Here is a 334,321-nt window from a genome sequence, read left to right as displayed (position 1 = left end):
GAGTAGTTTTACAGGCAAAGCCGAAACGGATGATAACCACCTACTGAAGTAGGTGGTTTAGGGCTGAAAACAAAAAAACCGCAGGCCTAAGGCACTGCGGTTTTCGTTTATTCAACTTGTCAGCGCTTAGCTGTCGTCTTCCGTGAAGTTCGTTGGTAATTGCTTTTTCATTTCGTTCCAGATCAACGCACTTTCCATACCATAATGACGAATCACTACTGGTAGTTGCTCACGCTGGCCACTTTCACAAGTTTCGAGCAATTGATGGTAAAACTTCAGAGCTAGCTCACGAGAAGCTGGATTTGAGAAGTAGTAGCTACCGACACGATCGTAGAGCTTCTTCAAACCATTAAAGATCAAACCGTAAATTTGATTTCCTGAATGGAATGCTAGGCGCTGGAAAAGCATATAATCGTAAAAGTTGAACGTTTTAGCAATCAAGATTTCTTGACGCTTCGCTTCATCTTTCTCGTTATCTTCTTTCACATTCTGCAGAACTTTTTCAGCATACGGCGAAGAAGCGATGAATTCGTCCCAGGAAGCCGCATTCATTAAAGCTTCACAAGATTCGATTACGTTCTTAATTGTACGCTCAGAGCTCTCTTTGTTCGCTTTAAATGCATAGCGCATAAAAATAGGACTGATGTTGGTACGTGCCGCAAGCAGATCTTCTACAATGTTTGTCGCATTATCAACGTCTAGCGTCATTAAAGTATCCAAAATATGCAGGCCAGAGGTCTCCATAAATTGGTTAACTTTCGTAGGTTTGCCGTGCTGGATAGTCAACCATCCGTCACGGGCTAGTCGTTGAAGAACCTCTCTTAAAGTCGTTCGAGTAACACCAATCAGTTCGGACAGCTCGCGCTCAGCAGGTAAAATTGAGCCTGGAGGAAAACGGCCGTTCCAAATGCTCTCGATAATATATTTTTCTGCGAATCCCGCAGGGCTTTTCGCCTTTATGACCATTCTACTTTTTATCCAATATTGATTTCTGAGGGTCGATACTACTCATCATACCACTACTTAGCGGTTTGAGAAAATTTACGATCAATAGTGGAAATGACTCCATAACATAGAGTTAATACTCTATATGTTGTGTCAATTTAAGAGGCTCTAACATGCGAGCGAAAGCAGTAAAATATGAATTTTCATTTAATTAAACAGCTCACAAATCTCGGAGAAATAAAGACAACCGTGTCACATTTTTATATTCAAAATATGAAAAATTACTTTGTATATCACAGTTAATATTCTTTCTTAATTTGCCTTTTCTCGTCACTGACCGTCATTTAAAATCCAAGAGGATTTTTTTAAGACTTTCATGGTATAGTAACGCCGTTTTGATCGCGTTATTACATTTAAAAAGTCATTTTAGTCGGTAGCATCACGTTTTGTTATTGACTAATAAATGCCTGAGTGTAGAGTTTGCGGTCGAAAGTGAGCGGTGCTTGAGTTCAGGGGAAGTAACTTGGCAAGACTACAATAAACAAAGGATTGTTGTTTTACTAAGTTATTGTTTTTAAAGACTAGTTAATAAGTCTAACAAACAGATACTTAAGCACTATTGTAGTGTCTATTCATAATTTTGTTATAAAGAGAATTATCATGCCGATATCGCTCGGAAACGCTTTTATCAAGAACTTCCTTGGTAAAGCGCCTGATTGGTACAAAGTTGCCATTATAGCCTTCTTAATAATTAACCCGATTGTATTCTTCCTAATAAACCCATTTGTAGCTGGATGGTTGTTGGTCGCTGAATTTATTTTCACGCTAGCAATGGCATTAAAATGCTACCCATTACAACCTGGCGGTTTACTTGCTATTGAAGCCATTGCTATCGGCATGACTAGCCCTGCGCAAGTTAAGCACGAATTAGTAGCAAATATCGAAGTACTGCTACTTCTGGTGTTTATGGTTGCGGGCATCTACTTCATGAAGCAGCTATTGCTGTTCATTTTTACCAAAATTTTACTTGGCATTCGCTCTAAAACCCTACTATCACTCGCGTTCTGCTTTGCTGCGGCATTTTTGTCTGCATTTTTGGATGCCTTGACGGTTATCGCCGTTGTTATCAGCGTGGCGATCGGCTTTTACTCTATCTATCACAAAGTAGCGTCTGGTAACCCTATCGGTGACCATGACCATACACAAGATGACACGATCACTGAACTAACGCGTGATGACTTAGAAAACTATCGTGCCTTTTTGCGCTCTTTGTTGATGCATGCTGGTGTAGGTACTGCCTTAGGTGGCGTAACCACGATGGTTGGTGAACCTCAAAACTTAATTATTGCAGACCAAGCGGGTTGGTTATTTGGTGAATTCCTAATCCGTATGTCTCCAGTGACACTACCTGTATTTTTCTGTGGTCTCATCACTTGTGCTTTAGTTGAAAAGCTTAAAGTGTTTGGCTACGGCGCGAAGCTTCCTAATAACGTTCGTCAGATCCTCGTCGATTTTGACCGTGAAGAGCGTAAAACGCGAACAAATCAAGATGTCGCAAAACTCTGGGTTCAAGGTCTTATTGCGGTTTGGTTGATCGTTGCACTCGCTTTGCACTTAGCGGCTGTCGGCTTAATTGGCCTTTCTGTGATCATTTTAGCGACCGCATTTACTGGTGTCATTGAAGAGCACTCCATGGGGAAAGCGTTTGAAGAGGCCCTGCCCTTCACTGCACTGCTTGCTGTATTTTTCTCGATCGTTGCTGTAATCATTGATCAAGAGCTGTTTAAACCAGTCATCGATGCGGTGCTTGCCGTTGAAGATAAAGGTACTCAGCTAGCTCTGTTCTATGTGGCGAATGGCTTATTATCTATGGTGTCGGATAACGTGTTCGTTGGTACGGTTTACATCAATGAAGTAAAAACTGCACTCATTGAGGGCCTCATTACTCGTGATCAGTTCGACTTACTGGCGGTGGCAATCAATACTGGTACTAACCTGCCTTCTGTTGCAACGCCAAACGGTCAAGCGGCATTCCTATTCTTACTCACATCGGCTCTCGCTCCATTAATTCGTCTGTCTTACGGTCGAATGGTTATCATGGCGCTGCCTTACACCGTCGTTCTTGCGATTGTCGGTCTGATGGGAATCATGTTCTTCCTAGAGCCTGCAACAGCTTCTTTCTACGAAGCTGGTTGGATTTTACCTCATAGTGGTGATCTGACTCCCGTAGTATCCGGTGGTCACTAAAATTTGAGTTGATTAGGAAACTTATCCACGATAAAAAGCTCTGAGTATTCAGAGCTTTTTCTATTTCAGACAGGAACAAAAACGTGACTATTTTAAATTCACTTAACCAGTTTTCAAAGGGACGTTTATCGTGGCTACTGCTTCTGCTATTTGTCGTTTTCTTTGAAGCATGTGCCCTCTATTTTCAGCACGTCATGATGCTTGCACCATGTGTCATGTGTATTTATGAAAGAGTCGCGATGATGGGAGTGGGCGTCGCTGCAATGGTTGGTATATTGGCACCCAAGAACCCAATTTTCCGCTGGCTAGGTTTGATAGGCTGGGGATTAAGTGCTTACAAGGGTTTGTTACTTGCGATGCAGCACGTTGACTACCAGTTTAATCCATCACCATTCGCGACTTGCGATTTATTCGTCACATTCCCTAGCTGGGCTCCGCTCAATCAGTGGGTTCCTTGGATGTTTGAAGCATATGGTGATTGCTCTAAGGTTGTATGGCAGTTCCTTGATTTATCAATGCCACAATGGTTAGTCGTAATTTTTGCAGGCAATTTAATCGCTTTGGCATTAATTGTAATTGCACAATTCTTCCCTGCAAAACGCGTTAATCCAATTCGTTAATCCTACTGACGCGTAAAAATTAACAAAAAGCCGACCATCTGGTCGGCTTTTTGTTAAGTGGATAGCGCGGCGATTCGATTTAGCCGCGTGATTGACCACAGCACTGCTTGAATTTTTTTCCGCTCTCACAAGGACAGGGATCATTGCGCCCGATACCTTTGAATGGGTTTAGGCTTTGAGCTTTATTGCCTACCATCAACTCATCCGCGCCCAGCGCGACTTCACCGACCATTAAATCAAGCTGGTCGACTAAATCTGTCAGGGCCGGTGGCGTTTCAATACCTGCGTCGCGCATCTGTTGCTGCGTTGCTGGCTCATCGATAGCCAGCATCAAAGTGGTCAGTAATGCTTGCAGCATACGCTGTAATCCATCATTGAGCTCAACGTCTTGCCACTGTTCTTCAATCATTAACCAAACAGACATAAAGCCTTCGGCAAAATCAGCAAGTTGTTCAGGTTCTTTGCCTGTTAGCTCTAGCACGGAATATTCGTTTCGTTGAATTCGGTTATGCTGCTTGTGAATTTGCTCTTCCACAGCTGGTTGAATCGCTTTGAATCCCTCACCTAATAGCGGCTCTAACCACTTTTCAGGAGCGAGTGGTTTTGTCGTCAGATTCGCAGCTAACACTGCGCCTTCGATAAATAGGCAAGATTCATCGACGTGAACTTCACCTTTTTCAATCAATGTGTATTGCATGACATCTGGTTTCCCATAAATTTGGCGGCATTATACCTCAGAGCTCAAAAGCAAGTAACCTAACGTTGTGTGTTTGACGGCATTGGGCGCTTCGAGTCTTTTAATGACAAACTTAACTTACATCGCTACAATCGCCCTCCTTTTTACCACCAAACTGTATTAGGCAAGCTATGCGAGTTGTACTAGGCCCAATGGAAGGCGTTTTAGATCATTTGATGCGCCAAATCCTGACCGAGATAAACGACTATGACCTGTGTGTTACGGAGTTTGTTCGCGTAATCGACCAGCTATTACCCGATCATGTGTTTCACCGTTTATGCCCAGAGCTGTTGCAAGGTTCTCAGACTGCATCTGGTGTGCCAGTACATGTGCAATTGTTGGGACAGGAACCGAACTGGATGGCTGAGAACGCAATTAAAGCGGCAAATCTTGGTGCCAGAGGCATTGATATAAACTTTGGTTGCCCAGCCAAAATGGTCAACAAAAGTAAAGGTGGTGCAGCGCTACTCCAGCATCCAGAGCTCATTCACCGTGTTGTGAAAGCTTGTCGAGAAGCCGTTCCAGAAGCCATTCCCGTAACTGCAAAAATTCGTCTTGGTTGGGAGAACCCTGAAGATTGCTTTGAAATTGTCGATGCCATTCAGTCTGCTGGCGCAAATGAATTGACCGTACACGCACGTACTAAACAAGGTGGTTATAAAGCTTCTGAGATAAAATGGGATTACATCAACCAAATTCGCGAACGTTTCTATATCCCACTGATAGCGAATGGTGAAATTTGGAATTATGAAGACGGTCAACGTTGCATTGAAACGACTGGCGTTAACTCTTTGATGGTGTGCCGAGGCGCTTTCAATATCCCTAACTTAGGCAATATGGTAAAACATAACCACCAGCCAATGTCATGGCCCGAGGTGGTTGAGTTGCTCATCTACTACTCCAAGTTTGAGATGAAAGGCGATAAAGGCTTGTATTACCCAAACCGCGTAAAACAATGGTTCTCTTACTTACGTCAGGCTTATCCTGAAGCAAAAGACCTATTTAGAGAAATCAGAACGTTCAACAAAGCCGCACCAATTGTTGAGCATATTCAACGCTACCGCGATGACTTAAACTCTCAGGTTGCATAACTCCCGAACACAAAAAAGGACGAATATCTCGTCCTTTTTTGTACCTAAATCCTAGTAACAGATCTTATTTTTGCCGGTACTTTTGGCTTGATATAACTTTTCATCCGCCGCTTTAAACAACTCATCAAAGTTTTCTACTCGGCTCTCTTTACTAATCACCACACCGCCAGAGATCGTAAAGCCTTCTTTCGTTACGCGTATCGAGCGCTCATCTATGGCTTTTTTTACTCTGTCTAAAATGAGTTTAATGCCTTCTGAATCTTCGTCATAAATCGCTAAAACGAACTCTTCGCCACCAAACCTTGAGGCAACATCGGTATGGCGAATATTTTCACGTATACATTTTGCAACAAGCTGAATTGCAGAATCACCGACATCATGACCATAGGTGTCGTTGATCTTCTTGAAGTTATCAATATCGAACACTGCCAAAGCAACCTGTTTTTTTGTCATCTTATTACGCCACACGGTTTGCATACCTCGACGATTCAATAAGCTAGTCATTGGGTCTCTTGCTGCCAGTTCTTTAAAGTAACGTCGCTCGCTATGCATATTCACATAGAACAAGACGACGGTACTCAACACGTAAATAAATAGTGCGACAATAAGGCTGTATTTTTCAAAAACCGCTAGGTTCTTAGCTTCATCCCAAAGGTTGTACTCGTAGTACATGCTGTGATTTGCACTCAATCGCTCTAATTCGACTGGTTTGATTCGTGTACTGTTTGAAGGAATGGATTGTAAATTGGAAACCAAATGAAACTGACCAACAAGACCTAGCGACGAAGCCATGAGCGTATTGATGTCAAAATCAATAGACAAAACACCTTGATGTTCTCCTTTCTCATAGACGGGTACCGTCATACTAATGACTTGACCTTCCATCGAGTCCAACACAGGCCCTGGTCCAGCCAAGGTAATGTTCACTTTATCTTGCGCGGTTTTTTGCCAAAAAGGTCGGGCTTTTAGCGTTGACAAAAGCTCTCTTGTGAAATTTTTTGCGTAGGTATCGGGTGAGGAGATAACGTAACCGCGCTTGTCAATGTAATGGATTCCAACAATGTGCGATTCAATATCGTGCAGAAATGACAATGACGGTGCAAAACCCGCCTTTTGTTCAGCTAACTGGTTAATCGTTGAACCTTGCTGACATAAGCTTTCGTCCCCTACGATCATATAATCAAGGTCAACCGCAGGTAACCCTTCACTATAAACACTTTCGAGTAATAACACATCTATAGGCCAAAGATAACAAAGCCCTTCTTTGACTAAAGAATTATGTTCTTCAAACAGTGGGTTAGCGTAATTGGTATAGTTGGTGAAGCTGTAATCTAAAGCCGTGAGTACTTTAATACCGCGAGACATTGCACGCTCGATACGCGAATACTCAGAATCGATATAGCGGTTAACCGCATCATAGTAATTTTTCGTTGTCACGAGTAAAACCACTACAAATAACGCCAGAGGAAAAAAGATGACAAATGAGAGGCTAAATCGCCTTTGGTTTACCATTGAGTACCATGCATATGAAAGGTCAATAGTCTCTTATGACTGCTATTAAATTGATACTCGTTATCTGGTGACGCATGCAATGCAGCACCAGATAACAAGAGACCAAACAAATGTGTGCGCGCTGTTTGAGACCGTTTATATATTAAAGGAGTTTAATCAATATAGAGTGTGGTGTCACTTTAGTCGCCATAATTTGCAGCTCTGTGCCGACATATTGACAGAGATATGACCTTTATAATCAACCTGTTCTGTGTCATCTAACAACGATATAACTTGGCTAACCTCCAAGCCCAGTTGCCACATAGGTAAATCGATTGAACATTCATTACCACTGAGATTAATCATAACAACGACTGCTTCACGACCCAGTACACGTGCGTACGCCAACTGGTTGTTAGTGCAATGCAGCCATTGAATACAGCCCGACTGTAAAGGCTTACATTGTTTACGTATCTTGATCCATTGTTGGTAAAGCGATAGCCATTGTGAACTTTCGATTTCATTCCAAGGAAAACAACGACGATTATCCGGGTCTAGACCTCCTTCTAGACCGACTTCACTCCCGTAGTAAATACAAGGCGTGCCAACGTAAGTCATAAGCATTGCTAGCGCGATGTTCATTTTACGCTTATCACCATCAACCAGTGTGATAAACCGAGCAGTATCGTGACTATCGAGTTGATTCAGCTGCGATAGCTGATTCGAAAATGGGATTTTTGCTCTGGCTTCGTCCAACCATACTTTAAACTCCAAACCATCAATGTTGATTGGATCGTACATAATGTCTTGTCGTGCGATAAAAGCTCGGACTGGATGAGCAAAACCGTAGTAGTTCATCGCCCCATCCTCTTGATCACCTTGCAACCACTGCGTTGCTTCAAAAAAGTGCTCACCTAACACATAAGCATTCGGGTTTACTGACTTAGTTGCATGACGAAACGCTGCCACATAATGAGCATTGTTTTTCGCGCCTTCCCCTTCGCCAAGCATATGGATTACATCAAACCGCCAGCCATCAACCAAGTACGGTGGCTTCAGCCAATACTTGATGACAGACTCTTCACTTTGGTAGATGTAGTCGCGCACCTGTTCATTTTCAAAGTTCAGAACCGGTAAGTTACCAATGCCTTTCCAACCCATGTAGTGATTGGTTTCGCCTTCGAAAAAGTAGTAATCACGGAACTTTGACTGCGGATTGCCATACGCTCCTTCTCCTTTTTGTTCGATATCAAACCAAGGATGATGCACTGACGTGTGGTTAAACACCGCGTCTAAGACAATCTTCATATTCTTACCACGGATTTTCTCACACAGTTCAGCAAACTGATCATTGGTGCCGAACATAGGGTCAACAGTGAAGTAATCAGTGGTGTCGTATTTATGATTACTTGGTGAAGAAAAGATCGGATTAAAATAAAGCGCAGTAACGCCGAGCTGTTCAAGATAGTCCAACTTTTGCTCCACACCTTTGAGGTCGCCGCCAAAGAATTCACGCGCCCCGGTATTTTGGTGAGAGCCTACCGCGTCTCCCCACGGCTTGACGATCGATGCAGAATCATACTGAGCATAAGCGTGGCGAATATCAGACTCACTTTTACTAGCAGAAAAACGGTCAGGAAAGATTTGATAGAAAACTTGCTCTTGGACCCAGCTTGGTGGTTGATGCTCTACATTCAACTTAAAGTGGAACTCTTTGGGTGGAATACGCTTTTGTACGCCTCGTGCATCGAGCCAGTATTGTTGTCCGTCTTTGAGGAGCTTAAACACATAATGCGTGACATCTCGATCTTGATTTGGTCGAAACGATGCCTCCCATAGTAATAATTCACCAGCCGTTCCTACTTGAGCCATGTCGACCAGATATTCTTCGTTGTCCGGCTCAATACGCACATAGACGGAATCAAAATCCAATGTCTCGGTTTTCAGTCTGACTGTAACTTGCTCGTCATTAAAAGCTAAACCATCAATAGTTTGACTATGAAAAATAAATGGCAGGTTCATTATGGGCACTCCTCGTCATCGGATATGCCACTATGTTATTGAAGAATTAGAGACAAGAAATCCTCCTTGCGAGTTGACATATCAGCCAATTTTCTCAAGGAGGATCACACTTAGTAGGCGTAGTGACTTGTCGGATACCGCTTAGTTCAACAAAAGACTGTCATCTGCCAGCTCTTCACCACGCACTTTGGAGAACATATCCAACAAGTCTGGTACTTGCATGTTAGCGCGCTGCTCTCCAGCCACATCAAGCACAATTTCACCTTGGTGAAGCATTACGGTCCTATCGCCACATGCTAATGCGTCTTTCATCGAATGCGTCACCATCATCACGGTTAAATCGAACTCATCGACAATACGTTTAGTTAAGTCGATAACAAACGCCGCCATACGAGGATCAAGCGCAGCCGTGTGTTCATCAAGCAACAACAACTTACTCTCCGATAACGTCGCCATCACAAGGCTAACGGCTTGTCGTTGTCCACCAGACAGCAACCCAATGCTATCGCCCAAGCGGTCTTCTAAACCAAGACCGAGGATGCTAATTCGCTCTTGGAACAGCTTACGACGTTTGGTAGAGAGCGCCAACCCCCAGCTGCGTTTTTTACCACGCATGTGCGCTATAGCCATGTTCTCTTCTATCGTCAGTTCACCACAAGTCCCGGCCAATGGATCTTGAAACACTCGGGCGCATTGCGTCGCACGTTGGGCAACCGTCTGCTTGGTGACGTCTTTGCCATCAATGATCACCTGACCACCTATCATCGGCGTCTCACCTGTCACCGCACCAAGCAACGTCGATTTTCCTGCGCCATTAGAACCAATCACGGTAAGAAATTGATGCTCTGGAACCTCTAAAGAGACGCCTTTCAATGCACGATTTTCCAAAATCGTCCCAGGGTTGAACGTGACCTGAATATTATTTAGTTCGATCATAATGCCTCCCCAGAACCATTTTTTGATGCCGCTTGTTTAGCATCAGTAACGCGTTGTTTCGCTCTCATGCTCTGTTTTAGCTTTGGAGCAATAAGCGCCACAGCCACCAATACTGCGGTAACCAGGTTGAGGTCTGAAGCTTGTAAACCAAACATGCCAGAGCTCAAAGCGAAAGCCACTGCAAGGCGATAAAGTACCGAACCGATGATGACCGCAAACACCGCAACCCAAATCTTGCGCCCGGGAATAAGGGTCTGCCCCAAAATCACAGCTGCCAAACCAACGACAATGGTGCCCACGCCAGAGGTCACATCCGCAAAGCTGTTCGTTTGTGCAAACAACGCGCCTGCGAATCCCACAAACCCGTTGGATAAAGCCAAGCCAAAGTAGGTATAAAAGCCAGTGCTCGCCCCTTGCGCAGAAACCATACGCGCATTCACACCCGTGGCTCGTAAACCAAGACCAAAGTCGCTGTTCAGCAGGCGAATGACAAAGAAAGCGGAAAGAAGAACTAAGACCCCAACAACCAGAGGGCGAATAAACATCGCATCGCCCAATGCTTCAAACGGAGTGAGAATAGTATCCTCTCCAAGCAACGCCATATTAGGTTTACCCATAATACGAATATTAATTGAAAATGCAGCGATCATGGTAAGAATGGAAGCTAACAGGTGTAAAATACCACACCGAACAGCCAGAAAAGCGGTTACCCACCCCGTCATACTACCAGCTATCATCGCCATTATTGTCGCAAGCCAAGGATTAATACCTGCGACAATCGCCGTTGCAGCCACCGCCGCTCCCATTGGAAAGCTGCCATCCACACTCAAATCGGGGAAATCGAGAACACGGAACGTAAGATACACACCCAGAGCGACTAGGCCATAAATCAAGCCAATTTCGAGTGCGCCAAAAAAAGCAAATGCAGACATAACTGCTCCTTTCTGCATGCTCAGGCTGGCTAATACCAACCTGAACTTAAGACTTCTAACGTATACTCCCCTTCTTCTCTAGCAGAATGCTCTACACGAGAAATCCGGCGAGTATCAATTTTGGGGCAAGCGTCTACCAACCAACGTGACAGGCTTAACCCCAAAAAGCGTTACTTATTGCATGCTTGTCGCACGTTCAACCACAGAACTTGGCAGCTTGATACCGAGCTTAGATGCTGCGCTTTCATTAATTACAAGGTCAGAGCCCGTCGCGACTTTTACATCCAGCTTGCCTGGTTCTTGACCATCAAGAATCGCCGCCACGTAATCCGCGGTTTGTACACCAACCTGGTAGTAGTCAAAACCTAAGCCTGCAATAGCACCCTTTTCGACATACGACGTCGCGCCACCAAATACAGGTTTCTTCGCTTGATTCGCTGCCACAATCATCCCTTCAATCGCACTTGCAACTGTATTGTCTGTTGGGGCGTAAAGAATGTCTGATTTCGCTGCAATCGCTTGAGTCGCAGACTGAACATCAGCACTTTTTAGTGCGGTCGCTTCAACCACTTGTATGCCTTTTGCTTTTGCGCTTTCTTTTAATAATTCAACTAAAGTCACGGCATTAGCTTCACCGGGATTAAATACAACCCCGATGCTTTTCACCTGAGGAAGAATTTCTTGGATGAGATCGACATGCTGAGCAACGGGTGAAAGATCAGACAGGCCAGTTACGTTTTTGCCTGGTTGTTCCATCGACTTAACCAATTTCGCACCAACCGGATCTGTTACCGCAGTAAAGACAACAGGAATAGAGCGAGTAGCCGACACCAAAGCTTGTGCCGAAGGTGTCGCGATGCCAACTAACACATCAGGATTTTCACCGACGTACTGACGGGCAATTTGCACCGCAATCGCTGGATTACCCTGTGCGGTCTTATAATCAAATTCTAGATTTTTGCCTTCTTCGTAGCCTTTCGCTTTCAAACCATCAAGCAATCCTTGGCGCGTCGCGTCTAACGCCGGGTGTTCGACAATCTGTGAAACTGCGACAGTTGCAGTGGCGGCCAGTACATTGGTAGAAGAGAAAATAGCAGTAGCTGATAGAACGGCAGTGGCTAATAAACGTTTCGTTTTCATCATAACTCCTTGATGTGACTTCGTCCTTGTTTCACGAGCTTTCAATATGTGTATCGACTCGTGAATTCAAATGTTTGAAGGCGGTATTGTTGTGTTCATATAACTGTGCACTTCTTGCGCATCTTGTTTTTATTATTACTACTAAGTCTTAGTAAAGAAAAGAAAGATTTAACACTAAAGCAACATTTGTGATCGGGGGGACTTCTTCATCCGGAAAGAATCTTTGGTAAACAAAGCTTCGCTCGCTTCATCAACGACCGTCAAAGTAGGTAATAGAGGCAGGATCAAAAATGGAGCGGCCAGTGCACACTCCATTTCAAACAATTTAAATTAGAACCAACGCTCTAATGACGATTTATCGAGCTGGCGAAACGCTCGGTTCAGTATTATCGCAAGCTCTTTGTAACGAGGGCGAGCTTTGACAGGCTCTAATGCAAAACCTGTTTCCACAATTTTTTGATGCAACTCCCGATACCAAGAGGCCAAAGAAGGCGGCAATTTCGTGTTGGATCGAGCACCAAGCCACCAAATGCCTTGAAGTGGCAAGCTAATCGCAAACAAGGCAACAACAATGGATTGAGGTAACGCGTGGTAATTGTTGAATGCCATTTGAGTGAGTACGCTGATCGCAGCAACGGCCGGCATGACTTTAATGCCAAAGCGAGTCGCCTTAATGATACGCTGTTCCGGAAATATGGCGCTTAGCTCTTTACGAACTGGCCAGATCTCCATGTAATTCTGGCCATCTTTCAGGCTATGGATCAATCCGACTTTATTACTCATACCGCTCTCTCACTAAAAAATAGTTGAACATTTCAACTGAAGGTACAAAAAATTGATGAAAGTTAATATTCTTTCAAATTTTTTTTGTTATCATTGCTTATTATCGCTATCCTTTGCAGACCCTCAATCTCATTGTTGCTGTTATTTACAATTTAAGCAACTCCGAGATATCTATCTGCACGGATCGCATCATAGTGATGGAAGGGTTCATCACTATTTCTTTATATGGAATTAGAACAATTTTTGACCAGGATTAGTACGCAGCCTTCTGGGTATCGGCTATTCTTGTGATTAATTTTTCATTCTTTAACTGATTTTTTTATCAGACGAATAACAGGTAGTCATACATGTCTAAGCTAGTTTTAGTTTTAAACTGCGGTAGTTCTTCTCTTAAATTTGCCGTTGTTGATGCCGAGAACGGCGACGAGCACTTGTCAGGTCTTGCTGAGTGTCTTCACCTTCCTGAAGCTCGCATCAAGTGGAAACTTGATGGCAAGCACGAAGCTCAACTAGGCAATGGTGCAGCTCACGAAGAAGCACTAGCGTTTATGGTAGAAACTATTCTTGCTTCTAAGCCAGAGCTTAAAGCTAACCTAGGCGCAATCGGTCACCGTATCGTTCACGGCGGCGAGCAGTTCACTCAATCTGCACTAATTACTGATGAAGTTCTAAAAGGTATTCAAGACGCTGCAACATTTGCACCTCTTCATAACCCTGCTCACATCATCGGTATCGAAGCGGCTAAGAAAAACTTCCCAGAGCTGAAAAACGTTGCTGTATTTGACACTGCGTTCCACCAAACTATGCCTGAAGAGTCTTACCTATACGCTCTTCCATACAACCTATACAAAGAACACGGTATCCGTCGTTACGGCATGCACGGTACTTCTCACTTGTTCATCACTCGTGAAGTTGCAGGCCTACTAAACAAACCAGTTGAAGAAGTAAACATCATCAACTGTCACCTAGGTAACGGCGCATCTGTATGTGCGATCAAGAACGGTCAATCTGTAGACACTTCTATGGGTCTTACTCCACTTGAAGGTCTGGTAATGGGTACTCGCTGTGGCGACATCGACCCTGCTATCGTCTTCCACCTACACGACGCTCTAGGTTACTCTGTTGATCAAATCAACACGATGCTAACTAAAGAGTCTGGTCTTCAAGGTCTAACTGAAGTGACTTCTGACTGTCGTTTCGTTGAAGACAACTACGGTCAAAAAGAAGAAGCAACACGCGCAATGGACGTGTTCTGCCACCGTCTAGCTAAATACGTTGCTGGCTACACTGCTTCAATGGAAGGCCGTCTAGACGCAATCACTTTCACTGGCGGTATCGGCGAGAACTCTGGCCCTATCCGTGAAATGGTTCTAAACCGTCTTGGCATCTTCGGTATCGAAGTAGATAGCGAAGCTAACCTTAAAGCTCGCTTCGGCGGCGAAGGCGTTATCACGACTGAAAACAGCCGTATCCCTGCAATGGTTATCTCTACTAACGAAGAGCTAGTCATCGCTGAAGACACTGCTCGCCTGACAGGTCTTTAATTGAATTCCTGGCTAGCCACTCGGCTAGCCAGATTTTCATTCAAACGAATTTCTTAGGGGCTCAACTCCTATTCTTCGAGCTTCATGGAATAAGAGTTGAGCTTTTATCCCCCAAATAGCTAAAGGTACTCTACGAATGTCTCGTACTATTATGCTTATCCCTACTAGCGCAGGCGTTGGCCTAACAAGCGTTAGCATGGGTGTTCTTCGCGCTATGGAGCGTAAAGGCGTTAAAGTTTCTTTCTACAAGCCAATCTGTCAGCCACGTTCAGGTGGTGATCAGCCAGATCTGACTTCAACTATCGTTGGTCGTAACAGCGATATGAAGATCGGTGAACCAATGGCGATGTCTGTTGCTGAAAGCCTAATCGGTAACGACAACATGGACGAGCTGCTAGAAACCGTTGTTGAACGTTACAACCAAATCAACAAAGACGCAGACGTTACGCTAATCGAAGGTCTTGTACCTACTCGTAAGCACCCATTTGCAAACCAAGTAAACGCGGAAATCGCGGCAACACTTGGTGCAGAAATCGTGCTAGTTGCGACTCCAGGTACTGATAACCCTGCGCAACTGAAAGAGCGTATCGAAGTAGCATGTTCTAACTTCGGCGGCACTAAAAACAAAAACATCTCTGGTGTTATCATCAACAAGCTAAACGCTCCTGTTGACGAAGCTGGCCGTACTCGCCCTGACCTATCTGAAATCTTTGACGATGCAGACAGCGCGAAACAAAACGAATTGAAAGTGATGGAAATTTTTAACACTTCTCCAATTCGTGTACTAGGTTGTGTGCCATGGAGCATTGATCTGATTGCGACTCGTGCAATCGACATGGCTAAACACCTGAAAGCAGATATCATCAACGAAGGTGACATCAACACTCGTCGCATCAAGAGCATCACTTTCTGTGCGCGTTCTCTGCCAAACATGATTGAGCACTTCAAACCGGGCTCTCTACTTGTTACTTCTGCAGACCGTCCTGATGTTATCGTTGCTGCTTCTCTTGCTGCAATGAACGGTGTGGATATTGGTGCAGTACTACTAACTGGCGGTTACGATATCCCTAGCGAAATCGAAGGCCTATGTAAACCAGCATTCGACACTGGTCTACCTATCTTCAAAGCACAAGGTAACACTTGGCAAACGTCTCTAAACCTACAGAGCTTCAGCATCGAAGTACCTGCAGACGATAAAGAGCGTATCGAGTTCATCAACGAACACGTTGCTGGCCACATCGACGGTAACTGGATCGAGTCTATGACTGAAGGCACTCAGAAGTCTCGTCGTCTAAGCCCACCAGCGTTCCGTTACCAGCTAACTGAACTTGCTCGTAAAGCAGGTAAGCGTATCGTTCTTCCAGAAGGTGACGAACCACGCACAGTTAAAGCAGCGGCAATCTGTGCTGAACGCGGCATTGCAGACTGTGTACTTCTAGGTAACCCAGATGAAATCCGTCGCGTAGCGGCTCAACAAGGCGTTGAGCTAGGTACTGGTGTAACCATCATCGATGCAGATGCTGTTCGTGAAAACTACGTTGCTCGCCTAGTTGAGTTGCGCGGTGCGAAAGGCATGACTGAAGTTGTGGCTCGTGAGAAGCTACAAGATTCAGTATTCCTAGGCACAATGATGCTTGAGAACGACGAAGTTGACGGCCTAGTTTCTGGTGCTGTTCACACTACGGCGAACACTATCGTTCCTCCGTTCCAAATCATCAAGACGGCACCAAATGCGTCTATCGTATCTTCAGTATTCTTCATGCTTCTGCCTGATCAAGTACTGGTTTACGGTGACTGTGCAATCAACCCAGATCCAACTGCTGAACAGCTTGCTGAAATCGCTATCCAATCTGCTGACTCTGCAGCAGCATTCGGTATCGAACCACGCGTTGCAATGATCTCTTACTCTACTGGTGAATCTGGTAAGGGTGCAGACGTTGATAAAGTACGTGAAGCAACAAAACTGGCTCAAGAGAAACGTCCTGATCTTATCATTGACGGTCCTCTACAATACGACGCTGCTATTATGGAAAACGTTGCTGCTTCTAAAGCACCAAACTCTCCAGTTGCAGGTAAAGCGACAGTATTTGTATTCCCAGACCTAAACACGGGTAACACGACTTACAAAGCGGTACAACGTTCAGCTGACCTAGTATCTATCGGTCCAATGCTGCAAGGTATGCGTAAGCCTGTAAACGACTTGTCTCGTGGCGCGCTAGTAGACGACATCGTGTACACCATCGCTCTAACAGCTATCCAAGCAGACCAAGAAGCTAAATAATCGCTTCTGACATCTAGTTGGATATAGATACAAAGCCCTCGATTCGTCGAGGGCTTTTTCTATTGCTGGCCAGAACACTTATTTGTTTTTTATACCAATCACTGCACAACCTATAATTACTGGTGCACAAAGCTTTTCTCCCTATCGCCCCCATACCTAATCGACATTGCTCGTGCTTGTTCTTACACCGATTGACCCACTCCCAAAAATGCATTGGCTCCAAACCAGCACGGTCCCTGTTCAATTTATCGGCATTATTTACGTTTTAGCTAAACTTTTTTGCTAGGAAATACGTAAAAGCTACTGCAATACACAAACTCATTGACTGCTAAGGAATATATATGAAGGATTTCATCAATACATCACTGATAAAGTTTGGTTTAGCTGCGTTTCTGATTAGTTTTTCTTCATTCAGCTTTTCCGCCCCGAGTATTAAAGGCGTCGATCAAGATATGTCCGGAGGAACGGTGACCGCTGAAATGGCTCATGCTGATGACAATGGGTGGATGGTTGTCCACCGAACAGACGAATCAATGAAGCCTGGTCCTGTTATCGGCTACGCTCCGTTAAAAATGGGAAAGAATGAAAACGTAAATGCAATTTTGATGGAACCAGTAGAATCAGGCGATATGCTGATGTTAATGGTCCACGGAGAGAAAGGTGGCATGAAGACTGGTGTGTTTGAGTATACGCTCGGCGCTAAAGAGGACGGTCCTGTAAAAGTGGACGGAAAGCTAGTGATGGACATCGTACGCGCTAAGTAAGGTGGCGATGAATGAAAAAGTAAACTTCCTACTCCCGGTATTTAGATGACACAAAAGTACTTAACGGCATTGCTAACCGTTAAGTACTTTTTCATTTGCGATGGAAGCAGCAAACTAGCCAATCCTTTCTCTTCCATGAGGAGTATTTAGGTCTAAATCAGGCCCTTTTGGTACAACTTGCGTCGGATTAATCCCAGTGTGGCTGAAGTAGTAGTGGCGTTTAATGTGATAGAAATCCGTCGTTTCTTCGACGCCTTCGACTTGATATAACTCTTTTAAGTAGCCTTGTATGTTTTCGTAGTCTGCGATGCGCTGCTTGTTACACTTGAAATGCCCCACATACACCGCATCAAAACGAATAAGAGTCGTAAACAAACGCCAATCAGCCTCAGTAATTGTGTTCCCTGCTAAGTAACGATGCGTCGCTAAGTGAGCATCGATTTTATCTAACGCATTAAACAAAGAATCAAACGCTTCTTCATACGCCTCTTGTGTAGTCGCGAAGCCACAACGATACACTCCGTTGTTGACATTCGGATAAACAAAATCGTTCCACTCATCAATAACGTGTTTTAGATGATCTGGATAGTAGTCGTCGTGATTCCCTGTTAACGCATTGAATTCCGAATTGAACATGCGAATGATCTCTGACGACTCGTTTGACACAATAGTATTGGTCTTTTTATCCCAAAGTACAGGCACGGTTACGCGGCCCGTGTAATCGGGTTTGGCCTGCGTGTAAATTTGATACATGCGCGTGTGACCAAACAATGGCTCAGGAAGCCCCATTTGCCAACCTTGGCTGAGCATATCAGGGCAAACGACCGTGACATCAATATGTGGTTCTAAACCTTTCAGCTTGCGGAAAATGAGGGTTCGATGTGCCCACGGACAAGCAAGAGAGACATACAAATGGTATCGACCGGACTCTGGTGTAAACTCCGCATCAGGGTCGTTTTTAACCCAGTTACGGAATCCGGCATCTTCGCGCACAAATTTGCCACCATTTGATTTTGTGTCATACCAGACATCTTGCCAAACACCTTCAACCAACTTACCCATGATTGCTCTCCTCTCGTTCTGTTTGTGTCTATATTAGCGTTTCCTATCAAACAGAGAATCATCGAACTTAGGACATCATGTTCAAGAAATTCGAATGTATAAATCAGACACATAAAAAAAGCGCGACCCGATGAAGGTGTCGCGCTTAAGCCCGTCACAGGCTGAATTTATACACTAACGTGTAAACAAGATACCGCGTGAACGTCATTACCTAAAATGGTTGGCTTCGTCTTCGCACACTCTTCGGTTGCTTGTGGGCAACGAGTGCGGAATACACAACCCGACGGTGGGTTGATAGGTGAAGGAAGATCACCCTCTAGCATTTGGATTTTCTTATTGCGCTCAATATCCGGGTCCGGGATCGGAACCGCAGACATCAGCGCACGCGTATATGGGTGCTTAGGATCAGCGAACAGAGCCTCGGCCTCGCCAAGTTCCACGGCATTACCTAAATACATAACTAAAACGCGATCTGAAATGTGTTTAACGACAGACAAGTCATGCGCAATGAATACCAGAGAAAGCCCTAACTCTTTTTGAATCTCTTTAAGCAGGTTAACAACCTGAGCTTGAATAGATACATCAAGCGCCGATACTGGCTCGTCACAAATGATCATCTTAGGCTTAAGGATAAGCGCACGCGCTATCCCGATACGCTGACACTGACCACCCGAGAATTCGTGTGGGTAACGGTTAATCACGTTAGGTAATAGGCCAACTTTCGCCATCATCTCTTTAACGCGATCTTTCACTTCCTGCTTAGACAGTTCTGGATAGAATGTCTCAAGAGGTTCAGCGATGATATCACCAACAGTCATACGCGGATTCAGCGATGCCAATGGGTCTTGGAAAATCATCTGAATTTCTTTACGCGTCTCACGGCGCTGAACGCTTTTCATTTTAGTAAGGTCTTGACCCAACCAAACTACTTGGCCGTCAGTAGCTTCAACCAGACCAATGATGGCACGAGCAAACGTCGATTTACCACAACCTGATTCACCTACTACACCAAGCGTTTCCCCTTCGTATAGTCGAACGTTCACGCCATCTACCGCTTTCAGGCTCGAAGGCTTTGACCACGGCCATGCCGACTTTGAGGCAATGCTGAAGTGAACTTTCAGCTCAGAAATGTCCAGAATTAGTTTTTTGTCTACTGCGTTCATTTGTTCCAAGCCTCCCATTCAGAAAAACATGCACGCTGACGACCATCACCAAATGGTGTCAGAATTGGCGCCTCGCGCTTACAACGATCCATCACACGGTGACAGCGCTCTTGATAAGGGCAGCCCGGCGGTAGACGAAGCAAGTTTGGTGGATTACCAGGAATGGTCGGCAGAATTTCACCCTCAGTATCGAGGCGAGGAATCGCCTTCAGCAGCCCCTCCGCATAAGGATGGCTTGGATTGTAGAAAATTTCGTTTACGTTACCGTACTCCATAGTACGGCCTGCATACATCACCAGCACCTTGTCACACGAACCTGCAACCACACCAAGGTCGTGCGTGATCATGATGATCGCTGTGTTGAACTCAGATTTCAGCTCATTCAACAAGTCCATGATCTGTGCTTGTACCGTCACATCAAGTGCTGTTGTTGGCTCATCGGCAATAAGCAGTTTAGGACGACATAACAACGCCATCGCGATCATTACACGCTGACGCATACCGCCTGAAAACTCATGCGGGTACATCGTGATACGCTTACGCGCTTCAGGGATTTTTACCGCTTCCAGCATGCGTACTGATTCTTCAAATGCTTCCGCTTTGCCCATGCCTTTGTGCAGCATAAGCACTTCCATCAACTGATCACTCACTTTCATGTAAGGGTTCAGTGATGTCATTGGGTCTTGGAAGATCATTGCGATCTGTTCCGCACGCACTTTGTTCAGTTCTTTTTCTGGTAAGTTTAGGATTTCTTTGCCTTCAAACTTTGCGCTACCAGAAATAATACCGTTCTTAGCCAAAAGGCCCATGATTGCGAATACGGTTTGAGATTTACCTGATCCCGACTCTCCAACGATACCTAAGGTTTCGCCTTGGTTGAGAGAGAAGTTCAAATCGTTTACTGCGGTTACGATACCATCTTGCGTGGTGAATTCGACGCGCAGATCTTTGACATCTAATAAGCTCATCATTGCTTCCTTAATCTTATCTTTTAATTATCTGTCTTTTGGATCCAGCGCATCGCGCAGGCCGTCACCAACGTAGTTGAAGCAGAATAGCGTCACAACCATGAACACTGCTGGGAATGCCAGCTGCCAGATTGCTACTTCCATTGTCTGTGCACCTTCTTGTAGAAGAGCGCCCCAACTTGTCATTGGTTCCTGAACACCAAGACCAAGGAATGATAGGAATGATTCCGTTAGAATCATACTTGGGATAAGCAGCGTAGAGTATACCGCTACAATACCCAGTACGTTCGGTACGATATGACGAGTAATGATTTTCCAGTTGCTTACACCACACACATGTGCCGCTTCGATAAACTCCTTGCTACGTAGACTAAGAGTCTGACCACGTACGATACGCGCCATATCTAGCCATGCGATAGCACCAATCGCAACGAAGATCAGCATGATGTTACGACCGAAGAATGTTACCAGTACAATCACCAGGAACATAAACGGTACCGCGTATAAAATTTCTAGAATACGCATCATTACGCGGTCAACTTTACCGCCGATGAAACCAGATGCTGCGCCGTAGAGCGTACCAATCAGTACCGCTACAAATGCACCCATAACACCTACCATCAACGAAATACGACCTCCAATTAGCGTACGCACGTATAAATCACGGCCTAAGCTGTCAGTACCAAACCAATGGTCAGCATTCGGTGCAACGTGCATCGCGTACCAGTCAGTATCATCAAATGTGTACGGTGCGATCATTGGCAGGATAATAACCGCCAACGTCATTAGAACAAGAAGGAATAAGCTCACCATCGCCGCTTTGTTGCGCATGAAACGGATACGAGCATCTTGCCAAAGACTGCGACCTTCAATCTCCAAGTTTTCGGAGAATTTCTCAATCGCTTCTAGGTTTTCTTTTTTCGTTAACATAACCAAACGTCCCTGTTAGTAGCGAATTTTCGGGTCAATCATTGCAAGTAAAATATCTACAATCGCGTTGAATAGAATGAATAGGAAACCAATCAGAATGGTTACCCCCATTACTAGCGAGTAGTCACGGTTAAACGCAGCGTTAACGAATAGTTTACCAATACCAGGCAGACCAAAAATTGTTTCGATAACAACGGAACCGGTGATGATACCTACGAAAGCTGGACCCATGTAAGAAACAACAGGGAGAAGTGCCGGCTTAAGAGCGTGTTTGATAATGATATAACGGTAACTTAGACCTTTAGCACGTGCCGTACGAATAAAGTTACTGTTTAGGGTTTCGATCATCGAACCACGCGTAATACGAGCAAAGGTAGCAACATACAGTAGCGACATACCAATAACAGGAAGCACTAAATACTGCCAGCTACCATCTTGCCAACCGCCCGCAGGGAAGATATTCCAGTGAAGCGAGAATATGTAGATAAGCGCAGGCGCTAATACAAAGGATGGCATTACGACACCAAGCATCGCAGTCGACATAATGGTGTAATCAATCCAAGTATTTTGCTTGAGCGCAGCAATGGTACCGACGGTAACCCCCATTATCAAAGTAAAGATAAAGGCGATGAAGCCCACTTTAGCCGAAACAGGTAAGGCAACCGCGATCAGCTCGTTTACTGAGTAATCAAGGTATTTAAATGACGGTCCGAAATCACCTTGGATAACATTGGTCAAATACGTGGTGTATTGTTCAAATACAGGTTTATCCAAGCCATATTTAGCTTCGATATTTGCCATTACTTCGGGTGGCAATGGACGCTCTGTCGAGAAAGGGTTTCCCGGTGCAAAGCGCATAAGAAAGAAAGATACGGTGATCAAAACCAACATTGTTGGGATCGCCTCAAATATCCTTTTTGCGATGAATTTAAGCATAAACTCACTCTTTCAGTCTGTGACAGTTAAATTAAAGAAGTCGTCCAATTCTTTTGGACTAAAGATAGGCGCTACATGCAATTTCTCACATGTAGGGCCTCATTTTTATAGTTCTATCGAGTTACGAATTACTCTGTGATGTAGAGATCTTTAGAGTAAATCTTGTCTTCCGCGTTATTTACTGGGAAGCCACCAACTTTCGGTGATAGTAGACGTGATTTCACGTACTGGTAGATAGGTGCGATTGGCATATCTTTTGCCATCAACTTCTCTGCTTCTAGGTAAAGCGCTTGACGCTCTTCGTCAGAAGTTGAAGCAAATGCTTTGTTCATGATCGCATCGTACTCTTTGCTGTCGTAGTGAATACCACCAGTAGTGTTATTACTCATCATCAGCGTTAGGAAAGATGAAGCTTCGTTGTAGTCGCCACACCAACCTGCACGAGCAACCTCAAAGTTGCCAGAATCTTTGGTAGATAGGTAAGTTTTCCACTCTTGGTTTTCTAGCGTAACGTCAAGACCAAGTGTCTTCTTCCACATTGAACCCAGTGCAACCGCAAGTTTCTTGTGGTTCTCTGATGTATTGTATAGAAGGTTAAATTCAAGAGGGTTGTCTGCGCCGTAACCCGCTTCTTCCAATAGACGCGCAGCTTCTGCGTTACGCTCTTCTTGCGTCATTTTGCCGTATGCAGGGATTTCTGGGTTGAAACCTGCCGTAATTTCAGGTGTTAGGAAGTAAGCTGGCTTTTGACCTTGACCTAAAATCGCATCAGTCACAATGTTACGGTCAATCGCATAAGAAATCGCTTTACGCACGCGAACATCATCAAACGGCTTTTTCTTCGTATTGAAGATGTAGTAGTAAGTACATAAGTTACCGGTTACAGACACTTCTTGTGGGTGCTCTTTCTTCAGACGCTTGAAGTGCTCTGTAGGCAGCTCGTTTGTGAAGTCGATTTCACCCGCTAGGAAGCGGTTCATTTCCGCTACTTGGTTCTCGATTGGTAGGAAAGTAACTTGGTCAAGCGTCGTGTTTTCGTTGTCCCAGTACTGTTCGTTACGTTTTAGAACCAAACGCTCGTTTACAACCCAGTTGTCAACAACATAAGCACCGTTACCTACAAAGTTCTCTGGCTTCGTCCATTGATCGCCGAACTTTTCAACAGTTGCTTGATGAACAGGTTTCACTGTCGTGTGGCCCATCATCATTACAAAATATGGTACTGCAGTATCTAACTCAACCACTAACGTGTGGTCGTCAACCGCTTTAACACCTAACTCGCTCTTATCTTTTTTACCCGCAACAATGTCTTTTGCGTTCTTCATCTTGGTGTATTCCATGTACCAAGCATATGGAGAGGCGGTTGCTGGATCGACTGCACGTTGGAAGCTGTAAACGAAATCACCTGCAGTGACAGGATCACCGTTTGACCATTTTGCGTCTTCACGTAAGTGGAAGGTGTATGTTTTGTTGTCTTCAGTTTCCCAAGATTCTGCAACACCAGGGATAGTGTTACCGTCCGCATCTTGGTTTACAAGGCCTTCAAGAAGATCGCGAATCACGTGGGATTCTGGAACACCTTGAGATTTATGAGGGTCTATTGTCGCAACTTCTGTACCGTTACCACGCACCAATTCTTGAACAGCAGCAAGTTTTGGCTCTTTAGAATCAGATTTAGCTTCAGGGGCTGGAGCCGGAGCAGGCTCAGCAGCTTGTTTCTCCGCAGGCTTTTCACCACAACCAGCTAGAGCGAGAGAAAGACCAGCACCAATAAATAAAGCGCGCGTGATTTTATTCTTATACATGCGTAAAACTCCAAATTTTTTCGTTAGCATCCATGACTTCTTTGTAAGGGCCTGGAACGGTCAGAGTTTTAGATTTTTTTAGTGCACTTTCTGAGCACAAAAGTCTAAAACCTTACAAAGACTGCGGCACACATTAGCAATCATTGAAGTAATTTGCCATAAAAATGTAGCAAAAAAACCAATAATGCTGACTAAACCACACATATCTAGCAGTAAACTCTAACCCCAAAGCATTCACCAGCCAAATAAAGACCAGAAGCGACATTTAACAGGCGAAACTTTCGATTAATCTGAGTTTAAACCATTTACTAGCATCTTATGCTAGATATTTACACATCATTTAACATTTATGACAAATCAAGTCTAACAAATAATTGTTTATATATTGGGCAAAAAACTTTTATTGTGAAGAATATCACCAGACAAAAGATAGGAAATATTGAAACAAAGTGAGCAATACAATGAAGATAAATACAAAAAAAGCTAAGTGCCATTAGCACTTAGCTTTTTTCACTAGAATGCGGGTTAGTTCTATTTTTCCCAACGCTGTGCAGCTTGATGATCGGTGTCGCGCGACTCAATCCAACGATCTTCATTCGTCGTACGCTCTTTTTTCCAAAATGGTGCTTGGGTTTTCAGATAATCCATGATGAACTCGCACGCATCAAATGCCGCGCCGCGGTGCGCACTGGAAACGCCCACAAATACAATTTGATCACCGCTATCCATGTCTCCGACACGATGAATCACGCGTACACCTAATAGTGGCCAGCGAGACTCAGCTTGATCGCAAATGTCGCTCAAGCTCTTCTCTGTCATCCCCGGATAGTGCTCTAGATGTAAACCAATGACATTATCCCCAAGGTTCATATCTCGAACTTTACCAACGAATGTAACGACAGCGCCGGCAGCCGTCCCTTCAGATAGACGTTGATATTCTTGCTCAACCGAAAAGTCTTCAATTTGTACAGAAACACGAGAATCCATCTTAACCCCCAGTTACCGGCGGGAAAAACGCAACTTCGTCACCTGCTTTTACTTGTGTATCCAGAGGGACGATGGATTGGTTCACTGCAGCAAGTAGCTTTCCTGGCTCGAGCGCTAAATCCCACTTGCCATCTTTCTTAGTGCCTTCTTCCACTAGATGTGCACGAATGGATTCCACCGTTTCAAACGGCCCGTCTAACTCGACACTGTCGATGCCAATCAGCTCGCGAGTTTGAGCAAAGAAAAGTACTTTAATCATGATTCCACCTTAAAGTGACCAGATTTACCACCCGTTTTCTCTAGTAGACGAACTTGACCAATGACCATGTCTTTTTGTACTGCTTTACACATATCGTAAATCGTTAGAGCAGCAACGGAAGCTGCCGTGAGCGCTTCCATTTCCACACCAGTTTTACCCGCAAGTTTACATACTGATTCGATGCGAACTTTGTTTTCTGCTTCGATAGCTTCCAGTTGAACTTCAACTTTAGAGAGTAGTAGCGGATGACAAAGTGGAATCAAATCCCAGGTTTTCTTCGCAGCTTGAATACCAGCAATACGAGCCGTCGCAAATACATCACCTTTGTGGTGCTGGCCAGAGACAATCAGTTGAAGTGTTTCTGGGGCCATGTGAACAAATGCTTCAGCACGAGCTTCACGAACCGTCTCCGTTTTTGCTGACACGTCAACCATGTTTGCTTCGCCAGAAGCATTGATATGTGTAAATTGGGTCATTATTTTTCCTTCGCTTTTAGGAAAGGTTATACAGATAGGTGTGGCATGAAGTTACAAGGGCGATGACTTGCATCCAACTGCTGTTTAATAATTTTTGTCCAGCCTGTGCGACACGCACCAGTTGAACCAGGCATTGCGAAGATCACGGTGTGGTTAGCAAAACCAGCAATCGCACGAGACTGAATCGTAGACGTACCGATCTCTTCGTACGACACCATACGGAACAACTCACCAAAACCTTCAACTTCTTTATCAAATAGAGGCTTAAGTGCTTCTGGCGTGCTATCACGTGAGGTGAAACCTGTACCGCCAGTAATCATGATCGCTTGTACGCTTTCATCAGCAATCCATTGAGAAACAATCGCGCGGATCTTGTACATGTCATCAATAACAATTTGCTTGTCTACTACGTTGTGACCCGCTTCTTGAGCATGCTCAGCTAGGTAACGACCAGAGGTATCGTTTTCTTCAGAACGAGTGTCAGATACCGTTAGAACGGCAATATTTGCAGGTTGGAATTTGCTTTCAGCGTGACCCATTTGTTCACCTATTCTCTTAATTAGCTTTGATACGCTTGGTATCGATTCGGAAAAAGTTAGAGCCAGCTTATCAGTGAACTCGCTCTAAAAATTGAATGAAGTTAGCCGCCGATAGACGCGAGGTGTGGCGTCATACCAGTATTGCCATCATGCAAGAAATGGCTTACCGACTTGGTTTGTAACTGCGCCTGGATACGTTCAATAAGCTCACTCTCTTGCTCATCACGTTCCAAAAGATCACGCAATTCTACACCGTGGTCTCCAAACAGACATAGGTGCAGCTTACCCATCGCAGAAACGCGCAGTCGGTTGCAGCTTTCACAAAAGTCTTTTTCATAAGGCATGATAAGACCTATTTCACCCTTGTAATCAGGATGAACAAATACTTGCGCAGGACCATCATTATGCGAGCGCACTTTCAGCAACCAACCATTTGCAATTAGCTGGTTACGAATTGCCACTCCGGATACATGGTGCTTATTAAATAGCTCATCCATCTCACCCGTTTGCATCAACTCAATGAAACGCAGTTGGATTGGACGATCTTTTATCCAGTTAAGAAACGCTGGCAGCTCGTGATGGTTCAGATCTTTCATCAACACCACATTAACTTTTACTTGCTCATAACCGACCTCGAACGCACGTTCGATACCATTCATGACTTCAGTAAACTTATTTTCACCTGTGATTTGATGAAACATACGCGGGTCAAGGCTATCCACACTGACATTAATGTGGGTTAAACCCGCTTCACGCCAATCTGCGACTTGTTTTGCCATGCGATAGCCGTTGGTTGTCGTTGCAACTTTTTGAATGCCAGGCGTCGCCGCTACTGAATGGATAATGTCGGTAAAATCTTTGCGTAAGCTAGGCTCACCACCAGTGATGCGCACTTTTGACGTGCCACAATCAGCGAATGCTTTTACGACCCGTTTGATTTCAGGGAGAGATAAAAAAGACGAGTTTTTATTGCCCGAAGGCTTATAGCCATCAGGAAGGCAATAGGTACATTTGAAATTACATACGTCGGTCACAGACAGACGCAAGTAATAAAACTTACGATGAAATTTGTCTTCGAATTGTTGCGCCACGGAACACCTTTCCAAACACGGGAGGCATGGCCATTTCCAATCATGCCCTTGTGACAGTATGCCACTGGCTCAAAACGCTTATCCAAGGACTTAGCAATAGTGAGCTCGGAGTTATGGCAACCAGAGATATGAAATCTCTGATAGCTTTGCGGTGTAAAATACTTAATATTTGTAATGGAATCCAGACTTGAGTGATAAAAAACTCTCTAGAGACACAATTTACCGCTAAGTGAGTACCTTTAAGACACTCCTTAAGATAAATTGTAGCCGTTTTTTATTAGATTATTAGAAGAACATAATGAATATCTACACAGATAAAAAAGTGGTCGCTGTTGGCGGTGGTCATGGCTTAGGTCGAATGCTGGCCGCATTACGAGATTTTGGCAGCAATGCAACTGGGATTGTTGCCACGACTGACAATGGTGGTTCAACAGGAAGAATTCGTCACTGCCAAGGAGGAATCGCTTGGGGAGACACACGTAACTGTATTAATCAGCTCATTACAGAGCCTTCGATCAGTTCTATGATGTTTGAATATCGCTTCAAAGGAACTGGCGAACTTGATGGTCATAATCTTGGTAATTTGATGCTTACTGCACTCGATAACTTATCGGTCAGACCTTTAGATGCCATTAATCTGATTCGCAATATGTTAAAAGTCGACGTTAACATCCTTCCTATGTCCGAACACCCTTCGGATCTTTCCGCGTTATCCGTAGATGGGAAGTGGGTTACGGGAGAAACAAATGTCGACGAAATGAAAGCAGACTTGCGACGTTTGGATCTTTCACCAGAAGTGCCTGCTACCAAAGAAGCCATCACAGCTTTGGCGGAAGCGGACGCGATTATTCTTGGCCCTGGCAGTTTTTTAACTAGTATCATGCCTCCTTTATTGCTGCCTGAACTCGGCAAAGCGATTGCAGCAAACACAAAAGCAAAAGTCATTTTTGTTGCTAACCTGAGTCCAGAATACGGCCCAGCGGGACGAATGACGATGGCTCAAAAATTAGAATGGTGTGAACGTGCCTGTCAAGGAAGAAAAATAGACGTGGTTCTAGCAGAGAAAACCGAGCAAGACGTCTTAAGTCAATGGAATGTAGTGACGGAGTCACTCGCCTCCTCTAACCGAGACTGGCGTCACGATAGAAACAAGCTCAAACTAGCGATTGAAAATCAGCTACAACTTTCTATCTAGGAGCACGTTACCTGACTAGCGCCCTCTTTTAAGTTGTTTATTGATAATGAAAACCCTTCTGTCATCGAAGGGTTTTAGTTCAGGCATCCAGTAAGAACAGATGTTTACTAAGAAAAATGGTTAATAGGAATAAATAGCTACTGTCGCCAAGAGCGATAAGCATCTCGAGTTTCGTGCAAAAGATCGAACATAACCTCTAACACCTCAGACTCAGCAGTTAACTCACCGGCTTTCGCTTTTTTGTCTATGGACATCGCCAGTTCACAAAGGCGATCTGCCCCAAAGCTCGCAGCACTACTTTTCAACGCGTGGCTGATTTCTTTTGAGTAAGCTAATCGCTCTGCCCCCTGTAGTTGGGATAAGTTCTCGATATAGGTATCCATTTCTCCTAGGAAGATATCGAACAGTACAGGTACGTTGTCACTGCCAATTTCCATCGACAGTTCATCTATTTTTTGCTGATTTAATACATTTACACTCATACTTTTTGCCGCTCTTCCTTGCCGTTCCATGCCTGTAACTTGCGGTAAATCGTCGACGGACTGACATCAAGGTATCCCGCCGCTCGAGGAATATTGCCATCACATGCTTCAATCGCTTGCTCGATTGCCATTTTTTCCGTCATCCATAATGGCATAATCTCAGATGCGGTCATCGCTTTCGGCTCAATTAATTTAGCCACAGACGACGGACGGTCAAGCGGTTGATTCAACGGTGGCGGTAACATGTCCAACGTAATCTCTTTACCGTTGTTTAGAACAACGATATTGCGTAGCACGTTTTGTAACTGACGAACGTTACCCGGCCACTCATAGCTGTTGAATCGCTCGATGACATCAGGCGCAAAACGTATGAAGCTTTTTCCTTCTTCGTGTGACATGTAACCTAACAGTGAGTATGCAATTTCAATAACATCTTCGCCTCGTTCGCGTAAAGGCGGTAAATGCAAAGGAATGACATACAAACGATAGTACAAATCTTCACGGAATCGACCTTCTTGTACCTCTTTCCAAGGATCACGGTTAGTGGCACAAACAAAGCGCACATCCACGCTCTTCATTTTTGAGGAACCCACTTTTTGGAATGTGCCCGTTTGAATAAATCGTAGCAACTTGGTTTGTAAATCCAAGTCCATCTCACAAAGCTCATCTAGAAAAAGTGTGCCGCCATCCGCTAACTCAGCTGCCCCTTGACGATCATTCGCAGCGCCAGTAAAGGCCCCTTTTACGTGACCAAACAGTTCACTCTCAATCAAATCTTTTGGAATTGCAGCACAGTTAATTGCAATAAAAGGTTTGTCACCACGTTTACTTGCTGCGTGGATTGCCTCGGCACATACCTCTTTACCAGTACCACTTTCACCAGTGATAAAAATACTCGCTTTACTGCTCGCCGCGGAATCTATCGTACGGTAAACCTGCTGCATGGTTTGGCTACTGCCGATAAACCCCTGATAGCTCTGATTGCCTGGATTATCGGCTTCATTTTTTAGCTTGGTCGCTTTACGAATTGCATTGTTAACCGTGACACGTAAACGGTCTGCTTCACACGGTTTAATTAAAAAGTCTTGTGAGCCATGACGCATGGCCTCGACAGCGGTATCGATAGAACCGTGAGCGGTCATAAAGATTATAGGTACGTCGGGATGACTCTTTTTAACGGCATGTAAAACGTCCATCCCCGTCATATCTGGCAGACGGAGATCGAGTAAAATAAGATCTGGAATTCGATGATTTAGGCTCTCAATGGCATCCCTACCTGTGCCGACAATATTGATATCTATGCCAAGCGGTGTCAGGTATGAGCGGTACAGAGCCGCAACAGATGCGGTGTCCTCGACCATTAAAAGGTAACGAGACTTTGGGCCTTCGGGTTTTTGTTGCATAACCTAGCTATTATTTTGTTGTGTTTTAAACAATAATCGCATTACGCTTTGCATTTTGCAAATAACATTAGCTAAATTATGGGCAAAGGAAAAAATTCAAAAATAATATCAATTATTTAAAAAGTGGCACAAACCATGCTGTAACGATAGTGACCCCTCGGGTCACCTAGCCAACTGACGTTGTTAGTGAACGATATGTTCACAAAACAAGCCAATAGACCCGACTGCCTATTGGCTTCTTTTTTTACAAGCGACCTAAAATGCTTGGATAGTTAAATCGGTAAGTTTGTTCAACTATTTGCGATGAACTGCGCTCGTAGTTTTTCAATCTCGTCACGCTTTTGTGCCGCTAACTCAAATTCTAAATCTTGCGCATGCTGATACATCGCTGCCTCCAGTCGACTGATTTCTTTTTCTAGCTGCTGAGGGGACAGTGCCTCGTAAGTTTGCGAAGGCTCCGCCACTTTCGATAATGGTACCTGTTTAGTGTTACGCTGGCGTTTAGACTTAGTGATATCGCCAAGTTCCATGATGTCTTTGATATTTCGTTTGAGCGCTTGTGGCGAAATACCCATTTCTTCGTTGTACGCTTCCTGCTTCTCGCGACGACGGTTAGTTTCATCCATCGCCTTTTTCATTGAGTTGGTGATTCGGTCAGCGTATAAAATCGCCTTACCTTCGATGTTTCGTGCAGCACGACCAATGGTCTGAATGAGTGAGCGTTCAGACCGCAAGAAGCCCTCTTTATCCGCATCCAAAATTGCAACTAACGAGACCTCTGGCATATCCAGGCCCTCTCTCAATAAGTTTATTCCCACCAGCACGTCAAATTCCCCAAGACGAAGGTCACGGATAATTTCCACACGCTCAACAGTATCAATGTCTGAGTGTAAATAACGTACCTTAACATCATGTTCGTGAAGGTATTCGGTGAGATCTTCAGCCATTCGTTTGGTCAGTGTTGTAACCAGAACTCGTTCATCTTTAGCAGCGCGAATACGGATCTCAGACAATAGGTCGTCGACTTGGGTCGCTACTGGGCGAACTTCCAACTCAGGGTCAAGCAAGCCTGTAGGACGAACGACTTGATCCGCTACATCACCCGCCGATTTTTCTAGTTCGTAATTTCCAGGCGTAGCAGAGACGAAAATCGTTTGTGGCGCTAGTGCTTCAAACTCCTCAAACTTCAGTGGACGATTATCCAAAGCTGAAGGTAACCGGAAACCAAACTCCACCAGCGTTTCTTTACGCGAACGGTCGCCTTTATACATGGCACCTATCTGCGGTACTGTCACGTGAGATTCATCGATGATCAACAAGCCATCATGAGGTAAGTAGTCAAACAGGGTTGGTGGCGGCTCACCTTCCGAGCGTCCACTGAGATATCGAGAATAGTTTTCGATACCGGAGCAAAAGCCCAACTCATTCATCATTTCGATATCGAATTGAGTGCGCTGGCTAATTCGCTGCTCTTCCAGTAGCTTGTTGTTATCTAGAAGCTGCTTTTTGCGCACTTCTAGTTCGACTTTAATATTTTCAATCGCTTCAAGAATGCGATCTCTTGGCGTGACATAGTGCGTCTTGGGATAGATGGTATAGCGCGGCAAGTCTCGTTGTTTCACCACGCCTGTCAATGGATCGAACACACTGATGCAATCCACCTCATCGTCAAACATCTCAACGCGCACAGCGTCTTGGTCTGATTCAGCAGGGAATATATCAATCACCTCGCCACGGACACGGAACTGCCCTCGCTCAAAAGCAACATCATTGCGCGAGTATTGGAGCTCCGCTAGGCGACGAAGCATATCACGCTGATCAATCACATCTCCACGTCGCAAATGAAGCATCATTTGTAAGTAGGATTCCGGATCACCCAAACCATAGATAGCTGAAACCGAAGCAACTATAATAGCGTCTTTCCGTTCCAATAAAGCTTTAGTGGCAGACAGTCGCATTTGCTCAATGTGGGCGTTAACCGAAGCGTCCTTTTCAATGAAAGTATCTGTTGTGGGAACGTATGCTTCAGGTTGGTAGTAATCGTAGTAAGAAACAAAATACTCAACCGCATTATTAGGAAAGAATGACTTCATCTCACCATATAACTGAGCAGCAAGCGTTTTGTTTGGCGCAAGTAATATTGCAGGTCGTTGGGCTTGAGCAATCACATTCGCTAGTGTGAAGGTTTTACCTGAGCCTGTGACCCCCAACAAGGTTTGATGTGCTAGCCCAGCATCGAGCCCCTCAAGCAACTGATTGATCGCTCCTGGTTGATCGCCCGACGGCTGATAATCGGAGACCAATTCATAGACTTTACTCATACCCTTCCTCAATTTTACTGCGCTTTGGCTGTATATATATACACCTTAGCTAATGAAATCTACGTCTATCGAGAATTTAACCATCATTGTTAATAAATTTTCTTGTTTGTCTAGAATGCTATAGCCATACAAAAGTGACTCTGATATAGTACTTCGCCCTAGTTGAAGAGCTACACACATTCTTCACATTATAGTTTCCACAACTTTTCCCCAAAAATTAGCTTAAAACTTTCTTATCCCCAAAAGATTGATTTTTATCCACTTTGAATACCTTTTGATTAACATCGATAAATCTCTGTTTTATTTGCTTATTTTACGCATAACTCTGACTAAAGATTCATTAAATAAAAACTTAGTTGCATATCAATTTTCTTTACCCAGATCTCATCAACATACTTATCCACAAATTTAGTGGATAACTAACCTCGAGCCTTTACTGGCAAGCCATACAGAAAAGTAAAGCCCTTAACTCAATATTTTTTTCTAAAAATGTATTTTTTTACTGTTGACAGTAGTTTGAGTGCTCGGTAAGATTCGTCCCGCTTTCAAGCAAAGCAATTCCTCCTTAGCTCAGTTGGTAGAGCGACGGACTGTTAATCCGCAGGTCGCTGGTTCGAGCCCAGCAGGAGGAGCCAGATTATAGAAAAGCCGTGTCGCAAGACACGGCTTTTTTTGTATCTTAATCGCCATGAAATCTAAGCCAATCTAGGCGTCATAAAATCACACCGAAATAAGTTCAAATTACAGAACTCATAACATTGTCATAGATAGTGTTCTCACAGTACCACACATTTAATTCTGTCTCTTTTCTAGCAAAAAACAATCATAACCAATTGAATCTATTATTAATGCAATTTAATCATTGAAAAAATGAAAAGCATTCATTTTACTCATAACAAATAAATCCATACGATTAAAAGGGTTAAGAATGGTTCCGTCCTACTCGTCGCCTCCATTCTAATTATCAATAACTTAGGGATTTACTTATGACTATTCCGACAACTGACATGCTAGATGCATGGGCTGGATTTACTGCTGGTGAATGGCAAAACTCTGTCAACACTCGTGACTTCATCCAAAAAAACTATACACCCTATGAGGGAGACGAGTCTTTCTTAGCCGAGGTTAGCAAATCCACTTCAGCATTATGGAACCAAGTGCTTGAAGGCATAAAACAAGAAAGCCGCACACACGCCCCTATTGATTTTGACACAGACTTGCCCTCAACAATCACTTCCCACGATGCAGGCTACATCAACAAAGATCTGGAAAAGATCGTTGGCTTACAAACTGATCAACCGCTAAAACGTGCAATCATCGCCAATGGCGGGATTCGCATGGTAAAAAACTCGTGCGAAGTTTATGGCCGCGAATTGGATCCAACGGTTGAAAAAATCTTCACTGAATACCGTAAAACTCACAACAAAGCGTGTTTCGACCTTTACACCAAAGAAATTCTAGCCTGTCGTAAATCCGGCATCATCACGGGCCTTCCTGATGCTTATGGCCGTGGTCGTATCATTGGTGACTATCGCCGTCTCGCCCTATACGGTATCGACTTCTTAAAAGCAGACAAAAAAGAACAATACAATTCAACACAAACGTTCTTAGAACAAGGCAACGATCTTGAGAAAACACTTCGTCTTCGCGAAGAAATAGCCGATCAAGTTCAAGCACTTGAAGACATTCGTCAAATGGGTCTGAAATACGGCATTGATATGTCGCTACCTGCAAAAACAGCACAAGAAGCGATCCAATTTACCTACTTTGGCTACCTAGCGGCGGTTAAATCGCAAAACGGCGCAGCAATGTCACTGGGCCGTACTTCGACTTTCCTAGACGTCTATCTAGAGCGCGATATCGCAAACGATTTGATTGATGAATCACAAGCGCAAGAAATGATTGACCACTTCATCATGAAGCTACGCATGGTTCGCTTCCTACGCACACCAGAATACGATTCATTGTTTTCTGGCGACCCAATCTGGGCAACCGAAGCCATGGCAGGTATGGGTGTTGATGGCCGTACACTAGTATCTAAAACGACATTCCGATACTTACATACGCTACATACTATGGGCCCTGCTCCTGAACCAAATATGACGATTCTTTGGTCAGAGCAATTGCCTGAAGCGTTCAAACAATATGCTGCAAAAGTGTCGATTGATACCTCTTCGGTTCAATACGAAAACGACGATCTAATGCGTCCTGATTTCGACAATGACGACTACGCGATTGCCTGTTGTGTGAGCCCGCAGGTTGTTGGTCAGCACATGCAATTCTTTGGTGCACGTGCCAACCTTGCAAAAGCACTGCTTTACACCATCAATGGTGGTATCGATGAAAAATCGAAAGCGCAAGTGGGTCCGGTAGTGGACAAAGTTCAAGATGAAATTCTCGACTTTGACGCTTTGATGCCTCGTTTCGACAATATGTTGGAGTGGCTAGCAACGCAATACGCCACAGCGTTGAACATCATCCATTATTCGCATGACCGTTACAGCTACGAAGCATCACTGATGGCATTGATGGATCGCGACGTGCACCGCACGATGGCGTGTGGTATTGCAGGTCTGTCTGTTGTTGCAGACTCTTTAGCAGCAATTAAATACGCAACCGTGAAACCCGTTCGTGATGAAGATGGCATCGCCGTTGATTTTAAAATCGAAGGTGATTATCCAAAATTTGGTAACAACGATGCCCGTGTTGATGACATCGCTTGTGATCTAGTTGAGCGCTTCATGAAGAAAATTCAGAAGATGCACACCTACCGCGAAGCAGTGCCAACTCAATCGATTTTAACAATCACATCTAACGTGGTTTACGGTAAAAAAACGGGTAATACACCAGATGGCCGTCGCGCAGGTATGCCTTTTGGACCGGGTGCAAACCCAATGCACGGTCGTGATGAAAAAGGGGCGGTTGCGTCTCTGGCATCGGTTTCTAAATTACCGTTCGCTTACGCTAAAGATGGTATTTCTTACACTTTCTCAATTGTGCCTAACGCATTGGGTAAAGATGACTTGAGTCAGAAGAAGAACCTAGCTGCGCTAATGGATGGTTACTTCCATCACGAAGCAAGCAACGAGGGCATTGCGATTGAAGGTGGTCAACACCTTAACGTCAACGTTCTAGACCGAGAGATGTTATTGGATGCGGTTGAACATCCAGAGAAATACCCTCAGTTGACGATTCGAGTGTCTGGTTATGCGGTACGTTTTAACTCTCTAACGACAGAGCAACAGCAAGACGTCATCACTCGTACCTTCACGAGTAAGATATAAACACAGTCCATCAAGCACTCAGAAAGTTTAAATAATTAGCTTGTAAATATACATTGCCCGCCTCTCTTTTCTACCTGGGAGAGGCGGGCTTTTTTTTAAAATCACACATTAGATGAAAATTAATAGGTAGTATCCTCTCGCTAACAATACATTCAGCAAACGATTCAATTTCTTATTGATTCATCAAAATAGATCAAATAGACGACTATTTTTCCATCGTGTATGTAAAACCACATCGTTCACTGGTTGTTATTGGTGTCACAAAACACGATAATATCAAGATCGGATTTTAAGAACGTAATAACTATGACCGAATATGTTTTGTTGTTGGTCGGCACTGTGCTGGTGAACAACTTTGTACTGGTGAAGTTTTTGGGCCTATGTCCTTTCATGGGTGTGTCCAAAAAACTGGAAACAGCAATAGGTATGGGCTTAGCGACAACTTTTGTGCTAACGCTCGCGTCAGTGTGTGCGTATTTAGTGGAAAGCTACATCCTTCGTCCACTAGGTATTGAGTACCTTCGAACCATGAGTTTTATTTTGGTGATAGCCGTTGTGGTGCAGTTCACCGAAATGGTTGTGCACAAAACCAGCCCGACGCTTTATCGCTTGCTTGGCATTTTCTTACCGCTGATCACAACAAACTGCGCAGTATTGGGCGTGGCACTTCTTAACATTAATGAAAACCATAACTTTATTGAATCGATCATCTACGGCTTCGGCGCCGCTGTTGGTTTCTCATTGGTGTTGATACTTTTTGCATCCATGCGAGAGCGCATAGCCGCCGCCGACGTTCCTGTACCTTTTAAAGGTGCATCAATAGCAATGATTACAGCAGGTTTAATGTCACTCGCCTTTATGGGCTTTACAGGTTTGGTGAAGTAAGCGATGAGTACGATTTTAATTGCGATTATCGCGTTAGCGGTTCTGGCTGCGATTTTCGGCGCGATACTTGGTTTTGCTTCTATTCGCTTTAAAGTTGAAGCGGACCCTATTGTGGATCAAATCGACGCCATTTTACCGCAAACTCAATGCGGTCAATGTGGCTACCCTGGTTGCCGCCCTTATGCTGAAGCAATTGCAAATGGCGACCACATAAACAAATGTCCCCCTGGTGGTCAGGCAACAATCGAAAAGCTCGCCGACTTAATGGGTGTTGAGCCAGAAGAATCTGCGCACGATCTCGACAGCAAAATTCCAACCGTTGCGTTTATTCATGAAGACATGTGTATTGGCTGCACTAAGTGTATTCAGGCGTGTCCGGTGGATGCAATTGTAGGCGGAACAAAGGCGGTCCATACCGTAATCAAAGACGAATGTACGGGCTGTGACTTGTGTGTTGCCCCATGTCCGACTGATTGTATTGAAATGATTCCTGTGGCAACGACCACAGAAAGCTGGAAGTGGCAACTTCACTCCATTCCGGTACTTAACATTACGGATGCTGCCGACAATGCAGCGAACGTGAAAGATTCAATTAAGTAAGGTTTCACATGTTGTCTTTGATTGAACAAATTCGTACAGGCGCGCTTTGGGATTTCCCAGGTGGTGTGCATCCGGCAGAAAATAAAAAGCAGTCCAACAAAACTGAACTCGCTCATGCGGCTATCCCGTCAGAAATTGTATTGCCGCTAAAACAGCACATTGGTAAAGCGGGTAACCTACTGGTTGCCGAAGGTGACTACGTATTAAAAGGTCAGCCATTAACGCAATCGGAGACCGGCTTTACGGTTCCAGTGCATGCTCCAACATCAGGTACGCTCACCGCGATTGAGCCACGAACTGTCGCGCACCCTTCTGGGTTAAGTGAGTTGTGCGCAGTCATCACGCCTGATGGGAAAGATGCATGGTGTGAAAGAAACCCCGTCGCAGATTACCAACAAGAAACCCCTGACGCACTGATTGATATTATTCGTCTCGCTGGTATTTCTGGTATGGGTGGCGCAGGCTTCCCTACTGCAAAAAAAATCCAATCAGGTTTTGCTCGTACCGAGATTCTTATCGTTAATGCAGCAGAGTGCGAGCCATACATCACGTCTGATGACAAGCTCATGCAAGAACATGCCGAAGAGCTTATTCAAGGTATCGAAATTGTCGAACATATCCTGACACCAAAGCTCACGATTATTGGCATTGAAGACAACAAGCCAGAAGCAATCAAAGCGCTAGAAGCTGCGGCTATAAACAAAGATATCGTTATTCGCGTTATCCCAACTAAATACCCTTCTGGCGGTGAAAAACAGCTGATCAAAATTTTAACCAATAAAGAAGTGCCAAGTGGCGCGATTCCAGCCGATATTGGTATTTTGGTTCAGAATGTTGGTTCTCTTTACGCTATAAAACGCGCAGTCATCGACGGTGAACCGATGATAAAGCGCATCGTGACTCTCACTGGTAAAACCTTCAAACAACCACGCAACGTTTGGGCATTGTTAGGGACACCAGTACAAGCACTGTTGGATGAGTTTGGCTATAAAGCAGATAAGAAGTTACAGCGTTTAATTATGGGTGGGCCAATGATGGGCTTTACCCTTCCTCACTCCCAAGTGCCGATTACCAAGACAGCAAACTGTATCCTTGCTCCGACTCGTCGTGAGATCTCTCCGCACCAGTATGAGATGGAATGTATTCGCTGTAGCCAATGTGCCGAAGCGTGCCCTGCTTCGCTGCTGCCTCAACAACTGCAATGGCATGCAAAAGCTGAAGAGTATGACAAACTCGAAGAATTAAACTTAAAGGATTGTATCGAGTGCGGCGCTTGTGCGTTTGTATGTCCAAGTGAAATTCCGCTCGTACAGTACTACCGCCAAGCGAAAGCAGAAATTAGAACTAGAACACAAGAAGCGGAAGCTGCAGAGCGAGCAAAACTGCGTTTTGAAGAGAAAAAAGCGCGTATGGAACGCGAAAAAGCAGAACGTGAAAATCGCTTCAAGAAAGCTGCCGATCAGCGCCGTAAAGAGATGAAGTCTTCTGGCGGCGATGATGCGATAGCAGCAGCAATCGCACGAGTGAAAGCTCAAAAGACAGAAACCACAGAAAAAACAGAGCCAGCAGTAAAACCAGCCGTAGCGGCAGCCATTGCCAAAGCGAAGGCGAAACAAGCGGCAGCAGCTAAAGCAGGCTCTAGTGAACCTGATAACTCAGAAATGGCAAAACTGCGCGAAGAACGCAAACGTCTTGCTCGCGAACGGAAAGCGCAAAAAGAACAAGGCGAAACGCCAGACAATAACGCTGATGATAAAAAATCGGCAGTTGCGGCCGCCATCGCCCGAGCTAAAGCGAAAAAAGCACAACAAGAAGATTCAACTGAATCTGTAGAATCGGAAACGTCTGCGCAGCAAGACGGCGATCCGAAAAAAGCCGCGGTTGCCGCTGCAATTGCTCGAGCCAAAGCGCGCAAAGCTAAGCAAGCAGACTCAACCGAAGCGGAAGAAGCTGACGCACCTGCCGAGCAAACCGAAGATCCGAAAAAAGCCGCAGTTGCCGCTGCAATTGCTCGAGCCAAAGCGCGCAAAGCGAAGCAAGCAGACTCAACCGAAGCGGAAGAAGCTAAAGCACCTGCCGAGCAAACCGAAGATCCGAAAAAAGCCGCCGTGGCTGCCGCGATTGCACGTGCCAAAGCACGTAAAGCGAAACAAGCAGACTCAACTGAAGCGGAAGAAGCTAAAGCACCTGCTGAGCAAACCGACGATCCGAAGAAAGCCGCAGTGGCTGCTGCCATTGCACGTGCCAAAGCGCGTAAAGCGAAACAAGCAGACTCAACTGAAGCGGAAGAAGCTGACGCACCTGCTGAGCAAACCGACGATCCGAAGAAAGCCGCCGTGGCTGCTGCCATCGCTCGAGCCAAAGCGCGCAAAGCGAAGCAAGAAACGCAAACTGAGCCTGTTGAAGACGCAACTTCTGAAGAACCAGAAGTGGATCCGAAAAAAGCCGCCGTGGCAGCTGCCATTGCACGCGCGAAGGCTCGTAAAGCGAAACAAGCAGACTCAACTGAAGCGGAAGGAGCTGAAGCACCTGCCGAGCAAACCGAAGATCCGAAAAAAGCCGCCGTGGCAGCTGCCATTGCACCTGCCAAAGCGCGTAAAGCTAAGCAAGAAACGCAAACAGAGCCTGTTGAAGAAGCAGCTTCCGAAGAACCAGAAGAGGATCCGAAGAAAGCCGCGGTTGCCGCAGCAATTGCGCGCGCGAAGGCACGCAAAGCGCAACAAGAAGCTAATAAAAATAATACTGAGGAGAACGAGTAGTGTCGTTTTTTATTGCCAGTTCACCGCATACCCACAGTCGTCGTAGTACGCCAGACTTAATGAAATGGGTGGCACTTTGCGCACTTCCAGGTTTAGTAGCTCAAACCTACTTCTTTGGCTGGGGTACGCTTATTCAACTGATTTTTGCCATTGCAGTCGCTGTATCCCTTGAAGCCTTAGTCATGATCTGTCGTAAACGCTCACCAATGAGAGCGCTACGTGATAACAGTGCAATAGTTACCGCTTGGTTGTTAGCCGTTGCTATACCACCATGGTCTCCGTGGTGGATTATGGTGATCGGGCTTATTTTTGCGATAGTAATCGCTAAACACCTCTATGGTGGCCTTGGACAAAACTTATTCAACCCTGCAATGGTCGCTTATGTGGTCTTGTTGATCTCTTTCCCAGTACAAATGACGAGTTGGAGTGCACCGACATCACTCATACCTGATCATGTAAATTTTGCAGATACACTCTCTTTAATTTTTACGGGCTATGATTACGACGGCTTATCACTTCAGCAAGTTCGCTCAGGTGTTGACGGTGTGACAATGGCGACACCACTTGATGCATTTAAGACTGGCATTCTTACAGGTGCCACTCCAAGCGAAGTAATGTCGCAGCCAATATTTGATGGCTTAGGTGGTATTGGTTGGCAATGGGTAAACCTTGCTTACCTTCTTGGCGGCATAGTCATGATCAAAAAGCGTATCATCCAATGGTATATTCCAGCAGGTTTCCTTGCGAGTCTGACTCTGTTTAGCCTAGTGTTCACGTTGCTGACGCCAGGGGAAACTGCGTCGCCAGTTTTACACTTGTTATCTGGTGCAACCATGCTTGGCGCATTCTTTATTGCAACCGATCCCGTTTCGGCGTCTACCACCGTCAAAGGACGTTTAATCTTCGGTGCGCTTATTGGTGCTTTGGTTTTTATCATTCGCAGTTGGGGCGGTTTCCCAGATGGTGTTGCATTTGCAGTGTTGCTTGCAAATATGTGTGTGCCACTGATCGATTACTACACCAAACCTAGAACTTACGGTCACTGAGGTAAACATGTTAACCGCTATTAGAAAAAATGGTCTGACACTCGCGATATTTGCATGTGCAACAACCGGATTAGTCGCCCTTACTCAGTACCTAACAAAAGACCAAATCAAGGTACAAGAGCAAAAACAATTACTTTCTGTTTTGAATCAAGTCATTCCAGAAAACATGCATGACAACGCACTCGCGCAAGCTTGTACAATGGTCACGTCTCCAGATCTGGGGACATTACGTGCGATGCCAGCCTACCTCGCCACGAAGAATGGTGAACCAACAGCAATCGCAATAGAATCTATCGCGCCAGATGGCTACAATGGTGAGATAAAAGTAATTACTGGGATTGATAATCAGGGCAATATTTTGGGGACACGCGTCCTAAACCACCAAGAAACCCCTGGTCTGGGCGATAAAATCGATCTTCGTGTCACAGACTGGATCCTGAGCTTTACAGGAAAACAAGTCACGGAAAACAATTGGAATTCGTGGAAAGTTCGTAAAGATGGCGGAGATTTCGATCAATTTACTGGTGCAACGATCACGCCAAGAGCCGTCGTAAAAGTCGTGCGAAATACCGTTAACTACGTAAACCAATCTCGTGAAGACATTCTTAGCCAGCCGTTAGGCTGTGAAGGAGAGCAGTAATGAATGAGAATAAATTACTGATGAAAAACGGTATGTGGAGTAATAACCCCGCTCTCGTACAACTGCTGGGCTTATGTCCACTGCTAGCGGTTTCTTCCACGATAACCAATGCATTAGGTCTTGGTATTGCAACCTTACTCGTGCTAGTTGGATCCAACGTCACGGTTTCTCTTATTCGTAACTATGTGCCAAAAGAGATCCGTATACCTGTATTCGTGATGATCATTGCCTCACTCGTTACCTGCGTTCAGTTGTTAATGAATGCCTATGCGTACGGTTTGTACCTGTCTCTAGGTATCTTTATTCCTCTGATTGTAACGAACTGTATTATTATTGGCCGAGCAGAAGCTTACGCGTCAAAAAATGATGTTGCACCCGCTGCGCTAGATGGTTTGTGGATGGGCCTTGGTATGACGAGCGTCTTGGTTGTTTTAGGTGCCATGCGCGAATTAATTGGTAATGGCACACTATTCGACGGAGCAGACCTTCTCCTAGGAGACTGGGCTTCAGCTCTACGGATTCAAGTTTTCCAATTTGACAATAGCTTCCTGTTAGCGCTTCTCCCACCTGGTGCATTTATCGGTGTTGGGCTGTTGATAGCGCTCAAAAATGTCATAGATAATTCAATTCAGGCACGTCAACCAAAAGAAGAAAAACCAACCATAGAACGTGCTCGCGTCACTAACGCATAACAAGATAAGGCTCTGTCATAGGAGCCTTTTTCATAAACCGCAGAGACGGTATTGGAAGTCAGCAATGAACAAAATAAAAAGAATCGAAATTCTTGAGCGATTACGAGAAAACAATCCGAATCCTCAAACTGAGCTTAACTGGAGCTCCCCTTTTGAGCTGCTAATCGCTGTATTACTATCAGCTCAAGCAACCGATGTAAGCGTCAATAAAGCCACCGACAAGCTTTTCCCTGTAGCGAATACACCTCAAAGCATTCTTGATTTGGGAGTCGATGGCTTAAAAGAATACATAAAGACCATCGGTTTGTTTAACTCAAAGGCAGAAAACACAATCAAGACTTGTAAGATCTTGTTGGAAAAACACAATGGTGAAGTTCCTGAAGATCGTGCCGCGTTAGAAGCGCTACCAGGCGTAGGTCGCAAGACCGCAAACGTCGTGCTCAACACCGCTTTTGGTTGGCCAACTATTGCCGTCGATACGCACATTTATCGCGTGTCGAATCGCACTAAATTTGCGATGGGAAAAACGGTTGATGATGTCGAGCAGAAGCTATTAAAAGTTGTGCCAAAAGAGTTCAAACTCGATGTGCACCACTGGCTCATTCTTCATGGTCGTTATACGTGCGTAGCAAGAAAGCCTCGCTGCGGTAGCTGTATTATCGAAGATTTGTGCGAATATAAAGAGAAAGTATACCCAGATAGCTAATGCTATTTGTAAATCAAAGCTAGGAGCAAAAAATGTCAAACGGTCGAATTCTCCACACTATGCTTCGCGTAGGTGATCTAGACAAATCCATCAAGTTTTACACTGAAGTTATGGGCATGCAGCTGCTTCGTACTAACGAAAATAAAGAGTACGAATACACGCTAGCGTTTCTTGGTTATGGTGACGAATCCCAAGGTGCAGTGATCGAACTGACTTACAACTGGGGTAAAACTGAGTATGACTTAGGTACCGCTTTTGGTCATATCGCCATTGGTGTTGATGATATCTACACAACTTGCGACGCTATCAAAGCGGCGGGCGGTAATGTGACGCGTGAGCCAGGTCCAGTAAAAGGCGGAAGCACGCACATTGCATTCGTAAAAGACCCAGATGGTTATATGATTGAGCTTATTCAAAACAAGCAAGCTTCAGCAGGTCTTGAAGGCTAAGCGGCACTTCTAATAATCACTTGTACTGCAAGTTGAACTCCGATTACAGGCAGGTCTGCGATCTGCCTGTCCTTTTATAAACAAAACCCTTTACTTGATAATAGTTATCGTTTAGATTTATCCGCAACTTCGATATGCGGGATTACGATAATGATCAGTGAATGGGAAAAACACACACTTCTAGCCGATACGGCACTTCAACTAGATGACCCTGTTCGCAGCATTCTTCATTACCAGCAAGCCCTAAGCCTGAGTGAAGATATCAGCGAATGTGTGGAAATTGAGGCGGACGAGCGATTATTAATTTCTGTGATTTCTTGTCATAACTTAGCTCAGTTCTGGCGTTGGGCCGGAGATACTGACTATGAACTCAAATACCTTCAACTGGCCTCTGAGAAAGTCTTAACACTTATCCCACAATGCCCAAATAAAGAGTGTGCAAGCTTTATCGACTCGATAGGATGCTGTACTAAGGCGTTGATAGACTTTATGAAGCGTCACCCTAATCCAGCTATTGCCAAACAGGTTGAAAAAATAGATACCGCAACCAATTGCGAAGTCATTGCCAAATTCCGCTTAAACTAACATTCAAATTATACAGCAGGAATCACCGAAAGGTGCTTGGCAAAATACCACTAAAATATTATTAACAACGTCAGTAAATCAAAAACGCCGAAGCTTTCAGCATCGGCGTTTTTATAAGCATCACACTTGGGTTCGCCCTAGAGATATCACGACTCGGCGGTTTTTGTCTTTTCCTATTGGCGAACCGTTATCTGCAATAGGACGACGCTTGCCGTACCCTTGCACTTGAATTCGATCTTCCGGTAGCCCTAGAGACTGAAAATAGTCACGAAGTGACTCTGCACGTCGCTCTGATAAACTTTGACTCGCACTTTTACCATCGGTTGAATCTGTGTACGTCGCCACCAGCACGAGATCGATATCTTGATTATGTCGGATATAATCTGCAATTTGTGATAAACGCTTTTTAGAAGCCTTGGTTAACTGATCACCTTGTCTTTCGTAGTGCAAAATCGTAAAAGCAATGTCCTCAAAACTATATTTCAATAAGTTGGAAATACAGTCGCTAAACGCGTTGTACTTGTTTTGAAATAGTACTGATGACAATGCGACTTCAATTCTCTGATCTCGGCTCTGCCAATCTTGGTAACTAAAAGTCGGATAACGGCCTTTTTCCAGCTCAGACAAAATGCCCCATGCTGTTTGCCCTCCGACATAACCATCAAACTGTTTAAAAAACTTTAGGTTTGTAATTCGATCGGCGTGTTCACCTGGTCGCCAAGGTGGCGGCATAGAAATGAGACTGACGTTACGTGTTTCTCCCATCGGACGACGCATTTTTAACTCAAAGTCTAAATTGATTTTTTTATTCGCACGAGATGAAAATACCGCATCTCCAAAGCTTGGAATGGGGTGTACAAGCTGACATTCTAATGGTGTATTGACCACCATTTCCCATTGAGATTGCTGTGGAGTTGCAGCATAACGTTTGCCCATCAAAGCGAAGCTGCTTGTGCTAAACAACGAAAATACAACACCACTGGTAATCAGCCATTTCTTCATCTAATACTGTCTCTTAAACGGCAGTCTGTTGCCGTCAATTTGCATCAATAAAATTACTTCAACCGGCATGCAAAAATCTCGCCAATATAGGGTTATCTGTCACACTGCCATTAATGTGAGCCACCGTGTTCCAATCACCTTAACCGCCACTTAGCGTTTTACTTCCTCATGTTTTATCGGTTTACATGATGCAAAGTATGGCGAATAAACGTCTACATAATATGCAATACAAACTTATTGATTGGATGCAAAATAGAATTCCGGTTTTCTCTTAAATTGCGGTTTTTCTCATCGGTATAATCTGCAATAATGCAGCCTTCGTCACACAAAAATAAGCCAACATGACACTAGAAAATGAAGCTCTAACCTTGAAAAAACGCTTTCGTGGTTATTTCCCTGTGGTAGTAGACGTTGAGACCGCTGGTTTCAATGCTCAAACTGATGCACTTTTAGAAATCTGTGCCGTTACGTTGAAAATGGACGAACATGGCGTGTTGCATCCGGCCTCCACCATTCATTTTCATGTGGAGCCATTTGAAGGCGCTAACTTAGAAAAAGAAGCGCTTGAATTCAATGGTATTCGTGACCCTTTCAGCCCTCTTCGTGGTGCTGTTTCTGAGCAAGAGGCGCTAAAGGAAATTTATAAGCTTATTCGCAAAGAACAAAAAGCCGCAGATTGCTCACGTGCAATTATGGTTGCTCATAACGCAGCATTCGACTTGGGTTTTGTAAATGCAGCAAATGAACGCTGTAAACTAAAAAGAGTCCCTTTTCATCCCTTTGCTACTTTTGATACGGCTACATTAAGTGGCCTTGCTTATGGCCAAACAGTTCTCGCTAAAGCATGCAAAACAGCCGGGATGGAATTTGATAACCGTGAAGCACACTCTGCGCTTTACGATACACAAAAAACAGCAGAATTATTCTGCGGTATTGTCAACAAATGGAAGGCCCTCGGCGGTTGGCCGCTTGTCGACGAAGAATAATAAGTAAACACAACATATTAGGAAAAGTATGAATCCTGTCGTTATATCAGTGTGCGTCATGCTCGTGTTAGCATTGATGCGCGTAAACGTGGTGGTTGCCCTCACGTTTAGTGCCATCGTAGGCGGCCTAGTCGCAGGCATGAGCCTTGGGGATACGGTTGCCGCATTTGAAAGTGGTCTAGGTGGCGGTGCAACTATCGCGCTAAGCTACGCCATGTTAGGTACTTTCGCTGTTGCCATCTCGAAATCAGGCATCACGGATCTACTGGCCAAAAGTGTTATCAAGCGCTTAAATGGTAAAGAAAACTCCGCTTCCACTACTGGCTTAAAGTACGCCGTGTTGGTGGCGTTAGTGCTTGTCACGATGTCATCTCAGAACGTAATTCCGGTCCATATCGCCTTTATTCCAATTTTGATTCCACCTCTTTTGGGCGTATTCGCGAAACTTAAGCTCGACCGACGTTTGGTCGCGTGTGTTCTTACCTTCGGTTTGATCACACCTTACATGATCTTACCTGTTGGTTTCGGCGGTATTTTCTTAAACAACATTCTATTAAAGAACCTACATGACAACGGTTTGGAAAACGTGGTTGCAGGCCAAGTCCCAACCGCCATGTTACTGCCAGGTGCAGGCATGCTGTTTGGTCTATTACTGGCTATCTTTGTTAGCTATCGTAAACCGCGTGTCTACAAAGAAACTGAGTTGACTGTCGTTGACGAAACCGATCATGTCATCAATAAAAAGCACATCTTAGTTGCGGCACTTGGTATTGTCGCTGCATTGGGTGTTCAGCTTTACACGGGTTCAATGATTATAGGTGCTCTAGCTGGCTTTATGGTGTTCACTTTCGGCGGCGTTATCGCATGGAAAGAGACGCACGACGTGTTCACTAAAGGTGTACACATGATGGCAATGATTGGCTTCATCATGATCGCAGCGGCAGGTTTTGCAGCAGTAATGAAGCAAACTGGCGGTGTTGAAACACTAGTACAATCGCTATCAACCAGCATCGGTGACAATAAGCCTCTAGCTGCACTACTGATGCTGATCGTTGGTCTATTAGTAACAATGGGCATTGGTTCATCGTTCTCTACGATTCCAATCCTTGCAACTATCTATGTTCCTCTTGCGCTAGCATTCGGTTTCTCGCCGATGGCAACGATTGCACTAGTAGGTACTGCGGCGGCGTTAGGTGATGCAGGCTCTCCAGCTTCTGACTCTACATTAGGCCCTACATCTGGTCTAAATGCCGACGGTCAACATGAGCACATTTGGGAAACAGTCGTTCCAACCTTTATCCATTACAATATCCCTCTAATCATCTTTGGTTGGATTGCAGCAATGGTGCTTTAATACTATTGTTTGGATGGATATACATTTAGTTACGAAAAAGCCGCTCAATGAGCGGCTTTTTGTTATTCATAACTGTGGTTATTGCGCTGGCATATTGTCAATAATACGCTCACGAATCAGCTTCAAGGTTGGTTCTGTCGACAGGTAATCGATGGCAATCGGAAAATAAGCGTCGTTAATTTTAAGAACCAAGCTAGGGTAAGAGCTCACACCTAGGCTCTTTGCAAGGCTCAATTGATCTTCGAACACACCTTCTAAGAAAGAGCCATCCATGTCATTCTTGAATTGCTGAACATTCAAGCCAATTTCTCTCGCTAGTTGCAAGTGAGTGGCTTCTTCATGAGGAGGCATCGCACGTAAGTAATACGCATGCTGAATCGCTTCTAGCATCTGCTCATAAGAATCTTGAAAGCCCGCTGCAATAACCGCACGACAAGATTGGTAAGTGCTTCTTACTGGCGTACAAAGCTTCCAGAAATCGTAGTTAAACTTAGTGCCTAACTGGCGCTCAATCTGCTTCCAAATACCTTCGAGTTTTTGTTGCATCTCGGGCGGCATCGGTAAATTAGTATCTGGCGCAAGACCACCAACCACATACTCAAACTGAATCACACCTGGCAGTTGCTGTTTTAGTTTATCCAGCGTTGGTTTGTAACCCCAACACCAACTGCACATTGGGTCATGCACGTAGTAAAGCTTTATGTTCATTCCACTAACCTAAAAAGAAAAAGGAGCCAGTACGGCTCCTTCGTATTCTATCGCTAAATGTGAGTATTTACGAATTACTCAGCTTGATCTTCAGCGCGCGCTGCTGCTTCTTTGATTAGAGGCTGCAGTTCACCTTTTTGGAACATTTCTAGAATAATGTCACAACCGCCGATAAGCTCACCTTCAACCCATAGTTGAGGGAAAGTTGGCCATTGCGCGTACTTTGGTAACTCAGCACGGATATCTGGGTTTTGCAGAATGTCTACGTAAGCGAACTTCTCACCACATGCCATTAGTGCCTGTGACGCTTGAGAAGAGAAACCACAGCTAGGTAGTTTCGGTGATCCTTTCATGTACAGCAGGATTGAGTTTTCAGAGATCTGCTGTTTGATTTTGTCGATAGTTTCCATCGCTTCCTCATTCATGGGTTTGAACTTTATTTATTTGCCACATTCTACTCAATAACGACAGAATAAAAACCATATAATTAATAAGGCTTAATTTTAGGTTGCTCATTGGCGAGCAATGCAGCACTTCACCACTGCTAACCTCTTAAAATATTTTCATATCGGGGTTTTAATAAAGTAAAAACTTGCTAAAATACTTAGCAAGTCAGCCTTAAAGGCGACATAGCTATAAAAAAACACTGGAAGCAATCGAAAGGTCATCCTTTCAAATCAATGGAGAATCGAGTAATGGCATTTGAACTACCAGCTCTTCCTTACGCGAAAGACGCACTAGAACCACACATCTCAGCAGAGACTCTAGACTACCACCACGGTAAGCACCACAACACTTACGTTGTTAAGCTTAACGGTCTTATCCCTGGTACTGAGTTCGAAGGCAAAACTCTAGAAGAGATCATCAAGACTTCTACTGGTGGCGTATTCAACAACGCAGCGCAAATCTGGAACCACACGTTCTACTGGCACTGTCTTGCTCCAAATGCGGGCGGCGAGCCAACTGGCGCAGTTGCAGACGCAATCAACGCAGCATTCGGTTCTTTTGAAGAATTCAAAGCGAAGTTTACTGATTCAGCAATCAACAACTTCGGTTCTTCATGGACTTGGCTTGTTAAGAAAGCTGATGGCTCTCTAGAGATCGTTAACACTTCTAACGCTGCTACTCCTCTAACAGAAGAAGGTACAACACCACTTCTAACTGTTGACCTATGGGAACACGCGTACTACATCGATTACCGCAACGTACGTCCTGATTACATGAACGGCTTCTGGGCTCTAGTAAACTGGGACTTCGTAGCTGAGAACCTAGCGAAGTAATATACTTCCCCCTAAGTTCAATTTAGTCTTATTCAAAAGCTCGCTATTTAGCGGGCTTTTTTGTTTCGCCTTCCCTAGCACCTTTAAATAATTCCCTCTTTTACTAAAGTTCTTCTTATCCACGCCGTTAAAAGAGCATCGAGCGAGGAACATCATGCAAATTCATACGTTAGACAAAGCTGCAATTATCAACGAACTTCAGTTCGGTAATGGTATTAACCATGCCGTACACGAAGGTCGTCGTGCGGATTTCTCGCTGATTCTGTCTATGTTCTCTAATGATGTTCGCGATGTGGTCCCAGTTGAAGAGGTCCAGGAAGTCATCACCAGTGACAGTATTCTTCGCCAACAATTGGGTTTATCGCAACCTCAAGCTCTTCGTTCTGATAGCAGCAGCTATGAACTCGCAGCTGAACAAGCGAAACAGTTTCACGATGCAGGATTGCCTTCCGCAAAGCTGAGCCATTACCTAAAACCAGATGCGCTGACTTACCTGCCTGAAGACACATTCAACCTACCAGAGGAGGTTTATCACAACCTATCTGGTCATGAGCGACGCAGATTGGGCGAACGCAACAAACAACTGATCCCAGATGCTGGGCTATATAATCAGCTAGTGACGGCTCAACGTCAGCATCAAATTCAAGCTAAAGCATAGAGATCCGCTTTTTATCCAATAGCTTGCAATACCTACACGTCAGAAATGTGACATCTTACAAATTACCGCACAATAGTCCTCACTCGAAAGCGTTAGTTTGAAGCCTTTCACACTGAACCCAACGAATTTCAACCATGCTATTAGCACAAACCACTGGTGTATTGTTTTTCACATATGGATACAGTGAAGGTGCTATGGATATCAAAGAATCAATTATTCTCGTCACGTCTGCAGGTTCGGTTATAGGAAGAACCTGTGCAAATCACTTTGCTCACCTTGGAGCAACGTTGATTCTTTGTGACCAAAATTCTAGCGCTTTGAGAGCGAGCTATGAGCAAATCAGCGCTTTCACTGACAAAGTGTATGCTATGAATGTGTGTAGTGATAACACAACGTCCATTAACTTATTGTTTGACCAGATAGAATCACAGCTACGTGCGACACCAGATGTGATTGTTAATTGCTGGACCAGCTCCCCTATGCCTGGCTTAATGGCGCCAGAACCAATGAGTACTTACATTGATCACTTGTCGTCTGCGGCACGCTTCCTTTATACCTACGGCCAAGTAGGAGCAGAGCGCTTTCGAGCCAGAAACAAGAAAGGCGTCATTGTTAACGTCATTTCTCATGACAACCATGAAGACTTTACGGGAGTTGAAAGCATGGCGGCGTTGGTGTCAGGTTTTACTCACAGCTGGGCAAAAGAACTCACACCATTCAACATTCGAGTGGGCGGCGTTATTCCCTCGGTAAATCATACAAAAGAGGAGCTCAACGAGAGACACTGGGCTGAGATCCAAGACGAACTAGTCCGCAACACAGCATACATCGTCGCGAATGAATACTTCAGTGGCCGAGTAGTTGCGACCGAAGTGTAAGCATACACAGCAACTCTGTTTTCCCGAGCCAGATGTAACTCCTGCACCAAAATAAAAAAAGCCCCAGTCACTTGACTGGGGCTTTAACCTTTTCCCGATTAAGGTTCCGTGCTAGCGAAAACCTTGCTCACTCGATTTTTTAATTACGCGTCAGCTTTTTCTTTCTTTGCTTTAGGTGCTGCTTTTGCTGCTTCTTGGTCTGCTTTCTTCTTGATAACAGTTGTACCTTCGAAAGTTTCGCCTTCAACAAATGCTTTACCGTAGTAAGAAGCCATCAACACATCTTTAAGTTCGCTGATTAGAGGGTAACGTGGGTTCGCACCAGTACATTGGTCATCGAACGCTTCTACCGCTAGCTCATCCAGTTTCGCTACGAAATCTGATTCAGCAACACCTGCCGCTTGGATAGACATTGGGATGTCTAGGTTAACTTTTAGTTCATCCAACCATGCTAGTAGACGTTCAATCTTCTGAGCAGTACGGTCACCTTCTTGGCTTAGGCCTAGGTGGTCAGCAACTTCAGCGTAACGACGACGTGCTTGTGGACGGTCGTATTGAGAGAACGCAGTTTGTTTAGTTGGATTGTCGTTCGCGTTGTAACGTACCACGTTAGAGATAAGTAGTGCGTTAGCTAGGCCGTGTGGCAAGTGGAACTCAGCACCCAGTTTGTGAGCCATTGAGTGACAAACACCTAGGAATGCGTTCGCAAATGCAACACCAGCGATAGTAGCTGCGTTGTGTACTTTCTCACGAGCGATTGGGTCATTTGCACCGTTCGCATAGCTTGATGGTAGGTACTCTTTTAGCATCTTAAGTGCTTGAAGAGCTTGGCCATCTGAGTATTCGTTAGCAAGAACTGATACGTAAGCTTCTAGAGCGTGAGTTACTGCATCGTAACCACCAAATGCTGTTAGAGACTTAGGCATGTTCATTACTAGGTTCGCATCAACGATTGCCATGTTTGGCGTGATTTCGTAGTCAGCTAGTGGGTATTTCGCACCAGTCTTGTCGTCAGTAACAACCGCGAATGGAGTAACTTCTGAGCCAGTACCTGAAGTTGTAGTGATACATACAAGCTCAGCTTTTTTACCCATTTTAGGGAACTTGTAGATACGTTTACGGATGTCCATAAAGCGCATTGCTAGTTCTTCAAAGTGAGTTTCTGGGTGTTCGTACATTACCCACATGATTTTCGCTGCATCCATTGGTGAACCACCGCCTAGCGCTAGGATAACGTCAGGTTGGTAGCTAGCCATTTGAGCCGCACCTTTTTCTACTACAGACAGTGTTGGGTCAGCTTCAACATCGAAGAATGTTTGAACTTCCATGCCTTGAGCTTTTAGTAGGCTTACTACGTCATCTGCGTAACCGTTGTTGAATAGGAAACGGTCAGTTACTAGGAATGCACGTTTCTTACCTTCTAGGTCGCCCAGCGCGATTGGAAGGCTACCACGACGGAAGTAGATTGACTTAGGTAGTTTATGCCACAACATGTTTTCAGCTCGCTTCGCTACAGTTTTCTTGTTGATTAGGTGTTTAGGACCTACGTTCTCAGAGATAGAGTTACCACCCCAAGAACCACAACCTAGCGTTAGAGATGGCGCAACGTTGAAGTTGTACAAGTCACCGATACCACCGTGAGTAGTCGGGATGTTGATTAGGATACGAGCTGTCTTCATCTTGTCACCGAAGTAACGGATACGATCAGCGTTAGTATCTTGGTTAGTGTAAAGACCAGATGTGTGGCCGATACCACCAATCTCAACCATAGTTACCGCTTGAGCAACCGCGTCTTCGAAGTTGTCAGCACGGAATAGACCTAGAGTTGGAGATAGTTTCTCGTGAGCGAATGCGTCATCGTGAGATACTTTACCCAGACCTTCACCAACAAGAACTTTAGTGTCTGCTGGAACTTTAACGCCTGCCATTTCAGCGATTGCTGCTGCTGGCTGACCTACGATTTTCGCGTTTAGCGCGCCATCGATAAGAAGAACTTTACGAACTTTATCAGCTTCTGCTTTGCTTAGGACATACGCTTTGTGAGAAGCAAAACGCTCTTTCACTTCGTCGTATACTTCATCAACTACGATTGCAGCTTGCTCAGAAGCACATACTACACCGTTGTCGAAAGTCTTAGACATAAGGATAGAAGCAACAGCACGTTTGATGTCTGCTGTTTCATCGATAACAACCGGAACGTTACCTGCACCTACACCGATTGCTGGCTTACCAGAAGAGTAAGCGGCTTTAACCATGCCTGGACCACCAGTTGCAAGGATAAGAGCGATGTCATCGTGTTTCATTAGAGCGTTTGAAAGCTCAACAGAAGGCTGGTCGATCCAACCGATGATGTCTTTTGGTGCGCCTGCTGCTACTGCTGCATCTAGAACGAGTTTAGCTGCATCGTTAGTTGAGTTTTTCGCACGTGGGTGTGGTGAGAAGATGATACCGTTACGAGTCTTCAAAGAGATTAGAGATTTGAAGATCGCTGTAGAAGTTGGGTTAGTCGTTGGTACGATACCGCAGATGATGCCTACAGGCTCAGCGATAGTCATAGTACCTAGGTTGTCATCCTCTTCTAAGATGCCACACGTTTGTTCGTCTTTGTATTTGTTGTAGATAAACTCAGAAGCGAAGTGGTTCTTGATTACTTTATCTTCAACAATACCCATACCAGATTCTTCTACCGCTTGTTGAGCTAGCGGGATACGGGCCTGGTTAGCTGCAAGCGATGCTGCACGAAAGATTTTATCTACTTGCTCTTGAGAGTAAGTAGCGAACTCTTCTTGCGCTTTCTTAACGCGAGCAACCATTGCATCTAGTTCAGCCATATTAGTTACAGGCATAGGGAATCTCCTAAAATTAACAAATATTAAAAACTTTTTACTAAGGCTATTACTTATCGTTTTTACTGTTTATCAGTCACTTAGAAAACAAACGTCTTAGTAAATTGCTTTCAGGACTGAGTATAATATTTCAGAGTGTGAAAAAAATTGACTTGGATCAGTTCTCACCACCTAAATACTACCAAAGTGGTGCCTCATCACACCAAAATGACATAAATCACTGATAAACAAATAAATTAACTTTCATTTTTTATTGAGTAAAAAAGAAGCAAATGGACAAATAAATAAAAGAAACTACAACAACCTGTAAAAAAGTTTCATTTTTGACCAACAAAATTACATGTAGGCCCAATTCTTTGTGCTACTGAGAGTATATCGAACCGAATACATCTCTCTACAAACCACCTTGGTTTTTATCAAAAGTGTGCGAATGTTAACGTTTATGTAAAACAGCGCAATTTATCAGCAACTTTATACGTAACATTTCCTTTCCAGATTAGATACAGTTTATTAAAGAATTAGTTTTTCTCACTTAAATGGCAGGGAATGCGTTAGTTTTTTTCATTTCTTACAACCTAACTTTTGCCTTACATTACGCCCAAATTACCCCTTCTCCTTTTCACTAATGTGAACTTTGATGAGTACGCAACATGCAAACTTTTGAACTTGCTATCTTCTTGCAGTTTTTTCTCGGTTTGGTCGCCGCAGTAAACCCTGTTGGTATCATGCCTGTGTTTGTGTCACTAACCGGGCATATGACACCAGACGAAAAGCGCAATACGGCAACAACAGCAAATGTGGCTGTTGCGATCATCCTGATCATTTCGCTTTTTGCTGGTCAGTTACTGTTAGACATGTTCAGTATTTCTCTGGATTCGTTTCGTGTCGCTGGCGGGTTGCTATTACTTAGCATCGCATTCTCGATGATGAGCGGTAAACTGGGGGAAGATAAGCAGAACAAACAAGAGAAAACGGAATACGTCAGTCGTGAACAGATTGGTGTGGTCCCTCTTGCAATGCCTTTAATGGCAGGGCCTGGTGCAATCAGTTCGACTATTGTTTATGGTGCACGCTACCCAAGCATGTTCGATACCGTGGGCATTAGTATTACGATTGGTTTGTTCTGCCTTTGTTCATGGCTATTGTTCCGCTCTGCCCCATTGATCGTACGATTTTTAGGTCAAACTGGAATCAACGTCATTACTCGTATCATGGGTTTGATATTGGGCGCGCTTGGCATAGAGTTTATTGCGAATGGCTTACGCAACTTATTTCCAGGATTAGCCTGAGTTTCTATAAAATTGTATGATAGAGCGATTCAACAATGGATCGCTTTGTCATGACGACTGACTCTCTTAAACATACTCTATATGTCACCATTTTTGGTACTCATACCAAAGCTGGTAAAACGTTCGATATTGCTCTCATTATCGCGATCATCAGCTCGTTAATCGTACTGGTGTTAGATTCGATACCCTCCGTTCGGGCCGAGTGGGAAAAAGAGCTGAAGTTTATTGAATACACATTTACTGGCCTATTCACGATTGAATACCTTCTAAGGCTTTATTGCTCTCCTAAACCTGCCGCCTACGCAAAGAGTTTTTATGGTGTCGTCGATTTACTTGCGATTTTGCCCACTTATTTAGCACTCTTCTTCCCATCCGCTTCGTTTATGGGTGTGATCAGGGCGCTGCGAGTGATGCGAATATTCCGCATACTCAAGTTAGTCCGATACCTCCAAGAGTCCAATATCCTCTTACGTTCACTGCTTATGGCGCGCAGAAAGATTTTTATCTTCTTTAGTTCCGTCGCCATTATGGTAACGATTTTCGGCTCGTTGATTTTTATCATTGAAGGACCTGAAAACGGATTTACTAGCATTCCTAAGAGTATTTATTGGGCGATCGTGACCATCACAACGGTTGGGTATGGTGACTTGGTCCCTCAAACAGACCTAGGTAAAGGGCTTGCATCACTCACCATGTTACTGGGTTATTCCATTTTGGCGGTACCTACAGGTATTTTCACTGCCGAACTGCACCAAGAGATGCAATCGCACAAAGTATTGGTGAAATGCCCAAACTGCTCCCACGCAGGGCACGACTCTGACGCAATTTACTGTAAACATTGTGGTAGTGAACTGGCCGATCCAGACAAAAGAGTCGTCCGAACGGAAGACGACGCATGAAAAAAGAGCTCCCTACGGAGCTCTTTTATTTTGTCATCAAATAAAGGATTGATGTGATTATGCTTTCTCAGACAGAATAATTCTCAGAGTACGACGCAATGGCTCCGCAGCACCCCAAAGCAGTTGGTCACCAACAGTGAAAGCATTTAGGAAATCATCACCCATTGCCATCTTACGTAGACGACCCACTGGTACAGACATTGTGCCCGTAACTTTTGCCGGTGTTAGCTCTTGAGCAGTGATGTCACGGTCGTTAGGAATCACTTTCACCCAATCGTTATGAGTGGCGATGATTTCTTCGATTTCGTCCATTGGTACATTTTGTTTAAGCTTGATAGTAAGTGCTTGAGAGTGACAACGCATCGCGCCAATACGCACACAAGTACCGTCAATTGGGACAGGTGAACTTTGAGAACCCAAAATTTTATTCGCCTCGGCGCCCGCTTTCCACTCTTCTTTACTCTGACCATTATCGCGCTTCACATCGATCCATGGGATCAACGAACCAGCTAGTGGCACACCGAATTTATCGGTAGGGAAAGAGCCGCTGCGCATTGTATCCGCGACTTTCTTATCGATATCTAGGATAGAGCTTGATGGGTTTGCAAGTTCAGAGCTAACAGAGTCATTGATAACGCCCATTTGCGAGATCAATTCACGCATATTTTGCGCACCAGCACCAGATGCGGCTTGGTAAGTCATTGCGCTTGTCCACTCAACAAGGCCTTTCTCAAATAGACCACCTAGCCCCATTAGCATTAAACTAACCGTACAGTTACCACCGACAAATGTGTTCGTGCCACCGTGGATGCCTTGTTGGATTTGCTTTAAGTTCACTGGATCAAGTGTGATGATCGAATCTTCAGCCATACGTAGCGTAGAGGCCGCATCAATCCAGTAGCCTTTCCAACCAGCCTGACGAAGTGCAGGGAAAACTTTTTCTGTGTAGCTACCACCTTGACAGGTGATTACCGCATCAAGCTGTTTTAAGCTTTCAATATCATACGCGTCTTGCAGTAAGCCTGCGTCTTTTCCTAAGTTAGGAGCAGGAATACCAACTTGAGAAGTACTGTAGAATACTGGTTCGATTAGGTCGAAGTCTTTCTCTTCAACCATACGCTGCATAAGGACTGAACCAACCATACCGCGCCAACCAACTAAACCAACTCTCATCGTATTAACTCTCCATGTATTAAAAAACCTACCCCATAGTTAATTTTTCACAGCAAAATCTCAACCCCTATTTTGTAAATAAGCGCGTTTTTTAACCTTTTCCTCTGAAAAACCGGGTTACACGAGATTTTTTAGTGTTTGGTTTGCGGTTTTAACCATTTTTCAAGTAGGGAAAGCACTTTAGCCCCCTAATTGGTCTTACCACTCAATGAGAAAATAACACATGAAGCACAATAATTTCACATTACACAACATTTAAAACCAAAAAAGTTAAAACAAACTAACAGTTAATTTCACAAGCAAACGTTTTTACCGACGAACATCAAGATAAAACACCAAATGTTCGAAATATAATTTTTGTTAATGTATGTTATGCGCGATTACAACAAGGAGCGCCTTCCTCTATTGCTCCAAGATTGACAGAGGCACATATGAAGCAAGTTACACCACGCCTACCAAGCTTGATACAGGTATTTATCTCGCTCGGTTTATTTCTCCTGCTGGCATTTTCGTTCACAGCCAAGCTAGACCTACCGATTCAGCTAGCGCTATACATCGGTTGGTTCATTGTCATGATATTGGGCATAAAGCTTGGCCATCAGTATAAAGATCTGGAAAAAGCAGCACTAAATGGCATTTCCAATGGACTTGGAGCCGTTTTAATCCTTTTGGCCGTTGGCGCGCTTGTAGGTACTTGGATCTCTGGTGGTATTGTTCCAACCATTATTTACTACGGCCTTAAAGCAATCCACCCTTCCATCTTTTTGCTGGCGACCATGATCATCTGTTCATTGACTGCGCTAGCGACTGGCACATCTTGGGGTGCGGCTGGCACGGCAGGTATTGCAATGATGGGTATCGGTCAAGGTCTTGGTGTTCCTGCGCCAATCACTGCAGGTGCCGTACTTTCAGGCTGTTACTTTGGTGACAAAATGTCGCCTCTATCGGATTCAGTAATCCTTGCTTCATCTATGTCTAACGTTGAAGTGATGGAACATATTAAAGGTATGTTGCCGATAGCACTCATTAGCTACATTATTACAGGCATTATGTTTACTGCATTTGGCTTCCACTACGCAGGTCAAGTTGACATGAGCCAGGTAGACTCTGTCATTAAAGCGATGGAACAGCAGTTCTACATCACCCCTTACTCATTTGTTCCTGTGATCATCGTATTGTCACTTCTAGCGATGCGTATGCCTTCATTCCCAGTGATCAGTTTTGGTTCTCTGCTAGGTATTATTTGGGCAGTGATGATCCAAGATGTCGATTTCCTAACCGCGTTCAACACGGCTTGGGCTCCGTTTGCAATCTCATCTGGCGTAGATTTCATTGACTCAATCCTTAACCGTGGCGGCATGTCTTCAATGCTTGGGTCGGTAGCGGTTATCGTATTCGGCCTTGGTTTTGGCGGTCTACTAGATAAAGTAGGCGTGCTAGAGACTATCGCGAAGCTGTTTGAAAAACGCGTTCAAAGTGCAGGTTCATTGGCAACAAGCACAATTGGTACGGCCTTTATGGGCAACGTATTTGGTTCAGCGATGTACGTTTCACTTATTCTGACCCCAAAAATCTGTGCGAAGAACTATGACCGTCTAGGCTACAAACGTAAGAATTTGTCTCGTAACGCAGAATTTGGCGGCACGCTAACCTCAGGTATGGTCCCTTGGAGTGACAACGGTATCTACATGGCCAGTATTTTGGGTGTTGCTACACTGTCTTATGCCCCGTTCATGTGGCTGAGTTTTGTATGTATCATCGTAACGATCTTCACTTCTTACATGGGTTGGTTTGTTGATAAGTGCGAACCAACAGCAGAAGCAGTTGAAGAAGCTGAAGGCGAATTAAAGCAGCAAACCGCTTAACTTCGCAGAGATAGGAAGAACCTCCCTTCCGAATTCAATACTAAAAAAGAGCACTTTAAAGCGCTCTTTTTTTATTTCCAAAACAAATCGTTAGCTTTGTTTGACTGGCGTTTTCACGGCTGCACGCTTCCCAAACCAATAGCCCAAGCCAAGCGGTGCAAAGAATATAACGGCAATGAACAGAATAAAGTAGATGATGGTACTTTTGACAAGTTCAATCAGCTTAGTCATGGCGAGATTCACAACCTCTTGCGACACTCGATCCATATCTTGAGCAAACTTCTCGCGCTCATGGGTAATGATCTGTGCGATTTCTTGGCGCTCTCTGGCAACCATCAGCTCTATAGCTTGGCGTTCTTCACCCAACTGAGATAAACGCGCCTCCGTCCTTTGATCGATATCGTCAACCAAAGGTTGTAACTCCAGCGCCATTTGTTCTGCCAAATAGCGCATGTACTCTGGGTTGTTATCGATAAAATCCCTCATCGAATCAGCGGTAACTTGCAAACTATTGAGCGCCGCATTGACTTTTTCGATACTGGCAGAGCTATTCAAGGCCAACAACTGCGCTTTCCACGTCATAATTTTTGGTGTCTGCTCTGATACCAGACTTAGACGATCAGAGACATCCCCGAGTGCTTCTGGCATCGTGCCTAGCGTTGTAACGGCTTCCTCTTCGCTAATTTGGTTTGCATCTAACCACCTACGGTAAGCCGGAGTCCTAATCATGCTTAAATCAGCGAATGGATGCTGCTTGGCGAACTCTGCAACAAACGTTTTTGTCTTGATGTATGCTTCTTTCTTCAATAAAGATTGAGCCAGTTTATCTACCTCTTTCGCTAAATAAACGGAAACTAACTTGGCCTCATCAGACGCAAAGAGCTCATTACCAGAAGCGGTAATAAAAAACTGTTCCATTTGTAGCGTGAAAGTCCATGTATCAATCAGTGCAGCCATTGGGGACACTTGGTATGCAGAAGCTTGGATGCCTTCTTCAGCATTTATCTTCCAAAGTAAAATATAAGATTGATGAACTTTATCATGAGGATCATATTGTTCGTGTAGTGCATCTGCTGCTTGCTCAACCTGAGCAAAAAACTGCTGCGCATACTCACGAGTCAAAAGACGCATATTGAGCTCTTGTTTGGTAAGAGGGACGGTTTGACTCTCGATCTTGACTTCGAGCAGGGAGCACCCTGAAAGCATCATAACCAGCCCTATCAACATCATTGAAGACATTCGGCGAACGGACATGAAAACACCTTTAACAAATTGTATAGAACAGGAATAAAGCGAACTAAGTCATATAGTTCGAGCCTTTATTACCTCAACTCTTATGACATTAAGTCAGAGCAATATCAATCTGTTAGCGCTTCTGTTATCTTTTCACTATTGAGAACATTATTAGCAAAAAGTATGGTTTGTTTTAGGACATCATCTAAACATGCCAACTTCTCTTCCGGCACTTTTTGCCCTTGTTTAATCAACAGTTCAATATCACCCGAAATACAGTGCAATGGCATTGCACCTAAACTCCCTGAGACCCCTTTAAGACTGTGTGCGGCTCTTTGCGCTTGCTCTTTATCCTCTTCTAACAGCTGATACATTTTAGTGCCATCGCCAGAGTGGTCCTGAATAAAGACCTCCAGTAACATCCGCACAGCGCCCTCGTCACCAGACAGAGAATCTAACATTTTATTGATATCTATGTACGGCTCACGTTCCACTACTTCCACTTGTGATGAATTCACCTCATTACAACTTTTTTCGTTCATTTGGACGTTTTGAAAATTTTCTGACTGAGCTGAGGGAACAGTGTTAGCTCCATTTTCATCATCGCCAACTTGCTCTGACTTTTTATCATCGGTTCTGGGTAGTGGTATCGGTTGAATCGTTTTTGGGGAGAAGGCTCCCCATGAAATGAGGAAAAGGAGCAAACCACTGATTACAGACAGCCAAACAATAAAAGTCATTAGCTTCTGTTCCAACTGCTCATTTATCGAAGTTAACTGGTTCGGGAAATCTGGATTAAGCAGTTGATTAGATAAATAACTGCCCTGTGCCTGAGCAGATAGTGCGCTTGAGGTTTGAGCAAGCTGGCGCTGAAGAGCGCTTCGCTCTTCGGGAGAGAGCGTCTCTGATTCAATAAAAAGTCGGTCTAAGTCACGGTAAGTATCGCTATTCGTTGCAGAGTCACTAAAGACAGACTCAAAAACAAGCGCACCTAAGCGATAGTACATTGCCTGAATTTGCTCAGAGTTTTCTGTTCGAGCACGGCTGCTTCGTAACTGTTCTGCTAACGAAACCAATTCACTGTCACTTCTTACAAAAGCTCGAGCACTTTCTAAAAATCGGTCGGTCGTATAAAGTAATTGAGTGATGTCTGGTGTGATTTTCCCTTCAGAAAACTCACTTTCAAGCTGTAAGCGAACTGCATAAGCCAACTGAAGTTTCAGTGAAATTTGGTCGACGTGTTTAACACGGTAAGGCAGATCGAAGTTAAAAAAGTGCCTGACTTCTTCAACTTTACTTCCTAACTCATTTACAGTCGAAATTGTTTGAATCGTTTGTTTGGCTTGCAGCCAAATGCCAAGTGCTAAAACACACCACAAAACGAACCAGAACCAAACAAACCGCCGTATTCCTTCTTTTAGCTTCAGCAACACTTGCCCCTCGCATATCTCCATTAATTACAAGCATATACTATGGATGTTTCTTATTCACATAAAAAAAGAGAGCCGTTTGCTCTCTTTATTTAACGATATGATTTTAATTGCGACTTAACTGATCTTTTAGATTTGGAGGCGTCCCTTTAATCGTTAAGGTATCCGTCTCTGGATCATAAAAAATACGCTCGCCAAGTAAGAGACTATCGAAGCTAATATTCAAACCACCACCAGCTCCAACAAATTTAGTCAGTTTGCGAACCGTCGCACGATCACCTGGGAAAGACTCTTCAAGCTCGTACCCTTGCTCTTTGGTGAAATCCATAAAGCTCGTGCCATCTTGGCTTTGAGGAAGCTCTCCGGAAAGCTCTGAGATTTGAACCTCATCACCGGATTTAATTTGCTCATTGCAGTAGTCGTAAACTTGTTTCTTGTACTCGTTCACTTCTTGCTTTTCTAGCTTCGAGTCAGCACAAAAATCATCCACCGCCTGCATCAACACTAAGTTTTGTTGTTTAGTATCTAAGCCAATATCCGCTTGCAGAAAATCTAGGAAGAAGTCCGCCACTTTACGGCCAACGCGTCCTTTAATGTATTGCAGATAACGATTGGATTCCTTGTCGGTCTCGTAGCTCGACAGGTCGATGCGTGCGGCAATATCCATTTTGGTGATATCAAGATAATCTGTCGCACTGATGTCCAAACCTTCGGTCACTTTTAAACTCTGATTCATTGGTAAGATACCGATGAACAAGTAGTCCGTTGCTAAACTCTGATACTCAGCGAAAACCAAGATACCTTCATCCGCAAATGGGTACTTAATCAACTCTTCTTTCAAGCGATTTGCACTAATTTGTGAGAAGTCGTAAAAGTCTCGCTCTCCTTTGCGCATTTCTTGAAGCCAAAATTGAAATTCGCTGTCTGACTGGAAAGCGCCAAAACCTTTACCAGCTTTAGAATGGAATACTCGGTGAAGCTCAGCGACTAAGTTTTCTGTAGATGCATCGTTCTCTAATGATGCTGGACGAAAGTTTACAACCAGCTCGTCCTGATCGTTTTTGCACAGTTGATGCAGAATAACGTTTGAAAGATGAAGACTCATAGTGATTTTATCTTGCTACAAGGTTTTAGTTGATGGGCATTGTAGGTTATCATAAGCCGCTTTTACTATCATTATTAGAGTCTTTATGCCGATTACATCTAAATATACTGACGAGCAAGTAGAAAAAATTCTTGCTGAAGTAGCAACAGTTCTTGAAAAACACGCTGCTTCTCCTGAGTTGACGCTAATGATTGCCGGAAATATCGCAACCAATGTCTTAAATCAACGTGTTGCTGCTTCACAACGCAAAGCGATTGCTGAAAAATTTGCTCAGGCGCTGATGTCTTCTTTAGAAACACCAAAAACACACTAATCACGGACAATAGAACACATACATGGTAGACAGCGGAAACTCATACGGCGAACGTGTATCTCGACTAGTTGGTTGGGGTCACTGGTTTGCATTCTTCAATATCGTTGCGTCGATGTTGATAGGCACACGCTACATTGTTCAGTCTCCTTGGCCCGAGACGTTACTTGGTCAGTTTTATCTGGCGGTTTCTTGGGTTGGTCACTTTGGCTTTCTAGTTTTCGCACTTTACTTGCTTGTTCTATTCCCGTTGACGTTTATCCTGCCATCGCGGAAGTTGTTCCGTTTGGTGGCAGTGATTTTCGCAACCGTTGGGCAAACCATATTATTAATTGATACCCAAGCGTATCAGTCGATCAATTTGCACTTAACTCCAGTTGTCTGGGAGTTACTATTCAGCGAAGACAAAAGTGCGCTCAGCACTGACCTACAACATTTATTTGTTGTGATGCCGCTGATCTTCCTTATTCAACTCGCACTATCCGAATGGGTATGGCGAAAACAGCGCAAACTATCTCATAAGCACGTAGGACGCCCTCTCGCGGCCGTCTTTTTCCTCAGCTTTATGACCAGCCATTTGGTTTACATTTGGGCAGATGCGTATTTTTACAACCCAATTACTAGCCAGCGTTCAAACTTCCCGTTGTCTTACCCGATGACAGCGAAGAGTTTTATGGAAAAACATGGTCTACTTGACCGTGAGGAATACCTAAAACGTTTAGCAGAAAACGAAGGCAACGTAGAGTTAGTCAACTACCCTCTTGAAAAGCTTGAGTTTAACCGCCGAGTTAATAAGCTCAATGTGTTGATGATAAGCATAAACAATTTACGAGCGGATGCGCTGAACCAAGAAGAGATGCCTAACCTCTATGAGTTTGCTGAAAACAATCAGAACTTCCGTAATCATTACAGCTCAAGTAATGATACATACGGGGCCTTTGGTTTGTTCTATGGCTTACCGACCAGTTATGCATCAAGCATCAAGGCGCAAGGTGCTTCCCCAGTATTGCTCGATGTACTGAAAGATCAGGGCTACAACTTTGGTTTATTCAGTGGCAGTGGGTTTGAAGATGATCTCTACTCAGAAATTATTTTCCGCGACTTGAACTTAGCGGAAGACCTAGATGGCACGCAAGCTCATACCGATAAACAATCTATCGCAAACTGGAATACATGGTTAGCAGAGAAAGCAAGTCAGCCATGGTTTAGTTACATCGAAGTCACCACCGTTGATAATTTTGAATCGATTCCTTCAAATAATGACGAAGAAATGCCCGCAAGTGAGCGATTCAAAAAAGCTTATGAATATGCAGTGAAGTCGGCGGATAGAACTATCGCCGGTATTATTGATGAACTAGAAACGACGGGACAACTGACAAACACCATCGTAATCATCACTTCTAATCACGGTAGTGAATTTAACGAAACCAATACGAACAGCTGGGGAGCAAACAGCAACTACAGCCGTTATCAATTACAAGTTCCGATGGTGATCCATTGGCCTGGAATGCTGGCTGGCGAATTTAATCACAGCACAAGCCACCTGGACCTCTCGGTTACACTATTGCAAGATATGCTCGGCGTATCTTCCAACCCATATGATTACAGTAGTGGTCGCAACCTATTCGATGAAAGTCGTCGTCGCTGGATCTTGGCGGGCGATACTCGCGAGCTTGCCTTAATTACTAGCTCACAAACCACAGTGATCGATAAGTTTGGCAACTACAAGCTGTATGACAAAAACTACAAACGACTTCGAGATGATGCACCGAAGTTGCCAGTTTTGATGCAAGGTTTAACTGAGTTACAGCGTTTTTATTCTAAAAACGATTAATACCTAGCAATCCATATACTATTCAAACTCCCCTTTTTGGGGGAGTTTTTGTTTATTTAAACAACACAAACCACAAATTTGCGCAGTAAACATCCAATCAGTTCAACTAGGGGTTTACAACATTTTCAAAGCCTTATATTATGCGCCTCAACAACGGAGAGATGGCTGAGTGGTTGAAAGCACCGGTCTTGAAAACCGGCATACGTTAATAGCGTATCTAGGGTTCAAATCCCTATCTCTCCGCCACTTTTAGAAAAAGCCCGCTAAGAAATTAGCGGGCTTTTTGCATCTCCAGACTTAAAAGATTTGTACAAATCACTTATCACTTCTTGAACGCAACTAAGCACTCCGCCACCCTCCGAAAGAACCCACAAAAAATTAATGCCCTTTTCGTTCGTTCCAGTGTTGAATCAATTTGATATTTACATCTAGTTGTATCTACTCATCAATAAAGACTTCTTTAGCGGCATTGATAAGCTGCAAATGGATTGGGACGAGGTCAGCATGATTCGTTCGATATCCACCTCCAACGACAGCTGCGACAGGGATACCTCGAGATTTCACTGTTTGCATTAAAAATCTATCACGTTCTAAAATCCCTTGAGTCGACACATCAAAATATCCAAGCTCATCGTCTTGATGTATATCGACACCAGCATCGTAGATAACTAAATCAGGGCGATGAAGATTAAGTGCCATATCGACCACTTCTTTAAACGCCATTAAAAAGTCCTCATCACCTGTTCCTCGCACCAAAGGCACATCGAGATCAGACTGAGGCTTCCTCGCTGGGAAGTTTTTATCACAGTGGAAAGAAAGCGTGATGATATCTGGCTCATCGTCACATAAAGTTGCTGTTCCATCCCCATGGTGAACATCACTATCAATGATCAATACTTTATCGACATGCTCGACTTCGAGCGCTTGCCTGGCCGCGATCACTAAGTCATTAAATAAACAAAAACCACTGCCAAACTCTTTGTGTGCGTGGTGATACCCACCACTCAAATGAATGGCCACACCGTACTCAAGTGCCTTTTTTGCGGTCAGAGCCGTGCCCGCTGCTGACGTTAGCGTTCTGGTAATGAGAGACTCACTCCAAGGAAAACCTATTCGGCGCATCTTCGCAGCTGGTATGTTTCCACTAACAAGTAACTCGACGTATTCCTCGTCATGAACACGTTTTACTTCCCCAACAGTTAATGCTTCGGGCTGGAAAAACTGCGTGTGCTCTTTCCAGTTATCTTTCTCTATATGCACCAATACCGATTCATAGAGGTACTGGTATTTCATAATTGGGTAACGATGCCCCTCTGGCAACTCAAGTTGAGAATAAATCGGGTGGTAGATAAATGGCAGCATGAGAAATTCTTAATAACAATGGTAACGAAATAGTATCAACTTAAAGGGTTGAATAAAACGCAATTTAATTGATAATGATTTTCAATATCAATTAAATTTAATATACATATGAATTCTACTTTCTTTGCTATTCTCGGCGCACTGTTTGGCTCTCTTTGTGCTCTGTCCCTATTTTCATCTCTCGTTGTTGGTGCGTGGTGGTTGGTTGATTTTATTGTGCTTAGCTAACACAATGACTTTCAACTGAAATCAAAAAAACATAGGTATTTGTATGAGTCAAACCGTCTTTATTACCGGAGCAAATCGCGGCATTGGCCTTAGCTTAACTGAGCTGTACCTGAAGCAAGGCCACCAAGTACATGCTACTAGCCGTTCCTTAGAGAACAGTTCAGAACTACAAACTCTAGCCTCACAATTCAGTAATCTGGTTTTGCACGAACTGGATGTCACTCACTACGAACAAGTCGCTAAGCTTGCCGATAAACTCCCTGCCATCGACTTACTCATCAATAATGCAGGATATTACGGCCCCAAGGGATATGGCTTTGGAAACACTGACGTAGAAGAATGGCGTAAAGCCTTCGAAGTAAACACCATTGCACCGTTAAAACTGGTTGAGCACTGTTACCCTCGCTTACAACAAGGCAAGATAAAAAAGATTGCTTGTATCTCATCAAAAGTGGGGAGCATGACCGAAAATACGTCCGGTGGCGGTTATATTTATCGCTCATCGAAAGCGGCGCTTAACTCGGTTGTGAAAAGCTTAAGTAATGATTTAACACCTGAAGGATTTACCGTTTTAGCGCTTCACCCTGGTTGGGTAAAAACGGCGATGGGCGGGCCAAATGCTTTGATAGATACGCAAACCTCCGCGCAAGGCCTAGCGAACGTGATAGAGCTGAGCACACCGCAGCTTTCAGGTCGATTTATTAACTACGATGGTACTGAGTTACCTTGGTAGCAGCATTAAGACACAACCATCACTAAACCAAATACCATCAAAGCCAGGCTTCATAATCGTGACTTGGTTGGCAAACATAATGTTCATCAGTGATCCACCAGCATAATTCACGCAATCTAACTTGAATTTATCTACATCCAATCCAGACTTAGGAAAAAGTAGAACAAATAAGGAGAAAGCACGATGGCAGCAGATAGGGATTTGGTTAATTTTAGCGAAGAGCACGAACTAAATTACTGCTTGAGAAGTGCTGGTAAACGCCAAACTCAAGCGAATCGAGATACATTAGTTGACTTGGGCAACCAGGTGAAAGAGGTACTGGACAAACGCGTGTTAACTCAAGGTGAAGTAAGAGGCGCGATCCAAAACCACGGTGATCTGTTCGAGTAATCTATTTTCAAGCATGCGCGGAGTTTAATTACGCCGCGCTTGTCCTATGCCTGCTTACCTTTGGTTGCACGAGATTTAGTCGCGCCACCGTTCTTTGAATAACTGCGCTTTTTACGTTTAAACGCAGGACGTTCCACCTTGGGTAGATGACGTAATGAATCAGGGATGGGCCCTGCTTTTACTTGTGCCATCAAGCTATCAATGCGCTGTTCCAGTGCTTGCATGAACGGCTGATATGCTTGATTTCTCTCTGCCATACCTTGTAACTGGTGCTCCCAATGAGCCGTCATATCAGGGTATGTTGAATCTTCTGGCAAGGCATGAATGAGACCTCTTCCCGCAGGAGAACTGAGAATTGACTTACCTTGACGCGTAAGCAGTTGGCGTTTGAACAGCGTGTCCAAAATACCAGCGCGAGTCGCTTCCGTGCCTAGCCCATCAGTGTCACGAAGGATTTTTTTCAGTTCTTTATCCGCAACGTAACGGGCGATCCCGGTCATCGCTTGCAACAGCGATGCTTCGGTAAAATGCTTTGGTGGCTCGGTTTTTCGGTCTTTTATTTCCCCTTCACGACAAGTTAACACGGTGCCTTCGGGTAGCGGTGGCACGGCATCAATACCTTCATCTTCCTTGTCAGTTTTGCCCATTAGCGCTTTCCAACCCGGCGAAACTAACTGACGACCTTTCGCGACAAACATACCACCAGCGATATCGAAAACCAATTTCGCTTCTGCGTAAACCGCCGCCGGATAGAACTGCATGAGGTACTGGCGCGCAATCAATTGATACACTTTCATCTCATTGCCGGAAAGCGCATTCACATTAGCTTGCTTCGGTGTAGGGATAATCGCATGGTGCGTATCCACTTTTTTATCGTTCCAGGCTTTGGACTTTAATGTTAAGTCTGCTCCCTGAACGGCAACTTGCAACTCTTTTGCGTTATTCGCAATAGCAGTTGTCACCGTCCCTGCTTGTGAGTAGTGTTCCATCGGTAAATAGCGACAATCTGAACGCGGGTAAGTGATCAGCTTGTGCTTTTCATACAATGCCTGACAAGTATCTAGTACTTGTTGCGCACTCATACCATAGCGCTTCGCGGCATCGATCTGTAAAGCAGATAACGAATAAGGTAATGGTGCTGATTGCTTGGTTTGCTTTTGTTCCGACTCCGTCACTTTTGCAGGTTGACTTGCGATACGGTTTGCAACATTTTCCACCAACTTACGGTTTAACACTCGACCTTCTTCGTCCTGCCAAGGCTTGCATGCCTCACTTGGCTTCCAACGAGCACGAATATCAAAAGTACCATTGGCATCTTGATATGGGATCAGAGCATGTAGGGTAAAATAGTCCTTCGGGACAAAGTTTTCGATTTCTTCATCACGACGCACCACTAAGCCAAGAACTGGCGTTTGCACTCGCCCTACCGAGAGAACACCTTGATACCCTGCTTTTTGACCAAGCAAGGTATAAGCACGAGACATGTTCATACCATACAGCCAATCAGCCCGAGAGCGGGCCAATGCAGAAACTGAAAGTGGGATAAACTCTCGATTACTGCGCATAGAACTGAGTGCACGTTTAACCGCAGGTAAGTTCAAGTCGGAAATCAGCAAACGCTGTGTGGATTCCTTCTTGGTTTTAGATAACTTGCAATAGTCGAGGACTTCATCAACTAACAGCTGCCCCTCGCGGTCAGGGTCTCCTGCATGAATGACTTCGTTAGCTTCTTTGAGCAATTTGCGAATCACTGTTAATTGCTTACTTGCGCTTTTCCTCGGTCTGAGCTGCCATTGCTGCGGAACAATTGGTAAATCTGCCATATTCCACTTTTTATAACGCTCATCGTAAGCGTCAGGTTCGACTTGTTCGAGCAAATGGCCGATACACCAAGTAACGATATCCCCGTTCCCACAGCGGATGAATCCTTGATCTTTCTTTTGAGGGTTTGGCAGTGCAGCGGCAATCGCACGGCCTAAACTTGGTTTTTCAGCAATAAACAGACGAGACATAACGTTTTGGAAATAAATATAATTAGGGCCACATTATCGAATGTAGCCCTAATAAATCAAGAAAAACTGTATAAATAAACAGTCAATTTATTTAAGTTTTCAGTTATAGGAATTCAACAAACTGAGAAAGGTCACGCTCAGGAACTTTCATCGGTGTACAACCAGGCGTGCCTAAGTACAAGAAACCAACAATCTCATCGTCACCCTCTAAACCAAATGCTTGATGAACTTCTGGATGGAACATCCACTTACCTGAGCGCCAAAACCCTTGAAAGCCTTGCGCTACGGCTGCCATTTGCATCGCTTGTACAGCGCATCCCGCAGATAAGTGTTGCTCTAGTGCTGGTACTTTCTCATGTTCTGTTACTTTAGCAATCACCGTGATCACCATTGGTGCGCGAAATGGGGCATTCTTTACCTTTTCGACCACCGCTTCATCACTATTTTCAGCTTCTGCCGCTTTTACCAATATATCTGACAGTTTTTTCAAACCATCGCCCTGTGCGATAACGAAACGCCAAGGGGTTAATCCCGCATGGTCAGGCGCACGAAGGCCAGCACGAATGATGTTCTCAAGTGCTTTACCTTCTGGAGCAGGCGCGGATAACTTCGCGATAGATCGGCGATTGAGCAAAAGATCGAGAGCGTCCATGAAAGAATCCTTATTGAATATCGTTGTTATTTTGTTTACGCCACTTTAGCACAATCTGCTCCTGCGAATAACAACCGGTTTTCTGTGGGCTTGATAACGTGCTTCACTTAACATCAATCTGGGTTTAATGTTAATTTATTCGCGAAATGAATAAGTTGAACATAGGCAGGTTGATGAACAAGGACAAACAAAACAGCATTTACGAAAAGATCGTTAATGACGAAGATGCCCGTGCCTGTAAGGCGATTCCTGAATCAGCTTGTCATCAAGTTCCCGGCAACTTTCTTAAAATCATTCTCGCTCAGTTTTTAACGAAGGTCGGCGATGCGTTAATCAACCCTAAAGTCACGTTGCCGTGGATACTACAAAGTCTCGGGGCTCCGGTTTACTTAATTGGTTGGCTGGTTCCTATTCGTGAGTCAGGATCCCTTATCCCACAACTTAGCATCGCGCACTACATCCGACGCATTCCAGTAAGAAAATGGGTCTGGGTAATTGGCAGCATCTTGCAGGCTCTTTCCATATTTGCAATCGGATTGGTCGCATTAACTCTAACAGGAGCAGCTGCGGGTTATGGTGTGATTGCATGTCTTGTGATCTTCAGCCTCTCACGCGGTTTAAATTCCGTCGCATCAAAAGATGTATTGGGCAAAACCATCCCTAAAAACCAACGAGGTCAAGTCAACGGCTGGTCTTCAAGCGCTGCTGGCCTGGTTACGCTGCTTTTCGCTAGCCTTCTGGCACTAGCCTGGTTATGGGACGTAGAGCCGACAGAGCGCTTTTACGGTCTGAGTTTAGGCTTAGCGGGCGTCATATGGCTCATCGCGGCATTCGTCTATGCGCGAATTAATGAGTATGCCGGTGAGGTAGACGGTGGTCGAAATGGCGTCCTCGAAGCATTTAAACAACTCGCGTTACTTAAGACAGACGTGACCTTTCGTCGATTCGTTATCACGCGGACACTATTTTTATGTTCTGCGCTGAGTGCACCGTACTACGTTGTGCTGGCACAGCAATCTCTGGGTGGACAGCTCTGGGTGCTAGCTCTCTTTATGTTTGCGAGTGGCTTAGCCTCCTTTGTGTCAGGTCCTTTCTGGGGAAGAATGTCCGATCGCTCTAGCCGCAGTGTGATGGTCATAGGCGCAATGATGAGCGCGCTACTTGGTGTTGTGTTATTTGTTTACGATACATGGGTCACCGCTAGCCAAAGCTTCCTATTCGTGATTCCTCTGCTTTACTTTTGTGTTTGTATTGCCCACGACGGAATACGAGTCGGACGAAAAACCTATTTAGTTGATATCGCAGAAGGTGACAAACGGACGAGCTATGTAGCCGTGAGTAACACAGTGGTTGGGATAATGCTGCTTCTAATGAGCTCTCTTGGTGTTATGTCGAACTTCTTGAGCCTTTCAGCTGTGGTGTTAGTGTTCTCTTTTATTACTTTTGCTGGCGTGGTAATGGCCAAACAACTGCCAGATATCAGTGACTAGTTCTATACAAAAAAGCTGCGCTCAAAGCGCAGCTTTTATGGTAAACACACATTAAAAGGCTAGAGTTTTACCGCCAATTTAACACCTTGACGAATCGCACGCACAGCATCAAGTTCACCCGCATGGTCAGCTCCGCCAATGATATGAATCTTCTCTCCAAGTTCAGACCATTTATCTTCAAACGGACGTACAGACTCTTGCCCAGCACAAATGATAACTTTGTCTGCATTAAGTACCTGCGCGCTTCCGTCTACATGAATGTGCAAACCTTGATCATCAATTCTATCGTAAGACACGCCGCCGACTAAATGTACGCCCCGTTTTTCAAGGGTACGTTTATGGATCCAACCTGTCGTTTTACCCGGACCTTTACCTACACGACCTTTACGACGCTGAAGTACCCAGACTTCTTTATCGCTGACCGCATCAGGGTAAGGGTATAAACCGCCCGGCTGAGACATCTCCTTGTCGATTCCCCATTCATGCAACCAGTCATCCAACGTTTGTCCAACTGGCTCTGTGAGCATGGTCGCGACATCTACGCCAATGCCACCAGCACCTACGATAGCCACTTTCTCACCGACTGGCGTTTTGTCTCGAATGAGAGTTTGATAGTCGACGACTTTCTCTGGGTTATCAATTCCATCAATATTGACTTTACGTGGCTCAACACCCGATGCCATCACTATCTCATCATATTCTGTGAGTAAGTCATAGTTCGCTTCCGTCGATAAGTGCAGATTCACGCCTGTTTCATCAATACGGTTAGCGAAATATCGTATCGTCTCTCGAAACTCTTCCTTACCAGGGATCTGCATCGCAAGACGGAACTGACCACCGATGCGGTCGTTCTTTTCGAACAAATCAACCTTATGGCCACGTTCAGCCAGTGTGGTCGCACAAGCCAAGCCCGCAGGTCCAGCACCAACAACTGCAATGTTTTTCTTTTTAAAGGCTGGTTCAACAACAATTTCGGTTTCATAGCACGCTAGAGGGTTCACTAAGCAACTGGCGCGCTTACCTTTAAACACGTTATCTAGACACGCCTGATTACAACCAATACACGTATTAATAAGCTGCGCTTTTTCCTGTTCGGCTTTAGCAACAAAGTAAGGATCGGCCAAGAATGGGCGCGCCATCGAAACCATGTCGGCATGACCTGAAGATAAAATACGTTCTGCTTCATCTGGCGTATTTATACGGTTGCAAGTGATAATAGGAACCGAAACGTGAGGTTTAACTTTTTCCGTAACCCATGTAAACGCACCGCGTGGTACTTGAGTCGCAATTGTCGGAATTCGAGCCTCATGCCAACCGATACCCGTATTAATAATCGTGACGCCAGCCTCTTCAAGTGCTTTCGCCAATTCGATAACGTCTTCAAAAGTGCTGCCCTGCTCGACAAGATCCAGCATAGAAAGACGGAAGATGATGATGAACTTGTCACCTACCGTCTTGCGTACCGCTTTAACAATTTCTAGCGGAAAACGCATACGTTTTTTATAGCTGCCACCCCATTCGTCGTAACGCATATTAGTACGTTTACATAAGAATTGGTTTATCAAGTAACCTTCCGAGCCCATTAACTCGACGCCATCATAACCAGCAAGCTGTGCTAACTCCGCACTATTAGCAAACGCGTCGATGGTTTTCTTTATCTGGCGGTCGCTCATTTCACTCGGAGCAAACTTTGCAATTGGCGCTTTAATGCCAGATGCACTTTGCGAGAATGGATGCATTGCATAACGCCCAGCATGGAGAATTTGCAACGCAATTTTACCACCGTGCTTGTGCACCGCTTCTGTCACAACTTTATGGGCTTTAGCATGTTTTGGCTTGCTGAATTCAGCACTCAACGGGTGTAAACGACCGCGTAAGTTAGGAGAAAAACCTCCGGTTACAATCAGTCCGACACCGCCTTTCGCGCGTTCTTCATAAAAAGCCGCGAGCTTCTGTAATCCTTCTTTGTGCTCTTCTAAGCCAGTGTGCATTGATCCCATCAGAACTCGGTTTCGTAATTGTGTGAAACCGAGGTCCAGTGGCTTTAATAGGTTTGGGTACATGGCAGACATCACTTAACATCCATTGTTATTATCATGGTCTGACCAGATTAAGCCTGCTCAACCAAAAAATCAAACAAGCGTTTACATTTTTGTAACACCGATCAATCTCGTGTGAAAATATGCCAATTGTTGAGTGGTCGTGATAAGCTAAAAAAATGTTATCTTTTGAGATCTTAGAGATAAGAACCCATACTTTGTTAGACTCGGCGTAACTATCTCGTTATGGAGACAAGATGAAAAAACTCTTCAAATTTATTGGTTTGATATTTAAAGGGATATGGAAAAGTATCACTTTCATCAGACTCGCACTGGCAAACCTAATTTTCTTGCTGATGATTGCCGTTTTCTACTTTGCCTTTACTTATACCGGAGACGGTCAACCTGTCGTCGAAAAAGAATCGGCATTGGTGATGAACCTTTCAGGCCCAATTGTCGAACAAAGACGTTATGTAAACCCAATGGACTCTTTTGCTGGTTCCCTTTTGGGTAATGAGCTACCGAAAGAAAACGTCCTTTTCGATATCGTTGATACTATTCGCTACGCGAAAGACGATCCTAAAGTGTCTGGATTAGTGCTAGCACTGCGAGACATGCCAGAAACAAATCTCACGAAACTACGTTACATCGCGAAAGCGTTGAACGAATTTAAAGCATCAGGCAAACCCGTTTACGCCGTAGGTGATTTCTACAACCAAAGCCAATATTACTTGGCAAGTTACGCCGATAAAGTTTATCTGGCACCTGATGGTGGTGTATTGATTAAAGGTTACAGCGCTTACTCAATGTACTACAAAACGTTACTTGAAAAGCTTGACGTTTCTACTCATGTTTTTCGCGTAGGTACTTATAAATCCGCTATCGAACCTTTTATTCGTGATGACATGTCCGATGCGGCGAAAGAGTCAGCAACACGTTGGGTTACTCAATTATGGAGTGCTTTTGTTGATGACGTAACAACAAACCGAAACATTGATGCGAAAGTGCTTAATCCAACCATGGATGAGCTGATTAACGAGATGAAGTCTGTAAATGGCGATATTGCTCAGCTCGCAGTCAAATTGGGGCTAGTGGATGAACTCGCGACACGCCAAGACATTCGCACTCTATTTGCAAAACAGTTTGGTAGCGACGGCAAAGACAGCTACAACGCGATTGGTTACTACGACTACCTTGCAACGATTCGTCCTGATTACACACTACCTCAACACGACATCGCCGTTGTTCTAGCCAGTGGCGCGATTATGGACGGTCAACAACCTCGCGGAACTGTTGGTGGTGACACGGTCGCAAGCTTGCTGCGTCAAGCACGCAATGATGAAAAAGTGAAAGCGGTCGTGTTACGAGTAGATAGTCCAGGAGGCAGTGCCTTTGCTTCTGAAGTGATTCGTAACGAAGTAGAAGCTCTGAAGCAAGCAGGTAAGCCGGTTGTTGTATCCATGTCGAGTTTGGCCGCTTCTGGTGGTTATTGGATTTCAATGAGCGCAGACAAAATCGTTGCTCAGCCAACAACCCTGACGGGCTCCATTGGTATATTTAGTGTCATCACCACGTTTGAAAAAGGCTTTAGCAAGTTAGGTATTAATACTGATGGCGTTGGCACATCGCCGTTCTCAGGTGACGGTATTACCACTGGCCTTTCTGAGGGCGCGTCTCAAGTGTTCCAGTTAGGTATCGAGCACGGTTACAAGCGCTTTATTTCTCTAGTTGGCGAGAATCGCGATATGTCTCTAGAGGAAGTTGACAAAGTTGCTCAAGGTCGAGTTTGGACTGGCCAAGATGCACTATCCTTTGGTCTTGTCGATCAAATGGGTGACTTTGATGATGCTGTAGAGCTAGCGGCGAAACTAGCGAACGTGACCGATTATGGCATTTACTGGGTAGAAGAGCCTCTTTCACCTACTGAACTATTTCTACAAGAGTTTATGAAACAGGTGAAAGTCTCTCTAGGTATTGATGCAACAAGCTTGCTACCAAAAAGTCTTCAACCCGTAGCTCAACAATTCGAACAAGACGCAAGCTTGCTCCAAAGCTTCAACGATCCTAAAGGTCAATACGCATTTTGTTTGAACTGCCAAGTGCAGTAGTTTTTCCATCAATATTACAAAGGGCACTTCTACTTGAAGTGCCCTTTTTATTAGGCTTTGCATCTCCTCAGATGACTTTCTGATGCTGTGCGTATAGCCTCGCATCTCAAGGTTATTTAGGTATATAATCCCCGCCTCTGTTCCCCTACACGAAAGAAAAAACGATGACTAGAAAACACATCTACATCGCTTACACCGGTGGTACCATCGGAATGCAAAAATCCGACCACGGCTATGTGCCTGTTGCTGGCTTTATGGAAAAGCAATTAGCAAGCATGCCCGAATTCCATCGTCCTGAAATGCCGGATTACACCATCCACGAATACGACCCTCTGATTGACTCATCAGATATGACACCTGCTGACTGGCAGCAGATTGCGAATGATATTCGTGACAACTATGACAAATACGATGGTTTCGTTATCCTACATGGTACTGACACCATGGCGTACACAGCGTCCGCATTGTCTTTCATGCTTGAAAACCTTGGTAAGCCAGTGATTGTAACGGGTTCACAAATCCCTCTCGCAGAGCTGCGTTCTGACGGCCAAGCAAACCTATTAAACGCGCTACATATTGCGGCAAACTACCCGATCAACGAAGTAACTTTGTTCTTCAATAATCAATTGATGCGTGGTAACCGCAGTACAAAATCTCATGCAGACGGTTTTAATGCCTTTACTTCACCAAACCTTCCTCCACTATTGGAAGCTGGGATCAATATTCAAGTTAGCAACAGCGTAACCGTTGGTGCACAACCAGAAGGTGAGTTTAAGGTTCACAACATCACGCCACAACCAATCGGTGTGATCACCATGTACCCTGGTATTTCACACGAAGTTATCCGCAACACGCTTCGTCAGCCCGTGAATGCGATGATTCTTCTGACTTTTGGTGTCGGTAATGCTCCTCAGAACCCTGAGCTGCTTGGTCACCTGAAAGAAGCCTCTGAGCGCGGCGTTATTGTCGTAAACCTAACTCAGTGTTTGGCAGGTAAAGTGAATATGGGCGGATATGCCACAGGTTGTGCGCTCGCAGACTCTGGTGTTATCAGTGGCTTTGACATGACGCCCGAAGCGGCGCTGGCAAAACTACACTACCTTCTAAGCCAAAACCTTTCTTACGAAGAAGTAAAAGAGAGAATGCAACAAGTACTGCGTGGTGAAATGAGCCTGTAAGTTCAAGCTTTCTGCGATCTAAAAAGCCCAATACAATTTGGGCTTTTTTCTTTCAAAATCAAAATAATAAAATTTTGAGAAATTAAGGCGTAAGGATTAATCAATGTTCGGATTCACACGAACAATATCGCTCTCTTCTCCGCTGAATTGTTTTTTAAGCTCTTGTTTTGATTTAAAACTGATTTCACCACCGGCTGCAACCGTCATATGCTGCGCATCAGTATTATGTTTTGATTGATACAACATCACAGCTTGCATACACGAATCTCGCTGCTCTTTAGAAAGTGTTGTACCCTCAGGCCATCTTCCCGTTTCTACTGCATAGACTAAGCGATCATAAACTTCTGGAGTCATCGCTTGTAATAGTTGTTCTGCGTCCATAGTGTACCTTCTTATTACATTCTATTTACAGAACATAACGGGTTAAGAAACTGAGTCAAGAATACGAAAATGAATTGGTGTAACGGATCACAAGCAAAGCCATGAAAAGAACAAACTGGTTACTTCTCAGCCTCGCATGTTTTGTGCTATCGGGCTGTTTTGAAGGTAACGTGACAACCGAAGAGTTGTGCCAAAAAACACCAGAACTGCGTTGCGAGCAGCTCAATATGGATGACGGCCAATGTCGAATTCCAAGAACAAATTTGGTTTGGCATCGGTTTGAGCAATTGAAAAACCCATCGGAAGCAAACCAAATCATCGAATACGGTCTGGTCGCTGAATATAGGAAATGCTTAGAACTCGCCTCCCAGATCACCCCTATTGATCAAAGTGCTCTCAAAAGACAACGCTTTAATGCATTGGTACACAGTATTGATGAGCTAGAGCGCATTGTAAACGAGTTAAAAGGTTCAGAAGACCCGGCTACTTTGTATTTCTTATGGTCTCAAACGGGAGATACTCAAGCTCGGCGCGCATTTTTACAAATGGAAGGGTCTCCCCAATTAAATAATGCTGAGATGCAATATGCATTAGCCACTTTTTATACCAACCGAGATACCAAGAAAACCCTGGAGCTTCTTAATAACGCGTTGTCTTTATCTGATGAAGACAACATCAATCCGGTCATTCTCAAGTCAATGGCAAGTATTCATCAAGGGCTTGGAGACAAAGAGCAAGCGTATCTATGGGCAATGGTCGCGAAGAGATTCGACGTACCGCTTGCTGATGAAAAGCAGCTCCAACGTATGTTCAATTTCAGTCATCCAGAGCGATATAAGCAGTTGGATGAATTAGCCGAATCGGTGGCGAAAGCCATAGAGAAAGGTATCTATTCCCCAACAATGATACCCAGTGAGATATAAACGAAAAACTCCCGCAATGAGCGGGAGTTTTTATTTAAGTCGAGCGACACTCAGATCACTGTTGAGCTTGAATCATCCTGAAAGGATAAAACAATCTCGAGCACAATTTTGTCGTTATTATTCTGATTTGTTGAAAATTAACGACACAGAATTAACACAAAAACGCTCTCCTGTGGTCTGTGGGCCATCTTCAAAAACGTGCCCTAGATGGCTATCACACGTTGCACAACGAATCTCTGTACGTACCATTCCGTGACTTAGATCTTCTAAATAGCGCACCGCTTGATCGTTGATAGGCGCATCAAAACTTGGCCATCCGCAGCCAGAGTCATACTTGTTATCAGAGACAAAGAGAGGGGCATTACAACAAGTACAAGCATAAACACCAGTTTCCTTATTATGCAGTAGCTTACCGCTGAAAGGAGGCTCTGTACCTTGCTCTCGGCAAATACGGAACTCTTCATCAGACAGTTGCTCACGCCACTGTTCATCTGACTTCGTCACTTTTTTCCCGCTTTGTTCCACGACTTTCGGCTCCTTATTTACTGTTCTTGGTATTGACTTTTTTAGCAAAAAACTTGCTTCTCTTAACACTTGTAGCACATACTTTCTCACCAGGACACCATGAGTAATTAATTTGATAAGAGCACTTATCTCACCAGTTATATTACGCCAACTGGGCTACAGAAGAATCAGTTAAAAGTTTAAAAAACGTACATTTGCAAAGAATTGTTAAAAAAAGCGTCGCTTTTTTTTGACTTTAAACAAGTTAAGTCCGATTATCACTTGCAGATGTTTACTGGATTCTGTAATTTTACTACCAGTTATCTTTAATCAGAAATTAAGTTGTGGAGCAACTATAATGACTATCAAAGTAGGTATTAACGGTTTTGGCCGTATCGGTCGTTTCGTATTCCGTGCAGCGCAAGAGCGCAACGACATCGAAGTAGTAGGTATTAACGACCTTATCGATGTAGATTACATGGCATACATGCTTAAGTATGACTCAACTCACGGCCGTTTCAACGGTACTGTTGAAGTTGAAGGCGGTAACCTAATCGTTAACGGTAAAACTGTACGTGTTACTGCAGAGCGCAACCCTGAAGACCTAAAATGGGACGAAATCGGTGTTGACGTTGTAGCTGAAGCAACTGGTCTTTTCCTAACTGACGAGACTGCACGTAAGCACATCACTGCTGGCGCGAAAAAAGTTGTACTAACTGGTCCTTCTAAAGACGCTACTCCAATGTTCGTTAACGGCGTAAACTTCGACACTTACGCTGGTCAAGACATCGTTTCTAACGCTTCTTGTACTACTAACTGTCTAGCGCCTATCGCTAAAGTTCTTAACGACAAGTTCGGTATCGAATCTGGTCTTATGACTACAGTTCACGCAACTACAGCAACTCAAAAAACTGTAGATGGTCCTTCTGCTAAAGACTGGCGCGGTGGTCGTGGTGCTTCTCAAAACATCATCCCATCTTCAACTGGTGCTGCTAAAGCTGTAGGCGTTGTACTTCCAGAAGTAAACGGCAAACTAACTGGTATGGCTTTCCGCGTACCAACTGCTAACGTTTCTGTAGTTGACCTAACTGTTAACCTAGTTAACGGTGCTTCTTACGAAGACATCTGTAAAGCGATGAAAGAAGCTTCTGAAGGCGAACTAAAAGGCGTTCTAGGCTACACTGAAGATGCAGTTGTATCTCAAGACTTCATCGGCGAAGTTTGCACTTCAGTATTCGATGCTAAAGCTGGTATCGCGCTAACTGACAAATTCGTTAAGGTTGTATCTTGGTACGACAACGAAATCGGTTACTCAAACAAAGTTCTAGACCTAATCGCTCACATCTCTAAGTAATTAGAAAGTTAGCAATTAGCGAATAACTTCGTTAAAGAAAAGGCGGCTCTAGAGTCGCCTTTTTTGTATCTGGAATTTGAGAGAATGCAGGCTCGATGTTGCATTTAATGTGCGAAGCGCGTCTAAAAGCTCTCCCCCAGCGATAGGAAACTACACATGGATTTAAAAACTCTCCCAGCCCTAACGGTGCTATCTGATAACGTCACTATCGTTGAAGTTGATCAGATAAAAATCGTCCGCGTGATTCATGACAAAGCAACGGCAGGCATCTCGCTACACGGTGGTCATGTCGTGTCGTTCACGCCTGAAGGTCAAGAAGATCTGATCTGGATGAGCGAAAAAGCTGTCTTCGATGGTAAAGCTGCTCTTCGCGGTGGTATTCCGGTTTGTTGGCCTTGGTTTGGGCGTATTGCTGCTCCAGCTCACGGCTTTGCCCGCACCGCAGAATGGGAGTTGGTTGAACATCGTGAGAACCATAACGGTGTGATTGTTGAACTTGCTCTGTTCCCGACAGAAGAAATCCACGATATTTGGCCCCATATGTTTGACGCTCGTTTGGTGATTGAAGTGGGCGATGAGCTAAAAGTGACGCTCAAAGTCATGAACATTGATGACGAGGCTTGGACCTTCTCTGGCGCATTACATACTTACCTAAACGTTGGAGACATTAAGCAAGCACAAACGACAGGCATGGGTGCCGAGTACATTGATAGCTTGAAAGCTGATGCGGTATGCCAAGGTGGTAATGTTCTACAACTAACTGACACCATTGATCGCGTTTACACGCAACCAGAAGCGAAAATTTTGGTAAAAGACCCGGTATTGGATCGTACGCTAAGCGTACACAACCAAGGCCACAACTCAGCAGTATTATGGAACCCTTGGGCAGAAGGTGCGCAAAGCATGGGTGACATGGCTGACGATGGTTATCAAACCATGTTGTGTGTGGAGTCTGCTGTTCATGCACCAAGTATTGAGCAAGGTCAAACGCTCCAACCAGGTGAGACACATGAACTTGTCACTGTCATTTCAGCGCAGTAAGAATCACCATATAAAGGCCGGGATACCCGGCTTTTTTTGTAATAAAAGCTCTGCTTAGATGGTCCTATCTTTACTAACTTATTGGTTACTAGTCACTTTTGACGGTTTCATTAATAAATATCAAAAAAATTGATCATATAAACCGATAGCATACCGATACAAAACTCATAAATAATAAAAATATCAGGAATTAGTCTATGTTAGAGAGATACCGAAATCAAAGTGTCGGATTCCAGTTGAAACTGGTGATCACTTTGTGTCTATTCATTGCTTTCAGCAGTATTGCAGCGCTTGTTTACCGCAACGCTTCCGATGTTCTATTGGAAAGCACACTGAAAGAACACCAATCTAAAGTAGAATCAATGGCAAAAACCATTGCTGGCCAATTCGATGCTTACCTGCACACCGCTAAAGTCCTCGAATCTACTTTTCGCAATGGCTACCTTGCCGGTGTCTATGTCGAAAATTACACGGTTGACTTCATGGGACATGAAGTACCAAACATCACTCAATACAGTGAAAGCTTAATTAATGACACCAAGTTGGTCGACAGTTTCACACGTGATACCGGCGCTATAGCAACGCTATTCGCACCATTGGGTGACGACTTTATTCGGGTGTCCACCTCCCTAAAAGATCCACAAGGTCAGCGAGCGGTCGGAACCACGCTAGGCATCAACCATCCTGGTTATCAGCAACTTAAAGCAGGACAACCGTATTACGCTCAAATTAAATTGTATGGCGAGCGCTACATTACCTACTATGCCCCAATCAAAGATGCGACAGGAAAGGTAGCAGGCCTATCGTTTATTGGCTTACCAGTAGACCAAGCGACACAAACCTTGTTCGATGCACTCGAAGAGATAAAATGGGGCGACACTGGTTACACCATTATCGTTGATAACGACGAAAACAATCTTGGTAAATACCTACTTCATCCAGCAAAAAGCGGCTCAGATTCGTCAATACTAGAAGTCGCCGACTACAATGGTCACAAGCCTTTTGGCCAGATTTTCGAACAATCTAGTGGATTAATTCGCTACCCTTTCGAGTACCAAGGTAACGTAGGCGAAAAGTATCTTGTCTACACAGAGGTTCCAGGTTGGAACTGGAAACTGCTAGGTGGTACGTTTATCAAAGAAGTAACAAAAGGTAGCGACACGCTTCTCACACTCATTGCCATCATTTCTTCGGTAGCGGCAATCATTACTTTTGTTGTACTGACACTTTTCTTGAATCGCAGCTTACAACCTCTCACGACTCTAAACTCATACATGACTCGCTTAGCGGGCGGCGAAGTCAGCTTGAACATTCCAGCGTCTCGTAAAGCATCAAAGAATGAAATTACGAACCTGAGCTCGGGTGTCGCCAGTATGGCAAGTCAGCTCAATGAACTCGTTGGTAAGATCCGTTCAACAAGCGACTTAGTGGAGAGCAACTCCACCAGCGTTGCCAACGATGCACATAGCAATTTGACCCAAGCCGACCGACAACAACAAGAAGTCGAGCAAGTTGTGACAGCGATTGAAGAAATGGCCTCTTCCGCTCAATCTGTCGCACAACAAGTCGAAAGCATTGCGGAAAACGTACGCTCAGCAAATACTGATAGTCAATCTGGTCTCGCGATTGTTGAAGGCGTATGTATCGACGTTGCTCAACTTAACGATCAATTGGATCAATCAGCAACGGCTATCGAGCAAGTAAATCGCGATAGCGAGAGTATTCAAACCGTCACTAAAATGATTGATGAAATTGCTGAGCAAACCAATTTACTTGCCTTGAATGCCGCCATTGAAGCAGCACGAGCAGGTGAGCAAGGCCGTGGCTTCGCAGTTGTAGCAGATGAAGTGCGCACACTTGCGCACCGAACCCAAAGCTCAGTTCAAGATGTCGTGGAAATTATCGAGAAACTAAAAGGGTCGACTCATAATGCAGTTAATATGATGACAGACAGCCAACGCAGTGCAAACCAGGTCTTGGACAAAGCACAAGACGCGGGCACAGCATTAGAAGCCATCGCAGTACAAGTGCAGTCGATAGCCTCTCAAGCCGACGCCATTGCAGCGACTTCAGAAGAACAAGCTCAAGTTTCACAAGAAATTGCAGCAAATGCCCATTCTATCAGTGAACTTAACCGAGAAAGCCGCAACACGAGCGCAAAAACCTCGCAAAGTGCCATTGAACTTCAACAACAAGCACGAAACTTGAAAGAGCAAGTCGACTTCTTCCACTAATACTTAATAAGAGCCGACCCAGTCGGCTCTTTTTGTTTCACTTGAGACCATGCTTTTTGATAGAATTTGCCGCCCTACTTTCTGTTCGAGATCGTCATGAACTATCAATGCCCTCTATGCCACCAAGCTCTAGCGTTAAATGAAAAAACGTTTAAGTGCGAAAACAATCATCAGTTTGACTTAGCAAAAGAAGGCTACGTTAACTTGATGCCAGCGCACCACAAACGTTCTAAAGATCCTGGTGACAACAAAGAGATGATGCAAGCTCGTCGTCGATTCCTTGAAGGAGATTACTACAACCCAATGCGCCAAGAAGTGGCGCAGCTGTGTGCAACATACACTGAGGGGAGCACCCATCAATTATTAGATATTGGTTGTGGTGAAGGTTACTACACAGATCAAGTACAAAAGACGATAGAAACACAAGCGAACCATGCCACGATTTATGGCTTAGACATTTCCAAAGTTGCCATTCGTTACGCGGCGAAGCGTTACACGCACTGCAACTTTAGTGTGGCTTCTAGTCACCGACTTCCCTTCGCAAATGAATCCTTAGATGCCATTTTGCGCATTTATGCCCCGTGTAAAGCTGAGGAGCTGCAGCGCGTTGTAAAAAACGACGGCGTTGTTGTCACGGTTACTCCTGCTAGCCGCCACTTATACCAACTGCGTGAGCGCATTTATCAAGAAGTTCGTCTTCACAATGAAGAACCAGAACATATTGAAGGGTTTGAATTAGAGCACCAGCAGCATCTTAACTATGTTATGGACTTGAAAAACGGAGCCGCAATCGATTTATTGCAAATGACGCCATTCGCATGGAAAGCAACCGATGCTCTTCGTGAAGAGTTGAAATCCGCTACACTTTTCCAATGTGAGGCTGATTTTATGTTGCGTGTATATCGCAAAAAAACACTCAATTAATAAGTCAAAAAAAACAACAAACGCAAATAGTTATCATTTATATTGATTCATTGCTCAGCCTCCATTAATATCATCCGGACATTTTTGGAGGCTTTTCAATGCGCTTTTCTACTTTGAGCTTGCTCTTTGCAGGCTTACTTACTGGTTGCTCTTCATATACGCACACCAACTCTCACGCAACCTCAGCGGAAGTCACTAGTTTTTACGACTATCAACTATACACCCCTTCTGGCGAGCACATCGCTCTAAGCAAACTGCCAATTGAGCTGCAACAAGCAGATGTCATTCTTATTGGTGAATGGCACACACACGCCGGCGTTCATCGCTTTCAAACCGATATGCTCAAACAACTTACGTCCTACGACCGCTCACTCGCGTTATCTATGGAACAATTTACCCGCGACAAACAACCTGTTGTTGACGCTTACCTACGTGGGGAGATCGGCGAACAGTACTTAATGAAACAAGCCAACGCTTGGCCCAATTATGAAAGCGACTATCGCCCTCTCGTGGAGTTTGCTAAGCAGAAAAATCTCCCGGTCATTGCAGCAAATGCACCAAAGAGCATTGTCCGATGCATTGGTCGACAAGGGTTAGATTACATTAACAAGCTCGATGATGATCAGCGGATGTTCATTGCACAAGCCATCAACACTGGTAGTAGTCCGTACAAAGAAAAGTTCATGGCATCCATGCATCACGGTAAGCCAGAGCAGACGGAAAAACAGTTTGCAGCTCAAGTTACCTGGGATGAAACTATGGCGGAATCTATCGTTAGCTACCTAGACGACAACCCAGGCGCTCAGGTTGTCCATGTTGCAGGCAAGTTTCACACCGAGCAAGGGTTGGGTACGGCAGCATCAATCTTAAGCCGCAGCCCGAGCTTAAAAGTGGTTGTAATTAGCCCAACAGATAACGTGCTTTCTGATAATACAGACTATCAGTTAGAGGTTCTCGCACCACCAGTACGGTATGTACAAGATGCTCACCGCATGGCGGCATATCAACATCTAACTAAACGCAATAACGATCTTCAATGTAAGTAGCTGGTCTTCAATTTAAGTTACTACCTTGCCGTTGCGTTGCATCATCACACCGCTCCGAGTTCATCGAGTGACAAGGGTCTGCTTCCTGCTGGTCTATTTTTTGCTAATGATCACCAATAGAAACTAGAAGCGGCAAAAGCAGACCTGTTTTTATCCAAATAGCTTCAGAAATAAACTTTGCCGCCGATAAAAATATAACTGCTTTTTACCCGCACTCAGTGACCGAGTGTCGATGTTCCAAGGAGTATTCGATGAATCCAGTAGGAAGCACTTCTGTTAATAGCTATGCCAAACAATCTGTCGTCTCTAAACAAGCAAGTATTGCACAAGAAGAAACTAGTGCTTCGCCGCTGAAAGTCGAACACAATAAGGTGACGCTTTCGACCGAAGGCAAAGCGCTACTTGCCGCTCTGCAACAAATCGAGCACGACAGCAAGAAAATAGAAGCAGAAGATAAATCTGTTGGTGAAAAGGTCGAATCTTTCACGCATGGTGCGCTTGGCATGGATCACCCCGATAAAATCGAGAAAGAAGAGGATGGCTCATATTCTGCGGGTCAATACCTTTCTGCGGCACTTACCGTTGGTGGCATCATACTGGCATTAGTCTGATAACCAGTCTGATAATCATCACGACAACAAATCCTATTTGAACCAAACACTTACTGCAGCCCATAATTTAATAAGCCAAAGAACGATATGATGCAAACGTAAGTGAATTCGACCGCTCTTGTGGCCCGATAATACATGCTCGTTTATTGCTCCCTAAACTAGGTTTCTTGTGAAAGCACTGAATGGATAACTTTAGTCCATGCTTTCAACTCCTAAGCGTAATCCAAGCCCACGTTTGTGGGCTTTCTTCTTTCCAAACTAACGAACGTTAGAGAGCGACTCATTTTTTCTGCAAAACCAAACAAAAACGACAATTTGGTTAAACTTTTATTACCGACACAAAACCTTCATAAATCATTGCTTTAATGCCTGCGCTTTCAATAAACAAGGAAAATATAATGAAGCGCTTAGTATCTCCAATCGTTACGGCAGTGGCTGCATCTACCCTCTCTTTCAACGCACTCTCAGCTGAAATCAAAAACGTCATTTTGATGATCGGCGACGGCATGGGTCCTCAACAAGTTGGTTTACTCGAGACCTACGCAAAACACGCACCTAACTCGGTTTACAAAGGCGAAAGCACAGCGTTATACAAACTCGCTCAAGAAGGTGTGATTGGATCATCACTGACCAATCCAGAAGACGCAATTGTCGTCGACTCTGCGTGCTCAGCTACGATGCTAGCGACAGGAATCCCTACCGCTTCTGAAGTCATTGGCATTGATAGCCAAGGCAACCATGTCGAAACTATTTTGGAAAAAGCCAAAAGTAAAGGTAAAGCGACAGGGCTCGTCTCTGATACGCGTATGACCCACGCAACGCCAGCAGCATTTGCCGCTCATCAACCACATCGCTCCCTAGAAAACAATATTGCGGCGGATATGCTCGAAACAGGCGTAGACGTGATGATGTCTGGTGGACTTCGTCATTGGATTCCAAAGTCGACAAACGACAAGGGAGAGACATACGAGCAACTTGAAAAGCTCACTCAAGGTAATGTCTACCTAAAATCGAAACGCAAAGACGAACGCAACTTGCTTGCCGAAGCGCAAGACCAAGGCTATAGCTTAGCTTTCAGCCGCGATATGCTCACACAAGCTAAAGGTGACAAATTACTTGGACTTTTTGCTTACTCGGGCATGAACGATGGTATTGCCTACAGTCAAAGCAAAAACGATCCAAAACGCACGCAGCCATCGCTGAAAGAAATGACCACCAAAGCAATCGACATTCTTTCAAAAGACAAAGACGGTTTTTTCTTGATGGTTGAAGGCGGCCAAATTGACTGGGCTGGCCACAGTAACGATGCAGGTACGATGCTGCATGAAATGCTTAAATTCGATGAAGCGGTAAACTCAGTTTATGAGTGGGCAAAAGGCCGTGATGACACCCTGATCATTGTTACTGCTGACCACGAAACCGGCTCTTTTGGCTTTAGCTACTCATCAGCAAACTTGCCTAAACCACAAAAACGCGACGGCGAAGCATTCAAAAATCAGGATTACGCGCCAAACTTCAACTTTGGTCAGTTCGAGATCCTCGATGGTTTATACAACCAAAAGAAAAGTTACTACGGCATGATCAGTGAATTCCAAGCGCTTGATAAGAAAGAGCAAACTCCAGAGAAGTTTGCGGAAGTCGTGAACGCAAATAGCGATTTTTCGATTACGCCTGAGCAAGCAGAACGCGTATTAGCAAGTAAACCAAATCCATACCGACTCGCTGGACACAAATACTTAAGCGAAGAGAACGTACCGACAATCAATGACTTTGATGCTTTCTTTCCTTACAACGACCGTGGCAACTTGCTAGCGCGTGAGCATGCAACAAAGCAAAACACAGTATGGGGGACGGGTACTCATACGCATACTCCTGTCAACGTATTTGCTTGGGGACCTGCAGAAACTATCCTTCCGGTATCAAAAATCATGCACCACTCGCAACTAGGCGAGTACTTGAAGCAACAAATTAAATAATCAACTTGCACTTACTTCACAACTCGTGATGTTTCAACGCTCTCGCAAGGGAGCGTTTTTTTATGCATGAAAACAGTTGACGTTTTAAATCGTACACCACAATAATTATGGGTCTTTAATTATATGAATAAAGAAAATGTGCGAAATCTTTGCTAAGCAACCCCAAGACAACTATCAGTTCATCACCCGCTCTATCCGTATTGATGGTCACGCGACCAGTGTAAAACTTGAAGCGAGCTTTTGGACAATTCTTGAGGAAATCGCTAGTGCTCAAAACATGACGGTTCCTAAATTCATAAGCACTGTTTATCAAGAAGCACTCGAATACAATGGTGAAGTGAACAACTTTGCCTCCTTACTTCGATGCGCTTGCCTCACTTACGCCCGCCAACCTCAAGAGACCACTCGTCAAGCACTTGCGCAACTTAACAGTTAATAGCAACCAACCGAGCAATAACCATCCTAGGCTATGCATCCGTATTATAAACCCTTGAGCATCTTCTAATTTGTCGTACTAGAGTACTACCCAGACTCCTTTTGAAATCGCTAACCTGTGCGGACTATCAAGGAGTACCTATGACAAAAATGATTCACACCATGATCCGAGTAAGTGATCTGGACCGCTCTCTACAATTTTACTGTGACGTACTTGAACTAGAAGTCGCTGATCAATACATCTTTGATGGCTTTTCTCTAACCTATCTAGCCAACCAAGAAACTGGCTTTGAATTGGAACTGACGCACAATCACGACCAAAGTGAGCCCTACACTCACGGCTCAAGTTACGGCCACCTTGCCGTCAGCGTGGAGGACATTGAACAAGCCCACAAACGCATTAAATCTCTCGGCATTGAAACTGGTGACATCAAAGCCTTTGACCATCAACAAAAGCATTTAGCAACGTTCTTTTTTGTAACCGACCCTGATGGTTACAAAATTGAGTTCCTGCAACGCCAAGGGCGTTACCTATAACAAAAAGAGTAAACATTATGATTCACTTGACGGCTACCTTTCATGCACAACCGGGAAAAGAACAAGAGTTGAAAGAGGTACTTACCCGAGCGCTTGAACCTACTCGCAATGAAGAAGGTTGCGTTCGTTATCAATTGTTCCAAGATAAAGACAATACATGCCACTTCGTTTTTCAGGAGCAATTTAAAAACCAACAAGCATTTGAGCTTCATGGTAAAACAGAACACTTTGCTCTTTTGATTAGCCAGATCGACAACTTGTTAGAATGCGAGCCTAAACTGGTGTTCTTTAACGAACTGTAACTATAGCGCTAACCGAAGATCAAAAAAGGCACTCTATCTAGAGTGCCTTTCACTAGTTGGGACCTGTGATTAAGCGTCTTGCTTCTCCACCATATGCAAATGCACATCTTGTTGTGGGAAAGGAATCGAAATACCTTCTCGGTCGAAGCGTAGTTTCACCTCTTTTGTCACATCCCAGTATACATCCCAGTAATCATCCGTTTTTACCCAAGGACGCACAATAAAATCTACAGAAGACGTATTTAATGTATGAACTTTGATCATTGGCTCTGGAGTGCGAAGTACCGAAGGGTGAGAGGTAATGATATCAGACAATACTGACTCCGCTTTTAAGAGGTCATCCGCATAGCCAATGCCAAACACCATATCCACGCGGCGAATGCGTTCATGCGTGACGTTCTTAATAACATCTCCCCAGATTTTGCTGTTAGGCACAATAATAATTTGGTTATCAAACGTACGGATTGTGGTGTTCACCAAACTCATATGGCTTACCTTGCCATCTACACCGCCAGCATACACAAAATCACCAACATCAAATGGGCGATAAATAAGCAGCATCATACCCGCCGCGAAGTTGGATAACGTGTCTTGCAACGCGAAACCAATAATCACACCAGCAATACCGAAACCGGTTAGGATTGGCGCTAGGTTCAAGCCAAGCTGAGATAAGCCTACCATGATACCGATCACCCACACGAATTTGCCGGACATCGAGATAAAGAAGTCCTGCATCAAGTGGGAAAGTTTTAAGTTTTTCGATGCAACTGCCTTACGGACCACTTTGCGCGTTAACTTAGCCAGTCCACGAGCGATCAATAAAATCAGCGCAAAAACAAACAACTGGAAGATATGCTGCGGTGCATTCTCGGCAAACCAATCCAGTGCCGAGTTGGACCAGTGACTCAGTATTGACCACACAACTTTGGTATTCAGTAAATCATGGGTGATATTACCCGTCACTTCAAAAATTTGGCGTTTGTATTCAGACGTTTCTAAACCGACTTTATCACCAATTGAAATCAGGTTGCGTAAGCTTTCTGTCGCAATATTTAGCCTTTGTTTAGTAATGAGCTGACTAAGTTGCAACGACGCTTTTTCCGACTCTGGGCTAGACGAAAGTTGGGAGCCAATGATCTCACTTTGCTGACTCAAGTACTCAATTGAAGCAGACAGTAAGCGCATACGTTTATCAATTTTATCTTTTAGTTCCGCTTCTGCGCGCTCGTTTTGGGCCCCTAGCTCCTTCAACCAAGCGAGATTTTGCCAGCTCGAATCGAAGCTAACATCAAGATAACGCTGTAGCTCTCGATAATCATTAACAAGAGCAAGCTTCTCTTCATCCTTAGCCTTATTTAAATCCTCGACGACTTTCTTTATTTTTTCCGATAGATAGTTCGTCGCATCCTCAGAGTATTGTTCTTGTTTTTTAACTAGCAAGATCAGCTTGTCGCGAGAGATAGTTTCACGTTCAATCGCTGACGCTAACTGGCTTCTTAATTCTTCATTCTTTTGGAATAGTTGCAGTTGAAGGGCATCACGCTCGTCGCCACTCGCTTGCGAGAGGCTTTGGGATAAATCCACAATCTCTCGGTTCAAGTTGTCAATCGAGATTTCGGCAGCAGAAGGCTCTTGGATATCGTCAGTAGCAGTCGCATGAACAGCCATTGGGGAGAACATAATGACGGCAAGTGCGAATAATGTCACCCAAGATGTCAGGCGCAGTTTCTGGGGGAAATGAAACGTCATGTTTACCTCATAGGGAACAATCCTGATCAAAACAATCAGGAATAGAAGTGTAAAGCGTTGAAATCATACTCCTAAGTTTACAACACTAAATAATAAACTGAGCAGCATTTCGTTAGCGAGACGTCAAAGTTGGGAGCCCCAATAGCAAACAAGCCTTTCATTTAATCAATAAAAGGCTTGTTTGTATTCGACTAAGGACGGTTGGGATGATTTAAAATATGGTCTTCCCAATCCACCACATCAATCTCGTAAACAACTTTGTTACGGACACTTTCCCCTGCCGCATGCATTGCGGACTTAGAGCCTGTAATCAACGGATGCCATTCTGGTAAAGGCTGCTTTTCAGCCAACAGACGGTAAGCGCACGTGTGTGGCAGCCAAGTAAAATCGTCGATGTCTTCTCGGGTCAGCTTGGTGCACTCTTCACCCGAAGTGAAACGGTTTGGGTAATCCTTACATGAACACGTTTTACTGTTCAGCCAGCTACAAGCCACATTGGTATAGTAGATTTCATCGGTATCTTCATCCATCAGCTTATGCAAACAACATTTGCCACAACCATCACAGAGAGATTCCCATTCCTCTTCTGTCATCTGCTCTAACGATTTACTTTGCCAAAATGGAGTGCTCATACTTCAGGTCTCACCAAGGGAATTTAGGGGGCGATTTATACTCTTCTCAACGCAAAAGTTCAAGTTTTGAGAAGATCTTGCATCCTTCCCACATAACGGTGGAGATATTCAACTACTTTCGTTTTACTGTTCTATCCTTAAACAAGTTTCCATTACTCAATTGATCAAGAAGGCATTAAGGAGTTTTCATGGGTATTATTTCTTGGATTATTTTGGGCTTAATCGCCGGCGCACTTGCTAAATGGCTCATGCCAGGAAAAGATGGGGGCGGTTGGATTGCAACAATGTTACTTGGTATTGCAGGGGCATTTGTAGGTGGCTTCCTTGGCGGCATTCTCGGTTTCGGCGGAGCAACTGGCGTCAACATTGGTAGTATCATTACCGCAACACTAGGCGCATTTATTCTGTTGTTTGTTTATAACCGTTTCTTAAAATAATCACGATGATTTAAAAGCAAAAAACCAAAAAGGGAGCGTAATGTTAAGCGCGCCCTTTTATTTTTTTCTTTCTTCACTCTTCCAATCCACGTCAAAATGACCATAATTACCCCCTTAATTTTTAAGAGGTTTACATTATGGATTGTCGATTAGGATGTGGAGCGTGCTGTATTGCGCCAAGTATCTCTTCACCAATACCTGGAATGCCCAAGGGCAAACCTGCAGGTGTTCGTTGTGTGCAACTCAACGACGACAATTTGTGCAAGCTATTTGGTAAGCCTGAACGCCCTAAAGTCTGTCACGATTTTAAACCGTGTCCGATTGTATGCGGCAACACCAATCAAGAAGCACTCGACAACATCACTGAATTAGAACAATTGACGTAATGCGACTCTAGACCACACGTTTAAAGTTAGTACCTCGGTTGTTTCTCTCCGCGGCAGTAATCAAAGCAAACTCAAGATTTAGCACTCCCCCCTCAGCCTTTTATCTCACCCTTGAGAACTCTTGCCACATAGCGTCCCATTTGCGGTTTTCGCGCGATCTCCCTCACAATTTATTGACAATTCTCGACTATGTTCAGCGGGTCATTTAATTAAAGATCAGGAAAGAACATGAATAAGTATTTGGCTGAGGCTTTTGGCACGTTCTGGCTAGTGTTAGGCGGCTGTGGTAGCGCGGTGTTGGCTGCGGGTTTCCCTGAAGTGGGTATTGGTCTGTTGGGCGTTTCTTTGGCATTCGGTTTAACCGTTCTGACGATGGCATTTGCTATCGGTCATATTTCAGGTTGTCACTTGAACCCTGCAGTGACAGTTGGCCTTTGGGCAGGCGGTCGTTTTGAGACAAAAGACGTTGTTCCCTACATCATCTCACAGGTTATCGGCGGGCTTATCGCAGGTGGCGTGCTTTACGTTATTGCATCTGGACAAGCAGGATTCGATGTTGTGGGTTCTGGCTTTGCCGCCAATGGTTATGGTGAACACTCTCCAGGCCAATACTCGATGATCGCTGCACTTGTGACTGAAGTTGTCATGACGATGATGTTCCTGATTGTCATTATGGGTGCAACAGACAAACGTGCGCCACAAGGCTTTGCACCTATCGCAATTGGCCTGTGTTTGACTCTCATTCACCTGATCAGCATTCCTGTCACCAATACGTCAGTAAATCCTGCTCGTAGCACGGCAGTCGCAGTATATGTGGGTGACTGGGCGGTTTCTCAGCTATGGCTGTTCTGGATTGCTCCTATTGTGGGTGGCGTGCTTGGTGCGGTTATCTACAAAAATCTTCTTGGTAAAGAATCGAACGATTAATCGTTCCTAACTCCCAAAATCAAAAAAGCCGCTGAATTCAGCGGCTTTTTATTAAATTCTGTGTCGACCTAATAGCGAATGTGACAACGTCGTGCCATCAACAAGCTCTAGCTCCCCACCGACAGGCACACCATGCGCGATGCGGCTGGCATCAACTTGGTGCTCTTTACATAGCTCTGCGATGTAGTGGGCAGTGGCTTCACCTTCAACTGTTGGGTTTGTCGCCAAAATCACTTCGGTAATATCACCGCGACGTAAGCGGTAATCAAGGACATCCAATCCAATATCACTTGGACCAATACCATCTAATGGCGACAAATGCCCCATAAGAACAAAATACCGACCAGAATATTGGCCTGTTGCTTCAACGGCTGCGATGTCTGCCGGGCTTTCTACCACACAAATTTGACCATTTTCTTGGCGTTTTGGGTTGGTACAAATGTGACAGACTTCTTCTTCGGTGAAGGTTCGACACTCAGTACAATGACCTATTTCTGTCATTGCCTGACTCAGCGCATCTGCAAGCTGCAAACCGCCTTTTCTATCGCGCTGTAACAAATGAAAGGCCATACGCTGCGCTGACTTGGGGCCAACCCCAGGTAGACAACGTAAGGCCTCCATCAATTGCTCCAGCATATGACTGGTACGCATTAAAAGTCCGCTTAATTAAATATCAGCAGATTAGAATGGCATTTTCATGCCTGGTGGTAGTTGCATACCGCCAGTTACAGAAGCCATTTTCTCTTTTTGAGTTTCTTCAACACGACGGGCTGCATCGTTGAACGCCGCAGCGATCAGATCTTCAAGCATTTCTTTGTCGTCTTCCATCAAACTTTCATCGATGTCAACACGACGTACGCTGTGACTACCAGTGATAGTAACTTTAACTAGGCCAGCACCAGACTCGCCAGTTACTTCCATATTCGCGATTTCTTCTTGAAGCTTTTGCATGCGATCTTGCATTTGCTGGGCTTGCTTCATTAGGTTGCCCATACCGCCTTTACCAAACATGTTTATCTCTCTGGTTTAATGAGGTGTTGCATCAATTAATGGGGTTATACCTTTGGGTTTTCAACCCCATTCCATTCGATTATTAGATAGGGCGCACACTATCTTTATCAAGCTCTGCAGCAAAACGACGTTCAATAAATTGAACATTTGGATCGTTTTCTAAACTGTTCAGCGCTTGCTGTAATTTCTCTTGGTAGAGCCTATCTCTCAGTTCAAGTGGTGTTTCTCCACTCTCCCCTATTTCGATGCTCATGTGGCACTCTTCACCCAACACGGTATTAAGTGCTTTAAGCAATTCGGCTTGAGCTCTATCAGTATTCAAATGAGCTTGGCTGCTTCTCAATAGTAACGAAACGGTTGTTCCTTCCTTACTATAATGAGAGTTTAGCGCAAGTTGCTCTACCAGCTTAGGGATCTCCATTAAGCTGATTAGCTTCGCCCATTCATTATGTTCTAATGACTCATCGATGAGCTTTTGTGCCATTTCAGGCGTTTTCTCATGCTCAAGTGCCTGCTTGAGCTGCGTAGGTGTCAGTTTTGTATTTACTTTTGTCTCAACAGGCTTGCTTGGACGCCAGCGATACGCTTCCTCAACTTGTGGCTCCGTCGACTTCGGAGCTGAGTTTGGCGACACCTGCGCGGAACTGCCATGCAATTGCGCTACTCGGTCGATAACCGATTCTGGTTGTGCAGATGCCGCTTTAGGCTTTTTTGAGCCACCATTTTGAGGAGTGTTCTGTTGTAGGCCTTGACGCTGAGAACGTAATTGGTGACGTAAACCGCTTAGACCACCGCGCGCTGGTGTTGAAACGCTCTCTTGCATTTGTTGAGGTGGCGTTTCATGCTGCGGCGCTGGGTTTTCACTCATCGGCGGCGCCATATCATACTGTGGTGGAACCGTCTCATATCCACTCGCTTGATACTCAGGTTGCGAACTGGATGAAGGTTGAGGCGCCACTTGTGGTGTGCTTTGTGCTGGACTCGGCTGCTGAGCTCGAGGAGCAGCGGCTGTCTGAGCTGGCGCAGCCTTTGGTTGACTGGTACTTTGAGCCGGAGATGACGCTGGCTCGCAGTTACTAGAAACAACATTTGCCCCACTGTTATTTGATGGGCGGAACGCCATCATACGCAGCACAATCATTTCCAAACCGACTCGCCCATTTGGCGAGAGGGTCAAATCTTCACGACCTTTCAATGCAATTTGATAGTAAAGCTGAACGTCTTGCGGGCTTAGAGCTTTACTCAACAGCTCAATTTTCTCTGCATCTGGTTGTGCTCGGTCTAACGACGCGGGCAACGCTTGATACATCGCAATTCGGTGTAACTGTGTTGCGACTTGCTGCAACAAACCATCCCACTCAACACCATTTGCCGCTAATTGTTGGATTTTATCCATAGCTTGTTGAGGTTTCTTGCTGCTGATTGACTCTAGTAAGTGAATCGCTTGGTCGGTATCAATCGTCCCCAACATGTGGCTGACAATATCGGCTTGCACCGCACCGTTACCTAATGCAATTGCTTGATCAGTCAAGCTGAGAGCATCACGCATACTGCCATCTGCAGCATGTGAGATCATACCCAACGCTTTTGGCTCTGCTGAAACTTGCTCTTGACCTAGGATGTAATCAAGTTGCTGGTGAATATCATCAACGCTGATTGGTTTCAGATGAAACTGAAGACAACGCGACAATATAGTGACAGGCAGCTTTTGTGGATCAGTTGTTGCGAGTAAGAACTTCACATACTCTGGCGGCTCTTCCAGGGTTTTCAACAACGCATTGAAAGAGTGACGCGATAGCATGTGCACCTCATCGATGAGGTACACTTTAAAACGTCCACGAGCAGGTTTGTATTGAACGTTGTCTAACAGTTCACGAGTGTCTTCAACTTTAGTACGTGATGCTGCGTCGATTTCAAGAAGATCGACAAAGCGACCTTCATCAATTTCACGACAAGTATCACACTTACCACAAGGTGTCGCGGTAATGCCGGTTTCGCAGTTCAAGCCTTTGGCAAACAGCCTACCGATACTCGTTTTACCCACACCACGAGTCCCGCTGAACAGATAAGCATGGTGTAAACGGTTTTGCGCCAGTGCGTTTTCCAACGCCGTCAGGACATGTTTTTGTCCGACAACTTGGTCAAACTGATTAGGACGCCATTTTCGCGCTAAAGCTAAATAACTCATTGAATGTATTAATGTCCTTCAAAATCGCAGATGCTGTACACGTTTAGACCTAATGCTTCTAAACGTTTATCGCCACCGATTTCTGGTAGGTTGATAACGAACGCAGCGTGCTCAACTTCACCACCCAGTTGGCGAATCAGCTTAGTCGTCGCTTCAATAGTACCGCCCGTTGCCAATAAATCGTCGACAACCAGTACTTTGTCGCCTTCAACGATGGCATCTGTATGGATTTCTAGTGTATCAACGCCGTATTCAAGCTCATAAGATTGAGCAACAGTAGGGCGTGGTAGCTTGCCTGGTTTACGCACTGGTACAAAACCAACACCTAGCTCAAGCGCTAAAGGCGCGCCAAATAGAAAGCCACGAGCTTCCGTACCCACAACCTTGGTAAAGCCCATATCTTTGTAACGTTCAACAAGTAAGTTGATCGTTGCTTGGTATGCTTTCGCGTCTTCAAGAAGGCTCGTCACATCACGAAATAGAATGCCTGGCTTTGGGTAGTCTTGGATGCTTTTGATGCTAGATTTGATCAGTGAAATTGTTTCTGTAGTCATAATACCGATTTACTTAGATTGGCTCATCGCCCTCTCTAATCGCAGTATCACGAGGGCAACGAACAATAGGTTTTCACCACTATGTGCTTATTTTCGTAAAAGTCACAGGCGCTGAAAATACAAACGCCCACTCGAAGAGCGGGCACACTATTCTCTACAATCTTAGTGATTTTCTTCTCGGTCAGCAACCAACTCAATCACAGGCAGACGCATAAACCAGCTGAGTAAAACGATTAGCATCACTAAAAGACCAATTTTTACCCAAACGAGGGGGACAACAACGATTGAAACCATGAAACTAAGCGCAATAAAAATCGCACCACGCTTTTTTACTTTTGAAGTAACAGCCCGATGCTTATGCCAATTGTCGAGAATGGGTCCAAACGTTTTGTGGTTATGTAACCATTGATGAAATGCGGGGCTACCACGCGTAAAACATGCGCTAGCAAGCAAAATAAAAGGTGTGGTGGGTAAAAGTGGAAGGGCTATGCCGGCTATGCCGAGCACAATACAGAGTCCACCAACAGTATTGAAAAAGTAACGCTTAATACGAATGGTGAACTCCGGTACAAAATAGCTAGATTAAAAGCCTGCGTAACCATTCATTACACGAAGCCAGGTTAGCGTTGCAGGAAGTGTTGGGATCAAAAGAACTGCAATAAAACCTAAAAAGTAAAAAATATTATAAGGCTCTTTAAAATCTTTGTCTGCCATGATGTGTCTTCTCACTAGTTGACTTTGCTTCTCCCAAGGCACAGCGTTAAATTATCGTTGCACAAATGGGTCATTATTGTTTTAAGCTCTGACTATACATTAAACAGCCAAATCTAAACACCAGTAAAAAGTAAGGTTATTGAACTAAACGTATGTTGTTTTGGTGGTTCTAAAAAGATAATAAGCAGCGTCAGGACGCTGCTTATTGGTTTGCAAGTCATAATTATACTAGTCGGGATTTCCGGGTAATACTTAAACTAAAACTTGAAGAACCTAAACACCCGATGGACAACTGTCCTGCAACACTAAGCGGTAAATCGCGGGTGATGAAGTTTTTCATACTTCCTCCCCCTAAACGGTTACCTGCTGCGATGTGTTGATTCGTATTTCCGTCAGACCAATGGCTATCTAAACCCGCAGGCAATATAGAGACCGAGGATGAAGCGAGGTCGGCGACACCAAACACAGCATTGACTGCACCCGCACACTCCGAACACTCAATTCCTTTTTCAATGATCCCTACCATGTCCTTGAGATCAGCACTGAAACTTTTCAAGTTACGGAGATAATCGTCAAACAATGCCCTAACGAGCAATGTCGTCGCAACTCCATCATTAGCTTGGGAAGCAGAATCAACGAGATAAAACGCAAATTGACCATTCATTAACCAACGATAATCGAAAACCAAGGGCATCACATCCGTCGATTGCAATAAACGGTACGAGCAGCGCCAATCTCCCTGAGCAGCATCCTTCTCTGGCAATAGAGCTTGCAGTAAATCTCTTGCCGCACTCGGATTCTGTTGTAAATATTCCAGATGCCAATACAGCTCTTGTTCATCTGGGATTTCACCACCATCATCAACCCTGAACCACTGACTTGAAAAGTCACGTTGTTCTGAGAAGTGGCTATCGGTATCTTCTAGCGTATTCTCTATCGCCTGAGATAGGTGCTCATAATTACCTATCGGTTTAGGAAGAAAATCTTTAATACCAAATCGCAACGCTTTCGCGACATCGGACATTTCATCCGTGCCTGATACCACGATAAGCGGCATATATGGATATTCGAGACTAACTTCTTCGACGAACTCGATACCATCTAAGACCGGCATCGATAAATCACATAAGATAAGATCGGGTTGGCATTCCCTGAGTTGTTGAAGCGCTTCTAGGCCGTTTTCTGCTTCTACTACTTTAAAACCCTGACTTTCTAAATAGGCATTGGTTACTTTACGAAATATTGGATCATCGTCCACCAACATTATTAGTTTTTGATTAATCACTTCCTGTGCCGAGACCATTGCCGTTTGACTGTGAGTCTTAAACATACCTTTATCCCTCACAAAGCTCAGTCAAAAAAACAGATTTATTATTAAGTCATTATTTTTGTTGTGTTTACTTCCAGCAAAACGTGTCACAGCAAGACCTGAGGCCGCTTCGCCTTGTTATAAAACTTAGCTCGGAAACTGCATTAATACAAATATTACGGCGTATAACAGTATTTACTCAAACAGGGTTGCTGTGTTCAAATGATGCAACATGTTGACTTAAAGCAAGCTTTGATCACAAAGTTAATTATAAATTAACCGTAATCGGTAATTTAATGTGTCTGGAAATATGAAATTAGATGACTTAAACCTGTTTCGACTGGTTGTCGAAAATGGGAGCTACACCGCAACTTCGCGAAAAACCATGATCCCGGTTGCGACCATCACCCGACGCATTCAAGCGCTAGAAGACTCTGTCAATCTTCGACTATTGAACCGTCATGCTCGCAAACTCTCGCTCACTGAAGCAGGGGAACGTTTTTACCATGAGTGCTCTCCTTTACTACAAAGGCTAACGACCGCAGCAGAGGAAATCACTGACGACTGCCGAGGAGCATCCGGCAAGATTAAGATATCCGCGCCTTACAACTTAACTAAACGAATGATGATGCCGATGTTCAACAGCTTTATGAAGCAGTACCCGGACATCAACATTGAGCTAACGACAGAGAATAATGCGGACAAGCTTGACCCTACTGAATGGGATGTAATTTTTCGAGTGGGACCGCAACGCGACTCTAGCCTCATCGCGCGTAAGATTGGCGAAGTGAAGGATATTCTCGTTGCAAGCCCTGACTATCTAACCTCGAATCCTGCGCCACACCATGCAGAAGAGCTATCTAACCATTCATTGCTAAAAGGGTACCCACTTATTAAGTGGACCTTGATTAATAGCAAAGGCGAGTCTGTGGTGAATGTTGATCGTGGTCGTTTTCAAGCAAACGCGCTCAATGTGGTGCGCAGCGCTTGTTCCGAAGGTTTAGGCATCACACTAATGCCAGATGTCATGATCAAAGAGTACATCGAGAGCGGCGATTTGGTACGCGTACTGCCAGATTGGAGTGCAAACCCGCGCGACATTTATATGCTTTACAACCACAAAGACCACCTGCCAGAGAAAGTTCGCCTCTTTATTGACTTTGTGATCGCTTATAACATTCACTAACTAGATAGCGAAAACAAAAAACCAGAGCCGAAGCTCTGGTTTTTTTACGACTTAAGAAAGCGCATCCTATGCGCCTTCGTTATGAAGCTCTAGGTTTGCTAAATCCTGTTGGATTTCAAGTTGTGTTTTCGCATCATCATTACGAAGACCATCTAAGAAATCTAGGTATTGTTGGTCGATATCACCCGTTACGTATTCGCCGTTAAACACGGAAGTATCGAACTGAGTAATGTCTTGGTTTCCAAGACCTACCGCCTCTACCAAATCTTCTAGACGTTGATAAATAAGCGCATCGGCACCAATCTGCTTACAAATTGTATCGTTGTCACGGCCATGGGCAATAAGCTCTGTAGCACTTGGCATATCAATGCCGTATACGTTCGGGAAACGAACTTCAGGAGCCGCTGAGACCATGTACACTTTCTTGGCACCAGAATCACGAGCCATCTCAATAATCTGCTCTGACGTTGTACCTCGAACAATAGAGTCATCCACCAGCAACACATTCTTACCTTTGAATTCCGAACGAATAGCATTCAACTTGCGACGTACTGATTTCTTACGTTGTTGCTGGCCAGGCATGATAAACGTACGTCCAACATAACGGTTTTTCACGAAACCCTGGCGATAAGGGATATCGATCGCTTGAGCGATTTGCAGTGCAATGTCGCAAGACGTTTCAGGGATAGGAATGACAACATCGATATCAAGGTTTGCGTAATCTTCACGAATACGTTCGCCCAGCTTTTTACCCATTTCAACGCGAGCGCTGTATACCGAAATTTTATCGATGAACGAATCTGGACGAGCAAAGTACACGAACTCGAAAATACAAGGGTTCAGCTTAGGATTGTCTGCACACTGCTTCGTGTAAAGCTCACCGTCAAACGTTGCGTAAATCGCTTCACCAGGTGCAACATCACGGACGAAATCAAAACCGACCGCATCCAATGCCACCGATTCAGACGCAACCATGTACTCTGCTCTGCCGTTAACTTCACGCTTACCTAAACACAGCGGGCGAATACCGTGTGGGTCACGAAATGCAATCATACCATGACCAATGATCATGGCGGTCACAGCATAAGCACCGCGAATTGTGCGATGAACATTGGTGACTGCGCGGAATACGTCTTCGGTCGTGACATTTCCTTTTACTGAGTCAATTTCGTGCGCCAGTACATTTAGTAATACTTCAGAGTCTGAAGTGGTATTGATATGACGGCGATCTTTTTCAAACAGCTTCTGACGAACTTCGTTAGCGTTGGTCAAGTTACCGTTGTGGGCAAGTGTAATACCGAAAGGAGAGTTTACGTAGAAAGGTTGAGCTTCTGAAGCACTTGAACTGCCTGCTGTAGGGTAACGAACATGACCAATTCCGACCTCGCCTTGCAGGCGCTGCATGTGTCTTGCTTCAAATACATCCTTGACTAAACCGTTCGCCTTACGCAGACGAAAACGATTGCTTTCTATGGTACAAATACCAGCGGCATCTTGGCCACGATGCTGTAACACCGTTAACGCGTCATAAATAGACTGGTTTACAGGCGTTGTGCCCACGATTCCAACAATACCACACATGTCCTAATCCTCGATTTGCGACAGTAGCTGGCACTACTAGATAGTGCCAGACAGAAAACTTGATGTTGCTTGTAAATGCTCGAAGAATGGGGCGATGATACGGCTGAACTCAGGGATCAACTGTGAATCTTTCCACCAATCCGAGCTTGGGAATGCAGTAAACGCATCCATAAAAAACAGCACCGCAGAAACAATTAAGACTCCGCGTAGACCACCAAATACAATCCCGAGAATTCGGTCCGTACCTGATAGCCCTGTTTTTTGTACCAGTTGACCAATGACGTAATTCACCACTGCACCAACTACCAAGGTTGCGACAAATAACGCCGCAATCGCCGCTCCGTTACGAAACATATCATCTTCGATGTTGGTGAAGTACACCGCCAATTTGGCATAGTAATTACTGGAGATAAAAAACGCTCCGAACCAAATCACCAAAGACAAAGCTTCTTTAGCAAAACCGCGAACTAAACTGATCAGAGCTGAAAATCCGATCACACCTAAAATGATAAAATCTATCCAATTCATCTTTTCTTCATCTTAAGTTGGCGCGCATTTTAACAGAAAAAATGCTGACGCAAACGTTTTCTTATGGATTTAATGGCTTAAATTTAAGCAATTGACCTTTTGAACCTGTAATTTTTTGTAATTCTTGAACTTGTCGTTCAAGTTTACTTTTTGACACATCAGGGCCAACAATCACTCTCGTAAACTCGTTTTCTTTCTTTGTGTGAGCTTGATAACCACGCTTTTGCAAATCCGCGACAAGCGCGACAGCATTTTCGTGATTCTTAAGTGCCATCAACTGAATGATCCAAGCTGAATCTTCATATTGATTTTTCTCTTGAACAGGACGAGTGACGACCTCAACTTGCTCTGGTTGTTTGATGACCTCAGGTTTAGATGTTGGCGCTGGCTCGGGCTCAGAAACGGCTACTTGAGCATCCTCACTTTCTTGCACTACAGCTTCAACCGGAGAATCCGGTAACGTAATGTCGTCTTCCACTGGCTCTAATATTTCGAAGTTTTCCACATCACTATCAAGTTCTGGTTTGATAGGAATACTGGCAAATTCTTCTTTGTAGTGCAGTTTCTTACCATCTAGCACATCGGGAAGAACAATGACTCCGACTGCGACTAGAATGATGGTGCCGACTAAACGACTTTGGAATTTACTTGCCATCAAAATACCTTTACTTATTTATTATTTGATTGCCAATGTTCCAATACCTCTCCGACGGTATGGAATGAGCCAACCACCAGAATAACGTCTCCTGCCTTTGCGTGGCTTCTCGCACTCTCGAAGGCGTCAACAGGGTTTTCAAAATGAACTTGCCCATCAGGTAAGTATTGGCACAATTCATCAGCGGTCGCCGCTCTCGGTCCAGTAAGCGACGCTGGATACCATTGTGTTGCAACTGGAGTTAGCGCTTCAATGGTTGCTTTAATGTCCTTGTCATGCAGCATTGCAACCACAATATGGATATTCTTACCCAGATATTGTTGCTTCACTCTTTCTACCAAATACTCAGCAGAGTGCGGGTTATGAGCGACATCAAGGACTATTTCAGGTTCGTGATGCAGTACTTGCATACGCCCCGCCAAACGCGCATTATTCAAGCCATTGACAATATTTATGTCAGTGATTTGCAATTCCGAAGCCCCTAGTGCCATCAGTGCAGTGGCTGCATTTTGTAATGGTAGCAATGGGATTGGTAAATCCTCTAACTCAAATGCCCCACTGCTCCATTTCCAACCATTATCAGTTAGTTGGTAATCGTACTGAATACCTACTTGGAAGAACTCAGAACCAATATCGTCAGCATGAGCCGCCACGGTCGCTGGTGGCGTCGGTTGACCACAAATTGCTGGCTTCCCTGAACGGTAAATGCCCGCTTTTTCAAAACCAATAACATTGATGTCATCACCAAGCCAATCCACATGATCGATCGCTAAGCTCGTAATAACAGAAACATCATGGTCAACAACATTAGTGGCGTCTAGACGGCCGCCAAGTCCTACTTCAAGTAAGACAACGTCAACTTTCTCTACTTGGAAAATACGTAGCGCAGCAAGCGTACCGAATTCAAAGAGGCTAAGGCTAACATCACCACGCTGCTTTTCTACATAATCGAATGCTTCACAGTGCTTGGCATCTACAACGTCAACGCCATTAATGCGTACACGCTCGTTGTAACGAATCAGGTGCGGAGAACTATAAACACCGACTGAATAGCCAGCATCAAGTAAAATGGCTTCCATTAACGCACACGTTGAGCCTTTGCCATTGGTTCCGGCAACGGTGATTACGGTTGGAGCTGGTTTGGTAAGATTGGCTTTGTTTGCTACCGCTTGGACACGGTCTAAGCCTAGATCAATTGCTGAGGAATGAATATTTGCTAAATAATCAAGCCACATCTCTAATGAAGATGTGGCTTGAGGAATTGGGTTTTGGGTCATCTAACTTTAACCATTAAATTCTTTGGTTTTTATGTTAGTTGATACTTTACCCTTTTTCGTCCGCTTCTGGTACAGAATATGGCTCTTCATTTGGAGATTCGTTAACCGAAACCACCAAAGGAGACTTGTGGTTAGTCATCTTAGCGATAAGACCACCCACACGCTGACGCATTTCACGACGGTCAACGATCATATCAATAGCACCGTGATCAAGCAGGAACTCACTACGCTGGAAACCTTCAGGAAGATCTTCACGTACAGTTTGCTCGATTACACGACGACCAGCAAAGCCAATGAGGGCCTTAGGTTCACCGATGTTGATATCACCCAACATAGCCAAACTTGCTGATACACCACCCATTGTAGGGTCAGTTAGAACAGAAATAAACGGCAGACCTTTTTCTGATAAACGCTCAAGCGCAGCACTGGTTTTTGCCATTTGCATAAGAGACATTAAAGCCTCTTGCATACGAGCACCACCACTTGCTGAGAAACAAACAAGCGCACAGTTATTTTCAATGGCTGCATCCACTGCTTTCACAAAGCGAGCACCAACGACTGAACCCATTGAACCACCCATAAAGGAGAATTCAAACGCACACGCCACAAGCGGCAGACCAAGCAATTCACCCTGCATCACAACTAGCGCATCTTTCTCACCGCTATTTTTTTGTGCAGCAGAGATACGCTCTTTGTATCGCTTAGAATCTTTAAATTTCAGTTTATCCTGTGGCTCAAGTTCAGAACCTAATTCAACTCGATTACCTTCATCTAAAAATGTTTCCAAACGACGACGCGCTTTCATACGCATGTGATGGTTACACTTTGGACAAACTTCTAAGTTACGCTCTAGTTCAGCATGGTATAAAACCTGTTCACAAGAGGTACATTTAGTCCACACACCTTCTGGGATAGAAGCTTTGCGTGAACTTACTAGATTGCTTTTCTCTAAAATCTTTTCAAGCCAACTCATGGAAGACCTTTTCTCTCAACTCTTCCGCTTCATTGCGAAAGATATAAATTCGACATAATACCGACGGATTAAACCATATCTTGCAGCTACTGTAGATAAAAAACTGGTTGTACCTATTTTTGATATCGTAAATAGCGTATGTTTTCCGTTCACATTCAATGTAAACACTACCGATATTTTGAAATAAGTTTGTAAAATTAGTTCAAATTATCTGGTAAAAACAGTGGACCGATCGGCACTTCAGGTAACCCAAACTCTTCTGGGTAGTCTACATCTACCAGGTACAGACCTTCCGCTTTCGCTGTCGCACCCGCTAGTTTGCGATCTTTGGCTTCTAATAACCACTTGATCCATTCAGGACTCTCTTCGCCACGTCCAACTTTTATCAAGCTACCCGTGATATTACGAACCATATGATGCACGAACGCATTGGCTTTAATATCAATAACCACATAGTTTCCATGGCGCGTAACGTTCAGATGCATCAAGTTTCGAAATGGGCTGCGAGACTGACAATGCGCCGCGCGAAACGACGTAAAATCATTTTCGCCAAGTAGGAACTGCCCTGCTTCATGCATTTTTTTCTCGTCGAGCTCACCATGATAGTGACTAACCCCCGAGTTTAGGATGCCTGGACGTAAAGCATGATTGAAAATAATGTAACGATAACGGCGCGCTGTCGCTGAGAATCTTGCATGGAAATCATCTGAAACTTCTTGAGCCCAACGAACCGCTATATCGCTCGGCATGTTCGCGTTTGCGCCCATGGTCCAAGCTACCATTTTTCGAGTAACGTTGGTATCAAAGTGCACAACTTGTCCCGTGCCATGCACGCCTGCGTCTGTCCGACCAGCACACTGAACTTCAACTGGGTGATTAGCGACGACGGACAATGCTTTCTCTAGCTCTTCTTGGACACTTTTCACTTCTCTTTGGCGCTGCCAACCAAAGTAGTTTGTACCGTTGTACTCGATACCTAATGCGATTCTCATCTTAACCTTCGAACTCTAAAATGGGGCGGGAAGTATATACTCAAGTCACCTCAAGTTGCCAGTTTCACCAAGGGTGACATAAAGGTAGCATCCTACTAACGGGACACAAAAAGGGTAGCAAACGCTACCCTTTTGTTTCGGTTTATCGGCCATTAATGGCGTCAATCAGGCTTTTTGCTTCGCGGCGAATATCATCCTCACCGTAAACAATCGCCTCTTCTAGTAGTTTAATCGCCCCTTGAGAATCGTTCATCTCGAGATAGATTTTAGCCAAATCCAGTTTCCCAGCCGCTTCAGCATTGCTATCTACGTCAATATCGCCGATCTCACCGATAACATCTGGAAACTCGTTCAATCCGACATCGAGCTTAAGGTCTTCTTCTTCGAACTCACCACCTTCTCTGTCGACCTGAGCCATCAATTCATCAATCGTCATAAATTGATTTTTCTTCGGGTCGAAGTCATCCAAGTCGCTTTGCTCTGCCCAGTTTTCTTGCGCGATCTCTGGCTGACTTAGTGCATCACTCGAATTCCAAACATCACGCTGGTCCTCAGGCACTTCTTCAGTAGAACTTACGTTATCAGCAGCGGGTTTAAAGCCATCCCAATCATCTCCAACATCAAGCATGGTTTCAAAATCCATACCTGCACTTGCGATGGTGTCACTGTCTAGTTTACCTTCAAATACTTCTGAGTTTGCGTCTTCCGCAAGAAGGTTAGCCATTGATGATTCATCATCCAAATTACTGAGCGGCTCACCCTCTGTCGCTGTTGGCTGCACTTCTGGGTCAGTATCAAAGCCGTTTTGCTGCGCAAATACTTCAAACAAAGCATCATGATCGTTATCGGCTTGAATAGCTGGTCTCGATGTCTCTGCTTCAACCTTAGGGCTCCCTGAAGCACCCTCGTTCATTGACGCGAGAACATCTTCCTCATTGAACTCTGGAAGATCTTGGTCGTCAAAACTTAACTCTTCATCCTCACCGGAGATTGGTTCTATATCTGCAGTCTCAGAGCTCGGTAATTCTGGCTCTTCTTCCATCGACGCCAAGGCATCTTCTTCGCTGAACTCTGGCAAATCGAGCTCATCAAAATTGAACTCTTCTTCGGACTCAGTTGGCAAGTCGGCTTCAACTTGTTCTAGTTCAATGGACTCGGACGTTTCTAACTCCGGCTCATCCACCATAGACGCCAATGCGTCTTCTTCACTAAACTCAGGAAGATCCAGCTCATCAAAATTGAATTCATCTTCTGATTCAGCTGGTAAGTCTGCTTCAACCTGTTCTGGCTCAACGGACTCGGACGTTTCTAACTCCGGCTCATCCGCCATAGACGCCAATGCGTCTTCTTCACTAAACTCAGGAAGATCTAGCTCATCAAAATTGAATTCATCTTCTGATTCAGTTGGCAAGTCGGCTTCAACTTGTTCTGGTTCAACGGACTCGGACGTTTCTAACGCAGGTTCGCCAGCCATAGACGCCAGTGCATCTTCTTCACTGAACTCTGGCAAATCGAGCTCATCAAAATTGAACTCTTCTTCGGACTCAGTTGGCAAGTCGGCTTCAACTTGTTCTGGCTCAACGGACTCGGACGTTTCTAACGTAGGTTCGCCAGCCATAGACGCCAGTGCATCTTCTTCACTGAACTCTGGCAAATCGAGCTCATCAAAATTGAATTCATCTTCTGATTCAGCTGGCAAGTCTGCTTCAACCTGTTCTGGCTCAACGGACTCGGGCGTTTCTAACGCAGGTTCGCCAGCCATGGACGCCAATGCGTCTTCTTCACTAAACTCAGGAAGATCCAGCTCGTCAAAATTGAACTCTTCTTCGGACTCAGCTGGCAAGTCGGCTTCAATTTGTTCTGGTTCAACGGACTCGGACGTTTCTAACGCAGGTTCGCCAGCCATAGATGCTAGAGCATCTTCTTCGCTGAATTCTGGAAGATCTAGCTCATCAAAATTGAATTCTTCTTCTGAATCGTTGGTCGACTCAGTTTCCGGCTCCAATTCAGGCTCATCCAGTAGCCAATCTTCTTCTTGTGGAACACCGAATTCATTTTCTATTGTATTTGGTGTCGGCGTGAAGGCTGGAATGTCTTCCTCTTGCTCAACGTGAGGCTGTACCTCAGCATCGGACTCCACGGATGGTTCTTGTGTTGAATCAGTATCGGTAGCCTCTTGTTGTAGTGATGAAGCTTCCTCTATCTCCGTTTGTGTTTTTTCAACTTGCTGCGGTAAATCGTCTTCACTATCAAATAGAGCGTCAAGTTCAGCAGAAAAATCCGCTTTTTCTTGTTCTGTTGGCAGAAGTTCTTCACTGTCTGACTCAAATAGGTCGTCTAGCTCGCTCATTAAAGGATCATTCTCTGGTGAGAGGTCCTCTAAATCACCAAGAAATTCATCGCTGCTAAATGGCTCTGAGGCAGCCTCTGGCTCGGTTAATGGTTGATCTTCTACAGCTTGTTGCGTGTCTGGCTGGCTTTCACTTAATAAAGCGTCGATGTCCAACCCAGACTCAATGTCCTGATCTTCATGAGTTTGTTCTGACCCAACTACGGGAGATGGCTTTTCGTCGGCGTCTGGCTCACCAAAACCAAGTGATTTCAGTAACTCTTCCTCTTCCGATTTATTCAGCTCTGGGCTCTCGTCCTCTCGAATCAGATCATCAAACGGATCTAAATCAGCTTCAGTCTCTTCATCAAGTTCAGAGGTAACATCATCAATGAGTTCATCCAGTAAGTCTGTGCTATCTGCGTCTAACTCTTCGATCGAGTCATCACCTTCAAAACCAGAGATTGCTTCTAGCTCGTTTAGTGGATCAAACTCGTCTGTGTCATCTTCATCAAAATCAATGAGTTCATCGAGTAGCTCTGTACTGTTTTCATCTAGAACAGGACCTTCATTGGCGTCAGCTTCTCGAACTTCCGATTCACTAGCCGGTTGTTCATACTGGGCCAATAGCTTATCGATATCGTCGTCAGATGCCTCTCCTACACTAAAGTCATCATCCGAAACGGGCTGTTTTAACTCAGGCTCATCAGTATCTAAATCGAAGTCATCGTTGCCAAGTTCAGCAAACAAGTCATCAAGCATATCCTGGTCGACAGTGTCACTTGGTAACTCTTCTGACGGCTCATCGGCTGCAAGTAACTCGGCAAATGCGTCGTCTGAAAGCGAGTCTGATTTCTCATTCACATCATCCGAAAGATCGAAGCCAGACTCATCGTCATCGAGCACTTCTAGTTCTGGAGCAACCTCATCTAAGGCTCGCTCCATTTCTTCTAAACCAAGCGCTTTTTCTTCGCCGTTGACTTGGATACCATTGTTCGATGACTCAAACTCATCCAGACCAACATCTAGGTCACCGTCATCGCCAATATCTGCAAATGGGTCATCGTCCCCTTCCAGATTGAAATCAAGTTCTTCATCGTCGAGGTTAGCAAAGACGTCTTCTTCTAAATCTGACTTCTCTTCTTGTAAAGACTGTGCGTTGATATCTTCATCTGCAAACAATTCATCATCAAGCGTGAGCTCTTCATCCAGCTCATCCGCCGCCGCTAAACCGATTGGCGCCGCAAGAGGATCAACGTTTTGCTGTTCCTGCGCAGCCGCTTCTTCCTCTTTCGCTTTAGAGCGTCGGCCAAGAAGCATAACAACTAGCAACGCAATCAAAGCACCAGGAATTAATGCCGCAAGACCAACAAGCCAACCATTCGACAAAATTTTGTCCATGGTGCTTGGTTGCATGCGTTGTTGTTCAGCAAGGCGCTGGCGTTCTTCAGCAAGCAGCTTCTCGACTTCTGAGCGAATGCGTTCTTCGTCATTCAGCTCGCTTTTCAAAGTTTCGACTTCGCTTTGCACTTCTGACAGCATCAATCGAAGACGATGGTTCTTCTCTTCTAATGACTCTAATTCACTTTGTGAGCCTTGAAGTTTGTCCTTTAGCGCACTGACCTGCTTTTCACCCTGCGGAGAGGTAGTTACTGGTGGCGCAGGGATGACGGGTATTGTTTTCGGAGTTGGTTTTGGCTCCGTTGCTGCCACTGTCTCTGGCTTAGCCGCAGGCTTGGGTTCTACTTTAATTTGTGGCTTTGGTTGCTCGGTGACTCGTTGTGCTGGCGTCGCTCTATTTGTCGGCTTCGGCTGTTTTAACTTAGCTTCATGCGCCTTCATAATCGCAACAGCTTGCGCTGTGGTCGCGCTTTGCACTTGCTCTAGAGAAGGTACTCGTAGCCGACTCCCTGGGATCAATTCATGAATGTTTTGGTTCTCAAACGCTTGAGGGTTAATTCGGTAAATGGCAAGAAGCGTTTGTTGAACGGTAACACCGCGTGAAGGTCGTAATTCTGAAGCGATCGACCATAGTGTTTGATTTTCACCAGTCGGACCAAAGAAACGTGACGGTTGAGTATTCGCAGGAGGAGCAGGTAATGCTCGCTCAATATCTTCAGCATAGCTCGGAGATGATTGCACTTCACCAGACGGTCCAACAAGACGAATTCCTTCGGCTTGAACCACTGATGATGTCTGAGTCGCGATCATCAACACAAGGGCTGCTAACAAACGCTTATAATTTTGACGCATAGAAGGCTCAGTTTTGTGCTAAATACAATTTGAAATGGTGATCGGTTAAATATATCGGATATCGCATGCAAAACTATAGCGTTGAGAATAAAAAATGTGTGGCTCTCGCCATATTCGTACTAATCTCACACTATTTTGTTTCGTTCGTACAAAAAAGCCTCGCACTGTGCGAGGCTTTGAAATGAACTGTAAGCGACTTAGTAGTAATCGCGGATCAGAACTTCTGCGATTTGCACCGCGTTAGTTGCCGCGCCTTTACGCACGTTATCAGCAACAACCCACAGGTTTACGCCGCTATGATGGCTGATATCGTTACGGATACGGCCAACCATTACATGGTCCTTACCGCCCGCATCGCGAACTTGTGTAGGGAAGTCTTCACCGTGGAACACTTCGATACCGTCAGTTTGTTCAAGCAAGTTAACGACTTCTTGTGCATCGATAGGTGAACGAGTCTCAATGTGGAGTGCTTCTGCGTGACCGTAGAATACAGGAACACGTACACACGTTGGATTGACTGTGATTGATGGATCGTTAAAGATCTTCTGTGTTTCCCACACCATTTTCATTTCTTCTTTGGTGTAGCCGTTTTCCATCATTTGATCGATTTGTGGAATACAGTTAAACGCGATCTGTTGAGAGAATTGCTTCTTGTCTGCAGGCAGACCGTTTAGCAGCTTCGCCGTTTGACCTGCTAGCTCATCAATACCCGCTTTTCCTGCACCAGATACCGATTGGTAAGTTGATACGTTAATACGCTCAATGCCCACCGCATCGTGAATTGGTTTTAGTGCCACCAGCATTTGGATGGTTGAACAGTTCGGGTTCGCGATGATGTTACGGTTACGAAACTCTGCAATCGCTTCTGGGTTTACTTCTGGCACAACAAGAGGAATGTCGTACTCGTAACGGAAGTGTGATGTATTGTCGATAACAATCACGCCTTCATCAGCGGCAATTGGAGCCCACTTGGCTGATAGCTCACCACCAGCAGAAAACAGTGCGATATGCGCTTGAGACCAATCGAACTCTTCTACGTTTTGAACGCGTACCGTTTTACCATTGAAGCGGTAAGTCTTGCCTTCGCTGCGCTCACTCGCGAGTAGGAAGATTTCGCCTACTGGGAATTTGCGCTCTTGAAGCACATCCAAAATTGTTTCACCGACCGCACCGGTCGCACCTAAAATGGCAACATTATATTGCTGGCTCATTGACTTACCTCAATCTGAAAACCTAGTTCTGCTAATGGAGCAAGGTTACATGTTTTGTTACCCACTAGCGTGACAGCGCTGTATTCACGGCGATCCCAGTAGTTTTTACGCATCAGGTCAAAAGCGCCTGGCTTACTGATTTCACGGCGGAAAAGAGCGTCATCTCTACGCACATCATAGATTAACTGCGTGATGTTATGCAGTGTTGCTTCGTCCCAAGCTCTGTCCAATACCATAGTAGGAACAGGCGCGGTTGGCAGTAAATCGCTGGCATGCGCACGTAATTCGTTATTTAAGAACTCACAGTAGCTGTTGAAAATCATCGTTGTACCGCGAGCTTTCCCTTCCAAGCCGTAGCCTGCAACGTGAGGGGTTGCGAATGCTAGCAGAGGCAGAAGCTCCATATCAACCTCTGGTTCAAATTCAAATACGTCGAGTGCCGCTGTAAAGCCATCATTTTTCAAAAGACGTTGCTTCAAAGCAGCGTTGTCAACGATGGGACCTCGAGCCGCGTTAATCAAAATTTGATCGCTGCGGAGACCATTTAATACCTTCTCATCAATCAAATGATGCGTTGGGTATGGGCCATCTTTGGTGATTGGCGTATGTAGTGTAATGATGTCTGAGCTTTCAATCAGTTCTGTCAACGGAGTAAAGCTACGAGGATCACCAGCCTCTTGTTTGAATGGGTCATTGATGAGAACTTTAATACCCATGCCTTTCAAACATTTCTCTAGGTAGCTACCTACTTGGCCTGCACCAATAATACCTACCGTCTTGTCAAATACCGAGAAACCTTGTTGCTGAGCGAGCACCATCATCACGCTGAACGCGTATTCCGCTACACCCACTTTGTTACACCCTGGCGCAGCAGTGAAGAAAATGCCTTTCTCTTTTAAGAGTGCTTGGTCAACATGATCCATGCCTGCCGTGGCCGTACCAACAAACTTCAGCTTGTTTGCTTTGCTGATCAGGTCAGCATTCACTTTGGTGACTGAGCGAATCATTAGGGCATCAACATCCACTAAATCATCGGCGGTCAGTGTACGACCTGGTTTTAGAATTACGTTACCGAGTTGGCTGAATAGCTCTTCAGCATACGGCATATTTTCATCAACAATAATTTTCATAGCGCCAGCGTTCTAACATCCATTTGTAAGAGTTCGTTTATTCGCAAGATGCGAAACTAAAGCGATTGTGCCCTTTTCCCGAAAAATCTCAAGATATAACACCAATAAACCTCAAGGAGGTAACTCCTATAGAATCGATTGACGGGAAGCCTAGAGAAAAGCAGAAACAGAGAAAAGAAAAAGCCCGGCTAAATAGCCGGGCAAAGTTCCAGAACAAAAGGATCCTATCCCGCTCTCCATGGGATAGAGTCTGCGTCTGTTCGATCAGTGTGACTGATCAAGCTCTGGAAACTGGATTGTTGGCGTTTACAGTACTCTCGCAAGGCGCCAACAAATTCAGTTAACCTTGGTACTTTTTAATAACCAAAGTTGCGTTTGTGCCGCCAAAGCCAAAGCTGTTTGACATTACGGTCGTTAGCTCTGCATCACGTGCTTCTGTCACGATGTCCAGACCTTGTGCTGCTTCGTCCAAGTTTGAAATATTGATGCTTGGAGCAATGAAGTTTTTGTCTAGCATAAGTGTTGAGTAAATTGCTTCGTGCACGCCCGCTGCGCCGAGTGCGTGGCCAGTCATTGCTTTTGTTGCAGAGATTGCAGGGCTGTTCTCACCAAACAATTGTTGGATAGCACCAAGCTCTTTCACGTCACCAACTGGTGTCGATGTGCCGTGCGTGTTGATGTAATCCACACCATCAACGTCTTGCATCGCCATCTTCATACAACGAATTGCGCCTTCACCTGATGGCGCTACCATGTCGTAGCCATCTGATGTCGCACCGTAACCTACGATTTCACCGTAGATTTTCGCACCACGTGCCAGTGCGTGCTCTAGTTCTTCAATAACCAGCATGCCGCCGCCGCCCGAGATAACAAAACCGTCACGGTCTGCATCGTATGTACGAGATGCTTTGTCTGGCGTGTCATTGTATTTGGTTGACAGTGCGCCCATCGCATCAAACATCATAGTTTGAGACCAATCTAGCTCTTCGCCGCCACCAGCAAAAACAATATCTTGTTTGCCTAGTTGAATAAGCTCCATAGCATGGCCGATACAGTGTGCAGATGTTGCACATGCAGAGCTCATTGAGTAGTTCACGCCACGAATCTTAAATGGCGTAGCAAGACAAGCAGAAACAGTAGAAGACATAGTACGAGGAACCATGTAAGGACCAACTCGCTTTACGCCTTTGGCGCGCATCGTGTCTGTCGCTACCGTTTGATTGTATGCAGAAGCACCGCCAGAACCTGCAACGATACCGGTACGATCGTTTGAAACCTGCTCTTCTGTAAGACCAGCGTCTGCGATTGCCTGCTCCATTGATAGGTATGCATAAGCAGCCGCATCACCCATAAAGCGCATCTGCTTACGGTCGATGTGTTCCGCCGGGTTGATTTTTAGGTCACCCCATACTTGCGAACGAAGACCGTGTTCTTTGAACTGCTCAGATGCAGTGATGCCAGATTTGCCCGCTTTAAGAGACGCTAGAACTTCTTCGACGTTGTTACCGATACTTGAAACAATACCCATACCGGTGATTACGACTCGTTTCATTATGACATTCCTATAATTCAAAAATCCGCTAGATGATAACTAAGATAGTCAACAAAAGTGGTCAGCTTTCCCATAAATTCGTACAATCGCCCCATTCTTACCGCGCCAAATCACAAATTTGCACCATTATGACTTCAATAAAAAACGCAGAACTTGGTTGGAACGAAGCTGGTACTCCGGTTTCAGACCAATTTGATGATGTTTACTTCTCTAACGTAAACGGTCTTGAAGAGACACGCTACGTTTTCTTAAAACAAAATCATCTCCCAGAAAGATGGCAGGAATTTGACCAAAGACGTTTTGTCATTGGTGAAACCGGATTTGGCACGGGATTAAACTTCTTAGCAGTATGCCAGTGGTTTAGTGAGTTTCGTCGTCAGCATCCGGACGCAACATTGAAAGAGCTGCATTTTATTAGCTTTGAAAAATACCCATTAAGCAAAGCCGATTTAAAGAAGGCGCATGAAGCTTGGCCTGAGCTAGCTGAATACGCGGAAAAGTTACAAAAGCACTACCCTGCCGCTGTGCCGGAGTGTCATCGCATTGTTTTAGAAGACGGCGCAATCACACTCGACCTTTGGTTTGGTGACATTAAAGACTGCATGCCGCAAGTCCCATACAACGAACAAGGTTTGATTGATGCTTGGTTCTTAGATGGATTCGCGCCAAGCAAAAACCCAGAGATGTGGAACCAAGGCCTGTTCAACAACATGGCAAAGCTAGCCAAGCAAGATTGTACAGTTGCCACGTTTACCGCAGCAGGCTTTGTACGTCGTGGTTTGAACGAAGCTGGCTTTACAATGAAAAAGGTGAAAGGTTTCGGCACTAAGCGAGAAATGATCGCCGGCTCTATGGAGCAAGGTGAAAAGCAGTCGAACCATCTCCCTTGGTTCAATCGCACAGCATCTAGCAATCTTGATTCGATTGCCATCATTGGTGGTGGTATAGCCAGCGCGGCGTTAGCGAAAACGTTAGTTCGTCGTGGCCAAAACGTCACCCTTTACTGTAAAGACAAACAACCAGCCAAAGGAGCGTCGGGTAATCGTCAAGGGGCCGTGTATCCATTGTTGAACGGTCCCCATACTGGCGTTTCGCGTGTGTTTGCTCCTGCATTTTTGTTCGCACGTCAGTTTGTTGAACAAGCAGCACAAGAGATCGATTTTGATCATGACTGGTGTGGCGTAACTCAGTTGATGTGGGATGACAAATCCACAGACAAACTGGAGAAAATGCTTGCGGGTAACTTCACTCCAGAGCTCATTCAAAAGCTGTCCGCCGAGGAAACTGCGAACACTATCGGGTTACCTATTGATATGGCGTCTGTGCACTACCCAATGGGAGGGTGGCTGTGCCCTGCCGAGTTAACTCGCGGGTTAATTAAACAATTGGAGAAGACGTCGTTACTCTCAACGAAGTTTGAACATCTTGTTGAGGCATTAGATTGGGATGAAAAGCGTCAGCTCTGGCTACTAACGGCGAGTGGTCAAACATTTGAGCACTCAACGGTTGTAATTGCGAACGGCCATGAGTTCCAGACATTGAGTCAAACCGCTTCCCTACCAATGGGACAAGTGAAAGGACAAGTCAGTCATGCGCCAGCAACCGAAACGCTGAGTCAGCTGAAAACGGTGTTGTGTTACGACGGTTACATGACACCTGTTAACCCAAGTAATCAACACTTGTGTATCGGTGCAAGCTACGACCGCAGTCACCTTGACTACGAATTTGATGAAAACGCCCAAAAAGATAATGCGGAAAAGCTAGTGAAATGTGTACCGAATCAAACATGGGCAAAAGAGGTAGATATCACTGGTAATCAATCTCGCCAAGGTATTCGTTGTGTTAGCCGAGATCACTTACCATTTGTCGGAAATGTGGGTGACTTTGAGACGATCAAAACGCAATACGCCAACTTACAAAATCAAAAAGAAGAAGAGGTAGAAACCATTCATCAGTACCCTAACCTATTCTGCTTCTTAGGTTTAGGATCTCGTGGACTGAGCTCTGCACCATTATTAGCTGAAGTGTTGGCCTCCCAGATCTGTGGGGACCCGCTGCCATTACCTGTTGATGTATTGACCGAACTTCACCCAAGTCGAATGTGGGTTCGTAAACTAAGAAAAGGCAAAGCCATTACCGAGCTGTAAGAGTATTCTCTCGTTTTAATTCCCGACACAGACACGTGTCGGGAATCGCTAACTCATTAAGTCGCTCGTACTGAGATTACTTCAGCAGTGCAACTGCCTGTTTCACTTGCTCTGCCACTTCTGGGTTTACAACCTTACCCGATTCCACGTCAAAATTTTCGTAGAAGCTCGGCACAGATAACGATGCCTTTACATCCGCGCCAAAAAATTGAGCAGAACCTGTCGCCGCCGCAAGAACACTTTGTGCACCACCGGGACCAGGGGAAGTTGCTAAATAAACGACAGGTTTGTTTTGAAATACATTACGCTCAATACGCGTCGCCCAATCGAACAAGTTTTTATAGGCCGCTGGGTACGAACCGTTATGCTCTGCGAAGGAAACAACGAGAGCGTCAGCCTCCGCCAAGTCACGTAAAAACGCGACAGCCCCTTCAGCTTGACCTATTTCTTTCTCTTTGTCCTCGCTAAACATTGGCGCTTGATAATCGTTTAAGTCTAGAACATTCACTTGAGCGCCTTCGACTTGATTTGCTGCGTATGTAGCAAGTAGTTTGTTGATTGAGGTAGAGCTGGTAGATGCACCAAATGCGACAATTTTCATGGTTGTAATCCTTTGTTCACGTTTTATGCTGATCAGAATAAAAGTTGAACAGTTTCGCTACAACCACAAAAATTTTATGGAGAGGTTCGAATTTTTCGAAGTAGTAAATGACTAGGATTAAATGAAGGGAGAACGCTGCTTAGGGATTAAGCCTGAGCCTGGAGCTCTTGCCACAAATCACTGACAATTACGCGATCGGCCGGGCTTAACTCGGTACGCGCATTTTCTAAGCTGCTCTCAATGCGTGACTTCAGCTCAGTAATATCGCTAATCCCTTCTTCTTCACAAGACGCCGCGGATAAAGAGATGTGACCACGTAAATAACCACCAGCAAACAATTCATCGTCAGATGCTGTTTCAATTCGAGCATCAATCAGTTCCAGTAGTTTTTCTTCAAATTCAATAATCATGGTGTATCTCTGAGGTTATTAGTGGTTATTTAACGCAAAAGTCCGACGCTTCCAGTGGCTTAGTTTGATAAAATGCGCGCAGGGCATCAGAAAGCATTTTCACTCGCAAAGGCAAGCCAACGTCCAAAATACCTAGCACTTCTTTATGCACTTTTTTCATAAAGCCGAGCCTATCTGGTTCAAAATCGCCGTGTAGATTGTCACAACTCACCGTAAAAGGGAAGCCAGCGCTTTGTGCCAGAATCCATTCATAAGCTTGAGGTCGCACTTCAACTTTCTCAAACTCCGCTTGAACTTCTGCTGTTCGCCCATCGGGTTCATACCAATAACCAAAATCTTCCAGCAAACGACGCTCTGGACCAGCCACACACCAATGCGAGATCTCGTGTAAAGCAGAGGCGTAAAAACCCCGAGCAAAAATAATCCGATGATGAGGGTGTTCATCATCAGCAGGAAGATAAATAGGCTCATCACCACCTAACTCTAATTTCGTATTAAATTGTTCTAAAAAGGTGTCATTAAAAATGGTGATTAAGTCTTGGTATTCGTGGGTCATCGTCGAGTTTGTACTTCAGTTTGACATGCGCTGCATATTGTCGCTGTTTTTAGCTATGAGGTAAAGGCAACCCCACATTTTTGGTTATTAGTTGAATTTATCTGAACATCGCTTTCTCCATACAATTTCTCATTCGTCAGCGTACTTATTTACCACTACACTCTCGCCTTATTTTGATGCCGTTCAAACCGCTATTTTTAAGCCGTTTGATTACAAGCATGTTGCTGGTTTTAATCACTTTTTAAGAGAGATAGAACCGTTTGTAAGTGTTGTTACTTCGCCTACGCTGATTCTCGTAGAACGTAGTGACTTTTTACGTTGAGTGTTTCCCTATGTTGCTAAGTGTGTTGTATATCATTGGTATCACGGCTGAAGCCATGACAGGTGCGTTAAGTGCTGGTAGAAGAAAGATGGACTGGTTTGGTGTTATGTTGGTGGCCAGCGCAACGGCCATTGGTGGTGGCACCGTACGTGACATTCTATTAGGCCACTACCCTCTTGGTTGGGTAAAAAACCCAGAGTTCCTTGCAATTACGTGTGTTGCAGGTGTGCTAACAACAGGTTTAGCGAAATGGGTGATTAAGCTAAAAGGCCTGTTCATTCGCCTCGATGCATTAGGTTTAATCGTGTTTAGTATCATCGGAACAAAAATTGCGATGGGCATGGGCTTGCACCCTGGTATTTGTATGGTTTCAGCGTTAGTAACGGGTGTATTCGGTGGGCTACTTCGCGACTTAATCTGTCGCCAAACACCATTGGTACTGCATGAAGAGCTTTACGCTTCTGTCGCTCTTATCGCATCAGGAATGTACTTAGCGCTATTAGAATTCAATGTTCCCGAAGTCACTGCCACTATTATTACACTGGTTACTGGTTACATGTTGCGTATGGCTGCGGTACGCTTTAAGTGGCGTCTGCCTTCTTTCCATTTGGAAACCGAAGGCTCGATTCATTAAGCAAAAACTACTTAAACAAAAAAGGTTGCCTGATAAAATTGTGCCACCCGCGATTCAGTGAGTGGCATAATTTTATATTCAGTCATCCTGAACAGCGACGAAGGAGCATGATTCAGGATCTATTATCCGAGCACTCTGTTGTCAGAGATGTTTCTTTCTCTTTTCATCGTGCTGAAATTAGATTCCTAGTCTCGCTATAGCTCGTTGGAATGACACAAAGCTCTTAAATCTTCGGTGTTTCAGTTGTTACGCCATGGTTTTGACCACGGTGGCGTAGTAAATGATCCATCACCACAATTGCCAGCATCGCTTCTGCGATAGGCACAGCACGAATACCCACACATGGGTCATGACGACCTTTGGTGATCAACTGAGTTGGTTCACCTTCTTTTGTGATGGTCTCACCCGGCACAGTGATACTTGATGTTGGCTTAAGCGCAATGTTTGCGACAATGTCTTGACCAGTCGAGATACCACCAAGAATGCCACCCGCATGATTACTACCAAAACCTTCAGGAGCAAGCGTATCACGGTGCTGACTGCCTTTTTGGTTTACCACCTCGAAACCGTCTCCGATTTCTACGCCTTTCACCGCGTTGATGCTCATTAGTGCGTGCGCGATGTCTGCATCCAGACGGTCAAATACGGGTTCCCCGAGACCAACAGGCACGTTAGTTGCCACAACCTGGATTTTTGCGCCAATAGAGTCGCCTTCTTTTTTCAGGTCACGGATAAGTTGGTCAAATGCTTCTACTTTGTCAGCATCAGGGCAGAAGAATGCATTGTTCTCGATTTCGCTCCAATCTACCTTGTCGATAGATACATCACCCATTTGTGACAAGTAAGCACGAATCTCAACACCAAACTCATCTTTTAAGTATTTCTTCGCGATTGCACCAGCCGCCACACGCATTGCGGTTTCACGAGCTGAAGAACGGCCGCCACCGCGATAGTCGCGGATGCCGTATTTTTGGTGGTAAGTGTAATCAGCATGACCCGGTCTGAACTTATCTTTGATGTCAGAGTAGTCTTTTGAGCGCTGATCGGTGTTTTCAATTAGCAAACCGATCGATGTGCCCGTGGTTTTGCCTTCAAAAACGCCAGAAAGAATTTTAACTTCATCCGGTTCACGACGTTGTGTGGTGTAACGTGATGTGCCTGGACGACGGCGGTCGAGATCGATTTGTAGATCTGCTTCTGTAATTTCCAACCCCGGAGGACATCCGTCTACGATACATCCCAGTGCGATACCGTGACTTTCCCCGAATGTCGTCACTCGGAAATGTTGTCCGATACTGTTTCCTGCCATTACTTCCTCAAGTTTTTATCGCCACGCTCTCTCAAAACAGAGCATAGCTGCTTTCCAATTCTTCGTGGATTCATAGTGGCTTTATTACGTTTTGATGTAAAGAGTTAATATCGGCGAGGTATGCATAAAAAAAACACCGAGCATAAAGCTCGGTGTTTTGATGTTTAGTGCAAGACTCTATTAGTCTTTGTACAGTTTAAACTCTTCTGCACACTCAACCAGCTGGTCACGCGTTAGCATAAATACGCCATGACCGCCGTTCTCGAACTCAATCCAAGTAAATGGAATCTCTGGATACTGTTCCATCATATGAATCATTGAGTTTCCGACTTCACAAATAAGAATGCCGTTATCTGTTAGATAATCTGGCGCGTTAGCAAGAATACGACGCACTAGTTTTAGACCATCCGTACCCGCAGCTAAACCAAGCTCAGGCTCATGCGTGAACTCATCTGGCAGGCTGTTCATGTCTTCTTCATCCACATATGGTGGGTTGGACACGATTAGATTGTATTTCTCTTTTGGAAGATCACGGAACAAATCAGAGCGAATTGGGAACACTTGCTGCTCCATGCCGTGATCTTGTACGTTTTGCTCAGCCACTTGTAGAGCATCTGTAGAGATGTCGATAGCATCCACTTCTGCTTCAGGGAAAGCGTGCGCACAAGCAATCGCGATACAACCAGAACCCGTACATAGGTCCATGATGCGCGTAGGCTCTTCCACCAACCAAGGTTGGAATTCCGCTTGAATCAATTCGCCGATAGGAGAACGTGGCACAAGTACACGCTCATCAACGAAGAACTCAAGACCGCAGAACCATGCTTTGTTGGTTAGGTATGCTGTTGGCGTACGCTCGTTGATGCGTTTTACTACGCGCTCAACAATACGCAGACGCTCGCTTGTCGTTAGGCGAGAGTTCAATACGTGCGGAGGCACATCAATCGGCAAGTATAAGGTTGGCAGGATAAGCTGAACTGCTTCATCCCACGCATTATCAGTACCATGACCGTAAAACAGGTTCGCTGCATTAAAGCGGCTTACCGTCCAACGAATCATATCTTGAAGGGTATGCAGCTCCGATACCGCTTCTTCTACAAAAATCTTATCCAAAATTGCCTCCGAAAAGCGCTACAATACTGCCAATAAAGTTTATTAATGAAATTGTTTACCTAATGAGCCAAAAAGACACCGAGAACGATGACGATTTCGCCTTGTTTCAGGAAGCAGTACAGGGCGTAAAAAAGTTGCGACAGGATACCATAATCCAGCAACCAAAAAAAAATACTAAGCAAAAAGAAATCAAGCGCTCCAACCGTGAAGCGAGTGACTCTGAATTTTACTTTTCAGACGAGTTTGTCCCTCTATTAAACGATGAAGGTCCAACTCGTTATGCACGTGACGACGTCTCCACTTATGAAGTCAAACGTCTACGTCGTGGCGTGTATGTACCGGACGTGTTCCTCGATATGCACGGCATGACACAGCAAGAAGCAAAACGCGAGCTTGGTGCGATGATAGCCTATTGCATCAAAAACGAGATTCATTGCGCGTGTGTGCAACATGGTATTGGGAAACACATCCTGAAACAGAAAGCCCCACTTTGGTTAGCACAGCATCCTGACGTTATGGCTTTTCACCAAGCGCCACTAGAATTTGGTGGTGATGGTGCGTTGTTAGTGTTGCTTTCAATTCCTGAAAAGTAACAAGCTTGCTGTAGACACGACGAAACGAAAAGGCAGGGATCTCCTGCCTTTCTTATTCTGTCTCTAATTTGCAAACGCTTATTTTGGTTTAGACACTTATGGCGTAATATGCCATAGCACTTCACCATTTTGTGTTTGTAAATCATATTCAATGCACACTAGGCCTGATGTAGGAAACATCGGAGGTGTCATGTCTTTTACAAACTCTGAAGTCAGATAACCGACCAAAGGCAAATGCGATACGAACAAAAGCGAGTCCAATTGTTCGACTTCGATTAACGCACTTGCGAAATCGAAGACATGCTCGGACTGGCCATAAGGTGTAATATCTTCACAAGTTTCAATGCTTTTTGCAGAGAAATACGCACTGATCTCTTGCCAAGTTTGTTGAGCTCTAATGTACGGACTCACCAACACTTTATCGAATTGCGCAAAACCCTGTTCTTTACAGGCTCTAGCAACCGCTTCTGATTCGACTCTGCCTCTTGGGGTCAATTGTCGTGCTGCGTCTGAATCTGCAAAATGCTCGGCTTCACCGTGACGCATGATGAATATTTTCATGTTATTTCCTAGGGATAGCTAACGCTACCAAAAGGTTGACTGCTATCTTTATTAGATAGACGGGGCTAACTTTAACAATGACGAAACAAAAATACTGATATAATTATCTGTTCATTATACCAATTCGCTTGTTAAAGATAGCGACTTTCTTAACAATCTATTAAAAGAATGTACTCAGCTCATCACACTATTTAACTGTGCAATGAGTTCAGAGCATTCACTCAAACAGTTCTTCCCCATACGCAAACGCGATGGGCCTGTGCAGAAGTCTACGAATAACAAAAATACGGCAAGCAGTATTTGTCGAAACGCAAACTTTGCGCCCCCCGCGAGGGGAGCCTACATTACTGTAATGCGAAATCTGGAGACGCATCGTGCATCTAAGTCCTAACGATTCAAATCAATACCGCTACATTACCTTGAGCAATGAACTGCGTGTACTGCTGATTCATTCCGATACAGCTCAACAGTCGGCAGCTGCTCTGGCAGTGAACGTTGGACACTTCGACGACCCAAACGATCGCCAAGGTCTGGCACACTATTTAGAACACATGCTTTTTTTGGGTACGGAAAAATACCCTAAAGTGGGCGAGTTTCAAAGCTATATTAGCCAACACGGTGGAACAAACAACGCTTGGACTGGTACAGAGCACACTTGTTTCTTTTTCAATATTGCTCCAAATGCCTTTGAAAGTGCCTTAGATCGATTTAGCCAATTTTTTACCGCACCTTTGTTTAACGAAGAAGCATTAGACAAAGAACGCCAGGCTGTCGACTCCGAATACAAGCTCAAACTCAATGATGATTCTCGTCGCCTGTATCAAGTTAACAAAGAAGTCATCAATCCAGAGCACCCGTTTTCAAAATTCTCTGTCGGAAACTTAGATACTCTTGGCGACCGAGATGGTAAATCCATCCGCGACGAAATTGTGGAGTTTCACCACTCTCAGTATTCCGCCGATTTGATGACACTGACTCTATTTGGGCCACAGCCGCTCGATGAACAGCAAGCTTGGGTAGAAGCCATGTTTGCCGACATCCCAAATCACCATCTTCGTGGAAAATCGATTGATGTACCGATCGGCAATGAGGAAAGCACGGGCATTTTGGTTCAAGTCGAGCCGCTCAAAGAGTTCCGTAAACTGATTCTCACATTCCCCATGCCGGGAATGGATGCGCATTATAGCGTGAAGCCACTCTCCTACTTTGCTCACCTGTTGGGTTATGAAGGAGAAGGCAGTTTGATGCTTCAACTCAAAGAAAAAGGCTGGATTACCTCTCTCTCAGCGGGCGGCGGCGCGAGTGGCAGTAACTACCGAGACTTTACCGTAAGCTGCACCCTGACGCCAAACGGCTTAGATCATGTTGATGATATCGTTCAAGCGGTTTTTCAATACCTCTCGATGATCAAACAAGACGGGTTAGATGAATGGCGCTATCTCGAAAAACAAGCGGTATTAGAATCGGCTTTCCGCTTCCAAGAGCCATCGCGCCCAATGGATCTCGTCAGCCATCTGGTGATCAACATGCAGCACTATCAACCGGAAGACACGGTTTATGGTGACTACAAAATGGCGGGCTACGATGAGGAGTTACAGCGTTCATTGCTGCGATACTTAACCATCGATAATGTACGCGTCACTTTGATTGCTAAAGGCCTGGAATACAACCGTACTGCCGAATGGTACTTTACCCCGTACTCCGTCACACCTTTTAGTGAGGACCAACGTCGTTTCTATCAACAAATCGACCCAAGCTGGCAATTCGTCTTACCGAAAAAGAACCCTTATATTTGCTACGACCTCGACCCCATGCCACTCGAAAATGGTGATTCGCTGCCAGAGTTGATTGAGGATCTCGAAGGGTTTCGGCTGTGGCATTTGCAAGATGACGAATTTCGCGTGCCTAAAGGTGTCGTTTATGTCGCTATCGACAGCTCTCATGCCGTTGCATCACCAAAGAACATCGTCAAAACGCGCTTATGTGTAGAGATGTTCCTCGATTCGCTAGCAAAAGAAACCTATCAAGCAGAAATCGCAGGGATGGGTTACAACATGTACGCTCACCAAGGTGGCGTGACCTTAACCCTCTCTGGGTTCAGTCAAAAGCTGCCTCAGTTGCTGGAAATGATTCTGCACCGTTTTGCTTCTCGAGATTTCAGCCCTGCTCGCTTTGAAACCATCAAACAACAACTGTTACGAAACTGGAGAAATGCTTCACAAGATCGCCCTATTTCGCAGCTGTTTAACGCACTTACTGGGTTACTTCAACCCAATAACCCGCCTTTCGCAACCTTAGTCGAAGCGCTAGAAGAAATCGAAGTCGATGAACTCTCGGTATTCGTAGAATCCATTCTTGCAGAACTGCACGTTGAAATGTTTGTTTACGGAGACTGGCAACGCCAGCAAGCCCAAGACATGGCTACGACCTTGAAGGATGCTCTAAGAGTTAACGAGCAACGTTATGAAGAGGCACTTCGTCCGCTCATTATGCTAGGTAAAAATGGCAGTTTTCAACGTGAGGTGCATTGTAATCAGCAAGATTCCGCGGTCGTTATTTACCACCAGTGCGAGGATATTGAGCCTCGTAGTATCGCGCTATACTCATTGGCCAATCACCTTATGTCGGCAACGTTTTTCCACGAAATCCGTACCAAGCAGCAATTAGGTTACATGGTAGGCACTGGCAATATGCCGCTAAATCGTCACCCTGGTATTGTACTGTATGTGCAGTCACCTAATGCAGCACCGGCCGAGCTGGTTACCTCAATCGATGAGTTTTTAAATGCCTTTTATATGGTGCTGTTAGAGTTAAACGATTACCAATGGCACAGCAGTAAGCGCGGCTTGTGGAACCAAATAGCAACGCCGGACACCACACTTCGAGGACGGGCTCAACGTCTTTGGGTTGCGATAGGAAATAAGGACACTGAGTTTAACCAACGTGACAAGGTACTGGCGGAGTTGAAGAAGCTGACGCGCGCAGACATGATTCGCTTCGTTGTGAACGAATTGAAACCTCGTACTGCAAATCGTTTGATCATGCACTCTCAAGGTCAAGCGCATTCGGAGGCTCCGCGCATCCATCTAGGACAAGAAATTGGATCAATTGAAGAGTTCCAACTTCGGCCAAAAGATTGCGGCTTGGGGTGATCTAGTTGCGCAGAAATAAAATTGTCGAATACTAAGTATGTACCTAGAGCCCCGTGAGATTGTCGGTCTCATAGATTGAATCGGCACCATAATTAGCAGAAAATTGAAATTACGCCATTACGGCTTATGCTCTAATTCCCGCACTAAAAATAACTTAATGAGGTAGTCATGAAAAAAGCACTTTTACTTGTGGCTCTTATACTGCCATTGGCATCTGCTCACGCTGAAATCTCAGTCAAAGGCGATGGCTTCGAATTAAGTGACGACTGTGTGCGCCTTAGCGGAGACAATGTATCTATCAACTCAGATGATTGCTCCTCGAAACAGTGGAACGATAAAGACAAAAAAGGTAATAGCAGCGTTCACGGGGACGACAACCCAGGTAAAGGCCACAATAAAGATAAGAAAGACAAGAAGAAGTAACCATTTCTTCTTAATGAAAAAGGCTTGCCACTGGCAAGCCTTTTTCTCTACCGAAGCACCATTTAATAGAACGTTGTCCCTTCACCAGCTCGAGTAAGCAAACCATCACACGGCGCGTAACGATCGCCATACTTCGATGCAAACTCATTCATTTTCTCTACGAGCTCTTTAATGCCAAATTGGTCCATGTAACGGAACGGGCCACCCAAGAACGGTGGGAAACCAATACCAAATATCGCGCCAATATCACCGTCACGTGGCGAGCGAATGATACCGTCATCCAAACAACGTACCGCTTCATTCAACATTGGCAGCACACAGCGCAACGCAATATCGTTATCGCTTAACTTAGATTCAGGGTCGAGCTTAAGCAGTTTGTAAACTGATTTGTCGACATCTTTCTTCTTACCCTTGTAAGTGTAAAAGCCCTTACCACTCTTGCGTCCTTTACGTCCATCATTTAACAAGATATCAAACACATCCGGCCCTTTGAATCGGTCACCTAACTCATTAACCAAGATCGGCATAATTTTTGCGCCAATGTCGACACCAACTTCATCCAACAAGGTAATCGGGCCAACAGGGAAACCAAAATCAAGCAACGCCGTATCAATCTTTTCGATCGGCTCGTTAGCCAACAAAATATGCGCCGCTTCGTTCATGTATGGAGCAAGAATGCGGTTCACGTAAAAGCCCGCTTTGTCTTTCACTACGATTGGGGTTTTACCTTGCTTCTTAGCAAGTGCAACAACTGTTGAAACGGTTTCATCTGACGTCGTTTCATGTGGAATCACTTCCACCAAAGGCATTTTTTCTACTGGGCTGAAGTAATGCAAACCAACTACGTTTTCTGGACGCTCTGCTTTTTCTGCAATTTTGTGGATAGGCAACGAAGAAGTATTGGTCGCAAAGATAGTTTCTGTCTTAGCGTTCGCTTCAATGTCCGCCACCATTTTTTGCTTAAGATCTAAGTCTTCAAAAACGGCTTCAATTACGACATCAATATGATTAAAACTGGTAAAATCGACACCACCAGACAGTTGCAGCATTTTCGCTTGCAGATCGGCCTTGGATAGAATGCGACGTTTACGCTGTTTCTCAAATAACTTGTAGTTGTAGTTGAGCGCATTTAAAACGCCATCGTTGCTGACGTCTTTGATGCGAACAGGTACTTTTGCTTTTGCAACAGACACATGGCTGATTCCGGCGCCCATCAGACCACCACCAAGCACACCAACTTTATGAACTGGTGCTGGTTTCGCATCCGTGCCATTCTCTTTCTTCATTTCTGTTGTGGCAAAGAAGATAGAACGGAGCGCTTTTGACTCTGAGCTCATCACAAGCTCACCGAAGCGCTTCGCTTCAAGTTCTTGACCTTTAGCGAAGCCTTTCTCTAAGCCATGTTGAATAACTTCTAGAATTGCAACCGTTGCTGGATAGTTACCACGGGTTTTTTGATTCGTTTTCTTCGCTGCTTGTTCAAATACAAACTTACGCCCTAGCCCGCTACCAGACATCACCTTTTCTTTCGTCGATAGCTTTTTCGTACCCTTGTTTTTACCTTTGTCGATAAACTGTTTTGCTACGTCGAGCAAAATGGTATCAGGCACACAGGCGTCCACAACGCCCAGTTTTTTAGCTTTCTTCGCACGAAGTTGTTTACCCGTCAGAATCAAGTCCAACGATGGTAACAGGCCAATCAAACGTGGCAGACGCTGAGTACCACCAGAACCTGGCAATAAACCAAGTTGTACTTCTGGCAGACCTAAACGCGTTTTGTCAGAATCCGTACAAACACGATAATCACATGCAAGAGCCAGTTCTAAACCACCGCCCAAACATGGGCCATGAATGGCCGCAACGACAGGATAAGGTAAGTCCGATAGCTGCTGGAATAAATCCTGACCTTGCCTTGCTAAGGCTTCCGCTTCACTTGCTGTGGTGCATGCTTCTAGCATTCGAACATCAGCACCCGCAACAAAATTGTCCGGTTTTAGGGAGTGGATGATCATCCCTTTAATACCACTGGAGTCTTTTAGCTGAGCAAAAATTTCTTTCATTTCGTCAGCAAAAGCCGCCTGCAGCGTATTCATTTTTTCATTAGGAACATCGATGGCTAACCAAGCAATATTTTGCTCATCAACCTTTAGACTAAATGCTTTTTGCTCGCTCATTACTCAACCTCCAGAATCATTGCCGCACCAAGACCACCAGCAGCACATGCGGTATTCAATGCAATACCACCGCCACGGCGTTTTAGCTCTCGTAGGGTTTGCGTCATCATACGCGCACCAGTCGCAGCAAATGGGTGACCATAAGCAATTGATCCGCCAAGCACGTTGAACTTATCCATGTCAATTTCACCAATCGCTTTTGAGCGACCAAGGTTTTCTTGAGCAAACTTATCGGAAGCAAACATCTTCACATTCGCCAATGCTTGAGCAGCAAAGGCCTCGTGCATGTCGATCAACGTCAGGTCTGACAGTTCCAAGCCTGTATTTTCAAGCACTTTCGCTGTGGCATAAGTCGGCCCCATCAGCATGTCCTTTTCCACGCCGATAGCAGAGAATGCATAACCTCGGATGTAACCAAGAATCTCCATTCCGAGCTCTTTCGCTTTACCTTCTCGCATCAACATCACTGCCGCACCACCATCAGTCAATGGCGTACTGTTCGCAGCCGTAACACTGCCATACTGACGATCAAACGCAGGTCGCAATTTCGCGTATCCCTCAACCGTTGAGTCATGACGGATATTGTTGTCTTCCGAAATCCACTTTTTGTATGGTTCAGGGAAAGCCGTCATCACTTCATCTTGGATTTTTCCTTCTTTCCAAGCTTGAGAAGCCAGCGTATGAGAACGATGTGCAAGCGCATCCTGTTCTGCGCGAGAAATACCATGTGTTTTAGCCATTTGCTCTGCAGTTTGTCCCATGGATAAACCCGTAGAGTACTCTGCTACTGCTGGTGGCACTGGCATCAGGTCTTTAAAGCTCAAGTTTTTGAGGATACTAAGCTTCTGACCCATTGTTTTTGTCTTACTAAGAGCAAGCAGATTAGCAGCCAATTTCTTTGATACGCCAATAGGCAGGACGGAAGAAGAGTCTGCACCGCCAGCAATACCAATATCGATGGTTCCCGCCATGATGCTTTCTGCGACATTAACCGCCGCTTGAAAACTCGTTGCACACGCTCGAGTCACACTGTAAGCATCAGTATGGATGTTCATACCGGTACCTAACACGATTTCTCGTGCGATGTTTGGCGCTTCAGGCATTTGTACTACTTGTCCAAATACCACTTGTTCGATTAGCTTCGGATCAATATCTGTTCGAGCAAGCATTTCGCTTACTACCATTTTCCCTAAATCGACCGCTGGCACTTGGCTAAATTCCGTGCTTTGACGAGCAAAGGGAGTTCGAAGCCCCGCGACAATAGCGACACGCTCACCATTGCGTGTTTTTACTTCCTGCTTGCCCATTGTTTCTCCTTAAATACAAGAGGTCTGACCTGATGCATTGTAATGAATTTGTTAAATTTATCAAACGTGCGTTTAAATAAACGTGAAGCAAGTAGTTCAATTACTCTACTTCTTTGATTCTTATGCGATTACTAATGGTTAACTATAGAGAGTTAAAACGGTAAGAGGTATACGGAAAGTAAAATCGAAGCAAAAAAAAACCACACATAACTGTGTGGTCGGAATATCTATAAAACAATTAACTTACGCCAATTGAAAAGTAATCAGTTTCCTGATTAGGAGAAAGTAAAGTCAGCCTTCAAAAGGAAGTGTCATCTTGCTCAACATGTTAGTCGCAATGACTAACGAGATGACAAGGTGTACTATAACCCCTTCACTGCTTGATATTTTGAAATAGATCAATTTTATAGTGATTTTACGAGTTTTAAGCTCACCTAGAGCGATTATTGATTCAAAACAATTCAAGAATCCACCATCAGAAGTCCCTTTTAATGCTCCATCGAGTGAACTTATCCAAGCCATTGATTACTAATGATGATATTGTTAACAATATATATCAATTCGTGTTCGATGATATCTGACATTTGCGTATACACTTTTAGGTAACCACATGGCTTATTGTGTCAAAGGGGTTGCATGACAAATCCTGCAACCAAAACCGCTAGGCGATGAAGCAAGTAAAGTCATGCTCAGAACAAATAAGAAACTCACAGAGCGAGGATGGAGGCTCCTGTGGCCATATTAAAAATGTTTGGAAAGAAAAATTCCAACAGTCCGGTCAACTCTGATATGGACAAGCAAAGAAAATACGAAGCGCTCGTCCGAGGGTATCATCGTGACTTGTACCGCTACGCATATTGGTTATGCAAAGATAAAGCGGTCGCGGAAGATCTAGTTCAGGAAACCTGTCTTAGAGCTTGGAAGTCACTCGATAGCCTCCAGGACGAAAAAGCTGCCAAGTCTTGGCTCATCACAATATTGAGACGAGAAAATGCGCGCCGCTTCGAACGTAAACAATTTGATTTAGTTGATATCGATGATTACGGCAATGATGCTAAAGTCAGCGATGAACCACATCATCAGCAAGAATGGCTGCAGGCACAGATCATGAAGCTCGATGTTGAATACCGTGAGCCTTTATTTCTCCAAGTTGTTGGTGGTTTCAGTGGAGAAGAAATTGGTGACATTCTTGATTTAAATAAAAACACAGTGATGACTCGACTATTTCGCGCTCGTAATCAACTTAAAGAGATGTTGGATTCTCAAGATACCAAGAGAGGACAAAAGAATGGATGATTTAGAATTTCGTCGTCGTATTTTGTCGGATCCAAAACAAAAGGATGAAGAGATTCTGCAAGCTTTAGCTGGTAGCGACGCCAACAATAAGTTTGTTGATGACGTTTTGGATCTCGATGTAAAAATTAAACAAGCCATGAATGTGGATGTACCCGAAGATCTCGCAGATAAGATTTTATTTAGTCAGACGTCGAGTGCACTTGATGAAGAGAAGGTCGTAAGACCAAACTTTGTCCGCAAAGCAATGGCACTTGCCGCTTCTATTGCGTTCACCGCAGGGTTATTAGTTGGCCAAGTAAACTGGGGAAATGTTTTGGTGTCTCCAGCACAAGCCAGTTTAGCGGATACCGCGATGAAACACGTTATTCATGAAGAACCGTTTGTTCGTCATCTTGATGAGGATGTACCGAGCTCGCAAATTAATGCGAAAATGTCGCCATTTCATTACCAGTTTAGTGAAAACTTTCCATATCACGTTTACTACCTAAACCACTGCGGTTTTGGCGAATCCAATGCGGTGCATATGGTGTTCCAAGGTCCAAAAGGTAAAGTAACGTTATTTATTACTGGTATTCCAAGCGAACAAAGTACCGGCTTTAGTAAGGATGGCATGACCGGAATCGTTCAGCCCGTCGGGAGTTCAAGCCTGATTTTAGTCGGGGAAGAAGGTGAAAATATTGATGCGCTCGCTACGACTCTTGCATCAATGATTAAGCCGATGTAACAACTTCGACGATTTCCAGCCTTCAAAAGGTTAAATGCCGCTAAATGATCTTATTTAGCGGCATTTTTGTATAAATAGAACACAAAACATTCACCACCCCTATCGCATTTAGAGCTTAAACTCTAAATTATGCATTTTAAGTGCAATTTCCCGTCTTTTAGACATCATTTCTGCAATTTTTATTCAATTTTATCCAATGGTCGGATTTGTCCAAGCAACTATTGATACTACTATCTGCGCCACTGAGCAAAAGCTCAATTTATCGTCCAAAGAGACGAATCTAATAAGGAAAAACAAATGACTCAGAACACGCGTCTGTTTAGAAAGACTCTCCTAGCAGTAACGGTAGCTTTTGCCTCAGGTCAATCGATGGCAGCGGGTTTCCAAATCAACGCTCAATCAGCAACTGGCATCGGCCGTGCATTTGCTGGTGATGCGGTAATCGCAGATAATGCAGCAGTAATGGCTCGTAACCCAGCAGCAATGGCTCTGTTTGATAAAATGGAACTGTCGCTAGGTTTCGAAAGCATTACTTCAATGATTGAAGTGAAAGATGCGAAATATAACGTTAATACTCCTTTGGGCTCCAATACTGTAAGTGTTGCTGATACTGATGATGTGGGTGATACGTCAATAGCTCCAAACATTCACCTAATCGTTCCAGTAAATGACAAGTTTGCATGGGGCGTAAACGCATACTCTAATTTCGGCACTAAAACTGAATTTTCAGATAACTACACCGCAACAGAGTACGGTGGTCTTACGGATGTAAAAAGCTTCAACTTTGGATTGGCGGGTTCTTACCGTTTAAACGAACAATGGAGCTTTGGTGCTGGTTTAGATTTAATCTACGGCCAAGGCACAATGAAGCGTACAACTAGCTCTTCAGTCCCAAGGGTTGGCGGTCAAAAAATTCTGGACGTAGATAAAGCTGATGGTTGGGCTGTTGGTTTTAACGTAGGTACTGTGTACGAACTAGATGAAAACAACCGTTTTGGTCTAGCGTATCGTTACAGCCCTGAATTTACGGCAAAAGACGACAAAGGTCAGGAAATCACGCTACCTCTACCAGATATGGCCGAGTTTTCTGGTTTCCACAAAATCCAAGACACTAAGTTTGCTGTACACTACAGCATCCAATACATCGGTTGGAAAGATTTCGACCAAATTGATTTTGAGAACCTAAATCAGGGTTTACTTAAAGGTGGTTACTCGAAAGACTATCAATGGCAAGATGGCTGGCACTACGCAATTGGTGGTACTTACTACCTAAACAACAACTGGACACTTCGTGCTGGTTACATGTACGACACAAGCGCTCAAGATAAAGTAACGTCTATCTCGGTACCAGACTCAGATCGCCAGTGGTTCTCCACAGGTTTCTCTTACCATATTGATAATAGCTCAAACATCGATTTTGGCTTCACGTACTTGTTAGGTGAAGATGTAAAAGTTAATGAGAATACTCAATTAGCTCCTGGTCTTTCTACCGGTGTAACAGCAACAACTCATGCTGATGCAATTCTATTCGGCTTACAATACAGCCGTAGCTTCTAAACGCTTCGCTGTTAGTTAGTAGAAAAATACTTTATATAAAAGGCTGGATTTCCAGCCTTTTTTCATATCTGCGATTTATTGCTCACTCAATTTGAGTGAACACGTGTATCTAAATCTCACAATTAGGACGCACAGCTGTTCGCTGAATTCCGTTTACAAGCCTTTCACAGTTAGATTATTAAACCGCAAAAATAACATTTGAAAGGATAATATTTCAAAAGACCACTTACGCTGGATTTTCATTTCTAAAGTAAAAACTCTACCTTTAAACTTTCGTCCCACGTTATAAACAAATCAGCGAACATTCGAATGAAAACCAACAAGACTCTTCTATCAACAGCAGTGGCATTAAGCCTACTTGGCACAACGGGCATGGCTAACGCAGCAGGTTTCCAACTTGCTGAATATTCTGCAACAGGCCTAGGTCGAGCATATGCTGGTGAAGCAGCAATAGCTGACAACGCAAGTGCACAATGGCGTAACCCAGCAATGCTAACTTATTTGGAAGGCACTCAAGTGTCCGTTGGTGCAATCTATGTGAACCCAAATATTGATATTGAAGGTGATGTAAACTTCCACGGTAGCACTTCTTCTGCATCTTCAGATGACTTCGCACATGATGCAATCATTCCAAACTTCTACCTATCACACCAATATAATGAGAAATTCGCGATTGGTTTGGCATTTGGCACCAACTACGGCATGGAAACCGATTTAGGTAAAGGCTTTGGTGCCTCGCACTTCGGTAACGAAGCAAGCGTAACGACAATGGAAGCGAACTTAAACGCAGCTTACAAAGTCAATGAATCAATCAGCGTTGGTGGTGGTATCCGTTACATCATCGGCGAAGGCAGCTTTGGCGCAGCAGCTCCTAAGAATAACGTTGTAGGGTTAAACCCTGAAACTAATCAACCAATCAGTGTTCCTCAAGGTACCGCTCTAAAATACATGGAAGGTGACGATACCGCTTGGGGCTGGCAAGTTGGTACAGCATGGCAGATCAATGAAAATAACCGTATCGGCTTCGCGTACAAATCTGAAGTTGAACTGAAGCTTGAAGGCCATGCTGAAGGTCTTGGTTTTGGCTTCGGTACTTCTGAACGCGACAACGGCTACATGTATCTAAACCTGCCTGCAACGGCTGAATTGGCAAGCTTCCACCAAGTAACAGACCAACTTGCGTTACACGCAAGCGTTAACTGGACGGATTGGAGCTCTTTCGAGAAATTGGAAGCACGTCTAAATACTGCTGGCACGCATATGGTTAAAGTAGAAAACTGGGAAGACAACTATCGCTTTGCTGTTGGTGCTACTTACCAGCTTGATCCTAAGCTAGCGCTACGCACTGGTATTGCATACGATACTTCAGCGGTAAGCGACAAAAACCGTACGATCACTATTCCAGAAACTGACCGCACTTGGCTAAGTATTGGCGCAACGTACGATTGGACGAAAGACTTCAGCCTAGACGCTGGCTTCACCTATATTTTTGCGAAAGACGCACCAATCGTTGAGTCTCGTGGTTACAAGTCAGACGACACTGCAGAACAAGTCGGCGGCCAATTCGTAGGCGAAACTACGGGTAATGTTTGGCTAATCGGTGTTCAAGCAAACTACCGTTTCTAACCAAGCGGCAAAATACAAAAAAGGCTTAGTATCAGCTAAGCCTTTTTTCATTTCTCTATTGTGAAGAACAACGCTTAAAAGTCTTCTAGATATTCATCTAAATACTCTTCTTCTTCGATGTTAACTTCTTCTACCGTTTCAACTTCTGCTTTAAAATTTTGACGCTGGATATAAACATCGCGAGTTAGAATATATGGATCCGGCGACGAGTCTAGCTGCGCTTCTTGCGGTACTAATAAAGCACGCTTCTCCATTCCTTCAAACGCCCACTTACCCAAACTCGCCCAGAAGTTGAGATAAGAGAGGGGTAAATACGTACTATCTACGGTATCTGTCACTTCACGTAAGGTATACGGACCATAACCTGGAACCATGAAGTAAGGACCATTTCCAACGCCATAGTGGCCTACTGCATCACTGAACGCTTTCTCGTCGTACTTCGTAATACCCGCGGCACTTGCAATATCAAATAAACCGAAAATACCGAACGTCGAGTTAATCCAAAAACGGTTAAAGTGGTCCACGGCTTTCGTACCATTACCCATGATTAAGTTATTAACCATGCTTGCTGGCTCATCTAAGTTCGATAAGAAGTTAGCGATACCAGAACGAATAGGAACTGGCGTGTATTCTACATACGCAAGTGATACAGGACGAACCAAATACGGATCTAAATATTCGTAGTTGAGTTCCCACATGGTTCGGTTAAAGCCTTCCAACGGGTCATACACATCAGAAGTCGTTTGATTTGTTTCTTGTCCTGTTACTGCTTCATCAGGCGCACTTGAACAGCCAACCAGTCCAACGGCTAACAGCAACAAGAAGGTAGATTTACCCTTGTTATACATTTTATTTTCCATAACGACTATTAATGTACCTAAGTCACCCCGATTAACCATTGTACGTATGTTGAGCAGGATACATAGTAAAGATGACTCAGATATGGGAATAAATAAAGGCCAGCAATCGCTGGCCTTCGGTATTCTACTCGATCGTTTAGAGTCATACCACTAAAGGCAACTGACTCTACCTCGTTGTCATGTTTCAGAGACAGATGTTAACAATTAATACTGCTGATCAATGGTCACTTCTACTGGTGCGCCAAATTCAACGACGTCACTTTCTCCGTGCCAATCTTGATCACGCGTTGCTACGTTACCGTCAGAATCTACACGCACACGGACGATTAGCTTATCGAGTGAAGATAACTTTTGCCCTTGCATCATGGCATTGCCATCATCTAATACGACTGTGCGAGGGAAAGTACCTAGCGGATAACGAGCAGCAGCCACAGGCATTGGAGAGCCATCTGAACGATGTACTGACACAATCAGAACTGCGTTTGGATCCAACTGAGCATTTGGTGCCACATTAATTGTCACAGCTACACTCTTATCCGGTGAAACCGCTTCGCCCATTTGCTTACGAGCACTCTCAATACTGCGTGACAACATCTCGTAGCGGCTATCTTCTGGACCAATCATTTGCTGCATGATTCCCCAGTACTTGATGGCTGCCGGGAAGTCTTGACGCTCAAACGCATCGAACGCTAACAAAGAAAACACACGCAGATCGACATAGTCTTGCTGCATCAGCTTGCCGAGTAATGAGCGAGCCGTCGCTTGATCCATTTCCTCTTGAGACAGCATCAGAGCTTGTGCATAACCCAACATCACATCTGGGTCTTTTGGCTCTAGGTGGTACGATTTTTCCATCGCATCGATAGCTGTGGTGACATCACGATTTGCTAACGCAATACGACCTAGCAGTAACCAACCTGTCGAGTCTTCCGGCTGGTAATGTAAGCGAGTTCGAAGGGCAAGGGTCAAATCCGCCATTTCATCGTCACTCAGCGGCTCAGAAGAAGCCGACATCAGCTTTTTCGATAACTCAGGTAGATTTGCAGACACTTCTTGCCATTGAACAATATCGTCTGACGCGCCAAATTTATAATACAAACCATAGCTCAGCACCACCGTCAGAATTACCGATGGAACTAAAACCGCGATTGGAGAAACCTTAGTTTCTTTTTGCGCTTTATCACCAGGGATATCGTCAAGCAGTGATTGCTTTAGATCAGAAATCAGTTCGTCTTCACTTTCAACTAGACCTTCGTCAGTTTCTTCTGCAAGCTCAGATAGTCGGTCTTTATAAAATGCCTTGTTAAGCTCATCGCGTAACACATCATCATTGTTCGCTTTTTGTTTAAGCAGCGGCAAAGCCACCAGCGCACAAGCAATAAGCGTGAGAACAACGGTGGAAATCCAAAATAGTGTCATTACTTCTTATCTCCGTTGTTCTCTTCTTCAAGCAATGCTTTTAAACGAGCTTCTTTTTGCTCATCCCATTGCTCGTCACTGCTCGCTTTTGCCTTAACTTTAGATTTACGGCTACGCAGTACAATCAAACCAAAACCACCCAGTACTACAGCGAGTGGCCCTAGCCACAAAATCGCAGTCGCGACCGTAAATGGTGGGTTGTAAGTCACGAAGTTACCGTAACGGTCGATCATGTAATCAACAATCTCATCTTTGGACTTACCTTCTTTGGTCATTTCGTACACCTTATGGCGTAAGTCCTGAGCAAGTTCAGCGTTAGAATCCGAGATCGTGTTGTTCTGACATTTAGGGCAACGGAGCGTATGGCTTAACTCTTTGAACTGCTGTTCTTGTTCCAAATTATCAAACTCGTACACTTCAATGGCCGCATGAGCAGCAAGAGATAATGTCATCGCAGCAAAAACGGCAAGAATTAGCTTTCTCATTGCTTCGCCTCCTCAACCAATTTGTTGTAAAGCGGCTCCAGTGTTTCTGACCAATTACGTGGGTTTACATCCCCTACATGGCGATAGCGAATCACACCATTTGCATCAATAATGAATGTTTCTGGAGCACCATAAACGCCAAGGTCAAGGCCAAGCATACCACTGCCATCAAATAGGCTGATCAAGTACGGGTTGCCGAGATCATTCAGCCAACCTATTGCTTTATTACGATCATCTTTGTAATTCATACCGATGATCTTAACGCCCTTACCCGCCAATTCGTTTAGGTATTTATGCTCTGCATAACACGTTGGGCACCACGTTGCCCAAACGTTCAAGAGCAACGGTTCACCTTTAAAAATTGATTGGTCGTACTGTTTTCCAGGCTCAGCCAGGTCTTCTAAATGAAATTCAGGAACTGGCTTGCCAACCAAAACCGACTCCAATTTAGTTGGATCATCGCCCTCTTGGTTACGCATTAATTGGGTTGCGAAAATGCCCGCTAGAATCATGAAAGCGACAAGCGGAATAAATAAGATTTTCTTATTCATGTTATGCCTCCTGCTCTTTTGACTTCGCGTTTTTCTTCGGCGATTTACGGAAGCGGTAGCGTTTATCAGAAATCGCTAGTGCGCCGCCTAATGCCATAATCAAAGAGCCAGCCCAAATCCATCGAACGAACGGTTTATAGTAAATACGAACAGCCCAAGATCGGTTGTCGTCTAAACGTTCACCCATTGCAATGTATAAGTCGCGGCTAATACCACGGTCAATGGCTGCTTCAGTCATCATAGACTTAGCCGTACGGTAGAAGCGCTTCTCTGCGTGAAGCGTATTCACGTATTTGCCATCGTGTGTGATCTCAAAGTCTGCGATGTAGCCATCGTAGTTTGGACCATCTTTATCACGCAAGCCTGAGAAGTAGAAATCATAGCCTTGAATTTGGAAGTGTTCGCCAGGTGCTAAACGTACATCACGCTCGATGCTGTAGTTCTGTACCATCGCAATACCGATAACAGATACCGCCAGACCAACATGACCCAACATCATTGCCCAGTGGCTACGTTGCAGCTTGCGAACACCTTCACTAAAGCTATGACGGTGCGTTGCGCGCTCGTACAGTTCAAAGCCATGCATCGCAATAATCCAAATCGCCATCACCCAACCAATGTAAGCCATGGTTGAGAAGAAATCGGCAAACAGGTACACGCATAGCGCGGCCAAGGCGAAAGCAAGCACACCTGAAACGAGCATTGGTTTCACAAGTTTAGATAAATTGTCTCGCTTCCAACGAATAAGAGGGCCAATACCAAGCAGGAAAGCAAATGGCATCATTAACCACGCAAATAGCATGTCAAAGAATGGCGCACCGATAGAGACCGACCCCAAACCAAGCTGCTTGTGTACGAGCGGCAACAGTGTCCCCACTAACACCACAACAAGAGCGGCGATAAGTAATACGTTGTTGGCTAAGAGCGCATTTTCACGTGAGACTAAGTCGAAGTTACCTCGTACACGCACTGCTGCCCCTTTTACGGCAAACAGCAATAAAGAGCCACCGATAACGAAAACGAGGAAGCCTAGAATAAACATACCGCGCGACGGGTCAGACGCGAACGCGTGTACCGATACTAAAATACCGGAACGGACTAAGAAGGTGCCCAACAAACTCAACGAAAATGCAGAGATTGCCAATAGTACCGTCCACGCTTTAAATGTGCCGCGCTTTTCTGTCACGGCAAGAGAGTGCATTAATGCGGTACCCGCTAACCAAGGCATGAATGATGCGTTTTCTACTGGGTCCCAGAACCACCAGCCACCCCAGCCAAGTTCGTAGTAAGCCCACCAAGAACCTAGTGCGATACCAAGTGTTAAGAATACCCATGCTGCGGTTGTCCAAGGACGAGACCAACGAGCCCAAGCAGTATCAAGGCGTCCGGTCATTAGGGATGCGATCGCAAAAGAGAATGCAACCGAGAAACCAACATAGCCCATGTAAAGCATTGGCGGGTGAACAATCAAACCAGGGTCTTGAAGCAGAGGGTTCAAGTCACGTCCGTCAACCGGGAAGAACGGTAACGTACGTAGGAATGGGTTCGACGTTAGGATGATAAACAGTAGGAAACCCACTGAGATCATGCCCATAACAGCAAGTACACGTGCAACCGACTCTTGCGGCATACCACGACTAAACGTCGCTACAGCGACAGTCCAAGCAGCTTGGATTAAAACCCATAGCAACAGTGAACCTTCGTGTGCACCCCATACTGCGGTTAAACGGTAGTACCAAGGAAGCTGACTATTCGAGTTGCTCGCTACATACTGTAACGTGAAGTCGTTGGTATAAAATCCCCAACATAAAATGGCGAAAGAGAACAACAGCATCAGGAACATAGACCAAGATAGCGGTCGCGCTGTGTTCATTAGCATGGTGTTATTATTCGATGCTCCCCACAATGGCAATACGCTCAACAGCACTGCCATTGCAAGCGAAAGAATGAGAGCAAAGTGACCGATTTCAGCAATCATTGGCCGCTTCCTTGTTTCTGTTCGGTGCTGTATTGAAGCGGTTCATGCGTTTTCTTCATCGCTTCTGCAATTTCTGGTGGCATGTATTCTTCATCGTGCTTCGCTAGGACCTCAAATGCCTCAACTGTCGTGGCATCTTTCAGTACACCTTGAGCAACAATACCCTGCCCTTCACGGAACAAGTCAGGAAGAATACCGTCATAGGTAATCGTCACTTTCGGACCGACATCGTGCAGGTCAAAACTCACTTTCAAAGAATTAGGATCTCGACGAACTGAGCCCACAACCACCATTCCACCGATACGCAGACGCTGGCCTACTTCTGGCTTGGTGCCATCTGGCTTACCATTAACCAATTCCGTTGGAGTGTAGAAAAGGTCCATATTTTGATTAAGCGCATAAAGTATCAAACCAATGGTGGCACTAATACCGATAAAGATCGCTAGTACAATACCTAGCCTCTTTTTACGTCTCGGGTTCATAAGGTGTTCTCCATGTTCTTCGCTGCGTCGATACGAGCTTGACGGTCAATTTTTGCTTTCACTTCTTTCAATAATGCATCACCGCGGCGAAGGCTAGTGATCAGAAGAATCAGCATGGATAAGAAAGTAATACCAAACGCACTCCATACGTATGATGCGTAGCCACCCATGGCAAAAAAGTCGCTCAGAGATTCAAAATGCATAATCAGTTACCTCACTGAGTTTGTTCTGTTGCGAGTTTGCGCACCCAAGGGCGGTGACTTTCTTTACTGATGATTTCGTTACGAAAACGGACCATCGTCACGGCACCAAAGAAGAACGCAAAGCCAAAGATGTTCAGCAATAACGGCCAAAGCATGTCGGATGAAATAGAAGGTTGTTCAAATTTCGTGATCGTCGCACCTTGATGAAGCGTGTTCCACCATTCCACGGAAAAGTGAATGATAGGTAGGTTTACTACGCCTACGATCGCTAAGATACCAGCGGCTTTTGCAGCGGTTTTTTGATCGTCAAACGCATGGTAAAGCGCAATCACACCAAGGTAGAGAAATAGAAGAATCAATTCAGATGTAAGACGGGCATCCCATACCCACCAAGTGCCCCACATAGGCTTGCCCCAAACAGCACCTGTAAGTAGAGCAATAAAAGTAAATACTGCACCAATCGGAGCCATCGCAAGTGCCGCCATATCAGATAGGCGAACTTGCCATACTAGGCCAATAAATGCAGCGATCGCCATCGACATATAAACGCCCATAGACCAAATAGCTGATGGGACATGAATGTAGATGATTCGGAAACTGTCACCTTGTTGGTAATCTGAAGGCGCAAATGCAAGCCCCCAAACCGTACCAACCGATAAGCATACGAGGGCCAATACAGAAAACCAAGGCAGAAACTTACCACTCAAACGATAAGCTGCTTCTGGCTTGGCATAAGGATGTAGCCATTTCCACATGTTTTGTTCTCACTCTTACTTCAGGGACACTGTCTAAAGGGTTGAGACCGTAGCAGTGCTTTAATAATAATTCTTTGATCAAGCGCCGCTTCATTGGCACTTTATTGAGTTAGTTGACACTAACTCGTAATGCGGCACTGATGGCAAAAGGCGTTAATGTCATCGCCCCCATTAGCATCGCACCTAAAATCGCTAGTTGACCGTTATACGCCATACCGAGTGCGGCAGCATCAATTGCCGATGTTGCGAAAATCAAAATTGGGATGTAGAGCGGAAGAATAAGCAAACTCAAAAGAACGCCACCCTTTTGCAACCCAACAGTCAACGCCACACCAATGGCGCCAATAAAACTTAGTGTTGGTGTACCGATCATCAAGGTTAATACAACCGATAGCCAAGTATTGAAGTCGAGCGAAAGTAAAACCGCCAATAATGGGCTAATTAAAATCAGAGGTAACCCTGTTAACAACCAATGTGCTATGACCTTTGAAACCACTACAAGTTGCAATGGAATCGGCATTAGCATCATTTGTTCTAGTGCACCGTCTTGAAAATCATCACGAAATAGACGCTCTAATGATAATAAGGCGGACAGCAATGCGGCAACCCAAACGATGCCCGCTGCAATACGTGCTAACAAATTAGGTTCTGGTCCAATACTCAGAGGAAAGAGAGTAATGACAATAATAAAGAACCACAACGGGTTCAGAATGTCTGCCTGACGGCGAAATGCGATTAGGAGCTCACGACGAATGATGGTGGTCATCGAGGAAATCATATCAGTCACCCAGCTTTATTTTTCTAAGTTTCGGGCTGTCCGCAAACATATCTTGATGCGTCGTCAACACAACAATACCGCCATTATCAGCATGACTTGCGAACAAAGATTCAAGCACCTTGACGCCTTGCTTATCAATGGCAGTCAACGGCTCATCTAAAATCCATAAAATTTGCTTACTGAGCCATAACCTTGCCAATGCGACTCGTCGTTGCTGACCTGCGGAAAGTTGTGCTACAGGCACATCTTCTCGACCAGCTAATCCTACTTGAGTCAAAGCGATAAAGATTTCTTCGTCTGAAGAGCGATTATTTTGAATAGATTGATAAAAACGTAAGTTTTCTAATGCGGTAAGCTCTCGTTTCACTCCTGTTTGATGTCCTAAGAAAAGCAGATCTTGATGGAAAACATCACGAGATTTTTCAACCTCTTCGCCTTTCCATTTAATGACACCTTCTTCTCTATCACCTAACCCTGTCACAATCCGTAGCAATGTAGTTTTACCAGTACCATTACGCCCTTCGATCTGGACCAATTCACCAGGCTTAATTTCAAACTGCAGGTTTTCAAACAGAACCCTTTCATCACGGATTGCTGTCAGGTTAGACACTTCTAACATAGAGCTTCAACTAAAAAATGAACGAGCCGCTATATTAGCACAGCTTAGTTATGACAAAACAGGATAAGAGGGCTAGGTTACATGTAAGTTCATGTATTTTTGTTAATTAATCATCACACTTTAATAAAATTAACTATAAGTAGTTATAAGCGCTCATTTTGAATTTGAGAGGCCAGAACTAAGAGCAAGATCGACTGAAGGTTATCTAGGGTTGTATTTAAGAAGAGCATTAGCGGCTAAAAACAAAAAAAGAGGCGTAATAACGCCTCTTTTTTATCGCTTGATAACCTTTAGCGTCGACGACGTCCACGCGCTGGATATTCTGCGTCATCTGATGGCTGACCACTTAATGGTGGAATCTTCTCTTTCCCTGCCAGTTTCTTCTGCAGTGAAAGCATCAACTCAGCTTCGGCTTTTGGTAGTTCGCACTCTTCAATCAGCTCGTTGATATCAGCGCCAAGCTGTACCATTTTAGAAGCGCGACTGTACAAGCGACCATCAGTATCAGCGTGTTCGAGTTCGCGAATTCTCTCGTTTAAGTGCTGAATAATGTCTTGTTGCTCCGTCACTTTTTGCCCAAGACCAACGACAACCGAGCGCACTTCGAGTAACTGCTTACTCAACTTTTGCACTTCTTTATCTGCGTGTCGAGATTGAGCTCGTTGTTGGTCTAACTGCTTTTGTAACCCCGAGCGAATCCGCAGTTGCAAAACAACCAATACTAACACGATAAAAGCGACGCCACCCGCAAGGAATGGAGCAGATAAAAGAGTCTCTTCAGCCATCATCATTCAGCCATTAAAGGTGAGCCATCTCGTCCCACTCGTCATCTGTTAGCAGCTTGTTCAAATCCACAAGGATAAGAAGCTTGCCGTCACGGTTGCTCACACCCTGGATGAACTTCGCACTCTCGTCGGTACCAACTGAAGGCGTCGTATCAATTTCAGAAGAACGCAGATAAACGACTTCTGCCACGCTATCTACTAAGATACCAATCACTTGACGCTCAGACTCGATCACAATAATACGAGTGTTGTCGGTGACTTCGCCTTCCATCAGGCCAAAACGTGAACGTGTATCGATAACAGTAACTACATTACCGCGTAGGTTGATGATACCAAGTACATAATCTGGTGCACCTGGAACAGGGGCAATTTCAGTATAACGAAGTACTTCACGAACTTGCATTACGTTGATGCCGTACGTTTCTTCTTCTAGCTGGAACGTCACCCACTGAAGAACTTCGTCATTCGATGCATCTTTCTTCACTTCTACTTCAAAAGCTTGAGACATAGTTAATCCTCGTTAATGTCGTTCCCGACTTAAATCTAATTCAGTGATTTGACATCTAAACCGGCGTTTAGCATGTCAATGAGCGCCTGGACATGAATTAAGGCACACATTTTTTCTTTTACCATGCCCGCTAGCCAAGGGCGTTTACCCGCCTGCTCACGCCAGCGAACCTTGTCGATATTAAGCGTTTCAGTCCCCATTAATTGGTTACTGGCCAACCCCCACATGCTCTCACCAAGCATGACGACATATTGGTAGTTATCTTTATAGCTATCATCACGAAGCTTATCTGCCATCACCCATTTCGCGGTATCGATGACATCAAACTGCTGCTCGCGATTTGTTTGTAGCCCCAAATACCAGGCGGGTTTTCCTATCAAATGGTTAAGCTCGCTAATGCGATGAATACCACCTAACTCATCAAGAGGTACAGCAAACGTGACACCATTCACATCAAAGTAAAGAACTTGGAAGTCCTCACTTCGCTTCGTGCTTTCCCAGACCGTTGGTATATCGGAATCTGCTTGTGTTTCGAGTTCAGTATCGACGTTCGCTTCTATATTGATACTTTGTTCGATCACTGCGTGAGGTTCATCCACCTCTGGTTGCGCTTCCTCAAAAACTGGCTCATCAATCACCCAGTCCTGTATTTCCTCAACACCCTGAAGCTCAGGCACCTCACTAAAGGTTTGTACCTCAGGCTCAGCCGCTTTTATCTCTGCTGCAATATCAATCGTATTTTGTTCAAGAATACTATCAATATCCAACTCAGCCACTGGGTTGCTTGCTTCAAGCTGACTTAATAGCCTTTGAACATCTTCCAGGTTTGGAGCTTCCAACTCTGGCGGATATGTTTCTTGAAACTGGTACGTTTCTGGCTCCGAGTATTGTAGCTGTAATTCTGGCTCTGGCTCTGGCTCTGGCTCTGGCTCTGGCTCTGGCTCTGGCTCTGGCTCTGGCTCTGGCTCTGGCTCTGGCTCTGCAGATGATACCTCTTGAGCCAACAGGTCAAGGTCTTCCTCAAGAGTCGTTATTTCAGTTTCATCATCCAGTAATGCATTAAAGTAGTCATCAAGTGCTTGTTCACTGGACAGCACATCATTACTGCTCATCGAACGCCAACCTCTCCAGGTAAATCAGTAGCTGTTTATAGGCAAACACACCACGGCTACTAGATGCAAAATGCGAAGCTGGCAAGTGCTTTAAACTGGCATCGCGGAACTTGGTATCAATAGGCACCGCTGAGGTCCACACTTGATTTGGGTAATCTTTTTTCAGTTGCATCAATGTCTGCAATGACGCTTTCGTGCGCTTATCGTACATGGTTGGGACGATAGTCACTTTGAAACCGCCCGGGCGAGATTTTTGCATAATGGTTAGCGTACGCATCATGCGCTCTAGACCTTTCATCGCCAAAAACTCTGTTTGAACAGGAATCAAAATTCGGTCACTGGCTGCCAACGCGTTCACCATCATCACGCCAAGGATTGGCGGACAGTCAATCAACACATAGTCATAGTCTTGTGAGACAGTTTGCAGCGCCCGTTTTAAGATTAATCCCATACCACTGCGATTACCCATTACGCGATCAAGCGTGGCAAGGGACATATGCGCGGGAATGATATCCATTCCTTCCAGCTCTGTTTCTAAAATCAACGGCTTAACCGTCTCACGAGAAAACGTCTTCAACTGGAATAAATCAAATAGGCTCGAAGTTACTGCATCAGGATCATAACCGAGATAAGTAGTCAGTGAGGCGTGAGGATCAGTATCAACCATCAATACTCGATGGCCTTTCTGGCTCAATAAGCCCGCCAATGTCACTGTTGAGGTGGTTTTACCCACGCCTCCTTTCTGGTTAGCTACACTCCAAACAATCATGATGAATCCTAAGCTAGGCCAACTTCCACCAACATGCGTTCAGCAATGCGGTCAAGCGGTAAATCTTCTGAAGAAATGCCTGCTTTAGCAACCGCTTGGGGCATGCCATAAACAACACAACTTTCTTCATCTTGTGCCCAAATTGTTGAGCCTGCAGACTTCAACATGCGAGCGCCCTCACGACCGTCTGCACCCATGCCTGTCAACACTAAAGAGAGCACTTTGTCGCCATATACTTTTGCGGCAGAACCAAAAGTCACATCCACACATGGTTTGTAGTTCATGCGGTCGCCGCCATCAATAATGCGAAGACGAGCAGCGCCCGCTCGTCCATCCACCATCATTTGTTTCCCACCTGGTGCAAGGTATGCCACACCGGGCTGTAACACATCGCCATCTTGTGCTTCTTTCACTTGAATCTTACACAAGGTGTTCAAACGACTGGCAAACGCAGCAGTAAACGTTGCTGGCATGTGTTGAATCAATACAATCGGATGCGGATAGTTCATCGGCAAACGCGTCAGAATTTTTTGTAGAGCAACGGGGCCACCTGTTGATGTGCCAATTGCCGTCAGTTGATACTTCTTACCAGAAGCACGGTACTTTGTCGCAGCAGGTCGAGTTGGTGTTGGAGTCACAGGTGAAGCCGTTCTTGAACCTAATGATCGAGTAGTCGTGCTGGTACTCGCTGTTGGGCGAGCGATAGGTCGACGCATGAAAGCGCGCTTCGAGGCAATCTGAATCACACGCTGTTGAAGTAATGACACCGCTTCTTCACGGTTACGCGCAATGTCCTCAAACTTTTTCGGTAAGAAGTCCAATGCGCCCGCATCTAGCGCATCAAGCGTAGCTTTCGCCCCGTCGTGGGTCAGGGACGAAAACATTAGAATTGGCGTTGGAGCAGCGGCCATTATTTCACGTACAGCTGTAATGCCATCCATCACTGGCATTTCAATATCCATCGTGATGACGTCAGGTTTGAGAGATTTGGCTTTCTCAACCGCCTCTCTACCATTTACCGCAACGTCAATCACTTCTAGGCGCGATTCTGAGTTGATGATTTCGCTCACGCGACGTCGGAAAAAACTCGAATCATCAACGACTAGTACTTTAATCGCCATCTTATTCCTTTTAATAACGTCAGCTTTGCTTAAAGGCGTGAAGCCGCAGCGTATCGCTTAAGTAAATCAGGCACATCTAGAATTAATGCAATGTGGCCATCGCTAGTAATTGTCGCACCAGCCATACCTGGAGTGCCCTGTAATAGATTATCGAGTGGCTTAATAACCACTTCTTCTTGACCAATAAGCGTATCCACAACAAAACCAACGCGTTGGTTACCAATCTGTACAATCACCACGTGACCGTGACCAGTACGCTCTTGGACGTTTTGCGATTTGGATGCTAACCAGTTTTGTAAGTAAAATAGCGGGATAGATTTCTCACGTACAATGATCGTCAGCTGACCATCTACCACGTTTGTACGGCTAAGATCTAAGTGGAAAATTTCACTCACCGAAGCCAGTGGTAGAGCAAACGGATGACCGCCAACACCAACCATCAGAGTCGGTAAAATCGCTAACGTTAGTGGTACTTTGATCGTAATCTTAGTGCCCTTGCCTAGCTCAGAATCGATATCGATTGAACCGTTTAAGGTATTGATCGCCGTCTTAACCACGTCCATACCCACACCACGACCAGAGATGTCAGAAATTTTATCTTTACTTGAGAAACCAGGTGCGAAGATAAGGTTGAAGCACTCTTTATCTGTTAAACGTGCCGCCGCATCTTCATCCATCATGCCACGCTTCACCGCGATGCCACGCAGTTTGTTCGGGTCCATACCGCCACCATCATCTACGATGGATAGTTCAATATGGTCCCCTTCTTGCGATGCTGACAAAATCACTTTACCTGTGCGTGATTTGCCGGCCTTCGCGCGTGCGTCTGGCATTTCAATACCGTGATCAACCGAGTTACGTACCAAGTGAATCAACGGATCGGCCAATGCTTCTACAAGGTTCTTATCGAGATCGGTTTCTTCACCGCGCATTTCTAGCACGATGTCTTTATTTAGGTTACGAGCCAAGTCACGGACAACGCGCGGGAAACGGCCAAACACTTTCTTAATTGGCTGCATACGCGTTTTCATTACCGCGCCTTGTAGATCCGCAGTTACCACATCAAGGTTAGCGACCGCTTTGGACATCTCTTCGTTGTCGCTATTCAAACCAAGGCTTAATAGGCGGTTTCGAACCAATACGAGCTCACCCACCATGTTCATGATGGTATCAAGCGTCGAGGTATCAACACGAACGGTTGCTTCAGCCTGAGGTTTTTTAACCGCTGGTGCTTTAGCTTCTTCTTTTACGGCGACTGGTTTAGATTCTGGCTTTGGTGCTGGCGCTGTTTGAACGGGTGCTGGCTTAGCAACAGGCTCAGGTTTCGCAGGGCTTTGCTCTACGTTTGCTGAAGCAGGCTTCGTTGCCATATCCAATTCTTCTAGCGTTGGACCTTTACCTGAACCATGTAGCTCATCGAGTAACTTTTCGAACTCTTCGTCCGTCATTAAGTCACTGTCTTGATTTGATGAAGATGACACTGGAGCGGAAGGCTCTGCCGCTTTAGGTGGCTCTACTGGTACGGATGCAGATGCAGCAGCCTCTGCCGTAGAAGGGCTTTTTCCTACACCGTGCAGTTCATCGAGTAAACGTTCAAACTCATCATCAGTGATATCACCACTTTCAACTGATGGCGCACTCGATTGAGGCGGTTCAGATGGCGTTGTAGATGTCGCAGACATTGAGGCGCCTGGCGCTGAACCTTTACCATGAAGCTCATCAAGTAGCTTTTCGAATTCGTCTTGGGTAATTTCATCAACAGAGCCGACACTTGATGGTGCTGACGGCGCAGCAGGTTCTTCGATGATAGGCTCGGGAATAATAGGCTCTGGAGTAGCCACTGGTTCTTCAACTACGGTTGCCGCTACTTCATCTTCTGACTCAGGTTTGCATAGACGATGAAGTTCTTCAAGAAGCTCAGGGTCCGCAGCTTCTAACGGCTCACGATCTTGAACAGCCTGGAACTGGGTATTAACCGTATCCAAGGCTTTTAGCATCGTATCCATTAAGTTTTGCGTTACCGTGCGTTGACCGTTTCGTAAAACGTCGAACACGTTCTCCGCACCATGACAAGTATCGACTAGCTCTGCCAATGAAAGGAAGCCGGCACCGCCTTTTACGGTATGAAACCCGCGGAAAATAGCATTAAGTAAGTCTTTGTCTTCTGGGTTATTTTCCAATTCAACCAACTGCTCAGAAAGCAGCTCGAGAATTTCCCCAGCCTCAATGAGAAAGTCCTGAAGAATATCTTCGTCTAAATCGTAGCTCATACGTTACCTTTAAAATCCAAGACTGGACAACAAGTCATCGACTTCGTCCTGCGATGAAACCGCATCTTCTCTCAGTTCTGGATGAAGAATCGGGCCTTCGGCTTCGCTTGTTTGTGTATTCTTTTTATCTGCCGGTTCTGACAAAACTTGAATATGTTCTTCAAGTTTATTTCCAGAGAATACGGTTAGGATTTCCACTAAGCGGCCTTCAACTTCATTAACCAACGTAATTACGCGGCGAATGATTTGGCCAGTTAGGTCTTGGAAGTCTTGCGCCATGAGAATTTCGGTCAATTGGCCGCGCAATTCAGTGCTGTCACCTTCGACTTGCACTAATAGCCCGTCGATTCGGTGACACAGTGCTTTAAATTCGCTTAATTCTATGCGCCCGTGCATGAGTTCATTCCATTGAGGACGAACTTTTAGAAGGCAATCATGCAGGTTATCAGCGATAGGAAGGCAGCAGTCGACCGCATCCATTGTTTTGTTGGCTGCAAGCTCTGTCTTCTCGATCACATAATTGAGACGATCCCTAGCGTTAGGGATTTCGTCTTTCGCAATTTCGGTCATGCGCTGATCGAGACTGAACTGCTTGAGTGATTCGTGAAGGTCTCGAGTTAACGCTCCAATTTCTTGCAGCATTGGGTTATCGGCACCTTCGTAGATCGAGGCAACAAGCATATTGGCTTGGTCTTGTTCCCCGTTTTCTAGCATTTGAACGAGTGACTTCGCCTGCTCTAGTGAGATCATTCTGAATAGACCCTTTTACGTTTAGTTCTTCTTATCACTTTGAAAACGCTAAACGAGTCATTTAATAGGTATTTAATAATTGGTATGAATGACTCGAATAACAAAGAGAAAGAGAGAGTTATAAACGCTCGAAAATTTTATCTAATTTTTCTTTTAATGTTGCAGCAGTAAATGGCTTAACAATGTAGCCGTTTACACCTGCTTGAGCAGCTTCAATGATCTGCTCACGCTTCGCTTCAGCCGTGATCATTAGAACTGGCAGATGCTTAAGTTCTGCATCCGCGCGGATGTGTTTAAGCAAATCGATGCCTTGCATACCTGGCATGTTCCAGTCAGTTACAACAAAATCGAAGTCACCTTTTTTCAGCATTGGTAATGCGGTTAAACCATCGTCCGCTTCTTGAGTGTTATTGAAACCCAAGTCACGAAGCAGGTTTTTAACAATACGGCGCATTGTTGAGAAATCATCAACAATAAGGATCTTCATGTTTTTATTCAAAATTGCCTCCACTGAATCGTAAAATCAGTGTTTTTAGTCATTTTGTGTCCACGCACTGAGCTTGGTACGTAAACGTTGCATCGCTTGACTCAGTATTTGACTTACGCGAGATTCGCTTACGCCTAACACATCGCCAATTTCTTTCAAATTGAGTTCTTCATCATAATAAAGCGAAAGAACCAAAGCTTCACGCTCTGGAAGCTGTTTTATTGATTCAACCAGTGCTTTTCGAAATGATTCATCAACTACCCCTTTGAATGGGTTGCTGTCATCGGTTTCATCCGCCGGTGAAATCACATCATCAGAAACGCCTAAATCTTCAATACCGACTAATTTTGAGCAGTTGATATCGGTAAGAGCACTATGATATTGATCCAGTGTCATACCGAGATGCGTGGCTACTTCAGAATCAGTAGGATCTCGATTTAATTCGCCTTCCAGCTCCGCAATCGCTTGGTTAATCTCTCGATTATTTTTATGAACAGAACGCGGTACCCAATCGCCTTTACGCATGTCATCTAACATTGCGCCACGAATACGGATACCTGCATAAGTTTCAAAGCTCGCACCTTTAGAACCATCATAATTCTGCTGAGCTTCGATAAGACCGATCATGCCGGCCTGAATTAAATCCTCTACCTGAACACTCGGCGGTAAACGGCCTAGTAGGTGGTGAGCAATGCGCTTAACCAACACTGAATAACGTTCAATGAACGCCTGCTGGCTATTAAATTTGCCATGTTGGTCATAGGTTATCGCTTTATTCACCAAAAGGGTCCTCTGCGAATTCGGTACGATTTAGCAACCTTTCCACAAAAAATTCCAAGTGTCCACTTGGTGTTTTCGGTAGTGGCCACGTCAACGCTTTGTTTGCTAGTGAGCTGATAGCTAAAGCGGCAGGCGAGCGTGGGAACGCATCAACGACAATTTTTTGTCTTTTTACAGCCTGTCGTACTTTATCATCTAATGGAATACATGCTACGAGTTCAAGGCTAACATTCAAGAATCGCTCTGTGACTAGTGTCAACTTTGCAAACAATTCTCGCCCTTCACGGTAGCTTCTGACCATATTTGCTACAACTTTAAAGCGTTGAACTTGGTGTTCTTTACTCAACAGCTTGATTAATGCATAGGCATCTGTGATTGACGTCGGTTCATCACACACAACTACAACCACATCTTGAGCTGCTCGCGAAAAACTGATTACCATGTCAGAGATACCAGCAGCGGTATCAATCAGCAGGACATCCATTTCGTCTTCAAGACTACCAAATGCTCGAATGAGTCCAGCATGCTGAGCGTGAGAAAGCTCTGTCATGCTCTGTGTGCCAGAAGTTGCAGGAATTATCTTTATACCATAAGGCCCTTCGACAATCGCATCTTTTAGCTCACATTCACCCGCTAAGACATGTCCTAGATTACGTTTTGCACGAATTCCGAGCATCACGTCCACATTGGCCAGACCTAAATCAGCGTCGAGAACCATCACCTTCTTGCCTTGGCGAGCCATACAAATCGCCAGACCCAGTGTTACGTTTGATTTCCCCACACCACCTTTGCCGCCAGTAACAGCAATCACTTTGGTCAACGATGGTTGTGTTAAGCGACGGAGGCCGCTTGCTTGATCGTGTATCATATTCTCAGTCATAGTAGTCCGCCGCCTTAGAGTCCTTCACTGTCACTGTTCCAAAAGTGAGGTTCGTTCTCTGTCGACTTCTCTAACAGTTCATTTGCTTTCGCAAGCATATATTTTGGTTGCGCTATCACAATGTCTTCTGGTACGCGCTGACCATTAGCGATGTAAGCTACTGGCATTGCGTTTTGAATCACTACACTGATGAATTCGCCTAGGCTTAATGACTCATCAAGCTTCGTCATAATACAACCCGAAAGTGGTATACGTCGGAAGTGATCCAGCGTTTCTTGTAGAACACGACGTTGTGCGGTAGCCGGCAAAACAAGGTAGCTGTGAATCACTTCCCCGCTCTCTTGCATTAGAGTGTCGAGCTGCTCGGAAAGCCTCACATCTCGTTGCCCCATCCCTGCCGTATCGACCAAAATCAGTCTTCTGTTTCTTAGCTGATATATAACATCGGCTAACTCGTTAGAATCTTTAGCAACTCTTACGGGACAACCCATAATTCTTCCGTAAATTGAGAGTTGCTCATGTGCACCTATGCGATATGTATCTGTTGTCACAAGGGCCACATTGTCGGCACCGTATTCCATGGCTGCGCGTGCTGCGAGTTTCGCTACGGTTGTTGTTTTCCCAACCCCCGTCGGACCCAACAATGCGACTACGCCACCACGTTTTAAAATGTCCTGTTTAGGAATATTGATTTGATCCGCCACCAGCGACAATAACGCTTTCCACGCTCGCGCTGGCTTTGTATCTTCCGGGATATAACAGGCCATCTGGTCTGCTAACTCCGGAGAAACGCCCATTCGCTCTAAGCGCTTAATCAGCATTGCTCTTAGTGGCTCACGACGTTCTACTTCTTGCCACATCAGACCAGAAACTTGGTGCTCCAACAGACGACGAATTGACGTCATCTCTTCGCGCATGCTTTCTAGCTCATCGGCCGATTCGTCACGCTCATCACTTGGGCGACGTCGGTCATAGCGCGTCGGGTCCAGCTTGGGCGTCGGACGTTCAAATCGATTGTCCTGTGCGATTAGCTTCGCCAAAGGTGAATCTGGTTGATATGGCGCTGGCTTTTCTTGGTTGTAGCCGTCGCGATGCTTATTTTGGCGTTGCAGCAAAGCAGAGAGCGAATCTTCATTTTCCGCTACGTGGTCGTCAGCATCTGCTGCACCACCGCTATATTGCTTAAGCATATTAGCGAATCGCTGCGTCATTGAGCCTGTTTTTTCATTGTTACTGTTATTACTGTTCAGGCTAATTTTATCTTCATCTAAATGACGATCTTGGTAACGATCAGCAGAAGACGATGACATTTGACGATGTTCGTTATAGCGATTCGATTGAGAAGCACCGCGATTTTGCTGTGACGCTGCGCTTGCTTGAGACGGATTAGATTCACTATCTATCGCCGCAACAATCGCTACTCCACCAGCCACTTTCTTGTTTGACATGATCACCGCTTCCGCGCCTAACTCCTCTTTCACTTGGAGCAGCGCCGTTCTCATGTCTTTGGCAAAAAATCGCTTTATTTTCAAACTATGAATCCATTAATGATGCGTGAGATCAGTTACCCACGGCTTGCACAATTCTGATCTGTTTTTCATCCGGGATTTCTTGGTAAGACAGTACCCGGAGATTAGGTATTGTGTTCTTCACAAATTTCGCCAACGTCGAGCGTAATACGCCGGAAGTAAGCAGAACGGCAGGTTCGCCTTTCAGTTCTTGTTCCTGTGTCGCTTGGCTTAGTGAAGACTGCAATCGCTCAGCGAGTCCCGGTTCAATCCCCGCAGATTCGCCTCCTGATGCTTGCATAGTTTGATGCAATATTTGTTCCAGTTCGGGTATCAAAGTAATCACTGGTAACTCAGGCTCTATACCATTGATTTCTTGAACAATTAGACGTTTAAGACTAATTCGAACTGCTGCCGTCAATATGTCAGCTTCTTGACTCTTACTTGAGTACTCAGCCAAAGTTTGAACAATCGTGCGAATATCGCGGATTGGAATGGCCTCGTTTAACAAGTTTTGTAGGACTTTCACCACCACACCTAATGGTAATTGGTCAGGAACAAAGTTCTCGACCAACTTAGGCGCGCTGCGTCCCAACATTTCTAATAAATTCTCTACTTCTTCATGACCAATTAGCTGTGATGCGTTGTTGGTCAATAGCTGGCTTAGGTGCGTCGCTAATACCGTTGATGAATCAACAACCGTATAACCCAGAGCCTGCGCGTGCTCACGCTGATCTTCTCGGATCCATACGGCTTCCAGTCCAAAAGCAGGGTCAATGGTTGGCTCACCATCAATCATGCCATACACCTGACCTGGGTTAATCGCTAACTCTTGATCCGGACGAATCTCTGCTTCGCCCACCGCAACCCCCATCAATGTAATTCGGTAACTGTTTGGGGTCAGCTCAAGATTGTCACGAATATGAACCGCTGGAATTAGGAACCCAAAATCTTGCGATAACTTTTTACGCACGCCTTTTACGCGCTCTAGCAGTTCACCACCTTGGTCTCTGTCCACCAAAGGGATTAAGCGATAACCGACTTCCAAGCCAATAATATCGACTGGCTGGACGTCATCCCAAGACAGTTCGCGCTGTGAGGAAGGTTCTGTACCTTCGTCTGCTGTTGCTGGTAAAGCGGGCTCTTTCGCTTTCTGCTTCTGCCGTTTGTCGATGAAATATGCCGCTGCACCGGCCGCGACTGCCAGGCTCAAAAACGCAAAGTGTGGCATGCCCGGTACGATGCCCATCACACCAAGAATAGCCGCAGTAATCATCAGCGCTTTTGGGTTGTCGAACATCTGGAAGACCAGTTGTTCCCCCATGTCTTCATCGGTGTTTTGGCGCGTCACCATCATTGCCGCTGCAATCGACAGCAATAGCGATGGGATTTGTGCGACCAAACCATCACCGATTGTCAGTAAGGTATAGATTTCAATCGCTTCACCGAAACCCAATCCATACTGCGCCATACCGATCGACAGACCGCCGACGATGTTGATAAACAGAATCAAAATACCGGCAATCGCGTCACCTTTTACGAACTTCGAGGCACCATCCATCGAGCCATAGAAATCCGCTTCTTTGGTCACTTCAAAACGACGAACTCTTGCCTGCTCTTGGTCTATCAATCCGGCATTCAAGTCGGCATCAATCGCCATTTGCTTACCCGGCAACGCATCAAGCGTAAAGCGAGCACTTACCTCAGAGATACGACCCGCACCTTTGGTCACCACCATAAAGTTGATGATCATTAAGATGAGGAAAACCACTAGGCCGACCGCGTAGTTACCACCAATAACGACGTTACCGAACGCCTCAATTACGTTACCTGCCGCATTACCGCCTTCATGACCATGCAGTAAGACGACACGAGTCGAGGCAACGTTCAAAGCCAAGCGGAGCAACGTGGCGATCAGCAATACCGTTGGAAAAGCAGCGAAGTCCAAAGGGCGACGTGTGTAAACGGTCACTAACAACACCACCATCGACAGCGCGATGTTAAAGGTGAAGAACATATCCAGCAAAAATGCTGGAATCGGCAGTACCACCATCGCTAGGGTGGCCAAAACCATCACCGGAGCACCAATAGCTGGCATTTCACGTTGAGGGATTCGTGGCAATTTATCTGCAAACGGCAGGCTTAACTTCATACTGCGAGAGATCTCAATCGATTGAAGCGTCACGTAAGCTCTTACTATTAATACGCGACCGCTTTAGCCTAAAAGTTTAGGTAGGGTTGATAATTAAAGCGTTTTAAGCAATCTATGTACCATAATTAGCGCCAAAATAATGACTAAACACTCAAATAGAGCTTAGCTTTTGATCAAACGAGCTTTTTTAAGGCTTTACCGCTTTTCGTATCAATGACGGTGCTCGGGCGGGATTGGCAAATCATAATCTTGAATTTTCGGGCGCTGTCCACCTCGTTTTCGGTATTGCTTCAATTGGAATACAAATGCCAAAACCTGAGCGACGGCAGTAAATAACCCATCGGGGATCTCTTGCTCGAGCTCTGTCGTGTGGTACAACGCACGAGCCAAAGGTGGTGCGGGCACAATCGTAATGTCATGTTCGCGGGCGACTTCTCGAATCTTCATCGCCATGTGGTCAGTACCTTTAGCGATCACGACTGGCGCACGGTCTGTCTTCTGTTTATAACGAAGCGCTACCGAGAAGTGCTCTGGGTTAGTAACAATAACATCAGCTTGAGGAACGTCCGCCATCATTCGACGTTGAGCCGCTTCCCTTTGCAACATACGAATACGGCCTTTCACTTCCGGCTTACCTTCAGTCTCTTTGTATTCGTCTTTGACTTCTTGCTTGGTCATTTTTAACTGATCGGCGTGCTGCCAAATTTGAAATGGAATATCGATGGCAACCACAATCAATAGCGAGCAACTGATCAGCAAAATAAAGTTCAGCAAAATATCTAAAGCATGGAAGATGTTTTGCGGATACACATCCATGCTCAATTGAATCAGATCGGCCTGTGATGCTTGGATCAAATAGATGGCGACACCAGTGACCAGAACCACTTTAAGGATTGATTTGATCAACTCTACCCAGCTTTGCATTCCAACCATTCGCTTTAAGCCGCTAAGCGGATTCATTTTCGACAGCTTGGGCATGGCCGCTTGGGCAGAAAAACTGATTCCTCCCACACCTGCTGCTCCAATCATGGCGGCGGTAAACAATGTCGCTAACACCAAAAATAGTGGGAACAACAAATCACTCATCGCGCCCAAAGCGATATCAAACAGTTTTGCAGTATCGAAAATCTCTTCTCGTTGAAGATCAAATAAACGGCTCATGATGGAAAACAATGAACGTGCTAACGCCTCGCCAAACCACATCAATGAAATGGCGCCAACGATCAGCACAGATGCTGATGCAAGCTCTTTAGATCGAGCGACCTGCCCCTTTTCTCTGGCTTGTTGTAACCGTCGGGGCGTGGCTTCTTCGGTGCGTTCCTGACCGTCTGATTCTGCCAAATCTTAGCACTCCAAGCGAATAAGCCGACAAATCTGCGCCTCACCCACTGTCCAGAACATTTCATAATGACTGTATAGACCAGCCAGTATGTACCAACAAAGTAATAGACCCACCATCAAAGCAAAAGCAAAACCAAGCGAGAAGATATTCAGCTGTGGTGCGGCACGGGTCATTACACCAAACGACAAGTTAATGGTCAGTAGCGCAATAATGCCAGATAGAGACATACTCAGTGCCGTTTGGAACATAATACCAAGCCAGCCTGCCATTTCACGGAAATCAACCGCGTTGAGCGAGCCGGAGCCAATCGGCAAAGTTTTAAAACTGAACACCACCAATTGCAGCATTTTTAAGTGTCCATCGGTGGCAAGGAAAAACATTGTCGTTAAGAACATGAATAACTGGCCAAGCAATGGCGTGTTCTGACCATTTGCGGGATCAACCATAGAAGCAAAGCCCAAACTTGATTGCATACCCAATATTTGACCAAGTAGGACAAAGGTTTGAATCATAAATTGAGTAACCATACCCATCGCTATGCCGATGATCATTTGCTCGGCAATGGTCATGAAGCCACGAAACGAGAGTAGCTCAATGTCTTGAGGTACGGCGGGGATAGCTGGCATGACAGCGAAAGTGATGGCTAAACCGAGGTAAAGGCGGATTCTTGGCGAAACAAATCGGGCCCCGGTTACTGTCATCACCATCAACATGGATGAGATACGAACATAGGGCCAGAAGTAGTTTGCGATCCAATCTAAGACAACGCTAGTGGGGTACTCCATAGGCGCCTCTAATAAAGCACCTGAGGTAAGCGTTCAATCAAGCCATAGAAATATTCCATCAACATTTGCGTCATCCAATGCCCAAACAGCATCAGGGCCAAAAGCGTGACAATCAAACGCGGTAAGAAGCTCAATGTTTGTTCGTTGATGGATGTCGCAGCTTGAAAAATCGCAACTACAAGGCCGATAAGCAAGCTTGGGATGATAATGGCGCAGACCATGATAAGCACCATCCAAAGTGCTTCACGGAAAAGCTCGACAAACATTTCTGGTGTCATGTCTTATCCTCTATCTGCGCTTATCTAAAGGGCAAAGCTGCCCGCAAGTGTCGAGAGTATCAAGTTCCAACCATCGACCAATACGAACAACATCAACTTGAACGGCAACGAAACAATCATTGGTGACAACATCATCATACCCATTGCCATCAGTACCGAAGCGACTACAAGGTCAATAATCAAAAACGGCAAGAAGAGCATAAAGCCAATTTGGAATGCAGTTTTTAGCTCTGAGGTGATAAAAGCCGGAATCAACACCGCCATCGACACATCTTCTGGATTCTCGACTTGCTCTCCAGACATGGTTACGAACGTCTCCAAATCTTTGATTCGGGTCTGCTTAAGCATAAATGCTTTCATTGGCGCTTGTGCTGCATCAAACGCTTCTCGCGCCGTAACTTGCTCGTTCAAATAAGGCTGAACAGCTTTGTCGTTGATTTCGTTCAGGACAGGAGACATAACAAAAAAGGTCAAAAACAGCGCAATACCAATAATGACCTGATTAGAAGGCGTTTGTTGCAAACCCATTGCCTGACGCAATATCGACATCACCACTACAATTCGAGTGAATGAGGTCATCAGAATCACCATGGCAGGCAAGAAGCCAAGCATGGTCATTAACGCTAAAATTTGTAGTGTAACCGAGTAGTCTTCACTGCCATCAGGGTTCGTGGTCATGGTGAATGCTGGAATACCACCGCCACTAGAAACGGACATAGCACGGCTAGCACCAGTATCACTTTGCATAGCCTGAACTGTAACACTACTTCCATCGGCTAAGTTATCTGGCAGCGCTGACTCCTCTGCTTCAGCAAAGGTAAATGAAGAAAACAGCACGCCGACAAAAAGTAACAACGTACTCAGGAGCAAACGAATTGGATTACCCTTTGTCATGTTTTTTGATCAGCTGGCTAAATTGAGTCGCAAAAGCATTGGTCGCCAACTCTTCCTCTTTCAGTGGCTTATCTAACTTGGCTAAAGTTTGGATCGATTGGCTAGTAATCCCAACCAAAAACTGTTCTTCACCCACTTGAACTACTGCGATTCTTTCTTTTGTACCCACTGGCAACTGACTCACTATACGCAAGCCCTTTTGTTGTCCCATCGCTGGCACTTGCATACGTTTCAGCAACCAAGCCAGCAAAAGAATCACGCCGATTACAAGCACAAGCGAGCCAAGTGTCGTCGCAAGATCCAGATTATTTGGTGCGGCAGCCAATGCATAAGGAGCACTTAGCATTAAGCTCAGTGCTCCAGTGATTTGCTTCAATCGCATTTTGATTGAACGACTCATCTTAACGCAGCTTCTTAATTCGTTCAGTTTGGCTGATCACATCCGTCAAACGGATACCAAACTTATCGTTGACGACCACGACTTCGCCGTGAGCAATCAAAGTACCGTTAACCAATACGTCGAGCGACTCACCGGCTAGACGATCCAACTCAACAACCGAACCTTGGTTAAGCTGCAACAGGTTCCGAATGCTAATTTGAGAACGACCGACTTCCATCGAAATCGTCACCGGGATATCCATAATAGTGTCGAGTTTACGACGCTCATCTTCGCTAATTGGGCTTGAAGTGTCTTTTAGCTCTTCCAGTGGCGCAGCCAATACTTCATCTACGTCTACAGAAGGGGCAGACGGGTCTTCGCCAAGAGCGGCTGCCCATTCGTCTGCTAGCTTTTGATCGTCACTTGGTTCCATTTTTCTATCCTGTGTTACGCCTTACTCATGCCATAGCATGTCTGTTTAATAAGGTATCTTAATGGTCTATATCGTCTTCACTCTCAAGCTCAGACATGATGTCTTTACCTAAGAAAGCTAAATCTGTTTTGACGACATGTGGGCGCTCAATTTCCTCAGAAATTTGCACCGCTAATTTGTCTTCCGAACGACCCATTTTTACGCGATAGGTCGGTAGGTCTTCTACAAACATCGTCGCATGTTCTGGCATTTCAATCGGGATGATATCGCCCGGTTGCAGCTCCATGAGATCACGCAAAGAAATGTCTTTTTCGAGCAAGTTCACGCGGAAGTTAACCGGACAATCCATGATCTCTTCACGTAGTGCTGAGCTCCAGCGAACGTCCGTTTCCATCTTGTCGGACTGAACACCTGCATCCAATAGTTCACGAATAGGCTCAACCATGGAGTAAGGCATAACGACATGAAAATCGCCGCCACCGCCGTCAACTTCTATATGGAATGAACTCACGACAATCACTTCTGTCGGGCTGACAATGTTTGCCATGCTTGGGTTTACTTCAGAGTCGAGATATTCGAACTCTACCCCCATCACTGGCGACCACGCTTCTTTATAATCTTCAAATACAATTTTCAGTAACAACTGAATGATGCGGCGTTCCGTTGGGGTAAATTCACGGCCTTCGATTTTGGCGTGGAATCGACCATCACCGCCAAAGAAGTTTTCTACCAGAATAAAGACTAAACGAGCCTCCATGGTGATCAACGCAGTGCCTTTTAACGGACGAAAACGCACCATGTTCAAACTGGTTGGCACGTACAATGTGTTCTGGTATTCACCAAACTTCATCATCTGCACGCCATTGATCGACACCTCTGCCGTTTTACGCAGCATATTAAACAGACTAATACGCATGTGCCGTGCAAAGCGCTCGTTGATAAGTTCGAGCGTCGGCATTCGACCACGTACGATTCTGTCTTGCGACGAGAAATCAAAATTGACGGCACCCTCAGTGTCGTTTTCTATCGGTTCATCGACGTCATCAACATCGTCAACCCCATGCAATAGCGCATCAATTTCGTCTTGGCTTAATAGATCGGTCACGTTTTACCTATTGAATAACAAAATCTGTAAACAGTACTTTTTCAATCACTGGCTTACCGACCGCAGCATTCAGCGCTGCTTTGATATCTTCGGAAGCACGATCGCGCAATTCCACTCGTCCTGTAGGAGAGCGCAATTGATCAACCGTCGCGGAAGCAAACGTTGATAGCATAGAGCTTTCAATCAGTGGCGAATGATACCGCGCCAACTCTTCATTTTCTGCACCGCGAACCATTAACTGCGCTTTAATTTGAACCAACCTATCGCGGCTATCCCCAGTAACGTTAAATACAAATGCCTGAGGAAGATTCACATACGCGATGGGCGCAGCATTCGATGCCTTCACTTGAGCCTGTTGAGACGATTCAGCCTGAGCAGGTTCATCAGAGCCCATTAGAAAAAATGCCGCTGCCCCGCCACCAAGTAGTAATACTACAACAGCGATGATGATGATAAGTAACTTGCTTTTTCCTTTCGGCGCATCGGCCCCTTGTAACTGTTCTTCTGCCATTCTTGTCTCTTATTGTTCTTTTGAGTTACCAAGACGTTTTAGTGAGTTGCTTGGTAACCGTATGCCATTGCCGTTAAACGGCCTTTTATGCGTAAAAACTAATTCCATCACGCTTTGAAGCGACATTCAAATCCAGATTGACATCAGATTCAAAACCCTCTTCGGACTGTCCAGAAAAACCGCCACTTTGCGCGCTTTGACCATGTTGTTCAGCAGTATACCTACCTTGCTGTTGCCCGCTGTTTTGTTGCTGGACGGAAGAATCAGCCAGCTGCATACCTTGTTGCGCTAGCATTTCTCTCAAACGAGGGAGCGTCTGTTCAATAATGTCACGAGCTTGCGGGTTGTTCACTGTAAAATGTACATTGGCAACGTCGTTATTCATGGTCATACGAATTTGCATACGACCTAACTCTGGTGGATCAAGACGAATATCGAGATTTTTCAGATTCTTCGACATCATCATTTGCACTTTTTCCGCAACTTGCTCGTTGGCTAGCTCTTTAGTTAGTTGCAACGGAAGCTGAGCTTGTTGTGCAGCATCAATACGCGCTTGTTGCTGTACATTAATTCCTTGCTGACCTGCCATAGCCTGAAGCTGTCCAGCGAAGCCGTGTTGGAGATCCGGCTTATCTTGTTTATCCGCAGTCGCCTTTAGCGCACCAGTCGCCAATGCTGCGTTCATCACTTTCTGGCTAATCTCTCCGTCTTTCACACCTTGAAGCGACGTCGGCACTTGCGCGGCTATCAACGTATCGGGCGTTGAAGATAATGCGACTTTATCTCCACTATGAGCAGCTTGTGGCTGGGGTACTTGAGCCGCTGTATGCTGGATTTGCTGAGACACTGCCATAGGTCCAGCCTGGCGAGTTAAGTTATGTTGTACTTGTTGCTCTGCTAGAATCTGTTTAATGTCATTAGGGAGCGCAACAAATTGGGCAAGGTCTTGCTCAGGAATATCCGCCGTGATCGTTCCTTGTTTCAACCCTTCAATGATCTGAGCTTCTTGCTGGGTCAGTGGTTTTCCTTGCGCCAACTTGGTATCTATAACTTCAAGTTCATCCAAGGAGACTCGTGGAAGCGCGTCGATGTTGGAACCATCAACGTCTGTTAACAACGGCGACAGCTCATTAGCTACTTCACCACTGACTGCGCTCTTAGTCGTCGGATGGCTGGCTTGTTTCGCTAGCTCTTGCCAAGCAGCAAACTCAGACGAGAGTTTGTCGACATCGATAGGTTGACCATTCTTATCTAAAATTGGCTCTAAGTCTTGTCCTGGGATCATCTGTGCTTGTTCAAGCGAATGAACTAATGGCGTTTCATTCAAAGCCAGCTCATCAAGGTTTGTCGAAACGGTTGCTTGCTCGTGGAACGAATGCACTAAATTTGCTCTCTGAGGCAAAACTTTGCCACTATCGATGGATGCATTACTCGCATTCAGGGTTTGATTCGCTTGTTCAATTCGACCAAGAAGCTGTTGTCCTTCGCCCATCGTGCTTTTTACGTCCATTGTATTTGATGGGTTACTCGTATCAATTGATGTTGATTTCACTTTTTCAATAGCTTCAACATCATGCTCCAAAGGTGTGCTGTTACTCGCCTTTTGTAAACTTACTTCTTCACTTAAGGTTGCATTCGGTTTGTTTGCTGATATTTCATCAAAATCATGGGTCCCGTCACTGACGGATTCTTGGCTTTCTTGCGCCAACAATTCGTCCGAGACGTTAGCAGAAGAAGTACTGCCTACATCCGCTCTTTCTTTTTCTTCAACCACTGTCGATTCTGTTGCTACTTTTTCGGGCTTTTGTTTACCAGCAAATGCATCGGTTAACGTTTCTAAAAATCCCTTGCTCTCAGTGCTCTCTGCGGACGCTTTAGCGGACATATCAGAAACTGGCGTCTTGGTAGTCGCAGATACATGGGACAAATTCACACTCATTTAGAAACTCTCGTTCTCGTGGCTCTGAGCGTATCGCTGACAGACAGCAATACTGGCGGCAAACAAAGGTCAAAAAGACCCGACACTGACAGCTAAAATGCAAAAATCACACCACAATATTGAGCCAATTCTCGGTAAGCTAATAGATGGCATGTTTATGGAACAAACATCAACAGTACTATCCGAGAACCTGGTTTCTAACATGATGTACAGCTACTTGATTGACTTTGAAAAACGATAAGCGTAAACAGACATTTGACTTAACAATTAAGGAATCACTTTGAAGATCACAGAATTACGCCAATATAGAATCAGAGCAGGCAAAACAGAACAGTGGCTAAGTTGGATGAAGGAAGAACTGTTGCCCTATCAACGCTCACAAGGCATGCGTGTACTGAATACTTACGTCCACACTGGTGATGATGGACATGACTATTTTGTTTGGCTTAGAGAGTTCGACAATGAACAAGCACGCCAGGCTCTCTACGAAAAAACATACAACGAGTGGTGGGTTCACGAGATTCGACCGAAGGTATTTGAGCTAATTGAACAAGACTCAATCAAAGTTACCTTACTTGAATCGGTAGAGATGTAGTCAACTGCAACACCGTAATGCAATATCGAACCGATAACCTTTAGAAACGATGTGGTTTTCGACTGTAAAGTAAGGTGGAAAACTCGTCCATTTGCTTTTGTTCGCGCTTAGCTTCAGCAAGTTGTTTCTCTTTTTCGCGTTTGTCTATCATCCACTCATAGGATTTGCGTTCTTTACGCACGGTTAACCAATATTCTTTACAGTTTTCAACCTGCTCTTTGAAATGACTTTCTGCTTGCTTTTGCTTAGATAAAGTTTCATCTAGCTGGGTAAGGAATCGATTTAGGTGTCCATATTGACTTGCCGTTAGGCCCGCCTGACCACGGTCGACGAGTTGCTGGCAATAATCAAGCCGATACTTTTCAATTTGTTCAACCTGACGGTAATAATCTTCGAGTTCAGAACGCGCTTTGTTCAGTGCAAGCACAGCTTGGTCTTCACGATCCTTAGTTTGCTCAAGTAGAAACTCCATCGCATTATTCACGCGCTATCACCCACCCAAAATGTTTCTAAGCATATTGACGCACATATCGTATGGCACCGATTCTTTCATGCTCTGCTGCAAGTATTCGTCTAACTTCGGTTTCAAAGTAAATGCGCCATCAATAGCAGGATCGGTACCCGGTTTGTACGCTCCAATCGAGACCAAATCTTGATTCTTGCGACAAATAGACAAGACCTGTCGCACCGCTTTTGACATCAGAACGTGCTCTTCGGTCGTGATTTGCGGCATAACACGGCTCACCGACTTCTCGACATCAATCGCCGGATAATGGCCTGCATCCGCCATTTCACGAGAAAGTACAATATGGCCATCAAGAATGGCTCGCGATGCGTCCGCTATCGGATCTTGCAAATCATCCCCTTCGGTCAACACGGTAAAGAACGCCGTAATCGAGCCTTGTTCGGCACTTCCATTACCCGCTCGCTCAACCAGCGCTGGCAGCTTGGCAAATACAGAAGGCGGGTAGCCTTTCGTCGCTGGCGGCTCACCAACAGAAAGTGCGATTTCACGCTGTGCTTGTGCAAAACGAGTCAACGAGTCCATCAATAGCAGAACATCTAACCCTTGGTCCCTGAAGTATTCAGCAATCGTTAATGCCGTTTGGCACCCCTTTAAGCGCATTAGAGGTGAAGCATCGGCAGGCGCCGCGACCACCACTGAGCGGCGACGACCGTCCTCACCCAAGATCTCTTCGATGAACTCTTTAACTTCACGTCCACGCTCACCTATCAGGCCGACGACCACAACCTGTGCGGTGGTGCCTCGCGTCATCATGCCAAGCGTGACCGATTTACCCACACCAGAACCTGCAAACAGACCGATACGCTGACCTTTACCAACCGTCAACAAACCATTGATGGCTTTTAGGCCAACATCGAGCGGTTCAGAAATTGGCTTTCGAGCCAACGGGTTGATTGGTTCGGCACTAAAAGAGGCACGGTGATCGGTATACAAAGGGCCAAGTCCATCAAGTGGATTCCCAACCCCGTCTATCACGCGCCCAAGTAACTCCATGCCGACAGGCAAACCAGCGTCACTGGTTAAAGGGGTGACTCTCGCGCCAGGTAAAATGCCCGTAATTTGTTCGCTTGGCATTAAAAATAGGTTGTCACCTGAAAAGCCGACAACCTCGGCTTCCATCTGACCTGACATGGTTTCCACTAAGCATAAACTGCCAATTGGTGCGCGACAGCCGGTCGCTTCCAACGTTAACCCAACCACACGCACCAGTTTGCCAGAGGCGACAGGGCGCGTCGTAAGGCCTTCAACTTTGTAGCTTTTTAAGCGGTCAGAGAGTGCTTGCATGGATTACTCGCCCTCTTGATGACGGTTTGCGCCACAAAAGCTGTGCAATACGCTTTTGACGCGTTCTTCCATGCGATAATTAATGCTTGATTCACCGGCTTCAATCTGGACGTCACCTCGATTGAGCGATGGCTCAGCAACTAACGTCCAGTTGCGACAATTAAGGTCTTCTTCACCATAAGCTGAACGAATAATCGCGACATCTTCTGGATTCAGGTGCAAGGTAATAGGGTGGCCTGATATTGGTAGCGCTTCAACCGACTGCTTCACTGTATCTAAAATAATTTGAGGGTTGGTTTGTACTTCAACGTGCACCACTTCTTTAACTAAACAGAGCACCATATCCACCAGCTGCTTTTCAACCTGAGCATTCATCAACTCCAAAGGTTGAGCAAACTGATTGGCCAAGTTCATAAAAGTTTCAACTTGCTGCTGAATGTATTCTTGCCCTGCAGTTACCCCTTCAGCTTTTCCGAGCTCGAGACCTTCAGCATGGCCGGCTTGCAACCCTTCTTCTTTACCTTTGTCGTAACCTTGCTTAAAGCCAGCTTCCTGACCTTGATGTAAGCCTTCTTGATAAGCACCTTGCTTAATCAGTTCAATTTGCTCTTCGGTTAGCGCAAGTGGCTGCTCTTCTTCAGGCTCATCAAAATTCGGCACCCATCCCGGGTCATAGTTGAACGCGGTTTGTTTTGCTTGTTTGGCTTTAGGCTCGCCATAATCAGGCAGCCCCCAACGTTGAGGTTCGATCATCGAATCATCTTCATCAGGACGGATAAATCCACGTTTTCTATCGCCAGCCATGGGTTACCTATTGTGTGTTCGATTAAGAAGTGAGGGTGCTCCGCAATAGGATAATTGCGAAGCAATAGAAATTATAAGAATTCGTCAGCACCGCCAGACAACATGAGCTCACCAGCATCCGCCATTCGACGGGCAATTGCTAAGATTTCTTTCTGAGCGGCTTCTACATCTGCCACTCGTACTGGCGGCATCGCTTCTATGTCATCACGCATCATATCAGCAGCACGTTTAGACATGTTCTTGAAGACTTTCTCACGTAACGAGTCATCTGCACCTTTGAGTGCTTTTTGCAACACGTCTTGTGGTACGTCACGCAGCAACTTCTGAATACCTTGGTCGTCCACCTCGACTAAGTTTTCGAAGACAAACATTAGGTCTTGGATTTGCGTCGCCATGTCTTCGTCCTGATCGCGAATTTGTTCCATCAACAAACCTTCGACGTTGTTGTCTAGGTAGTTCATGATCTCCGCTGCTGCTTTCAGGCCGCCAATTTTGGCTGCTTGTGCACCCGCTTGACCCGCGAACTGTTTCTCCATGATTTCGTTCAACTCTGCCAATGCTGATGGCTGAACTTCTTCAAGGTTGGCAATACGCATCATCAGATCCAAACGCACGCGCTCAGGGAACTGAGACAAAATCTCTGCAGATTGGTCTGCTTCTAAATAAGACAGTACGATAGTTTGAATCTGTGGGTGTTCATTGACGATAATGCTCGCCACTTGGCGTGGGTCCATCCATTTCAAAGAATCCAAGCCTTTTGAGCCCGTACCAAGTAGGATCTGGTCAACTAAGTTGTTGGCTTTGTCTTCACCAAGAGCGGCAACCAGTGCATTACGCATAAAGTCTTCACTGCCCATACCAATGTTGGTGTATTTCTGGATATCCTCCAAAAACGCACGATGAACAGCAGATACCTTGTCTTGGCTGAGATCCTTCGCGCGAGCCATCGCACTACCAACACGCTGAACCTGTTTTGGTTCTAGGTGACGGATAATGCCAGCTGCATCTTGTTCATTAAGGCTCAGTAGCAAAATTGCCGCTTTTTCTTCGCCAGTAATGGTTGAAACATCCAGCTCTACTGGCATTCCCGCGGCGTTGTCATCTTGAGGTACGATATCGTTAGCCATTGTCATTCATCCAGTTTTTCACTACTTGAGCAGCCAGTTCAGGTTCATTCGCAACCAGAGCGCGAACCGCTTTCAATACATCTTCATCTTTATGAAGGTTTGGCAAATCAATACTTGAGCCAAACTCGAACAGTTCGCTGCTTTCGATGTCACTACCAATCAAGCTAGTTTCACCATCCGCACCAATCGGCAAGCCGTCTGGTCCGTACATTTCGTCTTCATCATCGCTGGTAGGGTTAAGCAATTTCTTCATTGCTGGGCGAACCAGAACCAACACAACCACAATAATCACTAATGCACTTGCGAACCAACGAACCCAATCACTGAAGTTAGGGTGCTCCCAAATTGGTGGTTCTTCTAGCTGCTCAGCCTCTGGCTCAGCAAACTTTACACTCAATACATTCAGCAAATCGCCACGGCCTTGATCAAAGCCAACGGTACCAATTAATACTTGGCGAATGGCATTGATTTCAGATTCGGACATTGGGGTATAAGTCACTTCACCCGTATCAGGGTTAACTTGACGACGGTCTTTAATCGCAACAGAAACGGTCTGACGAGCCACCGTCCCGGTCTGCTTTCGCTCGTGGCTGATGGTGGTATCTAGCTCAAAGTTACGCGTGGACTCTTTACGAACTGAACCCTGCCCCATGACAGAACCATCTTTCATTTGAGCCACATCTTGCGGAATTGAGGCATCCGCTGGAGGCTGATTACTCAACGCACCCGGAATACCCGCTACCATGTTACCGTTATTGTAATCTTCGAGTGCGTACTCACTGCGGGTCGCAGGGGTGTTTGGATCAAAGCGTTTGCGGGTTTGTTCAACCGCACTGAAGTCCATTTGGATATCAACCTGCGCCGTATAGTTGCCATAACCTAAAATCGGTAATAGTACGGAATCAATTTTTTCGCGCAGCGCTTGCTCTTGGCTGCGTTCTAATTCTTGTTCTTTGCGTCGCGCCGCAGAAGCAGGATCTTGGGAGCCTGAGCTGAGTAAGCGGCCATGCTGATCTGTGACGGTAATTCGAGAAGTTTTCATTCCCGGCACGGCACTCGCTACCATGTCGACAATAGAATCCACTTCTTGCTGCTTAAGGTTCGTGCCTGTCGACAATGTCAAAAATACCGACGCAGACGCTTCTTGGTTATGACGCACAAACACGCTGTGCTTTGGCAGTGCCAATAACACTCGTGCTTTGCGAACTTGCTTCATTTCTTCAATTGCTTGAGCCAATTGGCGCTCTCGACTGAGTTTGAGACGCTCTTGCTCGAGACGTTGTGAAACACCAAAACCCATGTCTTGCAGCAAAATATCATCGCCCGCTTCTGTAGCTTGGTTAACGCCGGAACGAACCATGCCAAGTTTGATCGAGTTGTACTCACTCGATTCAACAGAAACAGTATTGCCATCAAGCTTATAATTGATTTTCTGCTGGTCCAGATAATCCAGAACGGGGATCAATTCTTCGGTCTCATACGCACCAAGTGGGCGCATTTCCGGTTCTTTGACCCAAAAGAACAGCATCACGATCAATGCAACACAGATGGATATCGACAGCACAAGCACAACCTGACGAAGTAAATCGAGGTCGCCCACTGCCATATCGAATTTTGACGCACTGCGCTCCTCTAGATCTGGATTTTGACTCTCCACATCCACATCGGAACTTGCTACCAGTGCACCATCTGAGCCGCCTTCAGTGACGGTTAAATCTGTAGACTTGTCTGCCACACTTATTACCTAAATTACACTGGCATGTTCATGAGGTCTTTATATGCCTCAACGAGTTTATTGCGAATTTGAACCGTCGCATCAAAAGCGACACTAGACTTGTTACGAGCGATCATAACGTCAGAAAGGGATACATCGGCATCACCACGATCAAAACGGGTTTGTAAATCACCAGATGCTTTTTGAAGTGTGTTCACGTTATTGATGGCTTTAGTTAGGAGATCGTTAAAATCCGCTCCAACTTTCGCCCCACTTGCAGTAGGAGCCGTATTGGTTGCTTCTACCATCATGGCGCGCATTTCTGCCTGAATACCATCAATTTTCATTAGCACCTCTAAGCCAAAAGATTGACTATTAACAAAACTGATTATTGACACAGCAATTAACGTGCCATAAGACATTAGCAATCAATTTACTTACACTTTTTGTCTTATGGCCGTTGTCTGTGTTAATTCGGGATATCTATACCAGCATCACGCATTTTGGCAAGCTTATAGCGCAAGGTTCGAGGGCTTATACCCAGTTTCTCCGCCATTTCTTTGCGTCGACCATTACACTCAACCAAAGTCTCTAAAATAATGGCGTATTCTTGATCGCGCAGCTCGCTGCCTAAGCCTTCTCCACCAGTTACGGGGCGGCTGACATTCTCAGCTTGCGCAACTGGCTTAACATTGGGCACGACCATATCTGCATTTTGCACCACGTGTTGTAAGCTATTGGCATCTTGCCAATCTACGCCCTCAAGCAAAATGTGCTCAGCATCGATGTCGCCATTTTCACTTAATATCAGCGCTCGTTGAACCACGTTATCCAATTCACGAACATTACCCGGCCAAGGGTATTGCAATAGTTTTTCTAACGCAACGGTCGAGAATTGAGGCACTGGCATGCCCATTTTGCTGCAATGACGCTCAGCAAGATGCTTGGCAAGCGGTGCAATATCGCCTTTACGTTCTTTAAGTGCAGGCCACGCAATTGGGAATACATTCAGGCGGTAATATAAGTCCTCTCTGAAGTTTCCTTCTGACACGTATTGCTTAAGATCACGGTTACTCGTCGCTAACACACGAACATCTAACTTGATGCTTTTGCGACTACCTAGGCGCTCTACTTCTCGCTCTTGCAAAACACGCAACAACTTCGCTTGCAGGTTCAAGTCCATCTCACTGATTTCATCAAGTAAGATTGTGCCACCTTGTGCTTGTTCAAACTTTCCTGGGCATGCCTGAACAGCACCAGTAAATGCGCCCTTTTCATAGCCAAACAGTGTTGCTTCGAGCATATTGTCAGGAATCGCGGCACAGTTAATTGCGACAAAAGGACCATTTTTACGATTTGACGCGTTGTGAATATAGCGCGACATCACTTCTTTACCTGAGCCACTAGGACCTAGCACCATAACATTCGCATCTGTACGTGCCACTTTATCGGCCAACGCAAGTAGACGCAGACTTTTTTCATCTGCCACGACCGCGTCACCATTGTCATCGCTTTTGATCGGTGCATATCGACTGACCATGTTCAGCAATACTTCTGGTGCAAATGGTTTCGCCATGTAGTCAATCGCGCCATCTTTCATTGCAGACACGGCATCTTCAATGTTGGCGTACGCCGTCATTAGCAATACTGGTAAGTTAGGCCAATTCTGCTTGATGCTTTTGAGCAGAGCTAAGCCACCCATACCCGCCATTTGCACATCAGAAACGACGATATCAACCGTATTCGATTTCAGCTTTAACAGTGCATCTTCAGCACAGTCCGCTTCCAACCACTCATACCCTGCCAGAGCCAGAGTATCGACTAGGGCTTCACGAAGACCTTCATCGTCTTCTACGATCAGCACTTTGCTTTGCGCCATTATGATTCTCCAGAAATTGTTATTACCAAAAGCCGCTTATTGCGCTTCTGTTTGCACTCGCTCTAGCGGAATGCACATGGTGAAGCAGGCTCCATCACCCTGCTCTGAAATAAGTTCCAATCGACCGTCATGGGCACGGCAAACCATTTGAACAACTGCCAACCCTAATCCAGTTCCTTGAGAACGTGTGGTAAAAAATGGCTCCATAATTTTGGCTTGCAGTTCTTCGGGCACTCCCGGTCCGCTGTCTTGCACAGAAATGCGTAACTCACCATTTACCGGGCGGAAAAAAATATCGACTTGCGATTCTTTACCAGACATTTGAATCGCATTCATGACCAGATTACTTAATGCGGATGCAATGGCGTTCGCATTGCCTAGTAGCTCAGTTTGTTCTTCTTCCACTTCTAGGCAGTAATCAATACTGTTGTTTTTTAGCGCGGTTTCGACCATCGGCTGATATTCCGCTACCAACTGGGCAATCGTAAATGGCTTAATGACCTTATTATCACCACCTTTAGCAAAAAGCAGCATATCATTAACCTGCTTTTCCAAATCGTGCAGTCGATCCATTAATTTGGTTTGGAAGCGATCTTTTGTCGCTGGAGGAAGATTTGGCGCTCCCAAATTGGATGCATATAACATAGCGCTCGACAGCGGCGTTCTTACTTGGTGAGCAAGCGACGCAACCATACGTCCTAACGACGATAAGCGCTGTAAATCACTGACACGAGCTTGAAGTAAACGGGTTTCGGTTAAATCGGTAATCAGGATCAATTGACCTGTTGTGGACGCCGAGATGGCGAGTCGAACTTTACGGCCATTACGTAATGAAACTTCATGGCCATCATCTTCACGTGGGTCAAACACCGCCTGAATAACGTTGAACCATTTTTCGTTAACCAGTGGAATCTCAAGAATTCGGTGCGCTTCTGGATTTGCTTCACGCACTACTCCGTACGTATCGAGCAAAATCACTCCAGCAGGCATCACATCGAGCACCTGTTTGTAGCGCTCAACCTGATTCTCTACGGAATCTAAATGGGATTGATTGGTGTTGTTATCCATTACTGCCTGTCGAAATATCGCCGCTAAAACTAAAATAGCTTGGTAAGCAATTAGCGTACCAAGCTATTTTTTATATTTATCAGGACGTTAAGCCATCGACAATAAGTTGACACTCAGAGGTAACGGTTTTGGATGCCAGAAAAACGATGTTAACTAGCACAAGTGATAATTCAGATATCGTCTTAAAAAACTTCACTTTACCTAGCGCTGTAAGTTGTACTTACGCATTTTTTCCACCAGCGTAGTACGTCGCATACCCAGCATGTCGGCCGCTCTTGCTACAACACCACCCTGCGCTTCTAATGCTTGGCTGATCATATTAACTTCTAAATCAGCCAGCAGCTCTTTCAAATTAACCCCTTCCGGTGGCAGCGCTTGCGGGGCGTTCATGCTGTGATCAAGGTCGTCTTGATCTTCAAAGCTAAAATCTTCAGAGAAGATATCTTGGAATACATCACGCTCTTGCTCTTCCACCGAAACAAATGGATTGCTCTCTGGTTGGAACTCTGGGATGTCACTGTAGCGATATTTGGTTGGTAGATGGTTTACATCCACCAAGCTATTTGGATACAGAATAATCATTCGCTCAACAAGATTAGCCAACTCGCGTACGTTGCCCGGCCAGTTATGCTCCATCAGTGAGTTGATTGCACGAGGTGTAAAGCAGATAGGTTGTCCGCCTTCCGCCTCTAAACGTGTCATCAGTTCTTGCAGCAGCAATGGTATATCTTGTTTGCGCTCTTTCAGCGCTGGCATCTCAATTGGAAACACGTTCAGACGATAGAACAAGTCTTCTCGGAACGTACCTTCTTCAATCATATTTTCTAGATTACGGTGTGTCGCCGCCACAACTCGAACATTTACCTTGATGGTACTATTGCCACCTACACGTTCAAAGCAGCGTTCTTGCAATACACGAAGCAACTTTACTTGCATCGACATTGGCATATCGCCAATCTCATCAAGAAAGATAGTGCCACCGTCTGCGAGCTCAAATCGACCTTTACGGGCAGTTAACGCACCAGTAAACGCGCCTTTTTCGTGACCAAATAATTCGCTTTCTAGGAGCTCAGGCGGTATTGCACCACAGTTAATAGGTACAAATGCGCCATCGCGGTATGAAGAGTGATAGTGGATGTTACGCGCAACAACTTCTTTACCTGTACCGGACTCACCTAAGATCAACACGTTTGCTTCCGTGTTTGATACTTGCTCGATCAGGTGTCGAACTTCTTGAATACCTCTACTTTGACCAACTAAGCTGCGAAAAAGCGTGTTTTTGCGTGCACTAGCAACAACATTCACTCCTTTTCGCCCCAGAAAATCTTTGCAGTGGCGTAACGCTTCACTAAGCTGTGGGTAATTAAGCGGCAGCTCTAGTTCACCAACAAAATTTGGAAGATCATCAACAGGCAAAGGAAAACGGCCCATGACTAGAAGAGGGATGTGGTAAGCGCTGTTTAAATGAGAGATAACCGTACTCGCCGCTTGACCTGCTGGAATATTACCAACAATACAGCACGACCATACGCTAGACCAATCAACATCGCTGAGCTGATCAGAACTGACCGCTTCGCAATTTTCTCCAACAAATTCCAATATATTGCTTAAATTTAAACGACTTGATGCGTCATCATCAATTACAAGCAGCTTTGCCAAACCATGCATAAGTAAGAATGATTGCCTTTATTTTAGGTGCGTTGCGGCCAAACCTTGATTTGCGCAATTGGGTGCTAAAGAAGGCAGAACCACCACACTCAATTTACGATAGACAAAATAGGAAAATCAGCAACAAAAAAGCCATTAGGGCTACTAATGGCTTCTATTTTATTTGAATATAAAAATAAGGCAACCAAGCAATGGAGAGGTGTGAGCTTGATAGAAACTTTGCTACACAACTCGTTGCGCAATTGACAAATATATTCGTCTAGTATCTTAACGCATTGTTTTGACTATTAAATACCAACTTCAGCAGCGGTAAGATTATGAAACTCTGTTGGGATTTGGTCCCAAGCGGACTTGATCTCACGGATAATGTCGATAACGTCGTCGATCAGCTGAGGCTCATTTTGATGGTTAGCAGCAGAAATTTGCGTGATCATAAACTCATACAGTGAATCTAAGTTTGAAGCAATATCACCACCGTCATCCATAGATAGACAGCTGCGTAGCGCGATAATGATGTCTAACGCTTTACCCAAGCGCTCACCTTTTGCTGGAATATTGCCTGCTTGCATGGCTGCTTTACCTTGAATAAGGCGCTCAATCGCACCAGCCATAAGCATTTGAATGACTTTGTGCGGAGAAGCCGCGCTAAGCTGGCTGTCGACTGATACCTTTTTGTATGCTTGCAAAGAACCGCGCATAGTAATCCTCTTTTAAATAAATTTTTTGTACTGCTGAAGTGAACGCTGGCCATAACGAAACTTATGGAGCTCTTTTCCGACCTTTGACGTTTCCGATTGCATCAGCTCGACAATTCTTTTGGTACGAGTTAGCAATGCTTGCCACTCTGCATCCTGCTTAACCAAAGGATTTTGATGAATAATTGGTAACAGGTTTTGCAATAACCGTTCCCTGATATCGACCAAGCGAAGAATTTCTTCAGCATTAAAATCAATTTTTTCTAATTCTTGCGTAATTAGTTGATCTATATCACTAATTTCCATGAGTTCTTTTTGCATTTATTAACCCAACGCACTCATCAAAGCGCCTAACTGGCCCTGCATTTTACCGGTCGCATCTTGCATCGCGGTAAACTTCGCATGAGTACGCTTCTCTAGGCTTTCCATGCGGCGATCTAATGCCGCTTGATCGTCACTCAAACGGTAGTTTTGTTCTGTGAGACTTTTTTCTCGAGTACGAATACTGCCTGTAATACCTGTGATACCGTGAATCGCATCTTCTACTCGTTTAGCAAAACCTGTGTTGCCACCGAAGAACTTTTCTAACTCGTTGAAGTTATTGTTCAACTGGCGGTCTAGCATGTCATAATTGATTTCTAGGGTGCCTTGACGTGTGGTCGTAATGCCAAATTCTGTTAAGGACTTTAGGTTTTCAGGCGCCTTATCGATTCGAGTAGAAAAGACCGATTTTAATCGTGAATCTGCACTGCGTACGGTGCTGTCACCTGACAACGGCCCTTTTTGACCAGTTACCGGATCCACACTCGCCAACGCTTGGGAGGTTTGATAAAACGAGTTATACGCTGCCACAAAGTTTTCGATATCGTTGCGTACACTTTGACGGTCGTACTCGACACCAATTTCAGCAGGCGGTTTATTCGGTTCTGATTTGCCTTTTAGTGTTAAATCAACACCTTCGATCGCATCTTCAATCACATTGTTGTGGCTAGATAGCTTTGCCACGCCATCAAGCAGAACTTCTGAATCTTGCCCTGCTTGTACTTCTGTCATTCCAAGGTATTGTTCAAAAGCAGATTGTGCCTTTGCGATTTTCGCTTCTGCTTCATCAATTTTTTCCAGACGCTCACGTTCTTGAGGATCAAGTTTAGCGCGATGAATTTGCTTAGCTTGCGCTTCGGAAAGTTCACCACGTGCCACTTTTTCGTCTAACGCTTGCTTTTCACTCGCAATTTTTTGCTCGATTTCCGCTTTTTCTTGCTCAAGAAGCTGCTTAGCCTCTTTCGTCGTAACGTAAGAATCGGTTAGGGTGCCCGATGCGGCATTATTCCAGCCTGGTACATCTGGTGCCTTCTCTATTGCCTTTTCGTCGAGTTCGAGCTCTGGTTCTTCATAAGAGTCCAACAAAGTACCTGACGCAGTTTCTGTCCACCCTGGAATTCTGTCTTCAGGGCGTAAACTCGCGCGTCGGTTGGCTTCATCAATGGCTTCTTGACCAGCTTTGGCTGCTTCTGCACCCGCCGCAGAGATTGGCGCTTGCGATGCATCATCTTGTACATCGTCTGCCGCTTTTTGCTCTTCTGGAGGTAGAGGATTGCCGTTTGCATCCAGCTCTTCTGCTGGTTGTTCCGGAAATTTAAGAGGACCTAAGACATCTTCCGCCGCTGAACGAGCTTCTTCAAGCGCGTTGACGCGGTCTTCAAGTGTTTGGTATTCGAAATATTTAAGAGGGTTGCCTTTTTCTGCCTCCACACTGACTCTGATTTGATGATCCTTACCAGAGAGGTTAGAAGCAAGGATAAGGCGTGGACCTTCGACGTCGTTAATAAGAGATGCACGAACGCCAGGGTTATCTTTAGCGCCATTGATGCCACGTACGACATCGATGAGCTTAGATCGGGAACGAACATCGATATTAAAACGCTCATCACCAAGCGAAATCTGCAGCTTACCAGGGCCAAATTTTGCGTCTTCTGGCAATACGTCAGAAGCGACTTTATGGCTCTGAGCAAGCTGCAACACATCGATAGCATATTTGCCAGCGATAGCATCTGTGGTTGCCGTGGCAGATACGATATTGTCATCGGTCGTTTCGACAGTGCGAACGGCAAATGCTTTCTCCTGACGAAAGTTCGCCATGAGATTTTTCATCGTATCCAATGATTCTCTGAGTCGTCCGTAAGCACTGATACTGGCATTAATTGTCGTGCGTTCGTTGTCGATGCGTTGCTGCTTTGGTACGCGTTCGGCATCCACAATTTTGCTGACCATGGAATTAATATCCATGCCGCCAGACATCCCCAAAGGGCCTAAACTCATCAAATCACCTCTAAAAACGACTTACACTTTTTCAGTCAACAACCCGCTGTTGGCTGTGTGCTCAGCTAGGCGACGCAATACCACTAGCATTTCTTCATCAGGAATTTGACGAATCACGTCACCGGTATTGGCTTCATAAATCGTCACCACATCTCGTCCGGATTCTTCATCCACTCGAAATGCGACTCCTTTGTTTATGGACGTTACAAATTCATTCATTTGTGCGACCAATTTTTCACGTTCTTCTTTGTTCAGTTCTTGACGGCTTTCAGCCATCTCGATCGCAGCTTGAACAGAGAAGTCGTATTCGGTGTTTTTCGCTTTTTGCGGCGAAATCTCACCATTTGAACTTGCTGGGCTAGACGTGCCTATATCATTGCCATTTTTATTTGCAAACTTTGTGCCATTTGGCGTGCCGTAAGGCTGGATGTTCGATGCGTAGGAGGATATATCCATTACAATCTCCCTTCCACCTTATGGGCTAACGATAGAATCTATCGCTTTGGTGCCCCAGCACTAAGGTGTTGACCTCAGGCTGGGTTTACCACTTAGCCCAACAAGCTTAGCGCTGCAGATGGAGACTGCTTCGCTTGAGCCAGGATTGAAGTACTTGCTTGCTGAAGAATTTGCGACTTAGTCATCGCAGTGGTTTCCTTCGCGTAATCAGTATCTTTAATACGGCTTTTAGACGCGTTAACGTTCTCGTTAATGTTGTCTAGGTTGCTGATTGCGTGGTTGAAGCGGTTTTGGAAAGCACCGAGTGAAGCTCGTTGGCTGTCTACGGACTTAAGAGCGCCGTCGATAACCGCTACTGCTTCTTGAGAGCCAGCTACTGTGGTTACGTCGATGTCTTTCACTGTTACGTCTTTCGGACCACCAAAGCCGATCTCGTCTGCTAGGTTGCCAGAAAACTCAACATCACCTTCAACTTTTTGAGAAGAAGCAAATACTTGTAGTTTGCCATCTTCGCCAACAGAGGCTTTTACATCATCGTTTTGACCGTTGATGTATGTCGCTAGCTGTTCAATATCATCGCCTTGCTTAGCGCTGATTGATAGCTCTTTCTCTTCACCCTGCTTGTTGGTGTAGCTCATTTTGAACTCTGTTTTCTCACCAACAGTCCAAGATGCGTCTTTACCCTCTTCTGCTGCGTAGCTCTTACCACCCATTGCTGAAGTGTCTGAGCGTAGGTTACCCATAGAAAGCATCACTGCTTCACCTGAGTCCGCACCGATTTGGAAAGATTGAGTACCGTAAGTACCGTTTAGAAGCTTGTTACCACCGAAAGAGGTAGTTTCAGCAATACGGTTTAGCTCGTCGTTTAGCGCTGTTACTTCTTCTTGGATCGCTACACGTTCTGCTTTTGAGTTAGAGCCGTTCGCCGATTGAAGCGAAAGATCACGCATACGTTGTAGGATGTTGGTAGATTCATTCATTGCACCTTCAGCAACCTGTGCAATAGAAATACCGTCGTTTGCGTTTTTCACTGCCATGTCTAGGCCACGGCTTTGTGCATTCAAGCGGTTTGAAATCTGTAGACCTGCAGCATCGTCTTTCGCGCTATTGATTTTATAACCCGAAGACAAACGCTCCATTGATTTTTGTTGACCGTCAGCTGCCTGGTTTAGGTAACGCTGTGCAGTCATCGCAGAAACGTTAGTATTAACGTTAATCGCCATAATTGATCTCCTTAAGGCTTTAGTGAATGTACCGTCGTGTCTCTCACCTCACTTAGGTACATCTCATTTCTCTCAGTCCCTTTAACGGCGACCGATGAATATCCTTTAGAAGAAATTTTCAATTTTTTGCGATTATTTTCTTTGGCTTACTGAAATGTGATGAAGCTCTAATGTCGTGATTCGCAGAAATCCTGGGGGCCCAAAAGACAGAAAAAAACCCAGCCGAAGCTGGGTTTACTCGCTCATCTCTCACCACGAGCCAATGAGGTTCTCGTCTTAGGTTTGAAATTAACCTAGCAGACTTAGCGCTGAGTTTGGCGCTTGTTTCGCTTGCGCAAGGATTGAGCTTGACGCTTGCGATAGAATTTGTGATTTGGTCATTGCCGTCGTTTCTTTCGCGAAATCTGTATCTTTGATACGGCTCTTCGACGCATTCACGTTCTCGTTAATGTTGTCCAAGTTACTGATTGCGTGGTTGAAACGGTTCTGGAAAGCACCCAGCTCTGCGCGGTGGCTATCTACGTATTTCAATGCCGCATCGATGATAGCAACAGATTCTTGTGCGCCACCAACTGAGGTTACGTCGATAGTATCTACCGTTACTTTTTTACCTTCGCCCAAACCTAGCTCACCAGATAGGCCGCCTGAAAACTCGACTTCGCCTTCGACTTTGTTGTTGCCAGCAAAGATTTGCAGTTTACCGTCTTGGTCTACAGAGGCTTTCACTAGGTCAGTTTGACCGTTAATGTAAGTCGCAAGCTCTTCGATATCGTCACCCGCTTTTGCGCTGATGTTGATTTCTTGCTCTTGGCCGTAGCTGTCCGTTAGGTTGATTTTTAGGTCGTTCTTACCTTGGGCAACGTTCCAGTCTTTACCTTTACCACTTTCAGCTTGGTAGCTCACACCGCCCATCATTTTGTTGTCTGAACGCATGTCTTTTAGCTCAAGCATCACTGCTTCACCGTTATCCGCACCGATTTGGAACGATTTCGCACCGTGTGTGCCGTTTAGTAGCTTGTTACCACCGAAAGAAGTGGTTTCTGCGATACGGTTTAGTTCGTCGTTTAGCGCGGTCACTTCTTCTTGAATCGCAACACGTTCTGCTTTCGAGTTTGAGCCGTTTGCTGATTGCAGAGACAAGTCACGCATACGTTGAAGAATATTAGTGGTCTCATTCATTGCACCTTCAGCAGTTTGTGCAATCGAGATACCGTCGTTCGCGTTGCGAACTGCTACATCCAAACCACGGCTTTGTACGTTCAAACGGTTCGAGATTTGTAGACCCGCAGCGTCATCTTTTGCGCTGTTGATTTTGAAACCCGAAGACAAACGCTCCATAGAAGTTTGTTGAGCTGAGTTTGCGTTGTTTAGGTAACGCTGAGCGGTCATCGCTGATACGTTAGTGTTTACATTCACTGCCATGGTGATTTCTCCAATTGATTTTCCGGTGTAGCGGTTTCCGACGTCTCGGAAAACCAAGTAGTTCTCTCAAAGTTACTTTTATTAACGGCGCATGCCCTGTTTTCTTTAGAGAAAATTTTGGATTTTTTTGAAAATAATTCGTTTGGAGGGGTAATCGTGACAAAGCGGATAAAAAAGCAAAAAAACTTTCATTTTTCGCTAAAGCTTCTTTTCGAATTGTCGATACAGGCAGGTTTTGCGTTAAATTCGGGCAAGGCCGTTCATCAGCCAAGCAAGGTCAATGCTAGGTTTGGCGCTTGTTTTGCTTGCGCCAGAATAGAAGTACTGACCTGTTGTAAAATCTGTTGCTTCACCATTTGCGTAGTTTCTTTGGCATAGTCAGTGTCTTGGATACGACTGTTGGAAGCGGCTAAGTTTTCGTGGATGTTATCGAGATTATTGATCGCGTGATTAAAGCGGTTTTGATACGCGCCTAACTCCGCACGACTGCCATCTACCGTTTTCAAAGCATCATCTAAAATGCCGACCGCCATCTGAGCGCCACCGACCGTGCTAATATCAATACTATCTACCGTTCTATTTACGGTGACATACTTGCCAAGTTCTAACTCATCAGCCAGGCCACCACTGAAGGTTGGTCCAGGGTATTTTATGGCGTCCTTGTGGGACATGAGTAACTGCAGTTGCCCCTCTTCATTAACAGACGCTTTCACTTTATCGGTCTGCCCGTTAATATAAGTCGCGAGTTCTTCTATATCGTCGCCAGCTTTAGCTTCAATACGGATCTCCTGCTCTTCAAAATTGTTATCACGGTAGCTGATAACAATTTCATTATTTCCGTTTTGAACCGTCCAATCTGAACTGACTCTTTGATATGAGCTCATTGAAAAGCTACCTAAAGATTCCGGCTGCATGGTCCGCAGGCCAATTTGTACCGCTTCACCAGCCGTTGCACCGATTTGAAAAGACGATGTACCGAATGTGCCATTCAGCAATTTACGTCCACCAAAAGATGTGGTTTCTGCAATACGACTTAACTCATCATTTAAAGCAGAGACTTCTTCTTGCAGTGCAGTGCGCTCCGCTTTGCTGTTTGAACCGTTAGCTGATTGAAGCGACAAATCACGCATACGTTGCATAATGTTAGTCACTTCATTCATCGCCCCTTCGGCGGTTTGCATTATAGAAATGCCGTCATTCGCGTTACGTACCGCGACATCCAAACCACGCATTTGCGATTGTAGACGGTTGGAGATTTGCAGACCCGCCGCGTCATCTTTTGCGCTGTTAATACGTTTCCCTGAAGACAAACGCTCCATGGATTGGTTCAGCATGTCAGTTGCACTGGTCAAATGACGCTGTGCGACGAGTGCTGCCACATTGGTATTAACGGTGATCGCCACGAGACACAGACTCCAAATAAATTAAGGCTTTGGATACTTATCGACCAAGTAACAGAAAAGTTTAGTGTTTTTTGAAAAGAGATTGGAATAGAAATAGAAAACAAAAGCCCTCTAATTGGAGGGCTTAAGAAATAAAGTCTGAGAACTTACTTGATGGCTAGCTCTGCGAGCATTTCTTGCGAAGGAGCGAAAAAGTACGCACCTGTTACCGCTGTTGTGAAACGAAGCATTTGGTCTGTTTTACCATCTGTTACGCCGTACATACTTTCTAGCATCACTTTAATGTTATGAAGTGTATTGCAGTAAGAGATGAACAACAGACCGTGAGCTCCGGTCACCGTCCCGTATGGTAAGCTGTGGCGAACAATCTTCAAACCTTTACCTTCTTCTTTGATATCAACCCGACCAACGTGCGACGCAGCAGGAACATCTTCTAGCTCGATAGAGTCTGGTTTGGTACGACCAATCACTTTTTCTTGCGCTTTGACATTCAATCGATTCCAAGCGGCAAGGTTATGTTCAAAGCGCTGAGCCATAACATAACTGCCTCCAGCAAATGGGCCCTCTTTTACTAGAGCCACATCAGCGCGAGCCTCCCCTTTCGGGTTTTCTGTGCCATCAATGAAGTCTGTCATATCACGAGCATCAAGGTAACGGTACCCATATGTTTCGTCCACAATGGTGACATCTTGTGCCGTCTCTTCTAGGAACTTACGCAACACGTAAAAATGCAAGTCGTGACGAGTCGAGTGACAGTGAATAAGCACATCTACGTCTGTTGCAGGAGCAACGATGTCACCTTCGCCAAGTTGAGTAAAATCAATAAGCTCTTCTGGCGCGTCTACATTAAGGTGTTCCCAAAACGATTTTGTGAATGCGATAGAAAGCGTCAGCGCAGCACCTGGCTGGGTAATGTTTAACTCTTCCACCAACTTTGGCAGTGCTTTCAGTTTTTCTAATACGTTTTCACGGTTTTGGTTCACTTTGAGTTGAGTGTACAGTGCAAATGGCCCGGCTTCTGGCACGATCGCCGTTTGAGCTTGTGACATTGAGGTTTCCTCTATTACTTTGCCCCAGAGTGGGAAGTTATTGTTTTTAATTCTTTGAATGCTGCTGTTCATCGTGCGCCAATTGTGGCACATGAAAACAGTCTTTTACCCATCTTCCATTTAGAAGATAGATCATAAACCAAGCTAATAAGGTAATGGTAAGGGCGTTTGCCCAATTAAACACTCCATGTTCTAGGTACACATGATACATGGTCTGAGCAAGTTGAATACCGCACAAGATCAAAGTGATCTCGCGACCATAGCGAGTAATTCTGTTTACCCATCCTCTGTCGGGATGACGAAGCCCCATTAACCACATAAGAAGCAAACTTGGAATGCCCATCGCCAAACCTAAATACAACGTACTTGAATCTGGGTAAACAATAGCGAGTAGCTTACTGCCACTATCACGACTTACACCAGCCATGGCAAACACCACCCATGAACGCACAAGAAACATCCATCCCACCCATAAAATGATCGGCGCCTTTAAAAATCCATGAGCGTCATATTGGTCAAACGAATAGCGCACAACATCTTCTTCTTTATGTGATAAAAACGTCACTTTAACCTATCGTTTCAGAGTTGCAAGCCAACAAAGATGAGAACTGAAGTTCATTTCAGCACCTTACACAGGTAAACTAAACAAAGATTTACAGCGACGTTGATGAGAAACATGAAAAAAAGAACTCCTACCACCCCTGTGCCTTCTCAAGAAACTCAAGCCGAAGCGATGAGAATTGCCAAATCCACGCAGAAACCGGGGCAAACCAAAGAGCAAACCAAACTCATCGCTCAAGGTATCGAAAAAGGCATCGCGCAATATAAGAAACAACAAAAAGAGCGCAACCGCCAAGCCGATAAAGCGAAGAAAAAACAGCAACGTGAAAAACAACGTCAGCATGAAGAGATTATCGAACAAGACAATATCACCGACAATGCGCCAAACCATTCATCAAGCAAACTGCCTTGGACACTACTTGTTCTGAGCTGGATTGGCTTTGCTGCTTACATAGTATTGGGGAAATAGCTAATGAAACGCCTGTTACTTGGACTTTTTGTCGTGCTTCTAACGGGTTGCACGATGCCTTCTCACCTTACTCATGCTCAAAGTCAAGATGTTCATATTCGCATTGACGCGCAATTCGACCCTGAGCGATGCGAATACAAAGGCGAAGTCACCGGAAGTGAAGGCCATTGGTATAACTACATTTTCATGACTAATGACGCGATGATGCAAGGCGCGATGAACGATTTAAAAAACAATGCAGCGGCTATCGATGCGGACACCGTTTTTATGGTTTCCCCACAAGATTTTATCACTTCATTTAGCGTACTGGGTTCCGCCTACCGCTGCAATGGATGAGGCCTGAATATGAAAAAAGCCAGCAATTGCTGGCTTATGCACGAAATCCAAGACTGCTAGCGATATCTCTCTCCCGCTCTAGAACCCATTGGCTATCAAAAGGCCCCCAATCTGAAAGTTGATAATAGCCGTCATTATGACGTCGGCCATCTTGAACGAATATGAGTTCAATGCCGATCCCAGGTAACGCCTTGAGTACATCTTGAATAGTACGACGAGGCCACCCCGTTTTTTCGATCAACTTTGGCACATTCGGCCTTTCTAGGTTTTCCACCAACAAGGCCAAATATAGCCGCCTTGCAAAAACAGGACTCAATTCCATTGACACCTCCTAAAATTGTGCTGATTCATTATTTCGTTTTTGCTCAGCGAGGTGTTGCGTTTGATCAATAACTCGACTTTTCCATTTGATTTAGACGAATTTTTATTCGATTTATAGCGCATTCATCGTAAATAAGTTATGTGACATTAGTTATCTCAATCTATCTGAAAATATTTTCCACCGCATTTTGTCAGTTTGATTGCTTCTTGATAGGATGCTTTAACAGCCCAAATCACTTAAGTGCGTCTTAACCGCGCCAGTGAAAAATAGAACAAAGAAAAAGGAAAGACTATGTCGATTACCATGTTTGGTATTCCCAACTGCGATACGATCAAAAAAGCCAAGAAATGGTTAGAAGCCGAGGATATTGCTTACGACTTCCATGACTACCGTAAGCAAGGCATTGATGCAGAAATGGTAAGTGAATTTTGTCGCGCTTTAGGTTGGGAACAGGTGCTCAATAAACGTGGCACAACCTACCGCCAATTAGCGCAAGAGCAGAAAGACACACTTAACGAGGAAAACGCCATCGCTCTTTTGGTAGAAAACCCTGCGATGATTAAACGCCCAATTTTAAAAGTGAATGATCAACTTCATATCGGTTTTAAAGCTGATCAATACGCTAGCATTTTCAACTCTTAAATAAAGGAATACTCAAGGATGACAGACAGTCCAGTATTGGCACTTGCTAAAGATCTGATCAGTAGACAGTCCGTAACGCCGGAGGACGCAGGTTGTCAGGATTTGATGATCGAGCGCTTAAAAGCACTCGGGTTTGAAATTGAAGTGATGGTATTTGAAGACACCACGAACTTCTGGGCTCGACGTGGTTCAGAAGCGCCGCTATTTGCGTTTGCTGGCCACACCGATGTGGTACCAGCTGGCAAATTGGAACACTGGAATACACATCCGTTTGAACCGACCATTATTGATGGTTACTTGCATGGCCGCGGCGCAGCTGACATGAAAGGGTCGCTAGCTGCTATGGTCGTTGCTGTCGAACGCTTCGTTGAAGAAAACCCAGACCACAAAGGCTCAATTGGCTTTTTGATTACGTCAGATGAAGAAGGGCCATTTATCAATGGTACCGTTCGCGTTGTAGAAACGTTGATGGAACGTGGTGAGAACATCGATATGTGTATTGTTGGTGAACCATCCAGCACCGACGTGGTTGGCGATGTAGTGAAAAATGGACGCCGTGGATCCATCACTGGTGATTTAACGGTAAAAGGAACACAAGGTCACGTGGCCTACCCTCACCTAGCCAGCAATCCAGTGCACGAGTCTCTACTCGCGATTCATGAACTCGCGACGACAGAATGGGACAAAGGGAATGATTACTTCCCACCGACTAGTTTCCAGATCCCGAATGTATCGGCTGGCACTGGTGCGTCTAACGTTATTCCTGGCGAGTTCCATGTTCAGTTCAACCTACGTTTTAGTACTGAGCTTAACAATGACGCAATTGTTCAGCGTGTTACCGAAACATTGGACAAGCATGAGCTGGACTACGACCTAAAATGGACATTCAACGGTGACCCATTCCTGACCGATACGGGCGCACTGCTAGACGCGGTTGTAGCTGCTGTGGCCGAAGTCAATGATACGAAGCCAGAGCTACTTACAACTGGCGGTACTTCTGATGGTCGTTTTATTGCTCGAATGGGAGGTCAAGTCGTAGAGTTAGGCCCTGTTAACGCTACGATTCATAAAGTGAACGAGTGTGTGAAAGTCGACGATCTTGAAAAGTTGACGGACATGTACGAAAACACGTTGAAACACCTATTGGCGAAGTAATCAGCGAGAACACAATGACATCAGAGCAACTCACCGGAATCACTGATTCCCATCTTCAATCCACACTAGTGGGGCAAAAGGCATTTATGCTTCACCCTAAAGTAGTCAATGACTTATTGAAGATGATTAATGCCGCAACCGAAGCAGGTTTCAAAATGGAAATCGCCAGTGGTTTTCGTGACTTTAATCGCCAAAAATCCATCTGGAACGGGAAGTTTTCTGGTGAGTTGCCAATTCTCGACATCAACTCCCGCCCTTTGAATAAAGCAAAGTTAAATGACGAAGAGAAATTGATGGCCATTTTGCGCTGGTCGGCATTGCCCGGAGGAAGTCGTCATCATTGGGGTTGTGATTTTGATGTCTATGCGCGCAATTTATTGCCTGCTGACACCAAACTCAAGTTGGAACCTTGGGAGTATCTTGAAGGCCACCAGCAGGCGTTCTACCAATGGTTAAAAGCCAACCTTGGTCGGTTCGGTTTCTTCTTCCCTTATCAGCATGATTTAGGTGGCGTTTCGATTGAGCCTTGGCACATTAGTCACCGCGCTGTCGGGCAGCAATGCCTCGAGCAGTTGACGCTTGATGTACTCAGAAGCCAGTTGATTAAACAAAATCAGACCGACAACATTGCAGGGATTGACGTCATACTGAATAATTTGGATAACGTCGTTGCCAAATTTATTCACAATATCACGCCGCCGGAGGCTCTATGATAGAAATACTAACCAATCCTTGGGTCATTATTATTGTAGTGTTGAGCGTGGTCATTGGTAATATTGCCGCACTCAAATATACCGCAAAAATGAAGTTTAGTCAGATGGATAAAAGCCGTAAGAACGATTTAGATAAGCTGAACACATTGGATAAACAGCGCTACGCTGAAGAAGATAAAAACAAAAACGAGCCTCGTTAGTTACTCACCAGCTTCATCTCGACACATTTAATCTAAACATCAAAAAAGGGACCACTAGGTCCCTTTTCTATCATTAAGTAAACACGCCGCGTTAAGCTCGCTTTGTTTACTGCTTCACTGTTGCAGCCAATACAGGCGCTAGTGATTTCAAAAACTCTTCTTCTACTGGCTTGCCAGAGGAGTCGGTGATATTGATAGACGTACGGTTGCCTAAATCACCAAGTAAGAATGTGTACTTCCCAGCGGCTAACTCCACTGGTTTAACGCCGATATCGTTCCAGAATTCATCATCCGGAGACGCATATTTCGCAGTGATTGTACCCTGAGACTGGCTACGCTCTTCAATCTTAAAGCCCATCTTAGGTAGAATATTAGGCAAACGTTGCCAAAGCATGTTGTATTGCGCACGCGCGATAATCACAGGAAGTCCGCTGCGGTCTTTACCCATTGTGATTGGGATCTGTTTAACCAACTCTTGCGCTTTACGCTGTGCTTCTTCACGCACTTCTTGGTCGTAGCGAGCGGTGACCAAGTTCGTCATGAATACATTGTAGCGCTCACGGTTGGTCGCCGTTACTTCTTTCACTTGATTGCCTTCACGCCAGTCAATAAGGCTCACCTTAAAGCCGTGTCGACCATTTGCTTCAGCGCGTACGATTTCATATCGGCTGCCAATTTCTAGCTCTTCATCTGGCGAATCCCAAGTCACCCATCCTGTCTCGATGCGAGAGTCTGTTTGGCTTTCAACTGGAATCTCGTTAGCCGCGACCATGTTTTGCACCGTTTGCCAAACTTTATCTAGTTCATCTTTACGAAGTAGCCAAAGTGTCACTTCACCATCACTACTGCGGTCCAAACGTGCACCGGGAATAAGCTCTAGGACTTGTTGAGGTGGACGAATGTCGACATCTTTACCTACACCACCAGCGTAGTTACCCTGAGGGATCTCGTAGTTAGGGTAAAACTGAGGCTGTGCACCCTGTGGGACATTCCACTCACCCAAATTTGGGGAGTTCAAATACTCGAAGTCATCTTTTGCTTGACGACGTTGATTGGCACCACCTGAACAGGCAGTCAATACGAATACAGCTAATGAACTTAACACTAACTGGCTTGAAAGCTTCATCTATACTCCTAAAACACCGAGGGCGCTTTGGCCCCCAGTATGAACTTCAATCCTAGTAACTCAATCTTAATAGCTCAATCTTAATAAATATGGGCGTCTGTTAGCGCCTGCTCGACGATCGGCTGCGATTTTTCAGAAAGCGTAGTTAAAGGAAGACGCAAACCACCTTCTTCAATCAAACCAAGCTTTTGCGCTGCCCATTTTACTGGGATAGGGCTTGCTTCGATGAAAAGGTTTTTGTGTAGAGTCATCAAGCGTTGGTTAATCGCTTCTGCTTCTTCGTACTTACCTTCACTTGCCAAATGGAACATGTCTGCCATGTCTTTAGCTGCAATATTGTTCGTTACCGAGATAACACCATTGCCGCCAAGTTTCACAAAATCCAGCCCTGTCGCATCATCGCCACTTAGTAAGATAAAATCTTCGCCACAAAGTTCACGATGAATTGCAATTCGTTCCAAATCGCCCGTTGCATCTTTTAGAGCTACGATATTATCAAGCTTTGACAAGCGTGCCACTGTTTCTGGCTGCATATCAACAGCAGTACGGCCTGGTACGTTGTACAAAATTAGAGGCACATCACTCGCTTCGGCAATTGCCTTGTAATGTAGAAACAAACCCTCTTGAGTTGGTTTGTTGTAATACGGTGTCACACTCAGGAAGCCAGCAATACCAGAATCAGCCAGTAATTTGCTAAATGTTACTGCCTCATGGGTTGCATTTGCACCCGTGCCAGCAATCACAGGGATGCGATCGTCGGCAAACTCAACAGTTTTATTAACGACCTTTACATGCTCTTCAATGGTCAGTGTCGCTGACTCACCTGTTGTGCCTACTGCCACAATACCGTCTGTACCCGCTTCAACGTGGTACTCTACTAGCTTTTGCAGACCGTCAAAGTCTACTTCGCCATCTGCTTTGAATGGCGTAATCAGCGCTACGATACTTCCTGAAAACATGTTTATCTCCCTCATTTAACTCTTTCTGCATGGTACTGTAATGCGATTGAAAAACACAAGAGCGTAAACTCGCTTACAAAGTACAAATGAATGAATAATTACCAGTTGTTAGAGGTCTAGCAACTTAATTGCTCTATTTGGTTTGATTAACGGCAATATTGATAATCGTGTTGGGCTTTCGAGTGACTTTAGAATCTATCAGTGATTTGGAAAATACTGAAGAGCACAAGCAAGGAAAATATACTCTTTGGTCTTGTTAGCCAAGTCAGATCTAAGTGAATAAAACGGCCAGACAATAGGCAAGCACATCATGCAAACGTTTTGTTTATCCTACAGCCTGCATTTACTGTTTATTTCCCACCACTCCCCTCAACATCCTCCTGCTTTTTATAGACTAAAAAGAACTGGCTCGATATTTCTTCGCAATATCTGTGCTAACATCTCTCTATTGAAGAAAGGACAAGAAGCTCATTTATGAAGCAACATCTGGTACTTACAGCAGTTGGAACGGACCGTCCAGGCATTTGTAACCAAGTCGTACAGCTCGTTACTCAAGCTGGTTGTAACATAGTCGATAGCCGTATCGCTATCTTTGGCAGCGAATTTACGCTGATCATGCTCCTGACTGGGAACGCCAGCAGCGTGACTCGAGTTGAAACGCAATTGCCCCTGCTTGGCCAAGAACATGACCTTATTACGATCATGAAACGCACAGCGGCGCACGAACTGCTCGATAACAGCTACACCATGGAAGTGTTTATTGAGTCTGAAGACCGCCCTGGGTTAACTGAAAAATTTACTAAGTTCTTCGCTGATCAGCAGATTGGTTTAGACTCTCTTAGCGCGCAAACCATCAGCAAGTCGAAAATTCAACTCGATTCTGACCAGTTTCACATTGCGATTACTGCATCTGTAAGCGCGGATTTTAATTTGATGCAGTTACAAGAAGACTTCGATGAACTTTGTAAGTCGCTCAACGTACAAGGTTCTCTGAATTTCATTAAAAACACACTATAAAGTAAAGGAAATCAAAATGAATACGCTGACAGCAGGCTCGCCAGCGCCAGCCTTCTCTTTGCTCGACCAAGACGGAAATACCGTTTCTCTTGAAGACTTTAAAGGCAAGAAAGTACTTTTCTACTTTTACCCTAAGGCGATGACGCCGGGTTGTACTACACAAGCAAAAGGCCTTCGTGACATCAAAGCTGAACTCGATGCACATAACGTGGTGGTACTCGGCGTAAGCATCGACCCAGTAAAGCGCCTAGGCAAGTTCATCGAGCGCGATGATTTAAACTTCACTCTGCTTTCTGATGAAGACCATGCCGTTGCTGACCAGTTCGGCGTTTGGGGCGAAAAGAAATTCATGGGCAAAGTATACGACGGTCTTCACCGCATTAGCTTTCTGATCAATGAAGAAGGCGTGATCGAACATGTGTTCAACAAGTTCAAAACCAAAGATCACCACGAAGTCGTATTAAACTACTTAAACGAAAACGCTTAAACGCTATTGTTTTTCTACAAACAAAAAGCCCAGCAAACTGCTGGGCTTTCTTTTAACCATCGTACCTTTGGTAACAACTACTCTTGTTCGACAGGTTCGTTTTCTTCCGTGCTTGGTAATGCATGCCATACGGCTTTGACTAATGTCGCTAAAGGAATGGCGAAGAACACCCCCCAAAAACCCCACAGCCCACCAAAGACTAATACAGCCACAATGATAGCAACTGGGTGTAAGTTTACTGCCTCGGAAAACAGAACAGGAACCAACACATTACCATCCAGCGCCTGGATAATACCGTAAGCAAGCAACAACCAATAAAACGGAGGCGTTAAACCCCATTGGAACAAACCAACGATAGCAACAGGTACAGTAACAGCCGCCGCACCGATATAAGGAATCAAAACCGACAGACCAACGGCTACGGCAAGCAACGCCGAGTAACGAAGATCTAAAAGGGCAAAAGTCACGTAGCTCACACCGCCCACGATTAAAATCTCTAACACTTTACCGCGAATGTAATTTGATATCTGCTCGTTCATTTCATGCCAAACTTTATTCGCCAATTTACGGTTTTTCGGCAGAATACCGCTTGCGATTCGCAGCATTTCTTCTTTGTCTTTAAGCAAAAAGAAGATAAGGAGTGGCACTAAGATCAGATATACCGCTAGCGTTGCAATGCTGACTAATGAAGCAAGCGACCCTTTGACGACACTTTCACCCAGCCCCAGTGCTTGGTTTTTGGCGTTCGTCACCACGGTTTCTACTATTTCTAAATTGGCTAGTTCAGGGTGGCGCTCTGGCAATGTGACAATAAACTTTTGTAGCCCGTTGTACATGTTCGGAATATCGTTAATTAGATTACCGACCTGAGTCCAAATCGTCGGAACCAAGCCAAACAACGCAATTAACATTAACCCGACAAAGACCAAGATCACGATAATAACCGACAAAGTGCGCGGCACGCCCATACGACACATTTTGACAACTGGCCATTCAAGTAGATAAGCCAAAACGATCGCGACAAGTAATGGCGCAATCAAGTGTCCAAAGAAGTAAATGGTGATAAAGCCAAACAGCAAGATCGCGACGAGACTTACTGCGTGAGGGTCAGAGAAACGTCGTTTATACCAACGACTAACCATTTCAAACATCTTATGCGGATTCCTTATTGAAGACAGTCAATGTGTAGTGCTCTGATGTAGATTGGCAATCAACCGAGTACCCTTGGGCACTAAGATAGTTCACAATGTCTCGTTTAGAGCTGTTGTCCACCACTTGAATGACAAGTTGATGATACTGCTTTGCTTCTCCTTGAAAGACCTCAGCAGCATGACGCTTTGCAAGTAACAGTGCCATAGGACAACGTTGCTCACGCAAATCAAGTAACATGGATTCCATTGTATTGCTCTGCACTTATGATAGGGTTGTATTGTAACGGCTTTTTGAGCTGGTGCTAGCACTTCTGACATGATTTAACCACATGCTGAAATAGCTCGGATATAAAATAATTTACGAAACCAATTCATTTATTTCCGGTCTTACTGTTAGCTTATATCCTCACGGATAACCAAAACGTATGTGGCGCTGTTAATAGGCTCTCGACCTGTAACCACATGCTTATGTATTTTGGAGAACCTTTTAAACGTATGTTAAAACGCACTCGCTCGCTAGTTTGCTTATGTCTTGCTGCTGCCATCAGTTCGCCGACAACTTATGCCAATAGCATTGACTTGCCAGACATTGGCACAGCTGCTGGTGGCACGCTTTCAATAGACCAAGAGTTGATTTATGGCGACGCCTATATGCGTATGCTCAGAGCCAGTAAACCTATCGTTAATGACCCTGTCATCAATGAATATATTGACTCTCTTGGGCACAAATTAGTGGCCAATGCGAATGATGTAAAAACGCCGTTCCACTTCTTTATGATTCGCGACCGTAATATCAACGCGTTCGCGTTTTTTGGTGGCTATGTAGCGCTGCATTCTGGGTTGTTTCTTCATGCTCGTTCAGAAAGTGAGCTGGCCTCTGTTGTCGCTCACGAGATAGCGCACGTCACACAACGTCATCTTGCTCGGAGTATGGAAGAACAAGCACGCCGCTCTCCGGCCACATTAGCCGCACTTGCGGGGGCACTACTGCTTTCAATTGCCTCACCCGAAGCGGGGATGGCTGCAATTACAGCAGCAACCGCGGGCAACATGCAAAGTCAAATCAACTACACTCGTGCAAACGAAAAAGAAGCGGATCGCTTTGGTATTTCGACACTAGCAAAAGCCGGTTTTGATGTTCAAGCAATGCCAAGGTTTTTTGGCCGTCTTGCTGATGAGTATCGTTACGCGAGTAAACCGCCACCAATGCTCCTGACTCACCCTCTGCCTGAAGATCGAATTACCGATAGCCGTGCGCGAGCAAGAACCTATCCTCCAATGCGTGTTGTGCCTTCAATAGACTATCATCTAGCTCGCGCGCGCATTGTGGCTCGTTACGCTGGCATTGATGGACAAGCCGCCCTGAGCTGGTTTGAGCGAACTCAAAAGAAAGCCTCTGCGGACATTACACCTGCTTTTGATTATGGTCGAGCACTCGTGCATTTAGACAATAAACGCTTATCTCAAGCGGAACCAATTTTGAAAAAGTTACTGGAACAAGACCCAAGTAACCCGTTTTACTTGGATGCTATGACGGATTTATACATCGAGAAGAAGCAGCCAGAAAAAGCGACCGAGATGCTCCGTAAAGCGTTATCTCGGAACCCTCAAAATAAAGTATTGACCATTAACTATGCCAATGCACTACTTGAGGACAATAAAAACGATCAAGCCACGCGAGTTCTTCAAAGATACACTCATGACTATCCTGAAGATACAAATGGCTGGCACCTAATATCGAAGAGCTACCACGCGCTGGGGCGTAGCGATGAAGAGTTGGCTGCTCGAGCAGAAATTTTGGCATTGCGAGCAAATTGGAATAAAGCGATTCAATATTATAGTGAAGCAAGTAAAATGGCCAAGTTGGGCAGCTTAGAGCAAGCGCGATACGATGCCCGTATCGACCAACTCATGATCCAAAGAGATCGATTCATGGCATTACAATAACGAAATGGAGAAAACCATGTCAGTCGTGATTTATCACAACCCTCGTTGCTCAAAGAGCCGTCAAACACTTGAACTGCTTGAGCAAAATGGTGTTACACCGGAAGTCGTCAAATACCTAGACACACCACTTAACGTGGATGAACTAAAAGCGCTGTACGCCCAGCTTGGCTTTTCATCTGTACGTGAAATGATGCGCACTAAAGAAAGTGAATATAAAGAGCTTGGCTTAGGCGAAGACTCCGTCAGCGATGAGCAATTATTCGAAGCAATGGCGAAAAATCCAAAGTTGTTTGAGCGTCCGGTAGTCGTTGCTAACGGCAAAGCAAAAATTGGTCGCCCACCAGAGCAAGTGTTGGATATTTTATAAATGGATTGCCAGATCCTTATTTTGTATTTCAGCCGTCATGGCTCGACAAAACAACTGGCAAGACAAATAGCAAGAGGAGTCGAATCGACTCCTCAATGCCAAGCAATTTTGCGTACAGTTGAAGAATTGTCACCTCACTCACACTCCCCTTCTGATCCAATTGTTACTCTAGAGGAACTGAAAACGTGCGACGGTCTAGCGTTTGGCAGCCCCGTCTGGTTTGGCAACATGGCTGCGCCTTTAAAGCACTTCTGGGATCAGACTACATCTTTATGGGTCAGTGGTGACTTAATCGATAAGCCTGCTTGTGTCTTTACCTCTTCGTCCTCGATGCATGGTGGTCAAGAAACAACGTTACAAAGCATGATGACCCCTTTATTGCATCACGGGATGATGGTTTTGGGCATTCCTTATTCCGAGCCAGAGTTACACACTACGCAGTCCGGAGGCACTCCGTATGGCGCCAGCAGTGTAGGCCATGAGGCGACCCTGAGCAGTGAAGAGATTCGCCTGGCACAACAATTAGGCAAAAGGCTGGCAACTGCAGCGTTAAAACTAAAAGTCTGTTAGTAAAATCAAGGATAGTTAATCGATGTCTGACTCTTTAGACCAAACACCACTCGGTACACAGGCTAAAACCTATCGTTACCTGGCTTTATTTGGCAACTTAGCCTTATTAGCCTGGGTCGCTATTTGGCAGCTTGCGTTATCCCCTCACCCTCACCTCAGCAGCACAACACTTGCTATTGCTTGGTGTATTCCGCTACTACTTCCGTTGCCTGGTATTTTAGCTGGTAAGCCTTACACTCATGCTTGGGCTAACTTTGTTCTTATGCTGTATTTCTTGCATGCGCTGACCATCCTTTATGTGGATGGGGGTGAACGCTGGCTTGCGGCAGTGGAACTGATACTGACTTCACTCGGTTTCGCTGGTAATATTTTGTTTGCTAGAGCGAGAGGCAAAGAGCTAGGTCTTAAGTTGAAACGCCTCTCTCAAGTAGAAAAAGAAGAAAAAGCGAAATTCAATAAATAACGCCAATCGCAGTCAATCACTGATCATTGGTTCGAATACGAATTTAGAAAACAAAAAGAGTCGCTATTGCGACTCTTTTTTATGCTTACCACATTGGTCTTTGATCCTTGCGTTTCACGCCTGGAACGCTACCAAGGAGATTACGATGCCGAGCGCCACTCGTAGATCAAGTCATACTGTTCTCGGACAGGCTCCACAATCATCGGCTGAGTTGGCTGTGTTTCGTCACTTGCTTCTGCCACAATATCTACTGGTACTTCAGGCTGCGCTTCTTTTGGCGTCGCGGCGTCTTTTGCTTCATTACTCTGAACCAATGGCTCTTCTTCTTGAGTTGAAGCTGGGGCATCAACTTCACCTAAAGGATCTTCAAAAACCATTAACTGAGAAATAGAAGAAGCTTCTTTCTCAAAAGCTTGTTGTGATGCCAAAAGGTGGATGTTGAGCGTTAACTCGTCCCCTTGAACACGCTTAATCTCTGTACCCGCAACCGAATTAAGTTGTTTTAGCGCATTCTCTAAACGGAAGAAGTCCGTGGCAGAGGTTACATTAAGGACTTTCACTGCTAGCGCCTTTGAAGACTTTCCTGAAACCACAACTGCACTCTTACTTGCATAGTAGTCTGCGATGCCATCCACCATTTCTGCAATAGCATTAGCACCTGATGCAGACCCGCTACGCGGAGAACGTTGCGCTTCTACAATTCTCGTTGGCGACTGGTCGTAGAGTGTCCAACGAATTTGTTCACCTTGAGCTCGTACAACCAAAACGGCGTCAGCTGGGTAGCGCAGGCTGGCTTGACCAATTGGCTCAATAAAGCCGCCCCAAAGATCAGAGACATTAACACCGGTTACATCATCAAAGTCCCCAACCGGGATAGTGATTGGTAGGCCTCTTAATTTCGCTGCGCTAAGAAGTGCTGCAACATTTGAAGATTCAGAATGCTCCCACGCGATGTTACGATCGTAACCCTGTTCTTCAACCATCCAAACTAAAATATTGGCACGATTTGGCGACCAAGATGGCAATTGTGCTTGTGTTAAAAGAGAGCTGATTTGGTCGTTGTTAAACAACATTTTTAGGCTCGCTTTTCCATCAACCTGCCCATAGCTCAGTTGAGAAATGTAACGCGCACTTGAGCTAAGTGCCTTTTTAATCACTGGATTGCTTAAAGAGGATTGAGAACCGGTCGCTCGAACAATCACATCCTGCATACCTTGTTGACGAGCCAAAGACTCACCGTCGTTCTGCTCACTGTCGATAACCACTTCGGCACGATAGATATCCACCTGAGTTAATGCATATACTGGTAGGGACAACCAACCTATCAGTAAGAGAGCTAAATAGCGCATAGTTTTTATAATCCTCTGAACAAGAACCCGAATAATAAGCAACTATCAAATCTTGAGCAAGGCAAGTACTGAGTAAATTGTCTGTATTATGACCAGCTTTGTTAACTCGGGCCTCAACCAGCGCTTCAGTGCTATTTTTTATAATAAACTCATTGCTTATTAAGCTATCTCAACAAGTTAGGCTGTCCATTTTTCATCTTCACGCAAGACACGTAAAAGAGGACAATTTGCAAGCAAGCAACTCTCAAAAGTGCTATTTATGAGAAAAATTCAATCGAAAGTTTGATCTATGCAACATTGCAAACGATTGCAGGATGATAGTATTCGCCGGATTTGTCTGCGTATCTTGAAAATAGGGAATTATTATGAAAAACGCGTTACAAGGCGCTCAAATGCTCTTTGTCGCTTTTGGTGCTTTGGTGCTTGTGCCGCTCCTAACTGGCCTTGATCCAAACGTAGCCCTCTTTGGTGCCGGTGTCGGTACTCTCCTCTTCCAATTAATGACTAAACGTTCTGTTCCCATCTTCCTTGCCTCTTCTTTTGCGTTTATTGCTCCTATTATGTTCGGTATCCAAACTTGGGGTATCGGTGCAACGATGGGCGGCTTGATGGCAGCGGGCTTAGTTTATGTGGCTCTAGGGGCGATGATCAAAGTGCGCGGTGTTGGATTTATCCATAAAATTCTCCCGCCCGTTGTCGTTGGCCCTGTGATCATGGTTATCGGCCTTGGCCTTGCCCCAACGGCAGTGAACATGGCGGTAGGTAAAACTGGTGATGGAGCTGCACAGCTAGTTAATGGTGATGCTGCGATCATTATCTCGGCGGTCTCACTGCTCACAACCATTGTACTCAGCGTTTTTGCAAAAGGCTTTTTGAAGCTCGTTCCTATTGTTGGTGGTATTCTTGCTGGTTACTCTGTTTCTCTATTCTACGGTGTGGTTGATTTCACTCCCGTAGAACAAGCGGCTTGGCTAGCCATGCCAAACTTCACCGCGCCAGAGTTCAATATCAACGCAATTTTGTTCATGATTCCTGTCGCTATCGCACCTGCGGTTGAGCACGTAGGTGACATGCTTGCTATCTCAAACGTTACAGGTAAAAACTACCTGAAAAAACCAGGCCTTCACCGCACAATCGCAGGTGACGGGGTGGCAACTATCGCAGCTTCGATGGTGGGTGCTCCACCAAACACCACTTACAGTGAAGTAACAGGAGCGGTAATGCTAACCAAAGCATTTAACCCTGTGATCATGACTTGGGCAGCAATCACCGCAATCGTACTTGCATTGGTAGGTAAGCTAGGTGCGGTTCTTCAAACGATTCCAGTTCCTGTTATGGGCGGCATCATGATTCTGCTGTTCGGCTCCATCGCAACGGTAGGCCTCAACACACTGATCAAGAATAACGTTGATTTACATAAGTCTCGTAACCTAGTGATTGTTGCCGTAACCCTTGTGTTTGGCATTGGTGGTATGGCTTTCGGTATTGGTGAGTTCAGTCTACAAGGTGTGAGCCTATGCGGTATCGTGGCAATTATTCTTAACCTTGTGCTACCAAACGATTTAGGTGAAAACCACGTTGTGGATAACGCACAAATGGAAGAAGAAAGCGCGAAATAGTTCGTTTGCGCCGCTTTATTAGGTGGCGTGTCTTACTCTTCTCCTCTTGTAGATACAAAAAAGGCTTGGTTTTCACCAAGCCTTTTTCTGTTCAGTCATAGTAATACATCAAAGAATTACTTAGTACCGAAGATCTTATCACCTGCATCGCCTAGACCCGGAACGATGTAGCCTTTGTCATTAAGCTTCTCATCGATTGCCGCAGTGTATAGCTCAACATCTGGGTGTGCTTTTTCTAGCGCTTCAATACCTTCTGGTGCAGCAACAAGTACCAGCACTTTGATTTGGTTACAACCTTTCTCTTTTAGGAGATCGATAGTAGCAATCATAGAACCACCTGTTGCAAGCATTGGGTCAACAACAAGCGCAATACGCTCCTCGATGTTTGAAGCAAGCTTGTTGAAGTAAGGAACTGGCTCAAGCGTTTCTTCATCACGGTAAATACCCACAACACTGATACGTGCGCTTGGCATGTGCTCAAGAACTCCATCCATCATGCCTAGACCTGCACGTAGGATTGGCACTACGGTTACTTTTTTACCTTTAATCTGGTCTACTTCTACCGGACCGTTCCAACCATCAATGGTCACTTTTTCTGTTTCAAAGTCTGACGTTGCTTCGTAAGTAAGTAGGCTACCGACCTCAGTCGCTAACTCACGAAAACGTTTTGTGCTGATGTCACCTTCTCTCATTAGACCAATTTTATGTTTTACTAGAGGGTGCTTTACTTCAACAACTTTCATGTCCATCTCCGGCTATAGTTGGCAATATTTAAACAAACCTTCAGATTATACATGATTTTCACAGGGATATCAGGATAAATCACTAAAGAAAAAAACAGACGCAAACGTTTGCTATCTATGTTTAAGCACTGTTAGAATAGCGCCGTTTTCATATCCAACTTAATACCGAGGACTTCCCTGTGAGTGGTAACAACTCTTCTCTTAGCTATAAAGACGCTGGTGTAGATATTGATGCAGGCAACGCGCTTGTGGATCGTATTAAGGGTGCGGTAAAACGTACTCGTCGCCCTGAAGTTATGGGTGGTATCGGTGGTTTTGGCGCGCTATGCGAATTGCCAACTAAATACAAACAACCTGTACTGGTTTCTGGTACTGATGGCGTTGGCACAAAACTTCGCCTAGCACTGGATATGAACAAGCACGACACGATCGGCATCGACCTAGTGGCAATGTGTGTAAATGATCTTATCGTGCAAGGCGCAGAGCCACTGTTTTTCCTAGATTACTATGCAACAGGCAAACTAGACGTTGATACCGCAGCGGATGTTGTTTCAGGTATCGCTGAAGGGTGTGTTCAAGCAGGTTGTGCCCTAATTGGTGGCGAAACTGCGGAGATGCCGGGCATGTATGAAGGCGAAGACTACGACGTAGCTGGTTTCTGTGTTGGCGTAGTAGAAAAAGAAGACGTGATTGACGGCACGAAAGTCGCTGCTGGTGATGCACTTATCGCTGTTGGCTCAAGCGGCCCACACTCAAACGGTTACTCCCTTATCCGTAAGATCCTAGAAGTATCTGGTGCAGATAAGAGCGAAGAGCTAGCAGGCCGCACTATTGGTGAGCACCTACTAGAACCAACAAAAATTTACATCAAGTCAGCACTTAAGATGATTGAGAAACACGACATCCATGCGATTTCTCATATCACTGGTGGTGGTTTCTGGGAAAACATCCCACGCGTACTGCCTGAAGGCACGAAAGCAGTTATCGATGGTAACAGTTGGGAATGGCCAGTTATCTTCAAGTGGCTACAAGAGAAAGGCAACGTCGACACACACGAAATGTACCGCACATTCAACTGTGGTGTAGGTCTAATCGTCGCACTACCGAAAGACCAGGCAGACGCAGCAGTTGCTCTTCTTAAAGAAGAAGGCGAAAACGCGTGGGTGATTGGTCAAATCGCACAAGCAGACGCGAACGAAGAGCAAGTTGAAATCCAATAATTTGCAAATCGAGCTCAAAAGATAAGAAGAATGAGGACACTAGATGACTAGGTCCTCATTTTGCTATCTAGAACACTAAAAACCATTCTATTAGTAGGTAGTTTAGAAGCTACATAACTCCAACCTACAATACCAAGGCGCTCTCGACATCATGAAAAACCATACCCTAAAAAACTTTGTGGTCCTCATCTCGGGTAACGGAAGTAACCTGCAAGCTATCTTGGAAGCTTGCGAAGACAGCATGCCAAACGCACGAGTGGCAGCCGTGTTCTCTAACAAAGCAGATGCTTTTGGTTTAGAACGTGCAAAAAAGTTTGATGTAGACGGTCACTTTGTCGACCCTAAAGCATTCAGCTCGCGTGAAAGCTTTGATGCAGAGCTAATGAGTCAAATAGATGAATACCAACCAGACGTGATTATTCTTGCTGGTTACATGCGCATTCTGAGCAGCGCATTTGTTTCTCATTACATGGGTAAGATGATCAATATCCACCCTTCTCTTCTACCAAAATATCCTGGGCTACACACACACCAGAGAGCAATTGATGCTGGCGATAAAGAACATGGTACGAGTGTGCACTTTGTAACGGAAGAGCTTGATGGTGGCCCTGTCATACTGCAAGCAAAAGTTCCTGTGTTCGAAGACGATGATGCTAGTGTACTTGCGGCACGTGTTCAGGCGCAGGAGCACCGAATCTACCCTATGGTGGCTAAGTGGCTGGTAGACGAGCGGTTGATCATGAAGGATGGTAAAGCCTATTTAGATGGCGCAGAGCTTGGCGTACATGGGTACGCCTCAGATGAGTAGCCCTGAATAATAAACTCCAGGCACAAAAGAGCAGCCTGAGGGCTGCTCTTGGTTGTTTTAATACTTATAAACTTGATTCAAGAAAACCATGGTGAGACTAGAAACCTAAAACCCAACATTCTAAAAAATCCCATAACCACTTGAGTAACATAACACTCGGAAAGTAGATTCTGAATCTGGTTCGTTCTTCACCGTTCAGACTGACGAGGTGTTTTATGAGAAATTTCTATCAGTTACGTCTTTACAGCAAGCCTTAGCGAGACTAGGACTCTACTACCAGCACTCTAGAAAGTAAGAATGCTCATCCGTATCCGCCCTCGGTTTAAAACGCATAAAAATAAAGCTCGCGATTAAGCGAGCTTTATTTTTATATTCAGAGTAAGAGACCATCACTCTAACGGTTCGGTTGGCGCTTGATTGCCCGGCTTAGCCGCCGCAAACGGCACATTTACCAGTTCAGAGGCATTATTTTTGACTAGTTCACCTAGGTGAAACAAGCCGTATTCGCCAGGTTTCATACGCTGCCAAGCTTCGTTGCCCGTCAAAGGTTGAGTTGCGATCACAGAAACGATGTCATGTGGCGTGGTTTCTTCTTGGAAGTTAATTTCCACATCTTCATCAAGCAAAGCAGCTTTTCCAAACGGTGCGCGTCTTGTGATCCAATACAAATGATTGGTGCAATACGTCATTACATACTCACCATCACTCAGAAGCATGTTAAATACACCCTTCTCTCTTAGCTCATCACAACATTTAGCAACATATAAGAATACCGACTCCATATCCTTTGGTGGCTCAGGATATCGATCTTCCATTTGCTTCAATAACCAGCAAAATGCCAGTTCACTATCTGTTTCACCGACAGGTCGATGTCGACCTGTATGCAAGTCTTGATAGCCAGAGAGCTGACCGTTATGCGCAAACGTCCAATACCTACCCCACAGCTCACGTGTAAAGGGATGAGTATTTTCTAAATTAACACCACCACGATTCGCCTGTCGGATATGACTAACGACCGCACGACTTTTGATGGGATAATTTTGTACCAACTCTGCTATTTTAGACTCACAACTTGGCTTGGGATCTTTGAAGGTTCTAAAGCCCTTCCCTTCGTAGAAGGTGATCCCCCATCCGTCACGGTGTGGGCCGGTTCGACCTCCACGCTGCATGAGCCCAGTAAAACTGAAACAAATATCCGTTGGAACATTAGCGCTCATACCGAGCAATTCACACATGGTTTAAAAAACTCCCTAACAACACAGCTCGAAACGGTGGCCGTAAACGATTATTCCATCTCTTTTTCGATCAACTGAATGATGATATGAATAATCTTAATATGAATTTCCTGAATGCGGTCTGCATAACCAAAGTGTGGCACGCGGATTTCAATATCTGCAAGGCCTGCCATTTTGCCGCCATCTTTACCTGTTAGCGCAATCGTCTTCATGCCTTTCGCTTGTGCTGCTTCAATCGCTTTCAGGATGTTACCTGAGTTACCTGAAGTCGACAGACCAAACAGTACGTCACCTTTTCGACCAACCGCTTCTACATAACGTGAAAACACGAAGTCATAACCAAAGTCATTACTCACACAAGAAAGGTGGCTTGGATCTGAAATAGCAATACCAGCATAGCCAGGACGATTTTCTCGGTAACGGCCTGTTAGCTCTTCGGCAAAGTGCATTGAATCACAGTGAGAACCACCGTTACCACATGACAATACTTTACCATCTTGCTTGAATGAGTCAGCAATCATTTTCGCCGCTGCTTCGATTTGCGCAATGTTATGGTCATCGCTTAAAAATTTGTTGAGCACTTCAGCAGCTTCGTTTAATTCACTTCTAATCAGATCATGGTACATAAGACGTTCTCTTTATTATTTCGGCTTCAGTCAGCTCTTGACTCACTGAGCAAATTGTTCTGATACCAATTTGGTATCGGACATTTCATAAACCTGAACTCGGGTTTGATTACTCTGAGTTTACCCACAAACGAGAATTAGTGTCGATAGTGAACCAACAGATTTAGATTAGTGATGGTAATAAACTTGTCAACTTGCTCATGAAACCATCACTCAAATCTCAACTTTAGAATTTTAACTCTACTTAGATCACTTTTTATCCAATCTTATGTTTTACATTTCCTTAATATTTTGATTACACTTAAACCAACTGGTTAGACCTCTTACCTAACATACAGACGTACAAAACTTATAAAGTCTGAAAAGGAAAATACATATGGACATCTTGCTCTCAATCATCACGATGGCGATCGTGCTAGGCATTACGCTCTACCACCGCATGTCTCTCGTGAAATCTATTAGCTTACTCACCGCAGCCATGCTGGCTCTTACAGTAGCTGGTACTGTCGGCGTTATTGGTTGGGCTATTTACGTTCTCGCCGCAGCTTTGCTCGCGGTTCCTGGCGTACGTCAGTCTTTAATTAGCCGCAAAGCGTTAGTGCTTTTCAAGAAAGTGCTGCCAGCTATGTCTCAAACCGAAAAAGAAGCGTTAGACGCAGGTACCGTCTGGTGGGAAGCCGAACTATTTAAAGGCAAACCAGAGTGGCAAAAGCTACACGCAATTCAAGCACCTAAGTTAAGTGCGGAAGAACAAGCCTTTTTAGACGGCCCTGTGAATGAAGTGTGCGCCATGGTGAGTGATTTCCAAGTGACCCATGAACTCGCGGACTTACCGCCAGAAGTTTGGCAATACCTGAAAGATCATAAGTTCTTCGCCATGATCATTAAGAAAAAGTACGGTGGTCTGGAATTCTCAGCATACGCGCAATCTTTGGTGCTACAAAAATTAACGGGTGTTTCTGGCGTTCTATCGTCTACCGTTGGTGTTCCTAACTCTTTGGGCCCAGGTGAGCTACTGCAACACTACGGTACTGAAGATCAAAAAAATCATTACTTACCGCGTCTAGCTGAAGGTAAGGAAATCCCTTGTTTCGCCCTAACAAGTCCAGAAGCGGGTTCTGACGCTGGATCTATTCCAGATTACGGTGTGGTCTGTAAAGGCGAATGGGAAGGAAAAGAAGTACTGGGTATGCGCCTGACTTGGAACAAGCGCTACATCACCCTAGCGCCAGTCGCAACGGTACTAGGCTTAGCATTTAAACTTCGCGATCCTGAAGGTTTGCTAGGCGACAAAGAAGATCTTGGCATCACTTGTGCGCTTATCCCAACTGATGTCAAAGGTGTTGAGATTGGTAACCGACACTTCCCACTCAATGTACCATTCCAAAATGGTCCAACGCGCGGTAAAGACATCTTTGTTCCTATCGATTTCATTATCGGTGGCGAAAAAATGGCGGGCCAAGGTTGGCGTATGCTGGTTGAGTGTCTGTCGGTTGGACGTGGTATCACGCTACCTTCAAACTCAACAGGTGGCATCAAAACTGCGGCAATGGCAACCGGTGCTTACTCACGTATTCGTCGTCAGTTCAAACAGCCTATCGGCCATATGGAAGGGGTTGAAGAACCATTAGCACGCTTGGGTGGTAATGCTTACGTGATGGATGCAGCAAGCAACTTAACCGTTGCGGGTATCGACTTAGGTGAAAAGCCTTCAGTAATCTCAGCTATCGTGAAGTATCACTGTACGCACCGCGGCCAGCAAAGCATCATCGATGCAATGGACATCGTAGGCGGTAAAGGTATCTGTATGGGACCTTCTAACTTCCTAGCTCGTGGTTACCAAGGTGCGCCAATCGCAGTAACGGTTGAGGGTGCTAACATTCTAACACGCTCAATGATCATCTTTGGCCAAGGCGCAATCCGTTGCCATCCGTACGTTCTTGAAGAAATGAACGCGGCGTATTCTGAAGCAAGTAATGCTGTCGAGAAGTTTGATAAAGCGCTTGCTGGTCACGTGAGCTTTACAATGAGTAACCTAGTGCGCAGTATCTGGTTTGGTTTGAGCGACGGTCTGGGCTCTTCATCACCAACCAAAGATGCAACCAAGCGTTACTACCAACAATTGAACCGTTACAGTGCAAACCTTGCTCTGCTATCGGATATCTCAATGGCAGTGCTAGGTGGCTCTTTGAAGCGTAAAGAACGTCTATCAGCGCGTCTTGGTGACATTCTAAGCCAGCTATATTTAAGCTCTGCGACGTTGAAACGTTTTGAGCAAGATGGCCGCCCAGTCGAAGATTTACCATTAGTACACTGGGGTTTACAAGACAGTTTGAAACAAGCGGAAGTGGCGGTAGACGAATTCTTAGCAAACTTCCCGAACAAAGTGATTGGTAGTGCACTGCGCGTGTTAATCATGCCATTCGGTCGTGTACGCAAAGCGCCAAGCGATAAACTAGACAGTAAAGTGGCGCGCATTCTACAAACGCCAAGTGCAACGCGCTCACGCATTGGTCGCGGTCAATACCTTGAACCAACCGAGCACAACGCAGCAGGTAAGATTGAGCTTGCGCTGTCAGTCATTCTTCAAGCTGAACCTGTGTTTGACAAAGTATGTAAAGCGCAAGGTAAGCGTCGCCCATTCTTACGTTTGGATATGATTGCTCAGGAAGGGCTAGAGCAAGGCTTTATCACGCAAGAAGAAGCCGATCTACTCAGAGAAGCGGAACAGCATCGTCTAGATACAATCAATGTTGACGACTTCGAGCCGGAACTGCTTGCCGCAAAGCCGCTATACCCTCAGATGGATAGTGTCGCGTAACTCTAGAATCTGAGACCACAAACGGGAGTATCAGCTCCCGTTTTTTATTGCTTCCAGAATCGGATTCATAACACCTCACACTACAAAGCCCCCCTGCGCAATAAAATCCTCGCACTCCAATCTTTCCCCCGATTTCCAGTGATAACTAACTCACAGACGTTCCAACTAAGCGGTGTATACTTTAAGTAACTCACTCACATATATGGTAAATCCGTTGGCTAAAATATTACTCGCACAGTGGTTCCCAGGGCTTGTTCAGCTTAAGCATTATCAAAAAGAATGGTTTGTTAACGACTTTAGAGCCGCCTTTTCTGTTGTCGCGGTTGCACTGCCAGTTGCCATAGCTTACGCACAATTAACTGGTGTATCCGCAATTGTCGGTCTGTATTCGTGTGTACTGCCAATGTTGGTTTACGCCATGATGGGCACATCTCGACAACTCATTGTCGGACCCGATGCAGCAACCTGTGCAGTGATTGCTGCTGTTGTGACACCACTTGCCGCAGGTGACCCCACAAAACATTGGCAGTTGGTTATGACCATGACAGCGATGACGGGGATTTGGTGTGTACTGGCAAGTCGTTTCAAGCTAGGGGTATTTGCAGATTTCCTTTCTCGTCCGATTCTTTTGGGTCTACTCAACGGTGTTGCTCTCACAATTATCGTTGGTCAGTTTGCGAAAGTAGTCGGTTTGAAATACGAGCAACGTTATTTACTGGAACGTTTATGGGAAGCTCCACAACGATTAACCGATCTTCATTGGCCTACTGTAACTCTGAGTATCGTGACAGTTGTCGTTTATTTGCTCACCAAACGCTACCGACCAACTTGGCCTGCTGCCATGCTGGCGATCCTCGTAACTACTGCGTCAGTTTGGTTTTTCCATTTACAAGAGATGGGCGTATCGGTTGTCGGACTCACTCAAGGTGGCTTCCCTCAGTTTCAAACACCGGAATTTGAGCTAGGTGAAGTTCGTGAACTAGTAGTCCCGGCGCTCAACCTTGCGATTGTCAGTTTTGTTAGCATGATGCTCACCGCCCGCAGTTTCGCGGCTAAAAACGGTTATGATATTGATGCAAATAAAGAGTTTCAGGCGTTGGGTTTTGCCAACATTGCCTCAGCGTTTTCACAAGGTTTCGCGATAAGCGGCGCTGACTCACGCACAGCCGTTAATGATGCAAATGGTGGTAAATCTCAATTAGTTTCGATTGTCGCTGCAATCACCATTGCCATTATTGCGGTATTTATTTATGAGCCTTTACAGTTCATCCCTATCGCTTCACTTGGTGTTGTATTGATCATTGCGTCCCTATCGCTGCTCGATCTTAAAGCAATTTGGAAATTAAAATCTCGTGACAAAGATGCATTTTATCTGGCCATCATTACTTTTATTTCTGTGTTGATCGTGGGTGTAATACCGGGGATCACTTTGGCGGTATTGCTAGGGCTGTTTCAATTTTTACGTATTGTCATGCGGCCGAGTGATCAGCTACTTGGCTTGGATGAAAAAGGCACCATTCGGACCATCGACGACTCAGGAAAAGCTTCGCCTATTCCTGGAATGGTGATTTACCGCTTTAACTCACCGCTAACTTACTTCAATGCTCCTTACTTTAAACGTAGAGTGTTAGAGCAGGCAGAGCATCACAAAGACGCAAGTTGCGTTGTCATCGACGCCGTGTCGAGCTTTACTCACTTGGATCTTAGTGTGATGGCAACACTGGCAGATATTCACAATACTTTGAAAAAGAGAGGCGTACGCTTAATCCTCGCAGGAAGGAAACGACGTCTTCGTCAATGGTGTGAGCTTACTGGTATCAGCACCAGTGAAGGAGGCATCTTACTGCGAGCTGATATGTACCTTGCCATTAAACTTAGTGGCTGTTACATCAGTGCTGTGGGTGAGGGACAAATTCCTACTGTTCAAAAAGAGCCTGATTTAGAGCAGCCACCCAAACCAATTCCAGAAGTGGCTTAAATACAAATTTAATATAGAAAACAGGAAATTAAACTCCTGTTTTCTAGTGCTTATCTTCACAGCTGAATACGTGTTACGCCTTTGGCTTAAACTTTTTTGTCATCCCTTGGCTTTTAGGAGCCACCAGCCTATAACCAAGCTTTTCGTAAAAGACCGGTTCATCAGCAATCATAGAAACGTAAGAGCCTTCAAGTGCAACAGATGAAAGATAACCGTCGATGTATTCCATGACTTTTCTACCTAAACCGTTGCCTTGATAATCAGAATCAACGGCAACGTCGACAATTTCGAAGTTACACGCCCCGTCACCAACAACCCGACCCATTGCAATGAGCTTTCCTTCATCCCGAACAGATACGCCATATAACGAATTGGGTAGACCAATTTCAGCAGCTTTCAACGATTTGGGTGATAGCCCGGCTTTGACACGCATATCACAGTATTCTTTCGGGCTTGGCACATGCTCTTCATATCTTATTGTCATTATGTACTACTCCTTTGTATCACCTTGGAGCTTACATAACTAAACTGTATAAATAAACAGTTAAACGTTGGAAAGATGTTCCCATTAAGCACACAAAGTATCAGGTCTAGAAAAGAAGCCACCGACAACTCTGACGCCATAATAGATATAAGTTGCTCTGAAGCTAGACATTCCTTTTTCTAAACATGTTTCTCTCAACAACGTATCCGCATGCTTTCGAGCACTTTGTGGCAACACCTCTTCCCTCATGAGTTGGTAAAGAGCATCATGCACTAAAGAAGCTTTCATAATGTTTTTTGTGTCTAACGCTGGCCCACTCGCTCCATCCCATGCATAGCCCTTTTTAATCGTTAACACGCCTTGTTTGGACAAACTAAGAAAAGGGCTGTCATACGCGTTACTCACTGAAATTTGAGTCTCAACCTTTTCTTCAGAATGGAGAGTGTATTTATACTTCTGACGCTTTTTGTATTTCATAACCTAACCGCCTAGCTAACTTCAGTGGGAGGAACGGAGATGACTCTCAAATTAGAGTTTCTCAGAGAGTTTTTTCAAATAGGACTTAGCAAGCTCATGGTTATCTCTGCTCAACCACTTAATACAATCAAAGAGTTCCCAGATCAGGCCTTGATCACCACTGGTATAAACTGGGAAATCTTCATGCTTTGGCGCAGGTTCATCAGTAACCATGCCCCCAATCACATCAGCTTTATCAAATAAAGTCTTAAATGGCTTAGAAAGTTTGAAGGGCTCACAGAGATCTAAACAATGAATCTCTGCACTGGTTAGGTCATTAAAAATGTATTTTTTGAAACACGCATTTTCGTTGTGCTCTCCCTCAAGGCGATAAAAAATATCTTTATTAGCTTCAAACTGGGTAAAGCAAGGCTCTGAGGCTTTATGGAAGTTGTTTTGAGTAAATACAACAACATCAGCGTCCGAAATACGGTCACCTTGTCCTGATGACAAGGAGCCAAGCAATACCGCGGCAACAACGTCTTTTTCAGAACAAAAGGCATCATAAGCTGACTCAACCAAGGCCTTTTGTCGTGGTAAATGTTCTAGTCCTAACTCTCCAATTGTCATAACTCACTCCGTCGATACGCACTAAAATCAAGTCGAAACGTAAACAGTATCATGCGAGCTTTATTATGATTAATCAACGTTAAATCATGGTGTTACTTTAAAATAAAATGATTAATGACCATGAGAAGCATCAAACTCTGTCTCAAACTTAAACTGAAAAAAACGGAGCCGATTGGCTCCGTTTCTCGCTTTATGTGTTACTACTATTTCTTTGGTACTTCTAATTGCATCTCTGGCATGGCATCGCGCTTCGCTTTAATTTTGCGCCAGACTATCCATGCAATGATCACAATCAGCAGCATTATCAAGTTACCTACCGCGATAATAATCATGCTGCGCTTACGCTCAGCCTCCCGCTCAGCGATAATTTGCTTTTCCATTTCAATACGGCGCTGCTCGGCTAATTCAGCTTCTTTTGCAATTCGAGCAGCTTCTAGATCAACTTCATCAACAACACTGAAAGTTTGCTCTGGAATAGGAAACACCAACGGACGCTGAGTTGCAAAATCAGTGGCAAAGATCTCGCCGCGCCATGCGTACTTACCAAGCTCAGCATCGTTATTGAGGTTCAACGTAACTCTCATTCCATCTTTAGAGACCTGTCCTTGGCTGTAACTAATGAAACCATCGGGAGCGTCCTTTTTCACTGTGACTGCTATAGAGCCTGGTGCAATCATACCTTGCTCGCCACTCACCACTAATTGGTGTGGCTTATCGGGATTACGAGCCTGAATAAAAGTACGAGAGATTGGGTTCGGATAAACCAAGATGACTTGTTCTTGCGCTCGTAAGAATACGCCATTGCCAGACGTGATGCGCGCGCGGTACTTACCAGGCTCAACGTCTATTGGGAGCTGAACCGTAAACACACCATCCCCTGCTTTTTCATCCAAGCCGCGGCCGTCATCAGAAAACTCACCCACAACCATCGGCACTGGACGTGCTTCTTTGATCAGCTCATCTTCATTTTCGACAAACTTGGTAAATGTCACGCGCAGATTCACGCGATCAAGGAAGTCGCGCAGTACAAGAGGTTTGCCGTCGGAGGTCAGGCGAGCTGTAAACTTAAGCGCTTCCCCATTATATAATCGGTTTGGGAACAGATCCGTACTGAGCTTTAGGTGAGAAATTAAGCGGATGTTATTTTTAGGCGTAACTTTCCCCACAGCCTGCCATGGACCTGGCATAGGGTTATCAACGGAAATAATATCGAGTGAGGCTTCTTGATACCAACGTACATTGTCGTAAGAGCCCCAAGCATAGTATTTTTTACCGTCAGGACGGACTAAAACAACTGGCTGAGAACTTTGCTCACGATAAACCAAAAACGTGATCTGCTCGATGGTTGGATCAACTCGAAAGCGATTGTCTAACAAAGACATTGTAGATTCACTCGCAGCACTCGAGAGACTACTCCATATCGCTAAAAACGCGACCAACAAAGCCCTCAACATAGCTTCTCCTATTGATGCCAAATACAGTCGTTCACCAACTCTAATCTTTTTTGGTGAGCTTCTAGTTCATCGGCACTTGCGCGCAAAACCTTTAGCGCTTTTCTTCCTTCAATACGACGAATGGTTTCTACTCCACCCTCTTGTTTATTCGCGTTAAATTCTAGACTCGTTTGACCACCCGTCATAAAGAGGTAAACGTCGGCTAGAATCTCCGCATCGAGCAAAGCTCCGTGGAGTGTACGGTGCGAGTTATCAATACCGTAACGTTCACATAAGATATCAAGGTTGTTTCGCTTACCAGGGAAGATTTTCTTCGCCATTGCAAGGGTGTCGGTCACCTTGCAGTAGTCGTCAGTTTTGCCGATGTTAGGATCGAGCATGCCAAACTCGTAATCCATAAAGCCGGTATCGAAGGGCGCGTTGTGGGCAACAAGTTCTGCGCCTTTAATAAACTCAAGAAACTCTTGGTGCACGCTCGCGTATTCCGGTTTATCAACCAAGAATTCATCCGTAATACCGTGAACTTCAACCGCTTCTGGTTGGATTTCACGATCGGGTTTTAAATAAACGTGGAAGTGACGACCAGTCAGCTTACGGTTGATGATCTCCACGGCACCGATTTCAATAATGCGGTGTCCCATGTAGTGAGGACCACCCTCGCGGTTCATACCTGTGGTTTCGGTATCGAGAACGACAATGCGGTTATATTCAGAATTGCTGCTGGTATTCATAAGGTTATGTATGTCAGACTATGCTTTATTAAATGTTTCGGCTAATAGTACCAAAAAATATGACCAAACACGTTGAGATTTTCACTGACGGTTCTTGTTTAGGTAACCCAGGACCAGGTGGTTACGGCATAGTATTGCGTTACAAAGACGTAGAAAAGACACTTTCCAAAGGCTATACGTTAACTACCAACAACCGCATGGAAATGTTGGCGGCTGTCGTCGCGCTACAGACGTTAAAACAACCTTGTAAAGTCACTTTAACGACTGACAGCCAATATGTGCGCCAAGGTATTACTCAGTGGATCCATAACTGGAAGAAGCGTGGTTGGAAAACAGCGGATAAAAAACCCGTGAAGAATGCCGATTTATGGCAAGCTCTAGACAAAGAAACCGCACGCCATCAAGTTGAATGGCATTGGGTAAAAGGCCACGCAGGCCATCGTGAGAACGAAATGTGTGATGAGCTAGCCCGGACTGCTGCAGAAAACCCAACTGAGGAAGATACAGGTTACCAACCCTCTTAGCGAGATTCTTTCCTCATAGTGTTACCCTCTCGATTCATCACCCCAAGTGGTGTGAGCTTTTTCTTCAAGCGCCAATGCGGTTTGATAGGCTTGAGAGGGTATGTCCGTTTCCGCGCGACTATGTAATACAAACTCCCAGCGGGTGATGCCCAATCACCAAGACTATTTTCCAACCATGTCCACATCGTACGGTAACGTTTCATCGGAAACAGCGCATAACGATCACAATGAATCACTTGATAATTAAGTAACCCTAACCAATCTTTGATGCGGTTCGACGTAAACATTCGTCCACTCCAAGGCAAATTATGTTTACGCCATGGAAGTAAACTCGCTAATCCAGTCAAGCTTAATGGGTTGAATCCAGTAATAATTACATAGCCATCATCCATCATCACTCTATCGACTTCACGCAACAAACGGTGTGGATCGCTTGCATAGTCGAGCTGATGAGCGAGTATCACAACATCAAAGCTTTTTTCCAAAAAGGGTAATTCGTAACCATCTGCAATCACATTATGCAACGGGTTCTGGATATCTACGTTGACTTGGTGTTGAATGTTACAATTACAGCTGGTTAGCTCACAGCTCAACCCGCCCAGTTTGAGCATATGGTAGCCGAAGAGTTTCGGACACCATTCATCAAGTCGGGTCTGGATTGACTCAAGCACCCACGGACCGTTGTTCATTGCTGACCAAGTCGACGGGTGTGGTATAGTTTTGTTGCTGAGTGCTGGTTTCATTAACCACCTGACTAAAATGGGTGACGGAGAACGAATCGTGTTAGAGATCAAAAGCATACCCGCATTTAATGATAATTACATCTGGCTGATACAAAATAGCGATAAGCGCTGCGCAGTCGTTGATCCGGGCGATGCGAAGCCAGTATTAGAATTTCTGCAGGCTAACGAATTAACTTTAGAAGCGATTTTAATTACGCACCACCACAACGATCACATTGGTGGCGTTCCAGACTTAGTGCGTGCATTTCCTGACGTCGCCGTTGTGGGCCCAAAATCAGAGCCAATTCCAACCCTAACGACACCAATGGAAGAAGGCGACAAGCTGGAGTTGTTTGGTGAGATTTTCTTAGTACTTGGGTTACCCGGCCATACTTTGGGCCATATCGGTTACGTTGGGGACGGAAAACTGTTTTGCGGTGATGTGCTCTTTTCTGCTGGCTGCGGTCGTATTTTTGAAGGTACGCCTGAGCAAATGTTTGAATCACTGAGCAAACTAACGTCTCTACCAGAAGAAACTCAAGTCTTCTGCGCGCATGAATACACCGCGAGTAACGTGGCGTTTGCTCTAGCGGTTGAACCTGACAATGAGCAACTTCGCCAATATCGCGACGATGTAAACCGACTGCGAGCACTCAACATTCCGACACTTCCAACAACAATACGCAAAGAAAAGTGGATTAATCCGTTCTTGCGAACCTCTAACCCTGACGTGGTTCAATCTGTTGCTAGTCGCATTAAAAATAGCGATCCATGCTCGGTTTTTACTGCTTTACGCGAGTGGAAGAACGAATTTTAACCATTTTCTGCTTGTAAGTTTGCAAGACCCCAGTATTATCAGGGACTGATTTTTCGAGAAGCGCCACTGGCGCTTCTCTTACGTTTGGGGTTGATATAAATCTATTTGAATTTCTCCCCATTGCATAATTAGAAGCTCTTTGCCTCTATAAATTAGTTAGTGTTTAAAAGATGTCTATTATCTTGCGACTGCCACGCACATTACGTTGCGCGACAGGCAGGTGAAGATAAACAGGCCCTAAATAGGCTGAATCCATGCGTTTGAAGTATACTTGGGCGTTGGCGTTGTTATTATCTGGCTGTCAATTGACTCAGTCAGATTCAACGTCTTCTACACCAGAAACCAATAAATCTGAGCAGACTGCAAAGCAAAATGCAGTAAAAGCTCAACCGGGCAATAAATCGTCACTAGCAAAAAAATCCGCTAACGACGCGCCTAAAGTTCTCTCCCCCCAAGAACAAGAAGATGTGTGGCAACGTATCGCCATGCAGCTGGACATGGATATCCCAAACCACAAGAAAGTGGACTACTACCGTACGTGGTATTTAAAGCACCCAAATCACCTTTACACGGTATCTAAGCGTGCGACTCCTTTTCTATACATGATCACAAAACGTATCGAAGAGCGCGGACTCCCAATGGAGCTTGCATTACTTCCTGTAGTGGAAAGTTCATTCGATGCCTTTGCCTACTCACATGGTAGCGCGGCTGGGTTGTGGCAATTTGTCCCAGGCACCGGAAAAATGATGGGATTAGAGCAAAATTACTGGTATGACGGTCGCAGAGATGTGGCAGCAGCAACGGATGCAGCGCTGGACTACCTAGTACAACTAAACGAGCGTTTTGATGGTAACTGGGAACATGCAATCGCCGCTTATAACAGCGGTGGAGGCCGAGTTTCTAGCGCAATTCGTAAGAATAAAAAGCTCGGTAAACCTATCGATTTCTTCTCATTAGACTTACCAAAAGAGACCAGCAGTTACGTTCCTAAGCTATTGGCCTTGGCTGACGTTATCGCAAACCAAGACAAGTACGGACTTAATATTCCTGCAATTCCAAACAAGCCTGTTCTAACGCTTGTTGATCCAGAAGAGCAGTTAGATCTGGCTATTGCCGCAGATTATGCCGGCATTAGCGTAAAAGAGTTGCAGAGTTACAACCCAGCATACAACCAGTGGTCGACAGCGCCTGAGGGGCCGCACCAACTTTTGATTCCCGTAGAGAAAAAAGAGACTTTTCTCACCAAGGTGGAGAAAAATCGCGGTAAAGGGATGAAGGTCGCTCGCTACAAGGTGAAATCTGGTGACTCTTTAAGCGTGCTAGCTAATAAATACGGCACAACCACGAAAGTCATTCGACGTGCCAACGGCCTATCGAATAACAACATTCGTATTGGTCAATACCTATTGATTCCGACATCAACAAAAGACGATGCAAAATATGCATTAACGGCACAAAACCGATTAAACAAGACTCAATCTCGTGCTCGTGGTCAACTCAAGCTCACCCATGTCGTTCAGTCTGGAGAAAGTTTGTGGTCAATCGCACGTAACAATAAAGTGTCGTATAAATCGTTAGCTAAATGGAATGGTATGGGCCCTAAAGATCCATTGCGTGTGGGTCAAAAGCTAGTGATTTGGAAAGACTCAGACAAAGGTTCTGTGATCCGTACCGTTTTCTACAACGTTCGCTCTGGCGACACCATTAGCGGCATTGCAAGCAAGTTCAAAGTAAAAACGAACGACATCGTGAAATGGAACTCGCTACACAAGAAAAAATACTTACAACCAGGTCAAAAGCTTAAGTTGTACGTTGACGTAACGAAGGTAAGTGTATGAACCCATCAAGCAATCCACTTGTGATGCTGTTGGACATTTTTCGTTCTCCAACATCTTGTTTTCTTGCGCTTTATCAACGCGGTGGATGGGGATGGCAACCGTTCATCTTCCTGATGCTTAGTCCGTTTTTATTCTGGGGTGCTTACTTTTCGAATGTCGATTTCACGTGGCTCAGTGACCAACTTGCTGCGCAATTTCAGCAAATCGACCCGAAGCAGATTGAGCTATTAGAACCAAACACGCTAATGGCAAGCGCGATCATCAATGATGTATTCAACCGCTTTGCCACCTTACTATTGCTCGCGCTTTGGTTCTTTCTTGCAACAAAGGCAAGCAAACAACAATACGGTTACTGGAAATGGTTTGCCGCATCGTGTGCTATCTTATTCCCAGCAGTATTGGGCGATGTAGCAAGCTACGCGAGCTTGCTACTCAAGCATGGTCAGGTAATGACTTACGCTGCCGATTTAAATAGCCTCAATGGTCTATTAAAGCTGCCTCTTACTAACGAATGGTCTCATTTCGCTAGCTCGTTACCTTTGCTTCTGCCTTGGTACATTGTGCTCGGCTACGGCGTTGTACTGACGTGGACGGAGTTTGAACGTGGCCAAGCTTTGGTGATAGCAAGCCTGCCATGGGTATTCTTCTACGTTATTTGGGCACTTTATATTGTGGTAACCTAAGCTAGTTATTTAACGTAAATGACAATAACAATGGGTTATGATCGGAAGCGTCGCTCTGCGGCGCTTTTGCGTACTTAAGCGTCAGACCTCGGTAAAACACATGGTCCAGTGGTAACCCTGTTATAAATTGGACTCGATGATCCGGCAAGAACGTCACCTCTTGTAAGTCTGCAGCCTTTAAGGCCTGCCTCATCGCATTAACGCGAGATTCACTCCAGCTATTGAAGTCTCCAGCAAATAGAATTGGCCCCACATGATGCTTTAAAAGCATTTCAAGCGCCGTTAACTGAGATACATACTCTTTTGTACCCACGGTGAAGTTAATCGCATGTACATTCACCACTGCGAGTTTCTCGCCATTACTCAAGTGATACTGGCTATATAATGCAGACTTAGGTAAGCGAAGCCACGGCTCTTTAGAGGTGTAAGCGCAGGCTTTTTCTGGTTGCCCTTGAGCAATACTAATTACACCGGCACCGCTACCCAGCGCCTTAAAAGCACTCACTTGATTACTAACCCAGCGACCATCCACCAACCACTGTTTAAATGATGGTGTCATGCTGGCTTCTTGCAATAACAGTAACTGCTTATCAGCAGAAAACTCATCGAGTGCACGTTGCCAATTAGCCCGGTTCTGTTTGTAGATATTCCAGACAAGCACATTGATTTTGCCGTCATGATCGAGAGCTTTTGAATCGCTAAATTCGATGCACCTGATATCTTGTGTCAGCTCGGTACCTGTTTGAGTAATAATTTGCGGCTGATCTGGTACGGTGAAAATAACCTGGAAGCCAACCAATACCGCCATTACGAGAAAAGCTAACGCCAGAAAAAAACGCTTAAACATACGACAAACCTGAATGTAGGCACCCGAAATCTAGAACAACAAATCTCGGGTTAAATGATTTCACTAATAAGCAAACAACAAAAAAGGAGCCACTTGGCTCCCTTTTAGCATAATAAATACGAAACAAGTGACAAGAAACCTTAGATCGCGTCTTCGTCTTCTTCACCAGTACGAATACGAACCACACGCTCAATATCAGTGACGAATATTTTACCATCACCAATCTTACCAGTTTGCGCGGTTTCAATGATTGTCTCTACGCATTTATCAGCCACATCTTCCGTTACAACGATTTCGAGCTTCACTTTAGGTAGAAAGTCCACCATGTACTCTGCACCACGGTAAAGCTCGGTGTGACCTTTTTGGCGACCAAAGCCTTTCACTTCAGAGACGGTCATCCCTGTAATGCCAACTTCAGCTAGCGCTTCTCGAACATCATCCAGTTTAAATGGCTTGATAATCGCTTCAATTTTTTTCATGTTCATCCCTTAAGCTTCAATCGATTGCGCTTATTATCGTTTAGCGTTTCGCAACATTCAATGTTTGTCTCTGATCCACCAGCGAAAATCCAGGCTGAGCAAATTAACATAGCGAATATCGTGAGTTGATAAAACCCAATGAGGACTGCTCAATGCCCAATCGTCCAAGCTTTTTCAGACTCGCGTTTACTTCAAACTTGCGTAGTAAGCCGCTAGGTTAGCGATATCTTCATCAGACAACAATGAAGCTTGAGCTTGCATCACAGCAGCAAGCCCACCTGTTCGCTCTTTATTTTTATAAGCTTTAATTGAACTGATAATATATTGCTCATTTTGCCCTTTCAGATTTGGGTAACCCGGAATGACAGCAATACCATCAGCGCCATGACACGCCGCGCATACTCCCGACTTTGCTTGACCTGCTGCAGCATCTCCCGCAGCTAGAGCCTGCCCACTGAACATGGTTAACGCCACCATTGCACCCATGATTGTTTTCTTCATTGCTTCACCTAATCAATTATTATTTAAGGATTTTTATATTTTATAATCGACATTGTGGCATGAATTTTCATTACCTGCGCCAAATAAGTTCACAATCTTGACCATTAAACGCCTGATCAACGAACAGATCTGCCACAGCAACGACTCGGTCTTGATACATCAAAATCGGAATTTGACGACGCAGCCAGCTTGGCACATTGTATTCTTGGAACAACTTCTTCAGTTTTCGACTGTGATTACGCGTGGTTGGATGCGCTGATAAGCCTTCCGGATTAAAGGTCACGCGAAGCAATTCTGGCTGACTCGGAAGCGCAATCGTTGCGTTGCTAGAACTCGTCGTTAAGGTCAGCTCCCCTAGCCGCTCTGGAAGCGATAAAACGGTATCGACTTGAATCGTACTTTGCCACTCAGTGACGTCAGCGATTTCCGTTACCCAATAGAGACGATTTCGAAAACGGCGCACTTCACCTTGTTTAAGTTGTAGTTTGGGGTTGGCATCTTGCTGAGCTAATGCGACTTCATTCCAGATAAGATTGAGTTGTACCTGAGTCGGCATACTAGTATTAAGCTTAGCCAGCCACATACGAATCAAGCGCGCACGCGCTAATCCACTGTGCTTAGCCAGTTCTTCAATACTCAAACTTAGATCCGTTTGTAAAGCGCGTTCAAACACCGCGCTCAATAGTTCATCCAATAGCGCTTCTTGTTGAGCACATAAACTTGCACTGCGCTGAACCGCTTGATGGATACTCGGCCAGCGACCAGACAATTCAGGAATAACACAATGACGAAGAAAGTTACGATCATAACGGGTATCTTGATTGCTTTCGTCTTCCACCCACTCCAGGCCTAATTTAGTAGCGGCTTCTTCGATGGTCTTCCGCTTGATAGTAAGCAATGGTCGAACTAGAGATCCGCAAGAAAACGGCATACTCTCCGCCATCGAAGATAACCCTTTAGGCCCGCTGCCGCGCTTAAGCGCAAGGAGAAAAGTCTCTATTTGATCGTCGGCATGTTGACCAGTCAACAGTATATCGCCTTCTTGAATGTACTTAGTTAAGGCTTGGTAGCGAGCTTCACGAGCAAGAAGTTCAATACTTTCACCATTGCTGATGTCTAAGCTCACTCGCTCGATCGAGCACGATATCCCCACTTGTTGTGCCCAAAGTAAGCATTTATCGGCCCAATTATCGGCATTCGAGCTTAAACCATGGTGCACATACACAGCGTGACACTCTACAGAGTGCGCTTGTTGGTAGCGACTGAGTAATTCGAGTAAAAGACGTGAATCCACTCCTCCGCTAAACGCCAAGACAACCTTAGTGCCTAATTGATAGTAGCGGCCGAGAACTTGAGCAAAATGCGGGTAAAGCGATTCCATAAGCGATCCGATAGGTACAAAAAAAGGGCTGGACTCTCATCCAACCCTTTCTATTTTAACTGTTATCACTTGAGATATCAGCTAACGCTTAATAGCAATCACCGAAATTAACAGTAACCGTAGCTCATTAGACGCTGGTAACGACGCTCACGTAGCGTCTCTTCATCCAGTTGTTCTAGATCTTCTAGCTGACGAAGTAGTGTCGCTTTCATATTCGCTGCCATTTGAACATGATCGCGATGAGCGCCGCCTAGTGGCTCTTCAATGATTTCGTCGATCAGTTCAAGCTCTTTAAGACGCGGAGCAGTTAGACCCATTGCCTCTGCCGCTTGTGGCGCTTTGTCTGAATCACGCCATAAGATTGAAGCACAACCTTCAGGAGAAATTACTGAGTACGTAGAGTACTGAAGCATGTTCACGTAGTCGCCTACACCGATTGCTAGTGCACCACCAGAACCGCCTTCACCAACAACGTTACAGATTACTGGCACTTTAAGACCAGACATCACTTTTAGGTTTTTCGCGATAGCTTCAGATTGACCACGCTCTTCTGCGCCCACACCTGGATACGCGCCAGCCGTGTCGATAAATGTGATAATCGGCATGTTGAAACGCTCTGCCATTTCCATCAAACGTAGCGCTTTACGGTAACCTTCTGGTTTCGGCATACCAAAGTTACGTTTCACCTTTTCTTTGGTCTCACGACCTTTTTGGTGACCAATGATCATCACAGGGCGGCCTTCAAGGCGAGCCATGCCACCCACAATCGCTTTGTCGTCTGCAAACGCGCGGTCACCCGCTAATTCATCAAACTCCTCAAAAGCGTGTTGGATGTAATCCAGCGTGTAAGGACGTAGTGGGTGACGAGCCAGTTGAGCTGTTTCCCATGCACCTAGGTCACTGAAGGTTTTTTTCTTCAGCTCTAAGCTTTTCTTCTCAAGCTGTTCGATTTCTTTATCCAGGTCAATCGCAGAATCACCACCGTGACGAGAGACATCACGTAATGCTTCAATTTTCGCTTCTAGTTCTGCAATTGGCTTTTCAAATTCAAGAAAGTTTAGGCTCATCTATGAATCCTTGTTTACTCAGCGTCTAACATATTGCGCTGAATTTTTAGTTAAATTCGAGTTCTACCTGGCTTTTGCCAAGCAACTGTTTTAAATCGTCGAGTAATGTATCACTTGGCGTAACTCGCCACTCGGTGCCCAATGTTAACCGCGCTCTGGCGTCGGCACGCTGGTAGTATACATTGACGGGTACGGTTCCGGCTTTGTGCGGTTCTAAAATACGGCTGAACTGCTCAAAAAACTGATCGTTGATCTGATTTGCATCTATCGATACCGACAAACCACGAGCGTATTTCTCGCGCGCACTGCCGAGATCCATAACTTCACGCGCCGACATTTTAAGGCCACCGTTGAAGTCATCAAAGCTGACCTGTCCAGAAACGACCAAAATTCTGTCTTTTTCGAGAAGTTCAGCGTATCGATCCAGCGCATCTGAGAACAACATCACTTCCATGCGACCACTTCGGTCATCCAGTGTCATAATACCAATTCGTGTACCACGCTTGGTCGTCATTACACGAGCGGCAATAACCAGGCCGGCTACCGTGACAGATTGATCGCGGCGAGTGGGCGTTGCGTCTTTTAGTCGACAACTGGTGTATTTGTTTAGTTCCTTTACATAGACGTTAATTGGGTGCCCTGTCAAATATAGACCTAGGGTATCACGCTCGCCCTCTAACCACACTTTTTCTGGCCAAGGCGGAACCTGCGTATACTTATGCTCTACTTCTTCAGGTGCATCCGTTAGCACACCAAACATATCCGTTTGACCAAACGCTTCAGCTTGGTGATGTTGACTTGCTGCTTTTACCGCATCATTGAGTGACGCCATCATCGCCGCGCGGTGTGGGCCTAGTCGATCCAACGCGCCCGCGTAAATCAGCTTCTCTATCACTCGTTTATTGACGCGTTTTAGATCAACTCGAGCACAGAAATCAAACAGGTCTTTAAAGTGACCACCTTTATTTCTCGCCTCAAGAATCGCATCGATAGGGCCCTCACCAACCCCTTTTATCGCACCAATACCGTAAACAATTGCGCCATTTTCATCAACATTAAAACGATATAGGCCAGAGTTGATGTCTGGTGGCAGCACGGTAAGCTTCATACGGAAACACTCATCGACCAAGCCAACGACTTTTTCCGTGTTATCCATATCGGCTGTCATTACCGCAGCCATAAATTCGGCAGGATAATGTGTTTTCAGCCAAAGAGTTTGATAAGAAACCAATGCATAAGCAGCAGAGTGCGATTTGTTAAAACCATAACCGGCGAACTTCTCTACCAAGTCGAAGATTTTCATCGCCAACTCGCCATCGATACCGTTCTTTATCGCACCTTCTTCAAAGATAGCACGTTGTTTTGCCATCTCTTCTGGCTTTTTCTTACCCATTGCACGACGAAGCATGTCCGCACCACCTAGCGTATAACCCGCTAAGATCTGCGCAATCTGCATTACCTGCTCTTGGTACAGGATGATGCCGTAGGTTGGATCAAGCGTCTCTTTTAGCGACTCGTGTTGCCACTTTTCATCTGGATAAGAGATCGCCTCTCGGCCATGTTTACGGTCGATAAAGTTATCTACCATGCCCGATTGCAAAGGACCCGGACGGAAGAGTGCTACCAATGCGATAATGTCTTCGAAACAGTCTGGCTGAAGTCGTTTGATCAGCTCTTTCATGCCTCGAGATTCAAGCTGGAATACTGCTGTCGTTTCAGAGTTTTGCAACAAACGGAAAGAGGCAGGGTCTTCTAACGGTATGGATTCAATTTGAACCGGTTCTTTCCCTTCTCGCTCTAGGCGTGGGTTAATCAGCCCTAACGCCCAGTCAATAATGGTTAAGGTACGTAAACCTAAGAAGTCAAACTTAACTAGGCCAGCGGTCTCAACATCGTTTTTATCAAATTGAGTAACCGGAAAGTGACCTTCAGCGTCTGCATAAATTGGCGCAAAATCGGTAATTGTTGTAGGTGAAATTACAACACCACCAGCGTGTTTACCGGCGTTTCGCGTACAGCCTTCCAAAATATGACACATGTCGATGAGTTCTTTAACTTCCTCATCGGCCTCATACAATTCAGGTAGTGCAGGTTCAGCTTTAAACGCTTTATCTAGCGTCATACCTGGATCGGGCGGGATCAGCTTTGAAATACGATCAACAAAACCAAATGGGTGGCCCAATACGCGGCCAACGTCACGGATTACCGCTTTTGCCGCCATGGTACCAAACGTGATGATCTGAGACACCGCGTCACGACCGTACATTTCCGCAACGTGGTCAATAACCTGGTCACGTTTATCCATACAGAAATCGACGTCGAAATCGGGCATCGAAACACGTTCTGGGTTCAAGAAACGTTCGAACAGCAAGTCGTATTCTAGTGGATCCAGATCGGTGATTTTTAGTGCGTAAGCCACCAAAGAACCAGCACCGGAACCACGTCCAGGACCGACAGGAATTCCATTATCTTTTGACCACTGGATGAACTCCATTACGATCAAGAAGTAACCAGGAAATCCCATTTGGTTGATAACATCTAGCTCTATCTGAAGACGTTCATCATATTCAGGGCGGCGACGTTTTCTCTCTTCCTCATCTGGAAATAGGAACTCTAAACGCTCTTCCAACCCCTCTCGGGATTTCATGACTAGGAACTCAGTCTCTTTCATCCCTTCGGTTGGGAAAGCTGGTAGGAAGTACTCACCTAAGCGCACAGTCACGTTACAACGCTTCGCTATCTCGACACTGTTTTCTAACGCTTCAGGAATATCAGCAAACAGCTCACACATTTCTTCTTCTGTACGAAGATATTGCTGCGGACTGTAGTTTTTTGGCCTGCGCGGATCTTCTAATGTGTAACCATCGTGAATCGCTACGCGTATTTCATGAGCATCAAATAGGTCTGGACTCAGGAATACAACTTCATTGGTCGCCACTACTGGCAAGTCTTGCTGCTCTGCCAATTCAACTGCAAAGTGAAGATAAGTTTCTTCATCTGGACGACCGGTACGAAGTAACTCAAGATAAAAGCGATCTGGAAAATGCTGTTTATAGAAATCAACACACCCTTGCACTATTTGACGGTTGCCTTTCAAAAGGCCGCGACCAATTTCCCCGCTTTTACCGCCGGATAATACAATCAAGCCTTCAGACATTTCAGCCAACCAGGCTTTATCAATCACAGGGTGGTGTTGAACATGTCCACGTAAGTACGCTTTTGATATCAATAACGTCAGGTTCTTATAACCCACATTATCCGCCGCAAGCAAAGTCACTTGAGTCAGCTCTTCACCAAACTCGTCCGACTGCATTTTAAAGTCAGCACCGATGATCGGTTTAACACCACTGCCATGCGCAGTACCGTAAAACTTCACCAAACCACATAGGTTGGTAAAGTCGGTCAACGCCATTGCGGGCATACCGAGCTCAGCAACTTTCTTTACGATTGGCGGAACTTTGTTGAGGCCATCCACCATCGAGAAGTCACTATGAACACGCAGGTGGATGAATTTGGGATCTGACATTAACAGGTACCGTGTAACTCTATTTTGTTGGGGATTCTAACCTAAAGAGGTTGGGTTTATAACACCAATTAGATCGTTTGATTATTCTATGCCTAACGCTTTTTTTACTGGCTTGAAACTCTTGCGGTGTTCACTGATCACTCCGTGTTGCTCAATCGCTTCAAAGTGCGCTTTAGTTGGGTAACCTTTGTGCTTCGCGAAGCCAAATTGTGGATGAAGTTTATCCAACTCTTCCATCTCTTGGTCACGCACGACTTTGGCAATAATTGAAGCCGCACTGATTTCGGCAACACGTAGATCGCCTTTTACTACAGCTTGAGCATCCATTGGCAGCTCCGGACAACGGTTACCATCAATCAACACCAAATCAGGTTGAACCTGTAACCCCGCCACTGCACGCTGCATCGCAACCATAGTCGCCTGCAAAATATTCAGTTGATCGATTTCTTCAGGAGAGCAACGCCCGACCGCCCACGCCAATGCTTTTTCTTTGATTTCAGGAAGCAACGCCATGCGTTTCTTTTCGGTCAATTTTTTCGAATCGTTCAACCCTTCAATAGGATTGTTAGGATCAAGGATAACCGCAGCGGTGACGACGTCTCCCACCAAAGGACCACGTCCGACCTCGTCGACTCCGGCCACAAGCTGGTAACCTTGCGGATATTCAAACGGAGGGAGTTCAACTTTGGTTTTGGTCGCTTTTGGTTTAACAGCCATGATAAATCTCTATTTTTCAATCAGTTTTAGAACCGCGTTTGCGGCTTGTTGATCCGCATCTTTACGGATCCAATGATGCATTTCCGTAAACTTATCTAACATCGGTTTATTGTCGCTTTCCAATAAGCGAGAAACCTCAGTAAACAAATTGTCTGGTGTGCACTCATCTTGTAGATATTCTTTGACGAGCTCATCATCCGCCAAGATATTCGGCAATGACACATACTTTGTTTTCAATAGACGTTTAGCTAAAAAAGCAGTAAATGCATTCACACGATAACCCACCACCATTGGACGCTTGAGAAGCATACACTCCAACGCTACGGTACCGGAGGCCAACATCACAGCATCGGATGCGGTGATGACGTTGCGTGCGGTATCATCAACTAACTTGAAGTCCAACTCTGGCGCTAGCTCTTTCCATGCTTGTTCAAACTGCTCACGGCGTTTTTGATTAACAAGCGCGACAACAAACCCCAGTTCTGGAAATTTTTTATGGAGTAACTTGCAGGTTTCAATAAATGGCTCTGAGAGCATTTTTAACTCGCTACCACGACTGCCTGGCAGGACAGCAAGCCACTTTTTATCTTGTTCTAAACCAAGCAACTCACGTGCAGGCGCTTGTTCTGATTCTAGTGGGATGGCATCAGCCAAGGTATGACCAATGAACTCGCAAGGTACATTAAATTTGTCGTAGAACGCTTTCTCAAACGGAAGAAATGCTAGCACCAAGTTCGTTGCCGCTTCTATTTTAAAGATGCGCTTCTGACGCCAAGCCCAAACAGACGGACTCACGTAATGAACGGTTTTAATGCCCGCTTGCTTGAGGTCAAGCTCCAGGCGTAAGTTGAAGTCAGGAGCATCGATCCCGATGAAAACATCAGGCGGATTCTGAGTAAAATACTGAACGAGCTCAGCTTTCACTTTAAGAAGTCTCGGTAAGCGGCCTAAAACCTCGACTAATCCCATCACCGCAAGCTCTTCCATATCAAACAGAGACTCGCAACCTTGGGCTATCATTTTCGGACCACCAATGCCTACGAACTCTGCGTCTGGATATTGTTGCTTTACTGCTTTGATAAAGCCTTCACCTAGCGTATCGCCAGACAATTCTCCGGCAATGATGCCAATACGTAATGATCTTTCCATATCTACTTCGCTATTTTTCCTGTGCGCTATGGATAACGGTTTGCCTTATCCATAAAACACAAAAAGATCGTAACCTCAAATTTGGTCACGATCTTTTTATTTATTGGTTCATTCGCCAATTAACGAATAATGCCACGTTCCGTCGTTTCCAGAATATCTGAGAAACGCTTCACAGCCGGCCACTCTTGAGCCATTTCAGCCAGAATAGGCTTCACTTCTTCTAGCGTCTTACCTGAACGGTAGATTTCTTTATACGCTTTTTGTAGCGCACGAATCTCTGGTTTCTCAAAGCCATTACGCTTCAAGCCAACAAGGTTCAAGCCGAATGGAGTAGCGTGGTTACCTTGCGCGAGTACATAAGCTGGGACATCTTGCACCACAGCTGAACAGCCGCCAATGTATGCGTAAGCGCCCACTGTACAAAACGGATGAATCGCAGACAGTGCCATCACACCGGCATAATCATCAACAGTAACGTGACCACCAAGAATCGAGTTATTACCGATATGAGTGTGGTTACCAATAACAACATCATGCGCAACGTGTGCATTCACACACAATAAGTTGTCATCACCAATGATCGTGGTTGCTTTGTCTTGCACTGTGCCGCGGTGAACTTGGACCGCTTCACGAATGACGTTACGGTCACCGATAACCACAGTTGTGTCTTCACCACCGTATTTTTTGTCTTGGTTTTCTTCACCAATGACAGCATGTGGGAAAATACGGTTATCTTTGCCAATAGTTGTGTGACCTTTGATCACAACGTGAGACATCACTTCTGTGCCTTCACCAATTTCAACCGTAGAGGTGATGTACGTAAAAGGACCTACTGTTACGTTAGCACCAATTTTGGCGCCCTCTTCTACCACCGCTGCCGGGTGGATTTTAGCGGTTTCATGAATCATATTAAAACTCTCGACGAGCACACTTCAGTTCTGCAGAACATACCACTTCGCCGTCAACTTTTGCTACACCGCTAAATGCAGCAATGCCGCGACGTTCTTTCAGAAATTCTACCTCAATAACCAGTTGGTCGCCCGGAACCACTGGTTTACGGAATTTCGCGCCGTCTACGCTTGCAAAGTAGTACAGTTCATTTTCTGTTGGTGCACCAAATGATTTAAATGCAAGTAAGCCTGTTGCCTGAGCCATTGCTTCTAAAATCAAAACACCTGGGAATACTGGTAGTTGAGGAAAGTGACCTGTGAACTGAGGTTCGTTAACCGACACGTTTTTAATCGCGTGAAGGTACTTCTCTTCTTGGAAGTCTATCACTCGGTCGATCAATAAGAATGGGTAGCGATGAGGTAGTAGCTCTTGAATTTCAGAGATGTTCATCGTTTTCTTTTCAGTAGTCAAAGTCGTCTTCCTATATCAATTTTTTGCCGCCAAGATGGCAAACGTGGCAACAGGTCGTAAAGCCGAATCGCTTTGCAATATACTAGCAAAATACGCACCATCTTGGAGTTAAATCTACTTAGAGCGCGTCATTATAGAAGAAAAAGACCCGCATTTCGCGAGTCTTCGTACAGAATATGGAACTAGAGCCTGTTAGCTTTCACGTTAAATACAGAGCGAAAGATAACTTGTTCTAAATTTCTTCTTTCTGTTCCAGCTGTTTTTCAACCGCTTTCAGGCGCTTATTCATCTCATCAATACGGTGAACTCGAGTTGCAGTTTTACGCCACTCTCTGTTCGTTTGTAGTGGAATACCTGATGAGTAAAGGCCTTTTTCTTCGATACTGCGCATTACCATGCCCATACCTGTAATCGCCACACCATCTGCGATAGTGATATGGCCATTCAGAACAGACGCGCCGCCAATCTGGCAGTACTTACCAATTTTTGTACTGCCCGCGACAATAGTACCACCAGGCATCACGGTACCATATCCGATCTGCACGTTGTGCGCGATTTGAAGTTGGTTATCCAGAATGACATTGTCTTCAATGATAGTATCTTCGAGTGCACCGCGGTCAATCGTAGTACAAGCACCAATCTCAACGCGGTTACCGATACGCACTGAACCAAGCTGAGGAATTTTAATCCACTCGCCTTTGTCATTCGCGTAACCGAAGCCATCAGAGCCAATGACGGTACCCGATTGAACGAGACAGTCATCACCCAATGACACTTCATGGTAGATAGTGACATTAGCCCAAAGCTTGGTGTTATTCCCTAGCTTGGCGTTCTTACCGATAAAACAACCAGCACCAACACTTACGTTGTCGCCGAGTTCCACGCCCGTTTCAATCACAGCGTTAGCGCCGATTGTAACGTTCTCACCCATCTTAACGTCAGCGGCAATCACAGCACTTGGTGCAATATCGTCTGCCGGTGTTGGTGTGGTATCCATCGCTTGGACCACACGAGCAAATGCGACATAAGGGTCTGAAACCACTAGCGCACTTCCAACGCATTGATCTTTATGCTCAGCCTTTACCATAACAACGGTAGCTTGGCACTCAGAAAGGTGTTTTGCGTATTTTGGGTTAGACAAGAAGGTTACGTCACCTTCTTGTGCTTTATCCATTGGGGCAACACGGCTTACAACGAGAGACTCGTCACCAAACAGCTCACCCCCGGTAATTGTCGCCAATTCGGCTAATGTTAATGTCTTCATAACTTCTTATTTTAGAGCTTTAATTACGTCTTCAGAGATATTGTATTCTGGCTTGCCGTACTGCAAAGCAGAGATATCAATCACAAGATCGTAACCATTTTTGTCTGCGACTTTCTTAACTGCATCTTGAATCGTTTTGAAAAGCTTCGCTTTTTCTTCAGCTTCACGACGCGCACTTGCTTTTTCAAGTGCTTGTGCTTTCACTTTGTACTCGCTGTCTAGCTTCGCGATATCGATACGTAGCTTTTCAACTTCGTCTTGACCCAAAAGCTCGCCGTCACGTTGTAGCTTCTCAATCTTTGTTTTAGCTTGTGCTTGGATTGACTTCAGTTCATCAGCTTTGCTTTTGAAGTCTTTCTGCATTTTTTGTAGTACAACTTCACGTTGAGGAAGAGCTTGGAAAACTTGAGCTGTATTTACGTAAGCAATTTTCTGTGCAGCTTCTGCCGCATTTGCAAACATTGAAGAGCTCAGTACAAGAAGGCCAATCCCAGCCGCTTTGATCATTTTATTCAAAATATTTTCCTCTTTAGAAAGTTCTACCGATAGTGAATGTGAAGAACTCTTCATCATCGCCATCAAATTTCTTAATTGGTTTCGCTAGTGAGAAGACTAGTGGCCCCATTGGAGACATCCACTGCAACGCCGCACCGTAAGAAGAGCGGTAGTTGGTTGGATCTGAGTAATCGTAGTAGTAACGGTCACCATATTCCGCACCTGAATCGCGGTAGTCAAACTCCGTATCCCAAACACTTGCCATATCAAAGAAGATACTGGTACGAATTTGGTTTTGTACTTCTTCTGATGCAAATGGTGTTGGGACAATCAACTCAACACTTGCTAGCGCTACGGCGTTACCACCAACAGAGTCATCTGTTGCTGTATCTGCGCCATTATTTGAACCAGATGTATCACGGTAAACCGCTTTAGGACCAACAGAGTTTGAGCCAAAGCCACGAAGCGATGTAAAGCCACCTGCGTAGTAGTTTTCGTAGAATGGGAACAAGTTATCGTTACCATCCGTTTGACCGTAACCATTACCGTAACCTAAGCGGCCACGGAACAAGAGGGTAAACTCGTGCTTTTTAGTCAATGGCACATACTGACGAACATCGTACTGCATTTTGAAGTATTGAACGTCAGAGCCAGGTACGGTCATTTTATAGAATGCACGCTGATGGTTACCTGCCGTAGGGAAGTAGCCACGGTTTAAGTTATTACGTGTCCAAGAGATATTGAAGTCGAAGTCGTTTGTGTTCAACGCTCCACTAGAATCAATGTTGTCTGCTTGTGCTCGTAAGAACTGCTCTACCTGCAAGTAAGGCGATAAGTTACCGATCTTGTTGTGCGTATAACCGACACCGAATTCAAAACGGTTCAACTCATCGAATGGGAAGCCCCACGTTAAGCTCGCGCCATAGCTTTCGTTGGTATAGTCAACGATATTGGCTTCTTTAGCTTCAAATTCGTTATAGAAAACCTTACCACCCAAGCTTACACCGTCTAAGTTCCAGTACGGATCACGGTAATCTAGACTGATGTTTTTCTGGTAGTCATTCATCATCGCGTTGATACCAACACGGTTACCACTACCAATAAAGTTATCTTGTTGCAGGCCAACCTGGAAGCTCACACCCGATTCTGTACCGTAGCCAACACCGAAGTTAACACTACCAGAGTTTGCTTCTTTGACAGAGTAAACTAGGTCAACTTGATCATCACTACCAGGAACTCGAACCGTCTGTACTTCAACATTTTCAAAGTAGCCCAAACGATTTAGACGAGTTTTACCCGTTTCAATCGATTTCGAGTTCAACCAACTGCCTTCCATCTGACGCATTTCACGACGAAGGACTTCATCTTTGGTTGAGTTATTACCCGTGAAGCGAATATCACGAACATAAATTCGGTTACCCGGGTCTACGTTAACGACCAAAGAAACTTCTTGATTCTCGTCGTCAAACTCTGGAATGGTATTCACTTGAGGATAAGCATAACCAGACTCACCAAGCACACGCTTAATCCCTTCTTCCATTGAAGTAACCAACGAGCCGTTGTATGTCTCATTGTCTTCAAATGGCACAAGTCTTTCGAACGTCGCTTCCTCGCCAATCAAATCACCACGGAACTTCACGTTCTTAACGGTGTAAACCTCGCCCTCCTCTAGACCAAGAGTAATGTATACCCCTTTCTTGTCAGGAGAGATTGCAACTTGTGTCGAATCAACGTTAAATTTTAAGTAACCACGATCCAGGTAGAATGATTTGAGTGCTTCAATATCACCTGCAAGGACTTGCTTTTGATACTTTTCATCAGAAAGGAAATTCCACCACGGCACATCAACATTTAAGTTAAAGCGCGAAAGCAGTTCTTCATCACTGAACACTTCATTACCGATAAAGTTTATTTGCTGAATTTTTGCCGACACACCTTCAGTAAAGACAAACTTAAGGTCAGAACGATTACGTGGTAGTGGAGTAACCACCGCTTTTACTGTTGCGTTGTATTTACCTACGCTGTAGTAAAAGTCTTCTAAGCCTTTTTCAATGTTGCTTAGCGTGGTGCGGTCAAGCGCTTCACCTTCACGAACGCCAGACGCGTTCAGGTTTTCTTGTAGCTGCTCGTCCTTGATTGCTTTGTTACCTGAAAAAGAGATGCTTGCAATGGTAGGACGTTCTTTGACTTGAACCATCAGAACACCACCGTCACGCAACACTTTCACATCTTCAAAGTTACCAGATGCATACAGGGCGCGGATAATTTCTGCAACATCGCCTTGGCCAATGGTATCACCGACACGTACAGGCATTTTCAACAATGCAGCACCCAGTGCTACACGCTGCAATCCATCGATTTCAATATCTTGAACTACGAAGTTCTCTGCTCCATTTGCAGATACACTGGTCGCCAGTAAACTTGCAAATAGAATTCGCTTAATCGCCATACTTGTTCTAATTATTCCTTGCTACTGCTTTTGTCTCTGAACTATCACAGACGAGTAAAATCATTAAATAGCGCTAACGCCATGAGCGAGAAGATGATCGCACCACCAATTCTAAAGCCCATTTCCTGCACTTTCTCAGGAACAGGACGTCGAATGACTGCTTCAATTGCAAAAAACAACAAATGACCGCCATCCAACATTGGTAAAGGAACGAGATTAATAATACCTAGGTTAACACTAATTAGAGCGAGAAAACCTAAAAAGTAGACCAAACCATAATCTGCTGTCGCGCCTGCGCCTTTGGCTATTGATATTGGTCCACTCAGATTATTCAGACCAACGTCTCCAACAATCAGCTTCTTAAGCATGCTGATTGTCAAACCAATGACTTGGCCAGTTTTGTCTACTGCTTTACCTATTGACTCGAATACACCAAACTGAAGATCGAAGCGATAACTTTCTGGCCATTCTGCGACTTTAGGTGCAATACCTGCAAAACCAACGACTTCTTTGTTAGCTAGCTCACGGCTACCGGGCGTCAGCGTCAATGTTTGCTCATAACCCTGACGTAACACCGTCAATTCAAGCGGTGTATCAGGATTAGAACGAACCGCTTCAACCACTTGCTTCCATTCGGTTACGCGTTGTTGACCAATTGCGACAACCTCATCACCTGGAAGCACACCAGCTTTTTCCGCAGCTCCACCTTGCGAGACCTGCTCGATAACTCGATACACCTCCGGTGTATACGGAGTAAAACCTAACGACTGCATCGCTGACTGAGTTTCTGGGTCGAACTTCCACTCACGTAAATCGAGCGTTTTCGTTACTTCTGAACCAACTTCATTCGCTGACGTTAGTGTTACCGTCATCAAATCATCGCCAATATGAGAAATCAATCCCATATTTACTGATTCCCAATCCGGAGTTTTGATACCAGATATCGATTTAAGTTCCATTCCAGATTCAATTCCAGCTTCCGCAACAATCGAATTGGGCGTAACTTCACCAATTACAGGCTTAACAGCCGGGATACCAATTAGAAATACCAGCCAATAGGCAAAAATTGCGAAAAGAAAATTAAAGATGGGGCCAGCCGCAACAATAGAGGTTCGCTTCCATAACGGCTTCTTATCAAACGCTAGGTGCTTCTCATGTTCTGGCACCTCATCGACACGGCTATCAACCATTTTCACATAGCCGCCGAGAGGGATCATTGAGATGCTGTACTCCGTTCCGTCTTTGCCTACTTTACTCCAAATAGACTTGCCGAAACCGATTGAAAACTTTTCAACTTTAACGCCGCAACGGCGAGCAACCCAAAAATGCCCAAATTCGTGCACGGCAACAAGAATGCCCAGTGCGACGATAAAAGAAATGAGATTCCACAATATACCAGTCATCAGCTACGCTCGCGTATGGTTTCTAGGGCAATAGTTCGTGCCATTCTATCTAGCTCGAGCAAGCTTTCCAAGCTATTCGCATTCTCAGCTTTGCAGCTTGCGTTGATTTTATTCAACACAGACTCATTGATGCGAGCAATATCGGTAAAACCTAGTCTGTTATTTAAAAATGCATCAACAGCGACTTCATTAGCTGCGTTCAATGCTGTTGTTGCGTGTTGACCTTCATAACAGGCATCAATTGCGAGTTTTAAACATGGGTAACGAGCAAAATCAGGCTGCAAAAACGTCAGCTCACCAACTTTCGTGAAGTCTAGCGGCTTAACCCCAGCTTCCACTCTTGACGGGTATGACATGGTGAGCGCAATTGGCGTCGCCATATCCGCTTCTCCCATTTGTGCCAAGACCGAACCATCACGATACTGAACCATAGAATGAATTACCGATTGAGGGTGAATAACCACCTTCAGTTGTTCGCGAGCAGCATTAAATAGCCACTTAGCTTCGATATACTCAAGGCCTTTATTCATCATCGTGGCAGAGTCAACAGAAATTTTTGGCCCCATCGACCAGTTTGGATGAGCAATCGCCTGAGCGGGTGTCACCTGCTCCAGTTCTGCGATGTCAGTGTAACGGAAAGGACCACCAGATCCAGTCAACAAAATATGAGAAATGCCATGTTCTTGTAAATTGCAACGACCTAGATTGGTTTGTACTTGCTGTGGTAAACATTGGAAAATGGCGTTGTGTTCACTGTCGACGGGAAGTAGCTCTGCGCCAAATTCTTCTACAGCATCAATAAATAGCTGGCCTGACATTACAAGTGCTTCTTTATTTGCCAACAAGACTCGCTTACCTGCTTTCACGGCAGCCATGGTAGGCAATAAGCCAGCGGCTCCTACAATAGCAGCCATTACACTGTCGACCTCGTCCAGCGAAGCTATATGACATAGCGCATCAGTACCACCCAGCACTTCGGTACCTGGCGAAACCGAGTGTAGCTCAGCTTGAAGTTGAGACGCCGCAGCTTTATCTGCCATGACCGCATATTTAGGTTGCCACTGACGACATAGACCGATCATCTTTTCAACGTTAGTGCTTGCCGCTAAGGCAACGACAGAAAACAGATCTGGGTTTTGTTCGACCACTTTAAGCGTGCTTGCACCAATTGATCCAGTAGCACCAAGAATCGTTAACTTTTGCATGTTGTAAGACCGTTAGAAAGCTCAGGAGCGACGACGCCGCTCCTGATAAATTAGAATACGTAGTAAAGAAGAGCAAAAACTGGGAATGCTGCGGTTAGGCTGTCGATACGATCTAGCACACCACCGTGCCCTGGGATAATGTTACTGCTGTCTTTAATGCCTGAGACACGTTTGAACATACTTTCAACCAGATCACCAAGCACTGAAATAACGACAGTAACCAGCGTAATCAGCACCATATGGACAGGGCTAGTGAACTGGATGTCGAACCAATCAGCAAATGCCCACGCTACGATTAATGCCGTGATAATGCCACCAATTAGCCCTTCAATAGTTTTATTGGGGCTTACATGAGGAGCCATCTTACGTTTGCCTAAGCTTTTGCCTGCAAAGTAGGCGCCGCTATCTGCAGCCCATACCAAGAAACAAACGTACAACACAAGCTTTGCGCCGTGGTATGGATCTACAGTGATGTCATACGCTCTGAGAATAATCACACTCCAAAGGAATGGGATTAATGTCAGAAAACCAAATACATGACGTAAAACAAAATTACTTTGCCAAGATTTCGTCGTTTTGGGGTAAGTAATCGCCATTAAGCTAGCAATAATCCACCAAACAAAACCAATACCCAAGACGACATAATGAGGTGTCGTTAAGTGATTGAGGCTATATGCATCAGGCGAGATGTATAGAAAACTAAGTCCGGTAATAATGATTGCCGGCACAAGGGCAGCAATGCGAGAGTTGCTTCCTGTAAACTGAGTCCACTCCCAAAAACCTAATAGCGTTATTGCAGTTAAAGCGGCAATAAAGCCCATTAGCGGTAATTTAAAAATGCCTAAAATAACCAGGGGAGCTAAAATTAGTGCTGTTATTATTCTCTGTTTCAAACTAACTAGTCCTTATTGAGCTGCCATCAATGCCTTTATTTGTTCACCTGTACAGCCAAAACGACGTTCTCGGTTGATAAACCAAGTCACAGCTTCTACCAAACTGTCTTCATCGAATTCTGGCCAGTACTCTGGTGTAAAGTACATTTCTGCATAAGCCATTTGCCACAACATAAAGTTGCTGATGCGGCACTCTCCACTGGTGCGAATTAAAAGATCCACTTCCGGTAGGTCTGCCATGGTCAAATGCTCAGTGATTAGCTGCTCATTGATATCCTCTACACGAATTTCACCGTTACGTGCTTTTAGCGCTAACGTTTTAGCAGCTTCTGTGATGTCCCATTTACCGCCATAGTTGGCTGCAATGTTGATCACCATACCCGTGTTATCTGCCGTTAGGTTTTCTGCTTCTACAATTTTCTTTTGTAGACGCTCACTAAATCGACTGGTATCACCGATCACGCGCAACCGTAAGTTATTTTTGTGTAGTTTTTTTACTTCACTAGACAGGACCGTGATAAACAGTTCCATCAAAAGACCCACTTCTTCCTCCGGACGACGCCAGTTTTCACTACTAAAAGCAAACAGCGTCATGGCTCTAATGCCTAGTTTTGAAGCAGCAGCCACGGTCTTACGAACGGCACTAACGCCTTTTTTATGACCAAATACGCGAGGTTTTCCTTTGGACTTAGCCCAACGGCCATTACCGTCCATAATGATGGCAATATGCTTAGGAAGGGAATCAGAGAAGGCTTGAGAATTTTGCATAGGGAGTTAATTGAGTTCCATCAGTTGGATAGACTAACATAAAAAAACGCTGAGCTGTGAGCACAGCGTTTTCCAACAGTGATGTGTGTGGGAGTATTAAACTTCCATCAACTCTTTTTCTTTTGCAGCAAGAACTTCATCGATCTTCTTAACTGCAACGTCAGTTAGCTTTTGAATTTCGTCTTGTGCTTTACGGTCTTCATCTTCAGAGATTTCTTTATCTTTTAGAAGCGCTTTAAGATCGTTGTTTGCGTCACGACGGATGTTACGAACAGCAACACGACCACCTTCAGCTTCACCACGGACGATCTTAACTAGGTCTTTACGACGTTCTTCCGTTAGCGGTGGAAGTGGAACGCGGATGATAGTGCCAGCTGACATAGGGTTTAGACCAAGGTCAGACGTCATGATCGCTTTTTCTACTTTCGGCGTCAGCTCTTTATCAAAAACCGTGATTGCAAGTGTACGCGCATCTTCAGCAATAACGTTTGCTACTTGGTTTAGAGGTGTTGCTGCACCGTAGTATTCTACAGAAATACCAGATAGTAGGCTTGGGTGTGCACGACCTGTACGAATTTTAGAAAGGTTGTTCTTAAGCGCTTCAACGCTTTTATCCATGCGCTCTTGCGCGTCTTTTTTGATTTCGTTAATCACAGTTTCACCTTAAAAATGTCATCTTTCCTGAAGAAAGCCTAAAACGGTTGAGCAAAGCAAGCACCACCCTAACGCTTTGGAGTGGCACCTTAAGCCAAGCTTATTCGTTGATGAGCGTGCCTTCTGCTTCGCCCATAACCACGCGACGTAGTGCGCCTGGCTTGTTCATATTAAATACGCGGATTGGCATTTTGTGGTCACGAGCTAGCGTAAACGCAGCCAAGTCCATAACTTTCAGCTCTTTATCCAGAACTTCTGCATAAGATAGCTTATCATACAGCTCTGCGTCTGGGTTTGCTACAGGGTCAGCAGTAAATACACCATCAACTTTCGTCGCTTTTAGTACAACATCCGCTTCAATTTCGATACCACGTAAACAAGCAGCAGAATCCGTTGTAAAGAACGGGTTACCAGTACCAGCAGAGAAGATGACAACTCGGCCTTGGCGAAGCTCACGGATCGCATCAGCCCAATTATAGTCGTCACATACGCCTTTTAGAGGGATTGCAGACATAACGCGCGCATTTACGTATGCACGGTGAAGAGCATCACGCATCGCTAGGCCATTCATTACTGTAGCAAGCATACCCATGTGGTCACCAACTACGCGGTTCATACCAGCTTCAGCTAGGCCTGCACCACGGAACAAGTTACCGCCACCGATAACTACACCAACCTGAACACCCAGTTCAACCAGTTCTTTAACTTCTTGTGCCATACGATCAAGGACCGCAGGATCAATACCAAAACCGTCTTCACCTTGAAGAGCTTCACCACTCAGTTTTAATAGAATACGTTGATACGCTGGTTTAGGGTTCGTAGTCATGGAGTTTACCTTCCAAAGAGAGTTGTTGATTAACAGTCATGAATAGACACAACTTCAGTTATGGCTATTCATCACGGCTAATCGTTCACTGCTCATAAAAAGACCGCAGCCTTGGCTACGGTCTAATCTTTATACAGTCTCTAAGGATTAACCTTTTTGAGCTGCTGCAACTTCTTCAGCGAAGCTCATTTCTTCTTTCTTCTCGATACCTTCACCTACTTCTAGGCGAACGAACGTAGAAACTGAAGCGCCTTTTTCTTTCAGCATTTCGCCTACAGTTTTCTTAGGCTCCATGATGAAAGCTTGACCTGTTAGAGAGATCTCGCCAGTGAATTTCTTCATGCGGCCAACAACCATCTTCTCAGCGATTTCAGCAGGCTTGCCTTCGTTCATTGCGATTTCAACTTGAACCGCTTTCTCTTTTTCTACTACGTCAGCTGGTACGTCTTCTGGGTTAACGAACTCTGGCTTAGAAGCAGCAACGTGCATTGCAACGTGCTTAAGAGTTTCTGCGTCGCCTTCACCAGCAACAACAACACCGATTTTCTCACCGTGACGGTAAGAAGCGATTGCAGTGCCTTGAACGTATTCTACGCGACGGATAGTGATGTTTTCACCGATTTTAGCTACTAGAGCTACACGTGCGTCTTCGAATTGTGCTTGTAGTTCTTCAACAGAAGCTTTTGAAGCTAGAGCTGCAGCTGCAACTTCTTCTGCGAATGCAGTGAAGTTACCGTCTTTAGCAACGAAGTCAGTTTGGCAGTTAACTTCAAGAAGAACAGCAACGCCGTTTTCTTCTTTGATGATGATTGCGCCTTCAGCTGCAACGTTACCAGCTTTCTTAGCTGCTTTCGCTGCGCCAGATTTACGCATGTTTTCAATTGCTAGTTCGATGTCAGCGTTTGCTTCTACAAGCGCTTTCTTACATTCCATCATGCCAGCGCCAGTACGCTCGCGAAGTTCTTTAACTAGAGCAGCAGTTACAGTTGCCATTCTGTCTTCCTCGTTTGATTCGAAATAAGGTAAAAAACAGGGGCCTAACATTGTCGGCCCCCATTGCTAACTATAACTTAGTTTATGCTACACAAAGGTTTCACATAGACCAAGTGTGACACAGAGCCGCTATTATTCAGCTTCTACGAAACCGTCTTTTTCAGCAACTGCAGCTACGTCTTTGTTACGACCTTCAGATACTGCTGAAGCAGCAGCGTTCAGGTATAGCTGTACAGCGCGGATCGCGTCGTCGTTACCTGGGATTACGTAGTCAACGCCGTCTGGGTTAGAGTTAGTATCTACCACAGCGTATACTGGAATGCCTAGGTTGTTAGCTTCTTTAATTGCAATGTGTTCGTGATCAGCGTCGATTACGAATAGAGCGTCTGGTAGGCCGCCCATGTCTTTGATACCACCAAGAGATTTCTCTAGCTTCTCCATTTCGCGAGTACGCATTAGAGCTTCTTTCTTAGTTAGTTTGTCAAAAGTACCGTCTTGAGATTGAGTCTCTAGTTCTTTTAGACGCTTGATAGACTGACGAACTGTTTTGTAGTTTGTAAGCATACCGCCTAACCAGCGGTTGTTTACGTAAAACTGGTTGCTTGCGATTGCAGCTTCTTTAACAGCTTCAGATGCAGCGCGCTTAGTACCTACGAATAGAACCTTACCTTTCTTCTCGCCAACTTTAGCTAGTTCAGCTAGAGCGTCGTTGAACATTGGTACAGTTTTTTCTAGGTTGATGATATGAACTTTGTTACGAGCGCCAAAGATGAATGGCTTCATTTTTGGGTTCCAGTAACGAGTCTGGTGACCGAAGTGAACACCAGCTTTTAGCATATCGCGCATTGATACAGTTGCCATTTTAAAATCCTCTATGGGGTTAGGCCTCCACATTCCCCATAACTCCGACCAAGCTTCTGCTCAGCACCCCGGAATATGTGACGGAATGTGTGTGATTTAAAGATAAAAGGTTATTCGGATGAAGCTTGCTTCGCCGCTTAACTTTGCTAAACGAAGAGAACAGTCCTCTATTCCGGCGCGCTTTATACCATATTTTAGCTCACTGTGGCTAGTAAAAATTATTTCTTCACCGAGCCACTTTCTCCTATTTATAAGCAAAACTTTAAACATATGATCGAATTAAGAATGATGCATATTCCTATCTAACTTGGGTTAACGCCCCGATGTCTGATAGAATGCGGCCATTCGCACGTTTACGTGCTTAGGAATAAGTAGAGAAAGCCAATGTCAATCAAGATTAAAACTGCTGAAGAAATAGAACGCATGCGCATTGCGGGCAAGCTAGCCGCAGAGATTCTAGAAATGATCGAACCACACATCAAAGTTGGTGTGACGACAGAAGAGTTAAACAAAATCTGTCATGAGTACGCTCTAGAAAAAGGCGCATACTCTGCTCCGCTTGATTACCATGGTTTCCCTAAGTCGATCTGTACTTCAATCAACCATATCGTATGCCACGGTATTCCAGCGGAAAAAGACGAAATCGGTAGCAACGGCCAAATGAAGCCGGCGGTACTAAAAGATGGTGACATCTTAAACGTTGATATTACCGTAATCGTTCCAAATGATGAGAATGCCGATCTGAGCGTGCGTCCTCAGGGTTACCATGGTGACACTTCTAAGATGTTCCTAGTCGGTGATGTTTCGCCTGCAAACAAACGTCTGTGCATGGTAGCTCAAGAAGCACTGTACGTTGGTATGCGTACCGTTAAGCCAGGTTCAACAGTTGGCGACATCGGTACAGCTATCGAGAAGTACATCAAAGAGAACAACAAGAACAATCCTCGCAACAAGTTTTCTATTGTGAAAGACTTCTGTGGTCACGGTATCGGCGATGAGTTCCATGAAGAACCACAAGTGGTTCATTACAAGAACAAAGACCGCCGCGTATTAAAAGAAGGCATGTGCTTTACTATTGAGCCGATGATTAACGCAGGTAAATTTGGTTGCTCTGTTGATGCACAAGATGACTGGACTGTTTACACGGGCGACGGCAAGAACTCTGCGCAATGGGAACATACCATTGTAGTAACAAAAGAAGGTTGTGAAGTACTGACGCTTCGTAGCGACGATACGATTCCTCGCCTAATGAAAAACGCGTAAAGCTGACAACCACTCGTTGTTTACTATATCCCTGCTTCGGCGGGGATATTTTTTATCTGCCGCAAATTTGTTAGATTGTTATTAGATTAGCTTGCACGGATGGCAAATATGACACTTCAGTCCCCTCTTACCTTTTCCGATGAACAAATCAATATCGGTGAACTCAAACAAGAATTAGAGAAGTTTAGCTCTAATCAAAACCAAGAGTTTCTCAATCATCATCCGGTAACAAGCTTGGTTTTAGCCAGAGCTGAATATATGGATCTGCTTCTCAATCGTTTGTGGCAACATTTTGGTTTCAAGGATATTTACAACATTTCCCTAGTTGCCGTTGGTGGCTACGGACGAGGCGAGCTGCATCCGCTCTCCGATATCGATATTTTGATTCTGTCGAACAATAAACTGCCAACCGCGTTAGAAGCAAAAATCAGCGAATTCATTACGCTGTTGTGGGATTTAAAACTCGAGGTCGGACACGCTGTTCGCACCGTTACTGAATGTGCTGAAATTGGTAAAGCCGATCTAACGGTCGCGACAAACCTGCAAGAAGCGCGACTGCTGTGTGGAAGCGAGGACACCTTTCAGGCACTGAAGAAAGTCGTGTTATCAGACTCCTTCTGGCCAAGTGAGACGTTTTACCGCGCTAAAATTCAAGAGCAGCGCGAACGCCATGCACGTTACCACGACACGACCTACAACTTAGAACCGGACATTAAATCAACCCCTGGCGGGCTGCGCGATATTCATACATTAAGCTGGGTCGCTCGACGTCACTTTGGTGCTACTTCATTGTTGGAAATGAGCCGATACGGATTTTTAACTGACGCAGAATACCGAGAATTGGTTGAATGTCAGGACTTCCTTTGGCGAGTACGTTTCGCTCTGCACATGGAGCTTCGCCGCTATGACAACCGCTTGACCTTTGCTCATCAAGCACAAGTTGCGGAAAATCTAGGCTACGTCGGAGAAGGCAACCGAGGCGTAGAAATGATGATGAAAGAGTTCTACCGCACGCTTCGTCGTGTGGCAGAGCTCAATAAAATGCTACTCAAACTCTTTGACCAAGCGATCATTAATGGTGGGGCGACAGAAAGTGCCGAGATTCTCGATACGGACTTTCAACGTCGCGGTTCTTTAATTGAAGCGCGGAAACCCGCATTGTTCCAAGCTCGCCCAGAAACTATTCTGGATATGTTCTTACATATTGCTAACGACTCAACTATTGAAGGGGTGAGCCCACCAACGCTGCGTCAACTGCGCACCGCTCGGCGTCGGCTCAACAAGTTTTTGCACACCATTCCTGCTGCGCGTGAAAAGTTCATGGCGTTATGTCGTCACCCTAATGCTCTTCACAAAGCATTCAGCCTCATGCACCGATTAGGGGTTATGGCGGCCTATTTACCGCAATGGAGTCAGATTGTTGGTCAAATGCAGTTTGACTTATTCCATGCCTACACCGTTGATGAACACAGTATTCGCTTACTTAAACACATCAACACTTTTAGTGACCCAGAAAATCATGCGAAGCACCCTATTTGCTGTGACGTCTACCCTCGGATGCAAAAGAAAGAGCTGCTGATTATTGCCGCTATTTTCCACGATATCGGGAAAGGTCGTGGCGGCGATCACTCGATTATCGGTGAAGGAGAAGCGTACGACTTCTGCATTGAGCATGGTTTATCGAAGCCCGAAGCGAAACTTGTCGCTTGGTTGGTAAGACATCATCTATTAATGTCTGTCACCGCACAGCGCCGAGATATTTATGATCCTGATGTCATTACCGAGTTTGCCAAAAAAGTCAGAGACGAAGAATCTCTCGATTATCTTGTATGCCTGACAGTTGCAGATATTTGTGCAACCAACCCAGAACTTTGGAATGCTTGGAAACGAACTTTACTTGCGGAGCTGTATTACTCCACACAACGTGCTTTACGTAGAGGCCTAGAGAACCCTGTCGATGTGCGTGAGCGAATTCGCCACAATCAACAAATGGCCTCCGCAATGCTGCGCAAAGAGGGGTTTGCCGCGCGCGAAATTGAAGTATTGTGGCAACGCTTCAAAGCTGACTACTTCCTTCGTCATACCCATACGCAAATCGCGTGGCACTGCGAACACTTACTTCGCATGGAAGATCCGACTAAGCCTTTGGTGTTGATCAGTAAAAAAGCCACTCGTGGCGGCACTGAGGTGTTTGTATATACGAAAGACCAGCCTGCTTTATTTGCGACAGTCGTGGCGGAGTTAGATAGGCGTAATTTTAATGTACACGACGCGCAAATCATGACCAGCAAAGATGGGCACGTGATTGATACCTTTATGGTACTCGATCAACATGGCGAAGCGATCGATGAGTCTCGTCACGCCGCGGTGATTAAACACCTCACTCATGTACTGGAGGCAGGCCGACCAACCAAGATTAAAACGCGCCGTACTCCGAACAAACTTCAGCACTTTAACGTGAAAACCAAAGTCGACTTCTTACCAACCAAAGGTAAAAAACACACTTTAATGGAGTTTGTCGCGCTAGACACACCAGGGCTGTTGGCCAAAGTAGGCCGTACGTTTGCTGATTTAAATATCAACCTTCATGGTGCAAAAATCACCACCATTGGTGAGCGAGCAGAAGACTTGTTTATTTTAACCAGTGATGCAGGGGGAAGATTAAGTGAAGAACAACAGGATGAGCTAAGAGAGAGATTGATCGAAAAGTTATCTGATGAGGTCGCAGCTTAGATCAAACCTGCCAATCTTTTCGGTTCAGGGCGAGAGCGATCTTGCCCACAAGTTAAGCATTTTGGCTAAATATCAGCTATCTAGCTCATACATAGGCTGCTACAGTTATATCAATATCAATTCGATGTAATAGAGGTAGCCTATGTATCCCCACCTCACTGGTTTGGGTATTCACGACCCTAAGCAGATTGAACGTTATTCCCTACGCCAAGAAGCACACAAAGACGTACTCAAGATCTATTTCCACAAGCAAAAAGGCGAACTGTTCGCTAAAAGCGTTAAATTCAAATACCCGCGCCAAATCAAAAATGTTCTTGTGGACAGTGGCAGTCACAAATATAAAGAAGTAACGGAAATCAACCGTAACCTCACATTAGTCATTGATGAACTGAATAAAATCACTAAGCCAACGAAACAACCTGAGGTTGATGTAAAAGAGAAAATTCTTTCAGACCTTCGTCATTTAGAAAAAGTCGTTTCGAGCAAGATCGCAGAGATCGAAGCGGATCTTGAAAAACTAAAGTAAAACGTTAAGTCTTAAATATTAAAAAGGGTTAGCATTGATGCTAACCCTTTTTATTTGTACTCAATCATTATCTAGATCTAACTGCGCCGATTATCGGTTCATCCCACTCAAATCGAGTAAACAATTGCTGCCAAGTTTCATCAAGATTGGCCGTCATGACAATCTCTTGATCGGTAAATGGATGGACAAACCGTAACTCTGAAGCATGCAGTAGCAAACGATGAGAATCAAACTCTGTGCGATACAGCTTGTTGTGCTTTCCATCCCCGTGCGTTGTATCACCCACGATCGGATGGCGTAGATGTGCCATATGACGACGAAGTTGGTGCTTACGCCCCGTTTTAGGTTTCATCTCAACTAAGCAATAACGCGTTGTAGGAAATTTACCCGTCGAATAGGGAACCTCCACTTTAGCCAGCGGCTTATATTCCGTCACCGCTTCTTGCGCTTCTTTTTCTTGTGAAGCGAACTTATCAGCAATCTTGTCTAACTCGACTTTGAGCGCGTAATCCAATACGCCCTCTTCCTCAATCCAACCGCGTACTATTGCGTGGTATGTCTTTTCCATTTTATGTTCAGCAAACATCGGCATGACTTGTGATGCGACTTCACTCGACAACGCAAACACGAGCACACCAGATGTTGGACGATCCAGACGATGTAATGGGAACACATGCTGACCAATTTGGTCGCGCAAAGTTTGCATGACAAACTGAGTTTCGTGTTTATCTAACCAACTGCGATGCACTAACATGCCTGCAGGCTTGTTGACCGCTACAAAATATTCATCCTGATAAACGATCTCCAGCTCAACTGGTTCTGAAGATCGCGCTATTTTTTGTTCTAGCATTAGTTTACTTACACAGTTCGTCAATGGTTCGGATTGTAATAAGCAGCTCTGCGAACTGCGGTTCCTGCTTCCACGCTTCAGAAAAATAGGGCTCGAGAGAAAACCCTCTTGGCAGTGGTTGATTGTTTTCCACTAGTGCGTGCATTCTGGCTATAAAAATCCACTGCAACCACTCATGAGGATGCAACGTATCAATCGCAAATGGCTCCGCACTTTGTAAGGCTTGCTCTGAAGGCATAGTATATTGCCATAAGTTATGCTCTCTAAGCTGCGCTTCAAGTTGGTGAAGTAAGTCGACCAATTGAGTATTTGTTACCATTAATTCTATCTCGAACCTTGAATTAGCCGAGAATGATACCATTTCTTGTGAAAAGAACGTTAGGACGTCGTATTTAATGGAAAACATTCAAACCCTCACTCAACTGTTGAACAACAGCCACTGTGATTATCAAATCTTCGATCTTGGTCGCCGTATCAAAACCATCGCTAAGAAAGAGTTTACCGATGTAGAAAAAGGTCAAGCACCTTACCCATTTCCAATGCAGCGTAAAGCACACCTTGCCATCGCTTATTGGAATGAACAAAAGCAACCTTGGATTTGGTTTCTAAAGTTTGAATTGGACGAGCGCGGTTTGTTAAAGCAAGCGGATATCGGCAATTTCATTAAATACGTCGTGGAGGCTATGGGAACACGCCTCAATGATGATATCACTGAAGAGCAACAACAAAAGCTGTCTAACAACCCATACACTTTCAAACCTTCCGAAGATAAAATGGCCGTGTTTCATAGCCAGGTCCGCGCGAACCTCGATCTTCCTACCAGCCAATATTACGAGCATACCCAGCATTACTTCTCTGGAGGTTTAGGCTGGGATAATTGGCAAACTGTAGGTCTGCAAGGTATCACAGACATAGCCGCTCGCCTGGACAAAGAGCAAAACGGGGTAATGATACGCAAAGCGTTGAACCACCTACCAAATGAGCCACTTTATGCCCTATTAGGTGCGCTTGAGCACGTAGAGCTTCAAGAGCGTTTAGCAGAACGTATCGCGGAAAAGGCACAGCAAGAAATCGCAAGTAGCGAACCTGATCTCTTCCTACTTTCAGCACTTATCCGAGCCCTTGCTGGTGCACCAACAGAAGTCGCCTCTCCAGTATTAGATGCGATATTGCATAGCCCTCGTTTAAGCCATCAGGAGGTATTGATTGGTGTGGCGGGTCGCGCTTGGCACTTACTCGCCAATGAAAAGGTAGCAGAACAGTTTTTGCTGCGTTTAGCTCAAACCGGTAATCAAGCCCTATTTAATCAGTTATTTGCCGATTTAGTGATGCTGCCAGAGTTAAGGATGGTGTTATTGCCTTTACTGCATTCAAATCCATCAGAGGAACTAGCAAATGCGCTAGTAAGATTACAACAAACAACAAAAAGCTAAGAAAGGTTCAGGAATGATTGGTGATCTTTTAGCAATTTTAGGGCTCTGCTTTTTCTGTTACCTGTTTTGGCAACAGCGTCGCCAAGCCGAACTCGCAAAAGCGGCCATCACGCGTAAATGTGAGCAATTGGATCTCCAATTAATCAGCATCGCCTTTGGTGCCCATAAACTAAAAACGCCAGACGGAGTCTGGCGTTGGCATACGGTGTATCAATTTGAGTTTTCATCTCTTGGTGACGATTGCTACCAAGGAGAGTTAACCATGGTCGGTTTCAGGCCGCAGAACTTTCACCTACCACCGCATCGCTTGTAAATTCCATTTCAAAGTAAGGACCATATATATCCTTACTTTCTTTTGTTTCAACAAATCCCAGCTTTTTCAGTACTGCCATAGAAGCTTGATGATTGCTATTCACGTTAGCTTTCACCTTATTCAAGCCCAATTCACGGCACGCTTTGGGGAAAAATGCTTTTAGTGCTTCTGTTGCTAACCCTTTACCCCAATATGATTTATCAAAAATAAACCCTAATTCAGGTTCGGAATCGAGATTAGCAATGAACACGTGCCCCATATAGTCACGACTGGTGCTCTCTAGCACTGCCATACTATAAATGTTCTCATCATCCAGTATTTTCTCAAACATCTGTTTGGCAGACGCAACTGTATACGGACCATTCAATTCAGCACGGTTTTTCGCACAGCAATTCAGCATGACGAATTCTAGTTGCAACGACTCATTGTAGGGTAGAAGAAGCATTCTTCTGGTTACTATGGCCACATCTGTTCCTTGATTACAACAAACTTAATCTATCCGCAGATCACAAACTCGATGAGCTGAACATGCTCAATGATTGCGGGCATAACACCTTGTAGAGAAGCCGAAAGTTAAACCAACTGGTTGGAAAGGATATTGATCTGAGTTGTTTTTTATTAAGTGTTATTAGGAATTTATATATTTTGTGATATTGATATCCCCAAGTAACATCGAGATGCTTAATTCAATGAGAACACTGGATATCGTTTTTATATAAGAAAGACCCCGACACATAAGTATCGGGGTCATGGTCTTACTCGCAGCAGTCCGGCTACTAAAAGTGCTCCATGCATCATCCATAATAGTGGCTGATTCCGTCAGCTTATTCCTTACGTCGCCGTCCTAGCGGTGTCCTTATCATCCTGACTGCTAACATTCCTCGTTAGCACACGTCACTTGTTCCTTGAGCGGTGTCCCTTGCATCTTCCTGATGCTGTCCATAACCTCAATCCTAGAGGGGTCCATTGTCTATCCTTAGTCATCAACATCCTATTGATGATCGTATCCTTACAATGTCCTACGCTCCATGCTTGATTAATCATCCTGACCAACCAAATCGTCTTCCTGACGATAACCAAATCCTTGGTGCTTTCCTGTTCCATGTCTGCTTCCTGCTGACAACTCTCAATTTACGCCTTTTCCAAAAATAGACAATCTATCTAAGATAAATATTTGGCTCTCACATTGGTTAATAAGTTGTTAAATCATTATTTATCAGAAACTTAAGCTCTTCAGCTTCTCTTTTTCCGCTTACGAAATCGTTTTCTCTCACAACCTATGTAAGAGATCTCTCACACTACACTCTCCAAAATGCCATTCGCCAAATTAGCGCACTCAACGTATGATGATAGATATATCGTTGTTAAGGATTAAAAATGTTAACTCAAGACGTTACTAAAGAATTAGAAGCGGCAATGGAACAGTTGCAACAACAAGGAAAAGAGCCAACCGTAGCGTTAGTGAAAGCACGCTTGAAAACGCCAGTTCCAATGCCAGCATTAATCACCGCAATAAAAAGTTGGAAGAGTGCTCAACGCGTACCCAAGGTTGAAATCGCAGCACAACACCACACCGATAATGATCGTCTTGAAGCCCTAGAGCGCACCGTAAAAATGCTAGCCATTCGTATTGAAGAGTTAGAAGCGAAACTCAGTGAGAAATCATCATGAAGTTATGGGTAGATGCAGACGCGTGTCCGAAAGTTATTCGCGAAACCATTGTGCGTGCCGCCGAGCGTACGGGGATTGAATGTACGTTTGTCGCTAACCACGTTGTCCCTGTGCCGAAAAGAGACAACATCCACTCGCTGCAAGTCCCTGCGGGATTTGACATCGCAGACAACGAAATCGTCAAGCGTGTGGAAGCCAACGATTTGGTGATCACGTCAGATATTCCGCTTGCAGATGAGGTTATCTCTAAAGGCGCTCAAGCCCTCAGTTCTCGTGGCGAGCTCTATACAAAAGACACCATCAAAGCTCGCCTAAATATCCGCGACTTTATGGAAACCATGCGTTCAAGCGGAATTCAGACAGGTGGGCCCGCCGCGCTTTCTCAAACCGATCGACGCGAATTTGCAAACCATTTGGATCGTATTTTGGCGAAATTTAAGAAGTAACCCTCACTCTATTCAAATTGAGCCAGCAAATAAAAGCCTGGCTCATTCCTGAAAATTCATTCTCAGCATTGCACCCAAAGCGTGCTCTTACTCCCATTTGTTTTGTTCTGTTTATTTTTCATCTTGCTCGCCATAGCTTCAATATGCAACGTGGTTTATTTTGAACGACGTTTTTAATAAGTGTATAGAGAATAATGGGCTTTAACATCGTTTCCAGTGGAAGCTACCTGCCAACGAATCAATGGTCTGCTCGAGAGATGGATCGCTTCCTAAAATTAGCGCCAGGGACCTGCCGAAATAAATTCGACGTTGAATATCGTCATGTAGCCAATACAAAAGAGACCGCTATTTACATGGCAGTGCAGGCAATAGAGCAGTGTTTAGGAAACACACATACCTTAAGCTCCGTTGATCTTCTTATCTACGCTAGCGGCACACACCACCAGTCTCTACCCTACGACGCCTCAGCGGTTCTCGCCGCGTTAGACGCTCCAACATGGCTAGAAAGCTTTGATTTGAACAGCACCTGTTTATCCTTTCTCTCTGCGCTTGATCTTGCTCAGAGTCTATTCTTAGCAAAACGATACCGTCGGATTCTTATTGTCACCAGCGAACTCGCCACTGGCATCACACTGAATCGAAATTTTACGCTCAAACCAGAAGTTGCAACGCTATTCGCAGACGGTGCCGCCGCATTTTTGCTCGAAGAACGCAATGATGATGGATTGCTCACCAGTCACTTTGAAACGCATCATACCGGGTATTCATTTTGTCAAATTAAGGGCGGAGGTAGTCATATCAATCCGCATACCTCCGAGCATCAAGCCTATTTAAAAAGTTGCCAGTTTGAGATGGAGGGCAAAGCACTCTTTAAACATGTGCGTAAAGCCTTACCAGCGTTTCTAAAAAAAGGGTTTGACGCCTCTCCGGTAACATTCAGCGATATTGATTATTTTCTTCCTCATCAAGCCAGCGCGCATGGATTAAAAAAACTGCCTTCACTCACCGGGCTACCAACAGAGAAAACCGTTAATCACTTTTCGACTTTGGGAAACCAAGTCGCCGCCTCACTCCCAATTAACTTACACTGGCTGCGTAATCAGCCGGAAGCCGCAGGAAAACATGTGTTATTAGCTGGCACCGCCGCAGGGTTGTCACTAGGGATGGGAGTGCTAAAACTATGAAGATATTGGTCACTGGTGGCAGCGGGATGTTGGGTAGTGCAATTCTGAGAATGTTTCACCAGCAGCATGAACTGCACTTTACAGCACGAAATACAGTCATCGCTAAACAACTCGCCGAGCAATTCGATGTTATCCCCCATATAGTCGATTTAAGAGACCACTCAGCAGTTCATGCGGTATGCCAAGGTATGGATGCAATCATCCATTGTGCCGCTCTCTCAAGCCCATGGGGAAAGTGGCAGGCGTTTTATCAAGCCAATGTAGATGCCACCAAAAACCTCGTCAATGCGGCTAATACCCATCAAATCTCGCGTTTTATCCATATTTCCTCCACCAGCGTCTACTTTGACCATCAAGACCGTTGGAATATTCGAGAAACCGACGCCATAGCTTCATACTGGTGTAATGATTATGCACACACAAAATACCTATCGGAAATTGAAGCCGTAAAAGGCCAAAGCAAAGCGATCATTTTAAGACCGCGTGGCATTTTTGGACCCAATGATCGCGCGATTATCCCAAGAGTGCTTAAGGCGATAAAAAACAACACTCTGCTTCTGCCATCAGGTAGAAATCCTGTGGTTGATCTGACCTATGTCGACAACGTTGCCCATGCAGCGATGCTCGCTTGCACTCAGGCAGACCAACTTCAGCATGGTGATGTGTTCAACATTTCCAACAACGAACCAATGCCAATTGAGACTGTTCTGCAAGCTTTATGTGAGGGGTTAAACCTAAAAGTAACGTTACAATCATTACCATACGGTGTGGTATCACCATTATTAAAGCTCAGTGAGCAAATACGAAGGCACTTACCACATCAGCCAGAACCAAGGCTCACCTCATACAGCGCAGGATTGTTTAACTATCATCAAACTCTGGATATCAGCAAGGCTAAACAAACACTGAATTACCAACCGCTTTTTTCAATTCAAGAAGGAATACAGCAGTATGCAAACTGGTCTAAAAATAAAAATCTTTGAGGCTGGACACTGCGTACACCCAGGCTTTGTTGTCAAACCAGGCTCTGGTATCAAGCCTAGAGCATTTCCGGCAGCCGTTGCGTTAATTCAGCACCCAACGCAAGGCAACATCCTGTTCGACACGGGATATCACGAGCATTTTTTTAGCGCGACTCGTCCCTTCCCTGAACGTTTTTATGCTTGGACAACACCTTGTCGCTATAAAAAAGAACACGGAATTGTTGCGCAGTTAGCAAAAGAAAGTCTCAAACCTCATGATATTGAACACTTAGTGCTCTCCCACTTCCATGCTGATCACATTGCTGCCGTGTCTGAGTTTTCCCACTCTCAATTGCATTGCCAACAAAAAGGGGTAGATGCAATTACTAAAAGTGGTCGAATTGGAGGCGTAAGAAAAGGATACCTAAAAGCTCTACTTCCTCCACAGCTTGAACCTAACTTATTCATTCATAGTAATTTTTCCGTACCAATCAGCCAAATTCTTCCTCAGTGCCAAGGTGTTAATTTGCTCTGTAAAGACATGTTCGACGACGGATTCATTTATATGGTTAGCTTGCCAGGCCATGCAGCTGGCCAAGTGGGCTTGCTGGTTAAAAGAGACCAAGGTTGGCTATTCTTACTCGCCGATGCATGCTGGTTAATCGAGAGCTTGAGTGAAAATATTGATCAGCATTGGCTGGCGAACATGCTTTGCGATGACACAAATGCCTATAAAAACACCCTCTCCGAATTGAGAAGTTGCTACCAACAAACCCACCACTTTGTTCGCTTCGTGCCTTCACATTGTCAGGAAACTATCCAGCAGCTAATCAAAGAAGGATGGATGAAGTGAGAACGCTTATCTCAGAATTCTGGCGAACCCGCTACCGCCCCTTCGGCTCAAGGGAACAAGTCGAAACATGGCAGCAACGACATTTAACGCAACACCTAGATTGGGTATGCTGTCATTCACCGTATTACCGCTCACTTCAAGGTGCAGCACTTAGTGATTTCCCTATCATGAATAAGCAAACCATGATGGAGAGCCTCTCGGAGTTGAATACGAAAGGCCTAGATGCTGAACAGCTAATGCAACAAGCACTCGAAGCAGAACAGTCACGCAACTTCGCCGCTTCGAAAGTTGGCGATGTTACTGTTGGGCTTTCTTCGGGCACATCAGGCATGCGCGGGTTATTTCTTGCTGACAAACAGGAAACGCAACTGTGGGCTGGCAATATATTGGCTCGCCTGTTGCCCAACCTATGGCAAAAGCACCGAATTGCGCTAGCCTTGCGCGCCAACAGCCCACTGTATAAATCCGTCGCGAAAGGGCCTGTAACATTTTTTTATGCCGATTTAACCAAACCTTACCAAGAATGGATAAAAGAGCTAGATAAGTTCCAACCCACGCTTTTGGTTGGTAGTGCGCAAGCTCTTCAGCTCTGCGCCCAGTTCAGCGGTCAATTTGGTCAACCCGCAATTCAACCACAGCGGATCATTTCTGGTGCAGAAGTCCTAACCGAGAGTGACCGTCACTTTATTTCTCAACGGTTCGACAGCGAACTCCATGAAGTCTATCAATGTACTGAAGGTTTTCTTGCATGTACGGATCAGCATGGACAAATGCGCTGGAATCAAGATGTTATTTACATCGAAAAACATTGGCTGAATACCGAACGTACTCATTACAGCCCAATCATTACGGATTTTCGTCGTAAAACTCAGCCAATTATTCGTTATCAGCTCGACGATATTATTGAGAATAAACAGGATAATGGCGTATTTGAACCTCTTGGCGCAATTGCCGGACGATGTGGTGATCGCCTCACGCTAAACGCAAACCACGTCCCAGTGACGGTGTTACCAGATCTCATCTACCGCGCTATAACACTATCCGCCCAAAGTCGCGTGGATTACCGAATCACCCAAACAGGGTCACAAGCCATTCAAATTGAAGCGGATGTTCACCACCATCGGGTTATACATCAAGCCTTGATAAAGTTGTTTGACCAATTGCGGCTTGATCCTGTCAGATTTAGTTACCGCCCTGCGCCTATTTGGACGCCAATGAATAAACAACGACGTGTGGTGAACATATGCGGGTCTTAATCACCGGAGCCCGATCACCAGTTGCACTAGAGTGGGCAACCATGTGTATGCATCATGGACATGAAGTAATTCTCACCGATTCGCTAAAAAAACCTCTAGGATCGTTTTTGCGAGGCATCGAGTCTTATATCCCCACCGCTTCACCTCGATTTGCGTTTCCCACCTATCAACAGCAGATCCTAAAAATCATTACTCAGATGCGTATTGATATAGTGATACCCACTTGTGAAGAAGTGTATTACTTGGCTCATGTTGCCAAACAATGCCCAGAAGTAGATTTTTTTCTGCCCAATGTGGGACTACTCAATGCCCTGCACAACAAGTTGACCGTCTTTGAACAGCTTCAAAGTTTGCCAGAAATCACACTTCCAAAAACTCGTTTGGTCGCTGATAAAAGTGAGATTGAAATTAATAAGAGAACCGTTCTAAAGCCCGTTTACTCTCGGTTTGGCGGGCAAGTCATAAGAGATGTGACGACTCAGTCTATTTCTGCCGCCACGATATCGCCCCTTTTCCCTTGGGTTCAGCAACAAAAAATCCATGGGACTCCGGTGTGTAACTATGCCATTTTTGAACATGGTGACCTTAAAGCACACCAAGCTTATGTGCCGAAATACTGTGTAAACGGCTCGGCCGCCAGTGCTTTTCAGCCGATCTCGTGCGAACGACTAGATAGATTTATCGCAGCTTTTGGTAAACGTCATACTTATCATGGGCAAGTGTCGTTTGACTTCATCAAATCACAAGATGAACTCTACGTGATTGAATGTAACCCAAGAGCCACCAGTGGTTTGCACCTACTCTCGTCTCGATGCAACCAACTGCTTCCTAATATGGAGTTTACCAGTCCTTCCGAGCAGCGATTGCATCATTTAGGTCCAATAACACTCATCGCTGAAGGCGGGTTATCCCTATTTAAGGCTCGAACTTGGCAAGATTGGTGGTCTGGAGTGAATGTGATGCAACAGCATAACTTACCGGTCGGGAGCCAAATCCGGAGTATGTTTGAATTACTCCGGTTAGCTAGGCAGAACAAGACGAAGTGGAGCGACGCTTCTACCGTTGATATTGAGTGGAATGGAGAGGCATTGAACTCATGACACTTTCCTCTCAAGAATGGCATCAAACCTTTATCACTCTTATGCAGTCAAATCCTATTGATGAATGCACAGCAAGCTTTGGTTGCTACTATATCGATGATGTTGCCATTCCTTACTCCGTAACACCAAAAATACCAAACAACTGTTATTCAGTCTCCCCTATGACACTGCTTAGTGGCTACGCCGCAGAAGAGCTTCACAAAGTCAAAAATATGGCTGTTCGATGGGTATGTAAGTTACTTATTAATATGACTAAACCAATCTTATCATTGGCTGGATTGGATCAAGTCCAAACGCTCAACAATCAGTGCTTGTCCACCAATATGTATAGCGAACAATGGGCAGCCTTAAATCTCGATGAACTGCGTCGCGTCGCACTCGATAAATATCCCACCTTTCCCTTGGTACTTCGCTCCATTAACCAACGTCAACAATCACGCTTTATTCAGCGATTAGAGCAGCAGCAATGGCAAAGCTTGGTAACACGACAAGTGTATTTACTTGATGATTGGCAAGCGTTCAGCTTCAACCGAGATTTAACGAAAGACTTCAAACTGCTTAATGATAAAGATTGGCAGTTTAGACCACTTACCACTGATGAAGAGTTTCAGCGTGCCAAAGAGTTATATGACATGCTTTACCTTGATAAATACAGCATCAATAACATCCAGTTTTCAACCCAATATTTAAAACAGGCGAGCCAGAACAAATTAGTAAAGTTAGTGGGACTGTTTTATCAAGAAGAGATGCTGGCTACGTTAGGCATTGTAGAAATTGATAATGATATGACTTGCCCAATTTTTGGCTACGATACCAATAAGCCACAACGCCTCGCATTGTATCGTCGAATATCGGCCTATACCATCCGCCACGCAATGATATTCCAGCGTCGCTTTAATATGAGCTCAGGTGCTCCGGCTTTTAAACGCAACAGAAAAGCCCAGCCAGAAATTGAATTTAGCTATGTGTATATTGCGCACTTACCCTGGTACAAACGCATAATTTGGAAAAGCTTGTGCTGGCTCACTCAGCACTTTTATCGCCCTTTGTTGATACGTTTTCAGCTATAATCCGACATCTATAATCAGGTAAGCCTGCGTACACAGTCTCAATCGATAAAAAAGCCTGCGACGTTCGCAGGCTTTTTATAATGGAGCTGTGTGAGGTAACCGTTTTCTACGGTGTGTAGTATGTTGCTGCGCCAGGGCCTACTGGTAAACCAAATACGAATACCCATAGGTAGAACAGCACACTCCAACCTACAATGAAGCAGATTGAGTAAGGTAGCATGGTCGCGATCAGCGTACCGATACCTAAGTTCTTCATGTAACGAGTCGCTACGGCAAGAATCAAACCAAAGTAGCTCATCATTGGAGTAATGATGTTTGTCGTCGAGTCACCAATTCGGTAAGCAGCCTGAATCGTTTCCGGTGCATAACCAACAAGCATCAACATAGGAACAAAAATCGGAGCCGTTACTGCCCACTGTGCCGATGCCGAACCAATCATTAGGTTGATAAATCCACACATCAGGATGAAGGCAAAGAACAACATTGGGCCAGTTAAGCCAATTTCTTGCAGGAAGCTAGCGCCAGCAACCGCGAATACCTGACCGAAGTTAGTCCATTTAAAGAAAGCAACGAACTGAGCCGCAAAGAAAACTAATACAATGTACATGCCCATAGAAGACATAGATTTCGCCATTGCATCAATTACATCGCGATCCGTCTTCATCGTGCCAACAACTTTACCAAACACAAAGCCTGGAATAGCAAAGAACACAAAGATGAATGCCACGATACTTTTCAGGAATGGTGAACCTGCAATTGTACCTGCATCAGAACGTAGAATGCCGTCTTCTGGAACAACCGTCCAAGCAAGCAGCGCTGAAACAACCAGTACAGCAACACCTGCTAGTTTTAGGCCTTTCTTCTCAATGTCTGTTAAGCCACCCATTTTGTCGTTCGACAAATCTTCTGAGGCTTCTTCTTCACTGTATTTGCCAAGCTTTGGCTCAACAATTTTTTCAGTAACAAACGCACCTGTGATTGCAATGAAGAATGTCGACACAAACATGAAGTACCAGTTAACTTCTGGACCAACAGTGTAAGTTGGGTCAATCATTTGCGCCGCCGTTTCAGTAATGCCTGACAACAGCGGGTCAACCGTACCAATAAGTAGGTTTGCTGAGTAACCACCAGATACACCAGCGAACGCCGCAGCAAGACCGGCAAGTGGATGACGACCTAAAGAATGGAACAGCATTGCAGCCAGTGGAATAAGTACCACATAGCCAAGCTCTGATGCCGTATTTGAAATGATACCCGCGAAAACGACCGTCACTGTTACCATGCGTTGAGATGCACCCATGACTAAGCCACGCATTGCTGCAGATAGCAAGCCTGAGTATTCAGCAATAGCAACACCCAACATCGCAACCAATACCGTACCCAAAGGTGCAAAGCCGACAAAGTTTTTCACTAGATTGGTAACGATTAGTTCAAGGCCATCAGCGTTAAGCAAGCTAACGACATGAATCATGCCATCCGCGGCACGACCTTTTGCACCCTCAGGACGAGGATCAACTACGGAAACTTCGAAGTATCCTGCAATACCCGACATCACCAGAATGGCTAAACAGAAAATGGCAAATAGTGTGATCGGGTGGGGTAATAAGTTCCCCAAATATTCGACAGTATCCAAAAAGCGCGTAAACAGCGGCTTCTTAGGCGAGTTTTGTTTAATTGAATCAGATGAACTCATCTGTTCCCTCCTTGTTTTTATTCCTATGCAAATGTGACAAAAATGTCAAAAAGCGTGCGAAGGGTACTTGAGTAGAAGGTCAAATAAAAGCCCTAAATGTTACAAACTGTGACGAATAGAGGCATTTATAACCAACATTGAATAAAAATGTAGATATTTCATCCATGTAAGATAATTAACTCAACATTATCAATTAAACAAAACCATAAGTTAGATATATGCAGGCTGATTACTTTTGCACAGCTTTGAATCTCGGGTTCGTTTTACAAATGACATAAAGACGCCCTCTCCGTTTTACAATCTGACAATCCGGATGACGACTTTTTGCACTTTTTAATGATTTTACTACCTTCATGATTTATTCCTTTTCGCTCTTAAATTGACCAAAACGACGGTTGAAGTTCGCAATGCGACCTTCGGTTTGTACAACGCGCTGTTTACCGGTGTAGTACGGGTGAGAAGCTGACGACACATCTAACGTAAAGTAAGGGTAAGTTTTGCCATCTTTCCATTCGATGGTTCTCTCCGTTTTCAACGTAGAACCAACGACAAAGTACTTATCTACACTGGTGTCGTGGAACACCACAGGACGATATTCAGGGTGGATTCCTGGTTTCATAATACTTTTCCTTTTAATTAAATTGTTATGTTATAACATTTTAATTAATAATCATTATCAACAAGAAAAGCAAGAGAAATTTGTGATACTTTTCATCTCAATGAATTCTTAAAGATGTCCACCATGTATTCCATCGAACCCATCGGCGTCATTGAGACACCGTACAAAGAAAAGTTTGCAGTTCCGCGCCAACCACGCTTAGTACCAGAGGCTAAAGCACGCGTAAAACTGTTAGGTGCAGCAAATAGCCCTGAAGCAGTGCGTGGGCTAGAACAGTTCTCTCACGTTTGGTTGTTGTTTCTATTTGATCAGAATCTGGAAGCTGGTTGGAAACCAACTGTACGTCCGCCACGATTAGGCGGCAATGAACGAATTGGTGTCTTTGCCTCGCGCTCGACTTTCCGTCCAAACGGAATCGGAATGTCAGCCGTTGAAGTGAAAGGAGTCACTAAGCAAGGCGATCAAATCTATCTTGATTTAGGCAGTGTAGATCTCGTGGATGGGACACCGATTGTGGATATTAAGCCTTATATTCCCTATTCGGATTCTATTTCGGAAGCACAAGGCGGATACGCAGACCAAGAGCCAGAAAAGTCACAAGTCACCTTTTCTGCTCAAGCATTAGCAACGATAGAAAATCGATCCGATACTGACTATGTAAGATCAGTCATTGAACAAGTTCTGGCACAAGATCCTCGCCCTGCATATAAGAAAAACAAGCCGGACGACAAAGAATATGCGGTAAATTTGTTCGACTTGAACGTAAAGTTCACAGCAACAAGCAACTTAATAACGGTTACCGCTATTGAAAGCTTTTGACAAACGCAATTGGCTGATATTATAGACGGCTAACAAATTTCCCTTTCGGGAACTCCCATACTCCTGCTTATTCAAGCTTGAGTATCTAACTTAAATAAACGGATAAATTTAATGCGTACCAGTAATTATCTTCTTTCTACTCTGAAGGAGACTCCAAACGACGCAGAAGTAGTGAGCCACCAGCTCATGCTACGTGCAGGTATGATCCGTAAGCTGGCTTCAGGTTTATACACCTGGCTACCTACTGGTCTACGTGTACTGCGTAAAGTCGAAAACATCGTTCGTCAAGAAATCGACAATGCAGGCGCAGTCGAAACTTTGATGCCCGTTGTTCAGCCGTTTGAACTATGGGAAGAGACAGGCCGCAGCGAAAAGATGGGCCCTGAGCTACTTCGCTTTACTGACCGTCATGTTCGTCCGTTTGTACTTAGCCCAACCGCTGAAGAAGTGATCACTAGCCTTGTTCGCAATGAAGTGAGCTCTTACAAACAGCTTCCGCTAAACCTGTACCAAATCCAAACTAAATTTCGTGACGAACGACGCCCACGTTTTGGCGTAATGCGTTCACGTGAATTCTCAATGATGGATGCGTACAGCTTTGACATTGATAAAGACGGACTACAAAAGTCATACGACGCAATGCACGATGCTTACTGTAAAGCATTCGATCGCATGGGTCTGGATTACCGTCCTGTACTTGCAGATAGCGGTGCTATCGGTGGTAGCGGCTCTCAAGAGTTCCACGTACTGGCTGAAAGCGGCGAAGATATCATCGCATTTTCTAGCGAGTCAGATTACGCGGCAAACATTGAAAAAGCAGAAGCACTAGCTCCAGCCTCTGAGGCTGCGGCACCAACACAAGAAATGACGTTGGTTGATACGCCAAACGCGAAAACAATCGCTGAATTGGTTGAGCAGTTCGAACTACCAATTGAAAAAACAGTGAAAACACTGTTTGTGAAAGCATCTGACGAAGTTGATACGCCAATCATCGCGCTTATTATTCGTGGTGATCATGAACTGAACGAAGTGAAAGCAGAAAACCTTCCTCAGGTTGCAGCTCCATTGGAAATGGCATCTGAAGAAGAAATTCGTGAGCTTATCGGTGCAGGCCCTGGTTCACTAGGCCCTGTTGGCCTTAAACTGCCGTTCATTGTTGACCGCAGCGTTGCGGTAATGAGCGACTTCGGTGCGGGCGCGAACATCGATGGCAAACACTACTTCGGTATTAACTGGGGTCGTGATGTAGAGCTTGGTCAAGTTGAAGACCTACGTAACGTTGTGGAAGGTGACCCAAGCCCATGTGGCAAGGGCATTATCCAGCTTAAGCGTGGTATCGAAGTTGGCCATATCTTCCAACTAGGTAACGCTTACTCCGCAGCGATGAACTGTGGTGTACTGGGCCCTGATGGTAAGAACGTCATCCTAGAAATGGGTTGTTACGGTATCGGTATCACTCGCGTAGTAGCGGCTGCTATTGAACAAAACCACGACAAATACGGCATCATCTGGCCAGATGCAATCGCACCATTCCAGGTAGCGATCGTTCCAATGAACATGCACAAGTCAGAAGAAGTGAAAGAAGCCGCTGAGAAATTGTACGCTGAGCTAACGGCAATGGGCATCGAAGTGCTATTTGACGACCGTAAAGAACGCCCAGGCGTAATGTTCTCTGACATGGAGCTTATTGGTGTACCGCATACAATTATTATCGGTGACCGCTCAATGAAAGAAGGCAACTTCGAATACAAGAACCGTGCTACTGGTGAGAAAACAGCAGTCGCAATGACTGACATTGTTGAGCACGTAAAAGCTCAACTAAAGTAAGCACTCGACGAGTTCGCATTTGAAGTAGTTTCAAATAGTTAAAAAGGGTTGGCTTCGGTCAGCCCTTTTTTATTACAGCTCAACATCCTCCCTCCACCTTTTTCGAACTATTCACTTTGTTAATCTTTGGTTCAGCTTCTTGCTATTAAACTGATTTCATCATCTAAAGGAGGTCAGTTATGGATTTAAAAAGTCTTCTAAACCAAGCACTCAAATCAGACTTACTTAAGCAAGGTGCAGATGCATTGGGCAAACAAACCAACAACATCAAATCCTCATCAAATTCAAGTAGCCTAAAAACGCTAGGAGCAGGTGCTGTAGGCGGAGGCCTCATCGGTATGCTGATGGGCTCAAAGAAAAGTAAAAAAATGACTAAAAAAGTAGGGTCAAGCGCATTAAAAGTCGGTGGCGCAGCTGCGCTTGGAGCCTTGGCCTACAAAGTGTATAACGACTGGCAAGCCAAGCAATCCGGTCAAGGTGTTCAAGAAACCTTTGACCCCGATGACAGTAAACACAGTGTCTTAATTTTAAAAGCAATGATTGGAGCTGCAAAAGCTGATGGTCACGTTGATGAAGAGGAAATGGCGCGCATTGAACAAGCTCTCGCGGATATGGGCGCAGATGAGCACGTTCGTCACCTCGTTCAGCAAGAGTTAAACAAACCGCTTGATCCTGCTGAAATTGCTAATCAGGCGACCTCTCCTCAACAAGCGTCAGAAATTTACCTGGCGTCTTTGATCGTCGCTGATGAACAAAACTTTATGGAAAAAGCGTATCTGCAAGAACTAGCAAAACAACTTCAACTTTCACCAGAAGTCACCCAGCAGTTAGAAGCACAAATGCAGTGATTAAATCTCGCTCAAGCAAACCTTCAACTTGAGCCAAAACAACTCTGTACTTTGAGTTTCAAATCCGCTGTGTGTATATTGAGATAAGTTATCATTTAGTGGAAAGAAAACATGCAAGTATACGGCTGTTGTGAACTGGTTCGTGAGCTTTATGCTCAGATTGGTAGTGGCGATCAAGCTTATATTCCCCAAGCAATTTCATGTGCAGTTAAAGCACTGAACGATGTTGCAGCGGATGAGTCCCTGCCTAAAGAAGTGCGTGAAAAAGCGGCATTTGCTGCGGCAAACCTACTGATTTCAGATTTTGAGGATAAGTAATGAATCTAGCGAACTTTGAATCCATGGATCCTGTCATGCTGATGAGCATTGTGAATATGAAGCTACGCGACGACTTCGGTGGTGACTTAGATAAACTGGTGGCTTTCTTCGATATCGAACGCACAGCACTGGAGACAAAACTGGCTTCTGCTGGTTTTGACTTTCTTCCAGAAGCAGGACAATTCCGTTAATCAACACCATTCTTGGCGGATAACCGAAACGAGAATAACCAATATCAAAAAGGGCTTGATGAGTTACCATCAAGCCCTTTTCTTTTATTCGATAGGCGTCTCGGTTAGCCAAATGAAGCCCAGATGACTGTCGCCACAAGAATTGGACATACAAACTTCACATACGCAGGCCATAACTTACCAAACCAACCTTGCGTAAACTCCGGGCAACCTTGCTCAAGTTCTTTGATTTTTGAGTTGCGATTCCATACCCAACCACCAAATAAGCAGAATAAGAGCGCAGCGGTTGGTTGTAGATATTGAGTAGCAACCGTCGCGACCATACCAAACAGAGCGCCAAAGTTATAAACAATCACCACACTGAACAAGGCAATGAGACCACCTAAAACCCAGCTCGTTGCGCTGCGCTTAGTATTGAAGCGCTCACTCACTAAAGCCACTGGACACTCTAACATTGAAATGGAAGACGTTAGCGCCGCAATCGTCAGCAATAAGAAGAACACAATAGAGAATAATTGACCAAGCAAACCTAAACTATCAAACATTAGTGGCAATACCGTAAACACTAACGTATCTGAGCTTAAGAGAGAGCCATCTTCTGCATAGATTTGAACGCCCTTTTGCATTGCTACAAACATCGCTGGCATCACCACTAACCCTGCAATGAAAGCAACGGCAGTATCTACCATGGTCACGTTCATCGCCATCTTTGGTAGGTTTTCTTTCTTACTCAAGTAAGATCCGTAAATCAGCATTGAACAGCCACCGATCGTAAGCGAGAAGAAGCCCTGTCCCATTGCAGCAAGAATCAACTTGCGGTCCCATACCTTTTCAAAATCCGGCACTAGGTAATGTTTCAGACCTTCCATCGCACCGTTTTGCGTCATGATGTAAGCAAATAGCAGAGCAAACAGAACAAACAATGCTGGCATCAAACGTGTGGACCACTTTTCAATACCTTGTTTTACGCCACCTTGTACGATGAGAATCGTCAGTACATAAAAAGTAATGGTTCCGAACAAGTTACGTTCAACACTAAAGCCCTTTAGCCATTGAGTTGCAGCTTCTAACCCCATTAGATCTGTGATTGCACCCAGTAAAAAGCAGATCAACCAACCACCAACAATTGAATAAAACGCTAAGACAGCGCTTGGTACGCTTAAACCAATCCAACCCACAATGCCGCCGAGCTTTTTACCGGCAGGGTTATCTGTGATTGCACGCATACTGTCTACAGGGTTGGCTTGACCATGGCGACCAATCGCCATTTCAACCACCAGCATCGGAAATGCGACGATAAGAATCATCACCAAATAAACTAACAGGAAAGCACCGCCACCATTACTGGCTGCTTGAGTTGGGAAGCCCCAAATATTGCCAAGGCCAACTGCGGCACCTGCGGCAGCTAAGATGAACCCGAGACGAGAGCCAAAATGCTCGCGAGGCTGAGAAGAGGTTTGCTGTGTCATACTACTCACACAAAAATATCATTGAACTAGCTAACTAGTACACTATAGCAACATTCACTATTCAACAAGAGCACCTCGGTTAAATCCTCGCCAGTTGAAACAATTTGTAGTCATTCAGCTTGTAAATTTTAACGTACATCTCATATTCATCGCTCAAAAGCCTCGCGACTGTTGTTCGTTTTACGTGGCTGAATTTTACCAATCCTTCTGCCGTGAAGTGAGCCGAAAAATAATGAGCTCTGGTGTAAGGGACGAACTGTTCCTCGTGATACTGTGTCGAAAAGCAGAATATTGTGCTTCGCTTTTTCCCCCTAATGTCTATTTATCAGCTAGTTATTACTCTGTTCTCATTTATACCCATGATTCAAGGAGAGGAAAATGAAGGTCACCCTACTTCACGGAGCGATGGTTGTAGCACTCAGCGCCAGCTACCAAGCTCAAGCCTATAACTGTCAAAGTCTACCCGACTGGGACAGCACTGCGACTTATACATCGGGCGCTTTAGTAAAAACGCAAGGAGCCGCTTATGAGGCTGCATATTGGACGCAAGGCAATGATCCCGTTACCAACTCAGGATCTTGGGAAGCATGGAAAGCGTTAGGGCAATGCGATGGTGGAAGCAACAACTTATCACCAACGGTGTCGTTCTCCTCTCCAATAAACAACGCACAAATTCCCGAAGGCAGTGCGATCACTTTGTTAGCCAACGCAGCAGACGAAGATGGCCAAATCACACAAGTTGAGTTTGTTGCAGGCAACCAAACGGTTGCTGTGGTAACTCAAGCACCATTCGAAGCTTCTTGGACCGCTATTGAAGGGATCTCGCAATTGACGGCAATTGCGACCGATAATGAGGGAGCCGTTAGCACCACGACGATTTCTATCCAAATTCAACCACAAGTCGAATTACCACCACCAAGCATTTCATTGACCAGCCCAGTAGGCACAGAAGTGCTTAATGTAGGCGATAACCTAACCGTAGCCGCTCAAGCTGACGATATTGATGGTGTGGTCACACAAGTTGAGTTCTTCGTAAACAATCAATCTGTCGCCATTGATACTAGTGCACCTTACGAGTATCAATGGACCGCGAGTCCAGGTACATACTCGTTCAAAGCACAAGCGACTGATGATACAAACCTCGCAACGATGAGCCAAGAAGTAGCGCTGGTTATTAGTAATTCAGAAACCGGAACAGGCGGATGTGCAGATGCAGTACCTTATGTGGCAGGCACAAGTTATCAAGCTGGCGACCTGGTTTCTCACTTCAACCAAAAATATCGTTGTGATGTTGCTGGTTGGTGCTCCTCGGATGCGACATGGGCTTACGAGCCTGGTGAAGGGCTATACTGGCAAGATGCTTGGAGTGGCCTAGGTGCTTGTTCGACACCACCGCAAGTTACCATTACGGCACCAACGGATGGACAAGTCGTGCTCGCTGGCAGCAATAACGAAATCACGGCAAACGCAAGCGATGCTGATGGCACAGTCACGCAAGTTGAGTTTTTTGCGAACAACACCAGCTTAGGGGTCACCACTCAAGCGCCATATTCCGTTACTTGGAACGCCACACTTATTGGCGCTAACCAGCTTAAAGCCGTCGCAACCGATAATGATAACAACACGTCAGAGTCCCTGGTTGGTGTGGAAGTCAGCGATAAAGATTTGGTCGTCTCTCTGACTTCACCAAGCAGCGGTCAGACCACCGGATTAGGCAAAAGCCTCGCATTAAGCGCCGATGCAACGTCTTTAACTTCAGGCATTAAACACGTTGATTTCATGATCAACGGCTCTATTGTTGCAACCGATACCACGGCACCTTACACAGCCAACTGGACACCAACTGCACTTGGTAACTTTACAGTTAGCGCCCAAGCTGTGGATTTGTCAGGAAGCAATGCATTGTCTGACGCCGCAGCAATAACGGTGGTTGAGCAAGTAGATAAACGCCATAAACTCATCGGTTACTGGCACAATTTTGTAAATGGAGCGGGCTGTCCAATTCGTCTAGCAGATATGGCAGATGCTTGGGATGTGATTGATATTGCCTTTGCTGAAAATGATCGCAACAGTGATGGCACCGTGCACTTTAATCTATATTCAGGCGATATTTACAGCGATTGTCCAGCACTCGATCCAACACAATTCAAGCAGGACATGGCAGCGCTTCAAGCTAAAGGTAAGAAGTTTGTTCTCTCTCTTGGCGGCGCAGAAGGCACGATTACGCTGAATACCGACCAAGATGAAGCCAACTTTGTCTCTAGCCTAACAGGTCTTATCGCTGAGTGGGGCTTTGATGGTCTAGATGTGGATTTAGAGAGTGGTTCTAACTTAGTTCATGGCTCGCAAATTCAAGCTCGCCTTGGTCGTGCTTTGCTTCAAATAGAGCAAAACATGGGTGGCGATATGTACCTAACCATGGCGCCTGAGCACCCTTATGTTCAAGGTGGTTATGTGGCTTACAGCGGTATTTGGGGGGCGTACATCCCTGTGATTAACGAGACACGCAGCACGCTCGACTTGCTTCACGTCCAGTTATATAACAACGGCGGTTTGCCAAACCCATACCTGCCAGGCAGTGCACCAGAAGGCTCTGTGGATATGATGGTAGCGCAATCTAAAATGCTTATCGAAGGTTTTGAGTTGGCCGACGGCACTCAATTTGCACCATTGCGCGATGATCAAGTCGCAATCGGTTTACCTTCAGGTCCTAGCTCGGCAAATTCAGGGCAGGCTCCAACACAGAATATTATCAACGCACTAGATTGTTTAACCAAAGGCACTTCATGTGGCACCGTTAAACCAGCGTACCATTACCCGAATTATGCAGGGGTAATGACATGGTCTATCAACTGGGATCAGCATGATGGCTTTAACTTCTCAAAACCTGTCGGCGATAAACTCACCGAGATGAATACGCAATAAGCTATCAAAGAACAAGCGAGTAAAACGCAAATATCGTCTTGTTTCCATTACTTATTCAAGTATGTAAAAACGAAAAGAGAGCACAATCGTGCTCTCTTTCTTTATCTCATTGAGTTTTTTACTTTTTAATGAGTAATTAAATCGTAAATACTCGGTAATCTTTTAGCTCAGGGATTTTCTTCAACAGATCGTCTTCTTGTCCTGCCATGTCATCCAGCGAATCGCACAAGTCTTCTGCTTGTTGTTCTACCTCTTTCGAATGCTCAGCTAAACGCTCTTCTACTTTCGCGCTGAGTTCAGCCATACTCTCCGATAATGCAGTGAGGTTTATTCCCCCCTCTTCCTTCATTTTTTTCGATAAAGCATCCAACGAACTCGCTAAAAACTCTTTATTGAAGATCTCTTGTGCTTTTGCAAAGTCTTCAGTCCACCCTTGTGTCATGGACTCAAAACTTTCCGCTGGTAGAATGAAATCGCCATCTTTGTAGTAACGTGATTCAACATCAGCGAAAAAGTCCTGTACTGCGACTTTGACGTTATCAAACGCGCCAGGTGCGTCTAGGCTTTCCGCGACATCATCGATGATGTCATTTGCAAGCGCTAAACCATCACTCGCCAATTGCTTTGCTTGTGGAATATACGCGTTCATTTTTTCGCGATAGTCTTCAATTGCCGCTTTTTGGTCGGCATTGAGTTCAATTAGCTCACCTTTGATGAAGAGGTTGTTATCCTCATCCACGACAGCTTTATCACCTGTCGTTTGGCGAATTTCCAAGCTTTGCCCATCCATACGGACTTCATTATTGATGTCCACACGACACTGCGCTGCATAACCAGTAGCACTGACCATCAGCAATGAGAGTGTAAAAAGCTTTTTCATGTCATTCTCTTTTATTTAACATTACTCGTGTTAAACATAACACTGAGTGATACATGAGATGTCAGCAAATCGTCACGACTTCGTAACAAGTTGTTTTATCTCCTATTTTCACGTCAACTTCATCACCCTCTTCTTTCCCGAACAACGCTCGACCCAGAGGAGATTTGGCTGTTAAGACAAAGACTTCCAGAGTCTGATATTGAACAGTCAAACCACCAGAGCAAGGGCCTACAAAGAAGTGCTTTTCGATCAAATTCTCATCTGCGAGAACAACGTAAGCACCAACACCAACAGGCGCATTCTTAAAGTTACGAGTCACTAAAGAACGATATTGACGCAACTCCTCTTCACTATCTTGAATTCGCATGGCTTGTCCATGAGCAAGATACGCGGCTTCAAGTGCCAATGTATCGTACTTGTGCTCGGGAACAGTTTCTTCATCTGTGGCGGCATCGATAGCTCGCTGAGCCGATGAATGGGCAACTTGAAGTTTTTCTTCCAGATGTTGGATGATAATTTGGACTAAGTCAGCTTTGTTCATACTTTTAGGACGCGCGTTTAGTATTCGGGGTGTGTTAATGTAGCCAAGTTTACCATCAAAGAAAGGTTTCCCTATTATGCAAAGTGACTCGCTGCATCAAACACTTCAATCTGTATTTGGTTTTGACTCATTACGCCAAGGTCAGCAACCCGTTATTGAAGCCGTTATGAATGGTTACTCTGCTGCGGCAATCTTTCCTACAGGCTCGGGGAAGTCACTCTGTTATCAACTACCTGCAACCATATTACCCAACCTTACGTTGGTGATCTCTCCGTTGTTGGCGTTAATGAAGGATCAACTGAGCTTTTTACAAAGTAAAGGAATCGCGGCCGCTTCTATCGATAGCAGTCAAAGTAGAGAAGAAGCACAACAGGTCATGGCTGGCGTGAAGAATGGACAAATCAAAATCTTGATGATTTCTGTTGAGCGACTAAAAAATGAGCGTTTTCGTGAATTCATTCGCCAAGTACCGATTTCTTTGATGGTCATTGATGAAGCGCACTGTATTTCCGAATGGGGGCATAACTTTCGTCCAGATTATCTCAAACTACCGCAATATCAACGTGAACTGAACATCCCACAGTCTTTACTTCTCACCGCAACGGCAACGCCTGCAGTTATTGAAGACATGCAAAAAAAGTTCGATATTTCCAGTGAACATATTACCGTTACAGGCTTCTACCGCTCTAATCTGGATATCTCGGTGATCCCGTGTGAGGAAACAAAGAAACAAGAACAGCTCAGTGAGATCATCGCCTCTTCACCTAAGCTTCCGACCATCGTATACGTGACGCAGCAGCAAACAGCAGAACGAGTAGCAAAGTCATTAATCCATATTGGCATTAACGCTCACGCATACCACGCTGGCATGAAAAGCGACGTTCGTGAACAAATCCAACAGCGGTTCATGGATGGCCAAATTGACTGTATTGTTGCAACGATTGCATTTGGTATGGGGGTCGATAAATCTGATATTCGACGCGTCATTCACTTCGACTTACCCAAATCAATCGAGAACTACGCACAAGAGATTGGACGTGCAGGCAGGGACGGGCAACGCTCGGAGTGCATTCTGCTAGGCAATACGTCCGGCCTAACGGTGTTGGAGAATTTTGTCTATGGTGACACACCAGAATTTACGTCAATTAACTATGTAGTCGAGCAAGCGAAAGAACATGCTCCACAATGGGAGGTAGTGCCACTGCGTTTGTCGCGTGAAAGTAATATCCGCCAATTGCCACTCAAAACCTTGTTGGTTTATTTGGAGCTACATAACGTCATTGAAGCAAAGTACAGTTACTTTGCGGAATATCGGTTTAAGTTTTTGCACGATCAGCAATTTATTGTGAATCAATTTCAAGGCGAGCGACGTCAATTTGTGGAGGCTATTTTTTCCTGCTCACAAAAAGCCAAAGTGTGGTGCCAAGTTGATCTAGAAGCGCTATGGATGAACTATCAATCGGAACGCAGCCGAGTTGTCGCAGCGCTCGACTATTTTCACCAGAACGGCTGGATAGAACTAGAGAGCAAACAACTGACGGACGTGTACTCAGTTATGCCAACCAAACAGAGCTCGGATGTTTTAATCCAACAACTGTATGAACTGTTCCAATCCAAAGAAAGCAAAGATATCGAAAGAATCCACACCATGCTGCACTTGTTCCAGTCCGAGCACTGTTTGAGCTCACAATTGGCGAACTACTTTGCGGATCACGATGCACCAAAGCAATGTGGTCACTGCTCCGTGTGTCGTGGTCACGTCGCCACATTCACAGCACCAGAACCTGAAGATATTGAACAATCTCAAGTATCGATATGGGCGCGGGAGTTTATTCAGCTTTCCCCATCGGCCATCAGTAATGATGCCGTTGCTCGCTTCTTGTGCGGAATCAGCACTCCTTTGATTAGCCAGCTAAAAGCCTCAAAGCTAGCAGGTTATGGTGCAATGGCAAATGTAAGTTTTGAGCAGGTATTAACGCAGGTAGAAACGGTAAGGGCCTAAAAAAAGCTCAATTGACGCGCTTGGTCTTCGGGCTTGAGCATCACGTTCAAGCCTAAAAGGCGAATTTCCCGTCCATTTTGGCGTTTAAGAATATCTCTTAGCAAGATCTTGAAGTCCTCAAGCTCTAATTGCGGATGGATGTGCTCAATTGTTGTCAGTTGAAAGTCGGCAAATTTGACTTTAATACCTTGTTTAATAATCGACTTATCTGGGCTTGCACGCTCTAAACGTTTCTCGAGTTCAGGATAAAGTTTCTCCTCAATCACTTGCCAACATTCATCATAGGTTGCGATGTTCTGGCTGAATGTCCTTTCCACACCGACGGACTTTCTCTCGCGCTCAACAACGACTTCTCGATTATCAATTCCATGGCTTCGCTGCCATAAGGAGGCACCCTGACGACCAAACTGCCTCAACAACTCTCGATAGTCACTGTTTTTAATGTCCTCACATCGATAAAAACCGGCTTGGTGGAGCTTCTCAAGACTCACCTTCCCCACACCAGGAATGTTCTCTAGCGGAAGACTATCGATAACCTCTTGGACTTTCTCTGGCGGAATCACAAACTGACCGTTGGGCTTGTTCATGTCTGACGCGACCTTGGCAAGAAACTTTATCGGAGCAATGCCCGCCGATGCCGTCAACCCAAGTTCACTCCAGATATCGCGGCGAATTGACTCTGCGATCAACGTAGCGGAGCCACGGCAAGCTGTCGAGTCCGTGACATCGAGGTATGCTTCATCCAATGAGAGAGGTTCAATGATAGGCGTATAACGCTCAAAAATAGCACGAATCTGCTGAGAGACTTGCTTATATACATGCATTCTACCGGGCACAACCAACAAATGAGGACAGAGTTGCAGCGCGCGCGCCGTTGACATTGCACTGCGAACACCATATTTACGCGCATCATAATTACAGGTGCTAATCACTCCACGCTGCTTTTCATGTCCGCCAACAGCGAGTGCAATGCCACGGTAACTGGGGTTATCTCTCATCTCTACGGCAGCATAAAAACAATCCATATCGACATGAATAATTTTTCTAATTCGATCTGACATAGCCATCAAAGCACTGTTCAAAAAAACAGTATAAATCAAATCTACCTGAAGAGAAATGGGCGTGTTTAAGCGAACGTCAATCTCGAAGCATTACGTCCAATTGATCGACTAATTCGGCCCAATCTGCATCTTCTTCGATGGCTTGTTTTAGAAAGTTCGCCTGTGACATCGTCCAAAAGCTAGCTTCATGTAAAGGCGCAGAATCTCTTTTGTGTCGATGTTGATTAATAAAATCTTTCATTTCTTGAGGAGAGCTACCGAGGCCCAGTTGTTGAAATAGCTCAGCCATACCATGTTGATGCATTTCCATACTACTTTCTCCCTACGTTAGCTAAACATAATTATATAACTAAGACAGGAATAATGATGTGATGTTAACGGATGCGTGTCAAACATTTGAGTAGTTGTTCTACTTTTGGTTGACATGTGTTTTTTGATGGCGATAAGTTTAATTTTAGTTATCATTGATTTTAAACAATTAATTTTGGGGACTGCGCTTGAGTAATAAGATTCTGGTTGTTGAAGATAGTCGTGCATTTAAAAACTTTCTTTGCCAAACAATAAGCCAAGCTGGTTATGAGGTCATCGCAGCGGAAAGCTACGCGGAGGCAAAGAACTTGTTATCTTCAGCACAGGACCTCTTCTGTGCGGTTTTAGACTATTGTTTACCGGATGCTCAAGATGGCGAGATTATTGACCTCGTTTTGGAACATGGTCATCGTGTCATTGTTTTAACGGCTCGATTTCAAGAAGACACTCGCGAAAAGATGCTTGCAAAAGGTGTCCTCGACTATATTTTGAAAGACAGCATGGCGTCCGTTTCCTATCTATTACCACTCCTCAAGCGACTAACCAACAATCAACAACACAAATGTTTAGTCGTTGATGATTCACACACCGTAAGAAGACACATTGCCCAACTTTTGGAGCATCAATATATTCAGACGTTGGAAGCTGACAATGGGCAAAAAGCCCTAGAGCTTGTCGAGCAAAATCCAGATATCACTCTCGTTTTAACCGACCATGATATGCCCGTTAAAGATGGCATTACTATGGTGCGTGAATTACGTCGGAAGTGGGATAAAAATCAATTAGCCATTCTCGGCTTGTCGGGTAGTAACTCTAAGACCATGACGGCTAGGTTTCTAAAAGCAGGGGCCAATGACTTTTTATACAAGCCATTTAATCAAGAAGAATTTTTTTGCCGTATTCACCAACTGTTAGATATCAAAGACGCAACATCTGAACTGTTTAAAATGGCAAATCAAGATGCGCTAACGGGCTTATGGAACCGCCGCTTTCTGTTTGAGCAGCCCCATGTAGAAAACGCTCAAAGAAACATCGCGATGCTTGATATCGATTTCTTTAAGCAAGTAAATGATACATACGGACATGAGGGCGGCGATGCAGTGCTAGTCATGATAGCGAATATTCTAAAAATCTATTTTCCAAATGATATTGTCGCTAGGCTTGGTGGCGAGGAGTTTTGTATTCAAGCCAGTGGCGACTATGACGGCTTTCTAACACGCTTAGAACAAATGAGACAGCGCATAGAAAAAACGCCAATAACTTATTTGGACAAAAACATTCTTGTGACCGCGAGTATTGGTGTAAGCAACATCGAGGGGGAGCTGGAACAACAAATAAAAGTGGCGGATGAGCGACTTTACATGGCCAAAGAGAACGGACGTAACCAAATCATTTCTTCGTCCTAATGACTATCGGTGTGGTCTTGCTCTGTAACATGAGAGAAAGAAACAACAAAACATGGTATTAGGCTCTTTCTCGGACATCTGAGTTTTGGTTAGCTACCTAAAAATAAAGCTCAGCAGAACGCTGAGCTTTATCACTTTCTTAGTACGATTAACCAATACTAAGCAATTCTATCTTTTTCCCACGCCGCCAATTTCTCAGCACGCGCAGCCTCGCGCGCTTCACGTTTTTTACGCGCATCGCAGGGTTCTGGACAATTACACACTTTTTCGATGCCAACTGCCCCTAGGCCACCGCAGCTACCTTTCACGACTTTCTTTTGGAAAATGTATCCGACAGCCATTGCAGTGATTACCGCGACAAACACAGCAAAGGTAATTAGAAATGTATTCATAAAAACATGCTCACTTCTGTTGTTATTTCTTCATGAATGGCTTGTATGCTTCCGAAGCCAACTCTTTAAAACCATCTTCCGTTTTCACAATCATGAAAACAGGAATATTATTTTCGTTCGCAATTGCCATGCCTTTGTCTTCACCTAGCACCATAAGACCAGTTGCAAGACCATCAGCAGTCATCGACGATTTATCTAATACCGTTACAGACACCACTTTATGATGAATTGGTTTGCCTGTTCGTGGATTAATAATATGAGAGTATCTCACACCATTACTCTCAAAGTAATTACGATAGTCACCACTTGTTGCAATTGCCATGTCGCCTGGTTCAATAATTTCTTGAATTGAACGTTCATCAACGGTCGGTTTTTCAATTGCGATACGCCAAGGCACACCTTCACGATTGACACCTTTGAGACGCATTTCACCACCGACTTCGACCATAAAGTTCTGTACCCCTTCAGATTGAAGGTAGTCAGCAACCACGTCAACCCCCCAACCTTTCGCAATCGTCGATAGGTCGACGTACAAGTTAGGAAGATCTTTGGACAGTGTATTACCATCAACAGATAGGTGGTGAATACCGGTATTTGCTTTGCGAGAAGCGAGTTCTTCATCGGTTGGAACTACATCTGGACGAGCTTCTGGACCAAACCCCCACAGGTTAACTAGAGGGCCGACCGTCACATCCAATGCACCTAAAGTAAGACCGTTAAGGCGAATTGCTTCTTTCACTACCGTTGCTGTTTGTGTCGAAACTGTAAATGGCTCGCTCGTTTGATGCTGATTAAAACGACTTAACTCTGAGTCGTCACGATAGGTCGACATTTGGTCATTAACCTCTTCCAATAAGCGATCAATTTCTGTCTGCATCGCTTTTGGCGTTGGAATACCATCTTGCTCGATATACTTGATGTTGTAAGAAGTCCCCATGGTAGGGCCACTTAAATGAATTTGATCTGCAGGCTGCTCACAGCCAGCCAAAATCAGTAGAGAAGCGAATGCAACAAGCCACTTTTTCACTTGTTAACTCCCAATGTTGTTGAATTGATATGGGAAATAGGACCAATCCTTTCAATCCGATTACCTATATCAACTGTTGAATATCAGTTTTATGTCTATAAAAAATAATGGCTAGCTCTTGGAGAGCTAGCCATAGATTCAATCACTTGGAGGAATTAACCACCGAAGTCATCTAGTAGGATGTTTTCATCCTCTACACCTAGATCTTTCAGCATGCCGATTACAGCAGCGTTCATCATAGGTGGACCACACATGTAGTATTCACAGTCTTCTGGCGCTTCGTGATCACGTAGGTAGTTCTCGTAAAGAACGTTGTGAATAAAGCCAGTGTAACCATCCCAGTTATCTTCTGGAAGTGGATCAGACAGTGCACAGTGCCATACGAAGTTGTCATTCTCAGCTTGTAGCATATCGAAGTCTTCTACGTAGAACATTTCACGCTTAGAACGTGCGCCGTACCAGAAAGACATCTTACGCTTAGAGTGCAGACGCTTAAGTTGGTCGAAGATGTGTGAGCGCATTGGAGCCATACCAGCACCACCACCAACGAATACCATTTCTGCATCTGTATCTTTCGCAAAGAACTCACCAAATGGACCAGAAATAGTACACTTGTCGCCTTCTTTTAGAGACCAGATGTACGAAGACATGATGCCTGGTGGTACGTCTGGGTTGTTCGGCGGCGGAGTTGCGATACGAACGTTAAGCATGATGATACCGTGCTCTTCTGGGTAGTTAGCCATAGAGTATGCACGAATGGTCTCTTCATTAACTTTAGACTCGTAACGGAAAAGGTTGAACTTCTCCCAGTCTTCACGGTATTCCTCAGGAATATCGTAGTCTGCGTATTTCACGTGGTGAGCAGGAGCTTCAATCTGGATGTAACCACCAGCACGGAAAGGTACTGATTCGCCATCTGGAATTTGTAGCTTAAGCTCTTTGATGAATGTCGCTTTGTTATCGTTAGAGATAACAGTACATTCCCACTTCTTAACGCCGAAGATTTCTTCAGGAAGCTCGATATCCATGTCAGTTTTCATTGCAACCTGACACGCTAGACGCTCACCTTCACGCGCTTCACCTTTAGTAATATGGTCAAGCTCGGTTGGTAGGATGTCGCCACCACCTGATTTAACTTTTACGCGACACTGACCACATGAGCCACCGCCACCACAAGCAGAAGATACGAATACGCCAGCACCTGCTAGAGCACTCAGTAGCTTACCACCTGGTTGTGTAACGATCGCCAGAGAAGGGTCATCGTTCACAGAAATTGTAATGTCACCTGTTGGTACAAGCTTAGACTTAGCGAAAAGAATCACTAGTACTAGTGCAAGTACGATCAGAGTAAACATCACTACACCAAGAATAATGTCCATTGACTATTCCTTAATTGTTGCGGTTTACCCGACTTACAGTTGAACACCAGAGAAAGACATAAAGCCTAACGCCATAAGACCTACAGTGATAAATGTGATACCAAGACCACGTAGACCTGGAGGTACGTCAGAGTACTTCATCTTCTCACGGATACCTGCAAGAGCAACGATTGCTAGCATCCAGCCCACACCAGAGCCGAAACCGTAAACGATCGATTCAGCAAAGTTGTAGTCACGTTGTACCATGAAAGATACACCACCGAAGATTGCACAGTTTACTGTGATCAGCGGTAGGAAGATGCCTAGCGCGTTGTACAAAGGTGGGAAGAAACGGTCTAGGACCATCTCTAGAATCTGTACAAGTGCTGCAATTACACCGATAAAGGTGATGAAGTTTAGGAAGCTAAGGTCCACGCCCTCAACTAACGCGTTCTCTCTCAGAACTAGGTTGTATACCAGGTTGTTCACAGGAACAGCGATAGTCAGAACTACCACAACTGCAACACCTAGGCCGAAAGAGGTCTTAACCTTCTTAGATACGGCAAGGAAAGTACACATACCTAGGAAGAAAGACAGAGCCATGTTTTCGATGAAAATCGATTTAACTAACAGACTAATGTAATGTTCCATGACGTCCTTACTCCTTCGCTTCTACTTGTTCTGGTTTCAGAATACGGATTACCCAGATAAGGAAGCCGATTAGGAAGAATGCTGATGGTGCTAGTAGCATTAGGCCGTTAGGCTGGTACCAACCACCGTTGCTCACTAGAGGTAGAACTTCTAGACCAAATAGTTTGCCTGAGCCAAATAGCTCACGGAAGAAACCTACAGTGATAAGAACGAAGCCGTAACCTAGACCGTTACCAATACCGTCAATAAGAGATGGTACTGGCGCAGACTTCATTGCGAATGCTTCAGCACGACCCATTACGATACAGTTAGTGATAATCAGACCAACGAATACAGATAGCTGTTTAGAGATATCGTATAGGTAAGCTTTTAGCACTTGGTCTACCACGATTACTAACGATGCGATGATTGCCATCTGAACGATGATACGCACACTGTTAGGAATGTGGTTACGGATCAATGAAACAGAGAAGTTAGACAACGCAGTTACAAATGTTACCGCTAGTGTCATTACAAAAGCTGTTTCTAGTTTAGTTGTTACTGCAAGAGCAGAACATACACCAAGAACTTGTAGCGCGATTGGGTTGTTATCCAATACTGGCGCTAGAATGCTCTTTTTAACGTTTTGTGCACTAGACATTAGTTAAGTTCTCCGTCACGAACTTTTGCTAGGAAAGGACCAAAGCCCATATCACCTAACCAGAAGTCAAATGTGTGTTGAACACCATTACTAGTGAGCGTCGCTCCTGATAGGCCATCAACACCGTGCTCAGAACCTTGCGGTGCGCCGCCTTTCACGACCTTAATCGCTGGCTGGTGATCTTCATTGTACAATTTCTTGCCAATGAATTGATCGCGCCATGAAGGGTTCTCTACTTCACCACCAAGTCCAGGAGTTTCACCTTGCTCGTAGTAAGTAATAGCAGACACAGTGTTACCATCAGTTTCAACGGCTACAAAGGCATACATCATCGACCATAGTCCTTTACCGTGCATAGGCAGGATAACTTTTTGGACTTCATCTTGATCTTTTACAAGGTACACCACTGCTGTATTCGCGCGACGACGGATATCAGCTACGTCTTCTTCTGGTGTCAATGCGATTGAACGTTCTGCATCTTTTGATGCTTCACGTTGATCGTACGTAGATGCATTACCCTCAGTAAAGTTACCTGTTTCAAGGTCTACTAGACGAGGTTCGATGTACTCAGCAAATAGCTCTGGTACTTTCTTACCGTTTGCGTCAATGCCTGCAACTTCAACGATCTTTGATTGCTTATCTAGGACAGCGTTAGCTTTTTGCTTATCACGCAGACCTACTGCTGCTGTTGATACGATGATTGAACAAACAAGGCTCAACCCGATAACAACACCCAGCGTCTTTTTAATGCTGTCGTTATTACTTGCCATAGCGTGCTAGTCTCCGCTTGATGTTCTTCTCAATCACTACATGGTCGAACAGAGGTGCGAATAGGTTCGCGAATAGAATCGCCAGCATCATACCTTCTGGATACGCTGGGTTAACTACACGGATCATCACACACATTGCACCAATTAGGATGCCGTACCACCATTTACCTTTGCTAGTAAATGACGCTGATACTGGGTCCGTTGCCATGAAGAACATACCGAATGCAAAACCACCTAGAACTAGGTGCCAATGCCATGGCATATTAAACATTGGATTAGTGTCAGAACCGATCACGTTAAACAGAGTCGATACTGCGATCATACCGATCATTACACCCGCAATGATGCGCCATGAAGCTATTCGCATGTAAACGATCATCGCTGCACCGATCATTAGAGCTAGAGTCGATACTTCACCAATAGAGCCAGGGATGTTACCGATGAACGCGTCCATCCAAGTGATAGGAGCGCCAGTTACTGTGTTAACTAGAGCACCGTTACCACCTTGAGCCCATTGGCTAAGAGCAGTAGCACCAGAGAAGCCGTCAGCTGCAGTCCATACTACGTCACCCGAAATTTGCGCTGGGTAAGCGAAGAATAGAAATGCACGACCTGCAAGTGCAGGGTTAAGGAAGTTACGACCTGTACCACCGAAGATCTCTTTTGCTACAACAACACCAAATGTGATACCTAGCGCCGCTTGCCATAGAGGTAGCGTTGGTGGAACGATAAGTGCGAATAAGATAGAAGTTACAAAGAAACCTTCGTTAACTTCGTGCTTACGCACCATACAGAACAACACTTCCCAGAAACCACCAACAATAAATACTGTTGCGTAGATTGGCAGGAAGTAAGTCGCACCTAGTAGCATCTTACTGCCAACACCCGCTTCCGCACCGATAGTGCCGCCAAGCATTTCTGTTAGCCAGTAGTGCCAGTTACCTGCGATAACTGTCGCTAGTTGGTCACCAGCGTACATGTGGTTAAGTGCTGCAATAGCTTGGCCACCTGCGTTGTACATACCCCAGAACATTGCTGGGAATACCGCAAACCAAACCATGATCATGATACGTTTTAGGTCAACGCTATCACGAACGTGCGAGCTTTTATTTGTTACGATACCTGGTGTGTAAAAAACTGTTGCTACAGCTTCGTACAGGGCAAACCATTTTTCGTGTTTGCCACCAGGCTCAAAATGATGCTCGATGTCTTCAAGAAACTTTTTAAGAGCCATGAAAATTACCCTTCCTTCTCGATAGTATCTAGGCATTCACGAAGTAACGTACCGTACTCGTACTTACCTGGACATACAAAGGTACACAATGCTAGATCTTCTTCATCCAGTTCAAGCGCACCCAGTGCTTGAGCACTGTCTGTGTCGCCGGCACATAGATCACGAAGCAGCAAAGTAGGCTCCATATCTAGAGGCATTACGCGTTCGTAGTTGCCAATTGGAACCATTGAACGATCACTACCATTGGTCGTCGTTGTCATATTGAACAACTGACCTTTGAATACGTGACCAAGGAAAGAGCGAGTTACCGAGAACTTATTCTTACCAGGCATTGCCCAGCCAAATAGTTCTTTTTCACGGCCTTCACGTAATACAGAAACCTGTTGATGGTAACGGCCAAGGTATGCGTGTGGACCAGTTGCATGTGTACCTGTTAGTACTGAACCAGAGATCACACGAACTTCGCCAGGCATCAGCTCGTTATCTGTTAGGTCATCTAAGCTTGCACCCATTACGGTACGAACTAGACGAGGGTTATTCACAACTGGGCCAGCTAGAGACACAACACGATCTGTGCATAGCTCACCAGTTAGGAACAGCTTACCGAACGCGATAACGTCTTGGTAGTTGATGCTCCATGCCACATTCTCTGCATTTACTGGGTATAGGAAATGCATGTGGGTGCCAGCAAGACCTGCTGGGTGAGGGCCATCGAAGACGTGTTCTTCTACGTTAGACTGTGAAGAACGTGGCAAGCTAGTGCCAGATTTACATACGTAAACCTTGCCTTCTGTCAGGGCTGAAAGAATGTCTAGACCAGCAATGAATGCTTCTTGTTGCTCATTAATGATCAACTCAGGCTTAGCTGCTAGTGGATTAGTATCCATTGCAGTTACGAAAATAGCCTTAGTAGAAGACTCGATTGCAGGAACCTTGCTAAACGGACGAGTACGTAAAGCGGTCCATAAGCCAGAGTCAACCAACTGAGTCTTGATCACTTCACGATCTAGACCTGAAAGTTGAGCGGCTTCGAACTTATCAAATGTCACCTGCTCTTCACCTGCCACTTCAATCACTACAGATTGAAGGACACGTTTAGCGCCACGGTTAACTTCGATCACTTTACCGGCTGCTGGTGCAGTAAATTTCACGCCTGGGTTCTTTTTATCTTCAAAAAGAACTTGCGCTTTTTTCACTTCATCACCAACGCGGACATGCATGGTAGGTCGCATGCCAACGTACTCTTCGCCAAGCAAGGCGACTTTTTTGATGGTCTTACCATCATTAATCACCTGGGATGGAGTTCCTGCGATAGGAAGATCCAAGCCCTTCTTTATTGTAATCATACGCACTTGCACTACTTTTATCGGGAAAAAGATTCTTTTGATTGCGTAACTTTTAGACACGACATCAGTGTCCGGTTTTGATGTTGTTTTAAACATCAAAATCGCAACATCCTATTAAAAATCTCGTCACAAGGAATACGCGAGATTTATCAGGTGCCGTAGTCTAGCATTTTTTAGGAACTTGATGCCATGATCAATCATTAGAATAGAGGGGTTATTTCGGTAGAATCAGGTCTAAAAGGTCAAAGAATAGTCATAACTTTGACCCATCGCACAAATGCCATATTCCATACATATCTTATGGAAAAGTGATATTCATCGCCTGAAATATTCTGCAATTTCCATTCATTTGTTGAAACACTGTTAACACATTTTTTAACCAGAATTTGTTCCACGTTAACGTCCCTTAAGAATGTAAAACGAAAAAAGATGGCCTTAAGCCACCTTTTCTCTGCACCTTTATATCTTGCGTTTTTAGTGACCACCACCCATACACATCGGGCTATCAGGGGCGCCATCTTGTTCACGCTTCCACTCTTCATCAGTGTATGTATGAATAGCTAATGCATGAATGTGGTTGTCCAGTTCATCTGCCAAAATTTGATGAACTTGACGATGGCGCCCAATCAAACGCTGTCCCGCGAACGAATCACTCACAACAATCACTTTGAAATGACTCTCTGAGCCTGGTGGCACATTATGCATGTAGCTCTCATTAATGACTTTGAGATAGCTGGGTTGCAGCTCACTGTGTAGTTTCTTCTCTATGATTTCTTGGATCATATTCGTTCCTCATTGATGCGAATTCCATAAGTATATACCTAAGTAAAGCAGACATGCATCACTCAAACGTCACTCTCATTATTGACGCACTTTGTAGACATATTGTCTCAAGGCGCTTGACTCCACGAACATGTCTAAAGAGCAGCCATCACTGAACTCGTAAAATTTGACAGCTTTTTGTATCTCGACACGTCATCATTTGCGACAATAACACTTAATTTCTAAATCAACTTACATTTAGCTATGAAAACCGAACTGAACCTTCACGAGCGAAGCTTAACACTTCATCGTTTCCCAAAACGTAGTAACGAAACGCTACAAGCGTGGGATGCCGGTGATGAGTATCTTATTAATCATGTTGAAGAGCTTGCTTTGCCAGACAATCAAAACATCCTCGTGATTAATGACAGCTTTGGTGCCCTCTCCTGCTGGTTTTCGGAAAAGCACCATGTAACGCTAATGAGTGATTCATTCATCTCACATAAAGGTGCACAGCAAAATCTCGAGCAAAACCAGTGCAATAAAGTAGCGTTTGCCACCACGATGGACCTCGTTCCTGCCAATATTGATCTCGTCTTGCTGCAACTGCCCAAAAGTAACCGCCATCTAGTGTGGATACTAAGCCAATTAAGAAAGGCGCTACCGGCTTCCTGCCCCGTCATTGCAGTCAATAAAGCGAAAGACATTCATACTTCGACGCTAAAACTGTTTGAAAAATACTTAGGCGAAACAAAAACATCTTTGGCCTGGAAAAAGCACAGATTGGTGTTTTCTCAAGCAACAGTTGAGCCTACGATTGAAGTAATGCCTTTCACGACTTGGCGCGTTGATGGCGAAGATATCGAACTCAAGAACATGCCAAATGTCTATTCAGGAGAAAGTTTAGATTTAGGTGCACGCTTTATGCTGCAGCACCTGCCTCAAGACCCTTCAATAGACAATGTCATCGACCTCGGCTGCGGCAATGGTGTTCTGTCTGTTAAATTTGGTCAGTTGAATCCAAATGCTCGGCTAACATGTGTTGATGAAAGCTTTATGGCGCTTGAGTCGGCAAAACAGAACCTACGCGACAACCTTGGTGAAAATAGAGACATACAGTGCATAGCGAACAATTGCTTGGACGGTTTTAAACACAGCAGCAGCTCTATGGTTATGTGTAATCCACCGTTTCATCAACAACAGGCAATCACCGATCATATTGCTTGGCAAATGTTCTGCGATGCTAAACAAGTATTAAGTGAAAATGGCCGTTTACTGGTTATCGGAAATCGTCACCTCGGGTACGACGCAAAACTCAAACGTCTGTTTGGCGATAAAAATGTGAAACTTATCGCTTCCAACAATAAGTTTGTGATTTTACAGGCTACAAAAAATCCTGCTAAATTAAGCGCAAAATAAGCTTTAGCAAAATAGTTAAAAGGAATAATAAAATGAGAAAATTGGTACTTGCGGCTTCGGTTGCGTTGCTTGCTGCGTGTTCAGCCCCTCAACAACCTCAGCTGAACCTGATGCCAGAAAGCACATTGAGCACCAATCCAATTGTTCAAGGCAAGACTTACAGTTTGACCAGCAAAGATGTACGTGCAGCGCAGTACGTGGCGTTGGTGGATAACGGCCGTTCGAACATTCTTCCTCTTCATGCTAAACAGAATTTACGTATTGCGTTAGAAGAAGCATTAGAGAAGCAATTCTCATCTCAAGGTTTCCATGCGGATCTAAACAGCAACAACGCGATTGAATTGAGCGTTCAAGAAGCGTTGGTCAACGTGAAGCATTCGGTGATGGAAAATGAGATGGATGCTAAAGTTGTGCTGGAAATCACAGCAGAGACACCTGAGGGCAAGCTAGTCAAAACTTATACAGGTACAGCAAAGCGATCTGGCACATTGAGTGCTTCTGATGCCGATATTGAAGAGACATTGAATGATGTGGTGACATTGACGCTTAAAGAGATTGCCAATGACCCTGAGCTTCGTCAATACATGCAGGAGCGTTTCTAATGTTACGCAAAGCGATTCTGTCCTTAGCACTACTCAGCTGCAGCGTTTGGGCTGGACCAAAAGTAGCGTTTGAAACGACACTTGGTTCATTTACGGTTGAGTTAAACGAAGAGAAAGCACCTATCACTGTCGCTAATTTTCTAAAATATGTAGAAGATGGGAGCTACGAGGGTACTATTTTTCATCGTATTATCCCAGGCTTCATGGCACAAGGTGGCGGCTTTAACCAAGATATGCAGATGGTGAAAACATACGCGCCAATCAAAAACGAAGGAAATAATGGTCTAAACAATGACCGTGCTACCATCGCCATGGCACGAACCAATGCACCAAACTCTGCAACTCGTCAGTTTTTCGTCAACTTAGTCGACAATGACTTTCTCAACTATGGCGCTCGACCACCAGGTTATGCTGTATTTGGTGAGGTTACTGAGGGGTTCGACGTTATCCAGAAAATGGCTCAGCAGCCGACCACGACGGTAGGTCGAATGCGTGATGTACCAGAGACGCAAATCGTCATCACCAAAGCTACACTACTTAAATAGCCAAAACGATAAGCCCTTTGAATAATCGAAGGGCTTTCTCTTTCAACGGCTTCATTTTATTGGATTGATTTATGTCTTCATTACCTTCCATCACTTGGTTGGAAACGGTAAAAAGTTACCTCGATAAACGACTCATGTGGGTTTTCATGCTGGGCTGCTCTAGCGGCTTTCCGTGGGTTCTTATCGGTTCAAACATGTCAGGTTGGCTAAAAGATGCCGGCTTGACCCTCTCCGCAATTGGCTATTTTGGTAGCGTTTTTGCGGTCTATGCGATCAACTTTCTGTGGGCACCTCTGGTTGACCGCGTGAAGCTGCCAGTCCTCTTTAGACTGCTGGGGCAAAGACGTAGCTGGATTTTCTTTTGTCAAAGTATCGTACTCGTCGCTACCCTATTTATTGCCGGTGTTAATCCAGCGGAAAACTTGGTGTTTGCGTCACTACTCGCCTTGTGTATTGCAACGGCTTCAGCGACACAAGACATCGCAATTGATGCTTTTCGTATTGATACTTTCCCAAAGTCAGAAGAGTCTAAACTGCCTCAAGCTTCTGCAATGGCGGTCATTGGCTGGTGGACAGGTTATTCACTACCGGGTTATTTAGCGTTTGTTAATGCTGACAGTGTCGGTTGGAATGGTGTGTATTACGGGATGGCGGAGATAGTCGGCATTCTAATGGTCTTTACGATTTTAGTCGGTGAACCTAAGACTCAACGCGAACAACTTCAGTCTGCCGCTGAACAACGCCACAAAGAAGTGGTTGGTTCGAAAGTCGTAGCTTGGTTTACCGTGACTGTTGTGGAACCTTTCCTTGATTTCTTTAATCGCAATGGTGTCCGTGTCGCGATTACTCTGTTGCTGTTCGTTTTCCTATTTAAAATTGGCGAAGCGTTTTTGGGCAGGATGTCGATCGCGTTCTACAAAGATATTGGTTTTAGCAATGAACAAATTGGCTATTACTCCAAACTGATTGGTTGGGGAGCCACCATCTTCTTTACTTTTGTCGGAAGCATGTTCAACGTTAGGTTTGGTATTGTACGTGGATTAATGATCGGTGGTATTGCTATGTCTGCCAGTAACTTGATGTTTGCTTGGATTGCTTCGGTAGGCCCAAACGAGCACTTGTACTTAGCCACGATTATTGTCGATAACTTTACGACTGCTTTCTCAACTGTCGCTTTTGTTTCATTTTTGACGATTCTAACCGGACAAGCATTTTCGGCAACTCAGTATGCGTTGCTTGCTTCTCTAGGAAACTTCGGACGGACGACTCTTGCTTCTTTCAGTGGCGAGCTAGTGGATTATCTTAATGATTGGAGCACATTCTTCGTGCTTACCGCTGTCATGGTCGTGCCAAGCTTGATTATGTTGTACTCGCTACGACATTACTTTGATGCTCTATTGGAAAAAGCACGTCACAAGCATTAACGAAACATATAAAAAACCACCGAATTCGGTGGTTTTTGTTTTGCGAGATATAAGATAAGAGGTCTATGGGTATAACCCTTTACCAAACATATTAAATATACGTGCCACGCCTTGAGTAAAGATCATCGGCTCAGTCAATACGGTTAAACACAAGCAGTCTTCTCCGGCCTTAGTGTAAGGGCTGTGCTTCACTGATGCGTCTCTAATCATCAAATCGCCCTCTTCATATTGGCCATCCTCGTCACTAAATCCGCCATGCAGGATCAATGTAGACTCCAGGCCTTTGTGCGTATGTTGAGGAATTTGCACATCTTCCCCGATGTACATTAAGCTGACACGAGCGTCTTCCCCTAGGTCAATCTGAGCACTAAAAACCTTGCCTCCGTAACTTCTCCATGACCCTACGAGGTCAGAGAAACGCGCTAGAGTTTTAGGAAGAGCGAAACTTTTTCCTGCGACATTAACAGCAGCAGAGTCGCGGATCACGATATTATCAGTCGCTGGCTCCGCATTGATGATGTCATTAAACATGTCGTCAAATTCAGAAACATACTCAGAAGGTATGTCACTTACGATGTTCGCTTGACTTGCTTCGACTTGGTTCACATAAGCTCGGCACTTGGTGCATGTTTCTAAATGGGTTGCGACCACAAGACCAGAAACCGCATCAATGCTTCCCGAAGCGTATGCTTCTAACAAGCTGTTATCTGGGTGTTTGTTCATAGTTGCTCCGTATGCATTGAATGCCTTAGCTTTTCTACTGCAAGCCTCAGCCTGGATTTTACAGTACCGAGGGGTATATCAAATAATTCCGCGACCTGTTGATGAGGTAGCTCTTCAAGATATACCGCTTGTAAAACATCTCTCTGGTTTTTCGGTAATATATCTAAAAACTTAACCACCTGTTCTTTCAACATATCTTGTTCTGGTGAATAGTGATCAACAAGATCAGGTGGATAATACTCTGACGGCCAAATGTCATCAGAATGAATGTGTAATTCCTTACCTTTCTGTTTTCTCAGCAAATCAAAACAAAGGTTTCGGATTATGGTATATATCCAAGTCGATAACGCGCTCTTTTCACCATCATAGAGGTGCGCTTTCTGCCAAACTGTCGCCATGGTCTCTTGCACCATCTCCATAGCAACTTGCTCATTACCAACATGTTTGTAAGCGAATTGCTTCAGCTTGGGTGCGTAAAAACGGAATACAAAAGCGAACGCATCTTTGTCTCGAGCCTTCACTTTATCCATGTAATCGTTCCAATCACTGCGCCCCAGTTTTTTCGGGCTATCACTCATCATAATCGGCCTTAATTTGTGGGAGGAGTCTCCTCCTCCCATTCGTCCTAATCGGTCACGTCATCGACCAACAAGTTGAAACCACCGTTGTTCCCATCATCAATGGCAACGACTTGGTACACAACACCGTTCATTACATTGACTGGTGCTGAGTCAACCGCAACAATACTTGGGTTACCAGCCACTGTTACCGTTACATAATATGTACCTTCAGCGACATATAATCCTTGTGCGCTATTTTTATACGCAAAATTAGCAATAGTTGGATCACTTCCATCTATTCCTGCACTCGTAGTGAGGTAAATATCCACCATTTCCGCTATAGGATTAGCCGCAGCGTGTGTCACATTCAATGTCGCGCTAGTCGCCACAGCGCGTCTCATATCTTCAACAACCAGAGCTTCGATATCAATCGCTGGGCTAACAACACCGACTGCATAAACACTGTAATCCATTCCACCTGCAACCATTAACCCGTCAACATCTATGATCGGATTGGTTGTTGTGCCATCCACGTAAACGTCAATATCGTAAGCGCCAGCAGCAAGATCCAAATAACCACGAATCTCTTTGAACGCTAAGTCGGCAAGAGGAGCGAAGGCCGCCCCGTTAACGTTAACATCGACGACTGGCGCTCCATCGACAAGGTGTCCGACTCTTACTTCAGCTTGGCTGCCCATATCTTCAATTATAGAAGAGCCCGAACCGTCCAACACCAAGAGTTTGACAGGTGACGTGCTATTCGAATCTCCTGTGCCGATAGCGGCAATCGTCAAGTTGGAATTAGCCGCAAGAGGTACTGTGCCGGAGTCAAAAGCAACACTGTCTCCTACGGCAAGTCGAACTTGATACTCACCAGCTGGGATGTTCAATACGTCGGTAGAAGCTTTGTAAGCAAGGTTAGTTATTGGAGTCGCGCTAGCAAGAGCAACACCTGGCTCAGTGACATAAAGATCAACAGCAGGAACGCCTGAAGCTGCATGAACAACTTGAACATCTAGACTATTGGCATCAGCCATTGAATCGGCGCTGCGAGTCACAACTAAAGGCTCAACTGGGTTTGGCGAACCATCGGCATCGCCAACAACGAACACGTTATAATTGAGGTCGGAATCAAGATCTAGTTCTGTTTTAGGTATTACGGTCGCGGTTTCATTACCTGGGAGCTGAACATCGACCTGAATCGAATTCATCCCCTCTCGCAATTTAACGTAGCCAGATCCCACACCATAATCAACATTCGTTAATGATGGTTTATCGTTGATCCACACATTTGCAAGCGGCGCGTCAGAAGACGCGTGCACTGCTTGTAAATTGGAATACTCGATAGTGTCACTGTCGGAGCCACACGCCGCCAGTCCTAATGCCGCCACCATAGTTAGCGCAGCTCTGCCAAATCCTTTCATATCCTTGCCTCTTTGTTAGTCGGGGCTTCTATGGCTTCTGTCAGAAATTGCAACGCAGGAATGCAGTTCTCTGCGCCAACGAGCTGTTCGAACAGATTGCAGTCTAAAGGAAGTAATTCAAGCCAGCGCTGGGTCACCCAAGCTGAGTCATCGTAAAAACGATGCTGGTAGAGGTTTCCAAGTTGAGGAAACTCTTCATAAACATGGGATAACTGCTGGCTTAAATAGAAGAAATCTGGTGAGTTGTCTGGATGTTGCCAATTGTCTAACCATTCGACCTCTGCATGGCGTAAGCCGTCCGCATCTGCACGAACTCGTTTGACAACAAAGCGTTTCTCACCAGCGACTGTAATACCAAGAAGACCATCACTGAGTGTTTCAAAATCAACAATCCTGACCAAAGTTCCGATAGATGAAACGTTACCCACGTCTTTAGGGTCACCTTCACTTCCTACTAGGCAAACTCCAAAACCCACATTTTGTAGGCTGCATTCCTTTACCATTCGCTTATATCGTGGCTCAAAAATGCGCAGATTCATTTTACCTTCAGGGAGTACAACTGAAGTGAGTGGGAATAACATGACTTCTTTCATTCAAACGTCCTCTTTGATTCACGGATACATACGAATCCCTTATCACTCCGATCACTAACGATTTATGTTGGTTAATCGACTGGCTTAAAAAGTCATAAAATCGCTCACGCAAACGATCCAAATCACACATTTATTGCAATAAAATGCAACAAACAAAAAGTTCCGTAAATAAAGATAATTTCGTGATGCAACTCACCAAAAACGTTTCATTTTGCACCCTTTATCACTTTCATTTGGGATTTTTATCGCTATTATTCCCGCCAATTGGAAAGCGCAGCACAGATTGCGTGTTCTGAATCATTACAAACATAGAGAGTCCCCTTATGCGTAAATCACTTTTAGCTCTTAGCCTTCTAGCGGCTACTTCAGCTCCAGTTATGGCGGCAGATTACTCTGACGGCGATATTCACAAAAACGATTACAAGTGGATGCAATTTAACCTAATGGGTGCATTTGACGAACTTCCAGGTGAGTCTTCACACGACTACCTAGAAATGGAATTCGGCGGCCGCTCTGGTATCTTCGACCTTTACGGCTACGTTGATGTATTCAACCTAACCTCTGATCCAGGTAGCGACAAAGCTGGCGCAGAGAAGATCTTTATGAAATTCGCTCCACGTATGTCTCTAGATGCGGTAACTGGTAAAGACCTATCTTTCGGTCCAGTTCAAGAGCTATACGTTGCAACTCTAATCGAGTGGGGTGGTAACTCTGGTGTTAACTCTCAAAAAATCGGTCTAGGTTCTGACGTAATGGTTCCTTGGTTTGGTAAAGTTGGTGTTAACCTATACGGCACTTACGACGGCAACAAAAAGGATTGGAACGGTTTCCAAATCTCGACTAACTGGTTCAAACCATTCTACTTCTTCGAGAACGGTTCATTCATTTCTTACCAAGGCTACATCGATTACCAATTCGGTATGGATGATGATGCTGGTAACAAGTTTGGTTCAACCGCGTCAAACGGTGGTGCAATGTTCAACGGTATCTACTGGCACTCAGACCGCTTCGCAGTGGGTTACGGTCTAAAAGGTTACAAAGACGTGTACGGTATCAAAGATACTGATGGGTTCAAGTCAACTGGCTTTGGCCACTACCTTGCTGTAACTTACAAGTTCTAATTGAACCACTAAGTTTGCTCAAAAATGGCGCCTTTCGGCGCCATTTTTATTTGCTTTCCTTTTTTCCCTCATTATCCTTGCAGCAAACCTTTTTAATGAGAGCGTTTGGTGAATATCCTTATCCTCGGTCCAGGTGCGGTGGGCTCACTCTGGGCAACAAAATTTAAGCTTGCCGGGCACAATGTTTCATTGTGGGGAAGAAGTTCTGAAAGCCAACAATCACTTCAGTTGGATGACACACCCGCAATCGTATTCAGTAATCAAGATATTTCCTCCGTAAATAAAGCAGATCTCATTTTGATCACGGTAAAAGCTTGGCAAGTGGAAGACGCCATTCAGCCTTTGCTCCCTCATATCAATACAGACACGATTATCATGCTGATGCACAATGGTATGGGTACTGCCTCTGCCTTGGAGAAGGTTGTGCCAAACAATCCGATAGTGCTCGCAACAACGACGCACGGCGCATACAAACCAGATAACCAACACGTATTGCATACCGGTCACGGAACAACGCAAGCGGGTGGTTATAATGACAAAGGAATGCAGTGCGCTTTTCTGCAAGATGTTATGCATCATGCTCTTCCAGAGGTCATTTGGAATCCACACATCCAATCTGCGTTATGGACTAAGTTAGCAATTAACTGCGCGATTAACCCACTGACTGCGATTCACCAGTGTAAGAATGGTGAGCTTGCGCAGCCCGAGTTTAAGATACAACTCGAAAGCATCACTCAAGAACTGGTTGAAGTAATGAGTAAAGAAGGTATTGCTATCGAGTTTCGCTCTCTTTTCGATACGGTAATGCAAGTGGTGAACGCCACAGCTGAGAACTATTCTTCAATGAGGCAAGACGTATTCCATCAACGTCGAACGGAAATTGATTTTATAACCGGATACTTGTTAAAGGCTGCCGAGAAACATCGTATCAATACGCCTGAGAATTTAAAACTTTACCAACGCATCAAACAAATAGAACAAAGCTGGACAGAACAATGAGTAAGAAAATCTTAGTGCCAATAGCTCCAGGCACCGAAGAAATGGAAGCCGTCACCGTTATCGACATGATGGTTCGCGCGGGTTATGACGTTACAGTAGCGAGTGCTGCTTTTGATGGCTCATTGACGATGAAAGCTTCTCGCGGAGTCACACTAACTGCCGATTGTAAGCTAGTCGATATCGCTGATGATGAGTTTGACGCCATAGCGCTTTCTGGTGGTGTTGGTGGTGCAGAAATTTTTCGTGATAGCACGGTGATGATAGAAATCCTTAAGCAGCACATCTACGAGGGAAAATTGGTCGCTGCTATCTGCGCAGCACCGGCGTTGGTATTGCAACACCATGATCTTTTCCCACAATCACTGATGACCTGTCACCCGAGCTTTCAGTCACATATCCCGGAAGAGAAGTGGCGCAGCAAACGCGTGACCTTTGATATCAACCACAACCTGATCACCAGTCAAGGTCCGGGTACAGCTTTAGAGTTCGCGATGGAAGTAATCATTCAACTCTCAGGTAAAAAACACGCATGGTCAGTTGCTGAACCAATGATCCCTCTGCCTACTCTGCACTACCACAAGCTTGGTGAGGAATAATGTTTGACGTAAATGCTGTACGCGAGCAATTTCCTGCTCTAAACCAATCCGTCAACGATACGCCCTTAGTGTATCTAGATAGCGCAGCGACAACGCAAAAACCGCAATGTGTGATTAATGTCATCAGTCATTACTACAGTGCGCAAAATGCCAATGTTCACCGTGGCAGCCATAGTTTAACGGCTAATGCCACCAGCCAATTTGAAGCGGCACGAGAACGAGTGGCAAGCTTTATTGGTGCAAACAGCTCTAAAGAGATCATTTGGACACGGGGCGCAACCGAAGCACTGAACTTAATTGCTCAAACCTACGCCCGTAGCACGTTACAACCAGGTGATGAGATCTTGATTAGCGAGATGGAGCACCACGCCAACATCGTGCCCTGGCAAATCGTGGCAGAGCAAACGGGTGCTAAAGTCATTAAAGTTCCGATGACATCAGATTGCCAGTTCGACATCAGTGCATTTGAGGCGCTTCTGTCTGACCGCTGTAAAATTGTTGCTTGCGCGCAAATAACCAACGTAACAGGCACACGCCAACCTATAGAAAAAATCACTGAACTGGCGCACAACGTTGGCGCGGTTATTGTAGTTGATGGCGCGCAAGGCATCGTACATGAGCAACTTGATTTATCGGCATCAGATATCGATTTCTACGTTTTCTCAGGTCACAAACTTTATGCACCAGCAGGCATTGGGGTTTTATACGGCAAGCTTGAACTTTTGGAAGCCATGCCACCATGGCACGGCGGCGGTAAAATGGTTGAACGCGTTTCTTTCGAAAAAACGACGTTTTCTGCACTTCCTGGAAAATTTGAAGCGGGCACACCAAACGTTGCGGGCGCGATTGCTCTAGCGAAAGCCATTGAGTGGTACCAAGGTTTTGACCATCACGAAGTAGAGACTCATCTCCATGCGCTTCAGGATAAGGCCTACCAAGCACTAAGCGCTTTGGATGACATCCATATTCTAGGCTATCAACCGAATGCCTCTGTACTGACCTTCGTAATGGACGGCGTTCATCACCAAGATATTGCGACGCTGCTCGATCAACAAGGCATTGCGGTACGAGCAGGACACCACTGCGCTCACCCATTGATGGATGCGCTAAATGTGAAAGGCACGGTACGCGTCTCTTTTGGTATTTATAACACGACGAGCGATGTGGAAAGACTCATCGCCGCCGTTGAAAAAGCCGTCGACATGCTATAACGCCAACGGTTTGATTTGGAGTAACCAACAAGGTTACTCCATCTGCCTATCCAGAGTCGCCACGCAATTTCTGCCATTTCTTTTCGCAGCATAAAGCGCTTTATCTGCATGCGCATACAAACGTTTGGTGGTTTCATTTCTGCCTATTTCCACCACGCCTACACTCACCGTGACCGGAATTTCAATCTTTTCAAATTCGAACTGACAATTTTGAATGTGGGAACGTACTTCCTCTCCTACCTCTTTCGCCGCCGACAGAGAAGTTTCTGGCAAAATAATCGCAAACTCCTCCCCTCCGACTCTTGCGAAAATTTCGTCTTTGACGAGTAAGTGAGAAACCAAATCAGCTAACGTCTCTAAGACATAATCCCCCGCATCATGACCACGTTTATCATTGATGACTTTAAAAAAGTCCAAATCAAACAATAACAACACGGAGTGATAATCTGGAGCTTGGGATTTAATAACTTCTTCTGTGAGCTTTTCGAAAAAAACACGTCGGTTGTAGATATTGGTGAGAGCATCTATTTGGCTTTGATGGCGAAGAAGGGTTTCAACTCGGTGGCGATTGGAGATGTTGCGTGTAAGAATAAGGACAACGCGACGACCCCGGTATTTTATAGCGAGTGGGCAGATCTTGCCTTCGTAGTATAGATCGCCTCTTGGTCCACTGTTGGCATCTATTCCCTGAATGCTGTCGGCGCACATCTTGTACTCGATCGTCACAATACTGTCTTGTTTCAGTGATCGACTGATCTGCTCGATAAACCAGTCGGCTTTATCTTTTTCAAGTACGCTGTGAAGTGTCTTACCTATCAAATTGCTTCCATCGTGATAGGCTTTTTTATCTGTTCCTCCAAAAACATCAATATAGATACCATCTTCACTCAGAATAAAAGTGGGGTCTGGCATTCCGGATAATACGTCTTGCGCATGTTCCAAGGTGAATTGCATATAGGGAGGTTCCTAGCGTTTGTACCTAAATATCCCAATCGCCTCCAAATGCGTGTCAGCATTGGGGAACAGGAGCGAATGAGGCATATGTCTACTATCTAATATAGACAAATTTTAAATACAATTGAGTTTATAAAAACCAAGTGGGCAATATAATGAACCAGGATCAATAGAAAGGTTAATTAACACTAAAATAGTCGACTATTTGCATACTTTTTATCCATATGCAAAAAATGTCTCAACTCAGATACAAAAAAGCGCCAAACAGCTAGGTTATTCGGCGTTTTTAAGAATTGGGAAAATGACTCGTTACACGGCGGTTTGCTTAATCTGCTCTACAATAGCTTTCAAGCCATTACCACGTGACGGGCTTAAATGGGAGACAAGCCCCAGTTGACCAAAATAAGCATCAATATCAAATGCTTGAATTTGATCGGCCGTTTTTCCGTCATAAGCCGCCATCACCAAGGCAATCAATCCACGGACGATACGCGCATCGGAGTCCGCACAAAAATGCCAAACGCCATCTTGCTCTTGGCTCACTAACCACACCAAGCTTTCACAACCCGAAACGGTAACTTGTTCTGATTTCAGCTCTTCTGGCATTTGTGGCAGCTTTTTACCCCACTGAATAACCTGACGGTAGCGATCTTCCCAGCCTTGAAATTGCTGCATAGTCGCTACAATGTCTTCGCTGGTGATATCTGTACCAAATGGAGAAACGGGAAAATCTGTCATGATGCGCTCTTCTTCTAGTTTACTTCTTATATTTTGAAATCAACTTCTCAACGATTCGCGATACCGCGACAAAGCCAAACGTTGCAGTTACCACAGTCGCCGCACCAAAACCGCTAGCACAATCCATACGTTTTGGGCCTTCCGCTGTCGACTTCACACCACACACTGAACCGTCTGCTTGAGGGTACTTCAGCTGCTCGGTTGAAAACACGCAATCAATACCAAACTTACGAGCCGGATTCTTAGGGAAGTTATGATGACGACGCAAGGTGTCTTTGATTTTCTTCGCTAGAGGATCTTGGATCGTTTTCGTTAAATCAGCGACCATGATCTGCGTTGGGTCAACCTGACCACCAGCGCCCCCCGTAGTGATCACTTTGATCTTGTTGCTGCGGCAATACGCCAACAAAGACGCCTTCGCTTTTACGCTGTCAATCGCATCTAGCACGTAATCAAACTCTTTGCTTAAGTACTCATGTTGATTGTCTGGCGTGATGAAATCATCAATCAGATTGACTTTACACTCTGGGTTGATCAATTTGACACGCTCGGCCATAACTTCAATTTTGCTTTGGCCAACGGTGCCCGTCATCGCATGAATTTGGCGGTTAATATTCGTGACACAAACATCATCCATATCAATCAGAGTCAACTCACCGATCCCAGTACGGGCCAGCGCTTCGACCGCCCATGAACCCACGCCACCAATACCAATAACACAAACGTGTGCAGCGCGAAGAATGTCCACTTCACTGTTGCCATAAAGACGACGAGTGCCGCCAAAGCGTTGATTGTAGCTGTCAGATGCTGGGGTATCGAGTTCACGCATATTGAAGTCCAGATGATCGATAGAAAAACAAAGAGTGCGATTTATACGCACTCTTTGATGAAATGTCTAGATAAGAGGCGGTTCCTCTTTCTTGGGTCGCTATTGTAGCTTTTCTGGCGGCAAAGCCCAAGGCGCTTGAGTTGGTGAGTTTTCCAGCCCAAGTTTCCAAACTCGACCAAAATGCTTGTAGTGCCCTGCTTCCGTTCCTGCTCTCGCACCAATGCCATGATACAGATCCAAATGGTTCTGTTTTACCGCACCACCAGTGTCTAAAACGATCAGCATTCGCAGTTGATGAGCACCGCTCCACGTACCATCCGCATTCAGCAATGGTACTTCCGCCAAGATTGGTGTGCCCATTGGTAAGATAGAACGGTCACCCGCGACCGCGGCCATTGGTAACAAAGGAATACCAGCCGATCCCGTTACTGGCGCTTCCGCTTTTGGCGCAAAGAAGACGTAAGAAGGGTTTTGCTCCAACAACTCGCGTACTGTTGCGTCGTCGTTGTCCATTACCCACTCTTTAATCGCTTTGAGAGACATTTTTTCACGCGGCACTTCACCACGTTCAATCAAAATGCGGCCAATACTAACGTAAGCTTTATTATTTTTCCCTGCGTACGCGAAGTACTCCAACGTATCATCATCTTCAAAATGCACATAGCCACTGCCCTGCACTTCCATCATAAACGGGTCAATACGGTTAGGCGCATAACCTAGCACTAAACCTTGGCCATCTAATGCCCCGTTGTAGATCTCCGCACGAGTCGGACAATCTGATGAGCAGTTTGGCTTGCCATAAACTGGGTACTTAAAAATGTCGTTTGGTGTATGACGCAGCTCCATCACGGGAGAAAAGTATCCGGTAAACAGCACATTACCTTTTTTATCACCACCACCCAATTGCGCGGCTTGAATGCCAAACGCACTCAACGCACTGGTATCTCCGCTCTGTTGCGCCCACTCACTTAATCGTTGATATAGCGGTTGGTATATCTTCGCCATGGATGGTGACTTTATCACCACTTGCTCAGCTTGCTTGTTAAATTCAGTAAAATCGCGTGGTTTGTTAGACTCAACTACGTCCACTTTATTGAGGATCTGAGGAAACTCACCATCAAGATATTGCTGAGCACGATCATTTTGTTGAGCACAGCCAAAGAGTAGGCTCAAAGAGATAATAGGAAGGAGTTTTTTTAACACGTGTCTTTTCCGTAAAAGAGAATAGCAAAAGGATGGCAAACAAATGCATACGGTGCAATTGAAAAGCAACGACAAAATGTTTCAACGCTAAGCCAATCCGTTTACTCGTTGTGAATTCATTCAGTTAATGCAACATGATAGCAGCGGAAGAATTACGGAATTGTCCGGATTATGTTTGAAAGTAAGATTTACTGATTGAGAGATGAAATTGTGATCATCCATGTGACTCACAGACGCAAGAGATCTCTGCTTAACAGACAAAGATAAAAACGACTATCTTACCGCAATCCTTGCACGCCCCTCTAAACGGAATACAGGTAGATAATGTGCATTAGCATCCAGCTTCATTTCTGCATGCTGCTTACCCACAAAATTGAAGTGCCGCTCATTTGAACCCACTCGATACGAAAACGAATCCCCATCGAATTCAAAACTGGTCGCCACTGTAGAACCATTTACGGTAACACCGCGCTCACTCAACACAAATTCTTCACGAGCATAAGGCGCAACATCTTGCTCAACCCAGCGACCATAAATTGTCGATTTGGGAATGGGCGGATTAATGGTTCGAGTAATCAAATCACTATACAGCATGCACACGACAACGGTTCCAACTATCGCTATAAGCATGAGAGAACGCTCTAGCCACTTACGAAGCATTGATTTAGATGACGTTTTTGACAGATTTGAAGCAGTGATCGCAGCATTCTTATTAACAGCAGAAGACATGAGGTTCACGTATTGAGGAAAGACGCCACCATTGTAACCTTCCCTCTTAACGGGACCAAGAACCTACCTCAATATGTTTGTGCTTTATTCCAAAATTTCGCCTTGCTACTCAATGAATAAAAAGGCATTATTTTAACATAATTAAACAAAGGAATGGCTGTAGTGAAAATTCGTAGTACTGCTCTCGTAAAAGGATTCCGTCAATCAACACCTTATGTCAATGCTCACCGCGGAAAAACCATGGTGATCATGCTGGGCGGAGAAGCCGTCGCACACAAAAATTTTGGCAATATTATTAATGATATCGCACTCATGCACAGCCTCGGAATCAAAGTCGTGGTGGTGTATGGTGCACGTCCTCAAATTAATCAGCTGCTAGAAAAACAAGACCTCACTACGCCTTACCACAAAAATATCCGCATTACGGATGAATCGGCTTTATCTGTTGTTATGCAAGCTGCCGGACAACTTCAGCTTGCGATTACTGCGCGCCTATCAATGAGCCTCAACAATACTCCGATGGCAGGTACCCAGCTCAATGTCGTTAGCGGAAACTACATCATTGCCCAACCACTCGGCGTTGATGATGGTGTGGACTATTGCCATAGTGGACGTATTCGCCGCATTGACACCGACGCGATTAATCGCACTCTTGATCAAGGTTCAATTGTTCTGCTAGGTCCCATTGCTAGCTCTGTGACTGGCGAGTGCTTCAATTTATTATCGGAAGAAGTCGCCACCCAACTAGCGATAAAGCTGGGTGCGGATAAGCTGATTGGTTTTTGCTCCGAACAAGGTGTCATTGATGACAACGGCAATGCTGTCGCCGAGTTACTACCAATTGAGGCGGAGCATGTCATCAAAACGCTTTCTGAAAATACGTCTCCTGACCTAGATTACAACACTGGAACACTGCGCTTTCTTAAAGGCTCTATTGCCGCTTGCCGTGCCGGAGTACCTCGTAGCCACTTGATCAGTTATAAAGTAGATGGCGCCTTAATTCAGGAGTTGTTCTCTTTCGACGGTATCGGTACCCAAGTTGTTATGGCGAGTGCTGAACAAGTGAGGCAAGCTAATATTGACGATATTGGCGGTATCTTAGACCTCATTCGCCCGTTAGAAGAACAAGGTGTACTGGTTAGGCGCTCTCGAGAACAGCTAGAGCAAGAGATTGGAAAATTTACCATCATCGAAAAAGACGGCTTGATTATTGGCTGTGCTGCCCTTTATCCATACCCAGAAGAGCGTAAAGCTGAGATGGCTTGCGTAGCGATTCACCCTGACTATCGTGATGGAAACCGAGGTTTGTTACTGCTCAACTACATGAAACATCGTTCTAAATCCGAAACCATTGATCAGATTTTTGTCCTCACGACACACAGTTTGCATTGGTTCAGAGAGCAAGGTTTTTACGAAGTCAGTGTCGACTATTTGCCTGGAGCCAAACAAGGGTTATATAACTTCCAGCGTAAGTCCAAAATCTTAGCGTTAGATTTATAGCTTAACCTTAAATCAGGGAGCGAAACTTAACGTTCCACTATACCAACTAACCTCAAAGGGCAGGATTTAGTTCATTAACGCTCAACCCTGCACATCGAGCTTGTTTAGGAACGAGTTTGTTGAGGAGTAAGGCCACACATAAACCCTACTCCGGACTAGCGGGTCATCATGTAAACCCAACTTAGAAATGCGCAAACCATTGCTTGATTTTTGTTCCAATTTTATCTTTTAAATATACATTTGGTTGGCTATACTCTGCTCGCTAGTGATTGGTTTTTAACCAATACGAATGGATCTAGGTGATGTAATTAGCCTTCACCCTAAAATACTGGGCAATTGAAAAACTAGTTAGCTCCGTATTGCACACCAAGGACAGTTGTTAATCTGACTTTAAATAAGCCGAGACGAGCACTGTTATGAGAACAATCATTTGTAATTCGCTTCAAAGCTTCTGGGATATGGCTGACAATCAGTTTTTAGAAGGCCTAGACGTCCACTGTGTTTTCCCCGTAAATGACGCTATCCGAGATTTTATTCTTGCTTATCAACAGCAATACAAAATACGCAGCGTGTCTTTTACCAATGCGTTTGCAAAACATGCATAAAAGAAGACCGAGCCATAAGCTCGGTCTTCTTGTTTTAGTTGGTAAGCCGCTTTACTAACCCACTCGCGCGAGTGGTTTTCACCTTAATGCCTCGCTTCAGAACATTGAGCTCGGCGTAAAGAGCTAAACGCTTTTTCGCGCGGGTAATGCCTGTGTAAATCAACTCACGGGTTAATATCGGGCTAAAGTCTGGTGGCAAAATCATCAGGGTGTAATCAAATTCACTGCCTTGCGATTTATGGATGGTCATGGCGTAAGCCGTTTCATGTTCAGGTACTCGGCTTGGCAAGACCGATTTCACACTGCCGTCAGGTAACTCGAAAAAGACTTTCAAACGCGGTTCTTCTTCACTGTCATCTCGCATACAAATACCAATATCACCGTTATACAAACCTAAACCGTGATCATTACGCGTAACCATGACAGGTCTGCCGTGATACCAAATTTCATCCTGAACTTGAATTAACTTGCGCGCCGCAAGCGCTTTCTCGATGCGTTGGTTTAGCCCAGCCACACCGAAGTCACCTTCACGGATCGCGCACAGCAATCGGCATTGGTTGAAGGTATCTAACACCGCTTTGGCTTTGTGCGTTAGCGACTCTAGCTCTCCGGTTTTAGGATCAGTTTCCTGTTGTCCAATGCGTTTGAGGTAACGACCGTATTCCTGCACCAACGTCTGCATCATTTGGTTGTAATGTTGACTACTTAGCGCGAAATGTTCGATGTCAGAAAAGTCACGCGCCCAGACGTTATCTACGCTCGCAGCAGAACCTGAGTTAACCGCTTTTGCCAACTGACCAATGCCTGAGCGAGCGTCAAATCGGTAGCTCTTTTGCAGCATACATAAACTATCAGCAATGCTAGATGCACTGGTACCTGTATGGGCTAAAGTATCGAAACCCGCCAGTTTTGCGATGGCTGACGCCTGCTCTTTGCCATAACCCAATGCATGGAACGAACAGATATCACCCAACACTGCCCCTGCTTCAACTGAGGCAAGTTGGTCTTTATCACCTAGCAAAATCAGCCGCGCATGTTTCGGTAAGGCATCGACCACTTTGTACATCATTGGCAAATCGACCATCGACGCTTCGTCGATAACCAAAATATCCAAATGCAGTGGATTTTGCTTGTTGTGACGAAATTCTGCGCTATTAGGAATCGCGCCCAGCAACCGATGTAAAGTACTCGATTCAGTCGGAATTTTGGCTTTTAGCTCCGGAGAAACTGGCAGTTCTTGCACTGCTTTACCAATGGACTCGGTTAATCGCGCCGCCGCTTTCCCCGTCGGGGCCACCAGCTTGATGGTTAGATTTTTCTCGTGTGTCGCCTGTTCAATCAAAGCAGCAAGCAATTTGGTTACTGTCGTCGTTTTACCCGTACCAGGGCCACCAGAAATCACAGCAAATCGACGAGTTAACGCAACCGCCGCCGCGACTTTTTGCCAGTTCACACAAGCTGAAAGTGGCACCAGCTCATCCAGTTGATGCAAATCCTGAACCTTGCGCGCATTGCTAAGCACGGAATCAATGGCGTGCCAATCCAACGATTCGCTTGCGACCACATCAAGGTGATCACACACCAATTGTTGACGTAACACTTGGTTGCTGCTTCCCGCTTCTACTGCTTTGCCCAACGCGTTAAACAGAAAATGGTATTGGCGTGCGAACAGATGGTTGAGCAACTCGGATAATCGCACAAACTCTTGTGGTTGCAAGTTAACTGCGGCGCCCAACTGATTGAGCTTTTCCGCCAGTGTCACTTCATAATGCCAATAGCGGTGCAGATACAGACGCTCGCCATCGAACATCAGCGGCAAGGCTTCTCCTTGCGCGCCGACCACGGTGGAATTTTTTAATACTTGAATCCAGTCTATGTCTTGCAACTGTGTGTTGAGCGCCAATGCCGACTCACCAAACAGCCCTAGCTTACTGGCTAAATCCGTAGATTGCCCTTGTGCATCGAACAGAGACAGACAGATATGTCCTTTGCCAAGCTCACTACTGACAACACCCGCGATAAACGCCAATGCTTGACTGTCCGACTGTTCATCATGCGTTTGAGAATCAATAAAACAGGCGAATTGGTAGTCGAGCTGACGAATAGCACCTTTGTGCGCCAAGCGTTCCAGCACTACCAATAGACTATCTTGGCCAGAATGAAGATTGCGATTTGTCGTCATTAAAGTAGCTCCATCTGCCCGGCTTGAGTTGAGCGCGTTTCAAGTGCTTGACCATCAATCAAACGATCCATCTCTTGTAAGAACTCTAAGGTTGGTTTCGCGGCAAAAATGCCGTGGTCACTCTGCCCATCCATACCGCGCAAGAACAAGTAATACACGCCACCGAAGTGCTGCTCATATTGATAATTCGCCAATCGGCTGCGTAGGAAACGATGCAGTGCTAACGCATAAATCTGGTACTGCAAATCGTAGCGGTGATCCGCCATCGCCGATTTCAGAGCCTCACCATGGTAGTGCGTCACATCGTCGCCAAGATGATTCGATTTCCAGTCAAGCACGTAGTATTTACCTTGATGTTCAAACACCAAGTCGATAAAACCTTTGAGCATGCCTTGCACGGTTTGGAAACCTAAATCACCCGCTTTCGCCGACAACGGATCGTGACGTTGAATGACTCGGTTTAACGCCGGTGCAGACAACACTTCAATCGGCAGCAAAAATTCCATCTCCACCAAACGTTGCGACGGTGCTTTTTGATTCAGCAGCAAAGACTTACCATCCAACGGCGTTGCGAGTACGGTATCAATCAATTGCTGTAAAATGGGCAACCACTCTTCATCGAGCTGTTCGCTTTCCATCAAGCCAAGGATGATTTGTGTATTCTCTTCCGTCGTGGCTGGCTGAGTAAATTCAATTTCCTCAAACAGGCTGTGCAGGAACGTACCCGGACGCGCACCACGAGGGAAGGTAAAAATAGAACGCTCTGGCTCCACCAAATCCGCTTCGTCTTGTTCTTCAGATGAGTCGATATCAAAACCCGTAATCTCAATCGTGGCATCATGCTCGGCGTGATGAGAACCTTGCTTGACCAAGCCAGAGTAACTGGTGATGCGCCAGTTTCTGTCGATAGGGTTTTGCAGTTCTTTCGCACTAAGATCGTGTACTTCTTCTTGTGGCGCTACGTACTTGTCTTCGAGTTGCTGCGGCGGATCGGTCACAACGACACAATCAAGCTCGTCTTGTTGCTTTGTTAAACCTTGGTGCAAATCGTTGATGCCACCTTCTTGACCATTCTGAATCAAATAGCCAATCGCACTGCGGTGTACGCCAGTTGGCTCTTTGGTCGAACGGCCATTGCGCAAAGGTGAGGCTCCAATAAAACACGCATACACAGCTCGCGTTAGTGCCACGTATATCAAGCGTAAGTCTTCCGCCAAACGCTCTTTATCCGCTTGCTTCATGGACGCATCGTTGCCTGTGATATCCAGTACCGTGCGGTCATTGGCTGCATCGTAATATTTGGCTTCGCTGGCTTCTCGATAGCTGAACACAAACGGCAGAAATACGAGGTCATACTCCAAGCCTTTTGATTTGTGAATAGTTACGATCTGCACTAAGTTACGTTCCGATTCTAAACGTTGGATTTGGTCATCACTGCCACCCAAACCGTTTTCCGCATCACTGATAGACTGAGCGAGCCAACGCAGCAGACCGTGGTCACTATCCAGTTCATTACTGGCTTGTTGAAGCAGTTCACCAATGTGCATTAAATCGGTAAGTACTCGCTCACCATTCTCACCCTGTGAACTCGCGCCTTCTTCTAGTAATCGCTCGGCAATATGGCGTTTGCTGATCACCGCGCGCAACATCGGCAGCACACCACGTTGAACCCAAAGTTTGCGATATTCTTTGAATTCGTTTACGGCGTTTTCCCACACCACTTCATCGTTATTAAGCGCATCCAAACTTGCTGCGTCGAGGGCAAACAGCTCAGAGGCAAGACTTGCACGCAGCGCACGGTCATTTTCTGGCGTCAGCACCGCTTGCAGCAAACGCTGTAAATCCTGCGCCACTGAACTGGTAAACACACTGTCTCGGTTAGACAGGTACACGCTGGCAATGCCTTGATCAGCCAACGCTTGTTTGATCATTCGACCTTCACTACCTGTTCGAACCAACACCGCGATATCGCCCGCTTGAACCGCTTTCTGTTTTTCGCCATTCGCCAGACACGCTTGCCCCTGTTGAGCCTGCGTCAAAATGGTTTGGATTTGGCTTGCGGTCGCCTCCGCCATTCGAGTCAAATACTCGCCTTTTGGTAGCGGTTTATCGTCTGCTTCTTGCAACCAATAAGTCAGCGCGGGTTGCTTTTGACCACCCATAGTCCAAATGCGTTTTTCGGCATTGGGACTGTATTTTACAGGTAAGAACGGGATGTCCGAATCATAGATAAATGGACTGTCTGGCAAAGCAAATACTTGGTTTACCGCCTGCACCATATCTGCGCTAGAACGCCAGTTGGTTCCTAACGTGTAGTGGGCACTTACTTGGTTACGCGCTTTGATATAGGTGAAAATGTCTGCGCCACGAAAGCCATAAATCGCCTGCTTGGGGTCCCCGATCATAAACAAACCACATTCCGGGTTGCTCAGATAAATACGGCTGAAAATACTGTATTGAAGCGGGTCGGTATCTTGGAACTCGTCAATCATTGCGACAGGATACAAAGTACGAATACGCGCCGCTAAAAGCTCGCTTTCGTCCGTATCGATAGAAGCAGAAAGTTGCGTCAGCAAATCATCGAAAGAGAGCCACTGTTTTTGATTTTTCGCGTTGGCCAGCATCACACGACAATGCTCAATCGCATGCGCAAGCAGTGGCGCTTTTAAGCTGATTGGATTGGCAAGAAATGTTTCAATGGCTTCAAATACCGCGTGCTGCGGCGCACTGCCTTTCGGTGTTTTTTCCAACAAGACGTTTTGCGCGAATTTCTCCAGCTTGTCTGGATAATCGTAACCTGTGGTTTCCGTTGCTGCCCAAGCGTTTACCGCCTCCAACCACGTCGGCAGAGACTTTTTGGTGTAGCTGCGTTTGTTAATATCTGAATCTGAAATCAGCGTGAAGAAGTCATCTTGGCTTTCTCGCCACTGTGCTTTTAATTCATCAATTTTTTTCAAGTTTTCAGTATGAAGATCAGCCAAACTGCCTTTCATTGCAGGAACAGAAAGGCTTAACGGCGCACCAGTTAAGTAATTGCTGATGTCAGACAACAACGCAGATGGAGAGCTCCATAGCTGGCGAATTTCCCCAGCCAAGGTAAACGGCAACGGGTAGAAATTGCGACGCCAGTAATCGGCTACAACTTGCGCTTTTAGGTGACTTTCATCGGTCACAAACTCGTTATTAAATCGGCTGCCAGATTCAAACGCATTTTGCGTTAGCATACGTTGGCAAAAACCGTGAATGGTGTAGACCGCCGCCTCGTCCATCTGACGCTCTGCCTGCAATAAAATTTCTGCGGCTTGCTTGTGATCGTCAAACTCATTAAGCAAAGGTTGGATCACCGGATCGGAACTCTGTCCACGCGCAAACGCGATTCGCGCATCATGGATTCTTGCCCTGATACGATCGCGTAATTCCGCAGTTGCCGCTTCGGTAAAGGTTACGACCAGAATTTGGTCGACCGTAAGCGGTACGCGATGCCGAGTTTCCGCGCTGCCGTGACCAAGCAAAAGGCGCAGATATAAACCTGCAATAGTGAAGGTTTTACCTGTACCTGCTGATGCCTCGATTAACCTCGCACCATGCAGAGGAAACGTCATCGGTTCTAGTGGCGTTGGTTGAGGTTGCTCTGTGCGGTCTAACGTATGTAGAGGACACTCTGCACCTGACATTTGATCCATAACGCTGAATCTCTCCGGATTATTTACTAGGACGTATCACCTAATAAATGTGATCTATAGTTAAAAATTCTATTAATATGTTTAACAAGTTGGATAATTTAGAGCTTTGTGAGATCTTTCTCACGGTTATCCATAAGACGTACCGTTAGTATGCGCCCCACGAGATAAGCCAAACCTTTTGGCGGCACAACTCAAATGAATTAAACAAAAGTATCATGGTCCCTCTGACCTTGTGGCCGTACAGCGAACGCCCTACAAAAAATAATGATTTTCTGGCGGCCACCCTACTCTTCCTTCTCTTTATCCAACTGTCTTTATTACGCTTTTACGTCATCAGTGTCTTGAACCGCTAAGCGCGCACCTTGCAAAACTAATGCTGTCAGCAAACGAACTTCTGAGGCCAACTCATCATTCCAAGCAGGCCAAATTCGAGAGATGTACGCATTACTGCCTTCGCCCGGGCTCATGAAGCCATCATTGAATGCGTCAGCCATTTTCTTCAAAGATTTCTCTTCGTCATCGACCCACTGACCACGGCTAAAGCCCGCTTCAACACAAGCCAACGCCGTTTTCGGGAAATAAGGCAAAGGCTTAGTCATGCCTTCGAAGAATAAGCGAACTAATTCAGTCAGTAGCTGTTTGGCATACTGAGCATCGGCAATTTCTGGGTAGATCAAATGCAGCGCGCCTTCTTTACGATCGTAACCAATGATGTGAGTTTTCTTAGCATGACCCGACGCCGACATGGCAAGGTGATCGATCCACGCTGCAAGGTAATCCTGCGATCGAATCTTACCGCTTCGATAGCGAATCAAACCGGATTGGTAGCATTGAGTTAGCCAACCTGTTAGGCGAACGTTTTTCTCTTCGCCTTCATTTCGCTCAAACAAGGAATCAAACGTCAGGTCGATTTCCAAATCGTCTTGAGGCGCACCAGATAAAAACGCCAGTTTGTCCACCAGCTCTTCCGCCTGAACTCGGTTGGTTTCAAACTCGATATAACCAAACGCCCCCACCGGCAGTTTGCCTTGCGCGCGCTGTTGACTCATAAAGTGTTTAAGCACCTCTGTTTTTTTCTCTGGCTGCATCAATGTCGTTTCAAGCAAGGTTTCTAACAGCTCATCACGCATTTGATAGCTTTCCAAACCACCTAAAACAAAGGGTTCGTCGTCTTCCATCACCGGCAGTGGCGGTTCAAAGATTACTTTTAAACGACGATTGAAAAAATACTGCACAGGTAAGCGCCAGAAACGTTGCAACTCGACTAAGTCGAGCTCAAGTGGGAACGTCGCTCCTAACAGATAGTCGTCTAATGCCCGATTAAAATCACGACGAACATAGCCTTGCGATTGACTACTTTGAGTCAATGCCGCTGGAATCCACTCTTTCGCGTAGCTGGCGTGCATGCCTTGGAACGCACTCGGGCTAAACGGCACCATGGCGTGGGTATTCACCAACGCATTTAATAAGTTGTCGCCAGACTCATCAACGGGCAACGCTTCATCACCACTTAAACAATAGTTTTGGTGACAGTATTCCATCAGCTCAGAAACCAGAACCGAAGGCACTCGCTCGGTGTTATCTTGGATTGAACGACCAACATAACTGATGTAGAGCGTTTGCTGTGCAGACAACATCGCTTCGAGGAATAGGTAACGGTCATCATCTCGGCGCGAACGGTCGCCCGGTTTGGTTCTTCCTGTCATCAAGTCAAAGCCTTCTGGCGGCATGGAGCGCGGATACACGCCGTCATTCATCCCCAACAGACAAACAGTTCTAAACGGAATAGAGCGCATCGGCATCAGGGTACAAAAGTTCACTTGACCAGCAAGGAAGCGCTGGCTGACTCGTGTGCCAGATAATTTGTTTTGAAGGTATTGGCTGATGATCGACGGCGATAACGCATCATCAAATGCGGCATCAGCTAATTGCTCTTTGAGTTGGCTGAGCGTATCGCGAATGGATTTGAGCGCCATTTCGCCTTCTAACTCAACTGAGAAGAAGTCATCCAGCAGTAAAACTAAAGTCTCTCGCCAACCATCAATAGTCTGAACATGAGAAAGTTTGCTTCGATAAGTGCTAATTTGTTGGATAAAGTGTGCCAACTTGCCCGCCAGCTCTGCGCCCATGCCTTGTACTTCGTTGTACGGAGACAAACTGCCTTGCTCGGTTTCAAACAAACCTGCGGATTCTGGCATCGCGTAGCCAAGCAACATTCGTTGAATACCAAATTGCCATGTGTTTTGACGGGTTTCCGGCAGTTCAAATTCGCATCCGGTATTGGCGTCCAATCCCCAGCGAATCCCCGATTCCTCAACCCATTGTTTGGCTTGTAAAAAATCATCTTCGCTGAGTTCAAAACGCTTTAATATCGCTGGAGTTTCCAGAAGTTCGAGTAGTTCTGAGGCCAAACAGCGCGTATTGGGTAAGTTCACCAACTGCATAAATGCGGCCAGAATTGGGCTCTCTTGATCGGCGGTTCGGTCAGAAATCGAATATGGAATAAAACGCTCACCCGGCGCGTTACCAAAGACCGCCTGAATCGCAGGGCTGTAAGCGTTGATGTCCGCGACCATCACGATAATATCGCGCGGTTTTAACGTTGGGTCAGCATCGAACATCGCCAACAGTTGATCATGCAGCACTTCCACTTCACGCATCGGGCTGTGACAAGCGTGTAGGCTCAGTGATTTATCACCCAAGCTAACCACTTGTTTGTGATGACTGTTTTCAATCTGTTGGTCATCTTGATGTTCTTCAAGATTGAGAATATCCGCTTGCAATTGATGGAGCAGACTGTCGCGCTCAACATCAACAAAGGCTTCAATTTCATGAGATTCCAGCTGAGACAACAGATACATATTGTCGCGCCCGAGTTTACCCATGGATGCCAACAGACTGTTTCCGACCACATCGGTGTGCAGCTCATCGATCACATTATCTTCCAGTGATCCTTTCAGTTGCTCAGTTTCACCTTGCACTTCCGAGTGATCGTCCTGCCACACAACGTGCTGACGATGTTTCGCCGCCAAACGAGCCAGATATTTGCGATCTCGAACTTCACCCCAGTAATAACGACACGGGTTGGTGAACATCAGATGCACGTCGATGTGTTCACCAATTGCTTTTAGCGCATCCATATAGCGAGGCGGCAACGAAGAAATGCCAAAAACAAACAAACGCTTGGGTAAATGGTCAAAATTGCCGTTAAAACTCTCTAACGTGTCGATAAAGTGCTCATAAAGGTTGGCACGGTGATATGGAGACTGTCCTAATGACACAGTGTGATCATACAACGCTTGCCATAAGATCGGCTGCCACGGATGCTCATCTTCCAGCTCTGGCACACTCTGCCCTGCTTCCCAACTTGCGATCCACTCCGGACGATACACCAAGTAACCATCGAAAATATCGGCAATTTTCTCAGCCAGTTGATACAGCTTAGAGTGATCACTGTCATCTTTGAGGTACTGCGCTAACGGCGAAAACACGTCTTGGTTGAGAAGCCCCGGCAGCAGATGCATCAACTTCCAAGTCATCGCTTCTTTGTTAAACGCACTGCGTTTTGGCACGTCTGGCAACACCTGCGTAAACATTTCCCAAATGAAGGTAGCAGGAAGCGGAAAATCAATGTTCGCGGCAACACCAAACTCTTTGGCCAATTCCATTTTTAGCCACTGGGACATGCCCGGACTTTGAACCAGAATTTGTTCTTTTTCGAACGGGTTTTCCAGCGGACTGATTCGAATCAGTTCGACAAGGAGTGATTTAAGAACGTCAACTTGGTTGGAGTGATAAACAGTAAACAAATTGGGAATACCGAGCGCCGATTGAAACTGTTAGCTAGCTTAGCACAGCCCCATTTAAACCCGCAGTGATCTCGCGTTCGGAAAAAACAAAAGGTTATATATCACTCAAATAGAGTATGAATCTTCTGAATTTTCACATGTCAATCAAGTCTGACACTTCCATACAAAATGTGACATTCGTCGCAACTATTCCATAATAAAAAACACTGTTTTATACTCCCTCTACCCATAATTTATAAACAAACAAAAAGTATGTTTCGCAAACTGTCTTCCAACAGCGCTTGGCTGATTGCTTTTTTTGCTTGCTTTGCAGTGTACCTGTCGATCGCTTGTTATCCTTTTGTGTTGTCTAACAATCAGAATGAACCGCTAACCTTGTTGCAAGGTTACTATTTGGTTTCGACTCAATATGGCTGGCTGGGCTTGATCGCTCTTCCATTTATGTTGTTGAGTTTATTGCTATCTTTTCTACCGACTCGAGTATTCAAAGGCATCGTGATCGCTATCGCGATCTGTCTATTGATCATGTTTAAAGTCGATATCCTCGTTTTTCAGCAATACAAACTTCACATCAACGCTCTATTAATCCGTATGTTTTTCGAAGGTGGCGGTGATGTCTTCGATATTTCTTGGATGAGTTGGCTAATCTTCATCAGTGAAATTGCCATTCTGGTGATCGGGCTCGCTTGTACCGTTTGGGTAAGTAATCAACTGTCAGAAAGCCGAGCTAAGTTCGTTTTGATCAGCGTTTGGTTTGCTGTATTGCTTAGCACGCAGATGATTCATGCGTACAAAAATGCCCTTTACGACGATGAAGTCAGTCAGTTTTCGAATAACTGGCCACTTTACTACCCGCTGACGGCTCGTAAATTTATTTACAAACACGACCTAGTGGATGAGAGCATTGCATCGAAGAACCGCGTAGAGTTAACCAACATTGAACGTAGCTCACTCAACTATCCGCTTGCGCCGATTCAAGTGCAAAGCAAAGAGAAACAGCCCAATGTCTTGTTTATCTTGGTTGATGCGTGGCGCTACAGTGATGCGACGCCGGAAGTCATGCCAAATGTCAGCAAGTTCGCCGAAAAAACGGTGAATTTCACACAACATATGAGCGGCGGCAACTCAACTCAAGCGGGTATTTTCAGCCTGTTTTACAGCTTGCCAGCGACCTACTGGGAAAGCTTTTACGCAAGTCAACGCTCTCCTGTGTTTATGGATACGCTGCAAGCAGAAGGCTACCGCATGGGCATTTTTGGCTCGGCACCGCTCACCAGCCCGCCACTTTCTCGCACGGTATTCAAAAAAGTGTCGGACTTGACCTTGAAACAAACTGGGGAAACAGCTGTCGAGCGCGATCAGCAGATAACAGACAAGTTCATCGAGTTCCAAAAGCAGGACAGCGACAAGCCGTACTTTGGTTTTCTGTTCTACGATGCCGCCCACGGCACAGTATTTCCCGAACCTGAATTTGCGAAATTCAAACCATACTGGGAACGCGTTGACCACATTTTGCTCAACAACGATTTTGACGCTTCGCTTTACCACAATCGATACAAGAACTCGTTGTACTACATCGATAGCTTGATTGGCGATGTGCTGAAAAACGTCGACTTAGACAACACCATTGTGGTGATTTCATCAGATCATGGTGAAGAGTTTAACGACCATAAGATGAACTATTGGGGCCACACGGGTAATTACAGTGACGTTCAAGTGCATGTGCCTCTTTACGTGTACATGCCAAATCGTCAGCCAGAGCAAGTTGATTACCGCACGACCCATTTTGACGTCGTGCCAACCATGATGAATACGCTGTTTGACGTTCAAGGCACAACGAGTTCATACAGCGTTGGTCATAACTTGTTTGATAGCTCTGCCTCTCGCGATTGGTATATTGCAGGCAGCTACTACAACTATGCATTGGTCGGCAAAGAACTGATGCTTGTGGTCAACCCTGGCGGACACTCTCAGCAACTGAATCGCCAGTTAAAAGTCGAGAAAGAACAGAAAGTTCCTGTCGATATCATTCGTCATTCTCTGGATGAGATGTCGCGATTTTACAAAAAAGGCTAGCGTCCAACATCGACGCCGATTGAAATAAAAAAGCCTCTTGGTTGTAAGACCAAGAGGCTTTTTCCTATCTGCTATTTAAGCGTGATGAGCGTGCATCAAGCGTGGCTGAATCAACAAGTTGTTGATGTATTGTAAGGCCACATAAGAGACAACAAATGTTGCCACAATCAACTCAAGACCAGCTAAGCCGCGCACTTGTTGAACATAGTGCGCAGCCAATCCTTGCAACTCCATCCAATTGGCCATTTTAAACAGCGCCGTCGCACCGATCACCATCGGGAAAGTGAACGCCGCATAGCCTGGGCTAAATGGCAGTCTAAGCAATTTAAAGAATGCGAGGTAAATGATGGCTGTCATCAATACCGCGATACCAAATAGCATAGCGATGATCACTGGTGATGGTGTCGCAGTGACCGTTAAGTACCCTGCCAATGATAGACTTGCTGGCGCTGCCATGATTGCCATTGTTGGTTTCGCTGCATCCGGAATTTCATGGGTAAACATGAAACGGTAAATCATCATCGGCAACATGATCGCGTACGCCACCATACCGAACATCAATGCACCTTGTGCCACTGGTGCTAACATCGGGTTGCCAGAGAAAGACACATCTGCAACGATGATACCCACAGGCGGTACAAACCAACTAGGAACCATGTGGTGCAATTCAAAATCTTTGGCGCGATGGTAAACAAAGCTCACCAAGAACACGATGTGCAAAACCACCGCAATCAGCCAAAGCGCATCGCCAGCTAATGGGTAAAAATGGCCGAGAGAGTTCGATACCACCATAGTGCCCATCGCAAATGTCGGAACCACGCTGCCCACAACCGGATGAGCAAGATCTTGTCTCAACAGATGATTATGTAGCAAAAACTTGGTTGCCAATATAGCCAACAATATGCTTGCGATACCCGCACTAATCCACTGTCCGTAGCCATGTAATTCGGCGAAGTTTTCCCAACTCCAGCCCAAGCTTGCAATACCAAGAGCCAAACCCGCCATTGGAGTTGGCGCTCCCATTATTTTTGCTTTTGTTCTTTGAATCATGATGACCTCAACCAGACTCACTCTTGATGGGACGTATAATACGCTTGCACTTCGTTCCGATATATCTAATTATTTAAAACAAACGTTCAGAATTACTTAACGGTGGGGTATGGCAAGTCACATTTCTCTTAAACAACTGAAAGTGTTTACGACGATCACGCAGCACAAAACGCTCACAGCGGCTTCTGATAGTCTCTTTTTATCGAAAGCCGCAGTGAGCATGGCACTCTCAGAATTAGAAAAACAGATCGGCCATCACTTGTTTGATCGTGTTAATAACCGACTGATTTTGAACCAAGAAGGTCAAAAACTGCTACCACTGGCGGATGAGTTACTCAACCGAGCCAAAGACATCGAGAGCATTTTCGATGGTGACCAAGCGCTATCGGGCCAACTTCGCATTGGTGCCAGCGACACCATTGGCAACCAAGTCGCGCCCTATTTGCTTAGCGAATTTCGTCAGCAAACGAACCATCGTTCTCAAAGCCTGTTCATTTCTAACTCCGCACAAATCTGCGACATGCTGACCGATTACGAGTTAGACATAGCCCTCATTGAGGGCAAAACACTTCACCCTGAATTGCAGTCTACCCAGTTTAGCGAAGATGAAATGTGCGTGATTTGCGCGCCCGATTACCCAGCCGCGCACGAAGGGCCAGTAAACTTAACCGAGCTAGAAAACAGTGAATGGATATTGCGAGAGGCAGGGTCCGGTTCACGCGAATTTTTTATGCGCGTTATCGCGCCGCGCTTGGAACATTGGCATGAAGCTTTTCAGCTCAATACCACCGAAGCGTTGATCAACTCAGTATCGGCAGGGTTAGGCTTGGGCTGCTTGTCACGTTTGTCTGCAGAACCTGCTATTCGTGACGGCCGCGTAAAACTGCTCGACATGCCTTTAGATATGAAACGTCGCTTCTGGTTACTGGTTCATAAAGAGAAATATCAAAGCCCATTGCTCAAAACGTTTATCGAATTTTGCCAAGATTGGGAGCGACCAGCAAACCTTCCTTTGGCGGACAAATCCGCAAAGTGAAACCAAGATAGTTTAAATGCTAGTCAGTTAGTTGTACGTGTCTCTCATTCTGAGGCTTGTCGCTAGACTTGATTGGTCAAAAACTGTATAAAAAGCCAGTATCAATACACCAAATTAGGGGACCAACCATGGCTGTAATCGTCAAGTACGTGGTAGAACGCAATGGAGAAGAGAAAATGACTTTTACCTCTAAAGCGGAAGCTGACGCATACGACAAAATGCTGGATATGGCAGACGAGTTATTCTCACTGCTGGGTAAAAGTGAACTTCTAGAAGACGAAGGTAAGCAAGAAGATCTTGCAATGTTCCTTGCGCAAAACAAAGAAGAAGTGCTTTACGCTCTTGGTGCCAAACGTAAACCTGCACCAAAAAAAGCAAAGAAGCTTGAAGCTGTTGAAGAAGATAGCGAGCAAGAAGACGCTGCATAAGCCTCTCATTTGTTTAGAAAAAACGTCGCATTATGCGGCGTTTTTTTATTCCTTCCGTTTATCTCCATATATCTCTGAGAATATAAAGAACCGATTTAATATCCCAAATTGCTCTAAATTTCATGTTGCAGATTAGTGTGACTTAGATCTAGTCTAAATGGGTTCGGTGATGGGGTACCACCGGAATCGAAAGATTCGAACCGCTGTTAAAGCTAATGACTCCTACAGAAACGAAAACAGGTCAGCCCTGTTGGAAGTGCTTTCGCTTATGTTGTGAAAGCGAGAGTTCTGTAGTGAGCAATTCAACTCTTCTCCAACCCCGCTCCTGTTTTCTCAAAAATTAAAAAGATATCCAAAATAGTTGTTAACTCAACAAGGCGACAAACGCATGAACCTCCTGAACATAGTTTTCTATTTGATGGAGCGAATAAGAGCAGTCAACGCCGTTGAGACTGACAAATAGGCTGGATATCGTACACTGGGAAAACATTATGCAATATTCACACGAAATCCAATCAATGTGCCCGATTCAACGCGGCGAGCTTCATGCATCTGCACCGATCCCTGTTGAAGGCGCAATGATCAATCCAAAAGACGTTATCGCGATTTCTGGTCTTAGCCACGGCGTTGGCGCTTGTGCTCCTCAACAAGGCGCAGCAAAACTGACTCTTAACGTCAAAAACGGCATCATCGAAGAAGCTTTGATCGAAACGATCGGCTGTTCAGGCATGACTCAATCAGCCGCGATGGCCGCAGAAATCCTAACAGGCAAAACCATTCTTGAAGCACTGAATACCGACTTGGTATGTGATGCTATTAACGTCGCGATGCGCGAAATCTTCCTTCAATTTGTTTACGGTCGTACTCAATCTGCTTTCTCTGAAGGCGGCTTAGAAATTGGTGCGGCACTGGAAGACCTTGGTCAAACTCAACGTAGCCAAGTAGGTACTAGCTACTCAACTAAAGCAAAAGGCGTACGTTACATGGAGTTGGCCGAAGGCTACGTAACAAAACTCGCGTTAGACGAAAACAAAGAAGTGATTGGTTACCAATATCTCAACCTAGGCAAGATGATGAAAGCCATCAACGAAGGCGTATCTGCTGCAGAAGCCGCAGACAAAGCAACGGGGACTTACGGTCGTTTTGACGAAGCCGTATCTACCATCAACCCACGCCAACAATAATTGCCACCCAGAGGAAAGAGATTATGAACACTCCAATTACTGAATCTGTACGTCGCACATTAGACGAAATGCAACTTTCTTCTCTGGAAGAGGCTTACCAATACTGTATGGACCGTGGTATCGACCCTAAAGCGCTGGTGATGGACACTCAACCTATCGCGTTTGAAAGCGCTGCCGATGCCTACACACTGGGCACTGCTTTGGCGATTTTCCGCGGTGCAAAAACAGCAGAAGAAGCTGCAAACATCATCGGTGAAGGCCTTCAAGCCTGCACAAAACCAGGCAGCGTAGCAGAGCAACGCCGAGTGGGTATCGGTCACGGTGCCTTGGCGGCTCGTCTGCTGAATGAAGAAAGTGGCTGTTTCGCTTTCCTTGCCGGTCATGAGTCATTCGCAGCGGCAGAAGGCGCAATCAAAATCGCATTGAACGTCAACAAATCACGTAAAAATCCGTTGAAAGTTATCCTAAATGGTTTGGGTAAAGACGCCGCTTACCTAATCTCACGCATCAATGGTTTCACTTACGTACGCACTCAATACAACTACCAAACTAGTGAGTTAGTGGAAGTAGAGCGTCGCCGTTTCTCGCAAGGTCCACGTGGTGAGATCCTTTGCTACGGTGCAGACGATGTGCGTGAAGGCGTGGCTATCATGCATAAAGAACAAGTGGATGTGAGCATCACAGGTAACTCAACCAACCCGACTCGCTTCCAACACCCTGTAGCAGGTATCTACAAAGCGGAACGTAACCGTGAAGGCATGCCTTACTTCTCTGTGGCATCAGGTGGTGGTACTGGTCGTACTCTACACCCAGATAACGTGGCGGCGGGTCCTGCATCTTACGGCATGACCGACACTATGGGTCGCATGCACGCCGATGCACAATTCGCGGGCAGCTCTTCAGTACCTGCACACGTAGCGATGATGGGCTTCATCGGTATGGGCAACAATCCAATGGTAGGGGCAACGGTTGCACTTGCAGTAGAGGTCGGTGAGCTAAGCCTCTAAATCGATTTATCGCTTTACTATCCAAAGCCAGTAAATCCAACAAACCCAGTGTAGGGGGAGTGACTTCGGTCCTCCCCTTATTTTTTGCGATGCCCCTTCTCCAACTTCACTGTGTCTCTGCCCAAAATCGGTCTGATAAGGCTTTTGCGACACATTTCTCATCAGACAAACATATCTCTAAAAAGACAAAAGGTATCCATCTACGGACTTTCTCCATTTCCCCTCTTTAAACTCCCCAATACTCTCTTTATGATGACTGACAACTTAATTATTTCTTGTCAGTGAACAGACGAGACACAAGACTCAACACATGGAGATCAACTATGGCTTTCTTCTCTCTAGCCTTTGGTACGGCAACTAAAAACCGCGACGGCAAAATCATCGAAGCGTTTTTCCCAAACCCAATTCTTAACCCAAGCGAAGCGCTTGTTAACGCACTAGCAGCAGTAGCAGGTTACGAGCAAGGCAACCAAGCTATCGAGATCTCTGCAGCACAAAGCGCAGAACTGGCAGCAGCATTTGAAGCAAACGGCGATGCAGCAAACGCATCTTTCGCAGCAAAAGCAGCAGAATCAGCACAGCCACTTGTACTGGTTATTCTTGCCACTGACGAGCAGCCACAAAGCGTTGCTGAAGGTTTCCTAAAACTTCAACTTATCTCTAACCGCCTAGTTCAACCACACGGCACGGTACTAGACGGCATCTTCGGTCTACTACACAACATCGCATGGACTAATGAAGGTCCAATCGACCTACCTGAACTAGCAGAGCGTCAAATCGAAGCTCGCCTAGCGGGTCGTGCACTAAGCGTAGATTGCGTAGACAAGTTCCCTAAAATGGTGGACTACGTGGTACCAACTGGCGTTCGTATCGCTGACACTTCTCGCGTACGTCTTGGCGCACACGTTGGCGAAGGCACAACGGTAATGCACGAAGGCTTCATCAACTTCAACGCGGGTACAACAGGCGTGAGCATGGTTGAAGGTCGTATCTCTGCTGGCGTAGTGGTTGGTAACGGCTCTGACATCGGCGGCGGCGCATCTATCATGGGTACGCTATCTGGCGGCGGTAAAGTTGTGGTTTCTATCGGTGAAAACTCTCTACTAGGCGCGAACGCAGGTCTTGGCTTCCCAATGGGTGACCGTTGTACTATCGAATCAGGTCTGTACGTAACTGCTGGTTCTAAAGTGCGCATGCTAGATTCTGCAGGCCAAGAAGTAGAAGTTGTGAAAGCCCGCGATCTTGCTGGTGTTTCTGACCTACTGTTCCGTCGTAACTCTGTAACAGGTCAAATCGAGTGTCTTGCAAACAAGAGCGCGGTTGAACTGAACAGCGAACTGCATAAAAACAACTAATTCATTCGTGAATTAGCCCTACGAAAAATCCCCCAGCAGGAAACTGTTGGGGGATTTTTTAGCTTACAGCAAAATGCGTGATTACTGATTTAAAAAGCTGACCGCTTTATCTGGGAAATCAGTAAACAAACCATCCACTTTTACTTGGTTGTAGTACACATCCATCATGCCTTCAAAGCTGTCAGTGTACGCTGGAATGCGTCCTGGATCGGCGCGGAACGTGTATGGATGCACTTGCAAGCCAGCGTCTTTTGCAGCCTTCATCAACGGCTTGATGATGATATTGTCTTTGGTTGACTTATCATCCACCAGCATCGGCTTCCAAGGTCCAATTCCTTCCGCGTAACTCGCTACTTTCTTCATTCCGTCGGCTTCGAACATCCAGTCATAACTGTATGGTGTTGCCTTGTCGCCTTTGTACACCATAGTTTCGTTCCAGTCCGTGTAAGCCATAAGCTGAACGAGCTTTAAGTCCATGTCCATTGCAGGCATGAGTTCACTGTTGATGCGTTGAAGTTCATTCGCATCAAAACACTGAAGGTAGACTTTGTCGTCTTGAGAGCCGTAACCGTACTGCTTCAAGACTTTAAGTACTGCTTTAGAAATGTCCTTACCTTCATGACGATGGAACCAAGGCGCTTTAATTTCTGGGTAAATACCGATGTCATAACCCAGCGTTTTGTTTAAGCCTTGGATCAGCTCAATCTCTTCAGCAAACGTCGGCACGGTGAAGTCAGATTTCCACATAGGGAATCGGGTTGGATAGCCCGCTACTTTGTTGCCTTTCTCATCGATGTTGAACCCTTCGGTAACTCGCAAGGATTTGATTTCCGCCAGAGTGAAATCAATCGCGTAATAACGACCATCTTTACGTGCACGATCAGGAAAACGCTCCGCAACATCCGTTACGCGATCGAGATAATGGTCATGCAACACGACCAACTGGTCGTCTTTCGTCATTACCACATCTTGCTCTATGTAGTCAGGTTTCATTGCGTAAGCAAGTGCTTTGGCTTCTAGCGTGTGCTCAGGCAAGTAGCCCGATGCGCCACGGTGCGCAATGACAAGCGGCTTCGCAATCGCACCAGCAGAGAGGCTAAGTGCTAAAAAAGTAAGACATACTGACTTTGTTTTCATTGTTATTTCCTTGATAAAGCGAAGAGGCAGTATTCCACTGCCTCTTTAAATAAATATTACGCTAGCGCTTCCTTCTCGCGCTCTTTTTGCTCGTGGTGCGCACGTTCACCTAAGAAGGCGTACATCAAACACACGATAGAAGTAATACAAGAACCCACTAAGATGATAAAGCCACCATCCCAGCCAAAGTGGTCTACGGTGTAGCCCAAAATCGCGTTTGCGGCAACTGCCCCACCCAGGTATCCAAACAAACCAGTAAGACCAGCGGCAGTACCTGCGGCTTTCTTCGGAGCGAGTTCAAGTGCGTACAAACCGATCAGCATAACCGGACCATAGATTAGGAAGCCAATTGCAATAAGCGCCATCATATCTACTGTTGGGTTGCCCGCAGGGTTAAACCAATAAACCATCACTGCAACTGTCACTAGCACCATAAATAAGATACCAGCAGGTGCACGACGACCTTTGAACAATTTGTCAGAGATCCAACCACACAATAGTGTTCCTGGAATGCCAGCCCATTCGTATAAGAAATAAGCCCATGACGATTTATCTACCGAGAAATCCTTCGCTTCTTTTAGGTAAACAGGTGCCCAGTCCAGTACGCCGTAACGAATTAGGTAAACAAATGCGTTTGCAATTGCAATCGACCAAAGAAGTTTGTTGTTGAAGACGTATTTGAAGAAGATTTCCTTCGCTGTCATTTCTTGTTCATGGGACTTGTCATAGTCATCTGGGTAATCGTCTTTGTATTCTTCAATAGGAGGCAGACCACAAGACTGAGGGGTATCGCGAACCGTCATCCAAACAAACACAGCAACCAACGTGGCGAAAAATGCAGGAACATAAAATGCAGTGCGCCAATCATCGTTAAATGCCCACAGGCCAAGAATAAATAGTGGACCAATCAAGCCACCACCCACGTTGTGCGCCACGTTCCAAACCGAAACGATCTCACCACGCTCTTTACGTGACCACCAGTGCACCATGGTTCGGCCACAAGCAGGCCACCCCATCCCTTGGAACCAACCGTTTAAGAAAAGCAAAATGAACATCGCAGTGACGCTACCAGTCGCCCATGGCATAAAGCCAAAGCAAAACATCACTAATGCAGACATCAATAGGCCGCCACTAAGGAAATAGCGAGGGTTGGAGCGGTCTGAAACGCTGCCCATTAGAAACTTAGAGAGACCATATGCAATGGAAACAGCTGCCAAGGCGACACCTAAGTCTCCGCGGCTAAAGCCTTGCTCGATAAGATAAGGCATCGCCAAACTGAAGTTTTTACGAACTAGATAGTAACCGGCGTAGCCAACAAAGATACCGATAAAGAGTTGCCAACGGAGGCGAGAGTAGGTGCTATCGATGCTGCCAGGGGACAGACGATCAATGTGCGCCTTAGGTTTGAATATTCCAAACATAGGAACCTCATTATTTTGTATGCGATGGTAAAAACACAAAAGGAGCGAACGAAACAAAATAAATCTTCGTTCGAAAGTTCATGAATTGTATGGAGTTAGGATTTTATTTCTGTGACAAATGTTGCACATGGATTAAATATAAGTAAATACAGTAAATTATATGAGCATTAATTAGATCATCGTTCAACTTTACTCAAGATTCGTTAATATGAAACTGATATTCAAACCTCTCACTTGAGCATTCCAATTCGAAACCTTTGAAACAAAGGCTCGAATTAGAACATAAACTAACCGTAAAAAGGGCGATTTACGCCTGCCCTACTCGCTCCGAACCAACTAATAACTAAAAAGCTGAAAAACGATCACGTTTAGCATCAAACGAAATAAAAAAAACAATTTTTATTTGAATACAAGCCGAAGCAATGATTCACAAACACAAGACATTAACAGCGTTTATTCTCTTCTCAACTCATCCTATTGGTACCAATGGGATGACGATTTTTTCTAAAAGTCCAAACATGACAGCGTATTTTTTATATCACTGCTATCCCTTGATACATTTGACATTCCGCTACTCCTTTAGGGTTAATTGCTACACAAGTTCTGTGCAATAAGTCTCCAAGCACGTAGCAGCTTCACAAAACTCCTCTTACCAGTTGTGCATTCTTTTTCACATCGGTAATTTGAGCGCTCTCAACACTGGCCTCGTGACAAATAAATTATTTTCGTTGTGTTCTTTTCCGGTTAAAAGATGCGCCATTTAACAAAAACGAAGACTTTGATTAACAAATTTATGCTCAAACGCTCACTTTTAACGCTCGTTTGTTTTCGTAAACGTTTATATATGCACAATAGTATCGTGCTAGACAGGCAAAAATGATCAAAGGACTTTTAACATGACAACGAACAAACACCCCTCTCTGCTTGGAGAATGTTTGGCCGAGTTTATCGGTACAGGACTACTTATTTTCTTCGGCGTAGGCTGTGTTGCAGCCTTAGTTCTAACAGGCGCATCATTTGGACAATGGGAAATCAGTATTGTATGGGGCTTCGGTGTCGCCATCGCTATTTACTGTACGGCTGGCGTCTCTGGTGCACACATCAACCCTGCCGTTACCATCGCACTTGCTATGTTCCATGGTTTTGATAAGGCGAAAGTGGTGCCATACATTATCGCTCAAATGCTTGGGGCATTCTGTTCTGCTGCATTGGTATACAGCTTATACAGCAACCTTTTCACCGACTACGAAATCGCTCATAACTTCGTTCGCAGCAGCCAAGATGCACTAGCAACTGCTGGTATCTTCTCAACCTATCCGCATGCCTCCCTCTCTTTCTTTGGTGCTTTTGCTGTGGAATTCGTTATCACTGCTGTGCTGATGTTTGCGATTCTGGCTCTGGGCGATGAAAATAACGGCGCGGCACGTGGCGCAATGAACCCTCTATTGATCGGTATTTTGATTGCCGTCATCGGTGGTTCACTTGGCCCACTAACAGGCTTTGCGATGAACCCTGCTCGTGACTTTGGACCAAAGCTGTTCGCTTACTTCGCTGGTTGGGATTACGCTCTGACAGGTGCTAAAGACATTCCTTACTTTATCGTGCCTTTACTTGCTCCGATTGCAGGTGCGTGTTTTGGTGGTTGGTTGTATCCAAAAGCGATTGCCGCTTACCTTCCACAACAAGGTCACGGTTGCACGATTCCAAACCAATGTGAGACGGAAGAAGAAACAGAAGAAGCTAGAGCTTAAAACTGACGTAACTCGAACATTTACTAAAATATAAATAACGAAACAAAAGGATTCTTACCATGACTGAGCAAAAATACATTGTTGCCCTAGACCAAGGTACAACAAGCTCTCGCGCAGTGATTCTTGATCATGATGCGAACATCGTAAGCGTCGCGCAACGCGAATTTACTCAGATTTATCCAGAAGCTGGTTGGGTTGAACATGATCCAATGGAGATCTGGGCAACACAAAGCTCTACCTTAGTAGAAGCTCTAGCTAAGTCTGGCATCCGTAGCGACCAATTAGCGGCTATCGGTATTACTAACCAGCGTGAAACGACTATCGTCTGGAACAAAGAAACAGGTAAACCCGTTTACAATGCGATTGTATGGCAATGTCGCCGTACTGCTGATATCTGTGAAGATTTAAAAGCACGCGGTCTCGAAAACTATGTACGTGACAACACTGGTTTGGTGCTTGACCCTTACTTCTCCGGTACCAAAGTTAAATGGATTCTGGACAATGTTGAAGGCGCACGAGAAGACGCAGAAGCAGGTAAGCTGTTGTTTGGTACTGTCGATACTTGGTTAGTTTGGAAGATGACTCAAGGTCGCGTTCACGTAACCGACTACACTAACGCATCGCGTACCATGCTGTTTAACATCAACGATCTATGTTGGGATCAAAAAATGTTAGATGAGCTTGGCATCCCAGCATCTATGATGCCAGAAGTGAAGCGCTCATCGGAAATTTACGGTAAAACCAACATCGGTGGTAAAGGCGGTACTCGTATTCCTATTTCTGGAATCGCAGGTGACCAACAAGCGGCGCTTTACGGCCAAATGTGTGTTGAAGCGGGTCAAGCGAAAAACACTTACGGTACGGGTTGTTTCTTGCTAATGAATACTGGCCAAGAAAAAGTCACTTCGACACATGGCCTTCTAACTACTTTGGCTTGTGGTCCTGCAGGCGAACCAGCTTATGCACTTGAAGGCGCCGTATTCATGGGTGGAGCTTCTATCCAATGGCTACGCGATGAATTGAAAATCCTAAACGGTGCAGAAGACTCTGAATACTTCGCGACAAAAGTGGATACATCAAACGGCGTTTATGTCGTGCCTGCATTTACTGGTTTAGGCGCTCCATACTGGGATGCCTACGCACGTGGCACGATTGTCGGCCTTACTCGCGGTGTGAATTCAAACCATATCATCCGTGCAACATTGGAAGGCATCGCTTATCAAACTCGTGACGTACTGGATGCGATGCAAGCTGACTCAGGCATTAAGCTTGCGAACCTTCGCGTCGATGGTGGTGCAGTAGCGAACAACTTCCTAATGCAATTCCAATCCGATGTATTGAACACAGAAGTACACCGCCCTCAAGTAACTGAGGTTACCGCTCTTGGTGCAGCCTACCTTGCCGGCCTTGCAGTTGGTTACTGGGATAGCATTGATGAGTTGCAGAATAAAGCGGTACTTGATCGCACCTTTGAGCCACACGATGATGAAGAAAAACGCAATCGTCGTTACAAGGGCTGGAAACGTGCAGTGAAATGTGCACAAACCTGGTCTGAACTTCACGACGAAGAAGATTAATCTCATCTCCATAAGAAAAAAAGAGCGCCATTTGTGCGCTCTTTTTGCGCTTTATCCCCGATTCCTGAACTCGCTTACTTCTCACAACGAGCAAATTCGAGCACAATAGAGCTTCGAATTTGAAGCATTGGCCGTTACCAATGCACAAGGGAGTGGTAAGTGAAGCAAATACCTCGACACCAGCAGATTGTTGAGCTGGTGAAAAAACAAGGCTATGTCAGCACGGATGAGTTAGTAGAAAGATTCAATGTCAGCCCACAAACCATCCGACGCGATCTCAATGAACTCGCCGATGACAACAAAATTCGTCGTTATCACGGTGGAGCCACTATTCCTCTCAGTTCTGAAAACACATCTTACAACACGCGTAAAGCGCTCAACTTCAATGAAAAAGATGTCATTGCAGACGAGGTAGTCAAACACATTCCAGATGGTGCCACACTATTCATCGATATCGGCACCACACCAGAAGCAGTTGCGCGAGCGCTCAATAAAAACCATAAACAGTTGCGTGTTGTCACCAACAACATCAATGTTGCGACCATTCTTTTCCCTAACCCTGAAATCAAAGTCATCTTAGCGGGTGGAGAAGTCCGCAGCAGAGACGGCGGTATTGTTGGCGAGGCTACCCTCGATTTCGTTAAACAGTTCCGTCTCGACTTTGGTATTCTCGGCATTAGCGGTATCGACTTCGATGGCTCGCTATTAGACTTTGATTACCACGAAGTCCGGGTCAAACAAGCGATCATTGACAATAGCCGTAGTGTATTTCTTGCCGTAGACCACACCAAGTTCGGGCGCAATGCTATGGTGAAACTAGGCAATATTGCACAGCTCAACATGATCTTTACCAATAAGCAGCCACCAGAAGAAATCTTGTCAATTTTGAAGGAAGCTTCTATCCCACTTGAAGTGGTTGAAGCTAACGAATCAAACTCCGAAAACGAGTAACGTCAATCGTATAACTCCCCCTCAAATGACCTCTGTCTTAATTAGACAGAGGTTTTTTTTGTGTCTAAATCACACAAAACGCTCACAAACGAAAATAATAGATGATCACAAACGAAACCTGAGCTAGGATTACATTATGTTCTAAAATGCTCGTTCGCTCACCAAGAGGTCAAATTTATGAGTATACAAAATAATGCTTCCACTACTAGCTCATCCACTACCTTAGACTTGATCGTAATCGGTGGCGGCATTAACGGAGCTGGTATTGCAGCAGACGCAGCTGGCCGAGGTTTGAGTGTTGGCTTATATGAAGCACATGACTTCGCATCTGCGACTTCTTCAGCAAGTTCTAAACTGATACACGGCGGTTTACGCTACCTTGAACACTACGAGTTTCGTTTAGTTTCGGAAGCGCTCGCAGAGCGTGAGGTTATTCTTCGTAAAGCACCACACGTCGCATTACCAATGCGTTTCCGTTTACCGCATCGCCCATTCCTACGCCCAGCTTGGATGATTCGTTGTGGCCTTTTCCTTTACGATAACTTGGGTAAACGTACGACGCTGCAAGGCAGTAAAACCGTCAACCTTGCGAAATCTGGCTTGCTAAAACCAGAGATGAAAACGGGTTTCGAATACTCTGACTGTTGGGTTGATGATGCACGTTTAGTATTACTGAACGTTCTTGCGGCTCGCGAAAACCATGCTGAAGTGCGTAACTACTGCCGCGTGGAAAAAGCACACCGTGAAGGTGGTATCTGGCATGTTACTATTCACGATGTGATGACAGACCAACGGTTCGAACGTAAAGCGAAAGCGTTAGTCAATGCTGCGGGGCCTTGGGTAAAACAGTTCTTTGATGATGGATTAGAGCAAGCCTCTCCTCGTAACATTCGCTTAATCAAAGGCTCGCACATCGTTGTTCCTCGTATCCACAACGAACCGCAAGCCTACATTCTTCAAAACAAAGACAATCGCATCGTATTTATGATTCCTTACTTAGATAAGTTCTCAATCATTGGTACAACAGATGTGGAATACAAAGGTGACCCACGTGAAGTGTCGATCTCAGATGACGAAGTCGATTACCTCATTGATATCGTAAACCAACACTTTGTCCACCAGTTGACTCGCGAAGATGTAGTTTGGACATACAGCGGTGTTCGTCCTTTATGTGACGATGAATCTGACTCTCCGCAAGCAATCACACGAGACTACACGCTAGAGCTCGATGCGGAATACGACCATGCACCTCTGCTTTCTGTTTTTGGTGGTAAGTTAACGACCTACCGTAAGTTAGGTGAAGCAGCAATGAAGAAACTTGCTCCGTTCCTACCTGAAATGGGTAAAGACTGGACGGCCAACCAAACCCTTCCTGGTGGTAACTTCAGCTGTAGTCGTGAACAATTAGCGAAACAAATTCATGCTAAATACACTTGGGCGCCAGAAGCATTGATTCTTCGTTATGTCACTCAGTTTGGTACCCAAACGTGGAACTTAATGGAAGGTACAACAAGTGAAGCTGACTTAGGACAAACGTTCTCGACACAAGCCGGTGGTGTTTACCAACGTGAGATCGATTACTTAATGAACCATGAAATGGCAATGACCGATGAAGACATTTTATGGCGCCGTACTAAGCTTGGTCTTTACATGAACGAGGAAGAAAAACAGGCCTTAACGGACTATTTAAAGAAAAAGCTACAACAGAAAGTGGTTAATCTTTCTCAAGTTGGCTAACAGCTCCCCTCCCTCCCCCCACAATAAAGCCTGCTTAGTTGCAGGCTTTTTGTTTTGTTGTTTAAGCACAAAACCTTGGTGCGCTCCACTCGATTGCAAATAAGAACAACTATTCATAGACATTTGGCATTAAATACAATCATACTCATTTGAAAAATAATGCATCAATGACTTCAGAGTACCGTACTCAGAGCATTGCCTCTGTATGGCAATGCAATTCTCGCGAAAGAAGTATCTTGAGGTTATTTTGGTATCGGCTCAAACAAGGAAAAGAAAATGGGTTTTATGATTGAACATTGGGACTTCTCAACCCCAGAAGCAACTCAACAATCCACCACGGCAGAGCAAATTCAAGCTAAGCATTGGTACCATTGCGAACGGCTGCATCCTGATATTCGTGGTTGGCTGGAGCAAAACCAAGTACCTCGAGCTACGGTTGATCATCTATTAGCCGACGAAAGTCGACCATCTTTCCATCCTTTGGATGACGAGAACTTCATGTTGATTTTACGAGGCGTCAATATGAACGGCAATGCATCACCAGAAGATATGCTTAGTATTCGAATTCTCTACTTTCAAGGCGCACTCATTTCAACTCGTAAAATTCCATCACGCGCAATCATGGAGATTCGCCAAGCATTAGCGGAACACAAAGGCCCAAAAAGTCTTGCCAGTTTACTTCATCAGATCATTGAAGGATTAAACAGTAAAATAGACATTTACCTTGATACGATTGAAGAAACACTAAACCAGTTCGACGTGAATGATGAGTCGACGTACAAACATATGGCGACTCAAAAAGCACTGATTTCTATCAAGCGTTTTATTCGCCCTCAGCAGTACGCTATCCGTGATCTTGTGGAGTCAGAATCAGAATTGATTGCTTTGAGACCTCATCAATATCGCTTCGCACACAATAATATTACGCGCATAAATGAAACACTTGAGTTTTATCTTGGAGAAGTGGCGCTTTTCCAAGAAGAGATCAAACATCATCGTGATGAGAAAACCAATAAAAACAGTTACCTGTTTACTTTGGTAGCAACGATTTTTCTACCAACCAGCTTCTTAACAGGTTTACTCGGTATCAATGTTGGTGGAATGCCAGGCGTGGAATCCACCATGGCATTCACCTGGTTCTGCATCGCCTTAATTGTCATTTTTGGTCTAGAGTGGTGGCTATTTAAACGCTTGGGGCTCACGAATAAAGCGGACGACGAAGACGAATAAACACTAAACCTATAAAGAACAAAAACCAAAAGAGGAGCACGCGGCTCCTCTTTTCTCTACTCACATTAGAATCTTATCCGGGGTGACCATCCACACGAGGGGTCACAAGCATCACACCAAAGCGCCACACAAATAGCCCAAACGCAACAATCCATAATCCGCCGCTGATATCAATCCACAGTATCATGTTCGCTGGATCAAAGATCACGGCGAAACTGCGAACCAAAGCTGCCGCGGTAATTGCTGCAAACGCAAGGCTCATGTTTGGCCCTTTGTAGATCATGCGACCAGTATGTCCCATCGTCACCCGTGTAATCATCGCTAAAATCAAACCGCCTAACGCACCTATCGCAAACAGGTGAATGAGGTTATGGCTGGCAAATGCATCTCCCCAGACGCCTCGCAAAATTAAGCTTAGTGGTAAACACAAATACGCAGCATGCAGCGACCACACTAAAGGCTCGCTCAGGGTTAACCAAGGTTTCCAGCGAACAAAACGCACCAACTGAGCAACACCTGCAAATAGCATCAAAGGACTACCTAGTTCTGCAAACGTCACAGGGAAAAAGCTCAGCACAAATAGCATTACCAATGGCAAGTTCGCGAACCACTCTAACCAAGCCAATGGTTGCGCTTTTTCGAAATTAAATCGACGCGCAGTAAAAAATGGAATCACACGTCCGCCCATCACTGACAACAGCAAGGTAAACCACCACAGCATTGCTTGCCACACCGCTGAAGAGCTAAAGGGCGGCATACCTTTTATCGTTGCGTAGCTTGCAAAGTTCGCAAAGATGGCTAAAAGAAACAGTGGAACGAAAAACAAATTACGCCAACCTTTGGCTCGATACACACGAATGCCCACCTCATAGGCGACAAACAGTAAAAATACCGCTTCGATACTGCTGGTTAACCATAACGGTGCTGGTGTCCAAAGCAATATGCGGGGCACTAACCACAAGCCAAATAAAGCCAGAAGCATGTAATGCTTGGTACCATTAATGCCAGTCCAGTTTTGTACCGCGGTCAGTACAAAGCCAACTACAATGGCCATCGAAAAACCGAACAACATTTCATGTACGTGCCACCACAATGCAGGCACGGCTAATGCGTTTGGCTGTCCGCCTTGGAACATCCACACCCACAACGCAATCGCAACAATGGCGTAAATCGACCCAAACAGAAAAAACGGCCGAAAGCCTAATCGCAGCCATGCGGGGATTTTTTCTTCTACTTTTTTATCGGTGATATTCAGCATTATCTTGCCCTCAAGCGTCTCTCGATGCTGGTTAACTCAACTACATATTGATGCTACCATAAACATGTATAAAAAATACATGTTTATAATTAAGATTATACTTAAGAGGTAAAGTTGTGCTTCAGATGCGGGTTAGGTATAAACATGAGAGGTACAACTATCAGTTAAGGGATGCAACGACAATGTACATATTTGGCTATGGCAGTTTGATTAATTCTGCGTCGCGTAAGTTAACCGGACAAACGGGAGAAGCCATTCCCGTCATAGCACATGGGTTGGTTCGCTACTGGGGGAAGATTGACGACAGCTACAGCCTCTCTCCATTAGTGGTGAACCAAGGCGATGGACAGGTTAATGGCGTTTTACTCGAAGTAAATGAAGAAGCGCTCGCAGAATTCGACCGCCGTGAGCGAGGTTATCATCGTATTCAACTTCAGCCAGATCAAATCGAAACAGATGCGAGTTTTAACCAAGAACATGACATTTGGGTTTACGTAAAAGACGAGCCACTACCACCATGCGAAAAGAGCCCAATCATGCAAAGTTATGTTGATACCGTACTGGCAGGTTGCTTGGAAGTTTCCCACGCGTTTGCAGAGCATTTTGTGCGTCACACCATTGGCTGGCAACACGCGAAAGAAAATGACCGCCACCAACCCAAATATGGCAACCTTGCAGGCGTACAAGATCACCATTATGAGTTGATTGATAATCTAATAAAAAAAGGAGCCTAACGACTCCTTTTTAGTATCTATGTTTTGCTTACGCGAGCTTAAAACTTGTAATCAACACCAACGTACAGGCTGTCAAAATCAAAATCTTCGCTGCCACCGTTTTCGGCATCAATACTTACCGAAGAAGCACGGTAGCCACCAGATACAACCAAACCTGAAGCGAACTCATAACCAGCCTCAACACCGTAGTTAAAGCCTACATCACGACCATCATCGGTAACAGTGCTAGATGATTTCACTTCATAAGAAACACTCATTACACCAAGGCCAGCAATCGCACCAACATAGAAGCCTGTACCTGCAAATTGGTATTTAGGCTTCGCATTGAAATTGAACGCAGAAGCATCAACACTAAATTTAACCGGCCACCCCATGTAAGAAAATGTTTCTTCAAAGTCGCCAAAGTATATGTACTCACCTTCAAAAGCTAGTTTGAAGTTTTCTGAATATTGAAGCTCTTTACCTACAGCAAGGCTAAGACCTGTCGCAGAAAGATCTTTTGACAAGCTTTTAACTTTAAGATCTGAATTTACCAAATCAGCACCAACATACCAGTTACCTTTTGCTTGAACTGATGCTGAAGCAACCACTGCACCTAAAGCCAATAATGGCAATACTTTTTTCATTATAATTTCCTAATTTTTCATACTGTTAGACAGCTTTTAAAAGCGCGGAGATTATAAATAGAGTTGAATACTTTCCTATTGATCTGTTTATAAAATGAGACACAAAACATAAACATGAACAATAAAACGTTTGCTTGATTAAACTCTAAACAGCTCGAGTCCTATTAAGTACTAGAGTTACCACAAGTAGCAAGTTTCCAAACCAGTCGCGTTTTTCAGTATTTTTACAGCAATATAATCCTTACGTTTACGGCTTTATTTATTACTCAATAGAGTCTATTTCATGAAAACAATTTGGCTTGATATGATGATTTAAAGTGTTTAGGACTGTCTTACTAAAGGTTTGTGCATATCTAAGTAGCTGTTTAAAATAGTCAGATTATTGAGCTCACACTTGGGCAGTGCCAACGGGAAATTTACATGGCAAAGCTAAAAGATATCGCCATTGAAGCAGGCGTCTCACTTGCAACCGTATCGCGGGTTTTGAACAACGACCCAACGTTGAGCGTTAAAGAAGAAACCAAATACCGCATTTTGGAAATTGCAGAAAAACTGGAGTACCGCACCAGTAGCTCGAAGAAAGGCATCAAAGAAGCTAAGCAAAAACATCACTTTTTAGCCTTATATAACTACAAACAAGAAACAGAGGTGAATGACCCTTACTACTTATCAATTCGTCATGGGATTGAAACGCAATGCGACAAATTAGGTATTACGCTAACCAATTGCTATAACAGTGAAATTGATGTTGAAACGAAAAAGATAACAGGTGTCCTTTTAGTCGGAAATGTCGACCAAAAGGTAGTAGATAAATTACCTAAACGTCTAGCCGATAGCATTTGCTACATAAACTTTTCAGATCCAACCTGCCCTTATGATTGCGTTGATGTCGACCTTATTCGAATCAGTAGGCAAGTAGTTGATTTCTTTGTACAACGAGGCCACCGCCGCATCGGTTATATTGGCGGTCAAGACAAGCACGACGCAGCTGACACTCGTGAAAATGTGTTTTTGGACTATGGCTATCTAAAAGGCGTGGTCGCAGAACATGATATACACTATTGTGCCTGCTCTAGTTTGTCCGGTTATAACTTAGCGAAAGAGATGCTAGCCAAAGGTGACTTCCCGAAAGCAGTATTCATTGATTCAGACTCCATCGCGATTGGCATAGTACGTGCAATCCATGAATTTGGCTTAAAGATACCAGAGGATATTACGCTGATTAGTATGAATGATATTCCTACTGCTCGCTTTACCTTTCCGCCGTTGTCTACAATTCGTATTCACTCTGAGTTGATGGGAACTCAGGGAGTGAACTTACTAGTGGAAAAATACCGAGATGGACGCTTACTCCCTCTTCATGTATACGTTCAAACAGAGCTTAAACTACGTGGTACAACTCAATGATACCTTTTCCATTAATCTCTTTTATGAATTAAATCTGGAACATCCCCCCCTAACCCAAGATATTCATTTTGCACAATCAGTACTGTTTCGGCGTAACGCCGATAACTCAGCGGGTAGTAAGAAGTTCAACAACAAATCACTCTAAGCACCATGAGTGCCCCAAATGTTTATCATTTAGAGGTGATGGTCGAAGAAACCAACTCGCGTAGCCAAATGCCTTTGTCTTCATTGTTTCGGCTGGAATGCCACAGCATGGCAATATCAAAATCCGCAACGGCGATCGGCGGCTTAACAGTAATGAGATCGTCCGAAAAGCCCTCCGCCAACGCCATTTTTTCTGGCACGATGGCAATGAGATCGCGCTTTTTCAATAGATGCCGAATAGTGAGAAAGTTGCGCGACGCCACGGTGACTTTGCGGCTCAAGCCATGTTCTGCGAGCTTTTGGTCTACTTGTGTCTTTAAGCTCCCATCGGGACTTACCAGAGCTTGCTCGATGTTCGCGAACGCTTCCAGAGACAGCTGTGTTTCCCCTTTCAACACCTGTTTATCACACATGCACACGTGTTTTTCGGTGTACAAGTACAAGCTCTCAAAGTTGTCATCCAACACCGGCATGCTGCCAATAATGACATCGAGCTTTTCGTGCTCAGTTAATGCCACGTAGTTGCTACGATTGACGTTAATAAAACTGATCTGCGCCTCTGGGGCGCGCTGGCGTATTTCGTCATAAAGCCGAGGAGCAAAGATAAACTCGGCATAATCCGTTAACCCGATGCGACATACACCCGCGTAATTTTCAGGTTGGAAGGCAGACTTAGTGAGCAAGTCTTTGGCGATAGAATCCAACAAGTGATGCACAGTTGGCGCGATGTGGTGAGCGTGCTCGGTGGGCTCCATCTTGTGCCCTTTTCGCTCAAAAAGCGGGTCGTCAAACAACAACCTTAAACGAGACAAACTATGACTCATCGCCGACTGGCTAACGTAACTTTTCTCTGCCGCGACGCTAACGCTTCGATAGCGATACAAGTAGGAAAACGTCACCAATAAGTTCAAGTCAATGTTGCGCCACTGAATGTCCTCTTTCACTCCAACATCCTCATCCCATTTCATTCATAGATGAAATTAAAATCATCAATTTGAGTCATTTTAGAGCATTCGATAAATTAGCAACAATGCTTTTTAGATAAACAGGCTCGACATGTTCACCATATTCAAAACTTTTTTCTGGCTGGGTTGGTTCAGCTTCGGCGGCCCGGCGGCTCATATTGGTTATTTTCGCCAAACCTTTGTTGAGAAACTGAAATGGCTTGATGACAGCGAGTACGCGCAAATTGTCGCGCTCAGTCAGTTTTTGCCGGGACCGGGCTCAAGCCAAGTTGGCTTTGCTTTAGGCTATAAACGTGGCGGTTTAGGTGGCGCATGCGCAGCATTTGTCGGATTCACGCTTCCTTCAGTGGTCATCATGTTGGCGCTGGCGATGGTGAGCAGCCAAATCACCGACACCGCAGTGTTCCAAAACATCGTTCACGGCCTAAAACTGCTCGCAGTCGTCGTCGTGGCGGATGCGACTTGGGGCATGTACAAAAACTTCTGCCAAAGTAAACTGACCGCGGGTTTGTGCGTCGCGACTGCGATTGCGTTGCTGGTGGCACCAAGCATCATGACGCAAATGTTCGTGTTGATCGCAGCAGGTTTTGTCGGAATGCGATATCTGAAGAAAGACTCCGCGCCATCAGCCGAGTCGTTTAAACCGTCTATCGCGCCATTAGCTCTATTTGCGATGCTTTTACTCGGCTTACCGTTAGTGGCTCATACGTTACCTTTGCTTGGGCTGTTTAGTGATTTTTTCCAAGCTGGTAGCTTAGTGTTTGGTGGCGGTCATGTGGTTCTGCCGCTTCTGCAAAACATTGTTGGCGACCAGCTCAGCCAAGATGCATTTTTAACAGGCTACGCCGCTGCACAAGCTGTACCGGGGCCAATGTTCACCTTTGCTACTTTTATCGGTTATGAGCTTTCGGATACGCCAATTTTAGGCGCTCTGATCGCAACGCTTGGCGTATTCCTCCCTGGGTTTCTTTTACTACTTGGCGTTCTTAAGAACTGGCAAGCACTGGCAGGCAAACCGCTGGTCTCCGGCGCCATCAACGGTGTAAATGCCTCGGTAGTAGGGTTACTACTCGCGGCACTTTACCAGCCAGTATTTAGCAGCGCAGTTGTTGCTCCCATCGACATGGCGTTAGTGATTGCGGGTTTCTATCTACACAAAAAGCTCAACCTTTCGGTACTATGGATGATCGTGTTTTTTGTGGCAGCAGGCCTTGTCACGGGCATGATGTAGCCTGCTGATACGCCAACTATTGAATCTAGATAAACCACGGGCACTCAAATACGAGTGCCCTTGCTTAGATTAGATAGTGAAAACGGAACAGACCCCGATAAAAAGAGCATCACAAATTATGACTTAACTTCTCTCGGTTAAGCCATTGTTCATTCTTACCAACTTAACTGCATCATGACGAGAATGGACATCGAGTTTTTTGTACAACTTGTATATATGGCTTTTCACTGTACTTTCAGATAAAAAAAGTCTTGAAGCAATTTGTTGATTTGAAATGCCGTACACAAGTAGCTCTAGAATCTGTTTTTCTCTGCATGTTAACTCATCATGCTGCTGTTCTTCGGACAAATTTGCATGCCGATAATTGAGGACTAACTTCTCTAGGTACATTCTTGGTAGCCACAACCCACCTTTCAGTACGTATTCCGCGCCATCACATATATGTGTCACTGATGCACTTCGGAGCAAAATTCCTTTTAACAACTTCCAATGCAGTAAGTCCGTTTGTACTTTTTCACAAGGGACGTTGTGAAGCATAAAGGACCACCCAAATAGATCAAAATCTGGTAACTTTCCTTGTACTTCAAGCTGACGCATAAAATCGTAATCAATAAACATCAAATCGATACTGAGTGAGTGACTTCTGAACACCACTTCATCTGGTTGCATTATCTTTACATCGACATCATGAATGGAAGACAGCTGTTTTTTTATTAAGTTACTTTGTAAATTACTCTCAGCTAGCAGTATCAAGTGCTTCTTTTCCATAGTCCCACCACATTAACTTACCTGTTTCACCAACCCCCGTTAGAAAATTAATTGGGGATAGCAAAGAGAATTTATCTTCATTTTAAGTAGAAAATATAGCACTTCAGAATGATATCGCATTGCTTTTCAGCACCGAAAAAGACTTAAAAAGTATGAACATGTTATATTTTTATCCATACTTTTCAACCTGTGTTAGCATAAGGATATGATTTATAATATTAAATAATAAAGATAATAATTGGATAAAATACCATTTATAAAAAATGGATGACTGCTCCGCTCAGTGCAATAGAACGAATTACTTCTTTATATTGGCTTCATTTCATACTTGATGAGTACTTAAAGTAAATACAAAAAATAACATTATGATTATGTTATTTTTTTCTTTAACACCTTAAAGAGACGCACCTAAATACTCCCTTCCAGCCTGAATCATTCTCAATAATGAGAACAGCTTTCACTGATCCTTTCTTATAATTTCATCGCTTCCCACAACATTTGAAGGAAGCAGCAAGAAGTTAAGTACAGTCATTTTTAATCAGGAATAACAGGAAATGGAGTAATCGTTATGACTCTAAACAAAACAGGGCTTGCTTTAGCAATGTCAGCAATTTTATTTAGTGGCTCTCTAATCGCGAATGAGATCGATGATGG

The 334,321-nt window shown here is 45.0% G+C and carries 311 protein-coding genes, 2 tRNA genes and 2 riboswitches; of the genes, 126 read left to right on the top strand and 187 right to left on the bottom strand.

The window, feature by feature from the left end; all coding sequences use genetic code 11:
• Positions 1 to 126 precede the first annotated feature (126 nt).
• Positions 127 to 966 (bottom strand): fatty acid metabolism transcriptional regulator FadR, encoded by an 840-nt coding sequence (gene fadR, locus R7Q11_RS12200; protein WP_005380824.1) that lies wholly within the window; start codon positions 964 to 966, stop codon positions 127 to 129.
• A gap of 639 nt (positions 967 to 1,605) precedes the next feature.
• On the opposite strand from fadR, the gene nhaB reads away from it, so the two are divergent.
• Together nhaB and dsbB are read left to right on the top strand one after the other, a co-directional pair.
• Positions 1,606 to 3,192: a Na(+)/H(+) antiporter NhaB gene (nhaB, locus tag R7Q11_RS12195; protein WP_005380822.1), complete on the top strand. Its 1,587-nt coding sequence runs from the start codon at positions 1,606 to 1,608 to the stop codon at positions 3,190 to 3,192.
• Between the two features lie 83 nt (positions 3,193 to 3,275).
• Positions 3,276 to 3,812 carry a disulfide bond formation protein DsbB gene (gene dsbB / locus R7Q11_RS12190; protein ID WP_017821379.1) on the top strand — a complete coding sequence of 179 codons (537 nt, stop codon included), beginning with the start codon at positions 3,276 to 3,278 and terminating at the stop codon, positions 3,810 to 3,812.
• 79 nt (positions 3,813 to 3,891) lie between these two features.
• Here the strand turns inward: dsbB and R7Q11_RS12185 are convergent, their stop codons facing one another.
• Complete coding sequence (locus R7Q11_RS12185) at positions 3,892 to 4,509, bottom strand: YecA family protein (RefSeq protein WP_225466463.1); 618 nt, start codon at positions 4,507 to 4,509, stop codon at positions 3,892 to 3,894.
• A 170-nt stretch (positions 4,510 to 4,679) separates the two neighbouring features.
• Here R7Q11_RS12185 and dusC point away from each other — a divergent pair, with 170 nt between their 5' ends.
• Entirely contained in the window at positions 4,680 to 5,639 is a 960-nt protein-coding gene (gene dusC, locus R7Q11_RS12180; protein ID WP_167415359.1) for a tRNA dihydrouridine(16) synthase DusC, read from the top strand.
• Between the two features lie 51 nt (positions 5,640 to 5,690).
• Here dusC and R7Q11_RS12175 read toward each other — a convergent pair whose 3' ends face one another.
• The 6 genes from R7Q11_RS12175 to yfbV all read right to left on the bottom strand — a co-directional run bounded on the left by R7Q11_RS12175 (position 5,691) and on the right by yfbV (position 12,943).
• Positions 5,691 to 7,151 (bottom strand): sensor domain-containing diguanylate cyclase, encoded by a 1,461-nt coding sequence (locus R7Q11_RS12175; RefSeq protein ID WP_225466462.1) that lies wholly within the window; start codon positions 7,149 to 7,151, stop codon positions 5,691 to 5,693.
• A gap of 174 nt (positions 7,152 to 7,325) precedes the next feature.
• The gene (malZ, locus tag R7Q11_RS12170; protein ID WP_025767213.1) at positions 7,326 to 9,152 is read right to left on the bottom strand and encodes a maltodextrin glucosidase; all 1,827 of its coding nucleotides are present in this window, start codon (positions 9,150 to 9,152) and stop codon (positions 7,326 to 7,328) included.
• Between the two features lie 141 nt (positions 9,153 to 9,293).
• Positions 9,294 to 10,088 (bottom strand): ABC transporter ATP-binding protein, encoded by a 795-nt coding sequence (locus R7Q11_RS12165; protein WP_225466461.1) that lies wholly within the window; start codon positions 10,086 to 10,088, stop codon positions 9,294 to 9,296.
• Complete coding sequence (locus tag R7Q11_RS12160) at positions 10,085 to 11,020, bottom strand: ABC transporter permease (RefSeq protein WP_012841584.1); 936 nt, start codon at positions 11,018 to 11,020, stop codon at positions 10,085 to 10,087. Before R7Q11_RS12160 ends, R7Q11_RS12165 begins: the two co-directional genes overlap by 4 nt.
• Before the next feature lie 174 nt (positions 11,021 to 11,194).
• Complete coding sequence (locus R7Q11_RS12155; protein WP_017633858.1) at positions 11,195 to 12,160, bottom strand: ABC transporter substrate-binding protein; 966 nt, start codon at positions 12,158 to 12,160, stop codon at positions 11,195 to 11,197.
• Between the two features lie 330 nt (positions 12,161 to 12,490).
• Positions 12,491 to 12,943: a terminus macrodomain insulation protein YfbV gene (gene yfbV / locus R7Q11_RS12150; RefSeq protein ID WP_005380809.1), complete on the bottom strand. Its 453-nt coding sequence runs from the start codon at positions 12,941 to 12,943 to the stop codon at positions 12,491 to 12,493.
• Between the two features lie 347 nt (positions 12,944 to 13,290).
• Here yfbV and R7Q11_RS12145 point away from each other — a divergent pair, with 347 nt between their 5' ends.
• The 3 genes from R7Q11_RS12145 to R7Q11_RS12135 all read left to right on the top strand — a co-directional run bounded on the left by R7Q11_RS12145 (position 13,291) and on the right by R7Q11_RS12135 (position 17,532).
• A complete protein-coding gene (locus R7Q11_RS12145; RefSeq protein ID WP_005380807.1) occupies positions 13,291 to 14,487 on the top strand; it encodes an acetate kinase in 1,197 nt (398 codons plus the stop codon).
• Between the two features lie 136 nt (positions 14,488 to 14,623).
• Positions 14,624 to 16,768: a phosphate acetyltransferase gene (gene pta / locus R7Q11_RS12140; protein ID WP_005380805.1), complete on the top strand. Its 2,145-nt coding sequence runs from the start codon at positions 14,624 to 14,626 to the stop codon at positions 16,766 to 16,768.
• Between the two features lie 341 nt (positions 16,769 to 17,109).
• Positions 17,110 to 17,532: a hypothetical protein gene (locus R7Q11_RS12135; protein WP_005380804.1), complete on the top strand. Its 423-nt coding sequence runs from the start codon at positions 17,110 to 17,112 to the stop codon at positions 17,530 to 17,532.
• Positions 17,533 to 17,646: 114 nt separating this feature from the next.
• On the opposite strand, the gene R7Q11_RS12130 is transcribed toward R7Q11_RS12135, so the two are convergent.
• From R7Q11_RS12130 to moaA, 11 genes are all read right to left on the bottom strand, one after another.
• The gene (locus R7Q11_RS12130; RefSeq protein ID WP_005387267.1) at positions 17,647 to 18,594 is read right to left on the bottom strand and encodes a glutathione S-transferase family protein; all 948 of its coding nucleotides are present in this window, start codon (positions 18,592 to 18,594) and stop codon (positions 17,647 to 17,649) included.
• Between the two features lie 167 nt (positions 18,595 to 18,761).
• Positions 18,762 to 19,775, bottom strand: coding sequence for a murein tripeptide/oligopeptide ABC transporter ATP binding protein OppF (gene oppF / locus R7Q11_RS12125; RefSeq protein ID WP_005387265.1), 1,014 nt, complete (start codon positions 19,773 to 19,775; stop codon positions 18,762 to 18,764).
• Positions 19,754 to 20,725, bottom strand: a complete 972-nt coding sequence (locus tag R7Q11_RS12120; RefSeq protein ID WP_005380792.1) for an ABC transporter ATP-binding protein — start codon at positions 20,723 to 20,725, stop codon at positions 19,754 to 19,756. Before R7Q11_RS12120 ends, oppF begins: the two co-directional genes overlap by 22 nt.
• 27 nt (positions 20,726 to 20,752) lie before the next feature.
• Entirely contained in the window at positions 20,753 to 21,655 is a 903-nt protein-coding gene (gene oppC, locus R7Q11_RS12115; protein ID WP_017633861.1) for an oligopeptide ABC transporter permease OppC, read from the bottom strand.
• A gap of 15 nt (positions 21,656 to 21,670) precedes the next feature.
• Positions 21,671 to 22,591, bottom strand: coding sequence for an oligopeptide ABC transporter permease OppB (oppB, locus tag R7Q11_RS12110; RefSeq protein WP_005380786.1), 921 nt, complete (start codon positions 22,589 to 22,591; stop codon positions 21,671 to 21,673).
• Positions 22,592 to 22,719: 128 nt separating this feature from the next.
• Positions 22,720 to 24,396 carry an ABC transporter substrate-binding protein gene (locus R7Q11_RS12105; protein WP_017633862.1) on the bottom strand — a complete coding sequence of 559 codons (1,677 nt, stop codon included), beginning with the start codon at positions 24,394 to 24,396 and terminating at the stop codon, positions 22,720 to 22,722.
• Between the two features lie 531 nt (positions 24,397 to 24,927).
• Positions 24,928 to 25,383 carry a molybdopterin synthase catalytic subunit MoaE gene (gene moaE / locus R7Q11_RS12100; RefSeq protein ID WP_005380781.1) on the bottom strand — a complete coding sequence of 152 codons (456 nt, stop codon included), beginning with the start codon at positions 25,381 to 25,383 and terminating at the stop codon, positions 24,928 to 24,930.
• Between the two features lies 1 nt (position 25,384).
• Positions 25,385 to 25,642, bottom strand: coding sequence for a molybdopterin synthase sulfur carrier subunit (gene moaD, locus R7Q11_RS12095; RefSeq protein WP_005388938.1), 258 nt, complete (start codon positions 25,640 to 25,642; stop codon positions 25,385 to 25,387).
• Entirely contained in the window at positions 25,639 to 26,118 is a 480-nt protein-coding gene (moaC, locus tag R7Q11_RS12090) for a cyclic pyranopterin monophosphate synthase MoaC (RefSeq protein WP_005380779.1), read from the bottom strand. The genes moaD and moaC overlap by 4 nt, the downstream gene beginning before the upstream one ends.
• A 26-nt stretch (positions 26,119 to 26,144) precedes the next feature.
• Positions 26,145 to 26,657: a molybdenum cofactor biosynthesis protein B gene (gene moaB, locus R7Q11_RS12085; protein ID WP_042523114.1), complete on the bottom strand. Its 513-nt coding sequence runs from the start codon at positions 26,655 to 26,657 to the stop codon at positions 26,145 to 26,147.
• A gap of 101 nt (positions 26,658 to 26,758) precedes the next feature.
• The gene (gene moaA / locus R7Q11_RS12080; RefSeq protein WP_017636052.1) at positions 26,759 to 27,748 is read right to left on the bottom strand and encodes a GTP 3',8-cyclase MoaA; all 990 of its coding nucleotides are present in this window, start codon (positions 27,746 to 27,748) and stop codon (positions 26,759 to 26,761) included.
• Positions 27,737 to 27,871: riboswitch (molybdenum cofactor riboswitch) on the bottom strand. (Overlaps the previous gene by 12 nt.)
• 175 nt (positions 27,872 to 28,046) lie before the next feature.
• Between moaA and R7Q11_RS12075 the strand changes: the two genes are divergently transcribed.
• Positions 28,047 to 28,943, top strand: coding sequence for a YvcK family protein (locus R7Q11_RS12075; protein WP_005388931.1), 897 nt, complete (start codon positions 28,047 to 28,049; stop codon positions 28,941 to 28,943).
• Positions 28,944 to 29,080: 137 nt separating this feature from the next.
• Here R7Q11_RS12075 and luxU read toward each other — a convergent pair whose 3' ends face one another.
• From luxU to uvrB, 3 genes are all read right to left on the bottom strand, one after another.
• The gene (gene luxU, locus R7Q11_RS12070) at positions 29,081 to 29,425 is read right to left on the bottom strand and encodes a quorum-sensing phosphorelay protein LuxU (RefSeq protein WP_005380770.1); all 345 of its coding nucleotides are present in this window, start codon (positions 29,423 to 29,425) and stop codon (positions 29,081 to 29,083) included.
• Positions 29,422 to 30,828 (bottom strand): quorum-sensing sigma-54 dependent transcriptional regulator LuxO, encoded by a 1,407-nt coding sequence (gene luxO / locus R7Q11_RS12065; RefSeq protein ID WP_005380768.1) that lies wholly within the window; start codon positions 30,826 to 30,828, stop codon positions 29,422 to 29,424. Before luxO ends, luxU begins: the two co-directional genes overlap by 4 nt.
• A gap of 290 nt (positions 30,829 to 31,118) precedes the next feature.
• The gene (uvrB, locus tag R7Q11_RS12060; RefSeq protein ID WP_017636056.1) at positions 31,119 to 33,149 is read right to left on the bottom strand and encodes an excinuclease ABC subunit UvrB; all 2,031 of its coding nucleotides are present in this window, start codon (positions 33,147 to 33,149) and stop codon (positions 31,119 to 31,121) included.
• Positions 33,150 to 33,708: 559 nt separating this feature from the next.
• Here uvrB and R7Q11_RS12055 point away from each other — a divergent pair.
• The 11 genes from R7Q11_RS12055 to R7Q11_RS12005 all read left to right on the top strand — a co-directional run bounded on the left by R7Q11_RS12055 (position 33,709) and on the right by R7Q11_RS12005 (position 44,795).
• A tRNA-Asn gene (locus tag R7Q11_RS12055) sits at positions 33,709 to 33,784 on the top strand.
• Between the two features lie 351 nt (positions 33,785 to 34,135).
• Positions 34,136 to 36,433: a formate C-acetyltransferase gene (gene pflB, locus R7Q11_RS12050; RefSeq protein ID WP_225466460.1), complete on the top strand. Its 2,298-nt coding sequence runs from the start codon at positions 34,136 to 34,138 to the stop codon at positions 36,431 to 36,433.
• Between the two features lie 306 nt (positions 36,434 to 36,739).
• A complete protein-coding gene (gene rsxA / locus R7Q11_RS12045) occupies positions 36,740 to 37,318 on the top strand; it encodes an electron transport complex subunit RsxA (RefSeq protein WP_005380762.1) in 579 nt (192 codons plus the stop codon).
• Between the two features lie 3 nt (positions 37,319 to 37,321).
• The gene (rsxB, locus tag R7Q11_RS12040) at positions 37,322 to 37,918 is read left to right on the top strand and encodes an electron transport complex subunit RsxB (protein WP_005380760.1); all 597 of its coding nucleotides are present in this window, start codon (positions 37,322 to 37,324) and stop codon (positions 37,916 to 37,918) included.
• A gap of 8 nt (positions 37,919 to 37,926) precedes the next feature.
• Positions 37,927 to 40,677 (top strand): electron transport complex subunit RsxC, encoded by a 2,751-nt coding sequence (gene rsxC / locus R7Q11_RS12035; RefSeq protein WP_225466459.1) that lies wholly within the window; start codon positions 37,927 to 37,929, stop codon positions 40,675 to 40,677.
• Positions 40,677 to 41,723: an electron transport complex subunit RsxD gene (gene rsxD, locus R7Q11_RS12030; protein ID WP_005390256.1), complete on the top strand. Its 1,047-nt coding sequence runs from the start codon at positions 40,677 to 40,679 to the stop codon at positions 41,721 to 41,723. Before rsxC ends, rsxD begins: the two co-directional genes overlap by 1 nt.
• Before the next feature lie 7 nt (positions 41,724 to 41,730).
• Positions 41,731 to 42,363, top strand: coding sequence for an electron transport complex subunit RsxG (gene rsxG / locus R7Q11_RS12025; protein ID WP_193837606.1), 633 nt, complete (start codon positions 41,731 to 41,733; stop codon positions 42,361 to 42,363).
• Positions 42,363 to 43,055, top strand: coding sequence for an electron transport complex subunit E (locus R7Q11_RS12020; protein ID WP_005380745.1), 693 nt, complete (start codon positions 42,363 to 42,365; stop codon positions 43,053 to 43,055). The genes rsxG and R7Q11_RS12020 overlap by 1 nt, the downstream gene beginning before the upstream one ends.
• A gap of 64 nt (positions 43,056 to 43,119) precedes the next feature.
• Positions 43,120 to 43,761: an endonuclease III gene (nth, locus tag R7Q11_RS12015; protein WP_005380743.1), complete on the top strand. Its 642-nt coding sequence runs from the start codon at positions 43,120 to 43,122 to the stop codon at positions 43,759 to 43,761.
• A gap of 32 nt (positions 43,762 to 43,793) precedes the next feature.
• Complete coding sequence (gloA, locus tag R7Q11_RS12010) at positions 43,794 to 44,210, top strand: lactoylglutathione lyase (RefSeq protein WP_005380739.1); 417 nt, start codon at positions 43,794 to 43,796, stop codon at positions 44,208 to 44,210.
• Positions 44,211 to 44,360: 150 nt separating this feature from the next.
• Complete coding sequence (locus R7Q11_RS12005) at positions 44,361 to 44,795, top strand: DUF2753 domain-containing protein (protein ID WP_005384886.1); 435 nt, start codon at positions 44,361 to 44,363, stop codon at positions 44,793 to 44,795.
• Positions 44,796 to 44,915: 120 nt separating this feature from the next.
• On the opposite strand, the gene motY is transcribed toward R7Q11_RS12005, so the two are convergent.
• Positions 44,916 to 45,797, bottom strand: coding sequence for a flagellar protein MotY (gene motY, locus R7Q11_RS12000; RefSeq protein ID WP_005384887.1), 882 nt, complete (start codon positions 45,795 to 45,797; stop codon positions 44,916 to 44,918).
• Between the two features lie 341 nt (positions 45,798 to 46,138).
• On the opposite strand from motY, the gene rnt reads away from it, so the two are divergent.
• The gene (gene rnt, locus R7Q11_RS11995; RefSeq protein ID WP_005384888.1) at positions 46,139 to 46,783 is read left to right on the top strand and encodes a ribonuclease T; all 645 of its coding nucleotides are present in this window, start codon (positions 46,139 to 46,141) and stop codon (positions 46,781 to 46,783) included.
• 28 nt (positions 46,784 to 46,811) lie between these two features.
• Positions 46,812 to 48,137 (top strand): Na+/H+ antiporter family protein, encoded by a 1,326-nt coding sequence (locus tag R7Q11_RS11990; protein WP_025767202.1) that lies wholly within the window; start codon positions 46,812 to 46,814, stop codon positions 48,135 to 48,137.
• Between the two features lie 78 nt (positions 48,138 to 48,215).
• On the opposite strand, the gene R7Q11_RS11985 is transcribed toward R7Q11_RS11990, so the two are convergent.
• Together R7Q11_RS11985 and R7Q11_RS11980 are read right to left on the bottom strand one after the other, a co-directional pair.
• Entirely contained in the window at positions 48,216 to 48,845 is a 630-nt protein-coding gene (locus R7Q11_RS11985; protein ID WP_132936849.1) for a DsbA family protein, read from the bottom strand.
• 74 nt (positions 48,846 to 48,919) lie between these two features.
• Positions 48,920 to 49,255: a Grx4 family monothiol glutaredoxin gene (locus tag R7Q11_RS11980; RefSeq protein ID WP_017635833.1), complete on the bottom strand. Its 336-nt coding sequence runs from the start codon at positions 49,253 to 49,255 to the stop codon at positions 48,920 to 48,922.
• A 285-nt stretch (positions 49,256 to 49,540) separates the two neighbouring features.
• Here R7Q11_RS11980 and sodB point away from each other — a divergent pair, with 285 nt between their 5' ends.
• The 3 genes from sodB (at position 49,541) to R7Q11_RS11965 (ending at position 51,661) form a co-directional block, all read left to right on the top strand.
• Positions 49,541 to 50,125, top strand: coding sequence for a superoxide dismutase [Fe] (gene sodB, locus R7Q11_RS11975; RefSeq protein ID WP_005396533.1), 585 nt, complete (start codon positions 49,541 to 49,543; stop codon positions 50,123 to 50,125).
• A 154-nt stretch (positions 50,126 to 50,279) separates the two neighbouring features.
• A complete protein-coding gene (locus R7Q11_RS11970) occupies positions 50,280 to 50,783 on the top strand; it encodes a VC2046/SO_2500 family protein (protein ID WP_033907342.1) in 504 nt (167 codons plus the stop codon).
• 134 nt (positions 50,784 to 50,917) lie between these two features.
• Positions 50,918 to 51,661: an SDR family oxidoreductase gene (locus R7Q11_RS11965; RefSeq protein WP_005380732.1), complete on the top strand. Its 744-nt coding sequence runs from the start codon at positions 50,918 to 50,920 to the stop codon at positions 51,659 to 51,661.
• 143 nt (positions 51,662 to 51,804) lie between these two features.
• On the opposite strand, the gene adhE is transcribed toward R7Q11_RS11965, so the two are convergent.
• The gene (gene adhE, locus R7Q11_RS11960) at positions 51,805 to 54,507 is read right to left on the bottom strand and encodes a bifunctional acetaldehyde-CoA/alcohol dehydrogenase (RefSeq protein WP_005380731.1); all 2,703 of its coding nucleotides are present in this window, start codon (positions 54,505 to 54,507) and stop codon (positions 51,805 to 51,807) included.
• Between the two features lie 650 nt (positions 54,508 to 55,157).
• On the opposite strand from adhE, the gene R7Q11_RS11955 reads away from it, so the two are divergent.
• Positions 55,158 to 55,796, top strand: a complete 639-nt coding sequence (locus R7Q11_RS11955) for a YchE family NAAT transporter (RefSeq protein ID WP_005380729.1) — start codon at positions 55,158 to 55,160, stop codon at positions 55,794 to 55,796.
• Positions 55,797 to 55,831: 35 nt separating this feature from the next.
• On the top strand, positions 55,832 to 56,695 hold the full coding sequence (locus R7Q11_RS11950) for an ion transporter (protein WP_005380728.1): 864 nt from the start codon (positions 55,832 to 55,834) through the stop codon (positions 56,693 to 56,695).
• A 57-nt stretch (positions 56,696 to 56,752) separates the two neighbouring features.
• Here the strand turns inward: R7Q11_RS11950 and asd are convergent, their stop codons facing one another.
• Complete coding sequence (gene asd, locus R7Q11_RS11945) at positions 56,753 to 57,868, bottom strand: aspartate-semialdehyde dehydrogenase (protein WP_005380727.1); 1,116 nt, start codon at positions 57,866 to 57,868, stop codon at positions 56,753 to 56,755.
• A 431-nt stretch (positions 57,869 to 58,299) separates the two neighbouring features.
• On the opposite strand from asd, the gene nhaC reads away from it, so the two are divergent.
• A complete protein-coding gene (nhaC, locus tag R7Q11_RS11940) occupies positions 58,300 to 59,733 on the top strand; it encodes a Na+/H+ antiporter NhaC (protein WP_005380726.1) in 1,434 nt (477 codons plus the stop codon).
• A gap of 90 nt (positions 59,734 to 59,823) precedes the next feature.
• Here nhaC and R7Q11_RS11935 read toward each other — a convergent pair whose 3' ends face one another.
• The 3 genes from R7Q11_RS11935 to yejK all read right to left on the bottom strand — a co-directional run bounded on the left by R7Q11_RS11935 (position 59,824) and on the right by yejK (position 63,501).
• A complete protein-coding gene (locus R7Q11_RS11935; protein WP_213866420.1) occupies positions 59,824 to 60,987 on the bottom strand; it encodes a chemotaxis protein in 1,164 nt (387 codons plus the stop codon).
• Positions 60,988 to 61,091: 104 nt separating this feature from the next.
• A complete protein-coding gene (locus R7Q11_RS11930) occupies positions 61,092 to 62,420 on the bottom strand; it encodes an Hpt domain-containing protein (protein WP_031812878.1) in 1,329 nt (442 codons plus the stop codon).
• An 82-nt stretch (positions 62,421 to 62,502) separates the two neighbouring features.
• Positions 62,503 to 63,501 (bottom strand): nucleoid-associated protein YejK, encoded by a 999-nt coding sequence (gene yejK / locus R7Q11_RS11925; RefSeq protein WP_005380723.1) that lies wholly within the window; start codon positions 63,499 to 63,501, stop codon positions 62,503 to 62,505.
• 85 nt (positions 63,502 to 63,586) lie between these two features.
• On the opposite strand from yejK, the gene R7Q11_RS11920 reads away from it, so the two are divergent.
• The 3 genes from R7Q11_RS11920 (at position 63,587) to R7Q11_RS11910 (ending at position 65,891) form a co-directional block, all read left to right on the top strand.
• Complete coding sequence (locus tag R7Q11_RS11920) at positions 63,587 to 63,814, top strand: YejL family protein (protein ID WP_005380722.1); 228 nt, start codon at positions 63,587 to 63,589, stop codon at positions 63,812 to 63,814.
• A 22-nt stretch (positions 63,815 to 63,836) separates the two neighbouring features.
• Positions 63,837 to 65,645, top strand: a complete 1,809-nt coding sequence (locus R7Q11_RS11915) for a DUF3413 domain-containing protein (RefSeq protein ID WP_005380721.1) — start codon at positions 63,837 to 63,839, stop codon at positions 65,643 to 65,645.
• 155 nt (positions 65,646 to 65,800) lie between these two features.
• Positions 65,801 to 65,891 (top strand) — tRNA-Ser (locus R7Q11_RS11910).
• A gap of 192 nt (positions 65,892 to 66,083) precedes the next feature.
• On the opposite strand, the gene R7Q11_RS11905 is transcribed toward R7Q11_RS11910, so the two are convergent.
• Entirely contained in the window at positions 66,084 to 67,007 is a 924-nt protein-coding gene (locus tag R7Q11_RS11905) for a histone deacetylase (protein WP_104975508.1), read from the bottom strand.
• A gap of 271 nt (positions 67,008 to 67,278) precedes the next feature.
• On the opposite strand from R7Q11_RS11905, the gene R7Q11_RS11900 reads away from it, so the two are divergent.
• Both R7Q11_RS11900 and R7Q11_RS11895 read left to right on the top strand, forming a co-directional pair.
• A complete protein-coding gene (locus R7Q11_RS11900) occupies positions 67,279 to 67,968 on the top strand; it encodes an SDR family oxidoreductase (protein ID WP_017635826.1) in 690 nt (229 codons plus the stop codon).
• A 183-nt stretch (positions 67,969 to 68,151) separates the two neighbouring features.
• Complete coding sequence (locus R7Q11_RS11895) at positions 68,152 to 68,358, top strand: hypothetical protein (RefSeq protein ID WP_005380717.1); 207 nt, start codon at positions 68,152 to 68,154, stop codon at positions 68,356 to 68,358.
• 44 nt (positions 68,359 to 68,402) lie between these two features.
• Here the strand turns inward: R7Q11_RS11895 and R7Q11_RS11890 are convergent, their stop codons facing one another.
• On the bottom strand, positions 68,403 to 70,370 hold the full coding sequence (locus tag R7Q11_RS11890) for a DNA topoisomerase III (RefSeq protein WP_225466458.1): 1,968 nt from the start codon (positions 70,368 to 70,370) through the stop codon (positions 68,403 to 68,405).
• Positions 70,371 to 70,473: 103 nt separating this feature from the next.
• Positions 70,474 to 71,022 carry an NAD(P)H nitroreductase gene (locus R7Q11_RS11885; RefSeq protein WP_005380711.1) on the bottom strand — a complete coding sequence of 183 codons (549 nt, stop codon included), beginning with the start codon at positions 71,020 to 71,022 and terminating at the stop codon, positions 70,474 to 70,476.
• A gap of 173 nt (positions 71,023 to 71,195) precedes the next feature.
• On the opposite strand from R7Q11_RS11885, the gene R7Q11_RS11880 reads away from it, so the two are divergent.
• On the top strand, positions 71,196 to 72,512 hold the full coding sequence (locus tag R7Q11_RS11880; protein ID WP_025767195.1) for an MFS transporter: 1,317 nt from the start codon (positions 71,196 to 71,198) through the stop codon (positions 72,510 to 72,512).
• Positions 72,513 to 72,571: 59 nt separating this feature from the next.
• On the opposite strand, the gene R7Q11_RS11875 is transcribed toward R7Q11_RS11880, so the two are convergent.
• Positions 72,572 to 74,584, bottom strand: coding sequence for an NADPH-dependent 2,4-dienoyl-CoA reductase (locus tag R7Q11_RS11875; protein ID WP_170890467.1), 2,013 nt, complete (start codon positions 74,582 to 74,584; stop codon positions 72,572 to 72,574).
• Between the two features lie 224 nt (positions 74,585 to 74,808).
• Here R7Q11_RS11875 and sppA point away from each other — a divergent pair, with 224 nt between their 5' ends.
• Both sppA and ansA read left to right on the top strand, forming a co-directional pair.
• A complete protein-coding gene (gene sppA, locus R7Q11_RS11870; protein ID WP_005380705.1) occupies positions 74,809 to 76,659 on the top strand; it encodes a signal peptide peptidase SppA in 1,851 nt (616 codons plus the stop codon).
• A gap of 164 nt (positions 76,660 to 76,823) precedes the next feature.
• Entirely contained in the window at positions 76,824 to 77,837 is a 1,014-nt protein-coding gene (gene ansA, locus R7Q11_RS11865; protein WP_017635822.1) for an asparaginase, read from the top strand.
• Between the two features lie 96 nt (positions 77,838 to 77,933).
• Here the strand turns inward: ansA and R7Q11_RS11860 are convergent, their stop codons facing one another.
• On the bottom strand, positions 77,934 to 78,218 hold the full coding sequence (locus R7Q11_RS11860; protein ID WP_005380700.1) for a YeaC family protein: 285 nt from the start codon (positions 78,216 to 78,218) through the stop codon (positions 77,934 to 77,936).
• 101 nt (positions 78,219 to 78,319) lie between these two features.
• Between R7Q11_RS11860 and R7Q11_RS11855 the strand changes: the two genes are divergently transcribed.
• Positions 78,320 to 79,141: a DUF2989 domain-containing protein gene (locus R7Q11_RS11855; RefSeq protein WP_042522503.1), complete on the top strand. Its 822-nt coding sequence runs from the start codon at positions 78,320 to 78,322 to the stop codon at positions 79,139 to 79,141.
• A 117-nt stretch (positions 79,142 to 79,258) separates the two neighbouring features.
• Here the strand turns inward: R7Q11_RS11855 and msrB are convergent, their stop codons facing one another.
• Positions 79,259 to 79,666: a peptide-methionine (R)-S-oxide reductase MsrB gene (gene msrB / locus R7Q11_RS11850; protein WP_042522504.1), complete on the bottom strand. Its 408-nt coding sequence runs from the start codon at positions 79,664 to 79,666 to the stop codon at positions 79,259 to 79,261.
• A gap of 337 nt (positions 79,667 to 80,003) precedes the next feature.
• On the opposite strand from msrB, the gene gap reads away from it, so the two are divergent.
• The 10 genes from gap to R7Q11_RS11800 all read left to right on the top strand — a co-directional run bounded on the left by gap (position 80,004) and on the right by R7Q11_RS11800 (position 90,105).
• Positions 80,004 to 80,999: a type I glyceraldehyde-3-phosphate dehydrogenase gene (gene gap / locus R7Q11_RS11845; protein ID WP_005380697.1), complete on the top strand. Its 996-nt coding sequence runs from the start codon at positions 80,004 to 80,006 to the stop codon at positions 80,997 to 80,999.
• Positions 81,000 to 81,155: 156 nt separating this feature from the next.
• Entirely contained in the window at positions 81,156 to 82,040 is an 885-nt protein-coding gene (locus R7Q11_RS11840) for a D-hexose-6-phosphate mutarotase (RefSeq protein WP_033907352.1), read from the top strand.
• A gap of 197 nt (positions 82,041 to 82,237) precedes the next feature.
• The gene (locus tag R7Q11_RS11835; RefSeq protein ID WP_025767192.1) at positions 82,238 to 84,274 is read left to right on the top strand and encodes a methyl-accepting chemotaxis protein; all 2,037 of its coding nucleotides are present in this window, start codon (positions 82,238 to 82,240) and stop codon (positions 84,272 to 84,274) included.
• Positions 84,275 to 84,370: 96 nt separating this feature from the next.
• Positions 84,371 to 85,198, top strand: coding sequence for a 23S rRNA (guanine(745)-N(1))-methyltransferase (gene rlmA, locus R7Q11_RS11830; protein ID WP_005380691.1), 828 nt, complete (start codon positions 84,371 to 84,373; stop codon positions 85,196 to 85,198).
• A gap of 98 nt (positions 85,199 to 85,296) precedes the next feature.
• Positions 85,297 to 86,244, top strand: a complete 948-nt coding sequence (locus R7Q11_RS11825) for a ChaN family lipoprotein (RefSeq protein WP_186584757.1) — start codon at positions 85,297 to 85,299, stop codon at positions 86,242 to 86,244.
• A gap of 251 nt (positions 86,245 to 86,495) precedes the next feature.
• Positions 86,496 to 86,855, top strand: a complete 360-nt coding sequence (locus R7Q11_RS11820; protein ID WP_213866413.1) for a hypothetical protein — start codon at positions 86,496 to 86,498, stop codon at positions 86,853 to 86,855.
• Between the two features lie 398 nt (positions 86,856 to 87,253).
• A complete protein-coding gene (locus R7Q11_RS11815; protein WP_005380687.1) occupies positions 87,254 to 88,831 on the top strand; it encodes an alkaline phosphatase in 1,578 nt (525 codons plus the stop codon).
• 136 nt (positions 88,832 to 88,967) lie between these two features.
• Entirely contained in the window at positions 88,968 to 89,267 is a 300-nt protein-coding gene (locus R7Q11_RS11810; protein WP_005384938.1) for a ribbon-helix-helix domain-containing protein, read from the top strand.
• Between the two features lie 140 nt (positions 89,268 to 89,407).
• Complete coding sequence (locus R7Q11_RS11805; RefSeq protein WP_225466457.1) at positions 89,408 to 89,803, top strand: VOC family protein; 396 nt, start codon at positions 89,408 to 89,410, stop codon at positions 89,801 to 89,803.
• 17 nt (positions 89,804 to 89,820) lie between these two features.
• Entirely contained in the window at positions 89,821 to 90,105 is a 285-nt protein-coding gene (locus R7Q11_RS11800; protein ID WP_005384942.1) for a putative quinol monooxygenase, read from the top strand.
• Between the two features lie 69 nt (positions 90,106 to 90,174).
• On the opposite strand, the gene R7Q11_RS11795 is transcribed toward R7Q11_RS11800, so the two are convergent.
• On the bottom strand, positions 90,175 to 91,854 hold the full coding sequence (locus R7Q11_RS11795; RefSeq protein ID WP_005380681.1) for a mechanosensitive ion channel family protein: 1,680 nt from the start codon (positions 91,852 to 91,854) through the stop codon (positions 90,175 to 90,177).
• Positions 91,855 to 92,045: 191 nt separating this feature from the next.
• Positions 92,046 to 92,486 carry a YcgN family cysteine cluster protein gene (locus tag R7Q11_RS11790; protein ID WP_005384948.1) on the bottom strand — a complete coding sequence of 147 codons (441 nt, stop codon included), beginning with the start codon at positions 92,484 to 92,486 and terminating at the stop codon, positions 92,046 to 92,048.
• Positions 92,487 to 92,674: 188 nt separating this feature from the next.
• On the opposite strand from R7Q11_RS11790, the gene R7Q11_RS11785 reads away from it, so the two are divergent.
• The 3 genes from R7Q11_RS11785 to aqpZ all read left to right on the top strand — a co-directional run bounded on the left by R7Q11_RS11785 (position 92,675) and on the right by aqpZ (position 94,236).
• Positions 92,675 to 92,923, top strand: a complete 249-nt coding sequence (locus R7Q11_RS11785; RefSeq protein ID WP_005380625.1) for a GlsB/YeaQ/YmgE family stress response membrane protein — start codon at positions 92,675 to 92,677, stop codon at positions 92,921 to 92,923.
• Between the two features lie 137 nt (positions 92,924 to 93,060).
• Complete coding sequence (locus tag R7Q11_RS11780) at positions 93,061 to 93,309, top strand: YkgJ family cysteine cluster protein (protein WP_017820793.1); 249 nt, start codon at positions 93,061 to 93,063, stop codon at positions 93,307 to 93,309.
• A gap of 228 nt (positions 93,310 to 93,537) precedes the next feature.
• Positions 93,538 to 94,236 (top strand): aquaporin Z, encoded by a 699-nt coding sequence (gene aqpZ, locus R7Q11_RS11775; RefSeq protein WP_042522509.1) that lies wholly within the window; start codon positions 93,538 to 93,540, stop codon positions 94,234 to 94,236.
• A 51-nt stretch (positions 94,237 to 94,287) separates the two neighbouring features.
• On the opposite strand, the gene recR is transcribed toward aqpZ, so the two are convergent.
• The 7 genes from recR to R7Q11_RS11740 all read right to left on the bottom strand — a co-directional run bounded on the left by recR (position 94,288) and on the right by R7Q11_RS11740 (position 100,033).
• Positions 94,288 to 94,887 carry a recombination mediator RecR gene (gene recR / locus R7Q11_RS11770; RefSeq protein WP_005380619.1) on the bottom strand — a complete coding sequence of 200 codons (600 nt, stop codon included), beginning with the start codon at positions 94,885 to 94,887 and terminating at the stop codon, positions 94,288 to 94,290.
• 30 nt (positions 94,888 to 94,917) lie between these two features.
• Positions 94,918 to 95,247: a YbaB/EbfC family nucleoid-associated protein gene (locus tag R7Q11_RS11765; RefSeq protein ID WP_005380618.1), complete on the bottom strand. Its 330-nt coding sequence runs from the start codon at positions 95,245 to 95,247 to the stop codon at positions 94,918 to 94,920.
• 82 nt (positions 95,248 to 95,329) lie between these two features.
• Entirely contained in the window at positions 95,330 to 97,435 is a 2,106-nt protein-coding gene (gene dnaX, locus R7Q11_RS11760) for a DNA polymerase III subunit gamma/tau (RefSeq protein WP_104975518.1), read from the bottom strand.
• Positions 97,436 to 97,443: 8 nt separating this feature from the next.
• Positions 97,444 to 97,989: an adenine phosphoribosyltransferase gene (apt, locus tag R7Q11_RS11755; protein ID WP_005380615.1), complete on the bottom strand. Its 546-nt coding sequence runs from the start codon at positions 97,987 to 97,989 to the stop codon at positions 97,444 to 97,446.
• A 162-nt stretch (positions 97,990 to 98,151) separates the two neighbouring features.
• Positions 98,152 to 98,538 (bottom strand): YbaN family protein, encoded by a 387-nt coding sequence (locus R7Q11_RS11750; protein ID WP_225466465.1) that lies wholly within the window; start codon positions 98,536 to 98,538, stop codon positions 98,152 to 98,154.
• A gap of 33 nt (positions 98,539 to 98,571) precedes the next feature.
• On the bottom strand, positions 98,572 to 98,703 hold the full coding sequence (locus R7Q11_RS11745; RefSeq protein ID WP_005380608.1) for a hypothetical protein: 132 nt from the start codon (positions 98,701 to 98,703) through the stop codon (positions 98,572 to 98,574).
• A gap of 223 nt (positions 98,704 to 98,926) precedes the next feature.
• Positions 98,927 to 100,033, bottom strand: coding sequence for a response regulator (locus R7Q11_RS11740; RefSeq protein ID WP_005380606.1), 1,107 nt, complete (start codon positions 100,031 to 100,033; stop codon positions 98,927 to 98,929).
• Positions 100,034 to 100,322: 289 nt separating this feature from the next.
• Between R7Q11_RS11740 and R7Q11_RS11735 the strand changes: the two genes are divergently transcribed.
• Positions 100,323 to 101,198 (top strand): LysR family transcriptional regulator, encoded by an 876-nt coding sequence (locus tag R7Q11_RS11735; protein ID WP_005384959.1) that lies wholly within the window; start codon positions 100,323 to 100,325, stop codon positions 101,196 to 101,198.
• A gap of 66 nt (positions 101,199 to 101,264) precedes the next feature.
• On the opposite strand, the gene purF is transcribed toward R7Q11_RS11735, so the two are convergent.
• The 10 genes from purF to fabB all read right to left on the bottom strand — a co-directional run bounded on the left by purF (position 101,265) and on the right by fabB (position 115,679).
• Positions 101,265 to 102,779 (bottom strand): amidophosphoribosyltransferase, encoded by a 1,515-nt coding sequence (gene purF / locus R7Q11_RS11730; RefSeq protein ID WP_005380592.1) that lies wholly within the window; start codon positions 102,777 to 102,779, stop codon positions 101,265 to 101,267.
• Between the two features lie 36 nt (positions 102,780 to 102,815).
• On the bottom strand, positions 102,816 to 103,307 hold the full coding sequence (locus tag R7Q11_RS11725; RefSeq protein WP_005380590.1) for a CvpA family protein: 492 nt from the start codon (positions 103,305 to 103,307) through the stop codon (positions 102,816 to 102,818).
• A 61-nt stretch (positions 103,308 to 103,368) separates the two neighbouring features.
• On the bottom strand, positions 103,369 to 103,962 hold the full coding sequence (locus R7Q11_RS11720) for an SPOR domain-containing protein (protein ID WP_042522511.1): 594 nt from the start codon (positions 103,960 to 103,962) through the stop codon (positions 103,369 to 103,371).
• A 14-nt stretch (positions 103,963 to 103,976) separates the two neighbouring features.
• Positions 103,977 to 105,239, bottom strand: coding sequence for a bifunctional tetrahydrofolate synthase/dihydrofolate synthase (folC, locus tag R7Q11_RS11715; RefSeq protein ID WP_225466456.1), 1,263 nt, complete (start codon positions 105,237 to 105,239; stop codon positions 103,977 to 103,979).
• A 46-nt stretch (positions 105,240 to 105,285) separates the two neighbouring features.
• Positions 105,286 to 106,212, bottom strand: a complete 927-nt coding sequence (gene accD, locus R7Q11_RS11710) for an acetyl-CoA carboxylase, carboxyltransferase subunit beta (RefSeq protein ID WP_005380583.1) — start codon at positions 106,210 to 106,212, stop codon at positions 105,286 to 105,288.
• Positions 106,213 to 106,409: 197 nt separating this feature from the next.
• Positions 106,410 to 107,204: a tRNA pseudouridine(38-40) synthase TruA gene (gene truA, locus R7Q11_RS11705; protein WP_025767185.1), complete on the bottom strand. Its 795-nt coding sequence runs from the start codon at positions 107,202 to 107,204 to the stop codon at positions 106,410 to 106,412.
• Positions 107,205 to 107,346: 142 nt separating this feature from the next.
• On the bottom strand, positions 107,347 to 111,786 hold the full coding sequence (locus R7Q11_RS11700) for a FimV/HubP family polar landmark protein (protein ID WP_225466455.1): 4,440 nt from the start codon (positions 111,784 to 111,786) through the stop codon (positions 107,347 to 107,349).
• Positions 111,787 to 111,983: 197 nt separating this feature from the next.
• Positions 111,984 to 112,997: an aspartate-semialdehyde dehydrogenase gene (locus R7Q11_RS11695; protein ID WP_005380562.1), complete on the bottom strand. Its 1,014-nt coding sequence runs from the start codon at positions 112,995 to 112,997 to the stop codon at positions 111,984 to 111,986.
• Positions 112,994 to 114,127, bottom strand: a complete 1,134-nt coding sequence (locus tag R7Q11_RS11690) for a 4-phosphoerythronate dehydrogenase (protein ID WP_005380560.1) — start codon at positions 114,125 to 114,127, stop codon at positions 112,994 to 112,996. Before R7Q11_RS11690 ends, R7Q11_RS11695 begins: the two co-directional genes overlap by 4 nt.
• A gap of 340 nt (positions 114,128 to 114,467) precedes the next feature.
• Positions 114,468 to 115,679, bottom strand: a complete 1,212-nt coding sequence (fabB, locus tag R7Q11_RS11685) for a beta-ketoacyl-ACP synthase I (protein ID WP_005380557.1) — start codon at positions 115,677 to 115,679, stop codon at positions 114,468 to 114,470.
• 128 nt (positions 115,680 to 115,807) lie between these two features.
• On the opposite strand from fabB, the gene mnmC reads away from it, so the two are divergent.
• Positions 115,808 to 117,826 (top strand): bifunctional tRNA (5-methylaminomethyl-2-thiouridine)(34)-methyltransferase MnmD/FAD-dependent 5-carboxymethylaminomethyl-2-thiouridine(34) oxidoreductase MnmC, encoded by a 2,019-nt coding sequence (mnmC, locus tag R7Q11_RS11680; RefSeq protein WP_225466454.1) that lies wholly within the window; start codon positions 115,808 to 115,810, stop codon positions 117,824 to 117,826.
• Between the two features lie 76 nt (positions 117,827 to 117,902).
• Here mnmC and R7Q11_RS11675 read toward each other — a convergent pair whose 3' ends face one another.
• The 3 genes from R7Q11_RS11675 to R7Q11_RS11665 form a co-directional block, all read right to left on the bottom strand.
• Positions 117,903 to 118,427, bottom strand: a complete 525-nt coding sequence (locus R7Q11_RS11675) for an NADPH-dependent FMN reductase (RefSeq protein ID WP_005380552.1) — start codon at positions 118,425 to 118,427, stop codon at positions 117,903 to 117,905.
• 146 nt (positions 118,428 to 118,573) lie between these two features.
• The gene (locus R7Q11_RS11670) at positions 118,574 to 118,837 is read right to left on the bottom strand and encodes a YfcL family protein (protein ID WP_017635933.1); all 264 of its coding nucleotides are present in this window, start codon (positions 118,835 to 118,837) and stop codon (positions 118,574 to 118,576) included.
• Positions 118,838 to 118,862: 25 nt separating this feature from the next.
• Positions 118,863 to 119,393: an elongation factor P hydroxylase gene (locus tag R7Q11_RS11665; RefSeq protein ID WP_005380546.1), complete on the bottom strand. Its 531-nt coding sequence runs from the start codon at positions 119,391 to 119,393 to the stop codon at positions 118,863 to 118,865.
• Between the two features lie 332 nt (positions 119,394 to 119,725).
• Here R7Q11_RS11665 and R7Q11_RS11660 point away from each other — a divergent pair, with 332 nt between their 5' ends.
• Positions 119,726 to 120,349: a trimeric intracellular cation channel family protein gene (locus tag R7Q11_RS11660; RefSeq protein ID WP_065274738.1), complete on the top strand. Its 624-nt coding sequence runs from the start codon at positions 119,726 to 119,728 to the stop codon at positions 120,347 to 120,349.
• A 223-nt stretch (positions 120,350 to 120,572) separates the two neighbouring features.
• On the opposite strand, the gene aroC is transcribed toward R7Q11_RS11660, so the two are convergent.
• Together aroC and prmB are read right to left on the bottom strand one after the other, a co-directional pair.
• A complete protein-coding gene (gene aroC, locus R7Q11_RS11655; RefSeq protein WP_033907375.1) occupies positions 120,573 to 121,658 on the bottom strand; it encodes a chorismate synthase in 1,086 nt (361 codons plus the stop codon).
• Between the two features lie 180 nt (positions 121,659 to 121,838).
• Positions 121,839 to 122,771 carry a 50S ribosomal protein L3 N(5)-glutamine methyltransferase gene (prmB, locus tag R7Q11_RS11650; RefSeq protein ID WP_005380541.1) on the bottom strand — a complete coding sequence of 311 codons (933 nt, stop codon included), beginning with the start codon at positions 122,769 to 122,771 and terminating at the stop codon, positions 121,839 to 121,841.
• Positions 122,772 to 122,833: 62 nt separating this feature from the next.
• On the opposite strand from prmB, the gene smrB reads away from it, so the two are divergent.
• Entirely contained in the window at positions 122,834 to 123,364 is a 531-nt protein-coding gene (gene smrB, locus R7Q11_RS11645; protein WP_065274739.1) for an endonuclease SmrB, read from the top strand.
• Positions 123,365 to 123,460: 96 nt separating this feature from the next.
• On the opposite strand, the gene sixA is transcribed toward smrB, so the two are convergent.
• Positions 123,461 to 123,925, bottom strand: a complete 465-nt coding sequence (sixA, locus tag R7Q11_RS11640; RefSeq protein ID WP_005380537.1) for a phosphohistidine phosphatase SixA — start codon at positions 123,923 to 123,925, stop codon at positions 123,461 to 123,463.
• A gap of 374 nt (positions 123,926 to 124,299) precedes the next feature.
• On the opposite strand from sixA, the gene R7Q11_RS11635 reads away from it, so the two are divergent.
• Complete coding sequence (locus R7Q11_RS11635; protein ID WP_225466453.1) at positions 124,300 to 127,077, top strand: insulinase family protein; 2,778 nt, start codon at positions 124,300 to 124,302, stop codon at positions 127,075 to 127,077.
• A 168-nt stretch (positions 127,078 to 127,245) separates the two neighbouring features.
• Positions 127,246 to 127,500 (top strand): hypothetical protein, encoded by a 255-nt coding sequence (locus R7Q11_RS11630; protein WP_017635936.1) that lies wholly within the window; start codon positions 127,246 to 127,248, stop codon positions 127,498 to 127,500.
• Between the two features lie 62 nt (positions 127,501 to 127,562).
• On the opposite strand, the gene fadJ is transcribed toward R7Q11_RS11630, so the two are convergent.
• The gene (gene fadJ, locus R7Q11_RS11625; protein WP_047104368.1) at positions 127,563 to 129,674 is read right to left on the bottom strand and encodes a fatty acid oxidation complex subunit alpha FadJ; all 2,112 of its coding nucleotides are present in this window, start codon (positions 129,672 to 129,674) and stop codon (positions 127,563 to 127,565) included.
• Complete coding sequence (gene fadI, locus R7Q11_RS11620) at positions 129,674 to 130,981, bottom strand: acetyl-CoA C-acyltransferase FadI (RefSeq protein ID WP_005384447.1); 1,308 nt, start codon at positions 130,979 to 130,981, stop codon at positions 129,674 to 129,676. The genes fadJ and fadI overlap by 1 nt, the downstream gene beginning before the upstream one ends.
• Before the next feature lie 720 nt (positions 130,982 to 131,701).
• Between fadI and R7Q11_RS11615 the strand changes: the two genes are divergently transcribed.
• The 4 genes from R7Q11_RS11615 (at position 131,702) to R7Q11_RS11600 (ending at position 136,184) form a co-directional block, all read left to right on the top strand.
• Entirely contained in the window at positions 131,702 to 132,277 is a 576-nt protein-coding gene (locus R7Q11_RS11615) for a sigma-70 family RNA polymerase sigma factor (RefSeq protein WP_033907378.1), read from the top strand.
• Entirely contained in the window at positions 132,270 to 133,001 is a 732-nt protein-coding gene (locus R7Q11_RS11610) for a DUF3379 domain-containing protein (RefSeq protein ID WP_225466452.1), read from the top strand. The genes R7Q11_RS11615 and R7Q11_RS11610 overlap by 8 nt, the downstream gene beginning before the upstream one ends.
• A gap of 297 nt (positions 133,002 to 133,298) precedes the next feature.
• Positions 133,299 to 134,558 carry an outer membrane protein transport protein gene (locus tag R7Q11_RS11605; RefSeq protein WP_213915935.1) on the top strand — a complete coding sequence of 420 codons (1,260 nt, stop codon included), beginning with the start codon at positions 133,299 to 133,301 and terminating at the stop codon, positions 134,556 to 134,558.
• A 309-nt stretch (positions 134,559 to 134,867) separates the two neighbouring features.
• A complete protein-coding gene (locus R7Q11_RS11600; protein ID WP_225466451.1) occupies positions 134,868 to 136,184 on the top strand; it encodes an outer membrane protein transport protein in 1,317 nt (438 codons plus the stop codon).
• Between the two features lie 74 nt (positions 136,185 to 136,258).
• Here the strand turns inward: R7Q11_RS11600 and R7Q11_RS11595 are convergent, their stop codons facing one another.
• From R7Q11_RS11595 to R7Q11_RS11445, 31 genes are all read right to left on the bottom strand, one after another.
• Complete coding sequence (locus R7Q11_RS11595; protein ID WP_005380523.1) at positions 136,259 to 137,032, bottom strand: VacJ family lipoprotein; 774 nt, start codon at positions 137,030 to 137,032, stop codon at positions 136,259 to 136,261.
• 216 nt (positions 137,033 to 137,248) lie between these two features.
• Complete coding sequence (gene ccmI / locus R7Q11_RS11590; RefSeq protein ID WP_225466450.1) at positions 137,249 to 138,463, bottom strand: c-type cytochrome biogenesis protein CcmI; 1,215 nt, start codon at positions 138,461 to 138,463, stop codon at positions 137,249 to 137,251.
• Positions 138,463 to 138,948, bottom strand: a complete 486-nt coding sequence (locus R7Q11_RS11585) for a cytochrome c-type biogenesis protein (protein ID WP_149192452.1) — start codon at positions 138,946 to 138,948, stop codon at positions 138,463 to 138,465. The genes ccmI and R7Q11_RS11585 overlap by 1 nt, the downstream gene beginning before the upstream one ends.
• Positions 138,945 to 139,499: a DsbE family thiol:disulfide interchange protein gene (locus R7Q11_RS11580; RefSeq protein ID WP_005380518.1), complete on the bottom strand. Its 555-nt coding sequence runs from the start codon at positions 139,497 to 139,499 to the stop codon at positions 138,945 to 138,947. Before R7Q11_RS11580 ends, R7Q11_RS11585 begins: the two co-directional genes overlap by 4 nt.
• A 1-nt stretch (position 139,500) precedes the next feature.
• Complete coding sequence (locus tag R7Q11_RS11575; protein WP_017635943.1) at positions 139,501 to 141,477, bottom strand: heme lyase CcmF/NrfE family subunit; 1,977 nt, start codon at positions 141,475 to 141,477, stop codon at positions 139,501 to 139,503.
• On the bottom strand, positions 141,474 to 141,959 hold the full coding sequence (gene ccmE / locus R7Q11_RS11570) for a cytochrome c maturation protein CcmE (protein ID WP_005380516.1): 486 nt from the start codon (positions 141,957 to 141,959) through the stop codon (positions 141,474 to 141,476). The genes R7Q11_RS11575 and ccmE overlap by 4 nt, the downstream gene beginning before the upstream one ends.
• A complete protein-coding gene (gene ccmD, locus R7Q11_RS11565) occupies positions 141,956 to 142,162 on the bottom strand; it encodes a heme exporter protein CcmD (RefSeq protein ID WP_005380515.1) in 207 nt (68 codons plus the stop codon). The genes ccmE and ccmD overlap by 4 nt, the downstream gene beginning before the upstream one ends.
• An 11-nt stretch (positions 142,163 to 142,173) precedes the next feature.
• Positions 142,174 to 142,917: a heme ABC transporter permease gene (locus tag R7Q11_RS11560; RefSeq protein WP_005380513.1), complete on the bottom strand. Its 744-nt coding sequence runs from the start codon at positions 142,915 to 142,917 to the stop codon at positions 142,174 to 142,176.
• Positions 142,918 to 143,026: 109 nt separating this feature from the next.
• Entirely contained in the window at positions 143,027 to 143,695 is a 669-nt protein-coding gene (gene ccmB, locus R7Q11_RS11555; protein ID WP_005380512.1) for a heme exporter protein CcmB, read from the bottom strand.
• Position 143,696: 1 nt separating this feature from the next.
• Positions 143,697 to 144,314 (bottom strand): cytochrome c biogenesis heme-transporting ATPase CcmA, encoded by a 618-nt coding sequence (ccmA, locus tag R7Q11_RS11550; RefSeq protein ID WP_005380511.1) that lies wholly within the window; start codon positions 144,312 to 144,314, stop codon positions 143,697 to 143,699.
• A 290-nt stretch (positions 144,315 to 144,604) separates the two neighbouring features.
• Positions 144,605 to 145,099, bottom strand: coding sequence for a DUF2802 domain-containing protein (locus R7Q11_RS11545; RefSeq protein WP_025998721.1), 495 nt, complete (start codon positions 145,097 to 145,099; stop codon positions 144,605 to 144,607).
• Between the two features lie 13 nt (positions 145,100 to 145,112).
• A complete protein-coding gene (locus R7Q11_RS11540; protein WP_005380507.1) occupies positions 145,113 to 145,607 on the bottom strand; it encodes a chemotaxis protein CheW in 495 nt (164 codons plus the stop codon).
• A gap of 35 nt (positions 145,608 to 145,642) precedes the next feature.
• Positions 145,643 to 146,719 carry a chemotaxis protein CheW gene (locus R7Q11_RS11535; RefSeq protein ID WP_213908270.1) on the bottom strand — a complete coding sequence of 359 codons (1,077 nt, stop codon included), beginning with the start codon at positions 146,717 to 146,719 and terminating at the stop codon, positions 145,643 to 145,645.
• Positions 146,709 to 147,488: a ParA family protein gene (locus R7Q11_RS11530; protein ID WP_176311123.1), complete on the bottom strand. Its 780-nt coding sequence runs from the start codon at positions 147,486 to 147,488 to the stop codon at positions 146,709 to 146,711. The genes R7Q11_RS11535 and R7Q11_RS11530 overlap by 11 nt, the downstream gene beginning before the upstream one ends.
• 8 nt (positions 147,489 to 147,496) lie before the next feature.
• Positions 147,497 to 148,609, bottom strand: coding sequence for a chemotaxis response regulator protein-glutamate methylesterase (locus R7Q11_RS11525; protein WP_025767174.1), 1,113 nt, complete (start codon positions 148,607 to 148,609; stop codon positions 147,497 to 147,499).
• 29 nt (positions 148,610 to 148,638) lie between these two features.
• Positions 148,639 to 150,879 carry a chemotaxis protein CheA gene (locus R7Q11_RS11520; protein WP_017635948.1) on the bottom strand — a complete coding sequence of 747 codons (2,241 nt, stop codon included), beginning with the start codon at positions 150,877 to 150,879 and terminating at the stop codon, positions 148,639 to 148,641.
• 9 nt (positions 150,880 to 150,888) lie between these two features.
• Complete coding sequence (locus R7Q11_RS11515) at positions 150,889 to 151,629, bottom strand: protein phosphatase CheZ (protein WP_005380502.1); 741 nt, start codon at positions 151,627 to 151,629, stop codon at positions 150,889 to 150,891.
• A 118-nt stretch (positions 151,630 to 151,747) separates the two neighbouring features.
• Positions 151,748 to 152,116, bottom strand: coding sequence for a chemotaxis response regulator CheY (gene cheY, locus R7Q11_RS11510; protein WP_017635949.1), 369 nt, complete (start codon positions 152,114 to 152,116; stop codon positions 151,748 to 151,750).
• Between the two features lie 45 nt (positions 152,117 to 152,161).
• Positions 152,162 to 152,896, bottom strand: coding sequence for an RNA polymerase sigma factor FliA (locus tag R7Q11_RS11505; protein ID WP_005380499.1), 735 nt, complete (start codon positions 152,894 to 152,896; stop codon positions 152,162 to 152,164).
• Positions 152,889 to 153,776, bottom strand: coding sequence for a MinD/ParA family protein (locus R7Q11_RS11500; RefSeq protein ID WP_005380498.1), 888 nt, complete (start codon positions 153,774 to 153,776; stop codon positions 152,889 to 152,891). Before R7Q11_RS11500 ends, R7Q11_RS11505 begins: the two co-directional genes overlap by 8 nt.
• Before the next feature lie 14 nt (positions 153,777 to 153,790).
• The gene (gene flhF / locus R7Q11_RS11495; RefSeq protein ID WP_033907111.1) at positions 153,791 to 155,308 is read right to left on the bottom strand and encodes a flagellar biosynthesis protein FlhF; all 1,518 of its coding nucleotides are present in this window, start codon (positions 155,306 to 155,308) and stop codon (positions 153,791 to 153,793) included.
• A gap of 28 nt (positions 155,309 to 155,336) precedes the next feature.
• Complete coding sequence (gene flhA / locus R7Q11_RS11490) at positions 155,337 to 157,436, bottom strand: flagellar biosynthesis protein FlhA (protein WP_025998722.1); 2,100 nt, start codon at positions 157,434 to 157,436, stop codon at positions 155,337 to 155,339.
• 210 nt (positions 157,437 to 157,646) lie between these two features.
• Positions 157,647 to 158,777 (bottom strand): flagellar biosynthesis protein FlhB, encoded by a 1,131-nt coding sequence (flhB, locus tag R7Q11_RS11485; protein WP_005380490.1) that lies wholly within the window; start codon positions 158,775 to 158,777, stop codon positions 157,647 to 157,649.
• A 3-nt stretch (positions 158,778 to 158,780) separates the two neighbouring features.
• On the bottom strand, positions 158,781 to 159,563 hold the full coding sequence (fliR, locus tag R7Q11_RS11480) for a flagellar biosynthetic protein FliR (RefSeq protein ID WP_005384463.1): 783 nt from the start codon (positions 159,561 to 159,563) through the stop codon (positions 158,781 to 158,783).
• 8 nt (positions 159,564 to 159,571) lie between these two features.
• Positions 159,572 to 159,841 carry a flagellar biosynthesis protein FliQ gene (fliQ, locus tag R7Q11_RS11475; protein ID WP_005380488.1) on the bottom strand — a complete coding sequence of 90 codons (270 nt, stop codon included), beginning with the start codon at positions 159,839 to 159,841 and terminating at the stop codon, positions 159,572 to 159,574.
• A 24-nt stretch (positions 159,842 to 159,865) separates the two neighbouring features.
• A complete protein-coding gene (gene fliP, locus R7Q11_RS11470; protein WP_005380487.1) occupies positions 159,866 to 160,735 on the bottom strand; it encodes a flagellar type III secretion system pore protein FliP in 870 nt (289 codons plus the stop codon).
• A complete protein-coding gene (gene fliO / locus R7Q11_RS11465; RefSeq protein WP_115386228.1) occupies positions 160,722 to 161,135 on the bottom strand; it encodes a flagellar biosynthetic protein FliO in 414 nt (137 codons plus the stop codon). Before fliO ends, fliP begins: the two co-directional genes overlap by 14 nt.
• A 1-nt stretch (position 161,136) precedes the next feature.
• The gene (gene fliN / locus R7Q11_RS11460; RefSeq protein WP_005380479.1) at positions 161,137 to 161,547 is read right to left on the bottom strand and encodes a flagellar motor switch protein FliN; all 411 of its coding nucleotides are present in this window, start codon (positions 161,545 to 161,547) and stop codon (positions 161,137 to 161,139) included.
• A gap of 58 nt (positions 161,548 to 161,605) precedes the next feature.
• Positions 161,606 to 162,652 (bottom strand): flagellar motor switch protein FliM, encoded by a 1,047-nt coding sequence (gene fliM, locus R7Q11_RS11455; RefSeq protein ID WP_005380478.1) that lies wholly within the window; start codon positions 162,650 to 162,652, stop codon positions 161,606 to 161,608.
• A 7-nt stretch (positions 162,653 to 162,659) separates the two neighbouring features.
• The gene (gene fliL / locus R7Q11_RS11450; RefSeq protein WP_104975528.1) at positions 162,660 to 163,163 is read right to left on the bottom strand and encodes a flagellar basal body-associated protein FliL; all 504 of its coding nucleotides are present in this window, start codon (positions 163,161 to 163,163) and stop codon (positions 162,660 to 162,662) included.
• Positions 163,164 to 163,248: 85 nt separating this feature from the next.
• On the bottom strand, positions 163,249 to 165,102 hold the full coding sequence (locus R7Q11_RS11445) for a flagellar hook-length control protein FliK (RefSeq protein WP_225466449.1): 1,854 nt from the start codon (positions 165,100 to 165,102) through the stop codon (positions 163,249 to 163,251).
• 97 nt (positions 165,103 to 165,199) lie between these two features.
• On the opposite strand from R7Q11_RS11445, the gene R7Q11_RS11440 reads away from it, so the two are divergent.
• On the top strand, positions 165,200 to 165,343 hold the full coding sequence (locus tag R7Q11_RS11440) for a hypothetical protein (RefSeq protein ID WP_182039393.1): 144 nt from the start codon (positions 165,200 to 165,202) through the stop codon (positions 165,341 to 165,343).
• A 39-nt stretch (positions 165,344 to 165,382) separates the two neighbouring features.
• A complete protein-coding gene (locus R7Q11_RS11435; protein WP_170897463.1) occupies positions 165,383 to 165,697 on the top strand; it encodes an NIPSNAP family protein in 315 nt (104 codons plus the stop codon).
• 40 nt (positions 165,698 to 165,737) lie between these two features.
• Here R7Q11_RS11435 and fliJ read toward each other — a convergent pair whose 3' ends face one another.
• The 18 genes from fliJ to R7Q11_RS11345 form a co-directional block, all read right to left on the bottom strand.
• A complete protein-coding gene (gene fliJ / locus R7Q11_RS11430; RefSeq protein ID WP_005380474.1) occupies positions 165,738 to 166,181 on the bottom strand; it encodes a flagellar export protein FliJ in 444 nt (147 codons plus the stop codon).
• 6 nt (positions 166,182 to 166,187) lie between these two features.
• The gene (fliI, locus tag R7Q11_RS11425) at positions 166,188 to 167,507 is read right to left on the bottom strand and encodes a flagellar protein export ATPase FliI (protein ID WP_213904024.1); all 1,320 of its coding nucleotides are present in this window, start codon (positions 167,505 to 167,507) and stop codon (positions 166,188 to 166,190) included.
• A gap of 3 nt (positions 167,508 to 167,510) precedes the next feature.
• A complete protein-coding gene (fliH, locus tag R7Q11_RS11420; protein ID WP_005394317.1) occupies positions 167,511 to 168,311 on the bottom strand; it encodes a flagellar assembly protein FliH in 801 nt (266 codons plus the stop codon).
• Positions 168,312 to 168,382: 71 nt separating this feature from the next.
• Positions 168,383 to 169,438 (bottom strand): flagellar motor switch protein FliG, encoded by a 1,056-nt coding sequence (gene fliG / locus R7Q11_RS11415; RefSeq protein ID WP_005380470.1) that lies wholly within the window; start codon positions 169,436 to 169,438, stop codon positions 168,383 to 168,385.
• Positions 169,431 to 171,173 carry a flagellar basal-body MS-ring/collar protein FliF gene (fliF, locus tag R7Q11_RS11410; protein WP_005380462.1) on the bottom strand — a complete coding sequence of 581 codons (1,743 nt, stop codon included), beginning with the start codon at positions 171,171 to 171,173 and terminating at the stop codon, positions 169,431 to 169,433. Before fliF ends, fliG begins: the two co-directional genes overlap by 8 nt.
• A 14-nt stretch (positions 171,174 to 171,187) precedes the next feature.
• Entirely contained in the window at positions 171,188 to 171,499 is a 312-nt protein-coding gene (gene fliE / locus R7Q11_RS11405) for a flagellar hook-basal body complex protein FliE (protein ID WP_005384482.1), read from the bottom strand.
• Positions 171,500 to 171,621: 122 nt separating this feature from the next.
• A complete protein-coding gene (locus R7Q11_RS11400; RefSeq protein WP_213886952.1) occupies positions 171,622 to 173,031 on the bottom strand; it encodes a sigma-54-dependent transcriptional regulator in 1,410 nt (469 codons plus the stop codon).
• Positions 173,032 to 173,067: 36 nt separating this feature from the next.
• Positions 173,068 to 174,099 (bottom strand): sensor histidine kinase, encoded by a 1,032-nt coding sequence (locus R7Q11_RS11395; RefSeq protein ID WP_005380459.1) that lies wholly within the window; start codon positions 174,097 to 174,099, stop codon positions 173,068 to 173,070.
• A gap of 201 nt (positions 174,100 to 174,300) precedes the next feature.
• Positions 174,301 to 175,767 carry a sigma-54 dependent transcriptional regulator gene (locus R7Q11_RS11390; RefSeq protein WP_005384490.1) on the bottom strand — a complete coding sequence of 489 codons (1,467 nt, stop codon included), beginning with the start codon at positions 175,765 to 175,767 and terminating at the stop codon, positions 174,301 to 174,303.
• A gap of 287 nt (positions 175,768 to 176,054) precedes the next feature.
• On the bottom strand, positions 176,055 to 176,465 hold the full coding sequence (gene fliS / locus R7Q11_RS11385) for a flagellar export chaperone FliS (RefSeq protein ID WP_005380457.1): 411 nt from the start codon (positions 176,463 to 176,465) through the stop codon (positions 176,055 to 176,057).
• 12 nt (positions 176,466 to 176,477) lie between these two features.
• Positions 176,478 to 176,783: a flagellar protein FliT gene (locus tag R7Q11_RS11380; RefSeq protein WP_005380456.1), complete on the bottom strand. Its 306-nt coding sequence runs from the start codon at positions 176,781 to 176,783 to the stop codon at positions 176,478 to 176,480.
• A gap of 3 nt (positions 176,784 to 176,786) precedes the next feature.
• Positions 176,787 to 178,781 carry a flagellar filament capping protein FliD gene (gene fliD, locus R7Q11_RS11375; RefSeq protein ID WP_017635955.1) on the bottom strand — a complete coding sequence of 665 codons (1,995 nt, stop codon included), beginning with the start codon at positions 178,779 to 178,781 and terminating at the stop codon, positions 176,787 to 176,789.
• Between the two features lie 21 nt (positions 178,782 to 178,802).
• A complete protein-coding gene (gene flaG / locus R7Q11_RS11370) occupies positions 178,803 to 179,237 on the bottom strand; it encodes a flagellar protein FlaG (RefSeq protein ID WP_225466448.1) in 435 nt (144 codons plus the stop codon).
• 92 nt (positions 179,238 to 179,329) lie between these two features.
• Positions 179,330 to 180,460, bottom strand: a complete 1,131-nt coding sequence (locus tag R7Q11_RS11365; RefSeq protein WP_005380449.1) for a flagellin — start codon at positions 180,458 to 180,460, stop codon at positions 179,330 to 179,332.
• Positions 180,461 to 180,748: 288 nt separating this feature from the next.
• Entirely contained in the window at positions 180,749 to 181,882 is a 1,134-nt protein-coding gene (locus R7Q11_RS11360) for a flagellin (protein ID WP_005382039.1), read from the bottom strand.
• A 263-nt stretch (positions 181,883 to 182,145) separates the two neighbouring features.
• Entirely contained in the window at positions 182,146 to 183,285 is a 1,140-nt protein-coding gene (locus R7Q11_RS11355; RefSeq protein WP_005380443.1) for a flagellin, read from the bottom strand.
• A gap of 146 nt (positions 183,286 to 183,431) precedes the next feature.
• On the bottom strand, positions 183,432 to 184,334 hold the full coding sequence (locus tag R7Q11_RS11350; RefSeq protein WP_054576281.1) for a Dyp-type peroxidase: 903 nt from the start codon (positions 184,332 to 184,334) through the stop codon (positions 183,432 to 183,434).
• Positions 184,335 to 184,380: 46 nt separating this feature from the next.
• The gene (locus R7Q11_RS11345) at positions 184,381 to 184,866 is read right to left on the bottom strand and encodes a DUF2919 domain-containing protein (RefSeq protein WP_025768263.1); all 486 of its coding nucleotides are present in this window, start codon (positions 184,864 to 184,866) and stop codon (positions 184,381 to 184,383) included.
• Between the two features lie 144 nt (positions 184,867 to 185,010).
• Here R7Q11_RS11345 and R7Q11_RS11340 point away from each other — a divergent pair, with 144 nt between their 5' ends.
• Together R7Q11_RS11340 and R7Q11_RS11335 are read left to right on the top strand one after the other, a co-directional pair.
• Complete coding sequence (locus tag R7Q11_RS11340; protein ID WP_225466447.1) at positions 185,011 to 185,364, top strand: DUF2956 domain-containing protein; 354 nt, start codon at positions 185,011 to 185,013, stop codon at positions 185,362 to 185,364.
• Positions 185,365 to 185,367: 3 nt separating this feature from the next.
• The gene (locus tag R7Q11_RS11335) at positions 185,368 to 185,700 is read left to right on the top strand and encodes a DUF4156 domain-containing protein (protein ID WP_005380435.1); all 333 of its coding nucleotides are present in this window, start codon (positions 185,368 to 185,370) and stop codon (positions 185,698 to 185,700) included.
• 34 nt (positions 185,701 to 185,734) lie between these two features.
• Here the strand turns inward: R7Q11_RS11335 and R7Q11_RS11330 are convergent, their stop codons facing one another.
• A complete protein-coding gene (locus tag R7Q11_RS11330) occupies positions 185,735 to 186,022 on the bottom strand; it encodes a helix-turn-helix domain-containing protein (protein ID WP_005380433.1) in 288 nt (95 codons plus the stop codon).
• 291 nt (positions 186,023 to 186,313) lie between these two features.
• Here R7Q11_RS11330 and R7Q11_RS11325 point away from each other — a divergent pair, with 291 nt between their 5' ends.
• From R7Q11_RS11325 to R7Q11_RS11310, 4 genes are read left to right on the top strand one after another with little or no spacing between them, the layout of a single operon-like run.
• The gene (locus R7Q11_RS11325) at positions 186,314 to 186,664 is read left to right on the top strand and encodes an ArsC family reductase (RefSeq protein WP_005380431.1); all 351 of its coding nucleotides are present in this window, start codon (positions 186,314 to 186,316) and stop codon (positions 186,662 to 186,664) included.
• An 18-nt stretch (positions 186,665 to 186,682) separates the two neighbouring features.
• A complete protein-coding gene (gene dapE / locus R7Q11_RS11320; protein ID WP_225466446.1) occupies positions 186,683 to 187,819 on the top strand; it encodes a succinyl-diaminopimelate desuccinylase in 1,137 nt (378 codons plus the stop codon).
• 14 nt (positions 187,820 to 187,833) lie between these two features.
• A complete protein-coding gene (locus tag R7Q11_RS11315; protein WP_225466445.1) occupies positions 187,834 to 188,532 on the top strand; it encodes a M15 family metallopeptidase in 699 nt (232 codons plus the stop codon).
• Positions 188,529 to 188,732, top strand: coding sequence for a DUF2897 family protein (locus R7Q11_RS11310; protein ID WP_225466444.1), 204 nt, complete (start codon positions 188,529 to 188,531; stop codon positions 188,730 to 188,732). The genes R7Q11_RS11315 and R7Q11_RS11310 overlap by 4 nt, the downstream gene beginning before the upstream one ends.
• Before the next feature lie 106 nt (positions 188,733 to 188,838).
• On the opposite strand, the gene bamC is transcribed toward R7Q11_RS11310, so the two are convergent.
• A complete protein-coding gene (bamC, locus tag R7Q11_RS11305; RefSeq protein WP_005380424.1) occupies positions 188,839 to 189,858 on the bottom strand; it encodes an outer membrane protein assembly factor BamC in 1,020 nt (339 codons plus the stop codon).
• An 80-nt stretch (positions 189,859 to 189,938) separates the two neighbouring features.
• Positions 189,939 to 190,817, bottom strand: a complete 879-nt coding sequence (gene dapA / locus R7Q11_RS11300; RefSeq protein WP_225466443.1) for a 4-hydroxy-tetrahydrodipicolinate synthase — start codon at positions 190,815 to 190,817, stop codon at positions 189,939 to 189,941.
• A gap of 474 nt (positions 190,818 to 191,291) precedes the next feature.
• On the opposite strand from dapA, the gene R7Q11_RS11295 reads away from it, so the two are divergent.
• On the top strand, positions 191,292 to 191,834 hold the full coding sequence (locus R7Q11_RS11295) for a glycine cleavage system protein R (RefSeq protein WP_005380420.1): 543 nt from the start codon (positions 191,292 to 191,294) through the stop codon (positions 191,832 to 191,834).
• A 16-nt stretch (positions 191,835 to 191,850) separates the two neighbouring features.
• Positions 191,851 to 192,321, top strand: coding sequence for a thioredoxin-dependent thiol peroxidase (gene bcp / locus R7Q11_RS11290; RefSeq protein WP_005380418.1), 471 nt, complete (start codon positions 191,851 to 191,853; stop codon positions 192,319 to 192,321).
• A gap of 77 nt (positions 192,322 to 192,398) precedes the next feature.
• Here the strand turns inward: bcp and R7Q11_RS11285 are convergent, their stop codons facing one another.
• Together R7Q11_RS11285 and R7Q11_RS11280 are read right to left on the bottom strand one after the other, a co-directional pair.
• On the bottom strand, positions 192,399 to 193,472 hold the full coding sequence (locus tag R7Q11_RS11285; RefSeq protein WP_005389843.1) for an AI-2E family transporter: 1,074 nt from the start codon (positions 193,470 to 193,472) through the stop codon (positions 192,399 to 192,401).
• A 1-nt stretch (position 193,473) separates the two neighbouring features.
• Positions 193,474 to 193,710, bottom strand: coding sequence for a sulfurtransferase TusA family protein (locus R7Q11_RS11280; protein ID WP_005380414.1), 237 nt, complete (start codon positions 193,708 to 193,710; stop codon positions 193,474 to 193,476).
• 257 nt (positions 193,711 to 193,967) lie between these two features.
• On the opposite strand from R7Q11_RS11280, the gene R7Q11_RS11275 reads away from it, so the two are divergent.
• From R7Q11_RS11275 to R7Q11_RS11260, 4 genes are read left to right on the top strand one after another with little or no spacing between them, the layout of a single operon-like run.
• Positions 193,968 to 195,419, top strand: coding sequence for a tetratricopeptide repeat protein (locus R7Q11_RS11275; protein WP_005394337.1), 1,452 nt, complete (start codon positions 193,968 to 193,970; stop codon positions 195,417 to 195,419).
• 16 nt (positions 195,420 to 195,435) lie between these two features.
• Positions 195,436 to 195,786 (top strand): arsenate reductase (glutaredoxin), encoded by a 351-nt coding sequence (gene arsC, locus R7Q11_RS11270; protein ID WP_005380410.1) that lies wholly within the window; start codon positions 195,436 to 195,438, stop codon positions 195,784 to 195,786.
• Positions 195,787 to 196,356, top strand: a complete 570-nt coding sequence (gene wrbA, locus R7Q11_RS11265) for an NAD(P)H:quinone oxidoreductase (RefSeq protein WP_005380409.1) — start codon at positions 195,787 to 195,789, stop codon at positions 196,354 to 196,356.
• Positions 196,357 to 196,378: 22 nt separating this feature from the next.
• Complete coding sequence (locus R7Q11_RS11260; RefSeq protein ID WP_005380407.1) at positions 196,379 to 196,819, top strand: DUF2069 domain-containing protein; 441 nt, start codon at positions 196,379 to 196,381, stop codon at positions 196,817 to 196,819.
• 140 nt (positions 196,820 to 196,959) lie between these two features.
• Here R7Q11_RS11260 and R7Q11_RS11255 read toward each other — a convergent pair whose 3' ends face one another.
• Positions 196,960 to 198,168 carry a DUF2066 domain-containing protein gene (locus tag R7Q11_RS11255; protein ID WP_213895684.1) on the bottom strand — a complete coding sequence of 403 codons (1,209 nt, stop codon included), beginning with the start codon at positions 198,166 to 198,168 and terminating at the stop codon, positions 196,960 to 196,962.
• A gap of 365 nt (positions 198,169 to 198,533) precedes the next feature.
• Between R7Q11_RS11255 and R7Q11_RS11250 the strand changes: the two genes are divergently transcribed.
• Entirely contained in the window at positions 198,534 to 199,787 is a 1,254-nt protein-coding gene (locus R7Q11_RS11250; RefSeq protein WP_005389855.1) for a uracil-xanthine permease family protein, read from the top strand.
• 116 nt (positions 199,788 to 199,903) lie between these two features.
• On the opposite strand, the gene upp is transcribed toward R7Q11_RS11250, so the two are convergent.
• A complete protein-coding gene (upp, locus tag R7Q11_RS11245; RefSeq protein ID WP_005380401.1) occupies positions 199,904 to 200,530 on the bottom strand; it encodes a uracil phosphoribosyltransferase in 627 nt (208 codons plus the stop codon).
• A gap of 179 nt (positions 200,531 to 200,709) precedes the next feature.
• Between upp and purM the strand changes: the two genes are divergently transcribed.
• On the top strand, positions 200,710 to 201,750 hold the full coding sequence (gene purM / locus R7Q11_RS11240; protein ID WP_005389861.1) for a phosphoribosylformylglycinamidine cyclo-ligase: 1,041 nt from the start codon (positions 200,710 to 200,712) through the stop codon (positions 201,748 to 201,750).
• Between the two features lie 151 nt (positions 201,751 to 201,901).
• Complete coding sequence (purN, locus tag R7Q11_RS11235) at positions 201,902 to 202,558, top strand: phosphoribosylglycinamide formyltransferase (protein WP_025768256.1); 657 nt, start codon at positions 201,902 to 201,904, stop codon at positions 202,556 to 202,558.
• A gap of 389 nt (positions 202,559 to 202,947) precedes the next feature.
• On the opposite strand, the gene R7Q11_RS11230 is transcribed toward purN, so the two are convergent.
• Entirely contained in the window at positions 202,948 to 203,793 is an 846-nt protein-coding gene (locus tag R7Q11_RS11230; RefSeq protein ID WP_005380394.1) for a class II glutamine amidotransferase, read from the bottom strand.
• A 50-nt stretch (positions 203,794 to 203,843) separates the two neighbouring features.
• Positions 203,844 to 204,419 (bottom strand): D-sedoheptulose 7-phosphate isomerase, encoded by a 576-nt coding sequence (lpcA, locus tag R7Q11_RS11225; protein WP_005380392.1) that lies wholly within the window; start codon positions 204,417 to 204,419, stop codon positions 203,844 to 203,846.
• A gap of 376 nt (positions 204,420 to 204,795) precedes the next feature.
• Here lpcA and fadE point away from each other — a divergent pair, with 376 nt between their 5' ends.
• Together fadE and R7Q11_RS11215 are read left to right on the top strand one after the other, a co-directional pair.
• Positions 204,796 to 207,240 (top strand): acyl-CoA dehydrogenase FadE, encoded by a 2,445-nt coding sequence (fadE, locus tag R7Q11_RS11220; protein WP_225466442.1) that lies wholly within the window; start codon positions 204,796 to 204,798, stop codon positions 207,238 to 207,240.
• Positions 207,241 to 207,442: 202 nt separating this feature from the next.
• Positions 207,443 to 209,218, top strand: a complete 1,776-nt coding sequence (locus R7Q11_RS11215) for a SulP family inorganic anion transporter (protein ID WP_005380390.1) — start codon at positions 207,443 to 207,445, stop codon at positions 209,216 to 209,218.
• Between the two features lie 73 nt (positions 209,219 to 209,291).
• On the opposite strand, the gene R7Q11_RS11210 is transcribed toward R7Q11_RS11215, so the two are convergent.
• From R7Q11_RS11210 to dnaQ, 5 genes are all read right to left on the bottom strand, one after another.
• Positions 209,292 to 209,702 (bottom strand): GNAT family N-acetyltransferase, encoded by a 411-nt coding sequence (locus R7Q11_RS11210; protein ID WP_017633770.1) that lies wholly within the window; start codon positions 209,700 to 209,702, stop codon positions 209,292 to 209,294.
• An 84-nt stretch (positions 209,703 to 209,786) separates the two neighbouring features.
• Complete coding sequence (locus R7Q11_RS11205) at positions 209,787 to 210,179, bottom strand: DUF1353 domain-containing protein (protein WP_203346022.1); 393 nt, start codon at positions 210,177 to 210,179, stop codon at positions 209,787 to 209,789.
• A 51-nt stretch (positions 210,180 to 210,230) separates the two neighbouring features.
• Positions 210,231 to 210,788 carry a nucleotidyltransferase domain-containing protein gene (locus R7Q11_RS11200; protein WP_053304069.1) on the bottom strand — a complete coding sequence of 186 codons (558 nt, stop codon included), beginning with the start codon at positions 210,786 to 210,788 and terminating at the stop codon, positions 210,231 to 210,233.
• A gap of 203 nt (positions 210,789 to 210,991) precedes the next feature.
• Complete coding sequence (locus R7Q11_RS11195; RefSeq protein WP_042521423.1) at positions 210,992 to 212,242, bottom strand: TIGR03503 family protein; 1,251 nt, start codon at positions 212,240 to 212,242, stop codon at positions 210,992 to 210,994.
• A gap of 8 nt (positions 212,243 to 212,250) precedes the next feature.
• On the bottom strand, positions 212,251 to 212,973 hold the full coding sequence (gene dnaQ, locus R7Q11_RS11190; protein WP_005380385.1) for a DNA polymerase III subunit epsilon: 723 nt from the start codon (positions 212,971 to 212,973) through the stop codon (positions 212,251 to 212,253).
• Between the two features lie 59 nt (positions 212,974 to 213,032).
• Here dnaQ and rnhA point away from each other — a divergent pair, with 59 nt between their 5' ends.
• A complete protein-coding gene (rnhA, locus tag R7Q11_RS11185) occupies positions 213,033 to 213,497 on the top strand; it encodes a ribonuclease HI (RefSeq protein ID WP_005380384.1) in 465 nt (154 codons plus the stop codon).
• Here rnhA and R7Q11_RS11180 read toward each other — a convergent pair.
• A complete protein-coding gene (locus tag R7Q11_RS11180; RefSeq protein ID WP_017636046.1) occupies positions 213,494 to 214,240 on the bottom strand; it encodes a class I SAM-dependent methyltransferase in 747 nt (248 codons plus the stop codon). The genes rnhA and R7Q11_RS11180 overlap by 4 nt on opposite strands.
• Before the next feature lie 37 nt (positions 214,241 to 214,277).
• Between R7Q11_RS11180 and gloB the strand changes: the two genes are divergently transcribed.
• From gloB to R7Q11_RS11165, 3 genes are all read left to right on the top strand, one after another.
• Complete coding sequence (gene gloB, locus R7Q11_RS11175; RefSeq protein WP_017636045.1) at positions 214,278 to 215,036, top strand: hydroxyacylglutathione hydrolase; 759 nt, start codon at positions 214,278 to 214,280, stop codon at positions 215,034 to 215,036.
• Positions 215,037 to 215,290: 254 nt separating this feature from the next.
• Positions 215,291 to 216,874 (top strand): LysM peptidoglycan-binding domain-containing protein, encoded by a 1,584-nt coding sequence (locus tag R7Q11_RS11170; protein ID WP_017820746.1) that lies wholly within the window; start codon positions 215,291 to 215,293, stop codon positions 216,872 to 216,874.
• Entirely contained in the window at positions 216,871 to 217,557 is a 687-nt protein-coding gene (locus R7Q11_RS11165) for a YIP1 family protein (RefSeq protein WP_005380375.1), read from the top strand. Before R7Q11_RS11170 ends, R7Q11_RS11165 begins: the two co-directional genes overlap by 4 nt.
• Position 217,558: 1 nt before the next feature.
• Here R7Q11_RS11165 and R7Q11_RS11160 read toward each other — a convergent pair whose 3' ends face one another.
• The 21 genes from R7Q11_RS11160 to rpsB form a co-directional block, all read right to left on the bottom strand.
• Positions 217,559 to 218,404 (bottom strand): endonuclease/exonuclease/phosphatase family protein, encoded by an 846-nt coding sequence (locus tag R7Q11_RS11160; protein ID WP_025768251.1) that lies wholly within the window; start codon positions 218,402 to 218,404, stop codon positions 217,559 to 217,561.
• A gap of 140 nt (positions 218,405 to 218,544) precedes the next feature.
• Positions 218,545 to 218,883 carry a nitrogen regulatory protein P-II gene (gene glnB, locus R7Q11_RS11155; RefSeq protein ID WP_005380372.1) on the bottom strand — a complete coding sequence of 113 codons (339 nt, stop codon included), beginning with the start codon at positions 218,881 to 218,883 and terminating at the stop codon, positions 218,545 to 218,547.
• A 186-nt stretch (positions 218,884 to 219,069) separates the two neighbouring features.
• On the bottom strand, positions 219,070 to 219,384 hold the full coding sequence (locus R7Q11_RS11150) for a c-type cytochrome (RefSeq protein WP_017636043.1): 315 nt from the start codon (positions 219,382 to 219,384) through the stop codon (positions 219,070 to 219,072).
• Between the two features lie 70 nt (positions 219,385 to 219,454).
• Positions 219,455 to 220,765, bottom strand: a complete 1,311-nt coding sequence (gene tilS, locus R7Q11_RS11145) for a tRNA lysidine(34) synthetase TilS (protein ID WP_213966878.1) — start codon at positions 220,763 to 220,765, stop codon at positions 219,455 to 219,457.
• 107 nt (positions 220,766 to 220,872) lie between these two features.
• Positions 220,873 to 221,832 carry an acetyl-CoA carboxylase carboxyl transferase subunit alpha gene (gene accA, locus R7Q11_RS11140; protein WP_005380365.1) on the bottom strand — a complete coding sequence of 320 codons (960 nt, stop codon included), beginning with the start codon at positions 221,830 to 221,832 and terminating at the stop codon, positions 220,873 to 220,875.
• Between the two features lie 46 nt (positions 221,833 to 221,878).
• On the bottom strand, positions 221,879 to 225,358 hold the full coding sequence (gene dnaE / locus R7Q11_RS11135) for a DNA polymerase III subunit alpha (RefSeq protein WP_225466441.1): 3,480 nt from the start codon (positions 225,356 to 225,358) through the stop codon (positions 221,879 to 221,881).
• A gap of 81 nt (positions 225,359 to 225,439) precedes the next feature.
• Positions 225,440 to 226,075: a ribonuclease HII gene (gene rnhB, locus R7Q11_RS11130; RefSeq protein ID WP_005380361.1), complete on the bottom strand. Its 636-nt coding sequence runs from the start codon at positions 226,073 to 226,075 to the stop codon at positions 225,440 to 225,442.
• A gap of 9 nt (positions 226,076 to 226,084) precedes the next feature.
• A complete protein-coding gene (gene lpxB, locus R7Q11_RS11125) occupies positions 226,085 to 227,224 on the bottom strand; it encodes a lipid-A-disaccharide synthase (protein WP_138939015.1) in 1,140 nt (379 codons plus the stop codon).
• 119 nt (positions 227,225 to 227,343) lie between these two features.
• A complete protein-coding gene (lpxA, locus tag R7Q11_RS11120; RefSeq protein WP_005380357.1) occupies positions 227,344 to 228,132 on the bottom strand; it encodes an acyl-ACP--UDP-N-acetylglucosamine O-acyltransferase in 789 nt (262 codons plus the stop codon).
• Between the two features lies 1 nt (position 228,133).
• Positions 228,134 to 228,586, bottom strand: a complete 453-nt coding sequence (gene fabZ / locus R7Q11_RS11115; RefSeq protein WP_005380349.1) for a 3-hydroxyacyl-ACP dehydratase FabZ — start codon at positions 228,584 to 228,586, stop codon at positions 228,134 to 228,136.
• Positions 228,587 to 228,818: 232 nt separating this feature from the next.
• Positions 228,819 to 229,850, bottom strand: a complete 1,032-nt coding sequence (gene lpxD, locus R7Q11_RS11110; RefSeq protein ID WP_171343218.1) for a UDP-3-O-(3-hydroxymyristoyl)glucosamine N-acyltransferase — start codon at positions 229,848 to 229,850, stop codon at positions 228,819 to 228,821.
• Positions 229,851 to 229,856: 6 nt separating this feature from the next.
• Positions 229,857 to 230,366 (bottom strand): OmpH family outer membrane protein, encoded by a 510-nt coding sequence (locus tag R7Q11_RS11105; RefSeq protein WP_005391804.1) that lies wholly within the window; start codon positions 230,364 to 230,366, stop codon positions 229,857 to 229,859.
• Between the two features lie 13 nt (positions 230,367 to 230,379).
• Positions 230,380 to 232,794, bottom strand: a complete 2,415-nt coding sequence (gene bamA / locus R7Q11_RS11100) for an outer membrane protein assembly factor BamA (RefSeq protein ID WP_042521413.1) — start codon at positions 232,792 to 232,794, stop codon at positions 230,380 to 230,382.
• A 44-nt stretch (positions 232,795 to 232,838) separates the two neighbouring features.
• Positions 232,839 to 234,197: a sigma E protease regulator RseP gene (gene rseP, locus R7Q11_RS11095; protein ID WP_017820751.1), complete on the bottom strand. Its 1,359-nt coding sequence runs from the start codon at positions 234,195 to 234,197 to the stop codon at positions 232,839 to 232,841.
• Positions 234,197 to 235,402 carry a 1-deoxy-D-xylulose-5-phosphate reductoisomerase gene (gene ispC, locus R7Q11_RS11090; protein ID WP_005391796.1) on the bottom strand — a complete coding sequence of 402 codons (1,206 nt, stop codon included), beginning with the start codon at positions 235,400 to 235,402 and terminating at the stop codon, positions 234,197 to 234,199. The genes rseP and ispC overlap by 1 nt, the downstream gene beginning before the upstream one ends.
• A gap of 50 nt (positions 235,403 to 235,452) precedes the next feature.
• Entirely contained in the window at positions 235,453 to 236,295 is an 843-nt protein-coding gene (locus R7Q11_RS11085; protein WP_005385351.1) for a phosphatidate cytidylyltransferase, read from the bottom strand.
• 12 nt (positions 236,296 to 236,307) lie between these two features.
• A complete protein-coding gene (locus R7Q11_RS11080; RefSeq protein WP_005380331.1) occupies positions 236,308 to 237,063 on the bottom strand; it encodes an isoprenyl transferase in 756 nt (251 codons plus the stop codon).
• Positions 237,064 to 237,159: 96 nt separating this feature from the next.
• Positions 237,160 to 237,717, bottom strand: coding sequence for a ribosome recycling factor (frr, locus tag R7Q11_RS11075; RefSeq protein ID WP_005380330.1), 558 nt, complete (start codon positions 237,715 to 237,717; stop codon positions 237,160 to 237,162).
• A 100-nt stretch (positions 237,718 to 237,817) separates the two neighbouring features.
• Positions 237,818 to 238,543, bottom strand: coding sequence for a UMP kinase (gene pyrH / locus R7Q11_RS11070; RefSeq protein ID WP_005380329.1), 726 nt, complete (start codon positions 238,541 to 238,543; stop codon positions 237,818 to 237,820).
• A gap of 147 nt (positions 238,544 to 238,690) precedes the next feature.
• Complete coding sequence (gene tsf, locus R7Q11_RS11065; protein WP_005380328.1) at positions 238,691 to 239,536, bottom strand: translation elongation factor Ts; 846 nt, start codon at positions 239,534 to 239,536, stop codon at positions 238,691 to 238,693.
• A 132-nt stretch (positions 239,537 to 239,668) separates the two neighbouring features.
• Positions 239,669 to 240,397 (bottom strand): 30S ribosomal protein S2, encoded by a 729-nt coding sequence (gene rpsB / locus R7Q11_RS11060; RefSeq protein ID WP_005380327.1) that lies wholly within the window; start codon positions 240,395 to 240,397, stop codon positions 239,669 to 239,671.
• 384 nt (positions 240,398 to 240,781) lie between these two features.
• On the opposite strand from rpsB, the gene map reads away from it, so the two are divergent.
• The 3 genes from map to R7Q11_RS11045 all read left to right on the top strand — a co-directional run bounded on the left by map (position 240,782) and on the right by R7Q11_RS11045 (position 244,919).
• Positions 240,782 to 241,660: a type I methionyl aminopeptidase gene (gene map / locus R7Q11_RS11055; RefSeq protein WP_005380326.1), complete on the top strand. Its 879-nt coding sequence runs from the start codon at positions 240,782 to 240,784 to the stop codon at positions 241,658 to 241,660.
• A gap of 108 nt (positions 241,661 to 241,768) precedes the next feature.
• Positions 241,769 to 244,393: a bifunctional uridylyltransferase/uridylyl-removing protein GlnD gene (gene glnD, locus R7Q11_RS11050; protein WP_017636037.1), complete on the top strand. Its 2,625-nt coding sequence runs from the start codon at positions 241,769 to 241,771 to the stop codon at positions 244,391 to 244,393.
• A 142-nt stretch (positions 244,394 to 244,535) separates the two neighbouring features.
• Entirely contained in the window at positions 244,536 to 244,919 is a 384-nt protein-coding gene (locus tag R7Q11_RS11045; protein WP_005380322.1) for a DUF3461 family protein, read from the top strand.
• 67 nt (positions 244,920 to 244,986) lie between these two features.
• Here R7Q11_RS11045 and truC read toward each other — a convergent pair whose 3' ends face one another.
• Both truC and R7Q11_RS11035 read right to left on the bottom strand, forming a co-directional pair.
• Positions 244,987 to 245,769 carry a tRNA pseudouridine(65) synthase TruC gene (gene truC, locus R7Q11_RS11040; protein ID WP_005391793.1) on the bottom strand — a complete coding sequence of 261 codons (783 nt, stop codon included), beginning with the start codon at positions 245,767 to 245,769 and terminating at the stop codon, positions 244,987 to 244,989.
• Positions 245,770 to 245,773: 4 nt separating this feature from the next.
• The gene (locus tag R7Q11_RS11035) at positions 245,774 to 246,088 is read right to left on the bottom strand and encodes a YqcC family protein (RefSeq protein WP_054577586.1); all 315 of its coding nucleotides are present in this window, start codon (positions 246,086 to 246,088) and stop codon (positions 245,774 to 245,776) included.
• Positions 246,089 to 246,164: 76 nt separating this feature from the next.
• Here R7Q11_RS11035 and R7Q11_RS11030 point away from each other — a divergent pair, with 76 nt between their 5' ends.
• A complete protein-coding gene (locus tag R7Q11_RS11030; RefSeq protein ID WP_225466440.1) occupies positions 246,165 to 247,202 on the top strand; it encodes a DUF3549 family protein in 1,038 nt (345 codons plus the stop codon).
• 13 nt (positions 247,203 to 247,215) lie between these two features.
• A complete protein-coding gene (locus R7Q11_RS11025) occupies positions 247,216 to 247,515 on the top strand; it encodes a DUF3301 domain-containing protein (RefSeq protein WP_005380315.1) in 300 nt (99 codons plus the stop codon).
• On the opposite strand, the gene R7Q11_RS11020 is transcribed toward R7Q11_RS11025, so the two are convergent.
• On the bottom strand, positions 247,475 to 247,960 hold the full coding sequence (locus R7Q11_RS11020; protein WP_005380314.1) for a GNAT family N-acetyltransferase: 486 nt from the start codon (positions 247,958 to 247,960) through the stop codon (positions 247,475 to 247,477). The genes R7Q11_RS11025 and R7Q11_RS11020 overlap by 41 nt on opposite strands.
• Positions 247,961 to 248,892: 932 nt before the next feature.
• On the opposite strand from R7Q11_RS11020, the gene R7Q11_RS11015 reads away from it, so the two are divergent.
• From R7Q11_RS11015 to R7Q11_RS10980, 8 genes are all read left to right on the top strand, one after another.
• Positions 248,893 to 249,186 (top strand): hypothetical protein, encoded by a 294-nt coding sequence (locus R7Q11_RS11015; RefSeq protein ID WP_005391777.1) that lies wholly within the window; start codon positions 248,893 to 248,895, stop codon positions 249,184 to 249,186.
• On the top strand, positions 249,183 to 249,632 hold the full coding sequence (locus R7Q11_RS11010; protein ID WP_005380310.1) for a YaiI/YqxD family protein: 450 nt from the start codon (positions 249,183 to 249,185) through the stop codon (positions 249,630 to 249,632). Before R7Q11_RS11015 ends, R7Q11_RS11010 begins: the two co-directional genes overlap by 4 nt.
• Before the next feature lie 194 nt (positions 249,633 to 249,826).
• Entirely contained in the window at positions 249,827 to 250,816 is a 990-nt protein-coding gene (locus R7Q11_RS11005) for a ketoacyl-ACP synthase III (protein WP_225466439.1), read from the top strand.
• A complete protein-coding gene (locus R7Q11_RS11000) occupies positions 250,813 to 251,799 on the top strand; it encodes an NAD-dependent epimerase/dehydratase family protein (RefSeq protein WP_065274761.1) in 987 nt (328 codons plus the stop codon). The genes R7Q11_RS11005 and R7Q11_RS11000 overlap by 4 nt, the downstream gene beginning before the upstream one ends.
• Positions 251,768 to 252,631, top strand: a complete 864-nt coding sequence (locus tag R7Q11_RS10995) for an MBL fold metallo-hydrolase (RefSeq protein ID WP_225466438.1) — start codon at positions 251,768 to 251,770, stop codon at positions 252,629 to 252,631. The genes R7Q11_RS11000 and R7Q11_RS10995 overlap by 32 nt, the downstream gene beginning before the upstream one ends.
• A complete protein-coding gene (locus tag R7Q11_RS10990; RefSeq protein ID WP_225466437.1) occupies positions 252,619 to 253,887 on the top strand; it encodes a F390 synthetase-related protein in 1,269 nt (422 codons plus the stop codon). Before R7Q11_RS10995 ends, R7Q11_RS10990 begins: the two co-directional genes overlap by 13 nt.
• Positions 253,875 to 254,987, top strand: a complete 1,113-nt coding sequence (locus tag R7Q11_RS10985) for an ATP-grasp domain-containing protein (protein WP_225466436.1) — start codon at positions 253,875 to 253,877, stop codon at positions 254,985 to 254,987. Before R7Q11_RS10990 ends, R7Q11_RS10985 begins: the two co-directional genes overlap by 13 nt.
• Positions 254,984 to 256,057, top strand: a complete 1,074-nt coding sequence (locus R7Q11_RS10980; protein ID WP_213868620.1) for a hypothetical protein — start codon at positions 254,984 to 254,986, stop codon at positions 256,055 to 256,057. Before R7Q11_RS10985 ends, R7Q11_RS10980 begins: the two co-directional genes overlap by 4 nt.
• A gap of 106 nt (positions 256,058 to 256,163) precedes the next feature.
• Here R7Q11_RS10980 and R7Q11_RS10975 read toward each other — a convergent pair whose 3' ends face one another.
• The 3 genes from R7Q11_RS10975 to R7Q11_RS10965 all read right to left on the bottom strand — a co-directional run bounded on the left by R7Q11_RS10975 (position 256,164) and on the right by R7Q11_RS10965 (position 258,369).
• Positions 256,164 to 257,750, bottom strand: coding sequence for an AbgT family transporter (locus R7Q11_RS10975; protein ID WP_005380301.1), 1,587 nt, complete (start codon positions 257,748 to 257,750; stop codon positions 256,164 to 256,166).
• A 229-nt stretch (positions 257,751 to 257,979) separates the two neighbouring features.
• The gene (ykgO, locus tag R7Q11_RS10970) at positions 257,980 to 258,105 is read right to left on the bottom strand and encodes a type B 50S ribosomal protein L36 (protein ID WP_005380299.1); all 126 of its coding nucleotides are present in this window, start codon (positions 258,103 to 258,105) and stop codon (positions 257,980 to 257,982) included.
• 3 nt (positions 258,106 to 258,108) lie between these two features.
• The gene (locus tag R7Q11_RS10965; RefSeq protein WP_005380295.1) at positions 258,109 to 258,369 is read right to left on the bottom strand and encodes a type B 50S ribosomal protein L31; all 261 of its coding nucleotides are present in this window, start codon (positions 258,367 to 258,369) and stop codon (positions 258,109 to 258,111) included.
• Positions 258,370 to 258,492: 123 nt separating this feature from the next.
• On the opposite strand from R7Q11_RS10965, the gene tsaA reads away from it, so the two are divergent.
• The 5 genes from tsaA (at position 258,493) to R7Q11_RS10940 (ending at position 262,372) form a co-directional block, all read left to right on the top strand.
• The gene (gene tsaA, locus R7Q11_RS10960; RefSeq protein ID WP_005380294.1) at positions 258,493 to 259,188 is read left to right on the top strand and encodes a tRNA (N6-threonylcarbamoyladenosine(37)-N6)-methyltransferase TrmO; all 696 of its coding nucleotides are present in this window, start codon (positions 258,493 to 258,495) and stop codon (positions 259,186 to 259,188) included.
• A gap of 111 nt (positions 259,189 to 259,299) precedes the next feature.
• Positions 259,300 to 261,015 (top strand): proline--tRNA ligase, encoded by a 1,716-nt coding sequence (locus tag R7Q11_RS10955; protein WP_017820763.1) that lies wholly within the window; start codon positions 259,300 to 259,302, stop codon positions 261,013 to 261,015.
• Between the two features lie 179 nt (positions 261,016 to 261,194).
• Positions 261,195 to 261,863 carry a tellurite resistance TerB family protein gene (locus tag R7Q11_RS10950; protein ID WP_017820764.1) on the top strand — a complete coding sequence of 223 codons (669 nt, stop codon included), beginning with the start codon at positions 261,195 to 261,197 and terminating at the stop codon, positions 261,861 to 261,863.
• 111 nt (positions 261,864 to 261,974) lie between these two features.
• Positions 261,975 to 262,181 carry a YaeP family protein gene (locus R7Q11_RS10945; protein ID WP_005391765.1) on the top strand — a complete coding sequence of 69 codons (207 nt, stop codon included), beginning with the start codon at positions 261,975 to 261,977 and terminating at the stop codon, positions 262,179 to 262,181.
• The gene (locus R7Q11_RS10940; protein ID WP_005380289.1) at positions 262,181 to 262,372 is read left to right on the top strand and encodes a DUF4250 domain-containing protein; all 192 of its coding nucleotides are present in this window, start codon (positions 262,181 to 262,183) and stop codon (positions 262,370 to 262,372) included. The genes R7Q11_RS10945 and R7Q11_RS10940 overlap by 1 nt, the downstream gene beginning before the upstream one ends.
• A 104-nt stretch (positions 262,373 to 262,476) precedes the next feature.
• Here the strand turns inward: R7Q11_RS10940 and R7Q11_RS10935 are convergent, their stop codons facing one another.
• Positions 262,477 to 263,841 carry a sodium-dependent transporter gene (locus tag R7Q11_RS10935; protein ID WP_005391763.1) on the bottom strand — a complete coding sequence of 455 codons (1,365 nt, stop codon included), beginning with the start codon at positions 263,839 to 263,841 and terminating at the stop codon, positions 262,477 to 262,479.
• Between the two features lie 378 nt (positions 263,842 to 264,219).
• On the opposite strand from R7Q11_RS10935, the gene R7Q11_RS10930 reads away from it, so the two are divergent.
• Positions 264,220 to 266,766, top strand: a complete 2,547-nt coding sequence (locus R7Q11_RS10930; protein ID WP_225466435.1) for an Ig-like domain-containing protein — start codon at positions 264,220 to 264,222, stop codon at positions 266,764 to 266,766.
• 136 nt (positions 266,767 to 266,902) lie between these two features.
• On the opposite strand, the gene R7Q11_RS10925 is transcribed toward R7Q11_RS10930, so the two are convergent.
• Entirely contained in the window at positions 266,903 to 267,646 is a 744-nt protein-coding gene (locus R7Q11_RS10925; RefSeq protein WP_005385316.1) for a YggN family protein, read from the bottom strand.
• 61 nt (positions 267,647 to 267,707) lie between these two features.
• Positions 267,708 to 268,187: a GreA/GreB family elongation factor gene (locus tag R7Q11_RS10920; RefSeq protein WP_005380280.1), complete on the bottom strand. Its 480-nt coding sequence runs from the start codon at positions 268,185 to 268,187 to the stop codon at positions 267,708 to 267,710.
• A gap of 76 nt (positions 268,188 to 268,263) precedes the next feature.
• Between R7Q11_RS10920 and R7Q11_RS10915 the strand changes: the two genes are divergently transcribed.
• Positions 268,264 to 270,189 carry an ATP-dependent DNA helicase RecQ gene (locus tag R7Q11_RS10915; RefSeq protein WP_169628586.1) on the top strand — a complete coding sequence of 642 codons (1,926 nt, stop codon included), beginning with the start codon at positions 268,264 to 268,266 and terminating at the stop codon, positions 270,187 to 270,189.
• Here R7Q11_RS10915 and dinB read toward each other — a convergent pair.
• Positions 270,186 to 271,250 (bottom strand): DNA polymerase IV, encoded by a 1,065-nt coding sequence (dinB, locus tag R7Q11_RS10910; RefSeq protein WP_025768236.1) that lies wholly within the window; start codon positions 271,248 to 271,250, stop codon positions 270,186 to 270,188. The genes R7Q11_RS10915 and dinB overlap by 4 nt on opposite strands.
• Positions 271,251 to 271,326: 76 nt before the next feature.
• A complete protein-coding gene (locus tag R7Q11_RS10905) occupies positions 271,327 to 271,560 on the bottom strand; it encodes a DUF2789 domain-containing protein (RefSeq protein ID WP_005380277.1) in 234 nt (77 codons plus the stop codon).
• Between the two features lie 187 nt (positions 271,561 to 271,747).
• On the opposite strand from R7Q11_RS10905, the gene R7Q11_RS10900 reads away from it, so the two are divergent.
• Entirely contained in the window at positions 271,748 to 272,965 is a 1,218-nt protein-coding gene (locus R7Q11_RS10900) for a diguanylate cyclase (RefSeq protein WP_042521393.1), read from the top strand.
• 158 nt (positions 272,966 to 273,123) lie between these two features.
• Here R7Q11_RS10900 and nqrM read toward each other — a convergent pair whose 3' ends face one another.
• From nqrM to bolA, 9 genes are all read right to left on the bottom strand, one after another.
• On the bottom strand, positions 273,124 to 273,357 hold the full coding sequence (gene nqrM, locus R7Q11_RS10895) for a (Na+)-NQR maturation NqrM (RefSeq protein ID WP_005380273.1): 234 nt from the start codon (positions 273,355 to 273,357) through the stop codon (positions 273,124 to 273,126).
• A gap of 22 nt (positions 273,358 to 273,379) precedes the next feature.
• On the bottom strand, positions 273,380 to 274,384 hold the full coding sequence (locus tag R7Q11_RS10890; RefSeq protein ID WP_042521391.1) for an FAD:protein FMN transferase: 1,005 nt from the start codon (positions 274,382 to 274,384) through the stop codon (positions 273,380 to 273,382).
• A 155-nt stretch (positions 274,385 to 274,539) separates the two neighbouring features.
• Positions 274,540 to 275,763 carry an NADH:ubiquinone reductase (Na(+)-transporting) subunit F gene (nqrF, locus tag R7Q11_RS10885; protein ID WP_005380271.1) on the bottom strand — a complete coding sequence of 408 codons (1,224 nt, stop codon included), beginning with the start codon at positions 275,761 to 275,763 and terminating at the stop codon, positions 274,540 to 274,542.
• A gap of 33 nt (positions 275,764 to 275,796) precedes the next feature.
• Positions 275,797 to 276,393 (bottom strand): NADH:ubiquinone reductase (Na(+)-transporting) subunit E, encoded by a 597-nt coding sequence (gene nqrE, locus R7Q11_RS10880; RefSeq protein WP_005380270.1) that lies wholly within the window; start codon positions 276,391 to 276,393, stop codon positions 275,797 to 275,799.
• A 7-nt stretch (positions 276,394 to 276,400) separates the two neighbouring features.
• Positions 276,401 to 277,033, bottom strand: coding sequence for an NADH:ubiquinone reductase (Na(+)-transporting) subunit D (locus R7Q11_RS10875; RefSeq protein ID WP_005380269.1), 633 nt, complete (start codon positions 277,031 to 277,033; stop codon positions 276,401 to 276,403).
• Entirely contained in the window at positions 277,033 to 277,803 is a 771-nt protein-coding gene (locus tag R7Q11_RS10870) for a Na(+)-translocating NADH-quinone reductase subunit C (RefSeq protein WP_005380267.1), read from the bottom strand. Before R7Q11_RS10870 ends, R7Q11_RS10875 begins: the two co-directional genes overlap by 1 nt.
• Positions 277,793 to 279,037: an NADH:ubiquinone reductase (Na(+)-transporting) subunit B gene (locus R7Q11_RS10865; protein ID WP_005380265.1), complete on the bottom strand. Its 1,245-nt coding sequence runs from the start codon at positions 279,035 to 279,037 to the stop codon at positions 277,793 to 277,795. Before R7Q11_RS10865 ends, R7Q11_RS10870 begins: the two co-directional genes overlap by 11 nt.
• Positions 279,038 to 279,042: 5 nt before the next feature.
• Positions 279,043 to 280,383, bottom strand: a complete 1,341-nt coding sequence (locus tag R7Q11_RS10860; protein ID WP_005380264.1) for a Na(+)-translocating NADH-quinone reductase subunit A — start codon at positions 280,381 to 280,383, stop codon at positions 279,043 to 279,045.
• Between the two features lie 474 nt (positions 280,384 to 280,857).
• Positions 280,858 to 281,166 carry a transcriptional regulator BolA gene (bolA, locus tag R7Q11_RS10855; protein ID WP_005380262.1) on the bottom strand — a complete coding sequence of 103 codons (309 nt, stop codon included), beginning with the start codon at positions 281,164 to 281,166 and terminating at the stop codon, positions 280,858 to 280,860.
• 243 nt (positions 281,167 to 281,409) lie between these two features.
• Here bolA and R7Q11_RS10850 point away from each other — a divergent pair, with 243 nt between their 5' ends.
• The 4 genes from R7Q11_RS10850 (at position 281,410) to R7Q11_RS10835 (ending at position 285,135) form a co-directional block, all read left to right on the top strand.
• Positions 281,410 to 282,564 (top strand): methyltransferase, encoded by a 1,155-nt coding sequence (locus R7Q11_RS10850; protein WP_005380260.1) that lies wholly within the window; start codon positions 281,410 to 281,412, stop codon positions 282,562 to 282,564.
• A gap of 32 nt (positions 282,565 to 282,596) precedes the next feature.
• Positions 282,597 to 283,166: a YajG family lipoprotein gene (locus tag R7Q11_RS10845; RefSeq protein ID WP_005380259.1), complete on the top strand. Its 570-nt coding sequence runs from the start codon at positions 282,597 to 282,599 to the stop codon at positions 283,164 to 283,166.
• Positions 283,166 to 283,711, top strand: coding sequence for a peptidylprolyl isomerase (locus R7Q11_RS10840; protein WP_005380258.1), 546 nt, complete (start codon positions 283,166 to 283,168; stop codon positions 283,709 to 283,711). The genes R7Q11_RS10845 and R7Q11_RS10840 overlap by 1 nt, the downstream gene beginning before the upstream one ends.
• Before the next feature lie 71 nt (positions 283,712 to 283,782).
• Entirely contained in the window at positions 283,783 to 285,135 is a 1,353-nt protein-coding gene (locus R7Q11_RS10835; RefSeq protein WP_225466434.1) for an AmpG family muropeptide MFS transporter, read from the top strand.
• 63 nt (positions 285,136 to 285,198) lie between these two features.
• On the opposite strand, the gene R7Q11_RS10830 is transcribed toward R7Q11_RS10835, so the two are convergent.
• The 4 genes from R7Q11_RS10830 to R7Q11_RS10815 are packed head-to-tail and all read right to left on the bottom strand — an operon-like array spanning position 285,199 to position 288,435.
• Positions 285,199 to 285,858: a ChrR family anti-sigma-E factor gene (locus R7Q11_RS10830; protein ID WP_005380256.1), complete on the bottom strand. Its 660-nt coding sequence runs from the start codon at positions 285,856 to 285,858 to the stop codon at positions 285,199 to 285,201.
• Positions 285,855 to 286,439: an RNA polymerase sigma factor gene (locus R7Q11_RS10825; RefSeq protein WP_005380255.1), complete on the bottom strand. Its 585-nt coding sequence runs from the start codon at positions 286,437 to 286,439 to the stop codon at positions 285,855 to 285,857. The genes R7Q11_RS10830 and R7Q11_RS10825 overlap by 4 nt, the downstream gene beginning before the upstream one ends.
• 44 nt (positions 286,440 to 286,483) lie before the next feature.
• Positions 286,484 to 287,842 carry a DUF4397 domain-containing protein gene (locus R7Q11_RS10820; protein ID WP_213885659.1) on the bottom strand — a complete coding sequence of 453 codons (1,359 nt, stop codon included), beginning with the start codon at positions 287,840 to 287,842 and terminating at the stop codon, positions 286,484 to 286,486.
• Positions 287,839 to 288,435: an LON peptidase substrate-binding domain-containing protein gene (locus tag R7Q11_RS10815; protein ID WP_005380253.1), complete on the bottom strand. Its 597-nt coding sequence runs from the start codon at positions 288,433 to 288,435 to the stop codon at positions 287,839 to 287,841. The genes R7Q11_RS10820 and R7Q11_RS10815 overlap by 4 nt, the downstream gene beginning before the upstream one ends.
• Positions 288,436 to 288,758: 323 nt before the next feature.
• On the opposite strand from R7Q11_RS10815, the gene R7Q11_RS10810 reads away from it, so the two are divergent.
• The 4 genes from R7Q11_RS10810 to csdA all read left to right on the top strand — a co-directional run bounded on the left by R7Q11_RS10810 (position 288,759) and on the right by csdA (position 292,362).
• Complete coding sequence (locus R7Q11_RS10810; RefSeq protein WP_005385292.1) at positions 288,759 to 289,556, top strand: outer membrane protein OmpK; 798 nt, start codon at positions 288,759 to 288,761, stop codon at positions 289,554 to 289,556.
• 108 nt (positions 289,557 to 289,664) lie between these two features.
• Entirely contained in the window at positions 289,665 to 290,555 is an 891-nt protein-coding gene (panE, locus tag R7Q11_RS10805) for a 2-dehydropantoate 2-reductase (protein WP_017820775.1), read from the top strand.
• Positions 290,552 to 291,151, top strand: a complete 600-nt coding sequence (locus tag R7Q11_RS10800) for a DJ-1 family glyoxalase III (protein WP_006742560.1) — start codon at positions 290,552 to 290,554, stop codon at positions 291,149 to 291,151. Before panE ends, R7Q11_RS10800 begins: the two co-directional genes overlap by 4 nt.
• Positions 291,151 to 292,362 carry a cysteine desulfurase CsdA gene (csdA, locus tag R7Q11_RS10795; RefSeq protein ID WP_025768229.1) on the top strand — a complete coding sequence of 404 codons (1,212 nt, stop codon included), beginning with the start codon at positions 291,151 to 291,153 and terminating at the stop codon, positions 292,360 to 292,362. Before R7Q11_RS10800 ends, csdA begins: the two co-directional genes overlap by 1 nt.
• Before the next feature lie 33 nt (positions 292,363 to 292,395).
• Here the strand turns inward: csdA and R7Q11_RS10790 are convergent, their stop codons facing one another.
• The 5 genes from R7Q11_RS10790 to R7Q11_RS10770 form a co-directional block, all read right to left on the bottom strand.
• On the bottom strand, positions 292,396 to 293,316 hold the full coding sequence (locus R7Q11_RS10790) for a sensor domain-containing diguanylate cyclase (RefSeq protein WP_136976877.1): 921 nt from the start codon (positions 293,314 to 293,316) through the stop codon (positions 292,396 to 292,398).
• A gap of 309 nt (positions 293,317 to 293,625) precedes the next feature.
• Positions 293,626 to 294,054: a cysteine desulfurase sulfur acceptor subunit CsdE gene (gene csdE, locus R7Q11_RS10785; RefSeq protein ID WP_064368728.1), complete on the bottom strand. Its 429-nt coding sequence runs from the start codon at positions 294,052 to 294,054 to the stop codon at positions 293,626 to 293,628.
• 19 nt (positions 294,055 to 294,073) lie between these two features.
• On the bottom strand, positions 294,074 to 294,883 hold the full coding sequence (gene tcdA / locus R7Q11_RS10780) for a tRNA cyclic N6-threonylcarbamoyladenosine(37) synthase TcdA (RefSeq protein ID WP_005380241.1): 810 nt from the start codon (positions 294,881 to 294,883) through the stop codon (positions 294,074 to 294,076).
• Positions 294,884 to 294,982: 99 nt separating this feature from the next.
• The gene (gene mltA, locus R7Q11_RS10775) at positions 294,983 to 296,086 is read right to left on the bottom strand and encodes a murein transglycosylase A (RefSeq protein ID WP_054577574.1); all 1,104 of its coding nucleotides are present in this window, start codon (positions 296,084 to 296,086) and stop codon (positions 294,983 to 294,985) included.
• 273 nt (positions 296,087 to 296,359) lie between these two features.
• Positions 296,360 to 296,815 (bottom strand): DUF2850 domain-containing protein, encoded by a 456-nt coding sequence (locus R7Q11_RS10770; RefSeq protein WP_005380234.1) that lies wholly within the window; start codon positions 296,813 to 296,815, stop codon positions 296,360 to 296,362.
• Between the two features lie 162 nt (positions 296,816 to 296,977).
• Between R7Q11_RS10770 and argA the strand changes: the two genes are divergently transcribed.
• Both argA and R7Q11_RS10760 read left to right on the top strand, forming a co-directional pair.
• Entirely contained in the window at positions 296,978 to 298,315 is a 1,338-nt protein-coding gene (gene argA, locus R7Q11_RS10765; protein ID WP_012841478.1) for an amino-acid N-acetyltransferase, read from the top strand.
• 416 nt (positions 298,316 to 298,731) lie between these two features.
• Positions 298,732 to 298,920 (top strand): hypothetical protein, encoded by a 189-nt coding sequence (locus R7Q11_RS10760; RefSeq protein WP_005380230.1) that lies wholly within the window; start codon positions 298,732 to 298,734, stop codon positions 298,918 to 298,920.
• Positions 298,921 to 298,954: 34 nt separating this feature from the next.
• Here R7Q11_RS10760 and recD read toward each other — a convergent pair whose 3' ends face one another.
• The 3 genes from recD to recC all read right to left on the bottom strand — a co-directional run bounded on the left by recD (position 298,955) and on the right by recC (position 308,594).
• Positions 298,955 to 301,102 carry an exodeoxyribonuclease V subunit alpha gene (gene recD, locus R7Q11_RS10755; protein ID WP_225466433.1) on the bottom strand — a complete coding sequence of 716 codons (2,148 nt, stop codon included), beginning with the start codon at positions 301,100 to 301,102 and terminating at the stop codon, positions 298,955 to 298,957.
• Positions 301,102 to 304,776, bottom strand: a complete 3,675-nt coding sequence (gene recB, locus R7Q11_RS10750; RefSeq protein ID WP_225466464.1) for an exodeoxyribonuclease V subunit beta — start codon at positions 304,774 to 304,776, stop codon at positions 301,102 to 301,104. The genes recD and recB overlap by 1 nt, the downstream gene beginning before the upstream one ends.
• 326 nt (positions 304,777 to 305,102) lie before the next feature.
• A complete protein-coding gene (gene recC, locus R7Q11_RS10745) occupies positions 305,103 to 308,594 on the bottom strand; it encodes an exodeoxyribonuclease V subunit gamma (protein WP_225466432.1) in 3,492 nt (1,163 codons plus the stop codon).
• Positions 308,595 to 308,846: 252 nt separating this feature from the next.
• On the opposite strand from recC, the gene R7Q11_RS10740 reads away from it, so the two are divergent.
• Entirely contained in the window at positions 308,847 to 310,670 is a 1,824-nt protein-coding gene (locus R7Q11_RS10740; protein ID WP_104975548.1) for a DUF3413 domain-containing protein, read from the top strand.
• Positions 310,671 to 310,745: 75 nt separating this feature from the next.
• Here R7Q11_RS10740 and R7Q11_RS10735 read toward each other — a convergent pair whose 3' ends face one another.
• Complete coding sequence (locus R7Q11_RS10735) at positions 310,746 to 311,720, bottom strand: TDT family transporter (protein WP_031779038.1); 975 nt, start codon at positions 311,718 to 311,720, stop codon at positions 310,746 to 310,748.
• A gap of 109 nt (positions 311,721 to 311,829) precedes the next feature.
• Between R7Q11_RS10735 and R7Q11_RS10730 the strand changes: the two genes are divergently transcribed.
• From R7Q11_RS10730 to dapD, 5 genes are all read left to right on the top strand, one after another.
• A complete protein-coding gene (locus tag R7Q11_RS10730) occupies positions 311,830 to 312,756 on the top strand; it encodes a LysR substrate-binding domain-containing protein (protein WP_005380210.1) in 927 nt (308 codons plus the stop codon).
• Positions 312,757 to 312,884: 128 nt separating this feature from the next.
• On the top strand, positions 312,885 to 313,184 hold the full coding sequence (locus R7Q11_RS10725) for a YebG family protein (RefSeq protein WP_005380208.1): 300 nt from the start codon (positions 312,885 to 312,887) through the stop codon (positions 313,182 to 313,184).
• A 156-nt stretch (positions 313,185 to 313,340) separates the two neighbouring features.
• Positions 313,341 to 313,416, top strand: a riboswitch (Fluoride riboswitch).
• A 259-nt stretch (positions 313,417 to 313,675) separates the two neighbouring features.
• A complete protein-coding gene (locus R7Q11_RS10720; protein ID WP_193838112.1) occupies positions 313,676 to 314,368 on the top strand; it encodes an iron-sulfur cluster assembly scaffold protein in 693 nt (230 codons plus the stop codon).
• Positions 314,369 to 314,391: 23 nt separating this feature from the next.
• Positions 314,392 to 315,375 carry a GGGtGRT protein gene (locus R7Q11_RS10715; RefSeq protein WP_225466431.1) on the top strand — a complete coding sequence of 328 codons (984 nt, stop codon included), beginning with the start codon at positions 314,392 to 314,394 and terminating at the stop codon, positions 315,373 to 315,375.
• 323 nt (positions 315,376 to 315,698) lie between these two features.
• On the top strand, positions 315,699 to 316,730 hold the full coding sequence (dapD, locus tag R7Q11_RS10710) for a 2,3,4,5-tetrahydropyridine-2,6-dicarboxylate N-succinyltransferase (protein ID WP_041058868.1): 1,032 nt from the start codon (positions 315,699 to 315,701) through the stop codon (positions 316,728 to 316,730).
• An 81-nt stretch (positions 316,731 to 316,811) separates the two neighbouring features.
• On the opposite strand, the gene glpQ is transcribed toward dapD, so the two are convergent.
• Together glpQ and glpT are read right to left on the bottom strand one after the other, a co-directional pair.
• Positions 316,812 to 317,867, bottom strand: a complete 1,056-nt coding sequence (glpQ, locus tag R7Q11_RS10705) for a glycerophosphodiester phosphodiesterase (RefSeq protein ID WP_005380201.1) — start codon at positions 317,865 to 317,867, stop codon at positions 316,812 to 316,814.
• Positions 317,868 to 317,923: 56 nt separating this feature from the next.
• The gene (glpT, locus tag R7Q11_RS10700; RefSeq protein ID WP_005380199.1) at positions 317,924 to 319,288 is read right to left on the bottom strand and encodes a glycerol-3-phosphate transporter; all 1,365 of its coding nucleotides are present in this window, start codon (positions 319,286 to 319,288) and stop codon (positions 317,924 to 317,926) included.
• A gap of 896 nt (positions 319,289 to 320,184) precedes the next feature.
• Here glpT and R7Q11_RS10695 point away from each other — a divergent pair.
• From R7Q11_RS10695 to R7Q11_RS10675, 5 genes are all read left to right on the top strand, one after another.
• A complete protein-coding gene (locus R7Q11_RS10695; RefSeq protein ID WP_005380195.1) occupies positions 320,185 to 321,039 on the top strand; it encodes an MIP/aquaporin family protein in 855 nt (284 codons plus the stop codon).
• 59 nt (positions 321,040 to 321,098) lie between these two features.
• Positions 321,099 to 322,616, top strand: a complete 1,518-nt coding sequence (gene glpK / locus R7Q11_RS10690) for a glycerol kinase GlpK (RefSeq protein ID WP_005380193.1) — start codon at positions 321,099 to 321,101, stop codon at positions 322,614 to 322,616.
• A gap of 159 nt (positions 322,617 to 322,775) precedes the next feature.
• Positions 322,776 to 323,567, top strand: coding sequence for a DeoR/GlpR family transcriptional regulator (locus R7Q11_RS10685; protein ID WP_005380192.1), 792 nt, complete (start codon positions 322,776 to 322,778; stop codon positions 323,565 to 323,567).
• A gap of 177 nt (positions 323,568 to 323,744) precedes the next feature.
• A complete protein-coding gene (gene glpD, locus R7Q11_RS10680; RefSeq protein WP_005391703.1) occupies positions 323,745 to 325,304 on the top strand; it encodes a glycerol-3-phosphate dehydrogenase in 1,560 nt (519 codons plus the stop codon).
• A 276-nt stretch (positions 325,305 to 325,580) separates the two neighbouring features.
• Positions 325,581 to 326,534, top strand: a complete 954-nt coding sequence (locus tag R7Q11_RS10675; RefSeq protein WP_005391702.1) for a CorA family divalent cation transporter — start codon at positions 325,581 to 325,583, stop codon at positions 326,532 to 326,534.
• A gap of 73 nt (positions 326,535 to 326,607) precedes the next feature.
• Here R7Q11_RS10675 and R7Q11_RS10670 read toward each other — a convergent pair whose 3' ends face one another.
• Complete coding sequence (locus tag R7Q11_RS10670) at positions 326,608 to 327,792, bottom strand: NnrS family protein (protein WP_005391701.1); 1,185 nt, start codon at positions 327,790 to 327,792, stop codon at positions 326,608 to 326,610.
• A 182-nt stretch (positions 327,793 to 327,974) separates the two neighbouring features.
• Here R7Q11_RS10670 and R7Q11_RS10665 point away from each other — a divergent pair, with 182 nt between their 5' ends.
• On the top strand, positions 327,975 to 328,526 hold the full coding sequence (locus tag R7Q11_RS10665; protein WP_025768214.1) for a gamma-glutamylcyclotransferase family protein: 552 nt from the start codon (positions 327,975 to 327,977) through the stop codon (positions 328,524 to 328,526).
• Positions 328,527 to 328,564: 38 nt separating this feature from the next.
• Here R7Q11_RS10665 and R7Q11_RS10660 read toward each other — a convergent pair whose 3' ends face one another.
• Positions 328,565 to 329,152, bottom strand: coding sequence for an outer membrane beta-barrel protein (locus R7Q11_RS10660; RefSeq protein ID WP_017820436.1), 588 nt, complete (start codon positions 329,150 to 329,152; stop codon positions 328,565 to 328,567).
• Positions 329,153 to 329,572: 420 nt separating this feature from the next.
• On the opposite strand from R7Q11_RS10660, the gene ebgR reads away from it, so the two are divergent.
• Positions 329,573 to 330,559 carry a transcriptional regulator EbgR gene (gene ebgR / locus R7Q11_RS10655; protein WP_025768213.1) on the top strand — a complete coding sequence of 329 codons (987 nt, stop codon included), beginning with the start codon at positions 329,573 to 329,575 and terminating at the stop codon, positions 330,557 to 330,559.
• Between the two features lie 170 nt (positions 330,560 to 330,729).
• On the opposite strand, the gene R7Q11_RS10650 is transcribed toward ebgR, so the two are convergent.
• Positions 330,730 to 331,647 carry a LysR family transcriptional regulator gene (locus R7Q11_RS10650; RefSeq protein ID WP_115386440.1) on the bottom strand — a complete coding sequence of 306 codons (918 nt, stop codon included), beginning with the start codon at positions 331,645 to 331,647 and terminating at the stop codon, positions 330,730 to 330,732.
• Positions 331,648 to 331,759: 112 nt separating this feature from the next.
• Here R7Q11_RS10650 and chrA point away from each other — a divergent pair, with 112 nt between their 5' ends.
• The gene (gene chrA / locus R7Q11_RS10645; RefSeq protein WP_005380170.1) at positions 331,760 to 332,899 is read left to right on the top strand and encodes a chromate efflux transporter; all 1,140 of its coding nucleotides are present in this window, start codon (positions 331,760 to 331,762) and stop codon (positions 332,897 to 332,899) included.
• A gap of 123 nt (positions 332,900 to 333,022) precedes the next feature.
• On the opposite strand, the gene R7Q11_RS10640 is transcribed toward chrA, so the two are convergent.
• Positions 333,023 to 333,667, bottom strand: a complete 645-nt coding sequence (locus R7Q11_RS10640; RefSeq protein WP_005380169.1) for a helix-turn-helix transcriptional regulator — start codon at positions 333,665 to 333,667, stop codon at positions 333,023 to 333,025.
• Positions 333,668 to 334,321 lie beyond the last annotated feature (654 nt).

It is taken from the genome of Vibrio sp. 970 (assembly GCF_033339075.1).
This window is presented reverse-complemented; position numbering and strand designations above follow the sequence as displayed.

What these genes read in the sequence shown, in the direction of transcription:
- fliE (WP_005384482.1), bottom strand. Translation starts at nt 171,499, where the DNA reads ATGAAAATTGATGGTATTCAGGCAGAAATGCGCGCCATGATGGTAGAA.
- R7Q11_RS11025 (WP_005380315.1), top strand. Translation starts at nt 247,216, where the DNA reads ATGATTGGTGATCTTTTAGCAATTTTAGGGCTCTGCTTTTTCTGTTAC.
- folC (WP_225466456.1), bottom strand. Translation starts at nt 105,239, where the DNA reads ATGACCCAAAACCCAATTCCTCAAGCCACATCTTCATTAGAGATGTGG.
- R7Q11_RS10860 (WP_005380264.1), bottom strand. Translation starts at nt 280,383, where the DNA reads ATGATTACAATAAAGAAGGGCTTGGATCTTCCTATCGCAGGAACTCCA.
- R7Q11_RS11325 (WP_005380431.1), top strand. Translation starts at nt 186,314, where the DNA reads ATGTCGATTACCATGTTTGGTATTCCCAACTGCGATACGATCAAAAAA.
- purF (WP_005380592.1), bottom strand. Translation starts at nt 102,779, where the DNA reads ATGTGTGGTATTGTTGGAATCGTGGGCACAACGCCTGTAAACCAGTCT.
- R7Q11_RS11585 (WP_149192452.1), bottom strand. Translation starts at nt 138,948, where the DNA reads ATGAGAAAGCTAATTCTTGCCGTTTTTGCTGCGATGACATTATCTCTT.
- R7Q11_RS11560 (WP_005380513.1), bottom strand. Translation starts at nt 142,917, where the DNA reads ATGTGGAAATGGCTACATCCTTATGCCAAGCCAGAAGCAGCTTATCGT.
- R7Q11_RS11965 (WP_005380732.1), top strand. Translation starts at nt 50,918, where the DNA reads ATGCTATTAGCACAAACCACTGGTGTATTGTTTTTCACATATGGATAC.
- R7Q11_RS11790 (WP_005384948.1), bottom strand. Translation starts at nt 92,486, where the DNA reads ATGAGCACTCCATTTTGGCAAAGTAAATCGTTAGAGCAGATGACAGAA.
- fadJ (WP_047104368.1), bottom strand. Translation starts at nt 129,674, where the DNA reads ATGAGCGAGCAAAAAGCATTTAGTCTAAAGGTTGATGAGCAAAATATT.
- R7Q11_RS11900 (WP_017635826.1), top strand. Translation starts at nt 67,279, where the DNA reads ATGAGTCAAACCGTCTTTATTACCGGAGCAAATCGCGGCATTGGCCTT.
- R7Q11_RS11990 (WP_025767202.1), top strand. Translation starts at nt 46,812, where the DNA reads ATGAATCCTGTCGTTATATCAGTGTGCGTCATGCTCGTGTTAGCATTG.
- tcdA (WP_005380241.1), bottom strand. Translation starts at nt 294,883, where the DNA reads ATGCGTGAACTCGATACCCCAGCATCTGACAGCTACAATCAACGCTTT.
- R7Q11_RS10955 (WP_017820763.1), top strand. Translation starts at nt 259,300, where the DNA reads ATGCGTACCAGTAATTATCTTCTTTCTACTCTGAAGGAGACTCCAAAC.
- R7Q11_RS11950 (WP_005380728.1), top strand. Translation starts at nt 55,832, where the DNA reads ATGGATCGCTTTGTCATGACGACTGACTCTCTTAAACATACTCTATAT.
- R7Q11_RS10845 (WP_005380259.1), top strand. Translation starts at nt 282,597, where the DNA reads ATGAGAAAATTGGTACTTGCGGCTTCGGTTGCGTTGCTTGCTGCGTGT.
- R7Q11_RS11195 (WP_042521423.1), bottom strand. Translation starts at nt 212,242, where the DNA reads ATGTTGAGGGCTTTGTTGGTCGCGTTTTTAGCGATATGGAGTAGTCTC.
- R7Q11_RS12075 (WP_005388931.1), top strand. Translation starts at nt 28,047, where the DNA reads ATGAATATCTACACAGATAAAAAAGTGGTCGCTGTTGGCGGTGGTCAT.
- R7Q11_RS11855 (WP_042522503.1), top strand. Translation starts at nt 78,320, where the DNA reads ATGAAAAGAACAAACTGGTTACTTCTCAGCCTCGCATGTTTTGTGCTA.
- R7Q11_RS10870 (WP_005380267.1), bottom strand. Translation starts at nt 277,803, where the DNA reads ATGGCAAGTAATAACGACAGCATTAAAAAGACGCTGGGTGTTGTTATC.
- R7Q11_RS11165 (WP_005380375.1), top strand. Translation starts at nt 216,871, where the DNA reads ATGAACCCATCAAGCAATCCACTTGTGATGCTGTTGGACATTTTTCGT.
- fliG (WP_005380470.1), bottom strand. Translation starts at nt 169,438, where the DNA reads ATGGCTAACGATATCGTACCTCAAGATGACAACGCCGCGGGAATGCCA.
- R7Q11_RS11825 (WP_186584757.1), top strand. Translation starts at nt 85,297, where the DNA reads ATGCGCTTTTCTACTTTGAGCTTGCTCTTTGCAGGCTTACTTACTGGT.
- R7Q11_RS11255 (WP_213895684.1), bottom strand. Translation starts at nt 198,168, where the DNA reads ATGCGCTATTTAGCTCTCTTACTGATAGGTTGGTTGTCCCTACCAGTA.
- fliO (WP_115386228.1), bottom strand. Translation starts at nt 161,135, where the DNA reads ATGAGTCGTTCAATCAAAATGCGATTGAAGCAAATCACTGGAGCACTG.
- R7Q11_RS12175 (WP_225466462.1), bottom strand. Translation starts at nt 7,151, where the DNA reads ATGGTAAACCAAAGGCGATTTAGCCTCTCATTTGTCATCTTTTTTCCT.
- fliH (WP_005394317.1), bottom strand. Translation starts at nt 168,311, where the DNA reads ATGGCTGGCGATAGAAAACGTGGATTTATCCGTCCTGATGAAGATGAT.
- R7Q11_RS11615 (WP_033907378.1), top strand. Translation starts at nt 131,702, where the DNA reads ATGGAGGCTCCTGTGGCCATATTAAAAATGTTTGGAAAGAAAAATTCC.
- R7Q11_RS11800 (WP_005384942.1), top strand. Translation starts at nt 89,821, where the DNA reads ATGATTCACTTGACGGCTACCTTTCATGCACAACCGGGAAAAGAACAA.
- R7Q11_RS11675 (WP_005380552.1), bottom strand. Translation starts at nt 118,427, where the DNA reads ATGAAAATTGTCGCATTTGGTGCATCTACCAGCTCTACCTCAATCAAC.
- R7Q11_RS11545 (WP_025998721.1), bottom strand. Translation starts at nt 145,099, where the DNA reads ATGGCTGAAGAGACTCTTTTATCTGCTCCATTCCTTGCGGGTGGCGTC.
- R7Q11_RS11820 (WP_213866413.1), top strand. Translation starts at nt 86,496, where the DNA reads ATGAATCCAGTAGGAAGCACTTCTGTTAATAGCTATGCCAAACAATCT.
- R7Q11_RS11005 (WP_225466439.1), top strand. Translation starts at nt 249,827, where the DNA reads ATGGGCTTTAACATCGTTTCCAGTGGAAGCTACCTGCCAACGAATCAA.
- R7Q11_RS10695 (WP_005380195.1), top strand. Translation starts at nt 320,185, where the DNA reads ATGACAACGAACAAACACCCCTCTCTGCTTGGAGAATGTTTGGCCGAG.
- fadI (WP_005384447.1), bottom strand. Translation starts at nt 130,981, where the DNA reads ATGGGCAAGCAGGAAGTAAAAACACGCAATGGTGAGCGTGTCGCTATT.
- R7Q11_RS11340 (WP_225466447.1), top strand. Translation starts at nt 185,011, where the DNA reads ATGAAAAAAAGAACTCCTACCACCCCTGTGCCTTCTCAAGAAACTCAA.
- R7Q11_RS11295 (WP_005380420.1), top strand. Translation starts at nt 191,292, where the DNA reads ATGAAGCAACATCTGGTACTTACAGCAGTTGGAACGGACCGTCCAGGC.
- dapA (WP_225466443.1), bottom strand. Translation starts at nt 190,817, where the DNA reads ATGTTTTCAGGAAGTATCGTAGCGCTGATTACGCCATTCAAAGCAGAT.
- fliN (WP_005380479.1), bottom strand. Translation starts at nt 161,547, where the DNA reads ATGGAACCAAGTGACGATCAAAAGCTAGCAGACGAATGGGCAGCCGCT.
- tsf (WP_005380328.1), bottom strand. Translation starts at nt 239,536, where the DNA reads ATGGCAACTGTAACTGCTGCTCTAGTTAAAGAACTTCGCGAGCGTACT.
- fliP (WP_005380487.1), bottom strand. Translation starts at nt 160,735, where the DNA reads ATGACAAAGGGTAATCCAATTCGTTTGCTCCTGAGTACGTTGTTACTT.
- rpsB (WP_005380327.1), bottom strand. Translation starts at nt 240,397, where the DNA reads ATGGCAACTGTATCAATGCGCGATATGCTAAAAGCTGGTGTTCACTTC.
- R7Q11_RS11170 (WP_017820746.1), top strand. Translation starts at nt 215,291, where the DNA reads ATGCGTTTGAAGTATACTTGGGCGTTGGCGTTGTTATTATCTGGCTGT.
- R7Q11_RS12130 (WP_005387267.1), bottom strand. Translation starts at nt 18,594, where the DNA reads ATGGGTAAGTTGGTTGAAGGTGTTTGGCAAGATGTCTGGTATGACACA.
- R7Q11_RS11725 (WP_005380590.1), bottom strand. Translation starts at nt 103,307, where the DNA reads ATGAATTGGATAGATTTTATCATTTTAGGTGTGATCGGATTTTCAGCT.
- R7Q11_RS11805 (WP_225466457.1), top strand. Translation starts at nt 89,408, where the DNA reads ATGACAAAAATGATTCACACCATGATCCGAGTAAGTGATCTGGACCGC.
- luxO (WP_005380768.1), bottom strand. Translation starts at nt 30,828, where the DNA reads ATGCAACAAAAACCCGAAGGCCCAAAGTCTCGTTACCTTTTAATGGTC.
- fliR (WP_005384463.1), bottom strand. Translation starts at nt 159,563, where the DNA reads ATGGAGTACCCCACTAGCGTTGTCTTAGATTGGATCGCAAACTACTTC.
- tsaA (WP_005380294.1), top strand. Translation starts at nt 258,493, where the DNA reads ATGTATTCCATCGAACCCATCGGCGTCATTGAGACACCGTACAAAGAA.
- R7Q11_RS11440 (WP_182039393.1), top strand. Translation starts at nt 165,200, where the DNA reads ATGCAAAAATCACACCACAATATTGAGCCAATTCTCGGTAAGCTAATA.
- R7Q11_RS11840 (WP_033907352.1), top strand. Translation starts at nt 81,156, where the DNA reads ATGGATTTAAAAACTCTCCCAGCCCTAACGGTGCTATCTGATAACGTC.
- upp (WP_005380401.1), bottom strand. Translation starts at nt 200,530, where the DNA reads ATGAAAGTTGTTGAAGTAAAGCACCCTCTAGTAAAACATAAAATTGGT.
- dapE (WP_225466446.1), top strand. Translation starts at nt 186,683, where the DNA reads ATGACAGACAGTCCAGTATTGGCACTTGCTAAAGATCTGATCAGTAGA.
- R7Q11_RS11330 (WP_005380433.1), bottom strand. Translation starts at nt 186,022, where the DNA reads ATGGAATTGAGTCCTGTTTTTGCAAGGCGGCTATATTTGGCCTTGTTG.
- flhA (WP_025998722.1), bottom strand. Translation starts at nt 157,436, where the DNA reads ATGAAGTTAAGCCTGCCGTTTGCAGATAAATTGCCACGAATCCCTCAA.
- R7Q11_RS10665 (WP_025768214.1), top strand. Translation starts at nt 327,975, where the DNA reads ATGTACATATTTGGCTATGGCAGTTTGATTAATTCTGCGTCGCGTAAG.
- fliI (WP_213904024.1), bottom strand. Translation starts at nt 167,507, where the DNA reads ATGCAAGCACTCTCTGACCGCTTAAAAAGCTACAAAGTTGAAGGCCTT.
- R7Q11_RS10980 (WP_213868620.1), top strand. Translation starts at nt 254,984, where the DNA reads ATGACACTTTCCTCTCAAGAATGGCATCAAACCTTTATCACTCTTATG.
- R7Q11_RS11010 (WP_005380310.1), top strand. Translation starts at nt 249,183, where the DNA reads ATGAAGTTATGGGTAGATGCAGACGCGTGTCCGAAAGTTATTCGCGAA.
- R7Q11_RS11930 (WP_031812878.1), bottom strand. Translation starts at nt 62,420, where the DNA reads ATGGAGATATGCGAGGGGCAAGTGTTGCTGAAGCTAAAAGAAGGAATA.
- R7Q11_RS11835 (WP_025767192.1), top strand. Translation starts at nt 82,238, where the DNA reads ATGTTAGAGAGATACCGAAATCAAAGTGTCGGATTCCAGTTGAAACTG.
- ccmB (WP_005380512.1), bottom strand. Translation starts at nt 143,695, where the DNA reads ATGATTTCCTCGATGACCACCATCATTCGTCGTGAGCTCCTAATCGCA.
- R7Q11_RS11985 (WP_132936849.1), bottom strand. Translation starts at nt 48,845, where the DNA reads ATGAACATAAAGCTTTACTACGTGCATGACCCAATGTGCAGTTGGTGT.
- rnhB (WP_005380361.1), bottom strand. Translation starts at nt 226,075, where the DNA reads ATGGCTGTTAAACCAAAAGCGACCAAAACCAAAGTTGAACTCCCTCCG.
- R7Q11_RS11315 (WP_225466445.1), top strand. Translation starts at nt 187,834, where the DNA reads ATGACATCAGAGCAACTCACCGGAATCACTGATTCCCATCTTCAATCC.
- accD (WP_005380583.1), bottom strand. Translation starts at nt 106,212, where the DNA reads ATGAGTTGGCTTGAAAAGATTTTAGAGAAAAGCAATCTAGTAAGTTCA.
- R7Q11_RS11740 (WP_005380606.1), bottom strand. Translation starts at nt 100,033, where the DNA reads ATGTTTAAGACTCACAGTCAAACGGCAATGGTCTCGGCACAGGAAGTG.
- R7Q11_RS12020 (WP_005380745.1), top strand. Translation starts at nt 42,363, where the DNA reads ATGAATGAGAATAAATTACTGATGAAAAACGGTATGTGGAGTAATAAC.
- R7Q11_RS11400 (WP_213886952.1), bottom strand. Translation starts at nt 173,031, where the DNA reads ATGGCGCAAAGCAAAGTGCTGATCGTAGAAGACGATGAAGGTCTTCGT.
- R7Q11_RS11445 (WP_225466449.1), bottom strand. Translation starts at nt 165,102, where the DNA reads ATGAGTGTGAATTTGTCCCATGTATCTGCGACTACCAAGACGCCAGTT.
- R7Q11_RS11660 (WP_065274738.1), top strand. Translation starts at nt 119,726, where the DNA reads ATGTTGCTAAGTGTGTTGTATATCATTGGTATCACGGCTGAAGCCATG.
- dinB (WP_025768236.1), bottom strand. Translation starts at nt 271,250, where the DNA reads ATGTCAGATCGAATTAGAAAAATTATTCATGTCGATATGGATTGTTTT.
- ispC (WP_005391796.1), bottom strand. Translation starts at nt 235,402, where the DNA reads ATGCAAAAGTTAACGATTCTTGGTGCTACTGGATCAATTGGTGCAAGC.
- aqpZ (WP_042522509.1), top strand. Translation starts at nt 93,538, where the DNA reads ATGAATAAGTATTTGGCTGAGGCTTTTGGCACGTTCTGGCTAGTGTTA.
- R7Q11_RS11920 (WP_005380722.1), top strand. Translation starts at nt 63,587, where the DNA reads ATGCCGATTACATCTAAATATACTGACGAGCAAGTAGAAAAAATTCTT.
- recD (WP_225466433.1), bottom strand. Translation starts at nt 301,102, where the DNA reads ATGACGACAAATCGCAATCTTCATTCTGGCCAAGATAGTCTATTGGTA.
- R7Q11_RS11580 (WP_005380518.1), bottom strand. Translation starts at nt 139,499, where the DNA reads ATGAATAAGAAAATCTTATTTATTCCGCTTGTCGCTTTCATGATTCTA.
- smrB (WP_065274739.1), top strand. Translation starts at nt 122,834, where the DNA reads ATGAGCCAAAAAGACACCGAGAACGATGACGATTTCGCCTTGTTTCAG.
- R7Q11_RS11285 (WP_005389843.1), bottom strand. Translation starts at nt 193,472, where the DNA reads ATGTTTGAAATGGTTAGTCGTTGGTATAAACGACGTTTCTCTGACCCT.
- R7Q11_RS10720 (WP_193838112.1), top strand. Translation starts at nt 313,676, where the DNA reads ATGCAATATTCACACGAAATCCAATCAATGTGCCCGATTCAACGCGGC.
- rsxC (WP_225466459.1), top strand. Translation starts at nt 37,927, where the DNA reads ATGTTGTCTTTGATTGAACAAATTCGTACAGGCGCGCTTTGGGATTTC.
- R7Q11_RS12160 (WP_012841584.1), bottom strand. Translation starts at nt 11,020, where the DNA reads ATGTCTGCATTTGCTTTTTTTGGCGCACTCGAAATTGGCTTGATTTAT.
- tilS (WP_213966878.1), bottom strand. Translation starts at nt 220,765, where the DNA reads ATGGAATCGCTTTACCCGCATTTTGCTCAAGTTCTCGGCCGCTACTAT.
- oppC (WP_017633861.1), bottom strand. Translation starts at nt 21,655, where the DNA reads ATGTTAACGAAAAAAGAAAACCTAGAAGCGATTGAGAAATTCTCCGAA.
- R7Q11_RS11390 (WP_005384490.1), bottom strand. Translation starts at nt 175,767, where the DNA reads ATGCATGGTTTGGCAAAGCTGCTTGTAATTGATGATGACGCATCAAGT.
- R7Q11_RS11015 (WP_005391777.1), top strand. Translation starts at nt 248,893, where the DNA reads ATGTTAACTCAAGACGTTACTAAAGAATTAGAAGCGGCAATGGAACAG.
- R7Q11_RS10730 (WP_005380210.1), top strand. Translation starts at nt 311,830, where the DNA reads ATGGCAAGTCACATTTCTCTTAAACAACTGAAAGTGTTTACGACGATC.
- fliD (WP_017635955.1), bottom strand. Translation starts at nt 178,781, where the DNA reads ATGAGTTTAGGCCCTTTGGGGATGTCTGGCGGCATGGATATTAATTCC.
- R7Q11_RS11540 (WP_005380507.1), bottom strand. Translation starts at nt 145,607, where the DNA reads ATGTCTCAAGCTTTTGAAGTAGAAGTGAAGAAAGATGCATCGAATGAC.
- lpcA (WP_005380392.1), bottom strand. Translation starts at nt 204,419, where the DNA reads ATGTACCATGATCTGATTAGAAGTGAATTAAACGAAGCTGCTGAAGTG.
- R7Q11_RS10800 (WP_006742560.1), top strand. Translation starts at nt 290,552, where the DNA reads ATGAGTAAGAAAATCTTAGTGCCAATAGCTCCAGGCACCGAAGAAATG.
- R7Q11_RS11350 (WP_054576281.1), bottom strand. Translation starts at nt 184,334, where the DNA reads ATGTCACAAGCTCAAACGGCGATCGTGCCAGAAGCCGGGCCATTTGCA.
- arsC (WP_005380410.1), top strand. Translation starts at nt 195,436, where the DNA reads ATGTCAGTCGTGATTTATCACAACCCTCGTTGCTCAAAGAGCCGTCAA.
- adhE (WP_005380731.1), bottom strand. Translation starts at nt 54,507, where the DNA reads ATGCCTGTAACTAATATGGCTGAACTAGATGCAATGGTTGCTCGCGTT.
- R7Q11_RS11520 (WP_017635948.1), bottom strand. Translation starts at nt 150,879, where the DNA reads ATGAGCTACGATTTAGACGAAGATATTCTTCAGGACTTTCTCATTGAG.
- R7Q11_RS11665 (WP_005380546.1), bottom strand. Translation starts at nt 119,393, where the DNA reads ATGACCCACGAATACCAAGACTTAATCACCATTTTTAATGACACCTTT.
- nqrM (WP_005380273.1), bottom strand. Translation starts at nt 273,357, where the DNA reads ATGAATACATTTCTAATTACCTTTGCTGTGTTTGTCGCGGTAATCACT.
- aroC (WP_033907375.1), bottom strand. Translation starts at nt 121,658, where the DNA reads ATGGCAGGAAACAGTATCGGACAACATTTCCGAGTGACGACATTCGGG.
- R7Q11_RS11310 (WP_225466444.1), top strand. Translation starts at nt 188,529, where the DNA reads ATGATAGAAATACTAACCAATCCTTGGGTCATTATTATTGTAGTGTTG.
- R7Q11_RS11980 (WP_017635833.1), bottom strand. Translation starts at nt 49,255, where the DNA reads ATGGAAACTATCGACAAAATCAAACAGCAGATCTCTGAAAACTCAATC.
- R7Q11_RS10925 (WP_005385316.1), bottom strand. Translation starts at nt 267,646, where the DNA reads ATGAAAAAGCTTTTTACACTCTCATTGCTGATGGTCAGTGCTACTGGT.
- R7Q11_RS11360 (WP_005382039.1), bottom strand. Translation starts at nt 181,882, where the DNA reads ATGGCAGTGAATGTAAACACTAACGTATCAGCGATGACCGCTCAGCGT.
- R7Q11_RS11630 (WP_017635936.1), top strand. Translation starts at nt 127,246, where the DNA reads ATGAAAAAAGCACTTTTACTTGTGGCTCTTATACTGCCATTGGCATCT.
- rnt (WP_005384888.1), top strand. Translation starts at nt 46,139, where the DNA reads ATGACACTAGAAAATGAAGCTCTAACCTTGAAAAAACGCTTTCGTGGT.
- map (WP_005380326.1), top strand. Translation starts at nt 240,782, where the DNA reads ATGTCAATCAAGATTAAAACTGCTGAAGAAATAGAACGCATGCGCATT.
- R7Q11_RS10940 (WP_005380289.1), top strand. Translation starts at nt 262,181, where the DNA reads ATGAATCTAGCGAACTTTGAATCCATGGATCCTGTCATGCTGATGAGC.
- R7Q11_RS11890 (WP_225466458.1), bottom strand. Translation starts at nt 70,370, where the DNA reads ATGTCTCGTCTGTTTATTGCTGAAAAACCAAGTTTAGGCCGTGCGATT.
- rsxA (WP_005380762.1), top strand. Translation starts at nt 36,740, where the DNA reads ATGACCGAATATGTTTTGTTGTTGGTCGGCACTGTGCTGGTGAACAAC.
- R7Q11_RS10865 (WP_005380265.1), bottom strand. Translation starts at nt 279,037, where the DNA reads ATGGCTCTTAAAAAGTTTCTTGAAGACATCGAGCATCATTTTGAGCCT.
- gap (WP_005380697.1), top strand. Translation starts at nt 80,004, where the DNA reads ATGACTATCAAAGTAGGTATTAACGGTTTTGGCCGTATCGGTCGTTTC.
- R7Q11_RS10920 (WP_005380280.1), bottom strand. Translation starts at nt 268,187, where the DNA reads ATGAACAAAGCTGACTTAGTCCAAATTATCATCCAACATCTGGAAGAA.
- oppF (WP_005387265.1), bottom strand. Translation starts at nt 19,775, where the DNA reads ATGGGAGGCTTGGAACAAATGAACGCAGTAGACAAAAAACTAATTCTG.
- R7Q11_RS11970 (WP_033907342.1), top strand. Translation starts at nt 50,280, where the DNA reads ATGCAAATTCATACGTTAGACAAAGCTGCAATTATCAACGAACTTCAG.
- R7Q11_RS11030 (WP_225466440.1), top strand. Translation starts at nt 246,165, where the DNA reads ATGGAAAACATTCAAACCCTCACTCAACTGTTGAACAACAGCCACTGT.
- nqrE (WP_005380270.1), bottom strand. Translation starts at nt 276,393, where the DNA reads ATGGAACATTACATTAGTCTGTTAGTTAAATCGATTTTCATCGAAAAC.
- asd (WP_005380727.1), bottom strand. Translation starts at nt 57,868, where the DNA reads ATGAGAGTTGGTTTAGTTGGTTGGCGCGGTATGGTTGGTTCAGTCCTT.
- R7Q11_RS12145 (WP_005380807.1), top strand. Translation starts at nt 13,291, where the DNA reads ATGTCTAAGCTAGTTTTAGTTTTAAACTGCGGTAGTTCTTCTCTTAAA.
- R7Q11_RS11280 (WP_005380414.1), bottom strand. Translation starts at nt 193,710, where the DNA reads ATGTTACTTGATTTGCGTGAGCAACGTTGTCCTATGGCACTGTTACTT.
- R7Q11_RS11690 (WP_005380560.1), bottom strand. Translation starts at nt 114,127, where the DNA reads ATGAAAATTATTGTTGATGAAAATATGCCGTATGCTGAAGAGCTATTC.
- R7Q11_RS11035 (WP_054577586.1), bottom strand. Translation starts at nt 246,088, where the DNA reads ATGGTAACAAATACTCAATTGGTCGACTTACTTCACCAACTTGAAGCG.
- accA (WP_005380365.1), bottom strand. Translation starts at nt 221,832, where the DNA reads ATGAGCCTAAACTTTCTTGAATTTGAAAAGCCAATTGCAGAACTAGAA.
- R7Q11_RS11575 (WP_017635943.1), bottom strand. Translation starts at nt 141,477, where the DNA reads ATGATTGCTGAAATCGGTCACTTTGCTCTCATTCTTTCGCTTGCAATG.
- R7Q11_RS11530 (WP_176311123.1), bottom strand. Translation starts at nt 147,488, where the DNA reads ATGATTGTTTGGAGTGTAGCTAACCAGAAAGGAGGCGTGGGTAAAACC.
- R7Q11_RS11795 (WP_005380681.1), bottom strand. Translation starts at nt 91,854, where the DNA reads ATGACGTTTCATTTCCCCCAGAAACTGCGCCTGACATCTTGGGTGACA.
- R7Q11_RS11895 (WP_005380717.1), top strand. Translation starts at nt 68,152, where the DNA reads ATGGCAGCAGATAGGGATTTGGTTAATTTTAGCGAAGAGCACGAACTA.
- fliS (WP_005380457.1), bottom strand. Translation starts at nt 176,465, where the DNA reads ATGCGCGGTTCTTTGCAAGCATACAAAAAGGTATCAGTCGACAGCCAG.
- recB (WP_225466464.1), bottom strand. Translation starts at nt 304,776, where the DNA reads ATGTCAGGTGCAGAGTGTCCTCTACATACGTTAGACCGCACAGAGCAA.
- yejK (WP_005380723.1), bottom strand. Translation starts at nt 63,501, where the DNA reads ATGAGTCTTCATCTTTCAAACGTTATTCTGCATCAACTGTGCAAAAAC.
- nhaB (WP_005380822.1), top strand. Translation starts at nt 1,606, where the DNA reads ATGCCGATATCGCTCGGAAACGCTTTTATCAAGAACTTCCTTGGTAAA.
- R7Q11_RS11525 (WP_025767174.1), bottom strand. Translation starts at nt 148,609, where the DNA reads ATGGCGATTAAAGTACTAGTCGTTGATGATTCGAGTTTTTTCCGACGT.
- R7Q11_RS10935 (WP_005391763.1), bottom strand. Translation starts at nt 263,841, where the DNA reads ATGACACAGCAAACCTCTTCTCAGCCTCGCGAGCATTTTGGCTCTCGT.
- R7Q11_RS11535 (WP_213908270.1), bottom strand. Translation starts at nt 146,719, where the DNA reads ATGAGCAGTAATGATGTGCTGTCCAGTGAACAAGCACTTGATGACTAC.
- R7Q11_RS11595 (WP_005380523.1), bottom strand. Translation starts at nt 137,032, where the DNA reads ATGTATAACAAGGGTAAATCTACCTTCTTGTTGCTGTTAGCCGTTGGA.
- glpQ (WP_005380201.1), bottom strand. Translation starts at nt 317,867, where the DNA reads ATGAAAACAAAGTCAGTATGTCTTACTTTTTTAGCACTTAGCCTCTCT.
- ansA (WP_017635822.1), top strand. Translation starts at nt 76,824, where the DNA reads ATGACTAGAAAACACATCTACATCGCTTACACCGGTGGTACCATCGGA.
- R7Q11_RS11205 (WP_203346022.1), bottom strand. Translation starts at nt 210,179, where the DNA reads ATGAAATACAAAAAGCGTCAGAAGTATAAATACACTCTCCATTCTGAA.
- dnaX (WP_104975518.1), bottom strand. Translation starts at nt 97,435, where the DNA reads ATGAGTTATTTAGCTTTAGCGCGAAAATGGCGTCCTAATCAGTTTGAC.
- R7Q11_RS10965 (WP_005380295.1), bottom strand. Translation starts at nt 258,369, where the DNA reads ATGAAACCAGGAATCCACCCTGAATATCGTCCTGTGGTGTTCCACGAC.
- moaB (WP_042523114.1), bottom strand. Translation starts at nt 26,657, where the DNA reads ATGGGTCACGCTGAAAGCAAATTCCAACCTGCAAATATTGCCGTTCTA.
- R7Q11_RS11080 (WP_005380331.1), bottom strand. Translation starts at nt 237,063, where the DNA reads ATGCAAAATTCTCAAGCCTTCTCTGATTCCCTTCCTAAGCATATTGCC.
- luxU (WP_005380770.1), bottom strand. Translation starts at nt 29,425, where the DNA reads ATGAGTGTAAATGTATTAAATCAGCAAAAAATAGATGAACTGTCGATG.
- R7Q11_RS12185 (WP_225466463.1), bottom strand. Translation starts at nt 4,509, where the DNA reads ATGCAATACACATTGATTGAAAAAGGTGAAGTTCACGTCGATGAATCT.
- R7Q11_RS10945 (WP_005391765.1), top strand. Translation starts at nt 261,975, where the DNA reads ATGCAAGTATACGGCTGTTGTGAACTGGTTCGTGAGCTTTATGCTCAG.
- R7Q11_RS10915 (WP_169628586.1), top strand. Translation starts at nt 268,264, where the DNA reads ATGCAAAGTGACTCGCTGCATCAAACACTTCAATCTGTATTTGGTTTT.
- R7Q11_RS11260 (WP_005380407.1), top strand. Translation starts at nt 196,379, where the DNA reads ATGTCTGACTCTTTAGACCAAACACCACTCGGTACACAGGCTAAAACC.
- R7Q11_RS11780 (WP_017820793.1), top strand. Translation starts at nt 93,061, where the DNA reads ATGGATTGTCGATTAGGATGTGGAGCGTGCTGTATTGCGCCAAGTATC.
- R7Q11_RS10990 (WP_225466437.1), top strand. Translation starts at nt 252,619, where the DNA reads ATGGATGAAGTGAGAACGCTTATCTCAGAATTCTGGCGAACCCGCTAC.
- nth (WP_005380743.1), top strand. Translation starts at nt 43,120, where the DNA reads ATGAACAAAATAAAAAGAATCGAAATTCTTGAGCGATTACGAGAAAAC.
- R7Q11_RS12005 (WP_005384886.1), top strand. Translation starts at nt 44,361, where the DNA reads ATGATCAGTGAATGGGAAAAACACACACTTCTAGCCGATACGGCACTT.
- sodB (WP_005396533.1), top strand. Translation starts at nt 49,541, where the DNA reads ATGGCATTTGAACTACCAGCTCTTCCTTACGCGAAAGACGCACTAGAA.
- R7Q11_RS11810 (WP_005384938.1), top strand. Translation starts at nt 88,968, where the DNA reads ATGTGCGAAATCTTTGCTAAGCAACCCCAAGACAACTATCAGTTCATC.
- rsxB (WP_005380760.1), top strand. Translation starts at nt 37,322, where the DNA reads ATGAGTACGATTTTAATTGCGATTATCGCGTTAGCGGTTCTGGCTGCG.
- recR (WP_005380619.1), bottom strand. Translation starts at nt 94,887, where the DNA reads ATGCGTACCAGTCATATGCTGGAGCAATTGATGGAGGCCTTACGTTGT.
- dapD (WP_041058868.1), top strand. Translation starts at nt 315,699, where the DNA reads ATGGCTTTCTTCTCTCTAGCCTTTGGTACGGCAACTAAAAACCGCGAC.
- R7Q11_RS11500 (WP_005380498.1), bottom strand. Translation starts at nt 153,776, where the DNA reads ATGACTGAGAATATGATACACGATCAAGCAAGCGGCCTCCGTCGCTTA.
- R7Q11_RS10670 (WP_005391701.1), bottom strand. Translation starts at nt 327,792, where the DNA reads ATGCTGAATATCACCGATAAAAAAGTAGAAGAAAAAATCCCCGCATGG.
- R7Q11_RS11875 (WP_170890467.1), bottom strand. Translation starts at nt 74,584, where the DNA reads ATGTCTGCCATGTACCCAAACCTATTAAAGCCACTGGACCTCGGTTTC.
- bamC (WP_005380424.1), bottom strand. Translation starts at nt 189,858, where the DNA reads ATGAAGCTTTCAAGCCAGTTAGTGTTAAGTTCATTAGCTGTATTCGTA.
- ccmD (WP_005380515.1), bottom strand. Translation starts at nt 142,162, where the DNA reads ATGCATTTTGAATCTCTGAGCGACTTTTTTGCCATGGGTGGCTACGCA.
- moaE (WP_005380781.1), bottom strand. Translation starts at nt 25,383, where the DNA reads ATGGATTCTCGTGTTTCTGTACAAATTGAAGACTTTTCGGTTGAGCAA.
- fliL (WP_104975528.1), bottom strand. Translation starts at nt 163,163, where the DNA reads ATGGCAGAAGAACAGTTACAAGGGGCCGATGCGCCGAAAGGAAAAAGC.
- R7Q11_RS11815 (WP_005380687.1), top strand. Translation starts at nt 87,254, where the DNA reads ATGAAGCGCTTAGTATCTCCAATCGTTACGGCAGTGGCTGCATCTACC.
- R7Q11_RS10640 (WP_005380169.1), bottom strand. Translation starts at nt 333,667, where the DNA reads ATGGAAAAGAAGCACTTGATACTGCTAGCTGAGAGTAATTTACAAAGT.
- R7Q11_RS11880 (WP_025767195.1), top strand. Translation starts at nt 71,196, where the DNA reads ATGAACAAGGACAAACAAAACAGCATTTACGAAAAGATCGTTAATGAC.
- R7Q11_RS10950 (WP_017820764.1), top strand. Translation starts at nt 261,195, where the DNA reads ATGGATTTAAAAAGTCTTCTAAACCAAGCACTCAAATCAGACTTACTT.
- R7Q11_RS10875 (WP_005380269.1), bottom strand. Translation starts at nt 277,033, where the DNA reads ATGTCTAGTGCACAAAACGTTAAAAAGAGCATTCTAGCGCCAGTATTG.
- R7Q11_RS10725 (WP_005380208.1), top strand. Translation starts at nt 312,885, where the DNA reads ATGGCTGTAATCGTCAAGTACGTGGTAGAACGCAATGGAGAAGAGAAA.
- ccmA (WP_005380511.1), bottom strand. Translation starts at nt 144,314, where the DNA reads ATGTTAGAAGTGTCTAACCTGACAGCAATCCGTGATGAAAGGGTTCTG.
- R7Q11_RS11210 (WP_017633770.1), bottom strand. Translation starts at nt 209,702, where the DNA reads ATGACAATAAGATATGAAGAGCATGTGCCAAGCCCGAAAGAATACTGT.
- R7Q11_RS11700 (WP_225466455.1), bottom strand. Translation starts at nt 111,786, where the DNA reads ATGCGTCAAAATTATAAGCGTTTGTTAGCAGCCCTTGTGTTGATGATC.
- R7Q11_RS10740 (WP_104975548.1), top strand. Translation starts at nt 308,847, where the DNA reads ATGTTTCGCAAACTGTCTTCCAACAGCGCTTGGCTGATTGCTTTTTTT.
- R7Q11_RS10770 (WP_005380234.1), bottom strand. Translation starts at nt 296,815, where the DNA reads ATGTCTTCTGCTGTTAATAAGAATGCTGCGATCACTGCTTCAAATCTG.
- apt (WP_005380615.1), bottom strand. Translation starts at nt 97,989, where the DNA reads ATGACTACAGAAACAATTTCACTGATCAAATCTAGCATCAAAAGCATC.
- R7Q11_RS10675 (WP_005391702.1), top strand. Translation starts at nt 325,581, where the DNA reads ATGGGTTTTATGATTGAACATTGGGACTTCTCAACCCCAGAAGCAACT.
- glpD (WP_005391703.1), top strand. Translation starts at nt 323,745, where the DNA reads ATGAGTATACAAAATAATGCTTCCACTACTAGCTCATCCACTACCTTA.
- R7Q11_RS12155 (WP_017633858.1), bottom strand. Translation starts at nt 12,160, where the DNA reads ATGAAAACGAAACGTTTATTAGCCACTGCCGTTCTATCAGCTACTGCT.
- R7Q11_RS11695 (WP_005380562.1), bottom strand. Translation starts at nt 112,997, where the DNA reads ATGAGCCAGCAATATAATGTTGCCATTTTAGGTGCGACCGGTGCGGTC.
- pta (WP_005380805.1), top strand. Translation starts at nt 14,624, where the DNA reads ATGTCTCGTACTATTATGCTTATCCCTACTAGCGCAGGCGTTGGCCTA.
- R7Q11_RS11600 (WP_225466451.1), top strand. Translation starts at nt 134,868, where the DNA reads ATGAAAACCAACAAGACTCTTCTATCAACAGCAGTGGCATTAAGCCTA.
- lpxB (WP_138939015.1), bottom strand. Translation starts at nt 227,224, where the DNA reads ATGGAAAGATCATTACGTATTGGCATCATTGCCGGAGAATTGTCTGGC.
- purN (WP_025768256.1), top strand. Translation starts at nt 201,902, where the DNA reads ATGAAAAACCATACCCTAAAAAACTTTGTGGTCCTCATCTCGGGTAAC.
- R7Q11_RS11515 (WP_005380502.1), bottom strand. Translation starts at nt 151,629, where the DNA reads ATGATCTCACTAGAGCAGGCGAAGTCACTCGTTCAAATGCTAGAAAAC.
- lpxD (WP_171343218.1), bottom strand. Translation starts at nt 229,850, where the DNA reads ATGAAGACATTAACATTAGCCGAATTGGCGACAATTACCGGGGGTGAG.
- R7Q11_RS11785 (WP_005380625.1), top strand. Translation starts at nt 92,675, where the DNA reads ATGGGTATTATTTCTTGGATTATTTTGGGCTTAATCGCCGGCGCACTT.
- R7Q11_RS11670 (WP_017635933.1), bottom strand. Translation starts at nt 118,837, where the DNA reads ATGATTATTGAATTTGAAGAAAAACTACTGGAACTGATTGATGCTCGA.
- csdA (WP_025768229.1), top strand. Translation starts at nt 291,151, where the DNA reads ATGTTTGACGTAAATGCTGTACGCGAGCAATTTCCTGCTCTAAACCAA.
- R7Q11_RS10815 (WP_005380253.1), bottom strand. Translation starts at nt 288,435, where the DNA reads ATGAAAGAAGTCATGTTATTCCCACTCACTTCAGTTGTACTCCCTGAA.
- cheY (WP_017635949.1), bottom strand. Translation starts at nt 152,116, where the DNA reads ATGAAGATCCTTATTGTTGATGATTTCTCAACAATGCGCCGTATTGTT.
- fliQ (WP_005380488.1), bottom strand. Translation starts at nt 159,841, where the DNA reads ATGACACCAGAAATGTTTGTCGAGCTTTTCCGTGAAGCACTTTGGATG.
- R7Q11_RS11250 (WP_005389855.1), top strand. Translation starts at nt 198,534, where the DNA reads ATGAAAAACGCGTTACAAGGCGCTCAAATGCTCTTTGTCGCTTTTGGT.
- glnD (WP_017636037.1), top strand. Translation starts at nt 241,769, where the DNA reads ATGACACTTCAGTCCCCTCTTACCTTTTCCGATGAACAAATCAATATC.
- R7Q11_RS10835 (WP_225466434.1), top strand. Translation starts at nt 283,783, where the DNA reads ATGTCTTCATTACCTTCCATCACTTGGTTGGAAACGGTAAAAAGTTAC.
- pflB (WP_225466460.1), top strand. Translation starts at nt 34,136, where the DNA reads ATGACTATTCCGACAACTGACATGCTAGATGCATGGGCTGGATTTACT.
- nhaC (WP_005380726.1), top strand. Translation starts at nt 58,300, where the DNA reads ATGAAGCAAGTTACACCACGCCTACCAAGCTTGATACAGGTATTTATC.
- R7Q11_RS11905 (WP_104975508.1), bottom strand. Translation starts at nt 67,007, where the DNA reads ATGCTGCCATTTATCTACCACCCGATTTATTCTCAACTTGAGTTGCCA.
- R7Q11_RS10715 (WP_225466431.1), top strand. Translation starts at nt 314,392, where the DNA reads ATGAACACTCCAATTACTGAATCTGTACGTCGCACATTAGACGAAATG.
- R7Q11_RS10760 (WP_005380230.1), top strand. Translation starts at nt 298,732, where the DNA reads ATGAGAACAATCATTTGTAATTCGCTTCAAAGCTTCTGGGATATGGCT.
- truC (WP_005391793.1), bottom strand. Translation starts at nt 245,769, where the DNA reads ATGCTAGAACAAAAAATAGCGCGATCTTCAGAACCAGTTGAGCTGGAG.
- R7Q11_RS10820 (WP_213885659.1), bottom strand. Translation starts at nt 287,842, where the DNA reads ATGAAAGGATTTGGCAGAGCTGCGCTAACTATGGTGGCGGCATTAGGA.
- R7Q11_RS11180 (WP_017636046.1), bottom strand. Translation starts at nt 214,240, where the DNA reads ATGAAACCAGCACTCAGCAACAAAACTATACCACACCCGTCGACTTGG.
- R7Q11_RS11365 (WP_005380449.1), bottom strand. Translation starts at nt 180,460, where the DNA reads ATGGCGATTAACGTTAATACTAACGTTTCTGCGATGACTGCACAGCGT.
- R7Q11_RS10995 (WP_225466438.1), top strand. Translation starts at nt 251,768, where the DNA reads ATGCAAACTGGTCTAAAAATAAAAATCTTTGAGGCTGGACACTGCGTA.
- moaD (WP_005388938.1), bottom strand. Translation starts at nt 25,642, where the DNA reads ATGATTAAAGTACTTTTCTTTGCTCAAACTCGCGAGCTGATTGGCATC.
- R7Q11_RS11045 (WP_005380322.1), top strand. Translation starts at nt 244,536, where the DNA reads ATGTATCCCCACCTCACTGGTTTGGGTATTCACGACCCTAAGCAGATT.
- bcp (WP_005380418.1), top strand. Translation starts at nt 191,851, where the DNA reads ATGAATACGCTGACAGCAGGCTCGCCAGCGCCAGCCTTCTCTTTGCTC.
- R7Q11_RS10930 (WP_225466435.1), top strand. Translation starts at nt 264,220, where the DNA reads ATGAAGGTCACCCTACTTCACGGAGCGATGGTTGTAGCACTCAGCGCC.
- R7Q11_RS11275 (WP_005394337.1), top strand. Translation starts at nt 193,968, where the DNA reads ATGTTAAAACGCACTCGCTCGCTAGTTTGCTTATGTCTTGCTGCTGCC.
- uvrB (WP_017636056.1), bottom strand. Translation starts at nt 33,149, where the DNA reads ATGAGTAAAGTCTATGAATTGGTCTCCGATTATCAGCCGTCGGGCGAT.
- R7Q11_RS11150 (WP_017636043.1), bottom strand. Translation starts at nt 219,384, where the DNA reads ATGAAGAAAACAATCATGGGTGCAATGGTGGCGTTAACCATGTTCAGT.
- yfbV (WP_005380809.1), bottom strand. Translation starts at nt 12,943, where the DNA reads ATGAGTAATAAAGTCGGATTGATCCATAGCCTGAAAGATGGCCAGAAT.
- ebgR (WP_025768213.1), top strand. Translation starts at nt 329,573, where the DNA reads ATGGCAAAGCTAAAAGATATCGCCATTGAAGCAGGCGTCTCACTTGCA.
- ykgO (WP_005380299.1), bottom strand. Translation starts at nt 258,105, where the DNA reads ATGAAGGTAGTAAAATCATTAAAAAGTGCAAAAAGTCGTCATCCGGAT.
- wrbA (WP_005380409.1), top strand. Translation starts at nt 195,787, where the DNA reads ATGGATTGCCAGATCCTTATTTTGTATTTCAGCCGTCATGGCTCGACA.
- chrA (WP_005380170.1), top strand. Translation starts at nt 331,760, where the DNA reads ATGTTCACCATATTCAAAACTTTTTTCTGGCTGGGTTGGTTCAGCTTC.
- pyrH (WP_005380329.1), bottom strand. Translation starts at nt 238,543, where the DNA reads ATGACTACGAACCCTAAACCAGCGTATCAACGTATTCTATTAAAACTG.
- R7Q11_RS11915 (WP_005380721.1), top strand. Translation starts at nt 63,837, where the DNA reads ATGGTAGACAGCGGAAACTCATACGGCGAACGTGTATCTCGACTAGTT.
- R7Q11_RS11200 (WP_053304069.1), bottom strand. Translation starts at nt 210,788, where the DNA reads ATGACAATTGGAGAGTTAGGACTAGAACATTTACCACGACAAAAGGCC.
- malZ (WP_025767213.1), bottom strand. Translation starts at nt 9,152, where the DNA reads ATGAACCTGCCATTTATTTTTCATAGTCAAACTATTGATGGTTTAGCT.
- dusC (WP_167415359.1), top strand. Translation starts at nt 4,680, where the DNA reads ATGCGAGTTGTACTAGGCCCAATGGAAGGCGTTTTAGATCATTTGATG.
- glpK (WP_005380193.1), top strand. Translation starts at nt 321,099, where the DNA reads ATGACTGAGCAAAAATACATTGTTGCCCTAGACCAAGGTACAACAAGC.
- R7Q11_RS11020 (WP_005380314.1), bottom strand. Translation starts at nt 247,960, where the DNA reads ATGCTTCTTCTACCCTACAATGAGTCGTTGCAACTAGAATTCGTCATG.
- rnhA (WP_005380384.1), top strand. Translation starts at nt 213,033, where the DNA reads ATGACCAAACACGTTGAGATTTTCACTGACGGTTCTTGTTTAGGTAAC.
- R7Q11_RS10660 (WP_017820436.1), bottom strand. Translation starts at nt 329,152, where the DNA reads ATGAAAAAAGTATTGCCATTATTGGCTTTAGGTGCAGTGGTTGCTTCA.
- R7Q11_RS11230 (WP_005380394.1), bottom strand. Translation starts at nt 203,793, where the DNA reads ATGTGTGAATTGCTCGGTATGAGCGCTAATGTTCCAACGGATATTTGT.
- R7Q11_RS11215 (WP_005380390.1), top strand. Translation starts at nt 207,443, where the DNA reads ATGGTAAATCCGTTGGCTAAAATATTACTCGCACAGTGGTTCCCAGGG.
- R7Q11_RS11735 (WP_005384959.1), top strand. Translation starts at nt 100,323, where the DNA reads ATGAAATTAGATGACTTAAACCTGTTTCGACTGGTTGTCGAAAATGGG.
- R7Q11_RS10830 (WP_005380256.1), bottom strand. Translation starts at nt 285,858, where the DNA reads ATGAACAAACACCCAGATAACAGCTTGTTAGAAGCATACGCTTCGGGA.
- truA (WP_025767185.1), bottom strand. Translation starts at nt 107,204, where the DNA reads ATGAGAATCGCATTAGGTATCGAGTACAACGGTACAAACTACTTTGGT.
- R7Q11_RS12165 (WP_225466461.1), bottom strand. Translation starts at nt 10,088, where the DNA reads ATGATCGAACTAAATAATATTCAGGTCACGTTCAACCCTGGGACGATT.
- R7Q11_RS11720 (WP_042522511.1), bottom strand. Translation starts at nt 103,962, where the DNA reads ATGGCAAGTAAATTCCAAAGTCGTTTAGTCGGCACCATCATTCTAGTC.
- R7Q11_RS11380 (WP_005380456.1), bottom strand. Translation starts at nt 176,783, where the DNA reads ATGCAAAAAGAACTCATGGAAATTAGTGATATAGATCAACTAATTACG.
- R7Q11_RS11955 (WP_005380729.1), top strand. Translation starts at nt 55,158, where the DNA reads ATGCAAACTTTTGAACTTGCTATCTTCTTGCAGTTTTTTCTCGGTTTG.
- R7Q11_RS10975 (WP_005380301.1), bottom strand. Translation starts at nt 257,750, where the DNA reads ATGAGTTCATCTGATTCAATTAAACAAAACTCGCCTAAGAAGCCGCTG.
- sixA (WP_005380537.1), bottom strand. Translation starts at nt 123,925, where the DNA reads ATGAAAATATTCATCATGCGTCACGGTGAAGCCGAGCATTTTGCAGAT.
- sppA (WP_005380705.1), top strand. Translation starts at nt 74,809, where the DNA reads ATGAAAAAACTCTTCAAATTTATTGGTTTGATATTTAAAGGGATATGG.
- oppB (WP_005380786.1), bottom strand. Translation starts at nt 22,591, where the DNA reads ATGCTTAAATTCATCGCAAAAAGGATATTTGAGGCGATCCCAACAATG.
- ccmE (WP_005380516.1), bottom strand. Translation starts at nt 141,959, where the DNA reads ATGAACCCGAGACGTAAAAAGAGGCTAGGTATTGTACTAGCGATCTTT.
- R7Q11_RS10790 (WP_136976877.1), bottom strand. Translation starts at nt 293,316, where the DNA reads ATGCAATTCACCTTGGAACATGCGCAAGACGTATTATCCGGAATGCCA.
- fadE (WP_225466442.1), top strand. Translation starts at nt 204,796, where the DNA reads ATGGACATCTTGCTCTCAATCATCACGATGGCGATCGTGCTAGGCATT.
- R7Q11_RS11860 (WP_005380700.1), bottom strand. Translation starts at nt 78,218, where the DNA reads ATGGACGCAGAACAACTATTACAAGCGATGACTCCAGAAGTTTATGAT.
- R7Q11_RS10735 (WP_031779038.1), bottom strand. Translation starts at nt 311,720, where the DNA reads ATGATTCAAAGAACAAAAGCAAAAATAATGGGAGCGCCAACTCCAATG.
- csdE (WP_064368728.1), bottom strand. Translation starts at nt 294,054, where the DNA reads ATGACAGATTTTCCCGTTTCTCCATTTGGTACAGATATCACCAGCGAA.
- lpxA (WP_005380357.1), bottom strand. Translation starts at nt 228,132, where the DNA reads ATGATTCATGAAACCGCTAAAATCCACCCGGCAGCGGTGGTAGAAGAG.
- R7Q11_RS10810 (WP_005385292.1), top strand. Translation starts at nt 288,759, where the DNA reads ATGCGTAAATCACTTTTAGCTCTTAGCCTTCTAGCGGCTACTTCAGCT.
- rlmA (WP_005380691.1), top strand. Translation starts at nt 84,371, where the DNA reads ATGAACTATCAATGCCCTCTATGCCACCAAGCTCTAGCGTTAAATGAA.
- bamA (WP_042521413.1), bottom strand. Translation starts at nt 232,794, where the DNA reads ATGGCGATTAAGCGAATTCTATTTGCAAGTTTACTGGCGACCAGTGTA.
- flaG (WP_225466448.1), bottom strand. Translation starts at nt 179,237, where the DNA reads ATGGATATATCCTCCTACGCATCGAACATCCAGCCTTACGGCACGCCA.
- rseP (WP_017820751.1), bottom strand. Translation starts at nt 234,197, where the DNA reads ATGACTGGTATATTGTGGAATCTCATTTCTTTTATCGTCGCACTGGGC.
- fadR (WP_005380824.1), bottom strand. Translation starts at nt 966, where the DNA reads ATGGTCATAAAGGCGAAAAGCCCTGCGGGATTCGCAGAAAAATATATT.
- fabB (WP_005380557.1), bottom strand. Translation starts at nt 115,679, where the DNA reads ATGAAACGAGTCGTAATCACCGGTATGGGTATTGTTTCAAGTATCGGT.
- R7Q11_RS10985 (WP_225466436.1), top strand. Translation starts at nt 253,875, where the DNA reads ATGCGGGTCTTAATCACCGGAGCCCGATCACCAGTTGCACTAGAGTGG.
- R7Q11_RS12120 (WP_005380792.1), bottom strand. Translation starts at nt 20,725, where the DNA reads ATGAGCTTATTAGATGTCAAAGATCTGCGCGTCGAATTCACCACGCAA.
- R7Q11_RS11745 (WP_005380608.1), bottom strand. Translation starts at nt 98,703, where the DNA reads ATGGCAGACAAAGATTTTAAAGAGCCTTATAATATTTTTTACTTTTTA.
- dnaQ (WP_005380385.1), bottom strand. Translation starts at nt 212,973, where the DNA reads ATGAATACCAGCAGCAATTCTGAATATAACCGCATTGTCGTTCTCGAT.
- R7Q11_RS10825 (WP_005380255.1), bottom strand. Translation starts at nt 286,439, where the DNA reads ATGATGAGTGATAGCCCGAAAAAACTGGGGCGCAGTGATTGGAACGAT.
- R7Q11_RS12135 (WP_005380804.1), top strand. Translation starts at nt 17,110, where the DNA reads ATGAAGGATTTCATCAATACATCACTGATAAAGTTTGGTTTAGCTGCG.
- motY (WP_005384887.1), bottom strand. Translation starts at nt 45,797, where the DNA reads ATGAAGAAATGGCTGATTACCAGTGGTGTTGTATTTTCGTTGTTTAGC.
- R7Q11_RS11935 (WP_213866420.1), bottom strand. Translation starts at nt 60,987, where the DNA reads ATGTCCGTTCGCCGAATGTCTTCAATGATGTTGATAGGGCTGGTTATG.
- glnB (WP_005380372.1), bottom strand. Translation starts at nt 218,883, where the DNA reads ATGAAAAAAATTGAAGCGATTATCAAGCCATTTAAACTGGATGATGTT.
- nqrF (WP_005380271.1), bottom strand. Translation starts at nt 275,763, where the DNA reads ATGGACATTATTCTTGGTGTAGTGATGTTTACTCTGATCGTACTTGCA.
- gloA (WP_005380739.1), top strand. Translation starts at nt 43,794, where the DNA reads ATGTCAAACGGTCGAATTCTCCACACTATGCTTCGCGTAGGTGATCTA.
- bolA (WP_005380262.1), bottom strand. Translation starts at nt 281,166, where the DNA reads ATGATCCAAGAAATCATAGAGAAGAAACTACACAGTGAGCTGCAACCC.
- R7Q11_RS11885 (WP_005380711.1), bottom strand. Translation starts at nt 71,022, where the DNA reads ATGGACGCTCTCGATCTTTTGCTCAATCGCCGATCTATCGCGAAGTTA.
- R7Q11_RS11335 (WP_005380435.1), top strand. Translation starts at nt 185,368, where the DNA reads ATGAAACGCCTGTTACTTGGACTTTTTGTCGTGCTTCTAACGGGTTGC.
- R7Q11_RS10905 (WP_005380277.1), bottom strand. Translation starts at nt 271,560, where the DNA reads ATGGAAATGCATCAACATGGTATGGCTGAGCTATTTCAACAACTGGGC.
- R7Q11_RS12105 (WP_017633862.1), bottom strand. Translation starts at nt 24,396, where the DNA reads ATGTATAAGAATAAAATCACGCGCGCTTTATTTATTGGTGCTGGTCTT.
- R7Q11_RS11395 (WP_005380459.1), bottom strand. Translation starts at nt 174,099, where the DNA reads ATGGATAACAACACCAATCAATCCCATTTAGATTCCGTAGAGAATCAG.
- R7Q11_RS10840 (WP_005380258.1), top strand. Translation starts at nt 283,166, where the DNA reads ATGTTACGCAAAGCGATTCTGTCCTTAGCACTACTCAGCTGCAGCGTT.
- dnaE (WP_225466441.1), bottom strand. Translation starts at nt 225,358, where the DNA reads ATGTCAGATCCCAAATTCATCCACCTGCGTGTTCATAGTGACTTCTCG.
- mnmC (WP_225466454.1), top strand. Translation starts at nt 115,808, where the DNA reads ATGACTTCAATAAAAAACGCAGAACTTGGTTGGAACGAAGCTGGTACT.
- R7Q11_RS11000 (WP_065274761.1), top strand. Translation starts at nt 250,813, where the DNA reads ATGAAGATATTGGTCACTGGTGGCAGCGGGATGTTGGGTAGTGCAATT.
- R7Q11_RS11765 (WP_005380618.1), bottom strand. Translation starts at nt 95,247, where the DNA reads ATGTTTGGTAAAGGCGGTATGGGCAACCTAATGAAGCAAGCCCAGCAA.
- R7Q11_RS10850 (WP_005380260.1), top strand. Translation starts at nt 281,410, where the DNA reads ATGAAAACCGAACTGAACCTTCACGAGCGAAGCTTAACACTTCATCGT.
- moaC (WP_005380779.1), bottom strand. Translation starts at nt 26,118, where the DNA reads ATGACCCAATTTACACATATCAATGCTTCTGGCGAAGCAAACATGGTT.
- ccmI (WP_225466450.1), bottom strand. Translation starts at nt 138,463, where the DNA reads ATGACACTATTTTGGATTTCCACCGTTGTTCTCACGCTTATTGCTTGT.
- glpT (WP_005380199.1), bottom strand. Translation starts at nt 319,288, where the DNA reads ATGTTTGGAATATTCAAACCTAAGGCGCACATTGATCGTCTGTCCCCT.
- R7Q11_RS11605 (WP_213915935.1), top strand. Translation starts at nt 133,299, where the DNA reads ATGACTCAGAACACGCGTCTGTTTAGAAAGACTCTCCTAGCAGTAACG.
- R7Q11_RS11160 (WP_025768251.1), bottom strand. Translation starts at nt 218,404, where the DNA reads ATGTTTAAGCGTTTTTTTCTGGCGTTAGCTTTTCTCGTAATGGCGGTA.
- R7Q11_RS11610 (WP_225466452.1), top strand. Translation starts at nt 132,270, where the DNA reads ATGGATGATTTAGAATTTCGTCGTCGTATTTTGTCGGATCCAAAACAA.
- rsxG (WP_193837606.1), top strand. Translation starts at nt 41,731, where the DNA reads ATGTTAACCGCTATTAGAAAAAATGGTCTGACACTCGCGATATTTGCA.